Below are 371,581 nucleotides of genomic sequence, written 5' to 3' on the forward strand. Positions count from 1 at the left end.
GTTTCCACTACCTGAAACACCACCTGTCAAACCAGCAGAAATCACAGGGGCATCCCATGAATAAGTAGTGCCGGCTGGAATAATGCCATCAATACCATCTGTAGGTGTTACTGTGAATAAATCCCCGCTGCAAACAGTTTCGGTCATGTCTGTAACATCAGGTCTTGGAATAATAGTAACAGTTCCTTGCTTAGATAGCGTAAAAAATGAATTATAGGGAGGTGTAGCATCTATAGTGTAGGTTCCGCTGGTGGTTGGCGTTCCAGTAATAGAAATAGTTCCTGCAGTATAATTAATGTCTGAACTCAATCCAGTGGGTAAATCTGAAATAGTAACCGTTGAATTTGGTGGGAATGAATAAGTCGTTTCGATTATCGGATCATCCTCACAAACAGACTGATTGTCCGTACCTGAGGCAGATGTAAGAGCTATATAAGAAATTCTTAATTGGCCATTTCCTCCATATCCACCAACTATTTCTGTACCGGATGCATTGCTGCGGTATGAACCACCACCTCCTCCCCCAGGAGCGACTCCATTTTCACCTCTTCCTTGATTTTGACCTGAACTTCCAGATCTTCCATTTCCTCCGTTTCCCCCTCCTGTTGGTGCTATAGCTCCTAAACTATTTGTTGCGCTAATTCCATTTGCATTAATTCCAGCGGAGGAACCTCCGCCTCCTCCGTCATTTCCATTTGCATCTGCACCATTCCCACCGCTAAACTTGATTGAACCATAGCCTGCTGCAGCTGATCCACCGCTGGCACCAAAAGTTGAATTCAATGGGACTGAATTTCCTCCCTTGGCCATTAAAGTAGTATTACTTAAAAACCATGTGTCTTCTCCATTTGTTGTGGTAAGCGCACCAAACCCCACATTAAAATTTATGACTTGACCAGGTGTTACAGTAATTACGCTACTGGAATATGCTCCACCACCTCCTCCTCCAACAGTTCCGTTAGACCCTGATTTAGTTCCTCCACTTCCTCCTGCTCCCCAAACTTCAACAGTAATAGAAGTTACTCCTGCAGGAACGGTAAAAGTCCCTGATCCAGGTGTTGTAATTGTCTGTGTCTGAGCTGCTAAAAAATTTGAAAATACTATTCCAAGCATCATTCCAAGCAGAAAGATGGGTTGAAAAAGTATTTTAGGTAAAAAGTGTTTCAGATGCATTAATTAGTTATCTGGTAACAAAAATTTCGAATCCATTAAAATGTATTTCAAATATACTAAGTTGCTTTTTAGTTTAAAAGAAATTGAACATAAATTATTGAAATTCAATTAGTAAAGGCCCATTCTCACGATTACTCAAGAATTAAATTGACAAGAATTAATTTTGTCTTTAAAAGCTGATTTTTTTGTAAAGTTTCAAATAGGCAATAGAAATTTTTTGACTAATATTTTATATTACAAATATATGCATTTAACCTGCACTTATATGAGTATATATAAAACAATGTTTTGAATATTAGTAGAAATGGTGCCAAATCTATTAATAATTATACGAAAAACAAATATTATTCTATTCTAACTAAAATATATGCAATTAATACTTATTTTTTAGTTGTAAACTATTTTGAAAAATTGGAATCTCAAAAGTGGTCTAAATTTTATTCAGGACTCAAAAACGTTCCTGATTTTTTTTCAATTTTATATAGAATTAAAAATTCTAATCTTATTCTTTGAACTCTTGCATATTTCTGAAGCCTTGTGTCCACTACCTTATTGAATTAAATACTAGATGACCTGACAATTTTTAGAGAATGACCAATCAATAGGAGTTAAAGCCAGAAGATGTTACATAATTTGGGAATCCTGATCTAGAATTGGATAATTATTAATTGGAAAGGCGTTAGAAATAAGGTTTCAAGATAGGTTTCGAAAATCAATACGGGTTAACCCAAAATTCATTGAAAAAATATCCTGCTTTTTTGTGTTAGCTTCAAGAATCTTCGATACTTCTATTTTTGTAACGTCAATTATTGATTTGTTTGTTCTGAAAAAATTGGAAGAGCTAGTTAGGTTTATTTCTTAAGGATTTTATGAGATTCTTGACGAGATCCCCAATTAATTTTTATAGTGTATAACCCATTTTTGGAATGAAGAAGATATTCCCGAAGAATAGCTGTTAGTTCGTCAGGGTTATAACCTGAAAAAGTATTGGTTGTCCCATTCATTTGGATAATTGAGACACTTATTAACTGGTCAAAAAGAGAAGCTGGATCATTTAGTCTTAAATTTAAATTGGCACCGTTGGTTGGATTAGGATAAAGATTCCATTTTTTAGAGGATAGCAAAGGGTCTACCTGGATGCTTTTGGTTTTACTATAGCTAAAGCTTCCATCTACATCAATTTGTTTTATCCTATAAAATATATTTCCACCTGTAAAAGGAAGATGTTCATCCTGATATGAATAGGCAGAAATTTCTTGAGTATATCCCTTTCCATCTACTCTCCCAATAGTTTCCCAATATTCGATCGTATTTACTGATCGCTCAATTTCAAAATGAGAATTTTGCCACTCTTTGCCAGTCGCCCATTCCAACAAGCTCTTTCGATCTCTTGAATTATAAAACGTATTAAAATAAAGAATTTCAACGGGTAAGATCCTATAGATTATATTTACCACAACCACTCCATCAGCACCTTTACTTCCACTAGAGGCTCCAGCATTTCCTCCTGAACCATTTGAGCCGTATCCATTTCCTCCCACTCCATCTGCAGTCGTACCAGTTCCACCTCCACCGGCTCCAAAAATCCCTGTAAAACCATTTGGAGTAATTCCATCTCCTCCATTTCCACCTTGCCCAATAGAAGCAGATGATACGCCAGAAAATCCTGCTCCAGCAGCACCTCCTCCTCCGGCTCCAGCTGCTAAAGAATTGGTGGTATAACTTCCGTTTCCTCCAGAATTTAAATAAATGATTCCTGCTCCAGCTCCTGAGCTTGTTCCGCCTCCAGAACCTGGGCCAGCTTGAGATGCCGGAGTTATTCTAGAACCACCTCCTCCACCCGAACCGCCAATACCGCCATCTCTATTTGAACCAGAGCCTCCTCCGTATCCACCCCCGTTAGCTCTAAACGTACTAGAAATAGTTCCAGAATTTAAAACAACGATTGTATTTCCTCCAACAGTTCCTCTATTGCTTGAGTTAACTGAACCATTTCCTCCAGTTCCAATAGTAATAACTAATTCAGCTCCTAAATTCAAATCCACATTGATGACTTTAACTTCTCCACCACCTCCACCTCCAGCTGAAGTGCCACCTCCACCGCCACCTCCACCGCCAACTAGTAGGATATCTACATTTGCCACTGCAAAAATTTCACTTGTTGGGTCAAACCCTGTAATATCAGAAAGGTCAGTGATTGTGAATGTTCCGTTGGAAGTGTAGGTCTTTGTTGCGCTAACAGACCTGACATATTGGGCTGAAGAATCTAAAACACTCCATAAAAAAGAGATTGAAATCAATGAAAACCGTAATAGAGCGTTCAAATTGAAATAAAACTTGAAGCTCCAAAGAGCAAATTTTAGATTCATTCTTTAGACTTAAAAATTTAATCTTTATCAGGGTGAGATTAAAGACCAAATTCTTTCAGAACTAATTAAATGCTGTTTTAATTAAAACAACTAGCTAATTGAATACCAACTGAAATTTAAATTATATGCCTTAATATTTAAGTCATAATTCATTGAATGTCAGTGGATAGGGTGTACTTATTTAGGGTTCTCAAATGTAAATAGTCTCCATCAATTTTTTACATTTACCTCCAAAAAAATGTCGAATAACTACTGAAAAATCTGTTTGGATTTTTTATTCTACAAAAAATAAAAGCCTTTGATTTAATTAAATCAAAGGCTTTAAAATCGATTCGGAATTGATAATTTACCCGTTCATGCTGATCAAAAACTCAGCATTATCTCGGGTTCCTTTCATTCGCTGTAATAAGAATTCCATAGACTCCTGAGCGGTCATATCACTCATGAGTTTACGCAGAATCCATACTCGCTGCATTTCTTCTTTGTCCATCAAGAGATCTTCTCTTCTTGTTCCAGAACTCAATACATCGATAGATGGATAGATTCTTCTGTTGGCAAGTTTTCTGTCCAAGGCCAGTTCCATGTTGCCTGTTCCTTTGAATTCTTCAAAGATCACTTCATCCATCTTAGATCCTGTTTCTACCAAGGCTGTAGCAATGATGGTTAATGAACCACCATTCTCAACATTTCTCGCAGCTCCAAAGAATCTTTTTGGCTTATGAAGTGCATTGGCGTCCACACCACCGGAAAGGATTTTTCCTGAACTAGGTACTACTGTGTTATGGGCTCTGGCAAGTCTGGTAATAGAATCCAATAAGATCACCACGTCATGACCAACTTCCACCATTCTCTTGGCTTTCTCCAATACAATATTGGCCACTTTTACGTGACGGTCAGCCGTCTCATCAAATGTAGAAGAGATCACCTCTGCATTCACCGATCTCGCCATATCCGTCACTTCTTCTGGTCTTTCGTCAATCAGAAGAATCATCAGATGCACTTCAGGATGGTTTTTGGTGATCGCATTGGCAATCTGCTGTAATAGTACAGTTTTACCAGTTTTTGGCTGTGCAACAATCATCCCTCTTTGCCCTTTACCAATTGGCGCAAATAAATCCAGGATTCTTGTAGACATTTTATCAGGAGAAGTAGAAAGATTTAATCTTTCCTCAGGGAAAAGAGGTGTCAAGTACTCAAATGGTACTCTATCTCTTATTTCATCCGTGGTTTTACCATTGACTGTCTCAATTTTTAATAGGGCAAAATACTTTTCCCCCTCTTTTGGAGGTCGAATGGATCCTTTGATATGGTCTCCTGTCTTTAAGCCAAACAGTTTTACTTGGCTAGGTGACACATAAATATCATCGGGAGAAGCAAGGTAATTGTAGTCTAAAGATCTTAAGAAACCATAGCCTTCCTGCATCATTTCCAAGACACCTTCATTGACAATAACACCATCAAATTCACGAGCACTGACAAAAGGTCTTTTTCTATTGGAATGTGGTGTAGTTTCAGCAGCAGGCGCCATCACCTCATCCTGAGATTTGAAATTTTTCCTTCTTGGAAGTTCTACCTCTGGCTCTGGTTTATCGCTGGATTTTGGAGAAGGCACAGCTGATTTTGGATTTTCTTCTTTACTCTTCTCATCAAAAACCTTTTTTCTTGGTCTAAAAGTTTTGGCTTCATCTGTTTTAGCTGTATCCTCTTTAGTAGCTTCAGCTTTTGCTGGTGCTTCTTTCTTAGGTGCTCTTTCAGTTTTTGCTGGTGCTTCTTTCTTAGGTTCTTCCGAAGATGAGTTCTCAGTAGGTTTTTCTTTCGGGATCTCCGTTACATTTTGCCTTTTAAATTTAGGCTTGAATTCAGGTTCTTCGGTAGCAGGTTTTGCACTTGGTGCTACTGTTTTCTCTTCCTCTGGAGCTTTGATTTCAGCAACAGACGGTTTCTTTTTAGGCAATGCTTTTTCTGGGGTGATAGCTTGCTGGTCAAGGATCGCGTAGACTAGATCGTCTTTCTTTAGAGTCTTGTGGTTTTTAACTCCCAGTTCCTCTGCGATTTCCTTCAGTTCAGACAGTAGTCTGATTCTGAGTTCTTCTATGTTGTACATAAAGAGGGTATGAAATAATAATATTTTGTAAAATGCGGTATTTGGGATCGTAATTGATTTTCTGAGCAAAAATGGTCTGCAGGAAAAACTTAAGTCAAAGTGGGCTGACTTAGACAACTACGCTACGACACAATATTAAAGGATCGGTTTGGATTTAGCAAATTTTTATTCCTTTAGTGTCATTTTCTTTCTAATTGTTTTTATATCAGTCTAAAAGCTGACGAAGTATAGTCATGGATTTCCAGGTTTGATTGTTTTCCAATTGTTGATTATAAAATTCGAGTAAGTGATCCATCAATTTCCTTCTTAAAGACAAAGGGACGATGACATCACAAGCATATTTAGAAGCAATTAACTTGTTGATGAAATTTTCAGCTGACTCAAGCTCCTCTAATCTAAAGGGTTGTCCTTGATTCTCTGTTAAAAATTCTTTGGCACTTTCGGGAGCAAAGCCGAGATATTTGGCATGCTCTATTAAAAATACCAAAGGAAAATGGCTTATGGAACACTCTTGTTGATCCAATTCGATAATACTTTGTTCCAAAAAATCAAAAAGGAACTCATTTTGATAATTTTCATAAATAGACCTTGTAAGTACCTCCGTCATAAATAATGCTATTCCGGTTCGGTTAAAATCAAAAGGGATCAATTGATTAGCTCGGATTAGTTTGACCTCAGATATCCGTTGAAGTCCAGTACTTTCTTTATTATAAACAACCATGTCTAATAAGGTCATGGGTTGGTATAAGGCAATTTTAGATTTACTATTCTGACTTCTTACTCCATTGATTAAATACGACTTCAATCCAAGTTCTCTAGTAAAAACTTTGCAAATAATGCTACTCTCTTTGTAGCGAATATAGCTTAATACGATTCCTGATGTTTTATGAAGCATTAGTTCTTATCCTCGAAGAAGCATTTCCTACACCTAGCCTCATAGGCTTCTTTCTCTCCCAACATCACTTTTTGTTTGGAATCTGAAAGTCTAAGAGAAAAGGCCGCTAGATCACCACATTTCATACAAATTGCATGGACCTTCGTGACAAATTCAGCTATGGCCATTAAACTGGGCATGGGCTCGAATGGATTACCTTCAAAATCCATATCCAAGCCTGCTAATATCACTCTTTTACCCTGTCTCGAAAGTTTTTGCGCAACAGAGACGATTTCATTGTCAAAAAACTGAACCTCATCAATTCCTACCACATCACAGTCCCCACTCAGCAAAAGGATGTCTCCGGCAAAATCTACTGGAGTAGAACGGATGGTGTTTTCATTATGGGAAACCACCTCTGATTCACTATACCTTTTATCGATCGATGGTTTGAATATCTCCACTTTTTGACGGGCTATTTTTGCTCTGTTTAACCTTCGAATCAACTCTTCGGTTTTGCCAGAAAACATGGACCCGCAAATAACTTCTATTTGACCTTTTCTATCAGGAGATTTGTTCCTTCCTATTGAAGGTTCGATAAACATATCTTTATTTACTATATTCTATATGTGGAAACTTATTGATTTCAGCCACACGAACCACCACTTCACCTGAGATCAATTCTGCTTGACAAGATAAGCGTTCATTGGTTTTTAACCTTCCAAGATTCTCAAATTTCTCTTCTGCGGGAGTTTTGGGACTCAAATTTTCACTGCCAGACATAACAATGATCTTACAAGTGGTACATCGTCCCTTTTTACCACAGGCATGCATCCAATCAATACCATTTTCATGAATTAATTCAATAACTTTACAATGAGCTGCATTAGAATTAATTTCTCGATTAAATAGGTTTTGAATGACTATTCGGGACATTTATTCGTTGCTTTTTTAAACAGGACTAACCAATGACTATTCAAATTAACAGCAATTATTTAGAAAAATACGGCAAGGAGTACGCCAGCATCGTATGCGAAGGGTTTTTTGCTTCGAAAAAATACATGACAGGGCAGGATATTATTCAATTAACCAGCAGTACTCAAGTAAACTTTTTTGTTATAAAAAGACTATTTGAGCTTTGGCAGGATGAATTGGCCAAATTGAAAAGCAATCCATATTTTGATTATCGAGATATAGCTGTCCATGAAGCCCTTTCACAATTTATGAATGTATTGTCCAGAAGGATAAAGGTGGAACGTACTCATATAGAGCCTTTGATAGAAACGGCTGTCGTTCAATCTATCCAATTAGCGACTGATCCTGTTCGGTATTATCAATCCGAAATAGAGAATACTCCGGAAGGAAAAATTAATGAGTATTTGAAAGAAAATAAAAAATACTATAAATGGCATGATCGGGTAATTACATTTTTGATTGATAAGGCAGGCTTTGGACATGATAAAAGTGAATACCTCAGGGCAATCAGTGCTAACTACCAGGTAGTAAAAGATTCTTTAGAGTCAGAAAATCTTTTGTTGGCAACCTTCGGTGATATCAAAGCCTTTAACCTGGATGCTTACAGGGAGCCAATAGGGGCAGAAGAGCCAAGAATAAGCCCTGCTTCTCATGAAGATGATTCCTCTACTTCCTTTTTTGATCAAATGGATGCTGCAGAAGTTACTCCTTCAAAAAATGAGGTGAAGGAAGGGCCTAAAGAAGAAATCCCTAAATTGGAAAAAGAAGAACCAGTATTTTCCTCTCCTAAAACTAACCATGCTGGGAATGGATCATCATTGAACATTGCTGCAATTAAAAGCAGGTTTGCTTCAGAATCTTATAATGGCATGAAAGGGGTGATAGGTGATTTGTCTGAAAGCCTTGCTATTAATCAACGGTTTATGTTCACCAAAGAGCTTTTCGATGGCAATTCAGATTTATTGACCCATGCATTAAAATCTATCGATGCATGTCGAAATTTTAATGATGCAATTGACCTTGTCAACTCACGCTATGTGAACGAATTGAATTGGGAGACAGAGTCCGAACCTGTTCAGGAGTTTCTTTTATTGATTTATAGAAAGTTCGATGATGTGTAATCATCAGTGTTTGATTGAGAAAGGGGCATTTTTTAAATGCCCTTTTTATTTTACCCCCTAATCAAAAAAATCAAAACGAAAGGATTTGTTTAAATCATAGAATATCTTGAATTTAAAGGATTAAATTTTTAAAAATTAAAATTAGGTAATGGTCAAAAAAGGAGAAGGGATGGAGGATGTCCCTGAATTTGATTCTGGTATAGATATTATTGATAACTACTGGTATCTTATTAATTACCTAAGAGATTTGATAAAAGCCTCAGAAATCAAGGCCGGTTTAGTGCTTTCTTTTTATGGTTTACTAATTAATGTATTTTTTCAATTTTCTGACCATTTAATTGAAGTGGCCGCTGAAGACCCATTTATTTATATTTTCCTTTCGATGTGGTTTTTGTTTAGTGTAGTTTCAATTTTTTATAGTTTCAGATGCTTTATGCCCCAAATTGAAAGTAAGTTTGATAATAGTGTATTCTTTTTTGGAGATATCATCAATTCTTACGGAACCATCAAGGAATACGTAAAAGTGTTGGAGCAGGTAAGTGTAAAACGAAAGCCTTTACTTGAACAATTAGGAGAACAAGTATATATTAATGCCAAAATCACCGCTGCAAAATTCCGTAATGTGAACCTATCTATTAGATTTCTTTCCTTCAATATTGGCCTATTGTTTGTTTTTATTTTGTATTATGCCTTAAGAACTGCGTTATTAGGCTGAATTCTTTTTTAATGAAATGAAGGGATATCTAAAACTTAGGAGAATTGTACTAGACAAGCTTGAAGCCGATTTGCCTTCATATCTTTCCTATCATGGAATGGATCATACGTTGGACGTATTAAATGTTTGTGAGCAATATATCAGACGTTTAAATCTTTCGGAAGAACAAAGATATCTATTAAGAATAGGAGCAATTGTTCATGATATGGGGTTCTTAAAAGGTCCTGCAAATCATGAGGAGGTAGGTTCGGAAATGGCAGCAGGGATTATGCAGCAATTAGGAATGAATGAAAGCCACATTAAAGAAGTAAAAGGCTTGGTGATGGCTACCAAAATTCCTCAGACTCCTTTAAATCCCTTACAAATGATTATTTGTGATGCGGATTTGGATTATTTAGGAAGAACCGATTATCCTGAAATTAGTCAGAAACTTTTTGAAGAGCTCAAATACATGAAGGTCATTGAGACAGATGAACAGTGGAAAAATTTGCAAATCAATTTTTTAAAAGCGCATCATTTTCATACTCCATTTGCAATTAAAAACCGAGAGCCCCAAAAGCAGGCGTGGCTTAATAAGCTGTTAACTTCTTAACCCAACCTTCCTAATTGCATAGCTCTAGAGGCATCTATATTCACAAAAATGAACAGAAGTATGGTAAAGGACCAGAGGGAGGATCCTCCATAGCTAAAGAAGGGCAATGGAATACCCACCACTGGAAATAAACCAATAGTCATAGCAATATTGATCATAAAGTGGAATAGCAGGATGGATATAACTCCATATCCATAAATTCTTGCAAACCTGGTTTTCTGCCGCTCCGCCATGATTACCAAACGAACCAATAGAGTTACAAATAGTCCGATTACCACCAGACTACCCGCCCAGCCAAATTCTTCTCCTAGCGTACAAAAAATAAAATCGGTATGCTGCTCGGGCACAAAATCAAATTTAGTTTGAGTTCCTTCCAAATAGCCTTTTCCTAATAGACCTCCAGAGCCAATGGCAATTTTGGATTGCGTGACATTCCACCCCACGCCTAATGGATCTAAATTAGGATTAAAAAGGACCATGATTCTATTTTGCTGGTGATCGGGAAGTTTGGAAACCACAAAATCAATACTGTAGCTATAGGCAACCATACCTAATCCTATCAATGAAAAAACAATGATTCTTTGCCAGCTTTTTTTTCCAATGATGATTAAAATCAGAACAATTAGTCCAATGCCTGCTACCAGGTACAAGTTATTTTCTATTCCCAAGGATAAAAGTGTCAAGGCTATAAAACCAAAACCTAAAATGTAATAACGCTGGGGAAGTCCTTCGCGATAAAACATCACAAGCAAAGAAAAATAAACCATGGCTGTTCCAGTATCTGGCTGTAATAAGATCAGAGCCACCGGAATTAATAAGACGCCAAAAGCAATGAGTTGATTTTTGGTTTTACTTAGATCAAAGGTAGGACGCTCCATCACCTTGGCCAGTGCCAATGCTGTAGCCAGCTTTGCAAATTCTCCCGGCTGAATTCTAAAAGAGCCAAATCCGACCGTAAGAACCTGTCCGTTTACCTCTTTTCCTATAAAAGGAGTAACGACCAGTAAGGCAATAAAAAAGATATAGATGAAAAGGGAAAGGTTCTCAAAAAACCGGTAATCTGCTACCATGATCAGGATAATCAAGACAACAGAAATTCCAATTCTCACCAATTGCTGTCCAGAGTTGATAGACATGTCAAACATGCTTTGTGGAGCCTGGCTATCATAGACTGCTGCATAGATATTGAACCAGCCGAAAATGACTAAGGCAAAATAGATGACTACTACTAACCAATCCACACGACTGATATGAATATCGGACTCTCTCATTTAATAAATAAAATTCCCTGCCAGTACATATTGCTCTAGCTCAGGTCTAGTGATTTCATTGCGGATGTATTTTTCGATCATGAGGGAGGCTGTACTAGCAGCAGCTCTACCACCCCAACCCGCATTTTCTACATACACCGCGATGGCTATTTTTGGATCATCCTTAGGGGCAAAGGCCACAAACACAGAATGGTCTTCACCATGGGGGTTTTGAGCGGTTCCAGTTTTACCTGCAATGACCAAATCTTTCATAATTGCTCGGGTTGCTGTACCATATAGTGCTTCTGCCATGGCATCCTGAATCATGTCAAAATGATGAGCATCAACTCCGACCTCATTTTTCGTTCTGTATTTCTCCGGAATTTTTGTAGGATCGTTGTCTATGGATTTTACTAAATGAGGGGGATAGTAATATCCTTTATTCGCAAAGATTGCAGCTAAATTGGCCATTTGTAGCGGGGTGACCAGCATTTCGCCTTGACCAATAGAAAGGGAGTAAATGGTGCTGTATTTCCATCTGCCCTCACCATAAAAACGGTCATAGTATTTACTGGATGGGACGCTACCTCCTTTTTCATTGGGCATATCCACTCCCAATCGACTACCTAAACCGAATTTCAACACTTTTTCCCGCCAAGCATTCAGTCCAATTTCAGTGTCCTTGTAAGTATTCGAAGAAACTTCTTGATTGATGATTTGACGGAAAGCTTGGTGGTAATAGGGGTTACAAGAATTTCTTATTGCACCGAATAGATTAACTGGTGAAGGGTGATTATGGCAAGCCACCAAAGACTTGTTACATGCAAAGGTAGTATTTGGAGTAAGGATTCCCTCTTGCAACCCAATTAAGCTCTGAACCACTTTGAAAATGGAACCAGGAGGATAAGTTGCCATGATAGGCCTGTTGAAGAGAGGTTTGCTTTCATCAGAGTTTAAACTTCTATAAGTTTTACTGAAATCAGCCCCGGTCAAATCATTTGGATTATAATAGGGAGAGGAAATCATGGCCAAAATCTCTCCAGTTTTTGGTTCAATAGCCACTACCGAACCTTTTTTTCCACCCATCAACAACTCACCATATTTCTGCAAGTCCATATCAATGGTGGAGGTAATATTTTTTCCAGCTATAGAAGCAGTATCGTATTCTCCATCTTTGAAAGGCCCTTTGTCAACGCCTCTTACATTGACCATTTTATATTTAACCCCTTTCTTTCCTCTTAAATCATCTTCATAAAATCGTTCCATTCCGCTCAGACCAACGTAGTCCCCCTGGACATAATAATTGGACGAGTCTCTTTCCAATTGCCTTGCATTGATTTCTCCAATATAACCCAAGGCATGAGCGGCAATGGGCAATGGATAAGATCTGACGGAGCGGGTCATGATAAATAATCCCGGGTAATCTATGAGGTAATCTTGCATTCTGGCAAAATCCGTAGTAGAAATTTGCTTGATCAGCGGGGAGGGTTTTACCCAAGAATATTTTCTTGCAGCCTGATAGGATTCTATTAGCTCCTCTTTAGTGATTTTGAAAAGTTCCAGGAATCGAGTAGTGTCTCCTACTTCAAATTCCTTTGGCACAATCATCAGATCAAAGATCGGATTGTTGTAAACCAAAAGTTTCCCATTCCGATCATATACGAGCCCTCGGTAGGGGTGGTCTACCACGCGCTGTATAGCATTCCTTTCAGCTTTTTTCATAAAGCTGTCGTCCATTACCTGGATCATAAATAGTTTGGTCAATAGTACCAAACCGATCAAGAAAATGAAGATGATTATTGCTACGGGTCTTTGGTCGTTCATCAGATTCCTCTCCTACGTTTGAAGAACAGTAGTTGTACAATTATAGCCAAAAGGACTGTAAAAATCGAGGAGAATAAGCTTTTGTTTAAGATCCCTAAAAAAGCTCCTGACCCCCATTGATCAGCAGTAAAGAATAATAGACAAAATGCAAAGGTTAAAGGAAGGGAATAGCTTATGAACCATCCCAATCCCATTTCCTGCAGGGTAGGTTGGGTAGAGTCATCATATCCTCCATTTGGTCGGATGATTTTTAACCATAATGGTCTTAAAAATGCAAGTAGGGTGGCAGCAGAGGCATGTAATCCTAAGGTATCATAGAATACATCAATAGTAAGACCGACTCCAAAACTGATTAATAAGAGTGGGATTTCTCTAATTTGAAATGGTAAGCTAAGAATCCCCACTAAGTATAAAAAGCAAAATGCAATACCGAATAGGGCAAGATTTTTTAAAAAAAGAATCTGAACGAGCCCTAAAATCAATAGAAGAAAAATAAAAGAAATCAGATTTCTAAAATTCATTAGTTAATTCAGATTGTTGATATAAAGAATCCAATTCATCGATCTGCGTATTTTCTACTAAATACACATAAGAAATTTTACTAAAATCCGCAGTGAGGGTTACTTCAATATCCAAGTAATTTGGATCTGAGGATTGGATAACATTTGAGATGACACCTATTTTTAAATTTCTAGGAAATACCGCACTGTAACCTGAAGTGACCACCGTATCCCCAACTTGTGCCTGGACGTGTCTTGGGACATACAACATTTTGGCTTTCTTGGAATCTTTCCCATTCCAATTGATAGATCCAAAATCTCCGGTAGACTTGATAATCGACGAGATCAAAAGATCATTATTCAATAACGAAATGCCGACTGCATAATTGTCTGAAACAGATTTTACCCTTCCGACTACTCCGCTCTCATTGAAAATCCCCATTCCTGGTTTCACTCCTTGTTTCCTGCCCTTGTTCAAGGTCATGTGATTTTGAGTATATCGCAAAGAGTTACTGATCACTCTTGCTCCCATAAATTCAAATTGGGAAGACAAGGCTGAATCCAAAGAGATTGATACACTATCCGGTTCCAGTTTTAAACTACTCAATTTCTCCATGAGTCTTGAATTTTCTACTACTAAAGCTTCATTGGCTTCAGCAAGAGAGAAAAAATCACTCACATTCGATTGGGTCTCCAAAATTGAGCCTACTAATGCATTGGAGCTATTAAAGAACGCAGCACCCTGGGGGGAATTATTTGCTACTAGTAGCCAGATGGCAATTATTTCTAGTAAAATGAATAAAAGAAAGGACCTTAAACTATAAAGAAATTGTAGGATGCGTAGCATTCAGGGTTTATGTCATCAATACTGTTCTGAAATTCTGTATATTTTTCAAGGCAGTTCCGGTACCTCTTACCACTGCTCTTAATGGATCTTCTGCGATGTGAATTGGAAGTTTGGTTTTTTGATGCAATCTTTTATCCAAACCTTTCAATAAAGCCCCTCCACCAGTCAAATGGATTCCGTTGTCATAAATATCCGCAGACAATTCAGGAGGTGCAATTTCCAAAGCTTTAAGAACAGCTTCTTCGATTTTGGAAACAGATTTGTCCAAGGCAAATGCAATCTCTGAATAAGATACTTTAATTACTTTTGGAATTCCTGTCATCAAGTCACGGCCACGGATTTCATGATCTTCTGGTGGCTCATCAAGTTCGGTCAACGCAGATCCAATGGCGATTTTTACTTTTTCGGCAGATCTTTCCCCAATTAACAAATTGTGTTGCCTTCTCATATAATCCAAAATGTCTTTGGTGAAGGTATCACCTGCAACTCTGATGGATTGATCAGCAACAATACCTGACAAAGCAATCAAAGCAATTTCGGTTGTACCCCCTCCGATATCAACAATCATAGATCCCATTGGCTTTTCTATGTCGATTCCAATTCCTATTGCGGCAGCAATCGGTTCGAAAATCATATATACTTCTTTGGCACCTGCATGTTCCGCTGAGTCACGAACAGCTCTTTTTTCAACTTCTGTAATACCTGAAGGGATACAGATCACCATGCGGTGTGATTGAGGAAACATTCCTTTCTTTTGACCAGGGATCATTTTTATCAACCCACGAATCATTTGTTCCGCTGCATAGAAATCAGCAATTACACCATCTTTTAATGGTCTAATTGTTTTGATGTTTTCATGAGTTTTCTCATGCATGTTCATCGCTTCTCTTCCAACTGCCAACACACGGTTGTTGGTTTTATCAATCGCAATGATTGAGGGTTCGTCCACCACTATTTTATCCTTATGGATAATCAGCGTATTGGCTGTACCCAAATCGATGGCTATATCACTTGAGAAAAAATCGAATAATCCCATTTTTGACTTGTTGATTGGCTTAAAATTGCTGTTAATAGTTCAATATAGTACGATGAGTACTCAATATTAAACGGGGGTCGGCAAAATTATTACCTTAATGGGAGAAATCTGAAAGAAACCCGATATTTTTTGGTGTTATTATTAAAATGGCGGTCAGTTACTTTGGTTGGTAAAATCAAAATGTAAGAAATCCCTCAATTTGGGTGTTACTTTACTTCTCTTCCTGTAGATTTTTTACTCAAATTGTTTTTGCATCAAATTTATTTTACCTTTGCGTCGTATTCGAAAGTTTCTGGAGGGGACACCATATGTCCCCTCTTTCATTATGCATAATATGTCCGAACTGAAGCAGTCTATCGAAGAAATTGTTGAAAAGCATCTTCCAGATGAAAAACACTTCATTGTGGAGGTTTCAATGGTTAATAAAGGAGGGAAAACAACCTTGAACATCTTAATTGATGCGGATGAAGGGTTGAATATCCAGACTTGTGCCGATGTAAGTAGAGCGGTTTCCGAGGAATTGGAGGTTCAGGACTTGATGCCCGGAGCATATATTTTGGAAGTTTCTTCGCCAGGATTGGATTATCCTTTGAGCAGCAGGAGACAATTTCAAAAAAATATAGGAAGGGAATTAAAAGTTTTGCTGACTACAGGGAAAGAACTTGTAGGTAAATTAGTAGATGTAGAGGAGACCGGTGTGAAAATGTTGGTCAAGAAAAAAGAAAAAGGCAAAAAAGCCACGGAAGAGGAAGTAGTCCTTCCTTTTGAAGAGATGAATAAAACAATCGTACAAGTATCTTTTAAATAACTCAAATGGATGCCAAAATCTTAATAGAATCCTTCGCAGATTTTGCGAGATCTAAAAATGTGGATCGACCAACAATGATCCGTATCCTGGAAGATGTGTTCAGAGCAATGATTAGAAAGAAGTTTGAATCTGATGAAAACTTCGATGTAACTATCAATGCTGATAAAGGTGACCTCGAGATTTTCAGAATTAGAGAGATTGTTGACGATAATTCTGAGGATATTTGGGATTTTGATAAAATCAGTTTCAGTGAAGCTAGAAAAATTGAACCTGATTTTGAGATTGGCGAGGAAGTATACGAAAAAATTGAGTTGGAGGAGTTTGGAAGACGAGCGGTTCAAATGGCCCGTCAGACTTTGATTCAAAGAATTAAGGATCTTGAAAAAGATATCCTTTATAATAAGTATGAAGAGCAGGTAGGAGAAATCGTTTCAGCTGAAGTATATCAAATTCTCGGTAGAGAGATTTTATTGATGGATGCGGAAGGCAACGAATTGATTCTTCCAAAAGGGGAGCAAATTCCAAAGGATAGATTTAGAAAAGGGGATACCGTAAAAGCGATTGTTCACAGAGTGGACATGATGAATGGAAATCCTAAGATCATCCTTTCCAGAACTTCTCCAGTGTTTTTGGAACGATTATTTGAAAATGAGGTTCCTGAGGTGTACGATGGATTGATCACGATAGTGAAGATTGTCCGTGAGCCAGGAGAAAGAGCTAAAGTAGCAGTAGAATCTTATGACGACAGAATAGATCCAGTAGGAGCTTGCGTCGGAATGAAGGGTTCTAGAATTCATGCAGTGGTTAGGGAACTTCAAAATGAAAATATAGATGTGATTAATTTCACAGATAATTTGGAACTTTACGTGACCAGAGCCTTGAGCCCTGCCAAAGTTTCATCCATTACAGTAAATAAAGAGACCAAAAGAATCTCTGTATTCTTGAAGCCAGATCAAGTATCACTTGCTATTGGTAAAGGAGGATTCAATATCAAACTGGCCAGTAAATTGGTAGATTATGAAATTGATGTTTTCCGTGAATTGAATGAATACGAAGAAGAGGATGTTGATCTAATTGAATTCAGTGATGAAATCGAAGGATGGATCATTGATGAATTGAAAAAAACAGGTCTAGATACTGCAAAAAGTGTCTTGACTTTAGGTAAGGAGGATTTACTCCGAAGAACAGAACTTGAGGAAGAGACGATCGATGAGATATTCCGTATCCTCAGACAAGAATTTGAACAATAATACAAGGGAATTACAAATTAAAATACCCTATTTTACTTAAGATTTCGAAAGAGGTTTTTGCTTATGTCAGAAGAAAAAATGATGCGATTAGGCCAGATAGCCAGAAAACTCAACGTGGGAACGGCGACCATCGTTGAGTCAATGGCTAAAAAGGGCTTTGAGGTGGAGAATAATCCGAATTCCAAGATCAGTATGGAACAAGTAGAGATGCTGAGAAAGGAATTCAAGTCTTCTGCCCTCGATAAAGAAGAGGCCTCCCACCTCTCTATAGGGAAGCGCCATGAGCCTATTTCGATGGAGCCTGATACTCCTAAGCAAGAAAAGGCTCCAGAGCCAGAACCAAAACCGGTTCAAAAAGAGGCTCCCAAACCTGAGCCTAAAGTTGAGGCTACCCCAACACCGGCTCCAGAGCCGACGCCGAAAGTAGAAGCAAAAACATCTGAAGCGAAAGCTGAAGAATCAGCTGCTGCACCAACCCCTAAGTCTGAACCTACTCCATCTGATTCAGCTCAAAAACAGGCTGAACCTGAAAAAGTGGAGCCTGAGGCTCCAAAATTGGAAGGGATCAAAGTATTAGGAAAAATTGACTTGAGTAAAAAACCTGCCTCTAATCAAAGGCCAGGACAAGGGAATAGAGGTCAAAGGCATGGTGGGGATTATAAAAAGCCTCATCAACATCAAAAGCCTGGTCAAGACCAGAAAAAGCAAAATGCTCCTCAAGGTGGTCAACAAACTAAGCCTGCACCAAAGCCGGAAGTAAAACCTGCTGCCCCTTCCACTCCAACAGCTCCAACTGCTGAAGTGAAAAAGCCTAAGGACGAAGTGATTTCTGCAAAAGCGGATTCTCTTAAAGGATTGACCGTTTTAGGGAAAATCGAACTTCCTGCAGACAAGCCTAAAAAGAAAGGTGGTCCTGTTGCATCTTCTGATGAAAGAGGTAGAGATAAAAAGAGACCTAGAAAAAGAATTGACAAGGGAGGTTCCAACGCTGGTGGAAATAGAAACCAAGGTGGCGGAAATAAAAACCAAGGTCAACGAGGCAATAATCAAAATAGAGGAGGACAAGGTAGAGTACAAAAAGCTGAACCGACTCAAAAAGAAATACAAGATCAAATCAAGCAAACGCTTGCTAGACTTCAGGGAAATAAGCCTGGGGGTGGGAAATCCAAGTCTAGAAGAGATAAAAAGGCAGAGCGAGAGAGAGAAGTTGATCATGAAAATGAAGAGACAAAATTGTTGAAAGTCACAGAATTTATTTCTGCGAATGACTTAGCGGCATTGTTGGATGTTTCTGTTAATCAAATTATTTCTACCTGTATGTCTTTGGGTATGTTTGTTTCGATCAACCAGAGATTGGATGCAGAGGCCATCACTATCATTGCAGATGAATTCGGATATGACGTAGAGTTTACGAAGTCTATTGAAGATGAAATCGTAGAAGAGGTGGAGGACGATCCAGAAGACTTGATCGAAAGAGCGCCTATTGTGACTATCATGGGTCACGTAGATCACGGTAAAACATCGTTGTTGGATTACATTAGAACTTCCAAGGTTACTGCTGATGAAGCAGGGGGTATTACCCAACACATTGGAGCGTATGATGTGATGACCAAAACCGGGCATAAAATTGCATTCCTTGATACTCCAGGTCACGAGGCATTTACTGCCATGCGTGCTCGTGGTGCTAAAATTACTGACGTCGCGATTATTGTAATTGCAGCGGACGATAGCATCATGCCACAGACCAAAGAAGCAATCAACCACGCTCAGGTAGCTGGAGTACCTATGATCTTTGCAATCAACAAAATTGATAAGCCTAACGCTAATCCTAACAAGATCAAAGAGGAATTGGCCAACATGAACTTGCTAATTGAGGAATGGGGTGGTAAATATCAATCTCAGGAGTTATCCGCTAAAACGGGTGAAGGTGTAGACGACTTGCTTGAAAAAGTACTTTTGGAAGCAGAAGTATTGGAATTGAAAGCAAATCCAGATAAAAATGCAGTGGGTACTGTAATCGAAGCTTCCTTGGATAAAGGACGTGGTTATGTGACCACCATTATGGTTCAAAGCGGTACCTTGAAAATTGGAGATATCACGTTGGCAGGTAAGCACTATGGCCGTGTGAAAGCCATGTTTGACCATAAAGGTAAAAAGCTGAAAACTGCTGGACCTTCTACTCCTGTTCAGTTATTGGGACTTAGTGGTGCTCCTCAAGCAGGAGATATCATCAAGGTTTATGATACCGAAAGAGAAGCTAGAGAAATTGCTAACTCAAGAGAACAGATTCAAAGAGAGCAAAGCCTTAGAACTAAGAAGCATATTACCTTGGATGAAATTGGTCGTCGTTTGGCAATCGGTTCATTTAAGGAATTGAATATCATTATTAAAGGTGATGTGGATGGTTCAGTTGAAGCACTTTCCGATTCATTGTTGAAGCTTTCTAAGGATGAGGTAAAAGTGAACATCATCCATAAAGGAGTAGGACAAATTTCTGAATCTGATGTATTGTTAGCTTCTGCATCTGATGCAATTATCCTAGGCTTCCAAGTAAGGCCATCTTCTAATGCGAAAAAACTAGCTGAACAAGAAGAAATTGAAATTAGACATTACTCGATCATCTATGATGCGATTAATCAGATCAAAGATGCAATCGAAGGAATGCTCGAGCCAGAATTTGAAGAAGTAATCACTGGTAATATTCAAGTTCGTGAAGTATTTAAGATTTCTAAAATCGGTACTGTTGCAGGTTCTTATGTATTGGATGGTTACATCACACGTAAGAATAAGATCAGAGTAATCCGTGACGGAATTGTGATTCATGAAGGTGAAATCGATCAATTGAAGCGATTCAAAGACGATGTGGCTGAAGTGAAAGCTGGTTACGAATGTGGTATTTCAATCAAGAACTTCAACAATATCGAGATCGATGATACAATTGAAGGATACGAGATGAAAGAAATTAAGCGTAAAAAATAAATTCGCTTAGAATTATAAGTATAAAGGAACGGCTTGCCGTTCCTTTTTTATTTTTGACCCATGATTGAATCAATTCTGGTACTGTTGAAAATAGCCTTAGTAATCTCTTTACTAAATCTGGTTATCGGTATGATAAAACCTGTGTTCGTATTATGGTTTTTAGACAAATCAAATAGATTAAAAGTTCTGAAAATATTTGGTTTGACATCAATTTTTCTATGGTTGATCTATTTTTTAATAAAATATTATTTCATTTAAATGAAATAATGGAGTGTTTTTTTTAATAATCCGATTGGGGATTCCATGAGATTATCCATACTTTTCAAGGTATTTCTTCCTTGAATTGAAGCAATTTTCTTCCACAGTACTCCTTGCCTGTTTCGCAATTTATCAGTTTGGGTACTACGCATTCTATTTTTCGTATTAGAATCATCTTGAGGCTCAATGGGAGGAAGAGGTTTTTGAAGTGGATGTGAATCTGGAAGAGCAGAAAATGCTGGAAGTTCCTTTGACAGTTTCATATATGCCCTTTTAGGAAGATTTTCAAGTGACCAATACCCGATTTGAATTACTACAGAGCAATCAAACAGCGTTATACTCAAGAAACGTTGCAGTTCATTTATGTCCCGGATACTTCTAGAACAGTATTGGACAATACCTTTAAGCAATGGGTTTCTTCATTAATAGGGGATGATTTGCCTCAAGATCAACAAAGTAAGTCGGCGCTTAAGAACTTTGTGAAAGATTATATTCAAAGTTGCGACTTTAGTTTTACTGCATTTAAGCAATCGATTATTGACAAAACGGTAGTCTCTATTTTTTCTACCTATAAAAATCCTTTCTATTCTTTGGATTCATCTCCTCCGCAATTGGGTTAATTATTTTCAGATTTTTAATCACGAAGGAGGAACTCTCTTTCTGAAAGACTGTGTCTTCTATAAACTCAATTGAATTTTGCTAAGATACATTTTTCAATAACCCAAAAACTATGAAAAAATTTACTCTGACGCTGTTGTCAGTAACAGCTCTGTATATTGGATCAATTAACGTCTATGCCCAAGGATGTGTCGCAATCCGTCAATTTTCAGGATTAGGAAATGCAGTCGGACAAGGAAATATGCTTTAAAGAGGAGAATGGAATATTTCCGCTAATTATCGATACTTTAAATCCTTTCGACACTTCAGAGGTTCTCATGAAGAAACTAATCGAATCGAGGATGGGACTCAAGTAATCAACCATCAACATGGGTTGGACTTAAATATCAGTTATGCATTTTCCGAAAGAATTTATGGAATAGTTTCATTGCCCTACCAGTACAATGAACGAAGTTCTTTATATGAGCATGGTAGGATAGAGAGGCGTGCTACTTATTCTCAAGGATTAGGAGATATTCGAATTGGTGCTGGCTATTGGTTGCTTTCCGGAGAAAAAGCAAAAAAAGGAAATACCGCAATTGGATTGGGTATCAAATTCCCGACTGGCGATTATGCTGCCACCAGCACATTTTATAACCAAGGTGAAAATGGGAAGGAACAAATCAAAACAGTGGACCAATCCATTCAATTGGGCGATGGTGGTACAGGTTTTATAATAGATTTTCAAGGTTTGTGGAACTTGAAAGGAACCTATTTCTGGTATTATGACGGGTTCTATCTATTTAATCCAAGAGAAACTAATGGTACTCCTACCAATAGAAGACGCGAAAATGAAGCGATCATGAATGTTCCTGATCAGTTTGCTTTGCGAACTGGAGTATTCGAGTCTTTTGAAAAGATTCACGGTTTGGGATTGTTTCTTGGTGGGCGAGTAGAAGGAATTCCGGTTCGGGATGTTTTCGGAGGAAGTAATGGATTTAGACGTCCTGGCTATATGGTATCCGTTGAGCCAGGGATTAGCTATATGAAAGGGAATGTCACAGGAACCTTAAATGTGCCAATAGCCCTATTGAGAAATAGCACTCAAAGTGTGACAGATATTGAAAATTCTACCCCAGATGACAAGGTTCATGGTGATGCAGCTTTCGCAGACTACTTGATCAATTTTACATTGGCTTGGAGAATACCTAAAAAAGTGAAATCTCCTTTTGGAACACTTCAATAATAGTTAGAGGTTAAAGAGCTTTTGCATGCTCTTTAACCTCACTTTTCAAACTTTTTGTAGCCAACACCATTAAAGAAATTGCCAAAATAAATAGGGCTGCAGCGATGGCTGATAGTACATACACTTGGTCTTGGAAATTTTTCCAGGCAAATAGACCCAAGGAAGCAAGGGTGACCGTAAACATGAAAAACATGGGAATGGTCACAAACCAAGCATTTACTTTTTCGCGGATCATCCAAACGGCAATGGTCAATAGAGCCAAAGCAGCTAACAACTGATTGGCAGAACCGAAAATGGGCCAAAGTGTAGTAAATTCTCCAGAGACCAATAATAGGATAGATAAGGCTACCACAATGCCTGTAGATAGATATCGATTCGTTGCTATTTTATTAGCTGCAGGATGGGGGATGTCCTCAAAATACTCCTGCAAAGTAAATCTTGCCAATCTTGTACAGGTGTCTAAAGTGGTCAAAGCAAAAGCAGATACTGTTAAGGCAACAAAAGCAATCGCAAATTCTTCAGGGATTCCTAAACTTGAAATCATTCCTCCCAAGCCTGTGGAAAATAGAGCCACAGGGCCTTCTCCGGTTAATTTGGAAAAATAGTCTCCGCGTTCTAATACGATGACTGCACAAACGGAGATAATGGCCAAAAATGACTCGATCAACATTCCTCCGAATCCTACCAACTTGGCATCACTTGCTTTATCCAATTGTTTGGAAGTGGTTCCCGAAGCCACCAAAGAATGAAATCCGCTAATTGCTCCACAGGCAATGGTGATAAATAGAACCGGAAAAATGTACCCAAGACTTTCCGAAGAAGTGACTATTTCGTTGGTCATCTTCACCTCAGGGTTTGCAATGAAAATACCCAAAACTGCCGCGATGATCATTCCATATAATAAAAAGCTATTTAAATAATCCCGAGGTTGTAAAAGCAAACTTACTGGAGTGACAGAAGCTATGAAAGCATAACCCAATAAGGCCAAAATCCAGATCTTGTAATCTAAAACGAATGGAAATTGGATTCCCACAAATACAAAAAAATACATCAAAATGACCCCAATGGTACTTAAAACAACAAAAGCAACTTTCCTACTTCCAATCATTTTACTTACCTGGCCAAAACCCATTGCCAGAAAGATAAAAGAGATGGAGGCGGAGGCAACACCAGGGTTGCTTACAAATGTTTTGGCAATGATATCTGCAAAAACTCCGATTACAAGTATGAGTGTGGAAAATGAAAATAGCACAAATAACTGTTTCCCTTTTGGTCCGATTTGATTTCTAATGATGACTCCAATGGATTTGCCTTCTGTTTTTAAAGAAGCTGCCATGCTTCCTAAGTCATGTACCGCCCCAAAAAAAATTCCTCCTACCAAAATCCAAATAACCGCGGGAATCCAGCCAAATGTCACTGCAATGATGGGTCCTACGATAGGTCCTGCTCCCGCAATAGAGGCAAAGTGGTGTCCCAGTACCACAATTGGTTTACTAGGCTCATAATCTACCCCATCATTGAATTCATGGGATGGCGCTGGTTTTTCATCTGAAAGGCCGAATTTTTTATATACAAAACCTCCATAAAGCTTATATGCTAAAAAAAGAATAATACCAGATGCTAGTAATAATAGAGGAAGGCTCATATTTGGGTTATTTGGCAATACTTCAAAACGCAGTATATTCGTACTGAGTCTCTTTTATTATTCAAAATAAAGCAAATATATAGGTAGTTAAAAAGAAATTTTTTCGGATGGTAAAAAGAAATTATTGATTAAATAAAACAACGCGGGAGAATTACCGGTTTTATTTAATGGAGATATGGACTAAATTTGTAACCTTTGACTTGTCAAAACAACGACCTAAAATCACAATATGGCTTGGTTTAAAAGAACTGACAAAGGCATCAAAACTTCCACAGCGGAGAAAAAGGATACTCCTGATGGCCTTTGGTTTAAGACCCCGAATGGGAATATCATTCATACGCGTGAATTGAAAAATAACGCTTATGTGTGTCCTGATGATGATTTCCACGTAAAAATCGGATCTAAAGAATATTTCGAAATACTGTTTGATGGTAATAAATTCACGGAACTGGATAAGGATATGAAATCCGGTGATCCCTTGAAATTCACAGATACCAAACCGTATACTTCGAGAATCGAGGCGACGATAAAAAAGACGGAACTCAATGATGCCGTAAGATCTGCGGTTGGGAAAATGAACGGCTTGGACCTAGTGGTATCCTGTATGGACTTCAATTTTATTGGAGGATCTATGGGATCTGTGGTGGGTGAGAAAATTGCTAGAGCGATTGATTATTCTCTAAAACATAAGGTTCCATTTCTAATGATTTCTAAATCGGGTGGAGCAAGAATGATGGAAGCTGGTTTTTCATTGATGCAAATGGCCAAAACTTCTGCAAAGCTGGCACTATTGGATCAAGCAGGAATTCCATTTATTTCTTTATTGACAGATCCTACTACGGGTGGTGTTACAGCCTCTTATGCAATGTTGGGAGATTTTAACATTGCAGAGCCAGAAGCATTAATCGGATTTGCAGGTCCAAGAGTTATTAGAGAAACAATCGGGAAAGATTTGCCTAAAGGATTCCAAAGCTCTGAGTTTGTTTTGGAACATGGTTTCTTGGATTTTATCATCGATCGACGTCAATTAAAGAGTCGTTTGACCACTTTGCTAAACCTCTTGCATAATTAATCAGTTATCCTATCAAATGAATTACAGTTTCTGACCAAATTTGGATTTGGTTATGACCTGTTTATAGGATTTATAAATATATTTGTGTCCGAAAATCGGAATCAATCCATACGAAAAAAGTAAAACCAATAGTTCATGGGTTCAGTAATTATCACATCCATAGTAGCATTTACAGTAATTATATTGCTACTGGTATTTATTCTCCTTTTTGCCCAATCAAAGTTGGTCAACTCTGGGGATGTCAACATCATTATAAATGGTGACGAAAGTTCTCCAATTGTGACCGCAGCAGGTACTACTTTGCTGTCTACTTTGGGCGGACAGAAAATCTTCCTTCCTTCCGCATGCGGTGGGGGTGGAACCTGCGCTATGTGTAAATGCGTGGTAGAAGAGGGTGGGGGTGAAGTTCTTCCAACAGAAGTAGGTCACCTAAGTAGAGCAGAGCAGCAAGGTAACGTTCGCTTGGCATGTCAGGTGAAAGTGAAGAATGACATGAAGATTCGAGTGCCAGAAGAAATTTTTGGTATCAAGAAGTGGGATTGTGAAGTGATCTCCAATTATAACGTTTCCACCTTTATTAAAGAGTTTAAAGTGAAGCTTCCTGAAGGGGAAACTTTGGACTTCGAAGCTGGTGGATATATTCAGATTGACGTTCCTGTAGTGACTGTTAACTTTAAGGACATGGATATTACTCCACATCCTGAACTAGGTCACCCAAATGATGTATATCAAAGCGACTGGGATAAATTTGGTCTTTGGGATCTCGTTATGAAAAATGACGAAGAGCTATTCAGAGCCTATTCTATGGCCAATCACCCTGCAGAAGGTAACATCGTAATGTTGACCATCCGTATCGCTACTCCACCATGGGATAGAGCAAACAATAAGTGGATGGATGTAAATCCAGGTGTATGTTCTTCTTATGTGTTCTCTAGAAAACCAGGTGATAAAGTAACTATTTCTGGGCCTTATGGTGAATTCCATATCAATCCAACTCTAAGAGAAATGGTTTATATCGGTGGTGGAGCTGGAATGGCACCGTTGAGAGCTCAAATTTTCCACTTGTTCCACACGGAGAAAACTAGTAGAAAAGTTTCTTATTGGTATGGAGGTAGATCGAAGAAGGAATTATTCTATGTTCCTCACTTCAGAGCGATTGAAGAAGACTTCCCTAACTTCCAATTCCATATTGGACTTTCAGAGCCATTACCAGAAGATAATTGGAAGATTAAGAAATCCTTGGATGATAAAGAAGGCGATGGATACGTTGGATTTATCCACCAAGTATTATATGACAACTACCTAAAGAACCATCCAGAGCCAGATGAGGTAGAATATTACCTATGTGGTCCTCCATTGATGAATGCTGCAGTATTGAAACTGTTGGATGATCTAGGAATTCCTCAAGAAAATATCCGATTTGATGATTTCGGAGGATAAAAATTTAAATCCCGCTTCGGCGGGATTTTTTTTGTTCTTATCCCAATGAGTTTGAAGCAGTTGTTTCTGGAATCTATATTTCATGAATAGAAAGGCAGGAATTTTGATGCTTTCGAAAGGTTGACATTGTGAACATTGTAGGAAGGTTCTCCTCTATTTCATGTCATATTTTGTTTATTTTTACCCAACACCACACCTTTTATGAACATTCAATCGTTTTTCGATCCTGTAGAAGAGTTTCTCTGGCAGAAAAAATATGCTGAAAACACCTTTTTTCATCAGATCCATTATTATGGTGAAAGTTTTCCTCAACTGAAAGGTATCCACATTGCAATTGTAGGGTTAAAAGAAACCAGAGGAATAAAAAAATATGAAAGTCTGGATCGCTCCAGTTCCGAAATCAGAGAAAAGCTTTATGAATTAAAGCGTGGCTTTGGGGCTATACGAGTGGCTGATTTGGGAGATTTAATATCGGGGGAAAACTTGGAGGATACCTACCAAGCAATTCAAAAGGTAGGAGAATACCTTATGAAGCATCAAATCCTACCTGTTTATATTGGAGGTACTCATGATTTGGATTTTGGACAATATTTGTCCTATCAAAACATGAAAAAGCTGGTGAGCCTACTGACGGTAGATGCCAAAGTTGATATGGAGGAAAAGGGTCTTATGGCGGATCAACATACCCAGGAGATTATTTTACATCAACCTAATTTCCTGTTTTCCTACGCTCATTTAGCCTATCAAAGTTTTTTGGTGGACCCTACCCTCATCAATGTGATGGAAAAACTCTATTTCGATCATGTGAGGTTAGGACAGGTTAGGTCAGAGTTTAAAGAGATCGAACCAATTATTAGAAATGCAGATTTCTTAAGCTTTGATTTAGCAGCCATTCAATCTACTGATGCCCCTGGTGCTGTAGATGCACAACCATTCGGCCTGACAGCGGAAGAAGCTTGCCAGATATGTTGGTTTGCCGGTACCAATGAAAAGCTGAGTTCAATAGGAATTTATGGATACGAGCCCTATTACGATGATCCTCACAATAAAACCGCGAAGGTAGTTGCTGTGATGATTTGGTACTTTATTGAAGGATTTTACTCCCGAAAAGATAGTCTTTCTTTTAAGAGTAATGATTATATTAAATATACCGTTTCTCTGGATTCTAAACCCAATACCATTGTGTTCTATAAAAGTAAAAAGAGCGGAAAATGGTGGATGGAGATTCCTCAGAATGAAACGGAGAAGTTTGATAGGGGTACTACTGTCCCTTGTAGCTATTCAGACTATCAAATGGCTCAAAAAGGGGAAATTCCAGAGCGTTGGGTCAATGCCCAGATTAAACTTCTATGATGAAAGTATATTCAAAGCAACAGCTTGCCCTGAGAAATGGACAAGACAAGCCAGAAATTTGGGTGGCCTATTTAGGAGTGATTTATGATGTTACCCAATCGAAAATGTGGCGGAATGGAAAACATTATGAGCATTGGGCTGGACAGGATTTAACTGAAGAGTTTGAGGATGCGCCACATAATACCAAAGTATTTGAGAAATTTACAGTAATTGGACAATTAGGATGATTTTAATAGCAGATAGTGGATCGTCAAAGACGGATTGGAGAGTAATTGGGAAAAATGGAAAGATTAGCCAATATCGTGGGGTTGGATTTAATCCTTACTATCAAACCTCCGAAGAAATGGCCACACATATGCGCCATGAGTTTTTGATGAATCTGGAAAATGAGATAGAGGAGATTTTTTACTACGGAGCTGGTTGCTCTGTGGATTCCAGAAAGGAAGAAGTTGCCCAAGCGTTACGAACTATCTTCCCTAAAGCTAAAATTGATGTAGATCATGATCTTGCTGCTGCTGCAAAAGCGACTTGTGGACATCAAGAGGGAATTGCCTGTATTTTAGGTACTGGATCCAATAGCTGCGATTATGACGGTGAAAAAATAATTGATACGAGGCCAGCACCTGGGTACATTTTAGGAGATCAAGGCGGGGGCGGTTATGTGGGACGTAAATTCCTCATGGATTTTATTAATGATGAAATGCCAATTGCCATAAAGGAAGAATTAGAGGACAAGCTAAAATTAAACGCGACTACTATTCAGGAGCATGTGTATAGGCAACCTTTTCCAAATCGGTACATGGCTAGCTTTTGTCGTTTTATAACAGAGCATAAATCAGATCCATATTGTTATATGCTCTATTACAATGCCTTTATAGATTTTTTTAAAGTCCATGTAATGAAATACAAGAATTACAGAGACAAGCAGGTAAATTTTGTTGGCTCAATCGCCTATTACAATAGCGATATCCTAAGAAAAGCAGCAAGCGATTCCCAAATCACTACTAATATTATCATTGAAAGCCCTATTTCTGGCTTGACACTTTACCATCAAGAGCTATTATGAAAGTAACCGAGAGTTCCTCCCACTACGATAATCTCGAAAAAATGAGTGTTATGGAGCTTCTTCATAACATCAACAAAGAAGACCATTTAGTCCCTGTTGCAGTGAAATCGGTATTGCCAGAAATCAGCAGGCTGGTGGAACAGATTGTCCCAAGGATGGAAGCTGGAGGGAGATTAATTTACATCGGAGCAGGTACCAGTGGAAGATTGGGGATTTTAGATGCCTCAGAATGTCCTCCTACCTATGGAGTACCTCATGAATGGGTAATTGGGATTATTGCTGGAGGGGATACAGCAATCAGAAAGGCAGTAGAAAATGCTGAGGATGATCCTTCCCAAGCTTGGGATGACATTCTACAATATGGATTTAATTCGGACGATACGGTCATAGGTATTGCTGCTTCCGGAACTACTCCTTATGTCATTGGAGGTGTCAAAATTTCAAAAGCAAAAGGTTTATTGACAGGATGCATTACTTGTAATTTAGATACGCCTCTATCCCAAGAAGTGGACTATCCCATTGAAGTGGTTGTGGGACCTGAATTTGTTACTGGAAGTACGCGAATGAAGTCTGGTACCGTACAGAAACTAGTGTTGAATATGATTTCTACTACGGTCATGATTAAGCTAGGCAAAGTGAAAGGAAATAAAATGGTGGATATGCAGCTTTCCAATGCCAAGTTGGTTCAACGAGGAACAAACATGATTATGGAAGCTACAGGTACAGATGAAGCTACAGCCAAAGAATTGCTCTTGACTCAAGGTTCAGTTAGGTTGGCGACAGAATACTTCTATAAACAAAAAGGTTCTTAAGCCCATTCATTTTTTATTTTTGAAGTTAATGGTTATTAATTTCAGGAATGGGCGTATCTTTGCAGCCCAATTAAGCATTTGATTGTCAATAGCTTATTTTAAACAAAAAAATCCAGCAGTGATGCTGCATACTTATGAAAGGTAACAATCCAAAAAAACAGTTCTTTAAAGGCGATCACGCCGAAGAACCGGCTCAGAGAAATTCTAATAGAGGAGAAGCAAGAGGAAGAGGTAGAAAAACAGATTCAGGTGAGCATGAGTTTGATCTTGGAAAGAGATCATTTGATAGTAAGGACAAAAGAGGGGGAAAATCTTCATTTGATAAAAAGAAAACCTTTAATTCTGATGCTCCAAAATCGCTAGGAGAGAAGAAATTTGGAAATAAATTCAAAAAATCAGAGGAGGGATCTTTTGGAAACAAATCCTTCGGTGCCAAGAAGGGTGGTTTTTCGGGGAATAAGTTCGAAAAGCGAGAAGAATCTGGGTTTTCTAAAAAGCCAGGATTTAAAACCAAAGGAGACAAATTCAACAAAGAAGAATTTGGTACCAGTAAATTCGAAAAGCCTTTCAAAAAAGAAGGTAAGACTTCAGGATTTGGAAAGAAGGACAGTAAAGAGGGCCTAGTCTATAAAGGGAGAGGTAAAGATCAGCAACCTGTTTTTGCTCCCGGCAAAGCCAAGAAATTCCAAGGTAAAGCAGATTCTGCTGGCTTTGGAAGAAAAAGATTTAAAATTGACTCGGAGGCCCAGAACTCAAGGCCTGATTATAATTTTGACCAACTACCTTCCAAAAAATCTAAAACCAAGTCTGAGGATGGCTTGCTACGATTGAATAAATACATTGCCAACGCGGGTATTTGTGGAAGAAGAGAAGCCGATCAATTGATCGCTCAAGGACTTATTTCCGTAAATGGACAAGTGGTTACAGAGCTTGGATTCAAGGTTAGCAGGACGGATAGAGTGGTGTATCAAGGGAGAAAGATCAACCCTGAGAAGCCGGTGTATGTATTGCTGAATAAGCCTAAGGATTTCATCACTACCACAGAAGATCCTTTAGAGAGAAAAACAGTAATGGCTTTGGTAGGAAATGCTTGTGAAGAGCGAATTTTTCCCGTGGGAAGATTAGATCGAAACACTACTGGCTTATTGCTATTCACCAATGATGGGGAACTAGCAGCCAAGCTTTCACATCCCTCTAATCAAATCAAGAAAATCTATCAGGTAACCTTGGATAAGCCTTTGACTCATAATGATGAAAAAGCAATTTTGGAAGGCCTGACTTTAGAGGATGGTGAGGTAGAGGTAGATGATATGCAAGTGTTATCCAAGGATAGATCCATTTTAGGATTGGAAATACATGTAGGAAGAAATCGAATTGTAAGAAGGATATTTGCGCATCTAGGTTACGAAGTAACAGCCTTGGATCGTGTCATGTATGCCGGATTGGACAAGAAAGATCTAAAAAGAGGACATTATCGATTCCTTTCAGAACAGGAAGTGATTCGCTTAAAGTTCTTTGTCTAATATAGAAGAAAGCTCCCAAATGGGAGCTTTTTTTATATAAACCCTTTTAAGGCTTTCTCCAACTCTCTTTTGGGAAGAATACCACCTTTTCTCCAAAGGATTTTCCCCTTTTTAAATAAGATGTAATGGGGGATGGAGCGGACTGCAAATTGTTGAGCCATTTGAGGGTGCTTATCAATATCCAGTTTGAGTAACTTGATTTTGCCTCCTAACTCATCCAATACTTCCTCTATGATAGGATCCATCGTTTGGCAAGGCCCACACCAATTTGCTCTAAAGTCTACCAGCACGGCATCCATGCTTTTACTGATGATATCCTTTGGTTTCTTTTTTGGCATAGGTAAAAATAAAAAAAACCGGTTTCTCGACTCAACGAAAAACCGGTTTATTTGATTGAAGATTGAGGATTAGTTCCCTGCTGGAGGAGTAGGCATTTCTAAACCTAATTTAGCCAACACCAATTCAGTGAATTTGTCTTCTTCTTTGGTATAAAGCAAAATTGGAGCTTGACCTGCTGTCTCTGCAAAAATATGTGTGTAATTGTTTTCTGCCGCTACTGCATTGATCGCATTGATCACTTTAGTTTGAACTGGCTCTAACAACTCACCTAATTTTCTCTGATAAGAAACCTGTGCATCTTGCTCATATTTCTGAAGATCAGACTGAAGCTTAGTAAGCTCACCTTCTTTAGCAGCTCTTGCCTCTTCTGTCATCGTTTGTGCAGCTTGTTGGTAGGTTTGAACCTGACGCTGAAAGTCTGCAGCTTTTGTTTGAATATTAGTTTGTAGCTGAGTTTGGTAATCCTGGATATCAGCTCCAATTTGTTCCATTTCTGGCATCAGATCCATGATAAATTCCACATTGGTATACCCAATTTTGATTTCCTGAGCCTGAGCCGCGAATCCTACGCAAAGCAATGCAATTGCAGAAAGGATAACTTTTACTTTCATCATTCTGTGTTTGTATTTAATTGTTCTCTTCAATTCCTAATTCTTCCAAGATAAACTCTGAATAGTCATGTCTTGGGTCTGTATAAATGATGGCTGAAGGTCCTGCTGCTTTATCAAACAATACCGCCAGTCCATTTTTTCTTGAAACTCTTTCAATGGCGTCATATATTTTGGATTGGAGGGGCTGAAGCAGTTCTGCCTGCTTCTGGTAATATTGTCCGTCAATCCCAAATATCCGACTATTGAAAGCCTGTGATTCCTGTTGTTTTTGCTTTATGTCTTCCAGCCTTTGCTGATACATCTCTTCTGTTAGCAGTACTTCTTCAGCTTTCAATTGAACCAAGAGTTCTTTAATCTCCTTGTCCAAATTTTGTGCCTCTTTCTTCCATTCATTACTGAGGTTCTGAAGCTCTTGCTGAATCACTTTGTAATCCGGATGCTTGTTCAAAATGTATTCTGAATCAATGTAACCGAACTTTTGAGCGCTTGCAGGCAGTACTTGCAATGCAAAGAGCAGCAAAAATAGTATTTTCAATGATTTTTCCATGGTTATGGGCAAGTTTTAGAGGCCAGATTAAACTCCTTACTTAGAATTTTAATTTTGCATAAATTAACTATTCCGCAACCTTTTTCCATGATTATCTGAATTGTTGTCCGATTGTAAAGTGGAATTGAGCTCCACTTCTTTCGGTGGTACCTGGTATAGCATCAAATCCATATCCCCAATCGACCCCTAACAATCCAAACGCCGGCATAAAGATTCTAGCACCCACACCAGCCGATTTTTTCAAATCATATGGATTGAAATCTGCATAAGACCCCCAGTTATTTCCAGCTTCAGCAAATCCTAATAAGAAGATGGTTGCAGATGGATTTGGAGAAACTAAGAATCTTAATTCCATTACGTATTTATTGTAAACAATACCTCCATAAGGATCGGCATCTTCCTGTCCTCTGGTATCACGTCCTGGAGTGATGGATTGGTTCTCATATCCTCTCAAGCCGATGATCTCTTGTCCTAAAGCAAAGTTGTTGAAGGTCATACCATCTCCACCCATTACGAATCTTTCCAAAGGAATAATTCCGATTTTGTTGCCATAGGATCCAAGGAATCCCATATGTGCTCTTGCACTTGCTACGAATTTAGATGATCCGAATAGCGGGGTGTAGATAGATGCATCAAACATCCATTTATGATATTCAAGCCACTTGTACTTCTCCTGATCAGTAGATTCACCGTCTATGTTTTTATTAAGAGATGAATAAGGGGGGGTTAAGGAAGTGGAAAGAATGATGTTGGAACCGAATCTCGGGAACGTAGGATTATCTACGTTATTTCTAGCAATCGTATTGTTGAAAGTCAAACTGTTCGAGGTACCTGTTGGATAGCTTAGTCCAAATGAAGTTCCGAATTGATCAAATTCATAAATCTGGAATTGGATAGAGTTACTGATACTAAAGTAGTCATCAGGCCAGGTCACACGTTTCGCCAATCCAAGGGTAACACCGGTAATTTTGAAGAAACCTAGTTCATTCCCAAAGTTGGTTTGATTAAAGAAATCCACCTGTCTTTGTACCGAATGGTTAAAGCTGAAGCTCAATGCCTGAGGCTTCTTACCTCCAAACCAAGGTTCTGTCAAGGAAATGGAATAGTTTTGGAAACTTCTACCATTAGCTTGTACTCTCAAGGAAAGTTTCTGCCCATCGCCTACAGGAAGAGGGTCCCATTTGGAGAAGTCCCCAATATTTTTGATCGAGAAGTTATTAAATACCAGTCCTACTGTACCTACGAAGCCATAGAAACCGCCCCAACCTCCAGATAGCTCAATTTGGTCATTAGGTCGTTCTTCTAATTCAAATGTAATATCTACTGTAGCAGCCTCAAAGTTTGGTCTTAAGTCTGGATTGATCTTTTCTGGGTCAAAATAACCAAGGGTAGAAAGTTCTCGGATGGTTCTTACCAATAAACTTCTATTGAATTTTTGACCAGGAAGAATTCTGATTTCACGCATGACCACGTGATCAGAGGTACGTTCATTCCCCTTGATGTTCACACTGTTTACCGTCACTTGAGGTCCTTCAAAGATTCTCATCTCCAGGTCAATGGAGTCACCAGCAACATTTACTTCCACTGGATCAATGCTGAAGAAAAGGTACCCGTCATCTTGATACAAGGAACTTACATCATCACCCTTTTGAGGATCGTAATTTAAACGCTTATCAAGTAACTCTTTGTTGTAAACATCTCCCTTTTGAATACCAAGTTTGGCTAAAAGTACAGGGTCTGGGTGAATATAATTTCCAGTAAATGAAATATTTCTATAGTAGTATTTTCTACCTTCTTCTATTTCAATATCGATATTGATTTTATCCTCGTTGAAGTTATAAACAGAATCTTCAAGGATTTCAGCATCTCTAAAACCTTTACTGTTGTAGAAGTTAATGACACTGTTTTTGTCATTTGCATATTCCTTCGGAATGTACTTAGATCCGTTAAAGAAGTTCAATTTGAAGTTCTTGTTGATGTAGGATTTTACATCTTCATTGGAGGCAGAATCAGTATGGAAAATGGTGTTGGCATAATCAGAAGCGTCTGCATCCAATGCTCGGGAATACAGGTCTTTGAAGATGCTGACTCTAGCATGTTCCTTCGTTTTCTTTAACTTCTTTTTGACTTTGGTATCCGCTATTTCTTCATTACCATAAATGTTGATGGCATTGATTCTCACTTTGGATTTCATGTCAACGTCAAAACGTAATTTCACACTATTGGGAAGTGTGGTGTCTCTTTCTTGGAGGATTTTGACGTCGGTATTTAAGTATCCTTTATCCAGGTAATATTTTTCGATGGTTCTTTTGGCTGAGTTGAGCACGTCATCTCTAACTACCCGACCACGGATATTTACCTTATCACGCAATTCACTTTCCTGAGTCTTATTCATCCCAGAAAACTCCACTCTTGAGAATCTTGGGCGTTCAGTTAAATCCAAAAGTAAATAGATGTCATCTCCTTCTACTTTCGTTACAAGAATCTTCACATCTCCAATGATTCCTTGGCCCCAAAGTTTTTTCAAAGCATTGGAAATGGATTCACCAGGAACTTCAATGGTGTCATCAACTTTCAAACCAGACAGCGATATGATCGCAATTTCATCCAGTGTCGTCAAGCCGACCGCTTTAATCTCGGCGATTCTATAAGACTGGGGTTTTTGATAATTTAACTCCAGGATATTGACTGGTTTTGAAGACGCATAGCGGCTTTGGCCCAAACGAATTTGTGCCATTGCTGAACTTGTCCAAACCAGACAAAACAGAATCAGTAAACTTCTTTTCATCAATTAATTAAGATTTAACTTGCTCACCTGTTTTACCAAATCGTCTTTCCCTTTTTTGGTAATCGAGGATCGCAGCGATCAGATGCTTTTCTCTAAAATCTGGCCATAACACAGAGGTAAAATGTAATTCCGTGTACGCCAGTTGCCACAACAGAAAATTGCTTAATCTAAATTCTCCCGAAGTTCTGATCATTAATTCAGGATCAGGTATTCCGGCAGTTTCCAGATTGTCGGCAAACACTTCTTGAGAAATGTCTTCGACTTTCAATTTCCCGTCAGAGACTTTTTGAGCAATGCGTTTGGCTGCTTGGGTGAGTTCCCATTGTCCGCTGTAGCTAAGTGCTAAAACGAGCTTGAGACCGGTATTTTGAGAGGTTTTTTCTTTTGCCTCGATTAGTTGATTATATGCTGATTTAGGTAGACTATTAATGTCACCAATACTTTCCATGACGATATTATTTTTCATCATCATTGGAACTTCATTGGCTATGGTTTTAACTAATAATGCCATTAGTCCCTCCACCTCATCTTTGGGGCGAGACCAGTTTTCTGTGGAAAATGAAAATAGAGTTAAGTACTTTACTCCCAAATTATTGGCTCCCTCTATTGCATCTCTTACAGCTTTGATAGCATGGTGGTGCCCGAAGATTCGCATGGCCCCCTTCTTTTTAGCCCAACGGCCATTGCCATCCATGATTATTGCAATATGTCGGGGGATTCTGTTTCGGTCTAATTCTTCCTTCATTCCAGTTTTTTCCGAATACCTTAATTTTTGGAGGTACAAAAATGCTATTTCTTTTCCAATAATTTACCCTAAGGGTCAATTAATTAATAAGCATAGCACTTGGAACTGGCGAAAGTATAGCTGATTGTGAGCCCTAAGAAATAGTACCAATCTTTATCATAGGGGTTTCCAAAATTAACCCCAGCAAAAACATCGGGATTATTAGGATCTGGAAATCTGGGGATTTCTGGATCTTTACTATCTATTTTATCCAAGTAGTCTGTAAAAGTAGGTCTAAAGCCTAATTCTCCAGCCAATGTCCATCTGTCGTTTATTCTATATTTAACGCCACCTCCAAATGGAATTACAATCGTTCCTACATTATATCTTTCGGAAACATTACCTGCATATGTATTCCCTTTAGCGAAAGCATGTGCATAGCCAATTCCAAAGAAAGCATAGGGAGAAAATCGGAACTCAGAATTATTCCTGAGAAAATCCAGAAAGTTGAATTCCATCACTGCAGAAGCTTCAACAACTCCTGCACGAAATCGTCCATCTCTTAAAAAAGCCATACGGTCTATGGGCTTTATACTGTCTGCAGCATTTAGTCGAGCCAAATTGAGTCCCACTCTAAGCGTCCAAACATTGTCAAAATTTCTCTTGCCAAACAACGTTCCTTGAAGGCCAATTTGGCCAGGATCAATTTTCCGAATAATATCTCCGGAGTAGGCCGCTACACCTAATCCACCACCAATTTCATATTTCTGTGCGTAGGAATTTAGGCTTAAGCCAGTAAAAACCAACAAGAAAATTAGTAAGCGACTGAAAATCTGAAAATTGACCTTTTTCAAGACGATGCAAGTTATGAAGTAGCTAACGTTTAAAAAACGCCTGCTAGTATTTAACGGGTTAATAATTGTTAAGCTTATTTTTCTTCGAATTTACCAATCTTTTGGGAATTCTAATTTCTCATGTCAAATCCCCAGTTTAGTTTTTGCCTTAGGGTATCGAAGAAATGATAATGAGGTAATTTTATCAATTTCGCTTGAAAGCTTTCTTTTTTGACACTCAACTTGACTTCTGAAGAGATAGACGTGGACCTGGAGTCCAAAGATATCAGAAACTTTTCTGCTCTTCCTTCAATTTGCAAGCTGATTTCGCTGTCATCTGAAACTATGATCGGCCTTACATTTAAGTTATGCGGACTTACTGGAGTGATTACCAGGTTTTTTGCTTCGGGAGAAATCAAAGGACCTCCACAACTTAAAGAATACCCAGTAGATCCGGTGGGAGTGGATACAATCAAGCCGTCTGCCCAGTAACTGTTCAAATATTTTCCATCAATATAGGTATGAACCGTAATCATGGAAGAAGTGTCTCGCTTATGAATTGTAAATTCATTCAAAGCAAAATTTAGTCCATTGAATAATCTTCTATGGGATTGTAAAGAGATTAAACTTCTGTTTTCAATTTGAAAATTGTCATTGGCTAGCTGGTCTATGGCAGCAGAGATATCTTTTGTAGCCACAGTAGCCAGGAATCCTAATCTACCAGTATTCAGACCTAGAATGGGTATTTCCAATTCTCCGACTTGACAAACCGCATCCAGTAAGGTGCCATCTCCCCCAATTGAAATCATGAAGTCCATCATGGACATGTCTTGTTTTCCTTCAATTACCCAATAAGAAAGAGTTTTATTTCCATGCATTCGCAATTGCCTGTCAAATTGCTCTGTGACAAAAATCTCGAAATTGAATTTACTTAGCTCTTCAAAAAGGATTTGAACATGCTGAAAATATTCAGATTTCAGAGCTAAGCCGTGTAAGGCTACCTTCATGGATCAAATATCTAAAAATCTTAGCAAGTTACCGATTCGGTCTTCCTCACTGCTAATTCCGCTTTCCTCTTGATAATGGTCTAAAATTTTATAACCAAAGCGTTCTAAGGTCGCTTTAATATGTCTCAGTTCAGGCTTGTCCAATTTGAGGGTCAATTTGATTTTGGCATCATCTAATGGATCACTGGTGATAAAAGAACTGAGTACTTTGGTGTTTTCTGTTTCTATGATTCTTGAAATCTCTGCTAGGCTGTAATCAGTCATATAAAGAGATAAAATCAGTACGCTTCCCTGGGATTGTATAGAAAGACTGTCTGCAAATGCGGCAATTGAATCTTCCATCGTCACCACTCCCAAATAAACTTTATCTCTACTTAAAACACCTACTACATTACTGTTTTGCTCCGCACCAACTCTGAGGACGTCGTAAATGTGTTTGTCTGAAAAAACCCAGCAATTTAGATTGTCTAAGGGGATTTCTTCAATGAGGGTTTCTGGATCATTTTGATCAAAAATCATCTCTTCTCGGATTAATCCTAAAAAGTTTCCTTGATCTACTACAGGTAAAATATCAGTACGAATTTCTTCCATCCACGACAATGCTTTTCCAGATTTATCGCTGAGTTTTAGTGGTGGAATTAAATTATTTATGAATTCGTAGGCCTGCATTAGTGAAATATAGGGAATCAATTTAGATTTTAAAACGCGTGGCGGTCTAAACTTGTTCAATAATGACTGGAAAACACACAATTTTCAGCTTTTAGGCAATGATCAAATTGTAAATGATGCCTAGGCAAACACCCCCTGCGATAATAGCCGGAGAAGAAATTTTGGTAAACTGAAGCATGGAATAGGTTGCTAAAATGAAAAATATGTTCATTCCATTCGCATCCAGTGGCTCAAATAATAAATAGGCAGCTGCGATTAGCATACCGCAAGAAACCGCATTTACTCCTTCTAGAGCAGCTCTAACAGGCCTATATACTTTTAACCTGTCCCAAAAGCGAATTACAAAGAAGATTAAGAAGATACCGGGTAAGAAAATGCCGCCTGCTCCGACCAAACCACCAATAATAAAACCTAAAGTTCCTCCATCTCTCATAGAAAGGGCACCTACGTAGGAAGCAATACTGAAGGTGGGGCCGGGGACTCCTTGTGAGATTGCATATCCGGTCAAAAACTCCTCCGAACTCAAAAAGTGTTTAAAATCCACAAATTCGGTATATAAGTAGGGGACTAAAACTTGGCCTCCTCCAAATATCAAAGAGCCATTTCGATAAAAGTTCTCGAATAGAACGATTGCGTTTGATTTGGTAATCCCTCCAAGGACTGCAGCCAGGATCAATACTCCTGCCCAAAGATAGAAGTTAGACCACTCAATTTTTAATGGGGCATCTTTTTCTAGTTTGGGTTGCTTCTTGTATTTGATCGAGGTACTAACGCCTCCAATCACCAAAAGAACCGGAAAAATATATGGTGAGCTATAGAAAAAGGAGATAAATGCGGACATCAACATTAACACCATGGCTTCGGTGCTTTGAACCATCTTTCCAATCGTTTTCTGGGCAGCAAAAATGATAAACCCTATGGCCATAGGTTGAATGAATCGAGCAAAATTAAGGGCCCCAGGAGTGTTTTCCTGCAAAAAAGAGATGAGGATAGCTGCTCCCGTCATCAGGATGGTAGCCGGCATTATCCAAACGATTAAAGCCAGATAGGCTAAGTTGGGACCTCCTACCCGAAAACCTATTGCAGAGATTAATTGGGTAGAGGAAGGGCCTGGGAGCATATTACACAAGGCATTCAGCTCCCAGAGCTCTTCTTCCGTCACATATCCTCTTACTTTGACCATTCGCTCTAGAAGCATCGCTAAAAATGCTTGCGGACCTCCAAAAGCAGTCAATGAAAGCGTGAGAATGTCTTTCAGGAAAAGGTAATATCGTACCTTTTTTACAGACATATTACTTTCTCAATCCTAGTTCTCTCAATCTTTCTTCCAAAAATTCCCCTGCTGTAGCATCTGGGAATAACTTTGGATTTTCTTCAGAAACGCAGGATTCCAAACAGGTTAAATCCATATCTGATCTGGGGTGCATAAAGAAAGGAATGGAATACCTACTGGTGTTCATCTTTTCTTTTGGTGGGTTTACTACTCGATGGATAGTAGACTTTAATTTTTTATTGGTCAGCCTTTCGAGCATGTCTCCCACGTTCACTACTAATTGATCGGGGAGCGCAGTGATTGGGATCCATTTTCCGTCTTTTCTTAAAACTTGTAATCCATCGGCACTTGCACCCATGAGTAATGTAATCAGATTAATATCTCCGTGTTCTGCGGCACGGACAGCATCTGCAGGAACTTCATCAGGGTTTTCAATAGGGAAATAATGGATTTGACGGAGGATGGAATTGCCATATGCTACCTTATCCTCAAAATAGTCTTCTGGTAATTCCAAATTTAGGGCAATCGCTCTAAGCATGGATTTTCCAGCATTTTCCAATATTCTAAATGCTTCATTAGCATCTTTTTCAAATTGGGGGATTTCTTCAGGCCATATGTTCGCGGGATATTCTGACTTTAAAGGATCAGAATCTGGGATATTCGATAACTCCTGTCCTACGTGGTAAAATTCCTTTAAGTCTCCCGTATTTCGACCTTTTGCATGTTCTTTTCCTTTTCCCGTATAACCTCTTTGGAAGCCAATTTCAGGTTTTTCATATTTACCTTTTACCTCATCGGGTAAAGCAAAAAATGATTGGATAGATTGGTACAAACGATCTTGAAGCTCTTGGGAAAGCCCATGATTTTTGATGGCGACAAAACCAATGTTTTGGTAGGCATCTCCTAATTTCTTAACAAATTCAGCTTTCTGCATTTCAGTTCCAGAAGTGAAATTTGCTAAATCCAAGCTGGGAATTTCATCAAAAAGGATTTCCATATAATGAGGGGGTTACTAAGTTAGTTCTCTAAATGTCTCTAAAATTAAATATCTTTAATATCAAATTCGCCCTGATATGAATAAATTCCTGGTTTCATTTGTCCTATTTGCAATTTTATTTGTCAGTTGCTCTGAGGAAAAGAAGAAAATTAACGAAACCGTCGTCGAAATGGGGGAAGTATCTCCAAACGGATTAGATGCATTACCAAAAGTGACTTTTTATCAATATGAGGATTCTTCCAGTTATCCTGATGCAATATTGGAATTGTATACTCCTTTAGGAAATCAGATTTTCAAGCCTGGGAAAGTTCCATTCGAATTCAATATCAAGAATTATGAATTTGAAAAAGCTGGAGATCAAAGCTTCAAACTGTTTAATATTCTCAATGGGGGTGATCCTGTAGGCTTTTATTCTCCTATTTTTCAAAGGGAACTTTCAGAAGGGAGTTATAGGGTAGTCGCATATTTAGTAGATGATGAAGGATTAGCTTTAAAAAATTTCGGGAATTATGTCGATAGGGATTTTCAAGTGGGAGAGTCTAGACCTTTTCCGTATTCAGCAGAACCTTACCTCGCTTTAAATTATCCTAGAAATGATCAAGTATATACAAATGGAGAAGATGTAATCATAGATTTTCTGGTGCTAGGGGGAGATATGGAACTTGATGGACTGAAAGTTCAGGTTTCAATCAACGATTACATGTACGAAATCGAAGAGATGCACCCAATTCGCGTGGCAAATCTGCCGAAAGGTACGTACCAAGTTCAGGTAAATTTGCTAAGATCTGATGGAAAAGAGCTGGAAGGTCCTTTCTCATCAGTAAGTAAAACAGTGATAGTTCGATAACATGCTTATCTTTGGGGCTTCAATTTCCAAGATTTTCAAATGCTGTTAGTTAATCAAATTCGAGACAACTACGCCGGTGTATTGGCCGGACTTAAAAAGAGAAATTTTCAAAATGCGGAAGCTGCTTTAGCTGAGGCGATCCGTTTGGATGATTTAAGAAAATCAACCCAAACTGTGCGTGACCAGCTACAATCTGAATCGAATTCTATTTCCAAGAAAATAGGGATGTTGATGAAGGAGGGCAAAGCTGCTGAAGCCAAGGAGATTAAAGAAAGAACCTCCCAGATTAAATCTGAGATCAAAGAATTGGATGAACAAAATTCCAAAGCGGAGGATGCATTGAAATCTCTATTGTATACCATTCCGAATGTTCCTCATGATTCTGTGCCTGCTGGAAAAACAGCAGATGACAATGAGGTAGTGCTGGAACATGGAGAAATTCCTGTTTTGCATGCTGAAAAGCAACCCCATTGGGAGTTGATCAAAAAGTATGATATCATCGATTTTGACCTGGGAGTGAAAATTACTGGAGCTGGTTTTCCGGTTTATAAGGGAAAGGGAGCAAGACTCCAAAGAGCTCTAATTAATTTCTTCTTGGATGAGGCGATGGCCCAAGGATATATGGAAGTTCAACCTCCCATCTTAGTCAATGAAGATTCTGGCTATGGAACTGGTCAATTGCCGGATAAGGAAGGACAGATGTATTTTGCGACTGCGGATAATTTGTATTTGATTCCCACTGCAGAGGTGCCTTTGACTAACATGTACCGAGATGTGATTCTTTCAGAGGAAGAATTACCTGTCAAAAATGTGGGATTTACTCCGTGTTTTAGAAGAGAAGCAGGGAGTTGGGGAGCACATGTACGTGGCTTGAATAGATTGCACCAATTTGATAAAGTAGAGATCGTTCAGATTACCCATCCAGAGAAGTCTTACGAGGCTTTGGAAAGCATGAGCTCTTATGTACAAGGTTTGCTTCAAAAATTAGAACTTCCTTATAGGGTATTGAGATTATGTGGAGGAGATATGGGCTTTACCTCTGCTTTAACTTATGATATGGAAGTTTATTCCGCTGCGCAAGAAAGATGGTTGGAAGTAAGTTCGGTATCCAACTTTGAGACTTATCAAACCAATAGATTGAAGCTTAGATTTAAAGGAGAAGATAAAAAGACCCAATTGGCCCATTCTTTAAATGGGAGCGCATTGGCATTACCGAGGATAGTAGCTTCTATTTTGGAAAACAATCAAACCCCCGATGGCATTAAAATGCCTAAGGTTTTACATCCTTACTTAGGATTCGATAAAATCTAATAGTTAATGAAAGCCCTGGTATTCAGGGCTTTTTTTTGTGATAGGAAAAAGCTATTACTTATAGGGTAATTCAATCAAAATTTTGCGATTTTGTTCGCAATCGGTAGCGGGTATTTTTTAATTGATAGTTGACCGTAAAAATTGAGCCTTTATTCTTCGAATGTATTGAAATTCAAAATAAAAATTGGGATAGGAAAGATTTTCGACGTTTTAACAAAAACATGATTTTTTTAAAATTTTAATTCCTGAGCTAGCTTTGTATTATCAAATTTTCAACAAAACAATAATTACATGGCATTAGTAGGAAAAAAAGCTCCAGCATTTTCAGTAGGAGCAGTTATTAACGGAGAAGAGATTGTAGAAAACTTTAGCCTAGACCAGTACCTAGGTAAGAAGAACGTAATCTTATTCTTCTATCCTAAAGATTTCACTTTTGTTTGCCCAACTGAGCTTCATGCTTTCCAGTCAAAATTGGCTGAATTTGAGAAAAGAGATACAATTGTAATCGGTTGCTCAACTGACACTGAAGAAACTCACCTTGCATGGATAATGACGCCAAAAGCTGAAGGTGGTATCGAGGGTGTTACTTACCCAATTTTGGCAGATGCAGCTAAAACCATCTCTCTGAACTACGGTGTATTGGCAGGTGAATATTCTTTTGATGCTGAAACTCGTCTTTGGTCTTTTGCTGGAGCTCCTGTTGCTTACAGAGGGACTTTCTTGATTGACAAAGAAGGTGTGGTTCGTCATGAGTCTATCAATGACCTTCCACTAGGAAGAAATATCGATGAATATTTGAGATTATTGGATGCTCAGATTCACGTTGAGAAATTTGGTGAGGTTTGTCCTGCTAACTGGGAAGAAGGAAAAGAAGCAATGCAGGCAACCAACGAAGGTGTTGCTAACTACTTATCAAATAATTAATCATGATTGAACTAACTGAAGATACTTTGCAGGAGCTGGTTGACAGCAATGATCAAGTGATTGTGCAATATTCTGCTGGCTGGTGTGGTAACTGCCGCATTATGAAGCCAAAGTTTAGAAGACTAGCTGGAGAAAATGCAGACAAAGTTTTTGTAATTGTAGATGCGGAGAAATTCCCTAACTCTAGGAAATTGGCTCAAGTAAACAATTTGCCAACTTTTGCTTCTTTCAAAGGAGGTCAGTTGGTAAATCAAATTCAAACAAATAAAGAGGACCAATTAAAAGCGTTGATCAATGAAATTGCCAGTAATTAAGACCATTCAAAGAACTTGTACTCCTGATCAAATTGAGACGGCTTTGCAAGTTTTGGAAAGCATTACAGAAGCACCTTCATTGAAAGATCCCGAGATCGACGTGATAGGAGAGTTGATTTCTAATCTGTGTGGTGCTTTGGAAGTTCATGAAATGGTTGCTGAAGGGATGTCTGAAAAAGATGCTGGAAATGCTTTCATGAAAAAAGTACTTGGTTCTATTGATAGATAAAAAATTATTTTGGGTTTATTGTTAATAGAAAAGGAACTCCTGATAGGAGTTCCTTTTTTTTATGCAGGGTTACTGGGTGCTTCAGAAAATTCATTCTTATTTTGCCTACCTAAAAGCTTTGGAAGGGATGAAGTCTTTCAATAAAGATTTTAATTGACCTGGGGCTTATTTGAATTTAAGATAACACCAATCCAATGTTTGAAGGAGCTAGCTTTCCAAAATCCTTAGATGAACAAACTTTTGAAAACTGGCTGCAGGCTGGTCGAAATAGCATCATCCCTTCTAATTTTCTCTTGATCCTTTGGGATGATATCGATGGAGAATACCAACCAGTTTATACATTAGAAAGAGAGGAAATCTATCGATACGATCGCTATACCAACACTCCCGGAAGGCAATTATTGGTAGCTGCCTATGATCTGTATTCCGAGTCTAGGGTGGTTTGATACATCAATACCGCCTATTTATTTTTTTAAACTCTTTTAAGAAGAACGCTTAATCCCCACTTTGAAAGAAGTTGTGAAAATATAGCAACTGGTATTGAACAGACTCTTTCCAATAATCCCAGTTATGTGCTCCTGGGTTGGAAGTAAAAGTATGGGGTATATTCAAATAGGTGAGTTCCTCATGCAGTTTGAGATTTACTTGATAAAAGAAGTCTCCGGTCCCGCAATGAATAACTAAAGGCAAATTATTTCTACTTAATAAATGCAATTGTCCCATCACGGAGTACTCCTTCCATCTCTCTGGAAAGGCTGATTTTTCTCCCAAATATTCCTTCATGTTCCAGTTTTCCGGAAAAGGGCCAATGTCTACACCACCACTCTGACTTCCAGCCGTACCAAAAATATCCTGATGGCGAATTCCTAAGTAAAGGGCTCCATGTCCACCCATACTTAAACCTGTGATTGCTCTACCTTCTCTGGAAGCTTTCGTACTATAATGACTATCTACATAAGGGATTAATTCTTGGGTGATATATGTTTCGTACTTGGAAGTAGGATTCTCAGGACTATCCCAATACCAACTATCAAAGTTGCCATCAGGAGTCACTATGATTAATTGGTACAGCTCAGCTAATTCTTCAATTTGGGGAGCCCCATTTAACCAAGACTTATAGTTTCCAGAATATCCATGTAAAAGATAAACTACCGGATACGTTTTGTCAGAAGAGTAGGAGTTTGGGGTGATTACTAAGGTTTTAATCTCCTTGTTCATGACCTTGCTAAAGGTTGCTACCGTGTCTACGGAAGCAAATAAAGTATTAATGAAAAGTAAGAGAATGAAAGGAAGTATGAGTAGTTTTTTTGATAAGTCCATTCCAAAGAGTGCTTAAGGTTAAATCTGGATGAATATTGGTAGTAAGCCAATACATCCATAGAAAATTTCAGGGATATGATTTGTGTTTAAATATTATTAATTAGTTTAATACTTAGACAATTATTCATTTTATGTTCAAATTCAGCAATAAATAGGAGGGGTTTCAATTATGGTATTAAAGGGTCGGTTTGTAATATTATTTTTTTTGTTCTGTAATATTAATTCAAGTTTTGGTTTTCAAAAATCTGATTTTGAAATCATTCAAGAAAGAGTGTTTAAAAATTATCAGAGTAGTCCTGCTACTGAAGAAATGGATAAAGACATTTCGATTTTATTCACATTGATTCAGCCTAATGGTAGCTTCAAAGATTTGAATTATGCTGATAAATCCATGACCAAATGGGAGCCTGATAAACATATTAAGCGCCTTGGAAAAATGACAAAAGCCTATACGAGGCCTTCTAGTGACTTTTACCAAGACGATGAACTGTATGATGGAATTATCAGGGGAATGAACTATTGGACAAGCTTAAAGCAAGAACCTATTTCAGATAATTGGTGGTGGTTAAGTATTAGCGTTCCTAAGGAAATTGGCAGCATGCTAATCACCATGAAATATGGAGAAAAACAGGTTCCAAAAAATCTGGAGAACAAGATGATTGAATGGATGAATAAAACAGTTTCCATCACTAAATCTCCAGGAAAGGATGGTTCGAATCTGACAGATATTGCCCAACATATGATCATGCAAGCGGTTTTAACAGAAAATTCTGACCTTTTAAACAAAGCTGTTTCAGTGGTTTCTGAATCTATCCAAATAACTAAAGGAGATGGAATACAAAGAGATTTATCCTTTCATGCACATGGTCCAGAGTTATATATGCATGGGTATGGAAGAGAATATTTATTAGGAATTAGAAATGTTGCAGTTTATATCGTGGGAACAAGTTTTTCTTTCAAACCTGAGCAAATAGCCTTGATTTCTGAATTTGTTCGAAATGGGTATTTAAGATCTATGAGGGGTAAATACATTGATTATAGTGTCATTGGAAGAGGCATCGCCAGAGTGAATGCTACTAGAACTAACTCTGGATTGGTAAAGCAACTAAAGGCCATAGATATTGAGGATCATCAACAAGAATATCAGGATGCGATAGATCGAATTGATGGTAAAAAGCCCGTTTCATATAAGATTGAGCCTAGAAATATTCATTATTGGCGGTCAGATTATACCATTCATCAGAGGCCTGAATTCTTAGTTTCTTTGAATAGTGCTTCAACAAGAACGGTAAGAACGGAATCTGGGAATGGAGAAAACTTGACTGGGCAGTTTCTGACAGAAGGAGCGATGTATATAGCAGTGAAGGGAGATGAGTATTTTAATATTTTTCCAAATTGGGAATGGAATAAGATACCGGGAAGTACCACTCCTGAAATTAATCCCCTCAAGAAAAGGACAAACTGGGTAGCTGAAAGAGGAAATGTAGATTTTGTAGGTGGAGTTAGTGATGGGTTGAATGGTGTTTCTGTATATCAAATGAACGCTTATAATACCAGGGCAAATAAGGCCTGGTTTTTCTTTGGAGATAAAGTGATTTGTTTAGGTGCCGGCATTTCAGCAGATCGGGTAGAAAACATTAATACCACTGTCAATCAGTCTAGGCTAAGAGGTGAGGTCTCGGTAGGATTTGAAAATGAAATGCAGGTAATGAATTCAAGTTCTACCAAGATTGATAAAGGTCCAATCTGGATTTATCATGATCAAATCGGTTACTTTTTTCCAAATTCACAGAATATTGAACTTTCTGCTCAAAACCAGCCAGGGGCTTGGGCTGACATAAATGGCAATTCCTCCAAAAAAACTATTAATGAGAAAGTATTCAAGCTTTATATCAATCATGGTAAAAATCCTAAAAATGAGAAATACAGCTATATGTTGATGCCTGGAATTGAGTCTTCTTCTGCATTAAAAGAGGTTGACTTATCTGGAATCAAGGTGGAAAGAAATGATGGGAAAATACAAGCTGTAAGTGATACGGGATTAAACTTGCTAGGTGTGGTATTCTATGAACAAGGAACTTTCGAGTGGGGTGGAAATAAATTAACAGTCGATAAGCCTTGTTTGGTTATGCTCCAAGAATATAGCGAGGGGAAGTGGAATGTCAATTTATCAGAACCTACACAATTGGTAAAAGGAACGGTCAAGTTGAATTTGAAAGTAGATGGCAAATCCAAAAACTTCAATTTTTCTCTTCCTAAAGATGATTATGCAGGATCTACAGTTAGTAAGCCAATTGATTTGAATTAATATTCATAGACTTAACCTACCTGCTCTTCGAAAAGGTTCTCTAAAGTTTTTGTAAGATTAGTACTAAAGCCAGTATGGGGTCTCGAAGTTTGAATCACTGAACTTCTAACTGCTGTCAACCATCTAAACCTGGATGCTAAATCCATATCAGCAATAGGACCTCCTTTCGAGTTGCCTTCACAAATTTTGTCAAAGGAGGACAAGTTGTTCTCAATCATTTCTAGATCAGCATGTGGGTCTAATGCTAAAAGTTTTTCTTTATTCAAGAATACCTTTGAACCGATAAAACCACTTTTCCAGTCGCAAAGAATCACGCCAACATTGATAAACTCTTCACGCTCCACCCGAGGAACCACCCGGATGATGGCATACTCATATAAGTGTTGTCCTTGCATCTTGGGCTTCTTTTGTAAATTGATCAGCATAAGTAAGTCTTAGACTTAAAAATTCTGAATATACTTTTCGAATTTCTGCTACATCTTCAGAATCACCTCCAGCCAGTAGCCATTCATCGGGAAGGGCTGAAACTAATTCTTCGAATAATTCCTTTTTGAGCATTGGTTTGAATACCTCGTTCGCTTCTTCCAATAGGCTAGCTTGAGGTAATAACACATGGTTTTTAATGATAGGAAATGGACCCTTTGCATTTTTCTCCCAATTGGTCCAGGAGTGTTGGAACAAAAAAGCAGCTCCATGGTCGATCAACCAAAGTTCTCGATTCCACATGAGCATGTTGGTATTTCTAAAAGTTCGGTCCACATTGGTGATCAATAGATCTAACCAAACAATTTTTGAGGCTAATAAGGGATCAATTTGCATGGCCAAGGGGTCATAATTGATGGCTCCTGACAAAAAATGCAAAGCCAGATTTAATCCTTGACTACCCTTGAGCAAATCTTGGATCTCCTCGTCACCTTCAGACCTTCCAAATGCCGGGTCCAAATTGGCAAAAACCAATTCTGGAACTTTTAAACCGAGTAACCTTGCGATTTCTCCTCCCAGAAATTCAGAAATTAAAGCCTTTTCCCGTTGACCTGATCCCCTAAATTTGAGAACATATTTAAACCCATCGTCCGCATCTGCTAAAGCCGGCAAAGAACCACCTTCTCTCAAAGGGAGGATATAGCGAGTGACATTGACTGTACGAAGTTTAAAGTTTTGTGACATGGAATAGTAGGTAGAAAACTTACCTGATTAACTTCTAGGGGAATCTTTCAAAAGTTCATTTTTCAAATTTAAAAGCATCGGAATGATTTATGTAGTGAAAATAGAAAAATATCCTGTCCCTACAATTTTCTATGCCTTATGAAAGTATTTGTATGCACCTTACTTCTTTTTACTTTTTTGAATTTTGAGTCAGCTTGCCAAAGCGCCAATGATCGTGACCTGATCGTCAATACAGTTCAATTGTATTTTGAAGGAATGATGGAAAGAGATAAATCTAAATTAGAAGCAGCATTTATTCCGGAAGCAAGATTGATTGGATTTAGAGGAGAGCATTTCACAATTACCTCATTTGAGAGTTGGGCGGAGGGCACCTCTAAGGGTGAGCCCAGAAATTCAATCGACTTTAAGAATGAAATTGTATCTATTAGAGTACAAGGGAATGCTGCCTCCGTAGAAACAGAACTGTATTGGCCTGGGATTTATTATTATGATTTTTTGACGTTGTTGAAAATCGATGGGGATTGGAAAATTGTAAATAAAAGCTGGTCAGAAAGGGGGATTTAATTAAATGATTTCTTCTACATGCTTTTGAATATTTTCAGATAGCTTTTCCATAGGGAGATCATTGGTGTCGGTACCAAAAGGTTCTTCTATTTCTTCAGCAACCATTTCCAGACTTGCCATCACGTAAAAGACGAAAGTGACGATGGGAGCTGCGTAATACCCCAAATCAAAAACCAAGGCAAATGGTAAGGTAAGGACGAAAAACAGGATGAATTTCTTGATAAAAGAGCTATAAGAATAAGGAATGGGTGTGTTTTTTATTCGTTCACATGCCCCGCAAATATCGGTGAATGCGGTGATTTCATTATTTAGTACAATTAACTGATCTCCGGTAATTTCCCCCTTCTTGTATAATTCATTAACTCTAGAGAACATGAATTTTGCGATCTGATTGGGAACATGCTTTTCTAAATCAATAATTGGTTTCAATTCTTCAGGTTCCTCGTTGTCCAACATATATAAAGTAATATGGGATTGTAGGTGTTCCCTTAAAGAAAAAGCATAAATGGGAATACATTTTCTGAAAAACCTTCTTGAATCTGTATCATTTGTGTCAAGAATAGCGGCCAATTTTAAAGCAAAATTCCTACTGCAATTAACTAAAGCTCCCCAAAGCTTCCTTCCTTCCCACCAGCGGTCATATGCAGTGTTTGTTCTAAAAACCATTAGGATCGACAGCACAAAACTCAAAAGGCTATGCATGGTTGACAAATGCGCGAGCCAGCTATCTTCTTCAATTCCCAGGTAATCTATTTCAAGCCAGGCGACAAATAAAGAATAGCCTAAAATGATCAACATCAAAGGAGCGAGTCTTGCTAAAGTATCATATTTCTGTACTAAAAATAGTAAGCGGAACCAATCTTTAGGATTATAGCCTTTCATGTTAAATCAGCAGTTGAGGGCTTAATTAATAAATATTTATGCCAATTAGGAAGTATTGCTAATTATTAGATTTTAGCAACTCATGGATTTTTAAAACTTGAGGGATCAAAAGTTTATTATCCACATTTTTGATAATGAAATCAGCCATTTCATTCTTAGCCTCATCGGGCATTTGCTGATCAATAATCTGGTTAACTTGTTCCTCCGATCGATGTGTATCTCGCATCAATACTCGAGCAACTCGCACTTTTAGAGGGGAACTGACATTGATTACATAGTCCAAATCTTTGAAGCTTCCAGTCTCAAAAATCAAAGCCGCTTCCTTCAAAACATAAGGGCTCGTCTGTCTTGAAGCCCAAGACGCAAAATCTTTGGCTACTGCGGGGTGAACTAAGGCATTTATTTTTTTTACTTTTTCGGGATCAGAGAACACTTCTTTAGCTAAAAATACTCTATTGACCGAACCGTCTGCTAAATATGCTTCTTCCCCAAAAGTAGTTTGAATGCTTTGAATTAAATCGGGTTCATTGGCCATTAGCCACTTGGCCCGATCATCTGCAAAGTAGGTGGGGATTCCTAAGATTTGAAAAATTTTTGCAACAGTGGATTTTCCTGAACCTATTCCACCTGTCAAGCCAATGAGAAGTGGAGGTTTATTGCTCATATTTGAGTTTAATGGTAGCAGGTTCAATTCGGACTTCTTCCAGATAAGAAGGCATTGGATCTACTTTCACAGTAATGGTACTATCTTCTTTGTTTCTCTGCGAATAGTTAAGAATCGCGTTAAACTCGATTTCATTCAATTCACTTGCTTTCCGTTCATCTACCTTGTAATAGATCATGATTTTGACTTCCTCATCTTCCATCGTTACGGTCCTTGGGAAGTTGATTTTTTTGACTTTTAACCTTTTGTTTCCCTCTAAAATGGAAACTACGTCAAATTGAACTTGGATACTTTCGGTTATCAGGCTAACCTGATTTTCTAAATCTTTTGGGATTTTTAATTCTACCTCTTTATTAATGTTTTGAGCAATTCTATTTTGATTCATTTGAACAGGAAACGTCCCTTCAAAACTTTTTAAAACCGAACTAGGGCCCTGAATGCTGATAGATTCTGGGGTAAAATTGACATCACCAGTGTTTCTATAATTATTGGCTAGTGAAAAGCTGGCCGAATCCAAAACAGGTTTGAGTTTAACGGTCTGGATTTCATCAATTTGGTATTTAATAGAATCTTCCAGCACAGAAATAAGTTGGGTAGGGCTAATAAATTCCCCGAGAGATCTTTTGAGATCGGAAGTAAGAATGTAATTTTTGGAGGCTGGGTTTTCCAGGTCTATTTGGAAAGGGCTTTCATTGATGTTAAAATATTTTCTCAATAAGTCCCAGCCATTTCCATTGATTTCAATTTGGATACTGGCAGGTAATTTTTTGACAGGCATATAGGCCTCATTATTGTAAACAATTTCAATTGGAAAATCTACAATAGTATTGTAATCGTCCTTATTCAGGGCGTTTAAAATCCAAAAAGTGGTAGCTGCTGCAATGCAGAGGACTACCACTTTCAGATCAGAGAGTTTTTTAGGAGAAATCCCTTTAGAGGATTTTTTAGTTTCCGGCAAAATTCAATTTATTTATTTGTTGTCGGTTTCTTAGAGAAGTCTAAAGAAATAGCTGACTTTTCAACTGTGACTTTCAGACCTCTGTCTAATTCAAGGACCACAGTTTCAGCCTCCACAGCACTTACTTTACCGTGAAGCCCTCCAATTGTAACCACTGTATCTCCTTTTTTAATTTCTTCAATAAACTTTTTGCTTTCCTTTTGTTTTTTCTGTTGAGGTCTGATCATGAAGAAATACATAATCAGGATTATACCTCCAAATAGGAAAACTTGTCCCATAATGCCGCCGCCACCTGCGGCAGCCTGTGCTAATACTGTAGTAATCATGCTTATCGTTTAACTGGTCCTACTGGAGCAGTTGCGCCAGCAGCTTTAGGGGTAACTGTACCTTTCATTCTCAATCGAGTAACAGTTGGGTTGGTGTTTGCTTGAATACTAACTGTAGGAGCTTGTGCTCCACGCTTTGAGGTGGAATTGAATACTACTTTTACATAGCCTTCTTCTCCTGGTTTAATTGGAGTTTTGGTCCAATCAGGAGTGGTACATCCACAAGATGCAGTGATGTTTGAAATCACCAACGGAGCTTCGCCTGTATTTGTGAAGTTGAATTGATGTTCAATGATTTGACCTTCATTGATATCACCAAACTCATATTCCATTTCAGCGAATTGGAATTGACCCAAGGTGCTAGGATCAGCAGCCTGAGATGCTTGTGCATTTACTGGAGTTACGGACGTATTGCTCGTTTCAAGAGCAGCTATTTTATCTTCAAGAGCCTTGATTTTGGCATCTTGATCACTTTTTTGGCTGCAAGCTGTTCCCAAGGCTAGGCAAAGGGATAGAGCAGCAGCACTCAACATGTTGATTTTCATATTAGTTGTCTCCTTGGTTTATTTGATCGATTAGTTTATTCACATCGTTTAGCAAATTTTCAGCTTTGTCTTTGGCTTCAGAAATCACACGCTTACCTTCCGTCTTTGCTTCATTGAAGTGTGTTTCTTTTCCTTCCACTAATTCGCTGATCAGATCTTCTAATTCTTTCTTGTATTTTGAAAGTTTAAAAGTCAGACGATCTCGTGTGTTTTCTCCCGCATCAGGAGCAAAAAGTATTCCTAATGCTGCACCGACGCCGGCGCCTACAAGAAATGCTAGAAATGAGTTGTTACTGTTGTTGCTCATAATTTTTTATTTATTGTCCAAAAGCCCTCTTCCACTCTTACGGATTTCACCACTTTCGGTTAGTTCTTTTGACATGACATCCAGTAATCCGTTGACAAATTGCTTACTTTTTGGGGTACTGTAGGTTTTTGAAATGTCAATATATTCGTTGATACTCACTTTTACAGGAATACTTGGGAAATTTTTCATTTCGGCCAAGGCCATTGAGATGATAATTTTATCTGTAAAAGCCAGTCTTTCAATGTCCCAATTCTTTGTCTTCTGAGAAATTAACGCTTTACTTTCCGCATCATTCTCGATAGTGAAGTTAAAGATATTTTGAAAAAACTCCTTATCCTCTTCCCAGTTCATTGCAATCTCGGGAAGTTGATTGCTATCAGTTTCATTCAAAAGGGAGGAATTCTTTAACACTTTAGAAGCTAGACTCCTTACAACAGATTTGTTTTCAGTCCAGTTCAAATCCTTTTCGGCGAAATAATTAAGTATCACTTCGTTTTTGAAGATGATTTTTTTCAAGAGTTCATCTGCAATTTCAAAATCTTGCTCTAAGGTAGGATTTGAAATTTTAATATACGCTTGATATTCCTCAGACGGTTTGATGTAATCTCTAAACCATTCGCTGATTTCCAGTTCCAAATCATCCAGATTCGCGTTATTCCTAGCCACCGCAGCATTGTACGCATCAGATTCTCGGATATGTTTCAGCACTTGGTTATTGGCTAGATTTAACTCATTGGCAAATCCAGCAGGATCATCCCCATTAAATTTTCTCTTTTTATCAAATTCTTTGGCCACATGTGCTGCAAATGCCTGAAGAAATTCAATAGCAAGTAGATATAGCTGTGGAATTCGCTCAGCAGAGACCACCATGTTTTTTAAAAGGAATTCTCTGTCCTTTTGATTAGCAGCTTTAAACTGTTTTAAAGCCTCTAAAACTACTTGTTTGACCTTTTGACTGGCATCGCTGGACTTAAGCGATTCTGTACTTTCTAAATTTTCATCAAATAGTTTGATTGCAAGTTCAGCTTCTCTATTCAAAGCCGCTTTATCCTGCACTTCCATGCTATTGAGGTCAGGTAAGAAAGATTCTTTAATAAAATCTTTTGCCAGGTTAAGGTTAGAACCTTTACACTGCTCGTAAGCATATAAGTTTTGGAATGCTTTGACTCTTAGTATTCTTCTGTTTAGCATATCTTCGAAATGGAGTTGCAAATATAGGGAATTTGCATGGGGTATACCCATGGGGATGTAGACAAAAAAACCACCGAAAAGGGATTTTCGGTGGTTTCAAATAATTGAGTTTTATCTTTAGAAAGGCAACTTCACATTACCCATTGCTGTAATTCTTGCTTTTGCAGTTTCAATTGCCGCTTGTTGTGCTGGAATATTTTCTTTGGAAGACTTCTCCAAAATGCCATAACAGGTATCGTAAATTTTTTCTGTTTGCTGATATACAATCTCTTTGATATAGCCTCCTAGGTATTCTGCACCCACATTGATGACACCTCCTGCGTTAATCAAGAAATCCGGCGCATAAACAATTCCTTTTTCCAACAGAATCTTTCCATGCTTTGCTTCGTCTTTTAATTGATTATTTGCAGCACCTGCAATTACTCCACATTTTAATCGATCAATTGTATCGTCATTGATTGTGGCCCCTAAAGCACATGGAGCGTAAATATCCATGTCCAAATCATAGATCACGTTCGGATCAACAACTGAAGCCCCTGTATTTTTTGAGACTTGTTTTAACTTTTCTTCAAAGATGTCGGTAATCATTACCTCGGCGCCTTCTTTTACCAAATACTCAATAAGGTATTTACCTACCTGTCCTACACCTTGTACTACTATTTTTTTCCCATTTAGAGAGTCAGAGCCGAATGCTTTTTTTGCTGCTGCTTTCATTCCCATGTACGTACCATAGGCAGTGACAGGAGAAGGATCTCCTGATCCACCTTTGATTTCAGGTAATCCGGCAACATGTCTCGTTTCCATTCTAATATATTCCATATCAGAGGTATTCATGTTGACGTCCTCAGCAGTAACATATCTTCCTCCTAGGCTTTCAATAAACCTTCCAAACCTTCTCAAGAAAGCTTCACTTTTCAAACGTGGATCTCCTAAAATCACTGCTTTGCCACCGCCAAGGTTCAGTCCTGCCAATGAATTTTTAAAGGTCATCCCACGTGATAGTCTCAAAACATCTGTGATTGCTTCTTCCTCAGAAACATATGGCCACATTCTAGTTCCTCCTAGTGCAGGTCCCAAAACAGTATTGTGGATACCGATAATCGCTTTTAAACCGGTAGGTTGGTCTTGACAAATCACGACTTGCTCGTGATCCATGGTGCTGATTTGTCCAAAGATGGATCCTTCTCGCACAGTTTCGGTAGCTTTAATCTCTAACATGTGAACTTAGCTTTTTAGAATGTGTTATATTTGGGACTGAACCTGGTTAAATAGGCCGATACAAAATTAAATACTTTTATTGGCCTTCAAAGCATTAATATATCTAGTTTCTGCAAACATAATTCTCGATTTTAAAATTTTTATTTGGTGAAACCACTTTGGAGACTTAATAAGTACTTATACAAGTATAAGGGGCTATTGCTTTTAGGAATAGTATTTACGGTAATATCGAATGTTTTCGTAATTATTCCCGCTCAATTGGTAAGACTTGCCATAGATTATGTGGTTGAGAGTTTTTCCATCTTAAAGCCTTTGGAGCTCGGTGGAGTAGGGGAAGAAGCACGAAATATTTTTCTTCAATTTGTGTTTATTTTTGGGGTATTAATTTTGGTAATGGCTTTATTAAGAGGTTTTTTCCTCTTTTTGATACGTCAAACTATCATCATCATGTCACGAAGAATTGAATATGACATGAAGAATGAAATATTTGAGCATTATCAAGCGCTCCCATTAAGTTTTTACAGAAAGAATAGTACTGGAGATTTGATGGCGAGAATAACTGAAGATGTGAGTCGTGTGAGGATGTATTTAGGTCCAGCGATTATGTATGGACTGAATCTTCTAATTTTATTTCCTCTGGTGATATCGTACATGATATCGGTTAACCCTGAGTTGACTTTTTATTCCCTACTGCCTTTACCTGTATTATCCTTGAGTATCTACTTCGTGAATAATTTGATCAATGAACGATCTGAAAAAATTCAAAGGAGTCTTTCAGGCCTGAGTACGTTTGTTCAGGAGGCATTTTCTGGTATTCGTGTAATTAAGGCTTTTGTTAGGGAAGAAGATACAGCAAGAGATTTCGCAAAAGCAAGTGAAGATTACAAAGTGAAATCAATACGCCTTACGAAAGTCAATGCATTGTTCTTTCCTATTATCATGGCTTTGGTGGGTATTTCAACGATTATCACGGTATATGTCGGAGGAATGCAGGTGATTGGAGGGCAAATTGGTTATGGGGTCATAGCTGAGTTCATTCTATATGTCAATATGCTTACTTGGCCGGTGACTTCTTTAGGATGGGTAACAAGTATTGTGCAAAGAGCGGCTGCTTCCCAAACAAGAATCAATGAGTTTTTGGATCAGAAAAATGATATACTAAGCACCGAGAATATTGAAAGGGAAATTTCAGGCGAAATTCAAGTGGAGAATTTGAGCTTTGTTTACCCTGATTCTGGAATTAAAGCCTTGGATCAAGTTAGCTTTGAAATTAAGGCGGGACAAACTTTAGGGATCATAGGCACCACAGGATCTGGCAAATCAACTATTGCCAACTTGCTTATGAGAATGTATGATCCAAGCTCTGGTTCCATCAAAATTGATGGAGAGACCATAGAGCGATACAATCTTTCAAGTTTAAGAAAACAAATAGGGTACGTCCCTCAGGATGTGTTCTTATTTTCTGATTCTATTGGAAACAATATTGCCTTTGGCTTAGACCATCCAGATCAAGAAAAAATCGAAAAAGCAGCCATGGATGCAGATGTTTACCAAAATATCATAGACTTTCCAAAAGGCTTTGAAACGATGCTCGGTGAGCGGGGTATTACCCTTTCAGGTGGTCAAAAGCAAAGAGTTTCAATTGCAAGAGCCATCGCCAAAGAACCCAAAATTTTGATCTTGGATGATTGCTTGTCTGCAGTAGATACAAAGACAGAAAATGTGATTTTAAATGCCCTGAAAAAGATCATGAAAGATCGAACTTCGGTGATTATTTCTCATAGAGTATCCTCCGCCAAGCTAGCCAATCATATTATCGTTTTGGACGATGGAAAAATCGTAGAGCAAGGAAACCATCAGACTTTAATGGCTGAAAAGGGAGTATATGCAGAGCTGTATGAAAAGCAAACCCAAGCTGGGGAGTCCGTAGAGGATTAATTAAAAAGCGGCTGTTTGATTGAAGCTTTGACTATCAAAAATTCCAATTTCCTGATTCTTTAAGAAAATTGTTTAACTTGATAAGTATCAAGTGTTTAAACCAGCTCATTATGGAAAATAAGAAATCAAGTACCCAAGATATAGAGAAAGTACTTCAAGAAATTGGAGAAAAGATTGAAGAACTCGTAAAAAAAGGGGCTGATGCCGGTGCTGAAGTCAAAGAAGAAATAGAACAGAAAATAAAGGACCTTAAAGAAAATAAAACAAGCCTTGAAGCTGAACTTAAAAAAGGGAAAGAGCTGATTGAGAAAGAGTTTAAAGAACAAAAGGAAGCCTTTGAGCCAAAGTTTAAAGAGTCTAAAGGTTTTTTTAGGGAAGGATTCAAACAATTTGGTTTGGCATTGAAGGCCTTGTTTGGCAAGAAATAAAAAATCCCGGAAGATTAATCTACCGGGATTTTTGGTTATCTCTCTTCAAGAGCTTTACATCGATCGTAAGTTGGATCAATGTCTATAAAAACATCCTCTTTTGCTGTTACAAACCACTTTGATAAAAGGTCATCTTCCTTCTTTCTCAAAGTGGCAGCCTTCATCTTTTCATAATCATCCTCCAAATTTGCTCTATGAGCAGGGTATTTTGACTCATAAAATAGAATTCTCACTTTAGTACCCTCTCTTGGATCTTCAAAACGGATTGGTTGGGTTACAGTACCTACCTCCATGCTGTCCAATGTAAAGTAAAGCACGGGATCTTCTAATGTTCTAAGGGTTAACCTTTTTGAATTATTTGCCGGGTCTACAAAATATCCGCCATTATCAGAGGTATTTCTGTCATCGGAATATTCCTTTGCAGCTTTGGCAAACTCAATCTTACCTTCTTGAATCTGTGTTTTCAAGCTATCCAAATATTTTTCTGCTTTCAACAAATCTTCTTCAGAAGCTTTGGGGATCATCAAAATATGTCTGGTGTTATAAGAGTCAGTTCTTTTCTCAAGTAATTGAATGACGTGAATTCCAAAATCAGTTTCTACTGGATCAGAAATTTCACCTAGCTTCAATGACATGGCTGTTGCTTCAAATTCAGGAGCAAGTTCCCCACTTCTAAAAAATCCTAAATCTCCACCTTGTGCTGCAGAACCAGGGTCTTCAGAATAGGCTCTTGCCAAATCAGCAAAATCTGCCTTTCCATCCAAAATATCTTGTTTGAACTGGCGAAGCTTAGCAAAGATATCTTCTTTGATTTGAGGGTTCACATCTGGTTTTTTTACGATCTGGCCCACTGTAACTTCTGCGGAAAAGAAAGGTAGAGAGTCTGTAGGAATGCTTTTGAAAAACTCACGTACCTCTGCTGGAGATACACTGATGCCTTCCGTGATTTTACCTCTCATCCTCTGAACAATCAGTTGCTCTTTAATCACCTCTTCAATTTCAGATTTTAATTGATCAGCAGTTTTCCCATACACTTCTGCTAAAGTTTCCTCATTGCCACCAAACTGCTGCATGACCATGTTGAATCTCTGATCGGTTTGCAACATCACTTCTGCATCCGTTACCATCACCGAGTCAATTTCAGCTTTAGCCACCATTAATTTATTGACCATTAATGTTTCAAAGACTTCGCATCTCGTAGGAGGGGTTACTCCTTGCTGTCCTTGCGCCAATGCCTCTAAATAGGTTTTTTGAATATCTGACTCAAGCAGGATGTAATTATCAACTTTAGCTACAATTTTGTCCAAGACCTGTCCAGTAGTGGCTGTATTAGCAACCTCTTGTGCTGACAAATTGGATAGCATGGAAAATGCCAATAAAGTAAGCGTAATTCGGTTTAGTATTTTCATTAGTATTCGATCAATCCGTTTTTAAATTCGGCTGAGTAGTTATGCTTCAATTATTGATTTAGAGAGATAAAAGCTTCTTCTTTCGCTTTTGGGTTAATCTCTACTGGATATTTACTTTTTAATTGTTCTAACAAGTCTTTTTCCAACGCCTCTTGATAATCCTTAATCACCAAACCTCTGGTTTCATTGAATTTTTTAGGACCCGCAGGAATTTGGTCTCCTAACAAAACCAAGTGTAAGTGACCATTAGTTTCTATCTCTTGATAACTTTCCGAAAGATTAATTTTGGAAAGGACAGGATGCTTCTTGTATTCTATCAATCCCTTTTCAGTTTGAAATGCAAGAGGATTATTCTGTTTGTAGTTGGTCTCAAAAGCGTCAATGACTTCTTGGGAATAAAGCTGACCTTTTAATTTGGTTCTAGCTCCTTCAAGCTGATTGATATCTAATATTTTCACAATGAAAGCATTTACTCGATCATCCCATTGATAGTTTTGAATATTCTCCTGGAAAAAGGCTTTTTGTCCTACGCTGTCTTCAATTCCCTTTTGCCATACTTCTTGGTTCATCAATGAGAATAAAAGAATTCCATCGTGGTATTCATTTAAAAGCATTTGATATTCTTTGTTATTGGCAAGAATATCTGCTTCCTCTGTTTTATTAAGAATAGAAGCTATGAATCGCTCATACCAAGCATCGAAAGCCGTGGTCTTCGTTTTTATACTTAATTCCTGTTCCTGTATAAATGAAACCAAATCATTCATGGTATAGGTAGTACCTTGAAGTGTAAATAGCTCCTCATCGTCCAATCCCTTCGCAGCTACTGCTCCAGGGATTTGAACTTTCGTAAAGCTTTTTAATTCATTTTCCAAGTTGGCTACAGAAGATTCATTTTCCTCGAAATTGTATCGTGCCTTTTGGATGGCCATTACCTGAGATTGTATCATGGTGGACCTAGAATCCCTCATAATCTTAGATCGAATGTTGTCTTCCAAGTTTTCAAAAGAATCGATTGGTTTCTTTTCTTCCAATCGTAGAATATGGTATCCATATTTAGTCCTCACAGGTGGTGATACTTCCCCAATTTCTGTCAATGAAAATGCGGCCATTTCAAATTCAGGGATCATAGAACCTACCGAAAACCAAGGAAGCATGCCTCCGTTTTGACTGGAGGAAGGATCTTCGGAATAGTTCTTTACAATATTTTCCCAAACAGTACTTTCCTTTTGGATCTCGGTATAGATGTCTGCTACTTTTCTTCTTGCCAAATCTTCACTATTCGGGTCATCTTCGTCAATTCTCACTAAAATATGAGACACTCTCACTTGGCCTGGATTAGGCCTTTTATCATTGACTTTAATAATATGGTATCCAAAATTCGTCATCACTGGATCAGAAACCTGTCCAGGTTGTAAAGAAAATGCAGCATCCTCAAAAGGTTGTACCATTTGTAATGCCGTAAAATAACCTAAGTCTCCCTTGTTGACTTTTGCAGAAGGGTCATCCGAATGCTCAACCGCTAGTTCATTGATATCTGCTCCGGTATTGATTTCATCCCGGATTTTTAAGGCCATTCTCAATACAATTAAACTATCGTCCTTACTTGCATTGGGAGGAAATTGAAATAGGATATGGCTTGCTCTAACTACTTCCTGCATTCTGGAATAGGCTTTACGAAGCTCTCCTTCTTCCAACGAGTTTTTGATGAGGTAAGGAGCTTTTAAGTTTTCTTTGAAAGAGGCAAATTCTCTATTGAATTCTTCTGTTTTATCAAGTCCTAGTTCCTCTGCTTCTATTACTTTCAACTTATAGTTGATAAATAAATCCAGATTATCTTCAAACTCTTCCCTAGACATCCCTGAAGAAGTTGGGGTTGAGCCTTGACCTTTGGATAGTAGGTAGATTAATTCCTCTTTCTCTATTGCTTTGCCACCAATAGTCAATAGATTATCATCTTGGCTATTACCACCTTGCATGTATGCAAAAACGGGGGCAACACTTGCCAAAACGATAAAAAGAGAGAAAATAGTTGCCGAAATTGATCGGTGATTCATGTAAGGGTACCTTAAATTCAGTGCAATTTTACAAATTTATCAGATAATAAAGGGAAATGACTGCTATCTAAGCGATTTAACAAGAATTAGCATCAAAACCACTTGATTAACCGGCACGTATTTTTCCCTTTATTGGACTCAAACTCAATTTCGTCCATAATGGTCTTTACCAAAATGATGCCTAACCCGCCTTTTCTTTTTTCGCTGATCACCTTTTTTAGATCAGGTACTTCATAATCCAATAAGTTAAAAGCCTTTCCTTTATCTGTGATTTCAAAAATTAATTTATCGGGTGATTCTTTAACTTCTAACTTAATTTGGTCGGAACCATTACATTGATGAGAGTGTATGATTAGGTTAGCACAAACCTCTTCCACTGCCAAAGTCAGCTGATGCCTGTCTTTGTCAGATAATTTAAGTTCGTTCAAGGTAGTTTGAAGGAAGCTTCTGAGATCTGCTAATGCAGTGGTTTTACAATATATTTTTAACTGATACTTCATTTTAAGCTTCTAATGCAGCTTTCTTAGATTCGTAAATGTCAATCAATTGATCTAACCCCAAAATTTTGAAAACTTCAAATACTCTTGGCGAAAGAGCAAATATCTTAAGAGTAATTCCTTCCTCTTGAAAATCCTCTAAATAGGACATAAACACGCCTAGACCGGCAGAGGAAATGTATTCCAGCCCACTTCCATCCACTAAAATGGATTTTGAACCTGATTCCGTTAACTCTTGCATTTTTTGATCTAATATCACTGAGTTGCTGGCATCAATTTCACCTTGAATTACCAATAAATCGTGGTTATCTTCTTTATGTGTTTCTATGGTTAGCATATTGAACGCTGATTTCTTTATTCATCTGAAAATTTGACCACCATGATCGAATAATCATCATCTATTAAACCATCTCCTCCTACATAGGCATGAAGAGCATCTATAATTTTTGTCTGGATTTCTTTTGGACTTAATTCATGATATACTTCCAAGAGAGTTCGGATTCTTTCGAAACCAAACTGTTGGGATTTTTCATTTTTAGCCTCAACGATTCCGTCTGTAAACATGACTAAAATATCTCCTGAAGAGTATTTAAATGTTTTTTCCTCAACGTGATTTTCATATTGCTTGTTTCTCAAAATCCCTAAACCAAGGCCATCTATTCCCAAGTATTCAGATTTGCCCACCTTATTTTGATGCATTAAGGTAGGTACATGGCCTGCTCTTGAATGACAAATATTTTTTTCCTTGGTATTGATAAGAAATATAGAGGCGGTGATAAAGTGATTCCTTTCCAAACATCGGCTTAAAGCCGCATTGGCTTTAATCATAAATTGGGCAGGACCAAGGTTTAACTGGATTAGACTTTGGAAAATTCCTTTCATCTGGGACATGTTGAATGCTGCCGATGTGCCTTTTCCAGAGACATCTCCGATGATCATAACGTATCGGTCCTCATCAAGTTTAAAAGTATCGTAATAATCCCCTCCTACTTCATCTGCCGCATTGGAATAGGCCGATATTTCAAAAGTCTCATTATGGTCTAATTTGGTGGGAAGGAGTGATTTCTGAACCCGCTGTGCAATTTTTAATTCCTCTTGGTAGCGTTCATTTTGAATGGCCTGATTTAGTAATCTATGATTTTCAACGGCAATACAAGCTTGGCGTACAAAAGTACTGATGATGTTGATCATCTCTTTATTGAAACCATCTCTTACCTCTTTACAAAGTACCATTCGGCCGATCGCTGATTTGTTAATGACAAGAGGAACCAATAAAATAGATTCAAATCGATCATGGCTTAGCCGAAGTGAAAGTGGGTTTAAATTTTCAGGTTTATTTTCAACCGCCCATTCTTGAGCTAATTTCTGATTTTGAATAATTTCACTTAGCTCTTCCCGCATTTCTTTCTCCATAAATCGTTCTTGAAGAAACCCTTTGGTACTTTCCTGATCTCCCAGTTCCAGCCAAGCAGCATCCGCATAGGCAGCGCTCATACAGGAATCTACCAGGATATCCAATACCTGCTCTTCACTCTCCTCAGGTTGAATGGACTGGCTTAATCGTTGAAAGTTAATGGCCTCGGTCAGCTTTTGTTCAAAAACAGAGGAGGTAGGTAGGTTAAATAAGGTGACTAGAAAACAGAATAGGGCATAGATAAAAATGAAGCTGAATAAAGAAACCAGGAATAAGTTGTCCGTCAAATTCACAACAAACATTCCCCTGTCGCTATACAAAAGGATTTGATAAAAAAGGTAACCACAGCAATTGATGATGATAAAGAGGAAAAGGAGGGATTTCCATTTTTCCCGAAAAGTTAAATAGGGAATCCATTTAAGGTTACCTGATAAAATAACCGCTAATCCTACCAACAGAACAAACCCAAATAAAAAGCTATAGTCAAATGAGTTTTTGTTGAAAAAAATAAAAAACATGGCTCCAAGCATAGCTAGCTCGTATGCCTGCCATTGTTTTACTACTCGTTTTGTTTTTTGGTAAAGGATTAAATGCTTCCATAGTAACGCACTGGATATCAGGAATATTGATATTAATGCAAAATTGACGTGGTAGAAGAAATTTTTAAGGAATGGATCATTGAACAAATGGCTATCCCCTAGTAGAGAATAGAAGAGATTGATCATGATGGAAACAAAAACTGCTACTATACCTGTCGAAGCAGCCCTCCATATCAGGTTCAGAAAGTCGTTTTGACTATTCTTATTGATGGAGTAATTGTAAAAAAGATAAACTGTTAAAAAGAAAAGAATCTCGAGTACCCAAGTGAATTCTGCCGCAATACCGGATTCCAATTCATTTAATAAACCAAAAAGTCTTACCAAATCCACAAAAAGTAATGACAACCAGACCAGAATGGCCAGGAGCATGCTAAGTTTTCCTATATGGATTGATGGTAATTTAATCATGGATTTTGCCCCACAATATTACTCAATGTGAAATAAATTAAGATCGGGACTAAAATATTCTTACTAGATAGAATGTTAAAAAAAGTAAACTTTAGACAGAAGTGCTAATTTCTGTTAGAAACATACCAAGTCTTCGATAATTCCCTGACCAAATTTCTTTTCTATGAGAGAAATGACCTTTCCCTTATTCATTTGAAGGTCCTTTTTGATCGGACCTGAAGACAATTTTACAAAAAGCTTTTTTTCTTTAATGAATACCGAAGAGGTCCTGTCGGCAATGGTTTTTCCCACGATCTCTGGCCATGACTGGACCACACTTTTCTCCTGAAATTTATCTTCTAATCGGTAGGCTTTTAGCAAATCCTTAAATGCTGATTCCAAGGGGGCTACTTCTTTCTTTCTGCCAAAAGGATTTTTATTATTCATGGGATAGCTAAGTATTAAATGAAAAGGGCGGAAGCGATGCTGTCAGCAAGTAGTTTTCCTTTTCTACTCAAAGATAGGGTATTGCGGTTCCAAATTAGCCAGCCTTCCAAATTCATTTTTTCTAAAATTTCTTTTTTCTCGCTCATTAGGTCCAATTGATACTCCTGTTGGATTTTATCAAAATTAATTCCCCAAATAGTTCTTAGACCAGTCAGTATATATTCGTTAATCACATCCTCTGTACTCAATATTTCGGACTCAAAAGGGAGAATATTTTGACCCAAAGTCTTTAGGTACTTTGAATTATTTCGGGGGTTTGCTCCTCTATGGGAGCCGTCAAATGAGTGTGCACTAGGCCCTACACCCAAATACGGAATACCTTTCCAGTAATTAGTGTTGTGTAAAGCAAATTGGCCAGGTTTCCCAAAGTTAGATATCTCATATTGCACGAAACCCGATTTTTCGGTGGCTTCTTGCAGCATCTCGAATTGCTCGGCAACAAAATTCTCATCAGCTTCGGAGAATTTGCCTTCTTTTTCCCATTTACCGAGAGTGGTTTTGGCTTCTACCGTTAAGGCATAACTAGAAATATGTCCAGGGTCTAATTTTAATGCCTCTTGTAAATCTGATTCCCAAATCGAATGATCTCCGTGGGGGAATCCATAAATCAGGTCTATACTGAACTTTTGGAATCCCATATCTCTGGCCTTGCCAATCGCAAGTCGGGATTCCTCTGCCGTATGAGCCCTGTTGTAGAAATGTAGGACTTCCTGATTGAAACTTTGAATTCCCAGGCTTAGACGATCAATGCCTAGATTCTTCCATCCTTTTAAGTTTTCCGAGCTTAAGTCATCTGGATTTGCTTCCAGCGTAACCTCCTTCCAATCACAAGAATAGTGTTTTTGAATCGTATTGAGAATGGAGTCTATCATTTCTTTTTTCAAAAGGGATGGGGTGCCTCCTCCAAAATATACTGTCTCAATGGCTGAATTTTTCAGGTAATTTTTTCTTAGGATCAGTTCTAGGTTTATTTTGCTGACCATTTCTTCCATCCTGCTCAGGTTTGTGCTGAAATGGAAGTCACAATAATGACAAGCCTGTTTGCAAAATGGAATATGTATGTAGATGCCAGCCAAGGTATTTCTCTTATTTTGTGAATCTAAACAATCCCTTTTCTCTTTGAAAAAGCACTTTTCTTTCATGCTCTGTCTGATGCTATTGATCTCGACGGTTTCTTGGGGTCAATCCAAAGTGTGGTTGAAATGGGAGAGTTCCGATTCCTCTTACCGCCAAAATTGGAAAGAATTTCCGAATGAGTTGGAACGGAAGCAAGAATTAGACTCGATATTGGCGGATTTTTTTTCAAAGGGGTATTTGTCCGCATATTGGGATGTTCCTACTCAAGGGATTGATTCTTTATCAGCTCAATTGAATATAGGGTCTCAGTTTATTTTGGAAGAAATAGGAAAGGGAAACCTTCCTGAAGATTTGGTAAAGAAATTTGGGCTTCCAAAACCTGGGTTTAAGGCTTGGAATGAATGGACCAAAACAGTTTTAAGAGAATTAGAAAATAAAGGATATCCTTTTGCTTCTCTGAAATTGGATAGTTTGAAGCGAAAAGGCGAAATTATCATTGCCAGTACAAATCTAGATCCGGGTCCATTGATAAGATGGGATACGGTTCAGGTACTAGGTTCCACAAAAACCAAAGCTAAATATGTTCAAAATCTAACAAGAATTCCTATTGGAGGATTTTTTTCGCAAGAAGAGTTTGAGAATTCTAGTGAGCTACTTTCTAGATCACCTTATTTTGAACTTTCCCAGTCCCCTGAACTTGCCTTTAGGACTCAAAAAGCAAGTCCTGTTTTTTATCTCCGAGACAGAAATGTAAACGTGATGGATGGTGTGATAGGATTGCTACCCAATGAGAATGAACCTGGAAAAATATTGATTACAGGTCAGTTGGATTTAGAATTGTACCATTTAGGAGGGAAAGGAAGGAATATTGCAGTTCACTGGCAACGCATGAATAAGGAAACCCAATCTCTGAACCTGAGTGCAAGAGAATCTTTTGTGTTTAATTCTCCTCTACATATTTCTCTAGATTTTAACTTGCTGAAACAAGACAGCACCTTTCTAAATCGGTATTTTGGGTTGGATTTTGATTATGAAATTTCCAATAGATCTACCATTCAATTCTTTACGAAACGCCAAGCGAGTGATTTGATTTCAACTGTAGCCTTCCAAGATGTGGAGGAATTGCCTGATTTGGCAGACTTTCGATGGAATGTTTACGGAATTGGAGTAGATTATAATGGCTTGGACCGTCTTTTTTCTCCAAGAAAAGGGATTTGGCTTAGGGCTGAGTTTGCAGCAGGCAACAAAAGAATCATTCAAAACACTGGGATTCCAGAAGTAGCTTATCAAAATATTGATTTGAATACGCCACAGCTTGCTGCCACCATTCAGCTAGAAAAACATGTATATGTAAAAAAAAGCTGGGGGATGTGGTTTCGAGGAAGTTCAGGATTTGTCAGAAACAAGAATCTATTTTTGAACGACCTAATCAGGCTAGGAGGACTCAAGACCATAAGAGGCTTCAATGAAAATTTCTTTTATGCCAAAAATTACGGCTACATTAATATGGAGCAGCGTCTTTTTTTTGGAGAGGACTCCTATTTAATGGTGTTTACGGATATTGGATATTTAAAAAACCCAATCTTAGAAAAGAAGGATGATTTTCCAGTTTCATTTGGGGCAGGCATAAATTTAGAGACAGGCAATGGAGTTTTTAGATTTATTTATGGATTAGGTAAATCTAATTTGCAACCTTTGTCTTTCTCTTATTCCAAGATTCACTTTGGTTATCTGGCCAGGTTCTGAGCATGAAGCGAAACGTATTATTAATTTTAGTTTTTTGGTTGCTATTGGGTGTAAATTCCACTTATGCTCAAGTTTTACAGGATTATAGTTCTTCCTGGGAAAAGGGAAAAGGTGAAACGTGGATTCGTCCTAATGATAGGTTGGTTCTCCAGCTTGATTTGAGCACCTTCCCATTAGCTAATATTTCATTTTCATTTCCTGAAAAATCAGTAGTATTTATAGGTGAAAAATTGTGGATTTATGCCAATGGCGATACTACTTTTTCAAAACCCATTGGAGAACTAACCAATGAATTTGACCGAAAAGATCTGGAGTTGATAGTTTTCAAAAAAGGAATTGAAATCGGAGATGCCAAAATTCAAAAAATCCTACAACCTACAGCGATTACCAATGAGTTGGGCAAGGTAAATGAGCAAGTGGGAGCAGTCAGAAGATTTGATAGACAAGATTTAAGAGATTTTTATTTTGTAGCTGTTCTGATCATTCTATTGATTTTGGCAGTCTATAAGGTAGCTTATCCTTATTTATTTTCCTCGATTATTCGGCCAGAATCCTTATTGACTGCTGAGGATTTTTCAGACTCCGGAAGTCTTCAGAAATTCTTTTCCTCTGATGTCTTATTTTATCTGCTTTTGGTCAATTTAATGACTTCTTTGGTTGCGGTAATTGGGTTGGTCTTTTACAGGCAAATTTGGTTGGAAACCTGGATTGGGATTGACTTCAAGTCTCTGTTTATTTTATGGGGCCTTGGGGCCATAGGTTTTTTCATCATTACTATTCTGAAGTTTATTGGAATTAGGATAGTTGCGTACTTATTTGATTTAAGGAGATTAGAGTTTGCTCATTTCTTTTATCTCTTGAGACTTGTGGTGTTAGGGATTACTGGATTTGTCTTAATAATTGCATTTTTTTTAGTGAATGAATTTTCTTCTGCTAAAGAGGCGATAGGTGTCTCATTGTCAGTGTTTTTCTGGGTTTATATCCTTGGTGTGTTAGGTCTTTTTATAATAATGATGAATAGACTAAGCTTTAAGAAATATCATTTATTTACTTACCTTTGCATCGCAGAATTAGTGCCTTTTTTAATCATGGCTAAGTGGGTCATGGTTTTAGGTCAGTAAGATTTGGATGATCAAAGCATAATAAACAGCATGAGTGCAGTAAGCAAAGACAGGTTAAGGCCAGTAAAAAGTATCCTTGTTTCTCAACCAAAACCAGCGGGCGAAAATTCTCCTTATGTTCAGTTGGCAGAGAAGTATAATTTGAAGATTGATTTCAGGCAATTTATTAAAGTGGAGCCCGTTCCACCCAAAGAGTTTAGAAAACAAAAAATTGATATCTTAAAGCATACTGCCATTATTTTCACCAGCAGGAATGCGATTGATCATTTCTTTGCTATATGTAAAGACTTTAAGATTGAGATGCCAGCAGAAATGAAATATTTCTGTATTTCTGATCAGACTGCTCATTATCTTCAAAAGTATATTGTAATCCGTAAACGTAAATTATTCGTAGGTCAAAAGACCGCAGAAGATTTATTCGATTATTTCAAAAAGCATAAATCAGAGAAGTATTTGTTTCCATGCTCTGACATTCGGAAAGATGTAATTCCTGATTATATGGAAAAGAATGGGATTGCATTTACTGAAGCAATTATTTATCATACGTTGGCTGCAGATTTATCTGATTTGGCTGATGTGAAGTATGATATTTTGGCGTTCTTCAGTCCTTCCGGAATAAAATCATTGAAAGTAAACTTCCCTGATTTTGTGCAAGGAAAAACAAGAATTGCGGCATTTGGACCTACTACAGCAAAAGCGGTAAGGGAATTGGACCTGATTTTGGATATCGAAGCACCGCTTCCAAATGCGCCAAGTATGACTGGAGCCTTGGAGCTTTACATCAAAAAGGCGAATAATTTGTAAATCTTAGAATCAATTTCTGTGGTTTTTCAGTTTAAATCATTACAATAGTTTTCAGATTCGAAAAAACCACGCTCAAATGATTCATAGCGGCCATTGGAAGTACTTTTTAAGTAGTCTTGTTTTAATAGCCATCTATGCTGGAGTTTCTCCAGTGCTTGCTCAGCAGGATGCCCAGTTTACCCAATACATGTATAATGGGATGTATTACAATCCTGCTTTTGCAGGGAAGGATGGAGGATTCAGGTTTTCTGCACTTCATCGGTCTCAATGGGCAAACTACCGTACTTCCTCTGGTCAACGAGGAGCCCCAGTCAGCCAGCTGCTTACTGCACAGGGTAGGTTAGATTCCAAAAACATTGGTTATGGAATAAACATAGTCAATGACAATATTGGAGCGAGTTCTAATTTGGAAGTTAATCTTCAGGGGGCTTATCATAAAAAAATAAAAAGATCTAATATTAGTGTAGGAGTTTCATTTGGAATGTTTTCCAGCTCTTTGGATTATGGTGAATTGATTGTGGTGAATCCTGAGCCGAATTTGCCTACATCAGGTAAAGAAAGCCAGATGAATTTCAATATTGGAGCGGGGGTGTTATTCGATCGAGGAGATTATTATGTAGGTGTGAGCAGTCGACATATTAATGAGCCAAACTTTGATTTTGGAGATGGATCATATGCCAATCAACTGAAAAATCATTCTTACTTATTATTCGGTTATAGGTTTAGACCTATAGGACAATTAGCGATTGAGCCTAGTTTTTTATTAAAGACAGTTTCTTTTAATAATTTTTCTTACGATGTGAGCGTTATTGCTACACACCAAAACAAAATAAGTGGTGGTTTAGCCTTTAGAGGGGAAGAATCCATTTCTTTTATCCTTGGTTACAGTATATTAAAGGATAATTCCTTAAAATTGGGCTATGCTTTTGATTTAGTGGTAGGTGGATTGGAAGCAAAAGCTCCTACTAGTCATGAGTTAATGCTGAGATATACTTTGTCTGATGTTAGTAGGCAAGTAGAAAGAGTTATTCAAAGAACTCCACGATTTAGATTCTAGGATGCTAGATTGTGAAATTTCCTAAAAAAGGCGGGAAAATTGAAACTTAAACCTGACTAAACCGTAGCTGGAAAATTTGGCAGGTTATTTGCATTATTGAGCCAAATTCAGCTAAATTTCGAAGCTTGAGAGTATAATATATTGGGCACTAATTTGATGAACTCAAAAACGTCATTTATGTATAAAAAAATGAATTTTCGTCTATTACCGATCATGTTAGGATTGGCAGTAGCGACACTATTACCTGGCTGCGGTCTTTTTAATAAGAAAGGATCTGCCAGCGAAAAGGTTAATAGAAGAGGAGAAGTAACCGGAGTTCCTAAAAGGGAAAATTGGCAACAAAACCTTCCATATGATATGGTTCCGATTAAAGCGGGAACATTTTGGATGGGACAATCCGATGAGGATATTGCCTATACTCAATCTTCGATGAATAAGCAGATTACCATCTCGGAATTTTTTATGGATAAGTACGAGGTGTCCAATAATAAGTATCGCCAGTTCTTGGAAGCTGTTAAAAGCGGTCAATTGGAAACAGGTACTCCTACTACCTTAAAGGAGCCGCCAACTTTTAACTTGGATGAATTGAAACCAGATACAACAGTTTGGTCCACCAGTTTTTCATACCATTATGGAGATCCTTTGATGGAGTTTTATTTTGATCACCCTGCATTTGACAACTATCCAGTAGTTGGGATTTCTTGGGATCAGGCCAAACAATACTGTGAATGGAGAACCTATCACATGAGAGCCAACGATGAATCTGAATATGATCTAACGCCGTTCAGGTTGCCATCAGAAGCAGAATGGGAATATGCAGCCAAAGGTGGTAAAGATGTTGCTAAATATCCTTGGGGTGGTCCATATTTGAAGAATAAGAGAGGATGTCTTATGGCTAACTTCAAACCAGGAAGAGGTAATTACATAGACGATGGATTTCCTTACACTGCTCCTGTAGACGTTTTTGCTCCCAATGGATTTGGTCTTTATAATATGTCAGGAAACGTAGCAGAATGGGTTTTGGATGCCTATGCCGCTACTTCAAGTGCCATAACTTGGGATTTGAACCCTGTATATGATATTCCAAGTGAGCCTAGAAAAATCGTAAGAGGCGGAAGCTGGAAAGATATTGCGCATTACTTGGAAACTAGTACTAGAACCTATGAATATGAAGATGTGGCGCAAGCTCACATTGGTTTTAGAACGGTGATGACATTTATTGGTCGATCTGGATCTATGGATGTGAAATCATCAAGAAGAAGAAAAAGATAATACCAAACACATAAATAATTCCACGATTAAAAACCTAACACCTTAATTACAAAATTACTCATGGCTAGCAACAGCAATTCATTTAAGTCAAAATTTTACGGCAGCATCATGCCAAAAATCTATGGTATTGGTGCGTCAGTAGTTATTCTCGGAGCGATGTTCAAAATTTTGGATTGGGCTGGAGGTAACTTGATGATCACGATTGGTCTTACAACAGAGGCTGCGATCTTCTTTCTTTCTGCTTTTGAACCTCGTCAAGAAGAAGTTGACTGGTCTAAAGTATATCCTGAATTAGCTGGCGGTGCTCCAGGTAATAAAAAAGCCTCAGCAGGGGCTGCATCTGGCGATAGCGTATCTCAAAAATTGGATGAAATGCTAGCCAATGCCAAAGTAGGTCCAGAATTGATCGAAAGCCTTGGAAAAGGAATGCAAAATCTTGCTACCTCTGCAGAAAAAATGGGCAATTTGTCTGATGCTGCTGTTGCAACCAATGAATATGCAACGAATGTAAAATCAGCTGCTAAAACATTGGTAGACATGAATGCTTCTTACAGTAAAACTGCGGCAGCCTTGACAGAAATGTCTGCTGCATCTCAAGATGCTAAAGAATATCATACTCAAGTTCAAACAGTAACCAAAAATCTTTCGGCTTTGAACGCGGTGTATGAAATGGAATTACAAGATGCCAATAGTCACGTGAAGACTTTAAATAAATTCTATTCCAATATGACTGCAGCAATGGAAGGCTTGACAGAAGCTGGAAAAGAAACTGAAGCCTTCAAAAATGAATTGGCGAAACTAAATCAAAATGTAAGTTCATTGAATAAAATCTATGGTGGAATGTTATCCGCTATGAAAGGTTAATTATACTCAATCATCTAGAATAGAAAAACAATAAAGATGGCAGGAGCTAAAGAGACACCTAGACAGCGGATGATCGGGATGATGTACCTGGTTTTGACGGCCCTACTGGCCCTCCAGGTAAGTAACCAGATTCTCCAGAAATTTGTATTGCTAAACGACGGTATGGAGCGAACTTCTAGAAATTATATTTCTAAGAATGAGTTTACCGTAAATTCTATCGAGTCTACCGTAGAACAGCAAGGGAATAATGAAAAAGACGTTCCAAAAGTAGCAGCAGCTAAAGAAGTTAGAGAGGCTACCAAAGAAATCTTTTCTTATTTAGAAGAACTTAAGCAGCAATTGATTACTCAATCAAATGCAAAGAATGAAGAAGGAAACTTCGTTAGTTCAAGTTTGAAAAACACTGAAATTCCAGGAAACATGTTTGCCAATAATGGCAAGGGTGAGGAAATGAAAGGAAGATTGAATCAATATCCAACTCAAATTTCCCAAATTTTAAATGGAATTGGGATTGATATGTCTTTCCAAGCAATTGCCAAAGATGCAGGTGAAATTCCTCTTTTTGCAAACGATCGGGAAGTAAGAAATAAAGACTTTGTGGCATTGAACTTTGTGAAATCCCCAGTGGGAGCGGTAATGGCTTTGATATCACAATATCAAAATGAAGTTTTAAATATTGAAAGTGAAGCTTTGGCTCAAATCACTAGTTCAATTGGTACTTTCTACTTCAAAGCAGATATTGTTGAAGCTAGAATTGCAGCGACTTCTAATGTCGTAGCGGCAGGTACCAAATTTGAAGGAGATATGTTTATTGCTTCCAGTTCCTCCGCAGCTGCTCCACAAATGACAATTGATGGACGTTCGGTGCCTGTTGAAAATGGATTTGGTAAGATCGACTTTACTGTGACTCCAGCATCTCAATATGATGACAGAGGACTTGCTAAAAGAGTATTGAAAGGTGAGATTGTAACCAATGTTGGTGGAGAAGATAAAGTTCTTCCTGTTGAATATGAATATTTCGTTGCTCAGCCTTTAATCAGAGTTTCTTCTGAGGTTGTTCAGCAGCTTTACGCAGATTGTGCTAATGAATTGTTGATTGAAGTTCCGGCTTTAGGTAATTCCTATTCTCCAGAATTTAGTCTTACGAATGGCCAGTCAATCAAAGGAAATACTCCGGGACAATTAACTGTAATTCCAGGTGCTTCTGGAAAAGTAACCATTGGAGTAAGTTCAGGAGGCAATAAAATTGGAGATGTATCGTATGATATTAAACCAGTTCCAGAACCTTCTCTTGTTCCAGCAGCTTCTAACGGGTCTGAGTTGGATGTAAGTCAAGCTCAAACCATAAGCTCTTTGACAGGTCTTAAAGTGTTGGCAAAACCTGAAGCTACTTTCGGTAGAACGATGGCTAGGGATGCTAACTTTGAAGTGACTGGTGGAGAAGTAAGATTACTAAGAAATGATGTACCACGACAAACAACTCAAATTTCTAATGGAAATAGCATTGCCATGAGACAACTAATGGAAAGTGCTAGAGCTGGTGATGACATTGTTATTGTGGTTACTCAAGTAACTAGGACTAATTTTAGAGGAAATAAAATTCCTTCTACTTTGAATAAAGTTATTCGTATCGGAGTGAAGTAAGAATTCCCTGCGAATCCAGATAAAATAATTATGAAAAAGTTCCTTCCAAAATTGATCTTATCCTTGCTTTTTGCAGTGTTGGTTGCCCCTTTGGCAAGCCAAGCTCAAATTGCAACCAGTGTGACTCCATCCGGGTATGGTGATCGGACCTTTGATATGGATACCATCTTCTCTGCGAAAAGAATTCGTGAGGATGATAAAATGTATCAAGTTGCGGTATGGAGAAGAATTGATCTTAGAGAAAAGTATAACCTTTCTCTATATGGATCAGGAGATGCAAAAAAGAATGGGATTATCAATTATATCTACAAAGCTGTAGTGGATGAAAATGCACTAGAAGTTTTTGCAGATGAAGATTTTACCCAACCTATGTCTATCGCAGAATTCCAGGATAATTTCTGGTTAAATGCAACAGGTGATAGCATCTTTGTCAAGCAATTATATTATTTGGATTTCAAAGAGGACTTTGTGTTTGATAAGCATCATTCTGATATGGTGTTTGATATCAAATACCTTGAGTTGGTTATGCCTTCTCAGACTAATTCAAATGCAGGTCAGAAGACAATTGCTTACATTAGATACAAAGATTTCTATAACTATTTCAAAGATCATCCAGAGGCTAGATGGATCAATTTCAAAAACATTTCGAAAAGCCTGACTTATGATGAGGCATTCGAATCTAGATTGTTCAGATCTGTGGTGAGAAGGTTTACAAATCCAGATGAGGCTTTGATAGCTGACTTAGTGGATGCGGACATTCCAAATCCCGAGGTGCAGGCATACATCAATTCGCTCGAATTTGAGTATAAACTCTTAGAATACGAAAACACTCTTTGGGAGTGGTAAAAATAAAAAGGGGCTTTTTAAGCCCCTTTAATTTTTGCTATCCAATCAAATAGGTTTTGCGCCTTACTTGCTCCAATGATAGAGGCTATTTCCTCCTGACTGGCTTCACTAATCTTTTTGACAGATTTGAAATGGGAAAGGAGTTTGTTTGCAGTATTTTCTCCTATTCCCGGAATAGCGGTCAGTTGAGTTCCGAATGCATTCTTGCTTCTGACTTTTCTATGAAAGGTGATGGCAAAACGGTGCGCTTCATCACGGATTCTTTGAAGCAATCTTAAACTTTCCGACTTTTTATCGATATGAATGGGGTAGGAATCACCTGGGAAGTAAATTTCTTCTAATCTTTTTGCGATTCCTATAATGGGCATCTTTCCATATACGCCAAGTTCTTGCAAGGCTTCTACAGCTGAGGATAACTGGCCTTTTCCGCCATCAATGACCACTAACTTAGGCATGGGCTTGTTTTCCTCTAAAAGGCGCTTATATCTTCTCGTTACGATCTCTTTCATACTCGCAAAATCATTTGCTCCTATGACAGTCTTGATGTGATAGTGCCTGTATTCTTTTACTGAAGGCTTTCCATTAAGGAAACAAACCATGCTTGCAACAGGGTTAGTTCCTTGAATATTGGAGTTGTCAAAACATTCGATGTGATCAGGAATTTCAGGGAGACTTAGATCCTGCTGTAATTGTTTAATGACCCGATCTTTTTTATCCTCATTTAGTCCTTTTAATAAAGCTTTCTCCTTTTTATAGTAAAGTGCATTTTTCAAGGAAAGTTCTACTAACTTCTTCTTATCTCCAATTTTCGGCAAAATGAGATTTAATCCTTCAATGGGCTCTTCTAATTCAATATTGGTTAAGACTTCATTGGAATCACTTTGAAATTGATCCTGAAGTCGTACAAGAGCAGTAATGAGGAGTTGTTCTTCACTTTCATCCAGCCGTTTTTTCAACTCTACGTTTTTGGAGACATTCATAGCTCCATTTTTTACCCGTAGGTAATTTACATAGGCAGCTTTTTCATCCGTGACAATCGTACATACATCCAAGTTGGAAATGCTAGGATTGGTAACCAGTGATTTGGCTTGGTATTTTTCTAAGAGGTCTAATTTTTCCTTGATTTTTTGTGCTTTTTCAAATTCTAAATTTTCAGCATAATGCTGCATTTCATTTTTAAAATAGGATTTGGCTATCCCTAAATTCCCTTTAAGAATATGTTTGGCATGCTCCAGATCTTTCATATAATCTGCTTCTTTTTGAAGTCCCACGCAAGGCCCCTGACAATTTCCAATATGGTATTCCAAACAAACTTTATACTTCCCCTCAGCTATTTTGTAAGGAGATAGGTCTAGGTTACAGGTTCGAATGGTAAATAGCTCCCGTATTAGGTCTAGCACATTATTCATGGCTTTTACGCTTGCAAAAGGGCCATAATAAGTCCCTTTTTTAGGAATCATCCTTCTGGTTTGAAAGATTCTTGGAAAATTCTCATTGGGGAGCAACAGGTATGGATAGGTCTTATCATCCCGAAGTAAGATGTTATACTTCGGCTGGGTTTTTTTGATCAGGTTATTTTCCAATAATAGTGCATCAAACTCACTGTTGACTATTGTGATCTCAATTCTTTTGATTTCCCGAACCATTCTTTTGGTTTTGAGATTCACACCGGAGTTTTTATTGAAATAGCTGGAAACCCGTTTTCTCAAACTTTTAGCTTTACCTACGTAAATCAATTCGTTTTCAGAATTGAAGTATCGATAAACTCCCGGTTGATCAGGGAGTGATAAATGTTCTTCGGGTGTATAAGAAGATGCCTGCATGTCCTAAAATTAAAAAAACAGCCTTGGATTTAGGCTGTTTTTCTAGCTAGTGTTTGAGGAAATTAGAAATCATTCTTTTTCGCATCGTAATCAAAGTCTGCGAATCGTTGACTTTCTTTTTCATAAACATCACAATCAATTTCAATACTTAATGGTCTTTCTGGTCTAGGGAATGGACCTTTAGTATATCCTAAGCTTTTATCAGCATAGACTTTTTCCATGTATTTCACCCAAATAGGTCGAGCAGTTCTGCCTCCTTGTCCGGCAATCCAACTTCTGAAGTGAATGGCTCTATCATCTCCACCTACCCAAGTTCCAGAGACTAAATCTTTGCTAATTCCTATATACCAACCATCAGAGGCATTTTGTGTTGTCCCAGTTTTACCTCCTAATTCATTACCTTCGCGTAATTCCCAAGGGACTCCTTGACTGGTTCCTCTCTCCTCTTCAAATCCTCCTCTGAGCATATAAGTCATCAAATATGCATGCTCTTCACTCATCGCAGGACGTTTTTTGGCAGTGAATTGCTGAATAACATTGCCATTTTTATCCTCAATTCGATCTATATAAAATGGGGTTGTATGCTCTCCTCTATTTACAAAGGTTCCAAAAGCTCCCACCATTTCATAAATACTCACGTCATTGACACCTAAAGCCAAAGCTGGAACTTCTTCTAAATCACTGGTAACTCCTAGTCTTCTTGCAGTTTCTACCACGATTTTAGGGCTCAGCTTTTTCATCATATAAGCTGTAACTGAATTGACTGATTGGGCCATTGCCTTACGAATCGTCATTTTTTCATAAGTAAACTTGCCATCAGCATTGGAAGGACTCCAAGTAGGCTGGCCTGGAATAAAGACTTCTACTGGCTGGTCTATTACTGAATAGCAAGGACTGTAACCATTCTCTATTGCTGCTGCATATACAAATGGTTTGAAGGTAGAGCCTGGTTGTCTCTTTCCTCTCTTAACATGGTCAAATTTGAAATATTTATGATCCATTCCACCCACCCATGCTTTGATTTGACCGGAATGAGGATCCATGCTCATAAATCCAGTCTGAAGGAATTTCTTATAATATCTCAAGGAATCCATGGTACTCATGAGCGTATCGATTTCTCCCTTTTCCCAGGAGAACACTGTCATTTTCTTTTTTTCATTGAGTTTTAATTCAATCGAATCCGTATCATTTCCATATTGAATCTTCAATAATCGGTAAGCTTCAGTTCTTTTGACTGCGTCTTCAATGAAATTAGGAATTACACGATTGTCTCCATCTACCCAAGGATCTCTATTTCCCATTTCTTTATAAAATGCTTTTTGAAGACTTGCCATGTGCTCTGCTACTGCCTCTTCAGCATATCGTTGCATTCTACTATCAATGGTGGTATAAATTTTTAATCCATCCCCATATAAATCATAAGAAGTGCCATCAGATTTCAAGTTTTCTTTCGCCCATCTGATCAAATCTGCTTTAACAATTTCTCTAAAGTAGGTTGCCAATCCTTTGTTTTGGTTAGCAACATTGTAATCCAACTCGATTGGTAACTGGGAAAGGGAATCAAATTCCGCTTTGGTCAACTGGTCATTTTTAACCATTTGGTACAACACCGTATTTCTCCTTCTCAATGAATTTTCAGGATTGTATACAGGGCTATAATAAGTTGGGGCTTTAAATAACCCGACTAAAACAGCTGCTTCCTGTACCTCTAATTCATCAGGACTTTTGTTAAAGAAGGTTTTGGAGGCCGTTTTGATTCCATAGGCGTTAGACCCAAACTCTGATGTATTTAAGTAGAGCGTAAGAATTTCGTTTTTGGTGTAAGCTCTTTCCAACTGAGTGGCTACAATCCATTCTTTGGTTTTGATAATCAGCATTCTTAACCCAGGGACAGAACTTAAGGTGCCTTGAGAAGCATCAGTTCTAGTCTTAAACAGGTTTTTGGCAGTTTGCTGACTCAACGTAGATCCCCCTCCTGCATCTTGTCCAAGTAAAATGGATTTGACAAATACTCGCATCATAGCGATCATGTCAATTCCAGAATGGTCTTCAAACCTTACATCTTCGGTGGAAATTAAGGCATGAACCAAATTGGGAGAAAGCTCTTCATAAGTGACAGGACTTCTATTTTCTCTAAAATAGGTTCCCAATAATACTCCATCTGAGGAATAGAGCTCGGAGGCTAATTCACTTTCTGGGTTTTCAAGCGCTTTGAAATCAGGTAAAGAACCGAATAAGCCCAGGAAATTGATGCTCACCATCCATACGAAAAGGATGAAACCAAAAAAACCAGCCACAAAGGCTAGCCAAATGAATTTGACTATTTTTTTGGCCCAGCCAGAGGATTCAGGTTTTGAATTTTTACTCATAATTACTTATAAACTGACTTAAAGAAAGTCCTGTATTCTTCTAAATTCTTTGTTTTATTCAGTTGTTGGAAGTTTTCAATTGAAATGACAAAAGAATCATTTTTTATCTCTTCTGTGATTTCATTGGACTTAAAATCCGTTAAAAACAACTGGTAATATACTGTTGCTTTTTCCGCATTGCTAAAAGGGGAAATAATAAAGATAGCGTGATCACTATTCATGTTCATATTTCCGGTTCGTAACCTAGCATTTTGGAAATTCTTAGTATGAAAGGCCTCTAAGTCTCCTAACAAACCTTCAGCATTTTCCATTTCATCTGGACTCATTACCAATACAAAGATATGCGTACTGGATTCATTGACCTTATAAGGTGATTCTGGAAGGTTTTCAAGTCCTTCATTATTGGATAAATCCGGATTTGCCAACTTCGCAGAATCTAATGCTGTGCTATCTGATTTATTTAGAGAAGCAAGTTCTTCACTAGACATCATGGGTCTAAGCATATTTCTTGCCAATTCTATCAAATTTTCATCTTTTGAATTTTGGATATATGCTTCCAGTCGCTGACGGTATTGCTGCCGGCTTTCCAATTTCCCGGTAACCATGATATCCAACAATAAAATACGCTCCGTATTTCGAGTTAATGGATATTCTTCTAAAGTATTGACGATAATTTCGCGGGCTTGTTTATAGTCACCTTTGTAATAAGCATCATAGGCCAACTCATAATTTTTAGAGGATGCCAAATAGGCGAGATTTCCTGAGGCAGCTTCGGGATTATTTACTGAGTAGGTGTATTGAGATTCGGGGAATTCATTATTGAGCCTCCCAATATATTGTTGGAAATTTCCGCCTCGATCTCTCTGGCCCAGATATAATAAGTAATAAGCTTCAGGCTTTCTACTAGAGTTAGGGTATTCCCTAACCAAGGTTTCCAAATTTTCAATACTGGATTCCACTTCCCCTAATTCAAAGTAAAGTAATTTCCCTAATTCAAAGTAAGATTCTTCCAGTTCAAGATTCAATTTCGATATATCTTCCTCTGAGCTTGGGATCTGCGCGAGAAGGGTTTCTAAATCCGGTAACTGATTTAATGGATTAGCAGCTTCGTCCACTCCGGTAGAATCTGTCTCAGCAGGTGCAGCAATGGTTGGTTCCGTACTTTGGAAACTTGCAGCACTTCTTCTCCAGTTATCTTGAATGGGGCGGTTCCCCCAAACCCGATAAAATTCAATGGTCCCTTGTTGCATGGCAACAGAATTGTCAAAATAAAATGTAGACCCAGATCCACGGTCATTGAAGGCCAACAAATTATCAAAAATGCTGTTGCTTTCGGGCTCCTGTTTTGCAGCAGCCTCCGCGAGCAAGCGTTCTTCCTCTTTTTTTATAAAATTCTCTGCAATGGCTTTTTGCTCCTCTGGAGATAAACGAGCCAAACTAATCAGACTATCATTGGATGTTATTCTTTCTAGGTGAAAAACATAATGATCCAGTGTTTCCTTTTGTTCATTTATCTGTTCAGCAACTGGGTCAGTTTCTTTGATGTAGGTTAATGCACTATCGAGATAATATTTGGTGGCTCTGTAGTCTTTATAATTATCGAGGTTGATTTCAGCAAGTTTTTGATAGATATACCCTTTTTGACGCGGATTACTCCCGGGCTCTTTGGCTGCCTGATGTAATAATTGAAGTGTTTTGACAGTATCTCCTTGCTTTTCCTCAAAAAGAGCCATTTCATAAACGACTACATCCTTGAGATCTTTGTTTTTGGGGTCGTTGTATAAATCTTCATAATAGCGTCTAACCTTACGAAGGTCTTTTGATGCATTCAACTCCGCCACTTGTTGGGCGTAAAGCTGCGCAAAAAAGCTTCGTTCGTAAGGAGGGTTTCCATCTTGAGAATTGTTGTAAAAGTCATAAGCCAGCGCATCTAAACCTGCTTTTTGATAGCGTTGTGCAAGGATGAAGTTGATACGAGACTCTTCTTTTTTATTGTCTACATAATCCAAGGCTTTGGTTAAGGCTCCAATCACACCATTGGCATCGCTTCTTGTTTCATAATAATATGCCAATGTTCGATAGAGTTCGTATCGGTTTTCGTCGTTAATACCGGACTCTTTGGATAAATAATCAATTGTGAAATTGGCGTTTTCGAATTCTTTCAAATCCACATAGAGCCTTAGAAGAGAAATCAAGGTCTTATGTCGGAGGTCTTTGTCTTTACTGTTGACATTGACGAATTTGAATGTGTTTTGGGCATCATCGAAATGGGATTGTAAGTAATCGATCTTCCCTAGTAAATAATAGCTATCGTCTACCCATTTGCTGATCCTGTGCCATTCCACCGCTTTGGAAGCCAATTCTCTTGCGGACTGTAACGTATCAGCAGATTCCTGAATTGACGCGGAGTCAATGGGGATAAAGACCGGCAAGACTTGGGTATAATCCTCCTTGTAGTTGCTTTTAACTAAGTTTTCTACATTCTTGATTTTGACATCAGCGAGGTAATACGCATTAAAATGCGAGGTTAAATTATGAAAAGTACGGTTTGTAAAGGTATTTCGCTCAGAAGAGCAGGCACAGGCAAAAACTAATAAGACCAATGCCAACCTCGAAATTTTAATCATGAATCAATTTGCCCAATTTCCACACCAAAATAGGCTTTTTGGCTTACTTAAAGAACGGATTATGCTATCAAATATTTTTTGATGGGGCAACTCATCCATTTAAGCCACAATAATTGGTTAATTTTAAACTCATCTAATGATTTATGGAATCTCAAAAACCAGCGAATAAAGATTCGAAAGACAACAAAACACCAGTCTTCGTAAAATACATTGGTTTGTCTTTTCAATTATTTGGAATCATCGGGGCGGGGACATTTTTAGGTTGGTGGATACAGTCAAAGAGTGATATGAAGTTTCCAATTTGGCTATTACTCTGCTGCTTTGCCTCGATTGCAATCGCATTCTACCAGCTTTGGAATATGCTGAGGCAGGATGAATAAGCATATTCATTTTTTGGAGTAAATTGCAGCAAATTTCAAAAATCGTCATGCTTCAGAACTTTCATGTCCGCTTTTTTATATTTACAGGGATCATTTCTTTGCTCATTTTTCTCATGCAGCAAATCCTCCCTCAGGTGGTTCATGAAAAGATTTGGGGAATTTTGTGTTTTGTTGCTATCATGTCCTATTTGATAGGATTTCTTAGCAAATTGTTATTGAAAAGTTCCCCCGAGAGCTTAATTCAGATAAAATTATTGGGTATGGTACTCCGGATTATTGCCTCTTTGGTATACATCACCATAGTTGTGATGAGTGGTGCGGAGAATATTCTTTTGTTTATATCGAATTTTTTTATTCTTTTTTTGTTCTTCCTAGTTTTTGATATCTATGCCTTTCTAGCTAACTTGCGCCCGATTTCAAAGTAGCCCTCAAAAAAACGAGTTGATGACGCGCAAATTATTGGCACTAAGTCTTTTATTTTCAGCATTTTTGCTGATCCTGTCTGGCCCCCTAATGGCAGCTGGTTCCGAAACTGAAGAAGGTGGCGAAGATCCTACGGGCTTCATCATGCATCACATCAAGGATTCTCATGAATGGCATTTTGCAACCATAGGCCATACGCATGTGACTCTTCCACTACCGGTAATTGTCTATTCTTCTGACCGTGGTTTGGAATTCTTTAAATCTTCGGATTTTCAGAATCATGAGACTCACGTTTTTGGAGAAGAGTATGCTCACGAAGGATATTATATAGATTCACACGACCATGTAGGAAGAGTAGATGGAGCAAGCTTTATCGACTTTTCGATTACCAAAAACGTGGTAATGATGTTTTTGGTGATTGCTATTGTGTTGTGGTTGGTGCTTTCAGCAGCAGCTCATTATAGAAGACATGGTACCGCTGCACCAAAAGGAGCGGCTTCTTTAGTGGAGCCGATTGTAGTGTTTGTTCGTGATGAAATTGCGCATAAGTCTATCGGTCCAAAGTATAAAAAGTTTGTACCTTACTTATTAACCTTGTTCTTCTTTATATGGGTTGGTAATTTACTAGGATTGCTTCCTGGTGCTGCAAACTTGACAGGTAATATTGCTGTAACGGCGACCTTGGCGGTTCTTACCTTTATCCTGGTTAATATTAACGGAAATAAAGATTACTGGAAGCACGTATTTATGACACCGGGAGTTCCTCTTCCATTGTTATTGGTAATTGTGCCCGTGGAGATCATAGGTTTGTTTACCAAACCATTTGCATTGATGGTTCGTCTTTTTGTGGCGATTACTGCAGGTCACATTGTGATCTTGGCCTTCATTGCACTGATTTTCATTTTCCAGTCTTATTCTATCGGGGTAGTAAGTACCTTGATGGTGACCTTTATTAACATGATTGAATTGTTGGTAGCAACTATTCAGGCTTATGTATTTACGTTGTTTACTGCGATGTACATTGGCTCTGCTGTTGCTGAGCATCATGACGATCATTAATTAGAAATTTCTTTGTTCAATTTATAAATCTAACTCTTATGTTAACTTCTATCTTGTTGACTGCTGGATTAGCTCTAATGGGAGCTGGTATCGGTGCAGGTATTGTTGCGATTGGCGCAGGCCTTGGTATCGGTAGAATCGGTGGTCAAGCCATGGAATCTATTGCTCGTCAGCCTGAGGCTGCTGGTAAGGTTCAAACTGCAATGTTGATTATTGCAGCCTTGATCGAAGTTGTTTCCCTGTTTGCAGTAGTAGTTTGTCTACTTATTGCTTTGAACGCAGGCGGTATCGACTTCTAAGAACAAATGAATTGGGATCAGCTTCGAGCTGGTCCCTCTCTTTCTAGTAAAACAACGAAATTATATAAATAAAATGGATCTTATTTTACCTAGTTCCGGCCTTGTTTTTTGGCAATTGATTGGCTTTTTGGCCTTATTGTTCATCTTGATCAAGTTCGCTTGGAAGCCAATGCTGGCAGCGCTTGAAGAAAGAGAAACAAGCATTGACAATGCCTTGAAATCTGCTGAATTGGCAAGAACTGAAATGGCTAATTTGAAGGCGGAGAATGAAAAACTTCTTGCTGAAGCTAGATTGGAAAGAGATACTATTCTGAAAAAGGCGCATGAATCTTCTGCTAAAATGATAGAAGATGCAAAACAGGAGTCTTTAAAAGCAGGAGCTCAAATGATCGAAAACGCGAAAGCTGTTATCGAAACTGAGAAAAAAGCCGCTTTGGCAGATGTAAAAACTCAAGTGGCCACCTTGACCCTTGAAGTAGCAGAGAAATTATTGAGAAAGAATTTGTCTGAAGATAAAGCTCAGAAAGAGTTGGTAGACGAATTTGTTAAAGATCTTAAGTTAAACTAAACCACCTCCATGTCAAATCATAGAGTAGCATCCCGCTATGCCAAATCTATTTTGGAGCTTTCCCTGGAAAAGGGATTGCTTGAGGAGGTTCATGCGGATTTTCAAAAATTAACGGCAATGGCCAAGAGCAATTATGATCTTGTGCTTTTGTTGAACAATCCGGTAATCAATTCAGAAAAGAAGCTGAATGTACTAAAGGCTCTTTTCCCTGAAAAGTCCACTCAAAAAATGACTTCTACTTTTTTCGAGATTGTTTCTCGTAAAAGCAGGGAAAAAATTTTAGTGGATGTGGCAAAGGAATTTGAGGTTCAATACAACATTCATAAATCAATTCAGGTTGCTGAAGTAACCACTACCACTGCGATTAGCGAGGAGCAAAGAGCAGCATTTGTGGATGCAGTAAAACAAATCTCCGGTTTGACTGACGTGCAACTGGTAGAAAAAATCAATCCAGACCTTATCGGTGGATTTGTTTTGAAAGTAAACGACCGTCAGCTTGATGAATCTTTGAGTAGTAAATTGAGGGATTTAAGATCTCAATTTATTCAAAATCATTACGAGAAACAGTATTAAAAACAAAAGCAAAAATCATAATCTTATCATATCATGGCAGAAGTAAGACCAGATGAAGTTTCAGCAATCTTGAGAGAGCAGCTTTCAGGTGCAAGAACTCAAGCGGAACTTGAAGAAGTGGGTACAGTCCTTCAAGTAGGGGATGGTGTAGCACGTATCTATGGACTTTCTAAGGCTCAGGCTGGTGAATTGATCGAGTTCGACAATGGTCTGAAAGCAATGGTGCTTAACCTGGAAGAGGACAACGTAGGTGCCGTACTTTTTGGTGATTCCAAAGAAATTAAAGAAGGTGACACTGTAAAGAGAACTAAGAAAATTGCCTCTATTAAAGTAGGTGAAGGAATGCTTGGCCGAGTAGTGGATACCCTTGGTAATCCTATCGATGGTAAAGGACCTATTGCTGGTGACTTGTATGACATGCCATTGGAGCGTAAGGCACCAGGTGTAATTTACAGACAACCGGTAACCGAACCTCTTCAAACAGGTATTAAATCTATCGATGCCATGATTCCAATCGGTAGAGGACAAAGAGAATTAGTAATTGGTGACCGTCAAACAGGTAAAACTGCGGTGGTTATTGATGCTATCTTGAATCAAAAAGAATTTTATGACAGAGGAGAAGCTGTATTCTGTATCTATGTAGCTATTGGTCAGAAAGCTTCTACTGTTGCCAACGTGGTAGCTGCTCTTGAAAAAGGTGGGGCTCTTCCATATACTGTAGTTGTTGCAGCTCCTGCTTCGGATCCGGCCCCAATGCAATTCTTTGCTCCGTTTACTGGTGCTGCAATCGGGGAATTCTTCCGTGATACGGGACGTCCGGCTTTGGTGGTTTATGATGATTTGTCTAAGCAAGCTGTTGCTTACCGTGAAGTATCTCTACTATTGAGAAGACCTCCAGGACGTGAAGCATATCCGGGTGACGTATTCTATCTTCACTCAAGATTGTTAGAAAGAGCTGCGAAAATCAATAAGTCTGATGCCATCGCTTCTCAAATGAACGATTTGCCAGATTCAATCAAGCCTTTAGTAAAAGGTGGAGGATCATTAACTGCACTTCCAATCATTGAAACTCAGGCTGGTGACGTTTCTGCATATATCCCAACTAACGTAATTTCTATTACAGATGGGCAGATCTTCTTGGAAACGAACTTGTTCAACTCTGGTATCCGTCCTGCAATTAACGTAGGTATCTCCGTGTCAAGGGTTGGAGGTAACGCTCAGATCAAGTCCATGAAGAAGGTTTCTGGTACTTTGAAGTTGGATCAAGCTCAGTTCCGTGAATTGGAAGCATTTGCTAAGTTCGGTTCTGATCTAGATGCTACTACCAAAAGAACGATCGAAAGAGGTAGAAGAAACCAAGAAATCTTGAAGCAACCTCAATACTCTCCAGTATCTGTTGCGCATCAAGTAGCAATTATCTATGCTTCTACGAGAGGATTGATGGATTCAGTACCGGTTGAGAAGGCAAGAGCATTTGAAAAAGAATTCTATGTACTTCTTGATGCTTCTTATCCAGAGGCTCTTGATTTGATCATAAAGGGTGACATTGATGGTGCTGGTAAAATTCTTGCCAAAGCAGCATCTGAGTTGGCTCCTAAATACGCATAATTTTAATATTCAATATCCGGTAGGAGTAAATCCTACCGGAATTTCTATAGCTTACAAAGCAATCACTGATGGCTAACCTTAAGGAAGTAAAGGAAAGAATTAACTCGGTAGTATCTACCCAGCAGATTACCAAAGCAATGAAAATGGTATCTGCGGCAAAGTTGAGAAGAGCGCAGGATAAAATTATCCAAATGCGTCCTTATTCTCAGAAGTTAACGAATATCCTGAATAATGTTTCTGCAGCATCTGAAGGAGCTGCGGATATTATTTATGCCGAAAAGCGTGAGGTGAAAAAAGTACTTTTAATCCCTGTAACTTCAGATAAGGGACTTTGTGGTGCTTTTAATACCAATATCATCAAGGCTACCAATGCAGCTATTAAAGAACAGTTTTCTGCATATGATGTGACCATCTTGCCTTTAGGTAAAAAGTCATATGAATATTTCAAAAAATCGAAATATTCTGTTATTTCAGATTACTACCAGGTTTTCCAAGATCTGAATTTTGAGAATGTTCGCCTTGCTGCTGAATATGCGATGGATTCGTTCGTTGCCGGGAATTACGATCAGGTATACCTAGTGTTCAATGAATTCAAGAATGTGGCTACTCAAATTGTAAAAACTGAGCAGTTCTTACCGATGGCCAAAGAGGAGACTACTGAAGTGAAAACTTCTGAGGCAGATTATATCTTGGAACCTTCAAGATCTTACATCATTGAAGAGTTAGTTCCAACTTCCTTGAAAATTCAACTATATAAAGCAGTATTGGAAAGCAATGCTTCTGAACATGGGGCTAGAATGACTGCCATGGATAAAGCAACTGAAAATGCGGGTGAATTGCTGAAAGAACTTCGATTAATGTACAATAGAACCCGTCAAGCTGCGATTACCAATGAGATCCTTGAGATTGTTGCTGGTGCAGAAGCTTTAGGGTAATTATTACTTGCAATAGATCCAACTTCAACCACAGCTCGAAAGAGTTGTGGTTTTTTTGTTTATTAGTATTTTAATCATAACCCTGTATTATTTATTCTTATTTATGAAACCTCAGGATTACCCCATTTTCTTTTTCATTCTATTTCTAGGGCTTTTTTCTTGTCAAAAGGGAGAAGAGGTTGCTCCACTTTCGAAACCCAATATTATTGTAATATTAGCGGATGATTTGGGTTATGGTGATGTTGGGGCCTTCAATCCTGAGAGCAAGATCCCTACTCCGCATATTGATCAACTTGCGACTGAGGGAATGATTTTTACTGACGCACATACTCCTTCAGCAGTCTGTACTCCGACCCGATATGGATTTATGACTGGAAGGTATAATTGGAGAAGTAGGCTGAAAAATGGGGTGCTTACGGGGAAATCGAAGGCTTTAATCCCGGATGATCGAACTACGATCGCTGATGTGCTCCAAGATAAAGGTTATCAAACTGCATTTATTGGTAAATGGCATTTAGGTTGGGACTGGGCCTTAGCAGCAGGCGATTCTCTTCAGGGTGAAGGATGGGATGCCAAGGATTTTGATCAATTGGATTTTAGTAAAGCAGTAACTCACACTCCAAATGATCTAGGTTTTGATTATGCTTATGGGCATTCCGGTTCCTTGGATATGGCTCCTTATGTTTATGTTGAAAATGGAATGCCTACTGCTATTCCAGATACTGTCACTGTCGATACAGGAGAATATTCATGGTGGAGAGAAGGGCCGACCTCTCCGGATTTTGTGCATGAAGAAGTGACCCCAAATTTCTTTGATCGTTCGATTGAATACATTGAATCACATGCTAACCAAGAAGAACCATTTTTCCTTTATTTGGCTTTGCCTTCTCCTCATACACCCATATTACCTCCTAAAGAATGGCAAGGTAAAAGTGGATTATTGCCTTTTGGGGACTTTATGATGATGATTGATGACTATGTGGGGAAATTGAATCAAGCCATCAAGGATGCGGGAATTGAGGAGAATACCTTGGTGATTTTTACCAGCGACAACGGAGGCTCGCCAGCAGCAGGTATTGATAAAATGCAAGCTATGGGACATTACTCTAGCTATATTTACCGAGGACATAAAGCAGATATTTTTGAGGGAGGTCATCGAGTTCCTTTTATCGCAAAATGGCCCAAGAAAATACAAAATGGAACCTCACGGGATGAAACCATTTGTCTAACGGATCTCATGGCTACTAGTGCTGATATTGTAGGCTATTCTTTAAAAGATAATGAGGGGGAAGATAGCTATAGTCTTCTAGCATTATTTGATGCAGATAAAGAAGTGAATTCATTTAGAGAAGCCACAGTGCACCATTCTATCAATGGGAGTTTTGCAATACGGCAAGGAGATTGGAAGTTAATCATGGCAAAAGGTTCCGGTGGCTGGAGTTTTCCTAAACCAGGGGACCCATCCGAATCTGAACTCCCAGATGTTCAGCTATACAATTTGAAATCAGATCCTTCGGAATCTCAAAACGTGTATGCAGAAAATCCTGAGAAAGTTGCTGCTCTGAAATCGCTCCTGATTAAATATATCAAGGAGGGGAGAAGTACACCGGGTGTGCCACAGCAAAATGATTTTATTGAGGGAGAATGGAAACAAATTGGTTTTGTGGAGTAGAAAAAACAAAAACCCTCCAGGTTTCTAAAGCCTGGAGGGTTTGATTTTTAAGAAAAGGTTATTGATTTTCTTTTTAGATAAGTGATTCTGCTATCTGGATTGCTTCGCGCCACTCGGAATGACGGTAGAATAATCGTGTTCAAATCATCTAGATTGATTCTCCACCTATGCAGGCTAGAAATGAGGAGTAACTTTCTGACCTTCTTACATTCGACTTCTTATAACCTAATCGCTCTGGCAATTACTTCGGCCATAATTCCCAACCCCTCCACATCTGGATGAACACCATCTGGAAGCAATTCAGCTTTATCCATCAATGGAGTATATAAGTCTATTAGTTCTGCATTGGCGGCTTCGGCAATATCTACAATCATCATTCTTTGCTCATTGTTCATGATAGAGGCTGTAATGCCAAAATTGTCTTTCGTAACAGGAACTGGCATGATTACATATACTTTCCCATCTACGGGCATCGTCTTTCTGAATTCAGCAATCATATCTAGGTAATCTTGTCTGAATTCAGATGCATATTTCCAGTTTTGAGGTTTGGAATCGTTGGTGCCTAGCATAATCACTAAAATATCTGGAGCAAAATCTTTGACTTGCTGAAATTGGGGCTCATTCCAATAAGGGTAATCGCCATTACGAAGCAAAGTTCGACCGCTAACTCCAAAATTTCCAACTTCGTATCCATCTCCAAGGATTTTCTGCATCTGTAATGGCCAGCTATCCGGATTGTCTCTGCCTGGGCCTTGGGTAATACTGTTGCCTACACAGGCAACTTTTAGTGTTGATTGAGCAAATGAATAGCTACAAATCAGTGCAAAAGTTAAAATCAAATAGGTTTTTTTCATCTGTTAGGGTTTTTGTCAAATTTAAATAGGTAAATCAGTTCCTATTCTTTTAATAGACTGAAAGAACGTTGGAAAAAGAGAAATTTAAAATAAGCATTATCTGTCAAATCCGAATGCGTGGGTATCTTTAAGCGTGAATTCAGTAAAAGAATTATACCAACGGCTTACTTGGCTTTCATTGGATGTGGTTTTTGGAGCGATGGGAGGAATGCTCTTTTTTTCAAAGCTACTGAGAGTCCCTTTGCATTGGACCATTTATGCTTTGCTAGGGATGGCTGTTTGGGCAATTTATACATTTGACCATTTGATGGATGCAAGAGTTCACCCTATAGGTTCCAAAATGGATCGGCATGGGTTTCATCAGAAGCATGGCTTCGCTCTATGGTTTTTATTGATTATAGTGGGGTTAGTGGGTTTATATGGTGCCTACATGGTTTTTGGGATCGGGGAAGAACTCTTCGCTGGTGGGATATTAGGTATGATTATCCTATTAGTCATGCTAATCATTCGGAAATTGCCACCTACCTATCATTGGTTGAAAGAATTGAATACCGCGATTTTCTATGTCATAGGGATTGCCTTGCTTCCATTCCTCCGATTTTCATTTTTTGACTGGACTTGGGAGACAGGAATTACTACAGCGGGATACATCGCTTTGGCTTACCTCAACTTAATTATGCTTTCTTACTTAGATGCAGGAAAGGACCAAGCCTCAGGTTATGGTTCTTTGGTAAGTGTGTTGCCTAAAGATCAACTAAATGGAGTCATTCGGATTTTATCCATCATGATTATTCTTGTTTTTTTTTGTGGGGTTATTTTCCTGCCCTCTTTTTATAAAGTGTTTTCCAGCCTGATTTTGATCATGGGCTTGATCCATTACCTTACATTTTTTAATAAGAGGCTCAGTTCCTACCAAATCAGATATAGAATGGAGGCTACTTTCTTCCTCCCCTGGGTGCTTTTTGTTTGGTAATTAGACAAAAGCACTGTGTCCGGTAATCGCACGGCCTACGATCAAAGAGTTTATTTCTTTGGTTCCTTCATAGCTATAGACTGCTTCAGCATCGGCTACAAATCGTGCAATATCATGTTGTAGTAAAATACCATTACCACCAAATAATTCTCTGGCATGATCCACTATGGAACGCATTCTGAGGGTACAGAAGACTTTGGCCAAGGAAGCATGTTCATCTTTTAATAGATCGCTGTCTTGCATTTCAGACAATCGGAAGACCATCGTTTGCATGGCTGTTAAGTCTCCTAACATAGTTACTAGGAGATCTTGAACTAATTGGAAAGATGCAATAGGTCTACCAAACTGTTTACGCTCATTGGTATAGGCCAGCGCTAATTCATAGGCTCCTCTAGCGCAACCTACAGCTTGCCAAGCCACTCCGGCTCTGGTCATGCGAAGCACTTTGGCAGTATCTCTAAAAGAGTTGGCTTCTTGTAGACGATCCGATTCTGGAACCTCACAATTAGTCATAGTAATTAAGGCATTCTGCACAGTTCTTAGCGCCATCTTATCTTCTAATTTCTCAGCAACAAATCCAGGGTTTTCTTTTCTTACAATAAAGCCTTTGACTTGTTGGTCATCCAGATCCCTTGCCCAAATAATCGTGATGTCCGAAAAAGTCGCGTTCCCTATCCACTTTTTTTGACCATTCAAAATCCAAACATCTCCTTCTTTTTTACAGGTGGTGGTAAGACCGCCTGCGACTCCTGATCCCACTTCTGGTTCGGTAAGCCCGAATGCTCCTATTTTTTCCAACTTTTGCATGGAAGGGAGCCATTCATTCTTTTGCTCTTCTGATCCACATAAATAGATAGATCCCATTGCCAACCCGCTTTGTACCCCGAAAAAGGTAGACATGGATGTATCGACTCTCGCCATTTCCATCGCGATAAACCCTTCCAAAAGAGCAGAATGACCTGGGCATCCATAACCTTGATAGGTTAATCCAGCGATATCCAATTCTGCCATTTTAGGAATGATATGCATGGGGAATTCTGCTCGGTTCCAATAGTGATTGGCGATGGGCTTGATTTCTTTTTCCATAAACTCCCTTACTCTCAGTTGGATTTCGCGTTCGTGACGAGGTAAACTTTTTCCCAATTCATAGAAATCCCCATTGATAGGTGGGATTTCTTTAGGTCTACTTCCCCCTTTGAGCATTCCCATCATTTTAGAAAGATCTTCCTCACTCATTTTTGAGACTAAGTTTACCATTTTGGGTAAGTCTACTTTTTGGGAAAGTTTTGAGATTTGGTCTAAGTCAACATTAGACAGAATTTGACGAAGTCCTGAAATGGATTTAAATATATTTTTCATAAAAAATTATTTTGGGTTTTCACTAAGTTACATTTTTAACAGATGAAAGACAGTTACGGTTTTATTGCTCCCTTTTACAATCGGTTGGCCAAATTGGTTTTTGGCAATCAGCTAGCCGTAGCTAAACGATCCTTTATCTCACGTTTAGGAGAGAAAAAGGTCTTGATTATTGGAGGAGGAGATGGGAAAGACTATCAGAACTATCAGGAAAACCTACTGGGAGATTATTGGGAGCTATCGCAATCCATGCTTGTACTGTCGAAGAAAAACCTTCATAGAAGTTCCTTAAACTTCCATTTGGGAAATTTTAGGCAAAAAGAAAATCATACCTTTGATGAAATCTGGCTTCATTTCGTGTTGGATACCATGTTTGATTCAGAAATCATGGAGTTGCTCGATCAATTGAAAAGATCTTTGAATCAAGAAGGCAGGATTTTTTTTGTGGATTTTTTTCAACCCACCACTCTAAAAAATAAAATGCTACAATTTTTCATGATTAGCTTTTTCAGGATGGTGGCACAACATAAAAGGAAAAATATTCCTGAATATGAGGAGCTTTTCAAACGTTGTTTATGGGAAAAGGAAAAAGAACAGATCTTTTTAAAAGGTTGGGTTAAAGCTCAAGTATGGAAAATTTCAGAAGGATGATGATTTTTGAAGTAATCTGAATTCTTCAGGAGTATAAGAAGTCTTCTTCTTGAATAGTCTGCTGAAATAGCTTGGGTCTACAAATTGTAATTTGAACGCAATTTCGGAAACACTTAAATCTGAATGTACTAGCAAACGTTTGGATTCTAAAATGACTCGTTCAATAAGTATTTTTGAAATAGGTTTCCCTACCTTTTTTTGGGTGAATAGATTAAGTTGCTTCAAACTCATATTCATTTGGGTGGCGTAATAATTTACATCTCTTTGAACTGTAAATGCTTCCTCTATGATTTTCTCCAGCTTTTGGAATTGATTGAGATTGGGTGTTTGACTTTTAAGCTGTGGATTTTGATCTAAATAATATCGATAAGAAAGGGTCAGAAGAATATTAGTATAACTTTTTAATAAATCCATGCTTGACCAACTGGGATGAGAAATCTCTTCTTCAATTTTTTGAAAGCTGAAAACCAATTCATTGAACTGGGCAACCTCTAAATTTATCAATGGGATAGTTAGATTTGAATTAAAGAAAATATAGCTATTGAGCTTTGCAAGGCTAAATATCGAGGTGTAAAATGATTGGCTAAAAAATAGAATGTGTCCTTTTGTATCTGGGGAAAGGGTCCAGGTATGAACTTGCCCGGGGGCAAGGAAGAACATAGATTTGGAGGTCACTGGGTAGGATTTAAAATCGATTATATGAGTTCCATTTCCATGGCCAAATAAAACGAGGATATAAAAATCGTGTTTGTGAGGTTTTTGGATGAATAGATGAGTTTGTAAATGTTTTTCTAGCCTTGAATAATAAAACTCTTGGGGATCAACAGAAACTTTTTCAAAATCTGGGATTTGATACGTGGGAAGTGTGGTTTTAGGCATATTTGAATTTCTCAACTAATTTACCGAAAACCTACTTTAAACTGCCGACTGGTTTTTTGATGGTTCCGATTTCTTCTTATAAGGGATAAAAATAGCGATCCAAATTGATCTACTTAATCGGAATATGATTGGTAAGGCAAGAATTGCTGCCAAACTGATGGTGACCAAAAGCGTGGTCAAAGAATAGTCTGGATAGAAGATTTTCAAGAGTACCCAGGCCGTAATAAAAAGGGCAGTGTTAAAAGCATAACTAATGAACATTGCTCCGAAATAAAAACCTGGTTCCGGCTCAAAAGATTGATGACAATTTTCACATCTCTTGTTCATACTAAAAAGGCTTGAGGGTTTAGAAATTTTTCCTTTCTCAAACATTTTTCCATGATGACATTTTGGGCAGTTACAGCTCAAAATGCTTTTCAATGTAGTGTCCTTATTCCAGTCCATTTTTGCCTAAATTTTAAACAAAGGTAATGTCCTAAAGTAGTTAGCCAGCAGGACATTTATTCCAATTTATAGGACAAATGGGAATCGAAATTTCTTTTATTGGCCCACTTTATTGATGATTTTCCTAATCAAATCATCATAGTATTTCCCATTGCCAGGTCCATACCAGTTCATTTCTCTAACTTCATGAAACTTCTGGTCATAGTATTTATCAGGAGTAATGTACCCCATATAGCCTCCATTAAAGGTGGTAATCATTAGGTTTAAGCCATGCTCTTTTGCTTGCTTTTCCCAACTGGCAAAGAATACTCCTGAAATCTCTCCGCTAGAGGCTATCATCAAGGTATTCCCTATAAGGGTGATGTCGAAATGCACATTGGTATCGCCTAACAGGTAATTAAAAAGCCAGGGTCTAATCCTTAGATTATCTGAAATCCTGAGGTGAGGTTCTCTTAAAGCAATCGGTAAGGTTCCCGTTTCAATGCGGTTAGTGTGAAGCGTAGCGTAATAGGTCATTTTGATCTGCATCACTGAATCCAGTAGATGGGCATACTCCTGCACCTCTTCAGGACTGTTCCCTGATGCTAGTGGGCGATGACTTCCTACGGTGCCAGCTGCAAACATTGCAAAATCAAAATCCCCATTTTCCAGGTCATTCATTAGGTAGTAAGGGTAATCTCCTGAAAGTCCCATGAATTTGGAACTCAGAATAGTCGCATGGGCGGAATAGGTGAAAAATGTGGCTTTTTCCCCGCTCTTCTTGGTAAAGATTATCTGTCGGATGGAAGGCTCAATTGGATCTTCTTTGACAAAACGATTGGCAACAAATTCTGAAGCATCGACTTTTTTATATTGAATTGTAGTGCTGTCCTGAGTAGCAAGAGCTTGGTTTAAGGCCGTCAAGGTTTTGTTGACAATCAACTTTACAGTTTCCTCTTGGTATCCTCCGAAGGCCAATTCTCCTAATGGGCCAGGCATATATCCTCCCATTCCTGCATGGGTATGGGTAGCTGTAAAAATCACCTGATCAATAGGCAGACTTTGTTCGCGGATGGCTGTTTGAATTTCCTTGGCTAAATGAGGGTGTACAATCAATAATTCATAGCTTAACCAAGCTACTGTTGTTTCCCCATTACCAAGAGTTAAGGCTTTTACAAAACTGCTGTCTTGTACAAATTCGTAATTCCCCCTAGGGGCATATCCCACTAGTTCAACGGGTTCATCCGGTGTCATATTGGATTTACCCCAGCCAGCAAACCAAACTGATGTTTCAGAACCTTGAAGTTGGAGCTTCTCTAGATCCGAAAAAGTTTTTTTATAGAAATCCTGATCCTCGATCGGAGATCTATCCACTTTGGTCAAGGTGATTATAGCCACCAAAAAAACAAAAAGGAAAACCCCTAAGAGGATTTTCCCTATGTTATACGCCAGCTTTTTAAATGCCATTATTAATTAATATTCAAAGACTCCGTAAGGGCTTTTAATGGTAACTTTTTTCCCTTCATGAGGCTCCACTCTACCAATGATTTGAGCTTCTACTCCGTAGGATTCTGCGATATCAATGATTTCCTCAGCATATCGTTCATCCAGGTAGACTTCCATTCTATGTCCCATATTGAATACTTTGTACATTTCTTTCCAATCTGTACCACTTTCTTCTTGGATGATATTGAATAGAGGAGGTGTTTCAAATAAATTATCCTTGATGACATGAACATCATCTACAAAATGCAACACTTTGGTTTGCGCCCCTCCGCTACAATGTACTAAACCATGAATTCTAGATCTCATATAATTTAAGACATCTACCATGATTGGAGCATAAGTTCGGGTAGGAGAAAGCACCAACTTTCCAATATTTACAGGAGAGCCTGGAGCTGCATCTGTCAAATTGTATTTTCCTGAATAGACCAAATCTTCTGGAACAGAAGGATCAAAGCTTTCAGGGTATTTGGTTTTTAATACTTTATTGAAAACATCATGTCTTGCAGAGGTCAGTCCATTACTACCCATTCCTCCATTGTAAGAACTCTCATATTTGGCTTGACCAAAGGAAGCTAATCCTACAATTACGTCACCTGCTTGAATGGTATCGTTAGAGATCACTTCATCTCTTCTCATCCTACAGGTGACTGTGCTATCTACAATGATGGTTCTAACCAAATCCCCTACGTCTGCTGTTTCTCCACCCGTAAGGACTGCATTGACCCCATTGTCTCTGAGCATCTGAAGTACTTCCTCAGTGCCCTCGATAATGGCGGAAATGACTTCGCCAGGAACAAGGTTTTTATTTCTGCCAATGGTGGAGGAAACCAAAATATTATTGATCGCGCCCACACAAAGCAAATCATCAGTGTTCATGATGATTGCATCTTGAGCAATTCCTTTCCAAACGCTCAAATCCCCAGTTTCTTTCCAATAAGAATAGGCTAAGGATGATTTGGTGCCTGCTCCATCAGCATGCATGATGTTACAGTAAGCAGGATCGTTTCCAAGGGTGTCTTCCACGATCTTACAAAAGGCTTTTGGATAGAGACCCTTGTCAAGTTTTGAAATGGCCTGATGTACATCTTCTTTGGAGGCGGAAACTCCGCGCTGCATGTATCGCTCGTTCATAGCTGCAAAGTTAAGTATTCCCCATCAATTCGGGAGTAAGTTTGGGAAAACTTAAAAAGAGAAAAGTGGTCAGAATTGGGTTTGCATTCCAACTTGACCACTTTTATCATATTTCCATGGTATTTACTCTATAATTTCAATCACCTTGAATTCAGTTCTTCTGTTTACTTGATGCTCTTCCTCCGTTGTTGCATTTTGGATGATTAACTGACTTTCACCATATCCCTTGGCAACCAATCTGTCCCGACTGATCCCTTGTGATACTAAATAATCAACTGCAGATTGAGCTCTTCGCTGTGACAAGTCTAAGTTATACTCATCAGAAGATCGATCATCCGTATGTGAACTCAATTCAATTTTTATGGAAGGATTATCTTTCAAAACCTGAACCAATTTATCCAATTCAACCGCAGCATCTGGGCGGATATCTGCTTTGTCCAGGTCATAATAGATGTTTTCTAACACGATGGACTTCTCTAAGATCAACTGATCCAAAACAATTGTCGTGTCTAGGGTGATATTGGTTACTTCCTGAATTAAGTCTTCGGGATTTGGAGTTTTTCCTACTGTAGTATATGGAATTGACTTGGAGAAATAACCGGTTTTAGAGGCTATGATTGTGAAATCCGCATTGGGCTCTAAGGTGAATCTTACCCGGCCATTTGAATTGGAAAAATCTCCTCCGGACTGCTCATTGTTATCATCATAAAGAACTACACGTGCTTGTTCCAGCACTGCATCTGGTTCCCCTGCTACCCGTTGCTTGGTATATACATTAAGAAGTACATTGACAATTTTGGGTTTTGGAGTCTTGTCTTCAAAGAAGTAAATATCATCGTCTCCAATTCCGCCTTCACGGTTTGAGGAGATAAATCCTTCTTTAGGGTAGTTGGTAAAGAAAATTCCAAAATCATCTGCTGGTGAATTAAAATTTTCTCCTAGGTTTTTGATTACCTGTTTTCCTGAGGCATCTTTTTCAGCTACGAATAAATCCAGTTTACCATATCCGGGATGACCATCGGATGAAAAGAAGAATTTACCGTCCGTAGTAAGTCTTGGAAACATTTCATTTCCGGGAGTATTCACGTTCGGTCCTAAGTTGACCGCATTCCCAAAATCACCATTCGCTAATTTCGTAGCTTTATAAAGGTCAATGCCTCCATATCCTCCTGGTCTATTGGATGCGAAATATAGTTCCTCTCCATCTGGGCTGAAAGCGGGGGTGGAATTCCACCAAAACTCGTCTTCATTGACAGGCATCCAAATGGGCTGAGTAAAGCCTGAGCCTCTAAAATAGGAGGCAAAAAGTGCGGTTTCTGGAAGATCTTTTGGAGAAGTTGAATTTCCTCTTGCATAGATAATGGTATTTCCATCAGGGCTGATGGCTATGGCAGCCTGATTTAACCCCTCTTCATTTTGGAATTCCGGTAAAGTCTGAATATTTCCCACATCTACTCTCAATCCTTCAGCTCTTGTTCTAAACAGTTTGGTATAGGGAGATCCATCTGCTGGGTAAATTCCAGATGCTCTTCGTCCAGATGTAAAATAAATAAAATTATCATTGGTCACCGGGGCATAATCGGCACCCGGAGTGTTCAATTCATTGTAATTGACCAAAACGTAATTCGGGAAGTATTCCTCAATCCCATTTGCTAAGTTAATCGCTTCAATTTGCCGTTGTGTTTCCGCAAGCAAGCTTTCATCTTGGGTAAACCCTTTTGCCTTCTCAAACGCTTCAATGGCCTCCTCATCTTTTTCTTGTGCTTTTAAACTTTGGCCAAGACGGAAAAGAAGGTCAAATGAAGGATCTTCCTCTACCAATTTTTCATAATAAGGGCCTGCGTCTTCAATCCTATTTGAAAGTCTGAAACTCTCAGCCACTGCCGTATTAGCCTCTTGATTATCAGGATCCGATTCCAAAATCTGGGAATAAGAGTTGATGGCATATTGGTATTGACCGGAAAGGAACTGATCATTGGCTTTTTCTTGAAGGCTTTTACAGGCGTTCAAGCTCATTAAGAGAATAAAGGTGATCCACAAAAAATGGTTTTTCATCTGAAAGGGCTATTGATGATCTATCTAAGCTGAATATTACTAATTAATTTGGGAAAAATTTGTTTAACCAACTAGACTTTGCGGGAATCCATAGCTGATTTAAATGTGATTTTTCCTTAATCAATGGATTTATTACCTCCGTATCTACGGAGATTTCCCCCGCAAGGACTTTTTGTTTGATTCCCAGAGCCGGGGAAACTTTAATAGTTTGGTTATTTTTGTAACTCACTTTTCCCTGATTGGTCAGGTCAACTCCCAAGGAAGCTTCCAATTGACGAAGCACTCGGACCGAACTATCAATTGAACATCCACTTGCTCCTAAATTGCTTTCGTCCACTGCCAGCAGGATGATCTGGTTTTCAATCAAATCAAAAGAAGTAGGCATCAGATTTCCATGCGTATTCCAACCTTCACAAAAGGCAGTTAGCCTTCTTTTTAATTGAGACGCTTCCTGTTCATTTAAAGTCCGCTCAGCCTGATATACCCAAACTCTGGAATTCTCAGGCATTTTATTAAAATCAACGTACATAATTCAAATTTATTTAGGCAAAGAAAAACCCTTTCTACCTAACGGCAAAAAGGGTCAAATTGATTCAATCTTATTCAATCATATTCCCATGTCCTTAGCGATCATCTCCGCTAGGTCATAGACTTTTACTTCTTCTTCTTTCTCTTTATTCTTTACGCCATCTGTCATCATGGTCAAACAGAATGGGCAACCTACTGCGATGGCCTGGGCTCCTGTGGCCAATGCTTCTTCGGTTCTTTCCACATTAATATCTTTTTTGCCTGGTTCAGGCTCTTTAAACATCTGGGCTCCTCCAGCTCCGCAACAAAGTCCTTTGGTCTTACAGCGCTTCATTTCTACCAATTCCACATCCAATGCTTTAATCACTTCTCTTGGAGCTTCGTAAACATTGTTGGCTCGGCCAAGGTAACAAGAGTCATGAAAGGTGATCTTTTTACCTTTGAATTCTCCTCCTCCTTTTAAAGTCACTTTGCCTTCGTTGATCAGTTGCTGAAGAAATTGGGAATGGTGAATTACTTCGTAGTTGCCTCCCAAGGCAGGGTATTCATTTTTAATAGTATTAAAGCAATGAGGACAAGCGGTCACTACCTTTTTTACTTCATAACCATTTAAGACCTGAATATTTGCTACTGCTTGCATCTGGAATAAAAATTCGTTTCCAGCTCTTCTTGCAGGGTCCCCTGTACAAGCCTCTTCCGGTCCCAAAACGGCAAAACTCACACCTACTTTATTCAATATTTTAACGAAAGCCTGAGTCACGGCCTTGTATCGCTCATCAAAAGAACCGGCACAACCTACCCAGAACAATACTTCTGGAGTTTCGCCTTTTCCGGCCATTTCGGCCATGGTTGGTACTTGATAGGTAGACATATATTTTAATGTATTTTTTTGCTAAAAAGGAAACCTGAAGACTTTAATCAAGTTCCGTTAACTGAAATCTGAAATCACTTCATTTCTTCTTCTTTCACTTTTTCTGCCCAATTGAATCGATCGGAAGGGCTGAATTTCCAGGGAGAAAAACTGGTTTCCATATTTTGGAACATCGCATTCCATTGTGCTGGGGATCCAGATTCTTCCATGGCCACATACCTTCTCATTTGAAGAATGATTGAAAGTGGGTCAATATTCACAGGACATGCTTCCACACAAGCATTACAACTGGTGCAGGCATTGATTTCTTCTTTGCTGATATAATCTCCCAATAAAGACTTTCCATCTTCCAATCCCTTTCCTCCTGCATCAAGGCTTTTCCCAACCTCTTCTGCTCGATCTCTCACATCCATCATGATTTTTCGTGGGGAGAGCTTTTTGCCTGTCAAATTTGCTGGGCACTCAGAAGTACATCGTCCGCATTCTGTGCAGGAATAAGCATTCAACACATTGATCCAAGAAAGGTCGTTGATGTCTTTCGCTCCAAACCTGGCGATTTCAGATGGAGGGTCGGAAGGAGTTTCTGAAGGAATTCCCAACATCATATTCACTTCATTGGTGACTTCAGGCATATTGCTCATTTCACCTTTTGGTTTCAAATTGGAGTACCAGGTGTTGGGGAAGGCTAAGAATATATGAAGGTGCTTCGAATAAGTGACATAAACAGCAAAAGCCAAAATTCCTACAATGTGAAACCACCATGCAAATCGTTCAATGAAAATCAAAGTGGCATCGCTCATGGTTTCGAATAGCGGTTGGATGATGCCACTGAATGCCAGGCCTCCAAATGCCAAATAATGCGATACTCCTCGATCAGCTAAAATTTGATCCGTGGTATTCATGGTCAGAATTGCCAGCATCAAAATAATTTCGATTACTAGAATTAAGTTACCGTCTAAGGCTGGCCAACCTTGCATTTCAGGTTTGGTGAAGCGTTCCACTTTCAGGATGTTTCTTCGAATCAAGAATACGATACAAGAGAAGAGAACTGCTACGGCTAGGAATTCAAAGAAATTCATCGCAGCTACGTAAAAACTTCCCAGGAATGGGGCAAATAGCCTATGAGTTCCTAAAATTCCATCCAAGACAAATTCTAATACTTCCAGATTGATAATGATAAATCCTACATAAACGAATAAATGGAGGATGGCAGGGATAATTCGTTTAAACATCTTCTGCTGGCCAAATGCAACCAGTAACATGGTCTTCCATCGTTCATCTGGTTGATCATTTCTAGTTTCACTCTTGCCTAAAAGAATGTTTCTCCTAAGGAATTTCACCCTTTTGCTGAGGAACCATGCAGCGGCTCCAAAAATTATCAAAAATATTACTTGAGGTAAAAAGCTCATATTGATGAGTTTAGCGATTTTCTTCTATTTAAACCTGTATTTTTTTCTTCAAATGATTTGGAACAAAAACTCAAATACCTACCTTTGCATCACTTTACAAGAAGGTGATGTAGCTCAGTTGGTAGAGCATCGGACTGAAAATCCGTGAGTCGGTGGTTCGAATCCACTCATCACCACAAGCCCTGTCGAAAGACGGGGCTTTTTTTATGCCGATTTTTGTGTTTTCGATTCCCATTTCCATTCATTTTTAACTACTGCAAAGTAATAAATACTCTGCATGCATACTAAATTTCTCTAAAAATTAAATTAGAGAAATTGACTTGACTTAAAGAAAGATGGATAGTTCCGTTGCTATAAGTCTCATGAAATCATTAATTTTTAAATATTTTAAATTTTTTTTCACCCAAAGTGTAACATTTCAAGTTTTGATGCATCACCTAACAAAATGAAGTCATTTTTTGAAACACATATCTGGCCGAAGAGATCGAAGCTCTACCGATTGGTTTACCTCTGGATTAGAGATAGGGCTTTGGCTGAGGATATGATTCAAAATGTATTCGAAAAATCTTTTCAAAAGGAAGAGGAATTGGCAAACCACCCAAATCTATCTGGATGGTTAGTGAAAAGTTTGAAAAATGAGGTGCTGATGTATTACAGAACTTCCAATAAACTGGAGGCATTGGATGGTTTGGAGGAAATACAAGTCTCCGAACCTGTCGATGAGGAGGCTAAAGAATCTGTGAGAAAAGTGATGATTTTAGTAAAGGATCTTCCTTTGAAGCAACAGGAGATTTTCCAATTGAGAGAAGTGGAGGGAATGAGTTATGAGGAGATTTCTGATTACTTGGAAATTAGTTTAGTACAGGTAAAGGTCAATTTGCATAGAGCAAGAACGAAGATAAGAGAGCGCATGATGTCATTAAAGGAAAGAGGATGAAAGATCGCATAGAATATTTGCTAGGAAAATATTGGGAGGGAGACACTACTCTCGAGGAAGAGAAAGAATTAAAACTACTCCTGGGAAGTCAATCTGAATTTGATAGGGAGAAGGAATATTTTGGGATTATCGAGGATTATGGAAAAGAAGAGCCTAAAAATCTATATATCCCTAAGGCAAAGGTGAGAAAGTTAAACTCCCGCTGGTTGAGTTGGGCTGCTTCAGTAGCCATTTTCACAGCTTCTTTTGTAGGGTGGAGAGCTTATGAACAAAAACAGCAAGAGGAACAAGCGTATCAAGAAGTGATGCAGGCCTTTGCTTTGATTCAAACAAATATGGCTAAAGGACAGGAACAGCTTGAGGTCATGAACGAAATAAAATATTTGAATACCACAAACCAACTATTTGGTACAGTTAAAAAATAGAACTATGAAAAAAATTCTGATAATACCGATTCTACTCTTGTCTTTGGTATTCAAAGCCCAGGCTCAAGACGATGCGATTCAAAAGTTCTTTTCCAATTATATGGAAGATGATAGGTTTTCCCGTGTATACATTTCTCCTAAAATGATGCAGATGGCGGGAGGGTTTTTAAAGAACAACTCCGAGAATGATCAAGATGCGGAAGATTTGGGTACCCTGATTCAGAAAGTGAAAGGAATTCGAATTTTGAGTTCAGAGGAAGTCAATGGACAAGAATTATATAATGAGGCCATGAGTACTTTGACCAAAAATAAATACGAGGAATTGATGGACGTGCAGGATAAAGGCTCCAGTCTCAAATTTATGGTTCGGGAAGAGGGCGGCTTGGTTCGAGAGTTACTGATGTTGTCCGGTGACAAAGGAGGTCAATTCACCTTACTATCTATGCTGGGAGCTTTTACTTATGAGGATCTAAATATGCTGGCAGAAAAAACTGACATCCCTGGAATGGACTCTTATAATAAAGGATCTAAAGAAAATAACTAATAGAAAACTAAACCTTATTACACATGAAAAGAATAATTTTAACCTTGATGCTGTTTGGATCAGTGATGGCTGTACAAGCCCAAAGTAAAAGCGTGAAAGCCCTTTATGAAAAATATAAAGGAGACGAAGATTTTTTTCACCTAGAGTTAGGCGGTAATTTTATGAACTTCGCTGAGGGCTTTAAAATAGATATGGACAAGAACGATATGGCGACAGTGGCTAAGTCTGTGGAGAAATTAAACTTTTTCACCTTGCCGGATAATATTGACCAGGATCGAACCGAATTCAAAGCACTCCAAAAAGGGCTAGAGAGAGAACGCTATGAATTGTTGATGGAGGCTGCAGAAGGCAAAGGCGGAGTGATGGTCTATTCAAAAGGGAATAGAACGATTTCTGATCTCGTTGTTTTAGTAGGAGGAGATGATGGTGATTTAATGGTAGTTGAGTTAAAAGGAGAGTTTGATTCCGAGACTGTGGCAAGAGCGACAAGTAAAGGAATACATTAATAGTACCTAAACCATATAAAGGGAGCTGTCATGTAAATGACGGCTCTTTTTTTTTACTTTGAAAATTATAATAAGGAACCTGTCGGGTTTTAAGCCTTAAAATGTATTCGAAACATCAGAATTTTGGTTATAAAGCTTTAGTTTTTAAGTGCTTTAAAACTTTTTAAAAAATTTTTTTCACCAAATAACTATTTTTTTTCTGAGGAAAATTGAAATTCATGTCATTACATCATTTTGTAAATTTGATAAAAAAATAGATAAAATTCTGTTGAAATGATAAAATTCAAAATGAAACGAGTTTCGCAATCGATATCGGAAAAAAAATGTATTATCGTTAAAAAATCTTTATTATTCTTACGAAATCATTAATAAAAAGTATTTTTTGTTGAAGCATTTGCAAAATAGATTCCCTTAGCTACCTTTGTAGAGTAAACAATGTCCGGACAAGATCTAGACGACCCTGTAACCCCAAAATATCTCCCCTAGATGGAACGGCCATCCAGAGGTTACATATAAGAATCTAAAACCTATTAAACCAATTATTAATATGAAAAAATTATTCTCTTTGCTTTTTGCTGCGGGGATCGCAACAGGAGCATTTGCAACTGATCAAGACAAAGTTGTCAACATCAGACAAACTGAAGCTAAAAAAGTAGCAGTAACATATGCTGCTGTGCCACATGGTACCGTGATTGTTAAAATTACTGATTCTCAAGATAGATTGGTAATGAGAGACAAAATCAACAAAGAAGAAGCTTTCGCTAAAAGATATGACTTGAACGCGCTTCCTGAAGGAACTTATGAAGTAGAGGTATTGGATGAATCTGGTGTATTAAGAACTGCATCTTTCGATACATTCGTAGCTGAAACTCCAGCAGTATTCTCTAGAGTGTCTAAAATGGGTGATAACAAGTATAGACTATTGGTAAGTAACCTTGAAGCGAAAGAAGTGTTGGTTTCTATCTTCGATGGTGATAACATGATCCACTCTGAAAGAATCGACAATCCTCAAGGTCTTCACAAGATTTATGATATCGCTAAGCCAAACGGAAACATCACTTTTAAAGTTTCTACTGCTGGTGGTTTCGAATCTTACGTAACCAGCCGTTATTAATTAACCAACTATTATTTATCGAATCCCGTTCTTGAAAAGGAACGGGATTTTTTTTACAGTGATTGAATCTAATAGAGTGTTATTCATGTACTATTCCCTGCTTAGACCTGTGAACTAATGCCAGATTTTTATTGGGGGGCAATTTACCGTTTGTTTTTTTAGCATGACCATTTCCATTTGGGATGATGAAGTAGTTAATCAAGATGCAGGTATGGAGATTTGCACCATCTAACAAACTTTTCAAAGGAGCTATTACGGTTTTTGAAGAGCAAAAAAAAGCTCTGAGAAATTTCCCAGAGCTTTCAGTTTGAATTCTTGATATTTTACTTTTTCCAGCTCACTTTGCCACCTTTGGCAGAGTCAACGGTAATGGAGTAATTAGATCCTGAAGAAACAATCCACTTTACTTTTACTGCAGTCATTCCAGGGATATTTGCTACTTCAATCTTTTCAGGATTTCTTTTTTGTTCACTGAATTTCTTGAAGTCTTCATCTTCCACTACAAATCCCGCTATAACTTTTGCTCCAGAAATACTTACATAATCCGGTCTCTCAATTTTGTATTTTAAGTCCTGGCTCGCATGGGTTGGCATTAATCTTTCATTGAAGATGGTAGCCGTGATGGATTTTAATCCTCCTCCCAAGTCTTCTTCCTTCACATCCATAATAGAAAGTTTTGGCGTATGATAGGCATGATAAATGGTGAAGGCTGCATTTCTATGGGCATCTTGCTCCAATAAGAAGCCTGGATGTGCTCTTCCAAATGTCTTCTTGAATCCGCCTATTTCCACAGTTCCGAACTGAGGATGTTCATACTCATGCCACATCACAAATGCATCCCCCATGGTCAGCAATTGATCTACTTCAAACATTTCGTCTTGATTTCCTCTTCCAGAACCTTCTTTATGGAAATACAAATAAGAAGTCATTAATTCATTAGAATAGGTGAATACGCCTCTTGTCCCATAAAACCAGTCCAATTCTCCTCCAAAAACTGAATAGAGGTCTTTATAGACAGTCAAATAACGGTAACCAGGAATCATTTCCTCTCCTTTAGAAGCGATGGCATCATAAATGCGGATATCATCTCTGTTGTATGTGCTGACATCTTCCTCCGCGCCTGGGCCTCTTAAAATCATCCCCCCACTGTTGTGAAAGCTTTGAGCACCGGCAATGTTGGGGTGCTTCATCACAAACTCCATAATATTTCTGTTTTCAGGCAAGGAAAATGGATATCTCAAAGCTCCTCTTTGAATATAGTCTGGCTGCCAATTCCATCCCCAATCTCTGTTTGGGTCATAATAGCCTACTCCGTCATCATTGACTCTTCCATCTCCATCCCCATCTGTTCCTTCTTGGCCTAGGATTTCGTACTCACCGACTTTATCTGCACCCACCATGATCAATTTTCTTGGATCTTGTGGATCCTTGATATATCTGCCAGTAGGAGATTTTCTAATCATCATCGTGATATGTCCATCCCCATCTAAGTCATCCATCCCATCTTCTCCTTTGAGTCCGTCCCCATCATTATCCAAAACCATCATTCCAGATCGTGGAGAATTGGCGGTATTGGGCTGATTGAAGAAATCATTTCTTGCATCAGGATTTATGGTTGGGGTAATGTAAAAGGTTTTGTCTTTTAATAATTCCTGAATAAACTCATTATCGGCATGCATTTCAGTTAAATACCAAGCAGCATAAAGCGCAAATTCACCTCCCTGAATTTCATTGGAGTGGATATTGCCATCAATCCACATTCCTGGTTTGTCTGTATCAGGACCCGTGGAGAAATCTGTGATGGTCAAGGTCATCATTTCTCTACCTTCGTAGGATTTTCCGATTGATTCTATCTTCGCGATATCAGGATGGGCTGCCGCAATTTTCTTCATATTGTCTACAAGCCCTTCATAGGTGTAATAACGGTTAAATGCTATTTCAACCTTTGGCATGTAAGGAGTACCTACAGCTTGGAAGAATTTATCCTGAGCATTGGCATCGATAGAAGTTAGACTCAAAGCACTAAAAGCCAGCCCAACGATTAATTTTGTTGTTTTCATGATTTTTAGATGTTAGAGTTTAAATGTTGCGTTCACAAAACCTACATGGGAAGCCCCTGCTTTTACAGGTATTTCTCCTTTTCCTTTTACGATCCAGCTAAGTTCTACCTTCTCATAAGCTCCGATGACATCAATTAACTCGATTTTATTGCCAGAGATAATTCTGTCCTCTGGAAGATTCATATCTACTCTAACCTTTCTTAGCCATCTGGAGCGCTCTCCCATTTGAGAATGTGTTGGAATGGGAGAATTGTTAAATAAATCCACAGTAATTCTCGTTAAACCATTTCCTAACCCTTCAATCTTGAGATTATGCATTTCCAGTTTAGGCTGCATAGCAGCAAGCTTTAAAATAAAATCTGTGTGCTCGTCGGCAATCTCTCCCACTTTCTCAAATGGGGGATTGACCATGACAAATGGATTAATTCCTCCTACTTCTACTTTTTTGCCTGGGAAATCAGGATGATTAATTTCTTTCCAAGGAGTGTAAACATCTTCCCATCCCAAAGAATCAGCCCAAGCCAAATAATTGGCTTCGGCATTTGTTTTTCCTTTAAATTCTGGAGTCCAATATCCTGGAGTTCCAAAACTCAATCTTCCAAAGTGGAAATAAGCCCATTGGAAAAAATCTCCGTCTGTTCCTTGGTTCGTCTGTTGAAACGCTTTGCTGGAAATGGTTTCGTTATAAATGTTTGAAACCATAGAATTTATTGCTTGGTCTTTTTCAAGAATGGAAGTAACAACTCTTTTTCTAGCTTCTCCTGCATTATACTTTAAAGGAGAGGAAAGGTTGTTTGCAGGAGAAAATGTAACAAATGCAAAAATGTTCCACTGATCAAAAAGATAGTCCAATAAAGCTCTGGATTCTTTTTGAGCTACAGGTATATCACCCGCTAGAGGTTCAAAGACAGGGAATTTATAAGTTAAAGACTTATTGAAAGCAATTCCTTCTTTAAGATCTTCTGCGTATTTCCCATCCTTATCATCATCTACTGATTCTTTGAATACTAAATATTTTCCAGCTTCCCCTTTAGAATGGTTCGCCTTTTCCATGACACGTTCATCTTCAGCAGAAATCATATAATCTCCCATAGGATCTTCTACACGCATCCAAGTAATCATTCCATTTCCATCTAAATCAGTGTACCCATTGTCAGCAGGAACTCCGTCTCTATCATGGTCGACTGTGACTGCATTTCCCCTTCTTTCATACTTTAATGCAGCATGATATTGCTCATAGGCATCTGGTGACATGTTTGGGAAAATATAGAAAGTAGTATTTTCTAATGCAGCAGCATTTTCTGACACTAATTTCTCTGCGAATTGTAAAGCAAGTTCTACACTCAGAACGTGATAGCCTTCTACACCACCTACCACCGCAATAGCGGGTTTTTGATCTACTTGACCGGTTCCTATTTTTAATGCCCAAATATCTTTTCCCCCTTCAGTTTTGGTGAGTGAGGTAAGTTCAGCAGATGAATTGGAGCTAATCTGTTGTAGCCTTTGGTTTACTTGAGAAAGTGTGGGGTAATCAGATTGTGCAAAACCATGCATTGACCAACCCAAGCTTCCTATTAGTAAGCCTGTTAGTAGTGATTTTCTCATAAATTGTTTGGGTTTTGAATTTCATTGGTATCCAGGAGAAGCTCCTGATCTTCCTTTAAATTTTATAAAATTTACAGATAATTTAGGTAGTACTTTTTCCGAAAGCTTAAATCACGCATAAGTGGACATTGCTCGGGATAAGTGGATAAGATAAAAAACTATGTTGTACAGATCGGGATTTTTCGCTTATTTCATGTAAATAGCTACTAGATCATGTACCAAAAAATAGCCCTTGCAATAGCCTTTTCTCCTAGGATTGAGGCCCTGATCTCTGAAACCAAAAGATTGGTAGAGCTCTTTGAGTCAGAGTTGATATTAATTCACGTTGGAAAAAAGACAGATGAGCTGGTACAGAAGCTTGAAGGATTAGTAGAAAACGCCCAATTGCCAAAGGATCGCACAAAAATTATTTGGAAGGAAGGTAAGCCAGGTAAAATGATTTTGGAAGCATGCAGGGATGAGAAAGTAGATTTACTGGTAGCTGGAGCACTGAAAAATGAAAGCTTTCTAACCTATTACCTAGGTTCGGTGGGTAGAAAAATAATCAGAAAAGCCCCTTGCTCTGTGCTTACACTTATTGAGCCGAAAGTGGAAACTACTGGCTTTTCACAGGTGGTATTCAATGGAACACAAACTCCTATAACACCTTTTGTAATACAGCAAGGCATCGATTTTTCAAAAAAAGTAAAGGCGGACCAGGTTTTTATTTTGAATGAGATCAAAATGTATGGGCTTCAAATGGGGACTGCTTCTGAAGATTCGGAGCAGGAGGTTGCTCAAACCAGACGTCAGTTAGTTCAGGATGAAATCAAGTATGTGGAGGATATCCTAAGCAAATTGGATAAAGATGATTTAAAAATCAGTATCAAAGTGACTGGAGGTAGGTGGGCCATCGAATTGGCGCGATTCTGTGAAAAAATTAATGCAGACTTGTTGGTGGTAGGTGATGAGCATAAATTAAATTTTTTCGATAGGATTTTTCCACATGATTTGGAAGACTTATTAAGCACTTTGCCTTGTAATCTATTAATTGTAAAAGAATAATCTTCCATGGAAACTTTAAACCATAAGGAGGTTATTAATTTACTCCTCCAGCTTGCCGCCATGTTAATTATGGCCAGAATATTTGCCGAATTGGCAAGGAAGTTCAAGCTTCCTGCAGTAGTCGGTGAGATTTTGGCTGGTATCATATTAGGACCAACCATTTTAGGGACTTTATTTCCCGGAGCACAAGATTATCTGTTCGGCTCCCATGAAATGTCAAATGTTGCGTTGGATGGCTTTGTCCAGATTTCTGTAGTTCTTCTCCTGTTTATTGCGGGCTTGGAAGTAGAGCTTCAAGTGGTATGGAACCAAGGGAAAAATGCGTTAAAGATTGCCACGGCCTCCATGGCATTACCCATTATTGCGGGGTTTGTACTAGCCTATGCTTTTCCGGAGTTTTTGGGAGTGAATATTAATGACAGGGCGGTAGCTTCTACTTTTTTTGGATTGGCCATTTCCATCACTGCATTGGCTGTAGTCGCAAGGATATTAATGGATTTGGGAATCTTTAAGACCCAGACAGGATTGTTGATTATAGCTGCGGCCATGATCGTAGACATCCTTGGTTGGATTGTTTTCTCCGTGATATTGTCCTTATCCGAATCTGGTGCAGAAGGGCTGGGTGTTTGGCCCACGATTGGGTTAACCCTGGTCTTTACTCTGTTCATGTTGACTTTAGGAAAGGGGTTAATTAATCGGGTACTGCCTTGGATCAATAAAAATCTGGCATGGCCAGGTGGATTACTTTCCCTTTCGCTAGCTATTTGTTTTCTGGCGGCTTCTTTTACAGAGTTTATTGGGATTCATGCCATTTTTGGAGCATTTATCATTGGAGTAGCATTAGGTGATTCCGAATATTTAACAGAAAAAGCCAAAGAGATCCTTCATCAATTCATCAACAATATTTTTGCACCTATTTTCTTTGTATCCATTGGCCTAAAAGTGAACTTTGTGGAGGCCTTTGATCCAGGAGTTACCGGAGTAGTGGTGATTCTTGGATTGTTGACAAAGTATTTTGGAGCCTACTTGGGAGGAAGGTATGCAGGGATAAGCAGAAAGGAATCGATAATTGTTGGCTTTGGACTTAGCACCAGGGGGAGTATGGATATCATCTTAGGATTGATTGCATTGGAGACGGGATTGGTCTCTGAATCCTTGTTTATTGGACTGGTTATTCTAGCCTTAATTTCGAGTATTTTCTCAGGTCCTTTAATCAATTGGGCACAAAAGCTGAAATTTTAAGATGTTTTTTCAATGACTCATTTGAAAGATCAATTGGCTTAAGTTAACAATCAGATGTAATTTTGGGTTATCCTTTTCATTACCCACAATCAAAAGCACATGATCAAAACCGGAAAAACTGGCGTATTGCTGGTGAATTTGGGAACTCCAGATAGCACATCCACAGGTGATGTAAGAAAGTATTTACGCGAATTCCTGATGGATGGTCGTGTGATAGATATTCCATTAATACCGAGATGGATGTTGGTCAACTTGATTATAGCACCTTTTAGAGCACCAAAATCTGCCGCTGAATATCGTAAGCTTTGGACGGATAGAGGGTCACCTTTGCTTTTTCACACAGTGGATCTTAAAGAAAAGTTGATAGAAAAACTTGATTCATCTGAATATGTGGTGTCCATGGGGATGAGATATCAAAGTCCTTCCATTGAGTCTGCATTGGATGAGCTGATGAAAAAGAAAGTGAAAAAGATCATTGTGGTGCCATTGTTCCCACAATACGCCTCTGCTACCAATGGCTCTGTGATAGATCGAGTAATGGAAATAGCCCGTGGTTGGCAGATCATTCCGGAAATTACTTTTGTTAGCAATTTTATCGATCATCCTCTCTTTCTTAAGGCTTGGAAGGAATTAGGACAAGAGATGATGGAGAAGAAAAAATATGATCGATTTTTATTTTCCTACCATGGCCTCCCCGAACGGCAAATTAAAAAAGGTTCAGTGGATAACTATTGCCAATTAGGTGCTTGCTGTAACAAATACTCCTCTTCAAATCAGTTTTGTTATAGAGCACAATGTTTTCAGACTACTCGTATGATTGCTGCCGAACTTGGTTTGCCAGAGGATAAAGTTGATACTTGTTTTCAGTCTCGATTAGGGAAAGACCCCTGGGTTCAGCCTTATACAGAGGATATGATTAAGAAATTGTCTTCTGAAGGGGTAAAGAATGTTTTGGTGTTTTCTCCTGCGTTTGTTGCAGACTGCTTGGAAACCACTGTCGAAGTAGGACAGGAATATAAAGAACAATTTGAAGAGCAAGGTGGAGACCATTGGGATTTAGTTCCAAGTTTGAATTCGGGAGATACATGGGTGGATTGCTTAGTAGATTTAGTCCATTCTAAGTCCTGAATGGAATTTCTTTTCTCTCATTGACCATAAATCAGCTCAGGTTTCTGTTCTTTGATCGAGAATATTGATCTTACATCCATAAATCACCTTTGCATCAATTGTCAAAGTCAAACTCGTCAGAATTTTTATTAATCTCAGGGATTCTATTAGTTTCCATTAATCTGAGGACTTCTATCGCTTCGGTGGGTCCACTGATCCCATTTATTCGAGATGATTTGGGTTTATCTAATGGGTTGGCGGGTTTCCTTACCACACTTCCTTTGTTGACCTTTGCTACATTTTCACTATTTGCCCCTGCGATCGGAAGAAAAATGGGCATGGGAAGAGCAGTGTTCTTGGGTATTTTACTATTGACTATAGGGGTCATTCTCCGGGTTTTGGGTGGGATTGAGCTTTTATTAGTAGGCACTGCCCTGACAGGAATTGGAATTGTGATTGCCAATGTGTTGGTGATCCCTTTGATAAAGGTCCGTTTGCCTCATAAAATAGGTTTGATGACTGCCTTATTGGCTACTATGATGTCACTTTTTGCGGCCATTGCAGCAGGTTTTTCAGTCCCTATCGCAGAAGATTTAGGTTTTGGATGGAGAGGATCCTTAGCCTCTTGGTCTTTATTTATGGTCCTAGCACTATTGGTCTGGATACCACAATTGAAAAGGCCAAAAGCGGGTATGCATATAGGAGGGGAGAAGGCAAAAAATGTATGGAAATCTAAACTGGCCTGGCAAGTCACCCTATTTATGGGTTGCCAGTCCGTGATGTATTTTACTTTGACTGCTTGGCTTCCGGATATGTTAGTGGCCAGAGGTTGGTCTCCGGTAGAGGCAGGTGCTGTTTCTTCCATTATGCAATTGGTATCCTTGATAGGGTCCTATTTTGCGCCTTCTATTTTAATTAAGTTGAAACAGCAGTCTGGAGTCATATTTATTGTTGGGATAGGTTATATCATTGGCTTTTTAGGGTTATTTATTGAATCTGAATGGGTCACCTATTCCTCTTTGACTCTAATAGGGTTGGGAATGGGAGCTAGTTTAAGTATTGCCTATACGTTGATCTCACTGAGAACGGCAGAAGATCAGACGACAGCTAAGCTCTCTGCCATGGTTCAGTCCTCTGGATATTACTTAGCGGCCTTGGGCCCGATGTTATTCGGTATTTCGTTAGATCTGTTTGGGTCATGGAATATATTAATCTGGTTTTTGATTCTATTCTCTGTTCTTTTTACCGGATTTGGAATGGCTGCAGGCCGAGATATGAAGATCTAATAGGATTTATTCCGCAGGCATTATGTAATTTTGCACGAGTTTCCCAAATGATATTAACATGCAAGATTTAATGCAGTCTCTAGGCGTTTCAGAAAACTTATTTAACTATCTGATAATGCCTCTATTAATATTTGTTGCACGTGTTGGCGATGTCTCAATCAATACGCTACGTATTATGTTTATGATGAATGGGAAAAAGAGTATTGCTCCCGTTTTGGGATTTTTTGAGGCATTGATCTGGTTGCTTGCCATAGGCCAGATATTTCAAAATATAACTAATCCCATGTCTTATGTGGCTTATGCTGCTGGCTTTGGAACAGGTACTTATGTGGGGATGTATTTTGAAGAGAAACTGGCTCTAGGGAGGGTCTTGGTACGGATTATAACTCCAAATCCCAACCCTCAATTGATGGAATACATGAAGGAGGAGAACTTCCGATTTACCAATGTAGGGGCCGAAGGAAGTCATGGCAAAGTTCAACTGACTTTTACTGTCATGAAGAGGGATGCGCTGGCAAAATTTATAGATAAGGTGAGAAGTTTGGACGAAAAGGCGTTTTACACCATTGAAAGTGTGAAACGGATTTCCGAAGACGATTTGAATGTCATGGACGATAAGCCCAGGTTCAATATGAGCTTTTTTAGTAAAGCCAGGACCTAATGGCTAATACCTGGTTTCAATTTCAGCGGTTTCGGGTTCATCAGGATCAATGTGCCATGAAGATCAGTACAGATGCAGTACTACTGGGTGGATTGGCCTCCTCAGAAAACCCACAAAAAATATTGGATGTAGGTGCGGGAACAGGAGTGATCTCTTTGATGCTGGCTCAGCGTTTTTCCAATGCTCAAGTGATAGGGATAGAACTAGACGATTTGGCTGCAAATCAAGCAAGAGAAAATTTTAATTCCAGCCCTTTTTCGTCCAGAATGAAGGTATGGGAAGGAAGATTTCAAGAGTTTAAATCTGATTGGAGATTTGATCTTATCGTTAGTAATCCTCCCTATTTTCCAGATCATTTAAAATCTCAAAACCCCAAAAGAAATCAGGCTTTACATACTGATGCCCTTTCTTTTAGTGAGCTTGTTTCTAATTCTATCAACCTGCTTAGTAATAAGGGGTGTTTTTGGGTGATTTTACCTCCCCGACAAATGCAAGAATTAAAGGTGATTTCCAAAGATTTTGGACTAACCCAATGGAAATCTATCACAGTTCAAGATAAACCTGGAAAGAGAGTGCTTAGAGAAATAGTTTGTTTTGGGTTTGAGGAAAAAGAGGCTCAAGCTCAGGAAATTTTCATAAAAAATGAGGATGGGACCGCTCATCTTACCTATCGAAAGATTGTATCTGGATTTTTGCTGGAATTTTCTTGAAAGAAAAATAAATAACTAGAGGTCACTTCAAGTGATTAAGATCAATTCTGGTCAAAAATTCAATATTTACCTTTATGTGGATCATTTTTTACCCTAATATTTTCAATAGAATGGGATTTTGTTGTGGGATCTTCAATATTTCACCCTATTTGTTGTGAATGGTAGTTTTTGAGGGGTAAGGGTCCTTGTTTGTGAATACTAATTCTATATTTTTGAGAGATATTTAATTACTACAACAATCATATGCGAAAACTTCTATCTCTGAGCATGTTAATCATGCTTCTTTTGGGATGGGCTTGTACTGAAGAGGAACCAGAAACCACGGTGTTAGTAACTGAAGAAGTGCTATATACTAGTGCAGAAAATGTGAGACTTCTCGGTCGCTTAATTACTAACCAATCAATCAATGCGGTCGATCATGGTTTTTATCTCGCCGAAGATGAAAATTTTTCATCCCCGATAATTATTTCTCTGGGTGCAAAAGAAGGCCCGGGAAGGTTTATAGGAGAAACCAATGGGTTAACAAATTCAAAAGAATACTATGCAAAATCCTTTATGGATTTGGGAGGTGAGATTCAATTTGGAAATGTAATCACCCTTAACACTCTAAGTCCAATTATAGAGAGTTTCTCTCCAGCTTTTGGATTGGTTGGGGAAAGCATGGTCATTACTGGTCAAAATTTCACGGAGGATACAGAAGTGTACTTTGGTGATTCAAAAGCAGTAATCACATCCATAGATTTCGAGTCCAGACTTCATTTGATTATACCTAAGGCCTCAGATTTTTCGGTGCCTATCACCGTAATCGTTCAAGATAAAACTTTGGAATTTAACTCCAAATTTGAATATCAAATAGGTACCTACGAGTTGATAAACAAGTTTCCTGAATCTGTGAGGCTTTATGGAAATACGTTTTACCAGACCAGTTCAGGATTGAACATTGGCTTGGGAACAGTTTCTAAGAATAGTTTTTATTCAAAAATCCAGCAATATGACATTGGCTCCAATACATGGAGAGAACTTTCATTTCCGGGTACAAGCAGAGCCTATGGGTTTGCCACCAAAAATTATTTGGGAGGAGGAACCGCTGGATTGATACCCAATCCATATGAGATCAATTATTCGTTTTTTAAAGTGACGAATTCTGGATTTGAAAAACTGCCGGACTTACCTTTTGCTAGTAGGGAATCAATCGCTTTCGAAAATGGAGGAAGTCTCTATGTCCTTGGAGGAAAAGAAGGGAATACATTTGCATTGAGAAGATTCAATCCCGCCACAAATACCTGGGCAAATCTGAATGATTCGCCAATTGAGTTTTCTACGGAGAATGCATTCTTTGTTTACCAAAATAAGGTCTATATCATTAGCAATGATGCTGTGCTTTGGGAATATACGATCAGTTCTGATTCATGGGAGTCTGTATCAACTTATCCTGGCAGCTTAGGTCAAGGATATGGAATGGGCCAAGTGATTGGTGATAAGGCCTATGTCGGACTTTATCAAAGAAATACACAGGTTTGGGAGCTGGATATGAATACCATGGTTTGGAAATCAAAAAATGATATTCCTGGATTGCCCCAGGAAATTACTGTAGCACACTTTGAGAAGGATGGATTCCTATACATCATGAGAATGCCTGATATTACTTTGGCAGGGAATTTCCCGATGAATTTATACAAGTTTGACCCCAACGGATTTTAATCTCAACCTATGAAAAAATATTTACTTATTTTCTTTTTACTCGTTAGTCAGTTGGGATGGGCACAGACGGAAGTAAAGCGTGAGGTAATCGGGAGAGATATTGGTCAACTGAAAGGAATTAGGATTACTGGCCGGATAATCGATGAAATTACTGGCGAAGCATTGGTAGGAGCTACCGTTACTGTCCCTGAATTAGAGATCAACAGAATTACCGATAATAATGGTGGCTTTGAATTGATTTTGGATCGGGCTGAGTATAACCTTCAATTTAGATATGTGGGTTATGAAACCATTGATTACCCAATTACTGCTGTAGGTGATGGAAGAATTTCTATCAAAATGCTTCAAGAAGATTTTCAATTAGACGATGTGGTGATTTATGGTAGTGATCCAGAGAAAAATATTCGTTCGACGGATATGGGAGCCATTACCATGAGTATGAATACCATGCGTGAATTGCCTCCTTTTTTAGGGGAAGTGGATATTATTCGTTCTATGGCGACTCTTCCGGGGGTGAGCCAGGTAGGGGAAGCTGCAGCAGGCTTAAATGTTAGAGGTGGAGGAGCTGATCAAAACCTAATCCAGTTTGCAGGAGCTCCCATCTACAACCCTACCCATTTGTTTGGACTATTTACATCTTTCAATGCGGATGCAGTGAATGGGGTGACTTTATACAAATCCGTAATACCATCACGATTTGGAGGCCGAGGCTCTTCTATTTTGGATATACAACCAAAAGCAGGTTCCATTACCGATTGGGGAGGGGATTTGATGCTTAGTAATTTCTCAGGGAAAGTCGGGTTTAATGGTCCGGTTGTCAAAGATAAAGTTTCCATCAGAGGAGGTTTTAGAGGGTCCTATATCAATTGGTTCTTAGGTGCATTGAGTAATCCTGATCTAAAGAATTCAAGAGCGAATTTTTATGATGGAAATCTGGTGATTTCTGCTCCAATCTCAGAAAAAAATGAATTGACATATAGCTATTATACCTCTTACGATGATTTTGCTTTTTCCTCCGATACGACCGTATCCTGGAAAAATAATAGTCATTCCCTGCAATGGAAAAGTGTTTTCAATGACAAAATGGGCCTAGAGGCATTGGGATATTATACCCAATATGATTACAGTATTTTCAATAGGTCCGGCATTAATGATTTTGACCTAAATTCTGGAATCAAAGATTATGGAATCAAAGCATATTTCTATTATATGTTTAGCGAAACCAATAAAATAACCGTGGGAGGAGATTTCAAAAATTTGGAATTGCAACCAGGGGAATTAATTCCTTCCACAGGAGGGGAATCTGGGATATTACCTCAAAAAGTGCAGAATGAAAACGGAAGAGAATCAGGAATTCATTTTCAGCATGAATTTGAATTAGGAGAGAAGTTTGGGATGTCTTATGGTGTCCGCTATGACATGTATAGTTATTTCGGTCCAAGGGTAGTCCGTGAATATGCAGAAAACCAACCTCTTTCAGATGGAAGTGCCATTAGCGAGATTACGTATGCAGATGGAGAGGAAATCCAGTCCTACAATGGTCTTGGGCCAAGAGGTTCCCTTCGATATTCCTTCTCTAAGGCAAGCTCTATTAAATTGGGTTACAATAAAATGTACCAGTTCATCCACCTGATTTCCAATACAGCCACGATCGCGCCGACAGACGTTTGGAAGCTGAGCGACAATTACTTAAAGCCGCAGATTGTAGATCAGATATCATTGGGATTCTATAACAATTTCAGGGGTAATATTTTTGAAACTTCGATTGAAGTGTATTACAAAGACATTCAAAATGTCATTGAGTATAAGGATGGAGCCAATTTAATCCTTCAGAATAATCTCGAAACTGAATTGGTGCCAGCCAATGGACGGGCTTATGGGGTGGAATTGTATGTGAAGAAAAATTTGGGGAGATTGACAGGTTGGGCTTCTTATACCTACTCAAGAAGTTTAAGACAAGTAATCACTCCTTTTGAAGAAGAGATTATCAATGATGGAGATTGGTATGCTTCCAATTTTGATAAGCCCCATGACTTCACTTTAATAGGAAATTACAAAGTGAGCACCAATACTTCTGTTTCGGCAACATTTGGATACAGCACCGGTAGACCGGTTACTTACCCGGAGGCCAAGTTTGATTATTCAGGAAACAATCTTGCTTATTTCAATAGAAGAAATGAACAGCGGTTACCTGATTACCATCGATTGGACTTATCGATCAACTTTAAACTTCCAGGCAAGGGCAAATTCTTTGATGGGGATTGGACTTTCTCAGTATTGAATGTGTATGGACGTAAAAATCCATTCTCGCTCTTCTTTGTTGATGAATCCGGAGCACCTCCGCAAGCTTTAAAACTTGCCGTATTAGGTGTCCCTCTTCCAAGTATCAGCTACTCTATTAAGTTTTAATAAGATGCTAAAAAAATATATTTACCTGCTTTTAATTTTACCATTGGCCGCTTGCATTGACCCCTATGTCGTTAATGTAGAAAGTGGTGAGCAGTTATTGACTGTGGAAGGTACAATTACCACTACTCCAGGAGTTCAAAGTATTCGCCTTACCAGAAGTGATACCTATGGGAGTATTTTTGAGGGATTAATTAGGCCAGTTTCCAATGCTACAGTAGTGATTCGAGATGACCAGGGCAAGGTTATTTTCTTAACTGAAGATACGGAGGATAGAGGAGTGTATTATACTCCTGAAAATTTTGCAGCAGTTGTAGGTAGGTCCTATACCTTGCAAATCCAACTCGTCGATGGGAAGGTATATACCTCCTTGCCAGAATTGGTCAATTCAGTACCTGAAATAAAAAATATCGATGTGAAGGTAGTGAAGATTGCAGTAGAAGGAGAGCTATTGGAGCGTTCTGGTGTACAACTGATTGCGGAAATTGAAGATCCAGCTGATCAAAATAACTTCTATTACTGGAGAACAGATCAGTCTACCTATATTTTAAAAACAAGACCAGACTTGTATACTCCAAACCCCAACTTAAGAAATCCACCAAGTAGGGAGCCTGAACCAAAGGACTGCTGCATTATATGTTTCAAAACAGAGTTGCTTGGAAATCAAGGGATTTATTTGGAGAAAGATGATATTTTCAATGGTTTGAATACCAAGGTTGCTGCTGGTTTCATTGAAGATGATGGGAAGCGATTTGTAGAAACGTTGAGAACTGATTTGAGGCAGATGAGTATTTCTCAGGAAGCTTATCGTTTTTTAAGATTAGTTAAACAGCAAACGGAAGTTTCAGGATCTGTATTTGACCCACCACCTGCAAATATCAGAGGAAATATGATCAGTTTGGATAATCCCGAAGAGGTTGTATTAGGGTATTTTATGGCTGCAGGTGAAGCTGTCAAACGTATTTATATCCAAGGAGATGAACTTGACTTTAGACAGCCGGTAGTAATCGTTCCTGATGATTGTCGTGAGATCGAAGGTTCTCAATTGAACCCGCCAGCAGACTGGAACCCATAAAGCGTATTTTCAAAAAGTGCTTTGAAAAAGTTTAGTTTTCTAATTATTATCCTTCTTTGGAGTTGTGTAGACCCATATGAAGTGGATATTGAAGAGGGGGTTCAACTGCTGACCATTGAAGGGATGGTGACTAATGGCCCTGGCCCTCATCTTGTAAAGCTTTCCAGAAGTGATACTTATGGAAGTATTTATGAAGGGCTCGTTCGTCCCGTTGCTGGAGCAACAGTGATAGTAAGGGATCAAACGGGAAAAGTGATTTTTCTTGAAGAGGATCTTGAAAATAGAGGTAATTATTATACTTCTGCAGATTTTTCAGCAGAGGTTGGAAATACCTATACCTTGCAAATCCAGCTGGTAGACGGAACCGTTTATTCTTCTTTACCAGAGACCTTACCATCCGTTCCAGTTATTCAAGAGATCAATTATCAGGTCAAAAAAATTCCTGTAGAAGGAGAATTGAATCCAGATTCAGGAGTTCAATTCCTCGTGGACATAGAGGACCCTGAGGATGAGGATAACTATTACTATTGGAAAAAGGGGCCATCGGTTTACATTTTAGAAACCAGACCGGACCTTTATACTTTACCCCCTCCAAGCCGAGAACCAGCACCAAAAGATTGCTGTATTTCTTGTTATCGATCTGAGCAGGTGGCTAACTATTCGATATTCATAGCAAATGATGACACTTTTAATGGTCTTAGCTCTAGAATCCCTGCGGCTTTTGTGTTGGATGACGGGTTGCGTTTTGTCAACCAATATAGAATTGATATCGAACAATACAGTATATCTGCAGGAGCCTACCGGTTTCTTAGATTGGTAAAGCAACAAGTTGAATTGAGTGGATCTGTATTTGATCCTCCACCTGCCAATATTAGAGGTAATATGGTCAGTTTGGATCATCCTGATGAAGTAGTTTTGGGATATTTTATGGCAGCAGGGGAAACTAGTCAAAGAGTCTATGTAGATGCTACTAAATTAGACTTTGTGCAGGGAAGAGCAATCATAGCAGATGATTGTAGAGTCGTGGATGGCGCGCAGACTGAGCGGCCTTCAGATTGGAATCCTAAGTAGCATATAGACTATTTTGTACTTTCTACAAATCGAATTCCTAATGTCTCTAGTTTACTGAGGATAGGGGTAAATAACTCTGGCGAAACTGGAACATGAAGTCCGGTAAGTTTTATTTTTCCATTCAGGAATTCATCTACTGCTATTGCTAAAGGTAAGCCAACCGTTTTTGCCATGGCCGTATAGGTGGAGTCCTCACCATAACAAACTAGACTTGAGACGATTGATTTAATACCCGTTTTAGATTTTATTTCAAACTGGTGCTGCATCAGAATCATATCTTTGTCCTCAGGGTATAATTTCCAATCTTCCTCTAAGATGGCTTGGAGAATGCTAGCTGGACTCCCTTGGGTTTTTGGCAGTTTTTGATTACCAAAAAAACCCAGCCATTGAATTTTTTCAAATGTTGGGAAATCCATTTCAGGGATGGCTTCTGCAAGTTTTTCCTCTACCGACAACTCTTTTTTATAGGGTAAAAATGTGTTCAGAAATTGTCTTAGGGTACTTCCTTCCTGCAAGTTTAACTCATAAGAGTCATCGGTTAATCCAAGCTGAACGAATACATCCCAAGCTTTGCAATAGCCTGCCCTCCTCAAGGTGCCCCGTAGCATGGTTTGGATAGATTCAATACCGTATACTTTTCTATAGTTTAGGGAGTCACGGTTGGGGTATCCATCAAAATCTCCTAACCTGTCAAAATGAATGTTTTCCGTTCTTTTGAAAACCTGATGATATGGAACAAATTTCAACTCCCCATTTTCAATATATTTCGAGGTTCCCTGTCCTGCTAATACAACATTTCTTGGGTTCCAGGTAAACTTATATTTCCATGGATTATCTTCGCTGATTGGTGCCAGTAGCCCTCCACAATAGGATTTGAATGAAAGAATGTCTTCTTGATTGGCTTTCGCTTCCAAAATAATTTTCATGGCAGACATATGGTCCAGTCCTGGGTCTAAACCACATTCATTTAAAAAAAACAGCCCTTTCTTCTCAATTTCAGCCTGCATGGATTTCATTTCTTCAGATTCATAAGAAGCAGAAAAAAAATGCTTTTCTAAGTTCAGACATTCTTTAGCGACGATTGGATGCAAGAATGCGGGTAGCATGGAGATGACTACATCGGAGATTTCTATTAAATCTTTCAGCGCATCTTTATCTTCAATAGAAAAACTTTTTGCTTCTGAATTTGGCTTCCCTTGGAGTTTAGAACTAGCTAATTCAAGATTTAAATCCGCAAGAATGAGTTTTCTGTTACTATCCCTGCAAGATGCTGCTAAATAATCAATTAAATAGGTGGAAGATTTTCCAGCTCCAAGAATCAAAATTGTCTTCATATTCATGCTTGGTCAAAGACCTAAATTGGTTATTATTATTAATCTAGGAAAGGGACTGCTCTTTAATTTTGGAACTATTCACTACATTGTTCATAAGGAAAACTCCTAAACAAAACTATGGGTAAAAAAATAAAAATATCGGCCGAATTAGAGGAGTTGGCTTGGGAGGAATTGGAGAATGAGGATCAGGAACTGATTTTAGAGGCAAAAGCAATTAGTGAAGATGCCTATGCTCCATACTCAAACTTTCATGTGGGAGCCGCTGCTATATTAAACTCGGGAAGGATTTTGAAGTCCAGTAATCAGGAGAATGTAAGTTTCCCTGTAGGAGTTTGTGCCGAACGATTGTTATTAGGATATGCAGGAGCTAATTTCCCTGGAGATCCAATTAAAAAACTTGCGATTGTTGCGAAAAGGAAAGGAGAAGAAGTATGGGCTTCTGTTTCACCTTGTGGGTTATGCAGACAGACTATCAGTGAAACAGAGGTGAGGTTTAATCAAGCGATCACCTTACTGATATTAACTTCAGAAGGTCAAGTGTTGAAGATTCCAGGAATTCAAGCTCTATTGCCATTTAAATTTGAGGATTTGAATGGGTAGTCAATTGAAGAAGCGTATCATGGTCAGTTATGAGGCAGAATACTGTGTCTCTCATGAACCTAATTTTCAAGAGGAAGAAATTTGGATTCTGTTTCATGGATATGGACAATTAGCTGAATTTTTTATTCGTAGGTTTTTACCTTTTGATGAAAAATACCGGCTTTTTATTGCACCTGAGGCAACGAATTATTCTTATTTGAAGGATTACTCTGGGCGGGTTGGCGCCAATTGGATGACTAGCCATGAACGGGAGCTAGCCATCGAAAATAATCATAGGTACCTGGATCAATTAGTGGATGGAATCCTGTCACAATTTGAAAATGCTCCGAAAGTTCATGTGTTTGGTTTTTCCCAAGGAGTAGCCACTGCGACGCGTTGGGCAAGTCGATGGAAGGGGAATGTCAATAAGTTCGTGCTTTGGGCAGGGGGATTTGCACACGACTTGCAATTAAACGTGAGTAAAGAAAAATTTGTCGACACAGAGTTTATTAGTGTTTTGGGTGATCAAGATGAATTTGTGAATTCTGAGAATCTCCAAAAACAAGAGAAAATGGTTAGACTATTAGAAAAAAAGATGAAAAGAATTAATTTTTCGGGAGGGCATATTATTGATTCTGAGGTTTTAAAGGGGTTTTTTGGAAAAAAATGAGAAATAAATTCATGATTTTTAATACAGGGTCTAAAAACAATTTGATGCAACTTTGACATTCACTATTTTTCGAAAAATTTTGTAATTCATTCATGTTTTCGCTTACTGAAAAAGAGGTTGAATCAATATCAACCCAATTGCTGAAAGGCAATGTATGTTTCTATCAAATTGATAAAAAGAAGATTCATCATATGCCCGATGACGAAGATTATTTTAACTACGATCTCACCGAAGAGGAGGAGGATATTCTAGACGAAATAGAAGATAATCCAGACAATTTTGCTGAGTTCACTAAAATGGAACCTGCCCAAGAGCATCAAATGATGCAGGACTTTGTCGATAGAAAAATTAAAGAGAAAAACTTAGCTGAGGATTTGGTGAATGCCTTGAGTAAACCTAAAGCTTCTACTGGTTTTAAGTTTCTTATTGATGATTCTAAATACAAGAATGAATGGTTGGAGTATAGACTTTCGAAATACCATGATTGGGTAAAAGAACAAGTTGATAGCTTCAATTATTCTGAAGATTAAAAGTAAACCGCCTTTCTGGCGGTTTTTTGTTTTAGTATGATTACTGAAAAAAATAAACTTTCAATTAGGAATTTTTTGAAGCCTGGGGATTTAGGACAGGTAGCTGCATTGCACGGGAAAATATATGGTGATGAACACGGTTTTCCCATCGGTTTTGAAATGTATGTGATGGAGAGTTTGGCAGAGTTCTATAGACAGTTTGCCGAAGAAAGAGATCGTGTCTGGGTGGTGGAGTCCGATGGGAGGATGGTTGGCTTTTTGCTTTTGATGCATCGGGCTGAGAATAGTGCCCAGCTCCGTTATTTTATAATTGAGAAGCCTTTTAGAGGAATTGGTTTAGGAAAAGAGTTGATGAAAAAATGGATGGAGTTTTTTAAGGAAAAAAAATACCAATCAGCCTATTTATACACTACCTCAGGACTGGACCCTGCCATCAGCCTTTACGAAAGATATGGCTTTGTGAGAATTTCTGAGGAGCAAACAGAGAATTTTGGTTTTCCAATGTTGGAGATTTTATATCGGTTAGAAAAGGCTTGATAGTTAAGAGTTTGCTAAAGAAAAATGTATTTTTAGTAAACAATCATATCAATCATGACTTCACAACCTTTCAAAACCATCAAAAAAGCGCTGGATTACTGGTACTTGTTGACCTTAATTGGAGCAGTATTTATTCTTTTAGGAATTTATGTGTTTAGTACTCCTCTCGCTTCCTATTTAGTGTTGGCGACACTTTTTAGCCTATCATTTTTAGTTTCTGGTTTGAGTGAGTTGACCTTTGCTTTTGGGAACAGAAAGCATTTGGATAATTGGGGCTGGTTTTTGGCATCAGGCCTGATTAGTACGGTAATTGGATTTTTATTACTGACTAATCCTGCACTTTCCATGGTGACTTTACCCTTGTATGTAGGGTTTGGAGTTATGTTTAAGTCTATAGCAGGTATCAGTTTTGCTTTGAGTTTAAAAGACCATGGAGACGAATATCAGTCTTTACTTTGGTTAAGTATTGGAGGGATGATTTTGTCCATCATCCTAATTTGGAACCCAGCAATCATTGGGATGACGCTAGTTACCGTCACAGCGATGGTTTTTATCCTTCTAGGTATTATTGCAGTTTTATTCTCTTTGAAGCTTAAGAAATTACATGACCTCCCAAATAAGTTGAAAAAGAAATTGGAAGAGGATTCTTGAGAGGAAAGGCTTTTAATAGTACTTCACAAGGGAGAGTTTTGGCTTTGTTATGGAGTATGAGTTATAGGTGGGAGTGTATTTTAAATCCTTCAGCCTATCTTTGCTTCATGCGAAAATTCTTTTTCCCCCTTTTGATTCTTTTCATTTCCATCACATCTTCTTATTCTCAAAATTGGGATTGGGGCGGTCCTATTGACCCCCTACAAGAGAAATTCAAAGTTTTGCATTATCAGTTAGAACTTGAAATTCTTCTGGATTCAAAATCCATTAGAGGGAAAAATAGGATCACATTTGATGCCTCTGAAAAACTCGATACCCTTCGACTAAATTTAATTGATGAATACGAGGTTTCCAGTGTTTTAATGAATGGAGAGGAAGTGAATTTTACCCATCAAAACGACATCTTGGATATCATTCCGATTGACTGCACCTGTAACTCGGTAGATGTATTTTATGAAGGGATAACACCCATTGCAATCAACCCTCCCTGGACCGGAGGGTTCACCTGGGAACTAGACTTAATGGACCAGCATTGGATGGGACTTTCTTCTCAAGGAGAAGGGGCTAAGATTTTCATGCCTGCCCTTGACCACCCCTCAAGTGAGCCAGAAAATGGAGTAGATTTATTTTTCACGGTTCAAAAACCCTATTTCGTGGCTTCTAATGGGAGGCTTATCGAACAAAAGGCAGCAGTAGACCACACCACATACCATTGGGCTACCGAGTACCCGATTAATAATTATGGAATAAACTTTACGGTGGGAGTTTTTCATGAAGCTAAAATGGATTTTGAATCCGTTTCAGGCCAGAAAATTCCCATGCACGTATACGTTTTGCAGGAAGATGAAGCAAAAGCTCAATCTTTATTAGAAGTCTTAAAAGTGAGCGTCGAAACGCAAGAGAAATATTTTGGAGCATTTCCCTTTCCAAAGGATAAAATAGCCGTGGTCGAAACTCCCTATTTAGGAATGGAGCACCAAACCATCAATGCCTATGGGAATAATTTCCAGTTTGTTTCTATGGGTGAAGTATCCTATGATTGGTTACTGCATCATGAACTAGGGCATGAGTGGTTCGGAAATAAAATGTCGGTTGGAGACTGGGCTGATATGTGGATTCATGAAGGTTTTACAGCCTATGGAGATTGGTTGTTTTACGAAACACATGGCGGGTTTGATGCTTATTTAAATCATGCTGCTTCTGTTTTAAAGACTATTCCCCATGCCAAAGCGGTAGTTTCTCCACCCAACAGTACGGAAGAGGAGGCATATCATGGGGAGATTTATAGTAAAGGAGCTGCAGTAGTCCACGGTTTGCGTGGAGTGGTGGGAGACGAAGTCTTTTTTCCTCTGTTGAAAGCATTTATTTCAGATGATCGCTTTACCTATTTGAATAAGGTAAATACCTCAGGCTTTATTGAGTTTGTCAATGCCTATACGTGTCAGGATTTAAGCGCATTCCTTAATTTTTATTTAAAGACCACCGCCTTGCCTGCACTGAAAGTAGGAAAGAAGGGGAAGAGTGGGTATCAAGTCAGCTTGAAAGGAATCGATTTTACAATTCCTGTTGAAATTGAAACTTCCAATGGATTGATTAAAGAGGAGATAGGTCCCAAGCCCGTTTTTATTGAAAGTTCCACACAGATAAAAGTAGATCCAAAAGGATGGTTGATGCTATCAAGATAAGCTTCTAGATGATAAAAAGCTGGACTGCTAATCCTCCCAAAAGCCAGATATAGCTGAGAAAGGCAATGTATTTAAGAATGGTTTCCATGTTTTTACTTTTTGGTGCCATTTCTTTCATGTAGTGCATATCCTTATATTTTTTAAAGCCTAGCCAAATCAAATAACCTGAACCAATCAGAAATGAGACGTTTAGGAAAAAGGTATAATTTATTTGGAAATAGGATTCATCTTGAATACTTACCTGTGAAGGGTCAGGTAATACTCCTAAGAAGTCAAAGGAGTAATGGAGAAATATCGAAGTGACAACTAATGAAGAAAGCAGCAGGAATAAAATGTATAGTGCCATTTTCCAACCATAGTATTTAGCATTGATCCTCAACACCGGAAATACTACTAGATCACTGAAAATAAAGGCCATCACTCCTGCAAAACTTACCCCTTTTCCAAAGAGTAAAGCTGCCAGAGGGATATTACCCATAGAGCCTATAAAGGTCAAAAAAGCGGCTATAGGCCCAATAATCACGTGTTCTAGGATTTCTAGAAAGGAATAATCTGTCTTCCCCAGATTGCTGTTTATAAAGAGTGTTTGAAAAAAGGAATCGGGAATCAATGCTGCCACTATTCCGGCAATAGTGAACCCGATGGTAACATCTTTCCAAACCATTTTCCATTCCATACCATATTGACGTCCTACTTTTGCCCAGCTTTTTTCGGATTGAACATTATCTTCACCAGTAACTCCCATTTCTTGCATCCCCATCTCTCCTTCTGATAGGTTTTTTTTGGCGGCTTTGATAAGTTTTAAAGGTTTGGTAATCCGGATTATTATCCAGCTGATCAAAATCAGTAGGATTCCTCCCAAGTATTCGCCAACAACGAACTGCCAGCCTAAAAAGATGGAAATGATAATTCCCAATTCGATGACTAAATTGGTGGAGGCAAGTAGAAAAGCGATGGAGGAAATAAAGCTAGCTCCTTTTTTGAAAAGTGATTTGGTGGTGGCTAAAGCGGAGAAGCTACAGGAACTGCTAATAAATCCAAAAATGGTTCCCAGGAGAACCCCTTTTCCCTCTTTGCCTCCCATGGTCTGCTTCATTTTTTCTTCAGTTGCGAAGATTTGAATCAAGCTACTAATAAGATAACCTAATCCAAAGGCCCAAAAGGCCATCCAAAAAAAACCAAAACTTGTATTGGCAGCTTCTGCCCATTTTTCTAGAAATTCCATCACAAAAGTTTTCTTCCTTAGGTTATTGAGATTTCAAAGATCATGCAAAGCGGGGTTTCATACTTGATTCTTTGTACTGGGCGATAGGAGGTAGCATTTAAGAGGATGTTTTTCCTAACCATTCCCATATTGGGGTGGATTTTGCACATGGTTAGGTTGGCTCTTAAAAAGGTACGATTTAGCCTTTCTCCACATAGTTTTTCAATCCTTGGAGAAGAATGGCCCAAAAAAGGAAGATCTCTTAAAATGATCATTGCATTAAGGCTACCCGATATGCCAAAAATTCACTGTTGTTTTTCCCACATCCCGACTGAGATCAAATCCAAATGTAGTAGGACTCCAATCCTCATCTGAGTCCGTCATATTGATATGAAATGATTGATTTTCTTGGTACAGGATCACTTTCCCCTACCAATCATAGTCGGGGGTAAAAAAGAAATTTTATGTTCCATTCAATTCGGATAATCCTTTACATGATTTTGGCTGCCAGTTAATAAGTTCGACAGGGGTAGATATTGCTTGGAAAAGCTCTTCAATTGGACGATCAATCCACAGATCATGGTAGTAGATTGCGAAGGACTACGCATCAGAGGTATTCATTGAGATTCTTTGCTAATGGAAGGTTGTTCTTTGACTATTAATTCAAAGATGTCAGGTCGGCTATAATGCCCAATTGGGTCAAAGTCCAGCTTGCTTTTAAGGATCTCCCCCAGATCAATTTCCGCACATACTTTACCGGCTTCTCCAAAAAGGGGGCCTGCCAAAATCTCTCCCATAGGAGATACGATGACGGATCCCCCTGCGCAGATTGTTTCAGGATCATCCTTAAGTTCTTTTTGAAGAGATTCGGGATACATGGATTTGGTAAAATATTGGTTGCAACCTAGTACAAAGCATCTTCCTTCCAGTCCAATGTGCTTCATGGTGGAGGTCCAATTTTCCCGGGCATCAGCAGTAGGTGCGATATAAATTTCTACTCCTTGATTATACATGGACATTCTGGCCATGGGCATGTAATTTTCCCAGCAGATCAATCCTCCCAATTTACCGATTTTGGTATCGAAGCTGACTAAGTACTTACCATCTGCTTCTGCCCAGACCAAGCGTTCTGTTCCTGTGGGTTTGATTTTTCTATGTACGCCAAGAAATCCTGCGGAGGGAGAAATATAGATCATCGAACAAAACAAACTCCCGTGCAATTTTGACTTTTCAGTTACGCCAATTACCAGATAGGTGCCCAGTTTTTTACTGAGTTTCACAAGTCTTTGCAGATCTTCACTATCCAGATCAAAACTATGTTTGTGATATTCAGCATAGAGTGCTCTGCCTTCTTCTGAACGACTTCCTATTCTGGCCCCAAAGCCGAAACCTCTGGGATATCCAGGAATAAAGGACTCTGGAAATACGATCAATTGATATCCCTCTTTGGCATTTTGTGTACAAAGTTTCTCCACCTTCTGTAGAGTTTTTTCTTTATCAAAAAAAATGGGGTGATCCTGAATTAGACAGACTTTCAGCTTCATAAAATCGGTGTTTGCTAATCAATTTACGAACTCAATAGGAATCCCAAGTGAAGTTCTTTTAATTTTACGAACTCAAAGTAGGAAAAAAGCATTCATTCTTTTCCCATACTTAATACCTAAATTGCAGCATGGAAGAGATTCAGAAACAAGACATTCGCAAATTAAGCCTCGCTGAACTGGAAGCGTTCTTTTTGTCCCACGGGGAAAAGAAATTCCGGGCCAAGCAGGTTTATGAATGGCTATGGAATAAGTCCTTAAAGAATTTTGATGACATGAGTAATATTTCTCTTAGTACGAGAGAATTGTTAAAATCTCATTTCACCATCAACCATATTCGAGTGGATCTAATGCAGCATTCAGAAGATGGGACCATCAAGAATGCGGTTAAGTTATTTGATGACAAAATTGTTGAATCTGTCTTAATTCCGACTTCCAAAAGAATTACGGCTTGTGTGTCTTCCCAAGTAGGCTGTAGTTTGGATTGTAATTTTTGTGCTACTGCCCGTTTAAAGCGGATGCGAAATCTCAATCCAGATGAAATCTATGACCAGGTAGTGGCGATTAAAGACGAGGCGGAAACCTATTTTCAGCGTCCCTTAACCAATATCGTTTTTATGGGAATGGGTGAGCCTTTACTAAACTATGCCAATGTGCTGGCCGCCATTGATAAAATTACCTCACCAGAAGGATTGGGTATGGCTGCAAGGAGAATCACCTTATCTACTGTTGGGGTGACAAAGATGATTCGCAAAATGGCAGATGATGGCGTTAAATTTAATTTGGCGGTATCCCTTCACTCGGCCATCAACGAAACCCGTTCAAGACTTATGCCGATCAATGATTCCAATCCAATCGAAGAGTTGGGGGAGGCTTTAAAATACTGGTATCAAAAGACAGGTAGAAAAGTAACCTACGAATATGTGATTTGGGATGGGGTGAATGATGATGAACGTCATGCGAAGGCATTGGCTAAATTTTGCAAAATCATTCCATCAAAAGTAAATATCATCCAATATAATCCGATTGACGAAGGAGAATTCAGACAGGCAAAACAAGAGGCAGTAGATATGTATGTGAGGATATTGGAAAGTCAGGGAATTATTGCCAAGGTTCGTAAATCCAGAGGACAAGACATTGATGCTGCCTGTGGCCAGTTGGCAAATAAAAATGAAGTAGCTGAGATCTAATGGTGTTGAATTTGTTTTTAGTACTATCCAATCAGTTTTGAATTAAGATCTATGAAAAAATATATACTCCTCTTTTTTGCATGTTTTGTGATCAGTTTCATTGCTTCCGCTCAATCACAAGGCGACAGTAGAATCCATACTTTAGGCACCTATGGGTTGCGATACAAATACTTTGGAATAGGAGCGGGATGGGAGTTTTTTTTCGTGGATAATTTTTCCTTTATGCCTAGCTACACTAAGGTTTTTCCGAATGTTGGAAAAGCGAGTAATTTTAGTGCGGATCTCAGGTATTATATTTCTGTAGAGAGTTCCCAGTTATATTTTATGGCTGGATATAGTCAAAATTGGGAAAATACGAATCCTGATGGTGCTGGAACTAATAGAAATGTAAAGGGAGCAAATGTAGGAATAGGAGCCTATATTCCTTTGGTAGATTGGGTAGGGTTAAGCACCGAATTTAAATTCCAAAGTCAATACCCTCGAGAGGCAGGTTTTCGATTTGGTCTTGCGTTTCCTTTATAAATTATTTCTTACTGAATTCGAATAACTTTCTTTTTTCCTCTTTGGAAAGAGCTTCATATCCTTTCTCGGCGATTTTATCCAAAATAAGATCAATTTCTTCCTGAGAAGATTCGCTGGATTTTACAGTAGGCTTAGAACTTGGAGCCGCTTTCGAAAATGGCTTAAACGAACTAGATTTTTTAGGTCTTCGATAGGTGACATTGATTTTCTGCCTTTTGGAAAATAAGTTTTCGAAGAATATCCCGACTTTTTGAATAGGGATTCCCCAGTCTGTTCCTTTTCTTAACTGAACGATGTATAGATATCCCATTAAGGCACCTCCCAAGTGAGCCAACTCTCCACCTGCATTCGCGCCAGCAGAATTTGCAAATGAGAGGATCACATAAAATATCGCGATGTATTTTATCTTAACAGGGCCGAGTAAGATTAAGAAAAAGGTGGTGTTTGGACTTAAAGTAGCCGCTCCAACCACGATCGCAAATACTCCAGCACTGGCTCCAAGCATCAAAGAAGAGTTGAGCGAATTTTGGAAATAAGGGGCAAGATTGTAAATCAAAACATAAAATAGAGCACCGGTCAATCCCCCTAATATGTATAGGTTGGCAAGCTTCCGACTTCCCAAGTATTGGTGGATCAATTGACCAAACCAATACAAGAACAACATATTGAAGAGAATATGGAATATCCCTTCATGCATGAACATATAGGAAAGCACAGCCCAAGGTTGGGTGGCTAAAGTGGTTAAAGAGGCAGGCATCATAAACTTCGCTATCCCCGCACTGTAGAGTTCCCCAAACCCAGTAATAGTTAGAAGTACTCTGGATACCAATAGCACCAAGAATACCAGAATATTGATCGCAATCAGCTTAAAGAGGCTGTTGTTATCATGCCGGAAGGCGTTTCGAAGATTTTCCCAAAAATTTCCGTACATCATTTAATAAAAGCTATTTCTATCCTTTTTCCAGAAGTAAACTAAAACTCCACCTATGATTAACCCTCCCAAATGGGCAAAGTGGGCGACATTATCCGAGGGATTATTAATCAGTACGTTATATATCGTGTACAGTCCATAAAAAAGCACTAAATATTTTGCTTTTACTGGCATAGGAGGAAACAATAAGAATAATTGCGTATTAGGGAACAGCATGGCGAAAGCGATCAAAACTCCAAAAAGGGCTCCTGAGGCACCTACCATGGGGACATTTCCTTGAATCTCCAATATTGCATCCAAGGTTTGACTCGCTCGACTTATTTTTACCTGATCTGTAGGATTTCTGCTATAATCATCCACAAAATCAAAGATAGCACGATCGAAGAAGCCTCTGTTTTCCAATACTATTTTGTTAAAGGTATCGGGATCAGGATTTACCTGGAAAGCAGCTACTTTATCTTGAAGGTTCGCCATTCTAAATGAAGTATATCCAGAATAAAGGACACCAGATCCAACTCCACAAGCCATCCATAATATGAGTAGTTTTTTAGGGCCTAAAAATTGCTCTAGCAAAGGACCAAATATTAAGAGACCAAACATGTTGCTGAAGAGATGCCAAAAATCTGCATGCATAAACATGTAGGTCAAAAACTGAAATGGTTGAAAGTAAGAACTGTGTATATAATACAATGCAAACAAACCACTGATTTGAGGGAACAAAAATGCAGAGACTAAAAATATAACTACATTGATCAGCAGCAGGTTTTTTACTATAGGTGTGATATTTCTAAACATACTATTTTCCGAAGAAGGAGTGAATATTGGATAAATCCAATTTTATGAATGTTTTGTTCCCCGAAAGCCCATAATTTGGATTCTGGCAGGCAAATAATTGCCCTACGATTGTCTCCATTTCTTGAGAATTCAGTTTTTGCCCTCTTTTTAAGGAGGATTTTCGAGCCAAGGACCGGGCTAAATTTTCACGATTGTCCAGCGAAAGCTCACTTTTAAAGTTTTTGTATTGCTCAATTAGCCCTTCAAATAGCTCTTTTTCACTTTTCGATTGGATATCTGCTGGAACACCCTGGATCAAAATGGTGTCTTTCCCAAATTCAGAGACCATAAACCCTAGACTATGGAGTTCAGGAAGAATATCCATCACTAGGGTATAGTCAGATGGGCTCAATGGTATGGTTGGAGGGAAGAGGCATTGTTGGGAAGGGCCTTGAGCAGTGTTTAATTGCTTGATGTACCTTTCATATAGAATTCTTTCATGTGCCACTTGTTGGTCTACGATCAACATGCCAGTTGACATTTGGGCGATAATGTAGTTGAGTTCTACCTGAAAAGTAGTCCCAGTGGTTTCCTCTTCTTTCCTTAAAGGGATAAATTCTTTATTTTCTTCTTGACTTGCACGACTTGGGAAGGTCAATACTTCAGGTTCATCCTGGTTCACGGTTCGTTCCAAACTAGGTTGTTTTTGATTTCCCTCAAATAACTTCTCCCAACCTGAAGTGGAAGCTTTTTTGAATTCAGGAGTGTTATAACTCTTATAACTGTATTCCCGATCTACCTGCTCTTTTTTTTCGGTGTCCTTGCTCCAGTTTTCTGTAAAATTGACATCGAAGGAAAAGTCCAGAGACGGAACTACATGATGTGCTCCTAAAGCTTGTTTTACGGCTGACCTAACTACCGCATAGACGGTACGTTCGTCATCAAATTTAATCTCTGTTTTGGTCGGGTGAACGTTGATATCAATATGAGCCGGATCAATCTCCAAAAACAATACATAAAAGGGGTGCTGATCCGGTTGAATCAGGCCTTCAAATGCATTGCTTACCGCATGATTCAAATAGCTGCTTTTAATGTACCGATTGTTTACAAAGAAAAACTGTTCTCCTCTGGTCTTTTTGGCATTTTCTGGCTTACCTATATAACCCTTTACATTGATATGAGGAGTCAATTCTTCACAAGGTACCAACTGACCCTGGTAATTTTTCCCAAATAAGCCTACGATTCTTTGGCTGAGTTTTCCTGGACTTAAATTGAAGGTTTCCAGGTCTTGTTGATGCATGGTAAATGAAATTTCAGGGTAAGACAATGCTACCCTTTGAAATTCATCTACAATATGTCTCATTTCCACAGGATTCGATTTCAGGAAGTTTCTCCTGGCAGGCACATTGAAAAAGAGATTTTTCATCGCCACCGAGGTTCCGTTTTGGGTGGCTACCGGTTCCTGCTTTTTTATTTCTGAACCTTCGATTTGGATCAGGGTGCCCAGATCTGAATCTGCTTGTTTGGTTTTTAGTTCTACTTGAGCTACTGCTGCGATGGAAGCCAAGGCCTCCCCTCGGAAACCAAATGTTCGAATGGAGAAAAGGTCGCTACTACTTCTAATTTTTGAGGTAGCATGTCTTTCAAAACTCATACGGGCATCTGTACTGGACATACCTTTCCCATTATCAATCACTTGAATGAGCTGTTTGCCAGCATCTTTAATAATCACTTGGATATGAGTAGCTCCGGAATCAATCGAGTTCTCCAGTAGTTCTTTTAAAGCAGAGGAAGGTCTTTGTACTACCTCTCCAGCTGCAATTTGATTGGCAATGGCATCAGGCAGGAGCTGAATGATGTCACTCATTTTTTCTTTTGGGTTTTAGCCTGAAGAAAAAATATACAGCAGCAGCAATTGCGGTTACGTAAAGAAGATATTCAAAAATGATAGGACCTAGATAGATATAACCTCCTAGTCCTCCTAATAAAACGAAAAATATTAGTGAGCGTATCATTCCTGTAGAGGTAAGAGCACTAGAACTGCGCTCTTTGATGCCACGGTGTTGGGCAAAAGCCCCCCTGATTCCAGATTGGTAATTGAAGCCGGATTCATGCTGGTCTTTGGAGATGACTCCTTCTGCTTCCAATTCCTTTTTGATACGGGAAGTTCTTTGATCTATTTCCTCCTTGACCGGGTCATAATATCTGGGTTTGATATCAAAACGCATGGGTGTGGCTGTACGAAATACGGATGGAAATTTCATGGTAATATATGTTTTAAATGAAACTTCTCGTTAAGGAGAAGGTTCATGGTAAGACAAAGTTCTTGATCATTCACCGGATATCAAATTTATGAGGGAATTAACCCAATAAATTGATCATTCTTGCTTGATCTTTTATATCTTCAAATATCCATAGTTCCTCTAATTTTAGACCAATGGCGGCTTTGGAACTAAGGGACGGAAATTTATGATACGATTTTTCCGGTGGGCCGTTTTCACAAATTTATTTTAAAAGTTAAGGATTAAAAATTTTACACGGGAATGAGCATGAAGCTTTGGAGGGTTTTGACTGTAGGATTTATTGCGATTTTATTCAGTTCAGGTAGAACAGATAATCTTGCTACTGTGGAAGATCCACTGGTTAGTAAAGACCCATTAAACCAAGTAAGTTGGGTGGATAGCGTTTTTAACTCCCTCAATTTTGAGGAGAGGTTGGGACAACTTTTTATGGTTGCTGCTTATTCAAATAAAGACCAAAGGCATGTGGATGAAATTGCCAATTTGGTAAAAAGTGAAAACCTTGGAGGCCTGATATTTTTTCAGGGAGGCCCTGTAAGGCAGGCTAATTTGACAAATTATTATCAAGAACAAGCTAAAACCCCCTTATTCATTGCAATGGATGCAGAATGGGGAATCAGTATGCGCTTAGATTCTATTCCGGATTTCCCCAAAGCCATGACCTTGGGTGCCGTTCAGGATTCCGAATTGATTTATGATATGGGAACTGAAATGGCCAGACAGTTCAAAGAGTTGGGCATGCATATCAATTTTGCCCCCGTAGTAGATGTTAATTCCAATCCTGATAATCCTGTCATTGGGTATCGAGCTTTTGGAGAAAATAAAAAATTAGTGGCCCAACGTGCTGTTTCCTATATGAAAGGGCTTCAAGATCACGGGGTGATTGCCAACGCAAAACATTTTCCGGGACACGGGGATACAGAAGTGGATAGCCATTATTCATTGCCGGTGATAAAGAATCCGGAACAACGAATCTGGGAGGTAGACCTTTATCCCTACCAGGAGCTTTTCAGGGAAAATTTAATGTCCGTGATGGTTGCCCACCTCAATATTCCCAGTTTAGACCCTGCTGCCAATATGGCAACCAGTTTGTCTAAAAAAGTGGTGACTGACCTCTTACAAAATCAAATGAACTTTCAAGGACTGATCTTTACAGATGCTTTGAATATGAAAGGGGTGGCAAAAACCAATTCCCCAGGAGAGGTGGATTTAAAAGCTCTGATGGCAGGAAATGATATTCTCTTGTATTCACAGGATGTGCCAAAGGCAAAAGCCATGATCAAAAGAGCAGTGGAAGATGGAGTGATTGAGGAAGCGGAAGTGAATCGAAGAGTAAAGAAAATATTAAAGGCAAAATATTGGGCTGGTCTCAATAATTACAAACCGATTGAAACAGCAGGTTTAGTGGATCGATTGACCACTCCTGAAACGAAAGTGATCACAGAAGAACTTTATGCGGATGCCATTACCATTGCTACCAATAAGGATAACTTGGTTCCTTTTAAGCAGTTGGATTTGAAAAGCTTTGCTTCTCTATCTATAGGAGATGAGGGAGAGGTATTTCAAAAATACTTGTCCAAGTATGCTCAATTCGAGCATTTTTCAATTCCGAAGGCAGCGGATCAAACTTCTCATTACAACACTATGAAAAAGCTGGAAGATTATGAGGTGGTAGTAGTTGGTCTAATGGGGATCACCAATAGTCCCAGAAGGAAGTTTGGTATTGCTCCGGCTGATGTTCAACTTTTAAAAGATTTAAGTAAACGGCAGAAAGTGGTGGTGGTATTGTTTGGAAATTCTTATGCTGCCCAATATTTGGAAGGATTGGAGAATGTCGTTTTTGCCTATGAGAATAATGACTTTACTCAAGAATTGGCTCCTCAAATATTATTTGGTGGTCGTCCTGCGCAAGGAATCCTACCTGTATCAGTCAGCGATCAATTTACCCAAGGAGTAGGGGGTTTTTTGCCAAGTAATCATCGATTGTCTTACGGTACTCCTGAAAGCGTAGGTCTGAATAGTGAGATTCTTAATAAAATTGATGAAGTTGCTGAAAGAGCTATCCGGATTCAAGCCACCCCTGGTGCTAATGTTTTGGTGGTCAAAAATGGAAAAGTGGTTTTTGAAAGATCGTATGGTCAATTGGAGTATAGGTCCAGCCCCAAAGTCACCCCTGAAACGGTATATGATTTGGCTTCGATTACTAAAGTCTTAGCCACTACTCAAGCAGTCATGTTTCTTCAAAGTAGGGGAGAGTTGGATATGAATAAGACCCTAGGAGATTATTTGCCGGAATTAAAGGGTACCAACAAGGAGTATTTGGTTATCAAGGATGTACTCATGCATGAATCTGGGTTAGTGCCTTATATACCTCATTATGTAAAAACCGTTGAAAGTGGAAATTGGAGAGGAGATTACTACAAACCCCATCTTGAAGATGGATTTAGTAGGCCTGTTTCCAATGATATGTATGGGCGAGATGATTTGAGAGACAGTATTTGGAATTGGACAGTAGAGTCAAAGCTTCTTCCAAAATCAGGAGGCAAGTATAAATACGTGTATTCTGACTTGACCATGTATTTTATGCAGGCAGTGGTAGAAAGAATCGTCAATCAACCATTGAATGATTTCATGGATCAGAATTTTTATGAGCCATTGGGCTTGTATACCATGACTTTTCTCCCTGCTGAAAAAATGCCACTTGATAACATCGCTCCCACAGAGGATGACGTCGCTTTCCGGAAAAGACAAGTCAGAGGCTACGTTCATGACCCAGGCGCAGCCATGTATGGAGGAGTTGCCGGGCATGCGGGTCTGTTTGGAAAAGCAAATGATTTGGCCGTCATGATGCAGATGATGTTAAACCGTGGATATTACGGGGATGTTTCGTTGATCAAACCTACGACTGTGGATATGTTTACGAGGTTACAGTCCAAACAAAGTCGAAGAGGCTGGGGGTGGGATAAGCCTGATCAAGAACCAGGGAAAGGTGGTTCTGCAGGGGAGCTAGCACCTAAAAGCACCTTTGGCCATACTGGATTCACAGGAACTTGTGTTTGGGCCGATCCTGAGAATCAATTGATTTATGTTTTTCTGTCCAATCGTGTATACCCAGATGCCAACAATACTAAATTACTCAAAGAAGGGATTCGGACAGAAATCCATGACTTAATTTATCAAGCCATGGGAAAAACCAGCGAGTAGCCTATTTTTTCCTTGAATGATAAGCTTCGGGGTTTTTGTAAAATACTCTAAAATAAATAGGTCGATATCAAATGAAATGGCCTCTAATAACTTGGTTTTAGAATTGTTTTAGTTTGAATTCTGGGCCATATTATAGTAAAATGAGTGGATGTTTATAAATAAAAGTAGAACTGAGAAAACTGAAATATCATGTCTTATGTACTAGCTGAAACTTCAAGATATAGTGGTTTATATGGCTTTTTTGATTCGATTTAAGAGTTTAGGTTGATTCTTTTAAATAAATATTCAAGAAATAAAATGCTGTAAAAATCTGTTTTTCAACGAATAAAGGCGGTTATTGCCTTGTGGGCTTAAATCATTTAATATTTATAATACTTAATTTGAACAAAAATAAACCCAAATCGTGTTTAAAATCAGGTTTAAACACCGATACGATCTGAAATATGAAAATAGGCATTGTTTGCTATCCTACATTTGGGGGTAGTGGAGTAGTAGCGACCGAACTTGGAAAAGGTTTGGCGAAAATTGGTCATGAAATACATTTCATTACCTACAGGCAACCAACGCGCTTAGATTTTTTTAGTGAGAACTTATTTTATCATGAAGTAGACATTAAGTCCTATCCATTATTTGAACATGCACCTTACGAATTGGCACTGGCCAGTAAAATGGTTTACGTGGTCAAATATGAAGAGCTCGATTTATTGCATGTTCATTATGCAATACCTCATGCTTCTGCGGCTTATATGGCAAAACAAATCCTGAAAGAGGAGGGAATCCATATTCCAGTAGTGACCACCTTGCATGGTACAGATATTACCTTGGTAGGGAAAGATCCTAGTTACGAACCTGTTGTGACCTTTAGTATTAATCAATCTGATGGGGTCACCGCTGTTTCAGAAGATCTGAAGAAAGAAACTCTGTCTCATTTTGAGATAAAAAGAGATATTCAAGTAATTCCGAACTTTATTGATTTAGATAGGTTCAAAAAGCAAAAGAAAGAACACTTCAAATTGGCAATTTGTCCGAATGGTGAAAAGCTTTTGGTTCATACATCCAATTTCAGAAAGGTTAAACGGGTAGAGGATGTCATTCGGGTGTTTTATGAAATCAGAAAAGAGATTCCAGCTAAACTTTTGTTGGTAGGTGATGGGCCTGAGCGTGATAAGATGGAGCGGCTTTGCAGAGAATTAGGTACCTGTGATGATACTCGTTTCTTAGGTAAATTGGATGCCGTGGAGGAAGTGTTGTCTGTTGCAGACTTGTTTGTCATGCCTTCTGAGAAAGAAAGTTTTGGGCTGGCAGCATTAGAAGCCATGGCCTGTGAAGTTCCGATTCTATCTTCTAATGCAGGCGGAATTCCTGAATTAAATTTGGATGGAGTTACAGGCTTTGTTTGTGAAGTTGGTGATGTGGATGATATGAAAGAAAAAGGCTTGTTTATATTAAAAGATGAAAACTTGCCTACATTCAAGAAGAATGCTTTGGCAAGGGCTTTAGAGTTTGATATTTCTGCGATTTTACCAATGTATGTAGATTATTATCAAAAGACGATAGAGTCTACTTTAGCACGCATTTAATATTTTCTTATATTATAGTAACTCAATTGCCCATTTAAATAACTCAAATAGATTAACTTTGTAATTCGAATCGAGGTTTTACCTCTTTGAACAAGTAAATTTGATTATAGCTCGTATGAAAAAGATTGGAAGACTGGATAAACCGGACAATTTTAATACTGCACGGATGTTTACCAACCCAATTTTGGAAAGGTTGACAAGAACAAATATCCTAGTACCGATTACAATGTTTATTGTTTTTGCAGGGATTTCATTTTACTATGCTTTTACCACTACTACAATTGGTTTGGCGATGGGGCTTGGAATTACTGTGGTGGGTTACATCGCTTTTACGTTTGTGGAGTATATGATGCATAAGCATTTCTTCCATATGGAGCCTAGCAATCCGATCAAAGATAAATTACAGTATACAGTTCACGGCGTTCACCATGACTATCCAAAAGATAAATACAGACTTGCAATGCCTCCATTCGTTTCTGCAGCATATGCAGCAATTTTCTATTTGGTATTTACCTTAATTATGGGGGATTATGCTTTGTATTTTCTTCCCGGCTTTTTATTCGGATACGCAAGTTATCTTGGCTTTCATTACTTGGTTCATGCGATTGCTCCACCAAAAAACTTCATGAAAGTACTTTGGGTAAACCATGCAATTCACCATTATAAAGATCCAGACGTGGCATTTGGGGTGAGTACTCCACTTTGGGATATTCTCTTAGGTACCATGCCGAAAAAATAAACAAACATCAACCTCCTTCTTGGAGGTTTTTTTATAAAAACACATGAAGACAGTAGGGATAATTGGCCTTGGATGGACTGGTTTGCCGTTAGCCCAATATTTAAAAAGTAAAAGTTGGGAGGTAATTGGCAGTACTACCACTGATCAAAAAAAACAAGAGCTTGAGCAAAAAGGGCTGAAGGTTGTAACCTTAAAAATGAATCCCCATCCTGAAGGAAAAGGGTTTCAGAAATTATTTCAAAGTGAATACCTCGTGATCAATATCCCTCCAAGGTCCAGGGTTCAAAGTTCGGATTTCTATTTAGAGCAGTTGAAATACTTGAAAAGTATGATCAATCAAGCTGGATCAAAAAAAGTTTTATTCGTTTCCAGCACAGGGATTTATCCTTCTGCTCCAAGAGCGAAAGCCTATGATGAATCTTTCCTACTTACCAGAGAAAATACAGGTAATCCGACCCTTTGGGATGCCGAACAAATGATTACTAATTCAGCAGATTTTGATCTGACCATTCTCCGTTTTGGCGGATTAATGGGAGAAGAAAGAGTACCAGGAAAATATTTTTCGGGCAAGGAGCAAGTAAAAGGGCATACACGGGTTAATTATATCCATCAAGATGATGCTGTAAGGATGATTGCCTGGATTTTGGAAAATGATTTATGGGACGAGATATATAATGGAGTAGCTCCTATTCATTCGGTTAAGAAAGAGATCTTTGAAAAAAATGCAAAAGACTTAAAAATGCCTCCCCCATTGAGTTATGAGCCTTCGCAGACTGGAGAGGATAGACTGATAGATTCAGAAAAAATTATCAAAACAGGTTTTGTGTTCAAATACCCTGATCCCTTAGATTTTCCATATTCCTTGACTTAAACCAAAGATTGATTTCATCAGCAATTAAATTGCTTTGCAGGTGATGAAAAAAAGGCGATATTTTATTCCTTTAACATTAAACCCGCACTGATGAAAATTTCTTACTTCTTGTTAGCCCTCTGTGTTTTTTCTTTGGTAGGATGTGAAGGAGCAAAAGAAGAAATTGATTATACCGATTGGTCTCATTATGGAGGTCCTGAAGATGGATCTCGCTATTCTTCTCTCCAACAAATCAATAAACAAAATGTAGCCAAGCTTTCAGTCGCCTGGACGTATCAGACAGGGGATGCCACCGAAAGATCCCAGATTCAATGTCAGCCCATTGTCGTTGACGGGCTGCTTTATGGCACTACACCGAAATTAAATGTTTTTGCCCTAGATGCTGAGACTGGGAAAGAAGTTTGGAGATTTGATCCCTTTCAAGTCCTAGGAGGAGAAAATTCCTGGGCTGGGACCAACCGTGGTGTCAGTTATTGGGAAGAAGGAGAGGATAAAAGAATTCTTTTTGGAGCAGGGAATTGGTTGATGGCTGTCAACGCGTTGACAGGACAGCCAATCCTTGAATTCGGAGATCAAGGAAAAGTGGATTTACGGAAAGGGTTGGATACAGAAAGGCAGGATTTTTTAATTGTTGCCAATGCCCCTGGAGTCATTTTTAAAGATAAAATTATTATAGGAATGAGGCTTTCCGAAGGCTTGGATGCGGCGCCAGGACATATCAGGGCCTATAATGTCAAAACAGGAGAACGGGAATGGATTTTCCATACCATTCCTCACGAAGGGGAAGAGGGCTACGAAACCTGGGATGCTGAACACATTCAAAAAATTGGTGGGGCGAACAATTGGGCGGGAATGGTTTTGGACCAGGAAAGGGAAATAGTTTTTGTGCCTACAGGTTCAGCTACCTATGATTTTTGGGGTGGATATAGGAAAGGAGATAATCTTTATGCCAATTCCTTGGTAGCCTTGAATGCTAATACTGGAGAACTGATCTGGCATTTTCAAGCTGTTCACCATGATGTTTGGGATCGCGACTTTCCTGCTAATCCAAATTTGATCCGAATTGAAAAAGATGGAAAATGGATTGATGCTGTCGCTCAAATTTCAAAACAAGGGATGACCTATGTTTTTGATCGGGAAACTGGTAAACCTATTTGGCCAATTGAAGAAATTCCCGTACCCCAATCTACTTTGCCTGGTGAAGAAACATCATCCACGCAGCCGATTCCTACTTTACCTGAACCATTTATGAAGATGAGCTTTGAGCAGGAAGACATCCTAAGTTTGAAACCCGAGTGGGAACAGGATATTAGAAATCAACTTGAAAATGTTGAATTTGGCGAAACATGGGCGCCTCCAAGTGCTGAACATGGAATTATACTTTTTCCTGGCATGGATGGGGGAGGAGAATGGGGAGGAGCATCATTTGATCCTAACACACAAACCTTATATATCAATGCCAATCAAATTCCTTGGCTTATAGAAATGACTCCAAATGCTGAATTTGAGAATGTGGGCCAATCCATTTATACCACTTATTGCGGGAATTGCCATGGACTGGAAAGAAGAGGGAATCCTCCATCAATTCCATCATTATTGGGTGTTGAAGAGAAGTATTCAGCAGATTCATTACACCAACTGCTACTAAAAGGTAGAGGTGCTATGCCAGCTTTCAATCATATTTCTGAGGAAAACAGAAAGGTCCTTGTCAACTACCTGCTCAACCAAAAACAAGAGGAAGGGGAAAAAAAAGAGATGGAATCTAAGGATGCACCCTTGGCTCCTAGGTATTATATGAATGGTTATAAAAGATTGCTAACCAAAGAAGGTTTGTACGGTTCCAATCCTCCTTGGGGATTGTTGACGGCCCTTGATATGAATACAGGTAAGAAAAAATGGCAGATCACCTTGGGAGAAATTGACTCTTTAAGCGCTCAAGGCTTTGCACCCACAGGAACCGAAAATTATGGAGGTCCAGTAGCTACAGCGGGAGGATTACTATTTATTGCAGCCACCAAAGACGAAAAAATCAGGGCTTTCGACAAAGATACTGGAAACCTACTTTGGGAGGCGAAATTACCTGCTTCTGGACATGCTACTCCGGCAGTTTACGAGCATGGAGGAAAGCAATTTTTAGTAATTGCATGCGGTGGAGGCAAGGGGACCAAAAGTGGCGATAGCTATGTGGCATTTTCCTTACCCGATTGATTTATTGAGACTTTCATTGGGGATAATGCGCTGAAAAATCCTTAGATTGAATAGGCTTTTTAATTTATTAAACCCATTCAAACCCAAAATAATCATGATGAATCTTGCAGTATTGCTAGAGGAAAGCGCAAGGAAGTATCCGAATAAAGACGCATTTATTTTTATGGATAAGCACCTCACTTTTGCGCAGATTGATGGTGCTGCAAATCAAATTGCCAATGGACTGAATACGCTTGGTATTCATAAAGGAGATCGAGTTGCTTTAAGTTGTCTCAATTTACCTTATTTTCCCATGATCTATTTTGGGATTTTGAAAGCCGGAGCCATTGTGGTCCCGTTATCGGTCCTATTGAAGCATGATGAAATAGAATACCATCTGCAAAATTCGGGAGCAAAGGCCTATTTCTGCTTTGAAGGGAAAAAGGAATTGCCGATGGCAAAGGAAGGTCTGGAAGGATTTAAAAATGTAAGTAACTGCGAACATTTTTTTGTAATCACACCCCAAATGACAGACCCCTCACCTTTTGAGGGAATTAAGACATTAGGAATGCTTATGTCTAATAGATCTTCGGTTTATTCTACCATGGTCACAGGAGCGGACGATACTGCCGTGATTATTTATACCTCTGGAACCACAGGTAAGCCCAAAGGGGCAGAGCTTTCACATTCTAATTTGGCTTTGAATGCCATGCTTTCGAAGGATATTCTTTCCTTGGAAAAAGGCGATCAGTTATTAATCGTATTGCCCCTATTTCACATTTTTGCCATGACGGTACTTATGAATGCGGGACTTTATGTAGGAGCAACCAGCGTTTTACTACCAAGGTTTGATGGGGTTCAGGTGCTGGGGCTAATGGAGAAACATAAGATTAGTATTTTCGCTGGAGTTCCTACCATGTATTGGGGATTGTTGAACAGCGACGAAACCCAGTTTGATATTGCCTCAATCGCCAAAAATTTAAAAACATGTATTTCTGGAGGGGCTGCATTACCTGTAAACGTGCTTGAAAATTTCGAGAAGAAATTTAACGTTCCTATTTACGAGGGGTATGGAATGTCCGAAGGATCTCCTGTTGTTACTTTCAATCAAAAAGAATTCGGAAAAAAACCGGGCTCTGTTGGCGTACCGATTTGGGGCGTTGAAGTCAAGGTGGTGGATGAAAAAGGAAAAGAGCTACCGGCAGGAGAAAAAGGTGAATTAATTTATAGAGGACACAATGTGATGAAGGGATATTATAACAACCCAAAAGCCACCGCAGAAACCTTAAAAGATGGCTGGCTTTATTCAGGAGATGTCGCCATAAAAGATGAGGATGGGTTCTTTTTCATCGTGGATAGAACCAAGGAGATGATTATCCGAAAAGGTCTGAATGTCTACCCGAGAGAGATTGAGGAAGTGATGATGAAGCATGATGCAGTGTCTATGGTGGCTGTGATTGGTGTTCCAAGTGAAGAATCCGGTGAAGAAATCAAGGCTTGTGTGGTTTTGAATCAGGGCTTTGAGCTGAATGAAGATGCTTTGATCGCCTGGACCAAGGATCATATAGCTTCTTATAAATACCCAAGGATTATCCAGTTTATGGAGGCGCTTCCAATGTCTGCCACCGGAAAGATCTTGAAGAAAGAACTCAGTTAAGAATCAATTTCTTGGCTTATAAAAGGGATGATAGTAATTTTCTAACATCCCTTTTTTGATTAAAACTCAACACGATAGCTCAGTATAGGGATTAATGGAGCTTGATAGGAGGTTTTAATCTCATTGTCCATAGGTTCGAAATAGCTTCCATAGATGTTTTTTCTATTGGTGGCATTTTGGATATCCAAGGCCCAAGTACGAGTAGATTTTGCCTTATTTCTTTTTAGGCTTATCCTAAAATCAGTCCTGAAGTAAGCGGGATTTTGAGTTTCAAATGCCTTTGCGTCATCCAAAACGGTTTCTCCTTTTTCGATGGAGTGATCTAGCAAAATAGGAGTGGTTCTTAACCCTCCTCCGTAAATACCTCTAATGTTCACCCCTAAGGTTCTGTTTTTTTGAAGAGGGAATTCTTTGCCTCCTGTAAAAGTGACATTGAGATTTCCATTATACCTCGTATTCCTCCACACATTTTCCTGAGTTTTATATTGTGAATTATACAAAGAAGTAGATAGCAGGAAATAAAGATTGTTGTTGGTAAACTGTTCCAAAGTCAATTCAACACCATAATTTTTTACTAGCCCTTCATTAATTAATGCGTCTGTTGCAAAAGACCATTGTTGATTGATGATTGAATAAGTTTCATTCTCCCCTTCTTTGATTGGAATTTGGAATAGATGCTGGTAGTAAGCTTCGATCTTCATTCTCAACAATGGGTTTAAGGATCGATCGTATCCGAATACAAAGTGATGGGATTTACTCAAATCCAAGTCCTTATTGGGTAGGATAATTTCTCCTTCCAACTCTTTTTCCGCGAAGTAAGTCCCAAGAGGTTGGACCTGACTATGCAGTCCATATCCAAAACTCAATCGTTGCTTTTCATCTAATTCATATGCGAGGCTAAATCGTGGCTCTAAAGAGTTTGAATTATTCAGGAGAAGTTGGAGGTAATGAAGCCCTAGGTTAAAAGTCACCCGCTCGCTGGCTTTATAATTCCATTGCGAAAATGCCTGGATACTTTGAGTATTCCCTTTTGAATTGGCATTAGTGATTATCTGATCCTGCTCCTCATCATAGCTGTTTAGGCGAATGTTATAAAACAGTTGATTTAAATACACCCCACTTCGTAGACTGGATCTTGCGGATAGCTTTGAATTTAAAACCGAACTTAACGTGATTTTGGAGCTATTGAAGTGATCATCATACCTATTTTCATCCACGTATTCATTATCAAGTCTTGAACCTTTGTCTCCCAAAGTATTTCCAGATACCAATAGGGTAGTTTGAAGAAAATTAGAAGGATTGAGAGTTTGAGAATGTTTGATTCCAGCTGCACCAGTATTGGAAAGGAATTTTGAACTATAGCGATCACCTTCACTTTCCCAGGTAAGAGAGTCTTGCTCCGCATTGCTTTTTTGATTGCTCAATCCTCCAAAACCAAATAAGGTGATACTGCTGTTTTTACTTGTTGGGAGAAATATGTTAAATGATAAATCTTGAAAATTGGTTACAAAATCTCCTAATGGAAGTCCTAGTTTGGAAAGTAAGGAAAGGGTGGAGTACCTATAGTTGATTAGGTAGGACCCTCGATACCCTGCTGCAATTGGACCTTCTGCAGCTAGATCCAAACCAAGGAATCCAGCTTGGATGGTAAATTCCTGATTTTCGTTATTCCCTTTTCTTAGGTTTAGATCAAATACACCGGAAAGTGCATTTCCGTATTCGGCAGTAAATGCCCCCGTTAGGAAATCGGAATTAGAAAGAAGCTGGCTACTTAAGATAGAAACTCCTCCTCCCGAAGTGCCGGGGTTTACAAAGTGGTTAGGGTTAGGAATTTCTATGCCCTCCATTCGCCACAATAATCCGTTTGGACTATTGCCACGAATAGAGATGTTGTTGTTTCCATCATCCGTGCTCACTACCCCAGAAAAAGAAGCTGCCATTCGTGCTGGATCATTGACTGCTGCAGCAAACTTTCTTGTCTCCTCTACAGAAAAAGTCCTACCGCTCACCACTATCATATCGTTGATTGTTCGATCCTTATCGCTGGCATTAACTACAAATTCCTGGATTTGTGTGATGTCTTCTTCCAGAGAAATTTGAAGTACCACTTCTTTGCCCGAATTCACTTGAATGTTTGGAAGGATCAGGTCTTTGTAGCCGACAAAACTTACTCTTAGTGTGTATTGGCCAATAGGAACGTTTTTCATTCTAAACTCTCCATACTCATCGGTAATTTCACCAACCAGTGGATCTGTATTTAGAATCATAATGGTAGCTCCAGGCATGGTCACCTGACTGATTTGATCGACCACTTTTCCTCTAATTGTCTGACTTAATTCCTGTGAAAATCCAGGAAAACTGAAAAATGCTAGAAGCAAGGTTAAATAGAATAGGAATAGATATTTCATGGGATTCGTATTTTTTGGCAAAGAAATTCCAGTCTGATCCTAAATCAGGGATGGATTTGTATGGTTTAAAAAGGGATTAGAAGAATCGGATTCCGGCTCTGAAGCCAAACCAGAATTGGCCACTTAGATCAGAGTTATATCGGTAGGTTTTTTCAGATATCAGCTTAAAATTGTTGTATAAAAACAGGTCTGGATGCTGATCGTAGGAGTTTTCATACAATCTGTAATTGATTGTAGGACCCACAAAAACCCCGAATTTATTTGCCGCTTGAAAGTCAAATCCAATATAGAATCGATTGATCAAATTTAAAGCTTCCACATTACCACGATTGAGTTGCTCGGAGGTAAGCTCAACGTTCAAAAAAGTTTTTCTACCAAGTCTGGGAGAAGATCCGATTCCATAACCAAAAGACCAAGTGGTGAATTCAGTGTTTTCTGGACGGATTCCGGCAAAAAGAATATTATAGAAACTTCTCATTCCTGTTCTGAAGGCCAGATTAAGAGGTAGGATCTCATTGGTGCTGATCTCAAAGGTATGATAACCGTTTTTGATGATGCTTAGCAAACCAATCGGCACGCCTGTAATGCTATCTGAATAATTGATCAATCCGATCTGCGTGCCTTCCACATTTTTTGCAAAGTTCAGGATACCTGCAATCTGGGCTCCTTGGATATCTTTAGAAGTAAAATTTATCAGGCCTGCTAGTTGCGTACCTTTAACCTCACCTCTTGCAAAGTTTACCAAACCGGCAGCTTGTACGCCCTCTAGACTATTTCCTGCATAATTCACGATCCCAGCCCCTTGGAATCCTCGGATACTTTGACCGGTGAAATTTATCAGACCTGCAAGTTGTGCCCCTTCCAAAGATGCAGCAGTAAAATTGACAAGACCTGCTCCCTGAACAGCTTTGACTGAGTCTAAAGCCGTGTTTACCAAGCCGGCAAATTGAACTCCGGTTACCTTTCCGCCAACCTGATTAAACAGCCCCGCCATTTGGACGGACTGCATATCAAATCGATTGATATTGAATAATCCTGCAAGTTCAAGTTTCGAAGTACCCGCGGAATATCCGCCGAGCAGGTTGAAAGAAAAACCATTGATATAATTTCCTGAATTAGTGCCATTGGTTCCAACATATGGTAAAATCGAAATTTGTAATTCCGTATGGCGAATTTCATTGGAAGATGAATTTTCCTCGGTTTGTGTGATTCCTGAAAGTGGGTTCAGGGCAAAGAAAATCAATGCCCCGAACAATTTGTTAAATGTTTTCATAGTGTTGGTTTAGATTTCGTATCTAAGACAATCAAAATCTTTTTTACCCCTATGAAGCATGAGTATTTTTAGAAAAAAAATTAAAAAAAGCGGATTCCAGCCCGGAAACCCCACCAAAGCTGTGATTTAATATCATCTTGGGAGTCTTGTTCAGAGATAATTTTTGGAGAAGTATAGGTAAATAATTCTGGGTGATCTGAATACGAACTATCGTAAACTCTCCAATTAATACTGGGGCCTGCGAAGATTCCAACCTTATTGGCGAACTGGTAATCCAATCCCAAATAGCCTCGGTTGATCAAGTTTAAGGCTTCCAAATTTCCCTTCAAGAGCTGCTGGGAACTCAATTCGATATTGAGAAACAACTTATTTCCCAATTTGGGGGAGCTTCCTACTCCGTACCCAAAAGTCCAAGTGACTGAATCCGCCTTTTCAGGTCTCATCCCGGCAAAAATCATATTGTAAAACCCTCTGGCACCTGTTCTCAATGAGATATTCAAAGGCAACATTTCATCGGCTCCAATTTCCACTTTATGGTATCCTTTTCTGACAAAACTGATCAGGCCAATAGGGGTCCCAGAAGTACTGTCTGAATAGTTGAATAAGCCCAATTGAAAACCCTTGACATTTTTGGCAATATTGAGGACAGCAGAGATTTGGCCGCCTTCGACATCATGATGGGTGTAGTTGGTGACTCCTGCTAATTGTACTCCCCTAAGATCTGAGGTGACGATATTCAATACGCCCGCTGTTTGAACTCCTGAAACAGGACCTGAGGAAAAGTTGCCTATTCCTGCACCTTGAAAACCTGTCACCGCATCCAGATTGATATTGGTTAATCCTGCTACTTGGAATCCCTTTACCGTTCCGCCCACTTGATTAAAAAGACCTGCAGCTTGAAAATATTGTACATTTCTGCGGTTGATGTTAAAAAGCCCTCCAATTTCAGCTTTGTTGGTTCCTCCTGAGAAACCTCCTAAAATATTGAGAGAGAAATCATTGACCACAGATCCACTTATTTTTCGGTTCGTTCCTATAAAGGGTACAAAAGATGCCTGAAATCCACGGGATAAGGTATCTTGAATATTTTCCAGGTTGGTAAAGCCTACCGAATTGGAAGTCCAAGCCCAGAAATTTTTCATCGGTTCAGTCAGGCTTCGAACTATCGGAGAGGCATTTTCACCCGCTGCCTTCAAAAAGATTTTTCGAAACCTGGAGTTTCTACTTTCAATAAGTAAGGTGTCAGCATAATCTTTTTTGTTGACGATCAACTGGAAATTCTCCTCCGCAGGGTTTTTTACTTGAAATTGGAAAAAGCCAAATTCATCAGTAGTAGATGATTGTAGAGTGATGGGGTTATAAACAGTAGCATTTTTTATACGCTCTCCGGATTGCTCGTCCACCACATATCCACTGATGGTAATTTCTTTTTCAGCGGGAGGTGCTGGAGTCAATATCAGATAAACCCCTTTTTGTTTATAATTGACCGCGCCATTAAAAACTTCTTCCAATACTTCCCTACAGGATTGATCTGAGAAGTTACCGCTTATGTTTCTGTTTACATCCAGAGCGGAGGGACTGTAGGAAAATACTCCTCCTACTTCTTTAGAAAGCCTGTTTAAAAAACCGTCTAATGGTTCTTCCTGAGCTTCGATGGTAACCCTTTTTTCCAATAAGGATGTCTGTTGAGCATCAACGGAATGGTAGCTGCCAAGCAATAATAGGACGGCTATTATAGGCCTGTAAAAGGTATGTTCCATTCGAAAAAATTAATTGCAGGCTGCTCCTGAAAGTACGATATCACTTCCGTTTCTTTTAATATCTAAATTAAGCGTTTCAGAAATAATAGACAAAATGGTGTCCAGATCTTCATGTTCAAAATCTACTGTCAATCGGCAATTTCCAATATTTCCTTCCAAAATAATCTCAGTTTGATAGACTTGACTCAATTGGGCTACTACAAAAGCCAATTCTTGGTTGAGATAGGAAAAGGATTTAGTACTGTATGAATCCACATTGGCATCAGCTTCTTCTTTCGAGAAATTACCTGTGTTTTTGTTAAATGTCCCCTTTTCTCCCGCTAGAAGTTGAATTCCCTTGGTTGATTGTAAATACATTCTTACTTCCCCTTCCAAAACAGATACTTCTACCAATGGACTAGTTGGATAAGCTTTCACATTAAAGACTGTACCGATATCCTCAATAAACAATTCATTGACTTGGACCTGCCATTTAACTTTTTTGTCCTCAGGAATTGAAATCAAGGATTCTCCGCTTAGTTTGATCAGCCCTGTTTTTTTACGTTCATTGTATTCTACACTAACCTCTGAATCCCTATTTAAAGAGAGTTGGGTTTGATCTGGAAGTATTCGCGTCTCCACTTGATTCTCGCTCAAATACGTAAATTCTTCAGGAGCGGAAAGCTGTTGATAGATCAAGAAAGATACTGCGCAGATGAGGATGAAACTGGCAGCAATCCTCCATGGAGTAAAGAAAATTTGTTTTCCTTTTTTAGGGGGATGGATTTGTGGTTGGATTTTACTCCAGGCAAGGTCTGCATCAAACTGCTGGTCGGAACCTAGATTTGCTTTTTGAAAAATCAATAATTCATCATCCAGCACTTTTTGATTCTCCTCCGATAGGGCACACCATTCCTTCAGTTCTTTTTCTTCTGAAGGACTGATTTCACCAACTATGTATTTGGCGATAAGGCTGTCAATATAGAATTCTTCCTGCTCGCTCATCATTCTAATATGATATGAAGTAGTAGGGCAATCAATGGAAGGTATTCCTGCAACTGGGTCCGCATCAGTTTCAGGGCTTTTCCCATTTGATTTTCTACTGTTTTAATCGATAAATTTAATTGATCAGCAATCTCTTGGTATTTCAACTCCTCAAATCTACTCATGGTGAATATTAACCGACATTGTTGAGGTAAGGATTGAAGTGCAAGGGCAATTTTTTCCTCCAATTCTCCTTTCAGGGTGCTTTGATCAGAAGCTTCACTATGCTGTTCTCCCTGTTGGGTTATCATATCTCCATAATTCTTCTTGACCTTTTGATGCTTGATCTCATTTAGACAGGCATTTCGGATGATCTGATAGAGATAGGATTTGACCGAACTTTGGATGGAAATGTTTTCTCTTTTCTCCCAAAGCTTGATAAAGCAGGATTGTACTACTTCTTCGGCATCAGCAGGATCTTCCAGATAGGAATTCGCATAGCGACATAAGGGCTGATAATATTCTTTAAACAACATCTCCAGTGCTTTTTCATCACCTGACTTGATCGACTGAAAAATCATTTGATCGCTTGTTTGCATGGAGGCATTTTGCTGTTCATGCAAGATAAGGTTTTGAATTGTTTTTATAAATAGGACAACTCAGAAGGAGCATACCCCTATGCCGAATTCAAAAAAATAAATTAAAAACAGGTAGCTTACTCAAAAATTGCCACTGCTCGTACGGGAGAACCTGTGCCACCTTTGATTTTTAAAGGGAAAGCGATAAAGCGAAACCTTCCTCTTCCGATCAATTGATCTAAATTGACCATGTTTTCATAATGGGTAAAGCCCATTTTTCCACAGATGTGATGGACTTCTTTATTGGTGATTTTAGGAATACCTGGGGACATGGTTTCCACTCCAAATGCAGCAATTTTTTGTTCGCCTAACCATCGGGTAGCCTCAGTTGTTAATCCTGGCCCCTTCCCCCAATTCTCTGTTTGGTAGTATTTCCGGTAATGATCGGTATAAAGTAAAACAGTATCACCTTTCTTGATCTGAAGATCGCTTTTTCCCAAAGCAGCTATTAAATCTTGGGTACTGATTAATTCTTGAAGGCCTTTGCGGGAAAGGTCCAAGCAGATCCCCTCCGTGTAAAACATGGATAAGGGCATCGTGTCAATGGAACCACTCGAAAATTCTTTACCCATATGGTTGAGCGCATCTACATGCGTTCCGGTATGTTCACTCATTTCCAGATTTAATACACTGGGTGTTTGGGTGCTAGGATTCTCAATTTTATCCCATTGCTCATGAGTGGAATAGGTAGATATAGTTACAGGGGGTAGGGAATGATATGTTGGCATTCCCGAATAGATTTCCTGCGATAAGTCAATAATTTCAGCCATAAAAATAGTTTTCAATAAAAAAGATTTACCACAGTAATGGTTTCTGGAATTCTATATTAATTAGCATTAGTTCATTGGGATTAACCGTACTTCTAGCTTTTGCTTTTGATCAGGGGAAAGGGTGGTTTCAAATCCTATTAAAATCATTCCCTCATTCGTTTCTTCCCCTTTTGCAGTGGGATTGACAGGGTACAATTGAAGTTGGGCATTTTTGGGATAAATCACTTCCAATTTTAATTTTTCTTCTCCTTTCGATATGATCGCCTGGTTCTTCCCATTGAAACTTATTGCATCATACGTCATCATCCCCCAGCGTACATTGGAAGAATCGCTATTATTTTGAAGCTGATCTACAATTCTTACTTCTTTCCCTTTTTTGATGAGGGTGGTCCTTTCAATGCTTTTTAATTGATTTTCATACACTTTGGAAAGATCCAAAGAAGTGGATTTCAGGCTCTTTTTATCTTTTACTTTGAGTATTTCAGCCTTTCCATGAATGTTTTGAAGGGCGCTGTCCACTACCAAGGTATTATGGGAATAATTGGTATACCGGAATACAGACCAGCGCTCACCATCCTGCTCACCATCCCAAATATTGACTCCCTGAGATTCCAATGCGTTGTAATCATTCATACCTAGGTCTATTGCCCATCTTACTCCCTTGGCATCCATGACAAAACTCCCGATATCCATATGACCGTGACTTACTTCGGGTGAACCGGCCTTAGTACCTAGATAAATGGCATCTTTGGTCCAGCCGCTTCTTTGGAAACTGACTGGGTTTTCACCATTTCCTGTCCAAGTCAATTGGTCTGGAGTAGAGATAACTGTGGTATCCAATTCTGAAAGCCAGATCATTAAGAATGCGAAAAAACGGTTCGAAGTATTCACTGAATCCAGAGTTCTCTTTTGATCCAAAAACTCTTGAAGCAATGGCATTTGTTTAAACAGTAAACTAGGCTGCTGGGATTTGGAAGCAAACCAATACATAGCTGCTGACATCACCTCACTTTGTCTGGAATCAGAATAGTTGAAGCTACCCGTAGGCCCATGAGCATGTAGAAAATAATTCCCGGTTTTCAAAAAACCTTCAGAAACGGGCAATACCAATTCAGGATGTTTTTTCTGAAATGCATCAAGGTAAAGCACATGAAAGGTGGTACCATATTCCCAATAGGAAGTGCCTTCAGGATAAGCTCCATCCGGATTGTATTGGGCCTCTGGAATATGAATTTTTTCTTCCGATCTAGCCAGAATTTGGGTGGCCAATTCAGGATAATAATCGGCCACAGCCCAGGCTCCTATTGCTAGGGATGCATGACAAACCTGATTCCAGTTATTCGTGGTGTTGATCCACCAATAATCTTCAACCAAAGATGGTTTTAGGCCTTTCTCGGCGATCGCTTCTCTTATTTTTTGTGCAGATTTCTTAGATAAGTCTTCATGAACCCAGTCGTAACCAATCCCCATGGCCATGGTCATTTCAGCTACATCCAAAAAATGAGAAGGATTCCAATCCTGAAAATCAGCTGCTGCCAATAGATTTTTTTCTACTGCCATTAAGTATTTTTCATCACCAGTAAGCTGAAAAGCATAGCCTAGATAAGTGATCCGCTTCAAATATGCCCGACTTACACTTAATAACCTCCTTCCGGTCAATTCACGGGGTAAAGGAGGTAAGACAGCAACTTCATCCGCCACTTTCAAAAATTCAGTCTGAACTGCTTGAAGAAGTGGGGTGTTGTTTTTTGTATTTTTTGAAATGAACAGAGAAGGGCTTGTCTTTTGAGCTATTGCGGGAATAGTAGAAATCAAAAAAAGAGAGAATATAAGAAATCTACTAGTATGGGATAGAGACATGGCGATCTAAGTTAGAGGAGTACCCAAATTATCTTATGTTTTACATCTCTACAAACAAGGGGTGCAAGATTTAGAGGTGATTTACGAAATGGATTTCTTTGAATGGTAAGAGGATGGTCTCGGAGAAATGTATATTTATCTTAGAATGAAACCAACCTTTCAAAGTTCAATGATAAAAGACTTTTACTTCAGATGGTCAATTTTTCTTTTAATCAGCCTAGGATTACTCTCTTGTAGGTCTAAAAATTCCCAGGAGTCGACCACCTTACAGACCCATTATTTGAGCAATCGTGCTCCTTTGAAACCAAATCCCTATTTGGAACTTCCTCTGGGAAGTATTAAACCCAATGGTTGGTTAAAGGAGCAATTGGAAAGAATGGCGAGTGGTATGACTGGGAATCTGGATACCGTGTATCCCGAAGTAGTTGGCGAACGAAATGGCTGGTTAGGAGGAGATGGTGACGGTTGGGAGCGGGGGCCTTATTGGATTGATGGCTTGCTGCCTTTGGCATTTATTTTAGAAAATGAGGAATTGAAGGAAAAGGCCATGAAATGGGTGAATTGGACCTTGACTCATCAAGCTGAAAGTGGGTATATAGGCCCCATTCCTTTTGAAGAGGAACCAGAGGTAGAGGCAGGGATTCAAAAAGGTCCAAGAAAGGATTGGTGGCCGAAAATGGTGATATTAAAAGTCTTACAGCAATATTATCAGGCAACTGAGGATCAGCGGGTTGTTGAAGCTTTGACTAAATATTTTCATTATCAACTGGAGGAATTGCCGACTCACCCGTTAGATGAGCTTTCTTTTTGGGCCAATCGAAGAGCTGGGGATAATCTGGCAGTTGTCTATTGGCTTTACAACATTACAGGGGATCCTAAACTCATAGAATTGGGTGAGTTGATTCAGACACAAACCTTCCCTTGGGAAGAGGTTTTTTCTAATGCGCCGAATGATCAAGAATTTACAGATACTTGGCATTACAACAAAGGGAAAAGATATCCTTTTGACCATAATGAGATTTCTAGTTTGAACCTAGCACAAGTTCCGGGGCTACATACAGTCAATGTGGCCCAAGGCCTAAAACAGCCAGTAGTTTATTATCAAAAATCGGGGGATCCTAGTGCGGTAAATTCAGTTAAGAATGCTTTGGCTATGCTTAAGGAATATCATGGCCAGCCTCAAGGCATGTATGGTGGAGATGAGCCTTTGCATGGGAAGAGTCCGGTTCAAGGAATTGAATTTTGCTCGATTTCTGAGGAAATGTTTTCGTTGGAGACTATCCTGAAAATTACGGGAGATGCCAGTTTTGCAGATTTGTTGGAAAAAATCACCTACAATGCCTTGCCTACCCAAGCGTCTGATGATTTTACCAGTAGACAATATTTTCAGGCTGCCAATCAAGTGAGATTATCCGATGACTTGGATTATTCCTACGAAACCAAAAATCACGGGGGGACAGATTTTGTTTTTGGGGAGCTGACTGGATATCCTTGCTGCACGACGAATATGCATCAATCTTGGCCTAAGTTTGTCCAGAATCTATTTTATGCTACTCCTGATGCGGGGGTTGCCGCTTTGTTGTACGCACCAAGTTCTGTAGAACTATTGGTAGGAAACGGAGAGAGATTACAAATAAAAGAAACAACCGGTTTTCCTTTTCGAGAATCTATTCAATTTGAGTTGAACCTTTCTGCTACCTCCGATTTTCCATTTCATTTAAGAATTCCAAGCTGGGCGGTAAATCCGACTATACTTATTAATGGGGAGTCGGTCGCGTTTGAAAATAAAAATGGAATCGCAATCATTCAGAGAACATGGCAGGATGGAGACCAAGTGGAGCTTAATTTGCCTATGCAATTAAAATCTTCGACTTGGTATGAAGGAATGGTGGCAATAGAACGTGGTCCACTGGTCTACAGCTTGAAAATAGAGGGAGAAACGAAAACAAAAGATAGAAATGATAGATTTCGGGCCTTTCAGGAGGTTTATCCTTTAGATCCCTGGAATTATGGATTGAATGAGTCCACTTTGAATGATTTGGAAGGTTCTGTAAAAGTGCAAGAAAATCCCTGGGATGGAAGCTACCCTTGGAACCTTGAAAATTCCCCAATTCAATTGAAGTTGCCAGCAAACCAAATTCCTTCTTGGAAGTTGATCAATCAAGTCCCAACTGGCTTAAAACTTGAAAATCTTGGTAGGGATCAAGAGGTGGTTTTAGTGCCTTATGGGACCACTACACTTCGAATTACGGAGTTCCCTTTGATAAAATCAGAATGAATTGGGAAAGAGTAATCTGGAATCATGGCCATTCCTATAATTGCCTTGTTTTTTAAGCCGATTTCCCAGTATATTTTGTCTTTAACTGAAATTGCAATGCTAAAAAAGCTACTTACCACCGCCTTTTTGTTACCGATGAGTATTTGGGCCTTTTCCCAAGATCTCACTCCTTTATTGAATTCATATAAATTTCGAAATGTGGGGCCTTTACGTGGAGGTCGAGTGACTGCTGTAGCCGGGGTTGCCTCAAAACCTTCTTTGTTTTATATGGGAGCAACTGGAGGTGGCGTATGGAAAACAGAAGATTATGGGATCACTTGGGAGAATATCTCCGATGGGTATTTCCCAACTCCTTCCATCGGGGCCATTTCCGTTTATCAAAAACAGCCTGAAATTATTTATGTGGGCACGGGTTCAGATGGACTTCGCTCCAATGTTATTACCGGCAAAGGGGTATATAAATCCACGGATGAAGGTAAAACCTGGGATTTCATTGGTTTAAAAGATGCGGGACAGATCGGGTCGGTAGAAATACATCCGGAAAATCCTGACATCGTGTATGTAGCTGCGATTGGTCTGGCATTTGAAAAAAATGAAGAAAGAGGGGTCTTTAAAACTATGGATGGAGGAAAAACCTGGGACAAGGTTTTCTATCATTCCGATAGTGTCGGTGTTTCCGATTTGGAATTGGCTCCTGATGATCCAAATACCATTTATGCAGGTGCTTGGAGAGGGGAGCGAAAGCCTTGGACGATTACTTCAGGTTCCTCTGAGGGTGGAGTTTACAAGTCTACTGATGGTGGTAAAACATGGGATAAACTCAGCAATGGACTACCCACTGGATTAACCGGGAAAATCGATTTTGCAGTTTCACCCGCAGATCCGGATGTGGTATATGCAAATATTGAGGCTTCGGATAATCAAGGCGGTTTATATCGATCATTGGATCGGGGAGCTAGCTGGGAGTTTGTTTCCGATAATGATAATTTGACCAACAGGCCTTTTTATTACACCAATATTTACGCGAATCCAAAAGATGCCAATACAGTTTATAATAATTCGCTGCGCTTTTTAAGATCCTTTGATGGAGGAAAGACTTGGAAATCCATTTCCACTCCACATGGAGATAATCATGATATTTGGATCAATCCGAATGATACTACCATTTGGATTCAGGCAAATGATGGAGGAGCAAATATCACATTGAACTCTGGTAAAAGTTGGTCTACCCAGTTCAACCAACCTACAGCTGAACTGTACACGGTAGAGGTAGATGATCAATATCCTTATTGGTTATATGCTGGTCAGCAAGACAACTACAGTGCGATTGCGGTGCCAAGCATGCCTCCCTCCAGTGTGCAGGCAGGGCCTAATTCTTTTATTATTAATGTGGGAGGTTGTGAAACAGGACCGGCAGTTCCAAAGCCTGGAAACCCAAATATTGTCTACTCTAATTGTAAAGGCCGTTTTGGAGTTTATGATAAAACCTCCGGACAGGAAATGCAATATTATGTGGGGGCTACCAATATTTATGGGCATAATCCAAAAGACTTGAAGTTCAGATTTCAGCGAGTTGCGCCGATTCATGTGTCTCCTCATAATCCAGATGTAGTCTATCATACTTCTCAGTATGTTCATAAAACTACTGATGATGGGAAAACTTGGGAGATTATTTCACCGGATCTAACAGCATTTGATCCGGATACTCAGGTGGTGCCGGGATCACCTATCACTCGAGATGTAACTGGAGAAGAGTATTACAGTACCATATATGCGATAAGAGAATCTCCTATTCAGGAAGGGTTGATTTGGGTAGGTGCAAATGACGGCCCTGTACACGTGACCAAAGATGGAGGTAAGACTTGGGAAAATGTGACTCCAAATATGCCTAAAGGAGGAAGAGTAGATGCGGTAGAGCCATCACCTCATGACCCTGCAAAAGCCTATGTATCTGTTTTGCGTTATCTGTTAGGAGATGACAAGCCTTATATTTATAAGACCGAAGATTATGGCCAAACCTGGACCTTATTGACTACAGGTTCTAATGGAATTCCAGAGGATTATCCCACGTTGGTGATGAGAGAGGATCCTGTAAAAGAAGGGATTCTGTATGCAGGTACTCAATTTGGCTTATTTATTTCTATGAATGATGGAGAAACTTGGACAGCTTTTGAAAGTAATCTTCCTGTAACTCCTATTACGGATATTAAGATTCATCAAGATGATTTGGTGATGTCTACTATGGGTAGAGGTTTCTGGGTTTTGGATAATCTGATAAGCTTAAGAGGGATCAACAGTATCGGAACCCAAGGGGTTGTGTTTTTTCAGCCCAAAACTGCCATAAGAAATTACCTTTCTGCAAGAAGTGAGACGAATGGACCGGAATATCCAAGAGCTGCCGCAAATCTGGATTATTATTTAGAAGATGAGGCCGCAAATCTTCGCTTGGAAATAATCAACGAAAAAGGGGAAGTGGTTCATGCCTATCAAGCCGATGGTCCTGAGGAACCGGAAGTTGATACCACTAGAAATATGTCTACTGAGTTTACTGAAGCTCCTGCTTCCAAAGGCCTTCCCAATAAAGCTGGAATGAATCATTTCAACTGGAATATGAGGCATCAAGGCGGATGGGATAAAGATCCGGAAAAAGCCTACCTAGGAAATGGACCTATGGTGTCCACAGGAACTTATACAGCAAGGTTGATTGCAGATGATCAGGTTCTGGAAGAGAAGTTTGATGTGATTTTGGATCCAAGAGTGACACTTGTTTCGGATGAAGATGTGGCAGAACAAGAGCAGCTATCTCTTCAAATTCAATCGTTCAGAGATGAGGTTGAAAAGCTGATCGCTGCCATTGAAAAGGAGCAAGAAGCCCTCAAAATGGTGCTGGAGAATGAAAATCCAGCTAAGAATGTAGAAAATAAGAAGAAGCAGCTGGATGAAATTTATTATGAATTGGTAACTCCTGAAGGGACTTACATGCAACCAATGCTTCAGGATCAAGCCAGGTACTTAGGTTCTATGCTTGGAAGGGCAGATCAAAAACCAGGAAAAGATGCGTATGAGAGATTAGAGGAATTGCAACAGAAATTCAATGAGGTAAAATCAATTTATGAGAGGATGAAATAACATCCTCTCTATTTAATTTGCTCATTGATCCAGTGAAGAATTTCCTCCATGGCAATAGGTGAAAATGTTTGTTCAATGGAGGCATATTCGCTCGGCATTCCTGTGGTGCTTTCTTGGAATAAATGATTGAGTTCAGGGATTTCTACAATGGTAACTTGATTATTCCCCCCTCTTTCAAGGGCTGATTTGATGGCTCCCAGATTTTCCTTTGGAGCAACTTGTAGGTCTTTCGACCCATTGATTGCCAATACAGGGCACGTAACTTTTTCTAAGGTTGGAGCAGGATCATATTGGATGAAATATTGCATCCATGGGTTAGTCATTTGGTTGATCTGGGCATTGACAAAATCGGCCTCAGTCATTCCGCTTGGAATTTGATTTTTGGGAATGTTTCTAAAAGTTTCACTCATTAAGTCAGATAAATCTCTTTCCAAATTGTTAGAGTTTTTGACTAGGTCAAAAGCTTTTTTACTGATGATGTCATTTTCTATTAATTGATTTTCTGTCATCCCGGAAGCTTTCCCAAGCATTCTTTGTTGGAGCAAGAGCAATTCATCCCCAGGAATTCCTGTTCCAGCCATTAAGATTAAAAAGGCCACATCCTCATTGGAAATCGCTACTTTTGGAGCGATAATCCCGCCTTCACTATGTCCTGCCAAACCAATTTTTGTGGGATCAATTTCCTCTCTGGTTTTTAAATATTCCAATGCAGCTTCCGCGTCATTTGCAAAATCAGCACTCGTAGCCTGACCATGTTCCCCAGTGGATTTTCCGGTTCCCCGATCATCGAAGCGAAGTACTGCGATTCCATTTCGAGTCAAATAATCGGATAAAACCAAAAAGGGCTTGTGGCCCATTAATTCTTCATCTCTATTCTGGGGCCCACTTCCACTGATTAAAATAACTGCAGGGAACTTATTTCCAGTTTTAGGGATGGTGAGGGTTCCAGCTAGCGTGATTCCATCTTTTGAATTTTCGAATGTCAGATCCTCTGATAAATAAGGATAGGGTTTTTTAGGTTCCTGTGGTCTTTTGGATTCTTCCTTCGTTATCTCTCCTTTAATCAGGTTCAAAGGGAATGGCTGACCCGCCTGGGTGAAAACACCAATAATGATTTGGTCTTTATCCAAAGTCCCTTCGTATTCAATTCTTGCATTGGAAATTGTGATTTTCAAAGTCCCATCTTGGAAAGTCGTAGAATTCACAGGAATTCCAAAAGCTGCTTGGTCAGGACTGTCCATGGTGGATTTGTAGCCAGAATCGGTTTTCTCAATATTAAAAACCAACCTCAATTGAACACCTTGAACTTTCAAAACCCCGTTCCATTGACCCTCAATGTCTTGTGCAAAAGCTGATAGAGAAAGTAATAGGCTGGTAAGTAGGAATAAAAAGGATTTCATAAAAGAGTTATTGAGGTGTGTTGGTTAGTTTTTAGAAGATTAAAATGGCCATTACTTGACAAGTTTTTTGAGTTCTTTTTCGCTGAGGGCTTGTTCGAACGCAGCAAGTCCGCCAATTTGACCCCTAAAGAAATTATCCATTCAATTTTTTAACAGAACTACTCCTACTGTAAAATCAGATCCATTAATGCCCATTCCATCTGGATAATAATATGGATGCTTACGTTAGATAAGTCCGTTAGGATATCCTTCATAGCCCTTCGTATGTTGGATCAGTTCAGGTTTACGAGATTCAAATTTTCCATTTATATAGGATTTAACGTATTCTCCATCATAGGTGAAGGCAGTGCAGGCCAATTCATTTTTTTGCTAGCAGAATAATCAATGGAATATAGAATTAGGGCTTCCTCCTTGGGTTTTTTAGGTGAAACATGTTACATGGAAAGCTAGATAAATTAGGAGAAAAGGTCAAAAGACGATTTAAGTGAAGCTTTCTATTGAATCACTTTTAAACCATAGGTTTGTGTAAATTAAGTGATGCGTTCCTTCCGGTAAGCGATTGGCCTTTAGTGAAATAAATTAATTTTTTTGATAGAATTAGAAGGAAATTAAAACTTGAGTTTCCGAAGTTAGGGATTAAAAATGGGTAGAAGAAGAAGAAAATGCGAAGTGAATCATTGGTTTTATTGGGATATACAGAAGGTTTTTGAAAATATCGCGGTTTGGGGAATCCAAACTTATTATGAATCTTAGGGTTAAATCAATAAATAGACCCAAATAACTACCTATATGAATTTTAGAGAAAGTGAAAACCAGCGAATGATCGCGGAAATGATCCGGGATTTTGGTTCTAAAGAAATTACGCCTTTTCGAAAAGATTGGGATGATCGACAATTTTTCCCCAAGGAACTTTTTAAAAAACTGGGGGAGCTCGGACTGATGGGAGTGTTAGTGCCTACTGAATTTGGAGGAGCTGGCTTTGGTTATGAAGAATATGTAACTGCTATTGTTGAACTTTCAAAGCTAGATCCTTCCGTAGGTTTGTCCATGGCAGCCCATAATTCTTTGTGTACTGGGCATATCATGCTTTTTGGAAATGAGGAGCAAAAAAATACCTATTTACCGAAACTTGCTACCTGTGAATGGTTGGGAGCCTGGGGTCTGACGGAGCCAAATACAGGTTCGGATGCCGGGAACATGCGTACAGTTGCTGAAAAGGATGGTGAATATTGGGTAATCAATGGCGCCAAAAACTTTATTACGCATGGAGTATCCGGAGATGTGGCAGTGGTTATTGCCAGAACCGGAGAAGTAGGAGATAGTCATGGGATGACTGCATTTATAGTAGAAAGAGGAACCAAAGGATTTGAAGGAGGAAGAAAAGAGGATAAGTTGGGCATGCGGGCGTCAGAAACTGCGGAGATGATTTTTACTGATTGTAGAATTCATGAATCACAAGTTTTGGGAAATGTAGGAGAAGGCTTTATCCAATCGATGAAAGTTTTGGATGGGGGTAGGATTTCCATTGCGGCTTTGTCATTGGGGATAGCGGAAGGTGCCTTAGAGGCCTCTATTCAATATTCAAAGGAAAGAGAGCAGTTTGGTAAACCAATCAGTAAGTTCCAAGGAATTTCCTTTAAATTGGCTGATATGGCTACCCAGGTAGAAGCTGCAAAACTGTTGATCATGAAAGCAGCAGACCTGAAGAACAGAGGAGAGAAAGTGACCTTAGCTTCTGCAAAAGCAAAATATTTTGCTTCAGAGGTGTGTGTTTCAGTATCCAATGATGCGGTACAGATATTTGGAGGCTATGGATTTACCAAAGACTATCCAGTAGAAAAGTATTACCGTGACTCTAAATTGTGTACGATAGGAGAAGGGACCTCGGAAATTCAAAAAATGGTGATTGCCAGAGAGGTTTTGAAGTAAATTCTTAAAAAAGGGCTATCTAAAGGGTATTGAAAACTTTAAATAAAGGAAATTCTAAGTTAGCGGGTAGATTCATATCTATATAATAAATACCTTTTTTGTCCTGTAATTATACTTTGGAACTGAGGTATATCCTTTAAACTTAATAAGGTATTAAGTTCATTAGTAGGATATACAATTGGACTCAATAAAACCTTGTCTAACAAGACAAATTCTATTTTTTGATCTTCTAAGTTTTGAATGAATTCTTGGGGAGAATTCAGACTTAAATTTGGATTGTCTTTGTAAAAACTTGGAACAAGTTTCATCCAGCCTCCATTTACCTTTGGAGTTTTCGGAAGTTGATTTTTTAAATAGAAGTCATGTGAATTTGTAAACACATTTTGGATAGACCAATCTGGTTCAACGGTTTTTAAATCAGAATCGATTTGTTCAAAAAGTAGATAGCGATCTTTTATTTCTTTTTTCTGTGAATAATTTTTCATTACAACCGGAACTATTGCAAAGCAAAGGAATACCCTTGCTATAATTTTTAGTCTGGGTTTTAGAGATTCAACAAAACACGCAAAGAATAAAAAAGCAAATGGGATAATTAGAAAAATGCCTCTTGGGGAAGGGTGGAGTTTAATCAAGAAAAAATATAAGAGAAGTACTACTATAACTTGCCTAAAGTCTTTTAGGATAAAATATGAAATAAGAAGGATCAAAAAATAATACCAATGGTAAGATAGGTTAGTTAAATAGAAATGAATAAACTCAATTATGGGATATGTTCTAAAATCATAATTAGGTTCGATTTTAAGCCAATTTGGTTCTTCGTACAGTAAATGATGTGGACTAGTAAAAAACTGCCCTGTGCTTACATATGCGACAATTGAATAGATTAAAATTGATCCAATTAAGGCTAATATAGATTTTAACTTCATTTGCCAATTGCTTTTCAAAATAACCGAACTGATCAAAATTGATCCGATTAAAGCAAACCCTTCGTAACGAATCCAAGTAGATAAAATCAAAAAAAATATTGCGAGGTTTGATTCCAGCATTTTGTCACTGGATATATAAATCAATCCAAAAGAGGCAAAAAATAGGAACATTGGATATGATCCAGGGTCAAGAAGAGAAGTAATAAAAATTTGACTAGATGCTAACGTCAATATTAGGAAAAAAATATAAGATCCAAGACTTAGCTTCTTTTTGAAAAAGATAAACGTGATTAACGAGAAGCCTAATATAATAGCCCAATTGAAAGCTTTCAGTCCGATTAATAAATCAATACCTGATTTTAAAATAAATAAAATCCATAAAAAATATCCAGGAGGATAAACCCCGATGTGTAATGATTTGTAGTCTAAATGATTTGCTACTGAAACTATTCCGAGAAAATCATTGGAATAGACCAAATTTCCAAAGAATAGGTCTACTCCAAACAAAAAGGCAGGAATAATTAGCAGCCTATATTCCATTCAATAACCAACCAATAAATATAGTCCTGCCGCTAATGCTGCTCCTGCTATAGGACCTAAAACAGGAACCCAGGCATATCCCCAATCGGAGCTTCCTTTGCCTTTAATTGGCAATATAGAGTGCATTAATCTTGGGCCAAAATCACGGGCAGGATTGATTGCATAGCCAGTGGTTCCTCCCAAAGCTAACCCAATTACCCAAACCAGGAAGGCAACAGGGATTGCCCCAAGTGAACCCATTCCAATGGGAGTTTCAGTTGCATCCTCTATTTTGGCTCCCGTGTTATATAATATGACCAGAATTAGTACAAACGTACCGATGAGCTCTGAAAAGAAATTAAGAGGGAGATTTCTAATGGCAGGGGAGGTGCCAAATGGGGCTGCTTTGAGGCCAGGATCATCTGTAGCTTCATAATGATCCTTATAAAAAAACCAGGCAATCCCAACGCCGATCATCGCTCCTAATGTTTCTGCAGCAATGTATCCGGGTACCATGGCCCATTCAAATTTTCCTACAATGGCTAAGCCTACGGTTACCGCTGGATTTAAGTGTGCCCCACTGTAAGGACCAGCCACGACTACTCCTACAAAAACTGCCAATGCCCAGGCAGTACTTATTTCCATAATTCCTCCACCATTTCCTTTGGTTTTTGGGAGAAGCATATTGGCTACTACTCCTGAGCCTAGTAAAAGGAGTAGCCCTGTTCCGATTATTTCTGCAATGTATGGGTTCATTATTCTATCCAGTCTTTTGATCGTTCAACAGCCTTATGCCAAAAATGTAGCAGTTTTTCTCTTTTATTCTCATCCATCTGAGGAGTAAAGCTTTTATCTGCTGTCCACAATGATTGCAGTTCTTCTCTGTTTTTCCAAAATCCTAAAGCCAAGCCTGCCAAGAAAGCGGCACCAATAGCGGTGGTTTCAATGATTTCCGGTCTTTTAATTTCGCAATCCAACAAATCTGCCTGAAACTGCATCATGAAGTTATTGGCTGTTGCACCACCATCTACTCTTAGTTCCTGGGTAGGCTTTCCAGAGTCTTTTTCCATTGCTTTCAATACATCATAAACTTGATAAGCGATTGCTTCCAAAGCTGCTCGGGTCATATGGGCACTGGTGGTGCCTCTAGTAATCCCAAAAAATGCACCCCGGGCATTTTGGTCCCAATGAGGTGCTCCAAGACCTGTCAATGCAGGCACGAAATAAACTCCGTCATTATCATCTAAGCTCATGGCAAGCTTTTCAGAATCTTTGGCATTTGGGAATAACTCGATCCCATCTCGAAGCCATTGAATAGCTGCACCACCTATGAACACGGATCCTTCCAAGGCATAGTTGATTTCATCACCAATTTTCCAGGCAACGGTGGTCAGTAATTGATTCTCCGATTTTACAGCCTCATTACCAGTATTCATTACCAAAAAGCAACCTGTTCCATAAGTAGTTTTGGCCATCCCAGGTTCAGTGCAGAGCTGCCCGAAAAGTGCAGCTTGTTGATCTCCAGCAATTCCAGCAATGGGGATTTTGACGCTCAATACATCCCCGGCCGTTTCACAGTATATTTCACTGCAGGATTTCACTTCTGGTAATAAAGATTCAGGGATGTCAAAAAGTTGTAAGAGTTCCTTATCCCATTCTTGAGTGTGTATGTTGTAGATCATGGTTCTACTGGCATTGGTAATGTCAGTTATATGGGTTTTTCCCGCAGTAAGATTCCAAATCAGCCAGGAATCTACGGTTCCAAATGCTAGTTCACCCGCTTCTGCCTTTGCTCTTGCCCCTTCTACATTTTCTAAAATCCACCGGATTTTAGTGGCTGAAAAATAGGCGTCAATGATCAATCCCGTCTTAGATGCCACCAAGTCAGCATGGCCTTTTTCTTTTAATGAATTGCAATAGGAGGCAGTCCTGCGATCTTGCCAAACGATGGCATTGTAGATTGCCTTACCTGTTTTTCGGTCCCAGATTAAAGTGGTTTCCCGTTGGTTGGTAATGCCGATTCCAGCGATTTGATCTGCTCGAATCCCTTGGTTAATGAGGGATTCAACCATGACGCTGGATTGACTTGTCCAGATTTCGTTTGGGTCATGTTCTACCCATCCGGAGTCTGGAAAATATTGTTTAAAGTCTTTTTGGGCAACGGAAACAATTTGCCCCTTTTTGTCAAAAATGATTGCTCTGGAACTGGTGGTGCCCTGATCCAGTGCCATCAGGTAGGGTTTTTCTTGGGTCATTCTAATTTAAAATTGGCTGCCAATAATTTTCAAGACAGCTGATGGTTAACAAAATCTCATTCGGTGATGCTACTTTCTAATTAAATACTTTTCTGCCACTTTATTGAAATCCTGAATTTCTTGAGAAATCCAGTCCTGGTCTTTATCAAGTTCAATAGCCATCAAGTGAGCTACTTTTTCTGCTGTATCGATGGCTGCTTGAGCATCAAGGATCAAAATACGAATTCTTCTTGATAGGATGTCCTCAACTTTGACAGCCATTTCATTTCTTACTGCCCAAATTACTTCAGCGGCAATATTTGGAAAGTCAGGATGGAGTTTCTCGGCAAGTTTGGGTTCCTCTATTGCTAATGCTTGAATAGCGGTTGCATCTGATCCGTATAGTTGCCAGTGGCCTTCTTGTAGCTTTTCAGAGTATCCATGGATTTTCATATCCAGAGACGTGCTAGCTCCAGGCTTCGCTCCAGTCACTTCTTGGAAATGATCCACCGTGTCTTCTCCCATTTTTCGAAAAGTAGTCCATTTACCTCCAGTCAAGGTTACCAGCCCACTTTCTGAAACAATCACTTTATGGGATCTGGAGATTTCTTTGGTTTTGGTACTGCCCTCCTGGGGTCTGGCTAGAGGTCTCAATCCTGCAAAAACAGCTTTTATGTCTGCTCTGGTTGGTTTTCTTGTCAAATAACCTCCGGCCGTTTCCAATACAAAGTCAATTTCTTTTTGTAAGGCTTCTGGCTCTAATTTTGGTTTTTCACGAAGTGTATCTGTGGTTCCTACAACGAGTTTTCCATGCCATGGAACCGCAAATAATACCCTTCCATCTCTGGTTTTAGGGATCATTAATGCGTCAGAACCTCCTAAAAAATCCAAGTCCATAACCAAGTGAATCCCTTGACTTGGTTGGATCATCTTTGGAGCTTTAGGATTATCCATTTGTAGGATTTTATCAGCGAAAACTCCTGTGGCATTCACCACCATTTTAGCTTGAAGGGTATACTTTTTCTTCGTTAGAAGATCTTGAATTTTCAACCCGGTAATTTTTCCAGATTGATCTTTTTCTAAGTTATTGACTTTGGTATAATTCAAAATGCAGGCTCCGGCCTCGTCTGCGGTTTGCGCAATATCCAGGGCCAGACGGGCATCGTCAAATTGACCATCGTGATAAACAACTCCCCCCATTAATCCTTTTTGAAGGACTGCAGGCAATCTTTTTATAGTTTCTTTTTTAGAGATGAAAGTGGATTTCCCAAGACTCAACCGGCCTGACATCCAATCATAAAGTTTTAAACCTACGCTGTATTGAATACGGTCAAACCAAGTGTAAATAGGGATAATAAAGGGCTGGTCATGCGCAAGGTGAGGGGCATTTTTAAGCAACTTTCCTCTTTCTTTCAATGCTTCCAATACCAGCATTACATCACCTTGCGCTAAATAGCGAACGCCGCCATGAACCAGTTTGGTGCTTCGGCTGGATGTGCCTTTGGCAAAATCAGCTTTCTCCAGTAATACGACAGACATCCCTCTGGATATGGCATCCAATGCAACTCCCAATCCTGAGGACCCTCCACCAATCACGGCAATATCCCAGACTTTTGAAGAGTCTTGGACTTGCTTTATGTTTTCTTCTCTATTCATTTCTTACTAAATCGATTTAAAAGTAAGAAAAAAGAAACAAAAAGAAATAAAAAGAAAGTAATAATTTAATGAAATGCTATTCTTTCCTATTGTTTTCATTAATTTTAAGTCATAAAAGAAAGTCAATGACCATCGCAGAGCGACATAAGTACATTTTAGATGAATTGAACAGGGCAGGTTTTGTGTCTGTTTCGGAGTTATCCAAAAGCATGGAGGTAACCATGGTAACGATCCGGAAGGATCTCAAAGTCTTGGAAGATAAAGGCTTACTATACAGGTCCCACGGTAGTGCGACTCCTGTTTCCCCCTATGTTTCAGATCGATCTGTCAACGTGAAAAAGCTGGAACAAGTAGAGGAGAAGAATAGGATTGCTGAAAAAGCCTTAGATTATTTAGTGGAGAATGAAGCGATTTTGATTGGGTCTGGAACTACGGTGGTTGCATTTGCTCAAGCAATTCCCAAAAATCTTCCTTTAACCGTCCTTACTGCGGCGATGAATGTCACCTTGGCATTGATAGATTCTCCGGAAGTGGAGTTGGTGCAATTGGGAGGGGTGGTAAGAAAAAGTAGTAGTTCTGCGGTGGGGCACTATGCAGAAGAAATGCTTCAGAATTTTGCCTGCAGTAAATTATTTCTCAGTGTGGATGGAGTGAGTTTGGAGCATGGGTTGACGACCTCCAATATGATGGAAGCGCACTTAAATGCTCAAATGATCAGGAATGTGCAAAAAACCATCGTTTTGGCAGACTCCAAGAAGTTTGGGAAAAAGGGATTTGGGAAGATTTGCGAACTAGAAGACGTGGATGTAATTATCACCGATGCGGGAATTCCTGATTTATTCCAAAAGAAGTTGGAGGAAAAAGGAATAGAAGTCGTGATTGTTTAATAGTCTTTATAGGTTTTTCTTTCCACGGAAGAGCCATTAGCATTCAAAGTAACTACATAGATAAAATCATACTCTATGTCCTCTAAATCCTTATATTTTTCAGCGTCTCCTACAAAGTAATTAGCGATCTGTCCTACCGTGTTGCTATGTCCTACCACTAAGATATTCCCTTCGTCCGCCTTCAACTTTTCTACTAACTCATCATGGTTTCTAGGATCATATACCTGTATTTCTAATTCTTGTTGATCTGCTGTAGGTTTTGCCGTGCTTTTAGTTCGGATGTAATTGGTGCTATAGATATGTTCTATATTCTTGTCGGAAAGAATTTGGGCGAGTTTTTGTGCTCTGATTTGTCCTACCTGTGCCAATTCAGGATCATCTCCTTCTAATTGCTTTTCAGCATGTCGGACGATATAAATTGTTTTTGGCTTTGGAGAAGGGGAGCAAGAAGCCAAAAATAGAAGCACTAAGGATAGTAGGACTAGATTTTTCATGAAATAAAGATAGTTTCGACGGAACAAAAAAAATGGAAATCCTTAAAAAAAGATAACCTTAAACGAGCAGATTCTGAAGTTTAAGGTTATCAATAAAAGGTTGAGCTGTGGGAGTTTAACCCGAAAACGTATTGTCCAGGTGTTGGTCCTTCGTCTTTACCGTTTCAAATTCCAGGAATTGCTCCCAGAATTCTTCCTCAGGTACAGCTGCTCTCAGATAAAGCTTCTCCTTTTTGACTGGATGGACAAATACCAGATTGAATGCATGTAGGTTGATACTGGCATCCGGATTAGGTTTTGCAAAACCATATTTAACATCTCCTCTGATAGGACATCCCATGGAAGCTAGCTGAACCCTGATTTGATGTGGTCTTCCTGAAACCGGACGAACTTCCAAGAGCCAATGGTCATTCATAAAGCCCAAAGTTTTGTAGTTGAGCTCTGCTTTTTGTGATCCGGGAACTTCCCGGTCATGGGCAGTTACGAAATTTTTCTGTTCGTCTTTTACTAACCAGTGGGTCAGTTTTCCTTGTTCTTCACGAGGCTTTCTTTTGACTATTGCCCAATAGACTTTGTGGATATCACGCTTTCGGAACAACTCCATCATTCGTTCCAATCCTTTGGATGTTCTGGCAAATGCTACCAAGCCACTGACAGGGCGGTCCAATCTATGGATCGGGTGAAGAAAGACAGCTCCCGGTTTATTATATTTTTTGGCAATGTAATCTTTGAGGTAGTCCGTCAACGTCTTATCGCCCGTCTTATCTCCTTGCACCAAAATGCCTGCAGCTTTATTGACGATCAATAGGTGGTTGTCTTCATAGACAACTGTAAATGGTTTCTTTTTCATAGAAATGCAAAGTTAGCCATTTTCTGTTGAGAGATAGAAATTTATATTCTTTGAGGCGTTGCAGAAGTTCTTAGTTTTGATAATCTTGTTAAGGAAACACCAATTTTATAAATGATGAAAAAGTATTTCCTCTACTTTTTATTAATCATAGCTTATTCTTGCCAAACTCCCAGTAACGAAAAATCAGATCCTGACCAACCAAAAGAAATCTCTATCGAGGTTGAAGATTCAGTAACTGTCAATGGTGTTTTGGCCCAACTTTTTTTATTTCAAACAGCAGATCAATACCATGTGATTTTTAAGGACTTTTTAAATTCCAAGGTTTATGTGGTGAACAAGGATAATGGAAAAATAGACTACGAATGGAGTAAATCCGGAGATGTGCCAGGTGCTTTTGGTTCTATGACCAAGCCATTGAGTATTTCTAAAGAAGGAAATATTGTGGTAGTAGATTATATGGCTGGCCAACGTGTATTCCAAAAAAATGGAGATGTGACCATGGTTGGAAAACCAGTAAAGAACCAGGTAAGTTTTGGAGGTCCTGTAAGCCTTCTTTCCGATAGCGAGGTAGTGTCAATTGATGGAGAAGAATATGTGTTGTATTCTCTTGATTTACTAGAGCAAGCGGAGGACTACAATTCTGAATTTCTTCAAAAGAGAAGAAATCTGATTTTGTCCAACTTAAAAACAGATGAGACTCGTTTAATTGTTCCTTTCCCAGAAGGGTCCAAGTTTTTGTCAGGAAAGGTTTTTCCTTTCGAAGATTTTCGCCCTCGATTTGTAGTCAATGAAGAGGAAGATCGATTGTATTTAATATTTCAAAACGAACCTGTTTTGTATACTTACCAATGGAATGATGGAAATCCTGTTTTTAGTTCAAGCCTTGCTATTTCATTGCCGGGATTTGAGGAAAATGAAGGAGTTGAAATCGGAGCAATTGGATTAGGTCAAGTAAGCGATCCAGAAAATGAACCTTTCCCTGCTCGAATTCAAGGGATAGCTCAAGCCGGAAATGGTTTTTTAATCACCTATAGCACTAAACCCAGCGAAAGATTATATAGTCTTTATAAGACTAAAGAAATATCAAAGGAACAACGAGATCAATTATTCAAAGAGATATCCAGGAAAACAGTATTTATGGATGATTCAGGAAACGTTTTTCCAGTGAATTTTCCAGAGATGTATTATGAATCCTTTGTCATGGTCGATGGCAAGATCCATTGGATGAAAAAAACAGATCCCAATACAGAAGCAGAAGATTTTACGGTGTATTGGGGGAAATTAAAGATTGAGTAGCTTTCAAATCACTCCAATTTCTCCTTGATATCCTTCATGATAGTCTCTGCATGGACCACACTGTTTTCTATAAAGAATTCCCGGGTGTTTAAGCCACCACATACCACTCCAGCTAAGTAAACTCCTGGTACGTTGGATTCCTGATTGGCTTGATCATAGCATGGTTGACGTTTTTCGTCCAAGCTTAATTCCACTCCTAATTGATCCAATAAAGCGAAATTGGGCTTGTACCCCGTCATTGCCAGTACAAAGTCATTTTCAATGGTAACCTCTCCTTCTGGTGTCGTGATGATTACTTCATGTTCTGTAATTTCTTTGACCCTTGATTTGGTGAAAGCTCGAATGGAGCCTTCTTTGATTCGGTTCATGATATCCGGACGAACCCAGTATTTCACATTTTGATCCACTTCATCTTCCAATAGTACCATACTCACTTCCGCTCCTTTTCTCCAGGTTTCCAAAGCTGCATCGACAGCGGAATTGGCTCCACCAACGACGAGGACTTTTCTTCCGATATAGGGCCAGGGCTCTTTATAATAGTGTTGAACTTTTGGGAGATCTTCTCCTGGCACATTCATCAAATTAGGAAGATCATAAAATCCGGTTGCCAGTACTATCTTTTTGGTGTAGTAAGTAGTTTTTGAGCTCGTAACTTCAAAAATATCTCCTTTCTTCGCTAGGGTTTGAACACCTTCGTACAAATTAACATTCAGTTTGAAATGAAAGAAGATCCTTCGGTAATACTCTAATGCTTCGGTTCTGGTAGGCTTATTTCCTACCGACATAAAAGGTACTCCTGCCATTTCCAATCGGTCAGAAGTAGAGAAAAAAGTCATATTGATTGGATAATTAAAAATGGAGTTGGTTAATGCACCTTTTTCAAGTATCACATAGTCCAAATTGGCTTTTTGGGCTTCCACTCCACAGGCAAGACCAATCGGACCCCCTCCCACAATCAATACATCATGAATTTTTGTTGTCATCAATTTTTAGGTTTGAGCTTTGAAACGATAGGTTTCATCGGTGAATTTACGGTAATCCCATTCAAAACTTCTCTCTTTGAAGGTTACATTTCCTGTTTTTTCTAAAACCAATGCAGAGCAGGAAACAGTTCCATAGTTATCATTTAATCGGATGAATTGGGCAGAAAGTCCTTCCTCCATTTTAGGAGGTACTCCAGTATCCGGTAACTTTTCCAGAGGAAAGGTCTCTTTTGAGTTCAGGATATTTAATAAGGCATTTGCACTGATAGTGGATTCAAACTGCTCTATGAGCTGACTTTTTGCCAATTGCACTTTAGGCCAGGGATCATTCAATAAACCATTGCTTAATCCATGAATTCCAGGTTCCACCTCCACAATATCTTCTCCATAATTGCTGTAGTAAAGCAAGTGGTTTCCATCCGATACGAGTAAGTTGAATCCGTCGTATTTTTCTTGATTGGTTTGGACTTCTTTTAAATAATCTAGGGGTGAGGAACTACTTTCTAGAAAATTTTGAACCAGCTTTCCTCTACTGATGAGCGCTTTTTTTGGGTGATGAAAATCCCGATAATTAGTCAATAGGGACCATCTTCCATTAGGGTGAAATCCCATCCAGGTGCCTTCACTTTTCAAATCTTTCCCTGCATAAAATCCAGATTCCCAAAGATGGGTCTTTTTGCTTGGTCTAATGAAAAATTCATCTCGATTGGCTCGGATAACTAAGGGGTAATCGGGATGATTTTTCCAGGAAAATACAACTAAGCACATATTTAAATGTAAAAAAAAGGCCGGAAATTCCGGCCTCGGTGGTGATTATCCAACATTCGATTCTTCTAGCAAAGGATAGTCTGTATATCCTTTTTCCCCTGGAGTATAGAAGGTGTCATGATCCCAATCTTCCAATGGGGCATTGGTTTCAAAACGTACTGGGAGATCTGGGTTTGAGATGAATAGTTTTCCAAATGCAACGGCATCAGCCAATCCTTCTTCTATGATTTTATTGCCTTTTTCCTGATCAAAAGAATTGTTGATCACCAAAGTACCCTTGTACAATGGTCGATATCTTTTTGCAATGTTTGGTTCCAAATAAGGAATCCCTGAAACATCTGTAAATGGTTCCGATAGGTGTAAATAAGCCAGATCGTAGTCGTTTAATTTTTTGATGATATAATCAAAAGTAGGAATGGTTTTTTCGTCAGCTTTCATTCCGAAAACGCCATTTAAAGAAGGGTTTAAACGAACTCCAATCTTATTTTCCGGCATTACTTCTTTAATCGCTTCAATGATTTCAAAAAGGATTTTTGCTCGGTTTTCAATACTTCCTCCATATTCATCCGTTCTTTCATTGCTGGTAGCATTGAAGAATTGATGCAATAAATATCCATTGGAAGAGTGAATTTCAACTCCGTCAAATCCTGCTTCTATGGCATTTTTGGCCCCGTTTTTAAAGTCCTCAATTGTCTGTTTGATTTCCTCCAAGCTCATTGCTTTAGGAGTTACTGTTTCCTTAAAGCCTTCTGGGGTATAAGATTTTTCATTGGGATTAATAGCAGAGGGGGCAAGAGGTAACTCACCGCCATGGAAATCAGGATGTGATATTCTCCCCACATGCCATAATTGGATGAAGATGTGTCCATTTTCTTCATGAACAGCTTTGGTAACTTCTTTCCAGCCTTCTATTTGCTCCTGAGAATAAATTCCTGGAGTATTGATGTAACCGACTGCCCTTTTAGAAATCTGGGATCCTTCAGTAATAATCAATCCAGCGGAAGCCCTTTGCCTATAGTATTTTGCGTGAATTTCGAAAGGTTTGTTTTCGGGATTAGCTGCTCTGGAACGCGTCATGGGTGCCATCCATACCCGATTGGACAAATTTAAATCGCCCACTTGTATAGGTTGTAATAATGCTTGGCTCTTACTCATGATAATAGTTGGTTTTTAGTTAAAAATTCAATGTCTATACAACTAATGTTTGGGCAAGAAAGTTCCTTCCTATGGGAAGTAAAAATTTTCCATATTAAATCGGAGATGTAAGTTGGAAATCAGTTCTTTAACACATTTTAATACTTTTTAATACGATTATTTTCGTAGAATTTTTGAAATTACGATTCTCTTCGTATAACTTTGGTACGAAAGATATCGTATAAGATAACCATGAGTAAACCTACAGAAGCCGAATTAGAGATTTTATCCCTGCTTTGGGAAAAGAAAGAAGCCAGTGTGAGACAGATTCACGAGGAGATTTCTAAGACCAAGGAGACGGGATATACTACTACTTTGAAAATCATGCAGATCATGCATGCCAAAGGGATGCTGACCAGAAATGAGCAAAGCAGAACGCATATTTATAAACCTGCTACCAATCAAGGGGAAACCCAAAAATCCCTCTTGAAAAACCTAATGACAACTGCCTTTGGTGGTTCCGCGAAAAAACTGGTCATGCAGGCACTTGGGCAAGAAAACCCTTCCAAGGAGGAGTTGAATGAAATAAGAGAATTTTTAGACCAACTAGAACAAAAATCCTGATGACAATTTTAAACGATTTGATACCGGATAACTTGCTTTATGCCTTGGGATGGACTTTGGTTCATTCGATTTGGCAGCTTGTATTAATAGGAGGAGCACTATGGTTGCTTCTTAAGTTGTTTGCTCGTCGAAGTCCCACTTTTAAGTACATTCTGGCCATGGGCAGTCTTGGGTTTACCTTACTCTTGGCTCTTGGGACATTTTTCTACCAGCTAACTATTCAAGCTCCGGATTCCCTTTTTGATAAGGTGACTTTGGATGCCATGGTAATAAGCCAAATGAATGAGGTATCTACGCTTAGTACAGAAAGTTTGGTTCCCAGAATAATTCACTGGATCGAGATTCAACTTCCTTTATTAGTGAATTTCTGGTTTTTGGGAGCTTTATTATTCTTGTTCAGATTGGTGAATAGCCTTTCTGAAATTAGAGTGCTTAGAAAATCTTCTACTCTAAATGAGGATGTGAACTTAAATGAAGTCTTAAAAAGACTTTCGAGTAGCCTAGGAGTCAGTAAAAAAGTACAGCTTCGAATCACAGAATTAGGCCAGTCTCCTATCACTTTTGGGTTTTTGAAGCCAGTGATCCTAATCCCCGCAGGATTGTTATTTCAACTATCACCTTCCCAGTTGGAAGCTATCCTTGCCCATGAATTGGCGCATGTAAAGAGAAATGATTATTTGGCAAATCTGATTCAATCCTCACTGGAAGTTGTGTTTTTCTACCATCCATGTTTTTGGTGGATGAGCCAAACAGTAAAAGAACTTCGTGAAAACGCTTCTGACGATTTGGCTGTTTCCGCTGGTATTTCCGCCAAAGAATTGGCGTTTGGCTTAGCCGAAGTGTTGAATTTTGCGAAGCAAAATCCCCCTGAATTAGCACTTGCAGCAGGGAAAAAACGAAACCCTACCCTTCAAAGAATTAAAAGAATCATGGGCTATCCAGCTCAGACCTATCCGCAAAACCCTATAATTTCTATCCCTATGTTAATCACATTAATACTTAGTGCCGGTTTAATTGCCAGTGCACAGCAGGATGTACCTGCCAAAACAGATATAGTTGAGCCCATCGCTCAAGTTGTTGTTAATAATGCCAATAAAAAGTTGGTGCCTAAGGTTGTGGAAGCAACCAAAGATCCCCTTGATAAAAAAGTCGAAAAGGTAATAATCACCGATGGGGTTCCAGTTTGGGTGAATGAAGAAAATGAAGTGATTGACCCAAAGGATAAAAAAGTATATCGTATCCAGGTCCAAGGAGATACTATTATCCATAAGGGGAAACCGATGGTTTGGAAGACCGATAAAAAAGGGACTTTTGTCTACAAATACAATGGAGAAGAGGTAGTTATTGAAAATATGCCTGAGCTAGAATTGGCTCCAATGCCTGAATTTCCAAAAGAAGCCATGGCACCTATGATGGATTTTGAAATTGCAGTTGCTCCTCAAATGGATTTTGAAATGGCACCAGTACCCGACTTTGAATTCGAAATGGCACCGGTTCCTGATTTTGAGATGGCCCCTTTGCCGCCATTGGAATTTGGAGAGGGATTTGCTCCAATGGTCTTTGGATTTAAAAATGGTCAGGATTGGGCTTTTTCTACTAAAGATACCATAGGAATGACCCAAGCTGAAAAAGAGAAATGGCAAAAAGATATGGAGCTTCGAGCTAAAGAAATGGCAAAAAGAGCGGAAGAATGGGCTGCTAAATGGGAAGAAAACGGCGCCGAATATGAGCTCAAAATGAAAGAATGGGAAAAGAGTATGGCTCCAAAAATGAAGGAGTTTGAAAAAAGAATGGAAGAATGGCAAAAAGCCTATGAACCAAAATTATTAGAGTTTGAAAGGAGGATGGAGGAATGGCAAAAAGCCAATGAGCCCAAAATGCAAGAGTTCGAAACGAAGATGAAAGCTTGGCAGGAAGAGAATGAGCCTTTGCTAAAGGGCTATGAGGAAAAGATGAAGGCTTGGGAGAAAGAAATGCAGCCGAAAATGGAAGAATATCAGCGTAAGATGGAAGAATGGCAAAAAGAAAATGCCGCTAAAATCGAAGAATTCCAGAAAAAACTACAAGAAGAGCTTAAAAAGAAAGACGATAACGAATAATTATACGTTAGAAGAAAATGACCTGAAAAGGTAATTGTGTGTTGATGCTTCAAAAAAGACCTGTTTCCTGAACAGGTCTTTTTTATTCAGATAATAACTTGTCTATCAAAATTTTATGGCTTTCAATCCATTGGGCGTAATAATCCCCTGTGCCGGGTCCACTAAACCCAGTATGGATCTTTCTAACCTTGTGATTTTTGTCAAGATAGATCAGGGTAGGAAAGGCAATAACTTCTTTCAAAGCAGGTAGGGATTTGGCCGCTTCTTCTTTTTTTGAGACACCTGCGATCAGTTGAGGATAAGGAACCCTAAACCTTTCTGCATGTTTTTTTAACCTTCCTGACGCATATTCAAAGTCAGGTTTGCTTTCAAAAGCCAGGGCAACTACTTCAATTCCTTTTGATTTGTTTTCCAAGTACCAAGGAGCCAGAAAATTGGTTTCATCCATGCAATTGGCACACCAGGTTCCAAACAGCTGGACCAGCACGATTTTGTCTTTAAAAGTGGAATCGCTGAGAGAAACGATCTCTCCATTTGCATTAGGAAAACTGAAGTCGAGGGTTTCATACCCATCTTTCAATTGGGTTAAATGGTCATTTTCAGGTAGTTCAAAAGACTCATTTCTTGTTGCTTCAAAGGTTTGGAAATAAATGGGGCCAGACCTGAACCTTCCTGTAACTTTTCCATAATTGTTTGCCTTGCCTGTAAAGAAAAAGGCATGTCCTCCATCGAAAGCGCTTAGGTAAAAAGTATCTCCACTTACATTGCCTTCCAGAAAACGATAATCTCCTACATTGGTCAGAAAAGTTCCGGTGATTTTATTTCCGTTTTGTTCGAAAATGCCCAGTGCCTGATAGGTGCTGCTATCTGATCTTATAAATTCAAATTCCCATTTTCCAGAAAAGTCTGTTTTGGGAGGTTCCGATACAGGAAATCTTGTATCGATGTTACGTTCAGCCACAAATCCAGAATGGTAGTTCTTTTGGTAATTTCTTTGATATTTTCCTTGGATGCTGCCATCCTCCATCATTTTGGCATGTACCTCAGAATCAAATGCATTCATGATGATATGGATGCTATCTTCTTTAATTTCTACATCAGGAACAGCCAGGTTCTCACTGTCATTTTTTAAGTAAGCGGTCCAATTATCTCCGGATTTTTCTAAGCTGAACCAAAATGGCAAGTGGTCTTCGCCTAAGTCCAGATAACCATGCCAATTTCCCTCAAAATTTATGTTTTTTTCGGGGCTTTTCTGACAGCTAAATAGCAGACAAAACAGGAGGAAATGTAGGATTGTTTTTTTCATAGGTAAGAAGTGCGACCACAAATCTATCAGGATAATTCAATTTAGTCTACATGGATAGTAGGGTAATTAAAAATCAGTGATGGGATTTTCTTCCACTTTTCCGAAGAGAGTTGAATTTTTATGGGAAATTGCCCCACTTTTAAAATTCCTGCCACAGGATGTTTCAAGTAAATTGGACTATTTTGTAGTAAAAGGCCTCAATACTGTCTGAAAAGGTAGTTTTTTGAATTTTATAAAGGGCTGTTAATCATTTGAATACCTTCAAAAAAATAAGCGAAATATTTTGTTAAATATTGGCTTGGATCAAACTTTTGGCTACTTTTAAGATAAAGTGGGAAAAAGTGGGGCAAAGTGGTAGAATGTGTATATCATTTTATTACTTTTGTCTTTACTACATACTCAAGAAAAAAAGAGCGAAATGTTCAATAGTCAATATGATTGCAAGCTAGATCCCAAAGGGCGTCTGGTATTGCCTGCCAAAATCAAGGCGGCGATACCTGAGGCGAACGGGTCTGCGCTAATGCTTCGTATGGCGGAGGATAAATGTTTAGCTCTTTATCCCATGAATGAGTATAAAAAACTGGAAAGCCAGGTAAGATCCCTTTCGATCAACAATGCTGAACAAAGAAAGCTACAGCGTTCATTTTTCATTACCAGCGTAGAAGTAGAGTTGGATAGCTCAGGGCGTCTGTTGATTCCGAAGATATACCAGAGTTATGGTGAGTTGGGGAAAGAAGTGGTAGTCGTCGGAATGGGGAGTAGAATCGAGATTTGGAATCCGGACAAATACTTGCAGAACATCATTTCTGATCCTGCAGACTTGTCTCAATTAATGGAAAAATACCTCTCCTGATAATTATGACAGAGTCTGTTTACCATATCCCAGTGATGCTAGCCCAATGCACTGAAGGCTTGGCTATTAATCCCAATGGAATTTATGTTGACGTTACGTTTGGTGGAGGGGGGCATTCGCGTGAAATCCTAAAATATTTGGACCAAGGTCATCTATATGGATTCGATCAAGATATAGATGCGAAGGCAAATATTCCTGAAAATGAGCGATTCACCTTTGTGGAAGCAAATTTCCGAGACCTAAAACGTTATTTGAGGTTGCATGGCGTTAAGAAGGTGGATGGGATTCTCGCTGATTTGGGAATCAGTTCTCATCAAATTGACGAACCAAGTCGGGGATTTTCTACCCGATTCAGTGGGAGTTTGGATATGAGAATGAATCAATCCGCTGATTTATCAGCCAAAGAGGTATTGAATACTTATGAGGAATCTAAGCTTCATAAGATTTTTGGCATTTATGGAGAAGTGAAAAATGCCAAGACCTTGGCGCAAGCGATTGTTTCTGAGAGAGCTGCTCAGCCATTTGAAACGACAGAAGGCTTTACGGCTTTCTTGAAAAAATATGCTCCAAGGGGTAAGGATTTTAAATACTATGCTCAGGTTTTTCAAGCCTTGCGGATAGAAGTAAATGATGAAATGGGTGCATTGGAAGAGATGTTGCTTGATGCGGTAGATCTTTTGAACCCAGAAGGTAGGCTGGTAGTGATGAGCTATCATAGCCTTGAGGACCGATTGGTCAAGAACCTGATCCAGAAAGGGAAATTTCAGGGTGAAGTAGAAAAAGATTTTTATGGCAATCTTCTCAGGCCATTGGACCCAGTAAGTAGGGGGGCGATCGTGGCAGATGAGGAAGAGATTGCTAGAAATCCCAGAGCAAGAAGTGCAAAACTGAGAGTTGCTAAAAAGAGAGGGAAATGAGTCAGAACACATTTAAAAAGAAACTCAAAAAAGGGAATACTCCGAAAAGAGGCAATGGTCCTAGAAAAACCATTTTCACTTGGATAGAGGAGAAGTTGAATGTTACCGGCTTGCTCGGGGAAGGAGTCCCTGTTCAACTGGTGCCTCCTGTTGGGTTTGTGGTGTTGTTGGCTTTGATCTATATCTGGAGTAATCACCGTGCTGAAAATATGGTGAGAAAAATAGAGAGAGTGCAGCAGGAAGTAGAAGACCTTCGAGCTGATGTGACTACACTGGAGGCAGAGTACATGTTGAGTAGCATGCAGTCGGAGGTAGCCAAACGTGTGTCAGAAAAAGGAATAGAAGAATTAAATCAACCACCGATTAAAATCGAGGTAGATAAGTGAATATAAAACGATCCATATTACTCAGAGTGAGGGTGGTTTTCATCCTTGTTGCGCTGGTTGCAGCTGCAATACCTTACCGTATTGCCAAACTGCAATTGGAGGAGGGAGATAAATGGAGAGAAAAAGCAGAAACCATCAATTTCAAGTACCGGGAAGTTCCTGCGACACGTGGTAATATTTATGCCGGTGATGGCAGCTTGATGGCGACTAGTTTACCTTTTTATAGAGTAGCAATTGATCCTACCATTGTGAAAGAGGATCGCTATAAGGCAAAAATTGACTCTTTGTCACAAAAACTCTCAGCTTTTTATAAAGACAAATCTGCAACTGCCTACAAGAGAATGATTACGGATGCCAGAAAGGACAATAAAAGGTATTTGGTATTGAATAGACGTCAAATTGGCTATCAGGACATGCAGATGATGTCCACTTGGCCAATCTTCAGAGGCGGTCGTCTTGGAGGAGGTGTGCTATTTGAGAAAGTTGAAAAAAGATACCGGCCATTTAATTCTCTTGCCAGTAGAACAGTGGGTTTTCTGAATGAAGATGAATATGGAGCAGGAATTGAATACTCCTTTAATGAGTATTTGAAGGGGAAAGATGGAAAGGCTTTATTCCAAAGGTTAGCAGGTGGAAGTTGGAAGCCTGTATTTGATGCGGAAGATGTCAAGCCTGAAAATGGGTTTGATGTGATCACTACCTTGGATGTGAATATTCAAGATGTAGCTGAAACTGCTTTAAGAAGACAATTGGAAGATCGGGATGCAGAATTCGGGTCAGTCATTGTGATTGAAGTAAAGACCGGCCAAATCAAAGCCATTGCCAATCTTCAGAAGAATAAAAAAGGAGTAGGCTATGGTGAAAACTACAATTTCGCGGTAGGGGACCAAGGAAATACAGAACCAGGCTCTACTTTCAAATTACTTTCCATGTTGGCTTTATTGGAAGAAAATAAAATCAGCTTAAATGATAAAGTAGAGACTGGAAATGGAGCGCATAAGTTCTACGACCGCACCATGCGGGATGCGAAGTATGGAGGTTATGGAACCTTGACCATTCGGGAAGCATTTGAAAAATCTTCTAATGTGGCCATTTCAAAATTGGTGGATGAAAACTTTGGCTCTAGTCCTTCCAAGTTCATGGCCTATGTAGAAAAGGCAGGTTTAAAGGATCCGGTAGGATTCCAACTAGTAGGGGAAGGAAGGCCCTATTTCAAAAATCCTGGAGATAAAAATTGGTATGGAACTTCTTTGCCTTGGATTTCCATAGGCTATGAAATCAAATTAAATCCGCTACATACCCTCTCTTTATATAATGCAGTGGCTAATGGAGGGAAAATGGTGAAACCTTTTATTGTGAAGGCTATCGCCAAAGGAAATACGATTCATGAGGAGTTTGAAACTGAAGTTATTCGGGATCAAATCGCTTCGGAGAAGACTATTAAGCTTTTGCAAGAGCTCTTAGAAGGGGTGGTTGTAAGAGGAACTGCCCGAAATATTGCCAATGCTGATTACAAAATTGCTGGAAAAACCGGTACAGCTCAAAAGCTGATTGATGGCAGATATACTCAAAAGTATTACACCAGTTTTGCGGGGTATTTTCCAGCGGACAACCCAAAATATTCGATGATCGTGGTGATTGACAGTCCAAAAGGTTTTGCTGCCTACGGAGGTGACGTTTCTGCTCCAGTGTTTAAAGAAATTGCCGATCGAATCTATGCCTTGGATTTAGAACTCAACCCCTCTAATCAAAATCAGATTTATCAAGCTGAAAATTCTGATTCAAAGACTCCATTTATTCGAGCAGGTAGAGGGGGCGAATTGAACGAGATTTTTGAAGAATTAGGAGTTCAGGCTGCTCTTGCTAATGCAGAAGAATGGGTAAGGTCGGTTTCTAACAATGAGAAAATCCAATGGGAAAACAATGAGACAGAAATGCCTCAGGTTCCTGATGTGTCAGGATTACCATTAAGAGATGCACTTTTTATCCTGGAGAATAAAGGGTTAAAAGTCAATTATTCAGGGAAAGGAGTAGTGAAGCGACAATCTATTTCTCCTGGTTCGGAATTAATTAAAAATGCCACGATAAATCTTGTATTAGGCTAAATGAAAGTATTGAAGGACATATTGTATAAAGTTTCTCTGATCAGCACTACCGGTGATATGGAAATGCGGATTCAGAACATTGTCTTTGATAGCCGGAAAGTGGTAGAAAGGTCAGTTTTCGTAGCAGTACCAGGGACCCAAGTGGATGGTCATGACTTCATCGAAGTTGCCATTGAAAAAGGAGCCACTGTCATCATTTGCGAAAAGCTCCCAGAGCAATTAAAAGATAGGATAGCCTACATCCAAGTAGTGAGTTCTGCCAAAGCAATGGGGATCATGGCAGCAAATTATTTTGATAATCCTTCCGAAAAAATGAAGGTAGTAGCAGTGACTGGTACTAATGGGAAAACCACCACGGTGACTTTACTGCATCAGCTTTTTATGGAAATGGGATATAGTGTAGGATTACTTTCTACAGTAGAAAACAAGATCAACTCGGAAGTTATTCCCGCTACTCATACTACGCCAGATTCGGTGAGTGTTCAAGCATTGCTTCGACAAATGTTGGATGCAGGATGTACCCATTGTTTTATGGAGGCAAGTTCCCATGCGATCGTTCAGGAAAGAATTGCCGGTTTAAAAATGGCAGGAGCGGTATTTACCAATATCTCACACGACCATCTGGATTATCATAAAACTTTTGATGAATACATCAAAGCAAAGAAGAAGCTCTTTGATGAGCTTCCAAAAGATGCTTTTGCCTTGGTCAATGCGGATGATAAAAGAGGGATGGTTATGCTTCAAAACTGCAAGGGCGCTCATCAAACCTTTGGTTTAAAAACTCCGGCAGATTTCAAAGCCAAAATCATATCCAATACCCTGGAAGGTCTGGAGCTTGAGATCAATAATAAATTGATCTGGTTTCGAATGATCGGTGCTTTCAATGCTTATAATCTCTTGGGTGTCATGGGAACAGCAGTGTTGTTAGGAGAGGATGAAGAAGAAGTACTTCGTGAATTGTCTGGTATTAAAGGAGCGAAAGGAAGGTTTGACAGAATTTCAATAGGTGGGATTACAGCCATTGTAGATTATGCGCATACACCGGATGCTTTAGATAATGTGTTGAAAACCATTAATGGGGTTCGCACAGGTAACGAGCAATTGATTACGGTAGTTGGCTGTGGAGGAAATCGTGACAAAACGAAGCGGCCTATCATGGCCAAGATTGCAGTTCAGGAAAGTGATAAAGCCATTTTGACTTCAGATAATCCAAGGTTTGAAAAGCCAATGGACATTTTAAAAGACATGTTGGAGGGCGTTAGTCCCACGGAACTACGGAAGACATTGACCATTGAGGACCGCAAAGAAGCAATTAAAACGGCGTGCATGCTTTCTAATAAGGGAGATATCATTCTAGTCGCAGGAAAAGGACATGAAGATTATCAAGAAATAGAAGGTGTGAAGCATCACTTTGACGATGCGGAAGTAGTGAAAGAATTATTAACTCAATTTACCCAGAGCTGAGATGTTGTATCCCATATTTGAATATTTAGATCAAGTCTTGGACATTCCGGGTACAGGTGTGTTTCGGTACATTTCATTTCGAGCGGGGATGGCAGCACTCTTTTCTTTGATCATCACCATCACTTTTGGACAAAACATCATCAACTGGATCAGAAGGAAGCAAATTGGAGAGACAGTTCGGGATTTAGGGTTGGAAGGACAAAATCAGAAAAAAGGTACTCCTACGATGGGAGGACTGATGATTATTGCAGCTATTCTGATTCCTACATTATTATTCGGTGATCTCAATAACATTTACATTATCCTTCTATTGATTACGACCATTTGGTTGGGAGGAATTGGCTTTTTGGATGATTACATCAAAGTCTTTAAAAAGAACAAAGAGGGACTTGCAGGAAAGTTTAAAATAGTAGGACAAATCGGAATTGGGATTATTGTAGGAACCACACTTTACTTCAATGAAGATGTGGTTATTCGGGAATTTCAAACCCCTGTTTCCATAGAGGAAGGAGTCGTAGAAACGCCGGCATTCAGGGATGTGAAGGTTGCAAAAACTACCATTCCTTTTGTCAAAAACAATGAGTTGAATTATGAGACGTTATTAGGCTTCCTCGGAGAAGCAATGACTCCTATTTTATACATTTTTGTAGTGACTTTTATCATTACAGCGGTATCCAACGGGGCAAATATTACAGATGGAATAGATGGCCTGGCTGCAGGGACCTCTGCAATAATAGGCCTGACCATAGCCATTTTTGCCTATATCTCAGGAAATGCCATTTTCTCGCAATACCTCAATATCATGTACATCCCTAACTCCGGTGAGTTGGTGATTTTTGCATCTGCATTTATAGGAGCCTGCATTGGATTCCTTTGGTACAATGCCTATCCAGCCCAGGTTTTTATGGGAGACACGGGAAGTCTGATGCTTGGAGGAGTGATTGCCGTTTTGGCCCTGACTTTAAGAAAAGAATTATTGATTCCATTGATGTGTGGAATTTTCGTGGTTGAAAATGCCAGTGTGGTGTTGCAGGTCAGCTACTTCAAATACACGAAAAAGAAATATGGGGAGGGAAGAAGGATATTTCTGATGTCTCCTCTACATCATCATTATCAAAAGAAAAATATTCCTGAGCCAAAGATTGTAACCAGGTTTTGGATTGTTGGGATCCTTCTGGCAGTGATCACATTGGCAACATTGAAATTGAGATAAAACGAATATGAAACAAATAACCATACTAGGTGCAGGCGAAAGCGGATTGGGAGCAGCATTGCTCGCAAAACGGCAGGGCTATGCGGTATGGGTTTCAGATTCAGGTCGCATTAATGAGGCTCGGAAAGAGAAGTTGGAGATCGAGGAGATTCCATATGAAGAAGGTCTTCATTCTGAAGCAATCATATTGAATTCGGATTTGATCATAAAATCTCCTGGCATTCCAAGCAATACTAATATTGTGATGAAAGCGATGGAAGAAGGGATTGCGGTAATTGATGAATTGGAGTTTGCCAATCGATACAGTGCAGGGAAAGTAATTGCTATTTCTGGTACTAATGGTAAAACAACTACTACGCTTCTGACTTATCATTTGTTGAAAACTGCCGGGTTTGACGTGGGATTGGCTGGAAATGTAGGAAAAAGCTGGGCAGCACAATTACTGGAAGAAGATCATGATTGGTGGGTGATTGAATGTAGTAGTTTCCAAATCGATGGGTTTTTCTGCTTCAGACCTTCCATAGCCATTTTGACCAATATTACTCCGGACCATCTGGATCGATATGATTATCAATTGCAGAATTATGTCCATTCCAAAATGGGGTTGTTCAAAAATATGGGGCCTAGAGATAAAGCTATTTTAAATCTAGACGATTCATTGACGGCAGAAGGTCTTGAGGGCGTAAAGTTCAGGCCAGAAAAGCTTTGGTTTTCTACCAAGACACCACAAACCCATGGGGGGTATTATGACGGAGAAAATCTGGTGTTTAAAACTGATGAAAAGTCCGTTTCTATTCCTGTAAATGAGTTTTCTCTTCAAGGAGAACATAATTATTTGAATGCGTTATGCGCAGGAATAGCTTGTCTTTTGGCAGGGGTGAATGAAGAGCAATTGAAGGCGGGATTGTCCACCTTCAAAAATGCCTCACACCGCATGGAATTGATCAGAGTAATTGACGGAGTCAGCTTTATCAATGACAGTAAGGGTACCAATGTGGAGGCTACAGCTTATGCATTGGATGCTTTTAAAAATCCATTGATATGGATTGCGGGCGGGGTAGATAAAGGGAATGATTATCGTTCAGTGAAAGGCTTGGTAAAAAGGAAGGTGAAATCCCTCATTTGCCTAGGTAAGGATAATAAGAAATTGAAGGATGCTTTTCAAAATAGTGTAGAAGATATCCGGGAAACGCAGAGTATCAAAGAAGCCGTAAGTTGGGGCAAAATGTTGGCGAAAGCCGGAGACGTGGTATTACTTTCTCCAGCATGTGCAAGTTTTGACTTGTTTAAAAATTATGAGGATCGGGGAGAGCAATTTCGAACCGCAGTAAATGAACTCAAACCAGAAACCATCACATGAATCAGTTTAAGGCATGGATAGATGAGCACTTTAAGGGAGATCCTCTTATTTGGGGGATTGTAATCTTATTGTCTCTTTTCAGTATTCTGGTGGTGTATTCTGCCACGGGATCATTGGCCTATAAATATGCAGGAGGAAATACCGAGGTCTATTTATTCAGACACTCGTTTTTGGTATTTGTCTCATTGGTGGTCATGTGGTTTGCCCATAAAATTCCGTATAGGAACTATGCGCTTTATGCCAGATTGGCCATGTACCTATCTATTCCTTTGTTATTGTTTACTTACATGTTTGGGTCTAATATCAATGAGGCAAATAGATGGTTGACCATTCCTTTGATTAATCAAGCTTTCCAGCCATCAGATTTGGCAAAGCTGGCACTGATTGCCGCTTTGGCTGCGATGCTAGCCAGTAAGCAGAATAACATCAAAGATTTCAAGAACACTTTTGTTCCAATCATCATTGCCATTGGAGTGATTTGTTTATTGATCGCTTTGGCAAATATGTCTACTGCCATTCTCCTATTGTTGACATGCCTGTTGATCATGTTTGTCGGCAGGGTTCCCGTAAAATACCTAGCCATGGTGGTCATGGTAGGGATGCTTGGATTGACTGCCGCAGTTTTCTTGGGACAAAGAGGAGAGACTTTCTTCTCCAGAATTGAAGCATTTATGGATAAGGAGGAAGTGCCTTTCCAAGCGGAGCAATCCTATATCGCCATTGCAACTGGAGGAGTTACCGGGAAGGGTCCCGGAAATAGTGAGCAACGAAATTCTTTACCACACCCCTATTCAGATTTTATCTACGCGATCATTATAGAAGAATATGGATTGGTTGGAGGAGCCTCTGTATTGTTTCTGTACTTGGCTTTGCTGTATAGAGGAATGAGAATCGTAGCCAATTCCAATAAAGCATTTGGGGGCTTGCTTTCAGCAGGGCTCAGTTTTGCATTGGTGATTCAGGCTCTGGTGAATATGGCAGTAGCAGTTGGATTGGGACCGATTACTGGTTTGCCTCTACCATTACTGAGTATGGGAGGGACCTCATTGGTCTTTACAGGGATTTCCCTGGGGATCATCTTGTCGGTAAGTAGGGGAGATCATCAAGACGAAGAAGTGGGGAGCGTAGCTGCTACCAATAAATCAAGATTAAAAACAGCTTAGTATCGAAACGACTAGAACATATCACATCATGATCAGTGGAGGAGGAACAGGGGGGCATATCTACCCTGCAATCGCCATTGCCAATGCCTGGAAAGAAGAATTTCCAGACAGCGAGATTCTATTTGTTGGGGCGCTGGGTAAAATGGAAATGCAAAAAGTTCCAGAGGCGGGCTATCGAATTGAAGGCTTACCAGTAGCAGGGCTTCAGCGAAGGTTGACTTTGGAAAATCTAAAGTTCCCATTTAAACTTTTGAATAGCTTGATGCAAGCCAGAAAAATGGTGAAGGAGTTTAAGCCAGACGTGGTGGTGGGTGTGGGAGGTTATGCCAGTGGACCTGTATTGTTTGTAGCGCAAAGAATGGGTATTCCCACTTTGGTGCAGGAGCAGAATTCTTACGCAGGACTGACCAATAAATTATTGGCCAAAAAAGCCAATAAAATATGTGTGGCTTACCCTGATATGGAGCGATTCTTTCCAGCAGAAAAGATTGCTTATACAGGAAACCCTGTGAGGAAGGATATTCTGGATTTATCTGGAAAAAGAGAGCCGGCACTCGCACATTTTAAGCTGGAGGAAGGAAAGAAAACGGTGTTGGTTTTAGGCGGCTCTTTAGGAGCAAGAACTTTAAACCAAGCGGTTTTAAAAGACATGAAATCCTTGGATAAAGAGGGGTATCAGGTGCTTTGGCAATCTGGTAAATATTATTTCAAGGACATGCTTGAAAAGACCGAAAAAGCAGGTTTGAAAAATATTCATTTAAGGGAATTTATCCGAGAAATGGATTTGGCTTATGCGGCTGCGGATCTGATTGTTTCCAGAGCGGGAGCATTGTCAGTATCCGAGTTGTCTTTGGTAGGAAAGCCAGTGATTTTCATTCCATCTCCCAATGTAGCGGAAGATCATCAGACCAAAAATGCGATGGCTTATGTAAGTCATGATGCAGCTTGGTTGCTGAGGGATCAAGAAGCTGTAGGGAAGCTAAAATTGAAAGTAGATGAACTAATGGAAGACCCAGCAATTGGGCTTGCATTAGGAATGAATATCAAGAGTTTGGCAAAGCCGGATGCGGCCATTGCCATCAGAAAAGAAATTGAACAATTAGTAGCATGAGCTTCGAAGGAATACATAGGGTTTATTTCCTAGGAATCGGAGGCATTGGCATGAGTGCCCTTGCTCGATGGTTCAACCATGAGGGATATGCGGTGTCTGGATACGACCGTACGCCATCTCCATTGATAGGAGAGTTGATGGCGGAAGGCATGACTGTGACATTTGATGACTCTATAGATAGCATTCCTGAAGCGATCAAGAAGTCTCCGGATTCAAGTCTGATTGTGTGGACTCCGGCGATGCCAAAAGATAGTGTTCAGTTAGCCTATTTTAGAGAGAAAGGCTTCGCCTTGAAAAAGAGATCTGAAGTACTGGGAATGGTGACAGAGAATTTCTATACCATCGCGGTAGCAGGAACTCATGGGAAGACGACTACTTCCTCTTTGATTGCTCATTTGTTCAAGGATGCTGGAAAACCTATCGCTGCTTTCTTGGGAGGAATTACCCAAAACTATCAGAGTAATCTGATTTTGGGCAAAAAGAAATCCAAAAAGCAACGATTTGTAGTAGTGGAAGCGGATGAGTTTGACCGATCATTTATGAGACTGCATCCCAATGAGGCCGTGTTGACTAGTACTGACGCGGACCACTTGGATATCTATGGGGATGAAAGCACCATTTTAGATGGTTTTGGAGACTTTGTAAAGCTAATTGACAAAAAAGGCAAATTGTTTATTCAGTTTAATGCTGCAGATAGGCTTGGTCTGGATCGCTTACCAAAATTGATCACTAGAAAATATGGCTTAAGGTCTGAAGGGATTAGGGCAGAGAATATACAAGCTCGACCTGGATCCTTCCTGTTTGATTATGTAGATGGGAAAAAAGTAATTCCTCATTTGGAGTTGCATATCCCAGGTTTTCATAATGTTGAAAATGCCTTGGCAGCTATTGCCATTGCTACAGAACACGGAATCACAGATGAAGAAATAAGGAAAGGACTTGCTTCTTTCAAAGGTGTAAAAAGAAGATTTGAGATTCATGTCAACCAAAATCATCTGGTTTATATTGATGATTACGCGCATCATCCTGAGGAAATCAGAGCTTGTTTAAGTTCTGTGATTGCCATGTATCCAACCAGTAAGCTTACGGTGGTGTTCCAACCTCACTTGTATTCCAGAACCAGGGATTTTGCAGAGGGATTTTCGGAGAGTCTTTCACTGGCCGATGAGGTGATTTTATTGGATATCTATCCTGCAAGGGAGCTCCCTATTGAAGGAGTAAGCTCCACTATGCTTTTGGAGAAAATTGAGTCCAAGAAGAAGACCTTGGTAAGCAAGGCTGATTTGATGGGCTATTTGGAAAAATCTGCTCCCGAGGTCTTAGTGACCCTTGGAGCTGGTGATATAGATCGTTTAGTTCCTGGAATTGCTTCCTGGATGGAGTCTAGACAAAAATTAAACACAGTATGAAAAAGATCAGGATCAAAAAGACACTTGTTTTTCTGGTGCTATGCATGGTGCTGGTCGGCTTCATTGGCTTTGTGGAGAAGCAAACCTTGTACAAGACTTTTCAAGGTGCTGAGATAAATATTGATGGGGTCAGTGGGGTCTACTTTGTGGAGGAGAAAGAAATACAGGAGATCATGAGATCTGCTTTTCCTGAATTAAAAGCAGGTTTGATGTTGGAAGAAGTCAGATTGGAGGAAGTGGAGAAAAGACTGGCTGGTCATCCCTTTATTAAATCAGTGGAGGCTTCCATCGGCCAAAAGGGAATATTGAATTTAAAGATTCAGCAGCACCAACCCATTGCAAGAATTGCGCGGTCCTATGCTGCAGATGGATATATCACGGTGGAGGGAAAAGTAATTCCTACTTCTCCTTCTTATACTAGTAGAGTATTGATTTTGCAAGGCAAACAAGCCGAGCAATTGATGGATAAAGGCGATGTGATGGAGCAAATGCCTGAGTTGATGGACCTGATCAATTTCATCGTAGAGGATGATTTTTGGTCTGCCCAGATCCCGGAATTGGAAGTGAATTCCAAAACGGATATTCGATTGATGCAGCAAGTGGGAAAGCAGGTCATCGAATTTGGAGATGCCAATGACATCGCCGAGAAGTTTAAGAAAATTGAAGTCTTCTATAAGGAGATATTACCGCGAAAAGGTTGGAATGCCTATGAGCGTGTGAGCGTAAAGTTTAAAGATCAAATTGTTTGTGAATAATAGCTTGGGAATGGAAAATGATAGACTAATCGTCGGACTAGATATTGGAACCACCAAAATCTGTGCGATCATCGGCCGAAAAAATGAGTTTGGCAAACTCGAAGTACTCGGAATGGGAAAAGCCATTTCTGACGGTGTCAATCGTGGTGTTGTCACCAACATTGACAAAACTGTGCATGCTATCCAAAAAGCTGTCGAAGATGCTTCTGAAATGGCTGATGTGGATATTGCAGAAGTCATTGTCGGGATTGCAGGACAGCACATTCAAAGCAAAATAGTGCATGGAAGCATTATGCGAACTCCAACAGAAGATGAGATTACAGTAGAGGACGTAAGGAGACTTTCCAGCGACATGGAAAACATTGTCGTTCCTCCGGGAAATAGCATCATCCATGTAATGCCACAGGATTACACCGTCGATTATGAAGGTGGGATTAAGGATCCTGTAGGAATGTCTGGAACTCGTCTGGAGGCAGACTTCCACATTATCACCGCACAAACAACCGCCATCAATAACATCAATAGATGTGTTCGAAGAGCCAACCTCACTTCCAAGCAGTTGATTCTCGAGCCATTGGCAAGTTCCTTATCAGTACTCAGTGATGATGAAAAAGAAGCAGGAGTTTGTTTAGTGGATATTGGTGGAGGTACTACTGATATTGCCATTTTCTATGAAAATATTATCCGCCATACAGCTGTAATTCCATTGGGTGGAAACATCATCACTACCGATATCAAAGAAGGGTGTATGGTGATGCAAAATCAAGCTGAGCTATTGAAAACAAGATTTGGAAAGGCCATTGCCAATGAAGCTAATCCAAATGAAATCGTCTCCATCCCTGGATTAAGAAATAGACCTCCTAAAGAAATTTCGATTCGAAATCTGGCTTCGATTATAGAGGCAAGAATGGAAGAAATCATTGAGATCGTCCAAAACGAAATTATGCAATCGGGTCACTATAAGAAGCTTGCAGCAGGGATTGTGTTGACTGGAGGAGGCTCTCAATTGCAGTTCATCAGTCAGCTATTTGAATACATGACTGGATTGGATACCCGCATTGGATATCCCAATGAGCATTTAGGGAAGTCGGTAGTAGAAGATGTGAAATCTCCTATGTATGCCACATCTGTAGGGCTTGTTTTAGCAGGCTTTAAATCTCTGGATGATCGGGAAGAAGGATATAAACAAAGACTTGCCAATTCGGGACCGATCGTGAGGCAAGAAAATAAAGAATTGATATCAAAAGATATTTTCCGAAGCATAGGTGCCAAGCTGAAAGGTTTGATTACCGATGATATCGGAGATGATATTACCTACTAGGGCTTATGATTGAGGGGAGATAATTGGCTTTGCTTTTTATTTCCCCATTTAACCTTTTTACTAACAACTGAAAATAGTTCACCAAATAAATAAATATGTCAGATAACATGAAAGATTACAGATTTGATCTTCCAAAAAATCAAAAGTCGATTATCAAAGTAATTGGCGTTGGTGGAGGCGGTTCCAATGCCGTGAACCACATGTTCAGCCAAGGAATTAAAGATGTGGAGTTTGTCGTGGTCAACACAGATGCGCAGGCTTTAAAATCTAGTCCGGTTCCTTTGAGACTTCAATTGGGAGCAAACCTTACCGAAGGTTTAGGCGCAGGAGCAAATCCTGAGCAAGGAAAAAATGCAGCGATCGAGTCCCAGGATGAGATTCGTGAGTTATTGGCTGATAATACCAAGATGGTATTTATTACAGCAGGAATGGGGGGAGGTACCGGAACCGGTGCGGCTCCAATCATTGCAAAAATTGCAAAAGAATTGAACATATTAACGGTAGGTATTGTGACTGCTCCGTTTATGTTTGAGGGTAAAAAGAAAATGAACGTTGCGCAGCAAGGGATCGAAGCTCTACGTGAAAATTGCGATACCGTGTTGGTGATTTTGAACGATAAGCTAAGAGAGATTTATGGTAATCTAGCGATCAGAACTGCTTTTGGTAAAGCAGATGATATCCTAACTACCGCTGCTAAGTCTATTGCAGAAATCATTACCATACATCAAGATGTCAATGTCGATTTTGAAGATGTGAAGACTGTCATGAAAGATGCTGGTGCCGCAGTGATGGGCTCCTCAACTGAAGAAGGCGAAGGAAGAGCAATCCGTGCTGCTGGAGCAGCTATTTCTTCTCCGTTGTTGAATAACGTAGATATCAAAGGAGCTGAAAAGATTCTTCTTTCTATCATGTCTGGTGAGGATGAAGAATTGTCCATGGATGAGTTGAGTGAAATTACCGAATACATTCAGGAGAAAGCCGGAGATAATGCGGAAGTGATTTTTGGTCAGGGTATTGACGTGGAACTAGGAAGGGCGATTCGTGTAACTGTAATCGCAACTGGTTTTGAAATGGATCGATTGGAAGGGGCAGCTAAAAAAGCTGAGATGAAGACGCCTTTGCCAACCCCAGTGATTGCTCCAAGCGTGGTTGATAAAACCCCTGAGCCCGAGGCTGTAAAAACAGTGATCAATTTGGATTCCGGGAAAAGTGAAAAAGTAAAAGAAGAAGCTGTAGGCAATGGTTCTACCTTTGTTTTTTCATTCCCAAAAGCAGCTCCTTCAGCCAATAAGCCAGTAGAAGAGAATCCGGGTAAGAAGGTGGAAAACGAAGAAGTGGAGCCTGAGTTCAACTTTGAAGTGAAGCCAAAGCAAGAGGAGAAATCAGAGTTTGAATTTGTGAAGCCTGAGCCAAAGAAAATCGTTCATGACCTATACGAGGAGGAGGAAAAAAGTGAGCCTCAACCTGCAAATAAAGAGGCAGAAGCAGAAGCTCCGGTTTTCGCAAATGATTACTATGAGCAAATGAAGCAAAAAGCGATTCAAAGAGCTCATGAACGTTTTGAAAAATTAAGAGGTAATAGAACTTTCAACCCAACTCCAGAAGAATTAAAGGAGAAAATGGAAGTTCCTGCTTACCAGCGTAAGAATGTAAAATTGAATGAGCCTCAGCATAGTTCAGAGCAAAATATCAGTAAGTATAATCTGAACGATGACAATGAGATTCTAGGAAATAATAGATTCTTACATGATAATGTGGACTAAATGCTAAAACTCTAGCAGCATGTCTGCCTGGGAATGCAATAAGTCCATGTAAAGCCTGTTGGTGAGCAGGTTATCTGACATATTTTGCTCTATTTTGGCAAGCTTAGGCTTGAGAGCAAGGACATGCATCCCCAAATAATGGAATATATCGGTGAGGTGGCTCAAAGCGATGCCACCTCCCCCGATTCCAGAAGAGATGCCCACTAGGGCACTTTTTTTATTTTGGAGAATATTGGGATATGTCATCCCATCTATAAAAGCTTTTAAAATGCCAGGGAAGGAACCATTGTATTCCGGTATGATAAAAACAAATTTTTCGCCTTCCTTGAATTTATCATGGAAGAGGTTGTAGTCCTCATTTTTTCCATTGTTCTCATATAAAGCAGTTTCAATAAAATCAATAGGCAGGTTTTCCAATTCCAGAATTTCAGAGTCAGCTCCTTTTTCCTTAAGAATAGTCTGGTATAATTCGGCAATAATTTTGGAAACAGAGTTTTTACGGTTGGTTCCTACGATGATTTTGATCATTTCATTTGTTTTTAAGTCAAAACAACAGGCTATATCCATGAAGTGTTCACGCAATGGTCAATTTTAATATCTTTACTAATTAAGAATTATGCAGACCATGAACTACTCAGATCAGATTAAAGAAGCTTTTCAATTTATACAAAACCTCCATTCCGAATCTGTGAATATCGGAATTATTCTGGGAACAGGTCTTGGTAGACTAGGAGAGAAGATTCATGTAGATATTGAAATCGATTATAGTGAAATTCCCCATTTCCCTGTTTCTACCGTGGAAAGTCATTCGGGTAAATTGATATTCGGTACCATTCATGGGAAAAGAGTGGTAGCCATGAAAGGTAGATTTCATTATTATGAAGGCTATTCCATGAAAGAAGTGACTTTCCCGGTTCGAGTGATGAAACTGTTGGGAGTGACTCAATTATTAGTATCTAATGCTTCGGGAGGATTAAACCCTTCACAGCATGTAGGAGAGGTAATGATTATCAATGATCATATAGACTTGTTTCCGGAAAATCCTTTACGTGGTAAGAATTTAGATGAGTTTGGTGTACGATTTCCTGATATGAGTGATGCCTACTCCACCCGCTTGATCCAATTGGCCGAGGAAATCGCCATTGAGAATAAATTTATGTTTCATACCGGAGTCTATGCAGGAGTCCAGGGACCTAATTTGGAAACCCCAGCAGAATATAAATACTTAAGAACCATTGGGGCAGATGCAGTGGGGATGAGTACCGTTCCTGAAGTAATTGTGGCTAGACAAATGGGGATAGAGGTATTTGGAATCTCAGCAATCACCGATTTGGGTGTGGAAGGAAAAATAAAAAGAATAACTATTGCTGAGGTTTTGAAAGCAGCAGCGATGGCAGAGCCAATTATGGCAAAAATAATGGAAGAATTAGTGAAACGGATGTAGGTATTTACTGCTCCTGTAATTTCGCTTGGTTAAACGACACCAGCTTTTGGTTTGATCAATGAAAAAAGCCGCGACTTCAAATGGAATCGCGGCTTCATTCATTTAGGGTTATTTATTGCATTCCCATATAGTCTACTACCAAATAACTCAATGCCCGGACCCCAAGTTTGAATCCACTTTCCTCAAGATAGAAATCTGGGGTATGATGAGAGGCTGTTGTTAAAGGATCGCCTCCTATTTTCATACCTCCTAGCATGATGAAAAATCCTGGTTTTTCACGTTGAAAGTAGCTGAAATCCTCTGAACCGGTTATCGGATCCATTGCAATTACATTTTCTTCTCCAGCCGCCCCTTTAAGAGACGGAAGCATTTGAGAGGTGAAAGCAGGCGGATTCACCGTGGAAGGATAAAGTTTTCCGATTTCTACCTTTGCGGATGCTCCTGAGCTTTCAGCAATATTTGTTACAATTTCAGTGATTCGTTTATGCACCAATGCTTGTTGCTCATCCCCAAAAGTTCGGATGGTTCCTATCATATTTACCTCTTCGGGGATAATATTAGAGCGAATCCCTCCATGGATAGCTCCTATCGTAACGATTGCAGGGTTTTCGGTAATATTTACATTTCTAGAAAGAATGGTCTGAAGCCCCATCACAATTTGGGAAGAACTTACAATAGGGTCTACCCCATACCAAGGAGTTGCACCATGAGACTGGGTTCCATTAACAGTGATTTTGAGATTATCCACCGCTGCTAAAAATGGCCCTGATCTATACCCTATTTTTCCTGCTTCAATTTGTGCCCAAATATGTAATCCAAAGATGGCATCTACGTCTTCCATTACTCCTTCTTTCACCATGAGTTCAGCTCCAGCAATACTTCCATCATACACACCTTCCTCAGCGGGTTGGAAAATAAATTTTACAGATCCTTCCAATTGGTCCTTCATTCCGGCCAAAACCTCAGCGACTCCCATCATAATTGCCATGTGGGAATCATGTCCACATGCATGCATGACACCTGTTTCTTGTCCATTGAAAGTGGTGGTTACTGTTGATTTGAAAGGTACATCGGCACGTTCAGTTACCGGCAAAGCATCCATATCTGCTCTAAGTCCCACCATAGGCCCTGGTTTTCCTCCTTTCAAAACCCCTACTACTCCGGTTTTAGCTACGCCTTCAGTAACTTCCATTCCAAGTGAACGCAGATGCTCTGCAATAACTTTTGCTGTGCGAAATTCTTGATTGCTTAATTCAGGGTTCTGATGAAAATCTCTTCTCCATTCAATGACCTTTGATTCCACTTGATCGGAAGATTGGTCGATTTTTGGTCGGAGTTTGGATTGGCCGAAACTGGCTATAGAAAGGAAGAGAAATGGTATTAAGAGCTTTTTCAATTTTCTTGGTTTTAGTGAATGATCAATACAGTTAAAAGTTCTGTCCTTGTTGACTTTTCTAAAAACTTTATTATTCTCTAATGTAGGAAAATCTACCGTAATTCTATTTGGACTGACTTGATTAAGTGATATCATGTCCATAAGCATAAAAAATACCCAGAGCCTTAAGATCTGGGTATTCATTTATGCCAATCTTGCTTTATAAAAAATCTTAATCCATTCATTGATGAAATAATTCTATTATTTCATTCCCATGTAGTCTACGACAAAATAGCTCAATGCTCTTACTCCCAAGGTGAAACCACCCTCGTCAATATAGAATCCTGGAGTATGGTGAGAAGGGGTAGTGGTAGGATCTCCACCTTTTTTCATTCCACCCAAATTGATGAATAATCCTGGCTTTTCTCTTTGAAAAAAGCTGAAATCCTCAGCACCTGTTACAGGAGGCATTGAAATAACATTTCCTTCACCGGCTGCAGCCTGTAATGTGGGTAACATGGTCGCAGTCAGTGCTGGGTCATTTACAGTAGAAGGGTATAGTTTTTCTATCTTCAAGTCAACTTCTGCGCCAGCACTTTCTGCAATATTGGTAACGATTTCTGTAATTCTTTTATGAACTAGCTCTTGCTGTTCATCTCCAAAAGTTCGGATGGTGCCGATCATTTCTACCTCTTCCGGAATGATGTTATGTCTGATTCCGCCATGAATGGCGCCAACTGTAACTACTGCAGGATTTTCAGTGATATTTACACTTCTTGACAAGATAGTTTGTAAGCCCATTACGATTTGGGAAGAAGTGACGATCGGGTCAACACTAGACCAAGGGGAGGCTCCGTGAGCCTGACGACCCTTGAGAGTAATTTCAAGATTATCCACGGCGGCCATTGCAGGGCCTGATCGATAACCGATTTTTCCTACTTCCATTTGAGAGGCAATGTGAAGCCCAAATACTGCATCGACGTCTTCCATGACTCCTTCCTGAACCATCAATTCTGCACCTGCAGTAGATCCATCATAAACTCCCTCTTCTGCTGGTTGGAAGAAGAATTTCACATTTCCTTCCAACTCATCTTTCATGCTGGCTAATACTTCAGCAACACCCATCAAAATAGCTACGTGCGTATCATGTCCACAGGCATGCATCACACCGGTTTCCTGACCATTATACGTGGCAGTATTTACAGATTTGAAAGGAAGATCATTTCTTTCAGTGACAGGAAGGGCATCCATATCGGCTCTTAAAGCTACGGTAGGACCTGGTTTCCCGCCTTTTAAAAAACCGACTACACCAGTTATCGCCACCTCCTCAGTTACCTCAATTCCTAGAGATCTCAAATGATCTGCTACTTTTTTGGCAGTTCTAAATTCTTGATTTCCAAGTTCGGGATGCATGTGGATGTCTCTTCTCCATTCGATGACCTTAGATTCAATAGAGTTCGCCTTGGAGTCTATTTCTGGTCTAAGAGAGGACTGTGCCATGACAGTTCCTGCACCTAGAATCGGTGCGATTAGAAAGGGCATTAGTACTTTTTTCATGATTGATGGTTAAATTCTATATTTTCAAATTTAGAAAATTACTTGACGCTTGAGTTTTCCTTTGAAAGAAATACCATAAATACTGTTTTTAAAGAACTATTTTCAGTTCAAATACTTTTAATGGTAAACTCAAGAAAATAATGATATGGAATTAAAAGGTAAAATAGCAGTAGTCACAGGAGTAAGCAAAGGAGTAGGTTTGGAAATGGTGAAGCAATTAGTCGAAAAAGGAACAGTGGTAGCCGGGTGGGGAAGAAATGCGCCGGATTTTACACATGAAAACTTCCACTTCTTTTCATGCGATGTAGCAAATGAAGATGCTGTAGAAAATGCTTTTCAATCCACTGTGGCGAAACTTGGAATTGATATTCGAATTTTGGTGAACAATGCTGGTTTTGGTGTGGCAGGTGACACGGAGACTTTTTCTTCTGAGGATTGGAAGGCGATGTTTGACACCAATGTTCATGGTATTTTCTATACTACCAAGCGTCTGATACCTGCCATGAAGACCGCTGATGAAGGGCATATCTTGAATGTAGCCTCCATCGCAGGATTAAATGGTGTAAACAAATTTGCTGGCTATGTAGGAACCAAGCATGCAGTTCGTGGGATTTCCCATTCCCTATACATGGAATTGAGAGACTTTGGTATCAAAGTTTCTACGATCTATCCAGGTTCTATTCAAACCAATTTCTTTGATGATATCCCGGGAGTGGACGCACATGAACATATGATGAGGCCAATTGATGTAGCCACCACCATGGTCCAAACATTGGAAACGCATCCGAATTATTTTATAACAGATGTAGAGTGCAGACCATTGAGACCAAAAGGCAAGAAGTAAATCTTTTGGCAATTTGTAAAAGAGCCTATTCACCCACGATGTTTTAAACATTGTGGGTGTTTACTTTTTAAGCCAGCCTATTTAAATAAAACCTAATGAGGGCTTTTAAGAAGTGATTAAATTGCTTTCAGCGAGTTTAGTGTTTATTTTGAGCCCTGAATTATTTTGAAATCACATCATGAAAAAAGTAAATCTGATCGTTTTATTTACCCTACTTCTGGGATGTACCGCCTATTTGGCTTATTCCTCTCAAAATGCAGAAGTAGAAACATTACCAGCCCTTTCTGCTCCGAAGGATTTACCTGATTTCACATTGAATGATATTAGCGGTAAGGTAAATTCAATTCATCAATTAGCTCAGGGTAAACCAACACTCTTTATTTATTTCAGTTCTACTTGTCATTTATGCCAGGAAGAACTGGGTAAGATTTCTGAGCGAATTGATGAGTTTAAGGACTATAATCTCATTTTCACGACCGTACAACCCAAAGAAGAAATGATTGGGTTCGTTGAGGAACTAGGAATCAAAGACAAAAGCTTTGTGCACTTTCTGTTAGATGCTGATATGAATGTGGCTAGCTACTACCAGATCAGAAGTGTGCCATCTATTTTTTGTTATAATTCTAGAAAGCAACTGATGGCGGAATACGTAGGCATTACCAAAATTGACCTGCTGTTGGAAAATCTAGGTAGAGGGAAGTAAGCTTCATCCTACGATTGAAAAAGTAAAGTTTACTTGTCGGTTTGTGCCCTTGGACCAAGAAGCGATGTGGCCTTTGATGAGCCAAGGAAACTATAATTTTTGCTTACTTTTGATTGTGTAAAATAAACTCATGTCCTTAGAAGTATCCCAATTATCCAAACTGTACGGAACTCAGAAAGCACTGGATCAAGTGTCTTTCAAAGCTATGCCTGGGAGAATTTTAGGATTTCTCGGTCCCAATGGAGCGGGCAAATCTACTACCATGAAAATCATCACTGGATTTATTCAGGCAGATACCGGTCAGGTTCAGGTGATGGGGAAAGATGCTTTACAAAACCCCAAAGCAGTAAGTCCATTGATTGGGTATCTTCCTGAGCATAACCCACTCTATCTGGATATGTATGTGAGTGAATTTCTGGAATTTTCTGCAGGGATTTATGGGGTAACCGGAAGGAAACGTACTGTTCGGATTGAGGAGCTTCTAATAAAGACGGGGTTATTGCCAGAGCAGCACAAAAAAATAGGTCAGCTTTCCAAAGGATATAGACAACGAGTGGGCCTGGCAAAAGCATTAATACATGATCCTCAAGTCATTATTCTGGATGAGCCGACTACAGGTTTGGACCCCAATCAATTGGTAGAAATCAGAAATCTGATCTCTGAAATTGCCAAGGAAAAAACCTTAATCCTCTCCACCCATATCATGCAAGAGGTTGAAGCGATTTGTCATGATGTAGTAATCATCAATAAGGGTAAGATTCTTGCTGCTGAGCCATTGGAGAATTTAACCTCCAATGCTTCCGAAGTTCAACTGGAATTAGAAACAGAGGAAGCCCTTGAATTAAGTTGGTTTGAATCCATTGGAATTCCGACTTATGGGAAAAAAGGGAGTACTTCTCTCTTGATTTCCTGCCAAGATCCCTCCGAAGCGAGGAAGGCGGTCATGAAGATCGTCCAAGAAAAGGGTTTGAATTTGATGAGCATGAGTCAGAGTAAAAAGAATTTGGAACAAATTTTCAGAGAAATCACAAAATGAAATCAGGCATAACTAAGAATTTATACATTGGAATGATTATTAGCCTTGCGAGATTCCTGAGGACCTTTGAAAAACAGTTATAACCCGATGAAAAGTCTGTTCTTCAAGGAAATAAATGCATTTTTTGGAAGTCTCCTGGGCTATCTAGTCTTGGCTTTGTTCCTCATAGCAATAGGGCTGATTGTTTGGGTATTCCCAGAAAGTAGTGTTCTGGAATATGGATATGCCGACTTAGAAGCCTTATTTACTTATACGCCTTACGTATTTACGTTTTTGGTCCCAGCCATTGCGATGCGTTCCATTGCTGATGAACGAAAAACCGGGACCTGGGAATTGCTACGGACATCCCCTCTTTCATTATTGCAAATAGTGATTGCCAAGTATTTTGCATTGCTGTTTTTAGTAGTGTTGGCTGTTTTGCCCACCTTACTCTATTTCTTCAGTATCGTTCAATTGGGCGACCCTGTAGGCAATTTGGATCAGGCAGGTTTCTTTGGTTCCTGGGTTGGCTTATTGATGATTGGGGCAGTCTTTGCTGGAGTTGGACTTTTTGCAAGTGCACTGACTTCTCAACAAGTGTTGGCATTTGTCTTGGGCGTATTCCTCTGTTTTGTCCTGTACTTTGGATTTTCTGCGTTAGCAGATCTTCAGGTAGGTGATTTTGCCTACTGGATAGAAGAACTGAGTTTGAGTTTCCACTATATCAATTTGAGTAGAGGAGTGGTGGATTCAAGCGATGTATTCTTTATGCTTGGAATGGTTTGGTTATTTCTTGGATTGAGTGTTTTGACTTTGAAAAACAAATGAAAAAGTCATCATTAAATAGCGTCAAGTCTTGGCTACTCCTAGTTGGTGGTATTGTAATTTTTGCACTACTGGCTCAATTGCTCAGATTTAGAATTGACTTGACAGAGGAAAAAAGATATTCTTTGCATCCAGCGACCCAAGAGATGCTTTCTGAGTTAACAGAGCCTATTCATGTAGATATTCTTCTGGTCGGAAAAAACCTTCCTGGAGGAATGAGAAGGTTGCAAAAATCCATAGAGGAGACTGTGCGGACCTTTAATGCCTATAGTCCTGAGAAAATAACCTATTCTTATTTTGACCCTTTGACAGTAGCAGAATCGGAGCAAGAGGCCTTTATTGGTTCGCTTACCGAATATGGAATCAATCCAACAAATCTCTATGTGAGCCAAAATTCTGGGCAACAAGCAACATTGATATTTCCGGGGGTCTTGGTCAGCAATGCAGAATTTGAAACCGGGGCCTTGGTTTTGAAAGGAGAAAGGGGAATGGGCCCTGATGAGATTTTGAATCAATCCATAGAAAACCTGGAGTTTGAGTTGAGTAATGCCATCAAGAAATTGGTAAGTCCGGAGGAATCAGCCATTGCTATGATCATGGGACATGGAGAAATGGCAGAAGATGAAGGGTACGGAATTGTAGAAGCATTGGATGGAGAATTTGAGTTGTTTAAAGTTCCATTGGAACAGGCCAAAAGTCCCTCCGATTTGGAGAATTTCAAAATCATTTTCATAGAAGGGCCTAGAGATATCTATTCTGATCGAGAGGTCTACCTCCTGGATCAATACGTCATGAATGGAGGGAACCTAGTAGTCATGGTGGATGGTGTAGCAGTGGATATTGCAGAAGCAGGAGGAGAGGGGACATTGGCGATGCCGGTGGATTCAGGTTTAGATAATCTTCTTTTTAAATATGGTATCCGGATCAATAAGGACTTAATCCAAGATTTGAACTTTGGTTATTTTCCGGTCATGGCTGGGAATTTTGGAAACCAGGATCAAATGGTTCCTTTACCTTGGCCATTTTATATTCAGGCAGGAGTCATGCAAAATCATCCGATCACCAAAGGTTTGGATGTGGTTTACTACCGTTTTGCAAGTAGTTTGGATACTGTAATGGCAGAAGGAGTGAAAAAGACTCCATTAATATTTTCATCTAATAACTCACGGGTTTTGCCTGCTCCTGTTCGAGTAGCTTTCAGTGATATGGAACAAGAACCTCCGGTAGAGGCTTTCTCTGTTAGGAATTTGCCTTTGGCGTATTTGCTGGAAGGAGAGTTTACTTCGTTGTTTAAGAATAGATTTTTACCTGAGGGATTTTCTAAAACAGATTTTAAAGAATCCGGCAAAGGGAAAGTAGTAGTTTTTGGAGATGGGGATGTGTTTCAAAGTCAAAAAAGTCTTCAAGATGGAAGTCCATTGGCTTTGGGGGAAGATCCATTCAGTCAAATGACCTTTGCCAATAAGTTATTGTTGAGGAATATGGTCAAATACCTGGTAGATCCCGAAGGGATCATTGCTTCTAGGACCCGAACTTTTCAAATCCGTCCTTTAAATAAGGTGAAAGTTGCCCAACAAAAGACTTTTTGGCAATTTATCAATGTGGTGGCCCCGGTTGTCATTTTGCTTTTAATCGGAGCAATTGTATGGTGGATTCGCCATCAAAAATATTCTAAAAAAATAAACTAGATAAAAAAGTACATTTTCTTGACATTAATTTCGAGTCTTTACGATTCGGGTCAGTTCTAAATCAATTTTATTTATAAATTTACCCCATTGCGAGAATTAAAATTAATAAGCCCTTCGATATGAAATTTATTGTTTCCTCTTCTGCCTTACTCAAGCAGCTTTCTGCGATCAATGGTGTGGTGACTACCAACCCTGTTGTTCCAATTTTGGAAAACTTCCTTTTTGAGATAAAAGACAGTGTGTTAACCATTACTGCTTCGGATCTTCAAACTTCGATGATTACCGAAATCGCCGTAGAGGCAAAAGAAGATGGAAATATTGCTGTCCCCGCTCGTATTTTGATTGAAACTTTGAAAAACTTGCCTGAGCAGCCTGTTACTTTCAGTATTGATCATGATACTTATGCTGTTGAAATTAGCTCTGACAATGGTCGATATAGGCTTGCGGGAGAAAATGCAACTGATTTCCCTAAGATCCCAACCGTTAGCAATGCTACTACTGTGGATATGTCCACCGAGGTGCTGGCAAGCGCTGTTTCCAATACAATTTTTGCTACGAGCTCAGACGAGTTGAGACCGGCAATGACAGGTGTTTATATTAATCTAAGTCCTACCAATACCACTTTCGTGGCTACAGATGGTCATAGATTGGTAAGATATAGAAGAGTAGATGTGGCTTCTTCGGATGCTGCTAGTTTGATTATTCCTCGTAAGGCTTTGAACTTACTTAAATCTACTTTGCCTTCTGAGAATGTGCCTGTATCAGTAGAATTCAATCAGTCCAATGCGTATTTCAAGTTCAATAGCATCAAGATGATCTGTAGATTGATTGATGAGCGATTCCCGGATTATGAAAATGTAATACCTGCTGAGAATCCAAACTTGATGACCATCGATCGTTCTGAGTTATTGAGTTCTTTGAGACGTATCGCGATCTATGCAAATAAGACTACTCATCAAGTAAGATTGAAATTGACTGGAAGTGAATTAATGATTTCCGCAGAAGATCTGGATTTCTCCAATGAAGCCAATGAAAGACTTTCTTGCGAGCATGACGGAGAGGATATAGAAATCGGATTCAATGCCAAATTCTTGGTAGAAATGTTGAACAACCTTTCTTGCAAAGAAGTGACCTTGAAATTCTCTGCTCCAAATAGAGCTGGTTTGATTTTACCGGCTGAGCAAGATGAAAATGAAGACATCCTAATGCTGGTGATGCCAGTGATGTTAAATAATTACGTATAACACAACCACAACCCATAAAGCGAAAAGCCCGGAAATTCCTTCGGGCTTTTTTTATTGGATTTGTATGGGTTACTTTTTCTTGGCGTCCCTCAATGACTTGAGGTATAATCCTTCTACCCGATCTCTGGCCCAAGGAGTTTTCCGTAAAAATTTCAAACTGGAATTGATCGATGGATCATGGGTAAAACAACGGATGGTAATTCGTTGCCCCAGTTCTTCCCATCCATAGTAGTTTACCAAATGCTCTACCATATCCACAAGTTTAATACCATGAAGTGGATTGTTAGGTTGAGATTCGGGATTAGTAGGAGCGGGCATACTTGCAAATAATTTTCTTTCAAAAATACACTTTCAAATCGGAAACAGACCTTTCGCAGTTTTCTCTTTTTTCGGGGGAGATTTCAATGATTGGATAACTATCAATTTACTGAAAAATTTACTTTAGATCTTTGGCTTGGGTTGAACCCCAAATAATGTTTGAAAAACCTCTGAAAAAAGAAAAAAGTTAAAAAAGTCATTTCCAAAGCACCAGGTAAACCTGATTCTTAAATGGGAAGCAAACCCTCATTTGTAGACCTATGAAAATTCATCCAAATTTGATTTAGGAGCTTCATCAATTTGAAAATATCCGATAATTCCATTACGACATTCCAATAGGATTGAATCGCTTTTGCACTTTTTAATCGCCTTCTGTAGTTCTTCGAGGGTATGAACTTCCTGATCGTTTGCTTTGATGATCATTTCGCCAAGTGGCCATTCCATTTCATCGGCTTGTGTACCTTGGTAGATATGGGTCACCACTAACTTGGGATTGTCCTCATCGATGGTTTTCAATAGTTCAATTTGTGCATAGGAATCAACTTCCTGAATTGCTTGGATAATCTCAATACTCAAAGGTTGGATAACCATTCCAAATACTTCAAGATACTTTCTTTCATTCAAAATAGGGTTAGAGATAATTCCTTTCTTAGGATTCCGCATCGCAGGGGCTTTCGTATGATGGATTTTCCCATTCCTTAAGTAAGTAATATTCGTAGACTCTCCTATTGGGACTAATTTCATGACATCATATATGTTTTTGTGCCTATAAAGCCCTTCCTTTCCTATTACAATGCCGTGTCTATCAAAGGCAACTTTGTTGATGGATAGAATTACGTCCCTTGGTTGAATCTTTGCCGCTGCAAGGAATCCGTCCTTTAGGACTTTGGAGACAATCACCCCTTTGGCCTGGGACTGCTTCAAAAACGGATTAAAGTTCTCTGCGTTTTTCTGCAATTTCCCTCCAATGTCTGCAAAATGAGGTTCATTGAGTAACAGTAAGTTTTCGATGATTATTTTCACAAAACCAGCTGGAGTAATAAACCCTATATTTTCTGCATCAATCATCACAGCAGTATTCAGGCCTACTACCTTACCATCTTCATTGATGCTAGGACCGCCTGAATTACCTGGGTTAATAGCTGCATTGGTGACAAACCTTTCCGTGGTGAACTCTGAACCAGATATGAAATTGGTGATTTCTCCACCGGTGATATTGGGTTCTATCATTCCCAAAGGATATCCAATTGCCTTAATTGCCTCGCCTCGAGAAGGACTGATTCCTTCACTTAGTTCTAAATATTCGATGGGCTGGATGGCAATTTTTTTAAAGCGGATCAGCTCTTCATCGGTAAGTTTGATCAATGCTACATCTGGTTCAAGCTGTTTTACAAGCCCAATTACTTCCGCTTCGAAGCGCTCTTCGCTGGTAAGCATGGAGCTGATTTCTACCTTTACAGCATTTCTAGCTACGTGGGCATTGGTCACCATGTAGCCTTCCAAATCTTTATACTTGACAAAAAATCCGGATCCTGACCAGTTGCCAGGGATTTTTATGGATGGATTCAATACAGACTGAATGTCTTCTTCTATAAAGCCTTCCACATGAACTTGCACTACACCACTCATCATCTGGCGGGCTATTTCGGTGAGTTTGCGTTTAGTTTTTGTCATTGTTGCTTTAATTAAATGAAATGCTTGGCCAAAGACAATTTTTTTGACAAGACCTATAGAGAATTATCTATTTCTTTTCGATCAAATCCCAAAGGTTTCCATACAAATCTTTAAAAACAGAAACTATCCCAAAATCCTCTTCCGAAGGTTCCCGAATAAACTCCACACCTTTAGCGGTGTATTTTTTATAGTCCCTCCAAAAATCATCTGTGTAAAGAAATAGAAAAACCCGACCTCCAGCTTGGAAGCCTACTTGTGCTTTCTGGGATTCATTTGCAGCTTTTGCTAAAAGTAAATGGCATGACGATCCAGGAGGAGAAACTCTCACCCAGCGCTTGGTTTCATTGAGTTGGGTGTCTTCCAATAATTCAAAACCCAAGGTTTTGGTATAATATGCAATGGCTTCATCATAGTCATTGACTAAAAGTGAAATTTGTCCTAATTGTTGTGTCATCCGTTAAAGTTACTAGGTTGAGGGCATAAAAAAAGCCAGAAGAATCTGGCTTTTTCAATTTCAATTTTGGCTTAGTCTTCTATTTCTACCAATTCTTAGATATTCTTTGGAAAGGTCCTGGTATAGCATAGAAAAGTGGTGTTAAACCATTGTTTACTAATTTTCAATAGGAAAAGTTCCGAAGCGAATTAAACGTCTTCTACAAAAAAGATTGCATTGTTATTCAAATCGTACAATCCAAATTCATGCGTTCCCCAAGGGGTATTCTTTCTTAATCTATCTTTTGGGACTACTCCTTTTGCTACCAATGAGTTGAAATAGTTTTCAATGTTTTTTACAAAAATTCGGACTACAGACCCTCCGAGTAAAGGATCATCTTCGGTATCTGCATGCCATTGGAGATGCAGCCAAACTGTTTTGAAATGAATGCCTACATACATGGAGTCTCCAAAAATTTTTTTAAAACCTAGATTCTCCTCATACCAATGTAAATCTCTTTCAATATCACTAGAAGGTAAAACTGGAATGGTTGATAAAAATTCTGTTTTCATTATGGGGTTTAAAAAAAGGATTCAATACCTCATACTGAATCCTTTCCTTTTAAGTTTCACCCTTCTGCTTCAAGGGTCCTCCTAACGTCCTCTAGCCCCCTCCTTATTTCAAAAATACTATCCCATTCTCGACCTTCTACTCCATGCTCTATTCCTACATAGCCATGGAAGTCATGAGCTAATACGATTTTCATCATTCTAGTATAGTCCAAGGGATGTTCTCTTCCCTGATCGTCCCAAACCATTGGCTTGAAACTGACTCCTTTAGCATAGGGCATTAATTCATCCACTCCTCGGTAAGAGTCGTAGGAAATATTTTTACCTCCCTCTGAGGCAATTCTGAAATTCCCGAAGTCTGGCAAGGTTCCCGCACGTGGATGCCCTGTCTCTTTGATCATTTCTGCCAGCCATTTTGCATTGCTTGAAAAACCTCCATGGTTTTCTATAATCACATTGATGTCAAAATCATCTGCAAACTCACAGAGTTGTCTCAAGCCTGAGCTGGTAATGTCCATGGCATTTTTCTCGTCTGCGGGATTGGTACTCCAAGGTACTGCCGAATATGCGTTGACACGAATGGCATGGCAACCCAGAAACTTAGCGGCCTCTACCCATTTTTTATGATTTTCAACCGTTTGTTTTCTGCCTTCTGAGGTGGCAGCACCCAGCATTCCCTCTCCATCACACATGATAAGAACCGAGGTTACTCCTTCGCCATCTGCCCGTGTTTTCATTTCTCTCAAATAGGCCATGTCGGTGGCCTTGTCTTTGAAAAATTGATTGACATATTCCACTGCATCGATATCATGTTGCTTCGCCAAAATTGGGAAGTCCAAATGATCTATTTTACCTGCAAAAAGCGCTTTATTTAAAGACCATTCCGCTAAGGAAATTTTGTAAAGTGGGTCTGCTTTTTTTGACTTAAAACTCATTTGCGGAAGGCCAATACTCAATGCTGCGGTGGCAAGTCCTGCAGATTTTAAGAATTCTCTCCTGTTTTTCATAACGTTCATGTTTTGGTTTAAAAAAATGTTTGGCAATTATTTAAAATCTAAATTTCCCAGCCCTTTCTATATGCTCGGGTCAGGAACTCATTGGAAGATTCATCATTGGTAATTTTTGGAATACTTGCATCAAACTCAACTCTTTTCTTAGCCCTTAATGCAATGGCCCCAAGGTTGATGGTATCTGTGATCGTTTGGGCTCTTATAAAGCTTCCCGGGGTTTGCTGCTTCTCTTTGACAGCATTTACCCACATATCCGTTTTTCTATCGACTTCTCTGGAATTGATTTTTTCGGATGCAGGCCTTGAATCCATTTTGCTTTCAGGAAGTAAAACAGGGTTTTCGCCTCTAAAACCTCCTAAGATTTTACCTTTTGTCCCGACGAGCATCAACCCTTCTTCGGGCGTATCCTTTCCTTCCATTTCCAATTCTTCTGGAGCGAATGGCTTCATGCCTCCATCGTACCAAAACAGGTCAAAAGAGGGTAGGCTTTTTTGTTTTGGAAATTTCCACTTAATCATGCAGCTGGCAGGGAATGCCACATCATTTTCCACCCAATGGTATACATGGTCAATTTCTTCTCTAGTGGTGGTTCCAAATGCTTTTGCAGCAACGGGGGATTGATCTATTCCCAAGGTTTCAAATAAGGGGAAAAGGCTGTAATGCCCCATGTCGGCTACTGATCCTCCTCCGAAATCGTACCAACCCCTAAAAACGTTGTTGGTATAATGTGGATGATAAGGCATGTCAGGAACCGGACCAAGCCATAAGTCCCAATTAAATCCCTTGGGGATTGGAGGGGTATCGGGTGGTCTTTTAGTCCATTGTTGCCATACAGGTCGGTAAGACCAGTTGTGAATCTCTTTTAATTCTCCAATCAATCCCTCGTCCATCCAAGCTTTGATCTGACGGTATTCAGGTCGGTCTGACCAAGCTAATAAATGGGTGGTTACTCCTGAAGATTTTGCCTGATCTATGACTTTTCTTCCTTCTATCAATCGATTGGAAATGGGCTTGTGGGTCACTACATGAACTCCATTTTTCATCGCCTCGATGGCAATGGATGCATGGGTATGATCTGGGGTCATTATTTTTACTACATCGATCCCTTTTTCCTTTGCAAATAGCTCCCTGAAGTCTTCATAAGAAGAACAACCAGAATAGGTGCCACCAGGAGTATTCTTGGAATAGTATGTTTCTACGTAGGCTTGACCTACATCACGACCTCCTGGAATGCCCTTGGCATTACTCCACCAAGAATCATCACCTAATACTTTTCTAATGTCATTTCGAATACCATAAGGAGACCAGTCTATATAATCTTCGGTGTATTTATTGGAATCACATACTGCCACCACCCGAATAGCTGGATTGAGTAGTAATCCTCCCATCTCTCGGAGCCCCTGAGTGCCACAACCAATATTGGCAACGGTTATCTGGTCGGATGGGGGAACTTTGCCAAGTCCGGCAATGACATGGGATGGAACAATGGAAAAAGAAGCTGCAATAGAGGCCGCAGTTCCTATAAATTCTCGGCGGTTAAGTTTGTCCTTTGAAGACATAAAATGGATAAATTGGGTTTTGGTAATAATTTACCAAAGCTTGAGGCTAATACAAAACAAATCTTCTTTAGGCCCATAATTAATAGAAGAATGTATCGGAAAAGAAGAACATAGGTAGGTTAAATGGTTATTCATGATGGTGTTTTCTTATAAAAGTTCTAAATTTCAATCTACCTAAAAACTCAATTAGTCTTGATGAAAATCCTGTCTCGTTTTAATTTGTTCTTTCTACTTGTCATAAGTATTTCAATAGTTTCTTGTGATACAGACCCTGAAAAAGAAACTGAAATTCAATATCCAGAGCATCCTAATATTGTATGGATTGTGAATGAGGACATGTCTCCTGAGCATTTGGGAGCCTATGGTGGAACAGGGGGCAAAACACCGGTATTAGACCAATTTGCCAGTGAAAGTTTGAAGTACACTAATGCCTTTTCCACTGCGGGAGTTTGTGCACCAAGTAGAGCGGCAATCATCACAGGTGCCTATCAAACTTCAATTGGAGCACACAATATGAGAACCTTGGGAATGTCTGCGAATGCATTAGAGGCCTATCCTGATGGTTTTAAGACCTATTCAACAGTTCTTCCAGATGGAATGCGTGGCTTTCCAGAATACTTGCGGATGATCGGGTATTATACTACTAATAACTCCAAGGAGGATTATCAGTTTGTAGCTCCCAAAACCATGTGGGACGAAAGCAGTAGAACTGCCCATTGGAAAAACAGACCTGATCCAAATCAACCTTTCTTTTCCATTTTTAATTTGACTGTTTCTCATGAGTCCCAAGTTTGGGTCAGAGCGGATGAACCTCTACTAGTAGATCCGGATTCAGTAACTATTCCTCCTGTTTATCCTGATGATTCTATCTCCAGACATACCATGGCTCGATTCATAACGAATGTGATGAGGATGGACACCCAAGTGGGGGAGATTATTCAAGAGTTGAAAGATGCGGGTCTCTATGAAAATACCATCATTTTCTATTATTCCGATCACGGGGATGGAATGCCTTATTTTAAGCGTGAAATTTATGATAGGGGGCTGAAAATTCCGCTTTTGATCAAGGCTCCTTTTTTAGAGCCAGGATCTGTGACCAATGAGTTGGTGAGTTTTGTGGATTTTGGGCCGACAGTTTTGTCCTTGGCAGGTGTGAAAATTCCAATTGCCATGCAAGGACAAGCATTTTTAGGGCCTCAAAAATCTGCTCCTAGGAAATATGTGTATGCTGCACGAGATCGAATGGATTCCGAATATGATAGAGTTCGGGCAGTAAGCGATGGACGATATAAGTACATCAGAAATTACATGATTGATAAACCCAACTATCAAAACATCAGATATAGACTCAATAACCCTTTGATGGTTCATCTATTGGAGCTTCATGAGCAAGGGAAGTTAACGCCTGAGCAAGAGCGCTGGTTTGATGAAACAAAACCCAAAGAGGAACTTTACGATACTCAAGTAGATCCTTGGGAGTTTAACAACCTTGCGGGCAACCCGGAATATGATGCTAAGTTAGAGGAGTTGCGAAAAGCGCATTTAGATTGGATCGACTACTATGGAGATTTAGGAGCCATACCAGAAATGGAAATGGTCAGAGAATGGTGGGGAGGAATGGATCAAGCCCCGAATACAGAACCTGCAGCCATTTTATATGAAGATGGCCTAGTGGCATTAAAGTCTTCTACACCTAGCGCTTCCATAGGATATAGAAAATCCAGCGCGGACGTTTGGCAGGTCTATACAAAGCCATTTGAATGGAATGCCGGTGATTCCTTATATGTATTGGCCCATCGAATTGGCTATGAACCATCTACTGAGGCAATTATCGTAAAATAAACTTATTGATCTAAACAAGGGATGCCTCCTTTTGGATAGTTACCGAAAGGGGGCATGATTTTATATTCCTCAATCATTTTTTTGAAATCGTAATTTTCAAATTGATAGTCAGGAGTGTAACGCACCTTGTCCCAATAGAGGCTTCTGGGCTCTGTAGCCCTTAAATCCCCTGTTTTTTCCATCCAATTTTGAAGCTTCTGCCTCATTTTGGCTTTGACTTCGGAATAGGTATTATTCTCCGCCAGGTTTGTCAATTGATAGGGATCGTTGACCACATCATACAATTCTTCCTCAGGTCTTTTCTCAAATGCCAGTTTGAAATAATCTGGCTGCCCAGGAATGGATTTTCTTTCCATATTCATGATCAAAAACTTGGTGATGGAGTTATCAATGTCCCCGTATTGGCCCACCGATACATGCACGCTCGGATCACCCGCCGGGTTTCGTTCAGGCATCAAATTTCGGATATATAAATATTGATGATCCCTTACGGCTCTCATAGGATAGGATAAATCGCCTTTTCGCACATTGGCGTGCCTTTCCCGCTCTAGGTAGACTTGGTCCCGGTCTTGTTTCTCACCCGCAAAAAGAGGCCAAAGCGATTGCCCTGTCATGGTTTCCTGCTGTTGTCCGGCAGCCTCTACAAAGCTTGGAGCAAAATCTATAAAGTTGACAAAATCGTCTATGACGATCCCGGCCGCTATTTTTTCTGGCCATCGAATCACCAAGGGCATCCTTGTTCCATAATCGTATAAATTGGCTTTTGCCCTAGGGAAAGGCATTCCATTGTCACTGGTCATGACAATGATGGTATTGTCTAGCTCTCCAGCTTCTTCCAGCATCTTGATGATTTGACCGCATTCTCGATCAAACCGCTCCACCTCAAAATAGTAATCCAAAATATCATTTCGTACACAGTCATTGTCTGGGAAAAAACCAGGTACGATTACTTCTTCCAAAGCCATCCCTGTTTGGATTCCGGTATTGGGTACATAGGTCCGATGTGGGTCAGAACTTCCAAACCAAAATGTAAAGGGCTTTCCATCTGTTTTGGAAGCAAAGAACGTTTTAAAGTCTTCGAAGTTTTTGCCTGCAGGATTATGTTCAAGTCCTCTCACTCGAAAATCTCCGGGGCCCCATCCTTTTCTGGTTGAACCGGTGAAATATCCTGCTTTCTCCAAAATGGAAACATAGGTCGGGTATTGAGCCGGGAATTCGGACCAAAGGTTACCTCCGTCTTCATTCTGATGGGGGTACCTACCCAAAAGAACAGAAGCTCGAGAAGGGGAACAGGAAGGAGAAGCTGTATAGGCATTGGTAAATAAGGCTCCTTCTTTTGCCAATCGGTCAAAGGTAGGAGTTCTGACGATGGGATCCCCATATACCCCTGCGTGAGGGAATGACCAGTCATCCGCGATTAGAAATAAAATATTTGGCTTGCTCTTTTGACTAAATGAGTGGGAAGCGACGGAAAAAAGAAGTGCAAAAATCAGAGATAACTTTTTCATTACTTTGGGTCTAATGAGGAATTTAAGACCTTCTGATTTTTTATCCAATTATCTATTAAACATTTCTTCGTGCATGGATTTGAGTGTAAAAAAAGCTTAATCCAGTATCAGCGCATCAAGGGTAGTTTTTCCACCTCTTAAGATATTCAGATCCACATTTTCATAAATACCGTTTAATCTACCCTTTTCTGAAAACTGCCAAATCACCCAGTAATCACTTTCAGGTTCTTTGATGGGATTGTAGTTCGCTACCCACAAGGGATAATCTTCAAACCCATTTCCAACCAGGACATGTCTATTAAATGTGTCTCCGGTATAGATGATGGGCTTTACTCCATAATGCTCCTCTACGATTTTTAACCAGTTTTGAATACCTTCTCTTAACCTAGCTTGGGATTGGATGGTAGAATTTCGCTCTATATCCAAAATCGGCCTCATATCTCCGGATCTCAACTTTACTTGGTTAATGAAATTATGCGCCTGAAGCGTGCTATTCATATTGGGGCGATAATAATGATAAGCCCCCCGAATGATGTTTACCGTATCTAATGAATGCCAATGTTCTTTGAATAGCTCATCTTGATCATCTCCCATAGTCGCTCTGAAAATAATAAAATCTACCGGGTGATTTTTGATTTGGAGTTCTAGGTTTTGCCAATCTATTCTACCTTGATAATGGGAAATATCAATTCCCAAAAGGCCACTAGGCTGGGTTTTGAAAATATAATCAAACTTTAATTCCTCATGCTCAGAAATCGGCTTATTGGCATAATAGGGTTGATCATGAAGTAAATGCCAAGTATTATAGACTATAGCCCCTGCACTGACGGTGATCAGGATCAATAAGGCGATTAAAGCAGGAGGAATTGACGGTGACTTTTTCTTAGGCATTTATTTGACATATTCTAAACGCGCTGCGAAGCTACTATTTTTACCTTGTCAACCGGTAAAGAAATAAGGTACTTCTTTTGATCAATTCAGGGTACTCTTTCATATTGATGGTCTCTCCAGGAGCATGTGCTCCGCGACCTGATGCACCTAATCCATCCAGGCAATCCACGTAATCGGCAACAAAAGAAATATCACCGGCACCTCTACTTCCAGGGTCACCAGGTTTGACTTCTCCAAGTCCCATGTCTTGACTCAATTGATTTAATACTTCAGCTAAAGCATAGTTCCCTTCAGTAGGTACCATGGAAGGCAGTCCATCTCTAAAAATAATTTCTGCATCGGTTTGATTCAGATGCCTATCCACTATTGCCTGCATTTTAGCCCTAGCAGCATTTTTTTGCTCTTCCCCAAGGAATCTTAGATCTCCTGTCACGATTGCTTCTCTTGCTACAATATTAGTTTTTCCAAGAGCTTCTCCCTTACCAGTTTCTTCGTCAAAAGAAATGTCGGATCCGCCAATAATCTGACCTGGATTGAAGGTTAAATATTGCTCTCCAGCCAACTCTTCCCGAAATTCAGTTAATATCCTTGCCGCTTCATAAATCGCTCCATAGCCTACCGATTCACGGAACACCCCGCTTGAGTGTGACTGTTTTCCAGTGGTTCTCAACCTCCATCCACTACTTCCTCTTCTGGCTACCGTAGCAATTCCAAAGCTTTGTGTGGTTTCATAACCCAATGCAATGTCATGCTCTTTTGCTCTTTGGATAAAATCCCTTCTGGAAATCTCTTCGTCGGCAGAACTTTCTTCATCTCCCGTAAAATATACGGTGATGGTTCTGTCTTCCAATAAGCCCAGATCATGCAATGCTTTTAGGCTGGCAAAGGCCATGACATCTCCACCTTTCATATCATTGACTCCTTGGCCCGTTGCGGTAGAATCATTTAAAAATGTAAATGGAGTAAAAGGCATGTCTTTTTCAAAAACAGTATCCAAATGTCCAATGATAAAGATCTTTTTCCCTTTGCTTCCTTTTCGCGTAGCGATAAAATGTCCTGCACGCTTTGCTTCAGGTGGAAGTTTATACCACTCTGTTTCAAATCCTATTTTTTGAAACTCCCGCTCAAATACTTTGGAAACTGCTTCTACGCCTTCCAGGTTAAGCGAGCCGGAATTAATGTTGGTGACCTCTTCGAGTAGGGCTACTGTTTCTTCGTAATTTTTCTCTACCTCTGCTATAAGTTTTTCCTCGATTTTGGAAAGTTTCTGAGCAAAAGTAATCGAATAGAATCCGATCAAAACAAGAGTTAGAATGAGCTTTTTCATAGCTGAAAATTAAGGCAATTGTTGGATAAATGGATTCCGGTTGTCAAATATTGAGTTAAAAAAGATCGGGGTTTTATAAGAATTTACGAATACTTAGGATATAGCCAATATGTAGGCCTTCATGAAAATTATTGAATTCTAATGCGTCTTGCACATTGGCCAAGTGAAAGCCCGTCGCAGTCCGCCGCTCTTTGTAGGTTTTAAAAATCCCTTTTTCTAAATCTTTTTCGGTCAACACTGTCAGTTCAATCAATAGACTTTTCAATTCATTGGCCTCATCTTCGGAAGTGAAGGACTCAGGCTTGGTTCCCGGTTTATATCTATTGAAAAGATCGTCTGAAATATAGTCTGTCAATCCAGATGATTTGTACACCAAGCCTTGCTGAGCCACGATGATGTGCCCGATATTCCAGATGATATTATTGTTAAATCCCGCTGGAATGGTATTTAGTTTTTCGATGCTGGTTTGTTCTAACAGGTTAAGAAGTAGATTCCTACTGGTTTTCCAGTTTTTGAGCGTGGCGTTCATAGTTTACTGATTTTAAGCAAGGTATATTTTTACGAGATTGTCAGGTAAATCTATTAGGAAACATCCATAATACTAGTTGTTGCGATTTTATGTCCTTGTTTTTTTTAAGGAATTGCTAACTTATACTCCAATAAACATAAACCTATGGCCAATTTTAATATTGACGCAAAACAAGAAATGACCTACGATGCGATTGTGATCGGATCGGGAATAAGTGGTGGTTGGGCTGCGAAAGAACTTTGTGAGAAAGGATTGAAAACCCTCGTACTGGAAAGAGGGAGAATTGTAGAACATGTCACAGACTACCCTACCATGAGTTTGGATCCATGGGATACTGAACTCAGAGGAAGTCTGACGCCAGAGCAAAAAGCAAGGCATCCAAAAGGAATCCGTTCAGGATTTATTGGAGCGATGAATGAGCATTTCCATGCCAATGATGTGGAAAATCCCTACACTGAAGTGAAACCTTTTATGTGGGTTCGAGCCCATCAAATGGGAGGAAGATCTCTACTTTGGGGAAAGCAATGCTATAGATGGTCTGACTTGGATTTTGAAGCCAATTTAAAAGATGGACATGGGGTAGACTGGCCTATCAGATACAAGGATTTGGCACCTTGGTACACCCATGTGGAGAAATTTGCTGGGATCAGCGGAGAAACATTGGGTTTACCTCATTTACCGGATAGTCATTTCCTTCCACCTATGGAGCTCAATTGTGTAGAGAGGCATGTGAAAGAGCGTATAGAAAAGGAATACAATGGGCGGAATATGATCATTGGCCGTGTGGCGCATTTGACTGAGCCGATCAATGGTCGTGGAAAATGCCAGTTCAGAAATCGATGTAACCGGGGATGCCCATATGGAGCCTATTTTAGTAGTAATGCAGTGACCCTTCCAGCAGCCAATGCGACGGGGAACTTGACCATCCGACCATTTTCAATCGCACAATCCATTATTTATGATGAAGAAAGTGGAAAAGCTACGGGCGTAAGAATCATTGATTCCGAAACCAGTGAGGTAATGGAGTACCATGCAAAAATCATTTTTTGTAATGCTTCTGCCTTGAGCTCTACTCAAATTTTAATGAATTCCACTTCCGACCGTTTTCCAAATGGCCTAGGGAATGACAGTGGAGAATTAGGGCATAACCTGATGGATCATACCTATAGGGTAGGAGCCATGGGAAAAGTGGAAGGATTTGAAGATCAGTATTACAAGGGGAGAAGACCCAATGGAATCTATATTCCTCGATATTACAACTTGGATGAAAGTACCAAAAACGAAAATTTCGTGAGAGGATTTGGATTCCAAGGTAGTGGTGGAAGAGCCGGTTGGAGCGCAGGGTCTAACCAGGAAAATTTCGGAGGAGACTTCAAGGATAGTCTGATGAAGCCAGGGCCTTGGGAATTCTTTATCACTGGATTTGCGGAATGCCTTCCAGACCATAAGAACAAAGTAACCTTGAATAAAGAGGTATTGGATAAGTGGGGTCAGCCAACCTTAAGCATCGATGCAGAATGGGGACCCAATGAATTGGCGATGAATAAGCAGATTCGAAAAGATGCCAAGGAAATGCTGGAAAGAGCAGGATTAACAGATATCACCGATTTTGATAATGAACATGAAATGGGTTATGGAATCCATGAAATGGGGACCGCAAGAATGGGTAGAGACCCTAAAACTTCCGTATTGAATGGGAACAACCAGGTTCACGGAGCCAAAAATGTCTTTGTGACGGATGGTGCTTGTATGACTTCTTCCTCCTGTGTCAACCCATCCTTGACCTATATGGCTTTGACAGCCAGAGCAGCCAATTTTGCAGTATCCGAATTGAAGAAAAATAACCTTTAATGTCATGAACAGAAGAAACGCATTAAGAAGAACCGCATTATTGGCCGGATCGGCGGTGGCAACACCCACCTTGCTTTCCCTGCTTCAATCGTGTAAAGAGCAAAAACGGGTAGACTGGGTTCCACAGTTTTTATCTCAGGACCAGGCAGTTTTTGTCTCCTCATTTGTGGATACCATCTTGCCCAAAACGGATACACCAGGAGCCTTGGATGTAAAAGTAGATATTTTCATAGATCTGATGTATTCCAAAGCTTATGATGAGGGAGCGCAGCAATATGTGGTGGCTGAAATTGAAAAGTTCAATAGCGATTGCAAAGAAGCCTATGGAGATGTCTTTGCGAATTTGAGTGCCGAAGATAAAACGGCGGTATTAAAAAAGGCAGAAGCAGAAACCGCTAAGTTTAACCCGGAAGTTTGGGGTACTGCGGTAGGAGAGCAAAAATCGGTAGCCTACTACCGCCAATTGAAATCCATGGCTCTCTGGGCTTATTTCTCTTCTGAAGAAGTAGGTAAAAATATCCTGAACTATGATCCGATTCCGGGTGAATACCTCGGGTGTATTCCGCTTTCGGATGTAGGGAATACCTGGAGTCTTTAAAAATGTCTCAGTGAAAAGTTGGCAGTCGCAGTTGACAATTGCTAATAAATGGTCAATCAGGATTTAATATTTACAGCAAATTACTATGTCAGTCCAAGCGGAGTCGAAAGGTCCTCGACTCCGCTTGGACTGATAATGTTTTTTTCTGAAACAGCCTCTTAACTACTTCACTTGAAGCGAATTTCCAGAAGGAAAATGAGTCACTGGAACACCAGGTACATGCTCCTCTAACCAGTTCTTCATAAATTCCGATCCACCTTCCTCACTAGCAGAATGACCAATTATAATCAGTCCCAACTCTTCTCCCATTTCATTGGCATTTCTCACGTACTCCGGAGTTTCCCATTCTGGACTTTCTCCACAGATCAGGACATCTGGTTTTTCCTGCATCAGTAGTTCAATTTGTCTTCTTCCTCCGATGGCTCCAGGTAGTAAGAGAATTTTGGAGGCGGAATGATTTAAATCTCCCACATATCGTAAGGCGGGAACTCCCATCTTCTCTTTGATATGGCTAATTAGATTTCCTAGTGTGGTTTCCGGTAGGTTTAAAACGGCGTTCTGTTTGAAATAAGCATTCCAACCTAATTCATCCACCACTCCCTTTTGAACTCCATCCACTTGTAGCCGGTGTACATAGTCATGATTTCTCCACACCGCAATCCCATGTTGGTTTAAAAGATCCGCTTTAAATTGGTAGACCGGGTCATTTTTTAACCAGTCCGTTTCGTCAAAATGATTGTAAAAAGTAGGTTCATGGACGATGATGAAATTGGCCTTCAACTCGATGGCTTTTCGGATTACCGTTACCGTAGCAAACATAGTCGTGATAATACCTGTAACTTCTTGCTCTCGACTTCCTGATTTAAGGGTATCCACTGTGGGGCTAAAAGGAGCATTGGGAACTTTGGAAATAAACAGGTCCACGATGTCTCCCACATTATAGGGCGGTTTTCTGGAAGCGGAGAAGAGATCCAAGGGATTTAGAAAAATTCCTGTTCCTAGGAGGGCAGAGGTCTTTAGAAGGAAATCACGGCGGTTTGGATTGGGCTTGTTCATAGCTAGATGGATTTATCTAAAGATAAGGAAGCCTTTTTATTTTGGGTGAGGAATTAGGCCATTTGTAATAGGGAGGAATGTAAAAGGGTAGGTAAGTAGAGTAACGACCAACTATCATCCGTAAGCTAGACTTTTCAAATATCTATAAAAGTATCCCATCGCACCAGCCTTTGCAAATAGCTCCGTAAGCTTATGGATGATAGTGTTTGTTAGGCTTTCGTTTTTATACAAGCTTTTCTTCATATTTCTTGACGCGGTGATGTAGGTTCGAATGTACTCACCAGTTTCAATTCTCATTAATTCGATATCGTATTCGTCAGAGTCCATTCCGGTAATTTGGTCAAATGTTTGTTTAGACGTTCTCCGGAGTTCGGGTTAATCATCTTAAGTTCTCTAATAGTCTAACTGGAAATCAAGCACTCTTATCGTTCGTTTGAGACAAGCTCGACAGAGTTCAACGGACAATATCTAACCCAATAATCATAGTTAAATACATCTTCGCTAAAGTTTAATTTCCCCTAAACTATTGCAATTAGCAGATTGGCATGTTCGAATAAGGTTGTTACAATTAATTATTCCCCTAGGAATCGGTTGCACATGATAAAACTCAATCAAATTCTATTCGCTTGTATCGATATCTATTGCCATAACGGTAAATTTCAAGTTTCTGTACGTCAATGCGACTAATTTCAAACGAGGGGTTTCTATTTCCTTTTGGATACTCATCATTTATGAAAAACAAAATCATTTTTGATGAATCATTAAAATCTAACCTATAGTAGGGATAACCCAAAACATCAGACATTATAGAAGCCGCATGGTCTCCTGCCTCCTTTCCGAAGATGAGTTTTGGTTCGTTCTCAAAATCATAACCCTTATCTTCCACAGCTTCCCATATGCCGGGTAAATATTTGTATGTTCTGTAAATGAGATCAGTGGAGGGCTCTTTGGATTTTGAATAGACAGGACCTGAAGTTCTACGAGGTTCAAATGACGAACATAAATTAGAAACACCTGTGATCCATTTGGTGTTGGCGCAAATATATTCGCCCGACATATAGCCCGTTCGTCCATCAGAGGTTCGAATTTTAAAGTAAGGAAATCCATTATTGAATGTGCTTGTGAACGCCATGAGCTCAATGGGATCACCGGCAGCTAATTGGCCCATCTCATTCAGTTGTACTGATTCTGATAATAATGCTCCTCCAATTGTTTCTGCCTTAATGGGAGGGCTTATATTCTTTGTATACGGTTCTTCGAACACATTAATGCGTCTGTAACGGATCACCTTGTGCTCATCACTATAATTTTCGGAAGGCTTGTGCATTCCGCTCAGTGGTTTGCGAACTTCAAGGTCTAAGGAATCAATACGCTGAATGTGAAAGCGTACGAACGGATTAATAAATTTATCCTTAAACCTATCTTGATAATCCCTATCAAAGTCGATAAACATCATCGTTTTACTTATTGCTTCCAGATGCAATCGATAATCGGTATACCAACGTTTTCGACGACCAAGGTTGTTAAACACGCCCATATTGGCAGCTTCCTTACTGATAATCAGAATCTCTGGCTCTTCCTCATCGCCATCTACAATTTCCCAGAAACCCGGCAAATGTGTTGCGGCACGATTGACTAACTCAATAGGTTCTGCATTTGATTCTCTATCATAGTGTTTAACGCTTGATTGTTGATCAAAGGTTGAGCATGGTGCGTTGATACCGTTAACCCATTCAGAATCTGCGCAAATATGTTCACCTGAAAAATATCCTGTTTTGCCGTTTCCATATTTAATTTTAAAGTAGGGGTGCCCATACCTTTCCTGAGCTGTAACAGCCAGTATTTCAATGGTTTCTTCAGAAGCTATTTCGTCAATTGCTGCCCAATGCGCAAGGGATTTAGGGAGGACTGGTCCTCCAAGAGACTTGGCCATTACAGTGGGACTGATGTCAACTTCAAAGGGTTCTGAAGTCAAGTATATTACTATAAATATTCCAACGATAACAATCCCAATGGTCATTAAGAGGCCATATTTCTTGTGTAGATTGCCGAACAACCAAATGTTCAGCGTAATCACAAAAATGGCTGCTCCCGAGAGCATAAATAGGATTACCAAAATAAATGTGCCAAAACCATCGAGTCCTTTCCCACTTATCCTTGTGATAAGACTGTATCCAATGGCAATCAACGCAATTCCAATAGCCATTAAAATCATAGCAGTCGCACTTTTAATTTTTCGATTTTTTGTCATCTTATTGACCAAATTAAAATTGAGAAAGTTTTTATACCTCTACTCTGTTGTTTCGTGCGGTTATGAAGCCTAACACTTGTATATACGTAACTCCAATACTCAATTGTGTATATATCTGCATTGTCCACAATGGGTTCAGGTGTTGCTAGAACTAAATTAAGAATCTCGTTGAGATGATTACTAGTGGTATTTGAAAATGGATTATTTTGTCTAAAAAAAGTAGATAATAGTTGATAGTTTTTAACTTTTTCAAAAAAGTATTTTAAGAATAAACATAAAAAAAGCCGTCTGAAGAAGTTCAAACGGCTTGAATTCAATTTTGCTTGGCTTAATTGACTGAGATATTAGAGATCCAGATAAAGCGTTTACCATTTGCTCCCATATGGTCTTGAGCGAAAGTCAGAGGTCCTATTTGTTTCTCATTTTCCCATGTCCAAGTAGCACCTTGTTCCCCATTTCCTCTTCGGAAAGTCCACTCTAGGATTTTATTGTTTTCATCCAGATATAAATCATACGCATCTCCAGGAGTATAGCCGTCTCCCGAGTTATAAATGATGGTCAATTTGGTGGAATTGGTTCCCTTCAAAGGCGTACTTACACCTTCCTCTGTCTCAAAGGTATATCCAGAATCCCAGCCCAGCTGGAAAGGCATCATCGCCCAATATTTATCATTGATGAAAGCCCTGTCAGCAGGAGGAAGTGAATCTGTTAACAAGCTATACGAATACGTCGTATCCGGATCTGTATAATCTACGGTTTGATCTTTCCTATTCCAGATGTAAGATCGTGAAAGAACATTCACTGAGTCCCGCTGTACGTTCCAAGTGAAGCCAATGGTATTAACCTGATCCATTTGATCAAAGCCATAGGCCATGGCCACTTTCATGGGAAGGGTATCGGGTATGGTTTCTTTAGGCTGACAAGAGCTCAGGGCCCATACAATTAGTATTACAAAGCTGAATTGTTTCATGGTAGGTTGTTTTTCAAAGCATTTAATATACTATGAATTCACTAGGATTGTTATTTTAAGAAGTAAAATATGTTGTAGATCCGTTTTCTATTGGTTAAATATTTTTTCCTCATGCCTTTAGCCTTAATCAAAAGGATCATCCTGATGGTTATCATGTCCCACTAGCTTGAGTTAATCTATTTTGAAAATTATTAGGCTTTATTGAATTTTATTTTGGTCCTTTTGTATCAAGACAAAAGGACCAAAAGATCAAGACACAGCATCCCGATAGCTATGCGGGACTTCTACCGCACAAAACCTAATGCTCTCCCCGCTGCCAAATCCTCCCACCATGCGTCCAAAATACGATCCTACTTAGATTACAATTTAGGATTTGGAGGAGTTCTCTTAAACTATTAGGATTAATTGAATTATATCGAGATTGCTTCGTCGTTCCTCCTCGCAATGACGTTAGGAAGGAAATGACCAGTGAAATATCAATCGTATGGAGAGGGGCTGATGCTGGTCCAACCTCCATCTACTACCAAGGTTTGTCCCGTAATATGACTGGAGGCATCGGAAACCAAAAAGGCTGCTGCTGCTGCAATGTCTTTCGGAGAAGCGGGTTTGCCCAATGGAGTTAGTTTTGACCAAGTAGCTTCATAGTCCGGATCCAATGCTGTTCTATTGGTCATCGTTGCCCCAGGAGCGATGGTATTCACCCGAATTCCAAATGGAGCCAGCTCCAATACTAGGTTTTTGGCAAGCATTTCTATGGCTGCTTTGCTCATGGCATAGGCGGCTAAGTTCTCATGACTTTGATGTGCTGTCACGGAAGAGGTCAGAAGGATAGAGCCTCCTTTAGGTTGGCTTTTCATCACATTTGCCGCTGCCTGGGTCAGAAAGAACGTTCCTGCCTGATTTACTTTGGTGACCTCCATAAAGTCCTCTCTGGAATACTCTAAGAAGCTTCCAAAGAGGGTAATTCCTGCATTAGCCACCACAATATCCAAGGAACCGTAATTAGAGACGGCAGTTTGAACCATTTGATTGATCGTTTCCTGATCACTTGAATCTCCAGGGACTGGGATCGCATTCATACCATAGGTCCCGGAAATCCGTTCACAGGCTTCTGTAATCAGACCCTCCTCTAAGTCATTCAGGATTAGATTAATGGATTGTGCGGCAAGTTTCTCAGCAATCGCAAGTCCGATTCCTTGCCCAGCTCCTGTAATAATGGCGGTTTTCTGTCTACTCATTACGCAACATTAATGTGAATCTCGCTTGACTTCAGAACCTGAACTTCCTTGAAGGAAATCAAAATCAACTCCTTCATGGGCTTGGTTCACTTTATCAAGAAATAGGTTGACATATCCTCGATCGTAGGGAAGTTGGGAGGGTTTAAACTCCGCTCTTCTTTTTTCAAACTCTTCTTCAGAAATCAACAGGTTGAGTGTTCTTGCTGGGACATTTAATTCGATTAAATCTCCTGTTTTTACCAAAGCAAGTGGTCCACCTATGGCAGATTCAGGGGAAACGTGCAGCACTACCGTACCATATCCGGTTCCACTCATTCTACCATCGGAAATCCGAACCATATCTTTGATTCCTTTGTCCAATACTTTTCTTGGTAAGGTCATATTTCCCACTTCCGGCATGCCTGGATAGCCTTTAGGGCCTACATTTTTCATGACCATGATGGAGTTTTCATCAATATCCAATTCAGGATCATCAATTTTGGCTTTGTATTCATCGATGGTTTCAAAAACCACAGCTTTTCCAGTATGGGTCAGTAAATGAGGACTGGCAGCCGAAGGTTTTATTACTGCTCCATTGGGACAAAGATTTCCTTTCAATACTGCAATTCCAGAATCCGGTTTGATGGGTTTCTCCATAGTACCGATCAGATCCCGATCATAGCATTCTGCGTTGTGGATGTTTTCTCCTATGGTTTTGCCATTGATTGTCAAGGCATCGGTATGTAAATGCTTTTCCAGTTCTTTCATGACCGCTGGCAATCCACCGGCATAGAACAAGTCTTCTACCCAATGCTCTCCCGAAGGTTGAACGTTGGCGATTAATGGGATTTTAGAAGAAAAATGATCAAAATCCGTCAGATCCAATTCCACTCCAATTCTTTTGGCAATGGCGGTCAGGTGAAGGATAAAATTGGTAGATCCTCCCAAGGCCGCATTGACCATGATGGCATTTTCAAAGGATTTTCTGGTCAGGATTTTACTCATTTTCAAATCTTCGTTGACCATTTCCACGATACGCATCCCTGCCATATGGGCCAAGACTTTTCTTCTGGAATCAGCAGCAGGAATGGTGGCATTATCCGGTAAAGCCAAACCTAGAGATTCTACCATGGCTGCCATGGTGGAGGCCGTTCCCATTGGAGCACAATGTCCCACAGATCTGGACATGGCTGCTTCTGCCTCAATCAATTCTTCTTGAGTAATTTTTCCTGTTTTAAATTCTTCCGCAAAGCGCCATACATCGGAGGTACCGATTTTCTTTCCTTTAAACCTTCCCACCAGCATCGGGCCGCCAGATACAACCAATGCGGGAATATCCACAGAAGCTGCACCCATGACTAGGGATGGGGTTGTTTTATCACATCCACACATCAATACCACCCCGTCCATTGGATTGGCTCGGATACTTTCCTCTACATCCATGCTGGCGAGATTTCTAAATAGCATGGCAGTTGGTTTGATGGAGCATTCTCCTAAAGACATCACAGGGAATTCCAATGGAAATCCACCTGCCTCCCAGATTCCTCTTTTGAGTGCTTCCGCAAGATCCCGAAAGTGAGCATTGCAGGGAGTGAGTTCGGACCAGGTATTACAAATTCCGATTACAGGCTTATCTCCTTCGAATAAGTGATGAGGGAAACCTTGGTTTTTCATCCAAGATCTATAAATGAAACCGTCTTTTCCAGTTCTACCGTACCATTCTTGGCTGCGGAGTTTTTTCTTCTTCATAGGTTATTTTGGCTATTGAGGCTAGAATTTACCAAAAATTTCGAGAAGGATTAGGAGTTAAGAAGAATGAGGGGAAATTAATCTTTTAGCTGGTGAAGGACTTGGCTCAACGTATCTAGATTTACCGCTAAATCCTCAGAATCGGAATTACCAGCATCTCCTTGATTTTGAGTATAGTAATAATCCAGTCCCAGTGCATTGGCCAGATTAAAATAGCATAAGGAATTGCTGCTATCTTGATTTCTCAATTCCACTACCTGGCTGGTTTCTGGGAGAAATAGCATGTTGGTCAACCCTGTTCCATGGAGTGAAACCAAGGTTTTTGTTTCTGACATTAAATAGATTTGCTCTTTGAGGCTCAATTTTTCAGAGTAAATGATTTCAAAGCCTTGCTTTCTCATCAAGAGTTCTACGTCTACCTCATTCAAGGCTTTTCCTCTGGACGCGTATTTGGTACTCAAATAGACTTTTCTAAAAGCTTCTTTAGGTTGTTTACAGCTAAGCTTTTCTCGGCTCAGCTGAGTGAGTTCCACATTGAAATTAGGGAAGGGAGAAGTTCTGGGTGTCAAAACCAAATCTTCCACATAGAGATTTTCATTGGATTGGTAATAGGTAGGCCTGATTTTAAGGATTTCCAAGCTTTGGGAAACATAAGGGAGGTGCCGATACGAATCGTTCAAAATCACACGGTCTGAAATACCGGTATTTAATCCAATCCAAAGTCTAGGAAGGCAATCTGTCATCCAATGTAGATAATCTGCACTCCATTCATCTTTGATCCAGATGCCATGGGGAACTTTTCTCCATTTTTTCAAGATGCAGTGCGCCACTCTTTTACCTAGAGGGATAAAGCCCAAGGAGTTTACATGCGTATGACTGGCATAAAAACTCATGTGGGAAGGAGAAAATACAGTGTCTTGAAGGATAAAAGAATTTTCTAAATGCAGAATTGGGTTCATTTTATACCTGCATTCATAAGAATCCTTAAATACCTGTTCATCCTCGGGTTGAAGATTCAAAGGTGGATTTCTTTTGATATAAATTTCCTCCATTAAAGTTAAAACAGTGGTATTTAATAAAAAACAGAACCATCCGGACTTTGCCGGATGGTTGGGATTTTATGGGATTCTTTCGATTTCTGCACCAATTGCATTTAATCGCTCGTCGATATTCTGATATCCTCTATCGATTTGTTCGATGTTATCAATGATGGAAGTCCCACTTGCCGATAAAGCTGCAATCAACAGGGAAACACCCGCTCTAATATCCGGTGAAGTCATTCGGATTCCTCTCAATGGGTATTTTCTATCCAGCCCTATAACCGTCGCTCTATGAGGATCACAAAGAATAATTTGTGCTCCCATATCAATCAATTTATCCACGAAGAATAAACGGCTTTCAAACATCTTTTGGTGTACCAATACGGTCCCTTTTGCTTGAGTAGCCGTCACGAGAACGATGCTCAACAAGTCAGGGGTAAAACCTGGCCAAATCGCATCGGCCACAGTTAGAATAGATCCGTCTATAAAGGTCTCGATTTCATAATGTTTTTGGGCTGGAATAAAGATATCATCACCTTTGATTTCCAACTTAATTCCCATTCTACGAAATGTCTCAGGGATAATACCTAATCGATGAACCTGTGCATCTTTGATGGTGATTTCAGATTGAGTCATGGCCGCTAAGCCTATAAAAGACCCAATTTCAATCATGTCAGGAAGCATTTTATGTTTTGTGCCTCCTAGTTTTTCTACCCCTTCAATGGTCAGTAAATTCGAACCTACTCCTGTGATTTTTGCTCCCATGCGGTTTAACATGTCGCAGAGTTGTTGTAGGTAAGGTTCGCAGGCAGCATTATAAATAGTAGTGGTGCCTTCTGCCATAACTGCAGCCATGACGATATTGGCTGTTCCGGTTACGGAAGCTTCATCCAATAGCATGTAGCAGCCTTTTAGGCCTTTGCCGTCGATATGGAAAATCTCATTTTTGGCATCGTATCGGAATTTTGCACCCAGCTTTTGAAAGCCAAAAAAGTGAGTGTCCATTCTTCTTCTTCCAATCTTATCTCCTCCAGGTTTGGACAATTTCCCTGTTCCAAATCGAGCCAACAAGGGCCCCAAAATCATCACGGAACCTCGAAGAGAGGAAGCTTTTTTCAAAAACTCTTCCGTCTCCAGATAATCCAGATTGACCTGATCAGCTTTAAAAGAATAGGATTCTGGACCTAATTTAGTCACTTTGACACCCATGTCACCCAGCAATTCGATCAGTTTATTTACATCACGAATATTTGGGATTTTATGTATGGTGACCTCCTCAGATGTGAGTAGGACAGCACAAAGGATTTGCAAAGCTTCGTTTTTTGCGCCTTGCGGGATGATCTCACCCTTAAGATGATTTCCCCCTTTAACCCGAAATGAAGCCATTAATTTCTACGTTTTTTGTTGTGGTTGTTGTTGCGACGTTTGTTGGAATGCGAGCGCTTGTTTTTGTGGTTGTGTTCGTTTTGCGTAGGAAGCTTGAAATCTCTTCGGGTATTGGATTCAAACAATCCGTTTTCTTTAACCTTTTCCAAGTCAATGTGAAGCTTTCCTTTGGATAAGGTTTTGATATCATCCAGGATGATTCCATCGTCAAAATTATCCCTGTTCCAAGTAGAATGGAAACTTCTCATCAATTGCCCAATAAAGATGATGGCAGCTTCCTGCTCCTCATCATTCTCTATTTGAATGGCATTTTCAATGAGTTTTTCAATGTTTCTACCGTAATGCTTGAACTTGATTTCCCCCTTTGGATAGCCAATAGGTTCAGGTTTCTTTCCTAAAAGTTCTTTTTCAGGCATTGGAAAAGGACTGTCAACATCCAATTTGAAATCAGACATGATGTATAAATCATCCCAAAGCTTCTGATCATTCTCCTGCTTCAATGGAGGATTCAGTTGCTTGATGATTTCAATAGCGGTATAAGCACTAGCGGTGCGCTTATCGCGGTCTTCAATGCCTGTGATATGATCAACCAGGCGTTGAACGTTTTTGCCGTATTCTTTCAAAATAAGTCTTTGTTTGTCAGGTTCAAGTTGCTCCATGTGGCCTCCCTTTTTTGCATAGTAAAAGGTAACAAAAAATTACCAAATGTCAGGAGGGCAGGTGATTAGTCTATAATTCTGAGCTTCGCAAAGCTAAGTAATAAAGTCTTCTCTCCAAAATGTTCGAATTGAATCCTTGCTTTTCTATTAAGTCCTTCAGTTTCAATTTTTTGAACTTTCCCAAAACCAAATTTGGGATGTTCCACCAGTTGCTCTGCTCTTAAGTTATTGGTATTTGAGGGTTTAAAATCAGGGCTAGGGGTATGTACCTTCATGCTACTGGGAACTCTCGATTCAGGTTTTTTCTTGATTCCAATGAACCCAGAACCAGCCTCTGTATTACTGGTTCTACCTGGTAATCCGTCTCTTCTAAAAGCTCCTGGCATTTCCCTACTGGCCACACGTTTGTTGATTTTAATGCAATTCGGGTCTACCTCTTCTAAAAACCGGCTAGGTTCACAATTTAACAATCTTCCAAATCTGTAACGTGTCAAGGCATAGGTAAAGTATAATTTATCCATGGCTCTGGTGGTGGCCACGTAAAATAATCTTCTTTCCTCTTCCAAATCCTCTCTGCTTTGCATCATCATTTGGGAAGGAAATAAGTCTTCCTCTAATCCCACCACAAATACTTGCTTAAACTCCAGTCCTTTGGAGGAGTGGATGGTCATTAAGGTAATTGCCTCTGTTTGGTCTTTGTCCTGATCGTTATCAGTAAGCAGGGCTATTTCCTGTAAAAAGGCTCCTAAACTCTTATCCTCATTTTCAGGATTGTCTACATATTCCTTGATGGCGTTCAGGAGTTCCTGAACGTTTTCGTATCGATTGAGCCCTTCAATGGTTTTGTCTTCATAAAGTTCCCGAAGTAACCCACTTTGTTTAGCAATATTGTTTGCCGCTTCATAGGCGTCTTTGCGCTCTACATCAATTTGAAAAGCCTTGATCAAGGTGGCAAAATTGTCTACCGCATTGCCAGCTCTTCCTGGTAAAAAGCTATGTGCATTTTTGACTACTTCCCATAAAGGGATGTCATGCTCATAAGCTGCCACCAGCATTTTCTCCACGGAAGTATCTCCGACTCCTCGTTTTGGATAATTGACAACTCGTTTGAATGCTTCTTCATCTGCTGGGTTAACGGTGAATCGCATATAGGCCATCAAATCCTTGATTTCCTTTCGTTGGTAGAAAGAGAGACCTCCTACAATCTTGTAGGTCAGATTCATCTTTCTCAAGGCTTCTTCTATCGATCGAGACTGGGAGTTGGTTCGATACAGAATGGCAAAGTCATTATTGCTGAGCTTTTTATTATTCTTCTCTTCGAAAATCGTGTTGGCTACGATTCGACCCTCTTCATTATCCGAACTCGCTTTGATCAATTCGATTTGATCTCCGTCCGGATTTGAGGTCCAGACTACTTTTTTCAGCTGGGCTTTATTCTTATCGATGATGGAGTTAGCCGCTTCCACGATGGTTTTTGTGGAACGATAATTCTGCTCTAGTTTCACCACAAAAAGGTCCGGATAGTCCTTTTCAAAATTTAGAATATTTTGAATATCGGCGCCTCGGAACGCATAGATACTTTGAGCATCGTCGCCTACCACGCAGATATTTTGGTGTACCGCAGCGAGCTTTTTGGTAATCAGGTATTGGGAGACGTTCGTATCCTGAAACTCGTCCACCATGATGTACTTGAAACGCTGCTGGTACTTATTCAACACGTCCAAATGATCCCTGAACAGGATGTTGGTATTGAATAATAGATCATCAAAATCCATGGCTCCCGCTTTGAACAAGCGTTCTTGGTATCGTTGATAGATTTCACCCATTTTGGGCTTCATTGCAGCCTCATCATCCGCTTTGACAAAGGGATCGTTTTGATACGCTTGCCAGGAGATTAGGCGGTTTTTAGCTCCTGAGATTCGGGAAAGAACCGTGTTGGCTTTATATACCTTATCATCCAAATGCATTCCCTTGACTATGGATCGGATCAAGGATTTGGAATCATCTGTATCATAAATGGTGAAATTGGAGGGATACCCAATCTTTTCTGATTCCACGCGTAGGATTTTTGCAAAAACCGAGTGGAAGGTGCCCATCCAGGTATTTCTCGCTTCCAAACCGGCCAAGGATTCGATCCGGTGTTTCATCTCACTTGCAGCCTTGTTGGTAAAGGTCAATGAGAGAATATTGAATGCATCCACACCTTTGGCGTAGATTAAGTGCGCTATTCTATAGGTGAGTACCCTAGTTTTACCCGATCCGGCTCCTGCAATAATCATCACAGGGCCATCAGTATGTTCTACAGCTTCTCGTTGGGGTGGGTTTAAACTATCTAGGTAATCCATTCTAAATCAACTCTATTTTATTTACCTGGGTAAGAGAAATTTCATCTCTTGGACTCTTCATCTTAGGCTAAGGTTTAGGTGTCTCGCCCTTATCCAAAAAAGGCTATCTTTTTTAGAAGTCACTTATTTACTTACTTCAGTAAAGAATTTTTTGCCAATTAAATTCTTCTTCTTCTACAACTGAAAGGGATTAGCCTTTTCTGTAATACTCCTATTCTCCTTTGATGGTTTTTAGAAGGTAAAAGATAATACCTCTAACATCGTTTCAGGTTTTTGGAAAGGTAAGCAGGGTCATGACGAAAAGCCTTCTTGATCAAACTATTCCGGTCAAATTGTGTCGGAATACAAATAGAAATTTGATGAAAATGGCCAATTGCTTTCAGACTTTGATCCCTTTGTCTATTTATCAAATGCTCATTTTGATGAGTCCGCAAAATAAATGAATTCAAAGTGAATATAAGTAATCGGCACTTCTTTGTTTCACTTCTTGCAGAATCATAGGAGATGAATTAAAGTTTCCATCTTTTATGACTCCACAAATAAAGATCCGGTTGGGCCCGAATGTTTTGTTCCAGTCTTTTACAGAACTCATCCGTAATGCTATGTGGAGCGTGATCAGCGTAGGGAGGACTGGCTAAGTTTGAAAATTCAAATTTGTAATGCCCTCGTTTGATTTTAGTGATGGTGCCGAAAAACACGGGTAACTCCATCTTTTTGGCCATAAATTCCCCTCCTTCAAAAAACAGGGCCGGTCTATTTAAGAATTCCCGTTGGTACCTAGTTTCAGAAACTGGAGGTCTTTGGTCTGCGGCCAGGTGGACAATTCTAGGGTTTTTTCGCATTTGAATCATGCTTTTTCTAAAATCTTTCTTTTCGGTCATGACTCCCCCCAGCCTTGTCCTGATCTCGAGCATCATTTTATTGAAAAAGGCATTGTTCAGTTTCAAATAAACGGTTTCTGCCATTACTTGCGTATTAGAAGCAACTCCCAAAATGGCCATTTCCCAATTGAAAATATGCCCAGCCATCATCAAAGAACTTTTACCTCCTAATACGGGAGCATCTACCAGTTCTTGGTTGACCACGTGAAAACGTCTCTTCAGCTCTTTTTCAGAAATGGTCAGCATTTTAAATGTTTCAGCAAAAAATGCGTCTGTGAAATTTCTATAGAATTTGTTTCGAATGTCTTTTCTCTCTTTTTCAGATTTTTCCGGAAAGGCGAATTTCAAATTTTCGTCAATCACTTTTTTACGGTATCTGATGATGTAACGTGCTAATAAATACAGGACATCTGAGAATAAATAGAGGACTGGTAATGGTAATCGGGAGAAAAGCCTTAATAAAAACATCCTTGATGAAATTGGAAATACAGATTTTTTAGAGAGGGTTCTTGAACGTATTTTCTGCAATATACGTTCGAATTATTCTTATTTTCTAGTTATAATATACCTCAATCATTACTTTTGAGACTTATGTCGGAAGTTCAGCGCAGAAAATATTCTCAAGAGCAAAAAAATGCCATCTTCGATGGAGAGTTTATGCCCAACATAGACTCCATGTATAATTTTGCTTATCGACTCACCTTTGATGAGGATGATGCCAAAGACTTGGTCCAAGATACCTACCTAAAAGCCTACCGCTTTATCAATTCATTTGAGCAAGGAACCAACGCGAAGGCTTGGTTGTTCCGAATCCTGAAAAACAGCTTCATCAATGAGTACCGGAAGAAAAGTAAGCAACCTGCCAAGGTAGATTATCAGGAAGTTGAAACTTATTACAACTCAGATGATGTTGATTACCAAAGTACTACTGATCTGAGGGCAGAATCAGTGAAGGGAATGCTAGGAGATGAGATTTCCAATGCATTGAATAGCCTTGCAGTGGATTTTCGAACTGTTATTATCCTTTGTGACCTTGAAGGGTTTACATATGAAGAAATGGCCAAGATTTTGGATATTCCCATTGGAACGGTCCGTTCTAGGCTACACAGAGCAAGAAATTTACTCAAAGATAAGCTTAAGGGCTATGCCCAGCATATGGGGTATGACACAGACGAGGAGGAAAATTAAAGAAGATTTAGCATGGATATGAATGAAGAAACATCTGAGTCGCGAAAATTAAAGTGCGATGATACCAGTAAGTGCTTTCAGCTGTTAGAAAGTATTCTAGACGGAGAAATAGACAATTCAAAAGAAGTTCTAAAAGAGAAGTTGGCAAAGTGCCAACCTTGTTTTGAACACTTTCATTTAGAACAGGCAATCCGTGATGTGCTGAAGACCAGATGCACCAAACAAGAAGTTCCTACTGAATTAGCTGATTGTATCCGTCAAAAAATTCAAGAGATCAAATAAATATGACTCAAGGAAAGGCTATTATTTTTTCCGCTCCCTCTGGATCGGGCAAAACTTCGTTAGTCAAACATTTAATTCAAAAGATCCCAACCTTGGGATTTTCTATTTCTGCCTGTACTCGAGATAAACGTGGAAGACACGAAGTTCATGGCAAAGACTATTATTTTTTAAGCCAAGAAGAATTTAAGAAGCACATCGATAACGATGATTTCATTGAATGGGAAGAAGTATATGCGGGTAATTTTTATGGCACCCTCAAAGAAGAAATCCAGCGAATCTGGGATGCTGGTAAAACCGTGATCTTTGACGTGGATGTCAAAGGAGGTTTGGCTTTGAAAAAATATTTTGGAGATCAGGCCTTGGCGATTTTCGTAAAAGTCCCTTCCCTGGAAGTTCTCAAGACTCGTTTGAATGATCGAGGTACAGAATCTGAAGAGTCTCTTTCCAGAAGAATTTTCAAAGCGGAATTCGAGATGAAATTCGAGCCTCAATTTGATGTGACGATCGTCAATGATGATTTTGAAGTGTCTTCAGCAGAGGCGGAAAAATTAGTCAGAGATTTTATAGCTCAATAGAATTTTGAAAATCGGACTCTATTTCGGCTCCTTCAATCCTATCCATATTGGTCACCTGATCATTGCAGATACCCTGCACGATCAAACAGACTTAGAACAGGTTTGGTTTGTGGTCAGTCCCCAAAACCCCTTAAAGAAGCGACAATCTTTAATTCATGAATTTGACCGACTGAAAATGGTGGAATTGGCAATAGAGGATAATTTTCATTTCAGGGCTTCTGATGTGGAGTTTTCCATGCCAAAGCCTAGCTATACGATTGATACTCTTGCCTACCTAACAGATCAATATCCCCAGCATCAATTCTGTTTATTTTTAGGTTCTGATAATTTGACCCAACTGAAGCGTTGGAAAAACTATCAAATGATTCTCGATAACCATGAGATTTTTGTGTACCCCAGACCAGGAGAGTTAAAGACAGTTGATCATCCCAACATCAAAATGGTGGAAGCTCCTTTATTGGATATCTCTGCAACTTTTATTCGAAAATCAATATTGGAAGGGAAATCAGTGAGGTATTTATTGCCTGATGGGGTAGCAGAATATATTCGGGACAAGAAACTATATATGTAGAATACTGTTCTTAATCACATAAAACCTTGCAATAGGGCCTACTTTTTATTTTCTTTAGATTAAACCCAGAAACCGACTTTTTTCTTTCTTTCTTTCAAAGACAAGTTAATGCAAAAACATACATATGGCAGTGGGCTGATCGGTAACTGTGCTTATATCGCTCATGTAGAAAAAGATACCAATATCAGTTGGTTGTGTCTTCCAAGATTTGATTCTGATTTTATTTTCGGAGGCATGTTAGACAGGGAAAAAGGTGGGAAATTCACCATTTTACCAGAGTCTGAAAATTTTGAAACCTCTCAGACATACCTTGAGAATACGAATATTCTGGAAACGACTGTGACCTATGGAGAAAACAGTTATAAGGTCACTGATTTTGCTCCCCGATTCAAAAACTTTGATCGGTACTATAAACCATTGATGCTTATCCGTAAAGTGGAAAGCCTTTCAGGATCTCCCAGGATTAAAATTACCTGTGAGCCAGTTACGGATTATGGGAATATGCCTTTGACTCCAAGTATTGGTAGTAATCATATTCGATATATGGGCATAGATCAGGAGCTTAGACTGACTACCAATGCTCCCATGTCCTACATTGTGGATGATAAAGCATTTGCGATCCACCGTCCAGTTTATTTGGTCTTGACCTATGGTAGACCCTTGGAGGCTCCCATCGAAACAACTTCTGAACGGTTTTTGCATGCTACCGCTGCTTATTGGCAGGAGTGGGTTAAATCTACCAGTATTCCGAATTTCCATCAGAAGTTAGTGTTACGATCGGCACTTATTCTGAAAATCCACCAGTATGAAGATACAGGCGCCATCATAGCTGCTTCTACCACGAGCTTACCGGAGTCTCCCAATTCTACCCGAAATTGGGATTATCGGTATTGTTGGATTCGGGATACCTATTATACCCTGACCTGTTTTAACAGCTTGGGGCACTTTGAGGAGTTGGAGAAATATTTTGAGTTTATTCATAATCTGAGACCTGTAGAAGGTGGTCGATACCAACCTTTGTATTCCATTACAGGTGATTCCTTATTGACGGAAGAGATTTCTAATTTGGATGGGTATTTGGGGAATAAGCCTGTCCGGTTTGGTAATCAGGCATATACCCACATTCAAAATGACTTGTATGGTCAGGTATTGGTATCCTTACTTCCTTTGTATTCTGATCAACGTTTTACCGAAGAGGAGAGAAGCTCTTCTAGACCCATGATCATGAATTTGCTCAATAAAATTGAGGCAACTATGCATGAGAAGGACGCAGGGCTTTGGGAGTTTAGAAATTTAGCCCAAGAGCATTGTTACACATTTTTATTCCACTGGGCTGGAGCTTGTGCCGCAGCGAAAATCGGTATCCGATTGAAAAGTGATGACATGTACCAAAAGGCAATCAATCTTCGGGATGAGGCAATCAAAAAAATTGAATCTTGTTACTTGCCAGAAAGAAAAGCCTATGCTCAGGCGGTAGGGTCAACTTACATGGATGCCTCCACCTTACAATTGATTACCATGGGATATTTTGGAGATGATCTGGAGCGTGCCAATGATCACCTCAAAGCTTTGGAGGAGGAATTACTGGCCAAGGATTTCTTGTTCTACCGCTATAAACATATGGATGATTTTGGAGTGCCGGAGACGACTTTCCTCATCTGTGCATTTTGGTATATAGAAGCCTTGGCATGCGTTGGTAGAATCAGCGAAGCGGAAGAAGGATTTGAGACTTTGACTAAGTATTGTAATCATTTACACCTATTCTCAGAGGATGTAGATCAAAAAACAGGAAGCCAATGGGGGAATTTCCCTCAAGCATATTCACATGTAGGTTTGATGAATGCAGCATTCCGAATCGGTAAGAAACTAGACAGACCAAACTTCTTATGAAAGATTAAAAATCTTTGAGGTTTCTAAAATCTCGAAGGTTTATTTTTCCTATTCAGGCTTATCCTGGATAGGATTTTTTTTAAGCGGCATTTAAGAACTAGTACAATACTTGTAGCTTCATTTGTCTATAAATTAATCATTTCTATGAATATTCAGAGAATCACAAGGTCTCTTTTAGGATTTTGCATTTTCCTCCTGGTTGTTTCCTGTGCCTCCAATCCCTACAAGAAAATCAATAAAGAACACCGGAAGCGTGTTAAGGAGGTGGCTGAAGCCTATAGGGTAATTCCTCCTACTAAAGAAGAACTGAATTATGATACCCTCAGCATCACAGATGAATGGGTAGGAACCACCAACTTCAGCATCAGAAGACCCAATTTTGTGATTATTCACCATACTGCCCAGGATTCTATAGAGCAGACGATTTCAACTTTTACTAAAACCAGTACACAAGTGAGTTCACATTATGTGATCGGGAAGGACGGAACGATCGTCCAAATGCTGAATGATTACCTCCGTTCCTGGCATGCAGGGCGAGGGAAATGGGGGAGCGTTACTGATTTGAATTCAGTTTCTATTGGGATTGAATTGGATAATAATGGTTTTGAACCATTCTCTGAAGAGCAAATCGAGAGTCTTTTGGTGCTATGTAAGCGCTTGAAATGGAAGTATGGGATTCCTACGGCTAATTTTATTGGGCATTCGGATATTGCCCCTTCCAGAAAAGTAGATCCCAATAAGTATTTTCCCTGGAAACTACTAGCAGAACAAGGATATGGGTTTTGGTACGATGAAGAGGTGGTTCAGCCTGATATTAACCCGATTAATGGAGTGGAGCTAATTGAGTTAGAAAGCAAGGACTCTTTACCTCAGGATGCATTTGATCCCATTGTTGCGTTGAGAATTATAGGATATGATGTGAGTGATCCTGCCTTGGCAATTCAATCGTTTAAGCTTCATTTTGTGCAAAATGAAGTGGATAGCGAACTCACGGATTTTGATATCCGAGTTCTGAAAAATGTATATAAAAAATACCTGTAGCAGCTGCTACAGGTATTTTTTATGCTGCTTAACTTTCAGCCAGTTTGTGTAGTAGCTGTCTGACTTGTTTGACAGATTTGATGTTATAATTCGCTTGCGTATATGCATAACCTACTCTGATTGAATAGGCATTTTTTGGCATAGCTTTGAATGTGTCTTCATCAGTCCAGTCATCTCCAATGGCCAAAATAAAGTCAAATTCATGTCCTTTCATCAATGAGTTGGCGGCTCTTCCTTTGTTGATGTCCGGTCGTTTGATTTCCAATACCATATTTCCTTCCAATACTTGTAGATTATGACCTCTAGCCATGTACTTCAAGTGACTGAATAATTCGCGCATTCTCAAGTCTCCCAATCCGCTTTCTACTTTTCTGTAGTGCCACACCAGAGAGTGGTGTTTTTCTTCAATAAATGCTCCAGGAGTTCTTAGCACATAGTATTCCATTACTGATCGAATATCTTCCTTCCAGCTATCATCTACTTCGGCATATAATTCCCAGTCTAGGGAATGGTCTTTTCTATGCACCCAAACTCCATGTTCAGCGATCATATCAATCTGCTGTCCTTTAAACCATTTTCCTAAGGTGTCTTTATCTCGGCCGGAAATGATGACCACTTGGGCTTTTCCGCTAAGTTCTTTTATCAGACTTTTTAATTCAGCATCAGGTATGGCATCTTGAGGATTGGCTTTGAAACCAGTCAAGGTACCATCGTAATCCAAAAAGAAGATCGGTGATTTTGCCTTCTTAAAGCTGGACTGAATCTCATTCATGACTTTGGCATCTACATCCTTCGAGGTCAATTCAGCTTGCTTTGCTTTGACATGATCGATTCGATCCATGAATACCTTCACCCATTGGAACACATCGTATTTCTTCAGGCTTTCCTGCATGGCACTAATACGAAGTTTTTGCTCTTCTTCATCCATGGAAAGTGCTTGGTAGATCGCGTCCACCACACCCTGTCTATCATTTGGATTGACTAGGATGGCATCTTGTAATTCTTTGGAAGCTCCAGCCATTTCAGATAGGATGAGCACTCCCTTTTCATCATTTTTACTCGCCACGAATTCTTTACAGACGAGGTTCATTCCATCTCTCAATGGAGTAACCAAGGCGATGTCAGACATACTATAAAAAGCACTCAATTCTTCAAATGGGAAACTTCTATAAAAATAGTGAACAGGTACCCAATCCAACGTGGAGTATTCACTATTGATTCTTCCAACCAGCAAATCAATTTCTTCTTTCAGCTCTTTATAAGATTGAACTCTGTCTCTGGAAGGTACCACAATCATGATCATGGAGACTTTCCCCCGGAGTTCTTTATGTTGTTTCAATAGCTGATCGAACACATGAATCCGTTGTGGAATTCCTTTGGAATAATCCAAGCGGTCAATGGTCAGGAGTAATTTCTGGTCTCCGACTTTCTCGCGGAAGTCCTTGACAATATTTTGTGTTTTTCGACTTTTGGCTTGCTTAGCAAACTTGTGGTAATCTATTCCCATTGGGAAAGAATCCACATTGATGATTCTATTCTCTGCCTGGATGTAGCCACTTTCTCCTGACATACCGGTAATTCTACCTACAGCACTTAAGAAGTGACGCATATCATCATAAGTATGGAAGCCAATTAAATCTGCTCCACAAACTCCTTCAAGCAGTTCTCTCCTCCATGGAATCATTCGGATTATTTCATAGGAAGGAAAGGGGATGTGTTGAAAAAATGCGATAGTAGCATCCGGAAGTATTTCCCGAAGCATTTGAGGGAGCAACATCAATTGATAATCATGAACCCAGATGGTATCGTCAGGATCAGCTTTTTTTACAATAGCGTCACAAAACTTCTGGTTTACTCTGACATAAGCTTCCCAGTGATCTGGGTTGTACACCATGTATTGAGTAAAATAGTGAAAAGCTGGCCATAGGGTCTCATTACTAAACCCCTCGTAAAACTGTTCTACATCTTTTTTCGAAAGAAACACAGGAGCCATTTTAAGCTCATGCAGTTCAAGGATAATCTCTGCCCTTTGTTCGGCATCATCTACGGTATTACCAGGCCAGCCAATCCAGATATTTTCTCCTGATTTGTAAATGGAGTCAAGTCCAGTTGCAAGTCCTCCAGCGCTAGGTTTGAATTCGAATTTGCCATTGCGGTGTCGCAAACTAATCGGCAATCTATTGGATACAATTATGGTTTTTGCCATGGGTGGTTTTAAGTTGAAAAGCGAGAATGAAAAGCGTTTTCCATTCAAAAAAGGCCTATCCGAGAAGATAGGAATAATACCTGTGATATAAAACAAAAACAGGGCTAAAAGCCCTATTCTTGACGGTTTCTTTGATTTTTAATAATATTTCAAATTCAAAAAAGCATAAAAAAAGCAGTCCAAAACGGACTGCTTTTTCTTAGTTGGATTGTGCTAATCTTTCGGGTTTAGTACTGATATTATTCCAGATAAACTCCCCAACAGAAAGACCTTGAGTCACTCCATATTCAATGGCCGGCATGTAATGGATACCACCATAAAATCGGCTGATAGCAGCCTCTTTATAGGCCTGGCTAAAGGAATCATATTCCCTGATAGGTAGGCCATAAGCCACTTCTGAACTGTCAACTAAATGGAACTCATCCCCGAATAACTGGCCTAATGTATATCCAGCTGCTGAGGATGCTACGCTATGCCCACTGGTGTGTTCCGGGAAAGGTGGGGTCTGTAAAATTGGCACCCATTCCTCATCAATATATTGATTGATATAAGTTTCCGGTCGGATCAAGTTGCTGCGATATTTTTCATCCCAACAGGAAATAAATGCCTCATTTAGGGCAATTCCAGTCAAGGCAAAAGTTTCTGCGGTACCTTTCCAGTCGTTACCTGCTGCTTTGCTGGCAATAGCCGCAATGCTCATCCAGTGACCTCCAGGAGTGATTTTTTTCTCTGCAAACATGACATGTCCTTTGACATTCATTTTATAAGGGTTGCAATCCCAGAATAAAGCTATGTTTTTCTGCTCTTCATCTGCCTTTACAGCGGCATCGTACACTTCTTTTGCGGCATTATAAAACTCAGATCCTGGTTCACTCGAAAATGGAGGAGGGGCAAGAGGCTTAAACTGGGCAGCAGAATCCAATACAAAAGTTCTGATTTTATTCCAATGAGGTTCAATAGCTTCCATATAGGCAGGAGGAGTAGGCTCCCAAGTACCAATTTCTCCTGTTACAGTAAATTTGGGAAAGGATCGACTTTGATGGTAATTGTCTTTGGAAGAATAGGCTTTGATTACATCGCCCACTTCTTGTCCAAATGCAATGGATGCTTCAAACACATCATCAGGAATCCCTTTTTCCTTCAGTTCCGCATAGGCTTCATCTCTATGCTCATTCATCATGTCTTCAGAGAAAATTAAACTGGTACCCACTTGGTAATATGCAGCAAGGGAAGCTAGCGGGAGGTACACATCCTCAGAAGGAGTGAAGGTAGTTTTTTCTGATCCATTTAGCTGACCTAATAAGGAAACGTAATTTGGGTCGGCAGCCGCAGCAACTTCATAGGCGGCCAAGCTTGAATAGGAATAAATCCTTGCAGCCACAGGAGGAGAGAAGATATCATGAATTATGACCTCCGTAATTCTATCCTGTGCTTCGGTTAAATAATGTCCATCAGTAATGGCATTGGAGTAATCGACTTGTTTTTGACAAGAAAGCATGCTAAAGAGCAAGCTTACGCCAAGTATGGTTTTTAATAAGCGCATTATGTGATTTTCTAATTGGGAATGTTGGGATACAAATTTAAGATAAACAAGAGTCAAGCTCAAGTTTTTTATGGATTCCTCAATCGTATGTACAGGGCAAAACTATTGGAAATAAGGGATTAAGCAAATGATTTTGCTCACCTTTTCGTTAAATTTACTAAACCAATTTTAGAAGATGGAAGGATATATTTCTTTTCATTAGTTGGAATAGTAGCTATTTCAAGGATATCGATTTTTGGAACATTAGAGAGGATTCTATTTATTTATATGAAATCCTGTTTGACATTTAGGCATTTGCTCAAAATAGTTTGCTTCCAAATTATCAGTAAACTCACTGAAAGAGATCAATTGGAACTGAGAAAAATCAATGAGTAATTTCATGGATCTCACTTGTAATCCCAAATCTCAGCCGCATCACTGTTTTTTACCACTAGTAGTTTTTTGTTCTCAAGAAGTCCAAAAGCACGGATATCCCCATCTATTTTAAGACCATGCTCTGCATTTTTCCAATATTCAAAGGTCCCATCTCCTTTGCCTAGTAAGACTTCACCATAGCTGGCGTCGTATTTTCCTACTTCCGGTTTTGCCTGGGATAGGTTTCCTCCCAAAATTAAATCCATATTTCCATCCTCATTCAAATCTAAAACTGCAATTGCAAAAACATAGGAACGTTGAGCCAGGATAGGAAATGGTTTCCAGGAGAAGTTTCCGTTTCCTTCATTCATAAGTACTCCGGATTCTAAGTTATTTACTTCATTAACGATGGACTGATTGACAATTTCAGAAGGGAAAATATCCGTTAACGTCTCATTATTGTAGTTACTGTAGCGAATGTATTTCTTTTTGACCGACGGAATTTGACGCTCTAGTTCATGTTTTAAAGTATACGGAATTTGAACTCCTCCCACTTCTTGTGTGAAAATTTGTTCGACAGATCCATTTTGATCAAAATCATTCAGAAACATTTTTACAGGGGCATCAGATGAGATTTTGAATCGTGAATTGAGCCCATTGTTACCCAGAATCAAATCTGGTAACCCGTCGTTATTCAAATCTGCTGCTTCCACTGCTCGATACCATCCTTTCAATGTTTCAAGTTCTGGCATTTCTATTTTTTCCAGCCTACCATTGATGTTTTTCAGGAAGATCGGAGCAGTCCATTCCCCCACTAAAACCAAATCCTCGTTTCCGTCCTGATCCCAATCGAGTACCGTCGCATCGGTAATCATTCCGAGATCATTGAGGATTGGAGCAAGGGTAGCCGATTTCTCTGTAAAATGACCTTTCCCGTCATTGACCCATAGTTGACTACTCGCAAAAGCCCCATAAGTGAAAGGGACCAGCCTTCCCCCTACAAATAGATCCATTGCTCCATCTTTGTTGATGTCGATTAGTTTGACTGTACTGCTACTCCCAAAAACCGTAGCGAATCCGGCCGATGAGTTCTTAGTGAAATTTCCTTTTCCATCATTGAGGTATAGCCGGTCTGCCAAATCAATCGATCCAAAACCTGATTCATTGCCTCCAGATGTCACCATCAAGTCCAAGTCACTATCCCCGTCTGCATCGAAAAATACCGCATCGGTATCCTCCGATAGTGTATCTTTAAGGAATGCATCTTGCGGACTTTCGTAGTATTTACCGGAAGAGGAGGCGAGAAAGAGTTTTGCGGAAAAGGTTTTAGCTCCGCCAAAAAAAAGATCCTCTAGCCCATCACCGTTTACATCGGCTTTCGCAAATGCCGGTCCTTCGGTGGAATACATGATATACGTCAGACGGTCCCGATCAAAGTCTACGAATGCATTTTCTTCATGGAGGAAGCTTAAACCTGGGTTTTCATTTTTGCTGAATTGTTGGTTATTGGGCTTTTCAAAGAAGGATTTTCCAGAGGGGATCTCACCCGCATCTTCCCAATTCAATACCAGCAACTGATCGGCAGCTTGATTTTTTAGTTCTGTGTATTTTCCGTCTGGCCAAAGAATTTCAATAGATTCAAGCTTTGCCAAAACCCCTAAGCCGATCGTGATTTTAGGGTCTACAGAAGATTGAAAACCTCGATTGGGCATTTGCTCAACATAGAATATTTTCCCTTCCGCTTCCAGACGAATTTGTGTTCCTATGGCATGGGAGTTTTTCCCTTTTCCCTGAAGTTGAATTTGAATAAAGTGATGAGTTGGATTGATGGATTTTCCCTGATTTTTGAAAATCTGGGAAGGTTGATTGACATTGTTTACCACCAAATCCAATGTACCATCATTGTTTAAGTCTCCGTATGCAGCACCATTCGAATGGATTGCTTTACCAAGCCCCCAATCCTCAGCTTTATTTTCAAATTTCAGTTCACCCAAATTGCGGAAGGCATAATTTGGTATGGGATTGATAGGAATTGGGTCGACTAATGCTTTAAAATTAACACCTTCCTGAGAAATGATTTGACTTTTGGTTTTATCGTCGTCAATGAAATTTAAATAATCTAGGTCGGTAATGTCCTGATAGATGCCATTCGCTACAAAAATATCTCTTAACCCATCATTGTCCATATCAAACATCAGTGCTCCCCAACTCCAATCTGTGGCTTCTACATTGCTGAGTCTACCTATTTCGCTGAATGTACCATCCCCATTGTTAAGGTGGAGCATATTGCGGGAAAGTTGATAGTGATACCCATAGGTCTTATTGAATTGGTATTTATCCCAATTCTCAAAAGTCGTGATTTGCTTTAGTCTGGTTTGTGATTCCGGAAGCATGTCAGTCACAAAAATATCCAAATGTCCATCTCCATTGATATCGGCTATATCTGCACCCATGGACGCTGCGCTGATGGACCTCATGGACTTTTCCAACGATTCGGTGAAGGTGCCATCCTGATTATTGATATAGAGGTAGTCCTTTTCGAAGAAATCATTGGAAATGAAAATATCGGGCCAAGTGTCTTGATTGACATCCCCGATGGTAATACCCAGACCAAAACCGATGACGGAGCCATAGATACCGGCTTCTTCGGATACGTCTTTGAATTTTCCTCCATCATTCCGATAGAGTTTATCTCCTCCGACATTGTCCCTTTTAATACGTTCGTTCTGCATTTTGTTGAATGAACCGATTGCCTGATAGGAGTTATTCAGCAAATAGACGTCCAGATCTCCATCTTTATCATAATCGAAAAATACTGCATGGGTGGAAAATCCTTGGTCAGCCAGTCCATAAGACTCGGCCATTTCTATAAAGGTTCCATCCCCCTGATTGATAAAAAGTTCATTTTGTTTGTTGTCTCCGGAAATGTCACCTGAGTTGCAAACATAGATATCCAGAAATCCATTCCCGTCTATATCAGCCATGGAGACTCCTGTGCTCCAGGCACGGGTTCCGGCCACACCAGCTTGCTCTGTGATGTCCTCAAATTTGAATTCTCCTTTATTGAGATAAAGTTTATTGGGGCCTAAGTTGGCAGTAAAATAAAGGTCAACCAGCCCATCGTTGTTGATATCTCCAATGGCCACTCCACCGCCGTTATAATAGTTCCGGTAGGTGAAAATATTGAAATCTTCACTAAAACTTAAGTCATTCCGGAAATCTACCCCTGAACTCGTCCTGTCAATTTCCTGAAAAAGGGTAGCTTGTTTTTCTGTTTCTTTCTTACAGGAAAAAAGCGAAACTACCAGAATAAGGCTTATAATTTGGTTCCTCATGAAATACTATTTTCCATTGTTTTTTTCTCTGAAGGCAGATTCGAATTCTCAACACTCACTTCAGAGAGGTGTTTTTTTGAATCCCACGGCATGTTGGCTACCTATCATTTTTTCAGGACTAACTGGTTTTCCATTCCTTTTTAGTCCAATAATAAGACCTTTTAAACCCTGTTTTTCATAATCAGATTGAAGTGTGAAATGGGGGAAATAAAAGGTGGAACTAATCTCGAAATTCAAAAACCAGTGGCTCATCATTATTTCGTAATACTACTAAATTTGGTTTGTTTTCAAGATTGATTTGAAGAAAATCCCGGATTTCACCAGGGACAAATAGACCGCTTTCTTCGGGGAATAGGGTTTTCCATTGATTTTTTCCATTTGGTTTCAACACCCAGCCATAGCTTCCCATTTGACTGCCCAATTCTGGCTTGATCCGACTTTGATTCCCTCCGAAAATCAACAATGGCTCTCCTGATTTTCCAGAAATTGTAGTGATGGAATAGACTGGAGCAGATTGAATTTCAGGAGGTAAATCAGTGATTTTGAAATTTCCTTTTCCGTCATTTAGCCATAGGCTAGTTTCAAGATTGCCTGCTGTTAAAATCAAGGAATTAGCCCAGACGGCTTCAGGGAAAAGATCTTCCAAAGATTTGTTTTCGTAGGATTTGTAGGTCAGTAATTGCTTTCGCAAAGAGGGGATTTGACGTAGTAAAGCAGGCTTGAGCACCCAAGGAATTGTTCTTTGATTTTCGAATTGGGAAAGAATTTGATCCAAGGTCCCATTTTGATCAAAGTCATTCAGGACCATTCTTAGCTGAGAGTTGCTATTGCTACGAAGTCGGGAGTTTAAGCCATGATTCCCAGCTAGAATATCGGGATGGCCATCCATATTGACATCTGAAACAAAAAGGCAATTCCAAAGACCACTTGAATTTTCAAAACCAAAATCGGCAGTTTTTTCAATTAATTTATTTCCCTCAAAACTAAATATCCGAATGGACATCCATTCACCGGCTATGATGATTTCAGGTTTTCCATCTCCATCCAAATCTCCCAAATCTGCGCTAGTCAGCATCCCAATTTTGGAAAGTTCAGGGTTTAGACTCTGAGAAATTTGCTTAAAACTTGCCATTCCGTCATTTTCCCATACCTGTAGGCCAGTTGGGATTCCATATGCAAATGGAATCGCCCGGCTACCGACGATCAAATCCAAATCTCCATCTTCGTCAAAGTCTAGAGAATGTAGAAAGGCGGTTGGGCTTGAAGAAAAATATTGAGATGACTTCTGGAAGTTTCCAGTTCCATCATTGAGGTAAAGTCGATCTGAATAAGCCGGCGAGTTATCACCAAACTCAATTCCCCCACTTCCTACAAGCAAATCCGGTTTTCCATCTCCGTTGGCATCAAAAAAATGAGCTGTGACATCTTCGGAAATCGCATCCGAACCAAAGAGTTCTTCTTGATGGGATATAAATCGACCTTTTGAATTTTGGATCAGCAAAACAGAGGTTTGTTCTTTCGCCCCTGGAATAAAAATGTCATCCAAACCATCTCCATTCACATCTGCTTTGGCAGCTTTTGGCCCCTCATTGCTGATCATCCAAAATCGTAAGCGATCACGATCAAAATCTATAAAGTTGCTTTCCTGATGCTGAAAGGGGATCTTTGTGTCTTTTTGAGTAAAAAGTGGGTCTGGATATTCTTCCAAATGAGGTTTGATATTGTCCTCCTTCTTTGGGCTAATTTTTAATGCCTGATTGACTTGAACGTCTCTATTAATTTGAGTTTTGCCGTCTGGCCAGAAAACTTGTAGCGAATCGAGTTTTCCAATAGCACCCAAACCAAAATGCATCCGAGGATCTACCGAGGACATGTACCCTTTCACAGGTTGATACTCTTGAATGAATCTCTGATCCGACGCGTAAGCAATTACTTTTGTTCCAAATTCCTGACCTAGTTCTATGCTCAGGTAGTTTCCGATTTTTTTATCCGAACTGGTATTCCTGTAAATGAAAGCCCGGTCATTTAAATTATTAATCACCAAATCTAGATCTCCGTCATTATCCAAATCCCCATAGGCTGATCCAGTACTGAAAGTAAGCTGATCTAAACCCAGACTTTGGGATAGATTTTCAAAGTTCCAATTGCCTTGGTTTTTAAATAGAAAGTTTTGCTGAGGATTTGAAGGAAATGCATCAATCATTTTGGTCAAAAGGATAGAGTCTTCCTGAAAACCTTGGACTTTTTCCTGATTATTGACATAGAAATCCACAAAATCAAAGTCAGTCAAATCTTTAACAATTCCATTGGTTACTAATATATCCTTCAGACCGTCATTGTCCATGTCGAAAATTAAGGCTCCCCAACTCCAGTCTGTCGCCTCTAATCCTGCCATCCGACTGACCTCAGCAAAAATGGGGGTTTGAGTTCCAGGCCTGAATCCCAGGTTTCTTTGAAGGGTGTTTCTGGTGAATTGTTGGTGGTACCCAGCCTTGATATTTGATTGAAATTTGTCCCAATCTTCAAAAGGGGTTTTAGTTTTGACACGTGAAAGCTCCTTTGGGAGCATTTCGGTAACAAAAATATCTGGCCTGGTATCATTGTCCAGATCAGCAATATCAGCCCCCATACTTCCCAAGCTTATCTCCGGAAGAAAGTCCGGTAGAACTTCAGAAAATGTCCCGTCCTGATTGTTCAGGTAGAGATAATCCCGTTCAAAAAAATCATTGGAAACGTATAAATCAGGCCAATTATCATCGTTTAGGTCAGCCACTGTGACTCCAAGACCATAGCCTATGTTACTTCCAAATATTCCTGCCGTTTCAGATACATCCGTGAAGATATCTCCATCGTTTCTGAACAACTTATTTCCTCCTTCTGGATCACGGATTTCACGCTGCCCAATCCTTAGATCATAAATCCCTATGGATCTTGCCGAATTACTAAGGAGGTACATGTCCAAATCTCCATCTTTGTCAAAATCAAAGAAAACAGCATGCTGGCTCAGTCCTTTTTCAGCAATTCCGTACTCTTTGGATTTTTCTGTAAAGGTGAGATTATTATTGTTGATAAAAAGTTCATTGTGGCGTTTATCTCCTCCTGGAGGTCCTGATTTACAAATGTATAGATCCAGTAAACCGTCACCATTCACATCGGCCATACTGACTCCAGTAGTCCAATAGCCAGTAGAGTTTAGTCCAGCTTCGTCGGTAATGTCTTTAAATTTCAGATTCCCAAGGTTTAGGTACAGTCTGTTTGAAGTTTGATTTCCGGCTAAGAAAATATCGATTAAACCATCATTATTAATATCGCCCAACGCTACTCCTGCTCCGTTGTAAAAATTACGAAAAGTGTAGGGATTTACTTTCTCGGTGTAAGTAAGATCATTTCTAAAAGATATACCTGTCTCTTTCTCTGGAAGGAGTTGGAAAAGTGGTTCATTACGTTTCTTTTCCTTTTGGCAAGAAAGGCAAGATATATACAGAAGAAATAGGAGGGCTTTTTGCTTCATTGACTATGTTTAGAAAGTGGGAAGTGAACAAAAGTACAAGTCCTTTTGAAAACATCTCAGATTCTATTGCTAACCTAAGTTTTGAATCAAGTTAGAAATTCACTTTTAATAAACTGGACTTATTTCCAAGATTGATTGCTTTAGTTTTTTATGAATCTACCGGTTTGTTTGATATGGCCAAAGCGAGAGTAATATTTTACTCGATATGAAAATTAGCAGAAGATGGTTTCCGGGTGTATAAAATCAACTTCTCTTCATTGGAAAAAGAAGAAGGGCTTTTTAAGTCGTCAATTCTTTTAAATCCAATTTCAGAATTATTTGTTTTGCCATTAAATAGTAGGGGTTTTCTGAGTTTTGTGATTTTGTTTTTTGAAGTTAGATCAGATATCAAAACATTTGGTTTAGTAAGAATATGAACATTTAAAGAATCAATTTCAGTTTTTAATTCTACTTGGTTTTCGTGAGCCCTAACTAATTTATTCCATATAGGAAAGCCAACTATTTTAAACTTATTTAGAAACGAAGTCAAGATTTTTAATTTTTTTTAAAAAGGCTGTGAAAGTTATTCCTATTGTTAATTAAATAATTTTATAATTATCTTTTGTTTTATTTTAAATATGCAGAATTATTTTTTAAAATTGCCTTCAGGCTTTTTAAGTAAAAATTGGATTTAAAAAAAAAATAAACCAATTTTTTTTTGAGAGCTGTTGGTATTTAACTCTGATAATCTTAGACGAGAAATAAAGTCGAAAAATTTCAAAGAGACTAAGGCATTGTGTTATAATATCTGATAATTAAGCGTGTTTGTTTTACCATGTAATTTGGAATATAAGCTTCTGAAGTAGATGTGTAACACAAGGATTAAGAATCACCAAAAATGCTATCAAACAATTAACCATAACCTAAAATCACATGAAAAAACAAGTAAAACTGGTTTTCATGTTATTCTTATGTTTTGCTTTTAGCATATGTCAGTTGACATTTGCGCAGCAAGCAAGGATAACAGGAAAAGTCACGGATGCGAGCACTGGGGAGGGAATTCCGGGTGTAAGTATTCTGATAAGTGGTACCACACGAGGGGTGGTGACTGATTTGGAGGGCAACTATTCTATCGAGGCCAGTCCAAGTGATATTTTACGAATCTCATTCATCGGTTATACAACCGTAGAAGAGGAGGTGGGGAACCGGACTGTCATCGATATTGCGCTAGCTGAAAACATTCAGGCGCTAACAGAAGTGGTAGTGGTAGGTTATGGTACTCAAGAAAAGAAAGAGATTACCAGTGCGGTAACTAGTGTCAAATCGGAGGATTTTAATCAGGGTACTGTTAATGACCCCGCACAATTACTTCAAGGAAAAGTTGCCGGTCTAAATATCGCGAGACCAGGGGGAAATCCCAACTCCGGTTTTAATGTGCGTTTGAGAGGAATCTCCTCAATTGGAGAAAATGCTTCACCACTTGTGGTTATTGATGGTGTTATTGGGGCCTCATTGAGTACGGTAGACCCAAATGATATTGAGTCCATGGACGTTTTGAAAGATGGATCTGCTGCAGCTATTTACGGTACTAGAGGATCAGCTGGTGTGATCTTAGTAACTACTAAAAAAGGTAGAAAAGGGAGATCTGTCGTTGAGTATAATGGTAGTTTTGCTATCGAAAATGTAGCTAGGACAATCAGTGTCATGAATGCGGAAGAGTACAAGGCGATACCAAACTCAAGAGATCTTGGAGGAAGTACCGATTGGTTTGATGAGGTGACAAATACAGGACTTAGTTATATAAACAACCTTTCACTTGGAGGAGGAAATGAAGGTACCAGCTACAGGGTTTCCATCAACTCCCGAAATGTAAACGGTGTCGGTATAAATTCTGGTTTTGACCAATTAAACGCCAGATTGAGTTTGACTCAGAGAGCATTAAAAGACAAGGCAACATTTACTGTAAATATTTCCAATACAATAATTGATAGAGAATTTGGAAACGAAAACTCTTTTAGGTATGCAATTATAAGTAATCCAACGCTACCGGTTTTTGATCCAAACCCTCAAAGCCCTGATTTTGGAGGCTATTCGGAGCGAGATATTTTTGATTGGTTTAATCCTGTTTCTATCGCGGAGCAAAACATTGCAGATGGTCGAGATAACAGACTATTAGCCAGCATCCGTGGAGAATATAATTTTACGAGCAAGTTTAGCGGTGCATTATTTTATTCCACTCAGAGAGAAACCGATTGGAGAGGGTCTTATTCCCCTAAGACTGCTAAATTCGGAGGTGGATTTGGTAGAAATGGTTTGGCCACTATTGTAAATAATGAGAGGCTAAATGATCTATTCGAAGCCACATTGAATTATTACGAAAACGTGAATAAACTTGGAATGGCTTTCTTGGCAGGATATTCTTACCAGGAATTCTTTAATCAGGGGGATTTTACTCAAGCGGGGAATTTCTTAACAGACGCATTTACTTATAATAATATCGGTGCGGCACTTGACTTCGCTAATGGATTGGCGACAGTTTCAAGTTATGCCAACTCAAACAAATTGGTGGCCTTCTTTGGACGGGCTAACTTCAATTATGATGATACCTACCTGCTATCTCTAAGTGCCAGATATGAAGGTTCCACTAGATTCGGAGCTAACAATAAATGGGGTTTGTTTCCAGCAGTTAGTGTGGGTGTAAACATCGCTAATTTGGTAGATCTTACAGGTGTAAGTTCGATGAAATTTAGGGCAAGTTATGGTAGAACAGGTACACAGCCGGGAGATTCTTATTTATCTCTGTTAAGATTTGGCCGTCAGGGTAACTTCTTCTATAATGGCCAATTCGTACCATCTTATGGACCGGTATCCAACGCCAACCCAGATTTGTCATGGGAGACAAAGGATGAATACAATGTAGGCTTGGACTTTGTGATTTTGAATAACAAGCTAGATGGTTCAATAGACTATTATACTAGGGTGACTACAGGTATGATCTTACCAATCAACGTACCCGTACCGCCAAATCTTTTTCCTACCACCCAATTAAACATTGGTGAAATGTCCAATTCAGGTTTGGAGGTTATGTTAAATTATAGAGCCATTCAAAATGCTGATTTCAGATGGACTACAGGAGTCAATTTCTCCACCTTAAAGACAAACCTTAGAAGCTTGTCTGCAGGAGATTTGAGTTTCGGAGAAGTTAATTATCGCTCGAATTTTGGATCACCAGGTCAAAACCTAACACAATTGATCCGAATCCAAGAAAATGGACCATTAGGTCAAATTTGGGGGCCAGTTCAAGTAGGTGTCAGCGATGATGGAAGTCCAATAATGAAGGTGATTGATGGTACAGCTGTAGATGAAGATGGGAACCCTGTTTATTGTAATTGTAATGATGACAGAACTCAATTAGGTACAGCTTATCCTACTTTGAATTTTGGTTTCAATAACTCGTTCAGTTACAAGAATTGGGATTTAAATTTCTTCTTTAGAGGATCATTTGGCCATTACTTGATCAACAGCTACAGAGGTTTCTATGAGAATACAGAAAGTACAACTGTTCAAAACTGGAATATTGTAAATACTAAATATTTTGATCCAAATATTACCAAAGCAGAATACAACAGCTCACATGTTGAAAAAGCTGATTTTGTGGTTTTGGACAATGCTACTCTCGGTTATAACTTTAAGTTGCAGCCAGGCAAAGCAGTAGGAAGGATTAGGGCTTATGTTTCGGTACAGAATCCCTTCATGTTTACCGGATATACTGGTGTAGACCCTGAGGTAAGATATGGAGATTCAGAGTCTAATAATGATCCACTTGCACCGGGTATTGAAAGAAGAGCAACTTATTTCACCACCACGATCACTACTCTAGGCCTAAATCTAAGTTTCTAAGCTATAAATAAGATATCATGAAAAAAATAATAAATATCCGATACTTCTTGATTGGCCTGGGAATGAGTTACTTCGCTTCATCATGCGTAGACTTAGAAGAAGAAGTTTATAGTGCAGTTACAGCTGATAACTTTTTCCAAACAAATGAAGAGTTTATTTCTGCACTTGGACAAGCATATACATCCCTAGGAGGGCTGGGTAACCACTCCGGACTTTGGTCCATCAACGAAATCGCCTCAGACGAAATTGTTGTTTCCCACAAAGGGGGGGACTGGTTTGACGGAGGTGTTCTTTTGCAATTGCACCAGCATGAATTCAAAAGTGATAATCCATTCTTTCAAAATTCATGGAATTTCCTTTTTGGAGGAATAAATACGTGTAATAGATTGATCTTTTCTTTTGAAACTCTGGATAATCCTAACTCTGAGGCATTTATCGCTGAGCTAAGGGCACTACGAGCACTTTATTATTACTGGGCTTTGGACGCTTTTGGAAATATTCCAATCGTAACAGATTTCAGTGATGTGGAGGCTCCTGACACCAAATCTAGGAAAGAGGTTTATGATTTTGTGTTGAGTGAACTCAATGAAATTATTCCCCTCTTGCCAGTAGCTAAAGATGGTACAACTTATGGGAGGATGACCAAATGGAGTGCATTGATGGTCAGAATGAAGCTCTACCTTAATGCAGAAGTATATACAGGTACTCCTCAATGGGCTTTAGCAGCAGCAGATGCCTCAGAAATTATAAATAGTGGTGTTTACAGCTTGATGCCATCTTATCAAAGTAATTTTGCAATCAACAACAGTCAATCCACGGAAAATATCTTCGTCTATCCTTATGATAAGGTATTTGCGGGTGGTTTTAACTGGGTAATGATGACACTGCATATTGTAAGCCAGTCTACCTTCAATCTTACCCAACAGCCATGGAATGGTTATCAGACAGTTGAAGAGTTTTATAACTCTTACGTAGATCAGGATCGAAATCCAGGTACTCAAGGTCCTGTGTGGAAGGGCTTGGCTTTAGAACAATCTACCGGAACAATCGATGGAAGATTAAGCAATTTCTTGGTAGGACCTCAATTCAGATCAGATGGAACAACATTGGAAGATCCAGGGGTTGAGCCTACGGACCCAACAGGAAGAAACGGTGATCCAAATGGTCCACCACTCACATTCATGCCTTACCTTAATGAGATTTCTCCGGGGGGGTTGCGTCAAGCAGGAGCCCGAATTGCGAAATACGAATTTGAAATGGGAGGGACTAATAACATGAGCAATGACTTCGTGATATTTAGGCTATCTGACGCCATTCTTTCACTTGCTGAAGCCAAGTTTAGAATGGGTGAAACTACAGAAGCATTGGCCTTGGTAAATCAAATTCGAGCCAGAGCAGGTAATCTTGACCCTTTTACTACACTTACCGAAGAAAATCTATTTGAGGAGAGAGGCAGGGAAATGTTTGTTGAAATGACTAGAAGACAGGATTTAATCCGATTCAAAAAGTATGGAGAAGCTTGGTGGCCTTTTGAAGGGATGAACAGACCTAAGCAAGTACACTCCCCAGGTAGCTACTTGGAATTATTCCCAATTCCACAGCCACAAATACTTGCGAATCCAAAATTACAACAAAATCCAGGGTACAATTAATAAGTATTCTACACAGATTAAAAAGCAGGCTGAGGTTTCAGCTTGCTTTTTTTTTAAGAGCATTTATACCAAGTTTGCTTTAAAAAAGATTGTATCCTAGATTCAAATTCATTTAATTTCTTCTTCCAGCAAATCAAACGCTTGGAGACAGTTCCAATAGTTGTTTATTACCGATTTATCTATGCCTAGATATTTAACCATATTATTTTCTTCATTAATTTTCATCATCCTCATTCAGGGTTGTGATTCTTCATTCTTTAATTCTTCTGAGGATGATATATCGGAAACCGATAGTTTGTTTTTAGGATTTTATTTAGGAATGCCCCAAAAAGACTTTTTTGATCTCTGTACTGAGTTGAACAAACAGCAAAAAATCACCCAAGGCCCAGGGGGATCTACCAATGTAGAGTATAGAATTGTGGACGAATATGACAGTGAAATCAGTATGCGGTTCTTCCCTACTTTCATTGACGAAAAAGTATTTGAAATGCCTGTCATCTATTCCTATGTAGCCTGGGCACCTTGGAACAAACAGTATTGGGCTGAGAACCTCCTTCCTAAAGTCTTGGAAAAATACAAAATGACCTACGGTGATGATTTTCAATTAATCAATCATCCTACACAAGGGAAAGTTTATTATAAAATTGATGGTAAAAGAAGAATTAACTTGTTTGTCAAGGATGAACAGTTTGTTCAAGCTGTTTTCACTGATTTAAAGGTAGAGAAAAGACTTAATGAGGAATTTGAAAATAGCCAGTCCCAAGAACAAATTCCATCGAACTAAGCCAATAATAGCTCAAATTGTGAAACATCTATCTGTAGATTGTCCTATGTAGAGAAAATTTAGCTAGGGCATTCCAAGTGGTTGATGAAACAAATTATAATCCATGAAAAATGCCTGTTTTCATTTTTTGATCTTTACGCTGATTATTCTGACTTCATGTTTACAAAAACCTGATTTACAGGAACAGGAATCACTTTTTGAAAGTCTTCCTCCTCAAAAAACAGGCGTTGATTTTATCAATACACTGATTGAAACGGAGCAGTTTAATATTATTGAATACTTGTACTTTTATAATGGAGGTGGGGTAGCTGCTGGAGATATCAATAATGACGGACTCATTGATCTCTATTTTTCTTCTAATCAGGGGCCTAATAAACTTTATTTGAATAAAGGGGGGATAGTTTATGAAGATATCACCATGCAGGCAGGACTGGCATCTGAGGGACCTTGGAAAACAGGGGTTACAATGGCCGATATCAACGGAGATGGACTACTGGATATTTACGTCTGTAGGCTAGGGAATTGGAAAACAGTGGTAGGGCGAAATGAATTATATATCAACAACGGTGACTTGACTTTTACAGAGAGTGCTGAAGAATATGGTTTGGCTTTCCAAGGTTTTAGCACACAAGCCGCATTTTTTGATTTTGATAAGGATGGTGATTTGGATATGTATTTGCTCAACCATGCTGTACACACGGAAAGAAGTTATGGAGGGGCTGAATCTAGGTATTTTGATGATGGGTTGGCTGGGGATAGACTTTATCGAAACAACTTAGAGAGTGGAGAAAAGAAGTTTACAGGAATCACACCGCAAGCAGGAATTTTCTCCAGCAAGATCGGGTATGGTTTGGGAATCGGAGTTTCGGATATCAATAATGATGGATGGCCTGATATCTATGTTTCAAATGATTTTAATGAGAATGATTACTTATATATCAACCAGAAGGATGGGACATTCAAAGAACAAATATCTTCTGGCGTCAATTACAGTAGTAGATTCTCGATGGGCAGTGATTTTTCTGATTTTAATAATGATGGGTGGATTGACTTTATCACCATGGACATGTTGCCCAAGGATGAAATCATTCAAAAAATGTCAGCTGGAGAAGATAGTGAAGAAGTATACCAACTCAAATTGGGGTTTGGATTTGAAAGACAAGTTTCTAGAAATAGTCTTCAACTAAATAATACCAATGGTACGTTTTCGGAAATCGGGCAATATTCCGGTGTCTACGCTACAGATTGGAGTTGGGCAGCATTGTTTGGTGATTTTGATAATGATGGCTGGAAAGATTTATTTGTCACCAATGGAATCGTTCGAAGACCCAATGACTTGGATTATATCAATTTTGTCACCAATCCTGAAATAGAAGATGGCTTGCAAAATAAGCCGGATATCAGTGATCTTGACCTAGCTGAAAAAATGCCTCCCGGAGATGTCGCAAATTTCATTTTTAAAAATAATGGGGATCTGACGTTTAGGGATGCTTCCCAAGAGTGGGGTGTTTTCGGGAATGGCATTTCAAATGGAGCAGTATATGCAGACTTAGATAATGACGGGGACTTGGATTTGGTAATTAACAATATCAACCAACCAGCTGGAATTTATGAAAATAGATTAGGGCAGTTTTCTGACAGTAGCAAAACTGTAAATTATCTAAAGTTGAGATTTGATGGTCTTAGTTTAAACCAATTTGGTATTGGAGCTAGAGTAGAGTTGTATTATAATGAACAGATCCAAGTTCAGGAAAATTTTACCAGCAGAGGATTCCAGTCCTCCATCGCCCCAGAAGTTCATTTTGGTTTGGGTGACGTCCAGTATCTGGATTCTCTAAAAGTGACTTGGTCGAGCGGAAAATCAGAAACACTGAAGAATGTCAAAGCCAATTCCACTCTTGTTTTGGATGAATCAAATGCGAACTTTAAATCCCAACCGGCTACAGATTCAAAAGAGTCAGTGTTGAGTGTTTTGGATAAAGAGTTTACAGGTCTTGATTTTCAACACATTGAAAATGAGTTTAATGATTTTAATACGGAGCCTCTGATGCCACATAAATTGTCACAGGAAGGACCTGCTTTGGCTGTAGGAGATTTAAATGGAGATGGTAGGGAAGATATTTTTATTGGCGGAGCCTCTGGGCAGTCTGGATCGGTATTTATTCAAATCAAAGAAGGTCGATTTTATCAATTAGATCAGCCCTTATTGGAGGAAGATTCTGAATTGGAAGATGTAAGTGCCGTTTTTTTTGACAGTAATGGAGATGGTTTTTTGGATTTATTGGTAGGTAGAGGAGGGAACATCCAACTCCCTAATGATAAGGGCGAATCTACACGGATATACCTAAATGATGGAAAGGGAATGTTTTATCAAACAGTAAAATTATCCTTGGAACCCAATTCCCAGGTCTCGGTTGTGGAAGCAGCGGACTTTAATGGGGACGGAATGATAGATTTGATGATTGGAAGTAGAAATGTGGTAGGGAAATATGGATATAGTCCCAAGAGTTATTTACTCCAAAATCAAGGAAGAAATAACTATGTAAACCGAACGAAGGAATTTGCTCCAGATTTGGAATTGATAGGGATGGTAAAGGATGCAGTATGGCGAGATTTAGACCTGGATGGGAACCTAGATTTGATTGTGGTGGGAGAATGGATTCCAATTACCATCTTCATGAATCGGGAGGGGAAGTTGACTAATGAATCCAATTCATTTGGTTTGGAAAAATCAAAAGGCTGGTGGAACTCCATTGCTGCTGAAGACTTAAACGGAGATGGATATCCCGATTTGGTAGTAGGAAATTTGGGTTTGAATAGCCGGTTGAAAGCATCCAAAGAGCAGCCCGTAAAAATGATTGTCAATGATTTTGACCAAAATGGGACTTCAGAACAGATTATTTCTTATCCAGTTGAAGGGGAATATTATACGGTAGCTTCTAAAGACGAACTTGTAAAACAAATGCCAATCCTCAAAAAGAAGTTTTTACGCTACCGGGATTTTGCAGGAAAGAGTGTGGAGGAATTGCTGACTTATTTAAATACAAAGGACGCAGAGTACCTTGAAGCCCAACTGTTTGAATCCGTAGTATTGATAAATCAAAATGGACTAAATTTCCGTTTGCAGAAATTGCCTGCAGAGGCTCAATTTGCTCCTATTGAGGCGATTGAAGTGGTTGATTTGAATCAGGACGGGTATCAGGATTTGATATTAGGCGGGAACAAAACTGGTGCATCTCCTTATTATGGGGCCTATCAGGGGAGTTGGGGTCAGATTTTATTAGGAGATTCTCTTGGGAATTTCAGGACTGATACTCAAAATCGGCTCAAAATCCGTGGTGATGTAAGAGGGATCAAGAAGGTTTCTGTCAATTCACTCACTTGGTTGATTTATGCAAAAAATGACGATTCCCTTGAGGCAGTTCAGATCGATGAAGCAAAACCTATTAAGTAGTTTTTTTGGTAATAAAGAGAATTAACACGCCTATTCGTTTAAAGGAAAAGGCAATTTACATAGGGAGTTCAATGAACTTTGTTTTAAGCCGAAATCAAGAAGTTGGGGCCTTTTTACATGCTAAGTGTGGCTATAACACCAAAGAAAGCTAGTTTTTGATCTAGGAACAGTTATTTCGAAAAGCTGAATATTCACATTGATTTTTTTTGATACTAGCGAGGTAGCCACATAAAAGGGTGGCAATGATTAAAAGCGTATAATTCTTAAATCATATTAATAGGTTGTTTTAACTATTGATAATCAGGTATATTTAATACCATAATATCATTTATGCGATCCGACTTTAAAATTTTTATTCAATCCTTTTTTTTATTACTGTTTTCTGTAGTTGTAGGAAGTTCTGTTTTGGCTCAAGGTATAAGGGGCAAAGTCGTTTCTTCTGAAGGGGAACTCTTGCCTTATGCTTCCGTGTACATTCGAAATTTGGGAGACGGAGTTCCTACCAATCAAGATGGGAGGTATGAATATAAATTGGACCCGGGGGTTTATGATGTTCTGATTCAATTCTTAGGTTATAAGTCCCAGTTGAAAACAGTAGAGGTTGGAGAGGAATGGGTAGACATGGATTTTGAAATGGAACCACAAGTCTACACCCTAAGCGAAGTGGAGGTTAGAGCGGGGCAGGAAGATCCAGCATTGACCATTATGAGGAAGGCGATTTCCAAAGCAAAATTTCATCGTTTACAACTGCAGCAATATAGCATGACTGTCTACCTGAAAGGGACGGGTCAGCTAACAGATGCTCCCTTTTTCCTGAAGAAGACATTGGAAAAAGAAGGGCTTAAACTGAATGAGGCATATACCAGTGAATCAGTTTCAAGAATTACCTTCACCCAGCCAAATAAAGTGGAGGAAAAAGTGATTTCCATTAGAACGAACGGGGATAATCAATCAACCTCCCCCGCACCATACATTCAAACAAGTTTCTACCAAGAGAAAATTAATGATATTATTTCCCCCTTGTCAAGGTCCGCATTCACCTATTATCGATTTACCTATGAAGGAAGTTTTTTTGATCAGGAGGTAATGGTGAATAAAATCAAAGTTACACCGAGGTCAAGGGGAGAACGGGTATTTGAGGGGTACATTTATATCATTGAGGACCTTTGGGCCATCCATTCACTCAATTTAAAAACATCTCTTTTGGGGTTTGATATCCAAGCCACTCAGCAATATGCTCCGGTGGCAGAAAACGTTTGGATGCCTTTAACACATACTTATCGATTTGGGGGGAAGTTTTTTGGTTTTGAGGGTGAATTCAAGTACCTGGCATCAACTAGGGAGTATGAAGTCACCTTAAATCCTGATCTAGCTTATGTCCCTGAGATTATAGATGAAAAAGTACAAGAAGTAACCGAAGATGTAGCTGACTTTAAAAAAACTGAGTCTGCATTGGAACAACTTGCAAAAGAACAGCCCACCACGCGAAAAGAATATAGGAAACTGATCAATGAATATGAAAAGGAGGCGCTCAAAGAAAGAGAGGAGCCTGAGGTGATCAGTGAAAGTTATTACAGTATTGACTCCCTTGCTAAAAAACGTGCTTTATCTTATTGGGATAGCATCAGGCCAGTTCCTTTGACTGAGGAGGAAATTGAAGGGTATAGAAGGGATGATAGCCTAGCTGTCATTGAGGCTGCAAAAGTCAGCGAAGTGGATTCGGTGGCAAAAAAAGCGAGGAGGAAGTATAAACCTCTGGATTTTATGAATGGAGCTTCTTATAGTTTTGGAAAAGGAGTTTCTATCGGATTTAAGCAGAATTGGACTAAGATTTCATTTAATACGGTGGAAGGATTTAAGTTTGGTATGGGAATGTTTTACCGAAAGTACCAAGAGGAGAAGCTAGCTGATTCGGTCAATCGAATTCGAAAAAGCTTCAATATTGAGCCGGAGTTACGATATGGTATTTCAAGTAACCGATTTTATGGAAAAGTGGACTTTAGATGGTCCACCACAAAACCTCTTTCAGGAACTACTTTTGGGATAGAAGGCGGGAGGTATATTTATCAGTTCAATGGAGGTGAGCCTATTAATGAGCAAGTGAATGCATTCTATTCACTCTTATTTCGTCAGAACTACATGAAGCTCTACGAGCAGGATTTTGTTCGGGCGTATTGGGCTCATCGAGTGAATTATGAATTTACTTATAGAGCTAACCTATCCTATGCTGAAAGGGGAGAGCTTTTTAACCACTCCAATTATAGCTGGTATAACAAAGAGGGGAGAACCTACACCACCAATCGACCAGAAAATGTTGAGGTGAATGAAATGGCATTTGCTGATCATGAATTATTGAAATTTAATACATCCATTTCCTGGAGACCTGGAGTAAAATATGGCATTCGAAATGGTCGTAAATATCCCATTACCAATCGATCTCCTTTGATCAATTTTAATTATACAAAGGCCTTAGGAGGGTTACTAAATTCTGAAACTGCTGCTGATTTTGATCATTTGGAGATAGGGGTAGAGCACTTTTTTGAATTTGGGGTAAGTGGGAAATTGGACTTCAATGTTTCTGCAGGGACTTTCTTGAGTAACAAGCAAGTCTATTTTCAAGACTACCAACATTTTGGAGGTAACAGGACCATATTTTCGAATTTTGGACCCGCTTCAAACTACCGCTTTATGGATTACTACAAGTACAGCACCAATACCTCTTATGTTTCTGGGATTTTTCATTATCAATTCCGAAAATTTTTGTTGACCCAATTGCCTATGCTTCGGTTTTCAGGGGTGAGAGAAAACCTGTTTTTCAATTATTTAAAAACTGAAAATTCTCCTAGTTATTGGGAAGCAGGATACTCTTTGGATAATTTATTCAGGATTTTCAGATTGGAAATGGGGGCCGGGTTCGAGAATGGAAATTACTTAAGGGGAGGAGTACGATTTGGCATTGCCACCTTTATCCAAGTGAATTAATAGAAATTAAATAGGTTCCTTCGTTTCTGACTGGAGTAGACTTGGTCCATTCCCTGAAGCTGGAATTGCAGCTCTAAGTTAAGATAGGCTATTTAATGCCTCAAACGATGACATTGCCGTATTTGATAGAATTGCCTTAGCAAAAAAAAACGCTCTGAAATCATTTTCAGAGCGTTTTTTTTTAATGTTTATGAAAGATCAAACTTTCATAATATCTGCTTCTTTCTTCACAAGCAGTTCATCAATTTTCGCAGCATATTGGTCTGTCAGCTTCTGAACTACATCTTCAGCTCTTTTGATTTCATCTTCAGAAGCTCCATCCTTTTGAAGTTTTTTCAAAGAATCATTGGTGTCTTTTCTGACTGTTCTAATGGAAATCTTACCATTTTCACATTCGTTTTTAGCCTGTTTTACCAGGTTGATTCTTCTTTCTTCTGTCAGTGCGGGAATGGTCAGAATAACGATCTCTCCGTTGTTTTGAGGAGCAAGTCCCAAGTCTGAGTTGATGATTGCTTTTTCTATTTCTCCGATTAGATTCTTCTCCCATGGTTTAATGCTGAGTGTTCTTGCATCGGGAGTGTTGATCGAAGCAACTTGTGATAATGGTGTAGGCGCTCCATAATATTGGACCATAATTCCGTCCAAGATATTAGGCATTGCTTTTCCAGCTCTAATTTTTAATAATTCTGAAGCAGTATGGTCAACTGCTTTTTGCATCAATTCTTTTGCTTCGTCTAAGAATAAATCAATTTCTTCCATAATCTTAAGCTTAAAGGGTTGTGATCAATGTTCCAACTTCTTCACCTTCTACTAGTTTACTCAGATTACCTGCCTTATTCATATCAAATACAATAATAGGAAGGTTGTTTTCCTGGCAAAGTGTGAAAGCAGTCATATCCATGACATTCAAATTCTTTTCATACACTTCGTGGAATGAAATAGTTTTGTACTTGGTTGCAGTAGCATCTTTTTCAGGATCAGCAGTATAAACTCCGTCCACTCTTGTTCCCTTTAAGACCACATCTGCCTCTACTTCAATCGCTCTTAAACTAGCTGTGGAGTCTGTCGTAAAGTAAGGATTACCAATTCCAGCTCCAAAAATCACAATTCGTCCTTTTTCAAGGTGACGGATTGCTCTTCTTCTAATGAATGGTTCGCAAACGCTTTCAATTTTTATCCCGGACATTAATCTAGTGAAGAGACCAGCTTTTTCCAGAGCACTTTGAAGTGCCATGGCATTGATCAAGGTGGCCAGCATTCCCATGTAATCACCTTGGACCCGGTCGATACCCGATTGAGCAGCCTGAACTCCTCTAAAGATGTTGCCTCCACCAATAACGATCGCAATTTCTACCCCCATGTCTTTGACTTTCATGATCTCTTGGGTGTATTGCTGAAGTCTAACAGGGTCGATGCCGTAACTCTTATCGCCCATTAGTGCTTCTCCGCTTAGTTTGAGCAGTATTCTTTTGTATTTCATAGGTGGATTTATTTGCAAAGGAGTTGCTGAATAAAATATTATTAGATTAAATAATCCGACAAATATAATTCCTTCATCTCATTATGCTAGGGCAAATGTCATTTTTGACTTCGCCTTATTCCATTTTTGATCAAAATTGAATTAGGACTTGGTTTTTTTCAACACTTTGTTTCAGGTTAACTTTGACAGATTTAATGACCCCGTCCCCAGGTGCTTTGATAATATTTTCCATTTTCATTGCTTCTAAAATTAAAACTACATCTCCTTTTTTTACTTCATCTCCAGGCTTTACTTTCAATTCCAGGATTAATCCAGGCATCGGAGCTTTGATGTCCTTAGCTGCCCCAGAATTCAGGTTGTTCATACCCATTTTCTCAAGCAATAGATCAAACCTGTCCTTGATTTGTAGTGTAGCTGTTTTACCTTTTAAACGAATTTGAAGTGTTTTCGTCTCCTTGTCCATAGAAACTAATTCAGCCTCTATGGATTGGTGTTTATGTATAAGATGTATTTTCCTATCGGATACCCATTGCAAATCCCAATTCAAGGATTTGTCATTTACGAAGGTCGATTCATCGGTTTTTTCTACCGAATAGGTCTCATTTTGGATAGTTACTGAAAACATTCCTGTTAATTTGGAGCTTGAAATTATTAAATCCGAACAAAAAACGGTCTTTCTTTTTCTCAAATATGAAACAAATGCTAGCTAAGGCAAAAGATATTTTGCAAAAGTCCTTATTATCTGGCTTGGGTGCCCTGGTTTTATTTGCTTATTCCTGTAAATCAGCAGAGAATTTTACAAAAACAGAGGAAGAAGAACCTGAACAGAAAGTTGCTGCCGAACCTATTGCGATAATTCCCCTGGATACTGTTGGGATCATAAAATTAGTTCAGGAGAAAGAGTCTCAACTGGCAAATTATAAGGGAGAGAGGAACCGGGGTTTTGACTTGATTCATACTGATTTGGAGTTAGATTTTGATTATGAAAATCAGGTGGTATTAGGAAAGGCTGTGTTGACTTTCAAACCTTTTTTTAAGCCTCAAAAAGAGTTGGTTTTGGATGCCCAGGATTTTGAGTTAGGGAAAGTATATTTTGTATATAAAGGGGATAGTGCAAGCCTGGGGTATTATTACGACACGCAGGAACTAAAAATACCTCTTCCACGACTGATGACAAAGGAGGATACCTTTGCGATAGCGATGGCATATAAGGCTTTTCCAGAGAAGAACTCGGGGGAGGGGAGCCAGGCCATTACGGACACCAAAGGTTTGTATTTTATTGACCCTTTGGGCGAAGATCCAGACAAGCCAACGATGATTTGGACCCAAGGAGAGACCATGCATAATTCAAAATGGTTCCCTACGTTGGATCAACCCAATGAAAAGATGACTCAACTTTTCAAACTGACTGTGCCGGATTCTATGATATCCATTGGAAATGGAGAACTAGTAGATCAAGTGGATTTAGGGAGTGGCTTCCACATGGATTATTGGGAAATGAAGTTGCCTCACTCCCCCTATTTAGCCGCATTTGCCATAGGCGATTTTGGTAAGGTAGAAGCTACATGGGAAGGGGTTCCATTAGGGTATTATGTAGAAAAGGGCTACGAAGAAGGAGCCAAAATGGTATTCAAAAATACCCCAGAGATGCTTGGGTTTTTCTCAGAAAAGCTGGGAGTCCCATACCCATGGCCTAAATATGATCAAGTAGTAGTACGGGATTTCGTTTCTGGTGCAATGGAGAATACCACTGTATCAATTTTTATGGAAGAATTAAGGCTGAATGAAAAAGAAGCCTTGGATTCAGAATGGGATTACATCATTGCGCATGAGTTGTTCCACCAATGGTTTGGTGATTATGTTACCACCGAATCCTGGGCAAATCTTCCACTGAATGAAGGTTTTGCAAACTACAGTGAGTATTTGTGGAATGAATATAAATATGGTCTTGATCAAGCCTCGCTCAAACTAGTTGCTGAGATGGAAACCTATTTTGCAGAGTCTGCAACCAAACAAGTGGATTTGATTAGGCATTACTATGAGGACTCTGAAGATATGTTTGACTCTCATAGTTATGCCAAGGCAGGAGTAATTATTCATATGCTGAGAAAATATGTAGGGGATGAAGTCTTTTTTGAGTCTCTCCACAGGTATTTGCAGGAACATGCTTTTTCTAATGTTGAAGTGCATGATTTGCGACAGGCCTTTGAAGATGTAGCGGGGGAGGATCTGAATTGGTTTTTCAACCAGTGGTTTTTAGACAAAGGTCATCCCGAGCTCTTTGTGGAAATAGATTATTCTATTCCGGAAAATATTTTGATTTCCATCACCCAAATACAGGACTTGGAAGAAACCCCACTATATCAGTTGCCTTTTGAGATTAGCTGGTACGATGGAGGAGATAGAAAAGTAAAGAAATTTATGTTGAAGGAGGCATTTCAGCAATTCGCGTTAGAGAATGGAAATCCTGTTGATCATGTTTTTTTCGACGAGGGAAAAGATCTTTTGATCAAGAAAAATCAAACTATTTCTTTGGGACAATGGGTAAACCAGTATGAAACTTCCAAGTTGGGAATTGCCAGGTATGAGGCACTGGATAGCTTGGCTACGAATGATGCCTCGGATGAGCTTAAGCTTTTACTACCAAAAGCAATGAAAGATGAGTTTTGGTCTGTTAGAGAGCTTTCCTTAAGTCTATTGCAAAGTCATACGGAATGGATTGAAGAGATAGAAGGATTGGAAAGCAATCTTGTTGCATTGATAGAGGGGAATGCCAAAAACTCTGTGAAAGCAGGGGCTATTGATGTTTTGGCAGCCTATGATAATGAAAAATACCAAGCCTTGTTGTTGAGATTGGTGGAAGAACCATCTGTTTTGGTCTCTAGTTCCGCGTTAATGGGATTGACCAATATTGAGGGGCAGGAACTGGATGAGGAATTGATCGAAAGGTTTTCGAAAGAGACCAATTTTCGATATGTGATTCCAGTATCAGAATATTTCATTACCAAACCTGTGTTAGGAAAGGGAATTTGGTTTCATGAAAAAATAGATCAGCTCTCCGGAGAGGGTTTATATTTCTTTTTGGGGTACTATGGAGAATATTTTAGCAGGTTTCCAGAAGAAGGGAAGGACCTTGCAGTAGAAAAATTAAAAAAAATCATGAAGGGGCATGCACAAAATTTCATTCGATTGGGAGCATTTCAAGCGATCTTGGCTTTTTCGGATGATGCCCAAGTAGTGAAGGCAATTTCTGAAATTGCGACTCAAGAGAAGGATCCTGAATTGAAAAATTATTATGAATACTTCATGGAAGCATTAATTGTAAAAAATTAATTCACTGATTTTAAGTCGTTTGTAGAAATAGTGCATAAATTCTCATGAAATTTGAAATACATACTTTGAAACTTTAATAAAAGGCTATAATTTTGCCATCCGTTACGATAGATAGGTCATACAAAAAAGACTTAAAAAGTGACGAATAGTTGGGGGAATACCAAAGCGGCCAACTGGGACGGACTGTAAATCCGTTGACTTATGTCTTCACAGGTTCGAATCCTGTTTCCCCCACAATTGCCGAATGCAAAATTTTTTCCTAGTTTTGCAGGGCTTAAAAGAAATTCGGCTTAGCCGGAAAAAAAGCGGGAGTAGCTCAGTTGGTAGAGCGGCAGCCTTCCAAGCTGCAGGTCGCGGGTTCGAGCCTCGTCTCCCGCTCTATACTTTTCTTCGGAAAGGTATCGGGCTCAAGCCGACGTAGCTCAGGGGTAGAGTACTTCCTTGGTAAGGAAGGGGTCACGGGTTCAAATCCCGTCGTTGGCTCATACGGCTTTAAATATTTATCTAAACATATCTTTAAACTTAAACTGAGGATTTTCACGCATGGCAAAAGCACAATTCGACCGTTCCAAGCCGCACGTTAATATCGGTACGATTGGTCACGTAGATCATGGAAAGACCACTTTGACTGCTGCCATCACTACCGTTTTGGCTAGTAAGGGTCTATCTGAATTAAGAGATTTCTCTTCTATAGACAACGCTCCAGAAGAAAAAGAAAGAGGTATTACCATTAACACCTCTCACGTAGAATATCAAACTGACAAGAGACACTATGCTCACGTAGATTGTCCAGGTCACGCCGATTACGTTAAGAACATGGTAACGGGTGCAGCCCAGATGGATGGTGCTATCCTTGTAGTAGCAGCAACAGACGGACCTATGCCTCAAACTAGAGAGCACATCCTATTGGCTCGTCAGGTTGGTGTTCCTGCTCTTGTTGTATTCATGAACAAGGTAGACATGGTAGACGATCCTGAACTACTTGAACTAGTAGAAATGGAAGTTAGAGAACTTCTTTCTTTCTATGAATTCGATGGAGACAACATCCCAGTTATCGCTGGTTCTGCACTTGGTGCATTGAACGGTGAAGAGAAGTGGGTTGATACTGTAATGGAATTGATGAACGCAGTGGATGAGTACATTCCTCTTCCTGAGCGTGCTGTAGATAAAGATTTCTTGATGCCTGTAGAAGACGTATTCTCGATCACTGGTCGTGGTACTGTAGCTACTGGTAGAATTGAAAGAGGTGTAATCAACTCTGGTGATCCAGTTGACATCATCGGTATGGGTGCTGAAGGACTTAAGTCTACAGTTACTGGTGTTGAGATGTTCCGTAAGATCCTAGACAGAGGTGAAGCTGGTGATAACGTAGGTCTTTTGTTGAGAGGTATTGAAAAAGCTCAAATCAAGAGAGGTATGATTATCTGTAAGCCAGGTTCTGTGACTCCTCACGCACACTTCAAAGCTGAAGTTTACGTATTGTCAAAAGAAGAAGGTGGACGTCATACTCCATTCTTCAACAAATACAGACCTCAGTTCTACTTAAGAACTACTGACGTAACTGGTGAGATCAAACTTCCAGAAAACGTTGAAATGGTTATGCCAGGTGATAACGTGACTATCGAGGTAAACTTGCTTAATGCAGTTGCTCTTGAAAAAGGACTTCGTTTTGCAATCCGTGAGGGTGGTAGAACAGTAGGTGCTGGTCAGGTTACTGAAATTCTTGACTAATCAATTTCTGATCTATTAAAACGATGCGATCCTGAATATTTTTGGGATCGCATTTGTTTCTTTAGTCAACAATACCTAATTTTGCGTTCCCATTAGCGGGACGTTCATTCACACGGGCATAGTTCAATGGCAGAATAGCGGTCTCCAAAACCGTTGATGGGAGTTCGAATCTCTCTGCCCGTGCCAGTAAGTATTACAATATGAATCTAAAAAACTTTGTTCTGGAGTCGTATGATGAAATGAAAAACAAGGTCACTTGGCCTAAGTATTCATTTCTTCAAAATAGTGCAGTGTTGGTGCTAGTAGCATCTTTGATCTTTGCCTTGTTTATCGGGGTAGTAGACTTAGGTTTCGAAAACATCATGACATGGTTTTATGATTTATTTTAATTGAATTGACATTACAGAATGGCTGAACATAAGTGGTACGTACTCAGGGTAGTAGCTGGGCAGGAAAAAAAGACAAAAACCTATCTGGATAATGAAATTTCTAGACAGAAGATTGACGAATTTATTCCTGAAGTGCTAATACCTTCCGAGAAGGTATATGAGATGCGAAATGGCAAAAAGCGTGTCAGAGAGAGAAACTTCTTTCCCGGATACGTTTTAGTCAATGCAGATCTTTCTAACGGTGAGGCCAATCACGTAATAACGAGTATCCCGGGTGTTATCGGTTTCTTAGGATCAAACCAGGGGGGAGCTTCCAAAACCCCTGAACCATTACGCCAATCAGAAGTCAACCGTATTTTAGGTAAGGTTGAGGAGATTGATGAGTTTGCAGAGAAGTTGGATACACCATTTATAGTAGGAGAAGCCGTAAAGGTAATGGACGGCCCATTCAGTGGATTTACCGGGACAATAGAGGAGATATTTGATGAGAAGAAGAAATTGAATGTTATGGTCAAGATCTTCGGAAGAAATACTCCGGTAGAGTTAAACTTTATACAAGTAGAAAAACAAGACTAAGCAATGGCTAAGGAAATCACTGGTTATTTAAAACTACAAGTGAAAGGTGGCCAGGCTAACCCGTCGCCTCCAGTAGGTCCAGCTCTTGGTTCCAAGGGTTTGAACATTATGGAGTTTTGTAAGCAATACAATGCACGTACCCAAGATAAAATGGGTCAAGTGCTTCCTGTATTGATTACAATTTTCTCGGATAAGTCTTTTGAATTCGTTGTAAAAACTCCTCCTGCGGCAAATATGTTGTTAGAGGCGGCGAAGTTGAAAGGCGGTTCTGCAGAACCTAATCGAAAGAAAGTAGGTTCGGTTACCTGGGATCAGGTAAAAGAAATTGCAGAGGTTAAAATGCCTGACCTAAATGCTTTCAAAGTAGAGTCAGCTATGAAAATGATAGCTGGTACAGCTAGAAGCATGGGTATCACAGTATCTGGACAAGCCCCTTGGGAAGTATAAATAAAAAACAATGGCTAAGTTAACAAAAAAGCAAAAAGAAGCTCTTTCTAAATATGACCCAAGCCAAGTGTACTCTCTTGAGGCAGCTTCTTCTATCGTTAAGGAAATTACCAATACCAAATTTGATTCTTCTATCGATCTAGACATCCGTTTGGGTGTTGATCCTAGAAAAGCGGATCAAATGGTAAGAGGCGTTGTTGCCCTTCCGCATGGTACTGGTAAGGACATCAAAGTATTAGTACTTTGTACTCCTGATAAAGCGGCAGAAGCAACTGAAGCGGGTGCAGATTATGTGGGCTTGGATGACTACATCGCTAAAATTGAGGGTGGATGGACTGACATTGACGTCATCATCACTATGCCTAACGTCATGGCGAAGGTAGGTAGATTGGGTAGAGTATTAGGACCTAGAGGTTTGATGCCTAACCCAAAATCCGGAACAGTTACTTTGGATGTAGCTAAAGCTGTTAAAGAGGTGAAAGCTGGTAAGATCGATTTCAAAGTTGATAAATTTGGAATTATTCATGCTAGTGTTGGTAAGGCATCTTTTACACCTGAAAAGATTCAGGACAATGTAAGAGAATTGATGCTTACTATCTCTAAGCTTAAGCCTAGCTCATCAAAAGGTACATACTTCAAAAGTATTCATTTATCAAGTACAATGTCTCCTGGAATTGCAGTGGACAAGGGTAGTATTCAAGGTATTTAATCATGACTAGAGACGAAAAGAAAGTAATAATCGACGGTCTTACCGAGAAATTCAGAGAAAACCCTTTCTTCTACATCACGGATGCATCAGGTTTTTCTGTTGCACAAGTGAATGCGTTCAGAAGAACTTGTTTTGAAAAAGGTGTTGAGTACAAAGTATACAAAAATACGCTGATTCAAAAGGCGCTGGAAAACCTTGATGTGGATTATTCCTCATTGAGTGACAAGGCTCTTAAAGGATTCTCTGGAATTATTTTCTCTAAAGAGACTAGTAATCTTCCAGCAAAAGTATTGCTGGATTTCAGAAAAAAAATAGGTAAAAAAGAGACTAGACCAGTATTTAAAGGTGCTGCTATTGAATCTGATATCATTATCGGAGAAGAGAACCTTGAGATGTTGTCTAAACTCAAATCAAAGCAGGAGCTATTGGGAGATCTTATCGGATTGCTACAATCTCCAGCTATGAACCTTATCTCTGCTTTGCAAAGTGGTCAAAACAACCTTACAGGTGTGCTTAAGACCCTAGCTGAAAAAGAAGAAGCATAAGGACCAATAAAATAATTAAATAAAAAACACAAAAAATAAATTTCAAATACAATGGCAGATCTTACGCAACTTGCAGATCAGTTGGTGAACTTGACTGTAAAAGAAGTTAAAGAATTGACAGATATCCTTAAAGATCAGTACGGAATCGAACCTGCTGCTGCTGGTGTAGCAGTAGTAGCTGGTGGTGCTGGTGCAGGAGAAGCTGCTGCAGAAGAAGAGAAAACTTCATTCGACGTTATCTTGAAATCTGCTGGTGCATCTAAATTGGCAGTAGTTAAATTGGTAAAAGAATTGACTGGTCTTGGCTTGAAAGAAGCTAAAGATTTGGTAGATTCTGCTCCTAAAGCCTTGAAAGAAGGTATCGCTAAGGACGAAGCTGAAGGCTTGAAGAAGTCTTTGGAAGAAGCTGGTGCTGAAGTAGAGATCAAATAATTTGCTAAGCCAGAGCCAATAGGTTATGGTTTAGCCATAAGACCTGACTAAATTAGTCAGGTCTTTTCCTGTTTATGCACAGGTATAAAATTGCATTATTTTAAGCGAAAATTGTCGCATTTCGTTATTTAATTTCACTATAAACATATACTACCTTGGCTATCAAGAATCAAACCGAAAGGAAAAGTTTCTCCTCCATTAAGGTGGTCAAAGACTATCCGGATTTTCTAGATATTCAGTTGCAGTCTTTTAAAGACTTTTTTCAATTGGATACTCCTGCTGAGAAACGCCGGGCAGATGGGTTATTTAAAGTATTTGCCGAAAACTTCCCGATCAGTGATTCCAGAGAAAATTTCACTTTGGAGTTTATCGATTATGCAGTAGATCCTCCTAAGTATAGTGTAGGAGAATGTATTGATAGAGGTTTGACATATTCTGTCCCTTTAAAGGCAAAACTTAGACTTCTTTGTCACGATGAGGATAATGAGGATTTCGAAACCATTGAGCAAGAGGTATTCTTAGGAAACCTTCCGTACATGACGGAGAAAGGTTCCTTTGTCATCAATGGGGCGGAACGAGTAATTGTTTCTCAGTTGCATAGATCTCCAGGTGTATTCTTTGCGCAAAGCAAGCATACAAATGGTACAAAGTTATATTCAGCTAGAATCATTCCTTTCAAAGGTTCCTGGATCGAATTTGCTACAGACATCAACAATGTCATGTATGCTTACATTGATCGTAAGAAGAAATTCCCTGTGACAACTTTGCTAAGAGCAATTGGCTATGGTTCTGATAAAGATATTTTGGATTTATTCGGATTATCTGAGGAGGTTTCAGCCACTAAAAATGCTCTGAAGAAAGCAGCAGGTAGAAAGCTGGCCGCAAGAGTTCTTAGAACTTGGGTAGAAGATTTCGTGGATGAAGATACTGGTGAAGTAGTATCCATCGATCGAAATGAGGTATTGCTAGAGCGTGATACCGTACTTACGGATGAAGATATTTCTATGATTTTGGATTCGGGATCTAAAAGCATCATCCTTCACAGGGAAGATGTAAATATCGCCGATTTCTCTATCGTTTATAATACATTACAGAAAGATAACTCTAACTCTGAAAAAGAAGCTGTAGAAGTTATCTATCGTCAGTTGAGAAATACTGAAGCACCTGATGAGGCGACTGCAAGAGAAGTAATTCATAGCTTATTCTTCTCTGACAAGCGTTATGATCTAGGTGAAGTTGGTCGTTATAGAATCAACAAAAAATTAGGTCTTGACATTGAATCTGAAAAGATTGTCTTGACTAAAGAGGATATCATTTCAATTGTGAAGTATCTAATTGGATTGATCAACTCTAAAGCAGTAGTCGATGATATTGACCACTTGAGTAATAGAAGAGTAAGAACTGTAGGTGAGCAGCTTTATAGCCAGTTCGGTGTAGGTCTTGCTAGAATGGCTAGAACCATTCGTGAAAGAATGAACGTTCGTGACAATGAAGACTTCAAACCAGTCGATTTGATCAATGCACGTACACTTTCTTCTGTAATTAACTCATTCTTTGGTACCAACCAGCTTTCTCAGTTCATGGATCAAACCAATCCATTGGCAGAGTTGACTCACAAGAGAAGACTTTCTGCATTGGGTCCAGGGGGTCTATCTAGAGAAAGAGCAGGTTTCGAGGTACGTGACGTTCACTATACACACTATGGTCGTCTTTGTACTATTGAAACTCCAGAAGGTCCAAACATTGGTTTGATTTCTTCACTTTGTGTTCATGCAAAAGTGAATTCCATGGGCTTCTTGGAAACTCCTTATAGAAAGGTGAAAGACGGGAAAGTAAGTATGGATAGAGATGATATCGTATTCCTTACTGCTGAAGAAGAAGATGACAATAACATTGCGCAAGCAAATGCACCTTTGGATGAGAAAGGTAATTTCATCAATGAAAAAGTAAAAGCAAGATTTGAGGGTGATTTCCCGGTTCTTGAACCAACTGAAATCAGCTATATGGACGTTGCTCCAAACCAAATTGTGTCAGTAGCGGCTTCTTTGATTCCTTTCTTGGAGCATGATGATGCAAACAGAGCCTTGATGGGATCTAACATGCAGCGTCAAGCAGTTCCTTTGTTGAAAGCAGAGGCTCCTATTGTAGGAACAGGCCTTGAAGCAAAAGCTGCTGTAGATTCAAGATCCTTGATTATTGCAGAAGCAGACGGTGTAGTTGACTATGTAGATGCTAAGAAAATCACCATCAAATACGATCTATCTGATGATGAGTTATTAGTTAATTTTACAGACGAATATAAATCTTACGATCTGATTAAGTTCAGAAGAACCAACCAGGATACTACCATCAACCTTACTCCATTGGTATTGAAAGGTCAGAAAGTAGTGAAAGGCCAGGTTCTAGTAGAAGGTTATTCAACTAACGAGGGAGAGCTTGCTCTTGGTAAAAACTTGAAGGTGGCTTACATGCCATGGCAAGGATATAACTTTGAGGATGCGATTGTAATTTCTGAGCGAGTTGTTCGTGAAGATATCTTTACCTCTATCCACGTTGAAGAATTCCAACTAGAAGTAAGAGATACCAAGCGTGGGGAAGAGGAATTAACCTCTGAAATTCCTAACGTTTCTGAAGAGGCTGTGAAGCACTTGGATGAGAATGGTGTGATCAGAATTGGTGCGGAAGTGAAAGAAGGTGATATCATCATCGGTAAGATCACTCCAAAAGGTGAAACTGATCCAACTCCAGAAGAAAAACTATTGAGAGCAATCTTTGGGGATAAAGCTGGTGATGTAAAAGATGCCTCATTGAAAGCTTCTCCATCTCTTAATGGCGTGGTTATCGAAACCAAATTGTTCTCTCGTCCTAAAAAGGATAAAGAAGTTAGAGCAAAAGCAAAAGCTGAGGTTGAAAAACTGAAAGCAAAATACTCCAAAGATCTATTGGGCATCAGAGCTCGAATGATCAATAAATTGGTTACTCTCCTAGATGGTAAAACATCTTTGGGCGTGAAACACAAGTTTGGAGATGAGATCATCAGCAAGGGTGTTAAATTCAATCTGAAGAATATCGAAAACAACTTATTCCCTGCAAAGAACCCATATAGAGACGAAAGTAACTATAACGTTCCAGAGGAAGCAAACTTGATTTCTGATATCATTTTGGATGATTGGACAGATGATCCGCATACCAATGATCTGATTGTGAAATTGGTGAAAAACTACACCAATTCTAGAAACGAGATTTCAGGTTTATTCAAAAGAGATCGATTTACTCTTGAAGTTGGAGATGAACTTCCTGCTGGTATTGTACAGCTTGCTAAGGTTTACGTTGCTAAGAAGCGTAAATTGAAAGTGGGTGATAAGATGGCAGGTCGTCACGGAAACAAAGGTATTGTCGCTAGAATTGTAAGAGACGAAGACATGCCATTCCTTGAAGATGGAACTCCAATGGATATCGTATTGAACCCGCTGGGTGTACCTTCCCGAATGAACATTGGTCAGATCTTCGAAACTGTACTTGCTTGGGCTGGTCAGGTATTGGGTAAGAAATATGCTACTCCGATTTTCGATGGAGCTTCTATGGAAGAGGTTTCTGCTGAATTGGAAGAAGCAGGCGTACCAGCATACGGACGTACTTACCTATATGATGGTCTATCCGGTGTGAAATTTGACCAACCTGTAACCGTAGGTGTGGCTTACATGCTGAAATTGGGTCACTTGGTTGATGATAAGATGCACGCACGTTCTATTGGTCCATACTCTTTGATTACGCAACAACCTTTGGGTGGTAAAGCTCAATTCGGTGGTCAGCGTTTCGGAGAAATGGAAGTTTGGGCACTGGAAGCATTCGGTGCATCCCATGTACTTCAGGAAATCCTGACTGTTAAATCAGATGACGTAATCGGTAGAGCTAAAGCTTATGAAGCGATAGTGAAGGGTGAAAACCTTCCTAAACCTAATATTCCAGAATCATTCAATGTATTGGTTCATGAATTGAGAGGTTTGGCTCTTGAAATTACCCTGGATTAATTTAGCTCATTAGGGCTCGCAAGAGCCCTTTACATATCTTTCAAAAAACTATGGCGTTCAGAAAAAATAAAAAACTTAACATCGACTTTTCCAGAGTCACCGTTAGTTTGGCTTCTCCAGAATCTATTCTGGATAGTTCAAACGGTGAAGTGACACAGCCAGAGACTATCAACTATAGAACTTACAAACCAGAAATGGGTGGTTTGTTCTGTGAGAGAATCTTTGGTCCTGTCAAAGACTGGGAATGTCATTGTGGCAAGTATAAGCGCATCAGGTATAAAGGTATTATCTGTGACCGTTGCGGTGTAGAGGTTACAGAAAAGAAAGTGAGAAGAGAGAGAATGGGGCACATCGAGCTGGTAGTACCAGTTGCTCACATTTGGTATTTCAAATCTCTTCCTAATAAAATCGGTTATCTTCTTGGTCTACCGACTAAGAAGCTTGATCAGATTGTGTATTATGAGCGCTATGCTGTAGTACAACCAGGTATCAAAGCTGAGGACGGAATTCAATACTTGGATTTCCTTACTGAGGATGAGTACCTGGATATCATGGATAAGCTTCCTAAGGAAAATCACATGCTAGATGATGATGATCCAAATAAATTCATCGCCAAAATGGGTGCTGAAGCTTTGGAAATGTTGTTGGCTAGAATTGAATTGGATGATCTTTCTTATGCACTTCGTCACCAAGCTGCTACTGATACTTCTCAACAGAGAAAAGCAGAAGCATTGAAGCGTTTGAAAGTAGTAGAAGCATTCCGTGATGCAAGAACCAGAATTGAAAACCGTCCAGAGTGGATGGTAGTAAGAATGGTTCCAGTGATCCCACCAGAATTGAGACCTTTGGTTCCTTTGGATGGTGGTAGATTCGCTACTTCTGATTTGAATGACCTTTATAGAAGAGTTATTATCAGAAATAACCGATTGAAGAGATTGATCGATATCAAAGCTCCAGAGGTTATTTTGAGAAACGAGAAGAGAATGCTTCAGGAAGCTGTCGATTCTTTGTTCGATAACTCTAGAAAAGTAAATGCGGTAAGATCTGATGGTAACCGTGCTTTGAAGTCCCTTTCTGACATGTTGAAAGGTAAGCAAGGCCGTTTCCGTCAAAACTTGCTCGGTAAGCGTGTGGATTATTCCGGTCGTTCTGTGATCGTGGTAGGTCCTGAATTAAAGCTTCATGAGTGTGGTCTTCCAAAAAATATGGCAGCCGAGCTTTTCAAACCATTTATCATCAGAAAACTGATTGAAAGAGGGATTGTAAAGACTGTTAAATCTGCCAAGAAAATTGTGGATCGTAAAGATCCAGTGGTATGGGACATCTTGGAAAATGTATTGAAAGGACATCCTGTTCTTCTAAACCGTGCTCCTACTCTTCACAGACTAGGTATCCAAGCATTCCAGCCTAAATTGATCGAAGGAAAAGCAATCCAGCTTCACCCATTGGTATGTACTGCATTCAACGCCGATTTTGACGGTGACCAGATGGCGGTTCACGTACCACTTGGCCATGAAGCAATTTTGGAAGCTTCTACCTTGATGCTTTCTGCGCATAACATCCTTAACCCTGCCAATGGTGCTCCTATTACTGTACCATCTCAGGATATGGTTTTGGGTCTTTATTATGTGACTAAAGGCAAGAAATCTACTCCAGAAGAGCCAGTTCCTGGTGAAGGTATGACTTTCTACAGTACGGAGGAAGTAGTAATTGCATTGAACGAACGAGTGATCTCCAAGCACGCGAATATCAAGTGTAAGGTGAATGTTCGTAAGCCAGACGGATCTATCGTAGAAGAAATCATCGATACGGTCGCTGGTAGATTGATCTTCAACCAGTTTGTTCCTGAGGAAGTAGGTTATGTAAATGAGCTTCTTACCAAGAAAAAACTGCAGCAGATCATTGCTCAGGTAGTAAAAGTATGTGGTATTGCACGTACAGCTAAATTCTTGGATGATATCAAACATCTAGGTTTCCAAAGTGCTTACCAGGGTGGTTTGTCAATGGGACTTAATGATGTAATTATTCCTGAAGAAAAAGAACCAATGATCGCCAAAGCCAAGGAAGAGGTAGATCAGGTTTGGAATAACTACTTGATGGGTCTGATCACTGATAACGAACGTTACAACCAAGTAATTGATATCTGGACTCGTACCAACTCTCATTTGACTAATAATCTAATGAAGCAGATGGAAGAGGATAAGCAAGGTTTCAATGCGATCTACATGATGATGCACTCAGGAGCTCGTGGTTCTAGAGAGCAAATTCGTCAGCTAGGTGGTATGAGAGGTTTGATGGCTAAGCCACAGAAAAACTTGCAAGGTTCAGTAGGTGAGATCATCGAAAACCCGATTCTTTCTAACTTTAAGGAAGGATTGGATGTACTGGAATACTTTATCTCTACGCACGGTGCACGTAAAGGTCTTGCTGATACTGCATTGAAAACTGCCGATGCGGGTTATTTAACTCGTCGTTTGGTAGACGTTGCCCAAGATATGATTGTGACCGAAGAGGACTGCGGTACTTTGAGAGGATTAAACGTTCTTCCATTGAAAGACAATGATGAGATCGTTGAGCCTTTATCTGAAAGAATCTTAGGTAGAGTTTCTGTTCACGATGTATATGATCCAGTAACAGATGAGTTGATCATCCCAGCAGGAATTGAGATTACGGATGAAATCGCAGCTAAAGTTGATGATTCTGCAATTGAAGAGGTTGAAATCAGATCCGTATTGACTTGTGAAACCCGTAGAGGTGTTTGTTCTAAGTGTTATGGTAGAAACCTTGCAACGGGTTATATGGTACAAGCCGGTGAGTCTGTTGGGGTAATTGCCGCACAGTCTATCGGTGAACCAGGTACTCAGTTGACATTGAGAACGTTCCACGTAGGTGGTACTGCATCTAACATGGCTGTTGAAGCGAGCATCACGGCTAAATTTGAAGGTATTGTTGAATTTGATGAGGAGTTGAGAACGTTGGAAACAACCAACAAGGATGGAGAGCCTGTTACAGTAGTGATGGGTAGATCCGGAGAAATCAAAATCAACGATCCAAAATCTGGCAAAACCTTAGTTTCTAACCATGTTCCTTATGGTGCATTATTAGAAGTGAAGGATGGTCAGAAGATCAGCAAAAATGGAGCGCTATGTAAGTGGGATCCATATAATGCGGTTATCCTTTCAGAATTCGATGGTACCATCGACTTTGAGGCAATCGTAGAAGGAATTACTTATAAGGAGGTAGCTGATGATCAAACTGGTTTCCGTGAAAAAGTAATTATAGATACAAAAGATAGAACCAAAAACCCGGCGATCATTGTAAACTATGGAGATGACACCAAGTCTTACAATATTCCAGTGGGAGCTCACTTGGCAGTAGAAACTGGAGAGAAAGTCAAAGCAGGTCAGGTGTTGGTTAAAATCCCAAGATCTGTTGGTAAAACAAGAGATATTACTGGTGGTCTACCAAGAGTAACAGAATTGTTTGAGGCTAGAAATCCATCTAACCCAGCAGTAGTTTCTGAAATCGACGGGGTAGTTACCTATGGTGGTATCAAGCGTGGTAACAGAGAGATTTTGATCGAATCTAAAGATGGCGTTATTAAGAAATACATGGTATCTCTTTCTAAGCATATCTTGGTTCAGGAGAATGACTTTATCCGTGCAGGTGAGCCTTTATCAGATGGTGCAATTACTCCAAATGATATTTTGGCGATCAAAGGTCCTACTGCTGTTCAGGAATATTTGGTAAATGAAATTCAGGAAGTATACAGACTTCAGGGTGTGAAAATCAATGACAAGCATATTGAGGTGATTGTATCTCAAATGATGCAGAAAGTTGAGATCTTGGATGCTGGTGACACTGGATTCCTTCAAAACCAAGTAGTGGACAAGTGGGCATTCAGAGAGGAAAACGATAATATCCTTGATAAGAAAGTGGTAATGGACGCAGGTGATTCTTCTACTTTGAAGCCAGGTATGATTATTACAGCTAGAAGATTGAGAGACGAAAACTCGAGCTTGAAGCGTAAGGATCTAAAGTTGGTACAAGTTAGAGATGCAGAAACTGCAGTTTCTAAGCCTACGTTGCAAGGTATTACTGCTGCTTCTTTGGGTACAGAAAGCTTCCTTTCTGCTGCTTCATTCCAGGAAACTACCAAGGTTCTTTCTGAGGCAGCCATTAGAGGTAAGCGTGATGAATTGTTAGGATTGAAAGAGAACGTATTGGTTGGACACTTGATCCCAGCGGGTACCGGACAAAGAAGAATCCAAAACATCATCGTTGGTTCCAAAGAGGAATACGAAAAGCTTTCTGATAGCATGGATCATGTATCCACTAAGAAATCAAGCGAAGCCATACTATAATGGTATGAATTAACAAATAACAAAAGGCCTGTATTCGTACAGGCCTTTTTTAATCCATAAAAAATGCAAGACGAAAAAGGGAAAAGACCTGATCAACAGATCAATGTAGAACTATCAGAGGAAGTAGCTGAAGGAGTTTATGCAAATTTGGCGATGATCGCGCACTCCAATTCAGAATTTGTGATTGATTTTATAAGATTAATGCCAGGAGTTCCAAAAGCAAAAGTGAAATCTAGAATTATTGTGACTCCGGAGCATGCAAAACGTTTATTAGCAGCTTTAAAGGACAATATTGACAAATATGAAGATGCTTTTGGGAAAATAAATCAGGGTGGGGGAGCCCCACAATTCCCGATCAGCTTTGGTACTCCAGGTGAGGCGTAACAAAAATATAACTACTTAATTTTGTTCATCTTATTACTTTGGTTACCTTTGCAGTCCAAAATTTAACAGTTTACAGGAAAACTAAATTTTATCAGTTAATGCCTACTATTCAACAGTTAGTAAGAAAAGGTAGAACTACACTGGAGACCAAATCAAAATCAAGAGCTTTGGATGCATGTCCTCAGCGAAGAGGTGTTTGTACCAGGGTATACACTACAACCCCTAAGAAGCCTAACTCAGCAATGAGAAAAGTGGCGAGGGTGAGATTGACAAATGGAAAAGAAGTGAATGCTTACATTCCAGGGGAAGGTCACAATCTACAGGAGCACTCAATCGTATTGATTAGAGGTGGTCGTGTGAAAGATCTACCAGGTGTAAGATATCACATCATCCGTGGTGCACTTGATACCGCAGGAGTTAAAGACCGTAAACAAGGTCGCTCTAAGTATGGTGCTAAAAGACCGAAGGCAGGAAAAGCCCCGGCAAAGAAATAATACTTTATAACATTTAGAAAAAATGAGAAAAGCGAAACCAAAGAAGAGATATATTCTTCCTGATCCTAAGTTCAATGATACCTTGGTTACCAAGTTTGTGAACTGTCTAATGGTAGATGGGAAGAAGAGTATTGCTTACAGAATTTTCTACGATGCAGTAGAAAAAGTTGAGGAAAAAGTAGGTGAGAATGGTCTTGAAGTTTGGAAAAAAGCGCTTAACAATATTGCTCCATCCGTAGAGGTGAAGAGTCGTAGAGTTGGTGGTGCTACGTTCCAGGTTCCAATGGAAGTTCGTCCGGAAAGAAAGCTCTCTCTAGGTATCAAGTGGATGATCACTTATGCCAGAAGAAGAGGAGAGAAAACAATGATGGACAGACTTGCTGGTGAGATCATAGCTGCTTCCAAAGGCGAAGGTGCCGGAGTGAAGAAAAAAGATGATACACACAGAATGGCCGAGGCTAACAAAGCATTCTCCCACTTTAGATTTTAATTAGGATGGCTAAAAGAGATTTAAAATATACCAGAAACATCGGTATTGCTGCTCACATCGATGCTGGTAAGACAACTACTACTGAGCGAATTCTTTTTTACTCTGGGGTATCCCACAAGATCGGAGAAGTACATGATGGTGCTGCTACGATGGACTGGATGGCGCAGGAGCAGGAGAGAGGTATTACTATTACTTCCGCTGCTACTACCGTATTCTGGAACTACAGAGATCAAAAATATCAAATTAACATCATTGATACTCCTGGACACGTTGACTTTACAGTAGAAGTAAACCGTTCCTTGAGAGTATTGGATGGTTTAGTTTTCCTATTCAGTGCTGTGGATGGTGTTGAACCACAGTCTGAGACTAACTGGCGATTAGCTGATAATTATAAAGTCGCTCGTATCGGATTCGTTAACAAAATGGACCGTGCTGGCGCAAACTTCCTTGAGGTTTGTAAGCAAGTGAAGGAAATGCTTGGTAGCTATGCAGTGCCTTTGCAGATTCCTATCGGAGCTGAAGACAAATTCAAAGGTGTTGTTGATTTGATCAACAACAGAGCCATTGTATGGAATGAGGAAGACATGGGAATGACTTTCGAAGAAGTTCCTATTCCAGAAGACATGTTGGAAGATGTAGAAAAGTGGAGAGAGCATTTACTTGAAGCTGTTGCTGAGTACGACGAGTCTTTGATGGAGAAATTCTTTGATGACCCAGACTCTATTACTGAAGAAGAAATTCTTTCTGCATTGAGACAAGCAACCATCGACATGAAAATTGTTCCTATGGTTTGTGGATCTTCTTTCAAAAACAAAGGTGTTCAGACTATGCTTGACTTGGTTATGGAATTGCTTCCATCTCCATTGGATAAGGATAACTTGATCGCTCATGATTTGAATGACGAAGAAAAAGAAGTTGTCATTACTCCAAATGAAGATGAGCCATTTGCTGGTTTGGCATTCAAAATCGCCACTGACCCATTCGTGGGTAGATTATGTTTCGTAAGAGCATACTCTGGTATTTTGGATTCTGGATCTTATGTATTCAATAGCCGTTCTGGAAACAAAGAGCGTATTTCACGTGTGTTCCAGATGCATGCCAACAAGCAAAACCAAATCGATGCTTTGAGAGCTGGTGATATTGGAGCTGTTGTTGGATTTAAGGATATCAAGACAGGAGATACTCTTTGTGCAGAAAATCGCAAAGTGGTTCTTGAGTCTATGATCTTCCCAGAGCCAGTTATCGGATACGCGATTGAGCCTAAGACTCAAGCTGACGTAGATAAATTGGGTATGGCGATTGCTAAGCTTGTAGAAGAGGATCCTACACTTCAAGTAAATACCGACCACGAAACTGGTCAGACTATCTTGAGAGGTATGGGTGAACTTCACTTAGATATTATTATCGACCGTCTGAAGAGAGAATTTAAGGTTGAAATCAACCAAGGTGCTCCTCAGGTTGCTTACAAAGAAGCTTTGTTTGGTTCTGTTGAACATAAAGAAGTTTACAAGAAGCAGTCAGGTGGTAAAGGTAAATTTGCGGATATCGTGTTCGAACTTGGGCCTAAAGATCCAGACCCAGAAACTGGTGAGGTTAAACCAGGACTTGAGTTTGTTAATGGTATCGTAGGTGGGGTGATTCCAAAAGAATTTATTCCAGCGATCCAGAAAGGTTTCACTGAATCTATGAAGAATGGACCTCTTGCTGGTTACCCAGTAGAGTCTATGAAAGTTAGATTGTTCCACGGATCTTTCCACGATGTCGATTCTGATGCTCTTTCTTTTGAATTGGCAGCTAGAATTGGTTTCAAAGAAGCAGCTAAGAAATGTAAGCCTCAATTATTGGAGCCTATCATGTCTGTAGATGTAGTTTCTCCTGACGAATACACTGGTCCAATCACTGGTGATTTGAACAGAAGAAGAGGTTTGATGAAAGGTATGGATACCAAAGGTACTTCATCTGTGATCAAAGCATCTGTACCATTGTCAGAGTTGTTCGGTTATATTACTGACCTAAGAACAATTTCTTCTGGTAGAGCTACTGCTTCCTTGACATTCTCTCACTATGAGCCTGTGCCTAATAACATAGCAGAGGGCGTAATTGCTAACGTAAAAGGTCAGAAAGACTAATCAATATTTGCGATGAATCAGAAAATCAGAATAAAACTAAAATCATACGATCACAGCCTGGTGGATAAGTCATCAGAGAAAATCGTAAAGGCTGTAAAGGCCACTGGCGCAGTAGTAGTGGGACCAATTCCATTGCCTACTAAGAAGGAGAAGTTCACTGTGTTGAAATCTCCACACGTAAGTAAGAAAGCGAGAGATCAGTACCAACTTTGCACATATAAGAGATTGGTTGATATTTACTCCAACAGCTCCAAAACTGTAGATGCTTTGATGAAAATCGAGCTTCCAAGTGGAGTTGATGTAGAAATCAAAGTTTGATCTGCTCTTAAATATTTCATAAAAAAGGCCTGCGTTCACACGCAGGTCTTTTTATATATTCACCATTTACACGATTCTCAGGGGCTTTCAATTGTTTGGCAGTAGTAAAAATGTTGCTAAATGTTTGAAAATATACGAGTTGGCATTTGTTGCAGAATTTTATTTCAGTAACTTTGCAGTCCTTTAAAAGGGCTCATGCGTATAAGCGCTTGTGAATTATCAAATTATCTTATTATAGATGTCTGGTATTATAGGTAAAAAAGTAGGAATGACTAGCATTTTCAGTGCCGATGGACGTAACGTCGCATGCACGCTAATAGAAGCTGGTCCTTGCGTAGTGACGCAAGTAAAAAACGTTGAAACAGACGGGTACAACGCAGTGCAGTTGGCATATGGCGAGCGTAAAGAAAAAAATACGCCAAAGCCATTGATCGGTCACTTTAAAAAGGCCGGTACTACGCCAAAGCAAAAAGTTGTTGAGTTCAGAGAATTCCGGGTCGAATTTGAAGGCCAGGTAGATCTAGGGGCTACTGTGAAGGCTGGTGAAGTGTTTGTCGAAGGTGACTTCGTGGATGCAATCGGTACTTCTAAAGGTAAAGGATTCCAAGGTGTAGTAAAACGTCACGGTTTTGGTGGTGTGGGTGGACAAACTCACGGTCAGCACAACAGACAGAGACACCCAGGTTCCATTGGTGCTTGTTCTTGGCCATCCAGAGTATTCAAGGGAATGCGTATGGCAGGAAGAACCGGCGGTGACAGAGTGAAGGTAATCAACCTTAGAGTGTTGAAGATTTATCCTGAGCAAAACCTGCTGTTGGTTTCTGGTTCAGTACCAGGTCCTAAAAATTCTTTCGTTATTCTAGAGAAATAAGTCCATGGAATTAGCAGTAATAAATCATAAAGGAGAAGATACTGGAAGAAAGGTGAACCTTTCTGATGAAATCTTCGGAATTGAGCCAAATGATCACGCGATCTATTTGGACGTGAAGCAGTACTTGGCGAACCAAAGACAAGGTACTCACAAGTCAAAGGAAAGAAATGAAATCGCTGGTTCTACTAAGAAGATCAAAAAGCAAAAAGGTACTGGTAGTGCTAGAGCTGGATCTTTAAAGTCGCCGCTTTTCAGAGGTGGAGGTAGAGTATTTGGTCCTAAGCCAAGAAACTATTCCTTCAAATTGAATAAAAAATTAAAGCAGTTGGCTAGAAAGTCTGCACTTGCTTATAAAGTGAAAGACAATAGCTTGGTAGTGTTGGAGAACCTTTCTTTTGAGGCTCCAAAGACTAAGAGCTATTTAGCTTTGATGAATGGTTTGTCCTTAGCTGATAAGAAAACATTGGTTGTTCTTCCTGAAGAAAACAAGAATGTATACTTGTCTAGCAGAAACTTACCAAAGTCAAAAGTTGTGACTGTAAATGATGTAAATACTTACCAGGTTCTTAACGCTGACCACTTAGTGATTTGTGAAGGTTCTGTAAGTATGTTGGAAACCATTTTATCGAAATAAGACAATGGATATTCTAAAGCAGCCTTTAATTACTGAGAAAGTCTCTGCCATGAACGAAAAAGGTGTTTATGGATTTATCGTAGAGAAAACTGCGAAAAAGCCAGAGATTAAGAATGCAGTTGAAAAAACATATGGTGTGGATGTGGTTTCTATCAGAACCATGAGATATGCTGCAAAGCATAAGACTAGATACACCAAAAACAAAGTGGTATCAGGCTTTACCAATGCTTTCAAGAAAGCGATTGTTGAAGTAGCTGATGGACAGGTAATTGATTTTTACGGAGAAATTTAATTGAATCAATATCATGGCAATTAAAAAATTGAAGCCTGTTACTCCAGGGACAAGATTCAGAGTAGCTCCAGCTTTTGACGAGATTACAAAGTCAAAGCCAGAGAAGTCTCTTCTTGCTCCTTTGAAGAAATCAGGCGGAAGAAATAATGAAGGCAAAATGACTGCCCGTTACATTGGTGGTGGTCATAAGAGAAGACTAAGAATAGTAGACTTCCAAAGAAATAAGTTTGGCGTACCTGCGACTGTGAAGGCGATTGAGTATGATCCAAACAGAACTGCACGTCTTGCCCTGCTTTATTACGCAGACGGTGCAAAGGCCTACATTATCGCCCCGGAAGGTTTGACAGTAGGACAAACAGTGATTTCCGGTGAGCAAGTTGCTCCAGAAGTAGGAAATGCGATGCCTTTGGCTAACATTCCTCTTGGTACAATTGTACACAATGTAGAATTGAAGCCAGGTAATGGTGGAGTAATGGCCAGAAGTGCTGGTGGATATGCACAGATCGTTGCCCGTGAGGGTAAGTACGTGACTATCAAGCTTCCTTCCGGTGAAATGAGACTAGTTCTTGGTGTTTGTATGGCAACAATCGGTACTGTTTCCAATGCAGATCACATGAACGTAGTTCTTGGAAAAGCTGGTCGTAAGAGATGGTTAGGTGTAAGACCTCGTACTAGAGGTGTTGCGATGAACCCAGTAGATCACCCAATGGGTGGTGGTGAAGGTCGTTCTTCCGGTGGACATCCAAGATCTAGAAAAGGTCTTCTGTCTAAAGGTAAGAAAACCAGATCACCTAAGAAGTATTCAAACAAGTTCATCATCAGCAAAAGATCTAAATAATTATGGCACGTTCATTAAAAAAAGGTCCTTATATCGAACATCACCTGGTGAAGAAAGTGGATGTTATGAACGAGTCCGGCAAGAAATCTGTCATCAAGACTTGGTCAAGAAGATCTATGATTTCTCCAGACTTCGTAGGACATACCTTCGCAGTGCATAATGGAAATAAATTCATCCCTGTATTTGTGACTGACAACATGGTAGGTCATAAGTTAGGTGAATTTGCTCCAACCAGAAATTTCAGAGGCCACATTGCCAAAAAAGATAAAGGAAAGAGATAATCATGGAAGCTATCGCAAGATTAAATAATGTTCCTACTTCTCCGCGTAAGATGCGCCTTGTGGCTGACCTTGTCAGAGGCAAGAGAGTTGGGAATGCACTTAGTATTTTAAAGTTTACTCCGAATCACGGAGCTTTGAAATTGGAAAAGTTATTGCTTTCTGCCGTTGCCAACTGGCAGGCAAAGAATCCTGACGCTAAACTTGAAGAAGCTGATTTGTTTGTGAAAACCATCATGGTGGACGAAGGCAGATCTCTCAAAAGATTGAGACCAGCTCCTCAAGGTAGAGGCCACAGAATCCGCAAGAGATCAAATCATGTAACTCTCGTGATCGATACATTCGACGCTGGTGATGTTACCGCTGATGTAGTAGAAACAAACGAAAAGGCAAATTAAGAACAGACTATGGGACAAAAGATCAACCCAATAGGATTTAGACTTGGTGTAGTCAAAGGCTGGGATTCCAACTGGTATGGTGGGAAAGACTTCGCTGAAAAACTATACGAAGATCAGCAAATCCGTAAGTACGTCCTTGCCAGAATTCCTAAAGGTGGGATTGCTAAGGTGATCATTGAGCGTACGCTTAAGAGAATCACGCTTACCATTCATACTGCCAGACCAGGTGTTGTAATTGGTAAAGGTGGAGCCGAAGTAGACAAGCTGAAAGAAGAACTTAAGAAGATCACTAGCAAAGATATTCAAATCAATATCTTCGAAATTAAGCGACCTGAATTGGACGCGAAATTGGTAGGTGAATCTATCGCTCAGCAACTTCAAGCTAGAATTTCCTTCAGAAGAGCAATGAAACAAGCCATTGCAGCATCCATGAGAGTGGGAGCAGAAGGAATCAAAGTAAAACTTTCTGGTCGTCTGGGTGGAGCCGAGATGGCAAGATCCGAAATGTACAAAGAAGGAAGAATTCCTCTTCATACGTTGAGAGCAGACATTGATTACGCACTTTCTGAAGCACTTACAGTTTACGGAATTATCGGAATCAAAGTATGGATCTTCAAAGGTGAAGTGTACGGTAAAAGAGACCTCTCTCCAAATCAGGGAGCTGCAAACGAGCCGAAAGGATCTCGTCATTCAGGCCCTAAGAGAAACGACGGTCCAAGACGCAGAAAAAGAAATAACTAATTTTCACCGACTAAGTGAGAACGCATGTTACAGCCAAAAAGAACTAAATATAGGAAAATGCAAAAGGGCCGTGTCAAAGGCATTGCACAAAGAGGGCACACGCTTTCTTTTGGCAACTTTGGCATCAAATCCCTGGAAGCAGGATGGATTACTTCTCGTCAGATCGAGGCAGCTCGTATCGCGATGACAAGAGCCATGAAAAGAGAAGGACAGGTTTGGATCAGGATTTTCCCTGACAAACCAGTTACTAAGAAGCCCGCAGAGGTTCGTATGGGTAAGGGTAAAGGTGCTCCAGAATATTGGGTAGCTGTTATCAAACCAGGAACGATCCTTTTCGAAGCTACAGGCGTGAGCCTGGAGACTGCTAAAGAGGCGTTAAGATTAGCTCAACAGAAGCTACCAGTAAGTACCAATTTTATCGTTCGTAGAGACTACGTAGAATAGAATGACAATGAAAAATACTGAGATCCAATCACTTTCCGCAAGTGAAATCGCCGAGCGAATTGTCGCAGAGAAGGGGAATCTGACCAAACTTAAGTTTGCGCACACGATATCTCCTATAGAGAATCCTAATAGAATCCGCGAGACCAAGCGTCTGATCGCAAGATTGAAGACTGCATTGGCTGCCAAATAACTAGCTAACAGAAAAAGAAATGGCTACGATTGAGAGAAATCTTCGAAAAGAAAGAGTTGGTAAAGTGGTAAGTAACAAGATGGACAAGTCCATTACCGTTGCAGTTGAGCGTCGCGTAAAGCATGCCATGTACGGTAAGTTTGTTGCTAAAACAACCAAATTTATGGCTCATGACGAGAAAAACGAGTGTAACCCAGGTGACCTCGTTAAAATCAGTGAAACTCGTCCGCTGAGTAAGAACAAACGTTGGAGAGTAGTTGAAATTATTGAAAGGGCTAAATAATCATGATACAACAAGAATCCAGACTAAGTGTGGCGGACAATTCCGGTGCCAAAGAGGTATTGGTGATCCGTGTATTGGGAGGAACCAAGAAGCGTTATGCTTCTATCGGTGACAAAGTAGTCGTGACTGTAAAGTCAGCCCTATCTTCCAGCAACATGAAAAAAGGTACCGTTTCAAGAGCGGTAATCGTGCGAACCAGAAAAGAAATAAGAAGAAAAGACGGTTCTTATATCCGATTTGAGGACAACGCTGCTGTATTGTTGAACAACAACGATGAGCCTAGAGGCACTCGTATTTTCGGCCCAGTTGCTAGAGAATTGAGAGAGAAGCAGTTTATGAAAATCGTTTCTTTGGCCCCTGAAGTATTGTAATCATGGAAAGAAAATTCAATAAGCAGCCTAAGCTGCATATCAAAACTGGTGACACTGTGAAAGTGATCGCTGGGGATGACAAAGGCAAATCAGGCAAAGTACTTTCTGTAGATACAGCAAAAAGAAAGGCTTTCGTAGAAGGAATCAATATGATCACCAAACACGTAAAGCCAACTGCTGCAAAACCACAAGGTGGTATCGAGAAGAAAGAAGCTGCTTTGCACATTAGTAACTTGATGCTTGTAGATCCTAAAACTGGTGAAGCTACCAGAACTGGTCGTAAAGCTGGTGAAAATGGGAAATTAGTGAGATACTCTAAGAAAACTGGGGAGGTGATCAATGGCTAATCCAAGAATCAAACAAAAATATGTGGACGATATCGTCCCTGCTTTGAAAGAAAAATTTCAATATTCTTCTGTAATGCAGGTGCCTAAGCTTTCAAAAATCGTTTTGAATAAAGGGATCGGTGCTGCAGTAGCTGATAAGAAATTGGTAGACCAAGGTGTTGAAGAACTTTCTTTAATCACTGGTCAAAGAGCAGTCGCTACCAAAGCGAAGACTTCTGTGTCTAACTTTAAGCTAAGAGAAGGAATGCCTATCGGAGCGAAAGTTACTTTAAGAGGTCAAAAAATGTATGAATTCCTTGACAGATTGATGACTGTTGCTCTTCCTCGTGTAAGAGACTTCAAAGGTATTTCTGACAAAGGATTCGACGGTAGAGGTAACTACACTTTAGGTGTAACTGAACAAATTATCTTCCCTGAGATCAGCATCGAAAAGGTGAATAGAATCTCTGGTATGGATATCACCTTTGTGACTTCTGCTAAAACAGATGAGGAAAGCTTCGCATTGTTGAAAGCTTTCGGAATGCCTTTCGTTAACAAAAATAAAGAAGAATAGTCATGGCAAAAGAGTCCATCAAAGCTCGTGAGAGAAAAAGAGAACGTCTGGTAGCCAAGTATGCTAAAAAAAGAGCTGAGCTGAAAGCAGCTGGTGATTATGAAGCACTTGACAAATTGCCAAAGAACGCTTCCCCGGTTAGACTTCACAATAGATGTAAACTAACTGGTCGTCCTAAAGGCTACATGAGAAAATTCGGTATCAACAGGGTAACCTTCAGGGAAATGGCCTCTTCAGGCAAAATTCCTGGAGTGACTAAGTCCAGCTGGTAAAATAACGACAGTAGTTTTTATTCTAAAAATCAATTCGTAACTTTGCACGCCCAATTAGGGTGGAGCTAGACTTATAAAATATCATGACTGATCCAATAGCTGATTATCTGACTAGGTTGAGAAACGCCATCAAGGCTTCTCACCGAATCGTAGAGATACCTGCTTCTAACATTAAGAAGGAGATTACAAAAGTATTGCACGACAAAGGATATATCCAGAATTACAAATTCGAAGAGAATGGTCCTCAGGGAACTATCAAAATCGCTTTGAAATTCAATCCTACTACCAAGCAAAATGCAATTGTTAATCTAACAAGAGTAAGTACTCCAGGTTTGAGAAAATATGCCAAGCATGACTCTCTTCCAAGAGTAATCAATGGTTTAGGTATCGCCATTATTTCCACCTCTAAAGGTGTAATGACTGACAAAGAAGCCCGCGTTGAAGGCGTTGGGGGCGAAGTACTTTGCTACGTATATTAATTTACTATCATGTCTAGAATAGGTAAAAAACCAATAAATCTACCTGGCGGTGTTACTGTAGACGTGTCAGCTCACGGGCTGGTCACTGTTAAAGGTCCAAAAGGTACACTCACTCAGGATGTGAATCCCGATATTGAGGTAAAAGTGGAAGACAATTCAGTTGTCGTTTCCAGACCTACCGATTCCAAAAGACACAAGTCTATGCATGGACTTTACAGATCTTTGATCAATAATATGGTCATTGGTGTATCTGAAGGTTACAAAAAAGACTTGGAGCTTGTTGGTGTAGGTTACAAGGCTACGAATCAAGGACAAGTGTTAGAACTTTCCCTTGGTTATTCTCACAACATCTTCTTTGCATTGCCTTCTGAGGTAAGTGTAAAGACAGAGACTCCTAAAGGTAAAAACCCGATCATTACTTTGGAGGCAATTGACAAGGAATTGATCGGACAAGTGGCTGCCAAAATCAAAGGACTTCGTAAAGTTGAGCCTTACAAAGGTAAAGGTGTGCGCTTCGTGGGTGAACAAATTAGACGTAAGGCTGGTAAAACTGCCGGTAAAAAATAATAGGTTATGGCATTTAATAAGAATTCCAGAAGACTTAGAATCAAGCAGGGTATCAGAAGAAAGATTTCTGGTACTGATTCCAGACCTCGTTTGTCAGTTTTCAAAAGTAATACTGGCATGTATGCACAGCTTGTGGATGACCTTAAAGGTCAAACATTGGCTCAGGCATCTTCCAAAGAATTGGGAGCGAAAGAGAACACCAACATTGCAATTGCTACTGAGGTAGGTAAGAAATTAGCTGAAAGAGCTGTTGCAAACGGAGTTAGCGAAGTAGTATTCGATAGAAACGGCTATTTGTACCATGGGAAAGTGAAAGCTTTGGCTGATGGAGCAAGAGAAGGAGGCCTTAAATTTTAATCAACTATGTCTCAACTAAGAAAAAAGCCTATTAGGGCTACAGATACAGAACTTAAAGAAAAGGTAGTTGCTATTAACAGAGTAGCCAAAGTGGTGAAAGGTGGTAGAAGATTCTCTTTTTCTGCAATAGTTGTCGTAGGTGACGGTGCCGGTGTAGTTGGTTACGGTTTAGGTAAAGCTAACGAAGTAACTGACGCAATCACTAAAGGCATTGAAGATGCTAAGAAAAACTTGGTGAAAGTACCAGTTTTGAAAGGAACCATCCCTCATGAGCAAATTGGTAAGTTTGGTGGAGGTTTTGTATTGATCAAACCAGCTGCGGCCGGTACCGGTGTTATCGCTGGTGGTGCAATGCGTGCTGTTTTAGAAAGTGCTGGCGTTACTGACGTTTTGGCGAAATCTAAAGGATCCTCAAACCCTCACAACGTGGTTAAAGCAACAATCGATGCTTTGACTCAATTAAGAGATGCGATTGCCGTATCTCAGCAAAGAGGTGTGAAAATGTCTAAAGTCTTTAACGGATAATCATCATGGGAAAGATCAAAATCACACAAACTAAAAGTACTATCGACCGTCCGAAGGATCAAAAAGCTACTATCACTGCTTTAGGTCTAGGAAGAATCAGCAAATCTGTAGTAGTTGAAAATACTCCACAGATCGCTGGTATGGTTAATAAAGTTAATCACCTTGTAAAAGTGGAGGAAGCTTAATTATGAAACTGCATACATTAAAACCAGCAGAAGGGTCTACAAAAACTCGTAAAAGAATCGGTAGAGGTACTGGTTCCGGTAGAGGTGGAACTTCTACAAGAGGTCATAAAGGTGCTAAATCCAGATCTGGATATAAGTCTAAGGCTGGATTTGAAGGTGGTCAGATGCCACTTCAAAGAAGAGTTCCTAAATTTGGCTTCAAAAGCTTGAATAAGGTTGAGTTCAAACCAGTAAATTTGGATACCTTGCAAGTTCTTGCTGAGGAGTACAACTTAGCAGCGATCGACATGGAGGCTCTAGTAGCTCATGGAGTAGCTTCTAAGAATGACAAGATCAAAATCCTCGGTGGAGGTGAATTGAAGGCCAAATTAGACGTAACTGCTCATCATTTCTCTGCTTCTGCAACTGCAGCTATTGAGAAAAACGGTGGTTCTGTAAACAAGATTTAAGTAAATGAAAAAGTTTATTTCGACGGTTAAGAATATTTTCTCTATCGAAGATCTGAGAGTTAGGATCCTGAATACAGTCGGGTTCCTAATTATCTTCAGATTGGGATCCTTTATCGTTCTTCCTGGTGTAGACCCAGCTCGTTTGGGTGATGCTCCAGAAGGGATTTTTGGATTGATAGATACTTTCCTAGGTGGTGCATTTAGTAATGCTTCCATCTTCGGACTAGGCATTATGCCATATATTTCTGCTTCAATTGTGTTGCAGCTGTTGACTGTCGGAGTACCTTACTTTCAAAAAATGCAGAAAGAAGGGGAGTCTGGAAGAAAAAGAATCAACCAGATTACTCGAGTATTAACCATCTTGATCACCATCGCACAAGGTATTGGTTACGTAAGTGCCACTATCCTTCCAACAGGAGCTGTGATGGTTAGTACATCCCTTTTCATGTTTAGCTCTTTAGTGTTATTATCTGCCGGTACCATGTTCTGTATGTGGTTAGGAGAGAAAATTACTGAAAAAGGTATCGGTAACGGTATCTCCATGCTGATCATGATTGGTATCATTTCTAGGTTCCCAGGTGCGATCATCGCGGAAACCTTAGAAAAAGGGACTTCTGGCATGTTGCTTTTAATTATTGAAGCAGTGGTACTTTTCTTTATCGTGGTTGGAGTAGTTGCTCTGACAGAAGCGACAAGAAGAATTCCTGTTCAATATGCAAAGCAAGTAGTAGGAGGTAAAGTTTACGGTGGCCAGAGACAATATATTCCTATCAAGGTAAATGCTTCTGGGGTAATGCCTATTATCTTTGCACAATCGTTGATGTTCCTTCCTGCTTTGATCGCTCAGATCTGGGCTTCTGAAAGTGATGTTGCGAATTACATTGGTAATACGTTCAGTGACTTTACTTCTTGGCAATATAATCTGCTTTTCGCATCCTTGATTATCATCTTCACGTTCTTCTACACTGCGATTACAGTTAATCCAGAGCAGATAGCGGAAGATATGAAGAGAAACGGTGGATTTGTACCAGGTATTAAGCCAGGTGCTCCAACGTCTGAGTTTATTGATGGGATCATCTCTAAAATCACGTTGCCAGGATCCATTTTGTTAGCAGCAGTAGCGATTTTACCTGCCTTAGCAATTATTGCAGGTGTAGGTGGAGAGTTTGCTCAATTCTATGGAGGTACATCGCTTTTGATTATGGTGGGTGTAATCTTAGATACTTTGAGACAAATTGAAAGCTATTTGTTAATGCGTCATTACGAAGGAATGATGAAGAGCGGTAATATGAAGAATAATCCTTCTAATTACCAAGTAGCTTAATATGATTCATTATAAGACTTCAGAAGAAGTTGATATAATTAAAGAAAGTGCCGACATACTTGGCAGAGCCCATGGGGAAGTAGCAAAGTATGTCAAGGAAGGGGTAAAGACCTCTTTCTTAGATAAAATAGCTGAAGAGTATATTAGAGATCACCAAGGTGTTCCTTCTTTTAAAGGATACAATGGTTTTCCGGCTGCTCTTTGTATTTCTGTGAACGAAGTTGTCGTTCATGGATTTCCCAGCGATTATGAATTGAAAGATGGCGATATAATCTCAGTAGATTGTGGAGTCTTTCACCAAGGTTTTCATAGCGATTCCGCTTATACGTATCCTATTGGTGAGGTCTCTCCTTCTGTCTTAGCATTACTCAAGGCCACCAAAGATTCATTATATCTAGGTATTGAAAAAGCTGTTTTTGGAAACAGGTTGGGAGATGTAGGAAATACGATCCAAAAGTTTGTGGAAGCCAAGGGCTACACAGTAGTTCGAGAATTGGTCGGACATGGAATCGGTCGTAATCTTCACGAATCCCCGGAAGTTCCCAATTATGGCAAAAAAGGAAGTGGTCCCCTGCTAAAAGCAGGAATGGTGATTGCAATTGAGCCTATGGTGAATCTGGGTACACGAAACATTGTACAAGAGAGAGATGGTTGGACGATCCGCACTGCAGATCGGAAGCCTTCCGCCCACTATGAGCACACAGTGGCAATATTTGAAGATAAAACAGAGGTTTTGACAACCCATAAATACATAGAAGAGAATTTCAAATTCTAATATGGCTAAACAGACATCTATAGAACAAGACGGTACCATTATCGAAGCATTGTCTAATGCAATGTTTAAAGTGGAACTAGAAAATGGACATCAGTTGATTGCGCATATTTCTGGAAAGATGAGAATGAACTACATCAAAATTCTTCCTGGAGATCGTGTAAAATTAGAGTTGTCTCCCTATGATTTATCAAAAGGTAGAATTGTATATCGTTATAAATAGACTGATATGAAAGTAAAGGCATCTATTAAGAAGAGAAGTGCTGACTGTAAGTTGATAAGAAGAAACGGAAAACTTTACGTCATCAACAAGAAGAATCCTAAGTTTAAACAAAGACAAGGTTAAGATTATGGCTAGAATTGCAGGTGTAGACATACCAGACAATAAGCGTGGCGAAATCGGGCTTACTTATATCTTCGGAATTGGAAGAAGCTCCGCCAAGGCGATCCTGAGCAAGGCCGGTATCTCCTTCGACAAAAAAGCAGGTGAGTGGGATGACGATGAGTCAACCGCAATCCGTAACATTATTGCCGAAGAATTCAGAACCGAAGGTGTTCTGAAATCAGAGATCCAATTGAACATCAAGCGACTGATGGATATCGGTTGTTATAGAGGTTTGAGACACAGAAAAGGACTTCCAGTTCGTGGTCAGCATACCAAGAACAACGCCAGAACAAGGAAGGGTAAGAGAAAGACAGTTGCTAACAAGAAAAAGGCAACTAAATAAAACCTGATTAGATTATGGCTCAGAAAAGAAACGATAAAGCAAAAGGTAAAAAAAGAGTTGTTAAGGTAGAAGCTGTAGGGCAAGTTCACATCAGAGCTTCCTTCAACAATATCATCATCTCTATTACCAATAATGCAGGTCAAGTAATCTCTTGGGCTTCTGCCGGTAAAATGGGTTTCAGAGGTTCAAAGAAAAATACTCCTTACGCTGCACAGATGGCTGCGCAAAACTGCGGACAAGTGGCTTATGACTTAGGTTTGAGAAAAATCGAAGTTTTTGTAAAAGGTCCAGGATCTGGTCGTGAATCAGCGATTAGAACATTGCAAAATGTAGGATTGGATGTAACGACTATTACAGACGTAACTCCTATGCCGCACAATGGTTGTCGTCCTCCTAAGCGTAGAAGAGTTTAATTTTAAATTTGTAATAGAATGGCTAGATATACAGGTCCTAAAGCAAAGATCGCCAGAAAGTTTGGCGAGCCTATCGAAGGGCATAGCAAAGCGCTTCAAAAGAAAAACTATCCTCCAGGACAACATGGTAGAGGTAGAAGAAAGAAGCAATCAGAATATGCTATTCAGCTTGCTGAAAAACAAAAAGCGAAATACATCTACGGAGTGTTGGAAAGACAATTCGCTAAGATGTTTGATATTGCTTCCAGAAAATCTGGAATTACAGGTGAAAACCTTCTTCAGCTTCTAGAAGCTAGATTAGATAACACCGTATATAGAATGGGAATTGCTCCAACTAGAAGAGGTGCCAGACAATTGGTTTCTCACAAGCATGTGCTTGTAAATGGTGAAGTAGTAAATATTCCTTCCTATTCTTTGAAGCCTGGTGATATTGTTTCCGTAAGAGAAAGATCTAAGTCTTTGGAAGCTATTACCAATAGTTTGGCTGGTAGAGGTGCTAATAAATATTCCTGGTTAGAGTGGGATAGCGCTTCATTGTCCGGCAAATTCGTCAGTGTGCCTTCCAGAGATGATATTCCTGAGAATGTCAAGGAACAACTCATTGTCGAACTTTACTCTAAGTAATTTTACTATTTTCAGCTTTTAAAAAAAGAACAAGATATATGTCCATACTAGCATTTCAAATGCCCGAAAAAGTGGTGATGGAAAAGGCCGATGACTTCCATGGCTTGTTTACTTTCAAACCACTAGAAAAAGGCTATGGAGTTACTATCGGTAACGCCCTAAGAAGAATTTTGCTTTCTTCGTTGGAGGGTTATGCCATCACATCCATTAAGATTCCTGGAGTGGTGCATGAGTTTTCTACCATCGAAGGTGTTGTTGAAGACGTGACCGATATTATTTTGAATTTAAAGCAGGTGAGATTCAAGAAAGTACATGAGGCTTTCGATGGTAAAATCACTGTGGAAATCAAAAATCAGTCTGTGTTCACTGCAGGGGACATTGCTAAGTTCACTTCTTCTTTCGAAATCTTAAATCCAGATTTGGTGATTTGTCACATCGACGAGTCTAAAAACTTTGAGATTGAGATCATGGTCGAAAAAGGAAGAGGATATCTACCAGCTGAAGAATCCAAACCAAAAGAGCAGGTGTTCGGGCAAATTGCCATCGATGCAATCTTTACTCCTATCAAGAATGTAAAGTACAGCGTTGAGAATACCCGTGTTGAACAGAAAACTGACTTTGAAAAGTTGATCTTGGAAGTATCTACTGATGGCTCTATCCACCCGGAGAAAGCACTTCAGGAGTCTGCTAAAATCCTGATCCAACACTTTATGTTGTTCTCTGATCAAACTATGGTACTTGACTCTACAGGAGTTGCTGAACCAGAGCCAATTGACGAGGAGTTCTTGCACATGAGAAAACTGTTGAAGACATCTTTGGGCGATCTAGATCTTTCTGTTCGTGCATTCAACTGTCTGAAAGCTGCTGATGTGAAGACTCTTGGAGATCTTGCCAAACTTGAAATTTCAGATATGATGAAATTCAGAAACTTCGGTAAGAAATCTCTTGCAGAGCTTGAGCAACTTATCCAAGAGAAAGGTCTGACCTTCGGGATGGATATTTCTAAGTATAAACTTGATGAAGAATAAATAACGATGAGACACGGTAAGAAATTTAACCACCTTGGTAGGAAAGCCGCTCACAGGAAGGCTATGCTTTCCAACATGGCTACTTCCCTGATTCTTCACAAGCGTATTTCAACTACGCTTGCCAAGGCTAAAGAATTGAAGAAATATGTGGAGCCATTGGTTTCAAGAGCCAAAGAAGACACTACTCATAACAGAAGAATTGCATTCTCTTACCTGAAAAGCAAAGATGCGATCATCGCTCTTTTCGGTGAAATCAGTTCTAAAGTTGGTACACGTCCAGGAGGATATACTCGTATTATCAAAACTGGATTCCGTCTAGGTGATAATGCAGAGATGTGTATCATTGAGCTAGTTGACTTTAACGAATTAATGTTGAAGGATGCTAAACCAGCTAAGAAAACTACTAGAAGATCTCGTAGAAGTTCTGGTAAATCTGCTGCTGATGCTCCTGCTACTCCAGTTGTTGAAGCTAAATCTGAAGAGCCACAGGCTCCGGAAGCTTCTGCTGATGCAACTGAAGGTGAAACTGAAGAAAAATAAGTTGATCAACGACTTTGACAATAAAAAAGGATTGGACTTTCGTTCAATCCTTTTTTTATACCCCATCCATTTATTTTCCTTACCAATAAATCTTTAACTTTGGGCAACTTTCTAGAAAATGATTAGACAAAAAGCGACTTTACTCTTAGCAGACGGAACAGTGTTCCATGGCACACTTATCGGAAACGCCGGTACCAATGGCGGCGAAATTTGCTTTAACACTGGTATGACTGGATATCAGGAGATTTACACCGATCCATCCTATACTGGACAGATTGTGGTTACTACCACTCCTCATATAGGAAACTATGGAGTGATAGATTCAGAGGTTGAATCTGATTTCCCAACAGTAGCGGGGATTGTGGTCAATAATTTCTCTGATATTTATTCAAGAATTGATGCTTCTGGTTCTTTACAAGATTACCTTGTTCAAAATAAAATTACAGGGATAGCAGATGTAGATACCAGAAAATTGGTTAGACACCTTCGTTCAAAAGGAGCGATGAATGCCATCATCAGTTCAGAATTTGAAGGAGACTTAGAAGGTTTACAAGCAGAATTGGAAAAAGTGCCAAATATGGATGGTTTGGAGCTTTCCTCTCAAGTTTGTACCCAAGAACCCTATTTTGTAGGAGATGAAAATTCTGAAATCAAGGTGGCATGCCTCGATTTTGGAATCAAGAAAAACATTCTTAGAAACCTGGTTGATAGAGGAGTTTATTGCAAAGTATTTCCTGCTAAAACCAAATTGGAAGAAATGGAAGCATGGAACCCCAAAGCCTATTTTCTTTCCAATGGACCTGGTGATCCTGCTGTAATGGAATATGCAGTGGAAACAACAAAAGATATTCTAAATACAGGAAAACCTGTTTTTGGGATTTGTTTGGGCCATCAGATCTTGGCTGAATCAGTAGGGATTTCCACCTACAAAATGCACCACGGTCATAGAGGTTTGAACCATCCTATAAAAAATCTGAATACTGGGAAAAGTGAAATTACTTCTCAAAATCATGGATTTAATATATCCAGAGAAGACTCTGAGAGTAATCCCGAAGTGGAAATCACCCACGTTCATTTGAATGACAATACCGTAGCAGGAATCAGACTTAAAAATAAGCCTGCTTTTTCCGTGCAATATCACCCAGAGTCCTCTCCAGGACCTCATGATTCGCGCTACCTTTTTGACGACTTTATTTCTTTAATAAACAAAAATTAAATCTCAATAACCTTTTATACTATGACTTTGATACAAGCAATTCATGCGAGACAAATTTTAGACTCCAGAGGTAACCCTACTATTGAAGTAGATGTACTTACAGACTCTGGTGCTTTTGGCCGTGCAGCAGTACCAAGCGGTGCTTCTACGGGCGTTAACGAGGCAGTGGAACTTCGTGATGGAGATAAAAGCAAATACCTTGGAAAAGGTGTCTTGAAAGCAGTCGAAAATGTGAATGAAATTATCCAATCTGAATTGATCGGGGAATCTGTTTTTGACCAAAGAGGAATCGATAACTTGATGATCAAATTGGATGGAACTGATACTAAATCAAAACTAGGAGCCAATGCAATCCTAGGAGTTTCCTTAGCTGTAGCAAAAGCTGCTGCTGACGATTTAGGGATTCCATTGTTCAGATATGTAGGTGGTGTGAATGCCAAAACACTTCCTGTTCCTATGATGAACATTATCAATGGTGGGTCTCACTCTGATGCTCCTATTGCATTCCAAGAGTTTATGATTCGTCCAGTAGGAGCTCCAACCTTCTCTGAAGCAATGAGAATGGGAGCTGAGATTTTCCATAATTTAAAGAAAATCCTTCACGACAAAGGATTGAGTACTGCAGTAGGGGATGAAGGTGGTTTCGCACCAAACTTCTCTGGTGGTACTGAAGAAGCACTAGGTTGTATCTTGGATGCGATCGAAAAAGCTGGATACAAAGCAGGTTCTGATATTACCATTGCACTTGATTGCGCTTCTTCTGAATTCTTTGAAGATGGTGTTTACAACTATAAGAAATTCGAAGGAGATACTGGTAAAGCTAGATCTAGAGCTGAGCAAGTGGATTACTTAGCTGAGTTGACTGAGAAATATCCAATTGATTCCATCGAAGATGGATGTGCTGAAGAAGATTGGGAAGGATGGGCCATGTTGACAGCCAAAATCGGAGACAAAGTTCAGTTGGTAGGTGATGATTTATTTGTAACCAACGTGAAATTCTTGAAGCGTGGTATTGAAGAAAAATCTGCAAATTCCATCTTGATCAAAGTGAATCAGATTGGTACTTTGACAGAAACCTTGGATGCTATTGACTTGGCTCATAAAGCAGGATTTACTGCTGTAATGTCCCATAGATCCGGTGAAACTGAAGATTCTACAATTGCAGACTTGGCAGTGGCTTGTAACTGCGGACAAATCAAAACTGGTTCAGCTTCCCGTTCTGATAGAATGGCGAAATACAATCAGCTGTTGAGAATCGAAGAGTTGCTAGCTGACACTGCTTATTTCCCTAAGAAGAAATAAACATTCCGTATGTTACAGAAAGCAGTCCTTTTGGGGACTGCTTTTTTTTTGCATCATTTTTGTACCTTGTTAAAATATCTCTCCTATAAATTAGATCATGAGTAAATATTTCAAATACACGAAAAATTTTTATGTGCTCGGAATGCTCTTTTTTATTTTTTGGATGTTTTTCATCGATTCAAATAATGTGGTTAATCAATTCAGATTGAGTGTAAAACTGAATGAACTGAATGAACAAAAGGAGTTTTATCAAGAAAGAAAAGAGATAATTAAAGCCGAACGTGAGGAGTTAATGAGTAATCCCGAACTTTTAGAGAAGTTTGCACGTGAAAAATATCTCATGAAAAAGAGGACTGAAGATCTTTATGTCATTGTTGAAAAATAAAATATTACTCGCATTTATCCTGTTTTTTTCATTGCAATTTGCTGCTAATGCACAGCGTGAAATATATCAAGATTCTATTCCGTTCAAGGATAGATTATACTTTGGAGGTAATTTTGGGATGCAGTTTGGTTCAGTAACCTTGCTTGATTTATCTCCATTAGTAGGTGTGATGATTACTCCTAGGTTTTCATCTGGTTTGGGAGTTACCTATCAGTATTTTAATGATAAAAGATACATAGGAGGTGAGACCTCTTCTTATGGGGGAAGAATCTTTTCTAGATATAATGTGCTTCCCAATATTTTTACTCAGGCAGAGTTTGAATCAATCAATTTTGACAATTATAATATTCTCCAAGACCGGTTTGAAAGGATTTGGGCAAACTCCCTCTTTTTAGGAGGAGGGTACTTTGCACCTTTTGGTCCTAGGGGAGGAGCAAACTTCACTTTTCTATATAATGTCCTTCATGACAACTTAAGATCACCCTATGGTGAACCTTATGTAATTAGGGTTGGTTTTGTACTCTAAACAAGTGGGCTAAATCACATTCTATGGATTCCTTCATTTCAAAAATTTTCGAGGCTAATAAAAAGTGCTCTGATTGTCCATCTCCTAAAGCAATTCAAGAGTTTTTCAAGGATTTATTAGGCCTTTTGTTTCCAGAGTTCGCCCACACTAGGTTCAAGGAAAAGATCGAAATCGCTGCCAAATTTTCTATTCTAGAAAGGTCATTGGCCTCCATTTTATCTAGAAACAATAATTTGCATTCAGGAGATGGTGATATGATAGCACATGATTTTTTTAGAGGTTTGAATACTGTTTATGATTATCTCCATGAAGATGTAGATGCTATTTACGTGGGAGACCCTGCGGCAAAATCCAGAACGGAAATATTGAGAAGTTACCCTGGTTTTTATGCCATAGCAGCTTATAGAATTGCTAATCTTTTACACAAATTAGGTGTTTCCTTAATACCTAGGATGATTACTGAGTATGCCCATAGCAAAACAGGGATTGAAATTCACCCAGGTGCTACCATTGGGCAACACTTCTGTATTGACCATGGTACAGGAGTGGTAATAGGTGAAACTACCATTATTGGTGATCATGTGAAAATTTACCAAGGGGTAACTCTGGGAGCCTTGAGCGTAAATAAAGAAGATGCTGATAAGAAAAGGCATCCCACCATCGAAGATCATGTGATTATTTATTCAGGAGCCACAATTTTGGGAGGGAAAACTATTATTGGAGCAAATAGTGTGATTGGTGGAAATGTGTGGCTTACTAAAAGCGTTCCTGCGGGAAGTAAAGTATATTATCAGACACAGATGTACCATACTGGCAGAGAGGTGACAGATATGTATGTCTTCAAAAATGATAACAATGAAGTTATTTGAATTAGTAGGAAACACCCCTTTAATAGAGCTTCAGGCTATTCCGACTAACCCCAAAGTGAAAATTTTATGTAAGCTGGAGGGACAAAACCCAGGAGGAAGCGTGAAGGATCGTGCGGCTTACAATATGATAAAATCGGCTTTGGATCGAGAAGATATCAAAAAAGGAGATAAGCTGGTGGAAGCAACAAGTGGAAATACTGGGATTGCTTTAGCAATGATTGCCAAAGTGATGGGACTGGATATGACTTTGATTATGCCTGATAACTCCACACGGGAACGAGTACTTTCCATGGAAGCTTATGGGGCACGTGTGATTTTGACACCTGCTGCCCAAACTATTGAGTATTCTAGAACACTAGCAGAAAAAATGAGTGCTGAGGAAGGATATTATATGCTCAATCAATTTGGGAACAAGGATAATTATCTAGCACATTATAAAACCACTGGGCCAGAAATTTGGAAGGATACCAAGGGAGAAATCACCCATTTTGTTTCAGCAATGGGAACTACTGGTACTATCATGGGAGTCTCCATGTATTTAAAAGAACAAAATCCCAAGATACAAATTGTTGGGACCCAACCTACAGATGGATCTAGTATACCGGGCATCAGAAGATGGTCTCCAGAATTTTTGCCTGCCATATTTGATTCCTCCAGAGTGGATCAGGTTATCGATGTAAGTCAAGATCAAGCTACTGAAATGACCAGAAGAATGGCTAAGGAAGAAGGGGTCTTAGCAGGGATGAGTAGCGGTGGCGCATTACACGCCGCTATCGAACTTGCTAAAACCTTGGAAGAAGGAGTAATCGTTTGTATTACTTGTGACCGAGGAGATCGTTATCTTAGCTCGGACTTGTTTGGTTAACCAAAGATTTTTTTGGTTTTCTCTAATCCTATTTTAGCAACAAGCAAAGCATCCTGTTGATAATAGGTGGGGTTGAATAGCTCCAAGGAAAGAATTTTGGTACCCCCCATCGAATTTAATGTGGAATAAATTTCGGAATAAGGAGCTATTCCATCTCCGGGATACACTCGGTCTTTATCTTGCAATTCTTCCCTTGCTTTTCCAGAAGGAATGTCATTGACATGGATAATGTCAAAAGCATCCGGACCAAGTAATTTTAATCCATTATAGCCAGACCCTCCTCTGTACAAGTGATACACATCAGGTAAGATTTTAGCATCAGAATCATTTGCCGCTGCGGCTACAGAAAGGCATTGGCTTAAGTTATGAAAGGGGCCGAATGCTCCCCAGAATTCTAGCTGGGGCATGACTCCTGTTTTCCTTCCCAATTCAATTAATTGAGCATATTTTTCTGCAGACTCTTGTACATCAATGGTTCCCTCAGCACCTATAGCAGGAGCAGCCACTCTAGTACATCCGAGCTCAGAAAGCATATTCATTTCTTTCTCCATTTGAAGAAACCCTTGTTTGGATTTTTCGGCATCCTGAGCCATCCATGGAGCAAAGCCAATGGCATTAAAGGCGATTTGTTTAGAGTCTTTTAGTAGGGAATTTAAAGAGGCAAGACTATTTCCTTCTTTCAAATAACCTTCAATATCTGAAATCCATATTTCTATACCTTCAAAGCCTGCCCTTGCAGAGGTTTCAATTGTTTCTTTTAAACTTAATTTTTGTCCTCGAATGGTACTCGTGTTTAAACAATAATTAAATGTTGTTTTTTTGATTTTATCGGGTTTAGCATGAGTTGCAGTGGTGGATAGAACTGCGGGTGCAAGCGCCAAGGTTTTAAGAAGATTTCGTCTATTCATTTTAGGCTTATCTATAATTCTTTAATTAATCCGTTTATCTTTCCTTTTTACCGTCTATTAGATTCCTTACAAAATAGAATCTAATTGGATTTAGTATCGTAATGATGTTATGCTAAAAATAAAATTTTTTATTCCATTAGTCTTACTTTTTATGTGGGCTGCAAAAATTTCTGCTCAGACCCAATCATTTATTTCATTGTATAAAGAGCAATTACCCTATTTCCAAGAATTGATTACTGGTGGGCAGTATGGAGAATCACCATTGAATTACGAAGGGCATCCTTATTTTGAAAGAAGGAATTTTGAAGAGGGAGTATTATCCATCAATCAAATCAACTATAAGGATGTTCAGCTGCTCTATGATGAGATGGCAGATGAATTAGTGACTTTTCACCCTATTTACAAACAAAAAATATTGATCAAAGCTGAAAAGATTCAGGAGTTTCAATTAGACCAAAATCATATTTTTAGAAGGTTTGAGGGAAATGAAAAGTACACCTATCATAGGAATGGGTTTTATCAAGTTCTGAAAGACGGTAGGGTAAAAGTGCTCATCAAACATTATAAAACTGTAGAACCCACTAGAGAAGTAGGGAAATATCCTTATAAATACGTGGAAGATCAGGAATATTTTTATTGGTACAAAGATGATTTTGTACCTATTAGAAAGAAAAAACAAGCCATACAAAGTCTAGGACTTCAAAAGAAAGAAGTGAAAAAGTATATGAAAGCAAAGGACTTGTTTTTTGCCCTGGAAAAGGAACGATACATTCTTGAGTTGGCGAACTTTAGAGAAAATAAGTCAGAAGGTTTTAATGGATTGCTTAAATGAAGAAAATCTATTTTACCCTTTTGATACTTTTTATTTCATGGAATGTCCAGTCCCAAACAAATCAAACTGTAAGATTGACAGGAATGTATTTGGGGATGTCCTTCGATGCATTTGTAGAGAAAGTTCAAGCTGAGACTCCCTATACATTTTATTATAAGAAGGTAGATGTGGCAGATATCCAAATTAACCTTCAGGTTTCCGATACAGAGGTACGGTTGGTGCTTGATGAGGTTTTTTTGAATACCGGACTAACCTATTCCATTGATCGTTCAAACAGAATTTGGGTGACAAAAGGTAGCAGGTTATTGATAGATTTTCCGAGCGAATACTTTAACATTCAGGCCAGGCAGGATCTTTTAGCCAATGCAGGTGATTCTTTAGGAGAATTTGATAAGAACAAATTATTTGTAATTGGAAAAGCTACTGATAATCCTGAATCTAGTACTGCTACACTTTCAGGTGTAGTGACAAGTATTGAATCTGGTAATCCTATGAACGGGGCGATTGTTTTAGAAAAAATTGATTTCACACAGGTTGCCACAGATAGAAATGGGAAGTACCGACTTACTTTGCCAAAAGGTCGGCATACCATATGGGTACAAAATATTGGAGGATTTCAAGAGCAAAGACAGATTGACCTCAAAGGGGATGGTGTGTTAAATATGAGTATTGAAGAAACCATTCTGTCCTTGGATGAAGTGATAGTTAGCTCAGGAGCGTTATCCAATATCAATAAATTAGATATGGGAGTTCAATCCATCAGTATTGCGGATGTCAAGCGTTTACCAGCTGTGATGGGAGAAGTAGATGTATTGAGAGGGGTGTTAACTTTGCCGGGGGTAAATACGGTAGGAGAAGCTACCACCGGTTTTAATGTTCGTGGAGGAGCTGCAGACCAAAATCTAATACTCTATGGGAATTCAACGATTTTTAATCCTACTCATGCATTTGGATTCTTTTCTGCATTCAATGCTGATGTCGTGTCAGGAGTGGAATTATACAAAGGCTCCATTCCTGTAAACTATGGAGGGAGGCTTTCTTCCGTCCTGCAAGTAGATCCCAAATATGGTAGAAAAGATAAAATTGGTGGCTCTGGAGGGATTGGAATAATGACCAGTAGATTAAGCTTGGAGGGGCCAATTGATGAGAAAACTACCTTTATCCTCGGGGGTAGAACAACATATTCTGATTGGGCACTGAAATTTTTGGAAGACGAAGCCGATTTCAACGATAGCAAAATTTCTTTCTATGATATCAATGCCAATATTCAGCACGAAATAAACGATAAGAATTTTATTGAATTCACAGGGTATATCAGTAAAGATGATTTTAGGTTTGACCCAGATACTACCTATTTCTATCAGAATTTAAACCTTTCTCTAGGATGGAGACATTTTTTTAATGACCATTTAGAAGGTCGATTTACGATAGGTACAGATCAATACAATTTTGGAATTATTGGGCAAGACAATCCTTTAAACTCCTTTGATTATAGTTTCGATATCAATCAATTGTATATGAGGGCAGACTTCGAGTCTAGAAGGAATGAAAGCCATATTTTAAAATATGGTATCCATGCGATTCAGTACTCAATTAATCCAGGAATCAATCAGCCTTATGGAGAAGAGTCTATAGTCTTATTAGATGAATTGGAAGAGGAGAATGCAAGAGAGATTTCCGTATATTTTGGAGATGAATTTACAGTTAATGAAAAGCTTTCAGTGAGTTATGGTGGAAGGTACATGTTCTATCAGCTGCTTGGGCCTTTAAGCATCAATGAATATGTTGAAGATGCACCTATCACTGAAAGCAATGTGATTGGGGAAAAGACCTATGAAAGAGGTAAAAGTGTGAAAACATACCATGGTCCTGAGTTTCGGATTTCGGCAAGGTATATTCTGGACAACAGATCATCTATTAAGCTTGGGTTTAATACCATGAGACAAAATATTCATTTACTGTCCAATTCTTCGGCTATATCGCCGACAGACTCCTGGAAATTAAGTGATCCTTATATTAAGCCACAAACAGGAGGTCAGGCCTCTGTGGGCTATTATAGAAATCTACTTAACAACAAGCTGGAATTCTCCACAGAAGTATACTATAGATATATGAATAATTTACTGGATTATAGGTCTGGTGCTAAAATCGTTCTTAATCATTCTGTAGAACAGGACGTCTTGAATTCCAAGGGTAAGGCTTATGGGGTAGAGTTTCTTTTAAAGAAAAACACAGGAGTTCTAAAAGGAACATTGGCTTATACCTATGCTAGGTCATTGTTAAAGACTTCTGATGAACCCAATGTGGAGAAAATAAATAATGGAGAGTTTTATTCCAGCAATTTTGATCAACCTCATCATTTGGTTTTAGTAGCAAATTATGAGTTAAGTAAAAGGATTAATACTTCCTTGAATCTGAATTATAGTACGGGAAGACCGATCACCTTGCCAATTTCTAAATTTGATTACGCAGGATCAGAACGGGTTTATTTCTCAGAAAGAAATGCCTATAGAATACCTGACTATTTCAGGATGGATTTCTCAGTCAATTTGGAGGGGAACCATAAAGTAAAGAAACTGGCACACGCCTCTTGGTCATTTGGGGTGTATAATCTGCTAGGAAGAAGTAATCCGTATTCGGTGTATTATGTACCAGAAGGTGGGAAATTGAGGGGATATCAACTCTCTATTTTCGCAAAACCAATTCCATTTATCACTTATAATTTTAGGTTTTGATGAAAAGAAATATCCACATAATCCTGGTTTTATTACTGCTCATGGCGGGGTGTAGAGAACCCTATGATCCTGAAATTGAGCCTACCGATATCAAGGTTTTGGTGGTAGAGGGATATTTGGATACTGAAGGATTGCCTAGCTTGTTGAAATTAAGTTACACTCGAAATATCCATTCGGATGAAGATTCTAATCAAATCAGCTTTCCTTCCGGAGAGGTGTTTTTAGAATCGGAGGAGGGAGAGCAGTTCCCTTTAGGCTCCTTGGGAGAGGGGACTTTTGAATTTGCCTATGACATTCCTGAAGAAGGGAATTATAGACTGAAAATCTTTACTACAGACGGGAATAGTTATTCTTCTGAATGGATCAAACCGATTTTGACTCCTGAGATTATTGATGTGGGGTTTGAGAAATATGAAGAGGGGGTTGAGGTATACCTCACTACCAAAGGGGATGAGAATGCGGATAATTTTCTATGGACTTTTGAGGAGACTTATGCTTTCCGCTCAAAAATCCCTACTGCTTATCGATACGACCCTGATTTGAAAACCGTGGTACTGGCAACCAATGATTTGAGAACAGATTTATGCTATAGGGAGTTGAGTAATGCTGATTTGATTTTGGAAATTTCTTCCCGATTTGAAGATCAGTTTGTGTTTAGACAAACCATTAATAAGATTCCGACGGGAGACGAACGATTAACAGTGAGGTATAGCATCTTGATTTCGCAAAAGGCCTTGGATAAGGGAGCTTCGGATTTTTGGGAAATCATGAGAAAAAATACAGATGATTTGGGATCAATATTTAGCCCTTTGCCTTCCAATATAGGAGGGAATATCAAGAATGATCAAAACCCAAATGCCCCAGTAGTAGGATATTTAAGTTTAGGTACTGTTAAGCAAAGAAGATTGTTTATTGGGTTTCAAGAAATCCTACCATGGCCTAGAATAGATGTCCCTGAGTATTTTGGGTGTATAGCAGAGCAGGACACGATTCTAGTTGAAGAATATGAGTCAGCTTTTATGTCAGGAGGATATACACCTGCAATTCCAATTTTTTGTGAAAATTGTTATGATCCAATAGGTTTTAGAAAAGCAGAACGAAGATGTACCGATTGCACCTTGAGAGGAACCAATGTTAAGCCGGATTTTTGGGATGAATAAGTTGAAAATATTCAAATTAGGGATTATTGTGGTGTTATGGGTCGCTTTAGGAGCTATAAAGACTTATGCCCAATCAGGAAGAGAACAGGTTCATTTTTCGATTCCAAAAAACATTTACTTCGGAGGAGAAAGGATTTGGGTATCTAGTAAAGTAGAGCAAGGAAATGAAGAGGTAGAGTCTCAAATTATTTATGCGGAATTGCTCAACCGATATAATGAATCTGTGGCAATAGCGAAGATGCCTTTGGAGAATGGAGCAAGTTTTAATTTTTTGAAGCTCCCTCAAAATTTACCTTCTGATCATTATTTACTAAGGGTTTTTACAAGAATTAGTCCCTATCAGGACTTAGACTCGGGGATGTCTCAACAGTTGATTACAGTGTTTAATAGATTAGCTCCTTCTGGAGTGGTGGAGAAAAGAACGGAAACTACGGTATTTCAACCTAAAAGCGATGACCTGGTAAGCATCTCATCCAATGAGTTTAGTTCTGGGAGCAAAATTTCTGTCAAGTTAAAAGGCAATGAAAACGTAAGAGAGTTGAGTGTTGCGGTGGTTAATCCATTTTTATCCATCCAACATCAATTAAAGTCCTCTGAGGTATATGAATCCCTGGAGCAAAAAGTGATGGTTCCAGAGCTTTTTGGGCATATTATTGAAGCCAAAGTACAACCGGATCAAGTAGATACTACTCAGCTCTATTATATCTCTGTACATGGGGACAAATCTGCTTTGTTTACAGATAGACCAGATCCAGATGGAACGATGTTTTTTGATGCAGGAGGGGTGCGAAACTGGAATTATTTGGTAGCTCAAGCCAATGGAAATAAGAGTTTACTGGATTTCACTATTGTATCTCCAGCTCCAAAGACTCATTTCAAGAAAAGCTTTGAGTTTCCCGTCTTGGAAATTACTCCCTCAGATGAACCCTACTTAAAGGAATTGCTAAAAGGAGGCCAAGTTGAGGGGTATTTTGTGCATGAGTTTAATTCTTCAGATGCACCGGTAGTAACTGGCTTTGTGGAGGATCGGGTGTATCAGTTGGACGATTATACCCGATTTGAAACGGTGGAGACGATTGTAAAAGAATATATTCCTGAAATCTCAGTTAAAACTGTTCAAAAAAAGAAAGAATTTAGATCGATTAATGAGATCAAGAGTTTTGCTTTTGAATCCAACCCACTCATGTTGGTGGATGCGATGCCGGTTTTTGATTCTGATCAACTAGCCGCTTTCGATCCAAAAGGTTTTAAAACATTGGCAATTTTATCTAGGACCTTTTATTTGAATGAAGAGGAATTTCCTGGGGTGATGAGTTTTTATTCCTATAAGAATGATTTTGGAGGTTTCCCGATCCCAACGAATGGGATTTTGTTGGACTATGCGGGGATTCAGCCTAGAATAACTTTAGCTACCAGTTTGTTTGAACCTTCCAGAGAAACAGATGAAATGATGGATTGGAGGACCATCCTTTATTGGACTGAAATTCCTCAACTATCTAGCTCCAAGAATGAAGTAGAAATAGTTATTCCTGAATTGAAAGGAAGTTTTCTGGTTACCATCAAGACCGATCAGGGCACTTATACGAAAGTGATCGAAGTAAAATGATCGGCCGAATTGAATTTAATTCTCTTTTTTCTTCAACTCCTGCTGCATGAACTGACCGAGTTTTGCTTGGTAAGTCTTGATGTCTGAATCGTATTCTGGCGAAAGACTCTTTTTCTCCGGGAAGGTTTCCATATGAACTGTTTGAGTAGGGAATGCAAACCTTACTTCCAAGGTTTCTGCAAGCTTCATGATCTGAATCAATACTTCATGTCTGCATTCCAATTCCTCGGCCCATGTCGGAACCTCAAAGAAAATGTAAAACATGATGTCCAAACTATAAGAAGACAAGTTGTTGAAATATACATGAAAGGTGTCTTTTCTTGTTCTCGGGTGAGAGGTGACGATGGAGCGAAGTCCTTTCACAAATTCCTCTACCAATTCAGGAGGGGTATCATAGGTAATTGTTATAGTCGTATAGAAACGTCTATACTGGCGTAAACCATGGTTGTCAATCGTTGCATCTGCTATTTTACCATTGGGGATATACATGACGGAGTTACGGAAGGTTCTTACTCGCGTAGACCTGAATCCGACTTCTTCTACCGTTCCATCCAAGTCACCTGAGGTAATCCAATCACCTACCTGAAAAGGCCTATCCAAAAAGATCATTACCGAACCAAAGAAGTTCTTTATGGTATCCTGGGCTGCCAAAGCAATGGCCACACCACCTATAGAAAGTCCTGTTAGGAAAGGAATGATATCAAGGTTGAGTCCTTCTTTTAATACGAATAGGGTACCAATGATTATCACGAAGGCCTTGAGCGTCTTTCTGATCAAGGGTACTAATTGATCATCTAGGGTAGACTCAGTTCTTTCTGCCAGTTTTGAAAAGTAGGCTGCGATTACATCCACTATTTTGTAGAAAATAACCGTGATTAAGAGAGGTTTTAGGGTATTGATAATCACAATAATCCAAGCCCATATTTCTGTGGGCAACTGCAATACAGGAAGGAACAGCGCCAATAAGAGCACAATAAAATAAAAACTGGTGATTCGGGCGATGGGCAGAAGGTAGTTTTCTCCGATGTAACCATATCCCAGACGCTTGAGAACATACAATAGTCCTTTATCAACCAAAAAAGTAAATACCAAATGGCTAAGAAATACCAAGAATATTAAGATCAGGAATCCGACCAATTGCCAAAGGTGAAATCCTAAATATTCTTCATTCCCAATTTTGGGTAATAAGTCTAATAATTTAGCGGTTCCATATGGATAAGTTTCTCTGTGCAGGCTATTGATTTGTCCGACAGTGAAGGAGGAAAACATCCATTGATTGCCTATTTTTTCTAAAAAGACCCCTGGTAGTTTTGTTCTGTCAAAGTAAAAGATCTGGTCTGAACCTGATAAAGTGTCCCTATAGTTTTGCTCATTAGGGATGGTGCTAGTCCTGATGATTACTCCTTTCCCTTCAAAAATCTGCTTCAGCTTCACGCTAAGTTGATCTCCGTTTAAGGATTCAGTACCTTTCAAATTAAAGGTTTTGGCGGCCTTATCCGGATGAAAGTTCTCCTCTTCTAAATTGTAAAAAAAAGTCAATGTCGTGTGATAAGGGGAACTCAAATTCACCTCATCGGAAATTTCCATCAAATCTTTTTGCTCTGTTATTAACTGGCCAAATGAATAAGTGGATGCCAATAAACATAGCCAGAGTAACAAGAAATACTTTTTAAACATATTTTGAGATTTTTTGCAAGTTAGCCATTCATTAATCCTAGCCCAAGCTTTTCAAAAGAGCTTAATCTGAAAGTAAAAATTCTGTGATATTGGATCCACTGATTGTTCGTATCTGGTATTGGCCTTTTGAAGATTGGTAAGTGATTTGAACAGAATTGCTACTTTCCAGTGGCATGGTAGTCATTAGATTACCTTCCATATCATATAAATAACAGAATTCTTGAGTGAGGTCAGTCAAGGCAAAAATCTGTCTATCTGATCCAAAATCAAAGTATTGGTAAATTAAGTCATCACCAGAAACTCTAATATTCATTAATTTATTTTCGGATTTATCAAGAACGATAACTTCATTGTATTGTCTGGAAATAAAGATAAAATCATTTTCCTTTTGGTCTGGAATCAACATGAATTCACTGTCCCGATCATCTTTTATCAGTTGGTTTCTATAGCCAATTTCTCCATCAAAATTGGTATGGATTATTTCTCCGTTGGAGGTAACAGTGACGAATTTGAAAGATCTTGAACTTGGATCTCTCCAAACAATTCCTCGTGATTTAATAGCATCACCAAGTTTCACTGGGCTACCTGCCTGTTTTTCACCTCTTCTATTGAAAATAAACAGGTTTCCTTTTTCACTGAGTGCAGCCATATAATCACCTTTTCCTGGGATTCTATAATGAGCCGGGGGTTCTGTGGTTTTTTCCTGGATAGGTAATGGGTCCCAGCCATCTAATTGTTGACCGGTTTTATCTAAAAGGAAAAGATTTCCCTCTTCTGTACTTATAAAATAGCGATACTCTTTGGTATTAGAGTAGTCTACCAAATTTAGATGAGTGATCCACTGATTGCCGAGGCTAAATGGATAGCGGGGAAGTAGATTGCCCAGGCGGTCTATTCCATAAATTTTGTTTTTAGTAGCTAAAAGAATCTGAAGTTTTCCATTCTTATAATAATCTACCTGAAAAATATCCGAAACAATGGGCCCGTCTAAAGGATAAGAATAGACTTCTTCACCGATTTCGTTGAATAGATGCATGACATTATTCTCATCTTGGACTAAAATATCTTGCGTATTGTCTTGGTAATTAATGACGGTAGTAGGGCCGTAGATTAGTTTTTGATCGAGTACAATACTTTTATTAGGCTGTAAACTAATGGCGCCTGATTGTTTGATTTCAGGAGTATAATCGCTCTTGTAGGGGAACCTTAAAGTAGCTTCAGTTCTATCAGGGAGTTTGTTGATACGAAGTGAAATCCAAGGAAAGGAACGGAAGCTGCTGTTGTATCTTTGTAGAAAAGAGCTCCAAGAAGGATTCGCGTATTTCGTCCATTTGGACCAAATCTCATCGATCAGGTAAATTCTTGAAAATCCAGAAGCTGAATTTAATTCTGATTTGGCAGCAGGTGCGTTGGAAGAATTTCTCCAAGTGTTGTTGGAAGTGAAATCATCCAGTATCAATTTCATTGCTTGCTGAGAATTTGCAAAGATTAAGATGTCATTGACTGAGGTGATAAATGTCTGGCCAAAACCATGAAATTTGCCTTGAAAAAGGTGAGCAGGAAACTCTTCTTCAGGAACAAATAAGATTTCATAGTCTAAATAGAAGTCGGAATTTTCTTCACTTTCAGATTTTTGAAATTCCTTAAGAAGGGATAAGGCTGGATCTGCATCCACAGTTCTTGCAAGTAAAGCTAGATTTTGGTCAGACCCGCCAAACTTCTCTAAATCCAGTAAATAAAGTTCGCCGGAAAAATTATCAAAAAAACCTCGGTCCGTCATTGTTCTTTGGATTTCTCCAACTAGTGTGGATCTAAATGGGAATGCCCGGTTTTCTATTTTTTGAGTTTCAAAAATACTTTCAAGGTTGTATTGAGTTAAAGAAAGCGTCCTGTTTGAAATCAGAGACTCTATCGCTGTAAGGTTGGCCCGAATAGAAGGCGTAAAATTTATAGGGTCAGGGTAAAAAACTGGTCCAGTAAACTCAAGTAGACCCTCCTTAAAAGAGAGATTTAAAGCCAAGGCCGCATTTATAAGTTCTAAATTAGCAATGGCTTGATTTTCTCTATCTCCTGCCACTCCTTTTAGCAAGGAGGCTATTCCTTTTCCCGATAATAAAAGTCTTCCAGGTAAGTTTCGATCTAGTTCGGTGTTTAGGATTAATTTTGAAAAACCTTCCTGGTTTTCATTTAGGTAATACCTAATAGCTTGCTCTACCAGAAAGGAAGAGGAAGAAAATGCCACCAAATCTCCTAAAATGGCTATTGACCAAACACGGTTATTTTCCCGGTCGTAATACTCCACCACTTCCTGGTCAGAATACATCCTGGATTGGAATCTTGAGCCCTCTGGAATTTTGGATTTAAAGTCCTCGAGAAGCCCCGAGGTTTTTGCAGGACTTAAATTTAAGGTATATAGTAGTTCGAAGTTTTCTATGCCAGTAGCATGAAGACTAATAGATAGTTGTTCTTTTTGTACCAGTTTGGCAATTTGGCCACTTTCACCAGTTAGACTATCCAAGGTGATTAATTGATTGGATAATTTTTCAAAAGCGGGAAAAGTTTTGAAAATCCCCCAGGCAGGATCATTTACCAGAGAATTCCATGTTTCTGCCCCTTGATAGGTTTCAAACACAAAGACAGCATCTTGGCTGATTAGGTCTAAGCTATTGACTTTTCGGGCTGAAAAATATTGTTGATAAACCCAAAAACCTCCTCCTGCTAAAAGGATTACAAATAATAGTACAAGAAGGCTTTTCCAGATTTTCACGATTCTTTGACTGATTCAGAAAATAGATCACAAAAATTAGACCTAAGAATTCAGAGATCAAACTCTAAAATCTTAGGTCTCTATTTATCAAATAAGTAGGATTACTTACCCAACTTATTTAGAACTTCCATTACTTCTTTTACATGTCCTCTAGAAGTCTCTAGCAATGCTTTCTCCTCCTCATTCAAATCTAGTTCAAGGACTTTCTCGATACCATTTTTACCTAATATAACAGGTACACCTAGGTAGCAATCGTCGATTCCATATTCGCCTTCCAGTTTGATACAAACAGGGAATACTCTTCTTTGATTTTTCAAGATTGCTTCTACCATTTGAGCAGCTGCTGAACCTGGAGCATACCAAGCAGAAGTACCCATTAATTTCACTAATTCACCACCACCGAATTTGGTTCTTTCGATAATTGCATCCAATTTCTCTGCATCGATCAATTCTGTCACTGGAATACCAGCTACTGTGGTGTATCTTGGAAGTGGAACCATCGTATCACCATGTCCCCCCATTAGAATTGCTTGGATTTCTTTTGGAGAAACATTCAATTCAGAAGCAATAAATGCTCTGTATCTTGCTGTATCCAAAATTCCAGCCATACCCATTACTCTCGTTCTTGGTAATTTAGAAGAAAGATGAGCTTGGTAGGTCATCACATCGAGTGGGTTGGATACCACAATAATGATAGCATCTGGAGAATATTTTATAACATTTTCTGTTACAGACTTAACGATACCAGCATTGGTTTCGATTAAGTCATCACGAGTCATTCCAGGTTTACGAGGAAGACCAGAGGTAATCACTACTACATCAGAGTTAGCTGTTTTGCTGTAATCATTTGTGCTTCCTACAGTACGGCTGTCATACTGGTTGATTGGAGCTTTCTGCCAAATGTCAAGGGCTTTGCCTTCAGCAACACCTTCTTTGATGTCAACTAGAACTATTTCTTCTGCGATTTCGCGATAAGCCAATACATCGGCACAGGTAGCACCCACGTTACCTGCCCCTACTACGGTTACTTTGCTCATGAGATTATATTGATTTTATTTTTATTACTGCCTTAAAAAAGCGTCGCTAAGTTATTAAACTATGCCTAGGAATAGAAACAAGGAAGTGAATACTTTGCCTTGAAAGGCAGATTTTTGATGAATGAATGAGGAAAGAGATAAGATGTCTTATTCAAACATCTGGCGGAGGCTGAAAAATCCAAAGGATTCTCTGTAGGATTTGAAAAGCCGCTGATTGTTTTCATTATAATATTCAGCTAAAGAGGTCATCATCTTCGCTTTGATCTTTGGGTTGCTGGAAAATATTTCTTGGATCGCGTAATATGGGATTACAATCAAATCCGCTTCCTCAGAAACAATAATCGCCGTGTAGGTCCTTTTAGCATTTTCTAATAGGGAGTTTTCTCCAAATGCCTCACCTTTTTTGATTTCTAAGATTGTTTCAAACGTATCCCTTACGTCAATGGTCAAAGTGATTTGCCCTCTTTTGACCAAGTATAAAGCCTGACTGGGGTCTTTACTGAAAAAAACTACTTCGTCCCTTTTGTAGGTGCGATGATGCATGGCTGGTAGAAACCTTGCCATCTCCTTGTTTTTCATGCTTTCGAAAAACTTGATCTGGGAAAGGAAATCAAACATTTCATGATCTTCAGGAGAGTAGGTCTTGGAAAATGGATTTCTCATATCACCGTTTTTTCAGGTATAAAGTTTTTCTAGTAGCAGCAGTGCATTTTGCCCAATCAGCAATTCGTAAGCCGAGGATCCAGGCAATTTTCCCTCCAGAAACTAAGACTTTTATTCTTTGCTTTTTTACCAAGGGTATTTTCAAATCTATCAAAAAATCACTGATTTTTTTGCTGTTTTTCATCCCTAATGGAATAAACTTATCCCCTTCATTCCAATTGCGGATAGTTAATGGAAATTCCAGTTGTTCCAAATCCAACATTGCATTGTCTTTGTTTCGATCTATTTCTGAAACATCTTCCAGTTTAAGTATCTCGTATGTCCCTTCGGGCAAAGTAAATCCCAAGTCATTTTTTGTGAGTTCGATTTCATCAAAAATCACAGCTTTAGGAGAAAGGATGATTTGTTGCCTATCGATATTGACAAGAAAATCCCCAGAGGTAAAGATTTTACCAGACTCTTGATGAGTGCAGGTCTCATAAATTTCTTTCGCTTGGTCTGAGTTGAAGCCATATGACCTCAGCCAAAAATAAAGCAAGGTGGTAGCGCCTTCCATATGGATGAAGTCTTGGAATTGAAGTGTTTGAAGGCCTTCTTTCTCCAGAATGTTTTTAGACTTCCATAAATCAAATAGACCGGAAAATGCTTTTCCTGTATCCTTAAGTCGATCGAAACTTGTCAGTAGGTTTTCTTTGGTGTTTTCAGTGGTTTCGTACAATGCCGGTAAGGCGACCAATCGAAGTTTATTTCTTTTATAATCTGTTTTGATATTTGAACTATCCTCTCTCCACTGGATGGAATTATTTTCTGCAAATCCCTTGATTTGATCTCTGGAAAAGGGAAGTAATGGACGAATCAACCAACCTCTTTTGTCTGCCATTCCGTATACCCCTTCTATGCCGGTACCTCTGGTCAAGTTTAAAAAAATTGTTTCTATTTGATCATCTTTATGATGCGCCAATACAATTCCATCCAGATTCCTGGTTTTACGGATTTCCTCAAACCAATCATATCTGATTTCCCTTGCAGCCATTTGGGTGGAAATGTGTTTTTCTTCTATCGTCTTGGTAGTTTGGGCATGATGAATATGAAACGTCTTTCCCCATCTGGAAGCTAGCTCTTTTACAAATTTCTCATCTTCGTCACTTTCGGAACCTCTTAAATGAAAATTCACATGGGCCACTTCAAAGGGAATCTTTGCGAGATACATTAAGGTTCCCAGACATACGCTATCCAATCCGCCACTGCAGGCTAAAAGATAGGTCTTTTCTGTTTCCAGTAGGGACTTCTGCTTGATATGCTGGATAAAAGCTTCGATCATTGATCAAAAATATCATTTTCTGCTAATTTTGCCGTCATCTTAGAATTTATGAATAGTCTACACTCCCGTTTTTATCTGATCTTTTTCTTGTTTCTCCTTTTGGTAAGGCAAGTCTCAGCTCAAGGTTCTTCTACCTTGGAAATCAATAAAGCTGGAGAGTTGATCGGGGAGAGCGGATTTGAAAGATTGATTGGGGATGTGGAGATGAGGCATCAAAATTCTCTGATTTATTGTGACTCGGCCTATTTTTATAGGGAAACCAATGAGGCAAGATTGTTTGGAAATGTGCGGATAGTGGACCAAGAAGATCCGATCAGGACTACCAGTTCTTATGCTGAATATGACGGAAACACCAAATTGGCCAAGCTTAGAGACAACGTGGTTTTTACGAATCAAGAGACCACCTTATATACAGATTACCTGGATTATGACCGGGGATTGAATATCGCTTATTACTATAATGATGGTAAAGTGGTAGATTCCGTGAATGTGCTGACTAGCGAGAAGGGACGATATGAGGTAAGTGTTGAACGGATTACTTTTGAGGATGATGTGGTATTGGTAAACCCGGACTATACCATGAAAACCAATGATCTGGTATATCTGACTATTCCCAAAACAGCAGAAACAAAAGGCTTGACCAACTTGATCTCCAAAGAGGGGAATACACTGGATGCACAGAATGGGAGTTTTTATGATACCCAAAATAAGCAATTCCAGTTTTTTGATGGTCTAGTAGAGACGGAGACCAGTAGAGTCAAAGCCATAGAGCTGTTTTATGACGAAAACCTAGCATATTATGAGGGTAAAAAAGATGTTAGGGTATTCAATAAAGAAAGGAATGTGGAGGTATTTGGGGATGTAGGGAAATATTGGGAAGAAAGAAAATATAGTTTGGTTTATGGGAATGCCTTGGTTCGAAAATATTTCGAGCAAGACACCTTGTTCATGACTGCGGATTCTTTGATTTCACAAGACAATGAGTTGGACTCAGCAAAATTTTTACTGGCCTTTAATTCAGTCAATATTGTAAAACAGGACCTTTCGGGAAAAGCTGATTCCTTGGTGTACAATTATAATGATTCTTCTATTCAGCTTTTCAATGACCCGGTCATGTGGAATCAGAAAAGTCAGATTTCTTCGGATAGCATGACTTTTTATATCGCAAATGAAAATCTGGATAGAGTTTACCTCAAGGACAACGCGTTCATTATTACACAGGATACCATCATGAATTTCAATCAAATGAAAGGGCGGAAGATGATGGGTTATTTTAGTGAGGGGCAAATTTCTAAGATGGATATCGATGGAAATGGGGAGTCTCTCTATTTCGTATTGGAGGCTGACACTGCTTCCCAAGGCGTTAATATGACGAAGAGCGCTACCATCAGGTTAGGGTTTAAAGAAGGAGCAATTCAGCGAGTCAATTATGGCATCAAACCTGATGGAAGGTTTATTCCATTTCAAAATTTGGACAAGGATAATTCTAAACTTTCGGGCTTTAATTGGAGGTTTGAAGAACATCCCGATATGAATACGATTAGGAGGTGGAGGACTCTATTGGAGATCGATCCTGATATCAAAAATTTATTTAATGTTCCCCAGGTGGAAATCAGAATGCCAACAGATGAAGAGATTGAGGAAGAGCTAAGAAAGAGGGGAGTGATACCTGTAAAGCGGATTTTTGAACAGTAGAAAAGTCCAAAAAAAAGTGGTAACGTACAATCTTTGAAAAAATTTCATCAAGGTTAACAAGAATTAACCCATTTTTTCTGTGTTCAGATTAACATCGAACTAATTTTGTGCGTATATTGATTACTGTGAAAACAGAAACGTCGCTTATTGATTAGAACTTTACATGAATAATTTCCTCAAACTTTTTATGTGGCTTTGCCTGATGTTTCCGCTATTTGCGGGTGCACAGCAAATTCGCGTGTTGAGTGAAAACTTTGAGTTTACCGGAGATTTAAGCACTACCCATCGAAAAACGGTAATTCTTCAAAACGAGTCAAATCAATCCAAAACATACTTTCTGAAAAACATTAGTGGAAACATAGGTTCTTCCCAGCATGTGAAAATTTGTATTGGGGATGAATGTTATGACCCCAAAAAAGATTTGGCAAAAATCAAGATTACTTTGGCTCCTGGCGAAGTGATGACAGATTTGTATCTGGATTTTGACATGGGTATTGTGGAGACTAAAGGGAATTTCGATCTGAACTTCGTGAATCTTGAAAATATTAGAGAATCATTTGTAGTGGAAGCACGATATGATGTCTCCAATCCCAATAAAAAAGTAGATGAATTCGATTACAAAGAATTAACATTAAGTGATATTTATCCTAATCCAAGTAACCGAATCGCCCAGCTGGATTACCAGTTAAAATATCCTAATGTCCAAGCAAAAATCACTATAAATAGCTTTATTGGGAACCCAGTGGCTGAATATCAGTTGGACCCAGAAAGAAGTTCATTGGTGATCAATGTTTCTGATTTCAATCCTGGCGTTTATTTCTACACGCTTTTTGTGGACAATAAAAATATTGTGACCAAGAAGCTCGTTGTCAAGAAGTAAGAAGCAATCTCTCTTTCAATTACCATTTGAATCCGAATAATTATCCCGTATATTTGCGGTCTTGAAAATGAAAATGCGCGTACACAACATTATCGTTCTAGTATTATTAATTGCAGTAAGTGCCTGTGGTCCTTTCAACAAGCTTGAAAAAAGCACAAACTGGGAGGAATTATACGATGGAGCTAATAAGTATTACCAAGAAGGAGAGTATAACAAAGCGATAATCCTTTACGATAAGGTTTTACCTGTCATTAGAGGAAGTGAAAAAGCAGAACTTGCAGATTACAATTATGCCAACTGTCATTTTAAGACAAAAAGGTACATTGAAGCTGCTGGGTACTTTAATAACTTCTATAGAACTTACAATAGAAGCCCTTTGGCAGAGGAAGCATTATTTATGCATGCTTATTCTTTGTACCTTGATGCTCCTGATTATAACCTTGACCAACAAAGTAGTCAAGAGGCTGTTTCTGCAATTCAGCAATTTGTGACAAGATTCCCTGGATCTTCCAGTTATGAAAGAGCAATGGAGATGTTGAGCGATTTGGAAACTAGGTTTGAAGAAAAGGCATATCAGGAATCATCCATGTACTACAGACTGAAAGATGGTTTGTACCCAGGTGATTTCCTTAGAGCTTGTATTGTGAACTTTCAGAATTTTGCTAAAGATTACCCAGAAAGTAAGTACAATGAAGAATTGGCTTATAAATTAGTAGAAGTGTCCACGGAGTATGCAAAAAATTCTGTCTACTTGAAAAAAGAAGAAAGATTGACGGATGCTTTAAGATTTGCGGGTGATTTCTATAGAAAATACCCAGAAAGCGGATACACTGCAGAAGTAAAAACCTTTGAGGAACAAGCAAGAGAAGAAATGCAGGATCACTTGGATATGAAAAAGCGTGTAGCAGAAAGGGCAGCGGCTCAAGAGGCAGAGAGAAAAGCAACCCTAGGTACAACAGATAATAGTAATTAAACGAACTTAAATAGATCAAAATATGGCAATTAATCCGTCAATTATTACTCGTGATTTGGATAAAATCGCAGATAAGACTGGAAACCTTTATGAGTCTCTTCATATTGTAGGTCAAAGAGCAAAACAAATCTCCTCTTCTTTGAAAGAAGAGTTGAATAATAAGCTTTCTGAGTTTGCATCTACTGTAGACAATCTAGAAGAAGTTTTCGAAAATAAAGAGCAGATTGAAATTTCTAAGTTTTACGAAAGAATGCCAAAACCATCTACCATTGCGATGGAAGAGTTTATGGAAGATAAGGTGTACTTTAGATACCCTTCTGAAGAAGCAGGAGAGTAATTCATATGGACCTCAAGGGTAAGAAAATAATATTGGGAGTGACCGGTAGTATTGCCGCTTACAAATCAGCCCATCTTACTCGGTTATTAATCAAAGCTGGAGCAGAAGTGCAAATAATTATGAGCGCTTCTGCTCTTGATTTTATTACCCCTCTGACCTTAGCAACCCTTTCCAAAAACCCTGTTTTAGTCGAATTTCAAAAGGACGAGACGGGAGTTTGGAATAACCATGTGGAGCTGGGATTGTGGGCAGATTTATTTTTAGTGGCACCAATTAGTGCCAATACTATTGCCAAGTTCTCAAATGGTCTTTGCGATAATTTACTTACTGCAACGTACCTCTCTGCTAGGTGTCCAGTTATGATTGCACCTGCGATGGATTTGGATATGTATCAGCATCCTGCTGTTCGACATAATTTAGAAAAGCTAATTTCTTTCGGGAATCATGTCCTAGAATCTGAAATTGGCGAATTAGCAAGTGGCTTATCCGGGCAAGGGAGAATGATGGAGCCAGAATCGATCTTGGATCAGATCATGCAATTTTTTCATACTCAATCAGATTACCAAAACAAGAAAGTATTGATTACGATGGGTCCTACCCAGGAGGCAATAGACCCGGTACGATTTATCAGTAATCATTCCAGTGGCAAAATGGGATATGCCTTGGCAAAAGCCTTTCAGTCAAGAGGAGCAGAAGTTTATGTGATCTCGGGCCCTATTTCCTTAAACGTTGATAAATCTGAGTTTCATTGGACTGATGTGAAATCAGCTAAGGAAATGTATCATGCGGCTCATAAGCTTCATTGTTTAATGGATATTTGTGTGTTTGCAGCTGCAGTAGCTGATTATGCACCCGCTGAAGTAGCTCCTGAGAAAATCAAGAAGAACGAGACGGATTTGTCGCTGAAGATGGTAAAAAATGTAGATATAGCCTTTGAATTAGGGAAGTTGAAGCGCCCCGGGCAATTGCATGTGGGATTTGCCTTGGAGACTCAAAATGAAACTGAAAATGCTAAGGCAAAATTGAATAAGAAAAACTTTGATCTCATCGTTTTAAATTCAATGAGGGAGACTGGAGCAGGATTTAAAGTGGATACCAACAAAGTTCATATCTACCAGGCTTCTGGTCATTCAGTAAGTTCAGAAGTAGATACCAAGTCTAAAATTGCTGAATTGATTTTGGATCAGATCAAATTGGTCCCAATTGGGGTGTGAACTTGAATATTTCATTATTTTTAAATCTATGAAGAAAGCGACATTAGGTTTGTTTTTGATTTTTTTGAGCCATTTAGGCTTCTCTCAAGAACTCAATTTTACTGTAATCATCAATAGTGACAGGGCAAGAATCCAGAATACAACGGTTTTCAATACCATGAAAACCAGTTTCGAACAATTTCTAAACGGAAGGTCCTGGACTACGGATGAGTTTCGACCTGAGGAGCGTATCAAGGGAAATTTGTTGATTACCATCAATGATGTGCCTCAGGTGGGGGTGTATAACGCGACTGTTCAGATTCAGACTGTTCGACCCATATACGGGACGAATTATGAAAGTTTGATTTTTAATTTTGCAGACAGAAACTGGAATTTCGAATACATCGAATCTCAGCCTCTGGAATTCAATAGGTTTAATTTCCTGAATAACATCAGCTCTCTGTTAGGGTACTATGCTCACATTGCATTGGGGATAGATTATGATAGTTTTTCGAGCAAAGGGGGAGAGGAATTCTTTGAAGTAGCGAATGATATTGTGAACAATGCCCAGCAATCAGGAAGGCCAGGCTGGGTTCAAAGTCCAACAGATAGAAGGAACAGGTATTGGTTGATCAATGATTTGTACACCTCTTCTGTCTATGCTCCTATTCGTGAGGCTTATTATTTATATCATCGCCAAGGATTGGATATTTTGCAGATCGAGCCTGAAAAGGCTTACGAAAATATGTTGGAGGCTATTCGTTTGGTAGCCGAAGCAAATAAGGCCCAGCCTAACGGAATTTTGACTATTACCTTTATGGATGCCAAAGGGGATGAAATTGCCCAAGTATTTAAAAATGCCTCCTTTGAAATCCGAACAGAATTAGTAGAGCTTTTATTGGAAGTAGATCCTAATAATGCTAGAAAATACAATGAGTTGACGAAAAGCTAATCGCGATTTATAACTTTGTGCTTTTCCCAATAATTACCCATGCTTACATCACTTAGTATTCAAAATTATGCCCTCATAGATCAATTGCTGATGAAACCTAGCAGTGGATTGAATATGATTACTGGGGAGACTGGTGCAGGTAAATCCATCATGCTTGGAGCAGTAGGTCTCCTATTAGGAAATAGGGCCGATACCAAAGTCCTTCTCTTTGAAGATAAAAAGTGTATCGTGGAAGGGGTTTTTGAAATTGGTGAATATGGGCTAAATGATTTTTTTGAACAGCAGGATTTAGATTATGAGCCTACCTGTATTATAAGAAGAGAGATCAGTCCCAGTGGAAAATCCCGTTCCTTTATTAATGATACGCCGGTCCTTCTTGATACTCTGAAATTTTTGGGGTCCCAACTGATGGATGTGCATTCCCAGCATGACACGCTACAGCTGGGTTCTGGATCCTATCAACTCAATTTGATTGATGCCTTTGCTCAAAGTCAAGTTGAATTAAAGTCTTTCCAAGAGGATTTTAAAAAATTTAAAAAGCTTCAAAAAGAATTCCAGGAGATTCAACATAAAGCACAAGAGTTGCAAAAAGAAGCTGATTTTAACCAGTTTCAATTAGAAGAACTGAGTAGTTTAAGCCTCCAGGAAGGGGAGCAGGATGAACTGGAATCCAGTCAAGAGGTACTTGAGAATGCAGAGGAGATCAAAATAAAAATCAATGAAATGCTTCATCTTTTTGATGATGAGCAGTTCGGGATTATTCAAGGTATGACTCAGGTGAAGCATGGATTGGACTCTTTGGAGAAGCTTGCTCATAAGTTTAGTCCTCTCAAAGAACGATTTCAAAGCTTATTCATCGATTTAAAGGATTTGTCTGAAACGCTAAGTGATGAAGAAGCTGGGGTGGAAGTAGATTTTGATAGATTGGAAGAGACAAGGGAAAGACTGAGTAAGATTTACCAGCTTCAAAAGAAGCATGGTCTCTCCTCTGTGGAGGAATTGATGGAATTGGAAAGAGAGCTTGCGGATAAGGTCTTTCAATTTCAAAATTTGGATGAGACCCTGGAGGCAGCGAAGAATAATTTAAAGCAGTCGGAAGAAGCCCTACTGAAATCAGGAAAAGCATTGACCAAAAAGAGAAGTGCTTGCTTTGCCACTTTTCAAAAAGAAATGGAAGCACTTTTGGTGGAGCTGGGAATGGAGAATTCAAAACTTCAAGTAGAATTAACTACTACCATCCCTACTTCCAATGGGGTAGATGAGATTGAGTTATTGTTTTCCGCAAATAAAGGAACTTCTTTACAACCACTTAAAAAAGTTGCCTCGGGCGGAGAGTTTTCAAGGTTGTTATTTGCCATCAAATACCTAATGGCTGATAAAATGGCGATGCCTACCTTGATCTTTGATGAAATTGATACTGGGATATCTGGTGAGGTTGCCTTACAGATGGTGAGAATGATGAAGGAAATTTCAGGTAAGCATCAGGTGATATGTATAACTCATTTGCCTCAAGTAGCAGGGAAAGGAGATGTTCATTATTTTGTTTACAAGGATAATTCTTCTCATAAAACTATCAGTAAAATCAAGGAATTAAGTGCTGATGAAAGAGTTTTGGAGCTTGCCAAGATGATTGGTGGCGCTAATCCGAGTGACTCAGCATTGAAGAGTGCGAAGGAACTATTAAGGGTATAAGAGATAGTAAGCGCTATTTGGTAGGGACTGAATGCCAAATTTTCTCTATTTTTACCCTTATTTTTGAAATTAATCCAATAGTATATATGCCAGAAAATTTGCTGAAAGGAAAGCTAGGTATCATCACTGGTGCCCTAGACGAGAATTCCATTGCATGGAAGACTGCTCTTAAAGCTAAAGAACAGGGAGCTCGATTTGTATTGACCAATGCACCAATTGCCATGAGAATGGGTGCAATCAATGATCTCGCAAAAGAATGTGATACCATTGTTATTCCTGCTGATGCCACTAGTGTAGAAGACATTGAGAAGCTCTATACTGAGGCAAAAGAATATTTAGGAGGTGACTTTGATTTTATTTTACATTCTATCGGGATGTCTCCTAATATTAGAAAAGGTCGCTCTTATGGTGATTTGAATTATGATTGGGCGATGAAATCTTATGATGTTTCCGCCATTTCTTTCCATAAGATGATGCATGTAGCGGAAAAAATGGATGTAATGAAAGAATGGGGTTCCATCGTTGGGCTCTCTTATATTGCAGCACAAAGAGTTTTTCCTTTCTACACGGATATGGCAGATGCCAAGTCGCTTCTAGAAAGTATTGCCAGAGGTTATGGTTATAGATTCGGAAAATTGAAAAATGTTCGCGTCAATACCATCTCGCAATCTCCTACTAAAACTACTGCGGGTACCGGAATTGGAGGTTTTGACTCTTTCTATAATTTTGCGGATGCCTTGTCTCCATTAGGAAATGCTTCAGCAGAAAGCTGTGCAGATTATATTGTAACCATGTTCTCAGATTTGACTAGAATGGTGACGATGCAGAACCTATTTCATGATGGCGGATATTCGTTCACAGGAATATCTGAAGAGATCATGGAAAAATTTAAAGATCTTTAAAATAGAGAAAGTTTATAGAAAAAGCCTTTTGGGAAACCGAAAGGCTTTTTTAGTATAAAGCTGTTCATCCAAAACTGATTTTTTGTTCTTGCAATTTGCATTATCTTATTGCTCATTATTAATTAAACCATCAACCATGAAAAAATCTTTACTACTAATTGCATTTTTCTGTGCCATGATCTCGGCATCGGTCTATGCACAAATTGAACCTGCGCCGGAACGTATTGAGGGAGACGGACAGTACGGCCGCCTTATTTTACGCGGGGTTACCCTAATAGACGGCACAGGGGCGCCTCCAATTGGCCCTGTCGATATCGTAGTAGAGAAGAATAAAATTGCGCAAATCCAAGTAGTAGGGTATCCTGGTCTTCCTATTAATGAAAGCAGAAGACCAAAAGCCGAAGAAAATGATAAAGAATATGATTTAGAAGGTCATTATTTAATGCCAGGTTTTGTGGATTCTCATGCACATATTGGCGGTAGGGGACAAGGCACTCCTGCTGAATATGTATTCAAACTTTGGCTTGCTCATGGGGTCACTACCATCCGAGACCCATCTACCGGGAATGGATTGGATTGGGTTTTGGACCAAAAAGAAAAATCTGAGGCGAATGAGATTACTGCACCAAGAATTTTGGCTTATACCGCTTTTGGTCAAGGGGCAGAAAGTCCAATCACTAATGCAGAAGAAGCGAAAGCATGGGTGAATTCCAATAAAGCTAAAGGTGCTGACGGAATTAAATTTTTTGGGGCAAAGCCAGAAGTTATGCAAGCGGCCATTTCCGAGAATAAAAGAATTGGATTACGATCTGCAATGCACCATGCTCAGGTGGATGTAGCAAGATGGAATGTTCTTAATTCTGCCAGAGCGGGTCTTACCTCTATGGAACATTGGTATGGGCTTCCTGAGGCATTATTTTCTGATAGGACTGTTCAGGATTTTCCAGTGGATTATAATTATCAAAATGAGCAGCATAGATTTTCTGAAGCTGGAAAGCTTTGGGAGCAGGCTGCTGAACCGTATTCAGAGCATTGGAATAACGTGATGAATGAATTGTTGGAGTTGGATTTTACATTGGATCCTACCTTCAATATTTATGAAGCGAACCGTGATTTAATGAGAGCTCAGAGGGCAGAATGGCATGAGACTTATACACTTCCTTCTCTTTGGAAGTTTTACGAACCTAGCAGACAATCTCATGGGTCTTATTGGTTTGATTGGACCACTGCCATGGAAATTCAATGGAAGAAGAACTATAAGCTTTGGATGACTTTTGTAAATGAATACAAAAATCGTGGGGGAAGAGTAACCGCAGGCTCTGATTCTGGATTTATTTACCAATTGTATGGATTTGCTTATATCAGAGAGTTGGAGTTGCTTCAGGAAGCAGGCTTTCATCCATTAGAGGTGATTCGATCTGCTACTATGTATGGTGCGGAATTGATGGGAATGGAAAATGAAATCGGTACAGTGGAAGTGGGGAAATTAGCTGATTTCGTAATTGTAGAAGAGAATCCACTTCAAAATTTGAAGGTCCTTTATGGAACTGGTGCCATCAGAATCGATGAAAACAACAAAGCAATAAGAGTAGGCGGAGTGAAGTACACTGTCAAAGATGGGATTGTTTATGATGCCAAAAAGCTATTAGAAGATGTGAAAAATATGGTGGACAAGGCGAAAGCTGAAGAAGGAAGTACACCGATTAACCAACCAGGATTGGACTGGTAATCAAAAATTTGTAAAACCTAGTGCCGGGGTATGCTGTTATATCAATTACAGTATATCCCGGTTCATTTTTAATACTAAAAACGATGCCCCATATTAAAGTAAATGAAGTCACTTTATTTTATTCTGATCAAGGCGTAGGAGACGAGACCATTGTTTTTTCGCATGGGCTCCTTTGGAGCCATAAAATGTTTGCAGAGCAAATAGAGTTTTTAAGTGCTAGGTTTAGAGTGATTTCCTATGATCATAGAGGGCAGGGGGAGAGCGAAGTCAAAGGTCCTTATGATATGGACACCTTAACTAATGATGCATGTTTATTAATAAAATCACTATGTAAGGGTTCAGTGCATTTTGCAGGATTATCTATGGGGGGATTCGTGGGAATGAGATTGGCTGCAAGGCATCCGGAAATAGTGAAAAGTTTAATATTGATGGAAACTTCAGCCAATTCAGAGCCGGTTGAAAATATACCAAAATACAAAACCCTGAACGGTATAGTGAAGTGGTTTGGAGTACTTGGCCCAGTGGCAAATAAGGTGATGCCCATTATGTTTGCAGAAAGCTGGCTGACCAACCCTTTGAATAAAGGCAAAGTAGACTTCTGGAAAAAGGAAATGATGGCTAACAAAAGGTCCATCACTGGACCGGTGGATGGAGTGATTTACAGAAACGGAATCGAAGAGGAACTCAAATTTATTTCATGTCCAACCATGGTTATAGTGGGGGATGAGGATATTGCCACCAAACCTGTCAAAGCGAAGTTTATTCAGATGGGGATTGCTAATGCAAAATTGCACCGAATACCTGGTGCTGGACATAGTAGCTGTATAGAAAAGCCCAGAGAGGTTAATAGACTGATCGGAGATTGGTTAATAGATAATAGTTAATTCAATAAAAAATAATTTTTTAGTATCAATCTATAAATCCCTTAATACAGCCTTTAAAGCTTGTTTTCTGAAAAAACATTCCATTTCTGAAAAAATTTTTTTGAATTTTAGGAACCTTTTGATAGATTTACATGTATATACATTAAATACAATTGCAAAGAAATGGTGAAGATAGAAGAAGCAATACAGCAGAAAGAGTTTAAAGATCCTTTCAATAAGGCTGTGGTGAATTTATTGTATACCCATAGTTATTTGGTAACGAGTCAAAATGCGCTATTTAAGCCATATGGGATTTCCCCTGAGCAATACAATGTACTGAGGATATTAAGAGGTCAAAACGGGGTGCCTACTACTGTCTCATCTATTCAAGAACGAATGTTGAATAAGATGTCTAACGCCTCAAGATTAGTTGAAAAACTGAAAGTAAAAGGTTTAGTGAAGCGTTCCGAGTGTCCAAATGATAGGAGACAAGTGGATGTTTTGATTACTGAAAAAGGCTTGGAGTTATTAGCCGAGTTGCAAATTCGAGTGGAGAAAGGCAATATCGATTTTGTTCATTTGAATTTGGATGAAGTAGACAAACTAAATGAATTGCTTGACAAATTGCGAGGCTAAAAAAATTTGATTATATAAATGTATAGACATATAATGTGATAACCTTAAAATAATAAAACAACTTAAACAAAAACAATTATGGCAACTACTAAATGGACTATTGACCCTACACACTCTGAAGTTTCATTCAAAGTAAAACACTTGGTAATTTCAACTGTCACAGGATATTTCAGAAAGTTTGAAGGAAGTGCAGAAAGTACTTCTGATAGTTTTGAAGGAGCAACTGTATCTTTTACGGCTGACATTGACAGCATTGATACCAACCAAAAAGATCGTGACAATCATTTGAAGTCTGCAGATTTCTTTGATGCTGCAAATCATCCTAAATTGTCTTTTACAGGAAAAATCTCTCAAGTTGATGGAGATTACAAATTGATTGGCGACTTAACTATGAGAGAAACTACCAAGCAAGTAGAATTGGATGTTGATTTTGGAGGAGTAGCTGGAGATCCTTACGGACAAACCAAAGCTGGATTTGAAATTGAAGGAAAAGTTAATAGAAAAGAATTTGGATTAGCTTGGTCTGCAGTGACTGAAGCTGGATCTGTTGTCGTTAGTGATCAGGTAAAATTGATCCTTAGCGTACAGCTTGTTAAGCAAGAGCAAGAAGTTTTGGCTGACTAAGCCATTTAATAACTACCACCAATGATCAAGCTAAAAGGGTTTATCCTTTTAGCTTGATTTTATAAACTATACCCAATAAAACCATGAAACCATTAATCAGCGGAATACACCATATCACAGCAATCGCTGGAAATCCTCAAGCCAATATTGATTTTTACTCTGGTATTTTAGGATTGAGATTGGTGAAGAAGACCATCAATTTTGATGCGCCTGATGTATATCATTTCTATTTTGGTGATGAACTGGGACAACCTGGTACGGTGTTCACTACTTTTCCTTTTACAGGAGCTAGAAAAGGAGTAAAAGGAACAGGTGAATTGACCTATACTGCATTTTCAATTCCAAAAGGATCCTTAGATTATTGGATAGAAAGGTTGAAAAAGTTTGGGATTCCGGTTTCTGATAAATTAACCCGGTTTGGTCATGAATTGATCAGGTTTGAAGACCATGATAGCATGGGAATAGAGCTTATAGCTAATGACCAAGACGATAGAGCTGGATGGACCTATGGCCAAATCCCTTTGGAACATAGTATTAAAGGCTTTTATGGAGCTACGTTAAATCTTCGATCCAAAGAATTGACAGCACAACTTTTGACCAATCACATGGATTACCATTTTATAGGTCAAGAAGGTGATCGATATCGATATGGAACAGAAGGAAAACCAGGAGATATTGTAGATATCGTGGTAAACCCTAATGGACACAGAGGTATGCAAAGTGCTGGAACAGTCCATCATATTGCTTTCAGAACTGCGAATAAATCCACCCAATTGGAAGTTCAGAGAATTCTAATGGATAATGGATATCAGGTGACTGAGGTGAAAGATAGAAATTACTTCAACTCCATTTATTTCAGAGAACCAGGAGGAGTTTTATTTGAAGTAGCAACAGATGAGCCTGGCTTCGCTATAGATGAGGATGAAGCACATTTGGGAGAATTGATCAAATTACCTGAATGGGCTGAGCCAAGAAGAAAAGAAATTGAGAAGAATTTAATCCCGGTCACTTTAAAAACGGAGGATTATGCCTGAGGTAAAAACTGCAGGATTGCCATTAGGGAAAGCCCAAAAAGCTGCCATATTGATTCATGGTAGAGGAGCCTCTGCGTCAAGTATATTGTCGCTTAGTAATTACCTAAACTTAGATGATTTTGCTTTGTTGGCTCCGCAAGCTGAAGGAAATACTTGGTATCCTTATAGTTTTATGGCTCCAGACCTACAGAACAGGACAGCTCTTGAAAAATCGATTTCTACCTTGCAGTTTTCCTGGGATCAGTTAATTTCAGCAGGCATTAAACCTGAGAATATTTACTTGATAGGCTTTTCCCAAGGTGCATGTTTGAGTCTGGAATTTGCATCCAGAAATGCCCAAAAGCTGGGAGGGGTGATTGCCTTTACCGGAGGCCTGATAGGTGAGAAGTTACTTCCTGAAAAGTACAAAGGTGATTTCCAAGGAACCCCGATCTTTATTGGGAGTAGTGATCGAGACTTTCATGTTCCTGCTACTCGAATAAAAGAATCGGCAGAATTCATGACAAAAATGGGAGCAGATGTTAAAACCTTGCTCTTTGATGATCCAGAACATACAATTCGTCAAGAAGAAATCGAATGGGTCAATAAAAATATTTTAATGTGATTTTCTTATGGAAAAAATCCCCGACTCTGCCGGGGATTTTTTTTTAATACGAATAGGTTACTTGCGAACCGTTTTCTGGATCCAGTTCCACTTGGGCATAAACTCCAATTTCTTGTTGCAATTCTTCCACATGGGAAATAATCCCCACGATTCTGTTTTCATGCCGCAAGGATTTTAAGGTTTCGAAAACCACCCGTAATGCATTTCTATCCAATGCACCAAAACCTTCGTCTAAGAAAAAGAAACTTTGATCCGCTTGGTTTAAGGCCTTTACTTTTTCTGCCAATGCCAATGCCAAGCATAAGGAAGCCTGAAAGGTCTGACCACCTGAAAGAGTTTTAAGTAGTCTCCTTTTTCCGCCGTTGAGGTAATCAATCACCCAAAATGTATTGTCATCATCTATTTCTAGACTCATACTGTTTTTACATAGTTTCATGAATCTCACATTGGCAGTATTGCAAAGCTCCTTGAGATAAATAGAGCTGACAAATTTCACAAAACCGCTGCCCTTGAATAATTTTTCTAACTCTTTTAGGTTGCTTTCCCGGTTTTCTAATTTTCCAAAAGTCTCTAACAAGGACTTCTTGTTTTCGAGTTGGGCCTCTATGGTTTTAATTTCTTCCGACAATAGCAACAAGCTGTTTTGTGCAGCTTCTACTTTGGATTTTAATTCTAGAACAGAATTCTTCAAGTTCAAGAAGCTTTCTTCTTCAAATTCAAGCACCCCTTTTTCTGCCCTAAGTTCTTTGACTCGGTCTTCTGTAATTGCGATTTTCTGATCGAAACTTCGAATTTCTAAATCTACTTTTTCTGCATCCAATGAATGCTCAAATAACCGAATCAATGCTTCATCATCCCGAAAACCATGATTTTCTTTTAGCCTTTTAAACTCTTTGAGGAGTTTTTCCAGTTTGGAAGCAGCTTCTTCTTTGAGCAGCTTAAAATTCTTTAGGCTACTTAGATTGGAAGCTTGAGCTTCCCGTTTTTCCCGAAGAGTCTTTTGCTTTCCATCCAATAGTTGGAGTGCACGCTCAATATCCTGTTCAACTTTTTCGATGGTGGAATAAATTTCTTCCACTTGTTTACTGAAGAAAGGCTTACAAAAGGTGGGATCTTTGATCTCTTCTTTCTTTGAAGAAATTGCTGAAAAAACCGTGTTTTGATTGAGTTGAGCCGATTGAAAAGCCTTTTCAATTTCGCCCAATTCTATTCTTTTTTCGTTCCAAGATTGACGATGAGATTTAATTTCAGAAAGCATTTTTTCCTTGGCCTTTCCTGCTTGGACCATCGAGTCTACTTTGGCTTTTAATTCCGTCTCGTTTTGGATTCCATAATTTGAAATCAAACGATGAATATCCTCCAAAGATTTATTGAGTTTCTCAAGCTCGCCTTCTTTGAATTGAATGTTTTTTTGGTGGTTTTCTAAATGGATTTGATTCTCTTTTTCCTTTTGGATCAATGTGAGAATCATCTCCAGCTTGTTTTTTTCTTGGTTAATTTCCTCGTTTTTAAGTTTAAGTTCTGCTTTTTCAGTCTCGGATTTCAATGGGAATGGATGCTCCAGCGATCCGCAAAGTGGACAGGGACTTCCATCTTCCAACATATGGGCATGAGCAGTCAATCCTTGTTTTTGAAGAATCTTGTCCCGCTGACTTTCCAATTCCAGGATTAATTTCTTTTGACTTTTTTGCCAAGTCTCAAGATTTTTTTCAGAAGAAGGTATTTGAGAGAGGATTTGCTTTAAGTTGTTTTCTACGGAAGTGATTTCCTCTTTTAATTGATCTCGATCTTGACTTAGATTCTTTTTATCTTCTTTCCAAGAAGCCCAATCCCTTGAAGCCGTCTGGAGTTCGGCCAGCTCACTTACCTCCGGACTGGTCAGTGTTTCAGCTTGTTTCTCCAATGTGGAAATTTGGGATTCTAATTGACCCTGGGATGCACGCTTACTTTCAATTTCTGGTTTCAAGGTTTCCAGTTTTTGGTTTGCCTCTTCCAGCCTATCCTGAAGCTGTTTGATTTCCAATACTTTTTTTAAGTCTCTAATTTTGGCTTCCCTTTGAGGTCTTTCTTGGTTTTTCTTTTTCAGCTCGGCCTCTTCTTCCTCCAATTCCTCAATTTCTCCTTCGTAGCGAGTTTTAAATCGTTCACAATCGATGACACTGGTGGTGTATTTCTCCAATTCCTTTTGGGTATCCTGAATCTGATTCCAAACGGGTTTGATGTAGGTCTTCGCGGTTATAAATTCCTTATGTAATTTTCTCTTTTCCTCGATCTCAGGTTTTCGAAGTGAAAGTTCCCGATAGGTTTCTTCAAACTGCTGGAGTTGCACCGCCTTTTGTTGAATTACCTCCTCTAGTTTTAGTTTAGTTTCTTCCTGTTGAAGTTTTTGAGTCAGTTCATCCGCTTCTTTTTTCTGGGTTTGCTTTAGGGATGATTTTTCTTTGAGAATTTCAGAGGTAAAACCCTCCAATCCAGAAAGTTGGGTTTCCAATCGGATTTTTTCTTCTCGGACCACTTTTAGCAGTGATCCGGTTTTAGCTGAAAGATCAAATCGTTCTAAACCAAACAACTCTTTCATCATTTCAGCTCTAGGGCCTGGTGTGAGGTCTATAAATTCCCGAAACTTCCCTTGGGGGATGATTACCGTTTGCTTGAAATGCTCTTTTTTCATGCCGATGATTTCCTCGGCTCGTTTTGAAATCGGCTCCCAGCTTCCTGCTACTTTTTCATAAAACGTATGCTCGGCAGGTTTTACTTCCTCGAATCTTTTGGGGTTTCTTTTAGCTGAATACCTTCCTAAATAGCTTTGGGTATTGTTCTTTCCGGACTGAAATTCAAAATTGATCAACAAGGTCTCACTTTGAAGATTGAGCATGGAGTTTTTCTCCCCTCGATCTGAAAGCCTTTCAGTACTTCCATAAAGAGCCAAGAGGATGGCTTCCAAAATAGAGGATTTGCCACTACCAACCGCACCAAAAATCCCAAATAGTCCCGCTGCTGTCAGCTGATCAAACTCAATGGTTTGCTTTTCTTTGTAGGAGTAAAGCCCTTGTATTTCCAGTTTAATGGGGATCATAATTCGTTGTTTTGGCTTATTACTTCTCTAAAAATCTCCATCAATTCCCCATTAGGTTCCTGTCCTTTTTCACTTTGATAAAAAAGTTGGAATAAACTACTCATGTCTTTTCCCAGATCTTCTACTTTCAGGCTATAATTCTCTTGCCCTAATGGATTTTTGATTTGGGGAATCAGGTTGACGATTCCATCGTGTGCCTTCATAATGGCTTTTCTGGTTGCTGCATCGATGGAGTGCTCGGTGACATAGGTGATTTCTACAAAACAATAAGGATTTGCCTCCAGCCAAGAAATGGTGTCTGGTAGATTTTCAAATGTCTTTCTATACAAAGGTCGTCCTTGGGTCAGCCCAATCGCTTTGTATTGAACCTGCTGGTTGGGCACCGCTTCCAAAATCACCACTTTCTTTTCCTGATCAGCCTCACTAAAGGAATAGGCTAATGGTGAACTGGCATAAACGACTGGTGTTGGATCTTTGCTTATAGCATGATAGCGGTGCAGATGTCCCAAGGCTGCATATTGAATCTGTGTGGGGATGTTTTTGGTATATAGTGCCTGAGTACCACCTACATGAAGGATGGGTCTTTCTGATTCTGGTTCGGCTTCGGGTTTTTCGCCTTCCTTCATAAAAAAGAAATGACCGACAAATAGGTTTACCCCCATTTCATCACAATAGGAATTTGCAATGTCCTGCCATTTATTTTCAAGGATTTGCCTGAATTCCTCCTCTCTGTCCCCTTCTCCCAAATATGTTTTTAATAAAGACTCATTGGCATAAGGAGCCAAAACAAGCCGGATTGGAAATTCAAATTTAGGTAGCTTTAACTCCAGAAAGCCTGAAGTGGACTGGGTGATTTCAATTCCGGAATCTAATTTACTTGTAGGGATAATGCTGTCATATCTGGAGTAAAACAGGATACCTAGTTCTCTTGCCAAAGGATCTGGCGCTTCTACAAATTGGGTGCTGTCATGATTTCCGGAAATGGCAATGACAGGTCTATCTCCGTTTTTAGAAAGTTTTCGAAGAGTTTTATAGAGTAATTCAACTGCTTCATGGTTGGGGTTAAAGGTGTCGAAGATATCCCCAGCTAAGAGTACCAAGTCTACATGTTCCTGATCTGCGATCTGGATAATTTCTTCCAAAACAAGCTTCTGTTCATCAATTCTAGAGAACTCCTGAAGTCTTTTGCCTAGATGCCAATCGGCTGTATGTAAGATTTTGATCATGGATGATTGGAAAAAGAAAAAAACTAAGTTAATCTTATGTAGTGCTGCTTGCAAACTAAATAAAATCAATGACAGCAATTGGCATTTTTATTGACTAGCACTTTTCGATGAAATTTGACTACCTAAGAAAGTGGATGTTCCTGGTTTTTGGTCTCTTGGCTGTTTCTTTATCAGAAGCTTCTACCCAAGGAGATTCTCTCCTGATTCAAGAGGGGGTGGCTAGCTTTTATGGCAAACGATTTCATCTTAGAAAGACTTCCAATGGGGAGATTTTTCATATGGATAGTCTTACTGCTGCTCATAAAACATTGCCCTTTGGGACGGTATTGAAAGTGACCCGAGTAGATACGGGAACTTCGGTATGGGTGAAAGTAAATGACCGGCTTCCTAAATACTCCAAGAGGATTATCGATCTTTCACGGGCAGCGGCGCGAGAATTGGATATGATTCATGATGGGATTACGTTGGTGAAATTAGAAGTGGTTGAGCCCAAGGTGATTGAGGCCTTGATCGATTATTATGGAGAAGAGAAGCCTCCAAGTATTCGCCTTCGGCGTATTGCCTTTGCAATAAATTATACTAAGCCAAGTCCAGATTGGTTAAAACTCCCAGAATTGACATTTATTAACAGCCCCTTGTGAAAAAATCTTTGAGATTGAATCATTTCTTAGTTTATTAAATTTGAAATTATTCAGCTCCATGATAAAGTTTAGATGCATTCTCCTAGGTTTTTTAGCTCTTTCATTTTTTTCATGTAAAAACGACGAAGAAAAAGTCGAAGAAGCTCCCACAGAATCTTTCAGAAATGAAGTTGCGGCCACAGAGGTCCGTGTGGCAAAAGCGGAAGTGAAAAGCTTTGATTACCTCATCAATGCCATTGGTAAATTAGAAGCTGCAAGCCAGGTAACAGCTGTGATCGAACAAGCTGGTTTTTTGATCGAATTAAATGTGACAGAAGGCCAGTCAGTTGAAAAGGGAGATGTGATCGCCCGTTTGGATCCTACTGAAGCTCAGTTGAGATTGGATAAAGCCGAAATTTCCCTTCGTAACGCCAACGCTGAATATGAGTCCATGAAATTGGGCTATGAGACTATTTTTAATTCCGGTGACGAAGCACAAATAAATGCAATTGATGAACAGTTGAAAGCAAAGAGCGGTCTATTTATGGCAGAAGTTGAATTGAAAGAAGCCATGTTGAATAGAGCTCGATGTGAATTGAAAGCACCAATTTCAGGGAAGATAGCGGATCTAAAATTCAAAGAAGGAAGCTTGGTCGGTGCCAATCAGGAACTATGCGAGATTTTGGGTACCAAGCAAATGATTTTAAAAGTTAAAGTCCTGGAATCAGATATTTCTCTAATCAGCCCTAATCAAAAAGCGGAAGTATATTCTATCTCTAATTCACAAAATACCATAGAAGGCAGAGTGATAGGAATCAATCCAAAAGTGGATGAAAATGGATTGGTTCAAGTTTCTGTCGCGATCAACTCCACCGCAAATTTATTACCCGGAATGAATGCCCGGGCAATCATACGGGCCCCTCAAAATAATAGCTTGGTAGTACCCAAAGATGCGTTGGTTTATAGGTCTGGAAGGGCCGTAGTTTTCTCTATTGAAAATGAAGAATCCAAATGGAACTATGTGGAAGTAGGGAAAGACAATGGAGAGGAAGTAGAAATTTTAGAAGGGTTGGAGCCCAATAGCACGGTGATCACCTCAAATAATTTACAGCTGGCACATCAAGCACCTGTCCAAATTGTAAAAGATTAAGCCATGGTAAGATTTTTATTGGCCAGGCCTATTGCTGTTTTTATGACTTTTATGGCTTTGATCGTGTTTTCGATCATTGCCTTACGCCTTCTTCCTATTTCTTTATTACCGCCGATAGATGTGCCACAAATCGTGGTCAAAGTGAATTATCCCAATGCATCTCCAGAGGCCATCGAACAAAATGTTCTTCGCCCTATCCGAGAGGGGATGGTGACTTTAAATGGCTTGGAAGATATGGACTCCAAAGCGGGTTCAGAAGTGGGAACAATTCGGTTGACGTTTGATTATAGCACTCGAATGGAATTGGCTTACATTGATGTCAATGAGAAGATTGATCGCCTGACCAATAGTTTTCCCCAGGATTTGGGACGACCAGAGGTGATTCGGATCAATACCTCAGATATTCCTGTGGCTCGGGTACAAGTCATCCCAAAAGAAGGGATAGATGAAGTGGAAGTTAGCCTTCTTTCCGAAAATGTGCTCAAAAAGCGGATCGAGCAATTGCCTGGGGTTTCTTTGGTGGATATCAATGGCAAGAAGGAGCGGATCATCACTGTTGCCCCGAATGCCGATGTGTTAAACTCTTTGGGATTGACTCAGGAAAATTTAACCCAAGCGATTAGTTCTGGAAATTCAGATCTCAGTGGGATTTCAGTAAAAGATGGGCAGTTTAGGTACTATTTACGGCTAGCCACCCGTGTGAATTCACCTTCAGATATTGAACAATTACCAGTAAGAGCGCCCTCTGGAGCCATTATCCCTTTAGGGAAATTGGCAGAAGTGAAGTATGAAACCAAAGAAATGCTGGGCTACCATTTATATGGGGAGCAGGAGGGATTGGTCATTACAGTTCATAAACAGGCTTCCGCCAAGATGAATGAACTAATGCCGGAATTGAAAGCTGCATTGGAGCTTTTTAGAACGGATTATCCTCAGGTAAATTTTGAGCTGACTCAAGATCAATCTAATCTTCTCAATGCAGCTATATCCAATTTGGAAACCAGTTTGCTTTTTGGGGGGATATTTGCATTTGCGGTATTGTTTTTATTTATGAAGGATTATCGATTGCCGCTGATTATCGGAGTGAGTTTGCCCTCTTCCTTGGTCATTAGCTTTTTAGTATTCTACTTTTTTGACCTTTCCATCAATATCATTTCATTGTCCGGACTTGCACTTGGAATTGGGATGTTGATTGATAATGCCATCATCGTGCTTGATAACATTACTAGAAAAAGAGATGCTGGATTGTCGATTTTTGACGCCTGTGTGGAGGGTGTAAATGAAGTGATGGGAGCCTTGATCAGTTCGGTGATGACCACATTGGCGGTATTTGTTCCCTTGGTATTTCTAAGTGGAATTTCTGGAGCCCTGTTTTTTGACCAGGCGGTAGCGGTTACAGCGATTCTTTCGGTATCCTTGGCAGTTGCATTCATTCTGTTGCCCATGCTCTACCTTCTTTTGTTCGGTAGGAGCAAGAAAGCGATGGATAAAGAAGAAGGACCTTTCTTCCGTGGGGTTTTAAAAGTCTATGAATCGGGGTATCGTCGGATTACAAAAAACCGAAAATTGGCATTTCTGTTTTTTGCCATATTGATCCCCCTTGGATTGGGAATCAGTCAGATGTTAGAAACTGAAGGTTTGCCTGAAATTGAAAAATTGGATGCAACACTGGATGTAGATTGGAATGAACCCATTTCCGCCATAGAGAACAGAGATCGAGTATTAACCATGGTTAAGCAACTCAATGGGAAGTATGAACAGGTGGAGTCAGATATCGGCGTTCGTCAGTTTTTGTTATTTGATGGGGAAAACTCTATCCAACAAGCATTTCTTTATTTCTTATTTCCCGATCAGGAATCCAAGTCCAATCAAATGGAGTCTTTGAGGACTTTTCTTAAAGAAAACTATCCGGCAGCTACCTTTACCTTGGGGGATGCTCCCAACGCCTTTGATCAGCTTTTTAATTCAAGTCTACCCTATTATGAGGTACGATGGAAAGATCTTGCATCAAAAAAGCCGGTAGAAGAAAAGCAGATGGATCCATGGCTCAGTCAGTTTCCAACAGATAATTGGGAAAGAGGTCCAGGTTTGCAAAAAGAATCCTCTGTCGTGTTTACACTTAGTGCAGATAAGTTAGCTATCTATCAGATTCCAGTGAGTTCTGTCCAGGATCAAATTTCCAAGCTTTTTGGGAGTTACACTATCACAGATATCAAACGATTTGGTGAAATCACTCCTATTAAACTTAAAGAGCCCAATGCACGATTTGAGGACTTGCTTAGAACGACGAGAATTTCAGCATCTGACAGTGCTTCCTATACCTTAGGAGAGTTCATAGAATATGAATACGAGGATCATTATAAATATGTAACTGCAGACAAAGGAGGGATTTACCAGTCTGTGTATTTAAATGGAGCTAATCCCGAACGGCTTCAAAGTTCGATTTTCCAATGGGGAGTGGAAAAGAACTTGAGTATTGAAATGGCTGGCCAGTATTTTAAGGATAGAGAAAACCTTATCCAGTTGATATCCATATTGTTGATTTCTGTGTTGCTACTGTATTTTATTTTGGCAGCACAATTTGAAAGCTTTATTCAACCACTTATCGTGGTATTTACGTTGCCTTTAGGCATAGGGGGAGCGTTTTTTGTGCTTTGGGTTTTTGGAGGCTCGCTGAATGTTATGTCCGCCATAGGCTTAGTGGTGATGTTGGGAATTATGGTCAATGATGCCATTTTAAAGATTGATACCATTAATAGGCTTCGAGCAAATTATCATGCGGATGATTCCTTAACGGAAGAGGAAAGTCTGGAAAAAGCCTTGCATGAGGCAGGACAGATCAGGTTGAAACCGATTATGATGACTTCGATTACGACGATTCTGGCTTTGATCCCTATTGTATTTAGCAGTGGTTTGGGAGCCGATTTACAAAGACCATTGGTTTTGGCAGTAATCGGAGGCTTGACTATCGGAACTATTACTGCCCTATATTTTGTGCCTTTGGCTTATTGGTTTTTTGTGCCTAAAAAGAAGAAAATGGTAAACGCATGACCCCATTTAGGATCATCATCGTATTTGTGTTGCTTTCCATCATGGGCTTTGCCGTGGTGCCTTTATTATCTGTGGATTTGGTTCCCAGAGAGAGGGCTCCTGTTTTATCCGTACGATTTAGTGTCCAAAATGCACCTCCGGAAATAGTAGAGAAATTAGGAACTTCCCCTTTGGAAGGAGCACTTTCCAGGCTCTCTGAATTAAAGAAAATCACTTCTGTCTCCAACTATAACTCAGGGTTTATCCAATTGGATTTTGATAAAAAATCCGATATGGAAATGAAGAAGTTTGAGGTGTCATCCATCATCCGACAGGTGTATCCCCAACTGGATCCTTTGGTGGGATACCCATTGGTATATCAAAGTGGAGAACAAAGAGATGAGGAGAAATCCCCCATATTAACTTACAGTGTCAATGGTCCATTTGCTTCTTTTGAAATCAAGAAAATAGCAGAGGATGTATTGAAGCCGGCTTTGACCAAATTTGAAGAGGTGGAGGAAGTGACGGTCAGTGGAGCGAATGATTTGCAAGTCTATATTACTTTTAATATCCAAAAATTGCAGGCCTATGGAATTTCAGGAAGTCAATTAAGGAATTCAATTAACCAGGCCTTTGGAAGAAATTATCCAGGATCAGTCATCAACTCCAAAGGGGAAACTTTATTCGTACAAGTAGACAGATCTCTAAAGGATTTAGATCAGTTAGAAAATCTCCGAGTGCATCAGGTAGATGGAAAAGATGTTTACTTAAGAGATGTTGCGAAATTGACTTTAGAGGAATCCGAACCCATGAGTTATTACCGGATTAATGGGAATAATTCAGTAACCCTATCTATTACCAGTCGGGAAGGAGTGAATAAGGTGCTCTTGGCTCAAAACCTAAAGAAATCCCTTGAAGATGCCCAGACCTTATTGCCTCCAGGTTTTGAGGTCAGGCTGGAAACCGACGACACCGAATATCTGGAAAAAGAGCTCAACAAAATCTACAAAAGATCAGGTCTATCCATCTTGATATTGATCATCTTCATTTTTTTGATCAACAGAAATCTCAAGTACTTGTCCATCTTATTCGTGGGGATTGTAGCTAATATCAGTTTGTCTGCGATGATCCTTTACTTTTTGAATGTGGATATTCATTTGTATACAATTGCAGGACTGACCATTAGCTTTGGACTGATCGTGGATAATGCGATCATTATGATTGATCATTTGCACAAGCATAGGAATCGAAAAGTCTTTTTAGCCTTACTGGCAGCATCTTTAACCACCATTTTGGCCTTGATGATCGTTTTCTTTTTACCCGAAGAAGACAGGAATAACCTCACTGAATTTTCAATAGCTGTTTCAGTAATGTTGGGAATTTCCTTACTGATTGCTTTATTTTTTACTCCGGCATTTTATCAGCTTCTTTTCAAGGAAAAGGTCAAAGAAGGAAGAAGATTAACTATCCCAAAATTGAGGAATAGAGTAAAATATCTTCGCTGGTACCAATCAGGAATTGCTTGGACAGCCAATTATCGAAAGACCTTTATTTTCGGGATCATTTTGTTATTTGGAACGCCCATCTTTTTTCTCCCTGCCAAATGGGATGATCATGAATGGTATAATAAGACGATAGGTAACAACTTCTATCAGGAAGAAATTAGGCCTTACGTAGATAAAGCATTAGGAGGTTCGCTTCGAATGTTTGTTCGGGGTACTTATGAGAAATCAAGTTATCGGGAACCTGTAAAAACCAGATTGTATGTTTCTGCTAGACTCCCATTTGGGAACACGCTGGAGCAAATGGATTTTATCATGAGGGAATTCGAAACCTACCTCAAAGGGGTAGAAGGAATCGATAAGTTTGTGACTTCAGTACAGTCGGGACAAAGAGCCAATATTCAAATAACATTTAAAGAAGCCTATGAGAACGGAGCACTTCCTTACCAGCTAAAAGGGAAGTTAACCGTGAAGTCCACTGATTGGAGTGGAGCAAGTTGGCAGATATCCGGTGTCGGTCAAGGATTTTATACAGGACCTGGTGGAGAGCAAATTCCTTCTTTTACGGTGGAGATGAAAGGCTATAATTTTGATGAATTGGAGCGGCAAGCGAATGTATTGGCGGGGAAATTACTTGCTCATAAGCGAATACAAGAAGTTAATACCAATGAACGACGTTATTTTGAACAGAAAACGGAAGAGTTTGTCCTTCGCCTAGATCAGAACCAAATTGCCTTGGGAGGTACTAATCAATATGAAATAATCAATGCGCTACAAGAGCTTTCTAAACCCCAGGGAGCAAATGGACTTCTTACCATAGAGAATAAAAATTATCCCCTCTTGGTAAGGGAAAAAGAATCACCTTCCTTTAGCCGATTCGATTTGGAGAATAAAGGATTGATTAGTGGAGAAGATAAAATTTTAAAAATATCAGACTTTGGAACCCTTGAAAAAGAAACCACGACCAGCGCTTTGAATAAAGTGGATAGACAGTATGTTCGAATTGTTTCCTTTGAATACATGGGCTCCTACAAATTTGGGGATGAGTATTTGGAGGAGGTGCTTGAGGAAATGAAAAAAGTCATGCCTATTGGTTATGAAGCTAAAAAGGATAGCCGATACTTCAGTTTTGAAAGTGAAAAGCGAAAGTATAGCCTTTTGGGCTTTTTGATTATCGGAATCTTTATGATTTGCTCAGTGCTATTTGAAAATCTGAAACAACCTATTTACATCATTGTAATCATACCGATCAGTTTTATAGGGTTGTTTTTAATATTTTCTCTCTTCGATTTCTATTTTGATCAAGGGGGATATGCCGCCTTTGTGATGCTGGGCGGACTGGCTGTAAATGCTGGGATCTTTGTGATTAATGATTTAAACAACCGGCAAAAGGGACTTTATAATAGAAATGTGTTGAAGTCTGTGGCGGGAAAAGCCATTCCGATCTTATTGACTGTATTGTCCACTTGTTTCGGTTTGATTCCATTTGTCATTGAAGGGCAGAATGAGATCTTCTGGTTCTCATTGGCTATAGGGACAATTGGTGGACTTACATTTAGTATGTTGGGTGTGTTTTGGGTACTACCAGTATTGCTTTGGAAACGGTCCATACCCATTCGAAATAGCAAGAAAATTGCTTCGGATGAAGTAGAAGCACAGCCCAAAAAGAAAAGGGTAAAGTTTAAAATTGGAAAATTCTGGAAGAGGAAATAAGCAAAGCAAAAAAGCCTTCATTAAGGATATAACAAATAGCTTTTTCTCATTTTTTTATAGTTACTTAAACCCGGTTCCCAACTGGCTCTAATCTCTTCTTCAGAAGCACCTGAAATAATCTGTTGACGAAAAAGGCCTGAACCAATTAATTTTTCTATGGTGCCCATTTGATTGCTGAGGCTGGAATCAAAGAATTTCTCTTTATGCGGATGGTTTTTATAGAGCTCCATGATCCAGGTTAAGTTGATTTGCCCCCTTTTCCTTAATTCATCTGTATCTACATTCCTTAAATCAATCCCATAGCACACTTGATCCATGAATAAGGGGGTTTCAGCCATTCCTTTGATACCGGTAGGGGTGTAGGAAAATTCATAAATCCCTTTTAATTCCGGGCTACCTAATACAGTAAAAGGAAAATACGTTCCTCTTCCATGATTCAGGTAAACTCCTTCAAACATACAGGTAGAAGGATATAAAAGTACGGCTTGTTGGGTATTCAAATTCGGCGAAGGTGGCACGGGAAGAGTATATTCCATGTCATGATTATAATTGGCAACCTTGATGATTTTTAATTTGCATTGAACACCATTGGTTAGCCAGTTTTCCCCGTTGGCCATTTGAGCAAATTCGGCCACGGTCAACCCATGAGACATAGGAATAGGGAACATGCCAATTCCTGACTTATACTTCATATCTAAGATAGGACCGTCAATAAGATAGGCATTGGGGTTCGGTCGATCCAAAATCATGAGCTCCTTACCATTTTCTGAACAAGCCTCCATTAATCGGGAAAGTGCATTGATATTGGTGTAGAATCTTACTCCCACATCTTGTAAATCATAGATCATGATATCCACATCGGCCATATCCTCTTTGGAAGGTTTGTTTTTCTTGCCATAGAGAGAAATTATGGGAATACCAGTTTTCTGATCTATTTCATCACTCACCTTTGCTCCAGCACTGACATTCCCTCTAAATCCATGTTCCGGTCCGAATACCTTCACCACTTCCACCCCCAGGCTCAGCAAGCTATCGACCAAGTGGGTTTTTCCAATAATGGCCGTTTGATTCGCCATGATCGCCACTCTTTTTCCTTTTAAATATGGGACATATAGATCTGTCTGTTCTGCTCCGGTTTTGATTGCTTGAGATTGCCCTTTTGAAGCTAATGGTAATAGGGTTAAAAAAATTAAAAAGGTAGAGGCCCAAGAGATGAATGAAAGGGCAGAAGCTTGACGATCGAAATGATAGGTAGTGTTCAAGGAAGTTGTATTAAAATGAAAATTCAAAATAATGACAAATGATCAGGTTTGTTCAGGGAATTTTATTTTCCTGAAAAATTAATTCATTAGGATGTCCTATATTTTCATTTTTTTGAGACTAACCGGTACATGCTTCTTTACAGTTTTAAATATGAATAATCGATTTACCATTCTGCATTATGTTTTCCTTTTTCTATTTTTTTCTTGTTCGGAGTCCTCTGAGGAAGAAACGGTCAGGGAAGATAATTACCTTCGTGAATTTCGGTTTGAGGTAGTGGATTCTGTTTTGGTTGATGCATTGGAAGTTTTAGTTGCTTTGGATTATGATCAGGAAAGTGATCGTTTCTTGCTAAAAAAACTGAGTGAAGGGAAAGTATATGTGGTCGATTCGAAGGGAGAAATTCTTCAAACCGTGGATTTGGGGGGAGAAGGCCCGAATCAAGTAGGGGCTTTCACAGAGGGACAATTTCTAGGTGCAAGCGGCTATATTTTTAAGGAATTTTCACCAACGATGGATTTTCATCAATATGACTTTGATTTTCAAAAAGTAAAAGTTCATACTGGTGCTGCTGTAGGAATTAATGCGTTAGTAATCAACTTTTATAAGCAAACTTTTGACGCGCTTACCATAAATGGAGAGCCTTATTTACTAGGAGAAGAAATCAACGCCTATGATGCCGGTAAGATTAGCGGAAATAAAATTGGAGCCGCCTTTTATGAAAGAGCCAATACGGGGTTTCTCTTAAATTTGAATCAAGACTCAATTCAAAGAATTAATCTTTTTACAGAGGATTGGAGGCCAAGACAGGAAAAAATATGGGTAGGGAACAGTTTACCTAATATAGCCTCGGATCCCAAAACCCAATCAGCCTTCGTACTTCCCACTAAAGGCAATCAATTGAGTTTTTTTAAAGTAAGTCCTAGTGGATTGGAATTTCAAAATAGCATTGAATTGATTCATCCAGCGCGTGAAGATGCAGAAATTAATGCGGACCAAGATGACTTGACCTATCCTGGATTTGATAATGTTAGAAATTTGGGAGAATACCAGTTGGTATCTTTCAATACAGCAATTCCAGAAGATGTTTTGAATGGGATTAAAGCTAAAGCAGGTGAAAATTATTATAGTGATCCTGAGTTTAAGGAGGCTTTAGAATTGTTTAGAAATTCAAAGTATATCTTAATCAAAGATGGGAAACAGGTAGGTGTGATCAATGAGGACCCTCAAGAAGGAACGATCAATTTGGGCCTTCCCGATGGAACTGTGCTCGTCAAAGCGGCAGATGGAGAAATTGAGCGAGATTACAATTTATTTTATAAAATGAAGGTTGTAGAAAAATAGAAGGAAGAACTTCTAACCAAAGCAAGGTTAAAAATAATCTTAACCCCCCCCCATCCATTACCGGAAAGCATCATATACTACGATCCCTATTGAGGCATTGATGAGCTGAAGGGGACTATAGCGAGGATGGTATTCAAATTCACCATTTCCTTTTGTTGGGATATATTCTGTATCTCTTTTGGTAAGAAACCTCATGGATTCCCCATCCTGATAATTGATTCTTAGGTCAAGTTTTATAAATTCCGAGCCAGGAATCGGAATAAGAAGCCCTCCACCTACTTTGTAACCAAGTCCCCAATCTTCCATATCCTTTCCTACTTCTACTTTTTCCTCAAAAAGAGAAGGGCGGATTTTGAACCTGGAGTAAAGGTAGTTTGCGCCGACTTGTATTTCTAGGTAAGGGGTAAGTTTGCTGCTTGTGGAGGGGAGAAATCGGAATACTGTCATACCTGATAAATAATTATTATTTCTCCTTAGCCTAAACTCATCATTAAAACCAGGATATAGATCATCTCTTTTTTCCAGTTTGGAGCCATAAATACCATATCCCAATTCGAAGCCTATTTGGAAAGGCTGATTATAAAACTCATATAGGACAATACCTGAAATAGTAGGAAACACCACTCGCTCAACCTCTGACTTCAGTTTTGAAGTGGGGAAACCATTATTGAAATGAATTCCACCTATGAAAAATTGAGCTTTTAAACTTGTACTACTAATTAAAAAGAAGAGGATAAGTAATGTTTTTCGCATATGGGTTAATACGAAACATAGAAGTCTGTTTGTTTAAGTTATTCAAAATACTTATTAGGGTTTTTTATTTGACTAGTACTTGAAAGGACTTTAGTATCTTAAGTTTCCAATAACAATTCAAGGTATGTTTAGCTCAGATTCCCGAAGAGACTTCTTAAAAAAATCCATGGTCATGGGTTCTGGTATTGGTTTAATGGGAGGAGTCCCTATGCAGGCAATAGAAGAAAAGACCAAACCAAAAAATAAACTGCCAGCATGGAAAGGATTTAACCTTTTGGACTTCTTTTCTGATCATCCTGATCGTGGAAGGCCTACCAAACCAGAATATATTCAATGGATTGCAGATTGGGGTTTTGATTTTGTACGGATTCCGATTTCTTACCCTAGCTATTTGTCCATTGATAGGAGCAGAGCAATTCGCCCGGATGAAGTTTTGAATTTTGATGAAAGCCGCTTGGAAAGGGTGGACGAATTAGTTGAGCGTTGCTTTGATCATGGATTGCATGTCAGTTTGAATCTTCATCGAGCACCAGGGTTTTGCATCAATGCAGGGTTTGAGGAGCCTTTTAATCTCTGGAAGGATCAAGATGCATTGGATGCATTTTGCGCACATTGGGAAATGTGGGCTAAACGGTATCGCGGGATTTCCAAAAAGAAGTTAAGTTTTGACTTGGTCAACGAGCCATTTCAACGTGAAGATCCCAATGATCAACATAGTCCTGGTGGTCCCGTTAATGTGGAAGATTATCATAAAGTGGCTAAAGCAGCTTTAGCTACTATAAAATCTGTAAAAGGATCACGGTTAGTGATCGCAGACGGGAATGGGGGAGGAGGAATTGCCGTGCCAGAACTTGGGGATTTAGATCTTGCACAAAGTTGCCGGGGATATCATCCTTTTCCTATCTCTCATTACAAAGCAAGTTGGGTGTATAAGGATCCGGAAAATCTTCCTCCGGTAAATTGGCCATTGAGTCAAGGAGATAGGGTCTGGACGATCGACTCAATTCGAGAATACTATGCGCCTTGGATAGCATTGATCGAACAGGGAATAGGTATTCATTGTGGGGAATGTGGAGGCTATAACAAAACTCCGCACGATGTTTTCCTCAGTTGGTTTGGAGATGTGTTGACCGTATTAGGTGAAAATAGGGTTGGTTTTGGGATTTGGGAGTTTTCAGGCGCTTTTGGTGTGCTGAATTCCGGAAGGGAAGATGTGGAGTATGAAGATTGGTATGGAGAAAAGTTGGATAGGAAGTTTCTTGAGTTATTGAGATCTCAAATTTGAATAAAATAAGATAGGAGCAGGCTAATTATCTAGGGTTTGCCGATCAATTGAAAACGTTTTAGTGATTTTTATTTATTGTAAATAGGGATTTTTACTCCACCATAGATATCAATGCTGTTGTTATATTTCCTCAGTAGGTTTGTAAGTATGCTTCCTGATCCCATAATAAATGGGCCTACTCTAAACCCTAGTCCCCAGTTGATTGCTGAATCATATTTTCTTATACCAACTGGACTAAATAAACTAAACCATTTGCTTTCAAATCTGGGAGTCAACAAAAAGGTGTTTGTTATCTGACTTAAGGGAGCGAAATTATTTGTTCTCAGCGAAATGGCTCCTTGCGCACTTAAATGAAATTTTTGACTTAATACAAAATCCCCATAAACTTGTAAGGCAGTGGGTAATCCTATTTTTACTGTATTACCAATTTCGGACCCTTCAAAATTATCTTCAATTAGTTCTATAATCCCAGAACCCGAGACTTTTGAAAAGTCAATGGTTCCATCCAATAAGTATAAATATTGCGAGGATTTACTATACTTAATTGCTCCGATATCAGTCAGTGAGGCTCCTAGCTTAAATCTATAGGAAGTGTTTTTGTCTACCATTTGATCGGGGTGGTACTCATAAACAATTCCGAGATCTCCACCGAGACCGGAACTAATGTTAGAGAAGCTTACATCGTTATCTCTTCCATTGGTAGTATATCCAAAATTTAAGTTCCCAGAGGTAGTTAGGGCCTGTAATCCTGCCAAATAATTGGCTCCAATTTCTCCGCTGTAACCATAAATTCCTCCTGCTCCAAATAGGTATTTTAAAGTAACTCCTACTTTTACAAGAGAGCGATTTTTATTGAGTACTATTCTTGAATAGGAGCCTCCAATTTCCCCCCACGCATGGATAATACCGTTCGCATCTTTCATGTCAAAATTGAAGTTTTCATCATAAGTGCCTTCGGTAGTTAATTTATATAGTTCACCTCCTATATTATGGAGATTAAAGAAAGACCTTACTCTGGTGGTTAAAGCAACGCTATTGGATTCATCGATATTAAAAAGAACAGATGGTCCTAATATATCCAAGTTCCCAAAAAAATTATTGTGCTTGTTTGGAGTTGTTTCAAATTTTGGATCAAAACCTAAGTCACTGAAATTTAGCCATTCTTTTATGGCAGATAGTTCCCTCCAATTGATATTTAAATAATCGCTTCCTACATAGGTGCTGACAGAAAGAATATTTATATCTACTTTCATTTTGGTACCAGCCGTGTTTGCTGGGTTCATGGTAATGGAATGAATTCCTTCCCGATTATCGATTTGTCCCCCTAAAAATGATTGGGAATAAACTGTATGAGAAACGCCAATAAAAAGGAATGAATAAATAAAGAGGAGAAATCTTTTTTCCATTGTAAATAAGTCTGGTTTACAATATCCTGAGAAATAGTGATTTGATAAAGCTTTCAATGCAAACTCTCAATATTCAATTAAAGAAGTTAGTTTTTTTCTAAATCTTTTCACAGGTAAAAACTGTTTTTCAAGATTGGGGGCAAATGGAACAGGTGTATCCAAGCTTCCTTCCCGCATGACCGGGGCATCTAAGTAGGTAAAACAATGTTCAGAAATCCATGCACAGATCTCTGCCCCAATACCTCCCGTCAAACAATCTTCCTGCAAAAAGATTACTTTTCCCGACTTTTTTACAGTCTCTTTCACGGCTTCTTTATCCCAAGGTAAAAGTGTTCTGAGGTCTAAAATATCTGCATCTATTTCCAGTTCAGAAACGGCTTCTGAGGCCCAATGTACTCCCATGCCATACGTGATGATAGAAACTTGATTCCCCTCTTTTATGAGGTTTGCTTTTCCTATTTCTACGGTATAGTACTCGTTAGGTATGAGTTCGCTGATGGATCGGTAAAGTCCTTTATGCTCAAAATATAAATAGGGATTAGGATCCTCTAAAGCTGCATTTAATAGGCCTTTGGCATCAAATGGGTTGGAAGGGTAGACGATCTTTAGGCCTGGCGTATGAAAAAACCATGCTTCATTGGATTGGCTATGAAATGGCCCTGCCGCCATTCCGGCCCCAGTAGGCATTCTAACCACCACGTCGGCATGTTGGCCCCAGCGATAATGTATTTTTGCCAAGTTGTTGACAATTTGATTAAATCCAACTGAAACGAAGTCCGCAAACTGCATTTCTACCATGGCTTTATATCCGTTTATAGATAGCCCTAGACCTGCTCCTATAATTGCACTTTCACAAAGGGGAGTGTTTCTGACACGTTCAGCACCAAATTCTTTTTTAAAACCATCTGTGATTTTGAAAACCCCTCCATACTCTCCTATATCCTGACCCATCAAGATTAGGTTTGGAAATTTTTTCATGGATTCGCGAAGGCCGTCACTGATTGCATCCACCAATCTTTTTTCGGAGGTGGGAGCCTCTTTCTTAGGATTTACCACTTCTTGAGTAAAGGGGGCATAAACATCCTGTAATTCAAATTCTAAGGAAGGGGAAATAGGAGATTCTGCAAAGGCAATTTCTAGCGCATCATTGATCTCCTTTTTTACTTTTTTGTTGATGTGATCTTTGACTTTGTCAGTTAGGATTCCAATTTCCTCAAGATACTTCTCGTAATTTTCTACAGGATCCAATTTGCCCCAGTCTTCCATGAGTTGAGAGGGTACATACTTGGTCCCAGAGGCTTCTTCATGCCCTCGCATCCGGAAAGTAATCGCTTCTACCAAAACTGGTCTTGGGTTTTGTCGAATGTCTTCCGCAAGAGTCTGGATGGTGTCATAAACTTCCAAAACATTATTTCCATGGATCCGAACGGCTTCCATTCCATAACCAGGCCCTTTGTCTGTAAAATTCTTAAAGGCAAATTGCTCTTCACTGGGCGTTGATAATCCATACCCATTGTGTTCAACCAAGAAGATGACAGGGAGCTTCCAAACTGCAGCTACATTCAAGCCTTCATGAAAATCACCTTCCGAACTTGCTCCATCTCCTGTAAATACAAGGGTGACTTTCTGTTCTTTCGAGAGTTTATGGGCCAAAGCAATTCCGTCAGCAATTGCCATTTGAGGACCTAAATGAGAGATCATTCCTACGATGTGATGGTCCAAGCTTCCAAAATGAAAGGAGCGGTCACGTCCTTTGGTATATCCGGAAAGCTTCCCTTGAAACTGGGCGAATAGCCTCTCTAGAGGGATGTTTCTTCCAGTAAAAATCCCTAAGTTTCGGTGCATGGGTAAAATGAATTCTTGCGAATCAAGTGCATGAACAGCTCCTATGGAAATGGCTTCTTGTCCCCAGCCGCTAAACCACTTTGAGATTTTTCCCTGGCGAAGAAGAATGAGCATTTTTTCTTCAATTCTCCTAGGTTTAATTAAGGATTCATAGAGTGAAATAAGAAATTCGTCCGAATAGTTTTTCCTGTCAAAAGTCAGGTAAGAAGCTTGATTGGTTGCTGTTTCCATGGTTATTGGATTTCCTATCTAAGGTACAGGATGCTAGGAATTCCCCAAAGTTTCTTTTCAGTCAATTGCATAAAAAATGCCCCGAAAATTATTCGGGGCGTAAAAAATAAATGCAAGGAGTTAAAAAGTGTTTGCTGTATGTTTCAAAATTAGGGAATGGATTTCTCCTACTACGAAATGATGCGTTAAGGTTCTTTTATCAAAAAGTTAAGCACGTAATTTATGGATAATATTGGATCAGTGATGAGCTTGATTTTTGGGTAAATCACTGGAATTGAGGTGAAGAATAAAGTAATTTTAGATAACATGGGGATAAATCTTGTTCCATAGGATTTTTGTGGACATAAAACTATTGAGTTATCTTAAATCCATGAGACCCAATCTAACCCTATTAAGTATCGTTTTTTTGTCCTTTTTTTCAGTAAGTTCTTTTACTCAGTCAACAAGGAATACGAAGGTGGAAATAAAAGGAAATCAATTTTTCATTAATGATCAGCCCACCTATCAAGGAAGAGTTTGGAAAGGAAACAAAATTGAAGGCTTATTGATGAATTCAAGAATGGTTCAAGGGATATTTGATGACCTCAATCCAGAAACAGTTAAAAACTGGGAGTATCCAGATACTCAAACTTGGGACCCGGATAGAAATACCCAAGAGTTTCTAGATCAGATGGCAGTTTGGAAATCCTATGGCCTGCTTTCCTTTACCATCAATCTACAGGGAGGAAGTCCATTTGGGTATTCACAAAATCAACCCTGGATCAATTCTGCATTTACTGAAAAAGGGGAATTACGAGATGCCTATTTCAAACGATTGGAAAAAATATTGGATCGGGCAGATGAGTTAGGAATGGCACCCATTGTAGGATTGTTTTACTTTGGTCAGGATGAAGGCCTCCAGGATGAACAAGCTGTAATTCATGCGGTAGAAAATGCGGTGGACTGGATATTGAAAAAAGGCTATCAAAATGTATTAATTGAAGTCAATAATGAATGCAATGTCAGGTATGATCATGAGATCCTCCAACCTGACCGAGTTCATGAATTGATTGAGTTGGTAAAAAATAAGAGGTGGAAGGGTCGGCGACTGCTAGTGAGTACCAGTTATGGAGGAGGTACGGTGCCCAAAGAAAATGTGGTACAATCTGCTGATTTTATTTTGCTTCATGGGAATGGGGTGAAAGATCCTAAAAATATTACAGCCCAAGTGGAAGCAACAAGAAAGGTAGAGGGATTTGCCAATCAGCCTATTGTATACAATGAAGATGATCATTTTGAATTCGATCAGGAGTTGAACAACTTTACCGCCGCTATAGCTGCATATGCTTCTTGGGGATTCTTTGATTATCGAATGAAAGAGGAGGGTTTTGAGGCAGGATACCAAAGTGTTCCCGTTGATTGGGGAATCAACTCCGAACGGAAAAAAGGATTTTTTGAGCTACTCAAAGAGATTACGGGGTATTGAATGAATTTAAAATCACTATGCTCGGCCACTAATGAAAGGAATATAGATTTTTAAATTTATATAATTTGGCTTCTTTCGACTTAAGTGCTTCAACCAGAAGCCCAATTGATAGTTCAAATTCTTAAATTTTAATTCAAAAAAGTACGGAGCTACTTTTTTGTCTACCTTTGCAGCTTCAAAAAAGAAGGAAATCTGTGAAAGCTAGAACTCTTAAGAAAGACAAAGTAAATATCATCACCATGGGTTGCTCCAAGAATCTGGTGGATTCGGAAGTGCTATTAACTCAACTCAAAGGGAATGGGATCAATGCAAGTCATGAATCCAATGCCGATGATAATAACATTGTCATCATTAACACTTGTGGGTTTATAGACAATGCAAAACAGGAATCTATTGATACGATTTTGCAGTATGTCGATGCCAAAGAGCAAGGCCTAGTGGATAAAGTATATGTGACCGGATGTCTTTCTCAACGCTACAAAGATGATTTGGAGAAAGAGATTCCTCAAGTAGATGCATTTTTTGGCACCCGTGATCTGCCAGCTATATTGAAGAAGTTCAAAGCAGATTACAAGCATGAATTGGTAGGAGAGAGATTGTTGACTCATTCGTCTCATTATGCCTACATGAAGATTTCTGAAGGCTGTGATAGACCTTGTTCTTTTTGCGCGATTCCATTGATGCGTGGAGGCCATATTTCCAGACCGATTGAGGAATTAGTGAAGGAGGCGGAGCACAAAGCGACTGGAGGCACAAAGGAATTACTACTGATAGCCCAGGATTCAACATATTATGGCTTGGATCTGTATAAAAAGAGAAATCTGGCAGAATTGATGCGTAGGCTTTCTGATGTCAATGGCATTGACTGGATCCGTTTACATTATGCTTATCCAACTGGATTCCCAATGGATGTAATCGAGGTGATGAAGGAGCGTGATAATATTTGTAATTACTTGGATATTCCGCTTCAGCATGGCTCTACAGATGTGCTGAAAGCCATGCGCCGAGGTACCACTCGACAGAAGCAAGAGGATTTGATTCATAGTATTCGTGATATTCTTCCAGATATTGCGATTCGAACTACTCTAATTGCAGGACATCCAGGAGAGGGGGAGAAAGAATACCAAGAAATGGTGGATTTTGTGGAACGAATGAAATTTGAACGCTTAGGCGTCTTTACCTATTCTCATGAAGAAAACACCCATGCATTCTCTATGGAGGATAATATTCCGCAGGAAGTGAAACAAGAGCGGGCAAACCACCTGATGGAAATTCAGGAGCAGATATCTTTTGAATTGAACCAGGATAAAGTAGGCAAGACTTTCAAAGTTTTAATAGATAAAAAGGAAGGTGGTCACTTCGTAGGCCGTACGGAATATGATTCAGTAGAAGTGGATAATGAAGTACTGATCGATGCGTCGAAACATTATTGCCGAGTGGGAGATTTTGTCCATGTGAAAATCAACGAGGCGACAGAGTTTGATTTGTATGGAGATGTAGTCGAATAGACAGAGTCCCGCTTCTTTAGAAGCGGGATTTTTTTTTTAATTAAAGGATTGAAAAGTAGTTTTTTTTAACCTTTAGAAAGTCTTCCTTTTTGAGTTAAATGGAAATAGAAAGTGAAATCTTTTTTTGGGGAATGTCGTAACCTATTAATATTTAGGTATTTTAAATGCTGAAAAGAGTTTTTTAATTTAAATCTTTTTAAAACCTTACCCCCATGTTAAACATAGTTCTTTCCATCCTTTTGAGTTTCTTATTTCAGGCTCGAGAGGAGCAAGCATATTTTTATTTCGGGAATGATAATCTCATTGGAACCGGTAATCTCGTAGAGGGGAAAAAATCAGGAGAATGGAAAGTTTATTCCAAAACCAATCCAGTTTTATCTGATGATTCTAATTTTAACCAAGCGGATCCTGATGTCTTCAAAAAATATTTCAATCAGGAGATGCCCCTCTATGTAATCAATTTCACGAATGATATTCCTGATGGAATTTTTCAGGAGAACTATCCTAGCGGAGCAATTAAAACCCTTGGCTTATTTGAAAACGGAGTGTTAACAAAGGAGTTCAAGGAATTTTATGAAAATGGAGAACTGGAATATGCCGGGCGATTGGAAAAAGGAAAAAAGATAGGGGAATGGCATGAGTATTATGAAACTGGTCAAATGAAATCATCTATTTTCTATGTAGGAGGATTGGCTGATGGCGAAGCAGTTTATTATGATTCAGATGGGAGGATAGAGTCGAAGATTTCTTTCTCGGAAGGAATTAAAGAGGGGGTGTTTCAATCTTTTTTTCAAGATGGAGAACTAAAGGAAAAAGGAATGTTTCAAGATGGGATTCCAGTGGGGGAATGGGTATCCTTTGATCCTGATAAAAATATTGAATTCCGTGGAAATCTTGAAGAAGGGGTTCGAAAAGGGGAATGGATTGAGCAATTAGAGGTTATGATAGGATATTACAGGAAGGGGAATTATGAAAAAGGCCTGAAAGAAGGAAGGTGGTTAGTGAGCGATACCGCAGGAGACCAAGTGCAAGTTGAAAATTATAAAGGAGGAAAGCTTATTTCTGTAATAGCACTCCAGCAAGGAGCAGGGCTTAAAAATGAATATTTGGTCAAAAAGGGGAACGGGCAACTTATTTTTTATGATGATCAAGGCTTTATTAAAGCGAAAGGAAAAGTGTCGAAAGGAGAAATAAATGGAAGGTGGAGCTTCTATTTCCCTGGTTCAGATAGACTTTCCTCCTCAGGTAGAATCGAATCATCAGAACGAATAGGAACTTGGAACTTCTACAGTTTTGAAGGTGAAATCATTGATCAAATAGTATATAAACCAGAATCAAAATTTGTAACTGGTACTAATACAGCCGAGGCTCTTCGAACCAATCATTCACTCCTAAGAAACGGTAATGATGCTTTGGGGACGGCCTATAGCAAGTTCTCGCCATTTGCTCCCTTGAGAACTGTTTATTGATAGTGATTATTCACCCTTTAAATCTTTTACTTCCGGTTTTGAGGGATGGTGGATCAGGGGATTTATTTATAGAGAGGTGGGGGTTTTTGCCCTTTCAAGTGATCTGCCTATTTTAGCAGCCTAAAATCCCCCAAATGAAGTTAATCGAAGTAACCACTCCGGCCCAGCAAAAGGAATTTATCCAAATGGCCGTAAGGCTTTACAAGGACGAGAAAAACTGGATCAGACCATTGGATGCTGATATTGAAGGACTTTTTCATCCTGAAACAAACAAACTTTTTAGGAAAGGTGCTAAAGCCAAAAGATGGCTTTTGGAGGATGAAAAAGGACAAACTATAGGGAGGGTAGCGGCTTTCATCAATCCAAAGATGAAAGAAAAACAGCCCACAGGCGGTTTGGGATTCTTTGAATGTATTCAAAACCAAGAGGCTGCATTTTTACTTTTTGACACGGCAAAAGCCTGGTTGGAAAGTGAGGGAATGGAAGCCATGGATGGTCCGATCAATTTTGGGGAACGAGATAAATGGTGGGGACTATTAGTCGATGGATTTTCTGAACCAAACTATAATATGCCATGGAACTTTGGCTATTATCAGGAATTCTTTGAGAATTATGGTTTTCAGATTTATTTCAAGCAATACACCTATATGAGGCCTGTACAGAATCTTGGTTTTGATGATAAAATGATCAAAAGGGCCAACCAGATCATTGCTGATCCTGATTATGAATTTCGATACATCAAGGGGAAGGAGCTACAGGAAAAGGCCCCGGAATACTTTAACACAGTGTATAATAAGGCATGGGCTCGGCATATGGGCAAGACACTGGCCTTAAAAGAAACTCAACTGATGTTCTCTAAAATGAAGCCCATTTTAGATCCAAAGTTGATCTATTTTGGATTTTACAAAGGAGAGCCGGTATCGATGTTTATCCAAATTCCTGAAATCAACCAGATTTTTAAACATGTGAACGGGAAAATGGATTTATTGGGGAAATTAAAATTCCTTTGGTACAAAACCTTCTCTCCACCCAATAAAATGCTGGGTTTGGTGTTTGGAGTAGTTCCAGAACATCAAGGTAAAGGTGTAGAAAGCGCGATGATCATTGCTTATGATAAAATGAGTAATCAGCCTTCCTTCCCTTATAAGACTATTGAGATGAATTGGATAGGTGATTTCAACCCTAAGATGATGCGTGTTTGTGAGCAGTTGTTAGCTGAAATCTATAAAACACATCATACTTATCGATATTTGTTTGATAGAACAAAGCCGTTCGAACGACATAAGATATTTGATTGATTGCCTTTGGGAATCAAAAATGAAAAGCAACTAGTGAGTTTAGCTTGTCGAAGCTCATCAAACTTTGAAAATTCAGAAAAAAACTTTCCAACTATAATAATGAAGAAATACGACGTGACGGGCATAGGAAATGCCTTAGTAGATATTGAGTTTAAGGTAACCGACCAATTTTTTGAAGCCAATGGGGTGGAAAAAGGATTGATGACCTTAGTGGATGAGGATAGGCAAAATGAACTCATGCAGGTAATTGACACCCAACAAGCAAAAAAACAATGTGGAGGGTCTGCCGGTAATACGGTCATCGCTATTAGTCAATTTGGCGGGAAAAGTTATTATTCATGTAAAGTTGCCAATGATGAGTTTGGGCATTTTTATATGAATGATATGAAAAATGCGGGGGTGGACCATAACCTCAATGAAAGCAATCTAGTAGAAGGGATCACCGGTAAATGTTTGGTAATGGTTACGGAAGACGCGGAGCGTACGATGAATACCTTTTTGGGAATTACCCAAACTTATTCGACTGAGGATGTGAATGAATCGGCAATTAAAGATTCTAAATACCTATACATTGAAGGCTATTTGATCACTTCCGAAAACGGAAAGCAAGCCATGAAACATGCGAAGAAAATTGCTGAGGAAAATGGAGTGAAGGTGGCGGTAACTTTTTCTGACCCTGCTATGGTCAAGTACTTTAAAGAGCCTATGACAGAGGTAATTGGTGCGAGTGTAGATATGCTTTTTACCAATGAAGAAGAAGCAATGATTTTCACGAATAAGGATAATCTTTTGGAGGCCAGAGAAGAATTGAAAAAAGTGGCAAAACACTTTGTGATTACCCAAGGAAAAAATGGGGCCATGATTTATGATGGAGATACCTTCATTGATATTGAACCCTACGAAACTACAGCAGTAGATACAAATGGAGCCGGAGATATGTTTGCAGGAGCATTTATGTATGGAATCACCAATGGGCATAGCTATGCCTCTTCAGGTAAATTAGCATCTATGGCCAGCTCTAAAATTGTAAGCCAATTTGGACCAAGGTTGGAATGGCATCAAGCAAAGGATATTCTGAATCGTTTGAATCCTTGATATTACTAACCGGGTTATGTTTTTAACCCGGTTTTTTTATTATTCTTTAACACCAGATATTTCAGGAATTCACCTATATCTTATTTTTTAGTAGAATGTTTTAAATTAGGATGCCCTGACAAGAAAATATCCACTTTAGTGTTCGTATTTGAACATTTAAACCTTTTCAATTAAAACTCGATTGAATCAATACACAGAATTTAATAACCCCATCTTTTTACAATGAGAAAATTTACCGCTTTAGGCATATTGACAGGAATTCTAAGTATTCCTGCTTTTGCCCAAAACAAAATTGAATTCAAAGAATTTGATTTAGATAATGGATTACATGTAATCATGCATCAGGATCAAAGTACACCTATTGTGGTGACCTCTGTTTTATATCATGTAGGATCCAAAAATGAAAACCCGGAACGAACAGGCTTTGCTCACTTCTTTGAACACCTCATGTTTGAGGGATCTGAAAATATAGAGCGTGGCCAATATATGAACATTATACAAGGTAGAGGGGGAACGTTGAATGCCTATACTTCCAATGATATCACCTATTACTATGAATCTTTACCTTCTAATGAACTGGAACTCGCTTTATACATGGAAAGTGAGCGAATGCTTCATTCAAAAGTCGATGAGACAGGGGTAGAGACTCAGCGTGAAGTCGTCAAAGAAGAAAGACGTCAGCGATATGAAAACCAGCCGTATGGTACAATCCTCCCTGAGACATTAAAAAGAGCCTATTCAAAGCACCCTTACCAATGGGCTCCAATTGGATCTATGGAGCATTTGAATGCTGCTTCCATCGAGGAATTCCAACAGTTTTACAAAGATTTTTATGTCCCTAATAATGCCACATTAACCATTGCAGGGGATATTGATTACAAACAGACTGAGGATTGGGTAAGAAAATATTTCTCTGAAATCCCTATGGGAAAGAAAGATATTTATAGGCCCAATGTAAATGAGCCTAAGAAGACGGAGGAAATCCGCGATGTGATTTATGACAATATCCAGATTCCAGCGGTAATCCAAGCATATAATCTTCCTCCCAAAACAGATGAAGATTCCTATGCATTATCCATGCTATCTACCTATTTGACTGGAGGAGCCTCTTCTCTGATGACCAAAGAGTTGGTGGATAAGCAGCAAAAAGCTTTGGTGGTAGCTGCAATTCCATTGGAATTGGAAGATGGTGGAATTTTCATCATGTATAGCATTGCGAATATGGGAGTGGAGCCTAAAGACCTAGAGTCCGAAATCGATAAATTGATTTTACAGGTTCAAGAAGAGGGATTGAGTGACCAGGATTTCACTAAGTTGAAAAATATCATGGAAAACAATATTGTAAGTAGTAACTCTTCCATGGCGGGTATTGCGGAAAATCTCGCCGAAGCACACGCGATTTATGGAGATGCTAATTACATCAACAAAGTGATGGATGCTTACAGTAAGGTGACGAAAGAAGACATCCAACGTGTGGCGAAGGAGTATCTGGACCTGAAGGGGAGAGTAGTTTTGTATTACTTGCCTAAGGCCCAACAGCCTGCTCAATAATTGTTTCACCTAATTACTCCAATTGACATGAAAAAAATAGCAATATCTTTTGTATTAAGTTTTATGATAGCTGTGGTGAGTTTTGCTCAGCTTGATAGAAGCCAATTTCCTAAATCAGGTCCTGCTCCAGAGATTAAAATCGGTGAGGCAGAAACCTTCACCTTGGATAATGGGCTAAAAGTCTTTGTCGTTAAAAACGATAAACTTCCTCGAGTAGCATTTACACTGGTATTAGAAAGGGATCCTTTATTGGAAGGGGACAAGGCCGGACTTACAGGTTTTGTAGGAGAAATGATGACAGGAGGTACTACCAGCAGAACCAAAGACCAGTTGGATGAGGAAGTAGACTTTATTGGCGGGAGTTTGTCAGCAGGCTCTACTTCTATTTTTGCTTCTTCCTTGAAAAAGCATCAGACTAAAATTTTGGAATTAATGGCCGATGTGCTTTATAATCCGGTTTTCCCACAAGAAGAACTGGATAAATTAAAAAAGCAATCCATTACCGCCTTGGCAACCAGCAAAGATGATCCTGGTGCTATTTCTTCAAGGTTGGTCAATGCTATGGTATATGGTAAAGATCACCCATACGGTGAAGTGACTACTGAAGAAACCATCAATAATATTACTGTTGAGGATATTAAGAAATACTATGAAACTTTCTTCAAGCCCAATATTGCCTATTTGGCAATTGTAGGGGATATGGATAAGGCTGAAGCTGAAAAAGTTGTGAATGAGTTTTTTGCAAAATGGGAACCAGGAGATGTCCCAAAATTCACCTATAAGACCCCTGAAAGGCTTGAAGAAAATGTGGTAGGGTTAGTGGATAGAAGTTCGTCTGTACAAACCAATATCAATATTGTACAGCCTGTGGAATTGAAAATCGGAGATGAGAATTACATTTCCAGTAGACTGGTAAACCAGATTTTGGGAGGCGGATCTTCCTCTAGACTATTTATGAACCTAAGAGAAGATAAAGGCTATACATATGGTGCTTATTCCTCTATTTCCTCAGATAAATTGATCGGGGAGATTTCTGCGAATGCTGCTGTAAGGACAGAGGTAACGGACTCCGCTGTGGTACAATTTATTTATGAATTGGATAGGTTGGTAAAAAGTGGGGTAACAGAAGAGGAATTGGAAAAAGCGAAGTCTAACTTGGCAGGTTCCTTTGGACGCTCATTGGAAAGTCCTTCAACGATTGCCAATTTTGCATTAAACACAGAGCGTTATAATCTTCCTAAGGATTACTATGCAACCTACCTTCAAAAAATGAATTCCTACACGGTGGAGGATATCAATAAAGCAGCAGCGGATTTAATCCAGCCTGATAAAATGTATATCACAGCAGTGGGGAATGGCTCTGAGATCAAAGACAAGCTTACTCAATTTGGAGAAGTAAGGATGTATGATAACATGGGAGATCCAGCCAAAGAAATTGAAATGGCTGACGCAAGCATGACTGCCGAAAAAGTGTTAGAAAACTATATTTCGGCTATTGGGGGAGATGAAGCAGTTTCCCAAATCAAAGCAGCAAAATTAGTGATGGCTGCAGATGTAATGGGGAATCCAGTTCAGATAGCGATGACTTTTGATGATGCCAATATGAGATTTGGTCAAAAAACCATGGTAATGGGAAATGTTATGCAAAGTTCCACCATGGTGAATGGAAAGGGATCTATTTCCGCTCAAGGTCAAACGATAGAAATGACAGATGAACAGTATGAGGAAGCGAAGATGAATGCTTTTTTCATTCCTGAATTACATTATGCTGCAATGGGATATGCTACACAATTGGATGGTGTGAAGGATGTGGAAGGTACTCCAGCATATAAAGTGATCATATCAAATCCATCTGGAGCCAAAGTGATCAATTATTATTCAGTAGAATCTGGTTTAAAAATCAAAAATGAGAACGAAAAAGCGGGAGATACTTTCTATTCCGATTACCAAGAAAAGAATGGAGTGTTGGTACCAATGTCCTGGACAATGAAATCTCCTATGCTTCCAGTGCCTTTGGAGGCTAAGATTGAAACCTTGGAAATTAATCCTACACTGACAGAAGCAGACTTTTAATTAACATAGGGGCCGAATCAAATCGGCCCCTTTTTTTAGCTCATCCATTTTTTTCTGATATCAGTTTCCTCGGCTATAGCTAAATTGATTTGAGGAAAATAACTCGCTGAAGTTTCAAATGTGAATTCATATTGATTTCCGTTCAAGCGCTCAGCTTTGACTGGAATTTGAGATTCTGAATGTTCAAATGAAATTTGATCTCCGATCATCAGTTTGTCATAAGCTGGAGACTCCGGATGAATTTTGAGGATTTTTTTATCACTAGTAATAATACCTAGTTTTCCGGCCAAGTGGTCTGGATTTGGTCTTTGGACATAGTATATTCCTAAACAGCTTATTTTTTCTGAGAAGTATGTTAGTATATCCTCCTTTCCTGAGATATAACGGTCATAGAAGGTTTGGAAAACTTCTGGATTTGAAGTTTGACCAAGAATAAGGTTCCAAAATTCAGATTGACTATATCCTTTTCTTGGTTTTCCGAATTGTTGCCAAGCCAATTTCATGACTTTAGGAAAACTGCTTCCCTCTTCGATCAGTAGCAAATCCAGACAAAAACAGATCAAGCTACCGTATGTATAGATGTTTACTTTTCGATCTGGTATCCCTGGTTGATAGCCATCCAGCCACAGATCAAAACTAGACTGAAGGATGTTTTGATTCTTCCAGCCAAAGTTGTTGACTTCTCTTTGTAAGGTGCTTTCAATCTGTTTCAAAAATACCTCCAGAGAATATACTCCTGATTTCAAAAGGTATAAATCTCCCATATAGGTGGTAACTCCTTCTAAGAGCCAACCTGCCCGGGTGTAAGTTTCCTTCGAAAAGTTATAAGGTAATAGTTCTTCCGGTCGGATTCTGCACACGTTCCAAGCATGGTAGAGCTCATGAGAGCTTACTCCTAAAAGGTCTTCCATTTTCAGGTTGTCTGCAAGATCGGTTGCAGGGCCCAAAGTAATGACGGTCCCTTTTTGGTGTTCTACCCCATGATAATGTTTATAAGGAAGTAATTGAAAAATAAAATGGTATTCTGATTCGGGGAATTCACCAAAATCCCTGATTTGGGTATCTGTGAATTTTTGAAATTTGTCCAAGAAAGCCTTGATGTCAAAATGAATAGCTCCTTGAATCCAAATATTAAATTTTGATTCTGTACTATCATAAGACCAATGTTGAACACTATTCGATGCCAATAGGGTAGAATCTACTAGTATTTGGAAATTTTCAGCGATCCATTTTCCCTCTTGGTTTTTAGGTATGGTACATACGATTTTCTGAAAAGAGGGTAGGTTTACTTCTAGTTCAATGGGATTTTGTACCAGGCTTTTTACTTCAAAACAACAGTTTATGAAATTGAAATATACTTGTTCTTCATCCACCCAAGCACCACCGGCATCCATTCTTGCGCAGAAAAACTCATACTCCACGAGGTAGGTATGATTTTTTTCTGATTGAAAAGTCCAGCAATCTTTACTCAGTTTTTGAAATGGAATGTTTTCTTGATTCTGGTTTTTGATTTGAAAACTTCGAATGTATTGCGCATAATTTGCCAATTGATAGCGCCCTGCGCGCCATGCGGGCAGTTGAAGCTCAATAGTTTGTTTGGTTTGGACTTTAATTTCAAGTTGAATTAATAAAAATTGAGAGGCTGGATTGGGACAACTTATTGTATATTTGCACATAATTACCGAGTTAGAGTCTAACAAATGTATAGGGTAGGTTTGTATTTCAAAAAATGCTACTTATCTTTGCAGTCCTTTTTGAGACCTATTCCTCAGAGAGGATATTCAGGAAGCAAATAGATAAAGATATTCGATCATGAAAAGAACATTCCAGCCTTCTCGCAGAAAAAGAAAAAACAAGCACGGCTTTAGAGAAAGAATGTCTTCTGCTAACGGTAGAAGAGTATTGAAAGCCAGAAGAGCAAAAGGAAGACACAAGTTATCTGTGTCATCTGAAAAGACATTGAAGAAGTAATTCTTTGAGGTAGTTTTCGTATGTTCACATACGGTTTTACTCCTTGTGATGAATTATAAACTTCCAAAAAGCGAACGGCTTTATGCCGAAAAAGAAATCAAGGAACTTTTTAACGAAGGTTCCTCTTTTTTTTTATTTCCATTTAAAGTCCAATTTTTTGTTAAAAAGCAGGGGGGACATGGAACCCCAAAGGTACTTTTCTCCGTTTCCAAGAAGAAAATCAAGAAGGCCGTAGATAGGAATTTCATCAAAAGAAGAATGAAAGAAGCCTATAGGCTGAATAAACACCTGCTTTCGACTTTAGATAATAAAGCATTAATTTTAGGATTGATATATGTAGGTCCAAAGGATATGGGATTCCACGATATCCAAGCTAAAACCATCCTAATACTTCACAGATTAGTCAAAGAGCTAAACGCTAACCATTCAGGACATGAATAAAACGCTTAAAAAATCATTACTCGTATTCTTGCTAGGCGCAATTATCCTTTCGGGATTTTTTGCATTTAAAACCAAGAACGATAAGTTGTTTGCGATCGCAAAGAACATAGATATTTTCGCTACCATGGTTCGGGAATTGGATTCTTATTACGTGGATGAAATTGATCCGGATGAGTTAGTGACCATTGGTATCAACGCGATGCTGGAGGAGTTGGACCCTTATACCACTTATATCCCTGAAGAGGAATCCGATGATTTTAGAATGATGACTACTGGTGAATATGGAGGAGTTGGTGCTTTGATCGGTAATAGAGGTGAAGGAAATATTGTGATTATGCCTTACACGGGATTCCCTGCACAGTCTGTAGGGATGAAAATTGCCGATCAATTGTTGAAGGTTGATACTGTAGCAGTATCTGATATTCCTACTTCCGAGGTTTCGTCCTTATTAAAAGGACCTGCAAATACAGAAGTATTCGTGCAAGTTAAAAGAGGAGATGATACTTTAGGTTTTAATCTGACTAGAAGAAAAATTGTGATCAAGAATGTGCCTTTTTATGGGAAGGTAGATGAGCAGACAGGATATATTAAATTATCTGATTTTACTACCAATGCTTCCAATGAGGTAAGAAATGCACTGTTGGATTTGAAAGGTCAAGGCGTTGATCGTTTGATTTTGGATTTGAGAGACAATCCTGGAGGTTTGGTAAATGAGGCTGCAGAAATTGTTAATTTATTTATTCCAAAAGGGAAGGACATCGTAAAGACGATTGGTAAGCTTGAAAATGTAAACTATACCTATAAGACCAATAAGACTCCTTTGGATAAGGATATTCCATTGGTAGTGTTAATTAATGAAAATTCTGCTTCTGCTTCAGAAATTGTAGCAGGAGCTCTTCAGGATTATGATAGAGCAGTATTGATTGGGAGGAAGTCGTTTGGAAAGGGTTTAGTGCAAACCACCATACCGCTTTCTTATAATTCCCAAATGAAAATCACTACCGCTAAATATTATATTCCAAGTGGAAGATGTATTCAGGCAATTGATTATGCTCAAACTAGAGAAAATGGAGAGATCACTACTGTGCCTGACTCTTTGAGAAAAGAATTTAAGACCAAAAATGGACGAGTAGTATTAGACGGTGCAGGTATTGAGCCGGATGAATTAATTGAAAAAGTAAAATACGCTCCTATTTCATATAGCCTAGTAGCAAGAAGTCACATATTTGACTTTGCTACGAAGTATGCACGTGCTCATCCAGAGATTCCAAGCCCTTCAGAGTTTTCAATATCTGATGAAGAATATGAGGAATTTGTGAAGTGGTTGGATGGTAAAGAGTATGATTATACGACTTATCTAGAAAAATCGGTTGAGGACTTAATGGAATTGGCTGAGAAGGAAACCTATTATGATGAGATTAAAGCTCAAATTGAAGCAATTAATACGAAAGTACATCATAGTAAAGAGCAGGACTTAATCAATCACCAAAAGGAAATCAGAAAGATTTTGACGGAGGAGATTGTATCTAGATATTATTTCCAAGAGGGAATGATTGAAGCGAGCTTGAATGATGATCCTGCGGTAACTGAGGCTGTTAATTTCCTGTCGATTCCTGATAAGTACCAGCAGACCTTGACTGCTTCCGTGAAGTAATTATGGCATTGATTCTATCCATAGAAACGTCGACTCCTGTTTGTTCGGTTGCTTTACATGCGGATGGTGTGTTACAAGGACTGAAAGAAGTAGATTTGCCTGGAGCGCATTCTGAGCGGCTGATAGGTTTGATAGAGGAGTTATTAGAAACTTGCCATGTGAAACTTGAAGAAGTAAATGCAGTGGGGGTTTCGGAAGGACCTGGATCGTATACGGGATTAAGAATTGGAGTGTCTACTGCAAAAGGTTTATGTTTTGCATGGGACAAACCTTTAATAGGGGTGAATACCCTGGCAGCTTTGGCTAGAGGAGCCATGGAAGGTTTAGATTCGTCAGCAGTTGTGATTTCTATGTTAGATGCTAGAAGGATGGAGGTATACCGGGAGGTGTTTGACGCGGAGATGAATTCTATTGAAAAGTTGGACGCTGAAGTGATTGAAGAATCTTCTTTTAAAAAGTACTTGGACCAGGTACCGGTATATTTTATTGGGGATGCAGTTGCAAAGGTCAAAGAGGTAATTTCTCATCCTAATGCAGTCTTTTTAGAGAATAGAATTTCGGCGAAACAAGTTGGGGAAATAGCTTGGGGAAAATTTCAAAAGAATGAGCTTGAAGATCTGGCATATTTTGTCCCGAACTATTTGAAGGAATTTAAAGTATTGAAGTCAAAAAAGAACCCATTGTTAATGTCATGAGTGAAATTGTAAACAGGGTAGCGCAAAGTGCGATAGTGTCTTTAGATTTGGAAGAGTTCTATCCTCGGGAAGAGCGTGTGATTTTTGACTTAAAGCCCTTTTTGTATCAGGAATTAGTTTTAAGAGAGAAAGAATTTCGTGCTGCGCTGAAGGAGGTGGATTGGTCCAAGTATCAGGATAAGTGGGTTGCTATACTCTGTTCGGTGGATGCAATAGTTCCAAATTGGGCCTACATGTTGGTATCGACTTACCTGACTCCAGTTTCAAAAGGATATGCAGTTGGAGACTTGAATGCCTTGGAGGTGATGATATCTGAAAAATGTTTGGGAGAACTGGACCTAGAGATGTTCCAGGATAAGCCGGTAATTGTAAAAGGGTGTTCCAATTTCCCAATTCCACTTTTTGCTTATGGGAGGATTGTTTCCTTGGTTCAAAGCAGGGCAAAGACCATTATGTATGGAGAGCCTTGTAGTACGGTTCCACTTTACAAAAAAGCAAAGTCCTGATTTTTAATTCACTGCAAAAAATATTAAAAAAGTTTGAATTTTTCTTGGCTTCAATGCTTGTGAATTTAGGGAAACGGCGCTATGTTTGCACTCCCAATTGAGAAAAGACTCAACGGAAATTGAAATAAAAAGTAAAGGCGAAAAATAATTTAAAAATTTTTTCAAAGAGGTTATTGCGGATTAAAAAAAGCTTCTTACCTTTGCACTCCCTTCAGCAAGGAAGGGAAAAAATTGGTTCTTGAAACGTGAGTTTTGAGAGATCGACAGAGGCCACAGATGAGTGGCATCAAGTTCTTTGAAGTGATGTAAGGCGAAAAAATAATATAACCTGAGAAAGACGAGGGAAGGTTTATGTGGTT

General features: G+C 39.3%; 324 protein-coding genes and 5 tRNA genes. 204 read left to right on the forward strand and 125 right to left on the reverse strand.

Features of this window, described 5'->3' with window-relative positions:
• The 6 genes from JYB62_RS15690 to JYB62_RS15715 all read right to left on the reverse strand — a co-directional run.
• Positions 1 to 1,173 (reverse strand): glycine-rich domain-containing protein (locus JYB62_RS15690; protein ID WP_394369697.1); only part of this gene is annotated, 1,173 nt, incomplete at its 3' end.
• 851 nt (positions 1,174 to 2,024) lie between these two features.
• Positions 2,025 to 3,542, reverse strand: coding sequence for a glycine-rich domain-containing protein (locus JYB62_RS15695; RefSeq protein WP_205646352.1), 1,518 nt, complete (start codon positions 3,540 to 3,542; stop codon positions 2,025 to 2,027).
• Positions 3,543 to 3,888: 346 nt separating this feature from the next.
• A complete protein-coding gene (gene rho / locus JYB62_RS15700) occupies positions 3,889 to 5,646 on the reverse strand; it encodes a transcription termination factor Rho (protein WP_205646353.1) in 1,758 nt (585 codons plus the stop codon).
• Positions 5,647 to 5,851: 205 nt separating this feature from the next.
• A complete protein-coding gene (gene recO, locus JYB62_RS15705) occupies positions 5,852 to 6,541 on the reverse strand; it encodes a DNA repair protein RecO (protein WP_205646354.1) in 690 nt (229 codons plus the stop codon).
• Positions 6,541 to 7,125 carry a thymidine kinase gene (locus JYB62_RS15710; RefSeq protein ID WP_205646355.1) on the reverse strand — a complete coding sequence of 195 codons (585 nt, stop codon included), beginning with the start codon at positions 7,123 to 7,125 and terminating at the stop codon, positions 6,541 to 6,543. The genes recO and JYB62_RS15710 overlap by 1 nt, the downstream gene beginning before the upstream one ends.
• Positions 7,126 to 7,129: 4 nt before the next feature.
• Positions 7,130 to 7,456 (reverse strand): 2Fe-2S iron-sulfur cluster-binding protein, encoded by a 327-nt coding sequence (locus tag JYB62_RS15715; protein WP_074226648.1) that lies wholly within the window; start codon positions 7,454 to 7,456, stop codon positions 7,130 to 7,132.
• A gap of 32 nt (positions 7,457 to 7,488) precedes the next feature.
• Between JYB62_RS15715 and JYB62_RS15720 the strand changes: the two genes are divergently transcribed.
• The 3 genes from JYB62_RS15720 to JYB62_RS15730 all read left to right on the forward strand — a co-directional run bounded on the left by JYB62_RS15720 (position 7,489) and on the right by JYB62_RS15730 (position 9,923).
• On the forward strand, positions 7,489 to 8,616 hold the full coding sequence (locus tag JYB62_RS15720) for a hypothetical protein (RefSeq protein WP_205646356.1): 1,128 nt from the start codon (positions 7,489 to 7,491) through the stop codon (positions 8,614 to 8,616).
• 148 nt (positions 8,617 to 8,764) lie between these two features.
• Positions 8,765 to 9,331, forward strand: a complete 567-nt coding sequence (locus tag JYB62_RS15725) for a Pycsar system effector family protein (protein WP_205646357.1) — start codon at positions 8,765 to 8,767, stop codon at positions 9,329 to 9,331.
• Positions 9,332 to 9,347: 16 nt separating this feature from the next.
• Positions 9,348 to 9,923 carry an HD domain-containing protein gene (locus JYB62_RS15730; RefSeq protein WP_205646358.1) on the forward strand — a complete coding sequence of 192 codons (576 nt, stop codon included), beginning with the start codon at positions 9,348 to 9,350 and terminating at the stop codon, positions 9,921 to 9,923.
• Here JYB62_RS15730 and rodA read toward each other — a convergent pair.
• Genes rodA through JYB62_RS15755 form a run of 5 tightly spaced genes read right to left on the reverse strand, consistent with a single transcriptional unit; the run spans position 9,920 to position 15,380 of the window.
• Positions 9,920 to 11,194: a rod shape-determining protein RodA gene (gene rodA / locus JYB62_RS15735; protein ID WP_205646359.1), complete on the reverse strand. Its 1,275-nt coding sequence runs from the start codon at positions 11,192 to 11,194 to the stop codon at positions 9,920 to 9,922. The genes JYB62_RS15730 and rodA overlap by 4 nt on opposite strands.
• Entirely contained in the window at positions 11,195 to 12,997 is a 1,803-nt protein-coding gene (gene mrdA, locus JYB62_RS15740; RefSeq protein WP_205646360.1) for a penicillin-binding protein 2, read from the reverse strand.
• Complete coding sequence (locus tag JYB62_RS15745; protein WP_205646361.1) at positions 12,997 to 13,518, reverse strand: rod shape-determining protein MreD; 522 nt, start codon at positions 13,516 to 13,518, stop codon at positions 12,997 to 12,999. Before JYB62_RS15745 ends, mrdA begins: the two co-directional genes overlap by 1 nt.
• The gene (gene mreC, locus JYB62_RS15750; RefSeq protein WP_205646362.1) at positions 13,508 to 14,344 is read right to left on the reverse strand and encodes a rod shape-determining protein MreC; all 837 of its coding nucleotides are present in this window, start codon (positions 14,342 to 14,344) and stop codon (positions 13,508 to 13,510) included. Before mreC ends, JYB62_RS15745 begins: the two co-directional genes overlap by 11 nt.
• 7 nt (positions 14,345 to 14,351) lie before the next feature.
• Positions 14,352 to 15,380 (reverse strand): rod shape-determining protein, encoded by a 1,029-nt coding sequence (locus JYB62_RS15755; RefSeq protein ID WP_074226656.1) that lies wholly within the window; start codon positions 15,378 to 15,380, stop codon positions 14,352 to 14,354.
• 334 nt (positions 15,381 to 15,714) lie between these two features.
• Here JYB62_RS15755 and JYB62_RS15760 point away from each other — a divergent pair, with 334 nt between their 5' ends.
• From JYB62_RS15760 to infB, 3 genes are all read left to right on the forward strand, one after another.
• Positions 15,715 to 16,188 carry a ribosome maturation factor RimP gene (locus JYB62_RS15760; RefSeq protein WP_205646363.1) on the forward strand — a complete coding sequence of 158 codons (474 nt, stop codon included), beginning with the start codon at positions 15,715 to 15,717 and terminating at the stop codon, positions 16,186 to 16,188.
• 5 nt (positions 16,189 to 16,193) lie between these two features.
• A complete protein-coding gene (nusA, locus tag JYB62_RS15765) occupies positions 16,194 to 17,438 on the forward strand; it encodes a transcription termination factor NusA (protein ID WP_205646364.1) in 1,245 nt (414 codons plus the stop codon).
• A gap of 63 nt (positions 17,439 to 17,501) precedes the next feature.
• Entirely contained in the window at positions 17,502 to 20,417 is a 2,916-nt protein-coding gene (gene infB / locus JYB62_RS15770; RefSeq protein ID WP_205646365.1) for a translation initiation factor IF-2, read from the forward strand.
• A 254-nt stretch (positions 20,418 to 20,671) separates the two neighbouring features.
• On the opposite strand, the gene JYB62_RS15775 is transcribed toward infB, so the two are convergent.
• The gene (locus tag JYB62_RS15775; RefSeq protein WP_205646366.1) at positions 20,672 to 20,938 is read right to left on the reverse strand and encodes a hypothetical protein; all 267 of its coding nucleotides are present in this window, start codon (positions 20,936 to 20,938) and stop codon (positions 20,672 to 20,674) included.
• A gap of 42 nt (positions 20,939 to 20,980) precedes the next feature.
• Here JYB62_RS15775 and JYB62_RS15780 point away from each other — a divergent pair, with 42 nt between their 5' ends.
• Both JYB62_RS15780 and JYB62_RS15785 read left to right on the forward strand, forming a co-directional pair.
• Positions 20,981 to 21,295 (forward strand): hypothetical protein, encoded by a 315-nt coding sequence (locus tag JYB62_RS15780; RefSeq protein ID WP_205646367.1) that lies wholly within the window; start codon positions 20,981 to 20,983, stop codon positions 21,293 to 21,295.
• 371 nt (positions 21,296 to 21,666) lie between these two features.
• Positions 21,667 to 22,518 (forward strand): hypothetical protein, encoded by an 852-nt coding sequence (locus tag JYB62_RS15785; RefSeq protein ID WP_243431598.1) that lies wholly within the window; start codon positions 21,667 to 21,669, stop codon positions 22,516 to 22,518.
• Positions 22,519 to 22,528: 10 nt separating this feature from the next.
• Here the strand turns inward: JYB62_RS15785 and JYB62_RS15790 are convergent, their stop codons facing one another.
• Positions 22,529 to 24,163, reverse strand: a complete 1,635-nt coding sequence (locus JYB62_RS15790) for a carbon starvation CstA family protein (RefSeq protein WP_205646368.1) — start codon at positions 24,161 to 24,163, stop codon at positions 22,529 to 22,531.
• A gap of 229 nt (positions 24,164 to 24,392) precedes the next feature.
• On the opposite strand from JYB62_RS15790, the gene accD reads away from it, so the two are divergent.
• The 7 genes from accD (at position 24,393) to JYB62_RS15825 (ending at position 31,429) form a co-directional block, all read left to right on the forward strand.
• Positions 24,393 to 25,235, forward strand: coding sequence for an acetyl-CoA carboxylase, carboxyltransferase subunit beta (gene accD, locus JYB62_RS15795; protein ID WP_074226664.1), 843 nt, complete (start codon positions 24,393 to 24,395; stop codon positions 25,233 to 25,235).
• A gap of 135 nt (positions 25,236 to 25,370) precedes the next feature.
• On the forward strand, positions 25,371 to 26,675 hold the full coding sequence (gene nqrF / locus JYB62_RS15800) for an NADH:ubiquinone reductase (Na(+)-transporting) subunit F (protein ID WP_205646369.1): 1,305 nt from the start codon (positions 25,371 to 25,373) through the stop codon (positions 26,673 to 26,675).
• A 201-nt stretch (positions 26,676 to 26,876) separates the two neighbouring features.
• The gene (locus JYB62_RS15805) at positions 26,877 to 28,028 is read left to right on the forward strand and encodes a formimidoylglutamase (protein ID WP_205646370.1); all 1,152 of its coding nucleotides are present in this window, start codon (positions 26,877 to 26,879) and stop codon (positions 28,026 to 28,028) included.
• The gene (locus tag JYB62_RS15810) at positions 28,028 to 28,255 is read left to right on the forward strand and encodes a cytochrome b5 domain-containing protein (protein ID WP_205646660.1); all 228 of its coding nucleotides are present in this window, start codon (positions 28,028 to 28,030) and stop codon (positions 28,253 to 28,255) included. Before JYB62_RS15805 ends, JYB62_RS15810 begins: the two co-directional genes overlap by 1 nt.
• Complete coding sequence (locus tag JYB62_RS15815) at positions 28,252 to 29,094, forward strand: N-acetylglucosamine kinase (protein WP_205646371.1); 843 nt, start codon at positions 28,252 to 28,254, stop codon at positions 29,092 to 29,094. The genes JYB62_RS15810 and JYB62_RS15815 overlap by 4 nt, the downstream gene beginning before the upstream one ends.
• Positions 29,091 to 29,906, forward strand: a complete 816-nt coding sequence (murQ, locus tag JYB62_RS15820) for an N-acetylmuramic acid 6-phosphate etherase (protein ID WP_205646372.1) — start codon at positions 29,091 to 29,093, stop codon at positions 29,904 to 29,906. The genes JYB62_RS15815 and murQ overlap by 4 nt, the downstream gene beginning before the upstream one ends.
• Before the next feature lie 134 nt (positions 29,907 to 30,040).
• Entirely contained in the window at positions 30,041 to 31,429 is a 1,389-nt protein-coding gene (locus JYB62_RS15825) for a pseudouridine synthase (RefSeq protein ID WP_205646373.1), read from the forward strand.
• A gap of 32 nt (positions 31,430 to 31,461) precedes the next feature.
• Here the strand turns inward: JYB62_RS15825 and trxA are convergent, their stop codons facing one another.
• The 10 genes from trxA to JYB62_RS15875 form a co-directional block, all read right to left on the reverse strand.
• The gene (gene trxA / locus JYB62_RS15830; protein ID WP_074226670.1) at positions 31,462 to 31,767 is read right to left on the reverse strand and encodes a thioredoxin; all 306 of its coding nucleotides are present in this window, start codon (positions 31,765 to 31,767) and stop codon (positions 31,462 to 31,464) included.
• A 69-nt stretch (positions 31,768 to 31,836) separates the two neighbouring features.
• Positions 31,837 to 32,382 (reverse strand): OmpH family outer membrane protein, encoded by a 546-nt coding sequence (locus JYB62_RS15835; protein ID WP_074226671.1) that lies wholly within the window; start codon positions 32,380 to 32,382, stop codon positions 31,837 to 31,839.
• Positions 32,383 to 32,395: 13 nt separating this feature from the next.
• Entirely contained in the window at positions 32,396 to 32,926 is a 531-nt protein-coding gene (locus JYB62_RS15840) for an OmpH family outer membrane protein (protein WP_205646374.1), read from the reverse strand.
• A gap of 91 nt (positions 32,927 to 33,017) precedes the next feature.
• Entirely contained in the window at positions 33,018 to 35,714 is a 2,697-nt protein-coding gene (locus JYB62_RS15845) for a BamA/OMP85 family outer membrane protein (protein ID WP_205646375.1), read from the reverse strand.
• A gap of 7 nt (positions 35,715 to 35,721) precedes the next feature.
• Positions 35,722 to 36,498, reverse strand: a complete 777-nt coding sequence (locus tag JYB62_RS15850; RefSeq protein WP_205646376.1) for an isoprenyl transferase — start codon at positions 36,496 to 36,498, stop codon at positions 35,722 to 35,724.
• 44 nt (positions 36,499 to 36,542) lie between these two features.
• The gene (porG, locus tag JYB62_RS15855; protein WP_205646377.1) at positions 36,543 to 37,292 is read right to left on the reverse strand and encodes a type IX secretion system protein PorG; all 750 of its coding nucleotides are present in this window, start codon (positions 37,290 to 37,292) and stop codon (positions 36,543 to 36,545) included.
• A 110-nt stretch (positions 37,293 to 37,402) separates the two neighbouring features.
• Positions 37,403 to 38,278: an NAD kinase gene (locus JYB62_RS15860; RefSeq protein ID WP_205646378.1), complete on the reverse strand. Its 876-nt coding sequence runs from the start codon at positions 38,276 to 38,278 to the stop codon at positions 37,403 to 37,405.
• A 3-nt stretch (positions 38,279 to 38,281) separates the two neighbouring features.
• Positions 38,282 to 38,947, reverse strand: coding sequence for a CBS domain-containing protein (locus JYB62_RS15865; RefSeq protein ID WP_205646379.1), 666 nt, complete (start codon positions 38,945 to 38,947; stop codon positions 38,282 to 38,284).
• 91 nt (positions 38,948 to 39,038) lie between these two features.
• The gene (gene chrA / locus JYB62_RS15870; protein ID WP_205646380.1) at positions 39,039 to 40,238 is read right to left on the reverse strand and encodes a chromate efflux transporter; all 1,200 of its coding nucleotides are present in this window, start codon (positions 40,236 to 40,238) and stop codon (positions 39,039 to 39,041) included.
• A 1-nt stretch (position 40,239) separates the two neighbouring features.
• The gene (locus JYB62_RS15875) at positions 40,240 to 41,217 is read right to left on the reverse strand and encodes an isopenicillin N synthase family dioxygenase (RefSeq protein WP_205646381.1); all 978 of its coding nucleotides are present in this window, start codon (positions 41,215 to 41,217) and stop codon (positions 40,240 to 40,242) included.
• A gap of 76 nt (positions 41,218 to 41,293) precedes the next feature.
• Between JYB62_RS15875 and JYB62_RS15880 the strand changes: the two genes are divergently transcribed.
• The 6 genes from JYB62_RS15880 to JYB62_RS15905 all read left to right on the forward strand — a co-directional run bounded on the left by JYB62_RS15880 (position 41,294) and on the right by JYB62_RS15905 (position 45,288).
• Positions 41,294 to 42,064 (forward strand): hypothetical protein, encoded by a 771-nt coding sequence (locus JYB62_RS15880; protein ID WP_205646382.1) that lies wholly within the window; start codon positions 41,294 to 41,296, stop codon positions 42,062 to 42,064.
• Positions 42,065 to 42,103: 39 nt separating this feature from the next.
• Positions 42,104 to 43,375 carry a serine--tRNA ligase gene (serS, locus tag JYB62_RS15885; RefSeq protein WP_205646383.1) on the forward strand — a complete coding sequence of 424 codons (1,272 nt, stop codon included), beginning with the start codon at positions 42,104 to 42,106 and terminating at the stop codon, positions 43,373 to 43,375.
• 291 nt (positions 43,376 to 43,666) lie between these two features.
• Positions 43,667 to 44,299, forward strand: coding sequence for a peroxiredoxin (locus JYB62_RS15890; protein WP_205646384.1), 633 nt, complete (start codon positions 43,667 to 43,669; stop codon positions 44,297 to 44,299).
• 2 nt (positions 44,300 to 44,301) lie between these two features.
• On the forward strand, positions 44,302 to 44,613 hold the full coding sequence (locus JYB62_RS15895; RefSeq protein WP_207758638.1) for a thioredoxin family protein: 312 nt from the start codon (positions 44,302 to 44,304) through the stop codon (positions 44,611 to 44,613).
• Positions 44,594 to 44,842 (forward strand): DUF6952 family protein, encoded by a 249-nt coding sequence (locus tag JYB62_RS15900; protein ID WP_205646385.1) that lies wholly within the window; start codon positions 44,594 to 44,596, stop codon positions 44,840 to 44,842. The genes JYB62_RS15895 and JYB62_RS15900 overlap by 20 nt, the downstream gene beginning before the upstream one ends.
• 194 nt (positions 44,843 to 45,036) lie before the next feature.
• Positions 45,037 to 45,288: a hypothetical protein gene (locus tag JYB62_RS15905; protein ID WP_205646386.1), complete on the forward strand. Its 252-nt coding sequence runs from the start codon at positions 45,037 to 45,039 to the stop codon at positions 45,286 to 45,288.
• A 49-nt stretch (positions 45,289 to 45,337) separates the two neighbouring features.
• On the opposite strand, the gene JYB62_RS15910 is transcribed toward JYB62_RS15905, so the two are convergent.
• Positions 45,338 to 46,162, reverse strand: a complete 825-nt coding sequence (locus JYB62_RS15910; protein ID WP_205646387.1) for an alpha/beta hydrolase — start codon at positions 46,160 to 46,162, stop codon at positions 45,338 to 45,340.
• 271 nt (positions 46,163 to 46,433) lie between these two features.
• On the opposite strand from JYB62_RS15910, the gene JYB62_RS15915 reads away from it, so the two are divergent.
• Positions 46,434 to 48,470: a polysaccharide lyase 8 family protein gene (locus JYB62_RS15915; RefSeq protein WP_205646388.1), complete on the forward strand. Its 2,037-nt coding sequence runs from the start codon at positions 46,434 to 46,436 to the stop codon at positions 48,468 to 48,470.
• Positions 48,471 to 48,481: 11 nt separating this feature from the next.
• On the opposite strand, the gene JYB62_RS15920 is transcribed toward JYB62_RS15915, so the two are convergent.
• Positions 48,482 to 48,865: a DUF3037 domain-containing protein gene (locus JYB62_RS15920; RefSeq protein WP_205646389.1), complete on the reverse strand. Its 384-nt coding sequence runs from the start codon at positions 48,863 to 48,865 to the stop codon at positions 48,482 to 48,484.
• Positions 48,843 to 49,637, reverse strand: a complete 795-nt coding sequence (locus JYB62_RS15925; protein ID WP_205646390.1) for a HipA family kinase — start codon at positions 49,635 to 49,637, stop codon at positions 48,843 to 48,845. Before JYB62_RS15925 ends, JYB62_RS15920 begins: the two co-directional genes overlap by 23 nt.
• Positions 49,638 to 49,775: 138 nt before the next feature.
• On the opposite strand from JYB62_RS15925, the gene JYB62_RS15930 reads away from it, so the two are divergent.
• A complete protein-coding gene (locus tag JYB62_RS15930; protein WP_205646391.1) occupies positions 49,776 to 50,201 on the forward strand; it encodes a nuclear transport factor 2 family protein in 426 nt (141 codons plus the stop codon).
• On the opposite strand, the gene JYB62_RS15935 is transcribed toward JYB62_RS15930, so the two are convergent.
• From JYB62_RS15935 to JYB62_RS15970, 8 genes are all read right to left on the reverse strand, one after another.
• Positions 50,202 to 51,083, reverse strand: a complete 882-nt coding sequence (locus tag JYB62_RS15935; protein WP_205646392.1) for a bestrophin family protein — start codon at positions 51,081 to 51,083, stop codon at positions 50,202 to 50,204.
• A gap of 58 nt (positions 51,084 to 51,141) precedes the next feature.
• Entirely contained in the window at positions 51,142 to 51,747 is a 606-nt protein-coding gene (gene coaE / locus JYB62_RS15940; protein WP_205646393.1) for a dephospho-CoA kinase, read from the reverse strand.
• Positions 51,737 to 52,705 (reverse strand): YbbR-like domain-containing protein, encoded by a 969-nt coding sequence (locus tag JYB62_RS15945; RefSeq protein WP_205646394.1) that lies wholly within the window; start codon positions 52,703 to 52,705, stop codon positions 51,737 to 51,739. The genes coaE and JYB62_RS15945 overlap by 11 nt, the downstream gene beginning before the upstream one ends.
• Positions 52,706 to 52,713: 8 nt before the next feature.
• The gene (gene yajC, locus JYB62_RS15950) at positions 52,714 to 53,031 is read right to left on the reverse strand and encodes a preprotein translocase subunit YajC (protein ID WP_205646395.1); all 318 of its coding nucleotides are present in this window, start codon (positions 53,029 to 53,031) and stop codon (positions 52,714 to 52,716) included.
• Positions 53,032 to 53,033: 2 nt separating this feature from the next.
• A complete protein-coding gene (locus JYB62_RS15955; RefSeq protein ID WP_074226695.1) occupies positions 53,034 to 53,576 on the reverse strand; it encodes a DUF1573 domain-containing protein in 543 nt (180 codons plus the stop codon).
• Position 53,577: 1 nt separating this feature from the next.
• The gene (locus JYB62_RS15960; protein WP_074226696.1) at positions 53,578 to 53,883 is read right to left on the reverse strand and encodes a YtxH domain-containing protein; all 306 of its coding nucleotides are present in this window, start codon (positions 53,881 to 53,883) and stop codon (positions 53,578 to 53,580) included.
• 6 nt (positions 53,884 to 53,889) lie between these two features.
• Positions 53,890 to 55,074 carry a transcription antitermination factor NusB gene (gene nusB / locus JYB62_RS15965; RefSeq protein ID WP_205646662.1) on the reverse strand — a complete coding sequence of 395 codons (1,185 nt, stop codon included), beginning with the start codon at positions 55,072 to 55,074 and terminating at the stop codon, positions 53,890 to 53,892.
• A gap of 117 nt (positions 55,075 to 55,191) precedes the next feature.
• On the reverse strand, positions 55,192 to 56,292 hold the full coding sequence (locus JYB62_RS15970) for a Glu/Leu/Phe/Val dehydrogenase dimerization domain-containing protein (protein WP_205646396.1): 1,101 nt from the start codon (positions 56,290 to 56,292) through the stop codon (positions 55,192 to 55,194).
• 147 nt (positions 56,293 to 56,439) lie between these two features.
• Here JYB62_RS15970 and JYB62_RS15975 point away from each other — a divergent pair, with 147 nt between their 5' ends.
• Together JYB62_RS15975 and JYB62_RS15980 are read left to right on the forward strand one after the other, a co-directional pair.
• Positions 56,440 to 58,230: an ABC transporter ATP-binding protein gene (locus tag JYB62_RS15975; RefSeq protein WP_205646397.1), complete on the forward strand. Its 1,791-nt coding sequence runs from the start codon at positions 56,440 to 56,442 to the stop codon at positions 58,228 to 58,230.
• 110 nt (positions 58,231 to 58,340) lie between these two features.
• Positions 58,341 to 58,658 carry a hypothetical protein gene (locus JYB62_RS15980; RefSeq protein ID WP_205646398.1) on the forward strand — a complete coding sequence of 106 codons (318 nt, stop codon included), beginning with the start codon at positions 58,341 to 58,343 and terminating at the stop codon, positions 58,656 to 58,658.
• A gap of 35 nt (positions 58,659 to 58,693) precedes the next feature.
• Here the strand turns inward: JYB62_RS15980 and JYB62_RS15985 are convergent, their stop codons facing one another.
• From JYB62_RS15985 to hemW, 7 genes are all read right to left on the reverse strand, one after another.
• The gene (locus tag JYB62_RS15985; protein ID WP_205646399.1) at positions 58,694 to 60,067 is read right to left on the reverse strand and encodes a peptidylprolyl isomerase; all 1,374 of its coding nucleotides are present in this window, start codon (positions 60,065 to 60,067) and stop codon (positions 58,694 to 58,696) included.
• 50 nt (positions 60,068 to 60,117) lie between these two features.
• A complete protein-coding gene (locus JYB62_RS15990) occupies positions 60,118 to 62,121 on the reverse strand; it encodes a foldase protein PrsA (RefSeq protein WP_205646400.1) in 2,004 nt (667 codons plus the stop codon).
• 92 nt (positions 62,122 to 62,213) lie between these two features.
• On the reverse strand, positions 62,214 to 62,621 hold the full coding sequence (locus JYB62_RS15995) for an ATP-binding protein (protein ID WP_205646401.1): 408 nt from the start codon (positions 62,619 to 62,621) through the stop codon (positions 62,214 to 62,216).
• A gap of 1 nt (position 62,622) precedes the next feature.
• Positions 62,623 to 62,955, reverse strand: coding sequence for an STAS domain-containing protein (locus JYB62_RS16000; RefSeq protein WP_205646402.1), 333 nt, complete (start codon positions 62,953 to 62,955; stop codon positions 62,623 to 62,625).
• A 17-nt stretch (positions 62,956 to 62,972) separates the two neighbouring features.
• On the reverse strand, positions 62,973 to 65,039 hold the full coding sequence (locus tag JYB62_RS16005) for a GAF domain-containing SpoIIE family protein phosphatase (protein WP_205646403.1): 2,067 nt from the start codon (positions 65,037 to 65,039) through the stop codon (positions 62,973 to 62,975).
• Between the two features lie 114 nt (positions 65,040 to 65,153).
• Entirely contained in the window at positions 65,154 to 65,465 is a 312-nt protein-coding gene (locus tag JYB62_RS16010) for a DUF721 domain-containing protein (RefSeq protein WP_205646404.1), read from the reverse strand.
• A gap of 14 nt (positions 65,466 to 65,479) precedes the next feature.
• Complete coding sequence (hemW, locus tag JYB62_RS16015) at positions 65,480 to 66,601, reverse strand: radical SAM family heme chaperone HemW (protein WP_205646663.1); 1,122 nt, start codon at positions 66,599 to 66,601, stop codon at positions 65,480 to 65,482.
• A gap of 43 nt (positions 66,602 to 66,644) precedes the next feature.
• Here hemW and JYB62_RS16020 point away from each other — a divergent pair, with 43 nt between their 5' ends.
• From JYB62_RS16020 to porN, 8 genes are all read left to right on the forward strand, one after another.
• A complete protein-coding gene (locus JYB62_RS16020; protein ID WP_205646405.1) occupies positions 66,645 to 68,348 on the forward strand; it encodes a BamA/TamA family outer membrane protein in 1,704 nt (567 codons plus the stop codon).
• 2 nt (positions 68,349 to 68,350) lie between these two features.
• The gene (locus JYB62_RS16025) at positions 68,351 to 69,469 is read left to right on the forward strand and encodes a DUF4271 domain-containing protein (protein WP_205646406.1); all 1,119 of its coding nucleotides are present in this window, start codon (positions 68,351 to 68,353) and stop codon (positions 69,467 to 69,469) included.
• Positions 69,470 to 69,499: 30 nt separating this feature from the next.
• Positions 69,500 to 70,273 carry a uroporphyrinogen-III synthase gene (locus JYB62_RS16030; protein ID WP_205646407.1) on the forward strand — a complete coding sequence of 258 codons (774 nt, stop codon included), beginning with the start codon at positions 69,500 to 69,502 and terminating at the stop codon, positions 70,271 to 70,273.
• A 76-nt stretch (positions 70,274 to 70,349) separates the two neighbouring features.
• On the forward strand, positions 70,350 to 71,330 hold the full coding sequence (locus tag JYB62_RS16035) for a PorP/SprF family type IX secretion system membrane protein (protein WP_205646408.1): 981 nt from the start codon (positions 70,350 to 70,352) through the stop codon (positions 71,328 to 71,330).
• A gap of 177 nt (positions 71,331 to 71,507) precedes the next feature.
• On the forward strand, positions 71,508 to 72,602 hold the full coding sequence (gene porK / locus JYB62_RS16040; RefSeq protein WP_205646409.1) for a T9SS ring complex lipoprotein PorK/GldK: 1,095 nt from the start codon (positions 71,508 to 71,510) through the stop codon (positions 72,600 to 72,602).
• Positions 72,603 to 72,662: 60 nt separating this feature from the next.
• Positions 72,663 to 73,466, forward strand: coding sequence for a type IX secretion system motor protein PorL/GldL (gene porL / locus JYB62_RS16045; RefSeq protein WP_205646410.1), 804 nt, complete (start codon positions 72,663 to 72,665; stop codon positions 73,464 to 73,466).
• A gap of 36 nt (positions 73,467 to 73,502) precedes the next feature.
• Positions 73,503 to 75,110 (forward strand): type IX secretion system motor protein PorM/GldM, encoded by a 1,608-nt coding sequence (porM, locus tag JYB62_RS16050; RefSeq protein ID WP_205646411.1) that lies wholly within the window; start codon positions 73,503 to 73,505, stop codon positions 75,108 to 75,110.
• 30 nt (positions 75,111 to 75,140) lie between these two features.
• Positions 75,141 to 75,956: a type IX secretion system ring subunit PorN/GldN gene (gene porN / locus JYB62_RS16055; RefSeq protein WP_205646412.1), complete on the forward strand. Its 816-nt coding sequence runs from the start codon at positions 75,141 to 75,143 to the stop codon at positions 75,954 to 75,956.
• Positions 75,957 to 75,973: 17 nt separating this feature from the next.
• Here porN and uvrC read toward each other — a convergent pair whose 3' ends face one another.
• The 3 genes from uvrC to porW all read right to left on the reverse strand — a co-directional run bounded on the left by uvrC (position 75,974) and on the right by porW (position 82,775).
• Positions 75,974 to 77,779 (reverse strand): excinuclease ABC subunit UvrC, encoded by a 1,806-nt coding sequence (gene uvrC, locus JYB62_RS16060; RefSeq protein WP_205646413.1) that lies wholly within the window; start codon positions 77,777 to 77,779, stop codon positions 75,974 to 75,976.
• A gap of 62 nt (positions 77,780 to 77,841) precedes the next feature.
• Complete coding sequence (locus JYB62_RS16065; protein ID WP_205646414.1) at positions 77,842 to 80,148, reverse strand: penicillin-binding protein 1A; 2,307 nt, start codon at positions 80,146 to 80,148, stop codon at positions 77,842 to 77,844.
• 2 nt (positions 80,149 to 80,150) lie between these two features.
• Entirely contained in the window at positions 80,151 to 82,775 is a 2,625-nt protein-coding gene (porW, locus tag JYB62_RS16070; RefSeq protein ID WP_205646415.1) for a type IX secretion system periplasmic lipoprotein PorW/SprE, read from the reverse strand.
• Between the two features lie 143 nt (positions 82,776 to 82,918).
• Here porW and JYB62_RS16075 point away from each other — a divergent pair, with 143 nt between their 5' ends.
• From JYB62_RS16075 to JYB62_RS16110, 8 genes are all read left to right on the forward strand, one after another.
• The gene (locus tag JYB62_RS16075; protein ID WP_205646416.1) at positions 82,919 to 83,155 is read left to right on the forward strand and encodes an AtpZ/AtpI family protein; all 237 of its coding nucleotides are present in this window, start codon (positions 82,919 to 82,921) and stop codon (positions 83,153 to 83,155) included.
• A gap of 444 nt (positions 83,156 to 83,599) precedes the next feature.
• On the forward strand, positions 83,600 to 84,637 hold the full coding sequence (gene atpB, locus JYB62_RS16080) for a F0F1 ATP synthase subunit A (RefSeq protein WP_205646417.1): 1,038 nt from the start codon (positions 83,600 to 83,602) through the stop codon (positions 84,635 to 84,637).
• A gap of 38 nt (positions 84,638 to 84,675) precedes the next feature.
• Positions 84,676 to 84,936 carry an ATP synthase F0 subunit C gene (atpE, locus tag JYB62_RS16085; protein WP_074226718.1) on the forward strand — a complete coding sequence of 87 codons (261 nt, stop codon included), beginning with the start codon at positions 84,676 to 84,678 and terminating at the stop codon, positions 84,934 to 84,936.
• Between the two features lie 73 nt (positions 84,937 to 85,009).
• Positions 85,010 to 85,504 carry a F0F1 ATP synthase subunit B gene (locus tag JYB62_RS16090; protein ID WP_074226719.1) on the forward strand — a complete coding sequence of 165 codons (495 nt, stop codon included), beginning with the start codon at positions 85,010 to 85,012 and terminating at the stop codon, positions 85,502 to 85,504.
• Between the two features lie 9 nt (positions 85,505 to 85,513).
• Complete coding sequence (gene atpH / locus JYB62_RS16095; protein ID WP_205646418.1) at positions 85,514 to 86,077, forward strand: ATP synthase F1 subunit delta; 564 nt, start codon at positions 85,514 to 85,516, stop codon at positions 86,075 to 86,077.
• Between the two features lie 33 nt (positions 86,078 to 86,110).
• Complete coding sequence (gene atpA, locus JYB62_RS16100) at positions 86,111 to 87,685, forward strand: F0F1 ATP synthase subunit alpha (RefSeq protein ID WP_205646419.1); 1,575 nt, start codon at positions 86,111 to 86,113, stop codon at positions 87,683 to 87,685.
• A gap of 68 nt (positions 87,686 to 87,753) precedes the next feature.
• Positions 87,754 to 88,620 (forward strand): ATP synthase F1 subunit gamma, encoded by an 867-nt coding sequence (gene atpG / locus JYB62_RS16105; RefSeq protein ID WP_205646420.1) that lies wholly within the window; start codon positions 87,754 to 87,756, stop codon positions 88,618 to 88,620.
• Positions 88,621 to 88,723: 103 nt separating this feature from the next.
• Positions 88,724 to 90,292, forward strand: a complete 1,569-nt coding sequence (locus JYB62_RS16110) for a sulfatase family protein (RefSeq protein ID WP_205646421.1) — start codon at positions 88,724 to 88,726, stop codon at positions 90,290 to 90,292.
• Between the two features lie 218 nt (positions 90,293 to 90,510).
• Here the strand turns inward: JYB62_RS16110 and JYB62_RS16115 are convergent, their stop codons facing one another.
• The gene (locus JYB62_RS16115; protein WP_205646422.1) at positions 90,511 to 91,146 is read right to left on the reverse strand and encodes a GDSL-type esterase/lipase family protein; all 636 of its coding nucleotides are present in this window, start codon (positions 91,144 to 91,146) and stop codon (positions 90,511 to 90,513) included.
• A gap of 133 nt (positions 91,147 to 91,279) precedes the next feature.
• Here JYB62_RS16115 and JYB62_RS16120 point away from each other — a divergent pair, with 133 nt between their 5' ends.
• Positions 91,280 to 92,119, forward strand: coding sequence for a hypothetical protein (locus tag JYB62_RS16120; RefSeq protein WP_205646423.1), 840 nt, complete (start codon positions 91,280 to 91,282; stop codon positions 92,117 to 92,119).
• On the opposite strand, the gene JYB62_RS16125 is transcribed toward JYB62_RS16120, so the two are convergent.
• On the reverse strand, positions 92,120 to 93,478 hold the full coding sequence (locus JYB62_RS16125; protein ID WP_205646424.1) for an acyl-CoA dehydrogenase family protein: 1,359 nt from the start codon (positions 93,476 to 93,478) through the stop codon (positions 92,120 to 92,122). It abuts the gene before it with no gap.
• Positions 93,479 to 93,520: 42 nt separating this feature from the next.
• Between JYB62_RS16125 and JYB62_RS16130 the strand changes: the two genes are divergently transcribed.
• Positions 93,521 to 94,126, forward strand: coding sequence for a class I SAM-dependent methyltransferase (locus tag JYB62_RS16130; protein WP_205646425.1), 606 nt, complete (start codon positions 93,521 to 93,523; stop codon positions 94,124 to 94,126).
• Here JYB62_RS16130 and JYB62_RS16135 read toward each other — a convergent pair.
• The 8 genes from JYB62_RS16135 to JYB62_RS16170 all read right to left on the reverse strand — a co-directional run bounded on the left by JYB62_RS16135 (position 94,115) and on the right by JYB62_RS16170 (position 102,928).
• Positions 94,115 to 95,005, reverse strand: coding sequence for an AraC family transcriptional regulator (locus tag JYB62_RS16135; protein WP_205646426.1), 891 nt, complete (start codon positions 95,003 to 95,005; stop codon positions 94,115 to 94,117). The two genes, JYB62_RS16130 and JYB62_RS16135, sit on opposite strands and share 12 nt — an antisense overlap.
• Positions 95,006 to 95,041: 36 nt before the next feature.
• The gene (locus tag JYB62_RS16140) at positions 95,042 to 95,332 is read right to left on the reverse strand and encodes a DUF983 domain-containing protein (protein ID WP_205646427.1); all 291 of its coding nucleotides are present in this window, start codon (positions 95,330 to 95,332) and stop codon (positions 95,042 to 95,044) included.
• Positions 95,333 to 95,545: 213 nt separating this feature from the next.
• On the reverse strand, positions 95,546 to 96,895 hold the full coding sequence (locus JYB62_RS16145) for a neutral/alkaline non-lysosomal ceramidase N-terminal domain-containing protein (protein ID WP_205646428.1): 1,350 nt from the start codon (positions 96,893 to 96,895) through the stop codon (positions 95,546 to 95,548).
• A 6-nt stretch (positions 96,896 to 96,901) separates the two neighbouring features.
• Positions 96,902 to 98,065 carry an AIR synthase related protein gene (locus JYB62_RS16150; protein WP_205646429.1) on the reverse strand — a complete coding sequence of 388 codons (1,164 nt, stop codon included), beginning with the start codon at positions 98,063 to 98,065 and terminating at the stop codon, positions 96,902 to 96,904.
• Between the two features lie 123 nt (positions 98,066 to 98,188).
• Positions 98,189 to 100,120, reverse strand: a complete 1,932-nt coding sequence (locus JYB62_RS16155) for an OmpA family protein (RefSeq protein WP_205646430.1) — start codon at positions 100,118 to 100,120, stop codon at positions 98,189 to 98,191.
• Between the two features lie 43 nt (positions 100,121 to 100,163).
• Positions 100,164 to 100,649 (reverse strand): hypothetical protein, encoded by a 486-nt coding sequence (locus JYB62_RS16160; RefSeq protein WP_205646431.1) that lies wholly within the window; start codon positions 100,647 to 100,649, stop codon positions 100,164 to 100,166.
• A 78-nt stretch (positions 100,650 to 100,727) separates the two neighbouring features.
• Positions 100,728 to 101,519, reverse strand: coding sequence for a (Fe-S)-binding protein (locus tag JYB62_RS16165; RefSeq protein WP_205646432.1), 792 nt, complete (start codon positions 101,517 to 101,519; stop codon positions 100,728 to 100,730).
• A 74-nt stretch (positions 101,520 to 101,593) separates the two neighbouring features.
• Entirely contained in the window at positions 101,594 to 102,928 is a 1,335-nt protein-coding gene (locus JYB62_RS16170) for a 4Fe-4S dicluster domain-containing protein (protein ID WP_205646433.1), read from the reverse strand.
• Positions 102,929 to 103,031: 103 nt separating this feature from the next.
• Here JYB62_RS16170 and JYB62_RS16175 point away from each other — a divergent pair.
• From JYB62_RS16175 to JYB62_RS16200, 6 genes are all read left to right on the forward strand, one after another.
• Positions 103,032 to 103,104, forward strand: a tRNA-Phe gene (locus JYB62_RS16175).
• A gap of 269 nt (positions 103,105 to 103,373) precedes the next feature.
• Positions 103,374 to 103,865, forward strand: coding sequence for an RNA polymerase sigma factor (locus JYB62_RS16180; protein ID WP_205646434.1), 492 nt, complete (start codon positions 103,374 to 103,376; stop codon positions 103,863 to 103,865).
• On the forward strand, positions 103,862 to 104,290 hold the full coding sequence (locus JYB62_RS16185; protein ID WP_205646435.1) for a hypothetical protein: 429 nt from the start codon (positions 103,862 to 103,864) through the stop codon (positions 104,288 to 104,290). The genes JYB62_RS16180 and JYB62_RS16185 overlap by 4 nt, the downstream gene beginning before the upstream one ends.
• Before the next feature lie 4 nt (positions 104,291 to 104,294).
• Positions 104,295 to 104,834, forward strand: a complete 540-nt coding sequence (locus JYB62_RS16190) for a DUF4252 domain-containing protein (protein WP_205646436.1) — start codon at positions 104,295 to 104,297, stop codon at positions 104,832 to 104,834.
• Positions 104,835 to 104,857: 23 nt separating this feature from the next.
• A complete protein-coding gene (locus tag JYB62_RS16195; protein ID WP_205646437.1) occupies positions 104,858 to 105,340 on the forward strand; it encodes a DUF4252 domain-containing protein in 483 nt (160 codons plus the stop codon).
• Positions 105,341 to 105,887: 547 nt separating this feature from the next.
• On the forward strand, positions 105,888 to 106,454 hold the full coding sequence (locus tag JYB62_RS16200) for a hypothetical protein (protein ID WP_205646438.1): 567 nt from the start codon (positions 105,888 to 105,890) through the stop codon (positions 106,452 to 106,454).
• A 323-nt stretch (positions 106,455 to 106,777) separates the two neighbouring features.
• On the opposite strand, the gene JYB62_RS16205 is transcribed toward JYB62_RS16200, so the two are convergent.
• Together JYB62_RS16205 and JYB62_RS16210 are read right to left on the reverse strand one after the other, a co-directional pair.
• Positions 106,778 to 108,514 carry a M14 family metallopeptidase gene (locus tag JYB62_RS16205; RefSeq protein ID WP_205646439.1) on the reverse strand — a complete coding sequence of 579 codons (1,737 nt, stop codon included), beginning with the start codon at positions 108,512 to 108,514 and terminating at the stop codon, positions 106,778 to 106,780.
• Positions 108,515 to 108,526: 12 nt separating this feature from the next.
• A complete protein-coding gene (locus JYB62_RS16210) occupies positions 108,527 to 110,119 on the reverse strand; it encodes a M14 family metallopeptidase (protein ID WP_205646440.1) in 1,593 nt (530 codons plus the stop codon).
• A gap of 213 nt (positions 110,120 to 110,332) precedes the next feature.
• On the opposite strand from JYB62_RS16210, the gene JYB62_RS16215 reads away from it, so the two are divergent.
• The 10 genes from JYB62_RS16215 to JYB62_RS16260 all read left to right on the forward strand — a co-directional run bounded on the left by JYB62_RS16215 (position 110,333) and on the right by JYB62_RS16260 (position 122,422).
• Positions 110,333 to 111,163, forward strand: coding sequence for a universal stress protein (locus JYB62_RS16215; protein WP_205646441.1), 831 nt, complete (start codon positions 110,333 to 110,335; stop codon positions 111,161 to 111,163).
• 6 nt (positions 111,164 to 111,169) lie between these two features.
• A complete protein-coding gene (locus JYB62_RS16220) occupies positions 111,170 to 112,405 on the forward strand; it encodes a cation:proton antiporter (RefSeq protein ID WP_205646442.1) in 1,236 nt (411 codons plus the stop codon).
• Positions 112,406 to 112,504: 99 nt separating this feature from the next.
• Positions 112,505 to 113,533: a ferrochelatase gene (hemH, locus tag JYB62_RS16225; protein WP_205646443.1), complete on the forward strand. Its 1,029-nt coding sequence runs from the start codon at positions 112,505 to 112,507 to the stop codon at positions 113,531 to 113,533.
• A 98-nt stretch (positions 113,534 to 113,631) separates the two neighbouring features.
• Positions 113,632 to 114,798, forward strand: a complete 1,167-nt coding sequence (locus JYB62_RS16230) for a CynX/NimT family MFS transporter (protein WP_205646444.1) — start codon at positions 113,632 to 113,634, stop codon at positions 114,796 to 114,798.
• 58 nt (positions 114,799 to 114,856) lie between these two features.
• Positions 114,857 to 115,459: a DUF2179 domain-containing protein gene (locus JYB62_RS16235; protein WP_205646445.1), complete on the forward strand. Its 603-nt coding sequence runs from the start codon at positions 114,857 to 114,859 to the stop codon at positions 115,457 to 115,459.
• Positions 115,459 to 116,169, forward strand: a complete 711-nt coding sequence (locus tag JYB62_RS16240) for a tRNA1(Val) (adenine(37)-N6)-methyltransferase (RefSeq protein ID WP_205646446.1) — start codon at positions 115,459 to 115,461, stop codon at positions 116,167 to 116,169. Before JYB62_RS16235 ends, JYB62_RS16240 begins: the two co-directional genes overlap by 1 nt.
• A gap of 243 nt (positions 116,170 to 116,412) precedes the next feature.
• Positions 116,413 to 117,870, forward strand: a complete 1,458-nt coding sequence (locus JYB62_RS16245; protein WP_205646447.1) for an IPT/TIG domain-containing protein — start codon at positions 116,413 to 116,415, stop codon at positions 117,868 to 117,870.
• A 9-nt stretch (positions 117,871 to 117,879) separates the two neighbouring features.
• A complete protein-coding gene (locus tag JYB62_RS16250) occupies positions 117,880 to 120,279 on the forward strand; it encodes a TonB-dependent receptor (RefSeq protein ID WP_205646448.1) in 2,400 nt (799 codons plus the stop codon).
• Positions 120,280 to 120,283: 4 nt separating this feature from the next.
• Positions 120,284 to 121,351 carry a DUF4249 domain-containing protein gene (locus JYB62_RS16255; RefSeq protein ID WP_205646449.1) on the forward strand — a complete coding sequence of 356 codons (1,068 nt, stop codon included), beginning with the start codon at positions 120,284 to 120,286 and terminating at the stop codon, positions 121,349 to 121,351.
• Positions 121,352 to 121,372: 21 nt separating this feature from the next.
• Positions 121,373 to 122,422, forward strand: coding sequence for a DUF4249 domain-containing protein (locus JYB62_RS16260; protein WP_205646450.1), 1,050 nt, complete (start codon positions 121,373 to 121,375; stop codon positions 122,420 to 122,422).
• Positions 122,423 to 122,430: 8 nt separating this feature from the next.
• On the opposite strand, the gene JYB62_RS16265 is transcribed toward JYB62_RS16260, so the two are convergent.
• A complete protein-coding gene (locus JYB62_RS16265) occupies positions 122,431 to 123,762 on the reverse strand; it encodes a saccharopine dehydrogenase C-terminal domain-containing protein (RefSeq protein ID WP_317194680.1) in 1,332 nt (443 codons plus the stop codon).
• Positions 123,763 to 123,873: 111 nt separating this feature from the next.
• Here JYB62_RS16265 and JYB62_RS16270 point away from each other — a divergent pair, with 111 nt between their 5' ends.
• From JYB62_RS16270 to JYB62_RS16295, 6 genes are all read left to right on the forward strand, one after another.
• Entirely contained in the window at positions 123,874 to 124,356 is a 483-nt protein-coding gene (locus JYB62_RS16270; protein ID WP_205646451.1) for a cytidine deaminase, read from the forward strand.
• Positions 124,349 to 125,005 carry an alpha/beta hydrolase gene (locus tag JYB62_RS16275; RefSeq protein WP_243431602.1) on the forward strand — a complete coding sequence of 219 codons (657 nt, stop codon included), beginning with the start codon at positions 124,349 to 124,351 and terminating at the stop codon, positions 125,003 to 125,005. The genes JYB62_RS16270 and JYB62_RS16275 overlap by 8 nt, the downstream gene beginning before the upstream one ends.
• Before the next feature lie 92 nt (positions 125,006 to 125,097).
• Positions 125,098 to 125,535, forward strand: a complete 438-nt coding sequence (locus tag JYB62_RS16280) for a UPF0158 family protein (protein WP_205646452.1) — start codon at positions 125,098 to 125,100, stop codon at positions 125,533 to 125,535.
• Between the two features lie 75 nt (positions 125,536 to 125,610).
• Positions 125,611 to 126,072, forward strand: coding sequence for a GNAT family N-acetyltransferase (locus JYB62_RS16285; protein WP_243431603.1), 462 nt, complete (start codon positions 125,611 to 125,613; stop codon positions 126,070 to 126,072).
• A gap of 54 nt (positions 126,073 to 126,126) precedes the next feature.
• Entirely contained in the window at positions 126,127 to 126,723 is a 597-nt protein-coding gene (locus tag JYB62_RS16290) for an HdeD family acid-resistance protein (protein ID WP_205646454.1), read from the forward strand.
• 107 nt (positions 126,724 to 126,830) lie between these two features.
• Positions 126,831 to 128,408, forward strand: a complete 1,578-nt coding sequence (locus tag JYB62_RS16295) for a M1 family metallopeptidase (protein WP_205646455.1) — start codon at positions 126,831 to 126,833, stop codon at positions 128,406 to 128,408.
• 4 nt (positions 128,409 to 128,412) lie between these two features.
• On the opposite strand, the gene JYB62_RS16300 is transcribed toward JYB62_RS16295, so the two are convergent.
• Positions 128,413 to 129,633, reverse strand: a complete 1,221-nt coding sequence (locus tag JYB62_RS16300; RefSeq protein ID WP_207758640.1) for a permease — start codon at positions 129,631 to 129,633, stop codon at positions 128,413 to 128,415.
• Positions 129,634 to 130,229: 596 nt separating this feature from the next.
• A complete protein-coding gene (locus JYB62_RS16305; RefSeq protein ID WP_205646457.1) occupies positions 130,230 to 131,156 on the reverse strand; it encodes a carbon-nitrogen hydrolase family protein in 927 nt (308 codons plus the stop codon).
• Between the two features lie 128 nt (positions 131,157 to 131,284).
• Here JYB62_RS16305 and rlmN point away from each other — a divergent pair, with 128 nt between their 5' ends.
• Positions 131,285 to 132,343 (forward strand): 23S rRNA (adenine(2503)-C(2))-methyltransferase RlmN, encoded by a 1,059-nt coding sequence (gene rlmN, locus JYB62_RS16310; protein WP_205646458.1) that lies wholly within the window; start codon positions 131,285 to 131,287, stop codon positions 132,341 to 132,343.
• A gap of 51 nt (positions 132,344 to 132,394) precedes the next feature.
• Entirely contained in the window at positions 132,395 to 132,865 is a 471-nt protein-coding gene (locus JYB62_RS16315) for a hypothetical protein (RefSeq protein WP_205646459.1), read from the forward strand.
• A gap of 1 nt (position 132,866) precedes the next feature.
• Here the strand turns inward: JYB62_RS16315 and JYB62_RS16320 are convergent, their stop codons facing one another.
• From JYB62_RS16320 to JYB62_RS16335, 4 genes are read right to left on the reverse strand one after another with little or no spacing between them, the layout of a single operon-like run.
• Positions 132,867 to 133,796, reverse strand: coding sequence for a rhomboid family protein (locus JYB62_RS16320; RefSeq protein ID WP_205646666.1), 930 nt, complete (start codon positions 133,794 to 133,796; stop codon positions 132,867 to 132,869).
• 3 nt (positions 133,797 to 133,799) lie between these two features.
• Positions 133,800 to 134,591 carry a rhomboid family intramembrane serine protease gene (locus JYB62_RS16325; protein WP_205646460.1) on the reverse strand — a complete coding sequence of 264 codons (792 nt, stop codon included), beginning with the start codon at positions 134,589 to 134,591 and terminating at the stop codon, positions 133,800 to 133,802.
• Position 134,592: 1 nt separating this feature from the next.
• A complete protein-coding gene (mutL, locus tag JYB62_RS16330) occupies positions 134,593 to 136,437 on the reverse strand; it encodes a DNA mismatch repair endonuclease MutL (protein ID WP_205646461.1) in 1,845 nt (614 codons plus the stop codon).
• The gene (locus JYB62_RS16335; RefSeq protein WP_205646462.1) at positions 136,430 to 136,834 is read right to left on the reverse strand and encodes a hypothetical protein; all 405 of its coding nucleotides are present in this window, start codon (positions 136,832 to 136,834) and stop codon (positions 136,430 to 136,432) included. The genes mutL and JYB62_RS16335 overlap by 8 nt, the downstream gene beginning before the upstream one ends.
• A 279-nt stretch (positions 136,835 to 137,113) precedes the next feature.
• On the opposite strand from JYB62_RS16335, the gene JYB62_RS16340 reads away from it, so the two are divergent.
• The 6 genes from JYB62_RS16340 to JYB62_RS16365 all read left to right on the forward strand — a co-directional run bounded on the left by JYB62_RS16340 (position 137,114) and on the right by JYB62_RS16365 (position 147,108).
• Positions 137,114 to 140,074 (forward strand): glycoside hydrolase family 3 N-terminal domain-containing protein, encoded by a 2,961-nt coding sequence (locus tag JYB62_RS16340; protein ID WP_205646463.1) that lies wholly within the window; start codon positions 137,114 to 137,116, stop codon positions 140,072 to 140,074.
• Positions 140,075 to 140,517: 443 nt separating this feature from the next.
• Positions 140,518 to 141,654, forward strand: a complete 1,137-nt coding sequence (gene bshA / locus JYB62_RS16345; RefSeq protein ID WP_205646464.1) for an N-acetyl-alpha-D-glucosaminyl L-malate synthase BshA — start codon at positions 140,518 to 140,520, stop codon at positions 141,652 to 141,654.
• A 115-nt stretch (positions 141,655 to 141,769) separates the two neighbouring features.
• A complete protein-coding gene (locus JYB62_RS16350; RefSeq protein ID WP_205646465.1) occupies positions 141,770 to 142,393 on the forward strand; it encodes a sterol desaturase family protein in 624 nt (207 codons plus the stop codon).
• A gap of 43 nt (positions 142,394 to 142,436) precedes the next feature.
• Positions 142,437 to 143,264 carry a Rossmann-fold NAD(P)-binding domain-containing protein gene (locus tag JYB62_RS16355; protein WP_205646466.1) on the forward strand — a complete coding sequence of 276 codons (828 nt, stop codon included), beginning with the start codon at positions 142,437 to 142,439 and terminating at the stop codon, positions 143,262 to 143,264.
• A 90-nt stretch (positions 143,265 to 143,354) separates the two neighbouring features.
• The gene (locus JYB62_RS16360) at positions 143,355 to 145,472 is read left to right on the forward strand and encodes an outer membrane protein assembly factor BamB family protein (RefSeq protein WP_205646467.1); all 2,118 of its coding nucleotides are present in this window, start codon (positions 143,355 to 143,357) and stop codon (positions 145,470 to 145,472) included.
• Between the two features lie 94 nt (positions 145,473 to 145,566).
• The gene (locus JYB62_RS16365; RefSeq protein WP_205646468.1) at positions 145,567 to 147,108 is read left to right on the forward strand and encodes a long-chain-fatty-acid--CoA ligase; all 1,542 of its coding nucleotides are present in this window, start codon (positions 145,567 to 145,569) and stop codon (positions 147,106 to 147,108) included.
• Between the two features lie 59 nt (positions 147,109 to 147,167).
• Here the strand turns inward: JYB62_RS16365 and JYB62_RS16370 are convergent, their stop codons facing one another.
• From JYB62_RS16370 to JYB62_RS16400, 7 genes are all read right to left on the reverse strand, one after another.
• Positions 147,168 to 149,516 carry a TonB-dependent receptor gene (locus JYB62_RS16370; RefSeq protein ID WP_205646469.1) on the reverse strand — a complete coding sequence of 783 codons (2,349 nt, stop codon included), beginning with the start codon at positions 149,514 to 149,516 and terminating at the stop codon, positions 147,168 to 147,170.
• A gap of 76 nt (positions 149,517 to 149,592) precedes the next feature.
• Positions 149,593 to 150,789, reverse strand: coding sequence for a hypothetical protein (locus tag JYB62_RS16375; protein WP_205646470.1), 1,197 nt, complete (start codon positions 150,787 to 150,789; stop codon positions 149,593 to 149,595).
• An 80-nt stretch (positions 150,790 to 150,869) separates the two neighbouring features.
• Complete coding sequence (locus tag JYB62_RS16380; RefSeq protein WP_205646471.1) at positions 150,870 to 152,549, reverse strand: peptidase associated/transthyretin-like domain-containing protein; 1,680 nt, start codon at positions 152,547 to 152,549, stop codon at positions 150,870 to 150,872.
• Positions 152,550 to 152,558: 9 nt separating this feature from the next.
• Positions 152,559 to 153,536 (reverse strand): FecR family protein, encoded by a 978-nt coding sequence (locus tag JYB62_RS16385; RefSeq protein WP_243431604.1) that lies wholly within the window; start codon positions 153,534 to 153,536, stop codon positions 152,559 to 152,561.
• Complete coding sequence (locus JYB62_RS16390; RefSeq protein WP_317194681.1) at positions 153,533 to 154,135, reverse strand: RNA polymerase sigma-70 factor; 603 nt, start codon at positions 154,133 to 154,135, stop codon at positions 153,533 to 153,535. The genes JYB62_RS16385 and JYB62_RS16390 overlap by 4 nt, the downstream gene beginning before the upstream one ends.
• A gap of 92 nt (positions 154,136 to 154,227) precedes the next feature.
• Positions 154,228 to 154,920 (reverse strand): cyclase family protein, encoded by a 693-nt coding sequence (locus tag JYB62_RS16395; RefSeq protein ID WP_205646472.1) that lies wholly within the window; start codon positions 154,918 to 154,920, stop codon positions 154,228 to 154,230.
• Between the two features lie 66 nt (positions 154,921 to 154,986).
• Positions 154,987 to 156,780 (reverse strand): heparinase II/III domain-containing protein, encoded by a 1,794-nt coding sequence (locus JYB62_RS16400; protein ID WP_205646473.1) that lies wholly within the window; start codon positions 156,778 to 156,780, stop codon positions 154,987 to 154,989.
• Positions 156,781 to 156,949: 169 nt separating this feature from the next.
• Here JYB62_RS16400 and JYB62_RS16405 point away from each other — a divergent pair, with 169 nt between their 5' ends.
• Positions 156,950 to 159,058, forward strand: coding sequence for a beta-L-arabinofuranosidase domain-containing protein (locus JYB62_RS16405; protein ID WP_205646474.1), 2,109 nt, complete (start codon positions 156,950 to 156,952; stop codon positions 159,056 to 159,058).
• 24 nt (positions 159,059 to 159,082) lie between these two features.
• The gene (locus JYB62_RS16410) at positions 159,083 to 162,187 is read left to right on the forward strand and encodes a WD40/YVTN/BNR-like repeat-containing protein (protein WP_205646475.1); all 3,105 of its coding nucleotides are present in this window, start codon (positions 159,083 to 159,085) and stop codon (positions 162,185 to 162,187) included.
• An 8-nt stretch (positions 162,188 to 162,195) separates the two neighbouring features.
• On the opposite strand, the gene JYB62_RS16415 is transcribed toward JYB62_RS16410, so the two are convergent.
• A complete protein-coding gene (locus tag JYB62_RS16415; protein ID WP_205646476.1) occupies positions 162,196 to 163,587 on the reverse strand; it encodes an alpha/beta hydrolase family protein in 1,392 nt (463 codons plus the stop codon).
• A gap of 789 nt (positions 163,588 to 164,376) precedes the next feature.
• Here JYB62_RS16415 and JYB62_RS16420 point away from each other — a divergent pair.
• Positions 164,377 to 165,516: an acyl-CoA dehydrogenase family protein gene (locus tag JYB62_RS16420; RefSeq protein WP_205646477.1), complete on the forward strand. Its 1,140-nt coding sequence runs from the start codon at positions 164,377 to 164,379 to the stop codon at positions 165,514 to 165,516.
• Between the two features lie 59 nt (positions 165,517 to 165,575).
• On the opposite strand, the gene JYB62_RS16425 is transcribed toward JYB62_RS16420, so the two are convergent.
• The 4 genes from JYB62_RS16425 to JYB62_RS16440 form a co-directional block, all read right to left on the reverse strand.
• Complete coding sequence (locus JYB62_RS16425; RefSeq protein ID WP_205646478.1) at positions 165,576 to 166,949, reverse strand: hypothetical protein; 1,374 nt, start codon at positions 166,947 to 166,949, stop codon at positions 165,576 to 165,578.
• Positions 166,950 to 166,982: 33 nt separating this feature from the next.
• Positions 166,983 to 167,717, reverse strand: a complete 735-nt coding sequence (locus tag JYB62_RS16430) for an MIP/aquaporin family protein (RefSeq protein WP_205646479.1) — start codon at positions 167,715 to 167,717, stop codon at positions 166,983 to 166,985.
• Positions 167,717 to 169,216, reverse strand: coding sequence for a glycerol kinase GlpK (glpK, locus tag JYB62_RS16435; RefSeq protein ID WP_205646480.1), 1,500 nt, complete (start codon positions 169,214 to 169,216; stop codon positions 167,717 to 167,719). Before glpK ends, JYB62_RS16430 begins: the two co-directional genes overlap by 1 nt.
• A 69-nt stretch (positions 169,217 to 169,285) precedes the next feature.
• Positions 169,286 to 170,851: a glycerol-3-phosphate dehydrogenase/oxidase gene (locus JYB62_RS16440; RefSeq protein ID WP_205646481.1), complete on the reverse strand. Its 1,566-nt coding sequence runs from the start codon at positions 170,849 to 170,851 to the stop codon at positions 169,286 to 169,288.
• 125 nt (positions 170,852 to 170,976) lie between these two features.
• Here JYB62_RS16440 and JYB62_RS16445 point away from each other — a divergent pair, with 125 nt between their 5' ends.
• Positions 170,977 to 171,738 carry a DeoR/GlpR family DNA-binding transcription regulator gene (locus JYB62_RS16445; RefSeq protein WP_205646482.1) on the forward strand — a complete coding sequence of 254 codons (762 nt, stop codon included), beginning with the start codon at positions 170,977 to 170,979 and terminating at the stop codon, positions 171,736 to 171,738.
• Here JYB62_RS16445 and JYB62_RS16450 read toward each other — a convergent pair.
• Positions 171,735 to 172,232, reverse strand: coding sequence for a SixA phosphatase family protein (locus tag JYB62_RS16450; RefSeq protein WP_205646483.1), 498 nt, complete (start codon positions 172,230 to 172,232; stop codon positions 171,735 to 171,737). The two genes, JYB62_RS16445 and JYB62_RS16450, sit on opposite strands and share 4 nt — an antisense overlap.
• 115 nt (positions 172,233 to 172,347) lie before the next feature.
• Complete coding sequence (locus JYB62_RS16455) at positions 172,348 to 173,082, reverse strand: RluA family pseudouridine synthase (RefSeq protein ID WP_074226784.1); 735 nt, start codon at positions 173,080 to 173,082, stop codon at positions 172,348 to 172,350.
• 114 nt (positions 173,083 to 173,196) lie between these two features.
• Here JYB62_RS16455 and JYB62_RS16460 point away from each other — a divergent pair, with 114 nt between their 5' ends.
• A complete protein-coding gene (locus JYB62_RS16460; protein ID WP_205646484.1) occupies positions 173,197 to 174,378 on the forward strand; it encodes an NHL repeat-containing protein in 1,182 nt (393 codons plus the stop codon).
• An 8-nt stretch (positions 174,379 to 174,386) separates the two neighbouring features.
• On the opposite strand, the gene JYB62_RS16465 is transcribed toward JYB62_RS16460, so the two are convergent.
• The 3 genes from JYB62_RS16465 to JYB62_RS16475 are packed head-to-tail and all read right to left on the reverse strand — an operon-like array spanning position 174,387 to position 177,284.
• Positions 174,387 to 175,361, reverse strand: coding sequence for a YpdA family putative bacillithiol disulfide reductase (locus tag JYB62_RS16465; RefSeq protein WP_205646485.1), 975 nt, complete (start codon positions 175,359 to 175,361; stop codon positions 174,387 to 174,389).
• A 6-nt stretch (positions 175,362 to 175,367) separates the two neighbouring features.
• Complete coding sequence (locus JYB62_RS16470) at positions 175,368 to 176,129, reverse strand: NRDE family protein (RefSeq protein ID WP_205646486.1); 762 nt, start codon at positions 176,127 to 176,129, stop codon at positions 175,368 to 175,370.
• Between the two features lie 45 nt (positions 176,130 to 176,174).
• Complete coding sequence (locus JYB62_RS16475; protein ID WP_205646487.1) at positions 176,175 to 177,284, reverse strand: alkene reductase; 1,110 nt, start codon at positions 177,282 to 177,284, stop codon at positions 176,175 to 176,177.
• Positions 177,285 to 177,515: 231 nt separating this feature from the next.
• Here JYB62_RS16475 and JYB62_RS16480 point away from each other — a divergent pair, with 231 nt between their 5' ends.
• Positions 177,516 to 177,887 carry a BlaI/MecI/CopY family transcriptional regulator gene (locus JYB62_RS16480; RefSeq protein WP_205646488.1) on the forward strand — a complete coding sequence of 124 codons (372 nt, stop codon included), beginning with the start codon at positions 177,516 to 177,518 and terminating at the stop codon, positions 177,885 to 177,887.
• On the forward strand, positions 177,887 to 179,986 hold the full coding sequence (locus JYB62_RS16485; protein ID WP_205646489.1) for a M56 family metallopeptidase: 2,100 nt from the start codon (positions 177,887 to 177,889) through the stop codon (positions 179,984 to 179,986). Before JYB62_RS16480 ends, JYB62_RS16485 begins: the two co-directional genes overlap by 1 nt.
• Positions 179,987 to 180,068: 82 nt before the next feature.
• Here the strand turns inward: JYB62_RS16485 and JYB62_RS16490 are convergent, their stop codons facing one another.
• Positions 180,069 to 181,292, reverse strand: a complete 1,224-nt coding sequence (locus JYB62_RS16490) for a peroxiredoxin family protein (RefSeq protein WP_205646490.1) — start codon at positions 181,290 to 181,292, stop codon at positions 180,069 to 180,071.
• Between the two features lie 418 nt (positions 181,293 to 181,710).
• Between JYB62_RS16490 and mraZ the strand changes: the two genes are divergently transcribed.
• The 13 genes from mraZ to ftsZ all read left to right on the forward strand — a co-directional run bounded on the left by mraZ (position 181,711) and on the right by ftsZ (position 197,112).
• On the forward strand, positions 181,711 to 182,145 hold the full coding sequence (gene mraZ, locus JYB62_RS16495; protein ID WP_205646491.1) for a division/cell wall cluster transcriptional repressor MraZ: 435 nt from the start codon (positions 181,711 to 181,713) through the stop codon (positions 182,143 to 182,145).
• 5 nt (positions 182,146 to 182,150) lie between these two features.
• Positions 182,151 to 183,062, forward strand: coding sequence for a 16S rRNA (cytosine(1402)-N(4))-methyltransferase RsmH (rsmH, locus tag JYB62_RS16500; RefSeq protein ID WP_205646492.1), 912 nt, complete (start codon positions 182,151 to 182,153; stop codon positions 183,060 to 183,062).
• A complete protein-coding gene (locus tag JYB62_RS16505) occupies positions 183,059 to 183,448 on the forward strand; it encodes an FtsL-like putative cell division protein (protein WP_205646493.1) in 390 nt (129 codons plus the stop codon). Before rsmH ends, JYB62_RS16505 begins: the two co-directional genes overlap by 4 nt.
• Positions 183,445 to 185,553, forward strand: coding sequence for a penicillin-binding protein (locus JYB62_RS16510; RefSeq protein WP_205646494.1), 2,109 nt, complete (start codon positions 183,445 to 183,447; stop codon positions 185,551 to 185,553). Before JYB62_RS16505 ends, JYB62_RS16510 begins: the two co-directional genes overlap by 4 nt.
• Positions 185,554 to 187,017 (forward strand): UDP-N-acetylmuramoyl-L-alanyl-D-glutamate--2,6-diaminopimelate ligase, encoded by a 1,464-nt coding sequence (locus JYB62_RS16515; protein WP_205646495.1) that lies wholly within the window; start codon positions 185,554 to 185,556, stop codon positions 187,015 to 187,017.
• 1 nt (position 187,018) lies between these two features.
• On the forward strand, positions 187,019 to 188,230 hold the full coding sequence (gene mraY / locus JYB62_RS16520) for a phospho-N-acetylmuramoyl-pentapeptide-transferase (protein WP_205646496.1): 1,212 nt from the start codon (positions 187,019 to 187,021) through the stop codon (positions 188,228 to 188,230).
• Positions 188,231 to 188,237: 7 nt separating this feature from the next.
• The gene (gene murD / locus JYB62_RS16525) at positions 188,238 to 189,590 is read left to right on the forward strand and encodes a UDP-N-acetylmuramoyl-L-alanine--D-glutamate ligase (protein ID WP_205646497.1); all 1,353 of its coding nucleotides are present in this window, start codon (positions 188,238 to 188,240) and stop codon (positions 189,588 to 189,590) included.
• The gene (locus tag JYB62_RS16530) at positions 189,587 to 190,753 is read left to right on the forward strand and encodes an FtsW/RodA/SpoVE family cell cycle protein (RefSeq protein ID WP_205646498.1); all 1,167 of its coding nucleotides are present in this window, start codon (positions 189,587 to 189,589) and stop codon (positions 190,751 to 190,753) included. The genes murD and JYB62_RS16530 overlap by 4 nt, the downstream gene beginning before the upstream one ends.
• Positions 190,754 to 190,781: 28 nt before the next feature.
• Positions 190,782 to 191,864: an undecaprenyldiphospho-muramoylpentapeptide beta-N-acetylglucosaminyltransferase gene (gene murG / locus JYB62_RS16535; protein ID WP_205646499.1), complete on the forward strand. Its 1,083-nt coding sequence runs from the start codon at positions 190,782 to 190,784 to the stop codon at positions 191,862 to 191,864.
• A complete protein-coding gene (gene murC, locus JYB62_RS16540; protein ID WP_205646500.1) occupies positions 191,861 to 193,273 on the forward strand; it encodes a UDP-N-acetylmuramate--L-alanine ligase in 1,413 nt (470 codons plus the stop codon). Before murG ends, murC begins: the two co-directional genes overlap by 4 nt.
• Positions 193,270 to 194,028, forward strand: coding sequence for a cell division protein FtsQ/DivIB (locus tag JYB62_RS16545; RefSeq protein ID WP_205646501.1), 759 nt, complete (start codon positions 193,270 to 193,272; stop codon positions 194,026 to 194,028). Before murC ends, JYB62_RS16545 begins: the two co-directional genes overlap by 4 nt.
• A gap of 10 nt (positions 194,029 to 194,038) precedes the next feature.
• The gene (gene ftsA, locus JYB62_RS16550; protein ID WP_205646669.1) at positions 194,039 to 195,349 is read left to right on the forward strand and encodes a cell division protein FtsA; all 1,311 of its coding nucleotides are present in this window, start codon (positions 194,039 to 194,041) and stop codon (positions 195,347 to 195,349) included.
• 107 nt (positions 195,350 to 195,456) lie between these two features.
• The gene (gene ftsZ, locus JYB62_RS16555; protein ID WP_205646502.1) at positions 195,457 to 197,112 is read left to right on the forward strand and encodes a cell division protein FtsZ; all 1,656 of its coding nucleotides are present in this window, start codon (positions 195,457 to 195,459) and stop codon (positions 197,110 to 197,112) included.
• 3 nt (positions 197,113 to 197,115) lie between these two features.
• Here ftsZ and JYB62_RS16560 read toward each other — a convergent pair whose 3' ends face one another.
• On the reverse strand, positions 197,116 to 197,640 hold the full coding sequence (locus tag JYB62_RS16560; RefSeq protein ID WP_205646503.1) for an NADPH-dependent FMN reductase: 525 nt from the start codon (positions 197,638 to 197,640) through the stop codon (positions 197,116 to 197,118).
• 97 nt (positions 197,641 to 197,737) lie between these two features.
• Between JYB62_RS16560 and JYB62_RS16565 the strand changes: the two genes are divergently transcribed.
• Positions 197,738 to 198,556 (forward strand): purine-nucleoside phosphorylase, encoded by an 819-nt coding sequence (locus tag JYB62_RS16565; protein WP_205646504.1) that lies wholly within the window; start codon positions 197,738 to 197,740, stop codon positions 198,554 to 198,556.
• Between the two features lie 112 nt (positions 198,557 to 198,668).
• Here JYB62_RS16565 and JYB62_RS16570 read toward each other — a convergent pair whose 3' ends face one another.
• Both JYB62_RS16570 and JYB62_RS16575 read right to left on the reverse strand, forming a co-directional pair.
• Positions 198,669 to 199,952 (reverse strand): amidohydrolase, encoded by a 1,284-nt coding sequence (locus tag JYB62_RS16570; protein ID WP_243431605.1) that lies wholly within the window; start codon positions 199,950 to 199,952, stop codon positions 198,669 to 198,671.
• Between the two features lie 240 nt (positions 199,953 to 200,192).
• Complete coding sequence (locus tag JYB62_RS16575) at positions 200,193 to 201,488, reverse strand: amidohydrolase (protein WP_205646506.1); 1,296 nt, start codon at positions 201,486 to 201,488, stop codon at positions 200,193 to 200,195.
• A gap of 145 nt (positions 201,489 to 201,633) precedes the next feature.
• On the opposite strand from JYB62_RS16575, the gene JYB62_RS16580 reads away from it, so the two are divergent.
• The 6 genes from JYB62_RS16580 (at position 201,634) to dnaN (ending at position 207,807) form a co-directional block, all read left to right on the forward strand.
• Complete coding sequence (locus JYB62_RS16580; protein WP_205646507.1) at positions 201,634 to 202,332, forward strand: SDR family oxidoreductase; 699 nt, start codon at positions 201,634 to 201,636, stop codon at positions 202,330 to 202,332.
• A 178-nt stretch (positions 202,333 to 202,510) separates the two neighbouring features.
• A complete protein-coding gene (locus tag JYB62_RS16585) occupies positions 202,511 to 203,035 on the forward strand; it encodes a TlpA family protein disulfide reductase (RefSeq protein WP_205646508.1) in 525 nt (174 codons plus the stop codon).
• A 130-nt stretch (positions 203,036 to 203,165) separates the two neighbouring features.
• Positions 203,166 to 204,071: a gliding motility-associated ABC transporter ATP-binding subunit GldA gene (gldA, locus tag JYB62_RS16590; protein WP_205646509.1), complete on the forward strand. Its 906-nt coding sequence runs from the start codon at positions 203,166 to 203,168 to the stop codon at positions 204,069 to 204,071.
• 87 nt (positions 204,072 to 204,158) lie between these two features.
• Entirely contained in the window at positions 204,159 to 204,878 is a 720-nt protein-coding gene (gene gldF, locus JYB62_RS16595) for a gliding motility-associated ABC transporter permease subunit GldF (protein ID WP_205646510.1), read from the forward strand.
• Positions 204,875 to 206,563, forward strand: a complete 1,689-nt coding sequence (gene gldG / locus JYB62_RS16600) for a gliding motility-associated ABC transporter substrate-binding protein GldG (protein WP_205646511.1) — start codon at positions 204,875 to 204,877, stop codon at positions 206,561 to 206,563. The genes gldF and gldG overlap by 4 nt, the downstream gene beginning before the upstream one ends.
• Before the next feature lie 119 nt (positions 206,564 to 206,682).
• Entirely contained in the window at positions 206,683 to 207,807 is a 1,125-nt protein-coding gene (dnaN, locus tag JYB62_RS16605; RefSeq protein WP_074226811.1) for a DNA polymerase III subunit beta, read from the forward strand.
• A 69-nt stretch (positions 207,808 to 207,876) separates the two neighbouring features.
• Here dnaN and JYB62_RS16610 read toward each other — a convergent pair whose 3' ends face one another.
• The 6 genes from JYB62_RS16610 to JYB62_RS16635 form a co-directional block, all read right to left on the reverse strand.
• On the reverse strand, positions 207,877 to 208,125 hold the full coding sequence (locus JYB62_RS16610; protein WP_205646512.1) for a VF530 family protein: 249 nt from the start codon (positions 208,123 to 208,125) through the stop codon (positions 207,877 to 207,879).
• 258 nt (positions 208,126 to 208,383) lie between these two features.
• The gene (locus tag JYB62_RS16615) at positions 208,384 to 209,799 is read right to left on the reverse strand and encodes a S1C family serine protease (protein WP_205646513.1); all 1,416 of its coding nucleotides are present in this window, start codon (positions 209,797 to 209,799) and stop codon (positions 208,384 to 208,386) included.
• 67 nt (positions 209,800 to 209,866) lie between these two features.
• A complete protein-coding gene (locus JYB62_RS16620; RefSeq protein WP_205646514.1) occupies positions 209,867 to 210,253 on the reverse strand; it encodes a VOC family protein in 387 nt (128 codons plus the stop codon).
• A gap of 188 nt (positions 210,254 to 210,441) precedes the next feature.
• The gene (locus JYB62_RS16625; protein ID WP_205646515.1) at positions 210,442 to 210,804 is read right to left on the reverse strand and encodes a VOC family protein; all 363 of its coding nucleotides are present in this window, start codon (positions 210,802 to 210,804) and stop codon (positions 210,442 to 210,444) included.
• 56 nt (positions 210,805 to 210,860) lie between these two features.
• Positions 210,861 to 211,808, reverse strand: a complete 948-nt coding sequence (locus tag JYB62_RS16630) for a sugar phosphate isomerase/epimerase family protein (RefSeq protein ID WP_205646516.1) — start codon at positions 211,806 to 211,808, stop codon at positions 210,861 to 210,863.
• A gap of 47 nt (positions 211,809 to 211,855) precedes the next feature.
• On the reverse strand, positions 211,856 to 213,370 hold the full coding sequence (locus tag JYB62_RS16635; RefSeq protein ID WP_205646517.1) for a Gfo/Idh/MocA family protein: 1,515 nt from the start codon (positions 213,368 to 213,370) through the stop codon (positions 211,856 to 211,858).
• Positions 213,371 to 213,565: 195 nt separating this feature from the next.
• Here JYB62_RS16635 and JYB62_RS16640 point away from each other — a divergent pair, with 195 nt between their 5' ends.
• Positions 213,566 to 215,212, forward strand: coding sequence for a sulfatase family protein (locus tag JYB62_RS16640; RefSeq protein WP_205646518.1), 1,647 nt, complete (start codon positions 213,566 to 213,568; stop codon positions 215,210 to 215,212).
• A gap of 2 nt (positions 215,213 to 215,214) precedes the next feature.
• Here JYB62_RS16640 and JYB62_RS16645 read toward each other — a convergent pair whose 3' ends face one another.
• From JYB62_RS16645 to JYB62_RS16660, 4 genes are all read right to left on the reverse strand, one after another.
• A complete protein-coding gene (locus tag JYB62_RS16645) occupies positions 215,215 to 216,720 on the reverse strand; it encodes a sulfatase family protein (RefSeq protein WP_205646519.1) in 1,506 nt (501 codons plus the stop codon).
• Positions 216,721 to 216,816: 96 nt separating this feature from the next.
• The gene (locus JYB62_RS16650; protein ID WP_205646520.1) at positions 216,817 to 217,611 is read right to left on the reverse strand and encodes a glycoside hydrolase family 25 protein; all 795 of its coding nucleotides are present in this window, start codon (positions 217,609 to 217,611) and stop codon (positions 216,817 to 216,819) included.
• A 40-nt stretch (positions 217,612 to 217,651) separates the two neighbouring features.
• On the reverse strand, positions 217,652 to 218,938 hold the full coding sequence (locus JYB62_RS16655) for a M20/M25/M40 family metallo-hydrolase (RefSeq protein WP_205646521.1): 1,287 nt from the start codon (positions 218,936 to 218,938) through the stop codon (positions 217,652 to 217,654).
• 73 nt (positions 218,939 to 219,011) lie between these two features.
• A complete protein-coding gene (locus tag JYB62_RS16660; protein WP_205646522.1) occupies positions 219,012 to 219,467 on the reverse strand; it encodes a DinB family protein in 456 nt (151 codons plus the stop codon).
• 144 nt (positions 219,468 to 219,611) lie between these two features.
• Between JYB62_RS16660 and JYB62_RS16665 the strand changes: the two genes are divergently transcribed.
• The gene (locus JYB62_RS16665; protein ID WP_205646523.1) at positions 219,612 to 221,318 is read left to right on the forward strand and encodes a GMC oxidoreductase; all 1,707 of its coding nucleotides are present in this window, start codon (positions 219,612 to 219,614) and stop codon (positions 221,316 to 221,318) included.
• A 4-nt stretch (positions 221,319 to 221,322) separates the two neighbouring features.
• Positions 221,323 to 221,916, forward strand: a complete 594-nt coding sequence (locus tag JYB62_RS16670) for a gluconate 2-dehydrogenase subunit 3 family protein (RefSeq protein ID WP_205646524.1) — start codon at positions 221,323 to 221,325, stop codon at positions 221,914 to 221,916.
• A 162-nt stretch (positions 221,917 to 222,078) separates the two neighbouring features.
• On the opposite strand, the gene JYB62_RS16675 is transcribed toward JYB62_RS16670, so the two are convergent.
• The 11 genes from JYB62_RS16675 to JYB62_RS16725 all read right to left on the reverse strand — a co-directional run bounded on the left by JYB62_RS16675 (position 222,079) and on the right by JYB62_RS16725 (position 235,998).
• The gene (locus JYB62_RS16675; RefSeq protein WP_205646525.1) at positions 222,079 to 222,972 is read right to left on the reverse strand and encodes a Nif3-like dinuclear metal center hexameric protein; all 894 of its coding nucleotides are present in this window, start codon (positions 222,970 to 222,972) and stop codon (positions 222,079 to 222,081) included.
• 114 nt (positions 222,973 to 223,086) lie between these two features.
• Entirely contained in the window at positions 223,087 to 223,299 is a 213-nt protein-coding gene (locus JYB62_RS16680; RefSeq protein WP_205646526.1) for a hypothetical protein, read from the reverse strand.
• A 280-nt stretch (positions 223,300 to 223,579) separates the two neighbouring features.
• The gene (locus JYB62_RS16685) at positions 223,580 to 225,223 is read right to left on the reverse strand and encodes an SH3 domain-containing protein (protein ID WP_205646527.1); all 1,644 of its coding nucleotides are present in this window, start codon (positions 225,221 to 225,223) and stop codon (positions 223,580 to 223,582) included.
• A gap of 328 nt (positions 225,224 to 225,551) precedes the next feature.
• Positions 225,552 to 226,193 carry a hypothetical protein gene (locus JYB62_RS16690; protein ID WP_205646528.1) on the reverse strand — a complete coding sequence of 214 codons (642 nt, stop codon included), beginning with the start codon at positions 226,191 to 226,193 and terminating at the stop codon, positions 225,552 to 225,554.
• Between the two features lie 476 nt (positions 226,194 to 226,669).
• On the reverse strand, positions 226,670 to 227,431 hold the full coding sequence (locus JYB62_RS16695) for an SDR family NAD(P)-dependent oxidoreductase (RefSeq protein ID WP_205646529.1): 762 nt from the start codon (positions 227,429 to 227,431) through the stop codon (positions 226,670 to 226,672).
• Between the two features lie 9 nt (positions 227,432 to 227,440).
• The gene (locus JYB62_RS16700; RefSeq protein WP_205646530.1) at positions 227,441 to 229,159 is read right to left on the reverse strand and encodes an IlvD/Edd family dehydratase; all 1,719 of its coding nucleotides are present in this window, start codon (positions 229,157 to 229,159) and stop codon (positions 227,441 to 227,443) included.
• 77 nt (positions 229,160 to 229,236) lie between these two features.
• A complete protein-coding gene (locus tag JYB62_RS16705; protein WP_205646531.1) occupies positions 229,237 to 230,211 on the reverse strand; it encodes a glycosyltransferase family 61 protein in 975 nt (324 codons plus the stop codon).
• Between the two features lie 66 nt (positions 230,212 to 230,277).
• A complete protein-coding gene (murA, locus tag JYB62_RS16710) occupies positions 230,278 to 231,585 on the reverse strand; it encodes a UDP-N-acetylglucosamine 1-carboxyvinyltransferase (RefSeq protein WP_205646532.1) in 1,308 nt (435 codons plus the stop codon).
• Positions 231,585 to 232,244 carry a DUF4290 domain-containing protein gene (locus JYB62_RS16715; protein WP_205646533.1) on the reverse strand — a complete coding sequence of 220 codons (660 nt, stop codon included), beginning with the start codon at positions 232,242 to 232,244 and terminating at the stop codon, positions 231,585 to 231,587. Before JYB62_RS16715 ends, murA begins: the two co-directional genes overlap by 1 nt.
• Positions 232,245 to 232,309: 65 nt before the next feature.
• Positions 232,310 to 234,589: an ATP-dependent helicase gene (locus tag JYB62_RS16720; RefSeq protein WP_205646534.1), complete on the reverse strand. Its 2,280-nt coding sequence runs from the start codon at positions 234,587 to 234,589 to the stop codon at positions 232,310 to 232,312.
• A 509-nt stretch (positions 234,590 to 235,098) separates the two neighbouring features.
• On the reverse strand, positions 235,099 to 235,998 hold the full coding sequence (locus tag JYB62_RS16725) for a lysophospholipid acyltransferase family protein (RefSeq protein ID WP_394369698.1): 900 nt from the start codon (positions 235,996 to 235,998) through the stop codon (positions 235,099 to 235,101).
• A gap of 63 nt (positions 235,999 to 236,061) precedes the next feature.
• Between JYB62_RS16725 and JYB62_RS16730 the strand changes: the two genes are divergently transcribed.
• The 6 genes from JYB62_RS16730 to JYB62_RS16755 all read left to right on the forward strand — a co-directional run bounded on the left by JYB62_RS16730 (position 236,062) and on the right by JYB62_RS16755 (position 241,017).
• Positions 236,062 to 236,658, forward strand: coding sequence for a sigma-70 family RNA polymerase sigma factor (locus tag JYB62_RS16730; protein ID WP_205646536.1), 597 nt, complete (start codon positions 236,062 to 236,064; stop codon positions 236,656 to 236,658).
• Between the two features lie 12 nt (positions 236,659 to 236,670).
• The gene (locus JYB62_RS16735) at positions 236,671 to 236,940 is read left to right on the forward strand and encodes an anti-sigma factor (protein ID WP_205646537.1); all 270 of its coding nucleotides are present in this window, start codon (positions 236,671 to 236,673) and stop codon (positions 236,938 to 236,940) included.
• Between the two features lie 2 nt (positions 236,941 to 236,942).
• Complete coding sequence (gene gmk, locus JYB62_RS16740; RefSeq protein ID WP_205646538.1) at positions 236,943 to 237,515, forward strand: guanylate kinase; 573 nt, start codon at positions 236,943 to 236,945, stop codon at positions 237,513 to 237,515.
• A 4-nt stretch (positions 237,516 to 237,519) separates the two neighbouring features.
• Positions 237,520 to 238,086, forward strand: coding sequence for a nicotinate (nicotinamide) nucleotide adenylyltransferase (gene nadD, locus JYB62_RS16745; protein WP_205646539.1), 567 nt, complete (start codon positions 237,520 to 237,522; stop codon positions 238,084 to 238,086).
• 108 nt (positions 238,087 to 238,194) lie between these two features.
• Positions 238,195 to 239,976, forward strand: a complete 1,782-nt coding sequence (locus JYB62_RS16750) for a glycoside hydrolase family 15 protein (protein WP_205646540.1) — start codon at positions 238,195 to 238,197, stop codon at positions 239,974 to 239,976.
• Positions 239,977 to 240,120: 144 nt separating this feature from the next.
• Positions 240,121 to 241,017 (forward strand): N-acetylmuramoyl-L-alanine amidase, encoded by an 897-nt coding sequence (locus tag JYB62_RS16755; protein ID WP_205646541.1) that lies wholly within the window; start codon positions 240,121 to 240,123, stop codon positions 241,015 to 241,017.
• Between the two features lie 28 nt (positions 241,018 to 241,045).
• Here JYB62_RS16755 and JYB62_RS16760 read toward each other — a convergent pair whose 3' ends face one another.
• The 4 genes from JYB62_RS16760 to JYB62_RS16775 all read right to left on the reverse strand — a co-directional run bounded on the left by JYB62_RS16760 (position 241,046) and on the right by JYB62_RS16775 (position 251,966).
• A complete protein-coding gene (locus JYB62_RS16760) occupies positions 241,046 to 243,223 on the reverse strand; it encodes a bifunctional alpha,alpha-trehalose-phosphate synthase (UDP-forming)/trehalose-phosphatase (protein WP_205646542.1) in 2,178 nt (725 codons plus the stop codon).
• A 199-nt stretch (positions 243,224 to 243,422) separates the two neighbouring features.
• Positions 243,423 to 244,766: a vanadium-dependent haloperoxidase gene (locus JYB62_RS16765; RefSeq protein WP_205646543.1), complete on the reverse strand. Its 1,344-nt coding sequence runs from the start codon at positions 244,764 to 244,766 to the stop codon at positions 243,423 to 243,425.
• A gap of 386 nt (positions 244,767 to 245,152) precedes the next feature.
• Complete coding sequence (locus tag JYB62_RS16770; protein WP_205646544.1) at positions 245,153 to 248,455, reverse strand: VCBS repeat-containing protein; 3,303 nt, start codon at positions 248,453 to 248,455, stop codon at positions 245,153 to 245,155.
• Between the two features lie 220 nt (positions 248,456 to 248,675).
• On the reverse strand, positions 248,676 to 251,966 hold the full coding sequence (locus tag JYB62_RS16775) for a VCBS repeat-containing protein (RefSeq protein ID WP_205646545.1): 3,291 nt from the start codon (positions 251,964 to 251,966) through the stop codon (positions 248,676 to 248,678).
• Positions 251,967 to 252,878: 912 nt separating this feature from the next.
• Here JYB62_RS16775 and JYB62_RS16780 point away from each other — a divergent pair.
• The 5 genes from JYB62_RS16780 to JYB62_RS16800 all read left to right on the forward strand — a co-directional run bounded on the left by JYB62_RS16780 (position 252,879) and on the right by JYB62_RS16800 (position 264,717).
• The gene (locus JYB62_RS16780) at positions 252,879 to 255,845 is read left to right on the forward strand and encodes a SusC/RagA family TonB-linked outer membrane protein (protein WP_205646546.1); all 2,967 of its coding nucleotides are present in this window, start codon (positions 252,879 to 252,881) and stop codon (positions 255,843 to 255,845) included.
• A gap of 17 nt (positions 255,846 to 255,862) precedes the next feature.
• Entirely contained in the window at positions 255,863 to 257,497 is a 1,635-nt protein-coding gene (locus tag JYB62_RS16785; protein ID WP_205646547.1) for a RagB/SusD family nutrient uptake outer membrane protein, read from the forward strand.
• Between the two features lie 181 nt (positions 257,498 to 257,678).
• Positions 257,679 to 258,281: a hypothetical protein gene (locus JYB62_RS16790; protein WP_205646548.1), complete on the forward strand. Its 603-nt coding sequence runs from the start codon at positions 257,679 to 257,681 to the stop codon at positions 258,279 to 258,281.
• Between the two features lie 103 nt (positions 258,282 to 258,384).
• Positions 258,385 to 261,735: an FG-GAP-like repeat-containing protein gene (locus tag JYB62_RS16795; protein ID WP_205646549.1), complete on the forward strand. Its 3,351-nt coding sequence runs from the start codon at positions 258,385 to 258,387 to the stop codon at positions 261,733 to 261,735.
• A gap of 330 nt (positions 261,736 to 262,065) precedes the next feature.
• A complete protein-coding gene (locus JYB62_RS16800) occupies positions 262,066 to 264,717 on the forward strand; it encodes a DUF5686 and carboxypeptidase regulatory-like domain-containing protein (RefSeq protein WP_205646550.1) in 2,652 nt (883 codons plus the stop codon).
• A gap of 198 nt (positions 264,718 to 264,915) precedes the next feature.
• Here the strand turns inward: JYB62_RS16800 and frr are convergent, their stop codons facing one another.
• From frr to JYB62_RS16815, 3 genes are all read right to left on the reverse strand, one after another.
• A complete protein-coding gene (gene frr, locus JYB62_RS16805; protein WP_205646551.1) occupies positions 264,916 to 265,476 on the reverse strand; it encodes a ribosome recycling factor in 561 nt (186 codons plus the stop codon).
• Between the two features lie 10 nt (positions 265,477 to 265,486).
• Positions 265,487 to 266,197 (reverse strand): UMP kinase, encoded by a 711-nt coding sequence (gene pyrH, locus JYB62_RS16810; RefSeq protein WP_205646552.1) that lies wholly within the window; start codon positions 266,195 to 266,197, stop codon positions 265,487 to 265,489.
• A 130-nt stretch (positions 266,198 to 266,327) separates the two neighbouring features.
• Entirely contained in the window at positions 266,328 to 266,822 is a 495-nt protein-coding gene (locus JYB62_RS16815) for an acetyl-CoA carboxylase biotin carboxyl carrier protein subunit (RefSeq protein WP_205646553.1), read from the reverse strand.
• Between the two features lie 65 nt (positions 266,823 to 266,887).
• Between JYB62_RS16815 and JYB62_RS16820 the strand changes: the two genes are divergently transcribed.
• The 54 genes from JYB62_RS16820 (at position 266,888) to cysM (ending at position 306,235) form a co-directional block, all read left to right on the forward strand.
• Complete coding sequence (locus tag JYB62_RS16820) at positions 266,888 to 269,530, forward strand: M1 family metallopeptidase (protein ID WP_243431606.1); 2,643 nt, start codon at positions 266,888 to 266,890, stop codon at positions 269,528 to 269,530.
• Positions 269,531 to 269,681: 151 nt separating this feature from the next.
• Positions 269,682 to 269,764: transfer RNA gene (locus tag JYB62_RS16825), tRNA-Tyr, on the forward strand.
• Between the two features lie 71 nt (positions 269,765 to 269,835).
• Positions 269,836 to 269,908 (forward strand) — tRNA-Gly (locus tag JYB62_RS16830).
• A 33-nt stretch (positions 269,909 to 269,941) separates the two neighbouring features.
• Positions 269,942 to 270,013 (forward strand) — tRNA-Thr (locus JYB62_RS16835).
• Positions 270,014 to 270,073: 60 nt separating this feature from the next.
• A complete protein-coding gene (gene tuf, locus JYB62_RS16840; RefSeq protein ID WP_205646554.1) occupies positions 270,074 to 271,261 on the forward strand; it encodes an elongation factor Tu in 1,188 nt (395 codons plus the stop codon).
• Between the two features lie 112 nt (positions 271,262 to 271,373).
• Positions 271,374 to 271,447, forward strand: a tRNA-Trp gene (locus JYB62_RS16845).
• A 14-nt stretch (positions 271,448 to 271,461) separates the two neighbouring features.
• Positions 271,462 to 271,650: a preprotein translocase subunit SecE gene (gene secE, locus JYB62_RS16850; protein WP_008203051.1), complete on the forward strand. Its 189-nt coding sequence runs from the start codon at positions 271,462 to 271,464 to the stop codon at positions 271,648 to 271,650.
• An 18-nt stretch (positions 271,651 to 271,668) separates the two neighbouring features.
• Positions 271,669 to 272,226: a transcription termination/antitermination protein NusG gene (gene nusG / locus JYB62_RS16855; RefSeq protein ID WP_074226864.1), complete on the forward strand. Its 558-nt coding sequence runs from the start codon at positions 271,669 to 271,671 to the stop codon at positions 272,224 to 272,226.
• A gap of 3 nt (positions 272,227 to 272,229) precedes the next feature.
• The gene (gene rplK / locus JYB62_RS16860; protein ID WP_074226865.1) at positions 272,230 to 272,673 is read left to right on the forward strand and encodes a 50S ribosomal protein L11; all 444 of its coding nucleotides are present in this window, start codon (positions 272,230 to 272,232) and stop codon (positions 272,671 to 272,673) included.
• Positions 272,674 to 272,683: 10 nt separating this feature from the next.
• The gene (gene rplA / locus JYB62_RS16865) at positions 272,684 to 273,382 is read left to right on the forward strand and encodes a 50S ribosomal protein L1 (RefSeq protein WP_074226866.1); all 699 of its coding nucleotides are present in this window, start codon (positions 272,684 to 272,686) and stop codon (positions 273,380 to 273,382) included.
• A gap of 2 nt (positions 273,383 to 273,384) precedes the next feature.
• The gene (gene rplJ, locus JYB62_RS16870; RefSeq protein WP_205646555.1) at positions 273,385 to 273,927 is read left to right on the forward strand and encodes a 50S ribosomal protein L10; all 543 of its coding nucleotides are present in this window, start codon (positions 273,385 to 273,387) and stop codon (positions 273,925 to 273,927) included.
• Positions 273,928 to 273,978: 51 nt separating this feature from the next.
• A complete protein-coding gene (gene rplL, locus JYB62_RS16875; RefSeq protein WP_205646556.1) occupies positions 273,979 to 274,359 on the forward strand; it encodes a 50S ribosomal protein L7/L12 in 381 nt (126 codons plus the stop codon).
• A gap of 155 nt (positions 274,360 to 274,514) precedes the next feature.
• Positions 274,515 to 278,390, forward strand: a complete 3,876-nt coding sequence (gene rpoB, locus JYB62_RS16880) for a DNA-directed RNA polymerase subunit beta (RefSeq protein WP_205646557.1) — start codon at positions 274,515 to 274,517, stop codon at positions 278,388 to 278,390.
• 50 nt (positions 278,391 to 278,440) lie between these two features.
• Entirely contained in the window at positions 278,441 to 282,754 is a 4,314-nt protein-coding gene (gene rpoC / locus JYB62_RS16885) for a DNA-directed RNA polymerase subunit beta' (RefSeq protein WP_205646558.1), read from the forward strand.
• Between the two features lie 63 nt (positions 282,755 to 282,817).
• Positions 282,818 to 283,138 carry a DUF3467 domain-containing protein gene (locus JYB62_RS16890; RefSeq protein ID WP_074226871.1) on the forward strand — a complete coding sequence of 107 codons (321 nt, stop codon included), beginning with the start codon at positions 282,818 to 282,820 and terminating at the stop codon, positions 283,136 to 283,138.
• Positions 283,139 to 283,236: 98 nt separating this feature from the next.
• The gene (gene rpsL / locus JYB62_RS16895) at positions 283,237 to 283,632 is read left to right on the forward strand and encodes a 30S ribosomal protein S12 (protein WP_074226872.1); all 396 of its coding nucleotides are present in this window, start codon (positions 283,237 to 283,239) and stop codon (positions 283,630 to 283,632) included.
• A gap of 22 nt (positions 283,633 to 283,654) precedes the next feature.
• Positions 283,655 to 284,122: a 30S ribosomal protein S7 gene (gene rpsG, locus JYB62_RS16900; RefSeq protein WP_074226873.1), complete on the forward strand. Its 468-nt coding sequence runs from the start codon at positions 283,655 to 283,657 to the stop codon at positions 284,120 to 284,122.
• Between the two features lie 5 nt (positions 284,123 to 284,127).
• Positions 284,128 to 286,251, forward strand: coding sequence for an elongation factor G (gene fusA / locus JYB62_RS16905; protein WP_205646559.1), 2,124 nt, complete (start codon positions 284,128 to 284,130; stop codon positions 286,249 to 286,251).
• A 12-nt stretch (positions 286,252 to 286,263) separates the two neighbouring features.
• A complete protein-coding gene (gene rpsJ / locus JYB62_RS16910) occupies positions 286,264 to 286,569 on the forward strand; it encodes a 30S ribosomal protein S10 (protein WP_008203035.1) in 306 nt (101 codons plus the stop codon).
• A gap of 238 nt (positions 286,570 to 286,807) precedes the next feature.
• Entirely contained in the window at positions 286,808 to 287,440 is a 633-nt protein-coding gene (gene rplC / locus JYB62_RS16915) for a 50S ribosomal protein L3 (RefSeq protein ID WP_074226875.1), read from the forward strand.
• Positions 287,441 to 287,444: 4 nt separating this feature from the next.
• A complete protein-coding gene (rplD, locus tag JYB62_RS16920) occupies positions 287,445 to 288,074 on the forward strand; it encodes a 50S ribosomal protein L4 (protein ID WP_205646560.1) in 630 nt (209 codons plus the stop codon).
• A 4-nt stretch (positions 288,075 to 288,078) separates the two neighbouring features.
• Positions 288,079 to 288,366, forward strand: a complete 288-nt coding sequence (rplW, locus tag JYB62_RS16925) for a 50S ribosomal protein L23 (protein ID WP_074226877.1) — start codon at positions 288,079 to 288,081, stop codon at positions 288,364 to 288,366.
• A gap of 13 nt (positions 288,367 to 288,379) precedes the next feature.
• Positions 288,380 to 289,204, forward strand: coding sequence for a 50S ribosomal protein L2 (gene rplB / locus JYB62_RS16930; protein ID WP_205646561.1), 825 nt, complete (start codon positions 288,380 to 288,382; stop codon positions 289,202 to 289,204).
• 2 nt (positions 289,205 to 289,206) lie between these two features.
• Positions 289,207 to 289,485: a 30S ribosomal protein S19 gene (rpsS, locus tag JYB62_RS16935; RefSeq protein ID WP_074226879.1), complete on the forward strand. Its 279-nt coding sequence runs from the start codon at positions 289,207 to 289,209 to the stop codon at positions 289,483 to 289,485.
• Positions 289,486 to 289,487: 2 nt separating this feature from the next.
• Entirely contained in the window at positions 289,488 to 289,880 is a 393-nt protein-coding gene (rplV, locus tag JYB62_RS16940) for a 50S ribosomal protein L22 (protein ID WP_205646562.1), read from the forward strand.
• A gap of 9 nt (positions 289,881 to 289,889) precedes the next feature.
• Positions 289,890 to 290,621: a 30S ribosomal protein S3 gene (gene rpsC / locus JYB62_RS16945; protein ID WP_074226881.1), complete on the forward strand. Its 732-nt coding sequence runs from the start codon at positions 289,890 to 289,892 to the stop codon at positions 290,619 to 290,621.
• A 24-nt stretch (positions 290,622 to 290,645) separates the two neighbouring features.
• Positions 290,646 to 291,065 (forward strand): 50S ribosomal protein L16, encoded by a 420-nt coding sequence (gene rplP, locus JYB62_RS16950; protein ID WP_074226882.1) that lies wholly within the window; start codon positions 290,646 to 290,648, stop codon positions 291,063 to 291,065.
• 7 nt (positions 291,066 to 291,072) lie between these two features.
• The gene (rpmC, locus tag JYB62_RS16955; RefSeq protein ID WP_074226971.1) at positions 291,073 to 291,255 is read left to right on the forward strand and encodes a 50S ribosomal protein L29; all 183 of its coding nucleotides are present in this window, start codon (positions 291,073 to 291,075) and stop codon (positions 291,253 to 291,255) included.
• A gap of 19 nt (positions 291,256 to 291,274) precedes the next feature.
• Positions 291,275 to 291,538: a 30S ribosomal protein S17 gene (gene rpsQ, locus JYB62_RS16960; protein ID WP_074226883.1), complete on the forward strand. Its 264-nt coding sequence runs from the start codon at positions 291,275 to 291,277 to the stop codon at positions 291,536 to 291,538.
• 2 nt (positions 291,539 to 291,540) lie between these two features.
• Positions 291,541 to 291,909 (forward strand): 50S ribosomal protein L14, encoded by a 369-nt coding sequence (rplN, locus tag JYB62_RS16965; RefSeq protein WP_057939449.1) that lies wholly within the window; start codon positions 291,541 to 291,543, stop codon positions 291,907 to 291,909.
• Between the two features lie 2 nt (positions 291,910 to 291,911).
• The gene (rplX, locus tag JYB62_RS16970) at positions 291,912 to 292,256 is read left to right on the forward strand and encodes a 50S ribosomal protein L24 (RefSeq protein WP_074226884.1); all 345 of its coding nucleotides are present in this window, start codon (positions 291,912 to 291,914) and stop codon (positions 292,254 to 292,256) included.
• Positions 292,249 to 292,809, forward strand: a complete 561-nt coding sequence (gene rplE / locus JYB62_RS16975; RefSeq protein ID WP_074226885.1) for a 50S ribosomal protein L5 — start codon at positions 292,249 to 292,251, stop codon at positions 292,807 to 292,809. The genes rplX and rplE overlap by 8 nt, the downstream gene beginning before the upstream one ends.
• Before the next feature lie 2 nt (positions 292,810 to 292,811).
• Positions 292,812 to 293,081, forward strand: coding sequence for a 30S ribosomal protein S14 (gene rpsN, locus JYB62_RS16980; RefSeq protein WP_008203013.1), 270 nt, complete (start codon positions 292,812 to 292,814; stop codon positions 293,079 to 293,081).
• Positions 293,082 to 293,164: 83 nt separating this feature from the next.
• Positions 293,165 to 293,560 (forward strand): 30S ribosomal protein S8, encoded by a 396-nt coding sequence (gene rpsH / locus JYB62_RS16985; protein ID WP_074226886.1) that lies wholly within the window; start codon positions 293,165 to 293,167, stop codon positions 293,558 to 293,560.
• A 9-nt stretch (positions 293,561 to 293,569) separates the two neighbouring features.
• Positions 293,570 to 294,127, forward strand: a complete 558-nt coding sequence (gene rplF / locus JYB62_RS16990; RefSeq protein WP_074226887.1) for a 50S ribosomal protein L6 — start codon at positions 293,570 to 293,572, stop codon at positions 294,125 to 294,127.
• 6 nt (positions 294,128 to 294,133) lie between these two features.
• Positions 294,134 to 294,484 carry a 50S ribosomal protein L18 gene (gene rplR, locus JYB62_RS16995; protein WP_074226888.1) on the forward strand — a complete coding sequence of 117 codons (351 nt, stop codon included), beginning with the start codon at positions 294,134 to 294,136 and terminating at the stop codon, positions 294,482 to 294,484.
• 6 nt (positions 294,485 to 294,490) lie between these two features.
• On the forward strand, positions 294,491 to 295,009 hold the full coding sequence (gene rpsE, locus JYB62_RS17000) for a 30S ribosomal protein S5 (protein WP_074226889.1): 519 nt from the start codon (positions 294,491 to 294,493) through the stop codon (positions 295,007 to 295,009).
• Positions 295,010 to 295,014: 5 nt separating this feature from the next.
• Positions 295,015 to 295,194, forward strand: coding sequence for a 50S ribosomal protein L30 (gene rpmD, locus JYB62_RS17005; RefSeq protein WP_074226890.1), 180 nt, complete (start codon positions 295,015 to 295,017; stop codon positions 295,192 to 295,194).
• Between the two features lie 2 nt (positions 295,195 to 295,196).
• The gene (rplO, locus tag JYB62_RS17010; protein WP_074226891.1) at positions 295,197 to 295,643 is read left to right on the forward strand and encodes a 50S ribosomal protein L15; all 447 of its coding nucleotides are present in this window, start codon (positions 295,197 to 295,199) and stop codon (positions 295,641 to 295,643) included.
• A 4-nt stretch (positions 295,644 to 295,647) separates the two neighbouring features.
• Positions 295,648 to 296,967 carry a preprotein translocase subunit SecY gene (gene secY / locus JYB62_RS17015; RefSeq protein ID WP_074226892.1) on the forward strand — a complete coding sequence of 440 codons (1,320 nt, stop codon included), beginning with the start codon at positions 295,648 to 295,650 and terminating at the stop codon, positions 296,965 to 296,967.
• A 1-nt stretch (position 296,968) separates the two neighbouring features.
• The gene (map, locus tag JYB62_RS17020) at positions 296,969 to 297,742 is read left to right on the forward strand and encodes a type I methionyl aminopeptidase (RefSeq protein ID WP_074226893.1); all 774 of its coding nucleotides are present in this window, start codon (positions 296,969 to 296,971) and stop codon (positions 297,740 to 297,742) included.
• 1 nt (position 297,743) lies between these two features.
• Entirely contained in the window at positions 297,744 to 297,962 is a 219-nt protein-coding gene (gene infA, locus JYB62_RS17025; protein WP_008202999.1) for a translation initiation factor IF-1, read from the forward strand.
• A 6-nt stretch (positions 297,963 to 297,968) separates the two neighbouring features.
• Positions 297,969 to 298,085, forward strand: a complete 117-nt coding sequence (gene rpmJ / locus JYB62_RS17030) for a 50S ribosomal protein L36 (protein ID WP_074226894.1) — start codon at positions 297,969 to 297,971, stop codon at positions 298,083 to 298,085.
• Positions 298,086 to 298,089: 4 nt separating this feature from the next.
• Positions 298,090 to 298,467: a 30S ribosomal protein S13 gene (gene rpsM / locus JYB62_RS17035; RefSeq protein ID WP_008202997.1), complete on the forward strand. Its 378-nt coding sequence runs from the start codon at positions 298,090 to 298,092 to the stop codon at positions 298,465 to 298,467.
• 14 nt (positions 298,468 to 298,481) lie between these two features.
• Positions 298,482 to 298,880 (forward strand): 30S ribosomal protein S11, encoded by a 399-nt coding sequence (gene rpsK / locus JYB62_RS17040; protein WP_074226895.1) that lies wholly within the window; start codon positions 298,482 to 298,484, stop codon positions 298,878 to 298,880.
• 18 nt (positions 298,881 to 298,898) lie between these two features.
• Complete coding sequence (gene rpsD / locus JYB62_RS17045; RefSeq protein WP_074226896.1) at positions 298,899 to 299,504, forward strand: 30S ribosomal protein S4; 606 nt, start codon at positions 298,899 to 298,901, stop codon at positions 299,502 to 299,504.
• A gap of 38 nt (positions 299,505 to 299,542) precedes the next feature.
• Positions 299,543 to 300,532 (forward strand): DNA-directed RNA polymerase subunit alpha, encoded by a 990-nt coding sequence (locus JYB62_RS17050; RefSeq protein ID WP_074226897.1) that lies wholly within the window; start codon positions 299,543 to 299,545, stop codon positions 300,530 to 300,532.
• 6 nt (positions 300,533 to 300,538) lie between these two features.
• Entirely contained in the window at positions 300,539 to 301,072 is a 534-nt protein-coding gene (gene rplQ / locus JYB62_RS17055; protein ID WP_205646563.1) for a 50S ribosomal protein L17, read from the forward strand.
• Positions 301,073 to 301,190: 118 nt separating this feature from the next.
• Positions 301,191 to 302,288, forward strand: a complete 1,098-nt coding sequence (gene carA, locus JYB62_RS17060) for a glutamine-hydrolyzing carbamoyl-phosphate synthase small subunit (RefSeq protein WP_205646564.1) — start codon at positions 301,191 to 301,193, stop codon at positions 302,286 to 302,288.
• A gap of 21 nt (positions 302,289 to 302,309) precedes the next feature.
• Positions 302,310 to 303,590 (forward strand): phosphopyruvate hydratase, encoded by a 1,281-nt coding sequence (gene eno / locus JYB62_RS17065; RefSeq protein ID WP_074226900.1) that lies wholly within the window; start codon positions 302,310 to 302,312, stop codon positions 303,588 to 303,590.
• A gap of 97 nt (positions 303,591 to 303,687) precedes the next feature.
• Entirely contained in the window at positions 303,688 to 303,975 is a 288-nt protein-coding gene (locus JYB62_RS17070) for an FtsB family cell division protein (protein ID WP_205646565.1), read from the forward strand.
• The gene (locus JYB62_RS17075; RefSeq protein ID WP_205646566.1) at positions 303,956 to 304,501 is read left to right on the forward strand and encodes a hypothetical protein; all 546 of its coding nucleotides are present in this window, start codon (positions 303,956 to 303,958) and stop codon (positions 304,499 to 304,501) included. Before JYB62_RS17070 ends, JYB62_RS17075 begins: the two co-directional genes overlap by 20 nt.
• Before the next feature lie 23 nt (positions 304,502 to 304,524).
• Entirely contained in the window at positions 304,525 to 305,370 is an 846-nt protein-coding gene (gene epsC, locus JYB62_RS17080) for a serine O-acetyltransferase EpsC (protein WP_205646567.1), read from the forward strand.
• Positions 305,357 to 306,235 (forward strand): cysteine synthase CysM, encoded by an 879-nt coding sequence (gene cysM / locus JYB62_RS17085; protein WP_205646568.1) that lies wholly within the window; start codon positions 305,357 to 305,359, stop codon positions 306,233 to 306,235. The genes epsC and cysM overlap by 14 nt, the downstream gene beginning before the upstream one ends.
• Here cysM and JYB62_RS17090 read toward each other — a convergent pair.
• A complete protein-coding gene (locus JYB62_RS17090; RefSeq protein ID WP_205646569.1) occupies positions 306,232 to 307,143 on the reverse strand; it encodes a sugar phosphate isomerase/epimerase family protein in 912 nt (303 codons plus the stop codon). The genes cysM and JYB62_RS17090 overlap by 4 nt on opposite strands.
• A 151-nt stretch (positions 307,144 to 307,294) precedes the next feature.
• Here JYB62_RS17090 and JYB62_RS17095 point away from each other — a divergent pair, with 151 nt between their 5' ends.
• From JYB62_RS17095 to JYB62_RS17110, 4 genes are read left to right on the forward strand one after another with little or no spacing between them, the layout of a single operon-like run.
• On the forward strand, positions 307,295 to 307,975 hold the full coding sequence (locus JYB62_RS17095) for a hypothetical protein (RefSeq protein ID WP_205646570.1): 681 nt from the start codon (positions 307,295 to 307,297) through the stop codon (positions 307,973 to 307,975).
• Complete coding sequence (locus JYB62_RS17100) at positions 307,972 to 310,710, forward strand: TonB-dependent receptor (RefSeq protein ID WP_205646571.1); 2,739 nt, start codon at positions 307,972 to 307,974, stop codon at positions 310,708 to 310,710. The genes JYB62_RS17095 and JYB62_RS17100 overlap by 4 nt, the downstream gene beginning before the upstream one ends.
• Positions 310,710 to 311,870, forward strand: coding sequence for a DUF4249 domain-containing protein (locus JYB62_RS17105; RefSeq protein WP_205646572.1), 1,161 nt, complete (start codon positions 310,710 to 310,712; stop codon positions 311,868 to 311,870). The genes JYB62_RS17100 and JYB62_RS17105 overlap by 1 nt, the downstream gene beginning before the upstream one ends.
• Positions 311,863 to 313,476 carry a hypothetical protein gene (locus tag JYB62_RS17110; protein WP_205646573.1) on the forward strand — a complete coding sequence of 538 codons (1,614 nt, stop codon included), beginning with the start codon at positions 311,863 to 311,865 and terminating at the stop codon, positions 313,474 to 313,476. The genes JYB62_RS17105 and JYB62_RS17110 overlap by 8 nt, the downstream gene beginning before the upstream one ends.
• Before the next feature lie 15 nt (positions 313,477 to 313,491).
• On the opposite strand, the gene JYB62_RS17115 is transcribed toward JYB62_RS17110, so the two are convergent.
• The 5 genes from JYB62_RS17115 to tilS form a co-directional block, all read right to left on the reverse strand.
• Entirely contained in the window at positions 313,492 to 315,153 is a 1,662-nt protein-coding gene (locus JYB62_RS17115; protein ID WP_205646574.1) for a mechanosensitive ion channel family protein, read from the reverse strand.
• 61 nt (positions 315,154 to 315,214) lie between these two features.
• Positions 315,215 to 317,920 (reverse strand): hypothetical protein, encoded by a 2,706-nt coding sequence (locus tag JYB62_RS17120; protein WP_205646575.1) that lies wholly within the window; start codon positions 317,918 to 317,920, stop codon positions 315,215 to 315,217.
• 101 nt (positions 317,921 to 318,021) lie between these two features.
• A complete protein-coding gene (mdh, locus tag JYB62_RS17125) occupies positions 318,022 to 318,957 on the reverse strand; it encodes a malate dehydrogenase (RefSeq protein ID WP_074226912.1) in 936 nt (311 codons plus the stop codon).
• A 147-nt stretch (positions 318,958 to 319,104) separates the two neighbouring features.
• A complete protein-coding gene (locus JYB62_RS17130; RefSeq protein ID WP_205646576.1) occupies positions 319,105 to 319,620 on the reverse strand; it encodes a Crp/Fnr family transcriptional regulator in 516 nt (171 codons plus the stop codon).
• Position 319,621: 1 nt separating this feature from the next.
• Positions 319,622 to 320,941 (reverse strand): tRNA lysidine(34) synthetase TilS, encoded by a 1,320-nt coding sequence (gene tilS, locus JYB62_RS17135; RefSeq protein ID WP_205646577.1) that lies wholly within the window; start codon positions 320,939 to 320,941, stop codon positions 319,622 to 319,624.
• A 48-nt stretch (positions 320,942 to 320,989) separates the two neighbouring features.
• On the opposite strand from tilS, the gene JYB62_RS17140 reads away from it, so the two are divergent.
• The 14 genes from JYB62_RS17140 (at position 320,990) to JYB62_RS17205 (ending at position 335,055) form a co-directional block, all read left to right on the forward strand.
• A complete protein-coding gene (locus JYB62_RS17140; protein WP_205646578.1) occupies positions 320,990 to 322,636 on the forward strand; it encodes an OstA-like protein in 1,647 nt (548 codons plus the stop codon).
• A 163-nt stretch (positions 322,637 to 322,799) separates the two neighbouring features.
• The gene (locus tag JYB62_RS17145) at positions 322,800 to 323,516 is read left to right on the forward strand and encodes a T9SS type A sorting domain-containing protein (RefSeq protein WP_205646579.1); all 717 of its coding nucleotides are present in this window, start codon (positions 322,800 to 322,802) and stop codon (positions 323,514 to 323,516) included.
• A gap of 67 nt (positions 323,517 to 323,583) precedes the next feature.
• On the forward strand, positions 323,584 to 324,489 hold the full coding sequence (locus tag JYB62_RS17150) for an outer membrane protein assembly factor BamD (RefSeq protein WP_205646580.1): 906 nt from the start codon (positions 323,584 to 323,586) through the stop codon (positions 324,487 to 324,489).
• A 22-nt stretch (positions 324,490 to 324,511) separates the two neighbouring features.
• Positions 324,512 to 324,826, forward strand: coding sequence for a DNA-directed RNA polymerase subunit omega (locus tag JYB62_RS17155; RefSeq protein WP_074226918.1), 315 nt, complete (start codon positions 324,512 to 324,514; stop codon positions 324,824 to 324,826).
• Between the two features lie 5 nt (positions 324,827 to 324,831).
• The gene (coaBC, locus tag JYB62_RS17160) at positions 324,832 to 326,040 is read left to right on the forward strand and encodes a bifunctional phosphopantothenoylcysteine decarboxylase/phosphopantothenate--cysteine ligase CoaBC (RefSeq protein ID WP_205646581.1); all 1,209 of its coding nucleotides are present in this window, start codon (positions 324,832 to 324,834) and stop codon (positions 326,038 to 326,040) included.
• A 28-nt stretch (positions 326,041 to 326,068) separates the two neighbouring features.
• A complete protein-coding gene (gene porD, locus JYB62_RS17165; RefSeq protein WP_205646582.1) occupies positions 326,069 to 326,971 on the forward strand; it encodes a type IX secretion system protein PorD in 903 nt (300 codons plus the stop codon).
• A gap of 39 nt (positions 326,972 to 327,010) precedes the next feature.
• Positions 327,011 to 328,663 carry a DNA repair protein RecN gene (recN, locus tag JYB62_RS17170; RefSeq protein ID WP_205646583.1) on the forward strand — a complete coding sequence of 551 codons (1,653 nt, stop codon included), beginning with the start codon at positions 327,011 to 327,013 and terminating at the stop codon, positions 328,661 to 328,663.
• An 86-nt stretch (positions 328,664 to 328,749) separates the two neighbouring features.
• Positions 328,750 to 329,565, forward strand: a complete 816-nt coding sequence (locus tag JYB62_RS17175; RefSeq protein WP_074226922.1) for an enoyl-ACP reductase FabI — start codon at positions 328,750 to 328,752, stop codon at positions 329,563 to 329,565.
• Positions 329,566 to 329,701: 136 nt separating this feature from the next.
• Positions 329,702 to 331,294 carry an amidohydrolase family protein gene (locus JYB62_RS17180; protein WP_205646584.1) on the forward strand — a complete coding sequence of 531 codons (1,593 nt, stop codon included), beginning with the start codon at positions 329,702 to 329,704 and terminating at the stop codon, positions 331,292 to 331,294.
• Positions 331,295 to 331,377: 83 nt separating this feature from the next.
• A complete protein-coding gene (locus tag JYB62_RS17185; protein WP_205646585.1) occupies positions 331,378 to 332,178 on the forward strand; it encodes an alpha/beta fold hydrolase in 801 nt (266 codons plus the stop codon).
• 162 nt (positions 332,179 to 332,340) lie between these two features.
• Positions 332,341 to 332,793, forward strand: coding sequence for a MarR family winged helix-turn-helix transcriptional regulator (locus JYB62_RS17190; RefSeq protein WP_205646586.1), 453 nt, complete (start codon positions 332,341 to 332,343; stop codon positions 332,791 to 332,793).
• A gap of 78 nt (positions 332,794 to 332,871) precedes the next feature.
• Positions 332,872 to 333,417 carry a YceI family protein gene (locus tag JYB62_RS17195; RefSeq protein ID WP_205646587.1) on the forward strand — a complete coding sequence of 182 codons (546 nt, stop codon included), beginning with the start codon at positions 332,872 to 332,874 and terminating at the stop codon, positions 333,415 to 333,417.
• 83 nt (positions 333,418 to 333,500) lie between these two features.
• Complete coding sequence (locus JYB62_RS17200) at positions 333,501 to 334,451, forward strand: ring-cleaving dioxygenase (RefSeq protein WP_205646588.1); 951 nt, start codon at positions 333,501 to 333,503, stop codon at positions 334,449 to 334,451.
• The gene (locus JYB62_RS17205) at positions 334,444 to 335,055 is read left to right on the forward strand and encodes an alpha/beta hydrolase (protein ID WP_205646589.1); all 612 of its coding nucleotides are present in this window, start codon (positions 334,444 to 334,446) and stop codon (positions 335,053 to 335,055) included. The genes JYB62_RS17200 and JYB62_RS17205 overlap by 8 nt, the downstream gene beginning before the upstream one ends.
• Positions 335,056 to 335,098: 43 nt before the next feature.
• On the opposite strand, the gene JYB62_RS17210 is transcribed toward JYB62_RS17205, so the two are convergent.
• Positions 335,099 to 338,131, reverse strand: a complete 3,033-nt coding sequence (locus JYB62_RS17210; protein ID WP_205646590.1) for an AAA family ATPase — start codon at positions 338,129 to 338,131, stop codon at positions 335,099 to 335,101.
• Positions 338,128 to 339,357, reverse strand: coding sequence for a metallophosphoesterase family protein (locus JYB62_RS17215; RefSeq protein WP_205646591.1), 1,230 nt, complete (start codon positions 339,355 to 339,357; stop codon positions 338,128 to 338,130). Before JYB62_RS17215 ends, JYB62_RS17210 begins: the two co-directional genes overlap by 4 nt.
• A gap of 107 nt (positions 339,358 to 339,464) precedes the next feature.
• Here JYB62_RS17215 and JYB62_RS17220 point away from each other — a divergent pair, with 107 nt between their 5' ends.
• Genes JYB62_RS17220 through JYB62_RS17235 form a run of 4 tightly spaced genes read left to right on the forward strand, consistent with a single transcriptional unit; the run spans position 339,465 to position 347,372 of the window.
• Positions 339,465 to 339,998, forward strand: coding sequence for a septal ring lytic transglycosylase RlpA family protein (locus JYB62_RS17220; protein ID WP_205646592.1), 534 nt, complete (start codon positions 339,465 to 339,467; stop codon positions 339,996 to 339,998).
• Positions 339,999 to 340,056: 58 nt separating this feature from the next.
• Complete coding sequence (locus JYB62_RS17225; RefSeq protein ID WP_205646593.1) at positions 340,057 to 341,127, forward strand: efflux RND transporter periplasmic adaptor subunit; 1,071 nt, start codon at positions 340,057 to 340,059, stop codon at positions 341,125 to 341,127.
• 3 nt (positions 341,128 to 341,130) lie between these two features.
• On the forward strand, positions 341,131 to 344,178 hold the full coding sequence (locus tag JYB62_RS17230; protein ID WP_205646594.1) for an efflux RND transporter permease subunit: 3,048 nt from the start codon (positions 341,131 to 341,133) through the stop codon (positions 344,176 to 344,178).
• Positions 344,175 to 347,372: an efflux RND transporter permease subunit gene (locus tag JYB62_RS17235; protein WP_205646595.1), complete on the forward strand. Its 3,198-nt coding sequence runs from the start codon at positions 344,175 to 344,177 to the stop codon at positions 347,370 to 347,372. The genes JYB62_RS17230 and JYB62_RS17235 overlap by 4 nt, the downstream gene beginning before the upstream one ends.
• Positions 347,373 to 347,392: 20 nt before the next feature.
• Here JYB62_RS17235 and JYB62_RS17240 read toward each other — a convergent pair whose 3' ends face one another.
• Entirely contained in the window at positions 347,393 to 348,562 is a 1,170-nt protein-coding gene (locus tag JYB62_RS17240) for an exo-beta-N-acetylmuramidase NamZ family protein (RefSeq protein WP_317194684.1), read from the reverse strand.
• A 223-nt stretch (positions 348,563 to 348,785) separates the two neighbouring features.
• Here JYB62_RS17240 and JYB62_RS17245 point away from each other — a divergent pair, with 223 nt between their 5' ends.
• Positions 348,786 to 349,976, forward strand: a complete 1,191-nt coding sequence (locus tag JYB62_RS17245) for a hypothetical protein (protein WP_205646596.1) — start codon at positions 348,786 to 348,788, stop codon at positions 349,974 to 349,976.
• A 57-nt stretch (positions 349,977 to 350,033) separates the two neighbouring features.
• On the opposite strand, the gene JYB62_RS17250 is transcribed toward JYB62_RS17245, so the two are convergent.
• Complete coding sequence (locus JYB62_RS17250; protein WP_205646597.1) at positions 350,034 to 350,729, reverse strand: porin family protein; 696 nt, start codon at positions 350,727 to 350,729, stop codon at positions 350,034 to 350,036.
• A 124-nt stretch (positions 350,730 to 350,853) separates the two neighbouring features.
• Here JYB62_RS17250 and JYB62_RS17255 point away from each other — a divergent pair, with 124 nt between their 5' ends.
• Positions 350,854 to 352,014, forward strand: a complete 1,161-nt coding sequence (locus tag JYB62_RS17255; protein WP_205646598.1) for a glycoside hydrolase family 5 protein — start codon at positions 350,854 to 350,856, stop codon at positions 352,012 to 352,014.
• Between the two features lie 68 nt (positions 352,015 to 352,082).
• On the opposite strand, the gene JYB62_RS17260 is transcribed toward JYB62_RS17255, so the two are convergent.
• On the reverse strand, positions 352,083 to 353,420 hold the full coding sequence (locus JYB62_RS17260) for a DUF5723 family protein (RefSeq protein WP_205646599.1): 1,338 nt from the start codon (positions 353,418 to 353,420) through the stop codon (positions 352,083 to 352,085).
• Positions 353,421 to 353,486: 66 nt separating this feature from the next.
• Positions 353,487 to 355,496 (reverse strand): alpha-ketoacid dehydrogenase subunit alpha/beta, encoded by a 2,010-nt coding sequence (locus tag JYB62_RS17265; RefSeq protein WP_205646600.1) that lies wholly within the window; start codon positions 355,494 to 355,496, stop codon positions 353,487 to 353,489.
• Positions 355,497 to 355,866: 370 nt separating this feature from the next.
• Here JYB62_RS17265 and JYB62_RS17270 point away from each other — a divergent pair, with 370 nt between their 5' ends.
• The 7 genes from JYB62_RS17270 to JYB62_RS17300 all read left to right on the forward strand — a co-directional run bounded on the left by JYB62_RS17270 (position 355,867) and on the right by JYB62_RS17300 (position 365,955).
• Positions 355,867 to 356,961, forward strand: coding sequence for a hypothetical protein (locus JYB62_RS17270; RefSeq protein WP_205646601.1), 1,095 nt, complete (start codon positions 355,867 to 355,869; stop codon positions 356,959 to 356,961).
• A 194-nt stretch (positions 356,962 to 357,155) separates the two neighbouring features.
• The gene (gene rimO / locus JYB62_RS17275) at positions 357,156 to 358,469 is read left to right on the forward strand and encodes a 30S ribosomal protein S12 methylthiotransferase RimO (protein ID WP_205646602.1); all 1,314 of its coding nucleotides are present in this window, start codon (positions 357,156 to 357,158) and stop codon (positions 358,467 to 358,469) included.
• A 212-nt stretch (positions 358,470 to 358,681) separates the two neighbouring features.
• Positions 358,682 to 359,938 (forward strand): toxin-antitoxin system YwqK family antitoxin, encoded by a 1,257-nt coding sequence (locus JYB62_RS17280; protein ID WP_205646603.1) that lies wholly within the window; start codon positions 358,682 to 358,684, stop codon positions 359,936 to 359,938.
• Between the two features lie 134 nt (positions 359,939 to 360,072).
• Entirely contained in the window at positions 360,073 to 361,236 is a 1,164-nt protein-coding gene (locus JYB62_RS17285) for a hypothetical protein (protein ID WP_074226941.1), read from the forward strand.
• Positions 361,237 to 361,335: 99 nt separating this feature from the next.
• The gene (locus JYB62_RS17290) at positions 361,336 to 362,331 is read left to right on the forward strand and encodes an adenosine kinase (protein ID WP_205646604.1); all 996 of its coding nucleotides are present in this window, start codon (positions 361,336 to 361,338) and stop codon (positions 362,329 to 362,331) included.
• Between the two features lie 222 nt (positions 362,332 to 362,553).
• Entirely contained in the window at positions 362,554 to 363,882 is a 1,329-nt protein-coding gene (locus JYB62_RS17295; protein WP_205646605.1) for a M16 family metallopeptidase, read from the forward strand.
• A gap of 27 nt (positions 363,883 to 363,909) precedes the next feature.
• Complete coding sequence (locus JYB62_RS17300; protein WP_205646606.1) at positions 363,910 to 365,955, forward strand: M16 family metallopeptidase; 2,046 nt, start codon at positions 363,910 to 363,912, stop codon at positions 365,953 to 365,955.
• A gap of 35 nt (positions 365,956 to 365,990) precedes the next feature.
• Here the strand turns inward: JYB62_RS17300 and JYB62_RS17305 are convergent, their stop codons facing one another.
• Positions 365,991 to 367,631: a M61 family metallopeptidase gene (locus JYB62_RS17305; protein WP_205646607.1), complete on the reverse strand. Its 1,641-nt coding sequence runs from the start codon at positions 367,629 to 367,631 to the stop codon at positions 365,991 to 365,993.
• 136 nt (positions 367,632 to 367,767) lie between these two features.
• Here JYB62_RS17305 and rpmH point away from each other — a divergent pair, with 136 nt between their 5' ends.
• From rpmH to JYB62_RS17330, 5 genes are read left to right on the forward strand one after another with little or no spacing between them, the layout of a single operon-like run.
• Positions 367,768 to 367,926 carry a 50S ribosomal protein L34 gene (gene rpmH, locus JYB62_RS17310; RefSeq protein WP_074226946.1) on the forward strand — a complete coding sequence of 53 codons (159 nt, stop codon included), beginning with the start codon at positions 367,768 to 367,770 and terminating at the stop codon, positions 367,924 to 367,926.
• A 48-nt stretch (positions 367,927 to 367,974) separates the two neighbouring features.
• A complete protein-coding gene (gene rnpA, locus JYB62_RS17315) occupies positions 367,975 to 368,367 on the forward strand; it encodes a ribonuclease P protein component (protein WP_205646608.1) in 393 nt (130 codons plus the stop codon).
• A complete protein-coding gene (locus tag JYB62_RS17320) occupies positions 368,360 to 370,021 on the forward strand; it encodes a S41 family peptidase (RefSeq protein ID WP_205646609.1) in 1,662 nt (553 codons plus the stop codon). Before rnpA ends, JYB62_RS17320 begins: the two co-directional genes overlap by 8 nt.
• Before the next feature lie 2 nt (positions 370,022 to 370,023).
• A complete protein-coding gene (gene tsaB / locus JYB62_RS17325; RefSeq protein ID WP_205646610.1) occupies positions 370,024 to 370,716 on the forward strand; it encodes a tRNA (adenosine(37)-N6)-threonylcarbamoyltransferase complex dimerization subunit type 1 TsaB in 693 nt (230 codons plus the stop codon).
• Positions 370,713 to 371,222 carry a DUF2480 family protein gene (locus JYB62_RS17330; RefSeq protein ID WP_205646611.1) on the forward strand — a complete coding sequence of 170 codons (510 nt, stop codon included), beginning with the start codon at positions 370,713 to 370,715 and terminating at the stop codon, positions 371,220 to 371,222. Before tsaB ends, JYB62_RS17330 begins: the two co-directional genes overlap by 4 nt.
• The last annotated feature ends 359 nt before the right edge of the window (positions 371,223 to 371,581 follow it).

The sequence above is a fragment of the Algoriphagus lutimaris genome (assembly GCF_017051705.1).
Classification (GTDB): domain Bacteria; phylum Bacteroidota; class Bacteroidia; order Cytophagales; family Cyclobacteriaceae; genus Algoriphagus; species Algoriphagus lutimaris.

Excerpts from the sequence above, each read along its gene's own strand:
- JYB62_RS16430 (WP_205646479.1), bottom strand. The coding sequence starts at position 167,717 with ATGAACCCATACATTGCAGAAATAATCGGAACAGGGCTACTCCTTTTA.
- rplA (WP_074226866.1), top strand. The coding sequence starts at position 272,684 with ATGGCTAAGTTAACAAAAAAGCAAAAAGAAGCTCTTTCTAAATATGAC.
- JYB62_RS16010 (WP_205646404.1), bottom strand. The coding sequence starts at position 65,465 with ATGAATAATAAAAATCCTTTTGGCAGAAAGAAAGAAGTAGCCCCCTTG.
- JYB62_RS16760 (WP_205646542.1), bottom strand. The coding sequence starts at position 243,223 with ATGGCAAAAACCATAATTGTATCCAATAGATTGCCGATTAGTTTGCGA.
- JYB62_RS17050 (WP_074226897.1), top strand. The coding sequence starts at position 299,543 with ATGTCCATACTAGCATTTCAAATGCCCGAAAAAGTGGTGATGGAAAAG.
- JYB62_RS16035 (WP_205646408.1), top strand. The coding sequence starts at position 70,350 with ATGATTCATAGCGGCCATTGGAAGTACTTTTTAAGTAGTCTTGTTTTA.
- JYB62_RS17255 (WP_205646598.1), top strand. The coding sequence starts at position 350,854 with ATGTTTAGCTCAGATTCCCGAAGAGACTTCTTAAAAAAATCCATGGTC.
- JYB62_RS15935 (WP_205646392.1), bottom strand. The coding sequence starts at position 51,083 with ATGAAAGGCTATAATCCTAAAGATTGGTTCCGCTTACTATTTTTAGTA.
- JYB62_RS16475 (WP_205646487.1), bottom strand. The coding sequence starts at position 177,284 with ATGAGTAAGAGCCAAGCATTATTACAACCTATACAAGTGGGCGATTTA.
- JYB62_RS17205 (WP_205646589.1), top strand. The coding sequence starts at position 334,444 with ATGCCTGAGGTAAAAACTGCAGGATTGCCATTAGGGAAAGCCCAAAAA.
- JYB62_RS15860 (WP_205646378.1), bottom strand. The coding sequence starts at position 38,278 with ATGAAGGTAGCCTTACACGGCTTAGCTCTGAAATCTGAATATTTTCAG.
- rpsS (WP_074226879.1), top strand. The coding sequence starts at position 289,207 with ATGGCACGTTCATTAAAAAAAGGTCCTTATATCGAACATCACCTGGTG.
- JYB62_RS15730 (WP_205646358.1), top strand. The coding sequence starts at position 9,348 with ATGAAGGGATATCTAAAACTTAGGAGAATTGTACTAGACAAGCTTGAA.
- carA (WP_205646564.1), top strand. The coding sequence starts at position 301,191 with ATGATTAGACAAAAAGCGACTTTACTCTTAGCAGACGGAACAGTGTTC.
- JYB62_RS15790 (WP_205646368.1), bottom strand. The coding sequence starts at position 24,163 with ATGAGCCTTCCTCTATTATTACTAGCATCTGGTATTATTCTTTTTTTA.
- JYB62_RS16360 (WP_205646467.1), top strand. The coding sequence starts at position 143,355 with ATGAAAATTTCTTACTTCTTGTTAGCCCTCTGTGTTTTTTCTTTGGTA.
- JYB62_RS17280 (WP_205646603.1), top strand. The coding sequence starts at position 358,682 with ATGTTAAACATAGTTCTTTCCATCCTTTTGAGTTTCTTATTTCAGGCT.
- rpsG (WP_074226873.1), top strand. The coding sequence starts at position 283,655 with ATGAGAAAAGCGAAACCAAAGAAGAGATATATTCTTCCTGATCCTAAG.
- JYB62_RS16295 (WP_205646455.1), top strand. The coding sequence starts at position 126,831 with ATGCGAAAATTCTTTTTCCCCCTTTTGATTCTTTTCATTTCCATCACA.
- mreC (WP_205646362.1), bottom strand. The coding sequence starts at position 14,344 with ATGCTACGCATCCTACAATTTCTTTATAGTTTAAGGTCCTTTCTTTTA.
- JYB62_RS16320 (WP_205646666.1), bottom strand. The coding sequence starts at position 133,796 with ATGTACGGAAATTTTTGGGAAAATCTTCGAAACGCCTTCCGGCATGAT.
- JYB62_RS16025 (WP_205646406.1), top strand. The coding sequence starts at position 68,351 with ATGAAGCGAAACGTATTATTAATTTTAGTTTTTTGGTTGCTATTGGGT.
- gldA (WP_205646509.1), top strand. The coding sequence starts at position 203,166 with ATGTCCTTAGAAGTATCCCAATTATCCAAACTGTACGGAACTCAGAAA.
- JYB62_RS16620 (WP_205646514.1), bottom strand. The coding sequence starts at position 210,253 with ATGACACAACAATTAGGACAAATTTCACTTTTAGTCAATGACTATGAT.
- JYB62_RS16335 (WP_205646462.1), bottom strand. The coding sequence starts at position 136,834 with ATGAAATTTCCATCCGTATTTCGTACAGCCACACCCATGCGTTTTGAT.
- JYB62_RS16815 (WP_205646553.1), bottom strand. The coding sequence starts at position 266,822 with ATGTTTTCAGTAACTATCCAAAATGAGACCTATTCGGTAGAAAAAACC.
- atpA (WP_205646419.1), top strand. The coding sequence starts at position 86,111 with ATGGCAGAAGTAAGACCAGATGAAGTTTCAGCAATCTTGAGAGAGCAG.
- JYB62_RS16665 (WP_205646523.1), top strand. The coding sequence starts at position 219,612 with ATGGCCAATTTTAATATTGACGCAAAACAAGAAATGACCTACGATGCG.
- JYB62_RS16445 (WP_205646482.1), top strand. The coding sequence starts at position 170,977 with ATGACCATCGCAGAGCGACATAAGTACATTTTAGATGAATTGAACAGG.
- JYB62_RS16300 (WP_207758640.1), bottom strand. The coding sequence starts at position 129,633 with ATGGAATTTCTAGAAAAATGGGCAGAAGCTGCCAATACAAGTTTTGGT.
- JYB62_RS17105 (WP_205646572.1), top strand. The coding sequence starts at position 310,710 with ATGAAAAGAAATATCCACATAATCCTGGTTTTATTACTGCTCATGGCG.
- JYB62_RS15775 (WP_205646366.1), bottom strand. The coding sequence starts at position 20,938 with ATGAAACTGTCAAAGGAACTTCCAGCATTTTCTGCTCTTCCAGATTCA.
- JYB62_RS17220 (WP_205646592.1), top strand. The coding sequence starts at position 339,465 with ATGAAATTTGACTACCTAAGAAAGTGGATGTTCCTGGTTTTTGGTCTC.
- JYB62_RS15810 (WP_205646660.1), top strand. The coding sequence starts at position 28,028 with ATGAAAGTATATTCAAAGCAACAGCTTGCCCTGAGAAATGGACAAGAC.
- JYB62_RS17150 (WP_205646580.1), top strand. The coding sequence starts at position 323,584 with ATGAAAATGCGCGTACACAACATTATCGTTCTAGTATTATTAATTGCA.
- JYB62_RS16610 (WP_205646512.1), bottom strand. The coding sequence starts at position 208,125 with ATGCCCGCTCCTACTAATCCCGAATCTCAACCTAACAATCCACTTCAT.
- JYB62_RS17290 (WP_205646604.1), top strand. The coding sequence starts at position 361,336 with ATGAAGAAATACGACGTGACGGGCATAGGAAATGCCTTAGTAGATATT.
- JYB62_RS15895 (WP_207758638.1), top strand. The coding sequence starts at position 44,302 with ATGATTGAACTAACTGAAGATACTTTGCAGGAGCTGGTTGACAGCAAT.
- JYB62_RS15865 (WP_205646379.1), bottom strand. The coding sequence starts at position 38,947 with ATGCAGGCCTACGAATTCATAAATAATTTAATTCCACCACTAAAACTC.
- JYB62_RS16395 (WP_205646472.1), bottom strand. The coding sequence starts at position 154,920 with ATGGCTGAAATTATTGACTTATCGCAGGAAATCTATTCGGGAATGCCA.
- JYB62_RS16075 (WP_205646416.1), top strand. The coding sequence starts at position 82,919 with ATGGAATCTCAAAAACCAGCGAATAAAGATTCGAAAGACAACAAAACA.
- rplC (WP_074226875.1), top strand. The coding sequence starts at position 286,808 with ATGTCTGGTATTATAGGTAAAAAAGTAGGAATGACTAGCATTTTCAGT.
- rplB (WP_205646561.1), top strand. The coding sequence starts at position 288,380 with ATGGCAATTAAAAAATTGAAGCCTGTTACTCCAGGGACAAGATTCAGA.
- coaBC (WP_205646581.1), top strand. The coding sequence starts at position 324,832 with ATGGACCTCAAGGGTAAGAAAATAATATTGGGAGTGACCGGTAGTATT.
- cysM (WP_205646568.1), top strand. The coding sequence starts at position 305,357 with ATGAAGTTATTTGAATTAGTAGGAAACACCCCTTTAATAGAGCTTCAG.
- bshA (WP_205646464.1), top strand. The coding sequence starts at position 140,518 with ATGAAAATAGGCATTGTTTGCTATCCTACATTTGGGGGTAGTGGAGTA.
- rplQ (WP_205646563.1), top strand. The coding sequence starts at position 300,539 with ATGAGACACGGTAAGAAATTTAACCACCTTGGTAGGAAAGCCGCTCAC.
- JYB62_RS15985 (WP_205646399.1), bottom strand. The coding sequence starts at position 60,067 with ATGAAAATACTAAACCGAATTACGCTTACTTTATTGGCATTTTCCATG.
- rpsC (WP_074226881.1), top strand. The coding sequence starts at position 289,890 with ATGGGACAAAAGATCAACCCAATAGGATTTAGACTTGGTGTAGTCAAA.
- JYB62_RS17070 (WP_205646565.1), top strand. The coding sequence starts at position 303,688 with ATGAGTAAATATTTCAAATACACGAAAAATTTTTATGTGCTCGGAATG.
- JYB62_RS16205 (WP_205646439.1), bottom strand. The coding sequence starts at position 108,514 with ATGAAAACAACAAAATTAATCGTTGGGCTGGCTTTTAGTGCTTTGAGT.
- tsaB (WP_205646610.1), top strand. The coding sequence starts at position 370,024 with ATGGCATTGATTCTATCCATAGAAACGTCGACTCCTGTTTGTTCGGTT.
- fusA (WP_205646559.1), top strand. The coding sequence starts at position 284,128 with ATGGCTAAAAGAGATTTAAAATATACCAGAAACATCGGTATTGCTGCT.
- JYB62_RS17155 (WP_074226918.1), top strand. The coding sequence starts at position 324,512 with ATGGCAATTAATCCGTCAATTATTACTCGTGATTTGGATAAAATCGCA.
- JYB62_RS16415 (WP_205646476.1), bottom strand. The coding sequence starts at position 163,587 with ATGAAATCCTTTTTATTCCTACTTACCAGCCTATTACTTTCTCTATCA.
- glpK (WP_205646480.1), bottom strand. The coding sequence starts at position 169,216 with ATGACCCAAGAAAAACCCTACCTGATGGCACTGGATCAGGGCACCACC.
- rpsH (WP_074226886.1), top strand. The coding sequence starts at position 293,165 with ATGACTGATCCAATAGCTGATTATCTGACTAGGTTGAGAAACGCCATC.
- JYB62_RS17270 (WP_205646601.1), top strand. The coding sequence starts at position 355,867 with ATGAGACCCAATCTAACCCTATTAAGTATCGTTTTTTTGTCCTTTTTT.
- JYB62_RS16560 (WP_205646503.1), bottom strand. The coding sequence starts at position 197,640 with ATGATCAAAATCATCGTAGGAACCAACCGTAAAAACTCTGTTTCCAAA.
- JYB62_RS16585 (WP_205646508.1), top strand. The coding sequence starts at position 202,511 with ATGAAAAAAGTAAATCTGATCGTTTTATTTACCCTACTTCTGGGATGT.
- nusA (WP_205646364.1), top strand. The coding sequence starts at position 16,194 with ATGGATGCCAAAATCTTAATAGAATCCTTCGCAGATTTTGCGAGATCT.
- coaE (WP_205646393.1), bottom strand. The coding sequence starts at position 51,747 with ATGAGCAATAAACCTCCACTTCTCATTGGCTTGACAGGTGGAATAGGT.
- JYB62_RS17210 (WP_205646590.1), bottom strand. The coding sequence starts at position 338,131 with ATGATCCCCATTAAACTGGAAATACAAGGGCTTTACTCCTACAAAGAA.
- accD (WP_074226664.1), top strand. The coding sequence starts at position 24,393 with ATGGCTTGGTTTAAAAGAACTGACAAAGGCATCAAAACTTCCACAGCG.
- JYB62_RS16135 (WP_205646426.1), bottom strand. The coding sequence starts at position 95,005 with ATGCCTAAAACCACACTTCCCACGTATCAAATCCCAGATTTTGAAAAA.
- rpsJ (WP_008203035.1), top strand. The coding sequence starts at position 286,264 with ATGAATCAGAAAATCAGAATAAAACTAAAATCATACGATCACAGCCTG.
- JYB62_RS15960 (WP_074226696.1), bottom strand. The coding sequence starts at position 53,883 with ATGAGCAACAACAGTAACAACTCATTTCTAGCATTTCTTGTAGGCGCC.
- rplW (WP_074226877.1), top strand. The coding sequence starts at position 288,079 with ATGGATATTCTAAAGCAGCCTTTAATTACTGAGAAAGTCTCTGCCATG.
- JYB62_RS16065 (WP_205646414.1), bottom strand. The coding sequence starts at position 80,148 with ATGAGTAAAAATTCAAAACCTGAATCCTCTGGCTGGGCCAAAAAAATA.
- JYB62_RS15815 (WP_205646371.1), top strand. The coding sequence starts at position 28,252 with ATGATTTTAATAGCAGATAGTGGATCGTCAAAGACGGATTGGAGAGTA.
- JYB62_RS15980 (WP_205646398.1), top strand. The coding sequence starts at position 58,341 with ATGGAAAATAAGAAATCAAGTACCCAAGATATAGAGAAAGTACTTCAA.
- JYB62_RS16385 (WP_243431604.1), bottom strand. The coding sequence starts at position 153,536 with ATGATGAGCGAGCAGGAAGAATTCTATATTGACAGCCTTATCGCCAAA.
- JYB62_RS16420 (WP_205646477.1), top strand. The coding sequence starts at position 164,377 with ATGAATTTTAGAGAAAGTGAAAACCAGCGAATGATCGCGGAAATGATC.
- JYB62_RS17110 (WP_205646573.1), top strand. The coding sequence starts at position 311,863 with ATGAATAAGTTGAAAATATTCAAATTAGGGATTATTGTGGTGTTATGG.
- JYB62_RS15920 (WP_205646389.1), bottom strand. The coding sequence starts at position 48,865 with ATGCAAGGACAACACTTATATGAGTATGCCATCATCCGGGTGGTTCCT.
- JYB62_RS15695 (WP_205646352.1), bottom strand. The coding sequence starts at position 3,542 with ATGAATCTAAAATTTGCTCTTTGGAGCTTCAAGTTTTATTTCAATTTG.
- tilS (WP_205646577.1), bottom strand. The coding sequence starts at position 320,941 with ATGATCGAAGCTTTTATCCAGCATATCAAGCAGAAGTCCCTACTGGAA.
- murQ (WP_205646372.1), top strand. The coding sequence starts at position 29,091 with ATGAAAGTAACCGAGAGTTCCTCCCACTACGATAATCTCGAAAAAATG.
- JYB62_RS17305 (WP_205646607.1), bottom strand. The coding sequence starts at position 367,631 with ATGTGCAAATATACAATAAGTTGTCCCAATCCAGCCTCTCAATTTTTA.
- rpmH (WP_074226946.1), top strand. The coding sequence starts at position 367,768 with ATGAAAAGAACATTCCAGCCTTCTCGCAGAAAAAGAAAAAACAAGCAC.
- JYB62_RS17175 (WP_074226922.1), top strand. The coding sequence starts at position 328,750 with ATGCCAGAAAATTTGCTGAAAGGAAAGCTAGGTATCATCACTGGTGCC.
- rpmJ (WP_074226894.1), top strand. The coding sequence starts at position 297,969 with ATGAAAGTAAAGGCATCTATTAAGAAGAGAAGTGCTGACTGTAAGTTG.
- rplO (WP_074226891.1), top strand. The coding sequence starts at position 295,197 with ATGAAACTGCATACATTAAAACCAGCAGAAGGGTCTACAAAAACTCGT.
- gldF (WP_205646510.1), top strand. The coding sequence starts at position 204,159 with ATGAAAAGTCTGTTCTTCAAGGAAATAAATGCATTTTTTGGAAGTCTC.
- JYB62_RS16325 (WP_205646460.1), bottom strand. The coding sequence starts at position 134,591 with ATGTTTAGAAATATCACACCTATAGTAAAAAACCTGCTGCTGATCAAT.
- JYB62_RS17250 (WP_205646597.1), bottom strand. The coding sequence starts at position 350,729 with ATGCGAAAAACATTACTTATCCTCTTCTTTTTAATTAGTAGTACAAGT.
- nqrF (WP_205646369.1), top strand. The coding sequence starts at position 25,371 with ATGGGTTCAGTAATTATCACATCCATAGTAGCATTTACAGTAATTATA.
- JYB62_RS16000 (WP_205646402.1), bottom strand. The coding sequence starts at position 62,955 with ATGCTAACCATAGAAACACATAAAGAAGATAACCACGATTTATTGGTA.
- mutL (WP_205646461.1), bottom strand. The coding sequence starts at position 136,437 with ATGAGTGACATCATTCAGCTCCTGCCTGATGCCATTGCCAATCAAATT.
- JYB62_RS16370 (WP_205646469.1), bottom strand. The coding sequence starts at position 149,516 with ATGAAATATCTATTCCTATTCTATTTAACCTTGCTTCTAGCATTTTTC.
- JYB62_RS16820 (WP_243431606.1), top strand. The coding sequence starts at position 266,888 with ATGAAACAAATGCTAGCTAAGGCAAAAGATATTTTGCAAAAGTCCTTA.
- JYB62_RS16250 (WP_205646448.1), top strand. The coding sequence starts at position 117,880 with ATGAAAAAATATTTACTTATTTTCTTTTTACTCGTTAGTCAGTTGGGA.
- JYB62_RS16450 (WP_205646483.1), bottom strand. The coding sequence starts at position 172,232 with ATGAAAAATCTAGTCCTACTATCCTTAGTGCTTCTATTTTTGGCTTCT.
- JYB62_RS16315 (WP_205646459.1), top strand. The coding sequence starts at position 132,395 with ATGAAAAAATATATACTCCTCTTTTTTGCATGTTTTGTGATCAGTTTC.
- rplJ (WP_205646555.1), top strand. The coding sequence starts at position 273,385 with ATGACTAGAGACGAAAAGAAAGTAATAATCGACGGTCTTACCGAGAAA.
- JYB62_RS16280 (WP_205646452.1), top strand. The coding sequence starts at position 125,098 with ATGTTTTCGCTTACTGAAAAAGAGGTTGAATCAATATCAACCCAATTG.
- JYB62_RS16255 (WP_205646449.1), top strand. The coding sequence starts at position 120,284 with ATGCTAAAAAAATATATTTACCTGCTTTTAATTTTACCATTGGCCGCT.
- JYB62_RS15910 (WP_205646387.1), bottom strand. The coding sequence starts at position 46,162 with ATGGACTTATCAAAAAAACTACTCATACTTCCTTTCATTCTCTTACTT.
- JYB62_RS16460 (WP_205646484.1), top strand. The coding sequence starts at position 173,197 with ATGAAAAAGTATTTCCTCTACTTTTTATTAATCATAGCTTATTCTTGC.
- JYB62_RS16005 (WP_205646403.1), bottom strand. The coding sequence starts at position 65,039 with ATGATTAAATTACCATCAATCCATATAGGAAAACTTAGCATGCTCCTG.
- rpoC (WP_205646558.1), top strand. The coding sequence starts at position 278,441 with ATGGCGTTCAGAAAAAATAAAAAACTTAACATCGACTTTTCCAGAGTC.
- JYB62_RS15930 (WP_205646391.1), top strand. The coding sequence starts at position 49,776 with ATGAAAGTATTTGTATGCACCTTACTTCTTTTTACTTTTTTGAATTTT.
- JYB62_RS16195 (WP_205646437.1), top strand. The coding sequence starts at position 104,858 with ATGAAAAGAATAATTTTAACCTTGATGCTGTTTGGATCAGTGATGGCT.
- JYB62_RS17100 (WP_205646571.1), top strand. The coding sequence starts at position 307,972 with ATGAAGAAAATCTATTTTACCCTTTTGATACTTTTTATTTCATGGAAT.
- JYB62_RS16470 (WP_205646486.1), bottom strand. The coding sequence starts at position 176,129 with ATGTGCTTAGTTGTATTTTCCTGGAAAAATCATCCCGATTACCCCTTA.
- JYB62_RS17140 (WP_205646578.1), top strand. The coding sequence starts at position 320,990 with ATGAATAGTCTACACTCCCGTTTTTATCTGATCTTTTTCTTGTTTCTC.
- JYB62_RS16700 (WP_205646530.1), bottom strand. The coding sequence starts at position 229,159 with ATGAAGAAGAAAAAACTCCGCAGCCAAGAATGGTACGGTAGAACTGGA.
- JYB62_RS15990 (WP_205646400.1), bottom strand. The coding sequence starts at position 62,121 with ATGAATCACCGATCAATTTCGGCAACTATTTTCTCTCTTTTTATCGTT.
- JYB62_RS16200 (WP_205646438.1), top strand. The coding sequence starts at position 105,888 with ATGAAAAAATTATTCTCTTTGCTTTTTGCTGCGGGGATCGCAACAGGA.
- JYB62_RS16635 (WP_205646517.1), bottom strand. The coding sequence starts at position 213,370 with ATGTCTTCAAAGGACAAACTTAACCGCCGAGAATTTATAGGAACTGCG.
- JYB62_RS17230 (WP_205646594.1), top strand. The coding sequence starts at position 341,131 with ATGGTAAGATTTTTATTGGCCAGGCCTATTGCTGTTTTTATGACTTTT.
- JYB62_RS16545 (WP_205646501.1), top strand. The coding sequence starts at position 193,270 with ATGAAAAAGATCAGGATCAAAAAGACACTTGTTTTTCTGGTGCTATGC.
- JYB62_RS15835 (WP_074226671.1), bottom strand. The coding sequence starts at position 32,382 with ATGATGAAAGTAAAAGTTATCCTTTCTGCAATTGCATTGCTTTGCGTA.
- JYB62_RS17075 (WP_205646566.1), top strand. The coding sequence starts at position 303,956 with ATGTCATTGTTGAAAAATAAAATATTACTCGCATTTATCCTGTTTTTT.
- rnpA (WP_205646608.1), top strand. The coding sequence starts at position 367,975 with ATGAATTATAAACTTCCAAAAAGCGAACGGCTTTATGCCGAAAAAGAA.
- porD (WP_205646582.1), top strand. The coding sequence starts at position 326,069 with ATGAAGAAAGCGACATTAGGTTTGTTTTTGATTTTTTTGAGCCATTTA.
- ftsZ (WP_205646502.1), top strand. The coding sequence starts at position 195,457 with ATGAAAGATTACAGATTTGATCTTCCAAAAAATCAAAAGTCGATTATC.
- mraY (WP_205646496.1), top strand. The coding sequence starts at position 187,019 with ATGTTGTATCCCATATTTGAATATTTAGATCAAGTCTTGGACATTCCG.
- JYB62_RS16270 (WP_205646451.1), top strand. The coding sequence starts at position 123,874 with ATGGGTAAAAAAATAAAAATATCGGCCGAATTAGAGGAGTTGGCTTGG.
- JYB62_RS17285 (WP_074226941.1), top strand. The coding sequence starts at position 360,073 with ATGAAGTTAATCGAAGTAACCACTCCGGCCCAGCAAAAGGAATTTATC.
- JYB62_RS16795 (WP_205646549.1), top strand. The coding sequence starts at position 258,385 with ATGAAAAATGCCTGTTTTCATTTTTTGATCTTTACGCTGATTATTCTG.
- murA (WP_205646532.1), bottom strand. The coding sequence starts at position 231,585 with ATGGCTTCATTTCGGGTTAAAGGGGGAAATCATCTTAAGGGTGAGATC.
- infA (WP_008202999.1), top strand. The coding sequence starts at position 297,744 with ATGGCTAAACAGACATCTATAGAACAAGACGGTACCATTATCGAAGCA.
- JYB62_RS15875 (WP_205646381.1), bottom strand. The coding sequence starts at position 41,217 with ATGGAAATCCTTTTTGATGAAATTCCCAGCTTGGATTTAGCAAATTTC.
- JYB62_RS16630 (WP_205646516.1), bottom strand. The coding sequence starts at position 211,808 with ATGAAAAACAGGAGAGAATTCTTAAAATCTGCAGGACTTGCCACCGCA.
- JYB62_RS16365 (WP_205646468.1), top strand. The coding sequence starts at position 145,567 with ATGATGAATCTTGCAGTATTGCTAGAGGAAAGCGCAAGGAAGTATCCG.
- JYB62_RS16235 (WP_205646445.1), top strand. The coding sequence starts at position 114,857 with ATGCAAGATTTAATGCAGTCTCTAGGCGTTTCAGAAAACTTATTTAAC.
- JYB62_RS17245 (WP_205646596.1), top strand. The coding sequence starts at position 348,786 with ATGAATAATCGATTTACCATTCTGCATTATGTTTTCCTTTTTCTATTT.
- JYB62_RS16750 (WP_205646540.1), top strand. The coding sequence starts at position 238,195 with ATGCAAAAACATACATATGGCAGTGGGCTGATCGGTAACTGTGCTTAT.
- JYB62_RS16130 (WP_205646425.1), top strand. The coding sequence starts at position 93,521 with ATGAAAGACAGTTACGGTTTTATTGCTCCCTTTTACAATCGGTTGGCC.
- JYB62_RS15890 (WP_205646384.1), top strand. The coding sequence starts at position 43,667 with ATGGCATTAGTAGGAAAAAAAGCTCCAGCATTTTCAGTAGGAGCAGTT.
- JYB62_RS16505 (WP_205646493.1), top strand. The coding sequence starts at position 183,059 with ATGAGTCAGAACACATTTAAAAAGAAACTCAAAAAAGGGAATACTCCG.
- JYB62_RS16580 (WP_205646507.1), top strand. The coding sequence starts at position 201,634 with ATGGAATTAAAAGGTAAAATAGCAGTAGTCACAGGAGTAAGCAAAGGA.
- mrdA (WP_205646360.1), bottom strand. The coding sequence starts at position 12,997 with ATGAACGACCAAAGACCCGTAGCAATAATCATCTTCATTTTCTTGATC.
- JYB62_RS16170 (WP_205646433.1), bottom strand. The coding sequence starts at position 102,928 with ATGAGCTTTTTACCTCAAGTAATATTTTTGATAATTTTTGGAGCCGCT.
- rpsL (WP_074226872.1), top strand. The coding sequence starts at position 283,237 with ATGCCTACTATTCAACAGTTAGTAAGAAAAGGTAGAACTACACTGGAG.
- tuf (WP_205646554.1), top strand. The coding sequence starts at position 270,074 with ATGGCAAAAGCACAATTCGACCGTTCCAAGCCGCACGTTAATATCGGT.
- JYB62_RS16770 (WP_205646544.1), bottom strand. The coding sequence starts at position 248,455 with ATGAGGAACCAAATTATAAGCCTTATTCTGGTAGTTTCGCTTTTTTCC.
- JYB62_RS16615 (WP_205646513.1), bottom strand. The coding sequence starts at position 209,799 with ATGACAAAAACTAAACGCAAACTCACCGAAATAGCCCGCCAGATGATG.
- rplE (WP_074226885.1), top strand. The coding sequence starts at position 292,249 with ATGGCTAATCCAAGAATCAAACAAAAATATGTGGACGATATCGTCCCT.
- JYB62_RS15900 (WP_205646385.1), top strand. The coding sequence starts at position 44,594 with ATGAAATTGCCAGTAATTAAGACCATTCAAAGAACTTGTACTCCTGAT.
- atpH (WP_205646418.1), top strand. The coding sequence starts at position 85,514 with ATGTCAAATCATAGAGTAGCATCCCGCTATGCCAAATCTATTTTGGAG.
- JYB62_RS16755 (WP_205646541.1), top strand. The coding sequence starts at position 240,121 with ATGAATATTCAGAGAATCACAAGGTCTCTTTTAGGATTTTGCATTTTC.
- JYB62_RS16220 (WP_205646442.1), top strand. The coding sequence starts at position 111,170 with ATGGAAACTTTAAACCATAAGGAGGTTATTAATTTACTCCTCCAGCTT.
- eno (WP_074226900.1), top strand. The coding sequence starts at position 302,310 with ATGACTTTGATACAAGCAATTCATGCGAGACAAATTTTAGACTCCAGA.
- atpB (WP_205646417.1), top strand. The coding sequence starts at position 83,600 with ATGACGCGCAAATTATTGGCACTAAGTCTTTTATTTTCAGCATTTTTG.
- JYB62_RS15720 (WP_205646356.1), top strand. The coding sequence starts at position 7,489 with ATGACTATTCAAATTAACAGCAATTATTTAGAAAAATACGGCAAGGAG.
- JYB62_RS16185 (WP_205646435.1), top strand. The coding sequence starts at position 103,862 with ATGAAAGATCGCATAGAATATTTGCTAGGAAAATATTGGGAGGGAGAC.
- JYB62_RS16180 (WP_205646434.1), top strand. The coding sequence starts at position 103,374 with ATGAAGTCATTTTTTGAAACACATATCTGGCCGAAGAGATCGAAGCTC.
- rplP (WP_074226882.1), top strand. The coding sequence starts at position 290,646 with ATGTTACAGCCAAAAAGAACTAAATATAGGAAAATGCAAAAGGGCCGT.
- JYB62_RS16340 (WP_205646463.1), top strand. The coding sequence starts at position 137,114 with ATGAGCATGAAGCTTTGGAGGGTTTTGACTGTAGGATTTATTGCGATT.
- JYB62_RS15745 (WP_205646361.1), bottom strand. The coding sequence starts at position 13,518 with ATGAATTTTAGAAATCTGATTTCTTTTATTTTTCTTCTATTGATTTTA.
- JYB62_RS17330 (WP_205646611.1), top strand. The coding sequence starts at position 370,713 with ATGAGTGAAATTGTAAACAGGGTAGCGCAAAGTGCGATAGTGTCTTTA.
- JYB62_RS16695 (WP_205646529.1), bottom strand. The coding sequence starts at position 227,431 with ATGAGTAGACAGAAAACCGCCATTATTACAGGAGCTGGGCAAGGAATC.
- ftsA (WP_205646669.1), top strand. The coding sequence starts at position 194,039 with ATGGAAAATGATAGACTAATCGTCGGACTAGATATTGGAACCACCAAA.
- rplF (WP_074226887.1), top strand. The coding sequence starts at position 293,570 with ATGTCTAGAATAGGTAAAAAACCAATAAATCTACCTGGCGGTGTTACT.
- JYB62_RS16735 (WP_205646537.1), top strand. The coding sequence starts at position 236,671 with ATGGATATGAATGAAGAAACATCTGAGTCGCGAAAATTAAAGTGCGAT.
- atpG (WP_205646420.1), top strand. The coding sequence starts at position 87,754 with ATGGCTAACCTTAAGGAAGTAAAGGAAAGAATTAACTCGGTAGTATCT.
- JYB62_RS17145 (WP_205646579.1), top strand. The coding sequence starts at position 322,800 with ATGAATAATTTCCTCAAACTTTTTATGTGGCTTTGCCTGATGTTTCCG.
- JYB62_RS17295 (WP_205646605.1), top strand. The coding sequence starts at position 362,554 with ATGAGAAAATTTACCGCTTTAGGCATATTGACAGGAATTCTAAGTATT.
- JYB62_RS15715 (WP_074226648.1), bottom strand. The coding sequence starts at position 7,456 with ATGTCCCGAATAGTCATTCAAAACCTATTTAATCGAGAAATTAATTCT.
- rpsQ (WP_074226883.1), top strand. The coding sequence starts at position 291,275 with ATGGCTACGATTGAGAGAAATCTTCGAAAAGAAAGAGTTGGTAAAGTG.
- murD (WP_205646497.1), top strand. The coding sequence starts at position 188,238 with ATGAAACAAATAACCATACTAGGTGCAGGCGAAAGCGGATTGGGAGCA.
- porK (WP_205646409.1), top strand. The coding sequence starts at position 71,508 with ATGTATAAAAAAATGAATTTTCGTCTATTACCGATCATGTTAGGATTG.
- JYB62_RS16680 (WP_205646526.1), bottom strand. The coding sequence starts at position 223,299 with ATGGACTCTGACGAATACGATATCGAATTAATGAGAATTGAAACTGGT.
- JYB62_RS15905 (WP_205646386.1), top strand. The coding sequence starts at position 45,037 with ATGTTTGAAGGAGCTAGCTTTCCAAAATCCTTAGATGAACAAACTTTT.
- JYB62_RS16640 (WP_205646518.1), top strand. The coding sequence starts at position 213,566 with ATGAAAATCCTGTCTCGTTTTAATTTGTTCTTTCTACTTGTCATAAGT.
- JYB62_RS16275 (WP_243431602.1), top strand. The coding sequence starts at position 124,349 with ATGGGTAGTCAATTGAAGAAGCGTATCATGGTCAGTTATGAGGCAGAA.
- recN (WP_205646583.1), top strand. The coding sequence starts at position 327,011 with ATGCTTACATCACTTAGTATTCAAAATTATGCCCTCATAGATCAATTG.
- JYB62_RS16485 (WP_205646489.1), top strand. The coding sequence starts at position 177,887 with ATGACAATTTTAAACGATTTGATACCGGATAACTTGCTTTATGCCTTG.
- map (WP_074226893.1), top strand. The coding sequence starts at position 296,969 with ATGATTCATTATAAGACTTCAGAAGAAGTTGATATAATTAAAGAAAGT.
- JYB62_RS16720 (WP_205646534.1), bottom strand. The coding sequence starts at position 234,589 with ATGGATTACCTAGATAGTTTAAACCCACCCCAACGAGAAGCTGTAGAA.
- JYB62_RS17180 (WP_205646584.1), top strand. The coding sequence starts at position 329,702 with ATGAAAAAATCTTTACTACTAATTGCATTTTTCTGTGCCATGATCTCG.
- porM (WP_205646411.1), top strand. The coding sequence starts at position 73,503 with ATGGCAGGAGCTAAAGAGACACCTAGACAGCGGATGATCGGGATGATG.
- JYB62_RS15755 (WP_074226656.1), bottom strand. The coding sequence starts at position 15,380 with ATGGGATTATTCGATTTTTTCTCAAGTGATATAGCCATCGATTTGGGT.
- JYB62_RS16115 (WP_205646422.1), bottom strand. The coding sequence starts at position 91,146 with ATGAAAAAAACCTATTTGATTTTAACTTTTGCACTGATTTGTAGCTAT.
- JYB62_RS16090 (WP_074226719.1), top strand. The coding sequence starts at position 85,010 with ATGGATCTTATTTTACCTAGTTCCGGCCTTGTTTTTTGGCAATTGATT.
- JYB62_RS16660 (WP_205646522.1), bottom strand. The coding sequence starts at position 219,467 with ATGAACGCCACGCTCAAAAACTGGAAAACCAGTAGGAATCTACTTCTT.
- JYB62_RS16140 (WP_205646427.1), bottom strand. The coding sequence starts at position 95,332 with ATGAACAAGAGATGTGAAAATTGTCATCAATCTTTTGAGCCGGAACCA.
- JYB62_RS15925 (WP_205646390.1), bottom strand. The coding sequence starts at position 49,637 with ATGTCACAAAACTTTAAACTTCGTACAGTCAATGTCACTCGCTATATC.
- JYB62_RS16575 (WP_205646506.1), bottom strand. The coding sequence starts at position 201,488 with ATGAAAAAAGTACTAATGCCCTTTCTAATCGCACCGATTCTAGGTGCA.
- JYB62_RS16455 (WP_074226784.1), bottom strand. The coding sequence starts at position 173,082 with ATGAAAAAGAAACCATTTACAGTTGTCTATGAAGACAACCACCTATTG.
- JYB62_RS16690 (WP_205646528.1), bottom strand. The coding sequence starts at position 226,193 with ATGAAACAATTCAGCTTTGTAATACTAATTGTATGGGCCCTGAGCTCT.
- secE (WP_008203051.1), top strand. The coding sequence starts at position 271,462 with ATGAATCTAAAAAACTTTGTTCTGGAGTCGTATGATGAAATGAAAAAC.
- JYB62_RS16890 (WP_074226871.1), top strand. The coding sequence starts at position 282,818 with ATGCAAGACGAAAAAGGGAAAAGACCTGATCAACAGATCAATGTAGAA.
- JYB62_RS15970 (WP_205646396.1), bottom strand. The coding sequence starts at position 56,292 with ATGTTAGAGATTAAAGCTACCGAAACTGTGCGAGAAGGATCCATCTTT.
- JYB62_RS16715 (WP_205646533.1), bottom strand. The coding sequence starts at position 232,244 with ATGGAGCAACTTGAACCTGACAAACAAAGACTTATTTTGAAAGAATAC.
- JYB62_RS17095 (WP_205646570.1), top strand. The coding sequence starts at position 307,295 with ATGTGGGCTGCAAAAATTTCTGCTCAGACCCAATCATTTATTTCATTG.
- JYB62_RS16190 (WP_205646436.1), top strand. The coding sequence starts at position 104,295 with ATGAAAAAAATTCTGATAATACCGATTCTACTCTTGTCTTTGGTATTC.
- secY (WP_074226892.1), top strand. The coding sequence starts at position 295,648 with ATGAAAAAGTTTATTTCGACGGTTAAGAATATTTTCTCTATCGAAGAT.
- JYB62_RS16400 (WP_205646473.1), bottom strand. The coding sequence starts at position 156,780 with ATGTCTCTATCCCATACTAGTAGATTTCTTATATTCTCTCTTTTTTTG.
- JYB62_RS15760 (WP_205646363.1), top strand. The coding sequence starts at position 15,715 with ATGTCCGAACTGAAGCAGTCTATCGAAGAAATTGTTGAAAAGCATCTT.
- JYB62_RS16030 (WP_205646407.1), top strand. The coding sequence starts at position 69,500 with ATGAGTGCAGTAAGCAAAGACAGGTTAAGGCCAGTAAAAAGTATCCTT.
- JYB62_RS16645 (WP_205646519.1), bottom strand. The coding sequence starts at position 216,720 with ATGAAAAAGTTATCTCTGATTTTTGCACTTCTTTTTTCCGTCGCTTCC.
- rpmD (WP_074226890.1), top strand. The coding sequence starts at position 295,015 with ATGGGAAAGATCAAAATCACACAAACTAAAAGTACTATCGACCGTCCG.
- JYB62_RS16730 (WP_205646536.1), top strand. The coding sequence starts at position 236,062 with ATGTCGGAAGTTCAGCGCAGAAAATATTCTCAAGAGCAAAAAAATGCC.
- uvrC (WP_205646413.1), bottom strand. The coding sequence starts at position 77,779 with ATGCAGGCATCTTCTTATACACCCGAAGAACATTTATCACTCCCTGAT.
- JYB62_RS16530 (WP_205646498.1), top strand. The coding sequence starts at position 189,587 with ATGAATCAGTTTAAGGCATGGATAGATGAGCACTTTAAGGGAGATCCT.
- JYB62_RS16145 (WP_205646428.1), bottom strand. The coding sequence starts at position 96,895 with ATGGCATTTAAAAAGCTGGCGTATAACATAGGGAAAATCCTCTTAGGG.
- JYB62_RS16265 (WP_317194680.1), bottom strand. The coding sequence starts at position 123,762 with ATGAATATGAAGACAATTTTGATTCTTGGAGCTGGAAAATCTTCCACC.
- JYB62_RS17185 (WP_205646585.1), top strand. The coding sequence starts at position 331,378 with ATGCCCCATATTAAAGTAAATGAAGTCACTTTATTTTATTCTGATCAA.
- frr (WP_205646551.1), bottom strand. The coding sequence starts at position 265,476 with ATGGAAGAAATTGATTTATTCTTAGACGAAGCAAAAGAATTGATGCAA.
- JYB62_RS16785 (WP_205646547.1), top strand. The coding sequence starts at position 255,863 with ATGAAAAAAATAATAAATATCCGATACTTCTTGATTGGCCTGGGAATG.
- rplK (WP_074226865.1), top strand. The coding sequence starts at position 272,230 with ATGGCTAAGGAAATCACTGGTTATTTAAAACTACAAGTGAAAGGTGGC.
- porN (WP_205646412.1), top strand. The coding sequence starts at position 75,141 with ATGAAAAAGTTCCTTCCAAAATTGATCTTATCCTTGCTTTTTGCAGTG.
- JYB62_RS15880 (WP_205646382.1), top strand. The coding sequence starts at position 41,294 with ATGAATAAATTCCTGGTTTCATTTGTCCTATTTGCAATTTTATTTGTC.
- mdh (WP_074226912.1), bottom strand. The coding sequence starts at position 318,957 with ATGAGCAAAGTAACCGTAGTAGGGGCAGGTAACGTGGGTGCTACCTGT.
- rho (WP_205646353.1), bottom strand. The coding sequence starts at position 5,646 with ATGTACAACATAGAAGAACTCAGAATCAGACTACTGTCTGAACTGAAG.
- JYB62_RS17260 (WP_205646599.1), bottom strand. The coding sequence starts at position 353,420 with ATGGAAAAAAGATTTCTCCTCTTTATTTATTCATTCCTTTTTATTGGC.
- JYB62_RS16685 (WP_205646527.1), bottom strand. The coding sequence starts at position 225,223 with ATGACAAAAAATCGAAAAATTAAAAGTGCGACTGCTATGATTTTAATG.
- JYB62_RS16440 (WP_205646481.1), bottom strand. The coding sequence starts at position 170,851 with ATGAATAGAGAAGAAAACATAAAGCAAGTCCAAGACTCTTCAAAAGTC.
- gldG (WP_205646511.1), top strand. The coding sequence starts at position 204,875 with ATGAAAAAGTCATCATTAAATAGCGTCAAGTCTTGGCTACTCCTAGTT.
- JYB62_RS17195 (WP_205646587.1), top strand. The coding sequence starts at position 332,872 with ATGGCAACTACTAAATGGACTATTGACCCTACACACTCTGAAGTTTCA.
- porW (WP_205646415.1), bottom strand. The coding sequence starts at position 82,775 with ATGATTAAAATTTCGAGGTTGGCATTGGTCTTATTAGTTTTTGCCTGT.
- JYB62_RS16515 (WP_205646495.1), top strand. The coding sequence starts at position 185,554 with ATGAAAGTATTGAAGGACATATTGTATAAAGTTTCTCTGATCAGCACT.
- rplD (WP_205646560.1), top strand. The coding sequence starts at position 287,445 with ATGGAATTAGCAGTAATAAATCATAAAGGAGAAGATACTGGAAGAAAG.
- yajC (WP_205646395.1), bottom strand. The coding sequence starts at position 53,031 with ATGATTACTACAGTATTAGCACAGGCTGCCGCAGGTGGCGGCGGCATT.
- trxA (WP_074226670.1), bottom strand. The coding sequence starts at position 31,767 with ATGCCAAAAAAGAAACCAAAGGATATCATCAGTAAAAGCATGGATGCC.
- recO (WP_205646354.1), bottom strand. The coding sequence starts at position 6,541 with ATGCTTCATAAAACATCAGGAATCGTATTAAGCTATATTCGCTACAAA.
- JYB62_RS16780 (WP_205646546.1), top strand. The coding sequence starts at position 252,879 with ATGAAAAAACAAGTAAAACTGGTTTTCATGTTATTCTTATGTTTTGCT.
- nusG (WP_074226864.1), top strand. The coding sequence starts at position 271,669 with ATGGCTGAACATAAGTGGTACGTACTCAGGGTAGTAGCTGGGCAGGAA.
- rplN (WP_057939449.1), top strand. The coding sequence starts at position 291,541 with ATGATACAACAAGAATCCAGACTAAGTGTGGCGGACAATTCCGGTGCC.
- JYB62_RS16405 (WP_205646474.1), top strand. The coding sequence starts at position 156,950 with ATGATAAAAGACTTTTACTTCAGATGGTCAATTTTTCTTTTAATCAGC.
- rplX (WP_074226884.1), top strand. The coding sequence starts at position 291,912 with ATGGAAAGAAAATTCAATAAGCAGCCTAAGCTGCATATCAAAACTGGT.
- rplV (WP_205646562.1), top strand. The coding sequence starts at position 289,488 with ATGGAAGCTATCGCAAGATTAAATAATGTTCCTACTTCTCCGCGTAAG.
- JYB62_RS16165 (WP_205646432.1), bottom strand. The coding sequence starts at position 101,519 with ATGTCTACCTATCAAGTACCAACCATGGCCGAAATGGCCGGAAAAGGC.
- JYB62_RS15805 (WP_205646370.1), top strand. The coding sequence starts at position 26,877 with ATGAACATTCAATCGTTTTTCGATCCTGTAGAAGAGTTTCTCTGGCAG.
- JYB62_RS17300 (WP_205646606.1), top strand. The coding sequence starts at position 363,910 with ATGAAAAAAATAGCAATATCTTTTGTATTAAGTTTTATGATAGCTGTG.
- JYB62_RS15995 (WP_205646401.1), bottom strand. The coding sequence starts at position 62,621 with ATGAAGTATCAGTTAAAAATATATTGTAAAACCACTGCATTAGCAGAT.
- JYB62_RS17115 (WP_205646574.1), bottom strand. The coding sequence starts at position 315,153 with ATGTTTAAAAAGTATTTCTTGTTACTCTGGCTATGTTTATTGGCATCC.
- JYB62_RS16565 (WP_205646504.1), top strand. The coding sequence starts at position 197,738 with ATGAACTACTCAGATCAGATTAAAGAAGCTTTTCAATTTATACAAAAC.
- JYB62_RS17215 (WP_205646591.1), bottom strand. The coding sequence starts at position 339,357 with ATGATCAAAATCTTACATACAGCCGATTGGCATCTAGGCAAAAGACTT.
- JYB62_RS16210 (WP_205646440.1), bottom strand. The coding sequence starts at position 110,119 with ATGAGAAAATCACTACTAACAGGCTTACTAATAGGAAGCTTGGGTTGG.
- JYB62_RS16290 (WP_205646454.1), top strand. The coding sequence starts at position 126,127 with ATGACTTCACAACCTTTCAAAACCATCAAAAAAGCGCTGGATTACTGG.
- porL (WP_205646410.1), top strand. The coding sequence starts at position 72,663 with ATGGCTAGCAACAGCAATTCATTTAAGTCAAAATTTTACGGCAGCATC.
- JYB62_RS16380 (WP_205646471.1), bottom strand. The coding sequence starts at position 152,549 with ATGGAACATACCTTTTACAGGCCTATAATAGCCGTCCTATTATTGCTT.
- nusB (WP_205646662.1), bottom strand. The coding sequence starts at position 55,074 with ATGCTAAACAGAAGAATACTAAGAGTCAAAGCATTCCAAAACTTATAT.
- JYB62_RS16650 (WP_205646520.1), bottom strand. The coding sequence starts at position 217,611 with ATGCCTAAGAAAAAGTCACCGTCAATTCCTCCTGCTTTAATCGCCTTA.
- JYB62_RS16655 (WP_205646521.1), bottom strand. The coding sequence starts at position 218,938 with ATGAAAAAGCTCATTCTAACTCTTGTTTTGATCGGATTCTATTCGATT.
- JYB62_RS16355 (WP_205646466.1), top strand. The coding sequence starts at position 142,437 with ATGAAGACAGTAGGGATAATTGGCCTTGGATGGACTGGTTTGCCGTTA.
- chrA (WP_205646380.1), bottom strand. The coding sequence starts at position 40,238 with ATGTCTGTAAAAAAGGTACGATATTACCTTTTCCTGAAAGACATTCTC.
- JYB62_RS16490 (WP_205646490.1), bottom strand. The coding sequence starts at position 181,292 with ATGAAAAAAACAATCCTACATTTCCTCCTGTTTTGTCTGCTATTTAGC.
- JYB62_RS17090 (WP_205646569.1), bottom strand. The coding sequence starts at position 307,143 with ATGAATAGACGAAATCTTCTTAAAACCTTGGCGCTTGCACCCGCAGTT.
- JYB62_RS16125 (WP_205646424.1), bottom strand. The coding sequence starts at position 93,478 with ATGAAAAATATATTTAAATCCATTTCAGGACTTCGTCAAATTCTGTCT.
- JYB62_RS15955 (WP_074226695.1), bottom strand. The coding sequence starts at position 53,576 with ATGAAAATCAACATGTTGAGTGCTGCTGCTCTATCCCTTTGCCTAGCC.
- rodA (WP_205646359.1), bottom strand. The coding sequence starts at position 11,194 with ATGAGAGAGTCCGATATTCATATCAGTCGTGTGGATTGGTTAGTAGTA.
- JYB62_RS16675 (WP_205646525.1), bottom strand. The coding sequence starts at position 222,972 with ATGAACAAGCCCAATCCAAACCGCCGTGATTTCCTTCTAAAGACCTCT.
- rpmC (WP_074226971.1), top strand. The coding sequence starts at position 291,073 with ATGAAAAATACTGAGATCCAATCACTTTCCGCAAGTGAAATCGCCGAG.
- mraZ (WP_205646491.1), top strand. The coding sequence starts at position 181,711 with ATGTTCAATAGTCAATATGATTGCAAGCTAGATCCCAAAGGGCGTCTG.
- rsmH (WP_205646492.1), top strand. The coding sequence starts at position 182,151 with ATGACAGAGTCTGTTTACCATATCCCAGTGATGCTAGCCCAATGCACT.
- hemH (WP_205646443.1), top strand. The coding sequence starts at position 112,505 with ATGATCAAAACCGGAAAAACTGGCGTATTGCTGGTGAATTTGGGAACT.
- JYB62_RS16375 (WP_205646470.1), bottom strand. The coding sequence starts at position 150,789 with ATGAAAACATTTAACAAATTGTTCGGGGCATTGATTTTCTTTGCCCTG.
- JYB62_RS15825 (WP_205646373.1), top strand. The coding sequence starts at position 30,041 with ATGAAAGGTAACAATCCAAAAAAACAGTTCTTTAAAGGCGATCACGCC.
- JYB62_RS16305 (WP_205646457.1), bottom strand. The coding sequence starts at position 131,156 with ATGAAGCTGAAAGTCTGTCTAATTCAGGATCACCCCATTTTTTTTGAT.
- JYB62_RS16800 (WP_205646550.1), top strand. The coding sequence starts at position 262,066 with ATGCGATCCGACTTTAAAATTTTTATTCAATCCTTTTTTTTATTACTG.
- JYB62_RS16110 (WP_205646421.1), top strand. The coding sequence starts at position 88,724 with ATGAAACCTCAGGATTACCCCATTTTCTTTTTCATTCTATTTCTAGGG.
- JYB62_RS16215 (WP_205646441.1), top strand. The coding sequence starts at position 110,333 with ATGTACCAAAAAATAGCCCTTGCAATAGCCTTTTCTCCTAGGATTGAG.
- JYB62_RS16790 (WP_205646548.1), top strand. The coding sequence starts at position 257,679 with ATGCCTAGATATTTAACCATATTATTTTCTTCATTAATTTTCATCATC.
- JYB62_RS15710 (WP_205646355.1), bottom strand. The coding sequence starts at position 7,125 with ATGTTTATCGAACCTTCAATAGGAAGGAACAAATCTCCTGATAGAAAA.
- JYB62_RS16350 (WP_205646465.1), top strand. The coding sequence starts at position 141,770 with ATGAAAAAGATTGGAAGACTGGATAAACCGGACAATTTTAATACTGCA.
- murG (WP_205646499.1), top strand. The coding sequence starts at position 190,782 with ATGATCAGTGGAGGAGGAACAGGGGGGCATATCTACCCTGCAATCGCC.
- JYB62_RS16625 (WP_205646515.1), bottom strand. The coding sequence starts at position 210,804 with ATGAAAACAGAATTTTTATCAACCATTCCAGTTTTACCTTCTAGTGAT.
- pyrH (WP_205646552.1), bottom strand. The coding sequence starts at position 266,197 with ATGAAATACAAAAGAATACTGCTCAAACTAAGCGGAGAAGCACTAATG.
- murC (WP_205646500.1), top strand. The coding sequence starts at position 191,861 with ATGAGCTTCGAAGGAATACATAGGGTTTATTTCCTAGGAATCGGAGGC.
- JYB62_RS17130 (WP_205646576.1), bottom strand. The coding sequence starts at position 319,620 with ATGAGAAATCCATTTTCCAAGACCTACTCTCCTGAAGATCATGAAATG.
- infB (WP_205646365.1), top strand. The coding sequence starts at position 17,502 with ATGTCAGAAGAAAAAATGATGCGATTAGGCCAGATAGCCAGAAAACTC.
- dnaN (WP_074226811.1), top strand. The coding sequence starts at position 206,683 with ATGAAATTTATTGTTTCCTCTTCTGCCTTACTCAAGCAGCTTTCTGCG.
- JYB62_RS15845 (WP_205646375.1), bottom strand. The coding sequence starts at position 35,714 with ATGAAAAGAAGTTTACTGATTCTGTTTTGTCTGGTTTGGACAAGTTCA.
- JYB62_RS16480 (WP_205646488.1), top strand. The coding sequence starts at position 177,516 with ATGAGTAAACCTACAGAAGCCGAATTAGAGATTTTATCCCTGCTTTGG.
- JYB62_RS16670 (WP_205646524.1), top strand. The coding sequence starts at position 221,323 with ATGAACAGAAGAAACGCATTAAGAAGAACCGCATTATTGGCCGGATCG.
- JYB62_RS16245 (WP_205646447.1), top strand. The coding sequence starts at position 116,413 with ATGCGAAAACTTCTATCTCTGAGCATGTTAATCATGCTTCTTTTGGGA.
- JYB62_RS16765 (WP_205646543.1), bottom strand. The coding sequence starts at position 244,766 with ATGCGCTTATTAAAAACCATACTTGGCGTAAGCTTGCTCTTTAGCATG.
- JYB62_RS17200 (WP_205646588.1), top strand. The coding sequence starts at position 333,501 with ATGAAACCATTAATCAGCGGAATACACCATATCACAGCAATCGCTGGA.
- JYB62_RS17265 (WP_205646600.1), bottom strand. The coding sequence starts at position 355,496 with ATGGAAACAGCAACCAATCAAGCTTCTTACCTGACTTTTGACAGGAAA.
- rplR (WP_074226888.1), top strand. The coding sequence starts at position 294,134 with ATGGCATTTAATAAGAATTCCAGAAGACTTAGAATCAAGCAGGGTATC.
- epsC (WP_205646567.1), top strand. The coding sequence starts at position 304,525 with ATGGATTCCTTCATTTCAAAAATTTTCGAGGCTAATAAAAAGTGCTCT.
- JYB62_RS16155 (WP_205646430.1), bottom strand. The coding sequence starts at position 100,120 with ATGAAAAACCATTTTTTGTGGATCACCTTTATTCTCTTAATGAGCTTG.
- serS (WP_205646383.1), top strand. The coding sequence starts at position 42,104 with ATGCTGTTAGTTAATCAAATTCGAGACAACTACGCCGGTGTATTGGCC.
- JYB62_RS16150 (WP_205646429.1), bottom strand. The coding sequence starts at position 98,065 with ATGAACGAGCGATACATGCAGCGCGGAGTTTCCGCCTCCAAAGAAGAT.
- JYB62_RS16410 (WP_205646475.1), top strand. The coding sequence starts at position 159,083 with ATGGCCATTCCTATAATTGCCTTGTTTTTTAAGCCGATTTCCCAGTAT.
- rplL (WP_205646556.1), top strand. The coding sequence starts at position 273,979 with ATGGCAGATCTTACGCAACTTGCAGATCAGTTGGTGAACTTGACTGTA.
- JYB62_RS16775 (WP_205646545.1), bottom strand. The coding sequence starts at position 251,966 with ATGAAGCAAAAAGCCCTCCTATTTCTTCTGTATATATCTTGCCTTTCT.
- JYB62_RS16240 (WP_205646446.1), top strand. The coding sequence starts at position 115,459 with ATGGCTAATACCTGGTTTCAATTTCAGCGGTTTCGGGTTCATCAGGAT.
- JYB62_RS15725 (WP_205646357.1), top strand. The coding sequence starts at position 8,765 with ATGGTCAAAAAAGGAGAAGGGATGGAGGATGTCCCTGAATTTGATTCT.
- JYB62_RS16705 (WP_205646531.1), bottom strand. The coding sequence starts at position 230,211 with ATGGAGGAAATTTATATCAAAAGAAATCCACCTTTGAATCTTCAACCC.
- gmk (WP_205646538.1), top strand. The coding sequence starts at position 236,943 with ATGACTCAAGGAAAGGCTATTATTTTTTCCGCTCCCTCTGGATCGGGC.
- JYB62_RS17190 (WP_205646586.1), top strand. The coding sequence starts at position 332,341 with ATGGTGAAGATAGAAGAAGCAATACAGCAGAAAGAGTTTAAAGATCCT.
- JYB62_RS17225 (WP_205646593.1), top strand. The coding sequence starts at position 340,057 with ATGATAAAGTTTAGATGCATTCTCCTAGGTTTTTTAGCTCTTTCATTT.
- rpsM (WP_008202997.1), top strand. The coding sequence starts at position 298,090 with ATGGCTAGAATTGCAGGTGTAGACATACCAGACAATAAGCGTGGCGAA.
- JYB62_RS17235 (WP_205646595.1), top strand. The coding sequence starts at position 344,175 with ATGACCCCATTTAGGATCATCATCGTATTTGTGTTGCTTTCCATCATG.
- atpE (WP_074226718.1), top strand. The coding sequence starts at position 84,676 with ATGTTAACTTCTATCTTGTTGACTGCTGGATTAGCTCTAATGGGAGCT.
- rpsD (WP_074226896.1), top strand. The coding sequence starts at position 298,899 with ATGGCTAGATATACAGGTCCTAAAGCAAAGATCGCCAGAAAGTTTGGC.
- JYB62_RS16160 (WP_205646431.1), bottom strand. The coding sequence starts at position 100,649 with ATGTACGTTGATTTTAATAAAATGCCTGAGAATTCCAGAGTTTGGGTA.
- JYB62_RS16465 (WP_205646485.1), bottom strand. The coding sequence starts at position 175,361 with ATGACAACAAAAATTCATGATGTATTGATTGTGGGAGGGGGTCCGATT.
- rpsK (WP_074226895.1), top strand. The coding sequence starts at position 298,482 with ATGGCTCAGAAAAGAAACGATAAAGCAAAAGGTAAAAAAAGAGTTGTT.
- rpsN (WP_008203013.1), top strand. The coding sequence starts at position 292,812 with ATGGCAAAAGAGTCCATCAAAGCTCGTGAGAGAAAAAGAGAACGTCTG.
- rlmN (WP_205646458.1), top strand. The coding sequence starts at position 131,285 with ATGGAAGAGATTCAGAAACAAGACATTCGCAAATTAAGCCTCGCTGAA.
- JYB62_RS17320 (WP_205646609.1), top strand. The coding sequence starts at position 368,360 with ATGAATAAAACGCTTAAAAAATCATTACTCGTATTCTTGCTAGGCGCA.
- JYB62_RS15840 (WP_205646374.1), bottom strand. The coding sequence starts at position 32,926 with ATGGAAAAATCATTGAAAATACTATTTTTGCTGCTCTTTGCATTGCAA.
- rpsE (WP_074226889.1), top strand. The coding sequence starts at position 294,491 with ATGTCTCAACTAAGAAAAAAGCCTATTAGGGCTACAGATACAGAACTT.